Below are 452,033 nucleotides of genomic sequence, written 5' to 3' on the forward strand. Positions count from 1 at the left end.
GCAACGCCGCCTGGCAGCCGTGAAAAATGCCGTCGACATTGATCGCGAAACAGCGTTTCCAGTCGTCGAAATCGCAGGTCTCGATATTGCCGGCCACGCCGATCCCGGCGTTGTTGACCAGCACGTTGAGTCCGCCCATTTCATCGCGCGCCATGGCGACAGCGGCATCCCAGTCGCTGCGGTCGATCACGTTGTGCGCGATCGAAAAGGCGGTGCCGTCGCCATGTTCGGCATTGATGGCAGCGGCGGTCTCGGCCGCGCCTTCACCGTTGATATCGGTGCACAGGACCCGCGCGCCCTCGGCCGCCAGCGTCTTGCAATGCTGCGCACCAAGACCCTGCGCTGCGCCGGTGACCAGCGCCATCTTGCCCGCAACGCGTCCGCCCGTAGTCCCTGCCATCAATCTTCTCCCAGAAATCCCGGCGCCATCAGCATGGCGATCCGTACATCGATACCGTGGCCTTTCGCGCGGCGCTCTGCAACGAATTGTGCGAGCTCGCCAATCCTTACACGGTGCACGGTAATGTTCTCGCTCCCGGTTCCACCACCATCGCCGACCTTGGTCAGCCCGCGGGCGCGCAGCAGGGCGAAGCTCTCGCTGACCATGCCGGGGCTTGAGTAAAACTCGCCAATAGGTTCCATCCGCTCGGCGCGGTAGCCGGTTTCTTCCTCCAGCTCGCGGATCGCGGCGGTGCTGGCATCTTCGTCTTCCGAACCCTCGTGGTCTCCGATCAAACCGGCGGGTATCTCCAGGCATACACGGCCCAGCGGCACGCGATATTGCTCGACCAGCAGCACGTAGCCGTCGTCGATCGCGATGATTGCAGCGGCGCGGATTCCGCGCGAACGGCTGGCATATTCCCAGCGGCCCCTGCGCTTGGCGGTGACGAATTTGCCTTGCCAGACGATTTCTTCCGGCAGTTCGGCATCGGGGTCGGTCATGGGCTGTTGCCTAGACTTCGATCAGCCGGTCCGGCAACTCGTTTTCATCATCGCCCGAGCGGGGGAAGTGCTTGCTCAATATCCCGCCAACATCACGCACCCCGGCAGCGAGCCCTTCGGCGATGCAGCCCTCGCGGATTTCTTCCAGCATATCGGCCATCGCATCGCCCCAGACATCGGCGCTGACCAGTTCTGCAATCGGCTCGTCGGCAACGATCTCGGCGCGGTGTTCGCACATCGAGAGGTAGATCAGGACACCAGTGCGGCCATGGGTCCTTCGTTCGGCGCCGACCTTGAAATGCTTGACCGCTTGGGCATGGACCCGCGCGCTCTTGAGTGGTCCGGGGACCGAGGCGAAGCGCAATTTCTGCCACGCAAAGGCCAGCCAGCTCAGGCCGAAGGCGAGCAAGCCGATCGCAATGGTCATGGTGGCGATTTCGCCGGCCGTCCATTCATGCGTCCAGCCGCCGATCAAGCTGTCCCAAAAGCCCAGAACCGGCTGCGGGAACAGCGCGAACAGGCTCATCACGGTAAAGGCGATGGCGATCGAATAGAGTTGGACGACATCGGTGTATTCGTCCGAGCGATCGGCCAAAACGGTCACGATCTCGCCCGAGGTGTTGTGCTCTGCCGCGCCTACCGCGTCGGATACGATTTTATGCTGGTCAGCATTGAGATAGGCCATTGTCTACCATCCCCCGGAGGCGCCGCCGCCCCCGAATGAACCACCACCACCGCCGAATCCACCGCCGCCTCCAAAGCCGCCTCCGCCGCCCCAGTCACCACCGGAAACGCCACGGGTAATAGCCTTGCCCGCTTCCCAAAGGATGATGTCGCCGACCACGCCGCCCATGCCGCCGCGGCGATAGCGCCTCCGCCGCCCGCGCCCGGAAAGCATCGGTACGATGAAGAAGAAGAACAGGAATCCGGCCCAGATCAGTCCGCCGATAGGGAAGCCGCCTTCACGCTCGCGTGATTGTGCGGCTTCGGCTGCGATGGCGCGGGCCTCGTCTTCGGGCAGTTGTAATTGCTGGATAATGGCATCGGCGCCAGCAACAATTCCGCCGGACATATCGCCATCGCGAAAACGCGGCACGATCTGGTTGTTGATGATGAGGGAAGAAAGCGCATCGGTGAGATAGCCTTCGAGGCCGTAACCGACTTCGATCCGCACCTTGCGTTCAGTCGGCGCGACAATCAGCAGCGCGCCGTCATTGCGCTCGGCATCGCCGATGCCCCATTCGCGCCCCAGCCGGTAGCCGTAATCGGAGATGTCGTAACCGTCGAGATCGGGGACGGTGACGACCACCAACTGCCGCTGCGATTGTTGCTCGAGCGCGGCGAGCTTCTGGGTGAGCTCGGCCTCGGTCGCGTCGGGGATGATGTCCGCCTGGTCGACAACCCGCCCGCTGAGCGCAGGAAATTCCTGCGCCGCGAGCGGGGAAGCGACCAGCGTCAGCAGGGCCACGGAGACCAGAGCCAACTGGCGCGCTAAGGGCATCGCCAGGCTCAATTGCCAGAAGTCATGTCAATCGTCGGAGAGACTTCTGCGCCTTCTGTTACCGCCGAGTAGGGCATCAGGGGTGAGGCACCGTGGATGATGTTGGCACCGATGGTGTCAGGGAAAGTACGAATGGTGGTGTTATATTGGCGCACCGCCTCGTTGTAGTCGCGGATGGAGACGGCGATGCGGTTCTCGGTCCCTTCGAACTGGCTTTGCAGCGCGAGGAAGTTCTGGTTCGACTTGATCTCCGGATAAGCCTCGAAGCTGGCGAGAAGGCGGCCGAGCCCCTGGCTCAGCTGGCCCTGCGCCGCGGCGAACTGTTCCATCTTGGCCGGATCATCCAGATCGTCGGCGGTAACATTGATCGCGGTCGCACGGGCGCGGGCCTCGGTCACTTCGGTCAGGATGGAGCGTTCGTTTTCGGCTGCGCCCTTGGCGATCTCGACGAGATTGGGAATGAGGTTGGCGCGGCGCTGGAACTGTGCCTCGACATCGGCCCACTTGGCCTTGGCGTTTTCTTCTGCGGCCGGCACGGAATTGATCCCGCAGGCAGCAAGCGAGAGGGCGCCCAGGCCGATCAGGGCCGAGCGGACAAGCATGCGAAGGTTCATCGAATTCTCCCCGGAAGTAGACTGTGTTGCCCATATAGGACAGTTCGGCGCCGGTTCAAGCGGAACCGGGTGCGGTTGCAGCGTGTTCTGCCTCAATAACGACCACGGAGGAACCCATGAATATCTTCGCCGAATTTCGCAAGTTCATCGCGCGCGGCAATGTCCTCGACCTTGCCATGGGCGTCGTCATCGGCGCCGCGTTCGGCAAGATCGTGACCTCGCTGACGGAAAGCATCATCATGCCTTTCATCGGCTGGCTGTTCGGCGATATCGATTTTTCCAACTATTTCCTCCGCCTGGGCTCTATTCCGGAAGGCTATGGCGGATCATTGACCAATTACACCGAGCTGAAGGAGGCGGGTGTGGCAATGATCGGTTATGGCGATTTCCTGACCCAGCTCGTCAATTTCCTGGTCATAGCCGCAGCGCTGTTCATGCTGCTCAAGACCGTCAACCGCGTACTGGATGAAATGCAGGAAAAGCAGGGGGCATCAGAGGACAGCGCCAAGCAGGACGATATCCCTACAGACCCGCAACTCGACGTGCTCAAGAAAATCCTCGCCGAAATGCGCTCGGGCAAAACCCCGGCCACGCCCTAGCGCGGGGGACTCGATACTGTCAGTGTTGCCCGCGTTTATCCGGGGAGGGAAACATGCTGACAGAGTTCAAGGAATTTATCGCCAAGGGTAACGTGATGGAACTGGCGGTCGCGGTGATTATCGCTGGCGCATTTGCCGTCATCGTCGCCTCGATGACATCCGACCTGATCATGCCGGTGGTCGGCGCGATATTCGGTAATGTCGATTTCAGCAACAAGTTTATCGTGCTGTCCGGCGATGTCGAAGCGGGCATGAGCCTGGAAGCAGCGCGCGCCGCGGGTGCCAATGTGCTGGCCTGGGGAGCGTTCGTCACGGCGGTGATCAATTTCCTGATCCTCGCCTTCGTCATCTTCATGCTGGTGCGTTACACCAACAAGATGAAAGCGCGTTTCGAGAAGCCTGCCGCCGAGGAAGCGCCCGCCGGCCCGACCGAGACCGAACTGTTGGTGGAAATCCGCGATGCACTGAAGAGCGGGGCACCCGGCGCGCCGCGAAACGGCCCGATGGGCTGAGGCCGATTGGTGGGGGGCGCGAAAGATCGTGCCTCCCATCCACTTCACATTAATGTGGAATCGCCTATATCGGCATTGTTCGCTTCGGCGGGCTATGATGATAAACTGCGCTGTGTACTAGGCGCAACGGACCCGGGGGCAGTACCCGGCGGCTCCACCAAAAGGCGCCCGGAAACAAGGGTTTCCCGGCATTTTCTGATGGGGCCGAACTAGGATCGACGTGCGTTGAAAGGCAGTGTTTTCATCCGGGCTGAGTAACCCGTTAAAGGCTCAAAACCCACAAGTGCCAATGATAATGAAGCACTTGCTCTCGCAGCGTAATGTGACGGCTTAACGGCCTGAATTTACTAAGCCAAGAGCACGGTTCGGACCGAACCGGGTAACAGAATCGGAAACCGGGGGCCCGGGGGAGCCTAGCAACAGAATCCCCCACCTTTCCCGACAGTTGCAGCCTCAGGCGCTGATTGAATTATCTTTCCGATCAGCTCGCTCGCGCTCGTATTTGAGTGCGTCGAGGATCTTGGCGCCCGCCAGGATCACCGCGCCGCCGCAAGCCCAGAACAGGGTCCACCCGAACCAGCCGGGCATCGTCTCGAGATAGTGGCTGCCGCGTTCCATCGCACCAAGGGCCAGCGCAAAGATGATCAGGAACGCCTCGAAGCGGTTCTTGATGACAAACAGGCGGCCGATCTTGCGCAACATATTCCCTCGATTTGCTTAACGCCCTGCGGTGCAAGCACCATGCCAATGACACACGGCCGCGACATACAGTGGTTAACGAAGGACCGATTGTAAGCACTGCCGACGAACCGGCAAGTGCGTTAACCCAGTTGGGTGAGGTCTAGCCTGTCGAGCAGCCGTTCACGGGCGGTGCGGACCGTCTTGGCGAGAGATGCTGTGCCGATATCGGACGGGTCTATCTGTTCGGGCCAGGTGCTGGCGATGATCCGCTCGATTTCTTCCGCCCGCTTCTCGCTCAGAAGGAACCTCGCATCGACCGTCGCCGGGTCCGCGACGACGCGCAAGCGCAGGCAGGCAGGGCCGCCGCCATTGGCCATCGACTGCCGTACGTCGACGGGCAGGACATGGCGGATCGGTCCGTTGCCAGCCAGCATCCCTTCGACCCAGGCCCATACGCTCGCGCTTTCGCGGCATTCTTCCGGCACCACCAGCGCCATGCTGCCGTCGGGCAGCGTCAGTAGCTGGGCGTTGAAGAGATAGGTCTTGATCGCCTCGGCCAGGCTGACCGCATTCGACGGCACTTCGACCACTTCGAGTGCAGGGAAGGCTGCGCGGATCGCCTCATAAGCTCCCTGTTGATCGGCGAAGGCTTCCTCATGCGCGAACAAAACCCGCTCGTTTGCGACCGCGACCACGTCGTTGTGAAACGCGCCTGCTTCGATCGCGGCAGGGTTTTGTTCGATGAACACTGCGCGCGCTGGATCGAGGCCGTGGAGCCGGGCAACCGCGCGGCTGGCCTGTTCGTGCTGGCGCGCGGGAAAACGTCCGCCGGGGCGACCAAAGACGAAGACCTCGACCCCGGGGCTGCCATGGCCTTCGCAAAAGCGCATGTGGTTGGCTGCGCCCTCGTCGCCGAAGCTGGGCGGGACAGCATCGTGGACTGCAAAATGCGCAGTATCGGCAAAGGCGATATCGAGCTGCGCCTTGGTATCGCGCCATTCCTGCGCCCGGTGCACCATTGTCACCAGGTTGGCTGGCGTGAAGTGGCACTTGCCGTCATCCGTATCGGGGGCGGGGCTGACTGTCGCCGCATTGGCAGTCCACATCGAACTGGCCGACCATGCTGCAGCCAGCAAGGCTCGCTGGGCACCGCTCTCAGCCGCCGGATCTACCCCTAGCCGACGCAATGTCTCGTCTTTGGGGCGGGGAAGCGGCAGCAGATAGCCCTGCGCCAGCCCACGCGCCATGTTGAGGCGCATCTTGGCGAGGCCCTGCAGGGCAGCGGCGCGGGGATAGGACGCATCGCCCTTGTGGCTGGCGCTGGCGATATTGCCGAGGCTCAGTCCGGCGTAATTGTGCGACGGGCCGACGATACCGTCGAAATTGATCTCGACCAGAGAGGACGCGCTCACCGGGGCACGCTCCAGACCGTGTCGCCTTCACCCACGCCCAGCAGGTCGGCAGACTGGGCATCGATCGCCATGCTGCCATCGGCGCGTAGTTCGCGGGCTCCGTAACAGCTGCGGAATTCGGTCAAGCGGCCAGCCGCGAGCAGCGCGCGTTCGCCCATGTCGAGTGCGATATCGGCGACCGTACATTCCGTTGCCTCGGCCACACCCTTCACGCTGTCGGTCTGCGCGACCATCGACGGGCCGCCATCAAAGATGTCGACATAGCCTTCGTAGCGAAAACCTTCCTTTTCCAGCATCCGCATGGCTGCGCGGCCGGTCGGGTGCGGCAGGCCGATGACCTTCTTCGCCTCGTCATCCAGCATGGCGACATAGACCGGGTGCTTGGGCATCAGGTCGGCAATGAACTGGTTGCCGTTGATGGCGTTGAAATAGTCCGCTTCCTGGAAGGTCATGCCGAAGAACCGTCCGGCGACCCCGTCCCAGAAAGGCGATCCGCCGCGCTCGTCGATGATGCCGCGCAGCTCGGCCAGGATGCGATCGGCAAAGCGCTTTCGGTGCATGGCAATGAAAAGATAGCGGCTGCGCGCCAGCAACAGGCCGAGCCCGCCTGCGCGCTCGTTGGGATGCAGGAACAGGCCGCCGACTTCGCTCGATCCTTCCAGGTCGGTGACCAGGCTCAGCAGCTCCGCACGGACCGTGCGGTCGAGCTCCTTGGAATATTGCGTCAGCGTGTTGAGCCGATAGGAATAGAACGGCCAGCGCTGGCCGACCTGCGTCATCAGCTGGCACGTGCCGCGCACTGCACCGGTCTCGGCATTCTCAAGCACCAACACGAATTGCTCGTCGACCAGTTCGTCGCTTGTATTGGCAAAAGCGGCGGTCGAGCGGGCCAGTTTCGAGCCCAGCGCATCGCGATCGGCCGGAAGGTTGGTGAACCCGCCGCCGGTCAGCTTGGCCATCTCGTAAAGCGGCTCGATATCTTCGATGCGCGCCGCGCGCAGGCGGAAACTCAAAGGCTTTCTCCCGATGCCAGCCGATCGAGCACGAGCGCGGACAGGGCCGCACGCTCGGACAGGCTAGGCACAATCATGAATTCGTCAGGTGAGTGGATCTTGCCGCCGCGCACACCCATAGTATCGACCACCGGCACGCCGCAGGCCGCGATGTTGTTGCCGTCGCACACGCCGCCGGTTGATTGCCAGTCGATGTGCTGGCCCAGTTGCGCGCCGCAATCGGCGACGAGGTCGAACAGCTTCTGCGCGCGGCGGTCGACCGGCTTGGGCGGACGGGTCACCCCGCCATGCAGGTCGACCGAGACCTCGTGTGCCTGTCGTACCTCGGCCATCAAAGACTGCAGCCCGCTTTCGAACCGCTCGCCCGCGCTCGGTTCCTTGGGCCGGATGTTAAAGCGCAGCACGGCATTGTCGGGCACGACATTGTTGGCCGCGCCGCCTTCGATCTTGGCCGGGTTTACCGGACAGTCGTCGGTCTGGAGCCCCTTGAGCCCCACCGCCAGTGCCGCCGCCGCAACCAGCGCGTTGCGTCCGTCCTGCGGATTGCGCCCGGCATGGGCAGACCGGCCGCGCACGATCAGCGAGTAATTGCCGGTACCGCCGCGGGCATGGGCCAGCGTGCCCTCGGGCGTGGCCGAGGGTTCGTAGGTCAGCGCAGCATATTTACCGCGCGCCAGTTGCTCGATCAGGGCCGATGAGGACAGCGAACCGGTTTCCTCATCCGAATTGATCAGCACGTCATAGCCCAGCCGCTGGTTATTCTCGCTGCGCTCCAGGGCTAGCAGCGCGTGCAACATCACCGCGATCCCGCCCTTCATGTCGGCAGTGCCGGGGCCGTTGACCACTTCGGTGTCGATCCAGCTGTTCGATTGGAACGGATGATCAGCCGGGAAGACGGTATCCATGTGGCCGGTCAGTACAATCCGTCGCTCGGCCTCGGGCCTAACGCGCAGGACCAGGTGCTGGCCGTGCGCTTTTTCAAACTCCTCGCCATCGGCGCTAATTGCGGTGACTGGAGCCGGATCGACCAGTTCGACATCGCCGGGCAAGCTGGCGAAGGCATCAGCCAGCATCTCGGCGACTTTTCGCAATCCTTCCATATTGCCGGTCCCCGAATTGACCGCGCTCCAGCAAAGCGCCTGCTCGGTCATGGCGGCTTGGTCAATATCGTCGAGAAAGGGGGCGGAAAGTTTCATATGCAACTGCTCCTAGCGTCGGAATGGGCCTCTTCCAACCCGTTGCAATCGGGCCTCCACTTCGCCATAGGCGCATTGGTCCTCCCCAGACAGAATTTGCCGATGATTCCCGCCAGCCAGGCAGGCTGGTACGGAGCAATGAGTGAGGACCGATGACTGACTATACCACCCGAGCCCGCCTGAAGGTCGACCCTGCACTGGCCGGGTTCATCGAGACCAAGGTGCTCGCCCCGCTGGGGCATGAGCCGGACGCGTTCTGGCAGGGCTTCTCAGAGCTCGCGCATAGCTTCACCACGCGCAATCGCGAATTGCTGGCCGAGCGCGACATGCTGCAGGCCCGGATCGACGGCTGGCATCGCGAGCGCGCGGGGCAACCGCATGACCACCAAGCCTATAAGGCATTCCTGACCGAAATCGGCTATCTCGTGCCCGAGCCCGAGGCATTCGAGATCGGCACACGCAACGTCGATCCTGAAATCGCCACGATGGCGGGGCCGCAATTGGTGGTGCCGATCCTCAACGCACGTTTCCTGCTCAATGCCGCAAATGCGCGCTGGGGAAGCCTCTATGACGCGTTCTACGGCACCGACGCGCTCGACGCGCCTCCGGCCCGGCCAGGGGGTTACGACGAAGAACGCGGCGCGGCAGTGATAGCCGCCGCACGCTGTTTCCTCGACGAAGCGGTCCCGCTGGCAAGTGGAAGCTGGGCCGACCTGACGCGGGAAAGGATCGCCAGGGACGGTATCGCGATCGCCGATGAAAGGCAGTATGTCGGGCAAACCGAAATCGGCCGGTTGTTTGTAAACAATGGTTTGCACATCGAAGTCCAGTTCGATCCTGAACATCCGGTCGGGAAAACCGACGCGGCTGCGATCAGCGACGTCCTTCTCGAATCAGCGCTGACGACAATTGCCGATTGCGAGGATTCGGTCGCCGCCGTTGATGCCCAGGACAAGCTGCTGGCCTACAGCAACTGGCTGGGCGTGATCCGCGGCGACCTGGAAGAAAGCTTCGACAAGGGCGGGACCACGCTGACCCGCGCGCTCAAGCCTGACAGGCTATTCGTCGATCCGGATGGCAACCACCAATCGCTGCCGGGCCGCAGCCTGATGTTTGTCCGCAACGTCGGACACTTGATGACCAATCCTGCGATCCTTCTGGAGGATGGGCTGGAGATACCCGAAGGCATCATGGACGCCGTTATCACCAGTGCGATCGGCGCGCATGACGTCAAAGGGTTCGGCCGCTACGGCAATTCGCGCTGCGGCAGCATCTATATCGTGAAACCCAAGATGCACGGGCCGCAGGAATGTCGATTTACCAATGATTTGTTTGATGCGGTTGAGGATTTGCTGGAGCTTCCGCGAAACACGATCAAGGTCGGCGTCATGGACGAGGAACGGCGCACCAGTGCCAACCTATCGGCCTGCATCCACGCGGTGAAGGACCGGGTGGTGTTCATCAACACCGGCTTCCTCGACCGTACCGGCGACGAAATCCATACTTCGATGCAGGCCGGCCCGATCATGCGCAAGGGCGAGATCAAGGGCTCGACCTGGCTCAAGGCATATGAGGATCGCAACGTCGGCATCGGGCTTGCACATGGGCTGGCGGGCAAGGCGCAGATCGGCAAGGGGATGTGGCCTGCGCCCGACCGCATGGCCGAAATGATGGAGCAGAAAATCGGTCATTTACGCGCCGGCGCCAACACCGCCTGGGTGCCGTCTCCAACCGCCGCAACGCTCCACGCGCTGCATTATCACCGCGAGAACGTGTTCGAGATCCAGCGTGGGCTGGGCGACATCCCTTCGCTCGACCTGCTGCTGCAGATCCCGCTGGCAGATGGCACCAATTGGTCGGAAGCCGAGGTGCGCGAGGAACTGGACAACAACGCACAGGGCCTGCTCGGCTATGTCGTGCGCTGGATCGATGCGGGTGTCGGTTGCTCCAAGGTGCCCGACATCAATGATGTCGGCTTGATGGAAGATCGCGCGACCTTGCGCATTTCTTCGCAGCACATGGCCAACTGGCTTCTGCACGGTGTCGCCAGCCGGGACCAGGTGATGGACAGCCTCAAACGCATGGCCGCCAAGGTTGACGAGCAGAACGCCGGCGACCCGTCATACGAACCGATGGATGGCAATTGGAAGACCAGCCTCGCCTTCCAGGCCGCCTGCGAACTCGTTTTCAAGGGGACCGAGCAGCCCAATGGCTATACCGAGCCACTGCTCCATCGCTGGCGGTTGGCGAAAAAGGGCGACTGATCATTTTCGGAAAAGGCCACAACGAGAAAGGGCGGCCCATCTGGCCGCCCCTTCCATCATTCTTTGCGATCATCGCTTCGGACTAGGCTTCGCCGTCCGCCATTGCCGGAGTGACGGTGACAGTCTCGCCAGCATCCGAAGTCGCCGTAAAGGTCCCGTTTTCATCGGGCTCGCTTTCTGTCCAGCACATGCGTTCGACTCCCTCTGTGGTCGGAGTGAAACACGTCTTGCCGTCAACGACTTCCCAGCTCCCCTCGGCAACGATTGTGCCGTCAGGGCCAAGATCCTGATAGGTTCCGTCGGCGTTCAAGATAGAATTGCCTGCCGGACCTTCCTCGTTCGAAACTGTATAGGTTCCCGGAGCAGTTCCATTTGCGGTGGTCATCGCCGCCGGTTCTGCAGCTACCGTTTCTTCTTCGACCTCGGCTTCTTCGACACACCCCATAAGTGCAAGCGGAGCCGCCATCAAAATTAGTTTACGCATAATCTATCCCCCTTCAACAATGCGACCGCGCGCAAACTAGCAGGGATTGTGATGGCCGCAACCGCCGCCGGCTAGAGCGAGCGGGACCGCAGGATCTTGTTGGCGCTGTCGGTCACTACTTCATATAGCTTGCCATCCCCGCCGCGCACCTGGCGGACGGTCTGACCAGCACTGTTTACGGTTTCCTTGACCACCTGGAGCCCCGAACCGGCGAGGTCGAGAACCTTGCCCTGACGCAGCAGCGAGTTGGTCAGGTTGCTGACCGTGTTGACCGTATTGTTGACCACCCCACCGGCGGTATCGACCGTGTTGTCGAGCGTGTTGCCCAGCGTTTCGATGATCTCGGGGTTCTTTTCGAGCGTCGTGAGCGTGCGTTCGACGATGGCGCGGACGTTATCGAGCCGAACGACCAGCGCGGCCTGCGCCTCGACACCCTTGATGGTCAGTTTGACATTGCCGATCGAGACGTCGGCGCCCGCGCGCAATTGGACCAGGTTGGCGACCCGCGCATCAAGCGACAGCCGCGCCTCGACATTGTCGACCTCGAGGGTGATCTCCTCGACATTGAGCTTGGGAATGTCGAGCAGGACGTCGGGCTGTTCACCAGCAGGCGTCGAACTGAGGTACTCGACCGTCGGGCTCTGGTTGCGCGATTGGGCGCGCTTCTGATCCTGCGCGGATGCGGTGGCGGGAATGGCCAGTGCGAGCGCGGCGAGGGGGAGGGCGGTGAAGCCAGCGACTTTCTTGTTCATGATCAGTCCCTTGTTGCGTTGGTCTTGTTGTCGGGGTCATCATCGTCTCTCCACGCCTGCGCCAGCGGATCGGCCAGAAACAATTCCCCGTGATATTGGATCGAAAGGTCGCGGTAGGATTTCGCTCCGGCAGGTATGGTGCGTCGGGTTTCCTGGTCCGTGCCTTCGGCTACGTCGCCCGTGAACTCGACAACCACCGGCCCCTCGCTTTCGATCTCGAGCGAGTTGATCCTCGCCTGGGCGTGGATTTCGATTGAGGGCAGATCGGCGGGTGTTGTCGAGGGCTGGAGCGAAGATGCAGCCTGGATCAGTGAGAAGATGACGAGTCCCATACCGGCTTCAAATCCCTGAGCCGTCGGCGGTTCCCGTCCTAGCGCGAAAGTAGCCGCGCCAAGGCTACGAACTCTTCGACGCTGAGGGTTTCGGCGCGGCGGGTCGGGTCGATCCCGACCTCGGCCAGCGCCTCGACCGCACCGGGCAGTCCCTTGAGGCTTTGCCGCAGCATCTTGCGGCGTTGGCCAAAAGCCGCCTCGGTCAGCTGCTCTAGCGTCTTGGCGCGCACGCCGTCGGGCATGGCCTCGGGCGTCACATGGACAATTGCGCTCATCACCTTGGGTGGCGGAGTGAAGGCGCTGCGATGGACCTTCATCGCGAGGCTCGCGGCACCGCGCCATTGGGCCAGCACGGCCAGCCGCCCATAAGCCGAGGTGCCAGCCTGCGCGACAATCCGCTGCGCCACCTCTTGTTGGAACATCAGCGTGAGCGAAGTCCATTTTGGAGGCCATGCCTCGCCCCCGAGCCAGCGCACGAACAGCGCGGTCCCGACATTATAGGGCAGGTTGGCGACCACCGCGAAGGGTTCGCCCATCAATTCGGCGTGATCGATCTTCATCGCGTCGCCTTCGATCACGCGAAGCCGGCCGGGATAGGCCTCCCCCAATTCGGCTAGCGCAGGCAGGCAGCGTGCGTCCATCTCGATTGCCGTGACGCGGGCGCCGGCCTTGAGCAGCGCGCGCGTCAGTCCGCCCGGACCGGGGCCAATCTCGAGCACCGCCTTGTCCTCGAGGTCGCCGGGGAGGGCGGCAATCCGGTCGAGCAGTTGCGCATCGAATAAAAAATTCTGTCCCAACGCCTTGGAAGCCGAGAGTCCATGGCGCGCGATGACCTCGCGCAAGGGCGGTAAATCAGCCATCGGCCCGCCGCGCGGCGCAGTGGCCGGCCATGCGAATGGCGGCGATCATCGCGCCGGGATGGGCAGATCCTTTGCCTGCGATGTCGAATGCGGTGCCATGGTCGGGGCTGGTCCGCACGATCGGCAGGCCGAGGGTGACGTTGACCCCTTGGTCGAAGTCGAGCGCCTTGACCGGGATCAGCGCCTGGTCGTGATACATGCACAGCGCAGCATCGAAGCCGGCGCGTCTGTGCGGGCTGAACAATGCATCGGCCGGATGGGGCCCGGTCGCGGTTATGCCGTCGGCCAGCAAGGCCGCAATGGCGGGCGCGATGATAGTCTGCTCTTCGTCCCCGAACTTGCCATCTTCGCCCGCATGGGGATTGAGCCCGGTTACCGCCAGGCGTGGCTGTTCAATTCCAAAATCACGCGCCAGCGCGGCAGCGACCACACGGCCCCGAGCCACGATCAGATCGGTCGATAGCCGCTCTGGAACCTCGGCCAGCGGGCAATGCACGGTCAAGGGGACTGTCCTCAGGCTGGGACCAGCCAGCATCATGACCGCTGCATCTTCGGGCAGGTCACAGGCATGGGCGAGAAATTCGGTCTGACCGGGATAGGCAAAGCCGACCTGTTCGAGCAGCCCCTTGGCGATCGGAGCGGTCACTACAGCGGCGGCATCTCCGCCGACGACGAGCGCGGTCGCTTGCTGTAAGGAGCTCCATGCCACTGCTGCCCCGATGGCATCCGGGGCGCCAGGCAGATAGTCGCCATCCGCGCCCGCCAGCACCGGCAGGGCATCGGCAAACACTTCTGCCGCTTGATGCGCGCCGGAGATTTCCTGCACCCGGGTCGCCACACCCAGCATTTCGGCGGCCTGACCCAGAACTTGTGCGCCGCCCGCAACCACGAAAGGCATCAGGCCTCCCGCCTCACGCTCATGCCACGCGCGGATGATCAGCTCCGGCCCGATTCCGGCCGGATCACCCAGCGAAAGGACGAGCGGGAGCTGGCTCAATTGTACTCGATATAGGCGTCGTTGCGCAGGTCGCGCATGTAACGAAGCGCGCGCTTTTGCACCCGTTCCGCCTCGATATCGTCGATGATCTGGTCCACCGTCGGCGCGCCGGCGTCTTCAGGATCGTCGCGGCCGCACAGCAACAGGACGCGCACGCCTTCATCGAGCGAACCGAACGGCTGGGTCGCCTGGCCGACCTGCAATTGCAGCATCGCAGGCTGGAGCTGTTCGGGCAGGTCGCGCACGGCGATCTGGTCGTTGGTGACGACTTCTGCGCCAATGGCTTCAGCCGCCCTTTCGGCGTCACCGCAGCCCTTGATCGACGAGACCATGGACTGGAAAGCCTGGAACCGCTGCGCGGCCTGGGCTTCGCTGATACCCTTGGGGAACTGAAGCGAGATCTGCTTCAGACTCAGCACAGCTTCGCGCGGGTCGGCCATCAGGATCTGCCGCTTGTCACGCAGGTAGAGAATGACCACGCCGCCGGGAATGCCGATTGGCCCGCTCAACTGGCCAGCCTGCATGGTCTGGACCGCTTCGGCCATCTGCGGCGGTAGCGTGCCGGGGCGGACGTAGCCAAGGTCACCGCCCTGGGCAGCGGTTGAGCTTTCCGAATACTGCCGCGCATAGGCGGGGAAGCTGGCCCCCTGGCGCAACTGTTCCATGATGGAACGAGCGTTCTGGATAACCTGCGCCTGCGTTTCGGCAGTGGCGGACATGTAGATTTCCATGATGTGGAATTCTTCCTGTCCCTTCGATTCCTCGAGCCGCTTGAGCACGTCGAGCGCTTCTTCTTCGGAAACGTTGATGAACGGGCGGATCATCCGTCCAATCAGGCGAGACCAGGCATATTCACCCTGGATCTGTCGCTTGAGCGAAGCGGGGGAGGAACCGATCGACACCAGATAAGCGTCCATCGCTTCGACATCGCCGCCGAAATTCTGCGCCGCCAGTGTCTTGTAGCGCTGGTCGACTTCGGCTGCGCTGACAGTGATTTCCTGGTCGGCCGCGGCCTGAACCTGCAAGGTCTCGTCGATCAGATTGCGAAGCACTCGCATCCGCAATTGGATCAATTCGGCTTCCCCGATCTGCCCTTGTGCAGAGGCGAGAACCATATTGGTGCGATGATCGACATCGGTCCCGGTAATTACCGTGCCGTTGACGACGGCTGTTGCCTTGCGGACGTTGGGGTCGGTCTCACCGAAGAGCGAGAAGTTCTCCGGAATGCCCAAGGGATTGGGAGCGGCTGCCGGCGCGGCCTCAACCTCGCCATCTTGCTCCTGCGCGGCTTGCGCTTGCAGGGCGATCGGAGAAACGGCCAAGCCGATGGTAGCCGAAACGGCCGCCATGCGAGCGGAAAATCTGGAAACGGTGGTTGTGATCACGGTCGATCCTGTCTTGCACTCCAAGCGCCGGGTCACGGCATCGCGGAGCATGTCTTGTTCGGTTATGCCGATTGGCAGGAAATGGCTTAACCGTGGCTGAGTGAGCGCAACTAGCGTGTTTGGGCCCGCAAGCCAATCGTGCTGTTGGCGCAAGTGAAAACTCAGCGGAACCCGAGGTTGCGTAAGGAGAAATAGACCTGGAAGGTGTCGCCGCGCTGGGCATCGCCCTGGTCGACGTAATCGCGCCGCCAGGTAAAACCGAATTCGAGACAGTCGTCCTGATAGGCCACGCCCAGCCGCGTTCGCAACGGCTGGAAGCCATCGGAACTAAGTGTCGGATCCTCGTTGCGGTCGGTCAGGTTAAATACCCCGGCGCCGAACAATGACCAGTAATCGGCAAAGGCGACGCGGGTCGCGACGCGCACTTCCTCGCGGTCCTGCAAGTCCTCTATCCCGAGCGCGATATCGCGGTCGAGCCGGAGGTAGCCGACCTCGACGTAGGTCCGGCGGCTGCCGACGGTCGCATCGAACTCGTTGCGGCGAATGGCGAGATTGTCCTTGTCGAGCCGGTATCGGTGGGTGACCGATACGAAGTCCTTGAACCGCACCTCCGTCCGTCCGACCAGGTCCGACAGTCTTTCCGACAGGCCGGTACCATCAATCAGCACATCGGGATCCTTGTCGAGCCGGTAGGACTGGCCGAGCGTGGTCTTGACCCGCCAGCCTGGCCGCGTCAGCTCCCAGTCGAAACCATAGGTGACGCGCAAGCCGTCCTCGATCCGGTCGTACCCGGGGAAGCGGTTGAGCGCGAACAGGTTCGAATCTTCCAGGTCGATCGCGCGTGCGTCCTCGTTGGGAATGGCGAGGTTCTTGGTCTCGGGGCTGGCGACCACCTGCACGCGCGGAGTGAATATCTGCAATCCGCCCAGCGCGGGCCCTGCCAGCGGCCATTGCAGGTCGGCAGCGGCCAAGACTACACCGCGCGTTTCCCAGCCCGGATTACCACGGTAGATAGCGGTGTCCGTCAGCAGGTTCTCGTCCGAGTGGTAGACATCGCCGCGCGACAGCGCGGTCAGTTGCAGCACCTGGCCCATCGGGGTGATCTTGCGCAAGTCCCAGCGTGCGCTGGCGAAGGCGCGCTGGGTATCCTGACCCACGTCGCGCGTAATCGCCATTGTATTGGCCTGGAACTGGAACTTTCCGCCCAGCCACGGATCGTCGATCCGCCGGCGATAATCGATTACCGGCAGCGCGATCGGCACCTGCCCCTGTTCCTGGTTCAACCGCAGCGTCTGGGTGGCATAGCCGGCAATTTGCAGATAGCTGTCGGTATCGACCCGTTCCAGCTGCGCGATTGAGCGCAGGCGGTCGTCACGGCTGATATCGTAGCGGCGCAGAAAGGTACGATCGCTAGCGATGCGGATGGAGGTGTCGAGGCTCCAGTGCTCGTCGAACTGGAACCGGCCATTGGCGAACAGGTAGCCGCGAAAATCCTGCTCGCTGGTGGCGATGCCGGTGAAGTCTGCAATGCGGCGAGAGTGGGTCCCGTAGGCGGTAACCTGGTAGGCGCCCTGCTCGGTCAGGTGCCGCCACTTGGCCGACGCCATCGGCGGTGCATCGGTATAGACAAAAGCACCCAGCGTGAGGTCCTTGTTGTCGGCCACGCGGTAATAATACTCGCCCGACAGCTCGAGCCCGTTGGATTCGGAGATCCGGATATCGGGGATGAGAAAGCCCGATATGGCGCCGCCATCGGTGCGGATCGATAGGCCCGGCAACGGCAGCAGGCGGGCTCCGAACAATTCGAGATAGGCGTCGCGAAATCGGACCTGCCGCTTCACCGGATCGTAGATTACTCGCTCGGCGGTGATGCGCCAGCTCGGCTTCTTGTCACAGCCTTCGGGGGTCGTGACCGCACAACCGCTGTAGGCCGCGTGGTTGAGCACGACCGTGCCGTCCTCGCTCCGCTCGCCCGATTCTGCCGCGAGACGCCCACCTTCGCGCAATGCCAGCAGCAAATCGTTCATGGCGCCAGCTTCGAACTTGTCGGTTAACTCCAGCTCGCTGGCATAGATCTGGTTGCCGTCGGCATCGACGAAGCGAACATTACCGCTGGCACGGATCACGCCGGCCTGGCGATCCCATTGCACCTTATCTGCGCGGACCGACTGGTCATCGCCACGCAAGACAACATTGCCGGTCGCAGTCAGGATGTCCGCGTCCGAATCATAGGCGACGCCGTCGGCCTCGAATTCGATTTCGTCGGGTACGGACAGGTTCTCGCCGATGGTCCCTGTTTCCGGGTCGTCCGCGCTTTGGTCCTGCTGGATCAGCGCGGGTGCCTGCGCGTCGGCACTCTCCTGCGCGAGTCCAGGCGCGCTTGCCAGCACAAGCCACGCGAGCGCCAACGACCCTGCGCCGGCGCGGTATCTTGAGAGACAAGTGCGGTGCTGGGCGGGAAGCGGGGCCGGGAGCATGGCTTGCCTATTGCACCAAGCACTCCTAATCGCAATCGCACTTACGCGCTGCCGCGCATCGTTTTTTCGATGGCGGCCGCATCGGCCATCTGTCCCCTTGCGGAGTATCCATGAAAATCACCTTTGCCGACGCCGTTCCAGCAGCAGCGGGCCTTGTCGCCCATATTGCCAACCGCGGTTCGATGCCTGAAGGCCTCGAAACCGTCCTTGCCGAAGGCGCCAAGGCCGCGCGATTCAAGGGCTCGGTAGGGCAGGTATTCGAAGGCTTTGTTGCGCGCGGTGAGAAGATCGTGCGGGTCGCGATCGCCGGTGCAGGTGAGGCTGATGCCGAGAAGCGCACGACCCACCTGGAAAAGGCAGGGGCAGCCTTGGCGGCGAAATACCTGACTTCGGGCGAGAAGATTATCGTCCTCGATGTGTCGGGTTCAGGGCTTGATGCCGGGGCTCTTACTTCGGTCCTTCTTGGCCTGCGCCTGCGCAGTTGGCGACACGATTCCTATCGCACCAAGATGAAGGACGATCAGAAGAAGACGCTTTCTGCGGTCACGGTCGTCGGAGCGCCCGTTGGCACCGAGGCAGCGTGGGAAATTGAATCTGCGCTGTGCGATGGCATTGAATTTGCCCGCGAACTGATCGCCGAGCCGGCCAACATGCTCTATCCGGAAACCTTCGTCGAACGCTGCCGGACCGCGCTTGAAGGCACCGGTATCGAAATCATCGCCATGGACGAGGCGGAGATGGAGAAGCACGGGATGGGCGCGCTGCTCGGTGTCGGACTCGGCTCCGAATGCGAATCGCGGCTGCTGTGCATGAAGTGGAACGGCGGCGAGGCGGGCCAGCGCCCGATGGCCTTTGTTGGCAAGGGCGTGACCTTTGATACCGGTGGTATCTCGATCAAGCCGGGTCCGGGCATGTGGGACATGAAATGGGACATGGGCGGCGCGGCGGCGGTGGCCGGCGGTATGGTCGCGCTGGCCAAGCGCGGGGCCAAGGCCAATGTGGTCGGCATCTGCGGGCTGGTCGAGAACATGCCCGATGGCCGTGCCCAGCGCCCGGGCGATATCGTCACCTCGATGTCGGGCCAGACCATTGAAGTGCTCAATACCGATGCCGAGGGACGGCTGGTGCTATGCGATGCGCTGACCTGGACGCAAAAGGAGTTCGATCCCGTCGCGGTGGTCGATTTTGCCACACTGACCGGGGCCATGATCATCGCGCTGGGCAACGAGTATGGCGGCATCTTTGCCAATGACGATGATCTGGCCGATGCGCTCATGGCGGCTGGCCAGGCCAGCGGAGACAAGCTGTGGCGTTTCCCGCTTGCCCCGGCCTATGACAAGCTGATCGACAGCCCCATTGCGGATATGAAGAATATCGGCGGGCGCGGAGCCGGCTCGATCACGGCGGCACAGTTCCTGCAGCGGTTTATCGACAAGGACCGTCCGTGGGCACATTGCGACATCGCCGGGATGGTGTTCGACGAGAAGCCGGGCCAGACCTGGGGCAAGGGCGCAACCGGCTACGGCGTGCGCATTATCGACCGCTACGTACGCGACGTCCTCGAGGGTTAGGGCATCGTTTTTGGGGAAGATGCGCAAGAAGGGCGACCTGCCGCAGAAAATCTGCGCGTCTTGCGGTCTGCCCTTCGCCTGGCGCAAGAAGTGGGAACGGGACTGGGACAGCGTGAAATACTGTTCCGATCGATGCCGTCGCACAAAAGCTGGTGAACCGGGGGCGGGTGACGCGGGATGAAGGTCGATTTCTGGCAATTGTCGCGCGATCCGGCCGAAAAAGTTGTGCCGATGATCGCCGCGCGCGTGCTCGATGAGGGCGAACGCCTGCTAGTGGTATCGGCCGACGAGGCTCAGCGAAAGGCCATTTCCAAGGCATTGTGGGATGCCGATGCGGGGAAGTTCCTAGCCAATGGCAATGCCGATGACCCCCACGCTGCACGCCAGCCGATTCTGCTGTCCGACCGCTGCGAGGGAGCGAACGGGGCCACCCATGTGATCTTCGCCGATGGAAAGTGGCAGGAGCCGCAAGGGTTTGCGCGGGCCTTCCTGCTGTTCGACGAAGCCACGCTGGAGGCGGCCCGCGGCGTCTGGCGGACGCTTGACGGGACGGAAGGGCTCGAACGTTCGTTCTTCCGCCAGGACGCCGGCAAGTGGACCCGCATCGCCTGACCCCCTTGCGCTTCGCTCCCAGGGAGCGAATGATGGAGGTGCAAATGGGGAGGAACACCATGCAACAGCGACTGGCGCTAGCCGCCGCGGTCCTGGCACTGTCAGCTTGCGGTTCGGAAAGATCCGGTACCTTCGAAACCGAAGACGGCGGCGATGGAGTCTATTCAATCGATCCAGCCACGGGCGAGAGTTCTGCCAAGATCACCACTGACGAGGGAACCGCGAGTTTTCGTAGCGGCGCCAATGTGAAGGCGGACCTGCCCGCCGGGTGGTCAATCTATCCCGGTGCCGAAGTCATCTCGGCCACCAATATTGACGGTGTCGAAGGCAAGGGCACCATGGTCACGATGGAAAGCGATGATTCAGTTGATGACCTGATCGCCCATTACCGCAGTCAGGCGCAAAAGGCTGGCCTCGAGATCAAGATGGAAATGACCGTCGACAAGGGCCGGATTATCGCTGGAACTTCCAGGGATGGCCGGCAATTTTCGCTCAACGTCACCACCGATACCGAATCCGGCAAGGCGCAGGCGCAATTGATGGTCGCAAGCAACCTGGGTGGCTAGTCGGCGGGGTGTCCGCCCCGAGGGTGCGAGATAACTGGCGGCTTGCCGGGTGCGCCGGGTGCCGCTAAGGGCGCGCGCAACTCTATTGCCCCCCAAATCTTGCACGAAGGATACACCCATGGCGGTTACCCGCACCTTTTCGATCATCAAGCCCGACGCTACCCGCCGCAACCTGACTGGCGCGGTCACCAAGATGCTGGAAGACGCCGGTCTGCGCGTTGTCGCTTCCAAGCGCATCCACATGACCCGCGAACAGGCCGAAGGCTTCTACGCGGTCCACAAGGAACGGCCCTTCTTCGGTGAACTGGTCGATTTCATGATCAGCGGCCCGGTTGTCGTCCAGGTCCTTGAAGGTGAAGACGCCGTAAAGCGAAATCGTGACATCATGGGCGCCACCAATCCGGCCGACGCAGCCGAAGGCACGATCCGCAAGGCCCACGCCGAATCGATCGAAGCCAACACCGTCCACGGTTCGGACAGCGAAGAGAACGCCAGGATCGAGATCGACTTCTTCTTCAACGAAGACGAAATCGTCGGCTAAGCAGCGCCGACCTGCAAGTCAGAAAAACCCGCCTGAGCGATCCGGCGGGTTTTTCTTTGTCTGGAGACGGTCCGTGGGCTGCCCGTCAGCTCTTGGCATACCCAGTGCCCGGTGAAAGCGTCGTCAGGTGGGTGGAAAGCTGACATTGGTTAGGAAGCTCGTCGGGATCTATGCCGAACCTTCCATAAAAGCGCGAGACAGATGCACAGCAGCCCAGCGACGAGAGTGACCTTCGTCTCCCAGAACGCGTGGCCAAAGACCGCTTGGTCAAGCCGCATGGGGGCCGACGCTTTCGAACCGTAGCGTCGCTCGATACGCTCCTGCCGCTGTTCCAGAGGAATGTTAGGGTTCAGTTGGACCATCTTTGCGCCAGTCGGTTGCATCGCAGCCACTATGTCTGGCCAATATCGATCAGTCACCGCAACGAAGATGGTAGTTTGCGACAGAGAACCCCGAGAAATTGTCGGCGCGATCTTTGCTATCGTCCTTGCCAAGTTTGGCTCCGAAAGCGTGGCCAAGGCGACCACGCCGCTAAGTGGTTCGGCCAAGTCGTCCCGAACCCAAGTTTCTGACTCTGCATAATCAGGCTCGTTCGGGGACCGCAGGACGGTCGTGGATGGCGTCACGTCATCGCCGATTAGGCGGGCGACCGCCTCGCGCAGATAAATATGCCAATGCCGTTCGGTGTTCTCTCTGGGCCCCAACAATGGAGCGAGAAAGACTTCCCTGGCGGCGCGAGCCTCAGCAATTCGGGCGGCACGAACAGAACCGGCGACGTCAGCCGCTTTTTTCCAGGCAGCAGAATTGAGAGGTGATACCGAGCCATCAGCGAGGCGGATCGCAAAATCGACGGTCCTAGGTGAAGACGAAAAGTCTTCCGATGGAACGATCACAGGTATTACCACATGCCGGCCATCTTGAGAGAAGCGCGGATCGCCGCGCCAACGTATGGAACTAACGGAATGGGGCAATGCCTCAATGTAATCGGCCGGAACTATATCATCGAGAGCGAGCCTAGCTATACGCTCGCCCTTTGAACCGTAGATCGCCACGACATTTGGTCCATGCCCGACGCCATGCCAGTCGTCGAACGTAACGAGATAGGCTCCGTCGTCCCGAACAATTGCCTCGACCGGTGCGACATCATTCGCCAATGGTGCCTTCCAAGCCACTGCCCAACGCCCACTTAGCTTGCGTTCCAGCGTAGCATTGGCAGCGTTTGAGCCCGATTGCTTTTGGCCCGCTGGTTCGACGCCCTCCACCTTGTCCTCGAAATAAGCCATTTGGCTATCCAGGTCACGTGGCGTGATAATCGCGCGGGCATTACCTTCAGACGACGTGTAGGTTACTACGGTTGGAAGCCCCCAGCTATCCGCGCGCAAGGGGCCTCCAAAAAAGCTGGTCACCAGTAAAAGAACGCCCAGGAGCCGCAGAAAGCTCCACACCGGTAACGTTGATCTCCCTCGCTCACGAGCTGTCATATTGAGCAGATTAGCGACGGCCTTTGTGGCATGCAATATGCGCCGGTGCGGAACGTCGGCAAACGGGTCGTTAGCAGAACGTCTGAATTGCGCGTTCCGGGTCCCGATTCCAGCCAGTCCGCAATCGGCCCAAATCACGCTGGTAGCGCTTGTTCGCAGGTGGACGGAAAGGACAATCCGAACCTGTGTCTTCACGAGTCCGGGGACTTGGGCTCAATCAAGGAGTAAGGACACCAGAATGACGAGGCTGATCTTGTTCAACAAGCCCTTTGAGGTTCTGTCCCAGTTCACCGATCGCGGATCGGAAACGGCTCGTTCTACTCTGTCGGATTTCATCCGTTTGAAAGGTGTATATCCGGCAGGTCGTCTTGATCGAGATAGTGAAGGATTGCTGCTGCTGTGCGACGATGGCCGCCTGCAAGCGCGGATTTCCGATCCACGGTTCAAGATGCCAAAGACCTACCTCGTGCAAGTCGAAGGCGACCCGCAAGAGCAAGATCTCGACCTGCTGAGGGAAGGCGTTCGCCTGAAGGACGGGGTCACCAGACCGGCCGAGGTCGACCGCATTGCAGAGCCTCATCTGTGGCCCCGCAATCCGCCGATACGCCAGCGCAAGACCATCCCGGACAGCTGGTTGAGAATAACCATCCGGGAAGGGCGGAACCGACAAGTGCGCAGGATGACTGCAGCGGTGGGGTATCCCACTTTGAGGCTGGTTCGATGGTCCATAGGCGACTGGACCGTCGAAGGGATCAGCCCAGGGCAATGGCAAGAAGCATCTGTCTAGGTTCGGCGGCCTTACGCCGCTCTACGCAAAGTCACTGATCTTGCAGATCGAATGCGACGCTTCCCTGGTTGATAAGCTCGGCGATCAGATTCAGCGTTGAAACTGAACTGCCGGAGGACACCGTGAGCCGGGCCTCCGCGCAAAGCCTTTCTGCAAATACGGTTTCCTCGTCTGTGCAGGCAAAAGATTCCCCGTCGACGAACAGCAGGATTGTCGATGGTGTTTCGCGGACGAAGGAAAAACGGCTGGCAGGATTGCGGATGAGGGGTACGCCCTCCGCAACGCTCTGCCTGATGTCATCAACGTCTGCCGGAGTTTCCGGTCGCCAATCGATGTCCGGGTTCTTCGGAGTTGTATTGTATCGCCCGAACCACCGCACGAAACTGCTGCGATCAAGCATCTTCTCGGTCACCATGGCGTGCAGCCGTGCGATAGCCTCCGAACCGATTTCGCCTGGATTATCCTGCTCGGTCAGTTGCGGATCGACATATCGATCCTGGTCTTGGAAACTGTCTGCCAGGTCTTCTGCCCAGCTCTCCACCAGCTCGGCGCGCGAAGGCGCGCGGAAGCCGATCGAGTATGTCATGCAATCATCCCCGATCGCGGTGCCCCGATGCGCAATCCGAGGTGGGACATACAGAATATCGCCCGTCTCAAGAATCCACTCATCAGTGGGACGAAAGTCCGCGAGCAATTGCAAGTTGGAGTGCGGCAGCAGCTCACTACTCTCGTCGCATAAGCCGCCCAGTTCCCAGCGGCGCCTGCCAAGGCCTTGCACCAGGAACACGTCATAATGATCGAAATGTGCGCCGACCCCGCCGCCATCCACGGCATAGCTCACCATGACATCGTCGATCCGCCAATTCGGTATGAAACGGAAGCAATCGAGCAGGGCTGCGACAGACGGAACATGATGATCGACCGCCTGGACAAGCAGCGTCCATGGGTCTTTGCCTTGCCGCTCAAAGCGGTCTTCAGGCAAGGGCCCATGCTCCAATTCCCACTCGGGGTCGCTTTGCGTAATCAAGCGAGACTCGACATCGGCCTCGCAAGCCAGGCCCGCCAGCTCGTCGGGATCGACCGGGTTTGACCAGGAATTCCACGGGGACTTGATCAATAGCGGCTTTTTTTGCCAGTATTCTTTTAGGAACGTCGCAGCATCGAAATCTTCCAGATGCATCGATGCGTGTGTCACTTGCGGCTTTTGCGAGCAGCGTAGCGAGCATCGCGGGCAGCTTTCTTTTCCGCCTCGGAGCGTTTCGGCGGGTCGGCTTTAGCGCGTTCCTGCTTGGCCTCCGCCCGCTTCTCCCGCGCGAGGCGCTGCTTTTCCTGCCTTGCTTCACGAGCAGCGGTGCGCTTTTCCTCGGCTTTGGCTTCGCGTTCCACCCGCCGAGCGGCTTTGGCGGCCATTTCGGCTTCGTCAGGCTTGGGCGCTGCCTTCATCCTGTCCAGAGCCTTTTTCTTCGCTTCGGAAGATGCAGCCGCTCTGTCCTGGTGACTTGGTACCTTGTAACCCTTCATCGACATTCACTCCAGTTGGTGCGCGGATAGATGGACAGCGCTTTTGCGTGGCGATTGAAAAACCGGCCATGACCTAGGTATCGAAGTCCGGCGGCAACCAGCGATCCACGCCTCTCAACCGTCCCTCAATCGAGGGTCATCCCTCTGGCCTCGAAAGCGACGATTGGCCAGTCGATTCACAAAATCACTTCGTGATCAGCGTCTCTGAATTCCCGCAATTGGGTCGTTAGCAGGCGTCAAAATTCATCCGCCACATCCTGCAGCTCGGTCAGCCGCTTGGGCGCGACGCTGCGCCAACTCCGTTCTAGCCAGTATTGGACCTGTGACCAATCGCAGTCCGGCCGGTTGAGGATCACGCCGACCCAGCCGCTCGCCCCGTAATAGGCGGGCTTGTAGAAAGCGTGCGGGTCGCGCTCGACCAGTTCGGCCAGCTCGTCCGGTCCGCTGGTCTTGGCAAGCAGCGCGATATGCTGCTCGCCGTGATGCTGGTCGCTGAAATAGGCGAAGTACTTGCCGCTCTTGCCGCCTGTTCGCCAGCCCGGCGCGCCGTGGCTGGGGCGCTCCTCGGTTTCGGGCAGGGCAAGCGCACGCTTGCGAACCTCGCCCAGCAACCAATCGCGGTTGTAGGGACGAGTGATGAAGTCGGCCAGCACGCGCGGATAAAGTTGGTGTTCGGCAATCTTGACCCGGTAGGCGAGCGTTTCGGACGTATCGCCAGGCATGATCGCGACCTTGCACTGTCCTAGCACTTCGCCGCCATCCAGCTCGCCGGTGACCAGGTGGACCGAGGCACCACATTCCGCGTCACCTGCCTCCAGCGCGCGCTCATGCGTGCGCAGTCCCTTGTACTTGGGAAGCAGCGAGGGGTGGATATTGAGCATCTTGCCCCGCCATTGCGCGACCATTTCGTCGGATAGTATCCGCATGTAACCGGCCAAAGCGATGAAATCGGTATTGGCCTGCCGGATCGCTTCGTTCATCGCCGCATCGTGGTCCTCGCGACTCATCCCCTTGTGACTGAGCGCGAAGGTGGGAATGCCCTCCGCTTCGGCCATCGACAGGCCTCGGGCATCGGGATCGTTGCTCGCCACCAGCACGATTTCATAAGGCGCGTCGGGCAGGCGGCTGGCATAAAGTAGCGCGCCCATATTGGTACCCGCGCCCGAGATAAGGACTGCGACCCGGGCGAGGGAGTGGTCAGCCGTGATGGCTCGCCTCCCAATCGGCCATGGCCGACCAGGTTCCGGAGGACCCGCGCACGGTGCAGCCCTTTTCGCCCGCCTCGATCGCACCGATCCGCAGTACCGTCTCGCCAGCCTGTTCGAGCTGCGATGTGACGGTATCGACCTTGTCCGGCGCCACCGCCAGCACCATGCCGACGCCGCAGTTGAAGGTGCGCGCCATTTCGCCCGGCTCGATGCCGCCTTGCGCCTGCAGGAATGCCATCAGCCGTGGCTGCTCCCACCCATCGGCATCGACAACCGCGTGCGCGCCCTGCGGCAATACTCGCGGGATATTCTCGAGCAGGCCGCCGCCGGTAATATGCGCTAGCGCATCGATATTGCCCGAACGCACCACGGGCAGCAGGGGGGCGACATATATGCGAGTCGGTTCGAGCAAATGGTCGATCAACAGGCGATCGGCATCGAACAGCGCGGGACGGTCGAGTTTCCAGCCTTTGTCCGCCGCCAGCCGGCGAACCAGCGAATAGCCGTTTGAATGGACACCGGAGGACGCCAGTCCGAGCAAGACATGGCCTGGGGCTACTCGCTCGCCGGTCAATTGCTCGCCGCGTTCGACCGCGCCGACACAAAAGCCGGCTAGATCATAATCGCCCGAGGCATACATGCCGGGCATTTCTGCCGTTTCCCCGCCGATCAACGCGCAGCCGGCCTGTTTGCAGCCATCTGCGATCCCGGCGATTACCCGTTCCGCGACGCCGTTCTCCAACTTGCCGGTAGCAAAATAATCGAGGAAAAACAGCGGCTCTGCACCCTGCACGATCAAGTCGTTGACGCACATGGCGACCAGGTCCACGCCTACTCCGTCATGCCGGTCGTGGCCGATGGCGAGCTTGAGCTTGGTGCCGACACCGTCATTGCCAGCCACCAGCAGCGGATCCTTGTAACCGGCGGCGCGGGGATCGAAGAAGCCCCCGAATCCTCCGATTTCACCATCCGCCCCAGGGCGCATGGTGGCCTTTACCAGCGGTCCGATCGCCTTCACCAGCGCGTTACCGGCGTCGATCGACACCCCGGCATCGGCATAGGTATACCCTGTTTTTCCAGAACTATCCGCAGACATGGACCCGCCTTTACTCTTTCGCGCTTGGAATCACACGGGGGTTTAGGCAAAAGGCGCTTGGTTTTCCCCGATGGCACTGATCGCAACCCTTCCACGCACCCTGCCGCACGCACTGTTCGCGGGCTCTCGTCCTGCGACCATCGTGTTGCTGGCCATGCTTGCTACGCTCGGCATCGGACTGGGCTTCGCCACCGCGCAGGTCGATGGCGACCGCGGCATACCGGTGGTCACCGCTTCGAGCGATATTGACGTTTCCGGGGTCGAGGTGGACGTCACCGCAGCGACCGATTCCGAAGCGCGTCTCAAGGGGTGGAGCGAGGCGTTGCGCAAGGCCTGGGCCCGGCTGGACGGTCCGAGTATGCCCGACAGCCAGTTGCAATCGCTGGTTTCGGCAGTGGTCATCGAAAACGAGAATATCGGGGCCGGACGCTATATCGCCACGCTGGGCGTAATCTTCGATCGCCAGCGCGCCAGCCGGTATCTGGGCAGCGGGGGCCAGCAGGCACGCTCGGCCCCGATGTTGACGATCCCGGTCACCATCACCGGCGGCACGGCGATGGTCTATGAACAGCGCAATGCGTGGCAGCAGGCCTGGGCGGAATACCAGTCAGGCTCAAGCCGCATCGATTATGTCCGCCCCTCGGGTGCGGGCAGCGATTCGTTGCTGGTCACCTATGGCCAGATCTCGCGCCGCAGCCGGGCATGGTGGAACACCTTGCTTGACCAGTTTGGTGCCGCCGATGTTCTCGTCCCCATCGCCAAGCTCGATTACCAATATCCTGGTGGCCCGGTCACCGGCACATTCGTTGCCCGCTATGGTCCGGACAACACTTATCTCGGCAGTTTCCGGCTGCGGGTTGATTCGCCAGACGGTATCCCGAAAATGTTCGGGCAAGCGGTGAAGCGCTTCGACGAGGTGTTCGAAAAGGCCCTGTCGGACGGCAAGCTGCGCCCCGATCCAACCCTCAACCAGCGTGATGGAGCCATCGATCCCATGCTGCAGCGCTTGATCGAGGCTGGTCGCGCCGCAGTTGCGCGCGACGAGGCGCGGGCCGCCGCCAATTCGCGCAGCGACAGCGAAGCGGGCAGTTCGACGACTACACCGACGCCCGAACCGACGACCAGCCAACCGACGACTGCTGGCAACTTCGTGGTCCAATTCGTGACCCCGGATGCCGGCGCTTTCGACGCAACGCTATCGGGCGTCCGCGCAACTCCCGGCGTGCGCGCCGTGGCCACCAGCAGCGTCGGCATCGGCGGGACTTCGGTGATGCAGGTCAGCTATTCCGGTACGCTCGAGCAATTGGCGGGCGCTCTGAGGGCGCGCGGTTTCACCGTGACGCAGGGCAGCAACGCGCTCCGCATCAGCCGCTAGGACGCAGGCGATGGCCCGCCCTTCCCAGATCGCCTTGCCGCTGGAACGTGGACTGCCGGCCGATCCTTCCTCAATCGTGGTCGGCAATGCCAATGCCCGCCTGATCGAATCATTGTCGGAGCCAGCCGCCTGGCCATTTGGCACCGCCGTCCTGATGGGGCCGCCGCGGTCGGGCAAATCGCTGCTTGGCCGATGGCTCGCCGGAACTGGCAAGGCGAGCGTGATCGACGGCGCCGACGCGCATGATGAAACCGAACTTTTCCACCGTTGGAACCGGGCGCAGGAAAGCGGAGAAAAGCTACTGCTGATTGCGGACGGGGAAGGGTGGGATCTTGCGCTTCCGGACCTTGCTTCGCGGCTCGGGGCGGCCTTGCACCTGCAAATCGGTTCGCCCGACGATGCCATGGTCGGGCAACTCATCCTCAGCCATGCCTCCCGCCGCGGTCTTGTTCTGGGCGAAGATGCACTTACCTATCTCGTTCCGCGCAGCTCGCGCAGCTTTGTCGAAATCGAGAAACTGGTCGAGAACATTGACCGGCTGAGCCTCGAACGCAAAGTCGCACCGACGCTGGGAATTTGGCGCGACGCGCTCGAAGCTGTACAAGGTCCGGAGCAGGCACGCTTGCTATAGGGCCGCAAAAGTGGGAGAATCCCGCCATATGTTCAAGGGTCTTGCCAGTTACCTGGACTCTATCCACCAACGCGATCCCGCGCCGCGGACCCGTTGGGAGATCCTGCTTTACCCAGGCGTCCTGGCGGTTGGCATGCATCGCCTGGCGCATTGGCTGTTCGAAGCGCGGATGTATTTCCTCGCTCGCTTCGTGAACCATCTCAGCCGGTTCTTGACCGCGATCGACATCCATCCGGGCGCGAAGATCGGCAAAAACTTCTTTATCGACCACGGTTTTACCGTCATCGGCGAAACGGCGGAAATCGGCGATAATGTGACCATTTATCAATGCGTAACGCTGGGCGGGACCAATCCTGCTAACGGTATCGGAGGCAAGCGCCATCCGACCGTCGGGGACAATGTGATTATCGGCTCGGGTGCGCAGGTTATCGGTCCAATCACCATCGGCACCCGCGCGCGGATCGGCGCCAATGCGGTCGTTACCGACGACGTGCCCGAGGGCGCGACGATGATCGGCCTCAAAGCCCGCTCGACATTGGTCCCGGCAGAGGACTGGCTGCGCGAATTCATCCCCTATGGTACCCCGTGTGACGAGCCGTGCGAGGAACTGGTCACTGATGGTACCCGGCGGGTGGTAGCGCTGGAGGCGGAACTGGCCAGCCTGCGGGAAGAGGTCGAGGCGCTCAAGGAAGCGCGCCAGGAGCCTGCCTCGCGCCGCAGCGGGACCGATAGCTGATGACGCCACTGCCAGGCGATAAGATTGTCGCCTTTCCCGGCCGTAGGCCCAGCCAAATCGGTTTCGCGCGGGACGAGTTGCAACGCATCCTCGATCTTTACGGCCGCATGGTCGCAGCCGGCGAATGGCGCGACTACGCGATGGATTTCACCCGTGACGTGGCGATTTTCGATGCCTTTCGTCGCGCCGCCGAACGCCCTCACGCCCGACTAGAAAAGCGCCCCGCGTTGCGTAATCGGCAGGGCATGTGGACACTGTTCGGCGAACACGGGCAGGTGCTTAAACGCGGGCATGAATTGGCCGGTGTATTGGCGCCGATGGAACGGCGCCTGCTCAAGAGCGTCGAGCGCTAGGTCGCGACAGTTTCGGCCGGGAAGCTGACCGCCGCAACTGGCAGCCTTTCCTGCAGGCCAGCCGGCAGGTTCTGCACCAGCCGCGAACGGATCGGGCTCCAGAAGGCGCTGAGCGAGAGCAGTGCCGAACCGATGACCAGTGCGGTCAGCGCGAAGTTTAGTTCCACAGCGCCGAATTCGTCAAACAGGAAGGTCAGCGCCGCCAGCACGTAGGCCAGCGCCGAAACCAGCAATGCGCGGCGGTCGATCGCCAACGCGACGAGGCCGAACAGTACATAGACCGCCAGCACGCCGAACGCGCCCCCGATGCCGATCGATCCGCCATCGGTCACGCCGAGCGTGTGGAATATCGGATGCGCGATCATCGGTGCGGCCAACAGGTGCAGCCAGAAAGCGACATCGGCCCGCCGCGTGTTGCGTTCGCGGTCGCTCATGTCCCAACGCATTGCCCAGGCGAAAATGGCGAGCCCGGCAGCGAACACCAGGATCATCAGGATGGCGGCACTATTGTCGAACCGTTCCGGCCCGACGGCGGCAAACACCAGCGCTATCAGGGTCACGGCAACCGCCGCGGCTCCTGCAGCTACAGTGATCGGCACCATAAAGCGCTTGTAATGCAACCAGGCGCCCGCGGCGGCCACGAGGCCCGACACGGCGACCAGTACCGCCCCGACGCGGCCCATCTCGCCATCGGCGGACATGAGGGCCAGCGAGAGGCCGAAACTGGCAGCGAAAACACCCCCGACGAAAGCCACCAGCAGCAGAATGCTGGGCAAAGCCATGCGCCTCTTGCGGGTGAAGAACTCGGCCAGCATCCAGGCGGTGATGGATACCGCCAGTCCGGCCAGTGCCATTTGTACGCCATTGCGCAGCATGCTGGCAGATTGCCAGGCTTGCCGTTCGGCTTCGCCTGCAGTGTCCCAGTTGGGAAGCACAGCCTGTGCGATCAATCCGCCACCAATAGCCTGCCCGATAGCGCCCGCTGCCAGCAGCATGATGACCACGCCGATGGCGACGAAGATGTCGTTGAAGCTGTTGACGAGGCGGAAATGCTCTTCGTCGGTAACGGGCCGTTCACGGATTGTGACAACGTGGGCGCGCAGCGCGTTGGCCGCATCCTGGCTCAGCGCACCAGCGGCGACTGCCGAATTGATTTCTTCCTGAGAATACACCGGGTTTTCCCTCTCATTTAGGGTCGGGAATAAGCCCGGTGTATTACACTGTCAATACAGCGGCGGGGTTATCCCCGCGTGCTGTCCGGCCCGCTACCAACCACTTTCTGCATAGCGGTCAGGATTGCACCCGATTGCTCGTTGCCGCTCTGCGGCGCCTTGAGGTTGGAGAAATCGCTGATCTTGTCCCAATTGGCAGCGAAACCTTCGACCGTGCGTTCACCCTCGGGCAGCCAGACGGCATCGTTCATAACGGTCCAGGCCGAGTGATAACCACCCCCGCCAGCGCCTACGATGGCATTGGTCGGCGCATCTTCGCTGACCAGGAACAGTGCGGCCGGGACCACATTGACCGGATCGAACAGCTTGAACGCTTCTTCGGGGAACAGGTCCTCGGTCATGCGCGTACCGGCGACCGGGCTGAGCGTGTTGACCTTGATGTTGTACTTCGCGCCTTCGAGCTGGAGCGTCTTGGTCAGGCCAGCCAGGCCCAGCTTGGCGGCGCCGTAATTGGCCTGGCCGAAATTGCCGAACAGCCCGGTCGAGCTGGCCGTCATCAGGACGCGGCCATAGGCCTGCTCGCGGAAGGTCTCCCAAGCTGCCTTGGTCACCATGGCCGAACCGGTCAGGTGGACCTTGAGCACGAATTCGAAATCCTCCGGGCTCATCTTGGCAAAGGTCTTGTCCCGCAGCACGCCGGCATTGTTGATGAGGATGTGAACGCCGCCCCACTTCTGCTTGGCGTCGGCGACCATCTTTTCCATCTGGTCGAATTCGGTAACCGAGCCGCCGTTCGACATGGCTTCGCCGCCCATCTTCTCGATTTCCTCGACCACCTGCAGAGCCATGTCGGAATGGCCGGTGCCGTCACGGGCTCCGCCCAGATCGTTGACCACGACCTTGGCACCGCGACGAGCCAGTTCGAGCGCGTATTCGCGCCCCAGACCGCCGCCGGCACCGGTGACGATGGCGACCTTATCCTTGAAATCGATGCTCATGGGGGTGTCCTCCTGCAATGCAGCCTGCTGCACGTGTGATGTGGGTCCGACGGGCTTTACGTTCCCGTCAACGTGGGGCGGGGGTGGCACTTTCGCTGCTGCGTTGCAACATGCAATTCGGCGAGACCGCATGCCGTAGGGGCAGGGCGCAACTGCGCTGTTACATTCGTTCGAGAGTGGGCAACAATTGGTCGAATCGCTCGATCACCGCGTCACCTGCGAGTTCGGCAACGGGCTTGTCGCAATAACCATAGGCGGCGACAACCACCGGCACCTGTGCTGCCCGGGCTGCAGCCACATCGTAGCTCGAATCGCCGACAAAGACGAAGCGTCCCTCGCCACATAGCCGCCGCGCTTCCAGCACCGGTGCGGGATGCGGCTTGGCCAGGTGCTTGCCGTCGGCGTCGCGGCCCATGCTGTCGCCGCCGATGATTGCGACAAAGCGGTCGGCCAGGCCCAGAGTTTCGAGAATTGCGGTGGCGAACCCGGCAAACTTGTTGGTCACTACCGCCATCTTCACCCCTTTGTCTTCGAGGTTATCGAGCACCTCGGCCACGCCGGGATAGGGCCGGGTGAGCACGGCGTTGTTGTCGGCGTAGAACCGTAGCATCTTCTTGTAGAGTGTATGGAACTCGTCCTCCGGCATACCGCCCTGCTGATCTACCGCGCGCGCCAGCATGATCTTGGCACCTCCGCCGATAAGATCCTTCGAACTGTCAACCGGGACCGGGTCGAAGCCACCAAGCTCCAGCGCGTGGTTTACCGCCGCACCCAGGTCGCGGAAGGTGTCGAGCAGGGTTCCGTCGAGGTCGAAACCCACGGCGTCGAAGGGAAGGTTGGCCATCACCGGGCGATGCCTGTCTGCTCTGGAAACTGCAAGATTTAGCTGGCAAAGCCGCAGCCATGAAAACCACACGCGAATTTGCCGCCGTTATCCTTGCCGCGGGCAAGGGCACCCGCATGAAAAGCGACCTGCACAAGGTCCTGCACCCGATCGCGGGTCGAGCGATGCTCGACCATTTGATGGCCTCGGTCGATGAGCTTTCACCGCGCGAGAAGGTCGTGGTGGTGGGGGCCGGGCGCGAGCAGCTCGAAGCGGCGGTCGATGGGCGTGCGAGAACCTGCCTTCAGGAACCGCAACACGGCACTGGCCACGCGGTGCAGCAGGCGCAAGCCGATCTCGACGGCTTCAATGGCGATGTCCTGATCCTCTATGGCGACGTGCCCTTCGTCCGCAGTTCGACGATGGAGATGATGCTCGACCGTCTGCATGGCGATGATGCGCCGGCGGTGGTCGTGCTCGGTTTCGAACCGGACGAGGCGCTGCAGTATGGCCGTGTCATCGCCGACGAGGACGGTCGGATCGAGAAAATGGTCGAGTTCAAGGACGCAAGCGAGGACGAGCGCGCCTGCACCTTGTGCAATTCCGGCCTCATGGCGGTGCGGGGCGCTGACCTGTTTGACCTGCTGGACCGCGTCGGCAACGATAATGCCCAGGGCGAGTATTACCTCGTCGATATCGTCAACGTCGCGCGCGCAGAGGGTCGCCACAGCGCAGTGGTGGTGACCGACGATCCGGGCGAAGTGGCGGGCATCAACAGTCGCGCCGAGCTTGCCGCAGCCGAGGCCCAGTGGCAGGAATTCAAGCGCGAGGAAGCGATGGCTGCAGGGGTGTCGCTGCGCGCCCCCGAAACAGTGTTCTTCAGCTGGGATACCGAGCTGGGGCGAGATGTGAGCGTCGAACCGAATGTCGTGTTCGGGCCCGGCGTGCGGGTGGCTAACGGTGCACGCATCCGCGCCTTCAGCCATCTCGAAGGGGCAGACGTCGGAGAAGGTTGCGAGGTCGGCCCCTATGCCCGCCTGCGCCCCGGCGCGGTGCTCAAGACAGGTGCCAAGGTCGGCAATTTCGTCGAGATGAAGAAGGCCACGCTGGGCGAAGGCGCCAAGGCCAGTCATCTGACCTATCTCGGTGACACTACCGTAGGCGCAGGTGCCAACATCGGCGCCGGCACCATCACCTGCAACTACGACGGATATTTCAAATACCAGACCGAGATTGGCGAGCGCGCCTTCATCGGTTCCAACAGCGCGCTGGTTGCGCCGGTCAGGATTGGCCGCGATGCCATCGTGGCCGCTGGAAGCACGGTCACCCGCGATGTGGCCGACGGCGAGCTCCGGATGGAGCGCGCCGAACAATCGATCAAGCCCGGCTGGGCCGACCGTTTTCACGACACGATGAAAAAGAAGAAGGCGGCCGAAAACAAGGGATGAGGATCGGCCTCGCCTGCCTGGCCCTGAGCCTCCTCGCGGCCTGCCAGCGCGATGCCGCTTCAGAGGATACCTCGGCCACGAAAACGTTGGCTGGCGCGGATGCGGAATCCCGCACTATCGCTGATCGCGGGGACGCAGCGCGAATGTCATGTTCCGCAGAAGAGCAGGCCATCTTTTCCTGCAAGGTCGACAGCGGGAAGCGGCTGGCGGTGTGCGCTACCGCCAATGGCAAAGCGCAATATCGCTACGGCGAAACCACTCCTGAACTGGTGCTCGACGGTGGCGAATGGGCCAGCGTTGGCTATTCGGGTGGAGGCGAAGCGCAGATCGCTTTTGCCAACGGAGCCGCGCGCTATGTCGTCTTCAGCCGCATGGTGAGGACCAATTTCGCCCCCGGCGAGCCCAATTACCCAAAGATCACGGACGGTGTAATGGTGATGGATGACGGCAAAGTGACCGCGATCCGTTTGTGCGACGACCCCGATGTGCTGCCAATCCAGTACGATGCCGCAGAAGCCACCATGCAGAAGCGCGATGAGCTATTCACCGACCAGATCATCCTTGCTGACGAGGCCGACTAGAGACAATTGGACGAACCTCTCTCTTGCTGGCTATGCGAACGCCCGATCGCGACGCGGCGGCAATGGCACCATCTCATACCCAAGGCGAAGAAGGGGCGCGCCACAGTCCCGGTGCATCCGATCTGCCACCGCGCCATCCACGCCAATTTCACCAATGCCGAGCTGAAGCGCTTCGGCGAGGGTCGCGCCAAATTGCTCGAAAATGCGCAGTTGGCCCGATTTGTTGCCTGGGTTGGAACAAAGCCGTCCGATTTCCATGCCCTCTACCGAAATTGAGCCGGGCTATCTCACTGAAAAACAGATCAGACTTAGGGTTAAGATCCGGCAGGAGTTTGTAAAGGATTTGACGGCATAAGTATTACCAGGTCGCGCCATTGTATTCTCTTGCCTGGAAAGTCCATGGACCGTCGTCGCCATCCCCGCATCACTATTTTTTCGACCGCTGGCTTACATTGCGGCGGGACGGTTGCCGATATCCTCTTGCTCGATCTTTCGCGGAGCGGGGCACGTATCCTGTTGCCGGACGATCGCTCGCTGGAAATGAATCAGGCACTTGCGATCAAGCTCGGCATCCTTCCCGCACTCGTGGGGTATGTCAGTCGGAGGGACGATCGCATTTACGGCATCTCGCTAGTCGACACCTTGCATCCATCGGTCGTGAAGGCCGCGCGCGAGTATTGCCGCGAAGGCGATCTGGACGAATTGATGCAACGCATCAGTTAATTGCGTCGCTGGTGCCAAACCAGCTTGCGGTCACCCGGGCTCGAATTGCCGGTCGCGGGCCTCGGCTTCCTGCTCGCGGATTTCAGATCGTCTGTTGCGGACCTCGCCTTGCCGTTCGCGCCGCTTGGCCGACTTGTCGGCTTCCTGTTCCCAGGTTTCGAACTCCTTGCGGCTGAGAAGGTAACGCCAGCGCGCTTCGTCAAAGGTGATCAGTTGTTCGCGCACTGCCTCCACAACTTCGCGTTTGCGGCTTGGTGACCAGTGAATGTCGTGGCTTTGCGGCAGTCCGGCGCGCTTGATACGTGATGCAATCGTCTCGTTCCGGGGATACGGCATATTCAAACTCCTGCGACTCTGTCCCCCTGTCCGAGAGCCACTCTTCACCTCAAGCCTTAAGGCGGACCTGCGAGCCACGGTTTGCGCCTTTTAACCATGCTGTCGATTGCCGGCAGGGGCAAGCCAAGAGGGCCCGTTCCCTGAAACTTCATGCGGAAAGGGCGGCCCACTCGGGCCGCCCTTTCTGTGTCATGGTGGGGACTATCTTCCGTGAGGCAGTTCCATCAATTGCTGCATCAGGTAGACCCATTGCATCGCCTGCAGCTTGGCGCGCTGTTCGTTGTCGACGCCACCCGAATGGCCGCCCTGCATGTCCTCGTAATAGAGATAGGGTTGCCCGTTGGCTGCCATCCGCGCCGCGGCCTTGCGGCCGTGGCTGGGGTGGGTTCGGTCGTCGGCTGTCGAAGTGACGTAATAGATGCGCGGGAAGTTCTTGTCCGCGGTCAGCTTCTGATAGGGCGAATAGCCTTCGATCCATTTGCGCTGTTCGGGAATGCGCGGATCGCCATATTCGCCGATCCACGAGGCGCCGCGGCCGATCAGGTGATAGCGCAGCATGTCGAACAGCGGGATCTGCACCACCGCGGCGTTGAACAGATCGGGCCGCTGCGTAAATGCGGTGCCGACCAACAGGCCACCCTGGCTGCCGCCCTGGATGCCAAGATGCGCTGGCGAGGTGAAGCCGCGCGCGACCAGGTCCTCCGCGATGGCGATGAAATCGTCCCACGTGCGCTGCTTGTTTTCGCGGATCGCGGTCTGGTGCCAGTCAGGTCCGAACTCGCCCCCGCCGCGCATATTGCCAAGGACATAAGCGCCGCCGCGTTCGAGCCAAAGTTTCCCGGTTGAACCAAGATAGCCGGGCAGTCGCGGGACCTGGAAGCCGCCATAGCCACTCAGAAGCGTCGGGGTGGAACCGTCCACTTCCATGCCCTCCGGCTTGACGATGAAATAGGGGATCTTGGTGCCGTCCTTGCTGGTGGCCTCGTATTGCTCGATTTCCATCCCGGCGGGGTCAAAGCGACCGGGGCTTTCCTTGACCTCCTCCAGTGTGACGCCGTCCTTGGCATAGTACCAGCGCGAAGGGGTCAGGAAGTCGGTCGACGTGAACATGATCTCGTCGGTCTCGTCGCTGGCCGTGGAGATGCCAAGGGTCGCATTCTCGGGCAGGGCGACTTCTTTGCTCACCCATTTGCCGTTTTCGAAATCGAACTTCAGGACCTTGCCGCGAACGTTATCGAGCAGGCTGACAAACATGCTGCTCTTGGTCGATGCAGCGCCGCGCTTGGTCTGGCGTTCTCCCGGCGCCCAGACCAACGTCAGTCCGGCACCGTTGGGATCGGCCTTCCACTCTTCGAGGTCGGCCGCGACGATGGCATCGGCAGGGAAGGTCTTTTCCCCTTTGGTCCATTCGACATCGGTGGAGAACAGGATATGTCCATCGATGATGCCGTAGGGGTTAGCCTTTAACGGAATGTCGAGCTGGAGCCATTCGCCGTTTTGCTCGAAATAATAGGCCCGTTCGTGGAAGGATAGGCCGCGATAGGCCATCCGCCCGTGGATCGTCCCTTCGCCATCGCGAAGCAGGTACGCGCCAGAGGAGACATCGCTCTTCTCGCCGCGGAAAATTTCAGGCGCATCGTCAAGCGATGTGCCGCGTTTCCACAGTCGGGTGGTGAAGGGGTAAAAGCTCTCGGTCGTCGTGCTGGCATCAAAATTCCGGCTGACCAGCAGCGTATCCTCGTCCAGCCAACTGGCGCTGCCCTGGCTTTCAGGAAGTTCGAAGCCGCCTTCGACGAAGCTGAGCGTTTCGATATCGAATTCGCGGGCGACACGTGCGTCCTTGCCGCCGTCGGAGAGGTAGACCATGCAGTGGGTGCCTTCGGGAGGCAGACAGCTCATGCCGCCATAGACCCATTCCTTGCCTTCGGCCTCGGCCAGCGCGTCAATATCGAGGATGGTTTGCCATTCCGGCGCGTCGCTGCGCCAGCTTTCCAGCGTAGTGCGGCGCAAGATCCCCTTGGGGTTTTGGGCATCCTGCCAGAAGTTGACGAGCCCATAAGGCATGATGTTGACGTCGGGCACGCGGTCGTCGGCGTTATAGATTGCCAGAGCTTCTGCCTTCAGCTGCTCGAATCGAGGGTCGGACTGCAAAGCGCTTTCGCTCTTGGCATTCTCGGCGCGAACCCAGTCGAGCGCCCGGTCGCTGCGGGTTTCCTCGAGCCAGATGAACGGATCGTTCTCGGCTTCGAACTCGGTGTTGGTCACGGTGTTGGAATCCTGTGCAGCAAGCGGCGTGGCGATCGTCGCAAGCGCGAGGCTCGCGGCCAGCGCGCGGATGGAGGTGAGTGACATGAGGTGCGTCCCTTAAATTTAGGATCAGGGGAGTATGGAGCAAATTGCGGGCAGACAAGGGTCTGTGTGAGGCTATAGACGTTTTGGCGGCTCTTCGAGGCTGGTCCGGGCCTGTCTATGCCACTTCGCTTGGTGGCGTCTCAGCAAACAGCCCCGCCAGCAACACGATATAGATCGCCGTCGGCAGGACATAGAATAGCGGCCCGTCGATAGCAGCCATCACTCCGAGGCCGACCAGCCCGCCGAGTGCCGGCAGAGCTGTATGCGGGCGCTGTTGCAAACCGCGCAAGGCTTTGGGGAGGCCGATGAAGTGGAGTACGGCCAAGGCCAGAGTTCCGAGCAGGCCCCATTGGAACAACAGCTGGAAGACCACGCTGTGCGGGTGATTTGCCCGGCCGTTCGAATATTCGGAAATCCAGCGAAACTGTCCTTCCCCGTGTCCAACCAGTGGACGTTCAAGAAATCCCTGCCAGGCATCGGCCCACAAAAAAGTCCGATTGCTGGTGAACTGTGTGACACTGCCCGAATTATCGACGATCCTTTCGGTGAGCCCGAATATGCCCCATGTCGGATCGGGCGGTATCCAGACGATGGAGAGCGGGATGGCCACAGCAAAGGAAAGCACGAACGCCAACGCGATCCGCAAGCGATTACCGGCAGGGACGAGCGCAAGGATGCTGACCATGGCAAGCAAGCTGGCGATCAGGCCGCCGCGAGTTCCCGTCCACATCAGCAGTGCCAGGCTGATGGTGCAGCAGGCCCAGCCCAACCACCGCAGGTCGCGCCGGCTGCTCGCCGCCAGCAGTCCTGCGCCCAGTCCACAGCCGGGTGCACCGACGTAGCCATAATGCCTGACATTGCTCGCCACCGGGCCAACGTTCTTCCATGCGAAATCGAGATCGCCCTGGTGACGCAGCAGCAGAAGGTAGACGACTACCGTCAGCACCGCGATCCCGACGGCTGTTGCCGCCAAAATAGCTTCCACATGACCTTTCCAGTCGCCGGAGAACATGTGCCAAAGAGCCAGGAAAAAGAGGCAGTGCAGCAGCGTCACCATCGCGTGAAATTTCGCCATGAAGGGGATGACCGTCGCAAAAATAGCCGACAGGCTAACCCCGATGACGAACAGCAATGCCGTCGCACGCGCAGTCGGTGACAGCGAGGAGAATGTTCGCATGGGGCGAAACCCGGCGAACCCGGCGCAGACGATAATGGCAATCTCTGCCAGCAGGACCGGCGGCGCCCAGTAACGGGTCCAGAGGAAGGAGAATTCGGCCTGGTAGGTAAGGATCGCGAGGATCGACGGCGTCACCAGCAAGATCAGCAGGACGCAGCGCAGGCTCCTCGGCAAACCCGCCAGACGAGTGCCGAGCGCCGCAGCCGCTGCTATTCTCTCTTGCCTGACATCCCTTGTCTTGCGAACTTCCTCCATGCCCCCCCAGGTCAGCGGAATGCGCGGGTCAGGTCTTAACGTGTTCCGCCAATACTGTCAGGCCCTTGTCGCCGACTTCGGCAAAGCCGCCTTCGACAAGGATTTCCTCGGGGGCGGCGCCTTCGGTCTTGTAGACCTGTACGGCGCCGTCGCGGATGGTGGACATGAAGGGTGCGTGGCCTTCAAGCACGCCGAACTCACCTTCGCTACCGGGGACGACCACCATGTGGACATCCTCGGAGCGAACCTGGCGCTCGGGCGTGACGAGTTCGAAGTGCAAAGCCATGACGATCAGGCGTCCTCGGCCATCTGCTTGGCCTTGGCGACCGCGTCTTCGATGCCGCCAACCATGTAGAAGGCCTGCTCGGGAAGGTGATCATATTCACCTTCGACGACTGCCTTGAACGAGGCAACCGTGTCTTCGAGCTGGACGAACTTGCCCGAGATGCCGGTGAACACTTCTGCCACGTGGAACGGCTGGCTAAGGAACTTCTGGATCTTGCGCGCACGGGCAACGGTGAGCTTATCTTCTTCCGAAAGCTCGTCCATGCCGAGAATGGCGATGATGTCCTGCAGCGACTTGTACTTCTGCAGCGTTTCCTGGACCTTACGAGCGGTCTCGTAATGCTCCTGGCCAACGACGCGCGGTTCGAGCACGCGGCTAGTGGAGTCGAGCGGATCGACTGCCGGGTAGATGCCCAGCTCCGAAATTGCGCGGTTCAGCGTGGTCGTTGCGTCCAAGTGTGCGAACGAGGTGGCCGGGGCCGGGTCGGTAAGGTCATCCGCGGGAACGTAGATGGCCTGGACCGAGGTGATCGAACCCTTGGTGGTCGAGGTAATGCGTTCCTGCAGATTACCCATGTCGGTCGACAGGGTCGGCTGGTAGCCCACGGCCGAAGGAATACGGCCGAGCAGGGCTGACACTTCGGACCCTGCCTGCGTGAAGCGGAAGATATTGTCGACGAAGAACAGGACGTCCTGGCCTTCTTCGTCACGGAAATATTCCGCCATGGTCAGGCCGGAAAGAGCAACGCGGGCACGTGCGCCGGGAGGCTCGTTCATCTGGCCGAAGACCAGCGCAACCTTGGAACCTTCCGAGATCGCTTCGCCGGCTTCGTTTTTGGCGATGACGCCTGCGTCGAGGAATTCGTGATAAAGGTCGTTACCTTCGCGGGTACGCTCACCCACGCCGGCGAAGACGGACACGCCGCCATGGCCCTTGGCGATGTTGTTGATCAGTTCCTGGATCAACACGGTCTTGCCAACGCCAGCGCCGCCGAACAGGCCGATCTTGCCGCCCTTTGCGTAAGGGGCGAGAAGGTCAATTACCTTGATGCCGGTGACGAGGATGGCAGCATCGGTGGACTGGTCCACGAACGCAGGGGCCTCGGCGTGGATCGGGTTGGACTTTTCAGCACCTACGGGTCCGCGCATGTCGATCGGCTCGCCGACGACATTCATGATGCGGCCGAGCGTCTTGGGACCCACGGGCACGGAGATTTGCTTGCCGGTGTTGACCACTTCCTGGCCGCGGACGAGACCTTCGGTCGCGTCCATGGCGATGGTGCGGACGGTGCTTTCACCCAGGTGCTGGGCGACTTCGAGGACCAGCGTGTTGTCGCCGTTCTTGGTTTCCAGCGCGGTCAGGATCGCGGGCAGTTCGCCCGGAAACTGCACGTCGACGACAGCGCCGATGACCTGGCTGATAGTGCCGTTCGTGGTCGTGTTGAGAGCAGGTGCGGTGGCCATGGTGTGTTCCTTGCCTTCGATTCCTAGAGCGCTTCCGCGCCCGCGATAATTTCAATGAGTTCGGTGGTGATCGCGGCCTGGCGGCTGCGATTGTACTGGATGGTCAGCTTGTTGATCAGGTCGCCGGCGTTGCGCGTGGCGTTGTCCATCGCGGTCATCGATGCACCCTGTTCGGAAGCTTCACGTTCGAGCAGAGCGCCGAATAGCTGCGTCTTGACGTAGCGCGGCAGCAGTTCCTCGAGGATTTCCTCTTCGCCCGGTTCGTATTCGACCACGGCATCTCCGCCAGTGCCTTCGCCTTCGGGCGAGGGGACGGGGATCAGTTGGTTGGTGGTCGGATCCTGCACCAGCGCGCTCTTGAACGTCGGATAGATTAGATGCGCGACGTCGAACGCGCCGGCCTCGAACATTTCGATCAGCTCGTCGGCAATCGCACCGGCTTCTTCAAAGCCGGGCTGCTTCACCGTACTGGTGTCGAACAGCTTGCTGATCTGCTTTTCGTATTCGCGCTTGATCGGCGCGCGGCCCTTCTTGCCGATGAGGTAGAACTCGACGTCCTTGCCCTCCGCCATCAGCTTACGAGCCTGGATCTTGGCTTCCTTGACGACGTTCGAATTGAGGCCGCCGCACAGGCCCTTGTCGGTGTTGACCACCACCAGAAGGTGCTTCTGGTTGGCACCGGTGCCTGCCAGCAGCTTGGGCGCGCTGTCGCCGCTGACCTTGCCCGCGAGCGAGGCCATGACTTCGCCCAGCCGCTCGGCATAGGGCCGGGCAGCTTCGGCATTGGCCTGCGCACGGCGCAACTTTGCCGCTGCGACCATCTGCTTGGCCTTGGTGATCTTCTGGGTCGATTTAACCGACCCGATCCGATCCTTGAGTTCTTTGAGGCTAGCCATTTCGGCTCCCTATCTGTCTCTTGAGGCTCAGGCGAACTGCTTGGCGAAGGCTTCGAGCGCGGCAATTGTCGCCGCCTTGGTGTCGTCTTCGAACTTGCCGGTTTCGCGAATGGTCTTGAGCACGTCGGAGTGTTCGGACCGCATGAAGCTCAGCATCTGGGCTTCGTATTCGGTGACCCGGTCAACTGGAACCGGATCGATGAAGCCATTGGTACCGGCGAAGATCGACACGGTTTGCTCTTCGAAGGGCATGGGGCTGAACTGCGGCTGCTTGAGCAGTTCGGTCAGGCGTGCACCGCGGTTGAGCAATTTCTGTGTCGAGGCATCGAGGTCCGAACCGAATTGGGCGAAGGCCGCCATTTCGCGGTACTGCGCCAGCTCCAGCTTGATCGAGCCCGAGACCTTCTTCATCGCCTTGGTCTGGGCGGCGCCGCCCACGCGGCTGACCGACAGGCCGACGTTGATGGCCGGACGGATGCCCTGGTAGAACAGGTCGGTTTCGAGAAAGATCTGGCCGTCAGTGATCGAGATCACGTTGGTCGGGATATAGGCCGACACGTCGCCAGCCTGGGTCTCGATGATCGGCAATGCGGTCAGCGAACCGCCGCCATTGTCGTCGTTCATCTTGGCCGCACGCTCGAGCAGGCGGCTGTGGAGATAGAACACGTCGCCCGGATAGGCTTCGCGGCCTGGAGGACGACGGAGAAGCAACGACATCTGGCGATAGGCGACTGCCTGCTTGGAAAGATCGTCGTACACGATGACGGCGTGCATGCCGTTATCACGGAAGAACTCACCCATGGCGCAGCCGGTATAAGGAGCCAGGTACTGCAGCGGAGCAGGCTCCGAAGCGGTCGCGGCCACGACGATGGAATATTCCATCGCGCCGTTCTCTTCCAGCTGCTTGACGATCTGGGCAACCGTCGAACGCTTCTGGCCGATCGCGACATAGACGCAGTAGAGCTTCTTGCTCTCGTCGTCGCTTTCGTTGATCGTCTTCTGGTTGATGAACGTATCGATGGCGACGGCGGTCTTGCCGGTCTGGCGGTCACCGATGATCAGTTCGCGCTGGCCACGACCGACAGGCACCAGGGCGTCGATGGCCTTGAGGCCCGACTGCACCGGCTCATCGACCGACTTGCGTGGGATGATGCCCGGCGCCTTCAGCTCGACGCGGCTGCGCTGCGTGGTCTCGATCGGACCCTTGCCGTCGATCGGGTTGCCAAGTGCGTCGACCACGCGGCCAAGCAGGGCCTTGCCAACAGGAACGTCGACGATGGTCTCGGTCCGCTTAACGCTGTCGCCTTCCTTGATCTCGGCGTCCGAGCCGAAAATCACGACGCCGACATTGTCGGCTTCGAGGTTGAGGGCCATGCCCTGCACGCCATTGGCGAACTCGACCATCTCGCCGGCCTGGACATTGTCGAGGCCGTGGATGCGGGCGATGCCGTCACCCACCGAAAGAACGGAACCGACTTCGCTTACCTGAGCTTCGGTGCCGAAATTGGCGATCTGGTCCTTGATGACCTTGGAGATTTCTGCGGCGCGGATATCCATGGCGATTAGCCCTTCATGGCTTGTGCAAGAGTGTTGAGACGGGTGCGGATTGAACCGTCGATACGCTTCGACCCGATGGTGACGACGAGGCCGCCCAAAAGGTCGGGATCGACGGTTGAGGAAATCTTTACGGTGCGGCCTTCGCGGGCCGCCAGTTTCTGGCGCAGCGTTTCTAGCTGCGCGTCGGTCAGCACGTGGGCGCTGGCAACTTCCGCAGTCACTTCGCCACGCTGGGCTGCGGCAATGGTGCGAAAGGCGCGAATCATGTCGCCCAGACGTGTCAGCCGTCGATTGGCAGCCAGCACGCCCAGGAACCGGGCGGTCAGCGGCGTCAGGCCGAGTACCTCGGCAACGCCGGTAATGGCGGCCGACTGGTCCTTGCGGCTTATTTCGGGATTGGTGGTGACTGCCTTGAGGTCGTCCGATTCGGCAAGCGCGGCATCGAGCTTGTCGAGATCGCTCTCGACGCTCGACACGACACCTTCTTCGGCGGCGAGTTCGAACAGTGCCGAGGCATAACGGCCTGCCAGGCTAGCCTGAATACCGGCGGAAATATCCACGCGCTTGAGGTCCTCTTCGGGTCCGGAGATAACGATGCATCGCTTTTGGCCGTGGCGGGCACTGGAAAGCACCCCGGCAAAGCTGGCGCGCGCCTAGCATCGGGCCTTGCCAGTTGCAACCCGACTCGCTTGCGGATTTTGCAGCCGATGTTTCATTCTTTCGCCTTTGCGGCAAAAAAGGTATGCTGTCTGCAACCGATGGAGAGGGCGATGAAACTGACCAAGATGGCGCCGCGCTGCGGCGTGGAAGTTGCCGGCCTGCAACTGGCGACATGCAGCGATACCGAGCTCGAAAGCATAAAGCAGGCAATCTACGAACACGGCGTTGCGGTTTTTCGCGAGCAGGATTTTTCGCCCGACGACCACATCGCTTTTGCCCGCCGCTGGGGCGGGATCGACATCAACCACTATTTTCCGCTGCAGGACGAGCACCAGGAAATCGCCGTGGTCCGAAAGAAGGCCGACCAGGAAACGAATATCGGCGGCGCATGGCATACCGACCATTCCTACGACCAGATCCCGGCCATGGGCTCCATCCTCGTCGCGCGGGAACTGCCGCCGCACGGGGGCGACACGCTGTTCGCTCACATGGGCGCCGCGTATGATTCGCTGTCTGACGAACTCAAGGCCGAGATCGAGGACCTGGAGGCATTCCATACTGCCGACCATGTCTACAAGGCCGACGGGCTTTATGCCCAGACCGACATGGGCAAGGAGTTACGCGGGCAGGACATGAAGACGGGTGCCGTGCATCCGGTCGTCATCCGCCACCCCCAGACCGGTCGCAAGCTGCTCTATGTCAACGGCGGCTTCACGATCCACTTCGTGGGCAAGACCCGTGAAGAAAGCCTGCCATTGCTGCAGAAGCTGCTCGGCGCCGCGCTGCTGGATGACAATCAGGCGCGGGTGCAATGGCAGCCGGGCACTGTGGCAATCTGGGATAATCGCACGAGCTGGCACAACGCGCTCAATGATTACCAGGGCCACTATCGCGAAATGCACCGCATCACGTTGAGCGGCGAAGCCTTGGCGGCCTAGACAGCTATTCCTTCGGCCGACAATTGTAGACCAGTCGTTCGTTAGGCCGGTCGGGCAGGGCGCTGGTCACCGCGCCCTGCAACTCGCCCAGCCGGCTGGCGGCATTTTCCGATCCGCACTTGGGTGCCGAATAGGCACTGCGGGCCTTGCGCGCTTCGCCCATGACGCTGGCGGTTAGAAGATAGCGATCGGTGCGGAACGTATTGCTGGCCGGGTCGAAACGGTTGAGCGAAACCGCCTGATCGCTATTGGGCACGAACACCCGGCTCCATTCGCCGGCATTATATCCATATTGAGTTCGACCATTGACGCAGCCGGTCTCGGCCCAGCCGAACTCGACCGTTTCTGCTGGCGTGCCGGTATAGCGGCTGCGCTCCGGTTCCAGCGTGCAGACCATCGTCCCGCCATTTGCAACCAGGTCGGATGAACCAGGTGAGCCAGAGCCTTGCTCCTCCGCTAGAGCTTCCGCCACCTTGCGATCGATTGCGTCCAGGCCAGGGCGGGTAAACCACAGCGCCAGCGCGGCGATCATTGCGCTGCCCATAATGGTGCCCGCGATCATCCGCTGCTTCTCGCCGTCTTCGCGGCCCCAGGCTTGCCAAAAGGCAAGTGCGGCGCCTGCACCGATCAGCAAGGCAATCATTGCCAGTGCCATCTGGTTCTCGCGAGTTTCGCGCACTTCCATCTCGGCCAGGCGGCGCACACGGTCTCGCTGTTCTCGTGTTGCCACGCTGCGGGCGGCTAGCTGTGCTTGCGACTGGGCCTGTTCGGCATCGAGCCGGGCCCGCTCGGCCGCGTCGAGGTCGGCGATCGAGCGGCACGGCTGGCTATTGACGCGCGGGGTCACTCCGTTGTCGCGCAGGAATGGCAGGAGTTCGCGATTGGATACGGCAAAGAAGAATTCGGCATCCGAACCACCTGATTCGGCCCCGAAGCTGTTGACTCCCAGCACCCGGCCACACTGGTCGAGCAGCGGGCCACCCGAATTGCCGCGCGCGATCGGAGCGGTGTGCAAGATGCTGTCGAATTGGCGGCTGGGCCGCTGGCCGGAGATGTAGCCGCGGGAATTGACCGTCGGCTGCGGCTGGAAGATGTCTCCGATTTCCAGACCCTGCGCCCGGTCGACATTCATAGGATAGCCGACCGAGACCACCTCGGCCCCGTCGCGCTCGCGCACGCCGGCAATGCTGAGCGCGGGCAGCCGCAGATCGCCGGTTATTTCAAGTAGAGCCAGATCCTTGCCGGGCATGGTGCGGATGATGCGGGCATAGCTGGCATCGTCGCCATCGCTGGGCACGATTCCGATGCGCAATTCGTCGTCCATCGCCGCTTCGCGCACGACATGGGCATTGGTCACGATCCGGGTCGGGCTGACGGCAAAACCGGTGCCGTGGCTGAGGGGAAAAACCTCTGTCCCGTCACTGTCGATGATGACCACACGCACCACGCCGCGCGCTGCGGCCTGGATGTCCTCCGGCTCGGCCCGGGCAACCGAAGTTGCGAGCACGAGCACAAGGGACACGAGGGCAAACAGTATGTGCAATGATCTCGACAGCATGGAATACGCATAGGATAGAGTGCGGCGAGAGCAACACCGGATTTCGCCAGGACAAAGGAAAGCAGCTATGCAATCGAGCATCAACGCGGCCCTGGGGGTTGGTCTCGTTTTTGCCATCACGGGACCTGCCTATGCGTTATCAGCAGAAGCGACACCTGCCGGGCCTTTCGTCTGTACAGTTGGCGATAGTGACGGTGTCCTTACGGCTAGTGCCGATGGTTCGTATTACATGGGCACGCTTGCGCTGGCGGGGGATCATGCCGGAATGGACGATTCGTCACCTGCACCAACCGTGCTGGCGCAGAAATATTTCGGCTGGAACACGGTCTATCACAATGACGAGATCACGATGGTGATCGATGGCGGCACTGCGACCTTGTACGGAGCGTTCGGCACCGGCGAATGCGCTACGAGCTTGGGTATGCCGGTCAGCATGTCGGGCAATGGGCAGGATTGGACCGAAACCCCCAGCGTCGGCGCCGCAATGGCCTGGGGCGGCAATGTCCGCAGTGGCCCGGGCGAGGGATTCGCGCGGATCGCGAGTGTGAGGATGGGGGCCGAGATCACCACACTCGCGGTCACCGACAAGCTCTGGCTCAGTGAATATCCGTGGTTCCGGGTCCGCCTGCCCGACGGGCGCGAGGGCTATATCGCCGGCGGTCTGCTGTGCTCGCGCGATGGGCGCGACGGCATGTTCAACGCCCGCAATTGCGGCCCCTGACAAAAAATATTCCACCAAGCGGTTTGATCGCAAGATACGGGACGCGCGGCGGCTAGGTTGCTATTAGACAACCGTCATGACCGACGCAGCAATCCCGCCCGACACCGCCTGGGCCGCCGTCCAGCGCCGCGACCGCAGCTATGACGGGCGCTTCGTTACTGGCGTCTTGAGCACCGGTATCTATTGCCGTCCGAGTTGTGCGGCTCGCCACCCCATTCGTCGTAACGTGCGCTTCTTCGCCAACGGCCATGCCGCCCGCGCGGCCGGATTGCGCGCCTGCAAACGCTGCCTGCCCGACGATGTGGCGCGTGACGAGGCGGCGGTTCTGGCAGCCATAGACGAGATCAAGGCCAGCGAGGGAAGGCCGACGCTGGAGGAACTCGCTGCGCTGACTGGGTATTCGTCCGGCCACTTCCAGCGGGTGTTCAAGCGCGCCACAGGCCTTTCGCCGGCAGCCTATGCGCGGGCCCTGCGCGAACAGCGGGCGCGCGATGCGCTGTCAGGCTCTGCGCGCGTGACCGACGCGATCTACGATGCCGGCTATGAAGCGCCGAGCCGGTTTTACGAAGCGATGGAAGGGCGGATGGGCATGAGTGCGAGCGACTGGAAAAATGGCGGGGAAGGACGGGTGATCCACTATGCGATCGTCGGAACCTCACTCGCGCCGATGCTGGTCGCTGCGACCGAGAAGGGCGTGTGCTGCCTCAGCTTCAACGAGGGGGAGGAAGAACTGCGCGCCCGCTTTCCCCGCGCTGAACTGGTCGAGGGCGGCAAGGAATTCCAGGGATTGCTGGAACGTGTCACCCAGGCAGTGGAACAGCCCGCCAGCGCAGATATCGCCGACATTCCGCTCGACGTGAAAGGCACTGCCTTTCAGCAGCGCTGCTGGCAGGCCCTGCGCGAGATACCGCCCGGCGAAACCCGCAGCTATGGCGAGCAGGCCGCAATGCTCGGGAATCCCAAGGCCAGCCGCGCGGTCGGCGGTGCGAACGGAGCCAACAATATCGCCGTGCTGATCCCCTGCCACCGCGTCATTGCATCCGATGGCGGGCTGGGCGGCTATGCCTACGGAACCGACATCAAGGCTGAATTGCTCCGGCGGGAGTCGACTTCAAGCCGAAGGTGATGCAGCATCGAGTCATCACTTCTTGGAAGGACTCACATGGACCGGAAAACGCATAACCCGACGCCGTGGCTGCAGCATTACGGCCTGAACCACGCGGTCGAGGTTTCGGGCGCCAGCCGGACGCTTTTCCTGTCGGGCCAGACAGCCTCGGATGCCGACGGCGCGCCGATGCACCCCGGCGATATGGTCGCGCAGTACAAGTCGGCGTGGAGCTGCCTGACCGATGCGCTGGGGGCGGCGGGGATGGATGCGAGCAACCTCGTGCGGCTCAATTTCTATGTCACCGATGTGCCAGCTTTCATGGAAATAGCCGATCAAGTCATGCCGATCCACGGCGCGGCCGGGGCGCAGATTGCCAGCACGCTGCTGGGGGTGCAGGCCCTGTACCATCCCGACATCATGATCGAGATCGAGGCCACGGCCGTCGCATGAGCAATCATGTCGCCCTAGCCGCCAAATTGTTCGCTGCCTTCGAACGCGGCGATCTCGACGCGGCTCGCGATCTATGCGCGCCCGGGTTTCGCGGCACCCAGAATGGCGGGCCGGCGATGGACCTTGAAACCCTGCTGAAATTTTCAGCTGCCGTCAGCGCGGTTGTGCAAGATTTCCGTTATGAAGCGCCGGTGCGGGAGGCGACCGCGACCGGCTTCGTCGAGGAACACGCGGTGCGCGGGACGCTGCCCGATGGTGCGCAGCTGGATCTGGCGGTGTGCGTCGTCGGCGATGTCAGGAACGGCAAGATCACGGCCTTGCGCGAATACCTCGACAGCGCGCGCGCGGCCGGATTGCTCGAGGCCCTCTCCCCTCCGACCTGATCGTTATCAGTCGAGCTTGGGCGGGAACACTGGTTCGGCCTTGGCCATGGCGCGCTGGTAGGCGTCGCGTGCGCCGATGCGTTGCAGATAGGCCTTGAGGTTAGGCAGGTGGTCGATGCTCATATTGTTGAAGGCGCGGCTGGTGGTGAGTTGGAAACCCATCATAATGTCAGCCGTGGTCAATTGCGCGCCGCCAAAATAATCGGTTTCGCCTAGCCGCTGCTCTATCTGCGCCCAGGCATTGCTGACCCGCTTACCCAGCGACGGTGGCATTTCGGCCTGCACCGCGTTGATGGCGATCTGCATCATGCCGTTGGTCATGAAGGTCGCGTTGGCGAAGTGGAACCAATAAAGGTGGTCGGCGAAATCCGGGTGGTCGGGGCCGGGCACGAGATCGGTATCGGGCGCATATTTGCCGACGATGTACTCGACGATGGCACCGCTTTCGCCCAGCATCGTATCGCCGTCCTCGATCAGCGGGGCCACCTCCATCGGGTGCAGCGCCTTCAACTCGGGCGGGGCCAACCGCGTTTCGGGATCGCGATTATAAAGCTTCAGATCGTAATCGAGGCCCAGTTCCTCGCACAGCCAGACAATGCGTTCCGATTGTGAAATGCGCAGGTGATGAATGGTGAGCATGGGGGCAGTCCTCTCAAACGAAACTATAGGGATCGATGTCGATCGATACCCGCACGCCGCGCGGGAAGTCCAGCGGTGCGAGCCAATCGCGGATCGCATCCTGCACCCGCGCCGAGCGGCGAGCATTGATAAGAAGGCGATAGCGATAGCGGCCACGCAGAAGAGCCATCGGCGCGGGCGCGGGGCCGAGGATGGCGATATCGGCAATGCGCGGCTGGGTCTGTCCGATGCGCTGCGCCGCTGCGCGCGCCTCGGCCTCGTCTTCGGAAGAGACGATAATCGCGGCCCAGCGGCCGAAGGGCGGAGCACCGGCATGACGACGGGCCTCGGTTTCGGCTTCGTAGAACGCGTCGCGGTCGCCGGCGGCAAGTGCCTCGATGACAGGCGATTCGGGATGACGGGTCTGGATCAGGACTTCCCCCGGCTTGGAGCCGCGTCCGGCGCGGCCTGCTACCTGCGCGACCTGCTGGTAAGTGCGCTCGGCCGCACGCAGATCGCCGCCCTCCAGCCCGAGATCGGCATCGACCACGCCGACCAGGGTCAGTTCGGGGAAGTGGAAACCCTTGGTCACCAACTGGGTGCCGACGATGACATCGATTTCCCGCGCCTCGGCCTGCGCCACGAACTCCGCCGCCTTTTCGGGCGTGTTGAGCGTGTCTGAAGTGACCACGGCGACGCGCGCCTCAGGCATGAGCTCAGCCACTTCGTCGGCGATCCGTTCTACCCCGGGACCGCAGGCGACGAGGCAATCGGGCTCGCTGCATTCGGGGCAGGTGTCGGGTGGCTGCTCTTCGTGTCCGCAATGGTGACAGGCGAGGCGCTTGCTGAAGCGATGCTCGACCAGCCAGGCACTGCAGTTGGCGCATTGAAAGCGGAAGCCACAATTGCGGCACAGCGTCAGAGGCGCATAACCGCGCCGATTGAGGAACAGCAGCGACTGCTCGCCGCGTTCGAGCCGAACAAACAGCTCACGCGCTAGTGACGGTGCCAGCCAGCGGCCGCGTTCTGGTTTTTCCTCGGTCAGGTTGACCAGCCGGATCGCGGGCATTTCGGCGCCACCATAGCGGCTCGGCAAATCGAGCTTCCGATACACACCGCTCTCGGCCATCTGCAGGCTTTCGAGCGCCGGGGTGGCGCTGGCGAGGATCACCGGGTGCTGCTCGAAAGACCCACGCATTACCGCCACGTCGCGGGCGTTGTAGCGCACGCCCTCATCCTGCTTGAAACTGACCTCGTGCGCCTCGTCGACAACGATCAGGCCGAGATTGGCATAGGGCAGGAACAAGGCCGAGCGTGCGCCGACGACAACCTGTGCCTCGCCGGTGGAAATCGCCCGCCATGCGCGCCGCCGTTCGGTCGACTTGAGGCTCGAGTGCCAGACGATCGGAACGGCACCGAAGCGGTCTTCGAACCGGCGCAGAAAAGCCTCTGTCAGCGCGATTTCGGGCAGCAGGACCAGCACCTGCCGATCCATCCGCAATGCCGCCGCGACGGGTTCGAAATAGGTTTCGGTCTTGCCCGATCCCGTCACTCCGTCGAGCAGGATCGGGGCGAATTGCCTGGCCTCCACAGCCGCAACCAGCTCGTCAGCCACTTCCTGCTGGCCAGGCGACAGGATCGGTTCGGCATGATCGGGATGGGCGCGCGGGTAGGGGCGATCGATGTCGACAACGACCGGTTCCAGCGCACCCTGGTTGACCAAGCCGCGCAGCACCCCGTCGGATACCCCTGCCATCTCGGCCAGTTCGCGGATCGTCGCCTGTTCGCCCTCCAGCCGCTCCATTGCGCGCTCGCGCTGCGGCGTCATCCGCTCGGGAGCCCCGCCAGATAGGCGATATTCGGTCGTGGTCGAAGGACCGCGCAGCGCGCCGCCGCTGGCCAGCACCATCCGTGCAACGCTACTCATCGGGGCGCAGTAATAGTCCGCCGTCCACTCGATCAGCCGCCGCAATTCTGGCCGCAGCGGCGGGACAGGCACGATGTCGCGCAAGGGCCGCAACTTTGCGTCGGGCACCGATTGGCCCGGCAGGCGTTCTTCTTCCCAGGCAATGCCGAGGATCTCGCGCGGGCCAAGCGGGGCTACCACCACGCTTCCGGGTCGCACGCTCATGCCTTCGGGCACGCGGTAGTCGAGCACTGGCAGGGCAGCGTTGAAAGTAAGGATGCGCGTGCGGTTCATGCCAGCGCCATATGGGCAGTTGCACAGCGTGCGCACAAGGTTTGGAGACGATCAAATGACCGGGATTATTTCGCGCCGTTCGATGCTGGCGGGTACTGCGGCCAGCGGAATGCTGCTTGCCCTGCCCGCCTGTACAACGCTGGGCGGCGGGTTCAGTTTTACCGAGGCCATTCGCCGGATGCTGATGCTTTCGAGCGAGCGCGCCTTTTCGCGGCTGACCGCTCCCGGCGGCTACTGGGACGAGCAGGTCGCCCAGATCGGGCTCGGTGCAGTGCTGGGTACGCGCGGCGATGTGCTCTCGCGCATTCTCACCTCGCAATTGTTCAAGAATCGGCTGGAAGATGCCTTTGCCGATTTCGCTATCGATGCCAGTTATCGCGCCGCTCCTATCGTCAGCGATGCCGTGCGCACGATTGGCATCGCCAACGCGATCGACCTGGTGCGCGGCGGGCCCCGCGCTGCAACGACGTTCCTGCGCGGTGAACTGGGGTATTCCTTGCTCGATGCGATGGTGCCCGAACTGACAAGTGCCATCCGCGTGGCGGAGGACCCGCTGGTCGGGCAGGCCGTCAGCGCCTTGACCGGCGTTGATGTGGCCGGTGTCGCGAACCGGTTTGGCCGCACGATCGACGATGCGATCTGGCGTGAAATGGGCCGTGAGGAAGCCCTGATCCGCGAAGATCCGCGCAGCACCAAGGACCCGCTGCTGATTGGAGTGTTTGGCGCAGGCGCGCGGCTGTAGGCCTGCCGGCGAGCACGGGGCTAGCAGTGCCTGCTCCGCTTCGGTAGGGAGGCTGGGAATCACCGATCAGGAGCCTTCCCAGCCATGCAATTCTTCGCCGACACCGCAGAGATCGACGACATCAAGGAACTGGCCGCCACCGGCCTGCTCGATGGCGTCACGACCAATCCCTCGTTGATCGCCAAATCGGGCCGCGATTTCATGGAAGTAACGCGCGAGATCGCCGGACTGGTCGATGGACCGGTCAGCGCTGAAGTCGTCGCGCTCGATCACGAAACCATGATGAAGGAAGCCGACAAGCTGCGCGCCATCGCCGACAATGTCTGTATCAAGGTGCCTCTGACGATCGACGGTCTCAAGACCTGCAAGGCGCTGACCGACGATGGCACCATGGTCAACGTCACCTTGTGCTTCAGCGCCAACCAGGCGCTGCTGGCGGCCAAGGCGGGCGCGACCTTTGTGTCGCCTTTCGTCGGCCGGCATGACGACAATGGCGTCAACGGCATGGATCTGATCCGCGATATCCGTCAGATCTACGATAATTACGATTACCAGACCGAAATCCTGGTCGCCAGCGTGCGCCATGTCACCCACGTCCTGGAGGCCGCGCTGATCGGTGCCGACGTGATGACTGCGCCGCCCAAGGTCATCAAGTCGCTGTTCAATCACGTGCTGACCGACAAGGGCATCGAAGGCTTTCTCAAGGACTGGAAGGCCACCGGCCAGAGCATCCTGTAACCGCCTCGGAAAACGAACACTCCCTTGTCCGACGAAACACCTCTCGATTCTTTCAAACGCGTGCTGACCGGCACCGCGCGGGCGCTTGCGCACGAGCCGGAGATCGAGGTCGCGTGGAGCGCCGACAGCCCTTCGGCGCAGGGGCGCAATTTTCGCGTGCCCTTGCCGGGCCGCAATTTGCCGCCCGAACAGGCGGCGGAGGCGCGCGGGTTTGCCGACAGTTTCGCGCTCAAGCTGCGCCATCACAACCAGAAGCTGCACGACACCAATGCGCCCAGCGATCCGGTGGCGCGAGCCGTCTACGACGCGGTTGAACAGGCCCGCTACGAGGCGATCGGCACCAATCGGTTCGACGGCATTGCTGAAAATCTCGACGCTGCGATCGAGCTGCGCACCGCGACCGACCCCATCGCCCGCGCCAAGTCCGAAAGCGAGGTACCGTTGCAGACCGCGCTCGGCCTGATGCTGCGCGAGCAGTTGACCGGCAAGCCGGTGCCCAAGCGCGCGCAGGCCGGGGTCGAAATGGTGCGCGAATTTATCGAAAGCCGGACTGGCAGCGATTTCGAGGACCTTGCCAGCTCGCTTGACGACCAGAAGGCGTTCCAGTCGCTCGCGCTCGACATGTTGCGCCACCTCGAACTGACCGATCCGTCCGATGCTCCCGATGCCAACGATGACGATGGCGAGGATGACGAGGGCGGCGAGGACGAACAGGACCAGGACGACAGCGAGGACGAGGCCAGCGGCGACCAGCAGCCCAACCCGGCCGAAATGGCCGGCGAGGATGCCGACGGCGAGGCCGACGGCGATGCCGAGAGCGAAGCCAGCGACGAGATGAGCGACGGCGAGCTGGGCGATGAGGGCGAGGAAGGCATGATGCCCGTTCGCCCCAACCGTCCGTGGACAGACCTGCCCGAAAGCTTCGACTACAACGCCTATACCGACAATTTCGACGAGGAGATCGCCGCCTCCGAACTGTGCGACAGCGAGGAACTGGATCGGCTGCGGGCCTACCTCGACAGCCAGCTGACCGGCCTTCAAGGCGTCGTTACCCGGCTCGCCAACCGGTTGCAGCGGCGGCTGATGGCGCAGCAGAACCGCAGCTGGGATTTTGACCAGGAAGAAGGGATGCTCGATGCCGCCCGTCTCGCACGCGTCGTCATCAGCCCCGGCCATTCGCTGAGCTACAAGATCGAGCGCGATACCGAGTTCAAAGACACGGTCGTCACCCTGTTGATCGACAATTCCGGCTCGATGCGCGGGCGACCCATTTCCATTGCCGCTATAAGCGCCGACATCATGGCGCGCACGTTGGAGCGGTGCGGGGTCAAGACCGAGATCCTCGGCTTCACCACCCGTGCATGGAAGGGTGGGCAATCACGCGAAAAATGGCTCGCCGAAGGCAAGCCTGCGCAACCCGGTCGCCTCAATGATCTGCGCCACATTCTCTACAAGCAGGCCGACGAGCCGTGGCGCCGCGCGCGCCGCAACCTCGGCCTGATGATGCGCGAGGGCCTGCTCAAGGAAAACATCGACGGCGAGGCTCTGCTCTGGGCGCATAATCGCCTCATTGCCCGGCCTGAGGATCGCCGCATCCTGATGGTCATTTCCGATGGCGCGCCGGTCGACGACAGCACGCTGAGCGTCAACAGCGCTGGCTATCTCGAAACCCATCTGCGCAAGGTCATCGACTGGATCGAGAACCAGTCCCCGGTCCAGCTCGTCGCCGTCGGCATCGGCCACGATGTCACCCGCTACTACAAGCGCGCGGTGACGATCATGGATGTCGAGCAACTGGGCGGCACGATCATCGAGCAACTCGCCGATCTGTTCGAGGTGGAGTGAGTCGATGAATGTTACCGAAGCCGTCCAGTCGCGCCGCTCGGTTCGCGCCTTCCTCGACAAGCCGGTCGAGCGCGAAACCCTCACCCGCATTCTTGAGACAGCGCAGCGCTCGCCCTCCGGCGGGAACACCCAGCCGTGGCATGGAATCCTGCTGACCGGAGCGCCTATGCAGCGGCTGTTTGATCGCATCGCTGAGGAATTTCCTAAGGGCCGCGCCGCTCATGCGCCGGAATATCACGTCTATCCGCCTGAACTCGACGGTGCCTACGAACAGCGCCGCCGCGGGGTCGGCGAGGACATGTATGGCGCGCTGGAAATCTCTCGCGAGGAGAAGGGCAAGCGGCTGATGTGGTTCGCCCGCAATTTCCAGGCCTTCGGCGCGCCGGTGCTGATGCTGGTCCACACGCCCAAATATATGGGCCCGCCGCAATGGTCCGATATCGGGATGTGGTTGCAGACCATCGGCCTGCTGGCGCGCGAGGAAGGGCTCGACACCTGTTTTCAGGAGGCGTGGGCGGTCTATTCGCCGCAGATCCGCGAAGTGGTCGATATTCCCGAGGATCACACATTCTTCTGCGGCGTTGCCATCGGCTACCGCGACCCCGACGCCCCGGTGAACCAATTCGACGTCGCCCGCGCTTCGCTGGAAGAGAGCATCCGCTGGGACGGGTGGGATTGACCTTGCCCGCGCTGCCAAGCAAAGCGCCGCCACCATGACCGACACCGTGCCTCTCAAGCTGTTCAATTCGCTCACCCGCCAGGTCGAGCGGTTCGAACCCGTCCATCCGGGCGAGGCGCGCGTCTATACCTGCGGGCCAACGGTCTACAATTACCCTCACATCGGTAATATGCGCGCTTATGTCTTTGCCGATGTGCTGGGGCGGACGCTGAGCTGGAAGGGCTACGACCTCACTCACATCATCAACATCACCGATGTCGGCCACCTGACCGACGACGGCGATGCGGGCGAGGACAAGCTGGAGAAGATGGCGGCCGAGAAGGCGCAGGATATCTGGCAGATTGCCAAACATTACACCGAGGCGTTCTGGGGCGATGTTAAGGCGCTAAATATCCGCCAGCCGGCCAAGTGGTCGGTCGCGACCGATTACATTGATGAAATGCTGGAGTTCGCCAAGAGTATTGCGGACCAGCATTGCTACGAGCTGGAAAGCGGCCTTTATTTCGATGTCTCGACGGTCGAGGATTATGGCCGGCTTGCGCGTGCGGTGACCGAAAACGGCGAGGGGCGCATCGACACGGTCGAGGGCAAGCGCAACGCCGCCGACTTCGCCATCTGGCGCAAGACCCCGGCGGGCGAGACTCGCCAGATGGAATGGGACAGCCCGTGGGGGCGCGGCGCGCCGGGCTGGCACCTCGAATGCTCGGTCATGGGCGAGAAGTTGCTCGGCTTCCCCTTCGACATCCATACCGGCGGGATCGACCACCGCGAGATCCACCACCCCAACGAGATCGCGCAGAACCAGGCCTTCTGCGGCTGCGGCGGGCTTTCGGATGCGACGAATTCCGGCGCAAGGATCTGGATGCACAACAATTTCCTCGTCGAACGGTCGGGCAAGATGAGCAAGTCGTCCGGCGAGTTCCTGCGGCTGCAATTGCTAGTCGACAAGGGCTACCACCCGCTCGCCTACCGGATGATGTGCCTGCAGGCGCATTACCGCAGCGAACTGGAGTTTTCGTGGGATGGACTGGCGGCAGCGCTGACGCGGCTAAAGAGAATCGTAATCGCGGTCGAAAGGCTTGGCGGCGAACCTGCCGGCGATCCTGCACACCCCAAGTTTGCCCCCATGCGCGATAGTTTCGCCGCCGCCATCGCTGACGATCTCAACACGCCGGTCGCACTTGTAGCACTGGAAGACGCCCTGGCGGTCAAGAAGGTCGATCCAGGTATAAAACGCGCAGTGATCGAGGAAATGGACCGGGTTCTCGGGCTTGGCCTTTTCGATCTCACCCGCGAGGAATTGAGGCTCCGACCAATGTCGGCCGTAATCACCGGGATCGAAATCGAAGAAGCGCTCGAACGCCGCAAGGCCGCGCGTGCCAACAAGGACTTCGAGCGCTCCGACGCCATCCGCGACGAACTCGCCGCAAAGGGTGTCGAGGTGATGGACGGCGATCCGCTCGGCTGGGAATGGAAGCTGGGTTAGTTGCGGCCGCGCAGCAACCAGCAATTTATCGAAAAACGCGCGTCTTCCCAGGCATCGCCGGGAACGCTGATCCTCTCGACTTCATGGCGGGCAAAGCTTGGGAAGGCGACCAGCCGGTTATGGCGCGGCGCGACACGTCTCGGCTCGGCATCGCCCACGAACGGCAACAGGCTCAGGTGCCCCCCGCTGAAGCGCGCTCCCGGCAAGTGCATGTAATAGACCAGGCTGATCAGCCGGTCGCCCTCCATGATCCCCCGGTCGGCCGCCGTCATGGTGTCGATATGCGGCAGAAAGAAGCCGCCATCGCGGTGCACCGCCAGTTCGATGTCCATCCCCGCCAGGGCGAAGGGTTCCATGCCGATGGCTTGGCACAAATTATCAAATCGTTCTTCGACTGCGGTGCTGAATTCTTTGCTCGCCGGACCCAGGTCAGCGAAGCTGGCGGCCCTCCGATCCTCGCGGGCTTGACTGGTCTCGCCATCCTTGGTCGTCGTGGCGGGCTGGAACAGGTTCCTGTTCTTCAGCGCATGTTCGAGCAGGCGAGAGGCTGTGTCCTGGTCCAGGAAGTCATCGATAATGGCATGCGGCGGCACCGAAGTTGCGCTCACCGGGTTTCCCCCAGCCAGCCAATCCCGCTAGGAGAATGGCCCTGTTCGACCTGATCGAGGTTTGCCATGCCAGTTGCCGTCCTGTCTGCTCTTGTCCGCCCACTGGTCGAACCGCATCTACCCGATGGCATAGAAGCGAAATTCTTCGCATCTGTCGAGGAGTTGATGGCGCTCGCCCCCGAGGCGGAGATCGGCTGGTTCGATCTCGACGCCAAAGAGCCGATGGTCGAGGCGATCAAGCGCGCCGAGAAGCTGCAATGGTTCAGTTCGATCTATGCCGGGCTCGATTTCCTGCCTCATGAGCTGATGCGGGAGCGGGGTGTAACAGTCACCAATGGCGTCGGCATCAACGCCATCACCATTGCCGAATATGTCGTCATGGGAATGCTGGTCCATGCCAAGGGCTATCGCGAGGTTGTGCGGGCGCAGGAACGGCGCGATTGGCTGACCGATTCGCCGGGCAAGATCGAACTCGCTGGATCAAAGGCGCTGCTGTTGGGCTATGGAGCGATCGGCAAGCTCATCAAGCCGCGCCTCGAAGCCTTCGACGTCGCAGTAACAGTGGTGCGTCGCTCGGGCGGGGAGGGAGCGCTGGGCCCGGATCAGTGGCGCGAACGACTGGGCGATTTCGATTGGGTGATCCTCGCCGTGCCGGCCACGACCGAGACTGCGGCGATGATCGGAGCTGACGAGCTCGCGGCGATGAAATCCGACGCTGTGCTCGTCAATATCGCGCGCGGCGAAGTGGTCGACCAGGAGGCGCTGGTCGCCGCGCTTGAGTCGAAGCGGATCGGCGGGGCGTTTCTCGACGTTACTACGCCAGAACCGCTGCCCGCCGATCATGCCTTGTGGTCGCTCGACAATGCGCATGTCACCATGCACCTTTCGGGCCGGGCGCAGACGAAGATGTTCCAGCGATCGGCAGAACGATTTATCGCCAACTGCCATCGGTACCTCGCCGGCGAACCGGTAGAGCCGCGTTTCGACCTGTCACTGGGATATTGAACACGCCGCGTCAGGCGTCCTCCAGCAGCAGCAGCTCGCATTCGACCAACATGCGCGGTTCGGGCAGCAGCGTGCTTTCGATCCCGGTCACGTTTGCATCGGCCATGGTTGCCGCCATATCGTGTTCGCGCAGGAATTCTCTATTCGTCTGATGAGCATGCGAGCCTCAATCTCCAAGCCGATTCGCTGTCCTCTGAGGCCATTGGTGAGAGGCGAAATCCTACTTGTCTAGGAAAAATCTTTCGTATACGTAGGAAGAATGAAAGTGGGTATCTTGTCAGACCAGATGCAATCCACGGCCGACCCGCGCAGCCGTTTGCTCGAATTGTCGGAGTCGAGCGGCACCAGTCTTTCACGACTTTCTGCCTTGATTGGACGGAATTCCAGCTATTTGCAGCAGTTCATCCGCAAGGGAAGTCCCAAGAAGCTAGAGGAAGGCGACCGCCGGACGCTGGCTGAATTTTTTGGTGTGAAAGAGGCTGAACTCGGTGGTGTGGAGGAAAAATCCTATACACCTGCGTCACCCTACCGCGACGATGATTTCATTGCGGTCCCACGACTCTCGATCGCGGTATCGGCTGGCCCGGGACGCTTTGCCAATGGCGAAACTCCGTTCGACAATTTCGGCTTCTCGGGGCGCTGGCTGCGAGAGAACGGACTCGATCCAAAGATGTTGAGTGCGGTCACGGTTGAAGGCGATTCGATGGAGCCATTGCTGCGCCATGGTGACGAAGTACTGGTCGACCGAACCCCCGGTCCCTGGCGCGACGGCATCCATGTCGTGCGCGTAGGCGATACGCTCAGTGTGAAACGGTTGGCGCGTTCGGGGCAGGGGCGGGTTTCGCTGTTGAGCCAGAACCTCTCCTACCCTCCGGTCGAGCTGTCGATCGAGGATGTCGAGGTAATTGGCCGGGTAGTGTGGAAAAGCGGGAGGGTCTGATCCGACGATCCGACCCTTGCGCTTCGGGCGCGTCAAAGCCACATCAGCGCCCATGACCGAAACCGCCACACCGCCAATGAAAGCCGGGATCATTCCCGTCACCCCCTTGCAGCAGAATTGCTCGCTAATCTGGTGCACCGCCACCAACAAGGGCGCTCTCATCGATCCGGGCGGCGACCTCGACAAGCTCAAGGCGGGCCTCGCGAAGACCGGGGTGGAGCTTGAAACGATCCTCATCACCCATGGTCATATCGACCATTGCGGGGAAGCTGGAATTCTGGCGAAGGAACTCGGCGTGCCTATCGAGGGACCGCACGAGGCCGACCGCTTCTGGATCTCCCGCCTTGACGAGGACGGGCGCAAGTACGGTATCCGGGGGCAAGTGTTCGAGCCCGATCGCTGGCTGGACGACGGTGACACCGTGACGGTGGGCGATCTGACGCTCGACGTCATACATTGTCCCGGCCACACGCCCGGCCACGTCGTGTTCTACCACGCGCCCAGCAAGTTCGCTGTAGTTGGCGACGTGCTGTTCCAGGGCAGTATCGGCCGCACCGATTTCCCGATGGGCAACCACCAGGACCTGATCGACGCCATCACCAAGAAACTCTGGCCGCTTGGCAACGACGTGACCTTTATCCCCGGCCATGGTCCCACCAGCACCTTTGGCCAGGAACGCAAGACCAACCAGTTTGTCAATGATTACGTCCTCGGGTGACCCCGGGGGTCAGATTATTCCGGATACGATAAGCGCGGCGACGACTGATAGCCCTAGCAATGTCAGCATGGTGAGGACCGTGCCGATGAAGCGGCCCCGTTTGAATGTCGTTCCGTCCATGCCCAGGCCATGCGCAATGCGGCCAACAAAATAGAGGATAGCGACCCATTTGAGCCATTCGCCGCCAGCATTGGCGATTTCGATCACACCAATCAGCACCAGCACGAAGGGCGCGCTTTCGACATAGTTGGAGTGAGCGCGCATGCGGCGGATGACATGCTCGTTGCCCCCGTCGCCGATACTGATTTTGTGCGCCGTACGAACCTGTCCGACGCGAATCATCAGCCAGATCGCCAGGATGCCTGCAGCGGCCGCAGATGCCAGCGTAACCGGTAAAAGAATTCCCATATTGCCCTCTCCCCTGTGGTATCTGCGGCTCTGACACGGTGCGCTTGTGGTTGCAACGCGTGAAAATTCCTATATAGGGCGCGCCTTCGCCGCCAATGAGATAGGTTTGCGCGGCACACCCGACAGGGTTGTGCCCTTTGACCTCATCGCCTAGTGCGGCTTGCAACAGTCTGAATTCAAGGAACAGGTGCCGCCATGGCTGTCCCTAAAAGAAAAGTATCGCCGCATCGCCGTGGCAACCGTCGTTCGCATGATTCGTTGAAGGTCGAAGCCTTCCACGAATGCAATAATTGCGGTGAACTCAAGCGCCCGCACAACATGTGCTCGCACTGCGGTTTTTATAACGGTCGCGAAGTCCTCGCTCCGAGCCTTTAATTTCAGCTAGCTGGAGAGCGCCATGAGCCTGCCGCGGATCGCCATCGATGCGATGGGCGGTGATGAAGGCGTGCGCGTGATGATGGACGGTGCGGCCGAAGCCCGACACCGCCATTCTCGCTTCAAGTTCCTGCTGGTTGGTGACGAGACGCGCATCAAGCGTGCGCTCGAGGGCCATCCGAATCTGCGCCAAGCTTCCGAAATTCTTCATGCCGACGATATCGTTGGTGGCGAAGAGATTCCCACCCAGGCCCTGCGCCGGGCCAAAACCACCAGTATGGGCCTGGCCGTCAACGCGGTGAAGATGGGCGAGGCTGGTGCTGCGGTCAGCGCAGGTAATACCGGCGCGCTGATGGCGATGAGCAAGCTGGCGCTGCGCACCATGCCGGGCATCGATCGACCGGCCCTGGCCGGTATCATGCCTACGCTGGGCGACAATGATGTCATCATGCTCGATCTCGGCGCCAATACCGAGGCGGATGCCCGCAATCTGGTGCAATTTGCCATCATGGGCGCAGCCTATTCGCGAATCCTGACCGGGCGTGACAAGCCGCGCGTGCGCCTGCTCAATATCGGCACCGAGGAAATCAAGGGCTTTGACCGGCTGCGCGAAGCGGCCAGCCAGTTGCAGGAAGCGACGGGTCTGGCGATGCAGTTCGATGGTTATGTCGAATCCGACAAGATCAATCGCGGCGAAGTCGATGTCGTCGTTACCGACGGATTTTCCGGCAATATTGCCCTGAAGGCAATCGAAGGCACCGCCCGGTTCGTGACCGATCTGCTGCGCACGGCCTTTACAAGCTCGATCCGCTCGAAGGTCGGTTTCCTCGTATCGCGACCGGCGACCGAATTGCTCAAGCATCACTTGGACCCCAACAATCACAACGGCGCGGTTTTCCTCGGCCTCAACGGCGTAGTGGTGAAGAGCCATGGCAGCGCCAATGCGGTCGGTATCGCCAACGCCGTTGCGGTCGCGGCGCGCCTGCTCGAAGAAAAGCTGACCGAACGAATCGCGTCGGACCTGCATGAGCTTGGCGACCGGATGTGGAACGCGACCGCGAGCAACGGATCACAGTCGGGGGCGGCGAAGTGATCCGCTCGGTCATTCGCGGCAGCGGCTCCGCCCTGCCAAAGCGCGTCGTCAGCAATGCCGAGCTGGCAGCCGAAGTCGATACCAGCGACGAATGGATTGTAGAGCGTACCGGCATCCGGCAACGCTATATTGCCGGCGAAGGCGAGACTACCGCCACGCTGGCGACCGAGGCCGCGCGCAAGGCGCTGGCCGCCGCCGGGGTCGATGCGGCCGAGATCGGCCTGATCATTCTGGCCACAGCGACGCCTGATAACACCTTTCCGGCCACCGCTACCAAGGTCCAGCACGCCCTTGGCTGCCAAGGCGGCATTGCCTTCGATGTACAGGCGGTTTGCTCGGGCTTTCTATACGCAATGACCACTGCCGATTCGCTGCTGCGGACCGGCTCGGCCAAGAAAGCGCTGGTGATCGGCGCTGAAACCTTCAGCCGCATCCTTGATTGGGAAGATCGCACCACATGCGTTCTGTTCGGCGATGGCGCGGGCGCAATTGTGCTCGAAGCGGTCGAGGGTGATGTCAATGACACGAAGTCTGCGGGCCTCATCGCAAGCCGGCTTCACGCCGACGGCGGGCAGCATGACCTGCTGTATGTCGATGGCGGGCCTTCCACCACGCAGACGGTCGGACATTTACGCATGAGAGGTCGCGAGGTATTCCGCCACGCGGTCGTCAACTTGGCAGAAGTCCTGAACGAAGTGCTTGAAGATTCAGGTGTTTCTGCCAGCGAAGTCGACTGGGTCGTGCCCCACCAGGCAAATGCCCGCATCCTCGATGCTACCGCCCGCAAGCTCGGATTGCCGATGGAGAAGGTGGTCGTCACGGTCGACCAGCATGCCAATACCTCTGCTGCTTCGGTTCCGCTGGCCTTCGACACGGCGATCAGGGATGGCCGAATCAAGGCTGGGGATCTCGTCATGTTCGAGGCCATGGGCGGCGGGTTCACGTGGGGCGCGTGTCTCGCCCGCATGTAGACTTTTGTTGGCTTGCGCCTCCTAAGCTAGCCTTAGCAAACGATTTTCTGCCCGATGGCATTGCGGCCAGTCGGGCATTGGGCTATGTCTATGGAAGGGATCGTAAAAACCGGGTCGCACTGGGTAGGGGAGTTGGCGCATGGCGCGATCAGTGGGCACACTGACCCGGGCAGACTTGGCCGAAGCCATAAATAGAAAAATGGGCTTCAGCCGAGCAGAATCGCTCGAAATGATCGAATCCATTCTTGCTCATATGTGCGACGGGCTGAAACGCGGAGAGAATGTGAAGATCTCCGGTTTCGGCAGTTTCGTGCTGCGGGACAAGAAGGAACGCATCGGACGAAACCCCAAGACCGGGGTCGAAGTGCCGATAACTCCCCGGAGGGTCATGACTTTTCGGGCCAGTCAGCTATTGCGGGAGCGAATAGCGAACGGAGACTGAGCGTGACGACTTTTGACGATGGCAAGGATGACAGTGCTTTGCGCACCATCGGTGAAGTCGGCTCAGCGCTTGGTCTAAAGCCTCACGTCTTGCGCTATTGGGAAGAACAGTTCCCGACTCTGCAGCCTCTGAAGCGGAGCGGAAACCGCCGCTATTACAGGGCTGCGGACGTCGCGCTGATCGAGACTATCCATCGATTGGTCAATAACGAAGGCTACACGCTGAAAGGCGCGCGGCAGGCGATCGAAGAGGGGCGGGTGCCGCTCGGCCAGACGCCGTCTGCCGCGGCATTCCAGGCAGACAAGCGAGCCGATTCTTCCAAGCGGGACCGGGAATCTCATTCGCCAAGCGAGACCGCTGGCAAAGCGGGCAAGGCTGCCGAGTCGTCGGGTGCCACGGGACAGGCCGTACCGGCGGAGGTTGTCGCCCAACTCAAGGATATTCGTGAGCGGCTGGCTGCAGCAGTCGGGGCATAGCGCGGCGCGCTAGAGGCGCATTTCCGGTCATATTACCGTTACGCCGGGCTCCAATCTTGCCGCCAGCGTCGAGCTATTCCGCGGCCATTGCTTCTGCTTCGCCCAAGTCGACGCTCACGAGTCTGCTAATACCCTGTTCGACCATCGTCACCCCGAACAGGCGGTGCATCCGGCTCATCGTCACGGCATTGTGGGTGACGATCAGGTATCGGGTGTCGGTTTCGCGCACCATCGAATCGAGCAAGTCGCAGAAGCGATCGATATTGGCATCGTCGAGCGGCGCATCGACCTCGTCGAGGACACAGATTGGAGCGGGATTGGTGAGGAACAGCGCGAAGATGAGCGCGGTCGCGGTCAACGCCTGCTCACCGCCCGATAGCAGGGTTAGCGATTGCAGCTTCTTGCCCGGAGGCTGGGCATAGATCTCCAGCCCGGCTTCGAGCGGATCGTCGCTGTCGATCAGCGCAAGATGGGCCTGGCCACCCGAAAACAGCTTTTGGAACAGTTCGCGGAAATGGGCATCGACCTGTTCGAAGGCGGCACGCAGGCGTTCGCGGCCTTCGCGGTTGAGATTGCCGATACTGCCGCGCAGGCGATGCACCGCTTCGACCAGTTCGGCCTGTTCGGCGGCGCTGTTGCCGTGATCTTCCTCGATTTTCGCCAATTCATCGGCGGCGACGAGATTGACCGGCCCGATCCGTTCGCGGCTGGCGGTGAGCCGGTCCATTTCCTCGCCCTCGGCCTCCTTCGAACCGATTGCCTCGGGATCGAAGGCGAATTTCTCTGCCAGCATCGGGGGCGGGCACTGGAAGCGCTCGCCTGAAATGCGCGCCATCTCGCTGCGGCGCGCTTCCTCGTTCTCGGCCCGTGCGGCAAGACCTGCACGGCTTTCGCGGGTGGTGGCAAGCAGTTCGGTAGCCTCGGCCAGCGCCCGGTCGGCCTCGTCGGCAGTCTCCTGCGCTTGCTCGACTTCGGTATTGGCCTTGGCCAGTGCGTCGCCGAGCCTTGTGCGCACCGCATCGCCTTGCTCGATCTCGCGCATCAACCCTTCGGGCTTGGCTGCGACGACCGCGCGTTCCTCGGCTATTTCCTCGAACCGCGCCTCCATCCCGGCGAGCCGTTGCGCCGCCTCGCCCGAACGGGCCTGCCAATTGGCCTTCTCGACCCGTTGTGCCGCCGTGCGTTCGCGCGCCACTGCGAGCGCCTGGTCGTGCGCGGCCAATTCGGCGGTTGCCGCCTGCATGGCAGACCGGGCAGCATCATTCTTGGCCCGGGTGGCTTCGAGCTGGGCGCGGCCGGCTTCGGGATCGGGCAGGGTGGTGCGCTGTTCCTTCGCTGCGGCAAGTTCGGCCTCGGCCTGCATGCGCTGCTCGGCCAATTCGCTTTCGGCGAGGGCAAGTTCTTCGAGCCGTCCGGCGATACGCTCTCGCGCTGCCTCGGCCTGGTCGAGCGCGCGCAAGGCCTGGCGCTCGACCTCGGAACCTTCGCTGAGCGCGCGTTCTGCCGCCACCAGATCGCGCTGGAGCCGTGTCAGATTTTCCTGCGCGCGCTGCTGTTCACCTTGCGCAGTATCTCGGGCTTCGCGCTTGGCAGGCAATTCAGCCTCTAGCTCTGCCAGCCTGTTAGCGGCTTCAAGCCTGGCCGCCTCGGCCGCGCCTTGTCCGCGGGCGATAAAGCCGTCCCACCGTCGCAGCGCGCCGTTGCGTGTGACCAGCCACTCGCCCGGTGCCAGATGGCGTCCGTCGTCACTGTCCGCGACGTGAACCAGCGCCAACCGCGCAGCGAGTTCGAGCGGACAATCAGTAACATGCTCAGCGAGGCTGTCGGCCACTGCAGGAGGTGTGTTGCCACCAGTCCAGAACCGTCCTTCCGGGTCGCCTTCCGGCTTGCCCAGCGGCGCCTTGGCATCGCGCCCCAATACGGCGGCAAGGGCACGCTCGAAGCCGGGCTCGGCGCGCACCTTATCCAGTGCGGTGGGAAGTCCCTGCCGGCCGGTGGCCTGTTTTTCGCGTGCCTGCCTGTCGCGATCAAGGGCCTGGAATTCACGCTCGATCCCGGCCAGTTCGGCCTGGGCGGCGGACATCGCGTCGGCTGCCGTATCGCGCGCCTGCTGCAACGAGTCCTTACGGTTGCGCTGCATATCGAGTTGTTCGCGCAGCTTTGTCAGATTAGCCGAAGCCTCGGTGACCGCAGCCTGAGCAGATTTGACTGCCGCATCGGGGTCGCCGCTGTCGGCCAGTGAAGCGCGCAATTCGGCTTGTCGCCCGGCTTCGCGATCGAGCCGGGACAGCCGAGCCTCGGCCTGTTCGATCGTGGCTGCAGCAACGCGCCACTCGGCCTCGACACCGGCATGGTCGGCGGTCGCCTTGGCCAGCGCCAGTTCGGCGGCCCGTGCAGCACGCTCGGTATCTTCCAGCTTGGCCGCCAGGGCCGGACGGCGAGCCTCATCTTCGGCAAGCGCCGTCTCGTTGGCGGCGAGTTCCTTCTCCAACCGGCCGAGCGCTTCGGCAGCATCGCGGGTCAGGCGGTCGGCCTCGGTCCGGTCTTCATCCAGCCGCGTTTTCTGCCGGTCGAGATCGGAAAGCCGTTGCTCCGCCGCCTCGAGCTGGCTGGTGAGCGCTGCCATGCGGTGGCCATGGGCGCTGGCATCGTCGCGCCGGTCGGCCTGCTCCTCGCGTGCTGCGGCCAACGCCTCGGCCGCCGCGCGCTGGACCTTCTGCGCGTCCGCGACCGCGCCCTGTGCTTGAGCGACGGCTTGTTCCGACGACGCGGCCGCGGCACCGGCGGCTTCTGCCGCGTCTGCGGCATCGCGCCAGCGGGCATAAAGCAACCGCGCTTCGGCCACCGCGATCTGGTCGGTAAGCTTGGAATAGCGCTCGGCCTGCTTGGCCTGTCGCCGCAGGCCTGCGATCTGGCTATCGAGTCCTGCCATCAGGTCTTCGAGACGCTCGAGGTTTTTCTCGGTGGAGCGCAGCTTGCTTTCGGCGTCGCGCTTGCGCACGTGCAGTCCGGCAATGCCGGCGGCTTCCTCCAGCATCATGCGCCGCTCGACCGGCTTGGCGGCGATGACCTGCGCGATCTTGCCCTGGCTGACCAGCGCCGGGCTGTGCGCGCCGGTCGCGGCATCGGCAAAGGTCAGCGCCACGTCCTTGGCCCTGACGTCGCGCCCGTTGACGCGATATGCACTGCCCGCGCCGCGTTCGATGCGGCGAGTGACGTCCAGTTCCTCGCCTTCCGAATCGACCGCCTGCAACACGACTTCGGCAAAGTCGCGCGGCGGGCGGCTCTCGGTGCCGGCGAAGATGACATCGTCCATCCCGCCCGAGCGCATCGACTTGGGCGAGTTTTCACCCATCACCCAGCGGATCGCCTCGAGCAGGTTGGACTTGCCGCAGCCATTGGGGCCGACCACGCCGGTCAGCCCCGGCTCGATGCGCAGTTCGGCGGGCTCTACGAAGCTTTTGAAACCGCTAAGTTTGAGCCGCCTGATCTGCATCGCCGGGCCTTATCGCGCTCCGGCTTTCTGCAGGATCGGCTCGAGCTCTTCCCAGCTCACGACGTTCTGCAGCTTGCGCCCGTTGACGAAGAAGGTCGGGGTACCGGTAATGCCAAGTTCCTCGCCCTGCTTGCGGGAACGTTCGGCAATGGCCTGGATCGACGCGGGGTCGGACAGGCAGGTGCGGGCCTGATCGCGGCTGATGCCACGTGCGGCGAAGAAATCGAGCATGCCGGCTGCCTCGGCGATCGCGATGTAGCGGGTCTGCTGATCCTCGCTATCCATGGCTGCGCCGACTGCTTCCTGGTCGGCCTGTGCGCGGCTCATGCCGTTCTGGAAGTCATTCCACCAGGCTTCGGACAATGGCACGACTGCCTCGTCGCTTCCGCACCGCGCCAGCCGCACAAGGACCAGGTCGAGCCCGTTGAGGATGAAGGGCCGCAATTCGAAGCTGACGCGCCCGCTCTCGATATATTCCTCGCGCAACGGCTCGAACCCGGTCTGGGTGAATTGGGCACAGGTTCCGCAGGTCAGCGAACCATATTCCACCACCTTGATCGGTGCGTCGGGATTGCCGATCAAATGACCGTTCTGTTCGGTCAACTGGGTAACTTGCGACCATTGCTGGCCTTCGGGCGGAGCAACTTCAGCAACCGGCTCGCCGGTGATTTCGGCGGTTTCGTCGGCGCTGTCACTGCAGGCGGCAATACCGAGTGCCAGCGGCGCAGCGAACGAGGTGAGGATGGCACGGCGAAAGAACGTCATGGGTTTGGGATTCCTTACAGCGGAATTGACGGAGGCTAGCGCGTTCGGCCAGCCGGTGGGAAGGGTGAGTGGACAGTGCAGCGGGCACTATCCACAGCGTTGCCGACAGGCAATCGCCTCAGCGGGGTAGCGAACCGGACAGATCGGGCTTTGTCGCCTCGGACAGCAAGGGTGCAAGCTGGGGCCATCCATGCGCTCCCTCGATCACTTCACCGTCCAGCGCGAAACTGGGCGTGCTGGCAATGCCGCGCTCGGTATAGTCCGCAGCCGAGGCGTCGGTGAGACGGTTGGCGAGGACATCGTCGGCCAGGCAGCGGTCAAGCTGGTTCCGGTCGATCCCGCGGCTCTGCATGATGGCATAAAGATCGACATCGCTGGCAATGGCCTTGCGCCGCGCGGTAGCCGGCCCGCTCATCCAACGTTGTTGCTGGCCTGCCGTGGCCTTGCGCGCCTTTTCCAACCAGGCGTCTTGTCGCCACATCAGCGCCGAGTGGTTTTGCAGGAACTTGTCCGCCCCGCCACACCAAGCGGCCAGGGTCACGGTAACGTCGACGATGTTGCGCTGGACATGGCGAATTTCGAGTTTTGCCTTGCCCGGACCGACATAGGCGAGCTTGACCACCTCTTCGCCATTGCGGGAGAAATTGGCACAGGCTGGACAGGTGTAGCTTACCCACTCGGTGAGCTGTGTCTCTGTCTCCGGATTACCTACGACATGCGAGGCTTCGGTCCGTTCGACCTTGGTCAGCCAGTTCTGGCTTTGCCCCGACAGCGCGATTGCGGCGCCGATAAGAATAACGGACTTGAGACCCGCCATGGCGGCGCGCGACGCGATCATTTCTCTCTTTCCTCCTGCTGCTCCAGGCTGCGCGCCAGGCCTTCGAGAACGGCGCGCATCTCCGGATCGCCGATGTCGCGCAGGCTGTCTCCCAATTCCATCGGGATCGGCTTGAGCGAAGGCGGCGGCTTGGGCCTGCTTCCAGCATCCTGCGCCTTAACCGCGCCTTGCCGCAATTTAACCCGGGCCACGGCCTGGTAGCCGAAAAAGCGGTTTACCCGCTCCATGATCTCGGGAATCACGTGCTGGATGATCGGCGCATGGGCCGGCAACACTACGAGCTGCAATATCCCTTCCGTTTTCTCTCCTGGCGGAAACCGGATGGCCTCGGGCGCGCACACCTTGGCATGGCGCTCGCCAACTATTTCTGGCCAGCGGGTGACGACAGAGCTCTGGACAAAACCGAAGCGACGGAAGGCGGTACGCCCGATCTGTGGCATGAGGTCGCCGACCTGCCGTGCCCCGCCACCGCGGGGCCGCTCGAATGGCCTGGCGGTCTTGCGAGCCTTACTCGCGGGCTTCTTGGCCGGTTTGTCGGAGTCCCGTTCCATCGTGGGTGCGGCCATGCCATAGGCGCGTCGTGACCGCCAGCGACAACACCCCTGTGCCCCCCGTCGCGAAGGACCTGCTCGGCTGGTATGCCAGGCATGCCCGCGACCTGCCGTGGCGCGCAAGGCCGGGCGGGACGGCACCCGATCCCTATCATGTGTGGTTGAGCGAGATCATGCTGCAACAGACCACTGTGGCGGCGGTGAAACCCTATTTTGCCAAGTTCACGCAGGCTTGGCCAACAGTGCATGCGCTCGCCTCGGCAGCCGAAGATGATGTCATGGCGGCCTGGGCGGGGCTGGGCTATTACTCGCGTGCGCGAAACCTGGTGAAAGCGGCGAAAGCGGTGGCCGATTACGGCGGCTTTCCCGACAGAGAAACGGACTTGCGGGAACTGCCCGGGGTGGGCGCTTATACCGCGGCAGCCATAGCTGCCATCGCCTTTGGTCAACGCGCCGTGGTAGTCGATGCCAATGTCGAGCGGGTCGTCGCCCGCCTGTTCGCGATCGACACTCCTTTGCCTGGTGGACGCAAGGCTGTCCGCGAGCGGATGGACGCGATTACGCCGGATCGGCAGGCGGGCGATTTCGCCCAGGCAATGATGGACCTGGGCTCGCGGATCTGCACGCCGCGAAATCCCCAATGCCTGCTTTGCCCGCTTTCAAACTATTGTGCCGGTCGGGTGGCAGGTCCGGAACGGTTTCCGGTTAAGCCCGCCCGCAAGACAAAGCCGCAGCGCAAAGGCACGGCATGGTGGATTGAGCGCGAAGGCGCAGTGTGGCTGGTGCGACGGCCAGGGAAAGGAATGCTCGGCGGAATGCGCGCTTTACCCGACGATGGCTGGTCGGCGCGCGGCGATGGCACGGCCGTGCCCCCGTTTGCAGGCAGATGGGAGCAAAGAGGTTCGGTAGCGCATGTCTTCACGCATTTCGCGCTCGACCTGACTGTGCAGGCTAGCCTCAACCCGGCCATACCCGATGGTGAGGGAGAATGGTGGCCTATCGCCGAGATCGACACTGCTGGCCTGCCAACACTGTTCGCCAAGGCCGCGCGGCGCGCAATAATCGATTAAAGGATGCCGCCACCCAGGCTCAGCCGCACGACAGCGATCAGGCCGACGACCAGGCAGAAATTGCGTCCTCCGCGCCCAGAAGACGACAATTGGCCCAGAACGATGCCAACTGCCAGGATCGGCAGCGCGATCCAGTTGGCCCAGCCAAGGAACGGGATGGTCGCCGGTATGACGATGATGAGCGATAGGATGCCGATGAGCACTGAAGCGAGATTAAGCATGTGTGTTATATGGGTAAGACAGCCATGAATTTCAAGCCCGATTGACGCGTAAGGATGCATCCCCCACAGAAGTGTCAACAGTTTTGAATGAGGACCTTTAGCCGATGGCCTATCGCGACTTCGACATTGCCCAGCTTTCCCGCCGTTCATTGCTGCGCGGTGGCGCCTATCTGGGTGCCGCGGGGGCTCTGGCGCAAATTCCCTTCAGCCGCGCGATCGCCCACGAAGTCAGCGCACATTGGCCCAATGTCACGGCGGCAGTCGACGGGTATCTGAGGGACCAGAAGGTCGCCAACATGTTCGTGACGCTCGGCTTCGGGCTGGACGAGGACGTGCAGACCATCGGTGGCGGCAAGCTGGCCGTTGGCGGAACTGTGCAGGCAGGGATGGACAGCCTCTATCGCATCTATTCGATGACCAAGCCGATCACCGGCATGTTGACGATGATGCTGATCGACGACGGCCTTCTCGGCCTCGACCAGCCCCTGGCCGACATCCTGCCTGCCTTCTCCAAGATGATGGTCCAGAAGGACTACGATGGTCCGATTACCGAGGATAACCTCGTTCCGGCAGAGCGACCCATCACCATCCGCCAATTGCTCACGCATACCGCAGGGTTGGGCTATGGGATCGTCCAGAAGGGCCCGATCGCCAAGGCCTATGAAGCGCGCGGCCTGATCCCCGGTCAGGTTAGCCGCCTGCCGATTCCGGGCCTCGGCCGCGGTACGCCGGTGGGCAGCCTGGCAGAATTTGCCGATGGCCTGGCCAAGCTCCCGCTAGTGCTGCAGCCCGGCACGAAATGGAGCTATTCTGTCAGCCTCGACCTGCTCGGACGGGTCATCGAGGTGGTCGAGAAGAAGCCGTTCGACCAGGTCATGCGCGAACGCCTGTTCGAACCTGCCGGAATGGACAGCACATGGTTCCAGGTTCCGGCCAGCGAAACCGCGCGACTGACTGCCAATTATGGCGTTCTCAATGGCACCCTGGTGCCGATCGACCTTGCCTCCAGCTCGGTCTATCTCGATCAGCCGGCCTTTCCATTCGGCGGGGCAGGACTCGTTTCCAGCCCCCGCGATTACGACCGGTTCCAGCGCATGCTGCTGGGATATGGCACAATCGACGGCAGGCGCGTGATGGGCGAACTGGCGGTCCGCGTCGGCACGTCGAACATCCTGCCCAAGACCGCGACCACTGACGGAACCTGGGTTGCCGGACAGGGCTTCGGCGCCGGGGGACGCGTTACCGGAACCGCCTTCGGTTGGGGCGGCGCGGCCGGTACCTCGGCCTTTATCGATTACGGAGCGAAGCTGCGAGCGGCACTGTTCACCCAGTATATGCCGAGCGACACCTACCCGATTCAGAGCGAATTCCCTGATCTGGTGGTTAAAGACCTCCTCGCCATGCAGGGGAACTGATGGCTACGCCACCTGTTGCCTTTTCCGGCTCGCCAATCGACCGGGCCGATAACCTCCGCGCAGATCCCGAAGCCCTGGCCGGGCTGATGAACTGGAAGGCTCGGCTGCTGGCGCTCGATGCGCTGATGCCGTCGCTGGATGACAATGGCCGGCTGATGTGGACCACGCTGGCCGACGCGCCCGAGGATGCCGAACTGGTGTTCCTCGGCCTCGACCGCAGCGAAGGGGGCGAGAAAGCGTGTTTCGCCGCCGTCCCGCCGCAGGGGGATGCCAGCCCGCGCATGGCCAACCCGCAGCTCTGGGCTTTGATGGCGACGCTCGATCCGGGCGATTTGGCGACTTATGGCGGAGCGCGCAGCCTGGTCGACTGGCACGCGCGGCACCGCTTTTGCGCGCAGTGCGGTGCAGGGACGAAGCTCGCCAAAGGCGGTTGGCAACGCGGCTGCGAGTCCTGCGGCGCACAACACTTTCCGCGCACGGATCCCGTCACCATCATGCTGGCCGAGCACGAGGGCAGGTTGATGTTGGGGCGCGGCAAGGGCTGGCCCGAGGGGGCGTTCTCCGCGCTCGCGGGTTTCGTCGAACCGGGAGAGACGATCGAGGAAGCAGTCCAGCGCGAGGTTTTTGAAGAAGCCGGCATCCGCGTTCGCGACGTGGAGTACGTCGCCAGCCAGCCTTGGCCGTTCCCGAGCCAGCTGATGATCGGCTGCCACAGCCATGCCGATGGTGACGAACTGACGATCGATTATACCGAAATGGCCGAGGTTCGCTTTTTCACTCGCGAAGAGGTAGAATCCTCGCTTTCCGGCGATGGTCCGTTCCGCGCCCCGCCGCGGCATGCCATTGCCCACACGCTGTTGCATTGGTGGCTCAATAAATGACTAAGGCTCGCACCCTCACCATCGATATATGGTCCGATGTGATGTGCCCGTGGTGCGCCATCGGCTACGGCCAGTTACAAACGGCGCTGGACGAACTCGACGGCGAAATCGAAGCCGAGATCCGCTGGCATGCCTTTGAGCTCAATCCCGAAATGCCGGAAAGCGGCGAGGAGCAGGGCGCGCATCTCCAGCGCAAGTATCGCCGCACGGCCGAAGAAGGCGCCGCTGTTCGTGAGCAGATGCGGAGCATCGCCGAAAATGCCGGTGTATCGCTCGAATACAAGGGCGAGGGCGAAGCGCCGCCGGCGATGATGTGGAACACCTTTGCCGCGCATTGCCTCCTGACCTGGGCACGCGAGGAGCATGGCCCAGCCAAGCAGACAGAGCTGAAGCTCGCCCTGTTCAAAGCCCATTTCAACCAGCGCCGCAATATCGGCTCGCGTGCTGTGTTGCTCGATGTAGCACAAGGCTTGGGCCTCGACCGGGAAGGGGCACTGGCCGCATTGAGCGAGCCCGAACTCGCCGCCCGTGTCCGCGCGGAGGAACAGCAGGCGTTCGAACTTAACATCACCGGCGTTCCCGCCATGGTGGTAGAAGGCAAGTTCATGATCCCGGGAGCGCAGGCACCTGAAACCTACGTCAACGCGCTACGGCGAGTGGCGGAGAAGACGAGCGCCTGAGCGCAGGCCGACCTGTTTGCCGGCTGGGGATTGAAGTTCGCGGGGAACCAAGCTTGAGGGATCACGTAGAGTCGTCGATGAACCTGCGGACCTTCCCTGCGTTACCGCACTGGCTCATCCCATTTCCTGAGGTCAGGATCAGTTTGACCTATTTGTGGCGCCACCGCCGGCTGCCAAACCTGCGTAACCCGCAATTATTCTCTGAGCTTGTGCAGAGGCGCAAGCTGAGTGATCGAAATCCTGGGATGACGATGTTGGTCGATAAGGTCGCGGCCAAGGCGCATGTTGCCCGATTGCTCGGCGAAAGCTGGACAATTCCAACGCTGTGGACCGGTCGAATACTCCCCATCGAAGCACCATGGCCATTTCCCTTCATTCTGAAGGCCAGTCACGGTTGCAACCAGAATGTCATCTGCCACGATGCCTCGGACTGGCATGTAGCGCGTCAAAAGGCGGCTAAGTGGCAACAGGCACCCTATGGACTTTGGCTAGATGAATGGGCTTACCTCGACGTCCCACGAGGCTATATTGTCGAACCTTACCTCGGCACCGGTGAGCGGCTCCCTACCGACTATAAGATATATGTTTTCGGCGGCAGAGCAGCTCTGGTCCAGGTGCATCTCGACAGAAACGGTAATCATCGCTGGATTTTATATGACCGGTATTGGGAGCAGATCTCGATGTTTGACGAGGAGCCTACACTTGCTCCGGTAAGCATTGAAAAAATGATCATCGGCGCGGAAATGATTGCCCAGCCATTTGATTTCGCTCGCATTGATTTCTACGAAATCGACGGAGAGCCAAAATTCGGAGAGGCGACGTTCTATCCGGGGTCAGGCCTCGACCCGTTCGATCCGCCGGACCTGGACAAAGAAATCGGAGCGCTTTGGTTGGCGGCAAATCAGGATCGCGAACTTGGACATGACAAGCGAGATCCACAACCCATTGCGGCATAGCTGAGATCTTGCTCGGAAACTCATCCTGCAGATTTTACTTATACCAGTCCCAACTTCTTCAGCTTGAGCTGTAACTTGCCGGGCAGGACATCGCCCGGTTCCTCGCCTTCGCGTAGATCGCGGGGGGCTTTTTCGTCGGTGAGGTAGCGCCAGCCTTGGTGGGCGCGCTTGGGCAGCGGATCGACGCGGACAAGCTTGGGTTCGAGCTCGATGTGCCAGCGCCCGTCGGCAGTCTTGCTGAAGCCGAGAATGCGCGAACGTGCGACCAGTGCGTGATTGAGGATCCAGTAGAGCGAGCCGCCCTCCATCTCCTCGTGCCGCTTGGGCAAATAGCGTGTGGTCAGCTTGAAATCACGGCGACCTTCGTACCAGCCGGCAAGGTCGGCCCAGCTTTTTGCGCCATAGGCGATCTTGGTCATGTGCAGCGGCATCGCGGTCAAGATAGGGACTTCGCGGCGCGCCTCAAGGCTCGCCTCAGCCCACCAGGCCTACTGCAACGGCCAGTCCGAGGAAGGCGAAGAAGCCCATCGAGTCGGTGATCATGGTCACGAACACGCTGCTGGCGACGGCCGGGTCCTGGTCGAGCCGGTCGAAAGCGACAGGCACCAGCACGCCTGCCAGCCCCGCGATGATGATGTTTACGACCATTGCGATCGCGATGACTACACCCAGCATCGGGGTGAAGATCATGCCGGTACCGATACCGATCAGCACCGCGATAGTGACGCCGTTGAGCAGCGCGACTCGCAGTTCGCGCAACAGGATGCGCCTAGTGTTCGAGCGCGTGAGCTGGTTGGTGGCGATGGCGCGCACGGTCACCGCCATTGTCTGCGTCCCGGCATTGCCGCCGATGCTGGCGACGATCGGCATCAGCACGGCCAGTGCCACCAGTTTCTCGATCGCCGCACCGAACATGTAGATGATCGCGCTTGCCACCAGCGCGGTGCCGAGATTGGCTATCAACCAGCGTACGCGGGCAGAAAATGCGTCACGGATTGGTTCGTTGATGTCGCCATCACCCGCACCGGACAGGAGTAGCGCATCCTCGCCGGCCTCTTCGGAGATGATGTGGACGATATCGTCGACCGTCATCTGACCAACCAGTCGTCCGTCCTCGTCGATCACCGCGGCGCTGATGAGGTTGTACTTTTGGAACATCAGCGCGACCTCTTCCTGGTCGAGCATGACCGGGATCAGCGTCTGGTCGCGCTTCATCACGTCGCCCAGCGCGATATTGCGCGGGGTGGTGAGGACCCAACTCAAAGCGGCGGTGCCAACCGGGTGATGCGAGGCATCGACGACGAAAATCTCGAAGAATTCGGTCGGCAATTCCTGTTCAGCGCGCAGGAAATCGATCAGTTCGCCAACCGTGACATGTTCGGGCACGGCCACGAAGTCGCGGCTCATTAGGCGGCCGGCGGTTTCCTCCGGATAGGCCAGCGCGCTTTCGATGGCGACACGGTCTTCGGCCTCGACTTCGGCCAGGACGGCTTGCTGGTCGTCCTCGTCGAGATCCTCGATCAGCTGGACCGCATCGTCGGTATCAAGCTGTTCGATGATGGTCGCGACCGCTTCGGGGTCGAGCGCCTCCATCATGTCTTCACGGACGTAGTCGTTGAGCTCGGCGACGACTTCTGAGCTCATCAGATCATTGATGGCGATCGTCAGCGGCGCGCGTTCATCCCGGTCGACCAGCTCGAACAAGTCGGCGATGTCAGCGGGGTGGAGCGGCTCGACCAGCTCGTAGACCAGGTCGCTTTCGCCTGCGTTCAGCGCATTGCGCACAGCGCGGACATATTCTGGCTTGAGGGTGTTCTCCTCGTCCAGCCGTTCGTCATCGAGGCGATCGTCGGGATGAGAGGTGTCAGCTGGCACGTCGGCATCCGCCGTCGGCGCAGTCAGAAGGTCATCGTTCAGGCGGTCGTCCATCCCCATGGCGAGCGGTCTAGGCGACCGGAACGGTAATGCAAGCGGCGGGGTAGCGCGATTGGGTGACTGTCCCTAGGAAGGGCGCAAACCAGCAACAGGAGATTCCCCGATGGCCGATAAACTTACGCTCACGCTCGACACCGGAGATGGCGAAAACAAGGACGTGGTGATCAAGCTGCGTCCCGACCTCGCGCCAGGCCATGTCGAACGCATTACCGAATTGGCGCAGGAGGGGTTTTACGACGGCGTCGTGTTCCACCGTGTGATCCCCGGTTTCATGGCACAGGGCGGCGACCCGACCGGCACGGGCATGAGCGGCAGCGACAAGCCCGACCTCAAGGCCGAGTTCAACGCCGAACCGCACAGCCGCGGCACCTGCTCGATGGCCCGCACCCAGGTGCCCGATAGCGCCAACAGCCAGTTCTTCATCTGCTTTGATGACGCTCATTTCCTCGACGGCCAATACACCGTCTGGGGCCAGGTGACCGAGGGGATGGAGCATGTCGACGCGCTGCCCAAGGGCGAACCGCCGGCAAATCCCGGGAAGATCGTCAAGGCTACCGTCGGCTAATCAAGCACTGGCCAATGGTCGGCGCCGGGGCGACTAAAGCCCCGCGCCGACCAGCCAGTCGTGGAACAGCCGCACCGGGCGTTCTTCGAGCGCGGTAGGGCGGCAGACGAACCAATAGCTGTAGGGGCTGTCGACTTCGAGGTCGAACAGCTCTGTCAGGCGGTCGTCGTCGGCGCGCCGCAAGTGGTCGTCGTGCATGATGGCGATTCCAAGCCCCTGCGCCGCTGCTTCCAGCATCAGCTGGCCCGAATCATAATGATCGATTGCCGAAGGTTCGAGGTCGCGCATGCCCAGCGCATCCTTCCACGCCAGAAAGCTGTCGGGCAATTCGTTGTGGATCAGGAAGGTCTGCTTGGCGAGAAGCTCTTCATCGGGTGTTTCGCCAACCCTCGAGGCTATTTCGCGATTGCAGATGGCATGGACTTTGTTCTCGTCCAGCCGCACGGCGTGTAGCCGCCGATTTGGTCCTCGTGACAAAATGATCGCTGCGTCGAGCGTATCGCCGACCCGGTCTTCGAGATGCGGCCCGGTGTCGATGTCGATGTGCAGCAGCTTGTGCCGTGCGCGCAATTCGGCCAGCCGCGGAAATAGCCGCTGGCTACCGAACAGCGGAAGCACGCCGAGCCGTAGTCGCAGCAGCGAGAGATTGTCCGACTGTCCTTCGACCGCACGCGCCAGCGCCTCGAAATGTGGGTTCACGGCCTCAAAAAATTGGTGTCCCTCGTCGGTCAGTGTCATCGCCTGCCGAGCGCGGGTGAACAGCTTCTTGCCGACGAACTCCTCGAGATTAGCGATTCGTCGCGACAGCGCACTGGGGCTGAGGTTCAATTCCTCCGCCGCAGCGCGGGCAGATCCAAGCCGGACAGTGCGCATGAAGGCTTCGAGGGCGCGGAGCGGCGGGAGGCGACGAATAGGCATGGCACCTCATGTGGAGTGCAAAAAGTGCAATGTCGAGGAGGCTTTTGGACCGTAGTCCGACCGGTTAGCCGTCGGTTTCTTCTTCAACCTGTTGCGGTGCGTGCAATCGCAACCGTTTCACATGTGTCTCGTCACCATCGGTGACTTCGATCTTCCAACCGCTGGGATGTTCGACAATCTCACCTACAGGCGGGACACGCTCGGCCAAGACGAAAGTGAGTCCGCCCAGCGTATCAACCGATTCCTCGACTTCAGCGAGACGCGGATCGATCTGCTCGGCGACATCGTCGAGCTCCAGGCGAGCATCGCAATCCCACATGCCGTTGCCGATATCGGCGATCCAGACCTCGGGCGAATCATCATGCTCGTCCTCGATCTCGCCGACAATTTCCTCGACCAGGTCCTCGATGGTTATGATGCCGTCGGTGCCCGAGAATTCGTCAAGAACGATGGCCAGGTGGGTCCGGTTGGTGCGCATGTCGGCCAGCACGTCAAGCGCACCGCGGGTCTGCGGAACGTAGAGCGGCTGGCGCATCAGCACTGTCCAGTCGGTCGGCGGTACCTCACCATTGATGAGGTAGGGAAACACGTCCTTGATGTGGATCATGCCGATCACGTTATCGAGCTGGTCGCGATAGACCGGCAGACGCGAGTGGCCATGCTCCGAGAATATATCGAGCAGGTCCTGCCAGCTGGCGGCGGCCGGAACGGCGATGATTTCGCCACGCGGTATGGCCACGTCATCGGCGTCATGCTCGCTGAAGTGCAGGAGATTGCGAAGCATCTGCCGCTCGACCTGCGATAGGTCTCCGGCAGCGGGGGTTTCGGTACCCGACTCCTCGTCTTCCTCGTGCTCGTCGATGGCTTCTTCGAGCTGTGCTCGCAAGGAGCGATCGCCACTCTGGGGATCGAACAACCTGCGAAAGGCGAGCAACAGCCCGGTCTTACTCTCCGCATCTCCTGCGGATTGATCACTGTCGGGCATGGCCCTTCGTCGTGCTCCTATTATCTCTAGCGATCCCCATATGGGTCTGCGATCCCCAGTTTGGCAAGCGCTGCGATTTCCAACGCTTCCATTTCTTCGGCTTGCGTGTCGGATTCGATGTGATCATGGCCTGCCAAGTGAAGCAGGCCATGGACCAGCAGGTGGGTAGCGTGCTGTTCAAGGCTGACGCCTTTTTCCTTCGCTTCGCGGCTACAGGTCTCGAAGGCGAGGGCGATATCGCCGAGGAAGATCGGAGGTTCGTCTGGCGATTCTCCTGGTTCGAGAGCCAACAGGCTCTCTCGCTCCAGCATCGGGAATGACAGCACGTTGGTAGGCTTGTCCCGCTCGCGCCATTCGCGGTTGAGCTGGTGGACCTGCTCGTCGGACGTGAACAAAACGCTGGTCTCTAGCCGAGGATGGGCAATGGCCGGTTCGATCACGCTGGTCGCCTCGACCGCTCGCACGGCGCAATCCTGCCAAGCTCCCTCGGGCCAGTATTCGATCTCGATTTCGACGTTCATCGCGGTTTCCCGCTCACTCGGTCGGGCCTTCATAGGCCTCAACGATTCGGCCCACGATCGGGTGACGCACGACATCGGCAACCGTGAAGCGGATGGTGCCGAACCCCTCAACGCCCTCCAGCTTTGCGGTGGCGTCGGCCAGTCCGCTCATCCCGTCGCCGCCTGGAATATCGACCTGACGCGGATCGCCTGCGATCACCATCCGGCTGTTCTGGCCGAACCGGGTGAGAAACATCTTCATCTGCTCGCGCGTGGTGTTCTGCGCCTCGTCGAGGATAACGAAGGCGTCGGCCAGCGTGCGCCCGCGCATGAATGCGATCGGCGCGATCTCGATCTCGCCGCTGGCCAACCGCCGCTCGACCTGCTCGGGCGGCATGCAGTCGTACAACGCGTCATAGAGCGGGCGAAGATAAGGATCGACCTTGTCCTTCATGTCGCCGGGGAGAAAGCCAAGTTTTTCGCCCGCCTCGACCGCAGGTCGTGACAGGATCAACCGCTGGACACTGCCGTTGATGAGCTGGCTGACGGCCTGCGCCACCGCGAGATAGGTCTTGCCCGTACCCGCCGGGCCCAGCGCGAAGATGATGTCGTCGCGCGCCAGGCTGCGCATATACGTCGCCTGCATCGCGCTGCGCGGGACGATGGTCTTGCGCCGCGTCCGGATCATGATTGGCGGGGTATCAGGTTCGCCTTTGACGATGCCTTCGAAAGTTGGCTCGTTCGACATGGCGATCAGCGATTCGATGGCGCCAGCGTCGAGATCCTGGCCCTGCGCTAGCCGGTCGTACATCGACTGAATGGTTTCACGGGCGCGCGCCACGCTGTCCTCGGGCCCCTCGATCTGGACATGGTCGCCACGGGCCGAGATGAACACGCCAAGACGATTCTCGACCTGCACGAGGTTGGCATCGAATTGTCCGAACAGTGGTACCAGCAGGGACTGGTTCTCGAACTCCATATCCGCCCTGGCACGGCGAATTTCGCGTTGCGGGACCGGGTCGGGCGAGATCGCCGGATCGGTTCGACGGGACGGTTTGCGGCCCATAATGGCTTGGCGCGTTCCTTTCGCTGGTGGTGAGTCGGGAGCTTACGCCGATGGCTGCGCGGCGCAAGCGGGAGCTAGCGTCGCGGCTGGGGAAAGCCTGGGCAGGTCTCAGGCGAAAGCAGGTTGGAGCGGGCGTCCAGCCAAGGAGTTGGGCCCAGCCTCGACCAGCTCGACTTCGACCAGATCGCCGATCTTTGCGCCGCTTTCAAACCACACGCTTTGCAGCCAGGGCGACTTGCCCAGCCATTGACCGGGAAGCTTGCCCTTGCGTTCGACCAGCACGCCGCATGTCTTGCCCACGCTAGCCTTGTTGAAGGCAAATTGATGCCGTCCGAGCGCGGATTGCAGGCGTTGCAGGCGCTCGTCCATGATTTCCTTGGGCACCTGCCCGTCCATCGTCGCTGCAGGCGTGCCGGGTCGGGGCGAATACTTGAAGCTGAAGGCGTGGGCGTAGCCGACCGCGTCGACGATTTTCAGCGTATCCTCGAACTCGGCCTCGGTTTCGCCCGGGAATCCGACGATAAAATCGCCGCTCAAAGCAATATCGGGCCGCGCCGCACGGAAGCGTTCCAGCAGGCGCAGGTAGCTTTCGGCGGTGTGGCTGCGGTTCATTGCCTTGAGCACGCGGTCATTGCCGGACTGCACCGGAAGGTGGAGGTAGGGCATCAGCTTGTCGACCTCGCCGTGGGCGGCGATCAACGCGTCGTCCATGTCGGCTGGGTGGCTGGTGGTATAGCGGATCCGTTCGAGCCCATCGATCGGGGCCAGCGCGCGGATCAGACCCGCGAGTCCGACGCGGTGGCCTTTTTCGTCTTCGCCGGACCATGCGCTGACGTTCTGGCCCAGCAACGTGATCTCGCGCGCGCCGGCCTCGATCAGTTTCAGCGCTTCGGTCACGAGGTCGTTGAACGGGCGCGATATTTCGGCGCCCCTGGTATAGGGCACCACGCAATAGGTGCAGAACTTGTCGCAGCCTTCCTGCACGGTCAGGAAGGCGGTCGGGCCGATCTTGCGGCGCGCGGGCAGGGCGTCGAACTTGGCGATCGGGGGCATGTCGGTATCGGTCGATCGTTCGCCTGCCACTGCCTTGTCGAGCATTTCGGGAAGGCGGTGATAGGCCTGCGGACCGACGACCATCGAAACCGCAGGGGCGCGGGCCATGATTTCCTCGCCCTCGGCTTGCGCTACGCAACCCGCCACCGCGATCATCGGCGCTTTCGCCTGGGTCTTGCCCTTGGTCAGGCGTCCGATATCGGAATAGACCTTCTCCGCCGCCTTTTCACGGATGTGACAGGTATTGAGCACGACCAGGTCTGCATCTTCGCCATCGGGGGCGGGCATGATGCCCTTTTCGGCCAGCAGCTCGGCCATACGCTCACCGTCATAAACGTTCATCTGGCAGCCGAAGCTCTTGACCCTGTAGGTCTTGGGGGCAGTGGTCGGTTTCATGAAGGCGCGCCTTTACGGCAAGCCAAGCGGCAATTCAACGCGCTGCTTGATCGAAGAACATCCACGCGCTCGAACCAGCAATACCGCCGCCCACCCAGACGAAACGATAATTGTGGCACCAAACCCCGCATATTGAGCTGCGATGCTGGCTTGATCGGCATCGATGACCGGCAGCGACTGGTTGAATGCGGCGTGAAATATCATGCAGGCTACGAGGCTGATCGTGGAAACGAACCGCGCGGCTATTGCAAAAATGGCGGCACGCCGCACTTCGCGTGACGGGAACGGCATTAGTACGGTCATGGAAGCAGCAGGTCGTTCGGCCCGTCAGGTGGTCTACTCGATCGGCACCGAAGGCGCGCTGTAGCGGACCGGAGGTACGTCGTGTTCGAAGGGGCGGACCGGGTGCCCGAGGCATTGTTCAAGGCAATCCTCGATCTCCTCGCGTGCCTTGGCCGCGATGGCTTTGCGGCCGTGATATTCTTCGGGGCTGAATGGCTCGAGGAAATGGATGCCGAGCCGGAAGGTACCCCTTCGGCTCAAGACACGTTTGAAATTGTTGACACCGGTTTCATCGCCGACCCAGCCGATCCACTCGGCGACTTCGCCGTAATCGAGCACGACTGGCTGGACCATTACGCCAGGCGGGGGCGGTTCGAGCACGCTCAGCATGCTCGACTTGAAGGGTAACAGCGAGTGACCATCGGTAGTCGTGCCCTCGGGAAATACGGTGACCGACCAGTTGTCTTTCAAAGCTTCGCGCAACTGGTTGATCTGGTCGGCCACACCCATCCGGTTCTCACGCTTCACGAAAACCGTACGGTTGAGTCCGCATAGCCAGCCGACAAGCGGGGCCTCAGCCAGTTCGGCCTTGGCAACAAAGGCGGTCCCGCTCGCGCCAGCCAGCGTCAGGATATCGATCCAGCTGACATGGTTGGAAATGAAGAAGACATCGCGCTTGAGAGGCGTGCCATAGCGCTCAACCCGCGCACCGACGATCCAGCCGGTGACGCCCAGGAACCACATCGGGAAGGGCGAGCCATAAGCGAACAGCCTGTAGAGGTAATGCAGTGGGACGAATACCAGCAGCGCCAGCGCTATCATTGCGGTTCGGGTGATGAAGCGGATCCGACTGGCTAGGCTTAGCGGGGTCGTTTCCCCTGTCGCGGCCGACTGCCGCAATTTCCATTCGCTGCGATCCGGGTCAGTCGCCACGGTCGATCCGCACTCCGAACAGTTCCATCCGATGATCGACGAGACGGTAGCCGAGCTTCTCGGCAATCTGCTTCTGCAATGCCTCGAGTTCGGGATCTACAAACTCGACAACCTTGCCGCTTTCGACGTCAATCAGATGGTCATGGTGGGCCTCGGGTGCGGGTTCGTAGCGCGCTCGGCCGTCACCGAAATCATGACGATCGAGAATACCGGCCTCTTCAAACAGGCGGACGGTTCGATAGACCGTGGCAATGGATATCTTGGGATCGACCGCGCTGGCGCGTTCGTGGAGCAATTCGACGTCGGGATGATCGTCGCTTTCCGATAACACCTTGGCGATCACGCGGCGTTGCTCGGTGATGCGCAGGCCCTTGTCGGCGCAAAGCTGTTCTAGATCGATGCGCTCGGCCAAGCCCACTCTCCGTATAATGAAACGCCTCGCACCCTTAGAGGGGCGAGGCGCTGCACTCAAGCGACCGAAGCCGGTCACTTGGATTGAATAAACAGATTAGGCGGTTTTCTTCTTGCGCCCGCGCTTCTGTCCTGGCTTGCGACCAAGGCCGATTTTCTTTGCGAGATCACGCCGGGTCTCGGCATATTCCGGTGCAACCATCGGATAGTCGGCGCCTAGATTCCAGCGCGACTTGTATTCGTCGATGGTCAGGCCGTGCTCGGTCATCAAGTGACGCTTGAGCATCTTCATCTTCTTGCCGCAGTCCAGGCAAACGATGTGATCCTTCTTGACCGAAGAACGAACCGATACGGCGGGATCGGGGCGAACTTCTTCGGCTTCGGCATCCTGGCCGAGATTGGCCAGTGCTCCATAAACGCTCGAGATCAGTTCGGGCAGCGCATCGACGTCGACATGGTTGTTGCTAACGTGAGCGGCGATGATGTCGGACGTCAACGTAATCAACGTCTCCGACATGTCGGATTCAAGGGTGTCCATGATGTTCCTCAACTTTTGCGATCGATATTTTTTAAGCCCTCGACTTCTTGTCGATGGACATGCCTCTTCTGGCGCAGGTGGGCACTGATTTCAATACTAATTGTTCAAGAATACTAATTATTTTCCTAAGGAATCGCCAGCAATGGTTGAACTACAGAGACTTGGCAAATGTAATGGCATCGATCTTGTCGCCATTGCCATCCGTATAATACTTGGGGCGGCGGCCTATGGGCTCGAAACCGTAGCGACGGTAAACCAATTCTGCCGGATTGTTTTCACGCATCTCAAGAAAGATTCGTTCTGCTCCGCGTGCGCGTGCGTCATTGCTCATTCGATCGATTAGGCGCCCAGCGAGGCCGCGGCTACGGAACTTGGGGTGGACCGCGATCAGCAAAACTTCCTCTTCGCCCGGCGCGGCGCGGACCATCGCGAAAGCTGCGGCATCGACACCTTCGGCGGGTGTCTCTCCTTCCGCGTCGAGCAAGCTGTAGTGCGTGGTCGGCATGACCAGTGAGCTTTCGACCTGGCGACGGTTCCATGCTTCGCCCCAATGCGGGTCGAAGGCGACCTGCATTATCGCCATGATCCGGTCGAGATCGTCGATCATGGCGTTACCGTTGTGTCAGCGACAGGCTTGGCGTCGGGTGCGCGGCCATAAATGGGACGGATTTCCGGGGACAGTGCGTGGGCGGGAAGATGCATGGCGAAGCGGGCATCGGGATGCGCCGGCATGGTCGTTCCCCAGCCGCGTTGTTCAACCAGGCCGTCGGCCTGTGTTCCCGCGACCACCTCCGCCTTCGCCGCCTCGACCGCCCTTGCAGGGGCAAGGGAGCGAACCTCGCCCTGTGCCTTCCCTTCGGCATTGAACCCCTGCACGAACCATTCGCCATGGCCGCCATGCATCGCCACATCGACGTCGATTTCGCCATGCTCTGCACGGGCCATCTTCGCGATAAGCGCAAGTGTCGGATAACCCTCGACCCGCGCCTTCCAGGCGAGGCCGAGTGCCCGGGCGGTGGCAATTCCAATTCTTATGCCGGTAAAGCTGCCCGGGCCGAGCGCGACGAGGATCCGCTCTGCTTTGCCTTTGCCGGGCAGGGCAGCGATCATCGGCACCAGATGCTCAGCATGGCCGCGTCCGAGGATGCGATGATCGTAGGCAAGCAGATCCGTGCCGTCGAACAGGGCAACCGAACAGGCTTGCGTCGAGCAATCGATGGCGAGCGTGGTCATGGCGCGCCTGTTATCGCCTCAGGCGAATTGCGTAAACTTGCCGAATTCGGGCCGCGGGCTGCGATCGAAGATACTGTCGGGATCACCATAGCCGATCGAGCATACCCAGTCGGCCTTTACCCTCGGACCGAAATCCGAGTTGTCGACGAAGAACTGTTCGGTAACTCCGTCAAGATCCAAGCCGGACATCGGTCCGCAATCGAGCCCGATCGCGCGGGCGGCGATGATAAGATAGGCACCCTGCAGCGCGGAGTTGCGCCGGGCGCCTTCGATGCGGCCCTGCTCGTCGCCGGCAAACCAGCTTTTAGCGTCGGTGTGGGGGAACAACCACGGGAGCTGTTCATGAAAATCGATATCGTATCCGATGATGGCTGTGACCGGAGCGGCTTTGATCTTGTCTTTGTTTCCCTCGGAAGCAAGTGCAGCAAGCTTCTCCTTGCCCTCGTCCGAGGTCACCCAGATCAATCGGGCCGGCTGCATATTGGCGGAAGTCGGGCCCATTTTCATGAGATCGTAGATCTGTCGCAACTGGACTTCGCTGACCGGCTTGTCGAGCCAGCCGTTATACGTCCGCGCATCGTTGAAAATCTGGTCGAGCGCGTCATCGGAAAGCACGTTTCCGTGGAATTGCCGGGTCATGGAGGTCCTTTGCTTTATCGGAAAATATCAGGTGGCGCGGACTTCAACCACCTCCGGAACGTAATGTTTCAAGAGCCCTTCGATCCCGTTCTTGAGCGTGGCGGTCGACGAGGGGCAGCCCGAGCAGGCGCCTTGCAAGGTCAGGTAGACAACACCGTCCTTGAACCCGCGATAGGCAATGTCGCCGCCATCGCCGGCCACCGCCGGGCGGACGCGAGTTTCAAGAAGTTCGTGGATCTGTTCGACAATGTCGGCATCGGCCGGATCGTCTTCGACCACCAAGTCGTCGTCGGTCGGGACCGAGATCCCGCTGGCATCGCCGCCAATGAATAGCGGCGCCTGGCTGACGAAATGGTCGAGCAGGATCGACACCACCTGCGGCTTTAGATCCGGCCAATTGACGCCCGGTGCCTTGGAGACCGAGACGAAATCGCTGCCGAAGAAGACATTGGTCACTTCGCCGGTGTCGAACAGGGCCTGGGCGAGGGGGCTCGCTTCGGCATCCTCGGGCGATGTGAATTCGCGCGTTCCGGTGGTCATGACCGGCTGTCCGGGCAGGAATTTCAGCGACGCGGGATTGGGCGTGGTTTCGGTCTCGATGAACATGGTTGCGATGTAGGAGCGCGCAGGGGAATCGACAAGGCAAGTCGCTCAATGTGTGCCTATTCACTGTCCCTTCAGTCGATTGCTCCCTATAGTTGGCCTATGACAGCTATCTTGCGTGCTGCGCGCATTTGCGCGCTCCTGCTCCCCGTCGCCCTGTTGGCCAGCCCACTTCCTGCCCAGGAATCGGTTCAATCTTCGCCATCAGTGGAACGGCCCGCCTCGCTTCAAGGTGACGGCGAGGTGCCATGGCTGTATGAAGGCAGCAACGTGCCCGTGGACCGGGAATGGAAGTTCGGTGTCCTCGACAACGGGTTGCGCTATGCCGTGCGTCGCAACGGTGTGCCGCCCGGACAGGTCTCGATCCGTATTCGCATGGATGTTGGCTCGTTGCATGAACGCGACAGCGAACGCGGATATGCCCATCTTCTAGAGCATCTGCTGTTTCGCGAAAGCAAGCATATCGCTGCTGGCGAGGCGATTGCGACCTGGCAGCGGCTCGGCGCGGGTTTCGGCAACGATACCAATGCCATGACCACCCCCACCGGCACGGTCTACCAGCTCGACCTGCCCGAAGCACGGGGCAAGCTCGACCAGGCCTTCCGGCTGTTGTCGGGCATGGTTCGCGATCCCGTGCTGACACCAGCCAACGTCGCGGCCGAGGTTCCCATCGTGCTGGCCGAGCGTCGTGAAAACGGCGGCGCGCGGCGACGCGTGTCGGATGCTCGTCGTGAGACATTCTTTGCCGGCCAGCGGTTGGCAGTGCGTTCGACCATTGGCACCGAAGAGACGCTCAAGGCAGCCACGGCCGAGGCGCTCGCGGACTTTCATGGTCGCTGGTATCGCCCAGAAAAGACCGTCATCGCCATCGCCGGCGATGCCTCGCCAGAGGAACTGGCCCGACTGATCGAAAGCCATTTTGGCGACTGGAATGGCAGGGGAGAAGCTGGTGTCGAGCCCGATTTCGGCGACCCCGTCGCGCCCGAAGGGGCCGAAGGCACGCCGCCGGTTGGCGAGACCACCGTGCTGGTCGAACCCGACCTGCCTCGCACGTTCACCTACGCGATATTGCGCCCCTGGCGCGCGGTCGACGACACGATTGCCTATAACGAGGGCCTGTTGCTGGACGGGCTGGCGCTCCAGCTCATCAATCGCCGTCTTGAAAAGCGCGCCCGTGCGGGCGGTAGCTTCCTTTACGCGCAGGTCGAACAGGAAGACATCAGCCGCTCCAGCGATACGACGCTGGTCTCTTTTGCGCCGCTGACGCAGGACTGGCAGGCCGCACTCGGCGATGTTCGCGGCGTGATCGCCGATGCGCTCCAGAGCCCGCCAACGCAGGAAGAAATCGACCGTGAAGTCGCCGAGTTCGATGTCGGTTTCAAGGCCCAGGTTGACGAGGCTGCGGTCGCCCCGGGCGGCAGGTTGGCAGACAATCTCATCAGCGCGGTAGATATTCGCGAAACCACTGCCGCGCCCGACACCGTGCTTAAAATCTTCCGCCAGATGCAGTCGCGGATCACTCCGCAGGCGATCCTCGAACGCACCCAAGCGTTGTTCGAGGGCGATGTCATACGTGCGATCTATCTGACACCCGCCACCGGCGAGGCCGATGCGCAGCGTCTGGCGCAGGCCATGCGCGAAGTTGTGTCACCCGATGCCAGCGCCCGGCTCGCTGCGGCCAACGTTTCATTCGAAGATCAACCGGCCATCGGCACGCCCGGTCAGGTCGTTTCGTCTCGCCCGATCGGCAGCAGCCTTCCATTCCTTGATGAAATCGAGATGGTCGAACTCGACAATGGGGTCAGGGTGCAGCTCTGGCCCAATGACGCGGAACCGGGGCGCGTGGCGGTCAAGGTGCGTTTCGGCAGCGGCTATCGTGGGTTTACCGGGGAAACCGCCCCCTATGCCCATCTCGGTGAGATCGCGCTGATCGGCTCTGGCCTTGGCGAATTGGGCCAAGAGGAAATCGACCGCATCCGTACCGGGCGCAAGCTGGATTTCCAGTTCTCGATCCATGATGCAGTGTTCCAGTTCAACGCCCAGACCCGCGACGAGGATCTGGCCGACCAACTCTATCTGTTTGCGGCCAAGCTGGGGATGCCCCGGTGGGATCCCAATCCAGTCATCCGCGCGCAGGCAGCGGCGCGGCTTGCCTATGAATCATATGCCACCAGCCCGGATACGGTGCTCAACCGCGATCTAGACTACCTGCTTGCCGACCGTGACCCTCGGTTCGGAATGCCCGACCCGCAGGCCATCGCGGCCACTTCTCCCGAGGGTTTCCGCGCGGTGTGGGAGCCGTTGTTGCGGCAAGGGCCGATCGAAGTGTTGGTCTATGGCGAATTCGACCGCGATGCCGCCGTCGAGGCCTTGAAGGCCACCTTCGGAGCATTACCGCCCCGCGAGCCCATTCCACCCAGCGTCAAGGAACGCCTTGCCGACTTTCCCGAAGCCGGTGCATCGACTGTCCTGACCCATCGCGGTGACGCCAACCAGGCCGCTGCGGTGATCGCATGGCCAAGTGGTGGCGGGGTTGCCCGCGTGCGCGAATCCCGCCAGCTCGAAATTCTCGCACGGTTGTTCAGCAATCGTTTGCTCGAGTCGCTGCGCGAACGGGCAGGGGCAAGTTATGCTCCCTATGTCGGTGCGGAATGGCCGCTCGACCTTGAGCGTGGCGGTACGATCGTCGCGCTGGCGCAGGTTAGCCCGGAACTGGTGCCGATGTTTTTCGAGGAGGCAGAAGCCATTGCCGCCGATCTCGCGGCCAATCCGCCGAGCGAGGACGAACTCAACCGTGTGACCGAGCCGCTGCGCCAACTCATTAGCCGTGCCTCGACTGGCAACGGGTTCTGGTTGTACCAGCTGGAAGGCGCGAGTTACGAACCGCGGCTGGTCGAATCCATCCCCTCGCTGCTGGTCGATTACACCCAGACGACCCCCGCCGCGATGCAGGCACTGGCCCAGCGCTACCTTGTCTCGCGTCCGGGATATCGGCTGGCCGTCATTCCCGAGGGCCAGGAACTGGCTACCAGCGTCATCGCGCCAGCAGTGCGCCCGGCCGCGCCAGGTGCGTCAATGATCGGCCGTTAGCGGCCAAGCTTGGGCGGCCCAAAGCTTAATTAGCCTTGGCAGCCTCGGTGCTGAACCGGTAACCTTGGCTCTGGATAGGCGAGAAACGAGCGGACATGGCGAACAACTGGACTCCTGATAGCTGGAAAAGCGGCGAAGCGCGGCACCTGCCGGTGTACGAAGATTCCGCTGCTCTGGCGCAGGCGCAGACGACGCTCGAAAATTACCCGCCACTGGTATTCGCGGGCGAGGCTCGCGCTCTCAAGGCCGACCTTGGTGAAGTAGCCCAAGGGCGCGCATTCCTGCTGCAGGGCGGCGACTGCGCGGAAAGCTTTGCCGAGTTCCATCCTAACAATATTCGCGACACGTTCCGCGTCATCCTGCAGATGGCGGTGGTGATGACCTTCGCCGGCAAGCTGCCGGTGGTGAAGGTGGGGCGGATGGCTGGCCAGTTCGCCAAGCCGCGCAGCTCCGATACCGAGACGCAGGGATCGGTCACGCTACCGAGTTATTTCGGCGACAACGTAAACGGTATCGAGTTTGACGCCGGGCAACGCCGCACCGATCCTGAACGCATGGTCAAGGCTTACTCGCAGGCGGCCGCCACGCTCAACCTGCTGCGCGCCTTTGCCGGCGGCGGCTATGCAAACTTGCGCCAGGTCCACCAGTGGACGCTCGATTTCATGGGCCGCAGTCCCTGGGCCGATAAATTCGCCGAGACCGCCGACCGAATTAGCGAGGCGCTTGACTTCATGGAGGCTTGCGGCGTCGATCCTGCAACAGTCCCGCAATTGCAGGGAACCAGCTTTTACACCAGCCATGAGGGGCTGCTGCTGCCCTACGAACAGGCGATGACGCGCCAGGATTCGCTGACCGGTGATTGGGTCGACACCAGCGGCCACATGATCTGGATCGGAGATCGTACCCGCTTCGAAGGCAGCGCTCATATTGAGTTTGCCCGCGGCATCATAAATCCGCTTGGCGTCAAATGCGGGCCGAGCCTGGAACCTGACGTATTGCTGCGCCTGCTCGACACGCTCAATCCCGCGCGCGAGCCGGGGCGGATCACCCTGATCAGCCGCTTCGGGCATGACAAGGTCGAGGGGGGGCTGCCGCGCCTGGTGCGGGCTGTCACCCGCGAGGGTCATCCGGTGGTATGGAGTTGTGACCCGATGCATGGAAACGTCATCAAGGCCGACAGCGGTTACAAGACGCGCCCCTTCGACCGCATCAAGGCCGAAGTGCGCGGCTTCTTTGACGTACACCGGGCCGAGGGCACGCATGCCGGCGGTATCCATCTGGAAATGACGGGGCAGGACGTGACCGAATGCGTCGGCGGTGCGGTGGCGATTACCGATGAGAGCCTGGCCGACCGATATCACACCCATTGCGATCCGCGCCTCAACGCCGCGCAATCAATCGAGCTTGCCTTCGCCATCGCTGAAATGCTGCAATTGGCAGCCGAGAATCAACGCGCCGACGCCGCTTGAAATCGAGCTCGGGCACCAAAAGGCAGCCAACTCTTTATTTTGGAACGGCTTGCCGCCATGATGCGTAAGGACTGGAAGCAGCGGGAGACAGTCCTTGGCCCAACCTGGGGCGCACAGCCAAGCCAGACCGGTCCTCGGTCTCACGGAACAATTCAATGCCACGCGCGATCTCAGCGAGGCGCTGGCTGCGCCGCTGAGCGAAAGCGACGCCACCATCCAGTCGATGGAAGACGCGTCCCCTACCAAGTGGCACCTGGCGCATTCGACCTGGTTCTGGGAAACCTTCCTTCTCCGCGATCATCTCGATGGCTACGCGTTGCACGACGAGCGATGGCCGTTCCTCTTCAACTCCTATTACGAGGCTGAAGGCGAGCGGCATATGCGGTGCCAGCGCGGTCTGATCACGCGCCCCAGCCTTGCCGAAGTTCTCGATTATCGCCGCGCTGTAACGCAGGCGATGGAGCCATTGCTGGGCCGCGATGACCTGCAAGCGCTGGTCGCGCTCGGCATCGCGCACGAACAGCAACACCAGGAATTGCTACAAACCGATATCAAGCACGCCTTGTTCCAGAACCCGCTCGGCCCCGCAATGTGGGACGGCGCGCCGAAGACGGCCAAGGCCCGCGAACGCGGTTGGCACGCGCACCCGGGCGGCATTGCGTTGGTCGGTCATGACGGCGCCGGCTTTTCGTATGACAACGAGGGGCCGCGTCACCGTGTGCTGCTCGAACCCTTTGCGCTCGCCGATACGCTGGTAAGCAATGGGGAATGGCAGGACTTCATCGACGATGGCGGCTACGAAACCGCCGCGCTGTGGCTGTCCGACGGCTGGGCCTGGGTGCAGGAACATGGCATCACGGCACCGGAATATTGGCGCGAGGACAAGTATTTCACGTTGCAGGGCTGGCAACAAATAGATGTCCACGCGCCGGTGACCCACATCTCTTTTTACGAGGCAGAAGCCTTTGCCAGCTGGGCTGGGGCGCGGTTGCCGACTGAGTTCGAATGGGAAGCGATCGCCCGCGGCCAGCACGCTGACGACGCGCCGGCGCATGATCCGGACGGGGGCAACCAGATCGACAATGCCCAGCCGACGCATCCGACTGGCTCGGACGGCCTGTTTGGCGATTGCTGGCAGTTCACCCGCAGCGCCTATCTGCCCTTTCCGCGTTATCAGCCACCGGAAGGCGCGGTGGGCGAATACAACGGCAAATTCATGAGCGGACAGGTGGTGCTGAAAGGCGCCAGCTGCGCCACCGTGCGCGGGCATTCGCGCGCTTCCTACCGTAATTTCTTCTATCCCCACCAGCGCTGGCAATTCAACGGCCTGCGCCTCGCCAAGGATGTGTGATGTCTGCCAATAAGGATTTGCGGCTGGTCGATTTCGACGAGGATGGCGTCGACCGCGCTTTTCGCGAAAGCGTGTTGAAAGGATTGGGAGAAGCGCAAAAGGCTATTCCCGCGCGCTGGCTTTATGACGACGCTGGATCGCAGCTGTTCGAGGACATCACAGCTGTCCCTGAATACTACCCGACCCGCGCCGAAACCGAAATCCTTGAAACCCGAGGGACAGATTTCGCCAAGGCCATCGGTACGGGCCGCGCGGTGATCGAATTCGGCAGCGGGTCATCGGTCAAGACGCCGCTGCTGCTGCGGGCGATCGAGCCGGCAGCCTATGTTCCACTCGACATTTCCGGCGATTTCCTGCGCGCCTCGGCCGAAGAGCTGCGCAAGAAATTCCCCGGCCTGCCGGTGTACCCGGTTGAGGCCGATTTCATGCGCCGGGTCGAATTGCCGCAAGCAGTCATGGACATGCCCCATCTGGGCTTCTTTCCTGGTTCGACGATCGGCAACATGGTGCCACACACGGCGGTCGATTTGCTACGGACCATGCGCGAGACGCTCGGCGAAGGTTCCAAGCTGCTGATCGGTATGGACCTGGTCAAGGATCCGGACGTGCTGGAAGCGGCCTATGACGATGCCGGGGGCGTCACGGCGGAATTCAATCTCAACCTTGCGCGGCGCATCAACCGCGAACTCGACGGCACCATACCGGTCGACCAGCTTGAGCATGCGGCTCGCTGGAACGACGAGTTTGCCCGGGTTGAAATGCACCTGGTTGCCAAAAGCGATATCGAATTCAAGGTGGCCGGGCAGCACTTTGCCATGCGCGGTGGCGAGACCATCCATACGGAAAACAGCCACAAGTTCACCCGCCGCAGCGGCGCGACGCTACTTCTCGCGAGCGGCTGGACCCCGGTCGGGCGTTGGCTCGACAGCAAGGACCGTTTCAGCCTGATCCTGGCCGAGGCTTCCATTCCGCGCAGCGCACCCTAGAAAGCCGCCATGCCTAAATCTATCGCCATCATCGGTGCCGGCATGGCCGGCCTGTCCTGCGCCATGGAATTGCGCGCACGCGGCTTGCGTCCGGCGCTGTTTGACAAGGGGCGCGGACCGGGCGGACGGATGGCTACGCGACGTACCGACATCAATGGTGCGGAAGTGCACTTCGACCACGGCGCGCAATACTTCACGGTGCGGGATTCGCGCTTCGAACACGCGGTCAACGGCTGGCGTGAAATCGGGGCGGTGGCCGATTGGCCGGCAGCCGGAGAGAATGCGGTGGTCGGGGTACCGACGATGAATGCGCCGATCAGGCAGATGGCGCAGTTTTTCCAGGTGGCATGGGGCAGGCAGATCGACCGGGTCCTGCGCGATGAACACACCTGGCACCTGCGCAGCGGCGATACGATTTTCCGCGCCGAGCAGATCGTCTGCGCCATACCTGCAGAGCAGGCCGCGCAATTGCTGGCTGGTGAAGCGCCCGAATTCGCAGCAAAGGCAGCGGCGGTGCAATCGCGCCCATGCTGGGCGTTGATGGCGCGTTTTGTCGAAAAATTGCCGCTACCTGACACCGTGAGAGGGCAAATTGTCGCCTGGGCTGCGCGCAATTCGGCCAAGCCGGGGCGAGGGGCGGGCGAGGACTGGGTCATCCATGCCTCACCGGAATGGTCGGCCCAGCATCTCGAGGACGATGCAGACGAGGTCGCCAGCAAGCTGCTCGCCAGCTTTTTCGCCGAGACCCAAGCCGCAGTGCAGGCCCCCGTTTACCGGTCGGCGCATCGGTGGCGCTATGCCATGGCCGGGAAGAAGGATGGCCCGTCGGCACTGTGGGATGCAGGCCGCGACCTGGGTGTTTGCGGCGATTGGTTGGTCGGCCCGCGCGTCGAATCGGGCTTTCTCAGTGGCCATGAACTAGCCCGGCTTATGACGGAATAAACGGCAGTTTTCTGTTCATGGTCAAGCTACTCCAGCACCGTTATATTTGCTCCCGTGAATCCGGAAGCCATCTTTGAGACAACGTCCTCGATCGTTGCCGGGGCGCCCAAGAGCGCCTTGCTGATGACTGCGCTGGCGGCGCTGGTGCTCGGCTGGATCGGCGCGTTGATGGTCCGCAACAAAGTCCCACTCGGTGGTGTATTGCGCGGTGCGAGCACGCTGGTGCTGGTCGGCGTGCTGGCAACTGTCGTGGTCCAGATTGCCCGTCTCGACCCGCGGTTTGATGTCGCAGTTGCTGGCCTGGGCCTCCCCGAGCAAGTGGTCGAGGGCGGTGAAACGCAAGTCCCGCTCGCGGCGGACGGACATTACTGGTTGCGAGCACGGATCAATGGGGTCGAGGCCAAATTTCTCGTTGATACCGGGGCAACTTTGACCGCTATTTCGACGCAGACGGCGAAAGCCGCCGGGATCGCGCCGCGCAGTGATCGCCTCCCGATCCAGATGACGACCGCCAACGGCACGGTGCAGGTTCCGCTGGCGACGATTGAGGAACTGCGATTCGGCAATGTCGCCGCTCGCGGGCTCGATACGGTCATCGCGCCCAATCTTGGCGAGACTAATGTCATCGGAATGAACTTGCTCAGCCGGTTGGCCGAGTGGCGAGTGCGCGACGGAATATTGATCCTGGTGCCCAACAACCCGCAGCCCGCGGTGGAATGGGCTGGGGAACCTGCTGGCTAAGTCACTTCGTCACTATCGATTTCTTGAAAAATTGGCTGGGGTGGCAGGGATCGAACCTGCGAATGCCGATACCAAAAACCGGTGCCTTACCACTTGGCTACACCCCAGCACTGGGCGCGCTCTATAACGCCTTCAATCGCGTTGTGAAGGGGCTGCGGGAGCGCGCCCGTCCCATTGTCTAAAGCGCCTTGCCCGCGAAATCGGTCCGCGAGTGGCGTTCGGGTAGTTGCTCGTCATCTTCGCCCCAGGTCTTGTTGACCATCCGCGCCCGCTTGACCGCTGGCCGGGCATAAATTTCGTGCACCCAGCGGGCGACGTTTTCATACTCGTGGATCGAGAGGAACTTTGTCGCCTCGTTATAGATATGTCCGGTCACGAATGGCGCATACCAGGGGAACAGGGCCATGTCGGCGATGGTGTATTCGTCGCCGGCCAGGAACGGCGTTTCGCCCAGTCGCTGGTCGGCAACATCGAACAGGCGCTTGGTTTCCATGGCGTAGCGGTTGATGGGATATTCGTACTTATCCGGCGCGTAGGCATAGAAATGGCCGAACCCGCCGCCGATGAACGGTCCGCTGCCAACCTGCCAGAATAGCCAGCTGAGCATTTCTGCACGAACACCGGGCTGGCCCAGAAACGCGCCGAATTTTTCCGCCACGTGCAGCAGGATTGCCCCGCTTTCGAACACCCGCACCGGTTTTTCGCCCGAATAATCGACCAGCGCCGGGATCTTGGAGTTGGGATTGATCGCGACGAATCCGCTGGTGAACTGTTCGCCTTCGCCAATGTTGATCAGCCATGCATCGTAATCGACATCGTGCCCGGCCTCGATCAATTCCTCGAAGATGAGGTTGGCCTTAACCCCGTTGGGTGTAGCCAGCGAATAGAGCTGGAATGGATGTTCGCCGCGCGGCAATTCCTTTTCCACCTGCGCGCCAGCGGTAGGGCGGTTGATACTGGCAAACCGGCCACCGCTTTCAGCATCAAAGGTCCAGACTTCGGGCGGTGTGTAGGTCGGGTCGGCCATTCAGGCGCTCCTGTAGCAGGCGGTGCAGTATCGTGTGCGGGCTTGGTGACTGCATGACGCACCGATGGCAAGTCGCGAACGAATTTTACATGTCCGCATGGGGAACTGGTGCGCGTTATCGAAGGTTTGGGATCCATGGCATCGCACCCTACCGACCTGATTTTCGTTGATGACAGCCTGCCTGGCATCAGCCGCAAGCGGGCCGGCAATGGGTGGGCTTACTACGATCCCAAAGGCAGCCTGATCCGCGATGGGAAAGAGCGCAAGCGGCTCAACGCTGTTGCCCTTCCGCCAGCCTATCGCGACGCGTGGTTCTGTCCGGCGCCCAACGGTCATATCCTGGCCACCGGATATGATGACAAAGGCCGTAAGCAATATCGCTACCACCCCGATTTCAGGACATACCGCGAAGGCGAGAAATTCGACCGTTGCCTGGCCTTTGGCGAATTGCTGCCGCTGATGCGCAAGAGGGTCGAGGAAGACATCGTCGGGGAAACTCCTACCCGCGAACGGGTGCTGGCGGCAGTGGTGCGGCTGCTCGACATGGGGTTCGTGCGGATCGGGAACGAGATTTACAAGAAGAAAAACAAGAGTTTCGGGGCCTCGACCCTGCGTGATCGCCACGCCCGCATCGAAGGCAGCACGGTACATATCAGCTTCGTCGGCAAGGGCGGCAAGGAACGCGAACTGACGCTGGTGGACGAAGAACTGGCGAGCGCTGTGCAGGATGCGCGCGACGTGCCGGGCCAGCACCTGTTCCAATATTACGATGCCGACGGAAAGCGCTGCCCGATCGGCAGTGGAGACGTCAACGAGTACCTGCGCGAGACTATGGGCGAGGACTTCTCGGCCAAGAATTTTCGCACTTGGCACGCCAGCGTGCTGGCCTTTGCCAAATTGTCTGATGCCGATGGGGAGCCAACCATGACTTCCCTGCTTGACGAGGTGTCGGACCGGCTCGGCAACACGCCGGCCATTGCCCGCAAAAGCTATATCCACCCGGCCGTGATCGATATCCTCTCGCGTGAAAACGGTTTTGAAAGATGGCGCAGCGGATTGCAGCTACCCCGCAAGACCAAATACCTCACGCGCCACGAACGCGGCCTGATCGCCTTGTTGCAGGAGGCCCCGGCAGCGCAGGAATTGCTGGCCGCATGAGTGAGACGCTCGAGCATATTCTGCCGGAAAGGATCGAGGCTCTCGCGCACGATCTGCTTTGCAAGGCCGATCGGCAGGAACTGGCGCTGGCAACGGCGGAAAGCTGTACCGGCGGTTTGCTGGCGGCCTTGCTGACCGATGTCGAGGGTTTGTCGCACGTTTTCGAACGTGGTTTCGTCACCTATAGCGACGAGGCAAAGTGCGACCTTCTCGGGATTGCAAAGGCTATCGTCGACGACTGCGGCGCGGTCAGCCGTGAAGTGGCGCTGGCTATGGCAGAGGGGGCAAAAGCTCGCTCGCGCGCTGATATCGCTGTGTCGATCACCGGCTTCGCTGGCCCCGCTGGAGAGGGTGACGAGGAGGGGCTTGTATACTTCGCTTGCATCGACCCGACCGGCCAGTGCAATCATGCCGAAAAGCATTATGGCGCGATCGGGCGCAACGGCGTTCGCATCGCCGCGCTTGAAACCGCGCTGACAATGATGAACAACGCCATCCCAGATGGCTGAACATTCCAACTTCTACGATCTTGCCAGTCACGGTTTCGTGCGCGTGGCCACGGCAACCCCCGCGGTGCGCACAGCCGATGTCGCTTTCAACCGCGATGGTATATTGGCCGAGGCGCGCAAGGCCCACGAGGCGGGGGTCGACCTGGTGGTCTATCCCGAGCTGTGCGTTTCCTCCTACGCCATCGACGATCTGCACCTGCAAGGCGCCATGATCGACGCTGTCGAGCAGGCTATCGCGGATATTGCCGCAGCCACCAGCGATCTATCTCCGGTTCTTGTTATCGGTGCCCCGCTGCGGCGCAATGGTAAGCTGTACAATTGTGCATTGGCGGTCGCAGACGGTGCGGTGTTGGGCGTGGTGCCCAAGAGCTTCCTGCCCAATTACCGCGAGTTCTACGAGAAGCGCTGGTTTACTCCGGGACGCAATTGCCAGGACCTGGAGATCAATGTTGCAGGCGAGGAAGTGCCGTTCGGCACCGATTTGATATTTTCTGCCGCAAATTTGCCCGGCTTCACCTTCGGGATGGAGATCTGCGAAGATTTCTGGGCCCCCAATCCACCCGGCACGATGGCTGCGCTGGCGGGGGCGACGATCCTGGCCAATCTTTCTGCCAGCCCGATCACCATCGGACGGGCGGATGATCGCCATCTGCATTGCCGCTCGATGTCGTCGCGCGCGATCTGCGCCTATGCCTATTCGGCCAGCGGTCACGGCGAGAGCACCACCGACCTGGCGTGGGACGGGCAGGGGGTTATTTACGAGATCGGTGACTTGATGGCCGAAAGCGTGCGTTTCGACCGCAAGGGCGAGTTGTGCATCGTCGATATCGACACCGACCGCATCCTTGCCGAGCGGCTGCGCAATCACACCTTCACCGACGCTGCCGATTTCGAGGGGCGGCCCGAGGACTGGTACCGCACCGTCATCTTTGACCACCGCCCGGTGGCTGGCGAGGGTTCGGGCGACCGGGGTCTAACCCGCCCGATCCGTCGCTTCCCCTTCGTCCCCAACCGGCAGGACAAGCTCGACCAGGACGCTTACGAGGCGTTCAACATCCAGGTCGATGCATTGATGCGGCGGTTCCAGGCGACCAGTGGTGAATCGATGGTGATCGGCATTTCGGGCGGTCTCGATTCGACCCATGCGCTGATCGTGGCAGCGAAGGTATGTGACAAACTGGGCCTGCCGCGCAGTACCATTCGCGGCTATACGATGCCTGGCTTCGGCACGTCCGAGGGCACCAAGTCGAACGCGTGGCGGCTGATGGAAGCGATGCAGATCACCGCCGAGGAGATCGACATCAAGCCCAGCGCGCGCATGATGCTGGAGAATATCGGTCATGCCTTTGCCGATGGCGAACCGGTCTACGACACCACGTTCGAAAACGTACAGGCAGGCCTCAGGACCGATTACCTGTTCCGCCTCGCCGGACAGCACAGGGGTTTCGTTATCGGAACGGGTGACCTGTCCGAACTGGCGCTGGGCTGGTGCACCTATGGCGTGGGCGACCAGATGAGCCATTACAGCGTCAATGCCGGTGTTCCCAAGACGCTGATCCAGTATCTGATCCGCTGGGCCATCGAGACCGAGCAATTCGTGCCCGCCGCGAGCGAAGTGCTTGCCGATATTCTCGACACCGAAATCTCCCCCGAACTGGTCCCGGCAGGCGAGGATGGAGAGATCCAGAGCACCGAAGGCACGATTGGTCCCTACGAGCTCAACGACTTCTTCCTTCACCATTTCGTGCGGTTCGGGCAGAAGCCTTCCAAGGTCGCATTTCTCGCCTGGCATGCCTGGAAGGATGCCGAGGCAGGTCAGTGGCCCAACGGCTTTCCCCAAGATCGCCGCAACGCTTACGACCTTGCTACCATCCGCAAATGGTTGGAGAAATTCCTCTGGCGTTTCTTCCAGTTCAGCCAGTTCAAGCGCAGTGCGCTGCCCAACGGACCAAAGGTTTCCAGTGGCGGGGCGTTGAGCCCGCGCGGCGACTGGCGCGCGCCGAGCGATGCGGTGGCTGATGTGTGGCTGGCCGAATTGCGGGACAACGTACCCGAGAGCTGACCGCACAGGCGCTGCGCGGCGCGATTTGCATTCATCGCCAATCCGCTTACTCTCGCACCTGGGTCGCTTGCCAACGATTGCCGCATGGCGGTTATGGGCAGGTGGGGGACGCGATTTGACAAATGCGACAGTTCCGGGGCGGCTTGTCCTGAGTGAAAGCCGCCCACTGCGGTTGTTTACGCTGTTCATTCTCTATGTCGGGCAAGGGCTGCCGATCGGGCTGTTCTGGTTCGCAGTCCCGGCATGGATGGCAGTAAACGGTGCGCCCGCCGTCGAGGTTGGCAGCGTCGCCGCGCTGACGGCGCTGCCGTGGTCGCTCAAGCTGGTCAACGGCTTCATCATGGACCGCTACACCTTCCTGCCGATGGGCCGCCGGCGGGCCTGGATACTTGGGGCGCAGATGGTCATGATCGGCTCGCTGTTTGTGGCTGCCTTGATCGACCCGTCCCCGCGCGATGTTCTCTTCCTGGGTGTAATCGGTTTCATCGTGAACATGGCGACGACTTTCCAGGATGTCGCGGTCGACGGGCTGGCGGTCGACATCATGTCCGAAGACGAGCGTGCGCGTGGCAGCGGCATGATGTTTGGCGGGCAATCGGTCGGAATTGCCAGCGCAACCGCGATATGCGGTTTCGTAATCGAGGATTTCGGCGCGCCCGCTGCGTTCCTGATAGTCTCAGCGCTCATCGGGCTGCTGTGCGTCTATATCGCGTCTTTCAACGAGCGCGCTGGTGAGCGCAAGATGCCATGGAGTGCGGGGAAACCGCATGAGCGAAATTTGCAGATCCAGCTCGACGCATGGTGGCCGCTGCTCAAGACGACCTTCCTGTCCTTTACCAAAGCGGCGAGCCTCCTTTGGCTGCCGGTGCTGTTCGGGCGCGGGATATTGTATGGCGGCATGACGGGGGCGACACCGCTGATCGGCGCCAATTCGGTTGGCTGGGATGTTTCCGAGATCTCTTCACTGACAGCGACGGCGGGGCTGGTGGCTGGCATACTTTGCATGACGCTGGGCGGCTGGCTTGGGGACAGGTTCGGAGCCAAACGCATCGGCATCATGTGGCTCGTGTTCCAACTCGTCATGGTGATGATAATGTATCTGGGACAGGACCTTTGGGCTTCGCCCTCGCTCTTCATCGGATTCGTATTCGCATGGATTTCGCTCGACATGTTGCTGACGGTGGCGCTGCTGCCTGTCGCGATGCGACTGTGCGATGCCAAGGTCGCGGCAACCCAGTTCACCATCTACATGGCGGTGAGCAATTTCGGCATCTCCTTCGGCGCATTCATGCTGGGACAGACCGATGCTTTGGGCGGGCTGGCGTCGATCTTCCTTGTCGTTGGCGCTGGCATGGCAGTTGCACTGCTGCTGGTGTTGACCGTCAAGTTTCCCCGGCGGCCCGAGTATTACGCCCGGCAAACGCAGGCGGCGATGGTTTTCGAAGGCGCTGCGGTGGCTGAACCCAGTCGCAGCGCCGTCTGAAATCTATGGCAGGCAATAAGGATTGCTCGATCACGCGGCCAGTTTCTGGACCTGCTCGTGGGCGGCCAAGATCTTCTCTTCGCCGCCTTCGCCCATGATGCCATCGGCCGCGACGATCTCGATATCGGTAATGCCGAGGAAGCCAAGGAAGAAGGTCAGCCACGGGGTCATGAAGTCCATCGCGCTGCCCACCGGTGTCCCGCCCGATGCGACGGCGAGATAGGCTTTCTTGCCTTTCAGCAACCCCTCGGGACCATTGGCAGTGTAGTGGAACGTGGTCCCCGCGCGGGCGACCAGGTCGGCCCATGCCTTGACCGTGGCAGGGACCGAGAAATTATAAATCGGTACCCCAAGCACGATGGTATCGGCAGCGTGTAGTTCCTCAATCAGTTCATCGGCGATCGCGGCCAGGTCCGCCTGCACCGCGTCGCGGTCGCTGTGCGGCGCCAGATTGGCCGCAAAGCGCGCTTCGTCGACAAACGGCAAATCGTTCTTCGCGAGGTCGCGGGTGATGAGCCGCGTGTCCGGCCCCGCCAGCCGTTCGACAAGCGTATTTGAAAGACTGCGGGTGACCGACTGGTCCGCGGGCCGGATGCTAGCGGTAAGGTGAAGAATGGTGGACATGGGGGTCTCCTTGTTGAGTGGTTCAGGCGGCGTCGACGAGGACCAGTTCGCTGTCCTCGATGGCAGTGATGGTGATGGTGCCGGAATGGGTGATGGCGACCCCGTCACGGGCATTGGCCTGCACGCTTTTTTCGCCATCCTCGACTTTGACCGCGCCGGTGGCGGGGACCAAGTAGATGTGACGCGAAGGGGCCGCGGGGGTGTAGGCGACGCTTTCGCCTGCCTTCACCGTCGCGCCGAGCACGCGGGCATCGGCACGAATGGGGAGGGTATCATCGTCATTGGCACTGCCGCTGGCGAGCGGGACGAAGCTGCCCGACCGGTCATCCTTGGGAAACTTGCGCGCGCCCCATCCGGGTTCGCCGCCGCGCTCGTCGGGAATGATCCAGATCTGGAACAGCGTTGTCGACTCGTCTTCACGGTTGAATTCGGAATGGCGCACGCCGTTGCCGGCGCTCATCACCTGCACGTCGCCGGCTTCGGTGCGGCCTTCATTGCCCATGCTGTCGCGATGGGTGATGGCGCCCGAGCGGACATAGGTGATGATCTCCATGTCGCTGTGCGGATGGGTGGGAAAGCCAGTGCCTGCCGCGATGGTATCGTCGTTCCAGACGCGCAAAGCGCCCCAGTTGACCCGCGCCCCGTCATGATAGCTCGCGAAGGAAAAATGATGATGCGCATCGAGCCAGCCGTGATTGGCGGAGCCGAGGCTTGAGAAGGGTCGAAGTTCGATCATCGAAGGTCTCCTGAAGGCAGGGTGGGTGTCTATGCGAAGGAATTAGCCCTTGTCGGCTGGTCGGATCAGTAGGATAAAACGCGCCAAGATGTTCAGGAAATCAGAACGATGAAAGTGGGTGAACCGACCCTCGACCAGCTGCGGATTTTCCTCGCTGTCGAGGAGGAAGGTAGTTTTGGTGGCGCGGCACGGCGCATGGGCCGCGCCGTGTCTGCCATCAGCTACGGCATAGCGCAGATGGAGGCCCAACTCGGCGTTTCGCTGTTCGAGCGCGAAGGCTCGCGCAGGCCGGTCCTCACCGATGCCGGGCACGGGCTGCTACCCGAAGCGCGCGCGATTACCGATCGCGCCGACGCGCTGCTGGCCAAGACCCGCAGCCTGCATGCCGGGCTGGAAAGCGAGGTTTCGCTGGTGGTCGACGTGATGGTGACCGCCGAAGCCACCGCCAACGTGCTGCGCGAATTTCGCGAGATGTTCCCGACCGTCTCGCTGCGGCTGCAGGTCGAGGGGCTTGGGGCGGTCGCTGCTTGCCTGCTCGAAGGGCGGGCGCAGCTGGCCATTGGCGGCCCCGTGATGGGCGACCACGTAGACCTGGAACGCCAGGTGGTGGGCGAGGTCGAACTGATCCCCGTCGCGGCACCTGACCATCCGCTGGCGCAGGCGAAGATCACTCCAGGCGCAAGCCGCGAGCACCTCCAACTCGTCCTCACGGACCGCTCGACCCTGACCGAGGGGCGCGAATTCTCGGTACTTAGCCCGCTCAACTGGCGGCTCGGCGACCTTGGGGCCAAGCACGCTCTGCTCAAGCAAGGGATCGGCTGGGGCAATATGCCGCGCCCTATGGTGGCCGACGATCTCGCCAGCGGCGCGCTGGTCAGGCTTGACCTGCCGGAAAGCCCCGGTGCGATTTACGTGCTCAGCGCAATCTGGCGGCGCGACGCGCGGCCCGGTCCGGCAACCAGCTGGCTGATCGACACTTTCCATGAGCGGCTGGCGCAGTGCCAGGGCTAGTCTTCGCCTTCGGGCGGAAACTCCGCGCCGACATGGGTCGAGCCGCGTTTCCTCGCCAGTTCCTCTTGCCGCTGCCGCTCGCGATACCGGGCGCGCTGCGCTTCGTCGCGCTCGTTGATGCAGGCCGGGCAACTCACACCCTCGACATAATCGGGTGAGGTCTGGTCCTTAACGCTAACCGGGCGACGACAGGCGCGGCACAGCGCGTGAGTACCTAGCTCCAGCCCGTGCTTGACCGTCACCCGCTCGTCAAAGACGAAACATTCGCCGTCCCACAGCGTTTCGCTTGCGGGCACGTCTTCGAGATATTTGAGAATCCCGCCTTTGAGGTGGAAGACATCCTCGATACCCTCCTGGCGCAGGAAACTGGTCGATTTCTCGCAGCGAATTCCGCCGGTGCAGAACATCGCCACCTTCTTCTTGCCGTCTAGCAATTCTTCGCGGTGTGCGCGGAACCACTCCGGAAATTCGCGGAAGCTTCGGGTCTTCGGATCGATCGCGCCGCGGAAGGTGCCGGCGGCGACTTCGTAATCGTTGCGGGTGTCGATCACCAGCGTGTCGGGATCGCTGATAAGGGCATTCCAGTCATGCGGATCGACATAATGGCCGACTGAGAGCCTGGGATCAATCTCGGGCTCGCCCATGGTCACGATCTCGCGCTTCAAACGCACCTTCATCCGGTGGAACGGCGGCGCGTCGGCACCTGAAAACTTGACCGCAAGGTTGGCGCATCCCGGCAGCTTGCGAATGGTGCCAAGCACCGAGCCGACGCCGTTGTGGCTGCCCGCAATCGTCCCGTTGATCCCCTCGCGCGCCAGCAGCAGCGTGCCCTTGATCCCCGCTTCTTCACAGGCCGCCAGCAATGGCCCGCGCAGCGCGGAAGGGTCTTCGAATCGCGAGAACTGATAGAGCGCCGCGACTGTTATGGGCGCGTCGACAGCCATGATCAGTCCAGTCTCATCACCCAGCCATGGGTGTCGGCGACCTTGCCGGTCTGGATGCCGACCAACCTCTCGCGCAGCTTGCTGGTGATCTGGCCGATGCCGCCCGAGCCAACCGTGAACTCGCCGTCCGGACTGGCCACGGTGCCGACCGGGGTGACCACCGCTGCCGTGCCGCAGGCCATGGTTTCAACCAATTTGCCATTGGTCGCATCTTCGCGCCATTGGTCGAGGCTGTAGAGTTCCTCGCGCACGGTCAGGCCTTCTTCGCGCAACAAGGCGATCAGGCTGTCGCGGGTAATGCCGGGCAGGATCGTTCCGGTCAGCGGCGGGGTGATGACCGTGCCGTCGTCATAGACGAAGAACAGGTTCATGCCGCCCAGTTCCTCGACCCACTTGCGTTCGACCGCATCGAGAAAAACGACCTGGTCGCAGCCATGGGCGATCCCTTGCGCCTGCGGCACGAGGCTGGCGGCGTAATTCCCGCCGGTCTTCGCCGCGCCGGTTCCACCAGGCGCCGCGCGGACATAGTCCTGGCTGACCCAGATCTTCACCGCCTCGTGGCCCGACTTGAAATATCCGCCCACGGGCGAGGCGATCAGCATGTACTTGTACTGCTTGGCCGGGCGCACGCCGAGGAAGGCTTCGCTGGCAAACATGAAGGGCCGAAGGTACAGAGCACCGCCCGGGATCGAAGGCACCCAGGCGCGATCGGCCGCGACCAGCTGGCGGATCGATTCGAGGAACAATTCCTCGGGAAGCGATGGCATGGCCATCCGCTCGGCGCTCTTGTTGAAGCGGCGGGCGTTCTGCTCGGGCCGGAACAGCGCCAGATCTTCTCCGCCTTCGCCGTAGCGATAGGCTTTCATTCCCTCGAAGATTTCCTGCGCGTAATGCAGCACGCTGGCAGCCGGATCGAGAGTGATCGGACCACGCGGGCCAAGAGTGGCAGAAAACCAGCCGCCTTTCGCCTCGTCATATTCGATCGTCACCATGTGATCGGTGAACAGCGTGCCGAATCCGGGATTGGCCAGTGCGGCATCGCGTTCGTCAGAGGGGACGGGGGCGGGGTGGGTGATATGCTCGAAATCCATGCCCGCGCGGGTAAAGCGAGTGAGCGCTGAGGGCAAGATGGAGTCTGTGTTCACCTGGTGTCGCCAGATATGAGAAAGGCGACCCTGCCCGTCGGAGGATCGCCTTTCGCATGGTCAGCGGTCGGAAGCGCCGCTCACGTAGCCTTACTCAGCAGGAAAATTACCGAATATGCTCCGTAGGGATCTTCACCGACCTCGCTACTGAACCATGAGACATCGGATCACCTCCTTTCAAGCTATGAAGCTAGACCCAGGCCGTTTCACCGGGGGCCAAGTACCGCGTGCGCCGCCGAACTCGAGTGACAATCTGAGTCAGAGAGTCAGACAAAACAAGCCTTGTAAAAAAGTTTTCCCACGTCAGAATACCTGCTTCCCAAATACGCCCCCAAGGAGTTGCAAAGCGGCACTGGCTGACGTGACCGCTTGCTTTGGGGCATTCTCTTTACCGGCAATCCTCGATGACGCGGGTCACTTCGGCCCAGGCTGGAAGGTAAAGCGTGGGAAGGCCGCTGGTCTCGACTGCAAACCGGCCGCGGCTCAGCGCCATCGCATCAAGCAAACGGTCGCCCGGCTGCAATGTCGCCGCCAGCATCGGCGTATACGCCTGAATTGGTTGTGCAGTCAGCATCCGGTCTTGTGTTTCGGTACGGATACGCAAAGGCACAGCGCCATTGGCCTCGCCCTGCCGCGCCAGCATGACCTGCCGTCCGCCATCGCAGGTGAGGGTAAACGGTGACGAACCATCGGCGGCGCGAAACATTGCTGTGCTGCGCTGTCCGACCTGCGTGTAGGTCCAATTTCCCGGCGTTTGTGGCGCGTCGAGGAAGTTCTCGTAATCTGGCGACTGGACAGTCGGCGCGGGGCCCGGAGCCGGCCGCTCTATCGGCGGCGGGGTCGGGGCGGGACGGTCGATAGGGGCGGGCGAGCAACAGGCGAGCGTCAGGAAAGACGCCAGCGCTGCATATCGCATGAGCGGGTGGGGTAGGCTTTGCATGCCCCTTCAATGCGCGCTAACCGCTGAAAGGTCCAAGAATTTTGCATCTCTCCAGCCGGATACCAGTCAACCAGCAGAAAATGGCTTCCAAGCAACGTCTCGACCAAATGCTCGTCGCTCGCGGCCTCGCCGAGAGCCGCACGCGTGCGCAGGCGTTGGTGATGGCAGGGCTGGTCTATTCGGGAGAGACAAAGCTCGCCAAGCCGGGCCAGCAAATGCGCGAGGATGCGGCGCTGGAAGTGCGCGGGCGCGACCATCCCTGGGTCAGCCGCGGCGGGCTCAAGCTGGCCCATGCGCTGGACCATTTTGGGCTGAATCCGGCCGGGGTCACGGCGATGGATGTCGGCAGTTCTACCGGCGGTTTCACCGATGTCCTGCTGGCCAATGGCGCGGCCCATGTCATCGCGGTCGACAGCGGGACCAACCAGCTCTCGTGGAAACTGCGGCAGGATGATCGCGTCACCGTGCTTGAACAGACCAGCGCGCGGATACTCACCCGCGAAATGCTGCCGCACCGCTACGACTGGGTGGTGTGCGATGCGTCCTTCATCGGGCTCGCCAAGGTCCTCGAAGTGCCGCTGGCGCTGGCCGAGCCGGACTGCCAACTGGTCGCATTGATCAAGCCGCAGTTCGAAGTAGGGCGGGAAGAAGTCGGCAAAGGCGGAGTGGTGCGCGACCCGGAACTGCACGCTCGCGTCTGTGACGAAGTGCGTGGCTGGCTCGAAAGCGACGGATGGTCGGTACAGGGCATCGTCGAGAGTCCCATCACTGGGCCGGAAGGCAACGTCGAATTTCTCATTTCGGCACATCGCGGGGCATGACCGGTAGTCTCGGCAGGGGGGCCGCTTGCTATGCTGACCAACGCTCGGCAAACAACGCCTTGCGACGACCGCACGGATTCGTTGATAGAGAGGCAGAATGAGCACGCTTGCATCGAAAGCGCAGTTACGCGCGAGTTTCCTGCGCTGGGCCTTGTTCGCCGTCCCCGCAGTGCTGCTCGTCTCCTTCCTGGTGCAGCAATTCACTCCGGGCGGGCCGAGCAACGCCTGGTATGCCGGGCTAACCATGCCGGCCATCAATCCACCGTCCTATGTATTCGGCATCGTTTGGCCAATTCTCTATGTGCTGATGGGTTTGGCGCTGGCGCTGGTGCTGGCCGCCTGGGGGGCGAAAGGCCGGACGGCAGCAATCATCGCCTTCGTGGTCCAGTTACTGCTCAACCTTGTCTGGAGCCCGGTGTTTTTCGCGCTTCAGCACATTGACTGGGCGCTGGGCGTGATCATCGCGCTCGATATCGCCGCGCTGCTCACCGTCGCGCTGTTCTGGCGGGTGCGCAGGCTCGCCGCTTTGTTGATGCTCCCGTATCTGGCCTGGATTGGCTTTGCGACCGCGCTAAATGCGCAGTTCCTACAGCTCAACCCGGATGCCAGTGGCCTTTCCGAGGGCAATGGTGCGGTTCAGGAGTTCCAGTTTTAATGGGCTTGCCATCGCGCGAGCGCGAGACCACATAGCGCTGATGCAGTCCCAGAACCCCATGATCGCCGATTTCGTCAAGCTCGTGAACGGAGCCGCCGGTACCTTTGCCGGGATGACCCGCGAGGCGCGTGAAAGTGCGCGCGAACGTGTGCGCGAGGCGATGGGCGGGATCGATTTCGTCGCGCGCGAAGAATTCGATACCGTCAAGGCCATGGCTGCCAAAGCCCGCGAAGAGAACGAGGCGCTGAAGAAGCGCGTCGAGGCGCTCGAAGCCAAGCACGCCGACCGCTAGGCGAAGCTGTTCGGGGCCCGGTGGCCCGAGCTGACATCGTTCTAATTGTGGAACGGCTCGGCCCGATGCCCGTTCGGGGCGTGAAAGGTTTGCCGCCATGTTCACGCAACTCGATCCCGCAATTCCTCTCCATGTCCTCGGGAAGGGCGACGGCCAGGCGCTCGCCGTCATAGATTACGGCCCCGAACATAACCTCCTGTGGGTCACCGCGATCAATGGCACCGGTGAAATCTGGTGCGCGCCCAATCCAGAGGTGCGGATGCAAGCCAACTGGTCGATGGGCCGCCCGAAATCCTTTGCGGTCGACGCATCAAAGAAGACCTTGCGCGAGGATGCCGGGCGCAATCCTGCCAAGGCCTGACGCATGGCTTTGCATTGCTGGGCAGGCTAGGTTCGGCGCATGAATTTGCGCGCACCCGCCATCATTCTCGCCACCCGTCCTCACGGAGAAACGGCCGTCATCGCGCGCCTCTTGACCGAAGAAGCCGGTCTGGTTGCGGGCTATGTCGCAGGGGGACGTGGGCGGCAATTGCGCCCGGTGGTCATCCCCGGCAACATCGTCGCGCTCGATCTGCGGGCAAAATCCGACAGCCAATTGCCTTTTGCTCGGCTCGAACTGGTCGAGAGCCGTGGACCGTGGCTGGGCGAACCCCTGCCGGCGCTGGCAATCCAGTGGGTCACCGCACTCACGGCCGCTTCTTTGCCAGAGCGGAATGCGTACCCTAGTCTTTACAGTGCCTTGACAGCAGTTCTTGAGGCAATTTGCCAAGCGCCTTCGGCGCGAGGTTGGGCGCAGGGCCTTCTGTCCTACGAGGCCCTGCTGCTGCGCGAACTTGGCTATGGCGGCATCAAGCCTTCGGCGACCGAGTTACCCGAGGTTTTGGCGGAGATGGAAAAACTGGCTAATCCCCTGCAGCGCTATTTGCTAGCCGACCGGCGCGGTGACACAATGGCGGCGCGCGTCCAATTGCTCGACCGCCTGCGCAAGATGGTCTGAAGGAGCGGCGGCAAGTTGATGAAAATCGCAGTTTTTCCAGGTGACGGGATCGGTCCGGAAGTAATTGGCGAGGCCATTCGCGTAATCGAGGCGCTGGACTTGCCAAGGCTGACCCTGTTTGAAGGCGATGTCGGCGCGACGGCTTATCGCCGCCATGGCGTCCCGCTGCCGGACGAAACGCTGACCATGGCGCGTGAGGCCGATGCGGTATTGTTCGGCGCGGTCGGCGATCCGTCATGCGACACACTGGAGCGCCACCTGCGTCCCGAACAGGCGGTGCTGGGTCTGCGAAAGGAACTCGGACTTTTTGCCAACCTCCGACCAGCAAGGATGCTGCCAGGCCTCGAAGCGCATTCGGCTTTGCGACCGAATATCGCCAGAGAGATAGACCTGCTGATCGTGCGCGAGCTCAATGGCGACGTCTATTTCGGCGACAAGGGTCGCCGCCAGACCACCGATGGCCGGCGCGAGGGGTGGGACGCCATGTCCTATGCCGAAGACGAGGTTCGCCGCATCGCCCATGTCGCCTTCCGCGCGGCAAGCGGTCGCGGCAAGCGGTTGACCAGCGTCGACAAGGCCAATGTCCTCGAGACCAGCCAACTTTGGCGCGACGTCATGATAGAGACGGCCGCAGACTATCCAGAGGTCACGCTTGATCACCTCTATGTCGACAATGCCGCCATGCAGATGGTGCGCGAGCCGGGCCAGTTCGACGTAATCGTGACGGGCAATCTGTTTGGCGATATCCTGTCCGATCAGGCCAGCATGTGTGTAGGTTCAATCGGTTTGCTGCCATCTGCATCGCTGGGTGACAGGCAGACCGACCACGGCACCTTCGGTCTCTACGAACCGATCCACGGCAGCGCGCCTGATATCGCCGGGCACGGCAAGGCCAATCCCCTTGCTGCCATCGCCTCGGTGGCGATGATGTTGCGCCACAGTTTCGGTGATGCTGCCAATGCCGACCGTATCGATCAGGCCGTCGCGGCGAGCGTTCAAGATGGCATAGTTGGTGCTGACCTGGGGGGCAGCGCAAGGACCGATGAAATCGGTGACGCGGTCATCGAACGGCTTTAGGAGGGGAGGGCAACATGCTCGACCTCGCCGTCATTCTCCCCACGCTCAATGAACGCGACAATATACCATCGCTGATTGAGCGGCTCGATGCTGCACTGGACGGGCTCGCCTGGGAAGCGATCCTGGTCGATGACAACAGTTTGGACGGCACCGCCGAAGCGGCGCGCGAACTGGCTCGTCACGACGGCCGCGTGCGCGTCATCGAAAGGATCGGGCGGCGCGGACTCGCCAGTGCGGTGATCGAGGGAGCTTGCGCCACCGCTGCGCCTTTCGTGGCGGTAATGGATGCCGATCACCAACACGACCCGGCACTCTTGCCGCAGATGCTCGACCTCGTGCGCAGCGGCACGGCCGAGGTCGCGGTTGCCAGCCGCTATGTTGCTGGTGGCAGCGCGGAAGGGCTGGCCAATGCACGGCGCCAGTGGGGCGCAGGCATAGCAAAACGGCTCGCCCAGCGCGTTACCGGGGTTGAACTGAGTGATCCTTTAAGCGGCTATTTCCTGCTTGAAACCCGGCGCATTCGCGAACTTGCCCCCAGCCTTGCCGGTATCGGCTTTAAGATTCTGCTCGATATCTTGTCAGCTTCGCCGGAACGCTTGCAGGTGGTCGAAGTCCCCTTGGAATTCGCGAATCGTCGCGGCGGCGAAAGCAAGCTCGACCGGGCCATCATTTTCGAGTTTCTCGTAGGCCTGTACGAGCGGCACCTGGGCCGGATCGTACCGACTCGCTTTGCTCTGTTCTCGACTGTCGGCGCAATCGGCGTGCTGGTCCACATGGCGGTGCTGGCGGTGCTCTATCCCGGCATGACCGCCACCTTCTGGAAGGCCCAGGCGGTCGCTACCTTTGCTGCCATGACTTTCAACTTCTGGCTCAATAACTGGCTGACCTATGCCGACCAACGCCTGCGCGGACCGGTGGCACTGGCGCGAGGCTGGGCCGGGTTCTGCCTGACTTGCACGGTCGGGGCGCTCGCCAATGTTGCTTTGGCGAGCTGGTTGCATGCAGGCGGGCTGGTGTGGCCGCTTGCGGCGCTGGCAGGTATCATTGTTGGTGCGGTCTGGAATTACGCTGTCTCCAGCCGGTTCGTCTGGGGCCGTTTCTAAAGCCAGCCGTCGATCCAGGCCCACGTTATGAAACTGCCCGAAGCCTCGAGTTCCACCGCCGTCAGCACCGGGAAAAAGAATGCGAAAAACGCGCCGCTGGCAACCAGCACGCCATAGCTAAGCCAGCCAAGCCCGCGCTGCTTCATCGCGTCCAGCGCCAGTGCCAGAGCGGCTAGCAGGAAGCAGCTTGGCAGGTAGTAGTGGTAATAGAATTGCACAGGCTTTGCGGCGATAATCCAGAAGCCGAGGCTGACCAGGTAGAGTACCGCAACCGCCGCCGCATCGGGCCGTCGATGGGTCCAGGCCATCCAGCCGCACCAGGCGAGGGTTGGCAAGCCGACTAACATGGTGAATGGATTGCCGATCAGCAAAACTCCCCGCCATGCTCCGTCGACATCTTCATAGAGGTACCAAATTCCGCGCAGATTTAGGATCCACTGCTGCCAGGAGCTCTGGTACGTATGCGGATCCTTCACGCTCTGGTGCAGGTCCAGCATCATAGTCTGGATCGCGAGCAGTCCCCTGTCCTGATAGGGGTGATGCTCCATCAGCCATGCTGGCAGGAAGCTCGCGAAATATACCATCAGGGGCAGTGCGCCGAGCCACAGCGCAGCTTCGACCAAAGAGACACCGGGAACAGGCGCGCCACGCTTGCTTAGAAAGAGGCGGCGGCGGCCAGCTTGGATCCGGGCCGCGAAGAAGGTGAGGCCGGGCAGAGCGGCCAGGGGCAAAACGTTCCATTTGGTCGCCATTGCTGCGCCCAGTGCCAATCCGGCGAAGGCGAGCCGGCGGCGCCCTTCTTCAGGGGCACGAATGGCGCGCGCGATCTGCCACATCGCCAGCGCGAAGAAGCCGACCATGATCCCATCTAGCATGGCGATCCTGGCGTGGACGATTGTGAAAAAGCCGGTTGCCAACAGGATGGCGAAGGCAATTGCTGCGAACGGAAGACGGCTCGCTTCCCATAAGGCCCTTGAAAAGGCGAATACGGCCAGCGCGCCGAACAGCGCTGGGAAAATGCGCCAACCCCAGGGATTATCACCCAGCAGCGCGATACCGGCAGCAATGATGATCTTACCCAGCGGCGGGTGTTCGAGATTGATCCAATCCCGCCCGGCCAGCATGTCGCGGGCGGCGGGTAGGTAGTGCACCTCATCAAAATAAGCGATCGACGGGGTGGCCAGGTGCCAAAGGCTTAGAGCCAGAAATATCCAGCTTATCGCCAGCGTCGCCGGCAGTGGATCGGTTGATCGTTCGTGCGACGCATGCATCGTCTGCCAGCGTTATAGCGCTGTCCAAAGCCCTGCAAGGCTGTGTCGGTCGACGGAATGGTGCGGACTGCCGCATTTTCCATGGTTCTTTGCGGCTGGCAGGGGAACAAATCACGGGATTTGGCGTAAATCAGGCAAATCTGTTCAAGGATGAATTCAGTGGAATATGCGAAGAGAATCACGATCTTCTTCGCCGCGATGAGTGTTGTAGCGCTGCCACTTGCGGCGCAAACGGTCAAACGCGGTGCTCAGCCTGCTACCCTCGATCAATCGCAGGAGATCAATGATTCCGAAGCTCGCGCCGCAGCAGCGGTCGCAACGCTTGCCGGACTGGGTCTGGCGTTGATGATGGTCGAGCCAGAAGAGGAATAGCTCATCCATTCAGCGAGCAATGATGGTCTTGCATCCTCGCACTTGCAAAATATATCGCTCGGCCGACACGCTTTACCGTACCTTTTTGATTTATCTGGGGATTCAGGGAACTCTCCTTGCTTCCAGACGTCAATGTTTTGTGATTTGAAGGGAATTGAATAATGCAGATTACGAAGAAACTCATGCTCGCAGTGGCGGCCACCGGCCTGGCAGCAACTCCGATCGCTGCGCAGGCGATTGCGCCTGTCGGCGCTCCGATCAGCGAAGAAAGCGAACTGGGCGGCCAAGTCACCCCGGTATTCATCATTCTGGCTCTTGCCGGTGCCGGAATGGCGGCTTTGTTGCTGACCGACGATGATGAACCCGTCAGCCCCTGATAGGACGCTATTCGCGAACACTACAAACGGAGCCCCAAGCAGGGCTCCGTTTTCGTTTGCACGCCTCAACTCGCCCTATCGCGTTTGCAGCGCAGACTGACGAATGCCTTCATTTTCGTCGTATTCATACAATCGACCCTGAATCGCGCGTGCTAGGCATGGCCTTGGATAAAAGCTTCCTTCCCTCTTGCTTGTAGATGGGATGTGTCGCTAGGGTCCGCTGGATGACGACAGAAATCACGGAGAATATTACATGAAATTGAAAACTATCGCCCTCAGTGTCGCCGCTATGGGCGCTGCCCTTGCGCCGGTCGGCGCTTCGGCGGTTTCTGCCGATCGGGTATCGGCACCTGTCGAATCGGCTAGCGAACTCGAAGGCAACAGCGGCATCCTCATCGGGATTCTCGCGGCTGCTGCAGTCATCGCCGGCATCATCATCATCGCCGACGATGATGAAGATCCCGTCAGCGCGTAAGAGCGCGGCTTTCACAGCTACAAGAAGGGCGGCGGTGCGAACAACACCACCGCACCTTTTTCGTTCAGCCGCACCGTCCTTGCAGCAAAATCTTGGACGCATCGGCCAAGCTCGCTTAAGCAAGCGCGCATGAAGAAAACCACCGGCACCGATCGCTCGATTACACAGAACTGGCGACCCGCGACCCAGGCCATACGCGGTGGAACCTGGCGCAGCGAACACGGCGAAACCAGCGAGGCCTTGTTCCTCACTTCGGGCTACACCTACGACGATGCACAGACCGTGGCCGACCGGTTCGCCGGCGAGGCCGATGGCATGACCTACTCGCGTCTGCAGAATCCGACCGTCGCCATGCTGGAGGAGCGGATCGCTCTGATGGAGGGAGCCGAGGCGTGCCGGGCGCAGGCCAGCGGTATGGCGGCAATGACCGCCGCTCTGCTGTGCCAGCTTTCGGCCGGCGATCACGTGGTTGCAGCGCGGGCCGCCTTTGGCTCGTGCAGGTGGCTGGTTGACCATCTGTGCCCACGCTTCGGCATCGAAACGAGCGTCATAGACAGCGCTGACAACGACCAGTGGGAAGCGGCAATCCGCCCCAACACAAAGGTGTTCTTCTTCGAGACCCCTGCCAATCCGACTCTCGACGTAGTCGATTTGCGCCACGTCTGCGATCTCGCCCGAGCGCACGGCATCACTACAGTCGTCGACAACGCCTTTGCCACCAGCGCCCTGCAAAAGCCGCTCGATTTCGGAGCAGACGTGATCGCATATAGCGCCACCAAGCTGATGGATGGGCAGGGGCGGGTGCTGGCTGGCGCTGTCTGCGGCACCGAGCAATGGATCGAGGAAGTGTTGCTACCGTTCCAGCGCAATACCGGGCCCAATTGCTCGCCCTTCAATGCCTGGGTGGTGTTGAAGGGGCTCGAAACGCTGGACCTGCGCGCCGTGCGACAAAGTGAGAATGCGGTGGCGCTCGGCAAGATGATCGAGCCGCGAGTGCCGAAGATGCTCCATCCTGGATTGCCCAGTCATCCGCAGCATGCGCTGGCCGCGCGGCAGATGCGCGCGACGGGGCCGATTTTCGCTTTCGATGTGGGCAATCGCGCTGCTGCATTTGCCGTGCTCGATGCGCTGCAACTGGTCGATATCTCGAACAATATCGGGGATGCCCGCAGCCTGATGTGTCATCCGGCTAGCACTACCCACGCCGCAATGGGCGAAGATGCACGGGCCGAAATGGGCGTGACCGAGGGCCTTCTTCGCATCAATGTCGGGCTCGAGGATATCGAGGACGTGAAGGAGGATCTCGACCGCGCATTGTCGGCGGCAGGATTCTAGGGAGAAGCGCGCATGACCGGTAAGGTTGAACTGATCTTCGATTTCGTGAGTCCGAACGGCTACTTGTCCTGGTATCCTCTGCGCGACATCCTCGCTCGCACCGGAGCTGAGCTGATTGTGACACCGGTTTTTCTTGGCGGAATGCACAGGTTGACCGGCAATGCGCCGCCAATGATCCGCGACAAGGATGTGAAGGGCAAAATCGAATATGCGATGCTGGAAATGCGTCGTTTCATCGAGAAGTACGGCCTCGATAGATATAAGCTGCACCCGCAGTTCCCGTTCAACTCGGTGACTTTGCAGCGCATGCTGGTGGCAGTCGATGGCGAGGAGCGTGTGAAGCTTGTCGAGACCCTCCTGCCGGCCCTGTGGGAAGACGGCGTGGCGATCGACGAGCCTGGCCCTTTGGCAGAGAGATTGTCGGACGCCGGTTTCGACGCGGCGGACCTATTGGCAAAAACACAGGATTCCGCCATCAAGCAGCAGTTGGTCGACAACACGCAATCGGCCATCGATCGTGGAGCCTTCGGCATTCCCACCTTCTTTGTCGATATCGGCGCAGGCGAGGAGATGTTCTTCGGCAAGGAACGGCTCAGCCAGATCGAGGAGATGCTGGCTTCCGTTTGACCGCGCGGGTTCGACAGCTTCGCCTGGCGAAGCTGACCTTTCGGCAACAGGTGGATAAATAGGCTGTCTTCCCCCTTGCAGAGCGCGAACGGGCGTTTACCTTCAATTATGTTATGAAAGAGCTATTCCAGCACGCTGCCACCACCGACGATATCACCGTCCGTGTCACGGCCAATTTCTTGCCCGAACAGAGCAGGCCGAGTGCGGGCAAGTGGTTCTGGGTCTATCATATCCGGATCGAGAATCACTCGAACGAGCGGGTCCAGCTCATCAGCCGTCACTGGCGCATTACCGACGCGCAGGAACTGGTCAGCCATGTCGATGGTGACGGGGTGGTGGGCGAACAACCTGTGCTCAAGCCGGGGCAGAGCCATGACTATGTCTCGGGCTGCCCGCTCGAAACGCCTTACGGATCGATGGAAGGGTTCTATACCTTCCACCGCGAGGATGGTTCCCCGTTGGAAGTGCGCATCCCGTTTTTCCCGCTTGCCGCTCCGGAAACCGCCGAACGCTAGCGCCGCGGGACAGGCAGCTCTTTCTTCGCAGTTGCGGTAAAGGCCGCGCCCCTCTAAATCCTCCCGCACAATGAAGCGGACCCATCTCCCTCTCAATGCCCTGCGCGTTTACGACGCGGCTGCGCGGCACCTGTCCTTTACCCGCGCGGCGGACGAGCTGGCGGTGACCCCGGCGGCGGTCGGCCAACAGATCCGTGCGCTGGAGGATCACCTTGGCACGGTGCTGTTTCGCCGCACCAGCAAGGGGCTCGAACTGACCGAAGAAGGCTGCGCGGGTCTTGAACCCTTGCGCGAAGGTTTCCTCAAGTTCGAGGAGAGCGTGCAGAACATGCAGGCGGGCCAGGCGTCCGACCGCTACACCATCGCTGCCCCTCGCGAATTCTATGCCCAGTGGCTCAGCCACCGGCTCGCCGCGTTCCGCGCGGAGAGCCCGGGAGTGCGCTACCAGCTGGTCGAGAACGAGAACGCCGACTTTACCGAGGCCAATCTCGATGTCGCGATCCGGCTGGTCGACGGTCCGGGCGAGCTGGAGGGCGTCGAACTGGCCCCGGCCCGCCGCGTGGTCATCGCGCAGCCCGGCTATGACGGCGAGGACTGGATCGACTGGCCCGGCGCGCCGCTGCCGGACGGGGTCGAGGCCACAGTCAGCGTCGGCAATGCCGGACAGGCGCTCAGCAGCGCGACGGCGGGGCTGGGCAAGGCCGTGCTCCCCTACCTGCTGGTCGAGGAAAGCATCGAGGGCGGCAAGGTCGAGGTACTCGAAGGCCCGGACGAGGGCCGCCGTGCATACTGGCTGGTCGCCCCGCTGCCGCAGTGGCGGCAGAAGAAGGTCAAGGCGCTGGTGGAATTCCTGACGCGTTGATGGTTTGCGCACCCACCTCCGTGGGTGCGTCCTCGCTGCAATTCCTCCTTTCAGTCGGGCTGCTGCGGGCGGGCGGTCGCCCTTGCGGTCCTGCGGACCGGTTCTCACGCAATATCATGCGAAGGCCTTGAAAACTTCGGCGATGCCGGGGGGATCGCTTTCGGCGCGCAGGCGGCTGATCGCTTCTTCCACGTCGAGGACATAGCTGCGGGTGGCGCCGTCGTGGCCCGAGGCGCGGCCGCCGAGCAGGTGGACGAAGTCGATCGCGCTGGCGTTTTCGGACAAGGTGTCGGCGCGGAATTCCTCGATCCCCTCGGCTTTCGCGTCGAGCAGGATGGTGGCGGTCAGCAGCTTGCCGAGGCCGCGCCCGTGCCATTCGTCGAGGATGGCGACCGAGAACTCGGCGCAGTCCGGATGCTCGGCATCGCGAAAGGCATGGACCGCGCCCATCGCCGGGTGATCCTCCTCGTCCAGCGACAGCGCGCCCCAGGCCAGGTGCTTGTCCCCGTCTGCGTCGAGCAGCCGGTCGATCACCCAGTCCGGCGGCGTCCGCGCACCGGAGAAGAAGCGCAGGTACCGCGAACGCGGGCTCATCCGCTCGATCCCGGCCCTCAGCCGCGCCTCGTCCCCTGCGTGCAAGGTGCGGATGCACACGGGCGTCCCGTCCTTCAACGCGGTGTGAATGACCCGCTGCGAAGCGGGCGGGGAGGGGGCAGCAGGTACGCTCATCCCCATGGCCATAGCAGGTTTGGCGGCGATGAGTCCTACAGGATGGAACACAGGGAACACGGTCCTGGGGGCAGAAATGGGGGTGGGGGTGGAAGGCGACGACACCGCGCACATCGCGCGATCATGCTGCGACGCGCGGTGGAGAGCAGGGAAAGGGTGTGGAGTCATATGTTCAGCCTCAAGCGCCGCCGAGCCGCATGGCGCACAGCGACTCGGAAGTCGAAGACGGGGCAGTCACCCACCCGTCGCACCCGGCGCTTTGGGGCCTAGATCAAGAAGCTGCGGAGTAGGAAAGCAGTCAAACAAGATTTTGGGGTGAACAATCTCTGATCTACTTGAAAAGTCGTCGTAAAAAGTTAGGGAGTGGTGTGCGAAAGAAAGATAAAGATGAAATTGCCGGCATAAAGAGGCTTCAGCGAGGTCGCCGCGAGTTACTCCACGTTGCAGCCGGAGAAGAAGATGTCGTTGAGGCTGCAATTCGTCGTGCAATGGCAAGATGTCGTCAAAGAATACGTAAAGTTGCGGGCGCCAGAAGTCCTTTACGTCAACAAAGGCTCGCAGCAAATCGCTTTGCGAGAGAACGCGCCCGGCTTCTCAAGAAGGAGTTTTCAAGAAAGCGTTCTTGGGCAATCCCCCTCGGTGAACTCGTACGGTGTCGAATAGACTCTCCACTGCTAGACCAGCTTGACCCGGATCGGCCAGCACTTTGGAAGCCAATCGTTTCTAGAAACTTCCGACGTGAACCAAACAGGGTAAAAGTTGGAAAATTGAACTTTCTAGATAACCCTATCGAAACGATTAACGAGTTTAGAAGGATTTCACTTGCTGAGCGAGAAGAAGTCAGAGCATTTTTAGACTTTTCAGATACACAATGTGAAGATGTTGGCGCCTATTTAGTTTTTGCTGAGATATGGCCGCAGCTATCCAAGGTTTTTGCTGGCGGTCGCATGTCTCGTGCTGTTCAAAAAGTTCTTAGCGCAATACACGTGGACCAAGAACTGGGGCTCGGTTTGGGGGGGGTGCGAGACCACAGCGATGTTTGGGCCTTCCCAGTCAAGCATCGACGTCCCAGAAACACGACTTCGTCGCCTACTGCAAACTTGCAACCTCAAGATCGAGAGAAGGTCGCTGATCAGCTATGTGAACTTATTGATGAGTGGTTAGAGGTCGCAAATCAAGTCGCCGCAAACAATGGGGGGGCCGCATGGGAACTATCCGATGAGGGCAAATCACTTATCGCCAGAATGAGTGGCGAACTCTTGGACAACGCGGAACGCCATAGCTTGCCAGACTCTCTCGATGGCGATTGGTCGATGACGGCTTTTATGGCGCTCCGCCGAGATGAGCATGGTGATCCGATACTCCGTTGCTACCTTGCATTCTTAAACGTGGGGCAATCTATTGCGCAATCAATGGAGCGCGCACCAAAGAGCCTTCTTAAACCTGCGGCGAGATACGTTGACCAATTTGGGAGACGCGGGCCAAGTCGCGGAACCCTTTTGACGGTTCTTGCTTTACAGGACGCTATCACCTCAAACGCTGATGCAAGCGCCGCTGGACGCGGTGGGACTGGACTCCAAGATGTGCTGGAGTTTGTGTCAGACTTGGGGGCCGCGTCTCAGAGCGGTGCGGACGTACGAATGACGATCGTGTCCGGAAAATCTTGCATTCGACTTCGGCACCCGAATCTGCTAGGGGCGCGGGACCCTAGCGGGAAGCGAGTGCAGTGGTGCAACCCTTGGAATGATCCCACACGCCCCCCAGATAATAGCACGGCGTTTGATTTGCCTCACCATTTCGCGGGCACGTTAGTGAGCGCTGGGTTTACCTTGGATGCGCAGCTTTTTGTGGCTGAGGATGCAGAGTGAGATGAGTGTGTCGATTAACTTTGAAGTCTTGACCAAAGGCCGAGTTCATAATTTGAGTGGCCACGAACGCGGCCTAGCTGCGCGTGAACTCTTTAAATTAGATGAGCTAGATAAGTGCGATTCAATCGTCGAGATTGAAGTTCCAGACCATATCTATGGATTAAGTCCATCCTTTATCCAAGGTTTATTAAGTGCGAGCGTCAAAGCTTTGGGCTCTTCCAGAGAGGCATTTTTTAGTCACTACCATGTAAAATCAACTGATTTAGTGAAGCGACAATTTGATCGTGGTCTATCTGCCATTTTGACTGACCGCGAGTTTCCGATAAACTAGGTGTCTGAACCAGGGGGAATCGGTGCTCCACACATTGTGGGGTGGGTCGTTACCGCTGCCGCTTTTGGCGGCAACTTGTGGTGGAATTGGCTAAATCGTAAGCATGCGAATCAATTAGCGGATGATATTCGCACTGAAGGTTTTCAGAAAGAGATTTGGGATCGTCACAGAGGGCGCATTGAAACGCAGCTCGAAGAATTTGTCACTTTTGTATTGAATTTGCCAGCGCAGATACTGGCCTTTCCCGGTGATGCTGAGCAAGCAATTTCATTGGACATTTTTGAACTGAATTTAAACGTAGCTCATGATGGCTTGGCCCGAGCGCTTTCCGAAACGAATAACTCAGCGTATTGCCATGGTGAACACTGGGAAGAGAAGGCGTTTGGTAAGCAGTACGATAGCGAACAAAGTTGGGATCTTTTATTGTCAGGATTCGCTCGAGCCGGGCGATGTAAAAAGCGGCATACTCAGGTTGATGCTCTGAAGGAATTGAAGGCACACGCCTTGGAAATTGAATATGAGGTGCGAGTTGAAATTCGGAAACAAGAATACCGCTATCATCCCAACTCATCTTGACCCAAACCCCGCACTCCCCTAATGGCGCACCCAACCACGGCAGGCGTTAGCGTCGGTCACGGTCAATAGAGCTGAACATTGCCGGTCGGTCCCGGGGCCTGGTGCGATTGCACCGAGGCTCTTTTCTATTGGAGCACATGGCCCACAAGCCGCGTGTCCGGGGGCAGCCGTCAAAGTAACCCGGTGCTCGTACCGGGTGGAGTGTTTCAGGCTCGTGCGAATTGTCCGCCCCGCGGTGCCTTGCGGCATCGCCCTGGCGCAGCGCACGGTCCCGCAGCTTTCTCCATCCGGCCCAGTGGCACCTCCACACGGTGAAGAGAAAGACATCTATGCCGACGATCAACCAGCTGGTCCGCAAGGGCCGCGTTCCGCAGAAGGCCAAGTCCAAGGTCCCTGCGATGGAACAGAACCCGCAGAAGCGCGGTGTTTGCACGCGCGTCTATACGACGACGCCGAAGAAGCCGAACTCGGCACTGCGCAAGGTGGCCAAGGTTCGCCTGACCAACCAGCGCGAAGTCATCTCCTACATCCCGGGCGAAGGCCACAACCTGCAGGAGCACTCCGTCGTGCTCATCCGCGGCGGCCGTGTGCGCGACCTTCCGGGCGTGCGTTATCACGTCCTGCGCGGCGTGCTCGATACGCAGGGTGTCAAGGACCGCAAGCAGAGCCGTTCCAAGTACGGCGCCAAGCGGCCGAAATAATGGCCGCGCTTTCGGCCCCTTAGCCGGAAGCTGGTCCTTCAAGAATTTGCTCCGAAGGAGTTTGCAAAATGTCACGTCGTCGTCGCCCAGAAAAGCGCGAAATCCTGCCCGATCCCAAGTTCGGGGATCAGGTATTGTCGAAGTTCATGAACAACCTCATGCTCGACGGCAAGAAAGCCGTCGCCGAAGGTATCGTCTACTCGGCTCTCGACACCGTCGAAGCCAAGGCCAAGGCGAACCCGGTCGAGGTGTTCCACACCGCGCTCGAAAACATCAAGCCGCAGGTCGAAGTCCGCAGCCGCCGTGTCGGTGGTGCGACCTACCAGGTGCCGGTCGAGGTTCGCCCCGAACGTGCCCAGGCGCTCGCCATCCGCTGGATGATCAGCGCCGCTCGCGGTCGCCCTGAAACCACCATGGCAGCGCGCCTGTCGGGTGAGCTGATGGATGCCGCCAACAACCGCGGCAACGCGGTCAAGAAGCGTGAAGACGCGCACCGGATGGCCGAAGCCAACCGCGCCTTCTCGCACTACCGCTGGTAAGATTGTGATCACGGCAGGGGCCGGGCTGTGTCCCGTCTTCCTGCCGTCACAATCGTCACTATATGAAGGCCTGACCGCACCCCGGCGGCCTCCGCAAGACGCTTTAAGGAATTACACATGGCCCGCGATTATCCGCTGGAGCGCTATCGTAATATCGGCATCATGGCCCACATCGATGCCGGCAAGACGACCACCACCGAGCGTATCCTCTACTACACCGGCAAGTCCTACAAGATCGGCGAAGTGCACGATGGTGCCGCGACGATGGACTGGATGGAGCAGGAGCAGGAACGCGGCATCACCATCACCTCGGCAGCCACGACCACCTTCTGGTCGGCTGAAGACGGCGAAGGCCCCAAGCACCGCATCAACATCATCGACACCCCCGGGCACGTCGACTTCACCATTGAAGTCGAACGCAGCTTGCGCGTGCTCGACGGCGCGGTTGCCGTGTTCGACGGCGTTGCCGGTGTCGAACCGCAGTCCGAAACCGTCTGGCGCCAGGCCGACAAGTACGGCGTTCCGCGGATGTGCTTCATCAACAAGCTCGACCGGACCGGTGCTGATTTCTATTACTGTGTGCAGTCGATCATCGACCGTCTCGGCGCCACCCCGCTGGTGCTGTATCTCCCGATCGGCGCGGAAAGCGACCTCCAGGGCGTGGTCGACCTCGTCAACAATCGCGGCATCGTGTGGGAAAATGACGGGCTGGGCGCCGACTTCAAATATGTCGATATCCCCGCCGACCTCGCCGACAAGGCTGCCGAATATCGCGAGCTCCTGATCGAGAAAGTCGTCGAGCAGGACGATGACGTGATGGAAAGCTATCTCGAAGGCAACATCCCCGATGCGGCAACGCTCAAGAAGCTGATCCGCAAGGGCACGATGGAGCGTTCGTTCGTTCCGGTGCTGTGCGGCTCGGCGTTCAAGAACAAGGGCGTCCAGCCCCTGCTCGACGCCGTGGTCGACTACATGCCTTCGCCGCTCGACGTTCCGGCGATCAAGGGCGTGCTGCCCGACAGCGACACCGAAGAAACGCGCGAATCCAGCGATGATGCGCCGTTCAGCGCGCTGGCGTTCAAGATCATGAACGATCCGTTCGTGGGCTCGCTGACCTTTACCCGCATCTATTCGGGCAAGCTCGGCAAGGGCCAGGTCCTGAACTCGGTGAAGGACAAGAAGGAAAAGATCGGCCGTATGCTGCTGATGCATTCCAACAACCGCGAAGACATCGATGAGGCATTTGCCGGCGATATCGTCGCGATTGCCGGGATGAAGGACACCACCACGGGCGATACGCTGTGTGACATGGCGCACCCGATCATTCTCGAACGGATGGAATTCCCCGATCCCGTGATCGAGCTTTCGGTGGAGCCCAAGACCAAGGCCGACCAGGAAAAGATGGGCGTTGCGCTCAATCGCCTGGCTGCCGAGGATCCCAGCTTCCGCGTCACCACCGATCACGAATCGGGCCAGACGATCATCAAGGGCATGGGCGAGCTTCACCTCGACATCCTGGTCGATCGCATGAAGCGCGAATTCAAGGTCGAAGCGAATGTCGGCGCGCCGCAGGTGGCGTATCGCGAATCGCTCGCCCGCGAAGTCGAAGTGACCTACACCCACAAGAAGCAGTCGGGTGGTTCGGGCCAGTTCGGTGAAGCCAAGGTCGTCGTCACCCCGGGTGAACGCGGCCAGGGCATCATTTTCGAAGACGAGATCAAGGGCGGCAACATCCCGCGCGAATATATCCCGTCGGTCGAAAAGGGCATGCGCGAGCAGGCCGAGAGCGGCTATCTGGTCGGCTTCCCGATCATCGACTTCACCATCCGCCTGATCGACGGCAAATACCATGACGTCGACTCGAGCACGGTGGCGTTCGAGATCACCGGACGCGGCGCCATGCGCGAAGCGGCCGACCGGGCCGGCATCAAGCTGCTGGAACCGATCATGAAGGTCGAGGTCGTGACTCCCGAGGATTACCTCGGCGACGTCATCGGCGATCTCAACAGCCGTCGTGGTCAGATCCAGGGCACGGACACGCGCGGCAACGCGCAGGCGGTCGAGGCTTTCGTCCCGCTCGCCAACATGTTCGGCTACGTCAATGAACTGCGCTCGTTCACGCAAGGACGCGCGCAGTACACGATGCAGTTCAGCCACTATGACGAAGTGCCGGCCAGCGTCGCGCAGGAAGTCAAGGAGAAGCTTGCCTAAGGCGAGCGATAGGTCTAGGGGCGGCGCCTGATTCAGCGGGTGCCGCACCCTCTCCCGCAGGGATTCATTTTCAAGCAGAGGTTATTTTTAAAATGGCTAAGGAAAAATTCGAGCGCAACAAGCCGCACTGCAACGTCGGCACCATTGGTCACGTTGACCACGGCAAGACCACGCTGACCGCAGCTATCACCAAGGTGATGGCTGAAGTTTACGGCGGCGCAGCAGTCGACTTCGCAAACATCGATAAGGCTCCCGAAGAGCGCGAGCGCGGCATCACCATCTCGACCGCGCACGTCGAGTACGAAACCGAAGCGCGCCACTATGCGCACGTCGATTGCCCGGGCCACGCCGACTATGTGAAGAACATGATCACCGGTGCTGCCCAGATGGACGGCGCGATCCTGGTTGTGAACGCTGCTGACGGCCCCATGCCGCAGACCCGCGAGCACATCCTGCTTTCGCGTCAGGTCGGCGTTCCGGCACTGGTCGTTTACCTGAACAAGGTTGACCAGGTCGACGACGAAGAACTGCTCGAGCTGGTCGAACTCGAAGTTCGCGAACTGCTCAGCGAGTATGATTTTGACGGCGACAACATTCCGATCGTCAAGGGTTCGGCTCTGGCCGCTCTCGAAGGTCGCGATGACGAAATCGGCAAGAACTCGATCATCGAACTGATGAAGGCTGTCGACGAGCACATCCCGCAGCCCGATCGTCCGGTCGACAAGCCGTTCCTGATGCCGATCGAGGACGTGTTCTCGATCTCGGGTCGTGGTACCGTTGTTACCGGCCGTGTCGAAACCGGCATCGTCAACGTTGGCGACGAATGCGAAATTGTCGGCATCAAGGACACCACCAAGACGACCGTTACCGGCGTCGAAATGTTCCGCAAGCTGCTCGATCGCGGCGAAGCTGGTGACAACATCGGTGCCCTGATCCGCGGTGTTGCACGTGAGGACGTCGAGCGTGGCCAGGTCTTGGCCAAGCCGGGTTCGGTCACGCCGCACACCGAGTTCAGCGCCGAAGTCTACGTTCTGTCGAAGGACGAAGGCGGCCGTCACACGCCGTTCTTCGCCAACTACCGTCCGCAGTTCTACTTCCGCACCACCGACGTGACCGGCGAAGTGATCCTTCCCGAAGGCACCGAAATGGTGATGCCGGGCGACAACGTGACGATCAACGTCAAGCTGATCGCACCGATCGCCATGGACGAAGGTCTGCGCTTCGCAATCCGCGAAGGCGGCCGCACCGTCGGCTCGGGCGTGGTTTCGAAGATCACCGTCTGATCTGAAACACGCTCAAGCGTTTGAAGCGCCCTCTCCCGGAAACGGGAGGGGGCGTTTTCATGTCATCCGCTAGACATTTTCAAAGCGGCTGTTAGCGGTGCGAAAATGAGTATTGTTAAGAAGATAACGGGTCGGCTTCGGCACGACTCGAGCAAGCTGCTGGCAAAAGCCAGCCGCGCTCTTTCGGGCAAGTCGCAGGGTGATGGCTGGAACGGCATGACCCGTCTCGCGCCTCAGACCGTGCTCGACATCGGAGCCTGCGGCGGCGAACTCGCCGAGCGTGAAATCTTGCCATCGTTTCCGGACGCCCAAATTCACTGTTTCGAGCCTCACCCTGCCAATTTTGCTCGCCTCGCTCGCGTGGCTGACAGACACCACCGCATCCACGCTCACCAACTTGCGCTGGGCGACAGCGCTGGCCAGGTAGAGATGAAATACAACACCGGCTCGCCATCATCGTCCTCCTTGCGCGCGCAGACCGAAGAAGCCGTCGAACTGTTTCCCCGGCTGGCAGAAACGGTCATGGAAGTTGTCGAGCAGCAGACGCTTGATGCCTGGTATGCGGGGCAGGGGGATCGCCTGCACGGGCCACTGATCATCAAGATGGATGTTCAAGGCTTCGAGGATCGCGTGATCGCCGGTGGGACGCAAACCTTCCGAAAGGCGACCGGGGTGGTGCTTGAAGTGTGCCAGTCTCCACTTTACGAGGGGCAACCAAGCTTTGCCTCGCTGTATGAGAGCCTGACCGGCCTCGGGTTCTGCTTTGCAGGTACCCGTGACCAGTATTTTAGCCCTGAGAGCGAGCTGGTCTATTTCGACGCCTGTTTCCTGCGCGCGCCCGTCTAAGGGGACAAGGTAGGATTTTGGGGGTTGCCCAGAATCACATGGGCCCGTATAGGCGCGCCCAAGCCAGCTTCATTGCTGGCAAGTTTTCCAACCCGTTGGTTCGGTTTGGCCCCTCGATTAAGAGACACGGTCAGGCGCAAGCTATGGGACGGAAGATTTAGATTAGAAGGGCCGGGGCGGCGGGGAGACCTGACGATCCGGCAATTTTTGGCTCTTTCGCATCGGTGTAGGTTATGGAAGCTCAGAATATCCGCATTCGCCTCAAGGCGTTCGACCACCGCGTTCTCGACCAGGCAACTGGCGAAATCGCAGAAACTGCTCGTCGGACCGGCGCGCTTATTCGTGGCCCCATTCCCATGCCGACGCGTATCGAGAAGTTCACCGTGAACCGCGGCCCGCACGTCGACAAGAAGTCGCGCGAGCAGTTCGAGGTGCGCACCTACAAGCGGCTGCTCGACATCGTGCAGCCCAACGCCCAGACGGTCGACGCGCTGATGAAGCTTGACCTGGCCGCGGGCGTAAACGTGGAAATCAAGCTCGCCTAGGCGCAGCTGGTTTCGGTCCACCGGTTCGGACCTTAAATCTGCCGGATGATTTCAGGGGCTCCAACGGCCCCGCGCGGATCCAAAGTGAACCGCGCAAGACATTGGGATACCGCCGAGAGCGTTCCTGCTGGAACGCAATTGCTCGGGTCAGCGTCCTCCGTCTCGCTCAACCGGCCACCTGGCTGCACGAGCACTCAGCCCGGACGGGGCGATGCACGAAAATACGGGTTGAAACGGGTCCGACCGTGAATGGCGGGCCTGCACGCACCTGGGGATGGGCCCCTGGTGCCTCTGTTTAGGAGTTTTGACGATGCGCACAGGCGTGATCGCAAAGAAAGTCGGGATGACCCGCTTGTTCCAGGAGGATGGACGTCACGTTCCCGTGACCGTCCTGGCCCTGGAAGATTGCCAGGTTGTGTCCCAGCGTACCCAGGAACGCGATGGTTACTTCGCGCTCCAGGTCGGCTCGGGCACGTCCAAGCAGAAGAATGTCAACAAGCCGCAGCGCGAAGCTTTCGCCAAGGCCGAAGTCGGTCTGAAGATGAAGGTTGCCGAGTTCCGCGTCGATGACGAAGACGGGCTGCTGCCGGTCGGCGCATCGATCAGCGCAGAGCATTTCATTGCCGGCCAGATGGTCGACGTGACGGGCTATACGCAGGGCAAGGGCTTTGCCGGTGCCATGAAGCGTTGGGGCTTCGGAGGCCTTCGTGCCACCCACGGCGTCTCGCTCTCGCACCGTTCGCACGGTTCGACGGGTAACCGCCAGGATCCGGGCCGCGTGTTCAAGGGTAAGAAGATGGCCGGCCACATGGGCGACCGTCAGCGCACCCAGCAGAACCTCGAGATCGTGCGCACCGACGCCGACCGTGGCCTGATCTTCGTCAAGGGCTCGGTCCCGGGCACGAAGAATAGCTGGATGCTGATCCGCGATGCGGTGAAGGTTCCGCTTCCCGAAGGCGTACCGTTCCCCGGTGCCGTTATCGAGAAGAAGGCTCCGGCCAATGAAACGGACGCTCCGGTGGCCGACGAGCAGAAGCTCGCTGACCAGGCCGAAGCTACGGAAACCGCCGCTGAAGAAACCCCCGCCGAGGCTCCCGCAGCCGAAGGCGATGCAGGCAAGGAGGGCTAAGCCGTGAAGGTGAAGGTCCAGAAAATCGACGGCACAAACGTCTCCGGCGCAGCCGGCGATGTCGAGCTGAGCGACACCGTTTTCGGTGTCGAACCGCGCGCCGATATCCTCCATCGCGTTGTCACCTGGCAGCTCGAAAACCGCCGTGCCACGGCGCGCCCGACGCGAGAGCGTTCGGACGTTGCCCGGACCGGTGCGAAGTTCGGCAAGCAGAAGGGTTCGGGCGGCGCACGTCACGGCGATCGCGGCGCTCCGATCTTCATCGGTGGTGGTAAGGCTCACGGTGCCCGCAAGCGCGACTTCAACCAGTCGCTCAACAAGAAGATCCGCGCGCTGGGCCTGAAGATGGCCCTGTCGAGCAAGGCGAAGGACGGCCTCGTGGTCGTCGACAGCCTCGATCTCAAGGACGCCAAGACCAAAGCGCTCAAGGGTCACTTCGCCAAGGCCGGCTGGAACGGCAAGGTGCTGGTGATCGACGGCGAAAGCGTCAACGAAGGCTTCTCGAAGGCTGCTGGCAACCTGCCGGGCGTCAACGTGATGCCGGCGATGGGTGCCAACGTCTACGACATCCTCAAACACGATACGCTGGTCCTGACCAAGGACGCGATCGAAAAGCTGGAGGCGCGCTTCAATGGCTAAGAAGCAGGATATCGACGCCCGTCACTACGACGTGGTGCTCGCGCCGCACATTACCGAGAAGTCGACGCTGGCCTCGGAAAACAACGCTGTTGTTTTCAAGGTCGCAAATGATGCTTCCAAGCCGCAGATCAAGCAAGCGGTTGAGGCTCTGTTCGACGTCAAGGTGACCGGTGTGAACACGATCATCACCAAGGGCAAGACCAAGCGCTGGAAGGGCAAGCCCTACAAGCGCACCGACTTCAAAAAGGCGATCGTCACGCTCGCCGAGGGTGACTCTATTGACGTCACCAGCGGCGTCTGAGGGGCTAGAGGAACATGGCACTCAAGAATTATAAACCGACCAGCCCCGCACGGCGTGGCTTGATCCTGGTCGACAAGTCCGGCCTGTTCAAGGGCAAGCCGGTCAAGTCGCTGACCGAGGGCAAGCGCAAGACGGGTGGCCGCAACAACAAGGGCCACGTGACATCGCGCGGCATTGGCGGCGGTCACAAGCAGAAGTACCGCTTCATCGACTTCAAGCGTCGCAAGTGGGACATCGAGGGCACCGTCGAACGGATCGAATACGATCCCAACCGCACCGCTTTCATCGCGCTCGTCAAGTATGACGACGGCGAACTGGCCTACATCATCGCGCCGCAGCGTCTCGCTGTCGGTGACAAGGTGATCGCGGCTGAGAAGGCCGATACCAAGCCTGGCAACGCCATGCTGCTGGGTCAGATGCCGGTCGGCACCATCTGCCACAACGTGGAGATGAAGCCGGGCAAGGGTGGTCAGATCGCCCGCTCGGCAGGCGCCTATGTCCAGCTCGTCGGTCGTGACCGCGGCATGGTCATCGTCCGGTTGAACTCGGGCGAGCAGCGTTACCTGCGGGCCGATTGCATGGGTACGGTTGGCGCGGTCTCGAACCCTGACAACCAGAACCAGAACTTCGGCAAGGCCGGTCGCACTCGCTGGAAGGGCCGCAGGCCGCTTACCCGTGGTGTTGCGAAGAACCCGGTCGATCACCCGCACGGTGGTGGCGAAGGCCGCACCAGCGGTGGCCGTCATCCGGTTACTCCGTGGGGCAAGCCGACCAAGGGTGCCCGTACCCGCAAGAACAAGCAGACGGACAAGATGATTATCCGTTCGCGCCACGCCAAGAAGAAGAGGTAAGACACGATGGCACGTTCCGTCTGGAAAGGTCCCTTCGTCGAACTCAGCCTTCTGAGGAAGGCCGAGGACGCACAGGAAGCGAGCAGCAACAAGCCGATCAAGACCTGGTCGCGCCGCTCGACGATCCTGCCACAGTTCGTCGGCCTGACGTTCAACGTCTACAATGGCCACAAGTTCATTCCCGTCTCCGTTTCGGAAGAAATGGTCGGACACAAGCTCGGTGAATTCGCGCCTACGCGCACCTTCCCCGGCCATGCTTCCGACAAGAAGGGCAAGCGCTAATGGGCAAGGCTAAATCCCCCCGCCGCGTTGCGGATAACGAGGCTCTGGCCGTCGGCACCACCATTCGTGGTTCGGCGCAGAAGCTGAATCTCGTTGCCGAACTGATCCGCGGCAAGAAGGCCGAGGAAGCGTTGAACATTCTCGCTTTCTCGAAAAAGGCCATGGCCAGGGACGCAAGCAAGGTGCTTGCGTCGGCTATCGCCAATGCCGAGAACAACCACGACCTCGACGTTGACTCGCTGGTCATCGCCGAGGCTTCCGTTGGCAAGTCGATCACCATGAAGCGGTTCCACACCCGTGGCCGCGGCAAGAGCACGCGCATCCTGAAGCCGTTCAGCAAGCTTCGGATCGTCGTTCGCGAAGTGGAAGAGGCGTAAGATGGGCCAGAAGAGCAATCCGATCGGTCTGCGCCTGCAGATCAACCGCACCTGGGACAGCCGCTGGTACGCCGAAGGGCGTGACTATGCCAAGCTGCTGGCCGAGGATATCAAGATCCGCAAGTTCATCATGGAAAACGCCGCCCAGGCTGCGATTTCCAAGGTGGTCATCGAACGTCCGGCCAAGCTGTGCCGCGTCTCGATCTATGCTGCCCGCCCCGGTGTTATCATCGGCAAGAAGGGTGCAGACATCGAGAAGCTGCGTCAGAAGCTTTCGACCATGACCGCGAGCGAAGTGAAGCTGAACATCGTTGAAATCCGCAAGCCGGAAATCGATGCCAAGCTCGTCGCCCAGGGCATTGCCGACCAGCTGATCCGCCGTGTCGCCTTCCGCCGTGCCATGAAGCGCGCGGTCCAGTCGGCGCTGCGCTTGGGTGCCGAAGGCATCAAGATCGTCTGCGGTGGCCGCCTCGGCGGCGCTGAAATCGCCCGCGTCGAATGGTATCGCGAAGGCCGCGTTCCGCTCCACACGCTGCGTGCGAATGTCGATTACGCCGAAGCCGAAGCGCTGACCGCCTATGGGATCATCGGCATCAAGTGCTGGATCTTCAAGGGCGAGATCCTCGCCCACGACCCGACCGCGCAGGACCGGCTGATGATGGAAGCTCAGACTTCCGGCGTCCGTCCGGCCCGCTGATTGCAGAGTTAGAGAAAAACCATGCTGCAACCGAAGAAAACCAAGTACCGCAAGGCGTTCAAGGGTAGAATCCATGGCAACGCCAAGGGCGGAACCACGCTCAATTTCGGGTCCTACGGCCTGAAGGCGATGGAACCCGAGCGTCTGACCGCGCGCCAGATCGAGGCGGCTCGCCGTGCGATTACTCGCGCCATCAAGCGCCAGGGCCGTCTCTGGATCCGTATCTTCCCCGATGTTCCGGTGTCGAAGAAGCCGGCCGAAGTGCGTCAGGGTAAGGGCAAGGGCTCGGTCGAATACTGGGCTGCTCGCGTCAAGCCGGGCCGCATCCTGTTCGAACTCGACGGCGTTCCCGGCCCGATCGCCGCGACCGCTTTCGAACGCGCCGCCATGAAGCTGCCGGTCAAGACCAAGGTCGTGGCCCGCTTTGGCGACGAATCGCACCTGGGAGGCAACTCATGACCAAAGTCGAAGACCTGCGTCAGAAGAGCGACGACCAGCTTGCCGAAGAGCTGACCCAGCTGAAGAAAGAGCAGTTCAACCTGCGCTTCCAGGCTGCCACCAACCAGCTCGAAGCACCGGCGCGTATCCGCGAAGTGCGTCGCAACATCGCCAAGATCAAGACGTTGCAGGGCGAGCGTTCGCGCTCCGCTGCAGCGAAGGCTTGAGGAGCTAGACAATGCCGAAACGTATCCTGATCGGGACAGTCACCTCCGACAAGACCGACAAGACCGTGACCGTGCTGGTCGAACGCAAGGTGAAGCACCCGTTGTACGGGAAGATCATCCGTCGTTCGAAGAAGTATCACGCTCACGACGAGAGCAACGAGTATACCGTGGGCGATATCGTCCGCATCGAAGAGACCAAGCCGATCTCGAAGACCAAGACCTGGGCAGTGAAGGACCGCGTCGTCGCGGGCGGAACGCAGGCGGTCGAGGCGGATCTCGATGTGGCCGAGGCAACCCCGGGCAACTGATTTTAGCGATTAGGAACTGCCGGGCTCCCAGATAGGGCCGTCCCGGCAAGCCAAGAGAAGGAACCGGATCGATGATCCAGATGCAATCCAATCTCGACGTCGCGGATAACAGCGGCGCCAAGCGCGTCCAGTGCATCAAGGTACTGGGCGGGTCGAAGCGTCGCACCGCAAGCGTCGGGGACGTGATCGTGGTTTCCGTCAAGGAAGCCCAGCCACGTGCCAAGGTGAAGAAGGGCGATGTTCATCGCGCTGTCATCGTGCGCACGAAGAAGGATGTACGCCGCCCCGATGGCAGCGTGATCCGCTTCGACAGCAATGCCGCCGTGCTCGTTTCCAAGAACGAAGAGCCGATCGGCACCCGTATCTTCGGACCGGTGGTTCGCGAACTTCGCGGCCGCGGCTTCATGAAGATCATCTCGCTTGCTCCGGAGGTGCTGTAATGGCGTCCGCTAGAATCAAGAAAGGTGACAGCGTGGTCATCCTGTCCGGCAAGGACAAGGGCAAGACCGGCACCGTCTCGAAGGTCATGCCCAAGGATGGCAAGGTCGTCGTAGAGGGCGTCAACATGATCGCCCGTCACCGCAAGCCGAGCCAGACCAACCCGCAGGGTGGCATCGATCGCTATGAAGCGCCGCTGCACATCGCCAAGGTTGCCATGGCAGACCCGAAGGATGGCAAGCCCACCCGCGTCCGGATCGAAGAGAAGGACGGCAAGAAGGTGCGTGTTGCTGTGAAGAGTGGGGAAACCATCGATGGCTGATTATACACCCCGTATGAAGGCCAAGTTCGAGAACGAGGTCGTCAAGGCGATGACCGAGAAGTTCGGTTATACGAACCGTCTCGAAGTGCCCAAGCTGGAAAAGATCACGCTCAACATGGGCGTGGGCGAGGCGAGCCAGGACAAGAAAAAGGTCCAGACGGCTGCCGAGGAAATGGCTCTGATTGCCGGCCAGAAGCCGGTCATCACCAAGGCCAAGAAGTCGATCGCGCAGTTCAAGCTGCGTGAAGGCATGCCGATCGGTTGCAAGGTCACCTTGCGCCGCGAACGCATGTACGAGTTCCTCGATCGTCTCGTGACCATCGCGATGCCGCGTATTCGCGACTTCCGTGGTCTCAACCCGAAATCGTTCGACGGTCATGGCAACTACGCCATGGGCCTGAAGGAACAGATCATCTTCCCGGAAATCTCGTACGACCAGATCGAGAAGGTGCGTGGCATGGACATCATCGTCACCACCTCGGCGAACACCGACGAAGAAGCACGCGAATTGCTGCGTCTGTTCGGTTTCCCGTTCCCCGCGGAACAAGCACAGGAAGCGGCGTGAGCCGCGAATAGAGGAACTTAAGTCCAATGGCGAAACTGAGTTCGATCAATAAGAACGAAAAGCGCAAGAAGCTCGTCAAGCAGTATGCTGCGAAGTACGAGAAACTGAAGGCAATCGCGAATGACCGTTCGCTCGATGAAACCGAGCGTCTGATCGCGCGCCTGAAGATGGCGGAAATTCCGCGCAACGCGAATCCTACTCGCGTGCGCAACCGCTGCGCCACCACCGGCCGCCCGCGCGGCTATTATCGCAAGTTCGGCATCAATCGTATCGAACTGCGTCAACTCGGCAACCGGGGCATGATCCCTGGTCTGACCAAGTCGAGCTGGTGAGGAATCGATAGATGGCTATGACCGATCCCCTGGGTGATATGCTCACCCGTATCCGCAACGGCCAGCAGGCGAAGAAGGACTCCGTCCTTTCGCCGGCTTCCAAGCTGCGTGCGAACGTGCTCGAAGTTCTCCAGCGCGAAGGCTACATCCGTGGCTACAGCGAAGACGAGAGCGGCAAGCACAAGGCGCTGCGGATTGAACTGAAATATTTCGAAGGCGAACCTGCGATCAAGCATGTCGCCCGCGTCTCCAAGCCTGGCCGCCGGATCTACTCGGGCTCGAAAGAGCTTCCGACCGTGCGCAATGGCCTTGGCATCACCATCGTCTCGACGCCCAAGGGTGTGCTTTCGGACAACGAAGCCCGCACCCAGAACGTCGGTGGCGAAGTGCTGGCGGAGGTGTTCTGATGAGCCGCATTGGCAAAAAGCCGGTGGCGATCCCGAGCGGGGTTACTGCCAACATCGAAGGCGACACGCTGAGCGTGAAGGGTCCCAAGGGCGCTCTCACCATGGGTCTCAGCGATCTCGTCGAATACAAGCTGGACGACGGCGCAATCGCCATCACCCCGGCCAACGATACCCGTGCCGCCCGTAATCACTGGGGCATGCAGCGCACGCTGGTTTCGAACCTGGTCGAAGGTGTTACCGAAGGCTTCAGCAAGGTGCTTGAAATCACTGGCGTCGGCTACCGTGCCAACGCCCAGGGTCGGAACCTGAAGCTGCAGCTTGGCTACAGCCACGATGTCGACCTGCCGGTCCCCGAGGGACTGGAAGTGAAGACCCCGGATCAGACCACGGTCGAGATTTCGGGCATCGACAAGCAGGCTGTCGGCCAGTTCGCCGCCGAAATCCGCCGCTGGCGCAAGCCCGAGCCTTACAAGGGCAAGGGCATCAAGTACCGCGGCGAGTATGTCTTCCGCAAGGAAGGGAAGAAGAAGTAAGATGGCAAAGCTTTCTCTCTTTGAACGTCGCCGCCGCCGTGTTCGCACTGCGCTGCGCAAACGCTCCGGCGCCAAGCCGCGCCTGTCGGTGCACCGCACCGGCAAGCACATCTACGCACAGGTCATCAACGACGCCGACGGCAAGACCATTGCCGCCGCTTCGACGCTGGGTGGCAAGGCCTCCGGCGCGAATGTCGAGGCCGCTGCGCAGGTGGGCAAGGATATCGCCGCCGCCGCCACCAAGGCTGGCGTCACCACTGTCGTGTTCGATCGCGGCGGGTTCCTGTTCCATGGCCGCGTGAAAGCGCTGGCTGACGCCGCTCGCGAAGGCGGGCTGGAGTTCTGATGATGGCTGACGACAAGAAAACCCCAGAAACCGAAGCCGAGAGCAAGCCGGAAACCGGTGCTGCTCCCGAAGCGACGGAAACGCCCGCAGTGGATAAGGTCAAGGCAGAAGCCGAGACCGAACACGCAGTGAAAAAGGAAGAACCGGCGATTGCCGATACCCCTTCCGAAGCCGCTGCCAACCAGTCTCCGGCCCAGGCCGGCGACGGCAACCCGCGCGAACAGCAGAACAACCGTGGCGGCCGTGGCCGTGGCGGTGGCGGACGTGACGGCGGCAACAACCGCGGCCGTGGCGGCCGTGACAACCGCCGCGGCGGACGTCAGGAAGAAGACGACGGCATCATCGAGAAGCTCGTCCACATCAATCGCGTTTCGAAGACGGTCAAGGGCGGTAAGCGCTTCGGCTTCGCAGCATTGGTTGTTGTCGGCGACGGCCAGGGCCGGGTCGGCTTTGGCAAGGGCAAGGCCCGCGAAGTGCCGGAAGCCATTTCCAAGGCGACTGCCGCAGCGCGCAAGAAGATGATTCGTGTCGCACTCAAGGAAGGTCGCACGCTTCACCATGACGGCAACGGCCGTTTCGGTGCCGGCAAGGTAACCGTCCGTACAGCGCCTCCGGGTACCGGCATCATCGCCGGTGGTCCGATGCGTGCCGTGTTCGAGAGCCTGGGTGTTGCCGACGTGGTGACCAAGTCGGTCGGTTCGTCCAATCCCTACAACATGATCCGCGCCACTTTCGACGCGCTGCAGGACCAGACTTCACCGAAGTCGGTTGCGCAGCGTCGCGGCAAGAAGGTCGCTGACCTGCTTGGTCGCGGTGGTGCCAGCCCAGCCGAAGCGGAAGCTGACGCTGCCGCTGTCGTGGAGTAAGCCAGATGGCCGATAAGAAGAAAATCAAGATCAAGCAGGTCGGTTCGCCGATCCGTCGTCCCGAAGCCCAGAAGAAGATCCTGATCGGTCTGGGCCTGGGCAAGATGCACAAGGTGGTCGAGCGTGAAGCGAGCCCCGAAGTGCTAGGCGCGATTGCCAAGATCCCGCATCTTGTGACAATCGTCGACTAAATCTCAATCGATCCCCGCTCCGGCGGGGGTCGTTCTTTTCAGCGCGAACAAAGCGAAAGCGAGTGCACACATGTCTATCAAACTCAACGAACTCCGTGACAACGAAGGCGCCCGCAAGGAGCGCATGCGCGTCGGCCGTGGTATCGGCTCGGGCAAGGGCAAGACCTCGGGCCGCGGCCAGAAGGGCCAGAAGGCCCGTTCGGGTGTCGCCATCAAGGGCTTTGAAGGCGGACAGATGCCGCTTCACATGCGCCTGCCAAAGCGTGGCTTCAACAACCCCTTCGGCAAGGATTTTGCCGAAGTGAACATCGGCATGGTGCAGAAGTTCATCGACGCCAAGAAGCTCGACGGCAAGAAAGACATCACCGAAGCTGCATTGCGCGAGGCCGGACTGGTCCGCGGCGGCCAGGACGGTGTCCGACTGCTCGGCAAGGGTGAAATCAAGGCCAAGGCCAAGTTCATCGTCACCGGCGCCACCAAGGGCGCGATCGCGGCTGTCGAAAAGGCTGGCGGTTCGGTCGAAGTTCTTCCGGCAGCGCAGCCGGAGCACGAAAAGAAGGCTGCCCGGCGCGACGCCAACAAGGCAGCCAAGGACGCCCCGAAGAAGGTCGCCAAGGCCAAGGGCGCCGAATAACCGGAAAAAAGGCGGCGACGGGTTCGACATCGGGCCCGTCGCTTCCTATGTGTCCCTCCGTCAGCCGGGAGGGACCGGCGAAAAGCTAGGATTCAACCATTCCCATGGCATCACGCGCCGACAACATCGCGAGCAACATGAGCCTCGCGAATTTTTCCAAGGCCACCGAGCTGAAGAACCGCATCTGGTTCACGGTCGGTGCCCTTATCGTTTTCCGCTTCCTCAGCTTTGTGCCGCTGCCGGGCGTCAATCCGCTCGCGCTGGCTCGCCTGGCCGACCAGACGCAGGGCGGCATCCTGGACATGTTCAACATGTTCACCGGTGGCAGCCTCGAGCGTATGAGCCTGATCGCGCTCGGCGTGATGCCCTACATCACCGCCTCGATCGTGGTGCAAATGGCCGCGGCGCTTCATCCCACGCTGATGGCGCTCAAGAAGGAAGGCGCGACCGGCCGCCAGAAACTCAACCAGTATACCCGCTATGGCACCGTGTTCCTGTGCGTCATGCAGGGCTGGTTCCTGGCCGCAGGGCTTGAAAGCTTTTCCGGCTCGCAGGGCGTGCAGGCGGTGGTCGATCCGGGATACATGTTCCGCATTGGCGCGGTCGTCAGCCTCGTCGGCGGCACCATGTTCCTGCTGTGGCTGGGTGAGCAGATCACCAGTCGAGGCATCGGTAACGGCGTATCGCTCATCATCATGGCCGGCATTGTCGCCCAGTTCCCGGGCTTTGCCGCCAATATGTTCGAAGGCGGTCGCACCGGCTCGATCAGTGCGTTCCTGATCGTCGGCTTCCTGCTGATGGTGGTGGTGCTGATCCTGGTCATCTGCTTCATGGAGCGGGCCCAGCGCCGGCTGCTGATCAATTATCCCAAGCGCGCCACCCAGCGCGGGATGATGCAGGCTGACCGTTCGCACCTGCCCCTGAAACTCAACACCGCAGGCGTGATCCCGCCGATCTTCGCCAGCTCGCTGTTGCTGCTGCCGCTGACGATCACCCAGTTTGCCGGCAATTCGATCGACACCACGACCACTGCCGGCGGCGTGATCCAGGGACTGAATCAGTACCTGCAGCACGGCCAGCCAATCTACATGACGCTGTATGCCATCGGCATCATCTTCTTCTGTTTCTTCTACACCGCGGTTGTCTTCAACCCGGAAGAAACGGCGGAAAACCTGAAGAAGAACAACGGCATCATTCCGGGCATCCGTCCGGGCAAGCGGACCGCCGACTATCTTGATTACGTCCTGACCCGCATCACCGTGGTCGGCGCGATCTACCTGACGATCGTCTGCGTCCTGCCCGAGTACGTCATCGCGCAGACCGGCATCCCGCTGTTCCTGGGCGGCACCAGCCTGCTCATCGTGGTCAATGTGACGGTCGATACGATCAGCCAGATCCAGTCGCATTTGCTTGCGCACCAGTATGGCGACCTTATCAAGAAGGCGAAGTTGAAAGGCCGGATGCGCTAGTCTGGCGCCGGTTGGGTTGAGGGGAATGCGTAAGTGAATATCATCCTTCTCGGGCCTCCGGGCGCAGGCAAGGGCACTCAGGCCCAGCGTCTGGTCGACAACCGCGGCATGCGCCAGCTTTCCACCGGTGACATGCTGCGTGCGGCCGTCGGCGCAGGCACGCCGATTGGGCTCAAGGCCAAGTCGGTGATGGATCGCGGCGAACTGGTTTCCGACGAGATCGTTTCCGAATTGATCGATGCCGAGCTGGCCGCGATGGGTGCCGACACCGGTGCCATTTTCGACGGCTATCCGCGCACTGCAGCCCAGGCCGGGATGCTCGAAACCATTCTCGCTTCCCATGGCCGCAGCTTGCACAAGGTGATCGAACTCGAAGTCGATGAAGACGCGCTGGTTGACCGCATCACCGGCCGTTTCACCTGCGCCAACTGCGGTGCCGGATATCACGACCGCTACAAGCTGCCCGCAAAAGAGGGTGTGTGCGACGTGTGCGGATCGACCGAGTTCAAGCGGCGGCCCGACGATAACGAGGAAACCGTCCGCACGAGGATGCAGGAATACCGCGCCAAGACTGCGCCGATCCTGCCCATCTACGAACAGCGTGGCCTTGTCGCGCGGGTCGACGGCATGGCCAGCATCGAAGAAGTCTCCGAGGCGATAGACGCACTGCTACGCTAGCCCCCTTTCCCTCGCTGGCCGTCCGTGGAATAGGGCTGGAAAATGGAGGGATGCATGAAAACTCGTTTTGCTGTTGCTGCCGCTTCGCTGGCGCTCGCCGGACTGGCGCCTGCACCGCTTTCAGCAGAGGTCGCGGAAACCGCTGCCAGCGGCTTCGTAACGCGCGACATGGCCGTGGTCGGGGCCGAGCCGCAGGCGGTCTGGCTCGAACTCATATCGCCGGCCAATTGGTGGAGCGACGCCCACACCTGGTCGGGCGATGCCGCGAACATGACGCTGGTCCCCCAGGGCGGGGGCTGTTTCTGCGAGCGCATTCCACCCGAAGATAGCGACGGAGCCATTGGCCTTGCCGGAAGCGTGCAGCACATGGTCGTGTTGCAGGCTTACCCGCGTAAGGTCCTGCGTCTGCGCGGTGCGCTCGGACCGCTGCAAAGCGAGCCGGTGACCGGCGTGCTGACCGTGACGCTCAAGCCGGTGAAGGGAGGAACGCGCATCTTGTGGGAGTATGTCGTCGGTGGCCATATGCGCTATCCGGCGGAGACCATCGCCAAGGCTGTCGACGGGGTGATGAGCCAGCAGCTTGATGGTCTCGCGGCCAAACTGGGGCGGATCGCCGATCCCGAGGCTGGAAGGACGAAGGCCAAGCCAGCCCCGGCAAAGCCGCCTGCTGACGACAAGCGCAAGCCTGCAGGCGAGAAACCCAAGCCTGCAGGCGAGACAGCGATCGGCGACGACTTCCTTGATGACAACGGCGCTAGCGACCCTGGCTGATCCTGACTTCGCTACCGCATGACACGCGCGCTTTCGACAGCCCCGTTTTGACAGTCCATCGGGGCCGGGCTAGACCCTGACTACACGATGCGCGGTGCCGGTGAAGGCATTCGCGGCCTTTTGTGCGGCTTGCAGTTGACGCAGCGCCCGAATCGCCGTAAGCGCGCCTTCATTCGACAGTCTCGAACGAGTCCGGCAGGTGGCAGCCTTTCTTGCACGCCGACCGGGCTTTTTGCCGTCAAGCACGGCGTCCGGGACTATCGAGGTTTTTGAGCGATGAGATAGGGACCGGCACCGACAAGGTGCACCCCTGTGGAGCATGGAGAAGTAAGTGGCTCGTATTGCCGGGGTAAATATCCCCACCAACAAGCGCGTAATTATCGCGCTCACCTACATTCACGGAATCGGTCGCACGACCGCCGTGAATATCGCCGACAAGCTTGGCATCGATCATTCCCGCCGTGTGCAGGATCTTTCCGACGAGGAAGTCCTGCGTCTGCGTGAAACGATCGACGAGGATATCATGGTTGAGGGTGACCTTCGCCGTGAGACCGCCATGAACATCAAACGCCTGATGGACCTCAAGTCCTATCGCGGTCTGCGCCATCGTAATGGCCTGCCCGTTCGCGGTCAGCGCACGCACACCAATGCGCGCACCCGCAAGGGCAAGGCGAAGCCGATCGCCGGCAAGAAGAAGTAAGCAGCGGTTTTCCGCAAGCGCTTCCCGCAAGAGACGAATTAGGGGAATATCACCATGGCACGCGAACCAAGCCGCGTTCGGCGCCGCGAGCGCAAGAACATCACCAGCGGTGTTGCACATGTCAACGCCAGCTTCAACAACACCATGATCACCATCACCGACGCACAAGGCAATGCTATCAGCTGGTCTTCGGCCGGCATGATGGGCTTCAAGGGGAGCCGCAAGTCGACTCCCTATGCCGCCCAGGTTGCTGCTGACGACGCTGGCCGCAAGGCTGCCGAACACGGCGTGCGCACTCTCGAAGTCGAAGTGAAGGGTCCGGGCTCGGGCCGCGAAAGCGCGCTGCGTGCACTGCAGGCAGTCGGTTTCACGATCACTTCAATCCGCGACGTCACACCGATCCCGCACAACGGCGTCCGGCCGTCCAAGCGTCGTCGCGTCTGATCCGTACCTGCCCGGCGGCCATCCGGTCGCCGACACACTCTTACGGACCGGACGCATCGCTTCGATGCTCCGGTCCCGCCCGTATCTGAACCCCAGGGGAAATCCATGTCCGTGAACACCAAGAACTGGCAGGAACTCAAGAAACCCAATCAGCTCGAACTGAAGGAAAGCAGCGACAAGAAGCGCAAGGCGACGTTCGTTGCCGAGCCGCTCGAGCGTGGCTTTGGCCTGACGCTGGGCAATGCTCTTCGCCGCGTGCTGCTGAGCTCGCTCCAGGGCGCTGCGATCACCTCGATCAAGATCGAGAACGTGCTGCACGAATTTAGCTCGCTTGCCGGGGTGCGTGAAGACGTCACCGACATCGTCCTGAACGTCAAGCAGATCGCGCTCAAGATGGAAGGCGAAGGTCCCAAGCGGCTGCAGCTTTCTGCCACCGGCCCGGCCGAAGTGAAGGCTGGCGACATCGCCGTTTCGGGCGACATCGAGATCATGAACAAGGATCTGGTGATCTGCCATCTCGACGATGGTGCGACGCTGAACATGGAACTGACCGCCGATGTCGGCAAGGGCTACGTCCCGGCCGTCCAGAACCGCCCGGCCGACGCGCCGATCGGCCTGATCCCGGTCGACAGCCTGTATTCGCCGATCCGCCAGGTCAGCTACAAGGTCGAGAATGCGCGCGTGGGCCAGGAACTGGACTACGACAAGCTCTCGCTCAACATCGAGACCGACGGCACCGTCACTCCCGAGGACGCAGTGGCCTACGCCGCTCGTATCCTGCAGGACCAGCTGACGCTGTTCGTCCACTTCGAAGACGGCATCCCGCAGCCGCAGAGCGCCATGATCGGCGTCGCTGCCGAGCCGCAGGAATCGGACGCCAACCAGCTCAACCGCTACCTTCTCAAGAAAGTCGACGAGCTGGAACTGTCGGTCCGTTCGGCCAACTGCCTTAAGAACGACAACATCATCTATATCGGCGACCTGGTCCAGAAGACCGAAGCCGAGATGCTGCGGACGCCGAACTTCGGCCGCAAGTCCTTGAACGAAATCAAGGAAGTGCTGTCGAGCATGGGCCTGCGCCTGGGCATGGACATTCCTGGCTGGCCGCCGGAAAACATCGAAGAAATGGCCAAGAAGCTCGAACAAGAGCTGCTGGGCTGAACCGGGTTACGGCGGTGCACCCCAAGCACCGCCAGCTACGGGCTACCTGATACGGGCCCATAACGAACGAAGGAATGCATTATGCGTCACGGAATTTCGCAGCGTAAGCTGAGCCGCAAGTCGGGCCACCGCAAGGCCCTGTTCCGCAACATGTCGGCCGCGCTGATCAAGCACGAGCAGATCGTCACCACGCTGCCCAAAGCCAAGGAATTGCGCCCCTATATCGAGAAGCTGATCACGCTGGCAAAGCGTGGCGGCCTGTCGAACCGGCGCCTGGCCATGGGACGCCTGCTGGACGAAACGCAGCTCAAGAAGCTGTTCGACGTTCTGGCCGAGCGCTATTCCGACCGTGAAGGCGGTTACACCCGCATCATCAAGGCCGGCTATCGCGCCAGCGACAGCGCCCAGATGGCCGTGATCGAACTGGTCGACCGCGACGAAGACGCGCGTGGCCAGGACAGTGGCCCGGTGATGTCGGACGAATATGAAGATGAGGACGCGTGATCGAGTAGGGTCGCATCACGTCGAGAGAGGGCCGCTCGGAGCAATCCGGCGGCCCTTTTCGTTTGTGCGCCGTATTCTTGCCCGGCTTTGACGGTTGGAGAAGGTCTGGCGTTTTGCGATGCGCGGCCTAGGGTGCGCCGCATGATCCGCAACATCGTCTCGGCAGCTGCAGCGCTGCTTCTCGCCGCCCCGACTCTCGCTCAAACCCAACAGGACGAACTCGACGCCCGCTATGACCGCGCGCTAGCAGCCGGATACAAGGCGCTCTTCCTGTGCAGTGCCATCGCTAATGCCGAGCGCGCCGGGACAACCCGCAGTCTTGAGAGTGTGGTGGAGTGGGAACTGGCGGGTATCCAGTCCCCGCTCGATACGATCATCACGGATTTGCCCGCCCAGCTAGTGCGTGATGACGAGGGGCTGGTCGATGGAGTGCTGGTGGAGTGGGCCGAAGACAGCCCGCCGCGCATAGCCATACACCACGTTGGACACGGCTGCCGCGCGGCTCCGATCGGAGCGTCGTCTGAATCCATGCGCAACGCCATGTCCGATCCCATCAGCCAGGGCCGCGGCATCAGTGCTGGTTCGCGAAGGGTGTCGGCGCAGACCGATCCCGGGCTGGCTCAGACTGCATTCTCGACCAATTACGGGGGAGGCGCGCGCACGACCGCGATCATCGTCCAGCAGGGCGGCCAGATCGTCAGCGAGTCCTTCGCCCCGGGCTTTTCCGCCGAAATGCCGCAACGTACCTGGTCCGTTGCCAAGAGCATTGCCGCAACCCTCATTGGAGCGGCCGTGCAGCGTGGGGAGGCCGATGTTGCTGCTTCGGCCGGGCTTGGAACCGCGGCAGGCGATCCGCGCCGCGCAATCACCATCGATCACCTGCTCCGGATGGCTTCAGGGCGCTATTCTGACACGCCCGGCAATCGGACCGATCCGCTGTATTTCGGTGGCGCGTCGGTCGAGGAGACTGCGACGGCGTGGCCCCTCATTCACGCGCCCGGTTCAGTCTTTCGCTATGCCAACAATGATACGCTGATGGCGATCAAGGCAATCGAGGACACACTCGGCACGTATCCCCCCGCAGATTTCTTCGCCAAAATAGGAATGCCACACACGGTTGCCGAAACCGATTGGCGTGGCGATTACATTCTCTCCAGCCAGGTGTGGTCGACCCCGCGCGATCTGGCCCAACTGGGCCAGCTTTATCTCGATGACGGAGTGCTGAGCGATGGTACCCGCATTCTGCCCGAAGGCTGGGCGAACTATGTCTCCGCCCCTTCCGGCCCACAGCCGGAGGAGCGCGGCATCGGCTATGGCGCGGGTTTCTGGCTGTTCAACCAGAACGAGGGCATTCCCACCGATACCTTCGCAGCAATGGGCAACCGCGGGCAATATGTGGTGGTCGTACCCAGTCGCAATGTCGTGATTGTCAGACGCGGAGAGGACCCTGCGGGCGCGAGGTTCGACATCGTTGCATTCACCAGAGATGTGCTCGCGGCGCTTGGCAAGAGATAGCACTTTGAAGCGGTGTTCATAAAAGTATATCTCTTTGTGAACAAAACCTGTCATCACAATTCAGTCTGACCTAACCGTGGCCTTGCTAGTCCAACACTCGACAGGAGCAATTCTGCTTCGAACAAGTGAGGACCAAAGACATGAAGACCGTTTCCAAAGCCCTGATCGGAACCGTCGCCGCAGGTGCGATGGCGGCTTCCGCGGCAAGCCCTGCGTTTGCCGACGACTATCGTGACCGCGACCGCGGCATCGATGCCGGTGACGTCATCGCCGGTGCCGTGATCCTGGGCGGCATTGCCGCCGTTGCCGGAGCCTTCGGCAAGGACCGCGATTACTACAATGACCGCAATTACCGTGATCGTCGCTATCAGCGCGGCAATGGCCGCAACGCGGTCGAACGCTGCGTCCGGGCGGCCGAACGCCAGGCGCGTCGCTATGGCTATCGCCATGCCAATGTGACCCAGATCCGCGACGTTGACGACACCCGCTATGGCTGGCGTGTGAAGGGCCGTATCGAGGTCCAGGGCCAGCAGGGTTATCGCGGCTATCGCGGCGACCGTTATGGTGACCGTCGCGGCTATCGCGGCCGCGATTACAACCGTGGCTATGGTGGACACGATAGCGGCAAGTTCACCTGCTTCGTTGGCCCGCGTCAGCGTGCCCAGGTCGACTTCAGCGGTATTCGCGGCCTGCGCTAAGCAGCCCGAACAGCTTCTCCCGGCGCCCCCGATCCTGTTGGTTCGGGGGCGTTCGTGTGTGTGAAGCAGACCGGCTCGACGCCGGGTTCAGCCATGGGCAATGTGGTCCGGTTCATGTAGTTTACGTTCTTGATGAATTTTTCGGTGAGAGGGCGACCCATGAGTAAGTTATCCCGGACCGCTACCGGTCTCGCGCTGGTTACCAGCCTTTCGATGGCCGCCACGCCTGCCGCCGCCGCCGACCTCCCACAGGCCGGCCAGGGTGGTGTGAGCAATTATGCCGAGACCGGCTACGCCAGCGAGGCTGATGAATACGACCGTCATCGCCGTTATCGCTACCGCCGCCACCGTGTCGATGCGGGCGACGTGATCGCCGGCGTGGTAATTCTGGGCGGCATTGCTGCTATCGCAAGCGCTGCCAGGAATTCCGAGCGCCGTGATCGTTACGACGATCGCCGCTATGACAACCGACGGTATGATGACCGCCGGTATCGTACCGACTATCGGCAGACGAGCCAGTCGGTAGCGATCGACCGCGCGGTTGATACATGTACCCGTGCAGTCGCCCGCGACATGCGGGTCGACAGCGTCGATGCCGTCAACCGCACCGGCAATGGCTGGTCGGTGCGCGGACGATTGTTCGACGGCAATGGCTTCACCTGCAATGTAGGCAGCGATGGCCGCGTGCGCGGTGTCGATTATTCGCGCGGCTACTCCGGTTCCGACCAGAGCTCGTATTCCGGGGCAGGCGAGGATGATGACCGGCAGTGGTCGGACGATGCCTATTCCCAGGCGCGGCAGGATCAGCGCGGAAGCTATACGCCTCCGACCGAGCGCTCCGCACCGGGGCAGAGTGGCCAGCCTTCCTATCCCGGTGGCCCGATGCCCGGTGACGACCTGGATGACGATTTCGGCGGCTAGTCGTGTCGCTGCGATTCCGCGTCGGTTGCAGCCCTTCGTTCGTGGTAGGGCGGCAGCGACAGATTGTAGTGAATTGCCGCGCCGCGCAGGGCTAGTCCGGCCAGTGCCGCACCCGTCCAGACCAGAAGTCGGGGACCTTCGAGTATGCTTCCGATGACGCACAGGCTGGCGGATAGCGCTGCTGCGGTTACGTAAAGTTCGGGCCGCATCAGGATCGACGGTCGGCCGGCAATGACGTCGCGGATGATCCCCCCGACCGTGCCCGTTACCACGCCCATCACCATCGCCGGAATCGGCGGGATACCGTAACTTAGCGCCTTGGCGCTGCCGAGCACGGCATAGGCTGTCAGTCCGACCCCATCGGCATAGTCGAGCAGTTTGCCGTCCCACCAGCGCGTGGGGGTGAACCACACCGCCAGGGCCACAAGCAGGCAGGCGGCGGCCACCCATGGGTCGGTCATCCAGAATACCGGCGCCCCGATTAGCAGGTCACGGACCGAGCCGCCGCCGACGCCGGTCAGCAAAGCGAAAAAGGCGAGTGTGACAAATGTCTGGCGCTCCTTCGCCGCGATAAGCGCGCCGGACAGGGCAAAGACGGCGACCCCGGCAATATCCAGCGCGTCGAGCAACGGGGTCAGGATGACCTGCGCATCGACGATATCGGGCGCAACGTCCTGCGCGACCTCCTTGATGGTCTTGGCTGGTGCCGGGGTGGCCATGTCAGGCGGTGACTCCGGCCTTCGGCACCTTCACCCGCGCCTTGCGACGACGGAACATCAGGATGCACCCCAGCACCGCGCCGATGATCGCCAAGGTAGAGAATACCAGGATCCACGGATTGGGGCCGGGCTCGCGCGCGTCGAGATCCATCACGTGGAGCCCGAACAATATGTCGAAGAACCGCCACCACGGCGTGCGCACGGCCTCAATCGCACCGGTATCGCGGTTGACGTAGACGTAGGTATCGTCCTCCAGCACTACTCGCCAGACATCGATCGGGCGACGGAAGTCGAATGGCACATCCTCGGCATCATATCCGGTAGCGTCGCTCACCGCGTCGCCGCCAACGATGCCCTGCGCCACGATCAGGCGCGCCTCGACTTCGGACACAGGCGCGAGCGGCGCACCAGCGGCGTCATACCGCTCCATCGTGCCGTCGGCATAGGCGAGAGTGGTCACAGGCTGACCACGCATCATCGCCGTTGTCACGCTCTGGACAGGCCGGGAGTTATCCTGCGGCAGCGCAACCTCGATCTGCGTGTCAGCAGGCAGCGCGGTCTGTTCGATGTCCTTGCGCAGATGCGCTCCGCGCACTTCGTCGATCGGCTTGATCACCATCAGGAGGCCGGTGACGGTCCACAGCACCATCGGCACGCCAACCAGCCAGCCAAGCCAGATGTGCCACTTGGCAAAGCGTTGCATCCAAAGTTTCCTGGCCATGCGTCCCTCGTCCAGCCCTTGCGTCAATCGTGAAGCTGCGCCCCTATGGCCTTGGCCGCGGCGATGCAATCGAAGTCGGACCAGCGTGGCCCGATAACCTGCACGCCGCAGGGCAGGGCACCGGTTGCACCTACCGGCAGGACCGTGGCGGGCAGGTTGGGGAAGGTGGCGATACCGGCCCAGGCCAGCCCGTCGGCGGCCGGCACCTGCTTGCCGTTGATGGTGGTGTTGCCCTGGAAATACTGGCCTTCGACATGCTCCATCGCCAGGATCGGGGCAGGCGGGGCGAGGATGAAGTCATAGCTTTCGAACAGTCGCGCCCACGCCAGTTCGCTGCGTGCCTGCATGTCGAGCAGGTCAAACCAGTCGGTGGCCGTGGCGCGGGTGCCATCTTCTGCCGGAGCGCCGCGTGCCATCGCGACATTGAGCATCTTCATATATCCCGCGTGGTCGGCTTCGAGATCGGGCAGGTCGTTGGCTTGGCTGTCGATCTTGATGCCCTGCTTGCGCAGCACCTCGACCGCCGCCTCGATCGGTCCGCGCACGCTGGCGTCGACTTCGCTGGACGGATGATCGAGCAGCAACAAAAAGCGGCACTTGTCGATCGACTTGCCGCGCCTGCGCAAGGGCAGGGTCGCGGTGAGTTCGAGCATCAACGCCAGATCGTCGGCATTGCGGGTCAGCGGGCCGGCGATGCTGAGCGCGCCATCATGCGCATCGGTCCCCTTGAAGGCCGGATGGTCGTGGCCCTGCTTGGAGACCAGTCCCCAGCTTGTCTTGTGGCCCCACACACCACAGAAATGTGCCGGAACGCGGACCGAGCCGCCGATATCGGTGCCATATTCCAGCGGCACCATTCCACTCGCGACGGCCGCCGCGGAGCCACCTGAAGAACCGCCCGGGCTGCGGGTGGTATCGTGTGGATTGCCAGTGCGGCCATAGACCGGGTTCGCGCTCTGCCAGTCGGCCAAGGAGGGCGGGATATTGGTCTTGCCGAGCAGGATCGCCCCGGCGGCCTTCAATTGCCTTACGACAGTCGCATCCTCGTCCTGCAGCTGGCCTTCGTATTCCTTGAACCCCCAGCATGAGGGCAGGCCGGCAATGGCGAAGCTTTCCTTGATCGTCATCGGCACGCCGAACAGCGGCTGGTGCGGCAGGATGTCCTTGCCGTCGAGCGCCTTGGCAGTGTCCCGCGCACGGTCAAAATCGCGCACAACCACTGCATTGATTGCAGGGTCGAGCTTTTCGATCCGCGCAATCGCCTCGTCGACAGCCTCCAATGGTGAGAGCTGTCCGTCCCGGATATGTTCGGCGACAGCGATCCCGCCCGGTTCGGAGGTCAGTGACGGATAGGTCATGCGTTTTCCCCTTCAGCCGGTGTGTGCCACGACGAGGGGAAAGCGCAAAGCCGCTATTTCGCGAACAGATTGGCCGGATTGGCCATCGCCTTGATCTCGATCGCGTTGCCGCTGGGATCGCGGAAGAACATCGTCGCTTGCTCGCCCGGCTCGCCTTCAAACCGGATGGTCGGCGCAATCTCGAATTCGATCCCCTTGCGTGTCAGCCTCTCGGCCAGCGCCTTCCAGTCGGACATTGGCAGGACCACGCCGAAGTGCGGCACAGGGACATTGTGCCCGTCGACATGATTGCTGCCCTGTGCACCCTTTGCCACGACCGAGGGCGCCTGGTGGGCAACGATCTGGTGGCCATAGAAATCGAAGTCGATCCAGTCGTCGCTGCTGCGCCCTTCCGTACAGCCCATCACATCGCCCCAGAACGCACGGGCTGCGATCAGGTCATGCACCGGGAAAGCAAGGTGGAAGGGGGGCACTGCAGGATCGCCGTCAGATATGGATCGGTTTGCCGGTCACGGCCATGGCCGCTTCCTTGGTCGCTTCGGCATGGGTCGGGTGGGCATGACAGGTATAGGCGATGTCTTCGCTCGACGCGCCGAACTCCATGGCGATGGCCGCTTCCGCAATCATCGTGCCGGCGACGCTGGCGATGCACCATACGCCCAGCACGCGGTCGGTTTCCGCATCGGCGATGACTTTGACGAAACCGTCGGGCTCGTGATTGGTCTTGGCCCGGCTGTTGGCCATCATCGGGAACTTGCCCACGTTGACGGCCTTCTTGTCGCCGCCAGCCTTCTCGATCGCTTCTTCGGTGGTCAGGCCGACCCCCGCGATCTCCGGCATGGTGTAGACCACGCTGGGGATGACATCGTGGTTCACGATGCCGGTCTGCCCGGCGATATTCTCGGCCACGGCGATGCCTTCGTCCTCGGCCTTGTGCGCGAGCATCGGGCCTGGGATCACGTCGCCGATGGCCCAGACGCCGTCGACCTTGGTACGGAAGTCGTGATCGGTTTCGATCTGGCCGCGCTTGTTCACTTCCAGCCCGATGGCATCGAGGCCGAGCCCATCGGTGTTGGGCTTGCGCCCGATGGAAACGAGCACGCAGTCCGCCTCCATCGTTTCCGCATCGCCGCCAGCTGCGGGTTCGAGGGTGAGGGTGGCCTTCTTTCCCTTGATGGTGACACCGGTGACCTTGGTCGAGAGCTTGAACTCGATACCCTGCTTCTTGAAGATCTTGCGCGCTTCCTTGCGCACGTCGCCGTCCATGCCGGGGAGGATCTCGTCGAGAAACTCGACGCAGATCACCTCGGCACCCAGACGCCGCCAGACCGAGCCAAGCTCGAGCCCGATCACGCCGCCACCAATGACGACCATTTTCTTGGGCACTTTGGCCAGCTCAAGTGCGCCGGTGGAATCGACCACCACGCCCTTGGCATTGTCGACCTCGACCCCAGGCAGCGGGGTGACGCTGGAGCCCGTGGCGATGACGATATCCTTCGCTGTGACCGTCTCACCGCCAGCCTTGACCGTGTGCGCGTCCTGGAAGGTGGCGTAACCCTTTTTCCAGTCGACCTTGTTCTTCTTGAACAGGAATTCGATGCCCTTGGTCAGGCCGTCGACCGCGTCCTTGCGATGGCCCTGCATGGCTCCGAGATTGAGCTTGGGGCTGACTTCGATCCCCATATGCGCGAATTTTTCGCCCGCCGCGGCTTCGAAATGCTCGCTGGCGTGAAGCAATGCCTTGGACGGAATACAGCCGACGTTGAGGCAGGTCCCGCCCAGCGTTTCGCGTCCTTCGACGCAAGCGGTTTTCAGCCCCAACTGTGCTGCGCGGATGGCGGCAACATAGCCGCCGGGTCCGGCGCCGATGACAAGGCAATCGTAATCGTATTCGTGGTCAGCCATTGGTATTTCCTCAGAGATCGATCAGCATCCGCGTGGGATCTTCGATCGCTTCCTTGATGATCTTGAGCGCGGTCACGGCCTCGCGGCCGTCGATCAGGCGGTGGTCGTAGGACAGCGCGATATACATCATCGGTCGGATGACGACTTCGCCGTTGATCGCGACCGGACGGTCCTCGATCCGGTGTAGGCCCAGCACCGCGCTTTGCGGCGGGTTGATGATCGGGGTCGACATCAGCGACCCGAACACACCGCCATTGGAGATGGTGAAGGTACCGCCCTTCATGTCATCCATCGTCAGCGTGCCTTCCTTGGCCCGCTTGCCGAAGTCGGCGATATCCTTCTCGATCCGCGCGAAGCCCTTGGCCTGCGCATCGCGGATCACGGGGACGACGAGCCCGTTGGGCGCGCTGACGGCAACCGAGATATCGACATAGTCGTGATAGACGATCTCATCGCCCTCGATATAGGCGTTGACCGAGGGCACGTCCTTGAGCGCAAGGCAGGCCGCCTTGGCGAAGAAGCCCATGAAGCCGAGCCGGATGTCGTGCTTCTTGGCGAACATGTCCTTGTAACGGGTACGGGCTTCGATCACCGCGGTCATGTCGACATCGTTGAAGGTAGTCAGCAGCGCGGCGTTGTCCTGCGCGCCCTTCAGTCGCTTGGCGATGGTCTGGCGCATCCGCGTCATCTTGACCCGTTCCTCGCGCCGTTCGCCGGTTGCTGGCGGAGCGGGGGAGGAGGGGGCCGGGGCCGGGGCGGACTGGCTGGCGCCGCCGCCGTCGCGCTTTGCCTTGGCCGCGCCGATCACGTCTTCCTTGGTCAGGCGACCGTCCTTGCCGCTGCCCTTGATGGTTGTCGGATCAACACCGTGTTCGAGCACTGCGCGGCGGACCGCGGGCGACATGGTCAGCGTGCCATCGTCTGCCACCGGCGCCTCGTCGGCGCTTTCACGCTTTTCCTGGCCCTCTTCGCGTTGCTCGGCTGCGCGTCCGGCTTCTTCGCCCTTGGCGGCGGGCGCGGCGCCTTCCTCGACCGTGGCGAGGACCGCGCCGACCTCGACCGTGTCGCCGACTTCGGCCCTAAGTTCTTGAATCACGCCGGCAACAGGCGAAGGAACCTCGACCGCGACCTTGTCGGTTTCGAGACTGACGATCGGTTCGTCGACGGCGACCGCGTCACCGGGCTTCTTGAGCCATTCGCCGATTGTCCCCTCGGTGACCGATTCACCCAATTGCGGAACTTGAATTTCAGTAGCCATGATGCGTGCTTTCCTCAGCCCTTCTTGGACTTGCCGGGGCGGGTGATGGTGACTTTGGCCGTCTGGCCAACATTGGAAAGGTCGAGCGCGAGACTAACCAGCGCTTCCTGCTGCGCTTGGTGGCGGCTGGCGAAACCGGTGGCGGGCGAGGCCGCGACTTCGCGCCCGGCATAGATCGGGCGCAAATCGTGGCCGGCATCGCGCGCCGCCTGCTCGATCAGGCGATCGACGAAGAACCAGGCACCGTTGTTCTTCGGCTCTTCCTGGCACCAGACGATTTCCTTCAAATTCTTCAACTTCTTGAGCCGCGCCGTCAGGGGTTCACCGGGGAAGGGATAAAGCTGCTCGATACGGACGATCGAGATGTCCTCGATACCTTCCTCGTCTCGCTTCTGCATCAGGTCGTAGGCGACTTTGCCGCTGCACAGCACCAGCCGGCGCACGTCCTTGTCGGCAATTTCGGTCGTGTCCGACTTGATGCGCATGAAGTGATGGTCGCCCATGAACTCTTCCGCCGTGCTCTTTGCAAGCGGGTGTCGCAGCAGGCTCTTGGGCGTGGTGATGACCAGTGGCTTGCGGAACGGGCGCAGCATCTGGCGGCGCAGGACGTGGAAATAATTGGCCGGCGTGGTGATGTTACAGACCTGGATGTTGTCGTTCGCGCACAATTGCAGGAACCGCTCGAGCCGGGCCGAGCTGTGTTCCGGCCCCTGGCCCTCATATCCATGCGGCAACAGCAGCACGAGGCCATTGGCCCGCAGCCACTTGACCTCGCCAGCGGCGATGAACTGGTCGATCATGATCTGAGCGCCGTTGACGAAGTCGCCGAACTGCGCCTCCCACAACACCAGCGTCTTGGGGTCGGCAAGAGCAAAGCCGTATTCGAAACCGAGCACGCCGTATTCGCTCAAGGGGCTGTCATAGACTTCGAACTTGCCGTGCGGCAGGTGGACCAGCGGGATGTATTTGTGCTCGTCCTTCTGGTCGACCCAGACTGCGTGACGCTGGCTGAAGGTGCCGCGGCCCGAATCCTGGCCCGACAGGCGTACGCCGAACCCTTCGGTTACCAGGCTGCCGAAGGCGAGCGCCTCGGCGGTGGCCCAATCGAAGCCTTCGCCCTTGTCGAACATCTCGCGCTTTGCATCGAGCACCCGCAGCAGGGTCTTGTGCGGGGTCAAATCGTCGGGGACAGTGGTCAGTTTCTGGCCGAGGCTGTCGAACAGCTTGGGCGCAATCGCGGTCTCGACATTGCGCCGCGCGGTTTCGGGGTCCGCCGGCTTGTTGAGGCCGGCCCAGCGGCCACCAAACCAATCGGCTTCATTGGCCTTGTAGCTTTGCGATGCCGCGAATTCCTCGTCGAGCTGGGCGATAAATTCTTCGCGCAGTTGCGCGGCGGTGCCGTTTTCGATCACACCCTGCTGCTGCAGCGTTTCGGCATAGATTTCGCTCACCCGCGGGTGCTTACGAATGGCGGCATACATCAGCGGCTGGGTGAAGCTGGGTTCGTCGCCCTCGTTGTGGCCAAAGCGGCGATAGCACCACATGTCGATGACGATATCGCGCTTGAACTTCTGGCGATATTCGACAGCCAGCTTGCAAGCGAAGGTGACGGCTTCGGGATCGTCGCCGTTGACGTGCAGGATCGGGGCCTGGATGCCCTTGGCAACATCGGACGGATAAGGGGACGATCTGGCGAATTTTGGGCTGGTCGTAAAACCGATCTGGTTATTGATAATGAAGTGAATGCAGCCACCGGTGTTGTATCCAGCGACCCCGGAGAAGGCGAGGCACTCCCACACGATGCCCTGGCCGGCGAAGGCGGCGTCGCCATGCAGCAGCACCGGCAGCACCTGCTCATGCGCGGCGAGATCTTCGCGCATCGCTTGCTGCGCGCGGACCTTGCCCAGCACCACCGGGTTGACCGCCTCGAGATGGCTGGGGTTGGGGACCAGCGACATGTGCACCTTGATGCCGTCAAATTCGCGGTCGGTGCTGGTGCCGAGGTGGTATTTGACGTCGCCCGAACCGCCGACATCGTCGGGATTGGAGCTGCCGCCGGAAAATTCGTGGAAGATCACCCGGTACGGCTTGGCCATTACATTGGCGAGGACGTTGAGCCGCCCGCGATGCGCCATGCCATAGACGATTTCGCGCACGCCCTGCGCGCCACCGTATTTGATCACTGCTTCGAGTGCCGGGATCATGGCTTCGCCGCCATCAAGGCCGAACCGCTTGGTGCCGACATATTTCTTGCCGAGGAATTTCTCGTATTCCTCGCCGCGGATCACCGCCTGCAGGATCGCCCGCTTGCCTTCGGGCGTGAACTGGATGGTCTCTTCGGGCTTCTCGAACTTGTCCTGCAGGAACCGGCGTTCCTCGGTGTCCGAGATGTGCATGTATTCGAGGCCGACATGACCGCAATAGGTCTTGCGCAGCGCGGCATAGAGATCGCCGACGGTGAGCCATTCGAACCCGAACACCCCGCCGACATAGACTTCCTTGTCTTCCTGCCCGTCGAAACCGTGCCATTCCAGCGTGAGGTCTTCGGGCTCGTCACGGTGCGACAGGCCGAGCGGGTCGAGGTTGGCCGCCAGGTGTCCGCGTACGCGGTAGAGGCGGACCAGCAGCATCGCGCGGATCGAATCGTCGGCCGCCTGTTCGATCGCCTTGGGATCGGCCGGCTTGCCGGCCTTGGCCGAAGCCTGTGCCACAGCCGCCTGCATCTGCGTGGGGTCGAGCGCCGCAGTCAGGTCAGCGCCGGAATCGACGACCTCCGCCAGCCAGCGCGGATTGCCCCAGCTGGGCCCTTCTTGCGGGCCCTCCTGGTCGCCCATTTCGGGCAGGAAATCGTGGCTCTCGTTACCCATCGCGGGGTTACCTTTCGCACCGGCGCATGTGCCGGCTGGATGTATTCAAAACGCATGTCGGCGGGAAAGCTCCCCCAACGGGGCACAGTCCCGCCATTGCGTCAGGCGTTTTCCTTCAGCATCGCGTCGAGCGTGGTGCCGAGTTCGCTGGGCGAGGGCGAGACGCGGATGCCCGCATCTTCCATCGCTGCAATCTTGTCGTCGGCGCCGCCCTTGCCACCCGAAACGATAGCGCCGGCATGACCCATCCGGCGGCCCGGAGGGGCGGTGAGACCGGCAATGAAGCCGACCATCGGCTTGCGGCGACCCTTGGCGGCCTCCTGCTTGATGAACTCGGCCGCTTCTTCTTCGGCGCTGCCGCCGATTTCACCGATCATGATGATGCTTTTGGTATCATCATCGTCGAGGAACAGGTCGAGCACGTCGATGAAATTGGTGCCGTTGACCGGGTCGCCGCCAATGCCGACGGCAGTGGTCTGACCGAGGCCGACCATCGTGGTCTGGTGCACGGCTTCATAGGTCAGCGTGCCCGAGCGGCTGACAACGCCGACGCTGCCCTTCTTGAAGATAGAGCCGGGCATGATGCCGATCTTGCATTCTTCCGGAGTCAGGACGCCGGGGCAATTGGGGCCGATCAGGCGCGACTTCGATCCTTCGAGCGCGGCCTTGACCTTGACCATGTCGAGCACCGGGATGCCTTCGGTGATGCAGACGATCAGTTCCATCTCGGCATCGATCGCCTCGCAGATCGCATCGGCGGCGAAGGGCGGGGGGACGTAGATGCACGAAGCGGTCGCGCCGGTTTCGGCCCGGGCTTCGCGCACGGTATCGAAATTGGGCAGGCCGATATGGGTCGTGCCGCCTTTTCCCGGCGTCACACCCGCCACCATCTGCGTTCCGTAGTCGAGCGCCTGCTGCGTGTGGAAAGTGCCGGTGTCGCCGGTCATGCCTTGCGTGATGACCTTGGTGTCTTTGTTTACGAGAATGGCCATGCGTGCCTCTCCTTTATCAATGAAATTGCAGGTGAGGGCGCTCAGCTCAGCGAGCTATCCAGCCCTTTGCAGGCTTCGAGCAGTTCTTCGACTGCGTCGACACTGACCTGGAAGCCCTTCCTGGCTTCGTCGTCCAGTTCGATCTCGACGATCCGCTCGACGCCATTGGCGCCGATCACGATGGGTACGCCGACATACAAGCCGTCGACGCCATACTGGCCTTCGAGATAGGCGGCGCAGGGCAGGACGCGCTTCTTGTCCTTGAGATAGCTCTCGGCCATCTGGATGGCGCTGGTAGCGGGCGCGTAATAGGCGCTGCCGTTGCCCAGCAGGCCGACGATTTCGCCGCCACCCTTGCGAGTGCGGTCGACAATCGCGTCCATCTTTTCCTGCGTCGACCAGCCCATTTTGATGAGGTCTGGCACGGGAATGCCGGCAACGGTCGAATACTCGAGGATCGGCACCATGGTGTCGCCGTGGCCGCCGAGCACGAAGGCGGTGACGTCTTCCATCGACACGTCGAATTCGTCGGCGAGGAAGTGGCGGAAGCGCGCGGAGTCGAGCACGCCAGCCATGCCGACGACCTTATTGTGCGGCAGGCCGGAGAATTCACGCAGCGCCCAGACCATCGCGTCGAGCGGGTTGGTGATGCAGATCACGAAGGCGTCGGGCGCGTTGGCCTTGATGCCTTCGCCCACGGCCTTCATCACCTTGAGGTTGATGCCGAGCAAGTCGTCGCGGCTCATGCCGGGCTTGCGCGGGACGCCGGCGGTGACGATCACCACGTCAGCTCCGGCGATATCCTTGTAGTCGCTGGTGCCCTTCAGGTTGGCGTCGAAGCCTTCGACCGGGCCAGCCTGCGACAGGTCGAGTGCCTTGCCCGCGGGCATTCCTTCGGCGATGTCGAACAGGACGACGTCGCCCATTTCCTTCATCGCTGCGAGGTGGGCGAGGGTTCCGCCGATCATGCCGGCGCCGACGAGGGCGATCTTGTTGCGGGCCATAGGGGGTGAATGCCTTTCCGAACGCGCGGGACCGCAGTGGCTCTATCCAAGTGGCGCGCACTCGCGTCCCGCGAGGAAGCCGCGCCTGGAAAACTCGGTTAGCGGACTAGGCCTGTGGAAGGGTGATTGCAACCGGCAAAACCGGCTCGCCTCCGACTATCTTTGCAAATAGTTCGCATTTGCAACAAGAGGGGTTGTGAAGTTTGCGTGGCAGCATTCGGCTGCCCGTGCGTATGGTTCAGCGTTCGAAAGTGGCCCGGGTTCCCGCTTCAGCTGGACTGGGGGAAGTTCAGCCGACCTTGCGCAGCGCGCCATCCTCGCTCTCGCGCTCCTGCGCCAGCAACATGGCCGCCAGGTAATCGGGCACTGCCCGGCTGAAGTAGAAGCCCTGGCCGAGCGTACAGCCGGCTTCGCGTACGGCGCGGACCTGTTCGATCTCTTCCAGACCTTCGGCCACGATCGACATGTCGAGCCGCGCGCCCATTTCGGCGACGGCGCGAATGATAGCTTCGGTCTTCTTGCCGACCGTAGGACCGGAGACGAAGCTGCGATCGACCTTGATCTTCGAGAAGGGATACTTGTTGATGTAACCGAGCGAGGAATAGCCGGTGCCGAAATCGTCAAGCGCAAAGCGGACACCCTTGGCCGAAAGCTCGGCGATGAACAGTTCGGTCGCCTCGCTATCGTCGACGAACAGGCTTTCGGTCACTTCCAATTCGAGCCGTTCAGGGGCTAGATTGGCCTCGCGCAGGGCGTTGAGTATGCCGAGCGATGCACCAGGCGCCTTGATCTGCAATGGCGAGAGGTTGACCGCGAGAGTGACATCTTCGGGCCATTGCGCTGCAGCCTTGGCGGCTTGCACGGTGATCCAGTTACCGAGCGTGACGATCAGTCCGCTGTCCTCGGCCACGGGGATGAACTCGTCCGGTCGCAATTCGCCCTTTTCCGGGTGGAACCAGCGCACCAGCGCTTCGAATGTCTTGATCTTGCCGGTTTCGAGATCGACGATCGGCTGGAAGAAGATCGACAACTCGTCCTTTTGAATTGCTGCGCGCAACTCGGCCTCGATCTCGCGCTTGCGCGCCAGGTTACGGCTCATGGAACTGTCGTAGAAGCAGGTCTGTTTCCGCCCGTTGACCTTGGCGTGATACAGCGCCAGGTCGGCATTCTGCATCAGCATCTCGGCATCAGCGCCGTCCTCCGGCCACAAGGCGACACCGATCGAGGCGGCCACTTCCAGGCGATCACCCTGAATGCGGATCGGGCGCATCAGGTCGGCATGGACTTCGCTTGCCAGCCGTTCGGCTTCCTTGCGGTCTGCGACCGGTGAAACGACAGTGAACTCGTCGCCGCCAAAGCGTGCGACCACTGCTTCCTTGGGCATGAGTTCGCAGATCCGCTGGGCGGTTTCCTGCAACACCTTGTCGCCAACCTGATGGCCGAGCAGGTCATTGACTTCCTTGAAGCGGTCCAGATCGAGCCAGAAAACTGCAATAGTAGAAGCCTTGCCCGTGCTATCCATCACATCGGCAAAGCGTTGATTGAGGCCGGCGCGGTTGAGCAGGCCGGTCACCACGTCGGTATGGGCGAGCGTTTCCATCTTGCGCGCCAGCCGTTCGCTTTCTTCGGCAGAGGCGATCGATTCCCGCAGCACCTTGTGGACGTTGTGAGTAATCGAAGCCATTGCCGGAGCAACCAGCAGGATGGTCACCGCGAGCACCAGGAATGGCGGCGAAGCCATGTAAAGACAGGCGATGAAAACCGGCAGGAAAGTAAGCGCCATCTGGCCGTTTGCGATGAACGGAGCGCCGGCGTTGCGCGCGCTAACCCCGACCCCGTAACAAAGGGCACAGGAAACGATCAACACTTCGATCGATGCGCCCGGATGGTACACAATCGTCATCGCAGCGATCAGGCCGTAGAGTCCGGCATAGGTAAATGCGCCGACTTCGTAGACCAGGACCAGTTTGCGGGTGGTGGCTGTGCTGTTCTCGCGCGAAAGGCGCGATGCCGTCAGGAAACGGGCCGCGCCAATCAGGCTGAAGAGCACAACGAAGGCGGTGTAAAAACCGTCGCCGATCATCCAAGCTGCCAGGGTGGTCGCGACGATCCCGTTGATCGCGCCGACTGCCAGGCTGGTGGGCTGGGTATAGAGCGTGCGCACCAGCGTCCGGCGAACGCGGGCGCTAATCGGGTCGCGTCCGAGCCTTCGGGCCATGCGCCTGTGCAGCGAATTTATGAGGGAGAGTCCCGACATATTCCTTGGGCCTAGGGCCTAAGGGTCACGATATCGTTAACGCTGTGGTTACTATAGACGCAGGCGGTATCGCAGCCGCGGCTGGCCGATCCAATCGTCTCAAATGTCAGGCCGACGTTCAGTCGGCGCGGCGGCGGTCCAGCTCTTCGGCCATGCGCCGATCAAGCGTGCGACAGATGCCGAGCCACCAGTCGTAGGACTGGCGGTCACCCGCAAAGAATGCCTGTTCGGCCTGCGAGCGGGCTTCGAGTGCTGCGCCCATTCCGTGCTGGGCAAAGTGCCGCAATGCGGATTGCAGCATCACGTCGTGCCCCTGCTTTTCTTCGGGGCAAGTGTTGTCATTGGCCGCACGAGCGATCGAGCGGCGCGTGAAGGCGCGCGCCAGTGGCGAACGGGTGACTGTACGCGCGGCAGCGAAATGCAGGGTCATGTGACGGGTGCGTCCTGGTTTTGTGTTTTTCTGTTCACACCTGATAGGTCAAACCCTTGAAGGCTTTGCTCATTCACAGGGTAACGAGGACGTTAAGATTTGCGCCGGGCCAGACTGCTCGACCGTGCCGGGCAGGCGGATCAGGGTTGCTCTTTCCACTGGCCCGCACGGGCGAATTCATCGCGCACTGTGCCCGATTGCGGAAGCTTTTCGGCCCGGAACTGGGCATCGCCGCCAGCCGCTTCGATCGCCGGCGTATAGCGCGGTGCCGCAGCTCTGGTCGTGAGCGATCCGGCGGCCTTGCTGCGCGCCTCTTCAAAGGATCGCGCAAGCGCGGCCGGGTCCAGGGCATCGCCCGCACTCTCCGTCTCTGCAGTGCGTGCCCGCGGACGCGGCAGTGGTTCGCCACCGATATAGGTGGTGGAAAATGCGCTCGGTTTGCCCGCTGCGCCGCGCCAGCGATAAAAGCGATGCGCGCCGATCGTGCCGATGAAATCGAGGCTCGGGGCCCAGTAGGGGCTGACCCAGGTGGTATGATAATGCGTGGCGAAGCCGACCGGCGCGTAGACATCGCCAGCCAGCGCTTCACGCGCGACCCGCATGGCGCGGGCCCAGGCGGTGGTCGACGGCTTGCGTGCTAGCGACCCGTCGCAGGTGAAACTGAACTGGCAGCCAGTGCTGCGTTCTGATCCCTGATAGACCACGCCGCACACGCTGCGCGGATAGGTCGGATGGGCAACGCGGTTGAGCACGACTTGGGCCACTGCCTTCTGGCCGCCGATGCTCTCGCTGGCCGCTTCGTAATAGACCGCGCTGGCCAGGCACTGCAGGGCGCGCGCCATGTCGAGGCCGCTGCCGCCTGCGCCAAAGGCTCGCGCTGCCGGTCCGGCGTCGCGCACTTCGACGGCGCGGGACGGGTCACCGCTCATCACTTCCAGCGGGTTATAGAACTGGCCGCCCGCATCGTCGCCAACCGGCTTCCGGTCGATATCGAACGCGAGACGCGGTGCATCTTCGAGATAATAGAAGGCCGAGCCGGGGAAACTCATGCCCGCCTGCTCGAACGGCATAGCCTGAGGTGTCGCTGCGCGGGTGGCGGCTTCTGCCGCATCCCCGAAGGGGGTCCATTGTGCCGGTGCGGCGAAGGCAGGAAAAGTTACCGCCGCCGCGAGCGCCACCAAAGCTTTGCTCCGTTTGCCCGCGAACAGCGCGCGCAGCCCGCGCCGACGACGCTGGAAAGCGAAGCGAGGCGGTTGCGGGGCAGGCGAATTGTTCAAGCAGTATTCCCTTGGTGAAGGAGGTTGTGGGCAGGCTCGTTCATAGACTGCGCGGACGGCAGCGACGATGCCCATGGGTGCCTGCGTCCTATCGCGGAACACTCTGCAAGACGGCGTTAAAACCGGTGCCTAAGTGCAGGTTAACGCGGCATCGGCGCGGGGGCCGGGGATTGCGCAAGGGCTGGCACGGCAGTAAGGGCGCATTCACGTCATGGGTGCCGGCGCAAGCCGGCCTAAGAGGGAACGGGGTAATCGCACCTGCCGACAGGCAAACGTGCAAAAGCCCCGGCTGCCCCCGCAACTGTGACCGGGGAGCGAGCGGCCCACGCAATGCCACTGCGACAAGCGGGAAGGCGGGCTGCGAGCACTGATCCGGGAGCCAGGAGACCTGCCCGTGCGTGTCGCTTTGGCTGCGAGCGGGGTGTCTCGTGGCAATGGCCGATGGGCTGCGCACTCCCGCGCCGCTCCGTCATGGGCGACAGTGGCTTGTGATGGAGAATTTGTGCGTAAATACGTGTTCTTGAGCTCTTGTGCGGCGCTGGCTGCGCCCCTTTCTGCGCAGGAGGCCGCCAAGGTTCCGGTCATCACCGTGACCGCCACCGGCACCCCGGTAGAACTGGAAGACACCGGCCAGCCGGTCACCATCATCTCCCGCGAGGAAATCGAGCAGGTCCAGGGCCCCGATCTGACCCGCGTGCTGCAGCGCGTGCCGGGAGTGACCTTCAGCCGCAATGGCGGAGTAGGCGGCTTTACCGGCGTGCGCGTGCGCGGGGCCGAGGCCGAGCAATTGCTGGTGCTAGTGGACGGAGTGCGGGCGGGCGATCCGGCTTCGCCAGCGGGCGGGTTCGATTTTGGCAACCTCCTGCCCGGCACGATCGACCAGATCGACCTGTTGCGCGGGGCAAATTCGACCGTTTGGGGCAGCGATGCCATCGCCGGGGTGCTGGCGATAAAGACCCGCTCGACCAGCGGCGTCGAAGGCAGTGCCGAATATGGCGAAGGCGACAGTTTCAACGCCAACCTTGCCGGCAGCATCGAAAGCGAAGCTGCGTTCCTGAGCCTGGCAGGCGGTTACTACACCTCGGATGGCTTCTCCTCGGCAGCAAACGGGACCGAGGACGATGGCTTCGAGCAGTTCGCCCTGACCGCGCGCGGGCGGGTCTTCCTGACGGCCACGACCGAGGTTTTCGCTAGCGGCCGCTTTGCCGAGGGCACGCTAGAGATCGACGGTTTCCCGGCCCCCGCGTTCTCGCTGGCCGACACGCCCGAATACCAGGATACCACGCAATATTCCGGCGCGCTGGGCCTGCTGCACGATAGCGGTCCTCTCTACATCCAGGCGGCTTACAGCTTCGCCGATACCGAGCGGGCCAATTTCGACCCGAGTTTCGATACCGCGCCCGGCTTCACCAGCGATGGTCACTCGGACCGGATCGAGATGAAGGGTGAATACCGCGTCATCGGCCCGCTGCTGGTCAATTTCGGGGCCGATGCCGAGTGGACGAGCCTGGAGACCAATTTCACCGCCCGCCAGGACACCCGGATTCTCGGCGGATACGTCCAGGCCGGGATCGAATTTGGGGCACTCTCAGCACATCTGGGTGTGCGACAGGATGATCACGCACGCTTTGGCGGCGCGACGAGTTTTGGCGCAGATATCAGCTATGAAATCGCCCCCGAACTGCGGCTGAAGGCGAGCATTGGCGAAGGTTTCAAGGCGCCGAGCCTGTTCCAGCTGTTCTCCGATTTCGGCAATACGCTTCTTCGGCCCGAGGAAAGCACCAGCTTCGACCTCGGTCTCGCCTGGCGCGATCGCGGTGCGCCGACCTATGCCGGGGTGACGCTGTTCAGGCGCGACAGCGACGACTTGATCCAGTTTGCCAGCTGCTTCGGCGAGACCGGCGGGATCTGCACCGGGCGGCCTTTCGGCACCTATGACAATATCGCTGCGGCGCGGGCGCAGGGGTTCGAGATTGAAGCCGGCACGACCGTGTCAGACGCGGTCCGCCTGCGAGGGGTTTACAGCTTCGTCGATGCCGACGATCGCGCGAGCGGCAACCGGCTGGCCCGTCGACCGCGTCATGCCGCGACCCTTTCGGCCGACTGGAGCACCGGGCTGGAGTTACGTCCGGACATCAAAGGCCTCTCCATCGGTGCTGATCTGAGGCTGGTCGGTAGTGCGTTTGACGATGCCATCAACAGCGTCCGGATCGCGCCCTACGAAGTGCTCGACCTGCGCGCATCTCTCCCACTCGGCAAGAAAATCGAACTGTTCGCGCGGGTCGAGAATGTATTTGGTGCCAACTATCAGACGGCGGCAGGATATGCCCAGGCCGGGCGGGGCGCGTTCGGCGGAGTGAGGTTCGATTTTTGAGAAAGGCGGCGATCCTTTGCGCCGCCATGCTGTCAGCTTGCGCAGCCCCGCAGGCCCCGCAGGCCCCGCAGCAGCGCGTCGCCGCGCCCACGATTGTCAGCCTCAACCCATGCGCTGACGCGATCCTGGCTGAGATGGCGCAACCCGGCCAATTGCTCGCGATCAGCCATTACAGCCAGGACCCCGCATCGACTTCGATGGACCTAGACCTGGCGCGGCGTTTCGCTGTTACCGGCGGAACAGTGGAAGAGGTGCTGGCGCTTGACCCCGACATCGTAGTCGGATCGAGCTTCATGGCGCCGTCAACCCGGGCCGCGTTCGAGCGGTTTGGTATCGCCGTCGAAGCACTCGGTATTGCGACCAACGTTGCCGATAGCCAGGCGCAAATCCGCCAACTCGCCGAGGTGGCAGGCCGTCCGCAAGCAGGTGAGCTTCTCATCGCACGCATCGATTCTGCCCTCGCACGCACCGCTGCCAACGGTCCGTCCCTATCCGCCGTCCTGTGGCAACCGGGCGGGATCGTACCGGGCGAAGGCGCGCTGGTGAGCGAGTTGATGGTGCATGCAGGCTTTGCCAGCCACAGCGCTGCGCGCGGGCTTCATCAGGCGGATTACCTTTCGCTGGAGAATATGCTGGCCGATCCGCCGCAGGTGCTGCTGGTTGCCGGACAGGAGCGCGCGCAGGCGCATCCCGCGCTCGCTGCACTGGGAGATATGAGCACGGCGCGCTTCGATGCGAACCTGCTCTATTGCGGCGGCCCGACGATCATCCGCGCGCTTGACCGGCTGGCGGAGATACGCGGGTGAACCGCGCCGTGCTCGTCTTCCTCGCGCTGCTCGCGCTGGCATTGCCGTTTTCGCTGCTGGCAGGGCGAGTCTGGATCGATCCTTCGACCACCCCCAATGCTCCCGTCATCCTGATGGAATTGCGGCTGCCGCGCGCACTGCTGGCGGTGACGATCGGCGCCGGACTGGGCGCGGCAGGGGCGGCGATGCAGGGTTATTTGCGTAACCCGCTCGCCGATCCCGGCCTGTTCGGCATCGCGCCCGGTGCGGCACTGGGTGCAGTAGCCAGCTTCTGGTTCGGCTACGCAGCAACGCCCTGGCTGCTGCCGCTGTTCGCGCTGGTCGGGGCAGGAACTGCGATGGCGCTGCTGGCGCTGATCGCCGGACGCACCGGCGGCATCGCGCTGTTTACGCTCGCCGGCTTGATGATCGCCAGCCTCGCGGGCGCGCTCACCAGCCTTGCCATCAGTCTTGCGCCAAATGCCTTTGCCATGAGCCAGATAGTCACCTGGCTGATGGGTGCCTTGACCGACCGGAGCTGGCCGGATGTTGCGCTGGCAGCGCCACTGACGCTGCTCGGCATTGCCTTGTTATGGCGCACCGGACGCGGGCTCGACGCGCTGACATTGGGTGAGGCAACCGCGCGTTCGCTGGGTATCGCGCCGGGGCGGTTGCTGGCGCTGCTGGTACTCGGCGTAGGCCTGACCGTGGGTAGCGGTGTCGCAGTGGCCGGGATCATTGGTTTCGTCGGGCTGATCGTCCCCCATCTCGTACGCCCGCTGACCGACCGCAAGCCGTCCAGCCTGCTGTTGCCGAGCGCGCTGGCAGGCGCAGTACTGGTGCTGGTGGCGGACAGCGTGGTCCGCATCCTGCCGCTGGTTACCGAATTGCGGCTCGGCATCGCGCTCAGCCTGTTCGGTGCGCCGTTCTTCCTCTGGCTGTTGCTCCGGATGCGGCGCGGCGATCTGGGGAGGTTGTCATGAAGCTGGCGGCGCACGATGCGACGCTTTCGGGCCGTCTGGCCGCCGTGTCGGCGGCACTGGAGACGGGACAGCTGACCGCCATCTGCGGACCCAACGGTGCCGGCAAGTCCAGCCTTCTCGCGGCGCTCGCGGGACTGCTGCCGCTCGATGCGGGCCGGGTAACGCTGGGCGATGCGCCGCTCGACAGCCTCGCCGCGCGCGAACGGGCGCGGGCGATCGGATATCTGCCGCAGGATGGCGAGGTGGCGTGGGATGTTGCCGTGCGCAGCCTAGTAGCGCTGGGTCGCCTCCCCCATGGCGATCGGGGCGAGCAGGAGGTCGCGTCGGCGTTAAGGGCGCTCGATCTGGAGTCGCTGGCGGAGCGGCCAGTCTCGACCCTGTCAGGTGGCGAGCGGTCGCGCGCCTTGCTGGCGCGGGTGCTGGCCGGACGGCCGCAATGGATCCTCGCCGACGAGCCATTGGCGGCGCTCGACCTTGCGCATCAGCAGCGCCTGTTGCGCGAGTTTCGCGCACAGGCCGATGCGGGTGCCGGGGTGGTCATGGTGGTGCATGACCTGGCCCTGGCCGCCAATCATGCCGATCGCGTGGTAGTGCTGGACAAAGGGCGGGTGGTCGTAAGCGGATCGCCGAAGGATGCCTTGGCATCCGCCGTCCTGCGCGAGATCTGGCAAGTCGAGGCGCGATGGGTCGGACCGCAAGGCACGCAGTCTCTGCAAATTGGTTAGCAATATAGGTTTCCTACAACCTATATGGTGAATTATGGCCGCGACCCACCCGAGCCGGAGCGTACAATGGTCGACCATGATATCGACGTCTTCATTTCACCCGATCCTACCCCTCTTGGACAAGCCGATTTCGATCGCGCGGCGCGGACGCTCGATTGCCAAGAGGCCGCGATCAGGGCGGTGATCGAGGTCGAGAGCCTGGGCAGTGGCTTCCAGCGCGATGGTCGCCCTCGGATCCTGTTCGAACGTCATTGTTTCCATCGCGATACCGCTGGACGATGGAGCGGGCTCCATCCCGATATTTCTTCGGCCCGGCCAGGCGGATATCGCGGCGGGCAAGCGGAATACGACCGCCTGGCAAAGGCCATGCTGCTCGATCGCGGTGCGGCTCTGCGCTCTGCCAGTTGGGGCGCATTCCAGATCATGGGCTTCAATCACCGCGTGGTCGGTTTCGACACGGTTGCCGATTTCGTTGCCGCAATGGTCGAAAGCGAGGCGCGCCAACTCGATGCTTTCATCGCCTTTATCCGTTCAAACCAGCTTGACGCGGCGTTGCGTGCGCATGACTGGGCGGCATTTGCGCGTGGGTATAACGGCCGCAACTATCGCACCAACCGATATGATGAGAAGCTGGCTGCAGCTTTTGCCCGTCATGCCGGAGAGAAAATGGCGATGCCGCTGCTTCGACGGGGCGCGCGAGGCAATGCGGTGCAACGTTTGCAGGAACGGCTGGAGGTCACAGTGGACGGCGATTTCGGCCCCGCGACAGAAGCGGCGGTGCGGGCCTTCCAGCGCGCTCGGCACCTGGCTGCCGACGGTATCGTTGGTCCCCGGACCTGGGCATTGCTGGGTAGTTGAACCCGCTTGCGTCGGCAGCGCGATACGCTAGGCGGTCCGCATGACAGACGCCCGCACAATAGCCGCAGATCCTTCCTGGCTGCCGCATCGCATCGACACCTCCACAAGGCAGGTCGAATTCCTTAAGATTGCCCGCGATACGCTGGCCGACACCGGCTTTCTCGCCGATCGTGATCCGCCACCGGAGGAGCGCGCGCTGGTGGGGTGGGACGAGGTTGCTTCGATGCAGCCCGAACAAGGCAATCTGCATTTCATTTTCCACACCGCCTTCTGCCGCTCGACCCTGCTGGTGCGTGCGGTCGACCGCCCCGGCACCGTGGCGGTCCTCAACGAACCTTTCATCATCGCCAGCATGGTCAATGCGGGCGATGACGCAAAGCATCTCGTCGCCCCTTTGCTCGCGCTGCTGGCACGGCCATGGTCTGCGGGCGAGAGCGTAATCGTCAAGCCCACCAACCACGCCAACATGATTATGCCCACGGTGATGCAGCAGCGTCCGCAGGCCAAGGCCGTGCTGATGACCAACGACCTTCCGGTTTTCCTCCGCTCGGTCGCCCGCAAGGGGCTGATGGGGCGGAGCTGGGCGCGCAAGCTGTTCATCGAGTTGCAGAGCTATGCGGCGATGGATTTCGGGCTCGAACCACTCGACAGTTTCGCGCTGACCGATATGCAGGCCGCTGCGCTCGCCTGGTTCCTCAACCAGCGCTATTTCTCCGCGCACCAAGACAATCGGGTGAAAGGCGTTGCTGCCGATCGCTTCCGGCTGCTCGACGGCGATCAGTTCGATGCCGAGCGGGCGCGCACGATCGATGCGATGTTCGCGTTTTTCGACATCTCTGCCGACGATGGCGTAGCGGGCGAGCTGGCCAACGGCCCGGTGTTCGAAAGCCACTCGAAGCTCGGCGGAGCCTTCGCTGGAGACCGCGCGACCGAAGACCCCGTGCTGGCAGAAGAAATCGATCAGGTCGGCCAGTGGGCGGGGGTCATTGCCAAGCAGGCAGGGTTCGATTTTCCACTTAAACAGACGCTGTTCTAGGCCTGCGCCGCGACATGAAAAACCCCGCCGCGTTGCCGCGACGGGGTTTCTCGTTTGCGGTCTTGCCGACTTACTGGCCGGTAGTCTGCGTCGGCAACTGTCCGTCCGAAGCCTCGCTATCCGCAGCCGCACCGGTGGACCCGGCGACCAGGCCGCGGGCCTCCAGCATCGGGGTGACATCGGGCTGACGCCCGGCGAAATTCTGGAACATCTTGAAGTAGTCCATTGTCCCGCCGCGGCTGAGCACGGTCTTGCGATAGTGATCGCCATTGGCGCGCGTCAGCCCGCCGTTGTCGCGGAACCACTTGCGGCTGTCGCGGTCGAGCATCTCGGTCCACAGATAGCTGTAATAGCCGGCCGAATAGCCAGCTGGCGAGCTGAAGATGTGGTTGAAATAGGTGCTGCGATAGCGCGGCGGCACGAGGTCGATCTCGAGCCCCAGTTCCTGCAGCGACTTGCGTTCGAAAGCAGTGACGTTGGCCGGCGTATCGATCGCCGCCGCTTCTTCCGGCGACAACGCGGCCCACTTCATGTCCAGCAGCGCCGCTTCGACGACTTCGCCGAAATCATAGCCCTGGTTGAACTTGCTGGCCGCTTCGATCTTGTCGATCATCGCTTGCGGGATGGTTTCGCCGGTCTTGTAGTGCTTGGCATAGTTGCTCAGCACTTCGGGCCAGGTCGCCCACATCTCGTGGACCTGGCTGGGGTATTCGACGAAATCGCGCGCAGTGGCGGTGCCCGACAGGCTTTCGTAACGCTGGTCGGCGAAGAAGCCGTGCAGCGCGTGGCCGAACTCGTGGAAGGTGGTGTTGACCCAGTCATAGCTGACCAGCTGCGGCTCGCCTTCGGTCGCCTTGGGAATGTTCAGCACGTTGTAGATGACCGGGCCCGTGCCCCACAGGTCGCTTTGGTCGACGAAGTTGCTCATCCACGCCCCGCCACGCTTGGAATCGCGCTGGAACGGGTCGAAATAGAACAGGCCCAGCTCGCTACCATCGGCATCGAACACGGTATAGGTCCACACGTCGGGGTGGTAGACCGGCAGGTCGGTGCGGCGTTCGAAGGTCAGGCCGTACAGCTTCTCGGCCATGTAGAAGACGCCGTCTTCCAGCACCTTGTCGAGCTGGAAGTATTCCATCATCGCATCTTCATCGAGCTCGTAGCGCTCTGACTTGACCTGGTTGGCGAAGCGATACCAGTCCCACGGCTTGACTTCGTAATTGCCGCCCTTGGACTTGATCTGTTCGTTGAGCATGGCTGCCTCGCGCCGCTGGGTGGCGGCGAGGGCGGGGACCATGTCGGTCATAAACTTGAGCGCGGTGGCGGGCTTTTGCGCCATGCGGTCATACATGGTGTAGCTGGCCCAATCCTCCTCGCCGAACAGCGCAGCCTTCTCGGCGCGCAATTTGGCGATCTTGGCGAGATTCATGCGCGTATCGTATTTGGGATTGGTGCCATCGGCACGGTGATAGCTGAGCTTGAACAGCTTCTCGCGCGTCTTGCGGTTTTCCAGGCTCGGCAGCGAGGGCTGCTGCGTCGTGTTCTGCAGCGCAATGGCATATTTGCCAGGGTGGCCTTTCTCCGTCGCCATCTTGGCGGCAGCGGCGATGTCGGCGTCGGACAAGCCCTTGAGCTCGGCCTTGGTATCAACGATCAGCGGCTGTGCGTTGGATGCATCGCGTACCATCTGGCCGAAATCAGTGGTCAGCGTGGACAGCTCGGTGTTGATCGCCTTTACCCGCTCGCGCTGGGCCTCGGTCAGCAAGGCGCCGGCATGGACCATGTTCTTGTAGGTCTCTTCGAGCAGCTTGGCGTCCTCGACCGTCATCGCCATGGCGGCGCGGTTGTCATAGACCGTCTTCACACGGGCAAAGAGTTCGGGGTTGAGCGTAATGCTGTCGCTGTGAGCCGACAACATCGGGCCGACTTCGCGGTTGATCTCGTCGAGCTTGTCGGTGGTATTCGAACCGGTCAGCGCGAAAAACACCCGCGCCACACGGCCGAGCATCCGGCCCGACTTTTCAAGTTCGACGATGGTATTGGCAAAGGTCGGCGCGGCCGGGTTGTCGATGATGGCCTGCACTTCGGCCTTCTGGATTTCCATGCCCTGCTTGAAGGCCGGCATATAGTCGTCTTCGCTGATCTTGGTGAAATCGGGCGCGAGGAAGGGTAGCGAGCTGTCGGCAGCGAAATAGCCGGTGCCGGCGGGGATCTCGGGGCTGTATTGCTCCTGCGCGAGATCGTCTCCAGCGCTCTCCATGCTCTCTCCGTCGGAATAGGTGGCGCAGCCAGCCAGCAGGGCAGCGGCGGCGGTGGTGGCCAGGATATGGGCCTTCATCATTCTCTCCAATGGTTCAATGCGACCAAGCGGCCCGGTCAACCGGAACCGCCTGTTGAGCCGTGTTGTAACTGGGCCCGCTTGAACCTGAGATTGATTGCAATTGCAACCGGGGAAGACACGCGCTTCCTCTAAGCTCTCAGCTCCCGCGGATCGTCATACTCGGCGTCGAGAAAGATATTGGTTCTTCGCTCGCTGCGGTAAACCAGCCCGTTGGCGATGGCGCCGGCGGCGTGGTGGTACTCCAGCTCCTCGGCGAGACGGTCGTAGTCGCGGGATTCAATTGCAGCGGTGAGGCCGGGGCTCTTGTCGGGCGATAGCGTGCCTTCGCCAACGTTAAAGGCGAGGTCGACCAGCGCATCGAACTCGTGCTGGTAGAGCTTCATGTCGCCGACCACTCGGCGCACGACATTCTCTGACAATGCAATGTCCTGTTCGAAGAACTTGAGCGCCCGCTCTTCAGTGATGTGGTCGCCCACTTGCAAGCCATCGCTGGCCAAAAGCAAATGGCCGACACCCACGGTCGGGTATCCCGCAACATCGCGATACACGGTGTAGCGAACGCCTTCTTCCTCGATCATTGCTTGTTTCAGATCGTCGCTTGCTTCGAGCATTGCGGGGGTGACCCGGGTCTCGCTCGGGTTGACCTTCTGGATGGTGGCACTCTGGCGGGCGGCGGTATCGGTATCAATTGCCGCGGTGCTGAGCGTCATCACGCTGGCCGATGCCGCCAGTGCCATCTTGCGCTTGCGCCGTCCTCGCAGCCCGGCACGGATGCGCTGCTGGCGCAACTGGCGGCGAATTCGGCGACGGTCCTGCAGATGCGCAAAGAAAACGCGCGCCCGAGCACGACGGTTGAGCCGCTCCGGCGCTGTACCGGTGGAATTGTTGTCCCTGTTTGTGGGCGCTGTCCAGCGCGACGAACGGGGCGGAGCAGCGCTGCGTGATGCGGGCGTCGAACGGGCGGTGGGGGTGGTACTATCGGTTGGTGTTCTGCCGGGCGGCACGGCGGGGTCCTTTCTCCTGCGAGACCCCGCGAAACCGGTTCGGCGACTGAAAAAAGGCGAGCCAGGCGGGCCTCGTAATGTCCTTCACCCTATCAACGGCTCGCTTGGCTGATCGGTCCACGGTTCATCGTAGCGCAAGCACGGGTTGGGTGTTGCCCCGGGTAATCGGGCCCAAAGGGCGGGTTACTTGACCTACCTTCATGACAATGCGAACATTTGCGGAACATTCGTCTGCCAGCGCGGCGGAGGCGATACCGCCTTCGGCCCTGCTGGACTCTGGTCGCAACAGTCCCCAAGTGAGCCGCCATGGCCTTAACCAAAATTTCCGTCCGCGGTGCCCGCGAGCATAACCTCAAGGGTATCGACATCGACCTGCCGCGCGACGCGTTGATCGTGATCACCGGGCTTTCCGGCTCGGGCAAGTCGAGCCTGGCTTTCGATACCATCTATGCCGAGGGGCAGCGGCGCTATGTCGAGAGCCTGTCTGCCTATGCGCGGCAGTTCCTCGAGATGATGCAGAAGCCTGATGTCGAGCATATCGACGGGTTGTCGCCGGCGATCTCGATCGAGCAAAAGACCACCAGCCGCAACCCGCGCTCGACCGTGGCGACGGTGACCGAGATCTATGACTACATGCGCCTGCTGTGGGCGCGGGTCGGGGTGCCCTACAGCCCTGCGACCGGCGAACCGATCGAGGCTCAGACCGTTTCGAACATGGTCGACCGGGTGATGGAATTGCCCGAAAGCACGCGGCTCTATTTGCTCGCGCCGGTCGTGCGCGGGCGCAAGGGCGAGTATCGCAAGGAGCTGGCCGAGTGGCAGAAGGCCGGCTTCACCCGCGTGCGCATCGATGGGGAGATGTATCCGATCGAGGAAGCGCCCGCGCTCGACAAGAAGTTCAAGCATGACATCGAGGTGGTGGTCGACCGGCTGGCGGTGAAGGAAGGCCTCGAAACGCGCCTTGCCGACAGTTTCGAAACCGCGCTCAAGTTGGCCGAGGGGCTGGCCTATGTCGACCTGGCCGACGGTGTCGTGCCGGGGCGCGAGGATGAAGGCGAGGGTGGAGGACAGATGAAGGGGGCGGGGCTGCCCGCCAACCGCATCGTCTTTTCCGAGAAATTCGCTTGTCCGGTCAGTGGCTTCACCATCGAGGAGATCGAGCCGCGGCTGTTCTCTTTCAACGCGCCGCAGGGTGCCTGCGCGACCTGTGACGGGTTGGGCGAGAAGCAGCTGTTCGACCCGCAGCTCGTCGTCCCCAACGAAGGGCTGACCCTGAAACAGGGCGCGGTGGTGCCATGGGCCAAGTCCAACCCGCCGTCGCCCTATTACATGCAGGTGCTGTCGAGCCTGGCGAAAGCCTATGATTTCGACCTGACGACGCCGTGGAACGAGCTCGCGCCGGAACAGCGCGACGTCATCCTGCACGGGACCAAGGGCAAGGCCGTGCCGCTCACCTTCAAGGACGGGCGCAAGCAATACACCGTGACCAAGCCGTTCGAGGGCGTGATCGGCAACCTCAACCGCCGCCTGCGCCAGACCGAGAGCGCTTGGATGCGCGAGGAGCTGTCGAAGTTCCAGGCCGCGCAGCCGTGCGAGAGCTGCGGCGGCAAGCGATTGAACGACAAGGCGCTGGCGGTGAAGGTCGCCGGCACCGATATTGCCGCGCCGGTGCAGATGAGCGTGTCCGATGCCAGGGAATGGTTCCTGGCGCTCGAGGCCAAGCTGGGCACCCAGCAACAGCAGATCGCCCGCGCCATCCTGAAGGAAATCAACGAGCGGCTGGGCTTCCTCGACAATGTCGGGCTGGATTACCTCAATCTCGACCGCACCAGCGGCACGCTGAGCGGCGGCGAGAGCCAGCGCATCCGGCTCGCCAGCCAGATCGGCAGCGGGCTGTCGGGCGTGCTGTATGTGCTCGACGAGCCGAGCATCGGCCTGCACCAGCGAGACAACGACCGGCTGCTGGAAACATTGAAGCGCCTGCGCGACCTTGGCAACACGGTGATCGTGGTCGAGCATGACGAGGATGCCATCCGCCAGGCCGACCATGTCGTTGACCTTGGCCCCGGCGCCGGCGTGCGGGGGGGCGAGATCGTGGCGCAGGGCACGCTCAAGCAGGTGCTCAAGGCGAAGAACTCGCTCACCGCCGACTACCTCACCGGGCGGCGCGAGATCGCGGTTCCGGCCAGGCGGCGCAAGGGCAATGGCCACAAGCTGACGGTCCACGGCGCGCGGGCCAACAACCTCGACAATGTCACCGCCAGCATCCCGCTCGGCACCTTCACCTGCATCACCGGCGTTTCGGGCAGCGGCAAGTCGAGCTTCACCATCGACACGCTCTACGCCTCGGCCGCGCGCACGTTGAACGGCGCGCGGGTGATCGCGGGCGCGCATGACAAGGTCACCGGCCTGCAATATTGCGACAAGGTGATCGAGATCGACCAGTCGCCGATCGGCCGCACCCCGCGCAGCAACCCGGCCACCTATACCGGCGCCTTCACCAATATCCGTGACTGGTTCGCCGGCCTGCCCGAAAGCCAGGCCCGCGGGTACAAGCCGGGACGCTTCAGCTTCAACGTCAAGGGCGGCCGCTGCGAGGCCTGCACCGGCGACGGGCTGATCAAGATCGAGATGCACTTCCTGCCCGATGTCTATGTCACCTGCGAGGAATGCGGCGGCAAACGCTACAACCGCGAAACGCTGGAGGTGAAGTTCAAGGGCCTCTCAATCGCCGACGTGCTCGACATGACGATCGAGGACGCGGAGGAGTTCTTCAAGGCCGTGCCGCCCATCCGTGACAAGATGCACATGCTCAACGAAGTGGGGCTGGGCTACGTCAAGGTCGGCCAGCAGGCGACCACGCTGTCGGGCGGCGAGGCGCAGCGGGTCAAGCTGGCCAAGGAACTGGCCAAGCGCAGCACCGGGCAGACGCTCTATATCCTCGACGAGCCGACCACCGGCCTGCACTTCGAAGACGTGCGCAAGCTGCTGGAGGTGCTCCACCGGCTGGTCGAGCAGGGCAATTCGGTGGTGGTGATCGAGCACAATCTCGATGTCATCAAGACTGCCGACTGGGTGATGGACCTGGGGCCGGGCGGCGGCGTGCGCGGCGGGCGGATCGTGGCCGAGGGCACGCCCGAGGCGGTGGCCAAGGTCAAGGCCAGCTACACCGGACACTATCTCGCCCCCATGCTCGAACGCGCCGCCGAAAGGCAGACCGAAGCCGCCGAATAGGCTCAGCCGCCATATCCCCCCGATTTGACCTTGCCCCCGCGCGGGCTAGGATCGCCACGGTGTCTCGCAAGGGGGGAGAATGGGCATGATGAAATTCCTGGTGATGCTGGTGGTCGGCGTGATCGCCTTCCTGGTCGCCTTTGCCTTCACCGCGCGCGACGAGATTGCCGATGAAGTCTCCGTGCGGAGCGCCAACAGCTTTTCCGAGCGCTGCGTCGCCCGCTTCACCCGCGCCGCGCCCGATCCCTCGCGCGCGGCCGAGATTTGCGGCTGCATGGAAACCCAGTTCGCCGCCCGCGGCATCGAGCTCACCGACGCCTTCACCGGCAACCTGCAAGAGATGCGGGATATCACGCGGGCGTGTGCTGGGGGGGGTAGGGTGATGATCGCAATTCATCACTAATTCTTCACTATCGAGAGCGCTGGCGTTGTTGCGGCTTGAGTTGCGCGTATCGCGAACAAAATGAGAATTACAATAATGCTCAGTTTGTTTTCATTGATCATTAAATTATAGAAAAATCGTAATTCAAATCTGTCGTAAGGCATAGATTGAATATTCTACCCATTGCAAATGCCATCACCCATCTATAGTTCGATCGAACAAGGTAATCAATTGGAGGCCGCATGCCTGAGAATTTAACGCAAGAAGCAATGGAGGTCAGGCGTGGAGCAGACGATGTCCGCGAGCAGTTTGAAAGGCTGCTGCGCAGCGGAAACCCCTCGATATTTGACCTGTCATATGCGGTGAAGAGCCGGGTTAAGGATGACTTTAAAATAGAAGAGAAAGTAAGAAAAAAAAGGTCCACAGATAAACCACATTATAAGACGAAAGATATTCGTGATATCGTTGGAATAAGAATTGTAACACTTTATAGATTAGATATTTTATCTATTATTCCAAATTTATTGAAGTTAATAGCCGAGCACAGCGGAGGCGATGAATCTAGGTTTTTTCTAGATAATCCCATCGAAGAGGTTAAGGTTTATTCGATAAATTCAGAATCAGACGTACAAAAACTCGGTGAAAGAATTAGGTCCATGTTTAATTTTCACGGGTTCTCGGAGCGCTGTTTAGTAGAGACGGAGAGGGGTAATTATTCTTCTCTGCATATAGTTCTTTGGACCAGAACGAAATATGCCAAAGGATACGTTGAGGTTCCAGTCGAGATACAAATTCGAACAGCACTGGAGGATGTATGGTCAGAAATGGACCATCAACTGAAGTATAAGCGGGAAACTAAAAGTAATACGGGTACTAAAACTGAGGCAATGATTTCAAATTGTCTTGCACACCTTAATGTATTGAAGACGCTAAATGACGGTCTCGCGCAATACGGGGACCAAGTAAAAATTCAAATTGATGAATTGGATGAGAGTATTAAAAGGCGATCGCGTATCCGCTTGGCCGAAGAGCCTGAGCGGAGGTTGATTAACCATGAAACTTACGAGGGCGAGGTAAAAGAGAGAATTAGAGACATTCTTGGGCGTTCAAGAGAGGCTCTTAGTGATGAGAATAACTCTCTTTACAAAAGCACCAAAAAAATTGCCGACTTCCAAATAAGCAGAGAGATTATAGAGAAAGGCGAGGTTGATCTGCGCGAGGTCCCAATGGACGATAATTTGAGGTTGGAAGTCGAGTATGTGTTGGCTATGGAAAAAGCACTTCTTCTTTACGAAATTGGTCGCAGGCTTGGCGCGTCAGCTGGCAACGAATATTTAGTCGAGTCGCACGCTATATACCAGAAGATGTATGACTCCAATCCTGCTCGAGGAATTATCGCATATCGATTGGCGAGGGTTCTTTATGAGTTAAACGATCGCGAACAGGCTAGGCTCACGATGAAGAATTTGCTGGATAATTTTGAGCGTACAGACCTTCAGGAGAATCATTGGGTGCATGCTTCAGCGAATCGAATTCTTGGTTATTGGCTTTGGAATGACGTCAGGCGTGTGGGCTCTGACCTTAGCAAACCACTTGGTGAGGATGAGCGTTCCGTAGCTGTTGCGTCCGCTGTTTACTCGGCAAAAGCTAGTGAAATTACTGTTTCTGATAAGTCGCAGCCAAACGAATATCCACATGAATCTGATCGCGTGATGGCGCAAAGCAACCTGCTTTTTTTCGTGGTTGAGTTTCTGGAGGCTGGAGGTGAATGGGCTGAATTAGAGCAAGCTGGCATCTCAAACGAGAGATTCGCCACTGCACTTGCTGAAGTTTCGCAGTTCGATGAGTCCGACAACGTGGATTATCATAAGCTTAACACGTTGCGACGAGTATACTTGTTTCAAGAGGATATCGAGCAGGCAAAACGCTATGCGAGGTTGGCGATTGCGAATTTGGAGGCTGCTGGCTATCTAGACCGTGGATCGGATAACGAGCCGGAATATGTTCTGCGTGAGTGTGTGAAAACAATCTCACTTTGATCCTCATTTCGAATTTGGGGACCTTTGGGGCTTGCAGGAAGTTACAGCAAGTGCCACCTAATAACCGTCCATTCAGGTTCTAAGGTTCAAGAATGGCATTATCAACGAGGGAGCGAGAAATGAATCATCTAACTCTAGTTCGCAAGAATTTGGCGGTAAAACCAGAGCCCTACACCGACGACTGAGATTGTGTTCATGTATCTCGTAAAGGCCCGGATTTCCGGGCCTTTATTTTTTTGCGTGCAAGGACCTCGTGGGGGAACCCATGTGGAGTTTGTATTTCCTACAGGGACCCACTCGTTCTAGATGCTTTCGTCCACTTCCCCACATAGGAACCCGGACCGCATGACAGCCCTCGTCCCCCACGACACCTTCACCGACACCACCGCCACCTCGGCGCAGGGGCATCACACTGTCCTCACAGCCTCGCGCCAGGCGGACTTTCTCGCTAGCCTCTCGCTGTCGGGCAATGTCCGGCTCGCCTGCCGCGCGGCCTGTGTCTCGCCGCAGACGGCCTATCGCGCGCGGCGCATGTCCAGCGGCTTTGCGCTGGCGTGGGATGCGGCGCTGGTGGCGGCGCGCAGTGCGGCGGAGGAGGTGCTGGCGGATCGCGCCATCAACGGGGTGGAGGAGGCGGTGTTCTATCACGGCGAGGAGATCGCGCGGCGGCGGCGCTTCGATTCTCGCCTGTTGCTGGCGCATCTCGCCCGGCTCGACCGGATGGCCGAGCGGGTCGATGTCCGCGCCACCCTGCCGCTGCTCGACGCGAAGATCGAGCGGCTTCGCCGGGGCGAGAGCCTGCCCGATGCGCCACCGGAAATTTCTCCCCAGGACCCTGTTCCATGTGTTCCATCCTGTAGGACTTGCGGGGCCGAAATGGACGAGGTGGCGGATGATCTCGCGCTGCGCGATTGCAGCAATTGCTACGACATGGGCCGGGTGCGCGATTAGGCGCGACTCCGGTTTCGGGTGTATGGTCCGCGCCGGGTCGCCACTTTTGAGAGGAGACCGAGATGCGAGAAGCTATCATACGCGCCCTTCGCTTTGCGCTCGGCACGGCGCTCGCCGCCTTGACGCTGGGCCTGGCGGCTCCTGCGTTGGCGACGGATTACTACCTCAAGATGGAAGGCGTCGAAGGCGAGGCGCAGAGCCACGAACGCGCCGATACCATCGAAGTCCTGTCATGGTCATGGGGCGAAGAACCGCAGACCTGGTCGGTCGAACGCGAGATGAAGGAAAGCGGCGTAAAGGGCGGCAATGCCGAGACCACATGGAAGATAGAGAAGGGCGAGAAGGCCGCCGGTCCAGCCGAAGCGCGGCGGGGCAAGAAGGGCTATATCGCACCCAAATATAACCCCGGAGAGGCTACCTCCGCTTCGCAGGCCGACCCCGACCGCCCGCTGATCACCGGCCGGATCTATAACGCAGGGGCCGCGCAGGAACTTCGCTCGCGCCCCGACAGCGACGGTGCCGGCATGATACGCCTGTTGGTCCGGGCCGGCAGCTGCCATCGCGGCGCGCGCTATCGCACCGCCACCATCGGCACCCATGACGGGGTCCGCACGCTGCATGACGTGACGGTCACCTCGTGCATCGCGCAAGAGGATGTCGCCGACCGGCCGACCGAAGAGATCGCGCTCATTTACGAGAGGATCGAATAACCCCGGGCTGAGCTAGGTGCTGGAGGGGGTCGTCTTGGGGCTGGGGGTGACCATGCGGTAGTGGATGCCGCCCGGCTTGTAATCGACCTTCACCTGCGAGCCGTGCGCTTGCGACAGGCCGCGCTTGAGGAGGTTGGTGCCGAAACCGGTCTGCGTCGGCGGGCCATCCAGCTGGCAACCGTGTTCCTGCCATTCGAAGACGAATTCGCGCTCGGGCCCTTCGCCCTCGAAGCCCCAGGTGACCGAGATCGTCCCCCCCTCGCACGAAAGCGCGCCGTATTTGAGCGCGTTGGTGCACAGCTCGTGCAGCGTCAGCACACTGGTCTGCACTTCCGCCGCAGTGACGGGAATGTCGGGGCCGGACAGGGTGAAACTATCGCGGTGGCTGTCGAACCCCCTCAGCGCTGCCTCGATCACCTCGCGCAGGGTGGAATCGGTCCACTCGCCTCGCACCAGCAGGTCCTGCGCCCGCGCCATCGCCTGCAACCGGCTGTTAAAGGTATCCAGCCGGTTGTCCGGATCGGCAAGTCCGGAGAAGGTAATCCGGGCCATCGACTGGACCACCGCCAGCAGGTTCTTGTTGCGATGGTTGAGCTCGTGCAGCAGAACTTCGCGCTGCTCGCTGGTCTCGCTGCGTTCGATCACCCGGCCAAGCTGGCTGCCAAGTGCCTGCGCCAGAAGCAATTGTGATTCATCGGTGGCGGTGGGCGAGTTGGAGAAAAATTCGAGTACCGCGGTAATGCGCCCCTGGCTGCGCAGCGGAAAGCCGAACGCGCCGCGAAACTCGAACCCCTGGCGGATGAAATTGCCCTCGAGATTGATGTCGCTGAGCCAGACCGGGGCGCCGGTCTCCAGAACTTCTCCCGACAAGCCTTCACCCCGGCGAAATGTCAGCCCGTCGCTCGCCGCCATCATCTGCGCCGCGCAACCTTCGACTTCTTCGTGCCAGATCATCGAAGCATGCAACAGGTCGGGGTCCTTGCGATCAACCAGGAAAGCGTGACCAGCCTGCCATCCTGTCATCTCGCAAATCGTCTTGAGGACGGTGCGCATGGCATCTTCGAAAGAGTCGGCCTGGCCCGCTATCCGCGTAACTTCGAGCATGACCTCGTATTCACGCAACTTTCGGCGCAACAGGTCCTCGGCGTCGCGGCGCTGGCTAATATCGCGAAGGAAGCCGATGAAGAACTCGCGTCCAGTTCCGCGCGAAGTGGTGATCGATAATTCGACGGGGATCTTGCTGCCGTCCTTGCACAGGGCAGGAAGTTCTATTCTGCGATTGAGCACACGTGGTGCGCCACCCTGTCCCAGCCGTTCCATCCCGGCCATATGCGCTGCGCGATGTATCTCGGGCACAATGAGGTCGGCCAGCAGCTGGCCACAAGCCTCCTCGCTACTCCAGCCAAAGGTATCCTCGGCAACCCCGTTCCAGGCAACGACCCGCCCGTCCTTGGACAGGACAATGACCGCATCCAAGACGGTATCGAGAATGGGCTCCAGCATTTCAGGCAAGGAGGTAGACGCGACGCTCTGCATGCCGGCGTTCTTCCACATGTGCATCGCCCCGTCTAGCTATGTTGCGCTATGCGCAAGGCCAATATCGGGTCCTTTGACCCTTCCCTTTGCGTGGTCTGTTGTCGCGAACTATTTACTACAGCTCTTGGTTAACGCCACTCGAATAAATGTCGGTTTTATCCAATTCAAACATCTGTCTTCTCGATAATACATCCGCAGTGACGAGGGGGAATCGGGTGTCTATTTCGCAGATTTCGTGTCCAGTTTGCCGCAACGGACTGGCCATTGATGCCGGGCAGCTCGTCCGTGGCGAGCCTCTTCAGTGCCTGGGGTGTGATACCGAGATCGAGATTCGCCCGGGCGGGCGGACGCGCGCGACCATGGACGCCTTCGGCAAAGCGCTCGGAACGCTCGACGGTCGATCCAAGAAGATAGGTTAGCTTCGCCTGGCCGACAGGACTGGGCGACTGGCGGATGGCATTCGCAGATCGCGGTTGGCAAAGCAGAGAATGTCGGGTCCGGCCCCTTGCATCACGGCTCCACCGTCCCCTAAACCCGACCCTCAATAATGACCGGGGGGGTTATATCCGATGGCCAAGCGCGCTTTCGACGTGAAACCGCTGTTTGCGGAACCGTATTTCGTAATGAACATTGCCGATGCGATCTCGCCGGCACAGGTCAAGTTCATCCAGTCGCTGAAGATGAACAGCAACCAGGTGAATCAGATTTCCGACGAGCTTTATCTGTTTAACCAGCCCAAGCTCAAGAGCATCGCCGAGGCCGTTCAATCCGCTCTCGATACCTACGCTTCCGAAGTGCTGGGCATCACCCAAAAGCTGGAGGTCACGCAAAGCTGGGCGCTGATGAATCCGCCCGGAGTCGGCATGCATGGCCATACCCATTCGAACTCTATCGTTTCGGGATCGCTTTATTATACCGACATGCCCGACCCACCGGGCAACATGATCTTCGAGCGCCATAACAGCTACCGCCAGCTCGAATTCATTATCGATGGCCGCAAGCAGAATATCTACAACGCGCCGCGCAATGCAGTGGTGCCGAAGAAAGGCGACATCGTGTTATTTTCCAGTGGGTTGCAGCACTATGTGGAACCGAACAATTCGGGCCAGAACCGCTACGCGATCGCCTTCAATACTTTTGTGCGCGGGACGATTGGCAGTTTCAGGGATGTAAGCGAATTAAAGATTTAAAGCCTACGAAAAGAAAATAGTGAATTTTGTCGTAATTCTACAATGACGTCTCGAAATAGGTGCCTAGTAAGTCCCCGGTCGCGAGTCGAACTGGTGGGTTGGCTCGCAAATCCAGATGAAAAATCATCACGCGAGCCTTCTGTCCAGTAAACCGTAAGACAGGAGGAATATCATGAAAAAGATCATCACAGCACTCGCAGGAACCGCACTGTTGGCAGGCGGCAGACAACCAAGCTGTCGGCACGCTATTCGGGTATTACAGTAACCGCCAAGCGACGGGTGAGCAGCACTAATCCGGATATCAGCCCGTCAATCCTGCCCAGCCAGACACATAGAAACGAGCTATCGGTCGACCTGGACACCTTTACCCTCCTGCCGCTGGTGGCGATCGAGGACACAGGCTGGGCTTCGCTGGTGCCGAAAATGCTCACTCTGGAATTCAGCGACACCCGGTTGGACCGGTTTCGGGACGCGGGAATCGTGGAGGTGACCCGAACTGCGATAGGTGGACTCGCATATTGGACGACCCCGCTGGGTGATACGATTGTCAATTTTCGCAACGAGCGCGAATTTGCCAGCGGCCCCGGCTTTGCGCCGCAATCGGGAAGCGACAACTTCTTGCTGGTTTCGCACACCCTGCCGATTGGTGAATGGTCGATCGATCTCGATTACGTTGCCAGCCGCAACGCCACGCGGCGCAGTTCGCTGCTTTCGGATGGGTCGGACCTCGGATCCTACGGGATCAGCGCAAGGTATGCGCCTGAACACATGCCGCACGTGAAGCTGAGCCTGGGGCGCGACAATTTCAATGTGCTGGCAGCCGATGGAGACCTGCGACTTCGCGATCGATCACTGCGCGCCAAGGCAGATATCGACTTCTCTCCCTGGCTGCAGCGGAAACTACAGCGCGACGATATAGAGCTGGGTTACCAGTTCCAGTGGGACTTCGATAATAGCGCCTATGAACTCTACCTGCTCGACGAGATTATCGATACCGAGCTGAATTATGAGCAGTCACGCGGTTTCCTGTTCACGTTCGCGATGAAGCTGCCCTAGGGCAAGGGGCTCAGGAAACCACCTCGAGCTCAACGCGGCCGTGACCAGCGTTGACGAGACCGATTTCTTCCGCAGCAGCACGTGACAGGTCGATTGCGCGCCCGCCGCTATATGGGCCGCGATCGTTGATCCGCACCACCACTTCACGGCCATTGCGCGGATTGATCACCCGCACCTTGGTCCCGAACGGCAAGGTCTTGTGGGCAGCAGTCATGGCGCGCATGTCAAACCGCTCGCCACTGGCTGTGGGACGTCCGTGGAACCGCTTGCCGTAATAGGAAGCAACCCCAACGCCGAGCGATCGCACGGTGTCATGCTCGTCGAGTTCGGGCTCGAGCGGGGGATCGAAGCTTTCGAGGTCAACTACGCCGTGACCTGGAGAAGGCGCAGCGGGCAGGGCTTCGAACCGCTCGAAGCTCTGTTCGAATTCGGCTTCGGTAATGTCGCCGTCGAGCATCGACGGGGTCGAGGCCTGTGCGGGAAGAGCCGCTGCCATCACCAACGCCGCAGCCGTCAAGGCCCGCCAGCTGTCGTATCTGTCCCGTCTGATCATGGCAGGCCAGATAGGGCACGCACCTCAGGAGCGACAGGTTTGGGCAGACAACCCGTCGCAGCGAGGGGTCAGCCTACCTCGAATCGAGGCATTTTTGCGGCGAGCCGATCGCTAGTCGACAGCTTATGGGGAACCATTCCCGGTTTTTAACCACGATCTTGGGGGTGATGGGTCTTGCGACCCCAAGATATGCGATTGGCGATTCGGCCAGTAACGCATGTGAGATCGTCACCAGTCCGGGTCCGCAAAGCAAATGGGGCCGGCATTGCTGCCGACCCCACTCTCACCGTCGCGTGGTCTTCCGTCCGGTCCGCATCCGAAGATGCTTTCCTTGTGGTAGCACTTGGCAACCGATGTCTTTCCGCGTGCCCGAAGGCCCGCGTTCTGTCACCGGCGCTCGCGCCGGCATCCGGTTCCATCGTTGGAAGGCTCGCTTTTGCGAGTGGAAGCTCGCATCCGCAAACCTGCGGCTCCATCAATGGTCCCGAGGTCGGTTCCGCCCTTGGATGGTCGTTCCGTCCGGTTCTCTTTAACCCGAAGGTCTTCGATCCCCTTTCTTCCCGACCAGGCTTAACCGGCCGTGACAGCGAACTAACACATTCTGGTCATCGAGCAGTCTTGCGTCTGGCCGAAGCCTTCTTCAATCAACCCTCACAGAGCGCGTGGACAGTCGCTCTCACATCAATTGGTCTGGAAATTCTCAATTTTTTCAATCCCGAAGGACGAAAAACTCGAAACTTTCTTTCCCTTTCGATGTCTTGAGACTGCGCTCCGAATCCGATTCTCACAAGCTTGCCAAGACCGAGTTTTCCACTTTTCCCCGAATTGCTTGTGGAGAGCGGTGGAAAACTCAACGGCTGGCCGCAAAAGCTTAAATGAGGCTATGCAGGCAGTAGCCTGGCGCTAGCGATCTCGCTTGCCGAGCAGCTTCAACCGCAACGCGTTGAGGCGAATGAAGCCCTCCGCATCGCTCTGATCGTAGGCGCCGGCATCGTCTTCGAAGGTTACATGTGCTTCGGAATAGAGGCTATCCGCGGACTTGCGACCGACCACGTCGGCCCGACCCTTGTAGAGCTTGAGCCGCACCGTGCCGTTGACCTTCTCCTGGCTCAGATCGATCGCCGCCTGCAGCATCTCGCGCTCAGGGCTGAACCAGAAACCGTTATAGATGAGCTCGGCATAGCGCGGCATAAGTTCGTCCTTCAGATGCGCTGCACCCCGGTCGAGCGTTAGCTGTTCGATCCCGCGGTGCGCCTGGGCGTAAATCTCGCCGCCGGGCGTTTCGTACATGCCGCGGCTCTTCATCCCGACGAAACGGTTCTCCACCAGGTCGAGCCGGCCGATGCCGTGCTTGCGTCCCAACTCGTTGAGCGCCGTCAGTAACGCCGCCGGACTCAACGCTTCGCCATTCAACGCCGTACCGTCACCGCGCTCAAAATCGATCGTGATGTATTCGGGCGAATCTGGCGCATCCTCGGGGTCGACCGTGCGCGAATAGACGTAGGATGGCGTCTCTTCCCAGGGGTCTTCCAGCACCTTGCCCTCGGACGACGTGTGGAGAAGGTTGGCATCGGTCGAGAACGGGCTTTCGCCGCGTTTGTCTTTGGGCACCTGGATCTGGTGTTCTTCAGCCCAGGCGATCAGCGCGGTGCGGCTGGTGAGATCCCATTCGCGCCAGGGTGCGATCACCGTGATGTCGGGATCGAGCGCGTAGGCGCTCAGTTCGAACCTGACCTGGTCGTTGCCTTTGCCGGTGGCACCGTGGGCAATGGCATCCGCACCGGTTTCATGCGCGATCTCGACAAGGCGCTTCGAAATAAGCGGCCGGGCGATCGAGGTGCCGAGCAAATAGTCGCCTTCGTAGCGCGCGTTGGCGCGCATCATCGGGAAGACATAGTCGCGTACGAATTCCTCGCGCAGATCCTCGATGAAAATATGCTTGTCCGGAATGCCCATGGCCTGCGCCTTGACGCGTGCGGGCTCCAGTTCTTCGCCCTGGCCCAGATCGGCGGTGAAGGTAACGACTTCCAGCCCGCGCTCGATTTCGAGCCACTTGGCGATGACGGATGTGTCGAGGCCGCCCGAATAGGCGAGGACGACCTTCTTGATTTCGGGACGATGGGCTTCGGACATGGAGCGCTCCTTGATTGGCGCGCGGTTAGCAATGCGGGGGAAGAGGGGCAATCAAGTTCGGCTTTGCGCAGCCCATCATTCCTTCACAGTAGGCTGAATCAGGTCACGCTCTGTCTGCGCCATGTAATCACGCGTGAGGGACAAGGTGCGCCGCTGGCGGGCGAACTGGATCTGGTAATTGCACATCCCGCCATGCTCGAAAGCGGCGGTCGCGCCCGACAGGTAAAACGTCCACATGCGGAAGAAACGCTCGTCGTACATGGCGATGATCGCCTCGCGGTTCTCCATGCAACGGCGATACCACTCGCGCAGCGTATAGGCGTAATGCAGCCGCAGCATCTCGACGTCGGTCGCGATCAGGCGTACCTTTTCACTCGCGGCGACGGTCTCGCTCAGCGCCGGAATATATCCGCCTGGGAAGACGTATTTGCGCGTAAAGGCGTCGGTGGTGCCGGGCGAGCCCATGCGTCCGATCGTGTGGAGCAGCATCACCCCGTCGTCCTCAAGCATCCTGGCGCACGCATCGAAGAAGGTTTCGAATTGTGGCCGACCGACATGCTCGAACATGCCGACTGATACGATCCGGTCGAAACTGACCCCGGCTGTGGCGAGATCGCGATAGTCGACGAGCTCGATATCGACCCTGTCCGTGACGCCAGCCGCATCAACGCGCTGCCGTGCCAGCGCGACCTGTTCTTCGGATAGCGTTATCCCGCGCACGTGCACATCGAAATTCTGCGCGAGATAAATGGCCATGCCGCCCCATCCGCAACCGATGTCGAGGACGCGATTGCCTGGCTGGATTGCCAGTTTCGCGGCGATATGAGCCAACTTGGCCTCCTGCGCCTGACCCAGGGTCATATCGGGCGAGGGCCAGTACGCGCAGCTGTATTGCATGTGCTCTTCGTCGAGCATCAGGCGGTAGAGATCGTTGCCGATATCGTAGTGATGGGCGACATTACGCTGCGAGCGAACCCGGTTGTTCAGCTGTTCCAACGCGAAGGCAGCATTGTTCTTGAAGTTTTTGAGAAGTCCTGGTCGCCCAAAATCGCCACCCTTGTCCCAGGGACTGTTGGCACGCAGTAGGTCAACCAAGCCCATGATATCGCCGCGCTCGATGACGAGTTTTCCATCCATGAAAGCTTCGGCCGCGCCGATGCGCGGATCAAGCACGATGTCTCGTGCTGCCTTGCGATGGGTGAGGCGGATGGAAACCGCAGGGAAGCCCTCGGTCGGCGTACCATATCCGGTGGTGCTGCCATCAGCCCATGTCATCTCAAGCCGCCCACACTTGACCGAGGAGGCAAGAAAGCGATCAAGAAGAGCTTTGCTCATGGATACTGTTCCAATATTTGCCGCGCACCGGTTACACGTTGTAGCTTGCGCCATGTCAACCGTCGGCGACGGAGGGTGCGATGACCAAGGCGAAGACCAATATCACTAAGATAGACCCGGCAAAATTTATTGCCGCGGTCGAGCCTCCGCGAAAACGCGAAGAGGCAGGGCAACTTGATGCGATCTTCCGGCGCGTGACCGGGGAAGCGCCCCGGATGTGGGGCCCGTCGATCATTGGATATGGCCAGTATAGCACCACCTATGCCAGCGGCCGCGATGTGAACTGGATGCGCAGCGGGTTCAGCCCCCGCAAGGCGAAACATTCGCTTTATCTAATGGGCGGCTATTGCGATGAAATCGCGGCGAAGCGACGCGAGGCCCTGCTGGCCAAGCTGGGCAAATACAGCACGGGCAAGAGTTGCCTCTACATCAACAAGCTGGCGGATGTGGATCTCGATGTGCTTGAGCAAATGATCGCCGAAGACTGGGCGGCCATGCAGAAAATCTATCCCGAAGACTGAGCGCTAGATCCCGGCGTACCATTGGTAGCCCGCGCGATCTTCCCAATAACCGCCCTGGCCGCCACCGATATCGTTGAGCGAGGCCACAGCCTCTATCGCGGTGAGATATTTCGGATGCTTGTAGCCCAGTTGCCGTTCGACCCGCATGCGTAGCGGCGCCCCGTTGCGTACAGGCAGTGGCTCGCCGTTGAGCAAGTGTGCGACGATGGTCTGTGGGTGATAGGCATCGATCATGTCGATGCTTTCATAATAGACTCCGCCTGCCAGCGTGTCGGCGCAGCGAAAGACGATGTAGCGCGCGTCTTCACGCACACCCGCTGCGTCTAGTAGCAAGGAAAGCTGCGGGCCGGTCCATTGGCCGATCGCGCTCCATCCTTCGACGCAATCGTGGCGGGTAATTTGGGTCCGCTGGGGGAGGGCGCGAATATTGTCGAGCGTGAGGGTCAGGGGATATCTGACCAATCCCCGCACTTCGAGCCGCCAATCGGCAAAGTTTTCCGCCAAAGAAGCCTGGTAGGCGTCGCTCGAAGGATTGAGTGTGCCATTACCGCGGAAGAAAGGCGAAATGTCCGCCGGATTGTATTCGGGCGCAAGGGCGGTGCGACCGCCCAATAGCCGGTGCGCGCCTTCATGCCAGCGTTCGGCAGCGCCGAAGATCGATTTGCCGACCCGGCTTTCCGAAACCTTGCTGCAGCCCGCCGCGGTCAGGCCAAGCAGGCCAACGACAAACCCGCGGCGCTTCATGCCATTGCCGCTATTCATTATCGCGGCCTCCCGTGATCATGGCCTTCATCAGTTCGAACGGCTTGTGCGCGATCACGAGCAGGACATGAACGACGAGGAACCCCGCAATTGCCCATGCGAAAAGGAAATGCAGACTGCGCGCGCTTTGCCGTCCGCCGACCAGTTCGACGAACCAGCCCCATGCTGGCTCCAGCCCGGGGCTGATCGCCATGCCGGTGAAAACCATCATCGGCAGCAATACCCCCAGCACCAGGCCGTAAGCCAGGCGTTGCAGGAAATTATACTTGTCCTCGTCGTAGTCGAAATCGAACTTGAGGTGCCGCTGTACGTCGTCCCAAACGGCGCTAGGTTTCCATTCGCGGATGCGGGTCACCAGGTCGCGCTTGAAGTGTCGGTTAAGCAGCATGGCTACCCACATCGCCAGGAGAGCGACTGCGAAAATCCAAGCTGAAAGATTATGCCAATCGCGCGCCCCGGCAAGGTCGTAATGACCTGGAATGGTGGCCCAGTCAGGAAAACGCGGAACCGCCAGCCAGGCCTGCTCTGGCGCGAAGCCCCAATCGCCCCAGTAAAGGCGGCGGTGAGCATTGGAGATGTTCAGGCCCGACATGAAAAGGACCACCACGCAGGCCAGGTTGATCCAGTGCCACAGGCGGGTGATGAAGGCGTGTTTGGCGCGCTTGGGGGCGGGCCGATTACTCATGTCCGGGCGTTTTCGCGGGCGAGATAGATGACATCACGCGGTTGGTCGAGGAGGTGTTGGCCACTGTCGACAAACAGGGTCGTGCCGCTTTTCAAATGGCCCTCGGCGAGAAACAGCGCGGCCTTGCCGACTTCGTCAGCGCCGGTCTTGCGGCCGAGCAGGTTGAGCACGTGGCTGGCATCGGTCTCCGCTTCATCCTGATCATGGCTAGGAAGAATGGCTCCCGGCGCGATAGAATAGATTCGGTCGCGTGGGTCGACATGAGCCTTGGCCAACATACCCACAGCGCCATGAACGGCGTGCTTGCTCATGGTGTAGCTGAAGAAATCGGGGTTGGTGTTGGCGATCTTTTGGTCGGTCAACTGGATCACCCGCCGCCCGCCTTGGGTACGTGCCATGCTGAAGAATTTCTGCGCCATGAGAGCAGGTGCCTGGGCATTGATTGCCATCGCCCTGTCATACGTCGATCCGTCAATGCCGGTTACATCGTCCGGTTCGAAGATCGAGGCCGAATTCACGAGTACGCGCCAGTCCGGGAGCCGCGCGGCCAATTGCTCGACCATCGCCACAGCGCTGGCGCAGTCTGCCAGGTCGCACTGCACGGTCTCGGCGGAGGGAAGCGCGTCTGCGAGTGCCCGCGCTTGTTTGGCGCTATTGTGGAAGTGGATTACGACATGCCAGCCTGCATGGCCGAATGCGCTTGCGATTGAGGCGCCGATGCGCTTCGCAGCGCCGGTCACGAGTATAGCTGGACTGGTCACAGGACCGACTTTGGCCCCCTGATGCGCGCGGGTCAATTCCATCGCAGCAGGCACGAGATACGGCTAGTTCGACCCGGTTGCCAACCGCTTTTCGATATCGCGAACTAGCCGGTCGGAAATGCGCGGCAGTTGCGCCAATTCTTCCAGCTCACAATCCGGCGCGCGGGCCGCGCCATAGGTGGCCAGGAAGGCGCGCGCGATGCTCCATCGGGCATGAACACGCTCGACCAATTCGACCGTGTCGCCAGACCTGGCTGTTCCCGGTTCGAGCACGCGATAGAACCATCCCGTTCGCGCTGCGGCGACCAGCGATTTCACGATTCCACGCGCCTGCAGGTGCTGTTCGATCGTCGAGCAGGGCTGCCGGGGCTGGGTGATCTCGACGAGTGCGCTGCCGAGCCGAAAACGGTCCCCGATGCAGACGTCATGCTCGCTCACACCCGAGGTCGCGACGTTTTCGCCCATACTGCCATAGCTGCCAAGGCGGGGAAGGGGGCCGAAATGATGCCGCAACCAGTCGTAGGTTTCGTGCGGAAAGTGATGCAGCGCCATCGCCGGATAGCCATGATGCAGACGGTCGACCTGTTCGTCTGCCTCGATACCGTTTTCGGCAATCTGCACCGCTCCGGACAGGGGAGCCTTGGCAATACCGCTGCGTTTGCCATTTGGCATGGGCTTGCCAGCACCGGCACACAGGGCACTGAGTGTTATGCGCATGAAGATTTGCGGACTGTCAGGGCGATCCAGTCCCTCTGGGTCCCATCAGCGGCTTTGCCAGGATAGCTGACGGTGGTCTCGACGTCGAAACCTGCTGACAGATAAGTGTCTTGCAACCAGTCTGGCGACGGGAAATTGTGCAAGCGGCCGAGCAGATCGCGACCCTCTCCATCGCCCATTTTGTAGCTGGCAAAGTGCCAGCCTCCAGGCTTGAGAGCGCGGTTTATTGAACCGAGGATATCAGGCAGGTCGGCCTGCGCAGCGTGGAGCAGGCAGGCATGCGCCCACACCGCATCATATTGGTTTTCGGCGTCGAGCTGCTCGAACAGCATCACGCGTGCGTCAACGTCAAAGCGTTCGTTGGCCTTGGCAACCATCGCCGCCACGCCGTCGGTCGCATCGAGGTCGAAGCCTCGCTCGAGAATGCGCGCTGAATCGCGGCCGCCGCCGCAGCCGAGTTCGAGCACTTTCGCGCCAGGTTCCAGCCGATCGAGAAATGGATCGAGCCGCGCGCTCGGCCCCTGTCCGAAGCTCAGCGTGTAATGCGGCGCTTGCTGCTGGTAAAAGCGGATTGTCGCAAGATCGGCACTCAATCGGGTCAGTCCTTCCAAGCAGCGGCAATCCGACGCCGCCGTGCGCCTCTTCGCGACTAGACCGCGTTGGCCTCGGCCTCGGCTGCTTCGCGATCACGTTCGGCGCGGGTTTTCTTGTGAGCCGCTGTCTTCAACTGACCGCAGGCAGCGTCGATGTCGCGCCCGCGCGGCGTGCGGACTGGCGCACTGATGCCGCCTTCGAAGACGATGTTGGAAAAGCGCCTGATACGGTCCGGTGTCGAGCACTCGTAAACCGCGCCCGGCCAGGGGTTGAACGGGATCAGGTTCACCTTGGCCGGGAGGTTATATTCCTTCAGCAGGCGGACAAGTTCATGTGCATCCTCGTCGCTGTCGTTCTTGTCCTTGAGCATGACGTACTCGAAGGTAATGCGACGGGCGTTGCTTGCACCGGGATAGTCGGCACAAGCCTGCAGCAATTCCTCGATGCCAAACTTCTTGTTGATCGGCACGATCTCGTCGCGCACTTCCTTGGTCACGGCATGCAGGCTGACCGCCAGATTGACCCCGATTTCCTCACCGCAGCGTGCCATCATCGGCACCACGCCGCTGGTCGACAGCGTGATCCTGCGCCGCGACAGGGCCAGACCTTCGCCATCCATCACCAGACGCAAGGCATCGCGGACGTGATCGAAATTATACAGCGGCTCTCCCATGCCCATCATCACTATATTGGTCAGCAAGCGTCCGTCAGCGGAGTAATGGCCCACGTCCTCGCCATCGTCGAGCCCGTCCATCCGGCCCTTGGGCCATTCACCCAGCGCATCGCGAGCCAGCATGACCTGGCCGACGATCTCGCCAGGGGTAAGGTTGCGGACCAGCCGCATGGTCCCGGTGTGGCAGAAACGGCAGTTGAGCGTGCAACCGACCTGGCTCGAAACGCATAATGTGCCGCGATCGGCGTCGGGGATGAAAACCATCTCGAAATCGTGGCCATCATCGGTCTGCAGCAGCCATTTGCGGGTGCCGTCGGAAGAATGCTGTGCCTCAATGATGTTTGGCCGTCCGACCACAAAGCGTTCGGAGAGCCACGGACGCATGGTTTTGGCAATGTCGGTCATCGCGTCGAAATCGGTCACGCCGCGGTGATAGAGCCAGTGGTAGACCTGTTTGCTGCGCAGCTTGGCCTGGCGTGCATCCAGCCCGGCCTGTTCGAACAACTCGCAAATGCGAGGCCGGGGCAGTCCGAGCAGATCGATGCGGCCGTCGGTGCGCGGAGTGATCTCGCGTGCAACGGGAACGGGATCCACCTGTCCGGGGATCGACATGAGAGGCGTTTCGGTCATGGAGACGGCGCATATAGGGGCTTCCGGACGCGGAATCCAGCGAGCGCTGAAGGCGGACGAAGGGGTGACGTCATGACGTCGGCCACGGTTCCAGATTTTCATCGTAATCCCCACTCGCTTCGTCGCAACATTGTTACTCAAAAGTAACAGTTTATTGTTGTGTCAGGTTCATGAAACAAGTCGGCTGGCCACCCATTGAAGGGGTCTACGCAGGGCAACAGCCCGCGTCGAAACCGAAAAATGGAGTTTATAATGAACAAGACAGTCGCAACTCTCCTCGCAGGAACCATGATCGCTGCCACCAGCCCGGCATTTGCTCAGACGGTCGAGAATGAATCACCCTTCACCGGGGCCCGTGCCCAGGCTGTCGGCGGCTACGATTCGCTCAAGGCCGGCAGCAGCGTCGATGATGACGGCAATGACAATAATGACCAGTCGGCCGAAGGCGCGGTCTATGGGGCAGCAATCGGCTATGACGTCGATCTCGGCGCAGTGGTGATCGGCCCGGTAGCAGAGTTTTCCTGGTCAAGTGCCAACACCGAATTCAACAACGGTGATTTCGAAGGCTTCGGCTTTGGCAATGTCGATGCCGGCCGTGACCTTTATCTCGGTGCCCGGATTGGTGCCAAGGTCGGCGACCGGGCGCTCGCCTACGTCAAGGGCGGCTACACCAATGCCAAGCTTGATATTCGTTCCAACGACGGCACGCGTGAATTCAACTCGGATTATGACCTCGATGGCTATCGTGTCGGTGGCGGCGTGGAATATGCGATCAACCAGAACATGTTTGTGAACGCCGAATACCGCTACTCGAATTACTCCGAGGCCGAAGTCGATTTCGACGGCACGCTGCCCGACAGCGACCGTTTCAATGTCGACCTCGACCGGCACCAGGTGACGGTCGGTCTCGGCGTGCGGTTCTGATCGCACCAGCCTTGACGAAAATGCGAACGGCCGGGAGCAATCCCGGCCGTTTTCGTATGCGCAGATTGGTTAACCTAGCGGCGCGCGCAACCTATCGTGGCGGCATCCATCGCGGTGGCGGCGCCTGATAAATTGTAGCGATCGGAAAAGCGGCGCCCGCGCTTGTCCGACGCCGAAATGACCATGCGGGTTCCGGAGCGTATAGCGGCGACTATGGCAGCATCCATCGTCCTGTCTCGCGCCCATGCATCTCCACCACCACCTGCCAGTTCGAACACGCGGTCACCGACAACCAGACGGATGTTCCGGTCAGCGGCAATCTCGCGCGAAAGGCGGAAATGCACTTGTCCGCGAACATTGCGTTGCGGCCAGGTGCCGATGGCGGCGAAAGGTGCATAGTCGCGGCTGAGGCGGCTTGGGGCAGGCTTGGCAATGGCATAGCAACGCGGCGTTTGGGGATCGCGAAACGCGCCCCAATCCTCGAAAATACCAAGTGAATCCTTCGCCCCAGCGGGTATCGCCGATACCAGCAGGCCAAGGGCGCAAAGACGGGCGAGGTTGCTAGTCATAGGCGATCTGCATGATCTCCCATTCCTTTGCTCCCGAGGGAAGGGCAACGAGCCGCAAATCCCCAACCTGTGCGCCTCTCAAAGCCTGCGCCATCGGGCTCGACCAGCCGATCCGTCCACAACCGGCCTCCTGCTCGTCGTCCCCCACGAGTGTTACCGTCTTGCGAGCATCATCCTCGTCCGCGAGCGTGACGCAAGCACCGAAAAAGACGCGCGAGCGATCCCGTTGTTCGGCCGGGTCGACGACGCGGGCATTCTTCATTCGCCGCGCCAAATGGCCCAGTTCGCGGTCGATTTCGCGCATGCGCTTGCGACCGTAGATATAGTCGCCGTTCTCGCTACGATCGCCATTACCGGCGGCCCAGCTGACAATCTCCACGATCTCGGGCCGTTCTGTGCCCAGCAAATGGTCATAACGCGCCTTCATTGCGGCGTAGCCGGCCGGGGTAATCGGATAGGAGGGCGTGGTCATGGTTCAGCGCGGCAGATAATGCCTGACATCGCGTTGGTACGGGGCTGAACGATCAGGATGCATATTGGCATAGGTCACCGCGTTCCCGATTACCCGCATAACATAATAGCGGGTTTCGAAATTAGCCGGTATCTTCTCGATCCACTCCGCCCATTCGACGCCGCCATAGCGCGGATCACCATTCAGGCGCAGCCACTCGTTCACTCGGCCCGGTCCGGCATTATAGGCCGCGATGGCCAGCGGATAGGCTCCGCTATAGCGGTCCATCAATCTCGCGAAATGTGCGTCGCCCAAGCGGATATTATAGGCTGGGCTGGCAGTCAGGTCGGCATGCAGGTAGTTAACCCCTACCTTGCCAGCCTCTTCTCGCGCGGTCCCCGGCATCAACTGCATCATTCCGCGAGCACCGGCATGGCTGACACGGTTGCGGTCGAACTCGCTTTCCTGCCGGGCGATGGCGTGAACCATCGTCCAGTTGGCGCCGGGATGGGTGGCTACCGTCGGGAAACCGAGCCGCTCGAACCCCTTGAACCCGTGTTCGCCGGCCGTCATTCCTGCGACCACAGCCATCTCTTCCAGCCCGGTATCGCGGGCCAATTGCGCTACAAGCGCCATTTCGGCTGGCGTATCGGCCTTGTCCGAAATCGCGGAGAAGAACGCCCGTTCAGTGCGCCAATCCTTACGATTACGAGCCAGTTCACGGATGGCGAGGGTCAGGGGATCGATGTCGAACGCGGCTTTCTCGGCAGCGCTCGGCAAGTTGAGTGGGATCTCCGCGAAAGCAGGCATCGGCTGGCCAAGTTCGGCCAGCGCCAGCTGCCCGTAATAATAATCCGGATGTTCCGCCGCGAGATTCCAGTAGCGTTCCGCTTCCGCGCGGTCGCCAGCGCGTGCCGCCGCACGGCCAGCCCAGAAGAAGCCCTTGGAGCGGGTCAATGGAGTCCGTGCCGAGGTACCATATCGATAGAACAGCGGCGCGGCCGAGCGGCCATCGCCCAAATTCCACAGCGCGCTGGTGCCGCCCAGCCACATCAGGTCGGTAAAGGTATCGCGTAGTCGGAACGAGCCAGCCGAAATATCGGTGCCGGGAGCGAACAGGTCGTCGACCTTCGAAGCGATCTGCACGGCCTGTCCGGAACTTGCGCCTTTCGCCGCTTGCAGCGAGAGCGCGACATAATCCTCCGCCAGATACGGCAGGCCGACAAATTGCGGGCGGTACGCCAACAGGCTGATCGCCGCCGGCATATTGCCGCTGCGCAAATGGTGCTGCGCCAGGTTGTAGACATAACCCGGATCGGTCATCGCGTCGGCCGGAGTGGAAATGCCCGCACTGGCCGGCAGCGTGCCGCCGGTCAGGGCCAGGCGTGCCTGGTAAAGGGGCCGATTTGCCGGCGAGATATTGTTGACGATCCGCACCGCCGCCGCCGTATCGCCCTGCCATAGCAGCGCGTTCATCCGGGCGTCGTAATCCTCGGGCTGGAAGCGAGCGCCGAACAGGCCGATCATATAGGCTTCAGACGTGCTCGCCATGGAGCCGCCGCGCCAAGCCTCGCGAGCAACCGAAAAGGCGTCGCCCCGGCCCAGCGAAGCCAGCGCCAAGGCATAGCGGGCCCGGGCGCTGTTGCTGAGCGGCGGATGCTTGTCGAAAAAGGCTACCATGCGCGCAGCATCAACAGGTTCGCTGTCGAGCGCCTTCTCGGCTCGGGCGCGCAGCAAGGCGGCCTTTGGGAAATCCGGGTAGGCTAGAACAAAACCCGCATAGGCATTGAAGCCGGCCTCGCGGGTGTTTGCCGCAGTCAAATATTCCCACCGATCGATCGCGCGCGCCGTCTGGTTGGGCTGGCTCGCCACCATGCTCGCGCGGGCATTATCCCAGGCCCCCGTTTCCTGTGCCATGGCCGGGGGGGCGATGGAGGTCGTTGCGAGGAGGGCGAGGACGAGAAAGGGGGTGCGGGTCATGCTGGACATACTGCCCAAGGTCTCCTTATCAGGCACTGAACGAAACAAGTGCCATGTCTGGCATATCTGATTACGCGTTTTGAAGTGGTCACGAAAGGATCAATGACAATGTTTTCGGGCTCCATTCCCGCTCTGGTGACCCCTTTTCGCGATGGTACGTTTGACGAGGCTGCTTTCCGCCGCCTGGTCGACTGGCAGATCGAATGCGGATCGACTGCGCTGGTGCCATGTGGAACCACGGGTGAAGCCTCGACGCTTTCCAATGCCGAGCACCACCGGGTTATCGAAATCTGCATCGAGCAGGCAGCCGGCCGCGTTCCCGTTATTGCGGGCTGCGGCAGCAATGATACCAAAAACGCGCTGCTGCACATGCAGTTTTCAAAGAAGGCAGGCGCAGCGGCGGGCCTGTGTGTTGCACCTTATTACAACAAGCCGAGCCAGGCCGGGTTGATCGCCCATTTCAGCCACCTGGCCGAAAACAGCGACCTGCTCATCGTGCTTTACAATGTGCCGGGCCGGACTGTGACAGACATCGAGCCTGAGACCACGGTCGAACTGGCCAATCGCTTCCCCGACCGGATCGTGGCAATCAAGGACGCGAGCGAGGATCTCAGCCGAGTGGCCGATCACCGCATGGGTATCGGCCGCGATTTCTGCCAGCTTTCGGGCAATGACGAGCTGGCTCTGCCTTTCAACGCTGCCGGCGGGAAGGGCTGTATCTCGGTTACCGCCAATGTCGCCCCGGCGCTGTGCTGCGAATTCCAGCAAGCCTGCGCTGACAATGACCTGGTGACCGCGCGCAAGCTCAACGACAAGCTCTACCCACTGCATTACGCTATGTTCGAGGATAGCTCCCCGGCGCCGGTGAAATACGCCTTGAGCCGCGTGATGGAGGGCTTCACCGATGAAGTCCGTCTGCCGCTGACCGCATGCAGCGAACACGCGCGCAAAGCAGTCGACGCGGCGCTGGAGCATGCCGGCCTGCTTTGAACTGACATGGAAGGGGGGCAGCCGCATTGAGCGCGCAGCGAGTCGAGATTTTTCTTTGCGAGGCTGAGTTCCCGAGGCTGGAAGAAACCGTCGCACGTCATTGTCGTCGTTTCTGGCGAGAAGACGTTCCTGGTGAGAACGAGAAGCTGACCTGCCTGGTCCAGCAACGCTATACCGAGCGATTGCTCGATGACCTGGAGGAAGCGTTCTCGGCAGTTCCTGGCTTTGCCGTGATCGTATCACCGGTGGAAGCAACCATTCCCGCCCTGGAAGAAAGTGCAGCCACAGAATTGCCCGCAAACGGCGATATGCGGCCGCTTTCACCTATCGAGCGCTGGTTCAGTCGGGACCGGCTTAGCACCGATGAGCTGTACGATGATATCGAGGAAAGTCTGCGCCTGCGGCCGACCTACCTGGTCACGGTGTTGCTTTCGACCGTCATTGCCGGTCTGGGTATGCACAGTGGCCAGACCGCCGTAGTGATCGGGGCCATGGTTATCGCGCCGCTGCTTGGCCCGACCATGGGGCTAGCTATGGCTGCGACGGTAGGCGATTTCAGGCTTGGCCGGCGTGCGGCGACGACCTTGGGCATAGGGACTTTGCTCGCCGTATTTGCGGGGCTTCTGGTTGGCTGGTCAGTGTCGATCGACCCAAGCGTTTCCGAATTACGCAACCGCACGATTGTTCAACCTGCCGACATTGCGCTGGCGCTGGCGTGCGGGGCCGCCGGGGTGCTCGCTTTCAGTCGGGGGACTTCGCTCTCGCTGGTCGGCGTGATGATTGCTGTAGCATTGGTGCCACCGCTCGCTGCTTGTGGCATTTTCCTCGCCACCGGTGACATGCAACTCGCTGGCGGGGCGGCCTACCTGTATTGCATCAACCTCGTATGCGTGAATGTCGCCGGCATCGTCACTTTCCTGCTGCAAGGCCTACCGCCGAGAAGCTGGCGGATTACAGGCGGGATCTTTGCCTTGTGGGCTTTTGTGCTGGTCCTTCTCGCCGCGGCATTGGCGGGGACGCTAGAGTTCGGCATTGCTTCCTGAACCACGCTGGGCAGCCCGTCAGAGGACTTCGTCCTCGTCCATCATCGGTTCGGCAGGACCATCGGGCTCGCTCGCCAGCAAGGCTGCGGTGATGCTTTCGATATGCTGTCCGGCACGTTCGGGGTGCGCGATGCGGGCGATATGGAACAGCGCGTCGCCCTGATGGACGACAGGCAAAGTTGCATGGCCGATGATAATGCCGTCGACCGGGCTGAAGACCTCCTGCGCCTCCTCACCCAAAAGTCCGCTAACCCTGGCGAGCACATCGCCCTCGCGCACCGGATCGCCCGAGCACTTGATGAAGTCCGCGACCCCGCCGCGTGGTGATCGTACCCAGTGCGAACGGTTGGCACGTGCAGGGATATGCACTTGCGACAGCCCGTCATCAGCATCGAGCATTCCCAGATGCGCCAGCACACGTACCACCCCGCCTGAACCTATCTCTATCGACAGGGGATCGAATCGCAGAGCCTCGCCGGTCTCCATCAACAACATGTCGACCCCGCGCTCTGCCGCCAGCGCGCGCATCGAACCGGGCCGCAGCGGGCTCTCCATGATTACCGGTGGAGCAAATGCCATCGCCAGTTCGAGCAGCCGCGGGTTGCCTTCCGCCATGCGCAATTGCGGTAAATTATAGCGGTGAACCGCCGCCGAGTGGATATCGATGCCGAGCGTGCAACGCTCGATTACCTGGGTCAGGAAGACATGCGCAAATTGCGAGGCGAGTGATCCCGAGGCTGCCCCGGGGAAAGACCGGTTAAGGTCGCGCCGGTCGGGCAGGTAGCGGGTACGATTCATGAAGCCGAAGATATTGCTGACCGGGATCAGCAACACTGTTCCCGCCAGTTCCCGCGGGTTAAGTGCCTGCGCAAGACGCTGGATGATGGCGGTACCGATGATCTCGTCGCCATGAATGGCACCGCTGACGAATACTGTCGGTCCATCCTTGATACCGTGCAGGACACGCACTGCTATGGTGGAATTGAGACCGGTCGCCATGGTTGTCACTGGCAGGGTGACGTCGGCGAATGTTCCAGGTTCGACCGTTTGACCGCCGATCATGAAGGGCTGGGTGTTCATGCCGGAAAAGTGCCTTTTGCTTGATACGTACGCTTGATCTGGCTGCCTTGCCCATCAATCCCCCTCGCGGCAATCGCCATGAATTGTGGAGAGTACCAAAGCAATCAGTCCGGGGCGCTGTTTCCCATCACCAAACGCACCGATTCGACCAGCGCTTGCGGGCGAAGTGCCGGAAGCTATAGCCATAGAGAAGCTAGCCATCTTGCCGCGTAAAGTGCGCGTGATTGCAGCAGCATTGGCGCGCTTTTCGGGAAGGGCGACATGGGCCCCTTTTCCTCTAAGGTCGAAGCGCCTACATGCCAGCGACTTATGGCTCGACCCAAACCCGAAACATTCGACAAGCAGAAAACCGTCGCCGAAAATCGGCGTGCGCGGTTCGATTATGCGGTCGAGGACAAGTTCGAAGCCGGGCTCGCTTTGCAGGGCACCGAGGTCAAGGCGCTGCGCGCGGGCGAGGCAAGCATAGCCGAAAGCTATGCCGAGGTGCGCGACGGCGAGGCGTGGCTGATCAATGCCAATATCCCCGAGTTCAGCCACGGCAACCGCTTCAACCACGAGCCGCGCCGTCCGCGCAAACTGTTGCTTCACGAACGCGAGATCGAGCGGCTGGTCGGCGCTGTCGAGCGCAAGGGGATGACGCTCATTCCCCTGAGCATCTATTTCAACAAGAGCGGCCGGGCCAAGGTCGAACTGGGCCTGGCCAAGGGTCGGCAGGCGCAGGACAAGCGCGCCTATCTCAAGGAGCGTGATTGGAAGCGGGACAAGGCGCGGATCCTGCGCGACCAGGGCTGACCGGGCCCGGCCAGGTTAAAGGGCTTGCACAGCTTGTGCGATTCAGCCTCTGGCCATTTGCGCGCGTCTAGCCACGCAGGGAATTAGATTGCGGAATGATCCGCACAGGAAAAATCGCCATTGGTCGCTTGCACAGGCTCGGCGAGGTGGGCATGGCTCGGGAATAATTATGAGCGGCAACAAGACTTTTCTTGCGGACTGGTTCCGTCGCCACACGCCCACGCGTGAGGAGATGGCGCGCAACAAGTACCTTGCTCCCATCGCCCATCGTTTCCTGTCGCCCGAGTTGTGGCGCTTTACCCGCCGATCGGTTCCGCGCGGAGTAGCGCTGGGGCTGTTCTGCGCCTTCATCATCCCGCTGGGACAGATCTTTCTCGCAGCGTTCATGGCATTGCCTGCGCGGGCGAACGTGCCATTGGCGGCAACCGTCACATTTGTGACCAACCCCTTTACCATCGCTTTCTGGGCCGTGGTCGCCAATCGACTGGGGAAGCTCCTGCTCGATATCGACCGGCAGGTGGGCGGGGCGATGATCGAGGGGCAGATGCAGACCGATAGCTGGCGCACGTTTTCAGGCTTCTTCGAAGCAGCCGGGGCGACGGTGTTTGGTTTCGTGGTTCTCGCCGTGGTCAGTTCCGCAGTGGGTTATCTACTGGCAAGCTGGTGGTGGCAGCGGGTTGTGCGTCGCAAGCGTGCCAAGCGGTTGCGGTCGATGGAAGATCGTCTCGACAAGCGGCTTGGGGCCGGTCGGGGATGATCGGCGAGCCCGCGACAGGATCTGAGCACGCCATCACGCAGTTCTGGGGTGCGCTCGGTCTGGCGCTCATCGCCAGTATCGTGGCGGTATGGTTGCTGAGCGGGCTGGCCTTGGTCACGATTGCCTACGCCGGGGCGCTGGTGACACTGGTAGCGCTCGCCATTGCCGTCACCCGCGCGAAAAGCCCGGCCGATGGAGAAAAGCTGGCGCCGCCCGACTGGTCGGTGACGGTAGCGGCCATCGAACGCGCTGACATGGCGGTGGCGATTACGGACCGTGCCAATCGGCTTGTATGCGCCAGCACGCTGTATGCTGACGAATTCGGGGTCGCCAAGGCCCCACCCAATCTGGCGGTCGATGGACCTTCGCTCGAAGCCTTGACCCGGCTTGCCCGCGAGGCGTGGCGCGATGGCAGGGCGCAGGTCGATTCGATCGCCAGCGTCGACGGGGCACGGCGCTGGCAGGTTCGCGCCGAGCGGGCCGGGCGGGGCGATGATTACCTGGTCTGGCGATTACGATCACTGTCGTCCGAGCTCGCCGCGGCGAGTTACGCCGAGCAGATCGCCGGCGATTTGGGGGCGATGCTTTCCCGGGCGGGGATCGAAGCGGCGATGGTCGCTCCGGACGGCGCGATCAGGGCCGCCGGACCCGGCTTTGCCGAACGCGCGACGGGTGATCGCAAGGCCACGCTGGCCGGCCAGGACTTCGCCACTCTCCTTCGCAGCGACGAGAAAGACCGCATCTATTTCGCTCGTGAAGGCAAAGGAGGTGCGCCCAGCGCATTGATCCACGTCCCGTTGAACAATCCATCGGACCCAAGGGGTGCTGGTGCGGATGAAGCGCTATCGCTGATGTTGCTGGTCGATACCGGCAATGCCATCGGCGGTGGGGAGGAACCGGGTGTATCCAGCGCTTCTCCGCAGCTGGAGGCGCTGATCGGGGCGCTGCCGCTGGGATTGGCGATGACCGACCGCGACGGGCGTTTCCTGTTCGCCAACCTGCCGTTCCTGCGTGCAATTGGGCGCGAGGATCAGGGTCTGCCGCAATATCCCAGCGACCTGGTGGTCAAGGAAGACAAGGGCGCGGTGGCCGACAGCGTGCGACGCTATGCCAAGGGACCGGTCAACAGCGGCGACATGGCGGTGCGGTTGAAGGTGTCGCCCGAAGATCCGGTATCGCTCGGCCTTGCAGGGGTTCGCGGGTTGGGCGAGGGCGCAGTGCTGCTCAGCCTGGCTGACAGCTCGGAAGAGACCCGGCTCAAACGCCAGGTCGCGCAAGCGACCAAGATGCAGGCGGTCGGCCAGCTGGCTGGCGGCGTGGCCCATGACTTCAACAATGTGCTGACGGCGATCATCGGCTATTGCGACCTGATGCTGCTCCGCCACACGCCCGGTGACAGCGACTATGACGATATCCAGCAAATTCGCGCGAATTCGAACCGCGCCGCCAGCCTGACACGGCAGTTGCTGGCTTTCTCTCGCCAGCAGACGCTGCGGCCCGAAGTCGTGCAACTGCCCGATGTCGTGAGCGAGGTGAGCCAGTTGCTCAAGCGGCTGGTCGGCGAGCGGATTGAGTTCTCCGTCCGCCACGATCGTGACCTTGGCCCGGTGCGCGCCGACCCGCGCCAGCTCGAACAGGTCATCATCAACCTTGCCGTCAACGCCCGCGATGCGATTTTGGCATCGGGGGCAAGCAAGCGCCGGCTGACCATGGCGACGCGCCGGGTCGCCGCCAAGGACGTGCGGGCAATGGCATCGGAAATCTTGCCGGTCGGCGATTACACCGCACTCATTGTCCAGGACACCGGCGGCGGCGTTCCCGAAGACGTGCTGCCCAAGATCTTCGAGCCGTTCTTTACTACCAAGGAGCAGGGCAAGGGTACTGGCCTTGGCCTTTCGACCGTCTATGGGATTGTGAAGCAATCGGGTGGGTTCATTTTTGCCGACAATATCGCTGGCACCGATGGGCGGCCCACAGGCGCTCGCTTCACAATCTACCTGCCTGTCCACCGCGGAGAAATACCCGCGGCCGCGCGCAAAGATGAGGCGGAAGCCCCAAGCACTTGGTCCGACGGCGGACGGCTATTGCTTGTCGAGGACGAGGATATGGTACGGGCAGTCGCCGAGCGGGCGTTGACCCGCGCAGGTTACAGCGTCACCGCCTGCGCCGATGGAGAGGAAGGGTTGGCTGCGATCGCCAATGGAGGCAGTTTCGATCTGGTTGTCTCCGATGTAGTCATGCCGGGAATGGACGGACCGACGATGGCCCGCGCGATCCGCAATGTCGCGCCCGACCTCCCGTTCCTCTTCATGTCGGGCTACGCCGAGGAACAGCTGCGCAGCGATCTCGATATCGACAATATGCACTTCATCGCCAAACCTTTCAGTGTGCAGCAGATTTCGCAGAAGGTCGGAGAAGTGATGGGTCGGCGAGCACGGAAAACCTCCGAAAAATCGAGTTAACGATAAAAAATTCGTTCTCCCCTTGTTCTGCCAGAACAAACACGGTACATAGTCCAACAGTTGATAGGCGACTGAACGCTGGTGGCAACTGATGGAGGTGTGTGACATGGCTGCGGGACTCAAACTGGTAGACAAGGAAAGCAACGTGGACCGTCAGAAGGCGCTGGACGCCGCACTCGCGCAGATCGACCGCGCATTCGGCAAGGGTTCGGCGATGAAGCTGGGCTCGAAAGAGGCAATGAACGTCGAATCCATTTCGACCGGTTCGCTCGGCCTCGATATCGCGCTCGGTATCGGTGGTCTTCCCAAAGGCCGCGTGATCGAGGTTTATGGTCCGGAAAGCTCGGGCAAGACCACGCTGGCACTGCATGTGCTGGCAGAGGCGCAGAAGAATGGCGGCACAGTGGCTTTCGTCGATGCCGAACACGCGCTCGACCCGATTTACGCCAAGGCCCTTGGCGTCGATATCGACGAACTGATTATTTCGCAGCCCGATACGGGCGAGCAGGCTCTCGAGATCGTCGATACGCTGGTGCGTTCCAATGCCATCGATGTGCTGGTCGTCGACTCGGTCGCCGCGCTAGTTCCGCGGGCTGAAATCGAGGGTGAGATGGGCGACAGCCATGTCGGCCTGCAGGCTCGCTTGATGAGCCAGTCGCTGCGCAAGCTGACCGGCTCGATCAACCGGTCCAAGTGCATGGTAATCTTCATCAACCAGCTGCGCATGAAGATCGGTGTGATGTACGGTAATCCCGAAACGACCACCGGTGGCAATGCGCTCAAGTTCTATGCTTCGGTACGGCTCGATATTCGCCGCACTGGCCAGATCAAGGACCGCGACGAAGTGGTTGGTAACTCGACGCGGGTTAAAGTGGTCAAGAACAAGGTCGCTCCGCCCTTCAAGCAGGTCGAGTTCGACATCATGTATGGCGAAGGTATTTCCAAGATCGGCGAGATACTCGACCTGGGCGTGAAAGCCGGGATCGTGGAAAAATCCGGTTCGTGGTTCAGCTATGATAGCATCCGGATCGGCCAGGGCCGCGAAAACGCCAAGACCTATCTGAAGGAAAACCCTGAAGTTTGCGACAAGTTGGAAGCCGCAATTCGCGGTAAAACCGACAAGGTCGCCGAGGAGATGATGACCGGTCCTGACGCGGAGGACTAAGGAAACTCTTCTCAAGCGGGTGTCGCTGCCGAAGCGCGAATTATCCCGGCTGGCCGATTAAATCGGTCCAGTCATCCGATACCCGAGCAGACGGAAAACCGGCGCGATCTCCCCCGAGATTCGCGCCGGTTTTTCTATGGGATCTTCAGTTCTTGGCGTAGATACCCGGGCTGCCGAAAAGCAGCTCCGAGCTGCAAGTGGTTTCTTATGACCGACAATGGGTAGAACGCAGGGATGACACGATGACCGACAAGGCTGCCTGGCAAGGCGAAACCGGTACGGCCTGGGCCAAGCATTACGCGCGCACTGATCGCAGCTTCTTGGGTCTGACCGACAAATTGCTGGGCAGGGCCAGCGCGCGTAGGCTCGCCAAGGTTCTAGATATAGGCTGCGGCGCAGGTGAATTGTCGATGGCGCTCGGTCGCGGGCATCCACAAGCCAGGATCGTCGGCGTTGATGTCAGCGACGAACTGATCGAAGTAGCCAAGCGGCGCGGCAGGAACCTTTCAAACGTCGATTTCGAGACAGCCGACGCGTCCGAATGGGATCGTGCCGGTTTTGCTCCGGACCTGCTGGTGTCGCGCCACGGAGTGATGTTCTTTGACCAACCGGTTGCGGCATTTTCCCATTTTGCCGAAATCGCGTCGGCTGACGCGCGCCTCGTCTTCAGCTGTTTCCGTTCCGTCAGAGAGAACCCCTGGGCCGGGAAGGTTGCCAGTTTTTTGCCGGCTGAGGCCGCCGTTGCATCGGTGCCCGGTGCGCCGGGTCCTTTTGCCTTTGCCGATACTGAATATGTCGAACCTATCCTGTCCGAGGCAGGTTGGCGCGAAATCAATTTTGAACCTGTGGATTTCGCTTATGTCACGGGCACCGGTGAAGATCCGGTCGAGGATGCGATGGCGCATTTCAAGGTTATCGGACCTGCTGCACGACCGCTCGCAACGCTGGAAGGTGAACAAAGAGCGCGGTTCGAGGCCAGGCTGCGAGACTATCTTTCGGGTCATTCGCATTCTGGTATCGTGGCACTCCCCGCAGCAGCCTGGATTGTCACTGCTGTTCCGGCTTAGGGCATCCAGCCTAGCATCGTATTCCGCGCCGGTTTGTCACGCTCTTACGCCACTTCCCCGCTTGTCGAGCAGCGCCTGAGGCCCTAACTCGCTGCCATGCAATCGACCAACGACATCCGCCGCAGTTTTCTCGACTATTTTGCCGGTCACGGGCACGCCGAAATATCTTCGGCGCCGTTGGTGCCGTATAACGATCCCAGCCTGATGTTCGTCAATGCGGGCATGGTACCGTTCAAGAACGTGTTTACCGGTCTTGAAGCCGCGCCAGCGCCAACCGCAACGAGCGCCCAGAAATGCGTCCGTGCTGGCGGCAAGCACAATGATCTCGATAATGTCGGTTACACTGCACGGCATCACACCTTCTTCGAGATGCTCGGCAATTTCTCTTTCGGTGACTATTTCAAGGAACAGGCGATCGTCCACGCGTGGGCGCTGCTGACGAAGGAATGGGGCATCGATCCAGCCAGGCTCACTGCGACTGTCTACCATACCGACGACGAGGCGTTTTCTCTCTGGCAGAAAATCGCCGGCCTGCCGGAAGAGCGGATCATCCGGATTGCCACCAAGGACAATTTTTGGGCCATGGGCGACGACGGGCCGTGTGGGCCGTGTTCGGAAATTTTCTACGATCACGGCGAGCAGATCCCCGGTGGCCTTCCTGGCTCACCGGACGAGGACGGAGACCGTTTTGTTGAGATCTGGAACCTCGTGTTCATGCAGCACGAGCAGTCTGGTGGCGAAATAAGCGGTGACCTGCCGAACAAGAACATCGATACCGGGATGGGGCTAGAGCGCATCGCCGCAGTCATGCAGGGCGTTCACAACAATTACGACACTGACACTTTCAAAGCTCTTATTTCCGTGTCCGAGGGGCTGGTTGGAGAAAAAGCTGAAGGGGCCACGCAGGCAAGCCACCGGGTAATCGCCGACCACCTGCGTTCGACCAGTTTTCTTATTGCGGACGGCGTACTGCCCTCCAACGAGGGGCGAGGCTACGTTTTGCGCCGTATCATGCGCCGCGCCATGCGCCATGCGCACCTGCTCGGCGCGGACGATCCGTTGATGCATCGCCTCGTGCCGGCGCTGGTCGCCGAGATGGGACAGGCCTATCCCGAATTGAACCGCGGCCAGGTGCTGATCGAGGAAACGCTCGAACGCGAGGAAACACGGTTCCGCCAGACATTGGACAAGGGCTTGAAGCTGCTCGACGATGCGACGAGCGACATGCACGAAGGCGATACGCTCGACGGCGCGACCGCGTTCAAGCTCTATGACACTTTTGGCTTTCCTTACGATCTGACCGAGGATGCGCTGCGTTCACGGGGGATCGCGGTTGACGAAGAAGGTTTCACATCAGCGATGCAGCAGCAGAAAGCTGCCGCCCGCGCGGCGTGGAAGGGGTCTGGCCAGGCTGCCGATAGCGAAGTCTGGTTCGACATCGCCGAACGCGAGGGAGCGACCGAGTTCACCGGCTACACCGCCACCAGCGGCGAAGGCCGTGTGGTCGCGCTCGTGAAGGACGGCGCGGAGGTCCAATCAGCCAAGGCTGGCGACGACGTTCTGATCGTAACAAACCAGACGCCGTTCTATGGCGAAAGCGGCGGGCAAACCGGCGACTGCGGCACCTTGTCCACTCCGGCTGGCTTGAACGCGCTGGTCACCGACACCGGCAAGCCACTCGGCCGGTTGCATACCCATGCGACGAAAATCGAGGCCGGAACGCTCAAAACGGGTGACACGGTGCATCTCGAAGTCGATGCCGAACGGCGCGACCGCATTCGCGCCAACCATTCTGCGACCCACCTGGCTCACGCCGCCTTGCGCAATCGGCTCGGCGGCCATGTAACGCAGAAGGGGTCGCTTGTGGCCGAGGACCGCTTGCGGTTCGATTTCTCGCACCCCAAGCCGCTCGACCCGGAGGACATCGCCGCTATCGAAGCGGAGGTAAACGCTGAGATCCGTTTCAACGAGGCTGTATCGACGCGCCTGATGTCCCCCGACGACGCTGTCGAGGCCGGGGCGCTCGCTCTGTTCGGCGAGAAGTATGGCGAGGAAGTTAGGGTCCTCTCAATGGGGCGCTCCTCGAATGACGGCAAGACCTACTCGGTCGAGCTATGCGGCGGCACTCATGTCCGCGCGACGGGCGATATCCAGCTGTTCCGCATCATCAGCGAGAGTGCAGTGAGCTCCGGTGTGCGGCGTATTGAGGCACTCACGGGTGACGCTGCACGGCAATGGTTGGTCAGACGCGAGGAAGCGCTGAAAACGGCTGCCAGCGCATTGCGCACCCAACCCGAAGAGGTAGCCGAGCGGGTCTCCGCGCTCCTCGACGAACGCAAAGCGCTCGAACGGGAACTGGCCGAGACAAAGAAACAACTGGCCTTGGGCGGCGGACATGCAAGTACCGGGCCGCAGGATGAAACCATCGGCGGCGTCACTTTTTCCGGGCAGGTTATCGAGGGGCTCAACCCCAAGGATCTGCGCGGCCTTCTCGACGAGGCCAAGCAGCGCATTGGTTCAGGCGTGGCCGCTATCTGCGCAGTGAATGACGGCAAGGCTGCATTCGCCGCCGCCGTAACCGACGATATGACCGACCGTATCGATGCCGTGCAGCTGGTTCGCGTTGCCGTCGAGGCGCTCGGCGGTAAGGGCGGTGGTGGCCGCCCCGATATGGCCCAGGGTGGCGGTCCCGATGGTGGCAAGGCCGAGGACGCGCTCGACGCGGTACGTGCCAAGCTGGCGTCGGTGGACGCTTAGGCGACCTTCTGCCTGATTCACGTTTCGAGTCAGGCGCTAGGCGTGGACTTGGTCTGCCCACTGCTGCCGCGCGGGACATCGTTTCCGCCAGTATCGCCCGGTTTTTCGCGATGCTGGTTGGTCGGGTTTGTATCTTTCAAAGGACCCTTGACGTTTTGCGGCTTGAATTTTTCGTCATTAGGTGTCGGCTTGGTCGGGTCTGACATTTTTCTCTCCTTTTCCCAACCAATGCGCGAGCGGTGAAAAAGGTTCGACTATTTTTAAGCCTGGATCGTGCTGGACCGCAATTTCGGCTTTTCAGCTAAGTCCGCATCTCTCTGAATTTGCTCGCGGAATTCATCGCGCTTAGCATGGATCGAAGCAATGACCGGCCCCATCGGAACACCGATATCGCCTAGGACCGCTTCGGATAGCTGGAGCGAACTTTCGAGCGTTTCGGGCACAGCATGGCTGGCGCCAGCGCGGTAGAGATCGGCGGCGTGCTGGCTGTCGCGGGCGCGCCCTACGATGAGTAGCTCAGGATTGTCTTTGCGTAGCTTGGCGATCAGGCGTTCCGAGAGAACGGGTTCGTCCATGGTGAGGACTACGGCCAGGGCATTCTCAATGCCGAGGTTGTCGAGGACATCGCCGCGCGCTGCATCGCCGAAGATCGCGCGATAGCCGCGTTTGCGGGCAGCGGAGATCAGGTCGGCATCACTGTCGATGGCGACATAGGGGCGGTCGTGCGCTTTTAACATGTCGGCGACCAGCATTCCGACGCGTCCAATCCCGATGATGATCACCCGCGGTTCGTTCGTATCCCCGTCATCGAGTTCGGGAACCGGCTCGACATGGCGACCGATTGCACGACCCAGCATGGCCAGTAGCGGGGTGACTGTGAGACCGATTGCCGTGACGATTTGCCAGAATTGCGCGGTACCGGGCTGGATCAGCATGGCTGAACCTGCCGCGGTCAACACGATCAGCGTCGTTTCGGAGGGGCTGGCCATCAAGATGCCGGTTTCAGCCGCGGTGCTGCGCCGCGCGCCCATCAGTCGCAGCAGGATCCCGGTTACCAGCGCCTTGAAAGTAAGGACCAGCAAGACTGCCGTGAGGATGGGCCATAGATTGTCCCATATGCTCACCAGGTCGATGCTCATGCCTACCGTGATCAGGAAGATCCCCAGCGCCAGGCCTTTGAAAGGCTCCATGATCGCCTCGACCTCGCCGTGATATTCGGTTTCGGCGATGAGCAAGCCGGCGATCAACGCGCCCACGATGGGCGAAAGGCCCACGACAGCCGTGGCCAGGCTGGCACCGATCACCACCAGCAACGATGCGGCAAGGAATAGCTCGGGGCTCTTGGTCCGGGCCGCTTGAGCGAACAGGCGAGGCAGGGCGATCCGGCCGATGACCAACAATGCTGCGATCACAAGTCCGCCTTGCCACAATGTGTCGACCAGGGCATCTGCCCCTTCGCTTTGCGCAAACGGAGCAAGCGCGCCGAGGATGAAGATGATCGGGACGATCATGATATCCTCGAACAGGAGCATCGACAGCGCCGCGCGTCCAACCGGCGACTTTGTGCCCGAGATCGGCAGCACGATGGCAGTCGACGAAAAGGCGAGGGCGAAACCAAGCGCCATTGCGCCGGTCCAATACTGGCCCATCATCGCCAGCACTGCCGCCAGACAGGAACCAATCACCAGCAATTCCATCGCGCCGAGGCCGAAGACAAGTCGGCGCAAGGTCCACAATCGCTTGAACGACAGTTCCAACCCAATGGCGAATAGCAGCAAGATGATGCCGAATTCGGCAAAGGGTTCCAAACCCTCGGGATCGGATATGGTTATGAGATTGAGCCACTCGTAATCATAAACCCACGCGCCGAGCCCGAACGGGCCGACCGCAATTCCGATCAGGATGAAGCCGATGACCGGCGTGATTTTGAAGCGGGTGAAGACGGGGATGACGATCCCGGCAGAGCCGAGGATCACCAAGGCATCCGACATCACGGGAGAGAAGGAAAGTTCGCCGGCCATGCGAGTCCTATAGCGCGCTTGCGGCCAAGGTCACGCCTGCCGTGCGGCGTTTTTCGCCCGATTGCAGGGACTGATAGTCAACCTCCACGCCCACCATGCGGGCCTGCTGGCGGCGAGGGTTCATTATCCTCGCCAATGCGCGGCGAAACTTGGCCGACCCGCTTGTCCCACTCGATGCGATAGAGATCGAACCGGCGATCGGCGAGATTCTGAACCGTGCCTTCTGCACGCGCCCAGCTCAGATCAGCCAGATTGACGTCGCTGATGGTCAGGGTTTCGACGTTCTCGGTCGCCTCGGCGGCGATGCCGTCACGTGCGAAGGGAAAATCGCACGGGGTCAGGATGCAGCTTTGGGCATACTGGATGTCCATATTGGCAACGTTGGGCAGATTGCCAACATTGCCGCTCATCACGACGAAACACTGGTTCTCAATGGCCCGCGCCTGGGCGCAATAACGTACCCGCATGTAGCCTTGTCGGCTGTCGGTGCAGAACGGCACGAAAATGATTCGCGCGCCTTCGTCTACCAGTCTGCGGGCGAGTTCTGGAAATTCGGAATCATAGCAGATAAGTACCCCGATCGGACCGCAGTCGGTCTGGATCGCATCAATGCTGTCTCCGCCCTTGATGTTCCACCAATAGGTCTCGTTGGGAGTAGGGTGTATCTTCTCCTGCGCATGGACCGAGCCATCACGCAGGCAGACATAGGCGACATTGTGGATATCACCGTCTTCCATCCGGGTGGGATGCGAGCCGCCGATGATGTTGATATTGAAATTGAGCGCCATCTCGCTGAGCTTGCTGCGAAGGCGCGTGGTATAACGGGTTAGCGCCTCAATCGATTCCGCCGGGTTGAGGACCTTTTCCTCGGCACTCAGCAGCATGAGCGTGAACATCTCGGGAAAGACGATGAAGTCCGCCTCGTAATCCGCTGCAACATCAACGAAATATTCGACCTGGCGCATGAATTCGTCGAAGTCGGATACTGCTCTTGCCTGCAATTGGCAGGTGGCAATGCGCACGCTTTCCACATCTCGCGGGATGCGGTGCTTGGGCGGCGCATCGCCATCGACGTAAGGATTGCGCCAGACCATCCGGACGGCATTTGCCTTGGAGGCCTTGTCTTCGGGCAGGTAGTTTTCGAGTACGCCCTCGGGTTCGAAGCCATTGGCGAGTTGGAAGCGCAGGACGGGATCGTGGATTTTCCCTTCCAGCACCATGTCGAGATAATTCTGCGGGGTCTCGGCACGGTTGTTCTTGCGCCGCGTGGCGCGAGCATAGCCAGGCATCCGGCCTGCAAAGACGATGCCGGTCAAGTCGAGCCGTTCAGCCAAGGCGCGGCGTTCCTCGTACAGGCGCCGCCCGATCCGGGTGCCCCGGGTCTTGGGATCGACGCACATTTCGTAGCCATAGAGCCAGTCACCCTTGGCATTGTGACGGCTCCCGAAGCCGTTGCCGGTCACTTCGTCCCAGCTATGATCGGAGAAAGCGACCCGCTCGCTCAGGCGCATGGAGGCGCAGTAGCCGACAAGCTTGCCGTCGAGTTTTGCCACGAAGCAGCCGTCACGATAATTATTGATCTGGCCACGAATTTCACCGTGGGTGTAGGCGGGCATGTCGTCATAGACCCGGCGCACGAGATCGGCGATTGCGCGGACATCGCTCAACTTGGCTGGACGGACCTCAAGGCGGGCCTTGCTGCGGGTTTCGGTCATGGAGTGGTGATAGCCCCCGGATTCACAAAGGGCGACCCATCTTTGCGGATGGATCGCCCTGTGTCGTCAGGAATTGAACAGCGAGCAAATTAGCTCTTGTTGCTCATTTCCTTTTCGAGATTGTTGACGATGGCTTCGAAGAACTGCTCGGTAGTGAGCCAGTTCTGGTCCGGACCGATCAGCAGAGCGAGATCCTTGGTCATCTGGCCATTCTCGACGGTTTCGATGCAGACCCGCTCGAGCGTTTCGGCAAACTGGACCACTTCAGGCGTATCATCGAACTTGCCGCGGTAGATCAGGCCCCGCGTCCAGGCGAATATGCTGGCAATCGGGTTGGTGCTGGTTGCCTTGCCCTGTTCGTGCTGGCGATAGTGGCGGGTAACAGTGCCGTGCGCGGCTTCGGCTTCCACCGTCTTGCCGTCAGGCGTCATCAGCACCGAAGTCATAAGGCCGAGCGAACCGAAGCCCTGCGCGACTGTGTCGGACTGGACGTCGCCATCGTAGTTCTTGCACGCCCATACGAATTTGCCGTTCCACTTGAGCGCGGAGGCAACCATGTCGTCGATCAAGCGATGTTCGTAAGTGATGCCAGCTTCCTTGAACTTTTCGGCAAATTCACTTTCGAAAATTTCCTCGAACAGGTCCTTGAAGCGGCCATCGTACTTCTTGAGGATAGTGTTCTTGGTCGACAGATAGACCGGCCAACCGCGATTGAGGCCGTAATTCATCGAGGCGCGGGCAAAGTCGCGGATCGAATCGTCGAGATTGTACATGGCCATGGCCACACCGGGGCTGGGGAACTCGAACACGTCGATGTCGATGTTCTTCCCATCTTCGCCTTCGAAGACCAACCGCAGTTTGCCCTTTCCGGGAATCAGCGTGTCCTTGGCGCGATACTGGTCACCAAAAGCATGGCGGCCGACCACGATCGGGTCGGTCCAGCCTGGCACCAGGCGCGGGACATTGTCGATCACGATCGGCTCGCGGAAGACGACGCCACCCAGGATGTTGCGGATAGTGCCGTTTGGGCTGACCCACATCTTCTTGAGGCCGAATTCCTCGACCCGCTGTTCGTCAGGTGTGATGGTGGCGCATTTTACGCCGACACCATATTGCTTGATGGCATTGGCTGCATCGACAGTGATCTGGTCGTCGGTCTCGTCGCGCTTCTCGATCGAGAGGTCATAATATTTCAGGTCGACGTCGAGATAGGGCAGGATCAGCCGTTCGCGGATCCATTGCCAAATGATTCTCGTCATCTCGTCGCCATCGAGTTCGACGACCGGATTCTTGACCTGGATTTTCTGCATGTCTGCCTGTTGCCTCTTGCGCGAATAATTGGAGTTGCGCGCGCTTTAGCAGAGGCACCAAACGGCGCAAGGGAAGGGCACGGGTGAGAGCTGGCGCTTGGCCTGGAGAGGATGGGGAATTCTGACCATTTCCCGAAGGATTGTCAGTCAATGATCGATCACAGGTTTTTATCAGGACCAGAAACAGAAAACCCGCCGGCAGCGGCGGGTTCCGATGGTGGGCGTAGGAAGAGTTGAACTTCCGACCCCTGCAATGTCAATACAGTGCTCTACCACTGAGCTATACGCCCACACCATCGAACTGCCGAACGCTTCTGCGTTGGCAAGGCGCGCCGTTTAGCGAGGCGCCCCTCGCTTCGCAAGGCCTAAACCGCAGCCTGTTCGCGATCTTCGAAAACGCGTTCGACTTCCAGCACGAGGTCACGCAGGTGGAATGGTTTCGACAGCACCTTGGCCTGCGGTTGGTCGCGGCTTGCCTTGAGCGAAACCGCTGCGAACCCCGTGATGAACATTACCTTGGTGCGCGGGCTGATCTCGTTGCAACGCTGGGCCAGTTCGATCCCGTCCATCTCCGGCATCACGATATCGGAAAGCAACAGGTCGAAGTCATGCTTGGCCAGTTCGGGAAGGGCGGCGGTTCCACGATCGACCGCGATCACCTCATAACCGGCATTCTCCAAGGCGCGGCTGAGATAGCTGCGCATGGCTTCTTCGTCTTCGGCCAGCAGGATGCGGCGGGGAGGAACTTGGTCTTGCATAAGCCGGTCCTATAGCGCCAATCGCTTAAGAAATCTTTCGCCCATTCGAATCCGACCTGCTTTGACACAGACCGAATTTCACGCCAGCACAGAGGCATGGCACGGGACAACAGCAATCGCGATAACGACGCAGTAAACGCTGTTAATATGACTGGTGGGGGCAGGATTCCCGGAACTGACGAGGCAGCCTTCGGCTCTCGGGGTCTCGACAGGCCCGAGATCCCCGTGCTCATCGCCGCGCCACATGGGGGGCGACGCTATCCCGCCTCGCTGGTGGAGCGGATGCGCGAGTCCGAATTTGCCATGCTGCGGCTGGAAGATCGCCTGATCGACGAACTCGCGACTAGCATCGCGCAGGAGACTGGGGCGCCCCTGATAGTGGCCCACGCCCCGCGTGCCATGCTCGATCTAAACCGCGCGGACGACGACATGGATTGGTCGATGGTGGCGGATGGCCCGGTCGGTAGCGCAAATCATTCGCGAGCCAACCGGCGGGCGAAGAGCGGTCTCGGCCTGATCCCGCGCCGTCTCAACGGGCTTGGTGAAATCTGGCGCCAGCGCCACAACCAGGCCGAGGTCGATGAACGCATCGCCCTTATCCACGAACCCTATCACGCTGAAATCACTCGTTCCCTGACGACGATTCGCCGCCGCTGGGGAGCAGCCTTGTTGCTGGACCTGCATTCGATGCCGCCGCTCAGGAAGCGTCACCCGGACGAGCAACCGGCGGATTTCGTCATTGGCGATCGCTTCGGTGCATCAAGCGACGGGATGCTCTCGGCCACTGCTTTGCGCTATTTCGCCCGAAGCGATCGCCGCGCCGCGCATAATCGTCCCTATGCCGGGGGCTATGTGCTCGACCGTCACGGCCGGCCGGCGCTGGGCATTCACGCCATGCAGTTGGAGGTGTGCCGCTCGCTTTATCTTGATGCACGGTTCGAGAAGACGAGCGCCCGGATGCCCATGCTCGTGCGCTTGCTATCGGGTTTGGTGCGCGAACTGGCCGACGAGATACTCTCGCTGGGGCGGACCGACCTCTCTCAGGCGGCCGAATAAACTCTTCAGCCAAAAGAAAAAACCACCTCGCGCCGAAGCACGAGGTGGCCAAGTTCAGGGAGGTGTGCATCATGTGCACAGCCAGGCCGATAATGAGGGGGGGACGGCCTGGCGTCCCCAATGTGTGACGATGTTCGGTGATTTCAAGACGTAACCCGCCCTGAAATCATCGACAATGCGCGGTCAGACGGCGGCGTCTTCTACAGGTTCCGGAACACGGCCCTGCGAAACTTGACGCGAAAAGATATTGCGCATCAGGTCGAGCGAGAACAGATGCGCGAAGATAAGCGCCATCAGGCCGTTCTTGTTCCACTGTTCCAGCTTCTCGGCCGAAACTTCCTGCAGCTTCTCCTGATTGACCATCTGGAAGCCGCGATAAACGTATGGCTTGCCCGGAAACTCGGTCCGTTCGATCGAGATTTCTCCGTCCATCAGCAGGCCCTCAGCCTTGATCTGATCGACGAACGCCTTGGTGCGGAGGCCGGCTTCTTCAAACTTCTCGCAGAAATCGAGCACGTTCTTGGTCGCTTGGGTGGTCGATCCGTCGTCACCGAAAAGCGGCTCGCCTTCGTCGAATTCACCCACTGTGCCCGCTGTCGGGTCGAAACACAGCGACAGATCGTCGCTGTCCTGGTTCAGCTTGGCGAGTAGGAAGGGATAGCGGCGGATATATGCCGGCAGATAAACCGGCTCGTTGATCTTGCCGTTTTCGTCGACAAAGGTGTTCACGCCTTCGTTGAGGCCCATCAGCGCCAGCGGCAGCGGATTTTCGCCCGACGAAAAAACGATCGGGAAATCGCGCTGTGCCTGGACGAATTCATCGACCGTGAGCGGGATGGCGTGGTGCTTGCCCAGCCATTTGGCCTCATCCATCGGCCTGGTCTTGAAGTGGCTGTGATCCCGCGTGTTGAGCGGCATCAGGTCATTATAAAGAAGGGGCAGGCTGGGCTGCGGCGCGCTGGCCATGGAATTTCTCCGAAAAGCTTTGGATCGGTGCGCCGCCAGCTTGATACTGCCGCGCGCGATGCGCGGCGCTTTAGGCGGTGGTGCCTTCGGGCGCAAGGGGCACAAGCTTGCCGGGGTTCATCAGGCCTTGCGGGTCAAGCGCCTGCTTGATGCTGCGCATGATGCCTAGCGCAACCGGGTCACCTAACCGTCCCAGTTCGTCCCGCTTCATCTGGCCGATCCCGTGTTCGGCACTGATCGATCCGCCCCACTCGGTGACCAGGTCGTGCACCGCGGCGCTGATGGCCTTGCCGTCCTGCTCCTCCCACTCGCCGGGTGTGGCTTGCGGTGGGGCAAGGACGTGAAAGTGTACGTTACCATCGCCCAGGTGGCCGAAAGCAATCGCCCTTGTGCCCGGGAACTGCCGTTCAATGGCAGGAGCGGCCATCTCGACAAAGTCCGGCATTTTCTCGACCGGCACCGAGATATCATGTTGCATCGCGGGCCCGAGTGCGCGCTCGGCGGGGGAAATCGAATCGCGCAGCAGCCAGAGTTGCTCGGCTTGCGATTCGTTGGCGGCAATGGTGGCGTCGCGCAGCAGTTCGCTATCGAGTGCGTCGGCAAGGACCATCTCCGCAAGATCGGTCAGATTTTCAGCCGTCGCCCTGCTGCCAACCAGCTCTATCAGGGCGTACCAAGCGTGCGCTTCACCCAGCGGGTCGCGCGCATCTGGCAGATGGGCCAGAACTGCTTCGAGAGAATGGCGGGGCATGACTTCGAACCCTTCGAGCGCGTCTCCTGCCAGGGTTTGCGCGCGCAGCAGAAGCTGACGGGCGTGATGCAGGCTCTCGACGCCTGCCCACAGCACCACCCGGCCAGCTACCGCCGGTAACAGACGTAGCGTGGCAGCGGTAACGATGCCCAACGTGCCCTCCGACCCGATCAACAGCTGTTTGAGGTCGAAACCGCGATTATCCTTCTTGAGCGACGCGAGGCTGTTAAAAATGCTGCCATCGGGCAATACGGCCTCGATCCCCAGCACCTGCGCCCGCATTGTACCGTGCCGCAGCACCTGCGTACCGCCCGCGTCTGTCGAGATCAGGCCCCCGATCGTGGCCGATCCTTTTCCACCGAGCGTGAGAGGAAATCGCATGCGCTCCCGTTCAGCGGCTTCATGCAGGTTTTGCAGGATTACCCCTGCGTCGCAAACGGCCAACCCAGCTTCAGCGTCGAGGTCGCGGATGGCATTCATGCGTCTCAGCGACAGCAAGATCGCCGTCCCGCTGTCATCAGGGGTCGCCCCGCCGCACATGCCGCTGTTGCCTCCTTGGGGGACAATCGGCACGCCATGTGCAGCGCACAGCTTGACCAGCTGGCTGGCCTCGGCGGTCGATGCGGGCGAGGCCAACGCCATTGCCTGCCCGTTGTACCGCCCGCGCCAGTCGACAAGCCACGGGGCCATAACCTCTGCATCCCGGCTAAATCCACGCGGCCCGAGCAATGCCTCGGCCTGCTCGAGAAAAGATTCACGCTCCAACATGCGGCTCCTATGCCACAGCCCAACACATTGCTGCCAGAGTTGCACAGACCGGAGTTCGAATTAAGCCACCATTCAACCCCGGGCGCTATTGCAGGAGTGGCCGACGCGTGGGGGCGGCGGTCAGAACAAGGGCTCGAGGGAGGCTTTCTCTTTTCACCATGATCAACTGGGCACATATCTTTGCGCCATTGGCGCTCGCCTTGCCGCAGGCGCCGACGGCCGATGACCTGGGCGCATTTGAACGCGGTGGAGGCGATGTCTGCAGCTTGTCGGGCGCGGACCAGATCGAGATGCGGCCCGCGGCACGACCGGATCCGTGGCTCGCGTTCGAGCCCTGGCGTACCGACCGCAATCCAATGCAGACGCGGGTCGAGCAGCGTATTATCATTCGTATTTCCCCGGCCCGGCCTCGCACCAATATCTTGCCGCGACAAATGCCGCGCCGGGTAGTCGAGCAGAAAATGGGCAAGTGCATACCCCTCAGCGATATCGTTGCAGTGCAGACCGGCGGGCCTAGCAAGCTGGTTCTGTTTCTCAACGATCGCCGCATGATCAGCGCGCAATTGCCCAAGTCCTGCAGCGCGCGCGATTTCTATTCTGGATTCTATGTTGAGCCCAGTGAAGACGGCAATCTTTGCACCAAGCGCGACCGGCTGCAGTCGCGCAACGGCACCAAATGCCAGATTTCGAGCTTTGCGCGGCTGATTCCTGCCTAGCGTCACCAGGGTGATTCGCCCGAGCAATCTTGACATTTCGCGGTCTTTTGGCGAAGGGCGCGGTTCAGGGGCATGTCTTTCGCATGTCTCGTGTAAACGCGGATGCCTGCGGGCATCCCATAATCCGGACATTTGAATGACCTTTGCCGATCTCGGCCTATCTCCCGAATTGCTGAAAGCGGTTGAAGCCGCCGGCTATACCGTACCGACTCCGATCCAGGAGCAGGCGATCCCGCCAGTGCTGATGATGAAAGACATCATCGGCATCGCTCAGACCGGCACCGGCAAAACCGCCAGCTTCGTGCTGCCGATGATCGATATCATGGCCGCCGGCCGTCGCCGCGCGCTGATGCCGCGCAGCCTGATCCTCGAACCGACGCGCGAACTTGCTGCGCAGGTTGCGGAGAACTTTGAGAAATACGGCACCCACCACGACCTCAAGATGGCGCTGCTGATCGGCGGCGTGCAGATGGGCGATCAGGTCAAGGCGCTCAACGAGGGCGTCGATGTCCTGATCGCTACGCCGGGTCGTCTGATGGACCTGTTCGAGCGGGGCAAGATCCTTCTCAACGGGTGTGAACTGCTGGTCATCGATGAGGCCGACCGCATGCTCGACATGGGCTTCATCCCTGATATCGAGTTCATCTGCTCCAAGCTTCCCGAACAGCGCCAGACCATGCTGTTTTCGGCCACCATGCCGCCTCCGATCGAGAAGCTGTCCAAGAAGTTCATGAACAACCCCAAGCGGATCGAAGTGAGCCGGGCGGCGACAACCAACAAGGACATCACCGCATTCCGCGTGAATGTCGGCCAGCGCCAGAAACGCGACACGCTCGAATGGCTGCTCCAGAATGATCACGTCGAAACGGCCATCGTTTTCGCCAATCGCAAGACGACCGTTCGCGAACTTAACAAATATCTTCAGAGCCGCGGGTTTTCGAGCGGCGAGATCCACGGCGATATCGACCAGGCCACCCGCAACAAGGAACTCGAACGGTTCAAGTCTGGTGACATGAATATTCTCGTCGCCAGCGATGTTGCTGCGCGCGGGCTCGACATCAAGGGTGTCAGCCACGTCTTCAACTACGACACGCCATGGCATCCCGATGACTATGTGCACCGTATCGGCCGCACAGGCCGTGCCGGCGCCAAGGGCCGCGCCTTTACGTTCGTCGCACCCGAGGATGCCGAGGCCATCGACAATGTCGAGAAGCTGACCAAGAACAAGATCACGGTGTTCGGCAAGAGCGATGTCCGGGTCGAGATGAAGGGGCACGATGCGGAGGCCAAGCCGGGCTCGCAGTCGGGCGACGAAGAAAAGCCCAAGCGCCAACGCAAGCCTCGCGAAGAAAAATCCCGTGACGACAAGCCACGTGGCGACCGACCCAGCGAAGATGCGCCCCGCGAAAGCAGGCAGCGCGAGCGCAAGCCGCGTGAAGCTCGGCCGCGCGATGACCAGGCTTCAAACGAGGAGGCCTTCGTCGAAGACCCAAGTCCGCGTGGGGAAAAGCCAGCCAGGAAGAAAGCTAGCGCCGATTCCAAGCCGCGCGGCGCAAGTGGCAGAGGTCGCCGTGATCGCCAGGAAGCGCCGGTGGAACCGGGCGAGTGGAACGGGCCCAAGCCCGGCTTCCTCGACGTGTCATTCCGCGGGTAATCCATCGGGCATTTTAACGCTTCCCTTACCATGGACGGTCCATGGCAAGGACCATGGATGCACTTGCGACAACTACGCTTGCGCTGGGGCTGAAATTGCTCCCGATGGCCGCGGTGTTCGGCCTGCTGGCACTTGTCTGTAAACGTGAGACAATTGGCGAGGCTTTGCGGCGGTCTCGACACGAAACCGAAACCAACCTTGCGCTGATTCTCCTCAATTACGTGATCTTGGCGGCATTTTTTGCCAGTGCCGCTGCTTGGTGGGCCGAAAGTCTCGTGTTGAGCGACACGCTCGTCGCCTTCTGGCAATGGGCTAACCCGATCTTCGTCGTGGGCGTCACGCTCCTTGTCGGGGAGTTTGTTATTTACTGGCGTCACCGGATAGAGCACCTGCCGACGCTGTGGCCAGTGCACGCTGTGCATCACTCGGATGAGGCGATGACCTGGCTGGCGCTGCTGCGCAAACATCCATTGGCTTATGTCCTCGCGTTGCTTGTCGACGCCGCGCCGCTCTTGCTGCTCGGTCTGCCAGTTTGGGCAATTGCAGGCGTAGCGCTCGTTCGGGCGTTCTGGGGGCATTTCATCCACGCCGACGTTCCGTGGACGCTTGGCAAGTGGGGCCGATGGGTCATCTCGCCGGCTGCCCATCGCCTGCACCATATCGACCAACTAGAATTGTGCGGCAGCAATTATGGCGGCGTGTTGACCTTGTGGGATCATGTTTTCGGAACCTATGTCGATCCAGCGCCCTATATCCAGTGCCGTACCGGAGTTGACGGCGGCTCGCGCGGGTTCGTGGGGGAAATTGCACGGCCCTTCGAAGCTTGGGTCGGAAGCCGGGCAGTCGACGAACCGTCCGAGACAGCCGAAGCCTAGTCCGCCAGTTTCACGAAGCTGTCGATGACGCGCTTGGTGCCGCTTTTCTCGAATTCAATCTCGAGCTTGTTGCCGTCCTGGCTCATCACTGTCCCGTAGCCGAACTTATCGTGGAACACCCGCGCGCCCAGCGCGATGTCGTTGCGCGGAGTTGCCGCAAAGCTGGCGGCACTGCGGCGACTTTCCTTTACCACCAATTGCTTGGTGTCGTAGCCGCTATCCAACGCCCGCTGCCAGCCTGGGCCGCGTGTTTGAGCACGTTCAGGCTTGTCGCGCGCGACATGGGCAAAGGGATCGTCGCTCTCGCTCCAGTTCGCGCGCCACAGAGATGCCCCCCCGGTCATGGTAGTCTCTTGCTCAATCTGCTCTTCGGGTAGGTCCTCGATGAAGCGGCTGGGAATGGAGCTGGTCCACTGGCCATAGATGCGGCGATTGGCGGCATGGAGGATTGTGCATCGTCGCCGAGCCCGCGTGATGGCGACATAGGCGAGGCGCCGCTCTTCCTCGAGACTGGCGAGACCGCCTTCGTCAAGAGCACGCTGGCTGGGGAACACGCCTTCTTCCCAGCCAGGTAGGAAGACATGGTTGAACTCCAGCCCCTTGGCCGCGTGCATGGTCATGATGGTGACCTTTTCCTCGTCCTGGTTGGCATCGTTATCCATCACCAGGCTGACATGTTCGAGGAATTCGCCGAGCGTGTCGTATTCTTCCATCGCGCGGGCAAGTTCGGAAAGGTTTTCGAGCCGCCCCTTGGCCTCGGCGGTCTTCTCGTTCTCGAGCATGTCCGTATAGCCGCTATCGTCGAGCACCTGCCGCAGCAATTCTGCAGGCTCGGTCTTCTCGGCCTGTTCGCGCCAATGGAGGAACCGCCGCAAGAGCGCGCCAATCGTGTTCGAGGCGCGTGCCGGCAACTCGTCGCTATCGGCCAGTTGCAATGACGCCGCTGCCAGCGGCAGGCCGGTGCGTCGGGCATGCTGGTGCATTTTCTCGAGAGTCTTGGCTCCGAGCCCGCGCTTGGGCTGGTTGTAGATGCGCTCGAATGCGAGATCGTCCTGCGGCTGGGCGATGACCCGCAGATAGGCCAGGGCATCACGAATTTCCGCGCGTTCGTAGAACCGAAAACCGCCAATGATGCGATAATTGAGGCCAATCTGGATGAAGCGATCCTCGAATTCGCGGGTCTGGTACTGCGCACGGACCAAGATCGCGACCTCGTCGAGTGATGCACCTTCGCGTTCAAGGCGCTCTATTTCTTCGCCCACGCGGCGCGCTTCTTCCGGTCCGTCCCACACGCCGATGACGCGAACCTTCTCGCCGGCATTGACCTCGGTCCATAACGTCTTGCCGATTCGTTCGCTATTGGCGGTAATGAGCCCGGAAGCAGCGGCGAGGATATGCGGGGTAGAACGATAGTTCTGCTCAAGCTTGATCACCTTGGCGCCGGGAAAGTCTTTCTCGAAGCGCAGGATATTGGCAACCTCCGCCCCGCGCCAGGAATAGATCGACTGGTCGTCGTCCCCGACGACGCAGATGTTCTTGCGCTCCTGCGCCAGCAATCGCAGCCACAGATACTGGACCGCATTGGTATCCTGGTATTCGTCGACCAGCACATATTTGAACCGTTGTTGATATTGTTCGAGCACATCGCGATGGGCCCGGAAGATGTTGAGCACATGCAGCATCAGGTCGCCGAAATCGCAGGCATTCAGCTCCTTCAGCCGCTTCTGGTACATCTCGTAGAACTGCGCGCCCCGCCCGTTGGCATAGCTCTCGTTCTCGACCGCATCGAGGTCACCCGGGTTAAGCCCGCGGTTCTTCCAGCGGTCGATCAGCCCGGCCAGTTGGCGTGCAGGCCAACGTTTCTCGTCGAGGTCGTTCTGCTGGATGAGCTGTTTGAGCAGGCGGAGCTGATCGTCGGTGTCGATGATGGTGTAATTCGACTGCAACCCGACCAGCTCAGCGTGGCGACGAAGCATTCGCGCACAGATCGAGTGAAAGGTGCCCAGCCATGGCATGCCCTCCACGGCATCGCCGATATGTCGGCCAACACGATGGCGCATCTCGCGCGCGGCCTTGTTGGTAAAGGTGACGCACAGGATCTCGCTCGGCCAGGCTTTGCGTGTAGCGATCAGGTGCGCCAGCCGCGCAGTCAGCGCCGCGGTCTTGCCTGTGCCTGCGCCAGCCAGCATCAGCACCGGGCCTTCTGCCGTCAGCACCGCCTCGCGCTGGGGCATGTTGAGACTCTCCGCATAGGGCGGAAGATCGGTGTCGCCGGCGGCTGTCGCCAGCGGATAGATGGGGGCTGCGTCACTCATGCGATGGGTGAACAGTTAGGGAACGTTAGAGTGCGGGGCAAGGGAGGCTTTTTCGAAATTGGGAACCGAAAGCCACGTTGCTCATTGATTTGGCAACACGGAACGAACGCAAGGACGTAACGATGAAAAAGCTTATTACAGGAACGCTCGCCGCCGCCATGACTATCAGTTTCGGTGCAGCCGCAGCCTTCGCCGACGACCACATGGACTTCAAGCCCACGGAAAAGGTCGTGGTGATAGAGAAGAACGCGCAGGGCAAAGCCACCAAGGTCCGCGTCGGTAACAAGGAATACCCGGTGTGCATGAACTACGAGATGACGGATGGCTGCATCCAGCCGCGTGCAGCCGGTCTCAATTGGGGCAATTGGCCTGCTAATACATGGAATGAAAAAGCCCGATAAGGGTCGCGAATAGCCGCTCCATCCGCCTTCGGGACGGATGGAATGGCTAGGGGGCGGCGATGCTTCGGCATTGCCGCCCTTTTTCTATGCGGAAAGGTGATCGGAAAGGCGGAGCAGCGTCAATTTTCCTTTTCCGACCTTCCGCTCTGTTTCAATGTCGAGGCCTTTTACGTCGACCGCCTCATGCGCTGCGGTTTCTACCGCGATCCAGGTTTGCGACCCGATCCATCCCAGGCGCAATAGACGATCGAGAGCCACCACGCCGGCGCCGGTATCATAAGGCGGATCGGCGAGGATGAGGTCATGGGATACCTTTGCCGGGGCGAGGCTCATAACCGATCCCGCGTTGACGGTCGCCCGGGTGCGGGCATCCAGCGCAATGATGTTGGCGCGCATGGCGTCGAGCGCTGCCTTGTCGTGCTCGACAAAAAGACAATGGGCTGCGCCGCGAGACAGCGTTTCAAGACCCAGCGCGCCGGATCCTGCAAACAGATCGACGACTGATAAACCTTCGAAGCTCCCCAATCGGCTTGCGAGCATCGAGAACAAGGTTTCCCGCGTGCGATCAGCCGTAGGACGTGTCGCGTCCCCCTTGGGCGCCGTCACCTTGCGACCACGCCATTCTCCGGCAATGATTCTCATGGCTTCTTCAGCGTGCTCACGAACCGACCGAGATCGCCCTTGCGGATTTCCACTGCCTGCCCGCGGGGCAGGTCGGCCAATTCAAATGGTCCGTATGCGGTGCGCATGAGGCGGCTGACCTCTAACCCGAAGTGTTCAAGTACGCGGCGGACTTCGCGATTTTTACCCTCGGTAATGGTCATTTCGATCCACTGGTTGCGGCCGGTGCGACGCTCCATATTGGCATCGATGCGACCATAGCGCATGCCGTCGATGGTGATGCCTTCAATCAGGCTTTCGAGCTGTTCCTGCGTCACGTCGCCAAACGCGCGCGCGCGGTAGGTGCGCGGAATGCCGGAGGACGGTAGCTCCATGCGCCGCTTGAGCCCGCCGTCATTGGTCAACAGCAACAGCCCCTCGGTATTGTAGTCCAGCCGCCCGATCGGCATCACCCGCCCGACGTCCTTGGGCAGCGAATTCTTGAGCGCGTCATAAATGGTCGCACGACCCTTCGGGTCGCTTTCTGCGGTCAACAGGCCGGGCGGCTTGTTGAAAGCGAACAGGCGCGTCGGCTCGGCCTTGCCCACTGGCTTGCCGTCGACCGTTACACCGCGCAAGTGTTCGAGGAAGGTCGCGGGTGTTTCCACCTTCTTGCCATTAATCGCAATACGGCCATCGGCGATCATCCGCTCAATTTCGCGGCGGCTGGCGACGCCTGCGCGTGCCAGCAGCTTGGCGATACGGTCGCCTTCGGGCCGGTCGGGTGCGCGTTCATGTCCGGGCTTGGTCGGGGGTGTCATGCGGGTGCCCCTACACGCCGTCACGCTGCGGTGGAAGCGCGAAGCTGCGGGGCTTTCCAATCATATCCGCGGCGCTAGGGTAGCGGCGCATTGGCAAGAGGGTCGAAGAATGAGCAATTCAAAAGCGAACAAGCCGGGCTGGCGCGCGGTCGTAGCAGCTCTGAAGCAGCGCAAGACCGCCTACATGCTGTTGTTCGGCTTTGCCGCCGGACTGCCCTATGCGCTCGTGCTTGGTACGCTCTACGCTTGGTTGTCAGACAGCGGCGAAATCGACCTCGAGACGATGGGCGTGTTCTCACTAATCGGGCTTGCATACGCTTTCAAATTCCTGTGGTCGCCTGCTCTCGATCGCGTTGATATTCCGGGCATGCGGCGGTTGGGCAAGCGCAAGCAGTGGATCGTGACGGCACAGATCCTGATCGGCGCGGCGCTGGTTTCGCTCAGTTTCATTACCCCGACCAATGAGACCATCGGTATATTCAGCCTGCTGGCTGGCCTCGCGGCCTTTGCCAGCGCCACGCAGGACGTGGTGATCGATGCCTGGCGCGTCGACGTGGCCGACGAAGTTGCGACGATCGATATCCTCTCCACCGTCTACCAGATGGGTTATCGCATTGCGGCGCTGGTCGGCGGCGCGCTGGCGCTGTTCCTGGCCGAACGGACAGACTGGCCGACCGTATATCTTACAATGGGCGGACTGATGCTGGTGGTCGGTTTTGCGGGGCTGTGGGCACCCGATGCTGACGCCAAGGCGATGCGCGCACTCGAAGCAGACCGGGGCGACGATCCCTACGGCTTGCGTGTAGCTGGGCAGATCGTTCCGCGCGTGCGGACCTGGGCACTGGTCGCGGTGGGCCTGCTGTGGGGCTGGGCGCTGGTAACCGTCGGCGTGTTCATGGTGCGATCGCTGTCGAGCAATCCGGAATCGCGGCCCGATTCGGTCGAGTTCATATCGACCATGGGACCGCTGATCGTGATTGCGACCGTGGTGCTGCCTTCACTAATCGCGGCCTGGCTGGAAGTGATGCGAAACAAGGGACACCATACCATTCCGGCCCAAGTCAGTGACGATGACGAGATCCAGACGGGTCACTACACCTCACCCTATGCTGCCAGTTCGAGCGGGGCGCGGGCGATGGATCACCTCTATCGTGCGCTGGTGTTGCCGCTGACCGACCTTATCGGTCGGCTGGGCTGGGCCATGATTATCGTGATTGCGCTGGTACTGACCTATCGCATAACCGACGCGATCTGGGGCAGCTTCGCCTATCCATTTTACCTCGGCGAACTGCAATATACCAAGGACGAGGTAGCGGTTGCGTCCAAGTTCTTTGGTGTCGGCGCCTTGCTGCTCGGTTTGGCGCTTGGCGGATATTTGCTGACCGCGATCGGGCGGATGCTGACGCTGACGCTCGGCGCATTTTTCGCCGCAGCGACAAACTTGCTCTACGCCGATCTCGCGCGAGGCGGGGCGGTGGTGCAGACTGTGTCCGACGTGACCGGATTTACGTGGCTGGTTGTCCAGCTTGGCGGGGACGAGCGGCTGTCAAAATTGATGATGGCAATTGCCGGCGAGAATATCGCTGTCGGCGTCGCCGGGGCAGCCTTCGTGGCGTACCTGTCGAGCATCGTGTCCAAGGGCTACAGCGCGGTGCAATATGCGCTGCTCTCCTCGCTCACATTGCTGGTCGGCACATTGGGGCGCGGCGCGCTGGGCCAGATGATCGAGGAGCAGGGCTATTTCGACGTCTTCATAATGACCACGCTCATCGGCATGTTTGCAGTCGTCCTGTGCATCATAGAGTGGATCAGACAGGCGCGAAACGCGAGCAAGGCCGGGGTAGTCGCACCCGAGGCATCTGCGTCGCCAGCCGAATGATCAGTCCGGCAATTCGTCGTTGAGCCTGAGGACCTCGCCAGCGAGGTAAAGCGAGCCGGCGATCAACACCGGCACATCGTCTTCGGGCAGCGCGGCCAGAGCGCTCGGCACGTCAAGCGCCGAGGTCACATTTGCTCCAAAGGCGTCCGCCGTGTGGCAAGGGTGGCCGGGAACCGGCACCACGGTCAGGCTCGCAATGTTGCCTGCCAGAGGTCCGATCAGAGCACTCGGGGCCTTGTTGTCGAGCATTCCGAGGACGAGATGTACGCGCTGGCCAGCGAAATGGCGCGCTAGGATCTCTCCCGCACTGGGATTGTGGCCACCGTCCAGCCAAACCTCGCGCTTGGCCACTAGCGGGCCATCCGAGAGACGCTGCAATCGTGCTGGCCAGCGAGCGCTGCGGATTCCTTCAGCCATGGCTTCGCGCGAGATCGAAACCTGTTGCTGATGGCGTAGCATCGCCACAGCGAGGGCCGCATTGATCGCCTGGTGGGCGCCAGGAAGAGCGGGTGGGGGCAGGTCGAGTGCGCCATCGAAATCGGCATAGTGCAGACCTGCGTCATCAAGGCTCGCATGCCATTCGCGCCCGCGCATCTTGAGCGCGGTGCCGACACGCAGTGCCGCGCGCTCGATCTCGAGCGTCGGACCCGCGTCATAGTCCAGCGTAACCAGAGGCGATCCCGGTTTGGCGATGCCGGCCTTTTCGAACGCGATGCGGCTGAGGGGGTCATCGGGCGCGCCGTGCTCGGGGGCGAGCAGGAAGCGTTCGTGGTCGATCCCCAGCGCCGCGACGCCGCACGCGACTGGTTTCTTCAGCACATTGGTCGCATCGAAACGTCCGCCGAGGCCCACTTCGACAACACAGGCATCGGCTGGCGTTCGGCTGAAGGCGAGGAATGCGGCGGCGATGGTCACTTCGAAGAAGCTCGGTCCCAACCCTTCGCTGGCGTCGAGGACTTCCTTCAGCAACGCTTCCAGTTCGTCGTCTGAGACGAGCTTCCCGGCGACGCGAATACGCTCGTTATAGCGGACGAGATGCGGGCTGGTGGTGATGTGGACGCGCTTGCCGTCCGCCTCCAGCATGGCTCGCAGGAATGCGCAGACAGAGCCCTTGCCATTGGTCCCGGCGACATGGAACGCCGGCGGCAGGTGCAGATGTGGATCGCCCAGCCGCGCGAGTAGGTCGCGGATGGTATCGAGTCCCAGCCGCCCGTCGGGCACGCTCAGATCGGCCAACCGGTCCAGTTGCGCCTGGACGCCGGGATGATCGGAACGGCCGAAATCCATCGCGCTCCGCCTCCGTTCGCCTGGCGGCTAGGCCGCTACGCGCGGCTGCATGTAATCGAGCAGTTTTGCCAGTTCTTCGCGCAGGGCATGGCGATGTACCACGCGGTCGACCATACCGTGCTTGTGCAAATATTCGGCGCGCTGGAACCCCTCGGGCAGTTGCTCGCGAATCGTGTCCTGGATCACGCGCTGCCCGGCAAAACCGATCAGTGCGCCCGGTTCGGCAATATGGACGTCGCCGAGCATGGCATAGCTGGCGGTGACACCGCCCGTGGTCGGGTCGGTCAGCACCACGATATAAGGCAGCCCGGCCTCGCGCAGGCGGCGGGTCATCACGGTGGCCTTGGGCATCTGCATCAGGCTGAGAATGCCTTCCTGCATCCGCGCGCCACCTGCGGCGGTGACAACCACATAGGCGCATTTGCGGGTCAGTGCGCGCTCGGCACCGGCGCAAAATGCCGTGCCCACCGCCATGCCCATGCTGCCGCCCATGAAGTGGAAGTCCTGCACGCCGACAACTGCTGGCTGTCCATCGATCGCGCCCGAACCGACGGTGAAGGCGTCGGCATGAGGATTCTTGGCCCGCGCCTGCTTGAGCCGGTCGGGATATTTCTTCTGGTCCTTGAACTTGAGCGGGTCTTCGGTGACCTCGGGCTGCGGCAGGACTTCATAGCCCTCGTCGAGCAGCTGGCGCAGCCGTTCATCGGCGCCGATGCGGCCGTGGTGGTCGCAGCGCGGGCAGACCTTGGCGTTGTCCTCGTATTCCTTGACGAACAGCATCTCCGCGCAGGACGGGCACTTGACCCACAGATCCTTGTCGGAGGTCCGCTTGTTCGAGCCAAAGGGCAGCGAGCTTCTGACGCGTGTAAACCAGTTCATATTCGTATCCTTAGCGCGCGGAATGGACCGCGTCTGCGAGAGCCGATGTCAGCTCCCTTAGCCTGACCGGAGCGTCCTTGCCAGATTCGCCGACCAGTTCAACGAGGGCCGAACCGACCACAACGCCGTCCGCAACCCTGGCGATGGCGCTGGCCTGTTCGGGCGTGCGCACGCCGAAACCCACGGCGACGGGCAGATCGGTGGCAGCTTTGAGACGCGCGACCGCATCCTCGATGCTGGCCTGCGCGGCCTGTTGTTGCCCGGTAATCCCGGCAACCGAGACGTAATAGAGAAACCCGTCCGACCCTTCGAGGACTTGCGGCAGGCGCTTGTCGTCGGTCGTGGGGGTGGCGAGCCGGATGGGGGCGATGCCCTTGGCCCGAAGGGCGGGGCCGAGCGCTTCATCTTCTTCGGGCGGAATGTCGACGCAGATCACGCCATCGACGCCGGCATCAGCGCAACGATCTGCAAACCATTCCGGCCCACGCCGGATCATCGGATTGGCATAGCCCATCAGCACCAGCGGCACGTCGGGATGGCGCGCACGGAACGCACTCGCGATGGCAAAGACATCGGCGGTGGTCGTGCCAGCACCGAGCGAGCGGATATTGGCCTGCTGGATCGCCGGGCCATCGGCCATGGGATCGGTGAAAGGCATGCCCAGCTCAATCACATCCGCGCCGCCCTCGACGAGTGCGTCGAGATTGTCCTCGGTGTCGCCATCGCCTGCGGTAAGGAAGCAGACGAGCGCGGGATGGGGCTTGGCGAAGGCGTTGGAGAGGCGAGTCACGTGGTGACCTCTTGAAGCTGTTGGGTCACGTCATCGACACCAGGCTCATCCCAGAGGCCGTCGCGCAGAAAAAATCTCCAGCTGTTCGTGTGTTCGCCATAGGTCGAGTTTTTGAGAACAAGGTGATGGGGAATGATGGCAGCCCGAAGGATTCCGAAATTTCTCGTGAAGAGGATTCCCGCCAAATAGTCGAAGCAATCGGTATCCAACCCTCGCAATGCACTCAGTTGACGCGACGTGTTGCGCGCATAGATCCGACGAGATTTAATTTGATAACGCTTATTGGAAGCAGGGTCGATTGCATCGAACGACTTTTCCGAGTGGGCAGCCTGTTCCCATTCAAATGCTTTGCAAAATAGATACTCTGCATAGTCACCTGCGGGATTATTCGCGCTTCTGGTTATACCACGCTTGCTCAATTCGTCTCCGATATCCGCGTGATATCCGAGCAATGCCGAAGAAGACAGCCCGGCGAAATTCACATTTCCACTCCCAGCTTCTCAGCCACGGTGAAGATGTCCTTGTCACCGCGCCCGCACAGGTTTGCGAGGATGATCTGGTCGCGGTCCATTTCCTTGGCGACCTTCGCCACCGCCGCGATGGCGTGGCTTGGTTCGAGCGCAGGGATGATGCCTTCGGTGCGGCAGAGCAGTTGGAAGCCTTCGAGCGCCTCAACATCAGTAACGGCAGTGTATTCGACCCGGCCGGTGTCTTTCAGCCAGGCGTGTTCGGGGCCGATACCGGGATAGTCGAGCCCGGCGCTGATCGAGTGGCCCTCGGTGATCTGGCCGTCTTCGTCCTGCAGCAGATAGGTCTTGTTGCCGTGGAGTACACCGGGCGCACCGCCGAGCAGGCTGGCGGCATGCTGGTCGCCATCGAGGCCGTGCCCCGCCGCCTCGACGCCGAGCATCTTGACGTCCGGATTGTCGAGGAAGGGGTGGAACAGCCCCAGCGCATTGGAGCCGCCGCCGATACAGGCGACCAGCAGATCGGGCAGGCGGCCGATGCGGTCCAGCATCTGCGCGCGCGCTTCCTTGCCGATCACGCTCTGGAAATCGCGCACCAGTTCCGGATAGGGATGCGGCCCGGCGGCGGTGCCGATGATGTAGAAAGTGTCATGGACATTCGCGACCCAGTCGCGCAGCCCTTCATTCATCGCGTCCTTCAGCGTCCCGCGCCCGCTCGTGACCGGCACCACTTCGGCACCGAGCAGCTTCATGCGGAAGACATTGGGTGACTGCCGCCGCACGTCTTCTGCGCCCATGTAAATGATGCAGGGCAGGCCGAACCGCGCACAGACGGTGGCGGTGGCAACGCCGTGCTGGCCCGCGCCAGTCTCGGCAATGATGCGCGTCTTGCCCATGCGGATCGCCAGCAGGATCTGGCCGATGCAATTGTTGATCTTGTGCGCGCCGGTGTGATTCAATTCGTCGCGCTTGAACCAGACCTGCGCGCCACCCAGCGCTTCGGTTAGCCGCTCGGCGAAATAGAGCGGGCTGGGGCGGCCGACATAATGTTCGAGCAGGTCGTCGAACTGTGCCTGGAACGCCGGATCGGCCTGCGCGGCGCGATATTCGCGCTCCAGATCGAGCACCAGCGGCATCAGGGTCTCGGCGACATAGCGTCCGCCGTAATCGCCGAAATGTCCGCGTTCGTCAGGCATGTTGCGGAAGGAGTTGGGATTGCTTGTCATACAGGCCGCGCCGCTTTGCAGAAGGCAGCAATCTTGTCCACGTCCTTGATGCCGGGCGCGCTTTCGACCCCGCTCGAGGTATCGACCAGCGGCGTGTGGGTTAGCCGCATCGCCTCGGCAACATTGTCCGCCGTCAGTCCGCCTGCGAGGCCCCATGGCGTTGCGCCGCGATAATTGGCGAGCAAGTTCCAGTCGAACCGCAAGCCCATGCCGCCGGGTAGCGAACCCTTGGGCGTCTTGGCATCAAACAGCAGGAAATCGGCCGCGTCTTGATAGCGAGCGGCGCGGGTCACGTCCTCGACGCTCGCGACAGGAAGCACTTTCCACACCGGCAATCCGAACTGCGCCTTCACCTGCGATACGCGTTCGGCGCTCTCGTCGCCGTGCAACTGGATCGCATCGAGTCCGGCCGCGACTGCATTGGCCAACAGGGCATCGTCCGGATCGACAAACAGTCCGACGCGTCTGATCCGACCCTTGGCACGCGCAGCAATAGCGGCAGCGTCTTGCGCGGTCAGGGATCGGGGCGAGGGGGGGTAGAACACCAGCCCGACATGGCTCGCCCGCGCCGCAACTGCCGCGTCGAGCGCCTCGGCCCGGTCGATTCCGCAGATCTTGATATCAATCATAACGCCTGCCTCACCGCCAGCGCGGTGCTAGAGACCGTTCGCCAGGTCGAGCGTGCGCGCAATCGCCTTGCGACCTTCGGCGGGCGAGTGGCTCATGGCGATGGTCGCAGCATCGGGGAAAGCGGCGGAGAAATTGCGCACTGATCTGGCGTAGTTTTCGACGTCGGCATCGGCCAAATTGCCGAGCGATCGGGCCTTGCTGTCCTTGATCATGCAGCCCCCGAAGGCGAGGCCATGCTGAGGCAGGCCGACGGTGATGTTGTCATGCGTATGCGCGCCGCCGGGGAAGTAGATACGCAGCGGAGCGAAAGCGGTGGCCGCATCTCCAATGGCCCAGCCATCCTCTGTGAAGACGATGGCGTTCTTGGCCGGCTGGAACCCGTTCTCGGGGGCCAGCGCATTGGTCAGCGGGTGCGCCCAGGTTTCGACACCGGCCTGGTGGAGCGCGGCGATCCCGCCCATCTTGTCACGGTGAGCATGGGTGATGACGGCGGCGCGAACGGGGCGAGCCTGTACCTGCTCGGCCCAGCGCAGGATCTGTTCGGTCTGGAAGTCGGTCCAGGCGGTATCGACAAGCAGGGTGTGGTCGCCATCCACGATCAGCAGGCCGTTGGACGGGATTGGCCCGAAGCCGGGCAGGTCGAGATAGGTGGTGTGCTGCCACACGCCCGGAGCAAGCTGGGTGAACGACACCTCGCCGAAGCGGACTGCCTCGGTGCCTTCTTCCTGCTCGGCTACCGAGTTACGGATTTCACCCGGGATACAGGCGGTTAGAGCGAGAGCGGGCCAGATTGCCCCAAGTATAAACTTCACAGCGTTGCCTCTATATCGCGCGCAGCCTGCACCGGATCATCGGCGCGGCTGATCGGGCGGCCAATCACGAGCACGCTGGCCCCATCGTCGCGTGCCTGTCGCGGAGTGACCACGCGCTTCTGGTCACCCACGGCGCTGCCGGCTGGTCGCAGGCCGGGCACCACGAAGAAGCCCTTGTTCCATTGCTTGTGAACCGCGCGCACTTCCTGTCCCGAACACACGATGCCATCGAGCCCTGCGTTTTCGGCCAATTCTGCAAGCCGCATCACCTGGTCATGCGGCGAGCCAACAACCCCGATGCGGTCCAGGTCGCGCTCGTCGAGGCTGGTGAGCATGGTCACGGCGACCACCTTGGTATTTTCGCTCGCCGCCGCCTTGGCATCTTCCATCATCGCCCGGCCGCCACTGGCATGGACGGTGACGATGGCCGGTTCCAACACGTGTACAGCCTGCATTGCGCCGGCGACGGTGTTGGGGATATCGTGCAATTTCAGGTCAAGGAAAATCGGCAGGCCGCAGCGTGCGATTTCATGCACGCCATGGTGACCGTGGGCGTAGAAAAACTCCATGCCCAGCTTGACCCCGCCGATATGGGATTTGACCGTGTCGACCAGCGCCTTGCCCGATTCAAGACGGGGCAGGTCCAGCGCAAGAAAGACCGGGTTGCTCACCGAACTGTACCCTGCGGGCCAAGCGGATCGTGGTCACCTTCGTCGGCGCGCGTCATGCCGTCCGACGCTTGCGTGGCGGAGACCGGTGGAACAGCCGTGGCCGTATCGAACTCGTGTTCCTGGGCATGAGCCGCAGCGGCAGCTTCTCGTGCAGCAGCCTCGCTTGCAGCCGCGTTCGCTCGCGCGGCATTCTCGAGGCTGATGATCTTGCGCGACAAGCTCCACCGCGCGCCGCGGTGATAAATCCACATCGGCAACAGGCCAAACAGAAACGAGACGATGACCAGCGCCGGGACCTTGGTTTCGACGACCAGATTTTCCCAGATTTTGACGGTCACTTCGTTCCAGTTGAAGAAGGAAAAGAGCAGCAGCACAGCCAGAACCAGCAGCCACATGATGGTGCGCATTACCTGCAATTGTGATCTCCCCTTAACTTACCGTGATGCTAGGGCGCATGACCGGCCGCGTCCAGCGACAAGCTGTCAGCCGAACACGCGTTTGAAAATCGTATCGACCTGTTTGAAATGGTATTCGAGGTCGAAGCGTTCCTCGAGCTGTACTGGCGTAAGCGCAGACGTGACTTCCTCGTCCTGTTTCAGCAAGTCGAGCAATTTGAGCCGGCCGTCCGACTCCCACACCTTCATCGCATTGCGTTGGACCAGACGGTAGGCATCTTCGCGGCTAACGCCATTCTGGGTGAGGGCGAGCAGCACGCGCTGCGAATGGATCAGCCCGCCCATGCGGTCCATGTTGGCCTGCATCCGCTCGGGATAGATCAGCAGCTTGTCGACCACGCTGGTCAGCCGCGCGAGGGCAAAATCGAGGGTGATGCAGGCGTCCGGACCGATGAACCGCTCGACCGAGGAGTGCGAAATGTCGCGCTCGTGCCAAAGCGCCACGTTCTCCAAGGCAGGCAGGGCATAGGCTCGGATCATCCGCGCCTGGCCGGTCAGGTTCTCGGTCAGGATCGGGTTGCGCTTGTGCGGCATCGCGCTCGATCCCTTCTGGCCGGGCGCGAAATATTCCTCTGCCTCGAGCACTTCGGTGCGCTGCAGGTGGCGCACTTCCACTGCCAGCCGCTCGATCGAACCAGCGATGACGGCGAGGGTGGAGAAGAACATGGCGTGCCGGTCGCGCGGGATCACCTGGGTGCTGACAGGCTCTGGCGTCAGGCCCAGCTTGGCCGCGACATGTTCCTCGACCGCAGGATCGATATTGGCAAAGGTGCCGACGGCGCCGCTGATGGCGCAAGTGGCGATTTCCTCGCGCGCGGCGACGAGGCGTTTGCGGCAGCGGTCGAACTCGGCATAGGCCTGCGCCAGCTTCAGCCCGAAGGTGACAGGCTCTGCATGAATGCCGTGGCTGCGCCCGATAGTGGGGGTAAACTTGTGCTCCTCTGCCCGCCGCTTGATCGCCGCCAGCAGGGCATCAAGGTCGTCGAGTAGGATATCGGCCGAACGCGCGAGCTGGACAGCCAGCGTAGTGTCGAGGACATCCGAACTGGTCATGCCCTGATGCATGAAGCGCGCCTGCTCACCCACATTTTCGGCCACCCAAGTGAGGAAGGCGATGACATCGTGCTTGGTCACTGCCTCGATTGCATCGATGGCATCGACGTCGATCTTGGGATTGGTGGCCCACCAATCCCACAGCGCCTTGGCCGCACTTTGGGGGACGACGCCCAGTTCGCCCAGCTTCTCGGTCGCGTGGGCTTCGATCTCGAACCAGATGCGGTATTTGGCCTCGGGCTCCCACAAGGCAGTCATGGCGGGGCGGGCGTAGCGGGGGACCATGGGCAGGGCTCCGAAATCAGGCAAGGGAGGGTAGATGCGCGGCGGCTAAGGCGCGGGCGGCGCCAATGCAAGTGTCGGAATCGCTTTTCATTAATCTGTTCAATCGCCTCACCCGCCGACATTGCATTGGGCGGCTCGCTGGGTATGACTGACTGGAATCGAAATTTTCTTGGGGCGTCAACTACATGAACCGCTTGTTTTGCCTGGCCGCGCCGGTCGCCATCGTCGCATCTGTCGCCCAGGCCGGCGAGACCGTCCGGTTTGCCGATGCGCCCACTTGGGTCGAGCCGGTTGATCTCGACGAGGCCGTGGAAATGGGCGAGGAAATCGTCCTGTACGACAGGCAAATCCGCCTCGAGGACGGCGTGGTCACGCGCTACACCGACATTGCCTATGAAGTTCGCAATACCACGGCGTTGCAGCAGCTTGGTACACAGCAATTCGGCTGGTCCCCGGACAAGGGTGACCTGACGATTCATCGCATGGAATTGCTGCGGGATGGAAAGGTGATCGACCTTGTCGCGCAGGGACTGAAACCGGAAATCCTGCGCCGAGAACGCGAACTGGAAAAGCGCGCAGTCAATGGCGCGCTTACCGCGGCTTTCGCAATCCCTGGTATGCAGGTGGGCGATGTCTTGCGACTGACCAGTTCTACAAGTGTTCGCGACCAGGCGCTGAACAATCAGATGCAAGCTGCAGAGGGGCTGGTAGCCGAGCCGACCAAGCTCGGTTTTGGTCGTCTGCGGGTGTCGTGGCCGCAAGGGAGCGATATCTACTGGAGCAAGCTGGGCGATGTCACCACGCCCAAGGTGCAGACATCTGGCCGCGATAGCTTCGTCGAGATTGCCCTCCCGATCGCAAAACCGGCCGAGATGCCCGATGATGCGCCCAAGCGTTTCCAGGTCAATCCGACACTGCAGTTCGGCAGCTTCGCAAGCTGGGCCGATGTCGGAGCCACGCTGGCTCCGCATTTCGGCACCGAAGGCACGATCCAGACCGGCGGACCAATCGCTGCGCAAGTGAAACGGATCATGGCCGCTTCGTCCGATCCCGCCACCCGCGCCGCGATGGCGCTGACGCTGGTGCAGGACGAGATCAGCTATCTCGCCAACGGCATGGATGGCGGCAACTACCTGCCACAAAGCCCGGCGCAGACCTGGAAGCTGAAATTCGGCGACTGCAAGGCCAAGAGCCTGTTGCTGTTGGCGATGCTGCGGCAGATGGGGATCGAATCGCAGGCGGTGCTGGTCGACAGTACCTGGGGCGACGCAGTGCCGATTTCGCAGCCGATTCCCGGCGCATTCGATCACATGATCGTTCATGCGACGATCGACGGAACCGACTATTGGCTCGACGGAACCGACTCCGGCGCGCGGCTCGACAGCATGTATGAAGTGCCCAACTTCCTGTGGGCGCTGCCGGTCGTGGCCGAAGGCTCCGCGCCAATCCCGCTCGAGCAGCGGTGGCCCAAGGTCGCCGACGAAGAGGTGGCAATTACATTTGACATGACGCGCGGCGTCGATTTGCCGGTACTTTACACGGCCACGATTATGTCTCGCGGCTCCACCGGCGCTCAGCTACGCCCGATGGCAACGCAGACCGATCCCGAGGAACTGCTCGGCGCGGCCAACAAGCAGCTGCGCGATGTGATTGAAGGTGTCGTCTACGAAGCCGATTACGACTACGACGAAGTGTCTGGTGTCGCGACCCTGCGCGCGAAAGGCATGGTGTTCGATCACTTCGACATCGACCGCGGGAAAGCCACCTTTGCCATCGATTCGGCCACCACCCGGTGGACATTCAAGCCCGACCGTGCCCGTTCGGCCTGGCGTGACATCCCCTATATGGTTGGTGGTCCCCATACCCAGGAGCGCAAGGTAATTATCAAATTGCCGCAATCTGGGAAGGGCGCCCGGCTCGTAGGGACGGCTGAGCTGGATGAAGTCGCAGCGGGAACGAAGTTTTATCGTCGCGCTGGCCTCAAGGGCGATACGCTGACCCTGGTCGACAGCACATCATATGTGCCCCGGGAACTTTCGACTGACGAAATCGCGACCGGCAAGGCTGCTATCCGCAGAATTGCAAGTGGCGACCCCAAACTGATCGTCAGCGATCCCAAGCGCTCGTGGGAGATGTCGGATGCAGAAGTCGCGCGGGATATCACTCCGATCCTTGCCGGCGTCGACAGGTTGGCAGAGGTTTTTGACGACAAGGCCGAAATGGTAAATCTGCGTGGATTCATCCATCTTTTCGCCCGCGACTATACTGCAGCCGAAGCCGAGTTCGAAGTCGCGATCGATATGGAGGCGAGCGTGGAGAGCTATAGTGCGTTGTCGGCTGTGCAAGCCGTACTGGGGAAGAAGGAGCAAGCTCTTGCCAATGCGGAACGCGCCTTCGAATTGCAGGGTGACACAGAAACAGCCAAGAATTTTGCTGAATTGCTAGCCCGTTTCGACCGTGCTGACGAGGGGCTCGACCTCCTCGACAGTCTCGGCCTGACCGGGGACGATGCGGTAACGCTGATGACCCAGTGGTCGTCGCTCGCTGGCTATGCCGGGCGCGAGGAAGAGGCATGGGACCGGCTGGGGGCCATGATCGAAGATCGACCGGACAATGTCAGCCTGCTCAATGGCAAATGCTGGATGGCGGGCGCATGGAACTATAAAGTCGAGAACGCCCTCGATTTCTGCGACCGCGCAGTTTCGCTTTCCGGACAGGAGGCCTGGGTGATCGACAGCCGCGCATTGGTAAAATATCGACAGGGGCGGATCGAAGAAGCACTGGATGACTACGAGACCGTGCTCAGCAAGGAGCCCGGAACTGCCAGCAGCCTGTATATGCGGGGCCTTATACGGCTCGATCAGGGTGATCGACGCGGCAACTCCGATGTCGAACAGGCGCGGCGGATCAATCCTCAACTGGTGGCGCAATTCAGCGAATACGGACTGGCACCCGGAAAGTAGCAAGTGTGTAGCACACAGGTTTATCCGGCTTCAGATCAATCCCTTGGCACGCAGGCTGACATGGCCCTGCCGTCCGACGATGACGTGATCGTGGACCGTGATCCCCAGTAGGCGTCCGGCCTCGGCGATTCGGTTGGTGATCTGGATGTCGGCCCGGCTCGGTTCCGGATTTCCGCTGGGATGGTTGTGAACGAGGATGAGCGCGGTCGCGCCGATGTCGAGACCACGGCGGATTACCTCGCGCGGATGGATAGCTGCCTCGTCGATCGACCCGTCTCCGACATGGTGATCCTGGATCAGACGGTTTTGCGTGTTGAGGTAGAGCACCCGCACGCGCTCGACCGTCAAGTGCGCCATATCCACGGTGAGATAGTCCAGCAGCGCCTGCCAACTGCCCAGCACCGGCCGCGCCTCGACTTCATTGCGGGCCATGCGCCGCGCGGCGATGGCAACCGCCTTGAGCGCGGCGGCGCTGGCTTCGCCCATGCCTTCAACCTCCGCAAGCGACCCCGGATCGGCATTGAGCACAGCCGAAAGCGCGCCAAAACGTGCCAGCAGGCGCTTGGCAATCGGCTTGGTATCGCCCTGCCGAAATGCGGCAAACAACAGGTACTCGAGCACTTCGTAGTCGGCCAGGGCCTCGGCCCCGCCCTTGAGCAGACGATCGCGTAACCGGGCACGATGACCTGTGCCGCCATGGCTTGCTCCGACTTTCTGCCCGGCACTTCCGTTATTCGGCAAATAACCCTCCGCTTTCAGCAGCGTGCAGCAAGCATTGCCTTTGCCGGGCGGAACGCGCAAGTGGACTGAGAATGGCCGACGGCGAAGACATCATGGTAGAAGCGGCGCGTTCGAGCCCGTCGGCACGCCGGATTGCAAATTACGGCGCGTTGGCGCTGCTCGGCATCCTCGTCATCGGGGCGTTGATCCTCTGGTTTTCCCGCGAAAGAATCGCCGACGATATCATCGGCGACCAACTCGAAAAATACGACCTGACAGCATCTTACGAGATAGAGTCGATAGGCCCGGCGCGCCAGATCGTGCGCAATGTGGTGGTCGGCGACTCTGCTGATCCCGACCTCACTGTCGAGCGCGTGGTCATCAATCTGCGCTATCGCTTGGGCATGCCAGCCATTGGCCGGGTCGAGCTTGTTCGCCCCCGGCTGTATAGCAATGTCGATGAAAATGGCGCGATCAGCTTTGGCAGCCTCGACAAGGTCATCTTCGCCGAGAGCGATGAGCCTGCCGGACTGCCTGATCTCGACATTCTGCTCGACGATGGACGCGCCCGTATCGATACGCCGTGGGGCAATGTCGGGATCAAGGCCCAAGGTGAGGGCGAGCTTGATGACGGCTTTGCCGGCACCATTGCAGCAGTCGCGCCCCGTTTTGCGCGCGGAGATTGCACGCTCGAAGATGCAACACTGTACGGTTCCCTCAAGGTATCCGCAGGCAAACCGAACTTCGCCGGGCCGCTGCGGCTAGCCTCTCTCGATTGCACGGGAAGCGGGCTGGGGCTGGAGCGGGCAGCGTTCAATCTGAAGGCGGAGATCGACGCCGAACTTGATGGTTTGGAAAGCACGGTGTCGGGCAATGTGGCGCGGCTGGCGTTCGGATCTGGGAGTGCGCGCGATGCCGAATTGGCCGTGGACCTGGCAGCTCGCGACGGGCGGATCGCCGCCAGTTTCGATGCCGCGATGCAGGAAGTGTCGATGGCCGCGACGCGCCTTGCCTCGCTGCGGGTCGATGGGTCGTTGCGGTCAAACAGCGATTTGTCAGCACTGCAATCGCGCCTTTCGCTTGCAGGCGACGACTTGTCGCTTGACCCAGCCCTTTATACCCAGCTTGCCGACGCGCGCGAGGCCACGTCTGGTTCCCTGCTGGAGCCATTGTTGGCGAAATTCTCTTCTTCGCTCAAGGCGCAGGCCGAAGGCGGATCGCTGGCGGCAGACGTTACCTTGCGATCGACCGATTCAGGCCTGACGCTGGTATCGCCGCGCGCAACCTTGCGCAGCGCCCGGGGCGACGTCTTGGCCGCAGTGTCGCGGTTGCAAGTGCAAATGGGCGAAGCGCGGGTCCCCTTGATGAGCGGCAACATTGCCATTGGGGGCAGCGGGCTGCCCCAATTGCAGGGCCGAATGGAGCGCGATGGCAGCGGCCGCATGGTTTTTCGAGCGACCATGGCCCCTTACTCGGCCGGTGATAGCCGACTGGCGTTTTCTCGGCTCGAGGTTAGGCAAGCCAGCGACGGTGCGTTGCGACTTGCTGGATCGGTACAGGCCAATGGCCCGTTGCCGGGCGGCGAGGTTCGCGGGCTCGATATGCCGCTCGACGGGGTGATTTCGCCGGACGGTACCATCGCGCTCTGGGCCGAGTGCACGCAGGTCGCGTTTCAACGGCTCGCCTATGCCGATCTCGCGCTCGATGCCCAGCGTCTCACGCTTTGCCCGCCTTCGGGCCGGTCGATCTTCAGCTCTGGTCCGCAAGGAGTCCGCTTCGCAGCCGGTGCCCCGGCTCTCGACCTGTCGGGACGCCTGGGTGGTTCGTCGATTCGCCTTGCGTCGGGGCCGATCGGGGTCGCCTGGCCGGGTGTTGTGCACGCGCGCGATGTAGACGTGGTGCTTGGTACCGATGCAGCCCTGCGGCTTACGATCAGCGAATTGACGGGGAATCTCGGCAAAACGATCGGCGGCAATTTTACAGATACCGATATCCGGCTCGATGCCGTCCCGCTTGACCTGCTGGATGCGAGTGGCAGCTGGGACTACAGCGACGGCACCCTGACCATCGCGGACGGCGAATTCCGGCTCGTGGACAGGAACCCGGAAAAGCGCTTCGAACCACTGATGTCTCGGTCGGCTCGCCTTGTCCTGGCTGATGGCGAGATCACGGCCGAAGCCGCCCTCCGCGAACCGTCGAGCAATCGGCTAGTGACCGACGTAGACATCGTTCACGATCTTTCGGACGGACGCGGCCATGCCGACCTCGCCGTACCCGGAATCGTCTTTGACAGCGCTTTGCAGCCGGTCACGCTGACGCCGCTTGCTCGCGGTATCATCGCGTTGGCCGACGGCACCGTAAGCGGGGAAGGGCGGATCGACTGGAACAGCGATGGCGTGACCAGCAGCGGCCGCTTCAGCACCGATTCGCTCGATTTCGCGGCACCATTTGGACCTGTTGAGGGCACATCGGGAACGCTGGTCTTCACCGATTTGCTGGGGTTGACCACCGCACCCGACCAACAGCTGAGGGTTCGTTCGATCAATCCCGGAATCGAGGTCAACGATGGCGTGGTGACCTTTGCCATTCGCGGCGGCTCATTGTTTGACGTAAAGGGTGGCACCTGGCCGTTTCTTGGCGGAACGCTAACAATGCGGCCGATCGAACTGGATTACTCCCGACCGCAGACGCGCCAGTTTTTTTTCGATGTGAGTGGTATCGATATCGCGCTGTTCATCGAGAAACTCGAAATTCCAAATATCGCCGCAACCGGCATCTTCGACGGCGTACTTTCTGTCATGTTCGACGAGGCTGGGGATGGGTTCATCCAAGACAGCGTGCTGGTTTCCAGGCGACCCGGCGGCAATCTGGCCTATGTTGGCGAACTGACCTACGAGGATCTGGGGGCCATCGCCAATTTCGCCTTCCAGTCGCTGCGCTCGCTCGATTACGAACAAATGCGGGTCCGCGTCGAAGGGCCGCTTGCCGGCGAAGTGCTGGCCGCCTTGACGTTCGAAGGCGTTACCCAGGGGGCTGGCGCCAACAGTAATTTCATCACGCGCCGGATCGGTCGCCTGCCAATTCGCTTCAATGTCAACATTCGCGCGCCGTTCTACCAGCTGCTTACAAACCTGCGCTCGATGTACGATCCGGCATATATTACCGACCCCCGCGATCTGGGACTGCTCGATCGCAAGAAAGACGAGGGAACGCCGCCGCTCGACATGGCGCGTCCACAACCCCCCATTCAGGACCCCGAAAGCGAGGATACGCCATGACCGTGCTTGAATTGACTGGGCCCGGGCCCGGTGCGAACATGTCGCACATGAACAACGGGCGCAGAACATTTGTCGGATCGGTCTTGGCATCGATCATGCTGGGTGGGTGCATCAACGTAAACGCACCGGCTGAACCCATCGTGATAGAGCTCAACATCAATATCCGACAGGAAGTGATTTATCGTCTCGCGGAAGACGTCGAAGAGAATATCGACGAGAACGCAGACATATTCTGAAGGTATTGTGCCATGGTGAAAAATTGGATCAGCATTGCGGCCGTCGCAGCCGCCAGCGTTGCGTTGACTGTGCCGGTCACCGCCTCTGCCCAGCGTTCGCCCGAATATGCGGCTGCCCGCGCCAAGGGCCAGGTCGGCGAGAAGCCCGATGGATATCTGGGCATGGTCGGCCAGCAGAGCAGCGCGATCGACAAACTGGCTGCCGACCTGAATATCCAGCGGCGCGCCAATTACACCGCACGCGCCCAGGCGCAGAAGGTCACTTTGCAGGAATATGCGTTCGCGCAAGGCTGCGAATTGATTGTCCGCACGGTGCCCGGCGAAAAATACCAGGCTCCCGACGGCAGTTGGCAGACCCGCACGGAGGCAGACCCGATCCGCGATCCGCGCTGCCCCTAAGGGGGCGTGTTTCTGGCTTGATCTGCAAGAGCCGTTGCATTTTTATCGTCAACCGGACCGCGCTTTGGGGCGCTGTCCGGTTGACTTGTTTTTACCCCCCTTCTAAGGGGGCGGCGCCCTTGGCGGGCAGCTCTTGCCCGTGCCGCGCAGACCTTCGGAAAAGGAGCATGGCATGAGCGACGAGAAGTCCGCACGGGAACCCATTGCCGAGGATGCGCGTATCGACGCGCTCGAAGAGCGGTTGAAGGCCGCACGCGAGCGTGAAAATGGGCGCAACCGGCCGCGGGGCAGCGGTACCGATGCGAACTATCGCAGCGGCAACCGGGTGCTCGCGGACCTACTCGGCGGGCTTCTCGGAGGAACGGTGATCGGATGGGCAGTCGATGCCATTTTCGGAACCGGTCCATGGGGCCTGTTGGTGGGACTGTTCCTCGGGATAGTCGTTGCCTTCAGAAATGTTTTCCGGATGGCAAACACGCCGCCCGACGATGGCTCGTCCGACACAACGGACAAGGGCTAACGCCGGCAGCAGTTTTGCCAAGACGCGATAAGGATCTCACGTGGCCGCCGAAGAAGGCAAAGTCGACCCGATGTACCAGTTCACCGTCGAGCCGATTCTCGGTTCGGAGGGCTGGGAGATTGCCGGTCAGAACATCATGTTCACCAACAGCTCCATGTGGATGCTGGTCACCACCGTTCTGCTCGCCGTGTTCGTATGGGGCGGGATGAAGGGCGACCTGGTACCCGGGCGCTGGCAAATGATGGTCGAAAGCTTCACCGGCTTCATCGACGACATGCTGGAAGTTAATGTCGGCAAGGCGGGCAAGAAGTACGTGCCCTACATCTTCTCGCTGTTCATGTTCATTTTGTTCGGCAATCTGCTCGGCCTGCTGCCGCTCGGCGTGCTCGGTATCCACCCGTTCACCTTCACCAGCCACTTCACCATCACCGGTGTCCTGGCTGTCATAAGCTTCTCCATCGTGCTGTTGGTCGGCTTCTGGAAGCACGGCTTCCATTTCTTCAGCCTGTTCGTGCCCAGCGGCACGCCGCTGCCGATGATCCCCATTATCTTCCCGATCGAGCTGGTTAGCTTCATGGTTCGCCCGTTCAGCCTCGCGCTGCGGTTGTTCGTCGCCATGATGGCGGGCCACGTCCTCTTGAAGGTGCTGTCGAGTTTCGTGATCGATGGTATCAACGCCGGAGCAGGTTTCAGCCTGCTGGTGAGCGTGCCCAGTTTCGCCCTGATGATCGGCATTTCAGCTCTGGAAATCCTGGTTGCCGGAATCCAGGCCTATGTCTTCGCGCTGTTGACCTCGCTTTACATCAACGACGCCGAGAATCTTCACTAAGCCTTTTTGATCAACCACACAGAATTTGACGCAAGGAGTTATTATAATGGACGCAGAAGCAGCAAAGCTCATCGGTGCGGGTCTCGCAGCCATCGGTGCCGGCATGGCCGCCATCGGTGTTGGTAACGTGTTCGGCTCGTTCCTCGAAAGCGCTCTGCGCAATCCGGGTGCTGCCGACGGTCAGCAGGGCCGCCTGTTCATCGGCTTCGCCGCAGCCGAGCTTCTCGGCCTGCTGGCGTTTGTCGTTGCGATGATCCTGATCTTCGTCGCCTGATCCGAATGATCGACTTGAACCGGGCCGGCCTCGTGACGGCCCGGACAGTTTAACTTCGACAGTCTTTCCGGGACCGAATCCATGCCCCAGATAGCCCAGCTTGCCGAAACCTATTCCAGCCAGATTTTTTGGTTGCTGATCTTTTTCGGCATCACCTTTTTCGTCGTGGGCCGCGGCATGGTTCCGCGCGTGATGGCGACCGTCGGCGTGCGCGACAAGCAGATTGCAGACGATCTCGCCGCCGCCCAGGCCGCGCGTGACAAGGCTGATGCCGAGGAAGAAGCCTGGCGGGTGCGCGAGAACGAAAATCGCGCAGCAGCCCAGGCCATCGTCGGTGAGGCCAAGGCCGAAGCAGCGGCCAAGTCGGAAAAGAAAATCGCCGCGGCGCAGAAGCGTCTCGACAAGAAACTGGCCGAGGCCGAGCAGCGAATTGCCGCTGCTCGCAGTGACGCCATGACCGAAGTCGAAGCGGTCGCCGCCGAAGCTGCGCAGGACATCGTCCGTCGCCTCGCCGGCATCGAAGTGACCCGGCCGATGGCCGATCAGGCCGTCAAGGAGGCCATGACCCATGGCTAACACGCCCGAAGTTATCGCTACCGAAGCGGCTCAGGTTTCGACCAAAACCGGCATTGGTGCACCCGTTCACGTCGATCCGACCGCGTTCGGCCTGGAGCCCTACCAGTGGGTCTCTGTGGCCATGCTGGTGCTGATTCTGGTTTTTGTGTGGAAGAAGGTGCCGGCGCTTGTCACCGGCGGGCTCGACAGCAAGATCGCCGAGATCAAGGCCCAGCTCGACGAGGCCAAGACGCTTCGTGCCGAAGCTGAAAAGCTGCGCGACGAGTACAGCGCCAAGATCGCCAATGCCGAGAAGGACGCTGAGGCGATGGTTGAGAACGCCCGTCACGAAGCGGATGCCCTGCTGGCCAAAGCCGAGGCCGATAGCCAGGCACTGGTCGAACGGCGCAAGAAAATGGCCGAAGACAAGATCTCCGCTGCCGAACGCGATGCGGTTGACCAGGTACGTGCTGCTGCTGCTGCCGGTGCCGCTACGGCGAGCCGCAAGCTGATCGCTGAAAAGCACGATGCCGACGCCGACCGTGCGCTGGCCGACGAGGTCATCTCCAACCTGTAAGGCAGGCTGGATCGAGATTTACGAAGGGCGGTCCGCAGGGGCCGCCTTTTTCGTGTCAGGGCTGCAGGATAACTTTCCCGATCAGGTTTCCCTCGACCATCGCGTCAAAGGCTTCCCGCCAACGTTCGAGCGGGAGGCAACGATCTATGTGCGGCGTGATTCCGCCATCGAGCGCCAATTGGTCGATGGCATCCATGATCCGCGCTCCGTGATCGGGAAACCGTCGCGCATATTCTCCGGCTCTTACGCCAACTACCGAAAAACCCTTGATCAGTGGTATGTTGACCGCGATCTGCGGAATGCGTCCTGCGACGAAGCCGACCACCAGCAGCTTGCCCCCGAAGGCCACGCAGCGCGTGCTTTCATCGAACACTTCACCACCGACCGGATCGAACACGAGGTCGCACAACTCGCCGCCGGTCAATTCGTTGACCTTCTCGCGAAACCGGCCGCTGTTGAGGATGACATGCTCAGCACCTGACACTTGCGCCAGCGCGTCCAGCTTGTCCTCGCTGTGGGTGGCGGCGATCACCGTGGCACCCAGCGCCTTGGCCAGATCGCATGCCGCCAGTCCGACCCCGCCGCTGGCGCCGTGGACGAGCACGTTCTGACCTGGTGCAAGGCCTCCCAGTTCGACCAGGGCGGTGTAGGCTGTGGAATAGGCCGCACCCATTGCCGCCGCAACGGTCAGTGCAATGCCGTCCGGCACCTTGCGCAAGGCGCGGGCGGGTACGGCCGCAAACTGTGCAAACCCGCCGGTTTTGGCTCCGCCCATGACACGATCGCCAGGGGCGAATATGCCCTCGCTGTCAGCCTCGATCACCTCGCCTGCGAATTCCATGCCGCTGGTGAACGGGGGCTCAGGTTTGAACTGGTAGCGCCCCTGCGTCATCAGCAAGTCAGGATAGTTGAGCGAGGCCGCGCGCACCCGTACCAGCACTTCTCCAGGGCCTTGATCAGGGCGCGGCTGGTCGACGAGGGCGACACCGGACAGGTCGTCCGACAGCCGCTCGACGCGCAGCGCCCTCATAGTGTCAGAAATTGTCCTTGCCCGCTCTCAATGCGGCGAAGGTCTCGTGCGGAGCACCACCGCCCCATTTTTTCGCCAGTGCGGGATCATCGGCGCGCAAGAACGGGTTGGTCGCAAGCTCTCGCGCGAGCTGCGTGGGCACGGTGGCCTCGTTCCGCGCACGCTTGGCAAAGATTTCCTCCGCATAGTCCAGCAGCGCCCGATTTTCGGGATCGGCATGGAGCGCGAATTTCGCATTCGCCGAGGTGTATTCGTGGGCGCAATAGAGCATCGTTTCCGGCGGCAATCCCTTGATGCGCTGGAGGCTGTTCCAGAACTGCAGTGGCTCGCCTTCAAACATCCGACCGCATCCGAGCGCAAAGACGCTGTCACCAACGAAGGCGACACCTGCTTCGGGCAGGTGGTAAGCGATGTGGCCGTTGGTATGTCCGCTAACGTCGATCACATCGGCAGTGTGCGCGCCGATGGTCACACTGTCGCCATGAGCTATCACGCGGTCGATCGGTGAGAGCTTGTTGACCTCCTGAGGCGCAATGATCGTCGCACCAGTAGCTTCGACGATCGCCTTGTTGCCTCCGGCATGGTCGGGGTGCCAATGGGTGTTCCAGATCTGCGTGATCTTCCAGCCCTTGTTCTCGGCCTGCTTCAGATACTCCGCGCCGTCGGGCGTATCGATTGCGGCTGTTTCGCCACTGTCGGGATCATGAAGCAGGAAGCCGTAATTGTCGGACAGGCAGGGGAATTGGTGGATCTGCAGCATGGCGTGCAGCTTACGCCTTGACCTGCAAAGAGGAAAGGCCCGCCTGCCACCAGGGCAGACGGGCCTTTCTCAAACCGCTCAGGAGCGGAGTTAGTCGTTTTTCTTGAGCGCTTCGCCAAGGATATCGCCCAGCGACGCGCCGCTGTCGGACGAACCGAACTGCTGCACTGCTTCCTTCTCTTCGGCGATCTGACGCGCCTTGATCGAGAAGTTGGGCTTCTTCGAACGGTCGAAACCGGTGACCATGGCATCGACCTTCTGGCCCGGCTGGAACCGGTCGGTCCGCTGCTCGTCACGGTCACGGCCGAGGTCCGAACGCTTGATGAAGCCAGTTGCACCATCTTCGCCAACCTGCACTTCGAGCCCGCCATCGCGAACTTCGAGCACGGTGACGGTGACAGTCTCACCACGACGCATCGAGCTGGCGTCGGCGCCTTCTGCGCTCGGGGCACCCTTTTCAAGCTGCTTCATGCCCAGGCTAATGCGTTCCTTGTCGGTGTCGACATCCAGAACCACGGCCTTGACCTGCTCGCCCTTGCGGTGGAGCGCCAGTGCGTCCTCGCCCGAGATGCCCCAGGCGATGTCCGACATGTGGACCATGCCGTCGACGTCGCCGTCGAGACCGATAAACAGGCCGAATTCTGTGGCGTTCTTGACTTCGCCTTCGACTTCGGTGCCGACCGGGTGCTTCTCGGCGAACTCTTCCCACGGGTTGCGCTGGGCCTGCTTGAGACCGAGCGAAATGCGACGCTTCTCGCTATCGACTTCGAGCACCATCACTTCGACTTCCTGCGAAGTGCTGACGATCTTGCCGGGGTGGACGTTCTTTTTGGTCCAGCTCATTTCGGAAACGTGGACCAGCCCTTCGATGCCCGCTTCCAACTCCACGAAGGCGCCGTATTCGGTGATGTTGGTGACAGTGCCCGTCAGCTTCATGCCGACCGGGTACTTGGCCGCGACACCATCCCAGGGATCGCTTTCGAGCTGCTTCATGCCGAGGCTGATGCGCTGCGTTTCGGCATTGATGCGGATGATCTGGACGGTCACGGTCTGGCCGATTTCGATCACTTCGCTCGGGTGGTTGACACGCTTGTAGCTCATGTCGGTGACATGGAGCAGGCCGTCGATACCGCCGAGATCGACGAAGGCGCCGTAATCGGTGATGTTCTTGACCACGCCATCGATAACCTGGTTTTCGGCCAGGTCGTTGATCAGCTCGCTACGCTGTTCAGCGCGCGTTTCTTCCAGCACGGCACGGCGCGAAACCACGATATTGCCGCGGCGACGATCCATCTTGAGGATCTGGAACGGCTGCGGCTGTTCCATCAGCGGGGTGACGTCGCGCACGGGGCGGATGTCGACCTGCGAACCGGGCAGGAAGGCCACGGCGCCGTCGAGGTCGACGGTGAAGCCGCCCTTGACGCGGCCGAAGATGCGGCCTTCGACGCGCTTGCCTTCGCCAAACTCGCTCTCGAGCTTGTCCCAGGCCGCTTCGCGGCGAGCGCGGTCACGGCTGAGCATGGCTTCGCCGTCGGCATTTTCGACGCGGTCGACATAGACTTCGACTTCGGAGCCGACTTCGAGGCCGTGCTCGTCTTCGCCGCGCATGAATTCCTTGAGTTCAACGCGGCCTTCGCTCTTGAGACCTACGTCGATTACGGCAAAGCCGTTTTCAACCGCAGTCACGGTGCCCTTGACGACGCGGCCTTCAAAGCCTTCGTCACCGGCGCCGCCGAGTTGTTCGTTGAGAAGCGCTTCGAAATCGTCGCGCGTGGGGTTGGCAGTAGTCGCCATAAATCAGGTAATCCTGTAACCATTTGCTTCCGGCCACCGGTTTTACCGGGGTCTTTCACCGCTCCTGATGCACTATTGCGCAGGTTGGCGGGGCAAGAGGGCCGACTGTCCGCGCGGGGCCGAATGCCATCGCGCGGGTCCTTGCAACCAATGTTGTGAGAACGGTCGCGCGCCTAGGCGAAAGGCAGCGCAAATGCAAGGATATTGCGCCGCCTCGAGCCTGAGACTCTCCGCGATCTGCGAACCGTCAAGACAGATGATGCGCCAAAACGCTACCAGGCGTCATACCCGCTGCGGGTTGTATTGGTGCTGCAGGCGGAGAAGCGCGCCTGCAATTTCGCAGGGGTGGAATTTGCATTGGCCTGTCCGTCGCGCCAGGCGTCCCATGCCGCGCCAAATTTCGCCGTGTTGGCGGACTTGCCGATCCACCAGATCGATTCCTGATCGGAGTCCTGGATGGGCGTCAGGACCGTGGTGGAGTAGCCGTAGGCTTTGCCCCACGCATTGAAGTCCTTCACGATGGCCATGTATTTGGCGATCGAGCAGTCATCCTTGAGTTTGGCGCCAATAACGTCCCAATGCTCAGCCTGGGCCGGTGTTGCTACCAAGCCGCCGCATATCATCGCCATGAAAAAGGCTTTCTTCATCGGTCCTCTCCCGTAATCGAACGGAGAGCCGATTGCCGCAAGGATCGCGGACCGGCTTGCACCGTTCAGCAACGACCCGCTTGCGCCCTTTGTGAACTGCGACTTTCTAAGCGAAAGGACCGGGAATGGCAATCTGGTCGGCAGAGTTGGCGTCTAGCCACGCGCCTTGCGGGCTGTATTGACCGCCTCGATCGCGGCCTCGATAGCTTGTTCGCGGTCGAAACTGGTGGTGTCGAGAACGAACGCATCGGGCGCTGCGCGTAGCGGGGCATCGCTGCGGCCGATATCGCGGGCGTCGCGAGCGGCAATGTCTTCCTCGATCGCGTCGAGCGAGATTTCGATTTCGCGCCCCGTCATTTCCAGCCAGCGACGGCGGGCGCGTTTGTGGACGCTTGCCGTGACGAACAGCTTGATGTCGGCATCGGGCGCGATGATAGTACCGATGTCGCGCCCGTCGAGAATCGCGCCGCCGGGCTGGGTGGCGAATTTTCGCTGCCGCTCGAACAGTGCGTGCCTCACCTGTGGGTGGATCGAGGCGCGACTCGCGAGCCCGCCAACTTCTTCGGAGCGTAGAATCGGGTCATCGAGTATCGCGTCGGGGAAATCACACGCCTCCAGCGCATCCGCCGGATCGCTAGGATCGCCGCCATTCAGCTGAACTTGGTGTCCGACAGCACGATAAAGCAAGCCAGTATCGAGGTGCGGTAAACCAAAATGGCCGGCCAGGGCCTTGGCAATCGTACCCTTGCCCGAGGCGGTGGGACCATCGACGGCGATAATCATCAGCAAACTCTTTCAAGCAACAATAGCTGCTTTTTCTGCGGCGCTGTCCGTGGAACTTCTACAGATTTTGCCAGATAGATGATGGAGACAGGGGCAATCTAGCTCATTCAGGCGCCTTCAGGCGTTTGGTCAATTCGCGCCCCAGCCCGAACAGGGCAATCCCGACCCAGACGATCTCCAGCACCATTGTCGGCAAGTTGAAGTTCACCGTCAATGAAGTGATCAGCAGGAGGGCTCCTGTCAAATTGACGAGGTTGAACAGGACCATGTTCATGTTCTTGGAAAGATTGCTGTAGGCGAAGGCGGCGACGATGCAGAAACTGCCGGCAAAGCCGACGAGATCTGCGGCGAACGATGAGATGGGCATTATTGTGCGGCTCCGGATGCGGTCTTCAACAGGTCTTCGAAAATCGGAAAGCTGGTGGCGATATGGCGGGTGTCGTCAATTTCGACACCTTTCGTGCTGACCAATCCGGCTACCGCCATGCTCATGGCGATACGGTGGTCGAGATGGGTCTTGATGCGGTTGCTGGAACTGCCGCGCAGGAGCGCGCCGCCAGTGCCGGTGATGGCAAGGCCGTCTTCATGCTCCTCGACCTGCGCGCCAGCGCCGGTGAGCGCGGCGGCCATGGCAGAGAGCCGGTCCGATTCCTTGACCCGGAGTTCTTCCAGACCGTTGGTGATGGTTGTGCCCTTGGCCACGGCGGCGGCTACAAACAGGACCGGAAACTCGTCGATCATGCTGGGTGCCAGGGCAGGGTCGATCTCGATCCCGGTAAGATTGGAATGTCTGACCCGCAGGTCGGCCACTGGCTCGCCCCCGACTTCGCGCCGATCGAGTTCCTCGATCTGCCCACCCATGTCGCGCAGGACCGAAAACAGTCCGGCGCGGGTCGGGTTGAGACCGACATTCTCGATGACCAGGTCGCTGCCTTCGACAAGCAACGCGGCGACCACGAAGAACGCTGCCGAAGACGGGTCGCCCGGGACTTCAATCGACTGCGGTGCCAGGTCCGCTTCGCCCCGTAAGCGGATGATCCGGTCGCCGCCGATCTCCTCGACTTCGATATCGGCGCCGAAACCCCTGAGCATCCGTTCGGAATGATCGCGCGTCGGTACCGGTTCGATTACACTGGTGATACCGGGGGCATTGAGGCCTGCCAGCAGGATCGCGCTTTTGACTTGGGCGCTGGCCACCGGGAGCCGGTATTCAATAGAGACCGCAGGGCACAACCCCTCGACGGTTATCGGCAAGGTACCGCCTTCGGGACCATGAAACTGTGCGCCCATTTGGCCCAGCGGCTCGATTACCCGCGCCATCGGGCGGCGCGACAGGCTGGCGTCGCCCGTGAAAGTGGCAGTGATGCCGTGGCTCGCCACAAGACCCATCAACAACCGGGTAGAGGTGCCACTGTTGCCCATGTCGAGGGCTGTGCGGGGCTGGAGCAATCCGCCCACGCCGACGCCGCGGATGCGCCACTCTTCGCCTTTTTTCTCAATACTCGCACCCATCGCGCGCATGGCGCAAGCAGTGGCCATCACGTCTTCGCCTTCGAGCAGGCCTGTCACCTTTGTCTCGCCAACGGCCAGTGCGCCGAGCATCATAGCGCGGTGGCTGATCGACTTGTCGCCGGGCACACGGATGCGTCCCGAAAGCGGGCCGGATGGCATAAAACGGTGAGGTTTGGGTGTGTTGTTCACGGGCGCGGTCTTTGACAGCGCCATGGGCCTATGGCAAGGCGCGCCGCGCTCTTGATTCGGGGCCTCTTGCTACCCATCAAGATAAAAGATTTTACGCGGGCCACGGCGCTGCTGCCTGCCCGACCAAAGGAACAGTGAGTTATGGCCAAGCCAGAATGGGGCACCAAGCGAAGCTGCCCCAAATGCGGGACCCGCTTCTACGACCTCGGCAAGGACGATCCGGTCGTCTGCATTGAGTGCGGCGAAGAATGGACGCCGGAACCGGTGCTTAAGACCAAGCAGCCGATCCCGTTCGAGGAGAACGAGAAGAAGAAGGACAAGGAAGCGGATAGCGACCTGGCCGATGACGATCTCGACATCGACGTCGACGAGGACGATGATTCGCCGGACAACGAAGTCGATCTTGGCGGCGATGATGACCTTGGCGTGTCCAAGGGCAAAGGCGACGAGAACGAAGACGAAACCTGATTTTACCCTTGCACCCGGGAACGCGCTTTTCTAAAGGGCGCTTCCCGCAAGGGTGGGTGTGCTGTAAGGTGCACCGTCAAATGACTGGTACGGGGCCTTAGCTCAGCTGGGAGAGCGCAACACTGGCAGTGTTGAGGTCAGCGGTTCGATCCCGCTAGGCTCCACCAGTCATCACATAGTCGGTTGAACCAACCGCACGCTGGCCGACGAGTTCTCGTCCGCCGGCGTTTTTCGCGTTTTCCCTTCGCGGGGACAGTTTGGAGTAGACGCAGCGATGTTCGATGCACTTTCCGATCGCCTTGGAGCAACCTTCGACCGCCTGCGCGGCCGTGGGGCGCTGCGCGAACAGGACGTGCGTGACGCCATGCGCGAAGTGCGCATTGCGTTGCTCGAGGCGGACGTAGCATTGCCAGTCGCGCGCAGCTTCATCGACAAGGTCACCGAGAAGGCTGTTGGCGAGGAAGTCCTCAAGTCGGTCACTCCGGGCCAGCAGGTTATCAAGATCGTCAACGACGAGCTGGTGGCCATGCTTGGCGGCGAAGATGGCGATAATGGCCATGTCCCGCTCAAGCTCGAGGCCAAGCCGCCGGTCGTGATCATGATGGTCGGCCTGCAAGGCTCCGGTAAGACGACCACCACCGCCAAGCTTTCAAAATATATCCGCGAAAAGCACGGCAAGAAGTCGATGATGGCTTCGCTCGACGTCAACCGCCCAGCCGCGCAGGAGCAGTTGGCGGTGCTGGGCGAACAGGTCGAAGTGGCGACGCTGCCGATCGTGCAGGGCCAGCAACCGGTCGATATCGCGCGCCGCGCGATGGAAGCCGCGCGCTTGCAGAATGCCGATGTGCTGCTGCTCGACACCGCCGGCCGACTGCATGTCGACGAAGCCTTGATGGCCGAGATGAAGGCCGTTGCCAGCGTTTCCGCACCGACCGAGGTGCTGCTGGTGGTCGACAGCCTGACCGGTCAGGACGCGGTTAATGTCGCGCAGAGCTTCTCTGACGAGGTTCCACTGACCGGCGTAATCCTGACGCGGATGGACGGCGATGCACGTGGCGGTGCGGCGCTTTCGATGCGTGCGGTCACCGGCAAGCCTATCAAGTTCGCCGGCACCGGTGAGAAGCTCGACGCAATCGAGGCGTTCCATCCCTCGCGCGTGGCTGACCGCATTCTCGGTATGGGCGACGTTGTCAGCCTGGTCGAAAAAGCCGCCGAGACGATCAAGGTCGAAGAAGCCGAAGCGCTCGCCAAGCGCATGGAGAAGGGCAAGTTCGACCTCAATGACCTGCGTATGCAGCTCAAGCAGATGCAGAACATGGGTGGGCTGGGCGCGCTGGCCGGCATGATGCCGGGCATGAAGAAGGCCAAGGCGGCGATGGCAGCGTCCGACATGGACGACAAGGTCCTGATCCACATGGATGCAATCATCGGATCGATGACCGGCAAGGAGCGCGCCAATCCCGCGCTGATGAATGCCAAGCGCAAGAAGCGCGTCGCGGCTGGCTCCGGCACTTCGGTGCAGGAAGTCAACAAGGTGATGAAGATGCACCAGGAAATGGGCCGCGCGATGAAACAGATCCGGAAAATGGGCGGGCTCAAGGGGCTTGCCGCCATGTTCGGTGGCGGCGGCGGCATGAGCGGCGGCATCCCCGGCATGGGCGGACTTGGCGGCGGTGGCGGAATGCCGGGCTTGCCCGGTCTCGGTGGTGGCAAGGGCTCCTCGGTCGATCCCAATACATTGCCGCCTGACTTGCGTGATATGTTGAACAAGAAATAACTTTTTTACAGTGATTTATAATCGAAAGGTGAATTAAAATGGCAGTTGCAATCCGTCTCTCGCGCGGTGGCGCGAAAAAGCGTCCCTACTACCGCATCGTGGTCGCCGACGAACGTGCACCGCGCGACGGCAAGTATCTCGAACAGATCGGCATCTATAATCCGATGCTGCCCAAGGACGACGAAGGCCGCGTCAAGCTCGACGAAGACCGCGCGCGTCATTGGCTGAGCGTCGGCGCCAAGCCGAGCGACCGTGTGCTGCGTTTCCTCGACGCCGCCGGCATCCAGGAACGTGCCGCCCGCAACAACCCGAAAAAGGGTGAGCCGGGCGAAGCAGCCAAGGAACGGGCCGAGGAAAAGGCTGCCAAGGAAGCCGAAGCAGCAGAAGCTGCCAAGGCGGCTGAAGAAGAAGCCAAGAACGCTCCCGCTCCTGAAGCTACCGAAGCGGACAGCAATGAGAACACCGCGACCGGTTCGGTCAAGAGCGATGACACCGCCGAAGCGGTGGCCGACGCTGCCGAAGGCGAGACCAAGGACGGCGAAACCGCCGAAGACAAGGCTGCTATCGCCGAGGAAATCGCCGAAGGCGGTGTTCCCAACGAGCAGGCGGACGATACGGCCAGCGCAAAGGCCGGTGAAGAAAAAGCCGAAGGCTGATTTTTCCCAATGACTGAAACTTCGCCCGTCATTCTGGCCGCCATAACCGGTGCGCATGGAGTGGCGGGCGAAGTGCGTTTGAAGTTGTTAGGCGAGGGAATTGATGCCCTTAAAGCCCACGCCAGTTTCGACGCGGAAATCGAGGGTGGCAAGCTGACCCTCAAGAAGATCCGCAGCGACAACAAGGGCGGGGCGATCGCCCGCTTCGTCGAGGTGCAGGGCCGCGCCCAAGCCGAGAAACTGCGCGGCACCACCTTGTCAGTGCCCCGCGAAGCTTTCCCCCCGCTCGACGAAGACGAGTTTTATTTCGCTGACCTCATTGGTCTCGACACCGTCACCGATACTGGCTTACGCGTCGGCAAGGTCATCGACGTGCACAATTTCGGTGCGACCGACATCGTCGAGATCGAGAAGGACCCCGTGCCCGAGAAGGGAATGAAGACCTTCATGGTCCCGATGACCAAGCAGGCGGTCCTCGAATGGAATGACACGCGGCTGCTGATCGCAGCCGATTTCGCCGACGACTAGCGCCTGATCGGCCGCTGTTCTGCCAGATCGTTGCGGATCGTGGTCGAGGCGACGCCTGCCTGGCCCATGGCGTGGCTGATCTGGTCGAGGCCGAGCACCACGTCTCCGGCGGCATAGAGCCCGCTAATGCTGGTGCGCAGGTGGTCATCGGTCACGATGCAGCCATCGTCACCCGTGTCGGCCCCGCATGCTTTCGCAAGTTCGGACCGCACCTCGCTGCCGAGGGCTGTATACACACTGTCGAACAGCAACCGCCCTCCGGAGGTTTCTACCGCCAGCCGGTCATCCTCGATCGCGTAGCCTTCGCAGGGTCCCACTGCCCGCTTGATTCCTGCCTCGGCGAGCTGGGCGCTGCAATCGTCGTTGAGGTCATGACTGCCCTGCGGCGATATCAGTGTAACGTCCTGCGTAAATCCGCGGATGAACAAAGCCTCGGCGGTGCCGTGTTCGCTTGTGCCGATGACGCCGACGCGCTTGTCGGTCACCTCGTATCCGTCGCAGACCGGGCAATAGCGCAGCAGCCCTGCGGCCAGCGCACGGTCGTGCAGGGCATCGTCCATTCCTGGCGGGTGGCGGTTAAACACCCCAGTCGCCAGCAGGACCGTACGCGCTGCGAACGGTTTGTCTTCAACGGCTACGCGGAAAAACTCCCCTTCCTTGACGAGGCCGGTGACTTTCCCGTGCTCGCGCCTGACACCGTATTTCTCGGCCTGTTCAGCCATCCGCGAAAGAAGCTCGGTCCCCGCGATTCCATCGGGATAGCCAGCGTGATTGTGGGTGCACGGGATCAGCGCGGCGCGGCTGGTCCCGCAATCGAACAGCCGGACCGAGAGATGGTAACGGGCGAGGTAGATCGCCGCCGTGAGCCCAGCCGGTCCGCCGCCGATGATGATACAGTCGTCGATACTCTCGGTTGCGTTCGTTCCGCTCATACCCGGCTCAACGCGCGGAATAGCAATGCGCTCCCCGGGAACGGGCGCTAACGGGGTTATGCAATGGCCCAAACTGCGGTAACGACGCCGTTCCAATGACTTTCGCTGCCACCATCCTCACGCTCTATCCGGAGATGTTTCCCGGCCCTTTGCGGCTTTCGCTCGCCGGGCGCGCACTGGAGGAGCAGAAGTGGTCGCTCGACACGATCCAGATACGCGACTTTGCCACGGACAAGCACCGCACGGTCGATGATACGCCAGCAGGCGGCGGCGCGGGGATGGTGCTCAAGGCCGATGTTCTTGCCAGCGCCATCGATCATGCCGCTGCGCGCCAGCCCAAGGCACCGATCCTGGCCATGACGCCGCGAGGGCGCCCGATAACGCAGGCCCGCATTCGCGAGCTGGCGGCCGGGCCGGGGGTGACAATACTGTGCGGCCGGTTCGAAGGATTCGACCAGCGCATCTTCGAAGCGCGCGAAGTCGAGGAAGTCAGTCTGGCAGATATCGTCCTGTCGGGCGGAGAACCGGCGGCGCTGACTATACTCGATGCTTGCATTCGCCTGCTTCCCGGCGTAATGGGCGCGGCTTCAAGCGGGCATGAGGAATCCTTCGAAGATGGATTGCTCGAATACCCGCACTATACCCGACCTCAGGAATGGGAAGGGCGCACGATCCCTGAAGTGCTGCGATCGGGGGATCATGCGAAGATCGCCGCCTGGCGGAAACACCAGGCAGAAGAGATCACACGGCTACGCAGGCCGGACCTATGGGAGCGCCACAGGGGCGCTCGGGTCCAGTCTGCCAATGGTGCGCGGCGAAAAGACAAGGAACCGGACCAGTGAACCTGATCCAGCAGATCGAAGCGGAAGAAATTGCCAAGGCTGGCAAGGAAATCCCCGAATTTCGTGCCGGCGACACATTGCGCGTTGGCGTCAAGGTGATCGAGGGTAGCCGTGAGCGTGTCCAGAACTTCGAAGGCGTGTGTATCGCACGTTCGAACCGCGGCATGGGCTCCAACTTCACCGTTCGCAAAATGAGCTTTGGCGAAGGCGTGGAACGCGTTTTTCCGATTTACTCGCCGATTATCGATTCGATCACCGTGGTACGCCGCGGTGTCGTGCGGCGCGCCAAGCTGTATTACCTGCGCGGCCGTACCGGCAAGAGCGCTCGTATTGCCGAGCGCCGTGACAACCGTCCTGCGAAGGGCGAAAAGGCCGACGCGTAAGCGGTCGGACCATCCCAAGGGTTTGACGAAAGGGCGTCCTGGCTTACATGCCGGGGCGCCCTTTCCCTTTGGGCTGTCACATTCGTTTTTTCCCGGTTCGGAGATACCCCTTCTTGTCATGCGCCTGCTTCTCGCCACCGCCGCTTCGCTGTTCCTCGCCGCGCCCGCTTTGGCGCATGATCCAGCCGTGACGGAAGCAAAGGAACTGTCCTTCGAGCGTGTGTTTGCCTCGCCTTCGCTCGACGGGGCGAGCCCGCGCGCAGCCAAGCTTTCACCTGATGGCCGTTACCTAACCCTGTTGCGCAACCGCGCCGATCAGAAAGACCGCTATGATCTGTGGGCCTATGATCGCGAGCAAGCGACGTGGACCATGCTTGTCGATAGCGAAAAGTTGGGGACCGGCCGCGAACTCAGCGAAGACGAGAAGATGCAGCGCGAGCGCGAGCGGGTCGGCGATCTCAAGGGCATCATTTCCTACCAGTGGAACTCGGACGGCACCGGCGTTCTCGTGCCGCTCGACGGCGACCTCTATCTTGCCCGGCTCGACGGCGAGATCCTGCGCCTGACCGATACCGAGGAAAGCGAGCTCAACCCTACGCTCAGCCCGAAGGGAACCTATGTCGCCTTCGTGCGCGATCGCCAGCTGTGGGTCGGCGAAGTGGGCGAGAATGCGGCACCTATCACACCAAAAGAGGCCGATATCATCCGCTGGGGCGAAGCCGAATTCGTTGCGCAGGAAGAAATGGGCCGGATGACGGGTTTCTGGTGGAGCCCTGACGAGACGCGCATCGTGGTCCAGCGCACCGACGAAAGCCCGGTCGGCATCGTCACCCGCGCGGCAATCGGTGCGACCGGCACCAAGGTATTCGACCAGCGCTACCCGGTTGCAGGCAGCGACAATGCCATCGTCCAGCTGTTTGTGATGGACCCGGACGGCGGCAACCGCGTTGAGATCGATCTGGGCGGGGAAACCGACATTTATGTCGCGCGCGTCGACTGGGCTCCGGACAACAGCGCACTTTATGTCCAGCGCCAGGATCGCGAACAGACCGTGCTCGACGTTTTGCGCGTGGACCCGAAAACCGGCGCAAGCACGGTGGCGTTCACCGAGAGCGCCGCAACCCGAGACTACTGGATTAACCTTTCGGACGATTATCGCTGGCTCAGGGACGGCTCCCTGATCTGGTGGTCGGAGCGTGACGGCTTTGGACACATCTACCGCCGCAAGGGCGCCGATTGGCAGCAATTGACCTATGGCGACTGGGTCGTGACCAAGCTCGTCGGGGTCGACGAGAAAGCCGGGCGCGTGTTTTTCAGTGCGACCAAGGACAATGTGCTGGAAGAGCATATCTACCGTCTCGACCTGTCCGACCCGGCAAATGTCACGCGGTTGACTGATCCAGGCTTTACCCATTCGGCAAGCATGGATGACAAGGGGCGCACGCTGTACATAACGCGCTCGAGCGACGACACGCCGCCGCAGAGCTATCTTGCCAACCAGGACGGCACGCGCCTCACCTGGATCGAGCATAATGCTCTCGATGCCGAGCATCCCTATACGCCCTTCCTCGCCAGCCACCGCCCCACCACATACGGTACGATTTCGGCCGAGGATGGCACACCGCTCCACTGGGAAATGGTCACACCCGTGTTGGAGCCGGGCAAGCGCTATCCGGTGTTCTTCCATCACTACGGCGGGCCGGGTCCGCAAATCGTCCACAAGGGCTGGAACGGCGCGCTGCGCCAGGCGATCGTCGACAAGGGCTATATCTGGTTCGCGCTCGACAATCGCGGCAGCGCCAATCGCGGGGTCGCTTTCGAGCAGCCGCTCTACCGCGCCATGGGCGGGGTAGAAGTGCGTGATCAAAAGGCAGGTGCCGAATATCTCAAGACGCTCGATTTTGTCGATCCGGACAAGATCGCGCTGTATGGCTGGTCCTATGGCGGTTACATGACGCTCAAGCAGATGCAGGCAGATCCGGGGCTGTACGCCGCCGGCATCTCGGGCGCTCCGGTGACCCGCTGGGAGCTTTACGATACGCACTATACAGAGCGGTTCATGGGCGACCCGCGCAAGGTGCCTGAAGCCTACGAGGCGGCCAGCGCCATCCCCGAGGCAGCGAAGATATCGGATCCGCTGTTGCTGATCCACGGCATGGCCGATGACAACGTGGTATTCGAAAACTCGTCGGAGCTAATCAGCACGCTACAGGAAGCCAACGTCCCCTTCGAGATGATGCTCTATCCCGGATATACCCACCGGGTGTCGGGCGAGACTATCAGTCCGCACCTGTGGAACACCATATTCCGCTTTCTCGAAAGCCATGGGGTGACGCCGCCAAAGTGATGATTTAGCGCGCGCAATCGAATGCGCGCTTGTGGGCGGGGCGGCAATCGCTATCTCGCCTTCATAGCAGTCTTGGAGAAATGCAGTGGGCTATCGCGTAGCCGTGGTTGGGGCGACCGGAAATGTCGGTCGGGAAATGATGCAGGTTCTCGCCGAGCGCGAGTTTCCCTGTGACGAAGTCGCAGCGGTTGCTTCCTCGCGGTCGCACGGTTCCGAGGTCGAATTCGGCGACACCGGCAAGATGCTCAAATGCAAGAACATCGAGCATTTTGACTGGGCAGGGTGGGATATCGCGCTGTTTTCCGCAGGTTCTGGGGTGGCCAGGGAATATGCCCCCAAAGCGGCTGCGGCAGGCTGCGTCGTGATCGACAATTCGTCTTACTACCGGATGGATCCGGACGTGCCGCTAATCGTGCCCGAGGTTAATCCGGACGCGATCGAAGGCTACAAGAAGAAGAACATCATTGCCAATCCCAACTGCTCGACCGCGCAGCTGGTCGTGGCCTTGAAGCCGTTGCACGATGCGGCGACGATCAGGCGCGTCGTCGTCAGCACCTACCAGTCGGTTTCTGGTGCGGGGAAAGCGGGCATGGACGAGCTGTTCGAACAAAGCCGAGCGATCTTCGTCGGGGACTCGGTGCAGCCGAACACCTTCACCAAGCAGATCGCCTTCAACGTCATCCCGCATATCGATGTCTTCATGGACGATGGTTCGACCAAGGAAGAGTGGAAGATGGTGGTCGAGACCAAGAAAATCCTCGACCCCAAGATCAAGCTCAACGCCACCTGCGTGCGTGTGCCGGTGTTCGTCGGCCACGCCGAGGCGGTCAATATCGAGTTCGAGAAAGAGATTTCGGCCAAGGAAGCACAGGACATCCTGCGTGAGGCGCCCGGGATCATGCTCATCGATAAGCGCGAGGACGAGGGCTATGTCACGCCTGTCGAATGCGCCGGCGACAGCGCAACCTACATCAGCCGCGTGCGCGAAGACCCGACGGTCGACAACGGGCTGACCCTGTGGTGCGTGAGCGATAATCTGCGCAAGGGTGCGGCATTGAACGCCGTGCAGATCGCCGAACTTCTCGGCAGTCGGCATCTCAAGAAAGGATAGGGGCCATGGGCAGGTGGGGATTTGGCCCGTTGTGGCTGGCTGGCGCTTTCGCGCTCGCATCATGCGGCAGCGATGTCCCGTCGCCGGCGGAAAAGTCGCAGGCTGAGGGTCAGGCCGAGCCCGTGCGCGAGGATGCGGTGGTTCTGAGAGGTGATGGCTTGGCGGCCGGAGCTGAGGCATTCCTGTTCGCTGCGGGACGGTCCGAAGTGGAATATGCTCTCGTGAGGATGCTCGGGGAACCATCCGGCAGGCTGTCCAACGACGAATGCGGCGCGGGACCGATGGATTTCACCAAGTTCGACGGTGGTCTGACGGTCAACTTCCAGGATGGCAGTCTGGTGGGATGGTTTTTCGACCAGCCCAACCCGGCCATCACCATCGCAGGCGGCCCGACCGTGGGCACAGCGCGCGATGAAGTGATGGCGATGAGCGGATTCTCGGCGCTGGAAGAGAGCACGCTCGGCGAAGAGTTTGCCGTCGGCGATCAGCTCGGCGGTTTCCTTGACGAAGATGCGGTGTCCGGGCTTTATGCGGGGACCAACTGCTTCTTTCGCTGAGGAGGAAGAACGATCCTGACTGCCGATCTCTATTTCAGCTTTCGTTCGCCCTACAGCTATCTCGCCGTGGGCCGTTACCGCGCAATGAGCGAGGAATACGATCTCGACATCGCGCTGCGACCCGTGTGGCCGCTGGCTATGCGCCAGCCTGATTTCTTCGAGCGCAACCATCCCAACTGGCTCGGCTATACCATGCGCGACATGATGCGGGTGGCGCAGTTTCACGGCATTGCCTTCGGCCCGCCGCGCCCCGATCCGATCGTGCAGGATACTGCCACGCGCAAAATAGCCGCCGAGCAGCCCTATATCCGCTACGTCACTCGCATGGGTCAGGCCGCTGCGCGAAGAGGCAAAGGTGTCGCATTCGCGCATGAAATGGGCAAACGCATCTGGGGCGGTGAAGAAAATTGGCACCATGAGAAACCCATGTATGCCGCATGCGAGGAGGCGGGTCTGGACTTCCTCGAACTGGACGATGAGATGAAAAGGGGAACCGAAACACTCGACGCCGAAATCGCCGGCAACCAAGAGGCGCTCGAGGCCTCGGGCCATTGGGGCGTGCCGACATTGGTGTTCGAGGGCGAACCATTCTTCGGCCAGGACCGCATCGAGATGGTCATTTGGCGCATGGAGCAGCGTGGGCTCACCAAGCGATGATCGGACCGAAGACAGAGCATTTCGCGTCCTTTGACGGTACCCAATTGGCGCTGCATCGCATTGGCAGCGGGCGACCATTTGTATTGCTGCACGGCCTCTTTTCCAGCGCCGAAATGAACTGGATCAAGTGGGGCCATGCCGAAGCGATCGCAGAGGCCGGATACGAGGTTCTCATGCTCGATTTCAGGGTCCACGGCGGCAGCGATGCGCCGCACGATCAGAGCAAGTATCCGCAAAACGTTCTGGTGCGCGATATCGCCGCGCTGGTCGATCACCTTGGGCTGGAAGATTATGTGCTGGGTGGGTTCTCGCTCGGTGCGCGCACTTCGCTTCATGCTGTCGCGCAAGGCGTGTTGCACCCGCAACGGCTGGTCATCGGCGGGATGGGAACAGCGGGCCTTGGGGAGTGGTCGAAGCGCTCGGCACACTTTTTGCGGGTGATCGACGAGTTCGATACAATCGGTCGCGATGATCCAGCCTATTTCTCTCGCCAGTTTCTCAAGAGCCAGAGGATCGACAGGGTCGCTGCCCGCATGCTGTTGCAGACGTTGCCAGACATGGATCTTGCCATGTTGGGCAAGGTTGCGATGCCGACGCTCGTCGTGTGCGGGGACGAGGATCGCGACAATGGCTCGGCCGTCGAGCTGGCCGCGTTGCTTCCCGAGGCGACCTATGTCGAAGTGCCCGGTACCCACATGTCGAGCGTGACAAAGCCGGAGTTGGGCAGGGCCATCGCCGAGTGGCTGAGAGACACCGAATGATAACGCGGCGCCGCTTCGTCTTGGTGTGGCTTAGCGGCTTGGTGGCCTTCGTGGTAGCGATAAGCCTGCACATGCCTTTGACCCTGGCGAGCGTGCCCGAGGGAATTGTCGCGCATCAAACCGCAGGCAATGCCGCACGGGTCGATTACATCCAGCGTGAATGGGCCTTTGCAGGCGTTTACGAAAGCGCGATGGTCGCGATGATCGCTGATTTCTTCTTCATCATCCTGTTTGGAACGGGAAGCCTGATGGCTGGTATGTACTACCGTCGCCACGGGAGAGGCTGGCTGCGCACTATCGGAATAGTTACCGCAATTGCGGCAGTTATCTTCCTGGCCAGCGACCTTACCGAGACCATTATGCAGTTCCAGCAATTGAGGGCAGGGCAGGGCGACGACGAGATGGCCGCGCTGGCCAAGGCCATGCACTACCCCAAGTTGGTTACCTGGATAATGTGTTTTATCCTGCCCTTGAACGCACTGGTGATCGACTGGAGTGACTCTCGACAGAGAGATGCTTGATTAAGGCGTGCGCGCGGTCCAAACCGGCATCAATCGCAACAACAATCCCCGATTGAGAGAGATGTCACGATGAAGATGCTTGCTCCCGCGTTCACCGCGCTAGCCTTGGTCATGTCTACCCCTGTTCAAGCCCATGAGCGCACAGCTACCGAAGCCAAGACCGACACCGCGTTTCCGATGACCCCGCAAGGCGCCGCCGATTGGGTGGCGATGGTCGAGGCCGACCTGTTCGACTATTCGGTCGAAGCCTCACGGGTGCACTGGGTCAACTCCACCTACATTACCGAAGATACCGACGCATTGGCCGCGCAAGTCGGCGCGGTCGGGACGGAGAAATCGGTCAAGTACGCGCTCGAAGCGGCGAAATATGCCGCGATCGACGGCCTAGCCCCTGAGGTTGCGCGCAAGTTGAACATGCTGGCGACCGGGATAGTCCTGCCGGCACCGACCGCAGACGGCGCGGCGACCGAGCTCAACTCCATCGCTACCAGCCTCAACAGCCAATACGGCAAGGGCAAGGGCACGCTCAACGGCAAGCCGATCAACGGCAGCGATATCGAAGCCGAGATGGGCAATCTCGAACGCACCCCGGCCGAACTCGCTGAAATGTGGGCTAGCTGGCATGACCAGGTCGGTGCGCCGATGAAGGGCGAATACGTCCGCATGGTCGAGATTGCCAACCAGGGCGCGAAGGAACTGGGCTTTTCCGACACCGGAGCCATGTGGCGGTCCAATTACGACATGAGCGCGCAAGAATTCGCAGTCGAAAAAGAGAAACTGTGGGAGCAGGTGAAGCCGCTCTACATGGCGCTGCACACCTATGTCCGTGCCAAGCTCAACGAGAAACACGGCGATGCCATACAGCCCGCCACTGGGCCGATCCGGGCCGATCTGCTGGGCAATATGTGGGCCCAGGAATGGGGCAACATCTACCCGCTCGTCGCACCCAAGGGGGCAGGGGACATCGGCTACGACCTGACCGCGCTGATCGAGGAAAAGAAGCTCGACGAGATCAAGATGGTCAAGATTGGCGAGCAGTTCTTCAGCTCGCTGGGCTTCGAGCCGCTGCCCGAGACATTCTGGACCCGCAGCCAGTTTACCAAGCCGGCCGACCGCGAAGTGGTATGCCATGCAAGCGCCTGGGATATCGACAACAAGGACGATATCCGCATCAAGATGTGCATCAAGCGCAATGGCGACGACTTCATCACGATCCATCACGAACTTGGTCACAATTACTACCAGCGCGCCTACAACCAGCAGGATTTCCTGCATCTCAACGGCGCGAACGACGGCTTCCACGAAGCGATTGGCGACATGATCGCTTTGTCGATCACGCCTGACTACCTGGTCGAGATCGGCATGCTGGAGCAGTCGCAGGTGCCCAGCGCCGACAAGGATATCGGCCTGCTGCTGCGCCAGGCGATGGACAAGGTCGCGTTCCTGCCGTTCGCCCATCTGGTCGACAAGTGGCGCTGGGGCGTGTTCGATGGCTCGATCAAACCTGCGCAGTACAACCAGGCCTGGACCAAGCTGCGGACCGATTACCAGGGCATTGTTCCGCCGGTCGCGCGTCCTGCCGATGCCTTCGATCCGGGCGCGAAATATCACATCCCGGGCAACACGCCTTACACCCGCTACTTCCTCGCCCGCGTGCTGCAGTTCCAGTTCTACAAGGCCGCCTGCGACCAGGCTGGCTGGGATGGGCCGCTGCACCGCTGCAGCTTCTACGGCAACGAAGAAGTTGGCAAGAAGCTGGGCGCCATGCTCGAAATGGGTGCGAGCCAGCCCTGGCCCGACGCATTGGAAGCCTTCACCGGCAGCCGTGAAATGAGCGGGGAGGCGATGATCGAGTATTTCGCTCCGCTAATGACGTGGCTCGAGGAACAGAATCGCGGCAAGCCGCAGGGCTGGTAGGTTCCTTGATCCGTATCGCTCCTGTCGTTGCAGTTCTCGGTCTGCTGCTGGCCTGTTCGCCGGCAGCGGCCGACCTGCCGCCGTCGCAAGTGGTGGCTGACCCGGCATTGGCCGGACACGTGCTGTTCGTCACCAACAAGGGCGAGGACACGCTGAGCAAGGTTGACCTCGCCACCGGTGAGGAGGTCCAGCGCGTCGAAAGTTGCAGCACGCCGCACGAACTCGCAGTCTCTCCGGACGGCGGTTTCGTCGCAGTCGGCTGTTATGGCGGAACTTCGGTCGACATCTTCCACACGAAGGACCTGGCGCTGTTCCGCAGCATTGAACTGGGTGCGGCCGCGCGTCCGCACGGGATAGTGTGGCACGGCAATGGCGATATCTACGTCACCGCCGAGGGCCGCCAATCGCTGTTCCGCATCGTGCAGCCGACCGGCGAGCCGCAGGTGCGCGAATTTGGCACCAATGAGCGCGGTAGCCATATGTTGGCGGTGTCGGCGGATGGCCTGACTGCGTGGACCGCCGACATGGTTGCCGGCACGGTCACCAAGGTCGATCTGGATGGCGGCGCGGACCCTCTCTCGGCCAGGATGGGCGACGAGCCCGAAGGGATTGCACTGTCAGCGGACGGGACCACGCTGTGGGTTTCGGCGCGCGGATCGAACGAGGTCTTCGCCGTCGATCCTGCCACCATGGAGGTCCGGAAACGGATCGACGTTGGCCAATTTCCGCTGCGGCTGGCGATCCGGCCGCAGGGCGATGTCGCGATCACGTCCGATTTGCAGGATGGTGGACTGAGCGTGATCGATCTTGAAAGCGGGAACTTCAGCCGCTCGATCCCGATTGGCGGGGCTGCGCAGGCCGAACAACGCTTCCAGGTCACGATCGTGTGGTCGCACGACGGTAATCGCATCTATGCTGCCGAGACAGGCTCCAACACCGTGGCCGAGGTCGACTATGCCAGCGGCAAGGTCCTGCGTCGCTTCGCCGTGGGCGAGGATGGTGACGGTCTGGCGATCCTCGCGCCCGAAACGGGCCGCAATGGCAGTTAAGCCCAAGCTTCAGACGGTCGGCTGGCGCGAGATGGTCGCGCTGCCCGACCTGACCGATGTACGTATCGCGGCCAAGATCGATACCGGCGCGCGCACATCGTCGCTCCACGCCCTGGCAATCGAACGCTTCGACCGCGACGGGCATCGCATGGTCCGCTTCCTGCTTGATCTCGGCCACCAGCGAGTCCAGCCCGTCACGGTCGAGGTCCCGCGCGCCGACAAGCGCGTGGTCACCAGTTCCAATGGCGAGGCGGAAGAACGCTTCATCATCAAGGCCTGGGTCGAACTGGGGGAAACCCGCTTTCCGGCGGAGTTCTCCCTGACCGATCGAAGTGATATGAAATTCCCCATCCTGATTGGCCGGACGGCACTGCGCCGCCGATTCCTGGTCGATTCGGGACGTAGCTATCTCCAGTCGAGCGCAGAAGAGCGAAAGAGGCTATTGAAATGAAGATCGCAATGCTCGCCCGCAATCCGAACCTCTATTCGCACAAGCGATTGGTCGAGGCTGCAGAGAAACGCGGGCACACGCTCGATATCCTCAACACCACGCGGTGCACGGTGAACATCGCCAGTCACCGGCCGACCATCATGTATCGCGGCGAGACCCTGAAGGGGTATGAGGCGGTAATCCCGCGCATCGGTGCCTCGATCACCAGTTACGGCCTCGCGGTGCTGCGCCAGTTCGAAATGGGCGGCGTCTGGTCGCTGAACGAAAGCGTCGCCATCGGCCGCAGCCGGGACAAGCTGCGTTCGACCCAGATCATGGCCAAATACGGCCTCGGCCTGCCGCTGACGGCCTACGCCAACGATCCCAAGCAGGCCGAGGAGATCATCAAAGCGGTCAATGGCCCGCCGGTGGTGATCAAGCTGCTCGAGGGAACGCAGGGCATCGGCGTGGTGCTGGCCGAAACGCTAAAGGGCGGCGCCTCGATCATCGAGGCGTTCCGCGGGGCCAACATCGCCATCATGGTGCAGGAATTCATCAAGGAAGCGGGCGGATCGGACATCCGCTGCCTGGTCGTCGGCGGCAAGGTGGTCGCGGCGATGAAGCGGCAGGGGGCCGAGGGCGAGTTCCGCAGCAACCTCCACCGCGGCGGCAGCGCCCAGCTTATCAAGATCACGCCCGAAGAACGCAGCACTGCCGTACGCGCGGCCAAGGCGATGGGCCTGAATGTATGCGGCGTGGATCTGCTGCGCAGCAATCACGGCCCGGTGATCATGGAAGTCAATTCATCCCCCGGCCTCGAAGGCATCGAAACTGCCACCGGCAAGGATATCGCCGGCATGATCATCGAATTCATCGAAGGCAATGCCAAGGCAGGAAAGACCAAGACCAAGGGCAAGGGGTGAGCGTCTGCTAACGACCCGTTTGCTGTCATTGGAAGAAACAGGCTAAGCCAATGTTATGGGCACCATAAATCCACGCAAACTGGCGGGCATCGTTACACTCTGCCTACTTTTGTTGATGGGCGGAGGCGTGAGTTACACTGAGGGCATCTCACAGGACGACTGGGACCCGCTCTGGCGATTGGCTTATGTCATTTCATTGTGCGCGGCCTTCGTTGTCGCCTTCTACGACCGAACGAACGCTCCGGATAAATTCTGGGACTTCAATCCAAAACGTGGTGTTCGCTATTTCTGTCTTGGCTGGCTCATCTTCCCTTTGATGATAGGCGTAGACGTCTTCTTCGGAGCCGATTTTTCGACAGCGCGGATGATGATGGGCACGTTCGCAATGTCAGTCTTGATCGGTATCCTCGGGACATTCACCGAGAACGTAGGGGTCTGAGCAACAAATGTCCGCTTACCACCCACAATCGGACCTCAAGCATTCCGCGCCATCAGGCCACCATCGACCGGGATCACCGCGCCGGTGATGTAGCTCGCGGCCGGGAGCACCAGTGACAGCGTCATGTGCGCCACTTCCTCGGGCTCGCCATAGCGATTGAGCACGGTGCGGCGGCGGGCGAAGATGACCTTGTATTCGTCGGCCACGGGATCGGTCATCGCGGTGCGGATCGGGCCAGGGCAGATGCAGTTCACCGTGATGCCTTCCTGCCCAAGATCGACCGCGAGGCCGCGTGTCAGCCCCGTTACCCCGGTCTTGGCTGCGACATAGGGCGTGTCGCCGCGTGTCGCGCCCAGGCCTTCGGTCGAGGCGATGTTGACTATGCGGGCGGCGTCGCTGCGGCGTAGATGGGGCAGGGCGGCGCGCACCATGCGCTGGTGCGCGGTCAGCATCACCGCCACGGCGCGGTGCCAGATATCGTCATAATCCTCGGCATCGAGCGGACAGAAACACGACACCCCGGCATTGTTGACGAGGATATCGATCGCGCCAAAATCCTCCGCGATCTGCGCGACGACGCGCTCGATTGCATCCTTGTCCGCTACGTCGAGTGCATAGGCGCGGGCGTTTGCGCCGCACTGCGTCACCACGTCTTCGCATGCCGCAAGGTCGAGGTCGGTGACGGCGACCATCGCGCCCTCGTCAGCGAACAGTTTTGCCGTGGCCCGGCCCATCCCGCTTGCCGCGCCAGTGACGATGGCCACCCGGCCAGCGATCGAGCGCGAGCGGTCGGGCGTATCGCTCACCGGAACGGCGGCTCGTTGAAGGCGCGCAGCTTGCGGCTGTGCAGGCGCTGGCCTTCCTTGCGCATCTTGTCGATCGCGCCGATGCCGATCTGGAGGTGGGCGGCAATCGCCTCCTCGTAGAACTTGTTGGCCTGTCCCGGCAGCTTGATCTCGCCGTGGAGCGGCTTGTCGGAAACGCACAGCAGCGTGCCGTAGGGAACGCGAAAGCGATAGCCCTGAGCGGCGATGGTGGCGCTTTCCATGTCGATACCGACTGCGCGGCTGAGCGACAGGCGCCGGGCCGAGGTTGTGTATCGAAGCTCCCAGTTGCGGTCGTCAGTGGTGACGACGGTACCAGTGCGCATGCGCTTCTTGAGGTCGGCGCCGGTCTCGCCGCTGACTTCGACCGCAGAGCCGATTAGCGCCTGCTGGACCTCGGCAATGGCGGGCAAGGGGATCTCGGGCGGCAGGACGGGGTCGAGTACGTGATCGTCGCGCAGATATGCGTGGGCGAGGACGTAGTCGCCGATCCGCTGGCTGCCGCGCAATCCGCCGCAATGGCCGATCATCAGCCACGCCTCGGGCCGCAGCACCGCGAGGTGGTCGCAGATCGTCTTGGCGTTGGACGGGCCGACGCCGATATTGACCAGCGTGATGCCCGCATCGCCTTCGCCGATCAGGTGATAGGCCGGCATCTGGTGCCGCCGCCATGCGGTGTCGGACAGCTGGGCGCGCGCGTTCGAGGTCGCCTTGTCGATGAACAGACCACCTGCGCCAGCCAACGCAGTGTAGCCATTCGATCCCAATTGCTCGCCCGCCCAGTCGACGAATTCATCGACGTAGCGGTGATAATTGGTGAACAGGATGTAGCGCTGGAAATGCTCGGGCGCGGTGCCAGTGTAATGGGCCAGGCGGGCGAGGCTGAAATCGGTCCGCAGCCCGTCGAACAGGCTTAGCGGAATGATGGCATCCGGTCCCTCGAGCTCGATACCATCGGCCAGTTCGTCGCCGATATCGGCAAGATCTGTATGGGGGAAATGGCGCGCGATTTCCTGCGGTGAAATGCCAGCCAGTTCGGCCCCCGCTTCGCCATCCAGGACGTAAGGGAAGGGCATTTCCTGGCGCGATGGGCGCACTTCGATTTCGACCTCGTGGTCCTCGCGGATCAGTTCCAGCTGCTCGCGCAGGTAATCGGCGAACAGCCGCGGACGCGTCACGGTGGTGGCGTAGGTGCCGCTGTCGTTGAGCCGGCCAAAGGCACGGCCCTGCTCTGCCAGCAACGGCCCGCCACGATAGACCAGCCGCAGTTCGGGGTAGGCGTAGGAGCCGTCACTACGGCGCGCCTTGCTGGGCAGACGCCCGTCGCGCGCGAATGCCAGGATGTCGGATCTGAGGCGCTCTGTGGCCTCGTCGTAGAGGCGGACAAGTTCCGCCAGAATCGTGTCTATATTTTCCATTGGGAGCGCATGTAGCGCGCAATTGTCAAAGCGGAAAGAACAGCAGGGCAAAGAAAAGGGACGCGAAGCTTTCGCTTCGCGCCCCATTCTCGAACCGATGGAGACGATTATCAGCCTTCGTTGGTTTCCTCGTCACCTTCCGGAGCGGTCGCTTCGACCTTGGCTTCGGTTTCGGTCATGTCTTCGGGCGTGCTGACGCCGTCTTCGAGCAGCTCGGCGGGGATCTCGCCAGGCTCGAGGGTCGGATCGGTCTGGTTGGACGCGGCCGCTTCCTCGATTTCCTTCTGCTCGTCTTCGAACAGCTGGGCGAGAACGTCGACGCCCTGGCTCTGCAGTTCGGCCTCGTCATCGCTGCGTGCGACGTTGGCCTTGACGGTGACTTCGACTTCCGGGTGCAGCGCGATGGTGACATCGTGCATACCGATGGTCTTGATCGGGCTGCCCATCACGACGCGCTTCTTGTCAACTTCGTGACCCTTGTCGGCGAGGCCGACAACGATGTCGCGAACACTGACCGAGCCGTAAAGCTGGCCGGCGTTTGACGAGGCGCGGATCAGCACGATTTCGGTGCCTGCGATCTTTTCGCCCTGCTTTTCAGCATCGCTGCGCTTCTCGGCGTTTTCGGCTTCGAGACGTTCACGGTTGGCTTCGAAGACCTTCTTGTTGGCTTCGTTTGCGCGCAAGGCCTTCTTCTGCGGGAGCAGGAAGTTGCGAGCGTAGCCGTCCTTCACGGTGACAACGTCACCGATCGAGCCGAGATTGCCGATCCGTTCGAGGAGAATGATATCCATGGTGTCTTCTCCCTTACTTCACGATGTAGGGCAGCAGGCCGATGTGGCGCGCGCGCTTGATCGCCTTGGCGAGTTCACGCTGCTTTTTCGCGCTGACGGCGGTGATGCGGCTGGGGACGATCTTGCCACGTTCGGACATGAAGCCCTGCAGCAGACGCGTATCCTTGTAGTCAATCTTGGGCGCATTCTTGGCCGAGAACGGGCAAGTCTTGCGGCGACGGAAAAACGGACGGGCCATCAGTTACGCTCCTCGCGGTCGCTGCGACGCTTCTTGTCGCGGTCGTTCTTGCGCATCATCACGCTCGGACCTTCTTCGTGTTCATCGACACGAACGGTCATGTAGCGGATGACGTCTTCGTTGATGCGCGTCTGACGCTCGAGTTCAGCCACGACACTGCCGGGGCCCTCGATGTTGAGCATCACGAAGTGAGCCTTGCGGTTGCGGTCGATCTTGTAGGCCAGGTTCTTGAGGCCCCAGGTCTCGGTCTTGGTGACCTTGCCGTCGTTCTTTTCGATAATCTCGGTAGCGGTAGCCGCCAGCGCGTCGACTTGAGACTGGCTCAGATCCTGACGCGCGAGGAAGATATGCTCATACAGAGCCATCTCGCGTTCCTTCACACTGTAATGCCGATCGCTGGCTGATCCGCACCATTGCGGGGCCCCTCCGGCTTTCTTCGTATTCGCACGGCCCGTGGCCAGCGAAGGGGCGCACATAGCGGGATCGGCGGGTAATGCAAGCCGTGTTTGCCAGCGATCGCGGCGGGTTTCAGCCCAGCCGAGCGAGGATCGACGCCGCAAATTCACTCAGCGTATCATCGCGTGCGCCCATCACCACGATCCGGTCACCGCTGCGCGCATTGGCGACGAGGAAATCGCCGCAGCCCTCGCGGGTGTTGATATGCAACGCCTTTCCGCCAGCCCTGGCGATCAGGTCTACAATCCGTTCGCTGCCTTCGCTGCGGTCGACGGTGCCGCCGAAATAGACCGGGTCGCACAAAAGGGTCAGGTCATCGGGACCCAGTTCGCGGGCGAAGGTCTCGGCCAGTTCCGCGCCCATCTGGCGCAAGGGGCCGTAGCCATGCGGCTGGAAGAAGGCGAACACGCGGCCAGGATGGGTCTTGAGCGTGCGCAAGGTAGCAGCGCATTTTTCCGGGTTGTGGCCGAAATCGTCGATCACGGTTACCCCTGAAGCGCTCGTTCCGACGATATCAAACCGGCGTGCCAGCCCTTTGAATTGCGCCAGCGCTTCCACTGCGTCCGCCACTGGAACGCCAGCTGCACTCGCTCCGGCGATGGCGGCGAGCGCGTTGGAAAGATTGTGCCTGCCAGGCATATTGAGGACCAGCGGATGCTCGCTCCCATCGCGGCGATCCACCACCAACGCGGCCTGGCGGACCGGCCCATCGGCTTGGCTGCCGGGCTTGATCGCGATTGCCGCGTCATCCGCATCGATGCCAAATGTAAGGATGCCGGGTAAGTCCCGCGCCAGTGCAAGGGCCTCGGCGTCGTCGGAATTGACAACCGGATGGCGCGAAGCCGCGAGGTAATCGCTGAACAGCGCACGCAATTCCTCCATACTCTTGTGGTCGAGGCTGACATTGAGCAGCAAGCCAACTTCCGGGCGGTAGAGCGCGATCGAGCCGTCGCTCTCGTCGACTTCCGAGACATATATCTCATTGCCGCCCACCACCGCGCTGGCGAAAGGACGGTCGTCACTGACGAAATTCTTCATCACCGCGCCGTTCATGATGGTCGGTTCGCGTCCGGCATGGTGCAGGATCCAGCCAAGCATGCCGGTCACGGTCGACTTGCCGCTCGTCCCCGCAACCGCCACTCCTGATTTTGCCGAATTGAACAGCGCCGCGTTGAGTTGCGCCCGCGTCATGCGCGGAACGCCCAATTCCCTTGCGCGCACCATTTCGGGCACGCTGTCTTCTACCGCCGCGCTAGCTACCAGCACTTGATCCGCGCGGGTAATGCCGCTGCCGTCTTGTGGGAAAAGCGCAAAACCCTGCCGTTCGAGTGCGGCAAACTTCTCCGGCGACCGACCTTGGTCGAAGCTGCGGTCCGAGCCGGCGACTTCGGCGCCGCGGCCCTTGAGAATTGCAGCCAGCGGCTGCATTCCGGATCCGCCTATGCCGCAGAAGAACCACGGGCGGCCAAGTAGATTGGCAGTCGGATCTGCATTCGGGTCGTGCTGTTCGGTCATGGGCAAGCGGTTACGCAGGGAGTGGCACTTTGTGAAGCGGATGCTAGAGGCTTTTCCCATGACCCGCATTGCGATCTGTGCGCCAGCTACTCCGATTACCCGCGACCACGCGGCTGCGATGGAGAAATTCGTCGCCGCCGAATCCCCGCAGCATTCGGTGTGGTTTCATGAACAATGCTTCGCCAGCCATGCGCATTATGCAGGAGATGACCTTACCCGGCTAAGCGCGCTGGTTGAATGCGCCAACAATCCTGAATTTGATGCGGTCTGGTTCGCCAAGGGCGGTTACGGTTCAAACCGTATTGCACAGGCCGCTATCGTACGGATGAACGATGCCGCGCGAGAGAAGACCTATGTCGGCTTTTCCGACATGGGTTACCTACTCGCCGCCCTCTACCAGGCGGGCATTGGCCAGCCGGTCCACGGCTCCATGCCGGTCAGTGCTCGCAGCGAAAGCGGACGCACTGCGCTACGGCGTGTGCTCAACTGGTTTTCCGGCGATGCCAGCGGGGTCGAGCCATCGGTCGATGGCAAAACACCGACCGTTGCCTTTAACCTCATCACACTGGCCATGCTTGTCGACACCCCGCTTCTGCCGGATCTTTCCGGCCATATCGTGATGGTCGAGGAGGTGAGTGAGCATCTTTACGCCATCGATCGGATGTTTTTCAGTCTCGCCAACACACTGCCGCGCCTCGCAGGGCTACGGCTTGGCGCGGTGACGGACGTGCCCGAAAACGACCGCGAATTCGGCCAGACGCCGGAAGAAATCGCCAAGTTCTGGTGCGACAGGGCCGGTATTCCCTATCTCGGCCGAGCCAGGATCGGTCACACGGCCGACAACCATGTTGTCCCGTTCGGGGTTGCGAGTCCGCCGCGAGGCTCTTAACCGCCCGCCAGAGGACAGGAGATTACAGATGCGCGCATTTATCTTTCCGGGACAGGGCAGCCAGAAAGTCGGCATGGGAAGCGACCTTGCCGATGCCAGCAGCGCCGCCCGCGAAGTGTTTGAGGAAGTCGACGAGGCGCTCAGCCAGACGCTCAGTTCGATCATGCGCGACGGGCCCGAGGCTGATCTGACTCTGACCGAGAACGCGCAACCGGCAATCATGGCCAACGCCATCGCTACGCTGCGCGTGCTGGAGCACGAATTTGGCATCTCGCTGGCCGACAAGGGTGATTGCGTCGCCGGCCACTCGCTTGGCGAATACACTGCGCTGTGCGCTGCCGGGGCATTCTCGCTCACGGACACGGCGCGGTTGCTCAAGCTGCGCGGCCAGGCGATGCAGGCAGCGGTGCCGGTGGGCGAAGGAGCCATGGCTGCGCTGCTCGGTGCTGACATCGACAAGGCGAGCGCGCTGGCCGAGGCCGCAGCGCAAGGTGAAGTGTGCGAAATCGCCAATGACAACGATCCTACCCAAGTCGTCATTTCGGGTCACCGGGGGGCGATCGAACGGGCGGTCGAGATGGTCAAGGATCATGGCATTAAGCGCGGCGTCCTTCTTCCGGTCTCGGCTCCGTTTCACTGTTCGTTGATGCAGCCGGCCGCCGATGCCATGGCCGAGGCGTTCGCTGATACGCCGCCGCACAGCTTTACCTTGCCGGTCTATGCCAATGTGACCGCTGCGCAGGTGCACGACGCCGCCGAGGAACGCGAACTGCTGGTGCAACAGGTCACCGGCCGTGTCCGCTGGCGCGAAAGCGTGCTGGCCATGCGGACTGCAGGCGTCGACCATTTCGTCGAGTTGGGCGGCAAGGTCCTAGGCCCGATGGTTGGTCGAATCGACCGTGAGGTCGCCGTAAATTGCGCAGTCACGATGGAAGACCTCGAAGCGCTTGCGAAGGAGATCAACTGATGTTCAGTCTTGAAGGTATGACCGCGCTCGTAACCGGGGCCAGCGGCGGGATCGGCTCCTCGATCGCCCGCGCACTTGCCCGGCAAGGGGCGAGGCTGGCGCTTTCGGGATCCAACGCTTCCAAGCTGCGCTCCTTCCGCGAAGAACTTAACGACGAGTTTGGTCACGACCATGTCGAGATCACCTGCAACTTGTCCGACACCAAGCAGGTCGAGGAACTGATCCCCGCGACGATGGACACACTCGGGCGGATGGACATCCTCGTCAACAATGCCGGTATCACGCGCGATAACCTCGCCATGCGGATGAAAGACGAGGAATGGGACGAGGTCATCCGCATCAATCTTGAATCGAGCTTTCGCCTGATGCGCGCCGCTGCCCGGCCGATGATGAAGGCCAAGTTTGGCCGAATCGTCTCGATCACCAGCGTCGTTGGCGCGACCGGCAATCCCGGGCAGATAAATTACGTCGCTTCGAAGGCCGGCCTGACAGGCATGTCGAAGGCGCTGGCGCAAGAGCTGGCAAGCCGCGGAATTACCGTCAACTGCGTGGCTCCGGGCTTCATCCGGACCGCCATGACCGAACAGCTTACCGACGACCAGAAAGCCACCATCAATGCTCGTATTCCGATGGCGAAGATGGGCGAGGGCGAGGATATCGGGGCTGCTGTGGCCTATCTCGCCAGCAAGGAAGCAGGCTATGTCACCGGTCAGACGCTGCACGTAAATGGCGGCATGGCGATGGTGAGCGCCTGAAACCGCCCGAAAATCGCTTTCGTCGCCGGGTTATCCCCAAGGAATCCGGTCCCTAGGCTCTAACTCCTTGCGAGGCGTTGCAGGTGCGCTAGGGTTTAAGGGCATTTTTCCCGGCGCCCGGGGCGATTCCGGTGGGGAAATCGTGACCTGCGGGCGCCCTTGAAACGAGAGTATCACCGATGAAGGCCACCATCGAACGTGCAACGCTGCTTCGTTGCCTCTCCCACGTCCAGTCGGTTGTCGAACGACGCAACACTATACCGATCCTGTCCAACATCTTGATCGAGGCGAGCACTGACAACGCGGTCAAGGTGATGGCGACCGATCTTGACCTCCAAGTGGTCGAAAGCGTCGAAGCCGCGAGCGTCGAAACCGCTGGCGCGACCACAGTCTCGGCGCATCTGCTGTTCGATATCGCGCGCAAGCTGCCCGATGGTTCGCAAGTTAGCCTGGAGGTAGCCGACAACCGGATGACGGTGAAGGCGGGACGCATCCGCTTCCAGTTGCCCACGCTGCCGAAAGATGATTTCCCCGTCATCGTCGAGGGCGATCTGCCGACCCGCTTTGAAATTCCTGCGCGCACGCTGGCAGAATTGATCGATCGTACCCGCTTCGCGATCAGCACCGAGGAAACGCGCTATTACCTTAACGGCATTTTCTTCCATGTTTCGGATGAAGATGAACCGGTGCTCAAGGCCGCTGCCACAGATGGCCACCGCCTGGCACGCTACACCATTGCTCGGCCCGATGGCGCCGAAGGCATGCCCGACGTCATCGTGCCGCGTAAGGCCGTTGCCGAGCTGCGCAAGCTGCTGGAAGAGCGGATGGACGGCAATGTCCTCGTCGACCTGTCGGCCAGCAAGATCCGCTTCACACTTGGCGGAGAGGGCGGCACCGTGCTCACCTCCAAGCTGATCGACGGCACCTTCCCCGATTACAGCCGCGTCATCCCGACCGGTAACGACAAGTTGCTCAAGGTTGATCCGAAGAGCTTTTTCGATGGTGTGGACCGTGTCGCCACAATCGCCACCGAGAAGACCCGCGCAGTCAAAATGGGGCTGGACACGGACAAGGTCACGCTGTCGGTCACCTCGCCGGACAATGGAACGGCGGCAGAGGAACTGTCGGCAGAATACAGCGCCGAGAGCCTCGAGATTGGTTTCAATGCCAACTACCTCAAGGATATTCTCGCCCAGATCGACAGCGATATGGTGGAATTGCACCTCGCCGATGCCGGCGCACCGACGCTCATTCGCAAGGACGAGAACAGCCCGGCGCTTTACGTCCTGATGCCGATGCGGGTGTAGCTACCCGCGCTTAGTGAACACAGGCAAAGTCTAGGCTCGCATCAATCCAATGGTCCGGCTAGGTTGCTTTTCGCGACCTAGAGGAGACCTTTCGATGCCCCAAGCCGTCCACGTCCAGAAGGACCAACTCGCCACCACGCATATCGCCGACTTCGAGCAGGGCACTTTGCCAGATGGCGCGGCGCGGCTCGAAATCGAGAGTTTCTCGGTCACGGCCAATAATATCACCTATGCAGTGGTTGGTGACGGTTTCGGTTACTGGAACTTCTTCCCTGCCGACGATGGCCACGGCATCGTGCCGATGTGGGGTCATGCGAAGGTCATCGAAAGCCAGCATCCCGAGATCGCCGTGGGCGAAAGGGTCTATGGCTACCTTCCGATGGCGACGCATCTCGACGTCGTACCGGGCAATGTTTCCAAGAGTGGCTTCATCGACAGCGCGGAACATCGCCAGCCGATGAGCCCGATCTACAACCAGTATTCGCGGCTTGCAGCCGATCCCGAACATGATCCGGCCCGCGAGAGTGAGCGCATGATCTTTGGTCCATTGTTCAAGACCGGTTTCCTGATCGAGTACTTCATGCGCAACGAAGCTTGGTTCGGTGCGAATCAGGTCATTCTCACCAGCGCATCCTCCAAGACTGCCCTCGGCCTCGCCGCAGTCGCTCGACAGCGTTCGCCTGACGTCAGGCGGATCGGGCTGACCTCAGCCGGCAATGTGGATTTCGTCCAGGGCACGGACCTCTATGATGCGGTGGTCGCCTATGACGATGTCGGTTCGCTTGGGCACGAAGCCAGCGTGTCGGTCGATTTCGCCGGCAATGCGGGCCTCCTGGCCGAGCTGCACCGTCATTTTGGCGATGCGCTGAAATACTCCTGCCTCGTCGGCGCGACCCATGTCGAGCAGCGTGGGGGAGGCCAGGCATCTATCGGCGACCTACCCGGTCCAACCCCGACGTTGTTTTTTGCACCTGACCACGCGGTGGCGCTGTTTAAGGAACTGGGGCCGGAAGGCGCCGGACGTCAGATCGCCGAAAGCTGGCATTATTTCCTCGATGCAGTCGGCGACACCGTGACAGTCGAGAAACGCCAGGGGCTGGAGGCAGCCCGAACAGCCTATCTCGAGATTCTTGGCGGGACGGTCGACCCCTCCATCGGGATTGTTATCGAGCCCTAATAGGCGGCGCTAGATATCGACGCAGATCTTGCCGAAATGCCTGTTCGCCTCCTGGTGGCGGAAGGCATCGGCCAGATCGGCGAGCGCGAAGTGATCGGAAATCACCGGTTCCAGCCCATTTGCCTCGAACGCTGCAATCATGTCGAGTTGCATCGCGCGGCTGCCGACCGTTAGGCCCTGCACGGTCAAGTTCTTGGAGAACAATAGCGCGGTTTGAACTGGCCCTGCGACACCGGTCAAAACACCGATCAGCGCGATATGCCCGCCAATCCGCGCCGCCAGCATTGATTGGTCGAGTGTGCCGGGCCCGCCGACCTCGACCACGCAATCGACCCCGCGACCACCGGTCATCTCGAGCGCCTTGGGTCCCCACGCCTCGACCTGTTTGTAGTTGATGACGTGATCGGCGCCGAGGGCTTTCACCCGCTCCAGTTTTTCGTCGGACGAGCTGGTAGCAATTACGTTTGCTCCGGCGGCCTTGGCCAGTTGCAGCGCGAATATGGATACGCCGCCCGTACCCTGTACCAGCACGGTGTCGCCTGGTTTGAGTGCATAATCGACGAAGAGTGCACGCCACGCCGTCAGTCCTGCGCAGGTGAGCGTGGCCGCCTGCGCGGCGCTGTAACCCGCGGGTGCGCGAGTGAACCAGTGCGTTGGCACCGTAACGCTCTCGCGCGCGTAGCCGTCGATCCCGTCGCCGGGGACTCGGGTGAAAGCTGTCGTCGGAGGAGCACCATCGAGCCAGTCAGGGAAAAAGGTCGAGACGACCATGTCGCCGACGGCATATTCGGTCACTCCATCGCCGACAGCGGTAACTTCTCCGGCGCCATCGGACATCGGGATGCGGCCCGGTGCGGTGGGGATCATTCCCTTGACCACGGCATAATCGTGATAATTCAGCGAACTGGCCCGCAGCCGGACGGTGATCTCGCCGGGACTGGGCGCTGGCGCGTCGTCCACGTCAACCAGTTCAAGCGCGTCAAGCGTGGACGGCGTTGCGCCTGTGCGAATTGCTTTCATGATTTGTCTCTCTCCGGAAGCTGGGTCGGGTAGCTGAAGCGGGGAGGACGGGGCCTCCTCGGACTGCATGCACTCATTCTGCGGCTTCGAGCATTTCCACCCGCTGTGGTCCGCGAATGAGGCCGCCGGGCGCTGCGCCAGTCCATTCGCCGTTGCGGAAAGTGATTTCGCCATTCTTGATCGTCGCGACATAACCATCGGCCTTTTGTAGCAACCGCCTGCCGCCGGCCGGGAGGTCGAAGGCGAGCCATGGCTTGCCAAGCTTGAGCGCATCCATGTCGATGATGTTGAGATCGGCCAGATAGCCTGGCGCGAGAACCCCGCGATCCTCCAGTCCATAGAGCCGCGCCGTGTCGTGGCACTGCCGCTTGACGGCGTTTTCGAGGCTGATGCGCTCTCCCCGCCGCCGATCGCGGACCCAGTGCTGGAGCATGAATGTGGGAGAGGCGGCGTCGCAGATCGTCCCGCAATGCGCGCCGCCATCAGACAGTGAATTGACCGTGTCGTCGCTGTGCTGGAGTGGGAGCAGGAATTCGAGGTCGCCGTCGGCATAATTGAGTATGGGGAAGTAGATGAAGCCCTTGCAATCGTCGCGGCACAGCATTTCATAGGCGAAATCCTGCGGATCGGTCCCTGCCACACCGGCCCGGGCCTGGACGGTTGCATCCTGCGGCGGTTCGTAATCGAAATCCTCGTCCATCTCGAACATCAGGCCCCAGCCATTGGTGAGGGCAAAGACGACTTCCTTGGTGTCCTCGGCAACCTCGGAATAGTCGTTTGCTTCGCCCAGAAGCTGCGCCTTAAACGCCGGGTCCAGCAACTTGGCCTTCTGTTCCCCCCAGGATAGTTCAGCGATGGCCTTCCAGCTGGGGCGGAGGACGAAGGGATGCACCGTGCCCTGCCAGGCCATGATTATGCCGTTTCCGCGCAGCGCGATCTGGGCGACGATATTGGCGCCGTTATCGTTCTCGGCGCGCATGGTTTCGATCTGCTCGTCGAGCGGCAATTCCTTGGCAATGCTCTGCAATGCGGCGAAGGTGACGGGCAGGCCGGTCTCGCGGCTGAGATCGCCCATCCACGAAAATTCGTTCCACTCGCGCCGCAGGTCGCTGGCCATTTCGAACACGCCGTGGCCGGCGCGGCCCATGGCCCGACCGAGTTCGACCAGTTCGTCGGCATTGGCCGTTGTGCCCGGCACCAGCACACCGTTGACGTCCTTGTGTAGCACCGTGCGGCTGGTCGAGAATCCGAGCGCACCGGCGCGCACGCCGTCTTCCACGATCTGCGCCATCTGCGCGATCTCGTCTTCTGTCGGGACAGCGCCCGGCTCTTCGCGTTCCTGCAGGACGTAGGCGCGCACCGCGCCGTGCGGGACATGGGTGCCGACATCGACCGTGCGCGGCAGTTTTTCCAGCGCGTCGAGATATTCGGGAAAGCTCTCCCACTCCCAGGTGATACCTTCGGCAAGCGCGGTTCCGGGAATGTCCTCGACCCCCTCCATCAACTGGATCAGCCATTCGTGCTTGTCGGGCCGCGCCGGTGCAAAGCCGACCCCGCAGTTGCCCATCACGACCGTTGTGACGCCGTGCCAGCTCGAGGGGGCCATTTCCTGGTCCCATGTGGCCTGCCCGTCATAATGCGTATGGATGTCGACGAAGCCGGGGGTGATCACCATGCCACAGGCATCGATTTCGTCCGCGCCCGAACCGGTGATTTCGCCGACCTGCGCAATCAACCCGTCCTTGATCGCGACATCGCCGGTAAAGCGCGGTTCGCCAGTTCCGTCGACGATGGTGCCGCCGCGAATGACAAGATCGAAATTGGCCATGATTCTCTCTCTCCCATTTTCATTTGCAACCGATATAGCACAGCCGAGTGGGCGATGCTAAGCTTCCTGCGATGGACGGAACACCGAGTTGGAAGCCCGATGCGGCGAGCGGGATCTCGATCGATTGGATCGAGGCCAATGGGCTTACTTTCGAGGTCGCCATGGCGGGCGAGGGCGACCATCTCGCCCTGTGCCTGCACGGCTTCCCCGAGCTTCATTACAGTTGGCGCAATCAGATCCCGCTGCTGGCTGGGATGGGCTACCGCGTCTGGGCGCCCAATCTGCGCGGTTATGGCGGAACATCGCGGCCCCACGCCGTGCGCGACTATGCGCTCGATCATCTGACCCGGGACATCGCCGCGCTGATCGACTCCAGTGGGGCGAGAAAGGTGACGCTTATCGCGCATGACTGGGGGGCGATCATCGCCTGGACCTTCGCCATCCTGAAGCTGCGTCCGATCGAGCGGCTGGTGATCATGAACGTGCCGCACCCCAAGGTGCTCGAACGCGAGCTAAAGCGCTGGGAGCAATTGAGGAAGAGTTGGTATGTCTTCTTCTTCCAGCTGCCATGGCTACCGGAGCGCCGGTTGGGGGCAAACAAAGGCCGAGGCATCGGTCAGCTTTTTGAGCGAACCAGCTGCAATCCAGAACGCTTTGGTGCAGATGTGCGGGCGGTCTATTCCGCAGCGGCAGGCCAGCCCGGAGCACCCCGAGCGATGGTCAATTATTACCGCGCCGCGATGCGACATCGCGGCTCGGTAGACCTTGGCGACTTCCAGGTCGACGTGCCTACGCTGCTGGTCTGGGGCGAAGAGGATGTGGCGCTCAATATCCGCTGTTCGGAAGGGCACGAGCGATGGGTAACCGATATCGAGATTGCGCGCTTGCCGGGCGTCTCGCACTGGGTCCAGCAGGACGCGCCCGTCAAGGTCAATGCGATCTTGCGCGATTGGCTGCCTATTGTCGCTCCGGCATCCTGACAAAAGCCAGCACTGCCAGCCCTGCCACGAACAATACCGATATCGACGCCATGCCGATCCGCTGGTCGTTGAAGGTGCTGGTGAAAAATTCGACCAGCAATGGCCCCATCCACACCGTGATTGTCCCGGCAATGGCATAGAGACCGAAGAACTCGCCGCTTCGGCCCGGCGGGGCGAGGGTGACGAGCATGGTGCGACTGGAAGAAATGCTGGCGGTGGCCGTCACGGCTACCACGCTGATGAGCGACAGGTAGACAAGGTCCGATAGCGTTGCGAACACGATCCCGTCCCAGATGCGTGTGTTCTCCACCAGTCCGAAAAACAGGCTTTCGCGGGTGATCGACAGTTGTACCACCAATGTCGCCACCATGCCGATGATCTCGATTATGAGCGCACGTTTGACGCCGACCTTGCCATCGAGCCAGCCGCCGAAAATACCGCCGAGAAACGCCCATGCGGAAGCGAAGATGGCGTAGCACAGCATTTCGAGGAATCCCCAGCCGAGGAACAGCGCCACATACACCGCGCCCAGCGCCAGCAGCGCCGCCATGCCATCGGCATAGAGCATCCGTGCAATGAGAAATTTCATCAGGTCAGGGTAGTGGGCTGCTTCGCGCAGGGTCTTGAGAACAGAGCAAAAGCCGCTGCCGACTGCCAAGCGCCAGCTTGCGCCGGGCACGCCGGGATCGCGGGCGTACAGGAAGAAGGGAATTGAGAACGTAGCCAGCCAGACCGCGCATATGGGTCCCACGATGCGGGCATGGTCGAACCGGCTGAGATCCATGCCGAATTGTGGCTCAGCAAAAGGCCATTGGATTGCGCCCGGCAGGATTAACAGCAAAGCAATCCCGACAAAAATCAACACAGCTGCCAGATTGCCAAGCCCCAGGCCAACTCCCGAGATCATCGACAGGCGATCCCGCGATCCCGCGACTGACAGCATCGCGTTATGAGTGACCTCGGAATAGGTATAGCTGACATAGGCCGTCACCAGCAGCGCCATGATTGCCCACACCGGCAAGCCTTGGCCGCCCGGCATGGCGAACCACAGCATGCCCGAACATATCACGATGCTGCCGAGAAATAGCGCCAATATCGGTTTGAGCCGGCCACCGCGATCAAGTGCCGCGCCGAGAAATGGAGCAGTCAGGGCGGCGATAAACCCGGCCCATTTGGTGACCGAGGCGATTGTAGTCTGGCCTTGGGCGTTGGCGGTCCTGAGCGCCTCGTCAGCTCCAAGTCCGGCCAGGGTGCCGCCTGCCAACAAGTCTGCGCCGATTATATCTCGCGCAAAATAAGGCGCGAAAATATAAATGACGATCAAGATGTAATAAGGATTGCGCGCCCATTCAAAGACGGCCCAGGCAAAGCCGGTCCTACCCAGCGCTCCGCCTGTCCCGGTCGCCGGACGTTCGATGATCGGGCGCGTCTCGGGCGACGGGTCGGCAATTAGCATCGGTTCAATGCGCTCTTTTTGTCGAGCGTAGCTGGGGATCGTAACCACCAGCCAATCGCCCCTCTCGACATCGAGGGGTCTCACATTGAAGCGTAGCTGTCCAGCTTAGGCCGCTTCGGCCTTGGTCCCCTCGACCTCGTTCAGGAACGCTCGCAGTTCGGCAATGCTTTCATCCGCATGGGTCAGCAGGAACAGGTGACCGCCGCCCTCGATCATGTGCAGTCTGCTATCGCGAATAAGCGCATTGAGGATCTTGCCGTTGATCGGCAGCACGATCTGGTCGTCGTCTCCCATCATGATCAGCGTCGGCTTGCCAAGGAATGGCAGCGCTGGGGCGCTGGTCCACCCGAGCATGCACAGCAGTTGGTAAATATACCCACGCGGCGAAGGGGGCTTGAGGCGGCCGATATGGCTGTCCTTCTGGTGCGCAGCCCCGTCCTTGTCGAACCCGCCATAAAGCGTCGCAAAATGCTCGTTCATGAATTCCGGATCAATATAGCGACGCGGGTTGGCCATCTTGGTAAAGGCCGCGGGTTTGCCAGGCACCATTAGCATCCCCGCTGTCGTCGCGAGCAGCACGAGTTTGCGCACCATGCCGCCGTGCTGGAGCGCGAAATGCTGCGCCATGGCGCCACCCCAGCTCACACCCATGACATCGACTTCCTCGATATCGAGGCGGCGGAGCAATTTCGCCGCCGTCCAGCTCATGGTGAAGGGGTTGTAGGGCAGCTTGGGATCGGGAGATTCACCGGTTCCGGGCATATCGAACATAATGAAACCGCGATCATCGAGCGACTCGGCCAGCGGAGCCACGGCCTCGATATTGGCGCCGATACCGTTGAAGAACAGGATTGGCGGATGATCCGATGGTTTGTCCAACCGCCATCGCGCCACGCGCAACGTGCGACCGCCAATATCCTCCATCGTGATCGTGGCGGTCATCGTTTTGTTTTTCGAGGCAGTCATGCGCGATCCTTGTAATGGCAGCGGCGTGAATTCAGCTCACACCTCCTCCACTACGTACAGACCGGGCGCAGGGTCCAGAGAAGTGAAATTTTCATTCCCGGTTTCCGCTGGTGCGGCTTTTTTACTGCCCGAACGCTTCTGCACCCATTCCATCCAGTAGGGCCACCAACTGCCGGCGACCTCTTCCGCCCCTTGCTGCCATTTGTCAGCCGTATCGGGCAGTTTTTTTGCCTTGTTGATGTAATACCGCGCCTTCGGATTGCCCGGCGGGTTGAGGATCGCCTGCATATGGCCCGAATGTGAAAGGACATAGGTCACGTCCTTCGAACCGAACAGGTCGGTGGATCGGTAGGTCGCTTTCCATGGGGTGATATGGTCGGTCACCCCGCCTAGGATGAACAGGTCGCTCTTGACCTTCGACAGGTCGATCTTGTGATCGACCATGTCGACCTCGCCCTTCTTGGTAAAGGCAAGGGTTTCGAAAACGGTAAGGAAATCACCCATCAATGCGGCCGAGAGATTGGTTGCGTCGGCATTCCAGAACAACACGTCGAATGCGGGCGGATCGTCGCCCAGCAGATAATTGTTGATGACGTAGTTCCAGATCAGGTCATTGGGCCTTAGCCATGCGAAGCCGCGAGCCAGGTCATCACCCTTGATAATGCCCTTCTTCGCTGCTCGCTGGCGCGCCAATTCGAGCCCGTTCTTGCTGATCAGGCTGCCAGCCTCGATATCGTTTTGTTTGGGATGCAAGACGCAAACCATCAATGTCAGCGCGCCGAGAAGATCGTCCTTGTCGCTCGCCATCTTGCTCGCCAGCATGGCTGCTGTCTGTCCGCCCGAACAGCCGGCTGACACATTGACTTTTTTCGCACCCGTAATGGAGATGACGGCCTCCATGGCTTCTCGGCAAGAACGAACATAATCAGCCATGTCCCAGTGGCCCTGGTCTTTCGATGGATTGCGCCACGAAATGACGAAAGTCTGGATGCCATTGTCGAGCTGGAACTTCACCACCGATTTCTGGGGGGTGAGATCGTTGATGTACATCTTGTTGATCTGCGGCGGAATAGTCAGTTGCGGGATCTCATAGACCTCGTCCGTCGTCGGTGCGTACTGGATGAGTTCCATCATCTCGGTCCGCAGCACGACCGAGCCTTTCGACGTGGCGATGTTCTCGCCCAGCTTGAATGGACGCTTGTCGACCTGGCTGACCATCCCCTTGTTCTGGGTGATGTCGGTATAGGCGTTCTTGAGGCCCTTGATGAGGCTCAGTCCGCCGCTGTCGATAAGGCGTTTCTGTGCTGTCGGGTTACCCATAAGGGTGTTGGTGGGGGCAAGCCCGTCGATGATGATAGTAGAGATGAATCGCGCACGGTCTTTCTCGAGGTCGTCGAGTTCGAGATCGTCGAGCCACTTGCCCATGCCTTTCTGGACGGCGAGATAATACTGCATCCCAGCGCGCATGAAGGGGTTAAACTGCCAGGCCGGGTCCATGAACCGCTTGTCGCGGGGGGCGGGGGCAAGCTCGCTCTTGCCTGTCATGATCTTGATCATGTCGCTGCCCATTTCCTGGCCATGGCGCATCATCCGCTGTGGATTGGAGGCGGTTTCGCGCAGAAGCACGGCGACTGCCCCAAAGATGTCTTCCCGAGTCAGTCCAACCAGCGGACCCAACGCGTTGGTATGCTGGGCGGCTTCGTCTTCAAATTCCACGGCCATTGCTTGCGTTCTCCTAGAGCTGACATGGCGCGTATCCTCGCGCCCGCATTTCCCCATGCTCGCCCGGTTCCTAGCAAATGGACGTGGGTCTTGGCTATCGGATAGCGAAAATCACCTGGTCGCCCCCAAGGGCAACTACAGTGGTTTTCAATCTCGGGCAGCGATCATGCTGGCAATGTCGACGAACTTCTCGCGAGGCGCACCATCGCGGGCGGCAGCCTCTTCGGCTTCCTCAATGCGCTTCCAATCGCGGAAGGTGACGATATCGAGCTCGCGCTCCTGCGCCAACGCATCAAACCCCTTGCGGCCGGCTTTGCGCCCACGGCCCAGCGCGCCACTGTCGGCGTCCTCGGCGATCTTTTCGACCACGCCATAGCCGTCCGGGCGATTGGTGCCGATCGTGCCTGACGGGCCACGACGTGCCCAGCCGACACAATAAAGGCCCGGCAGGATCCGCCCTTCGTCGTTGGCGAAACGCCCCGCGCGCTCGTCAAACGGTACGCCCGGGATGGGCGAAGTGCGATAGCCGATGCAGGCGATGACGATATCGGCATTGATGTCATAGGTCTTGCCAGTGCCGATGGCGCGACCGGCCTGGACCCTGGTCTCCTCGACCTCGATCGCACTGACCCTGCTGTCGCCCTTGAATGCGACCGGGCTGGCGAACATGTCGAATTCGATGGTGACCGGTGTCTCACCCTGGATGCTGGCAGGGATCGCTGCAAAATCTCGCAGGTGCCGAACCGATTTGCGCAGCCCCGGTTCCAGCAGCGCGTCCTCCTCCTCGTCGGGCAGGTCTGATGGGTCGACCATCGGGCTGGCACGCTGGAGATGCATGAGTTCACCCAATTCCTTGGGCGTCATCATAATTTGGTGGGGGCCGCGTCGGCCGACGATGGTGACCGTCTCGATATTGCTGGCCGCCAGTGCTTCGAGCGCATGGGCGACGATATCGGCACCTTCAAATTCTTCAGGAGTCTTGGCCAGAATGCGCGCCACGTCGAGAGCGACATTGCCCATGCCGATGACAGCTGCATGACGACCCGACAGATCCGGATCGAGTCCCGCAAATTCGGGATGCCCATTATACCAGCCCACGAATGCCGCGCTTCCGAAGATGTTGCCCAGTTCCTTGCCGGGCAAATCGAGTTCGCGATCCAGCGGAGCGCCGGTTGCCAGGATCACCGCGTCATAGAGGTCCTGCAACTCATCGATCATGATATCGCGGCCAACAGCCACATTGCCTACGAACCGCACGTTCTCGGACAGATTGGTCTTCTCGAACCTGCGCGAAACACCCTTGATAGATTGGTGGTCCGGGGCAACGCCGGTGCGGATCAGGCCGTAAGGGACGGGAAGCAGGTCGAAGATATCAACGGCGACCTCGCTTTCCCATAATTTCTGGGCCGCCTCGGCAGTGTAATATCCAGCCGGTCCCGATCCGATAACAGCGATGTGTCGCAATACGGTGCCCCTCTCCCGATGAGGAGCAAGATGCCCTGTCGCCCTTAAACTGGCAAGGGGAACAAAATACGGGGTTTCCATAGCCTTCGCATTGGGTGGCAGGGTGATTAACCACGATTGGTCAGTATCGCTTTTATCCTTTGTAAACCGCTCGCAGGCATAGCGAACCTATGGGCGGCACCATTCCAAACGATCAGATCCCGAAGGGGCCAGAGCCCGCGGCATTGCGCGTGCCTGCAACCGCAAATGCCGAAGCGCGCCCCGTTAGGCCAAAGAAGTCGTCCGGCAAACCTGCGCGCGGGCGCGATGATCGCCGTGATCCCGACACCGCGCGCGGATCGACTCGCACCTCAAAAAAAATCGCGATGACAGAGACTTATGTCCTGCCAAGGCGTTGGTACTTCGCCAGCATGGTGCCGCTGGTCGCTGGTATCGCAGGATCGGCTCTACATGCCGGATTGCCTCCCACCTGGACTATGTTTTGCCTGCTGAGCGCTGGTTTGCTGTTCCTCGTCGGACAACGCGTCAGCCAGTGGGAACGAACCTATCCACAAGACTTGGCAGTAGCCGCACCGCTTGCCGTCGCAGTTTCTCTCGTGCCGTCGGGCCTTTATGGGCTGGCATTCGGCTTGTGGATTGCCCTTGCGGATTTTCCCGTAGCTTTTGCCCTCGCCGCAATCGTCAGCCTGAACGCCGTTTCCGCGACCTTGCTGAGCGGGCGACCGAACCTGGTTTCCGGGTGTCTTGCATCATCCTGGGCGCCCTTGGCCTTGTTGTCCGGTGAACCCCGGACCTATGCCGTTTTCGCGGGCCTCGTCATCGGGCTGGCATTGCTGGCGCGATACCAGGCGAAGATGGACCAGGCGCGCGACGAGAAGCGACAGGCCGATGAACGTATTCTCAATCGCGCCATCGATATCCTGCGCGATTACGAGGAAACCGGCCACGGCTGGTTCTGGGAGACCGATCGCCGGGGTCTGCTCACCTATCTTTCCGCGCCCGTTGCCTTCCATATCGGATCCGAGCCTGGTGAACTTATCGGTCGCCCGATCACTACACTGTTCGACCTTGCTGAAGACAATCGCGAAGGCGAAAGGACTCTTTCTTTCCATCTCTCGGCGCGCTCGGCCTTTCAGGAACTGGCCGTCCGCGCTGCAGGAGACGAGGAACGCTGGTGGACCATATCGGGACGTCCGATCTTCGACAGCTTCCAGAACTTTTGCGGATTCCGCGGCTCGGGTACCGATCTGACCGAGAAGAAACGCAGCCAGGAGCAAGCCTCGCGACTGGCGCATTTCGACTCTCTGACCGGGCTCGCCAACCGCCACCAGATGTCGCAAACCCTGGAGAAAATTCTCAGCACACCGAACCCCGCGCATCGCGAATGCGCGGTATTCCTGCTCGATCTCGACAGGTTTAAGCACGTCAACGATACGCTCGGCCACCCAGCCGGCGATGCGCTGCTCAAGCAAGTCTCGCTTCGGCTGGAAAATACGGTCGGCGAGAACGGACGCGTGGGTCGCTTGGGTGGCGATGAATTCCAGGTCATATTGCCAGGCCGCGTGCCGCGCGAGCAATGTGCCCATCTCGCAGCGGGGATCATAGGCGCATTGTCGCAACCTTACACCGTCGATGGCCAGCGCGTGGTTATCGGCGCCTCGGTCGGTATCGCCATCTCACCTGAGCACGGCGAATCCAGCGACGACATCATCCGCAACGCCGACCTTGCACTTTACGCTGCCAAGGACGGTGGGAGGGCACGGCACCACTTCTATTCGAATGACCTGCATTCGAAGGCCGAAGAACGCTCGATGCTTGAACAGGACTTGCGGGACGCCATTCAGAACGGCGAGCTGGAGCTGTATTACCAGCCGGTGGTCCATACGGCGACCGAGCGGATCGACGGGTTCGAGGCGCTCCTTCGCTGGAACAGTCCCGTGCACGGCTTCGTCAGCCCGGCCAAGTTCATTCCGATTGCCGAGGACACCGGCCTGATCCAGCCGATCGGTGAATGGGTCCTTCGTACAGCGTGCCAGCATCTGGCCCAATGGCCGGAACAGATCCGGTGTGCGGTCAATGTTTCACCGGTTCAGTTTGCCAACGAGCAACTACCCCGCATTGTCCTCGATGCCATCGCGAGGGCGCAAATCTCGCCTGCCCGGCTGGAGCTTGAGATTACCGAAAGTGTGTTCCTCAACGACGACGCCGGCCGCGATGCCATGTTCGCGAGCCTCAAGGACATCGGCGTAAGGCTGGCGCTCGATGATTTCGGCACCGGTTATTCCTCGCTTGGCTATCTCAAGACCGCCCCGTTCGACAAGATCAAGATCGACCAGAGCTTCGTGCGGGGGGCAACCCAGCCCGGTAGCCGGAATGGTGCGATCATCGCCTCCATTACCAGCCTTGCGCAGGAACTGGGGATGGATACCACCGCGGAAGGAGTCGAAACGGGCGACGAACTCGACCTTGTTCGCATGCATGGCTGCAGTCATATCCAGGGCTATATTTACGAGAAACCCCTGACGCGCGAGAATGCCACAGAGCGTCTCAAAACAGGTCTGTCGGCTATTGCCTGCGGTCCACAATCGAGCCGTGCCCCGCGCCAGAGCATGCTGCGCAAGATTGTGCTCGAACATGGCAACCAACATTATCACGGCACCATTCGCAATATTTCAAGCACGGGGGCATTGATTGAAGGATTGTGGAACGTGCCGCCAGGGACGATTTTTCGTGTCGCGATAACCGAGAAGATGAGCGTCACCGGAACTGCGCGGTGGAGCAAAGATGATCGCATGGGCCTCGAGTTCGCACAGGCCATGCCGCAGCTCGAACCGGGTAAGCTGAACTTGCAGGCCACCGACACGACATTTGCCCTCAAGCGGGCCAGTTAAGTTAACGCGAAAGTAGGCAATAAGGGATACGGGTCACATTGCAGGTGAACATCTGCGTTTCGGGTCGAAACAAGGGGTATCCTAGAGGATTTTTGCATAGCCATGGCCATCGGCAATATCTTTTCGAGACGTCGCGAAAGCGATCAGCCAGCCGAACAGCTTGGCGAGCAGTCCGTGATTGGCGGGTCCGATGTGCGCCGCCTTAGGCTGCTCGACGATTTCGAAAATGCCAACCTTGGCTGGTTCTGGGCGACCGATGCCGATGGCAAGCTGATCTACCTTTCCGAAAACGCCGCCAAGCAATTTGGCCGTGATGTCTCCGAGATCCTCGGGCGGCCGTTGTCCGAGTTGTTTATCCTCGACCGCGACAACGAAGATCCTGACGAGCAGGTCCAACGACCACTACCCTTCCTTCTACGTGCCAGGAGCACCATCTCTGATCTCGAAGTGCGCATCTCTGCAGATGACAAGCATAGCTGGTGGGTCATTTCCGGCAAGCCGCAGATCGACGAGGAGGGCACATTCCTCGGTTATCGCGGCAGCGCGCGCGATATTTCCGCTGTCCGCGAGAGCCGCCGCGAGACCGGTCGATTGGCCGAGTATGATTCGCTGACGGGGCTTGCCAACCGCCACCGCATGACCAAGCGGCTGACTTCCACGCTGATCGCCTACAAGGCCGCCAAGCGGAGCTGTGCTCTGATGGTGCTCGACCTTGATCGGTTCAAGCAGGTCAACGACACGCTCGGCCATCCCGCCGGCGACGAATTGCTCAAGCAGGTTGGGCAGCGCTTGCAACGGATTATCGGAAACACCGGCGAGATCGGGCGCCTGGGGGGTGACGAGTTCCAGATCACGCTCCCCGATATAGAGGATCGCGGTAAATTGGGCGATCTCGCCACGCGCGTGATCCAGATGGTTTCCCAGCCGTACTCGATTGACGGGGCCCGGGCCATCATCGGGACCTCGGTCGGTATCGCGATCGCGCCGTTCGATGGGATCGAGACCGACGAGCTGATCAGCGCCGCCGATCTTGCCCTTTATGCCGCCAAAGGTGGGGGGCGGGGCCAGTTCCGATTCTATTCGAGCGAACTCAAGGACGGTGCGCGCCTGCGACGGCAGATCGAGGAAGATTTACGGGACGCGCTGGTTCAGGAGCAATTGCAATTGCACTACCAGCCGCTCGTTGAGGCAGATACCCACAAGGTAAGAAGCTTCGAATGCCTGTTGCGCTGGGAACATCCTGAGCGGGGCTGGATCAGCCCGGCGGATTTCATACCCGTGGCCGAGGAAGCCAACTTGATCACCGATATCGGCGAGTGGGTTCTGAAAAAGGCCTGCAAGGATGCGGCGACGTGGCCGCACGGCGTCGGCATCGCCGTTAACGTATCGGCCGTCCAGTTCGGCAATGCCGACCTCCCGGTCGTGGTGAAGAACGCGCTCGATGCGTCGGGACTGGAACCGGAGCGACTTGAACTCGAATTGACGGAAAGCGTCTTCATCGGCGATCCGGCGACGACGCAGGACATGTTCCAAAGCCTGAAAAAGCTGGGCGTAAAACTGGCACTGGATGATTTCGGTACCGGTTACTCCTCGCTCGGCTATCTCAAGACTGCACCGTTCGACAAGATCAAGATCGACCAGAGCTTCGTGCGTGGTGCAACCGACAGCGACAATAATAATCTGGCCATCATAACCGCCATCGTCAGTCTCGCGCGTGCATTGGGCATGATAACCGTTGCCGAAGGGGTGGAGGCACAAGACGAACTGGAACTGGTCTGCGAACAGGGCGCTGATCTGATCCAGGGCTTCATCTTCTCCAAGGCTATCCCCTATGACGAAGTGACCCGACGGCTAGAGGACGGCGAACTGGTATTTGCGCCCAAGGGCCCAGCCAAGCATCGCGCGGATCGTCGCGCCGTGTTCCGCCGCATCGGCGTAATCCACGAGGACCATCGCTACGAGGCGGTCATGCGCAATTTGTCGAAGACCGGCGCGCGGATCGAAGGCTTGCTTGACGTGCCACTTGGCACTGGCCTCGTGCTCGACCTTGGCGGCGGGCAATTGGCTGTTGGCATCGTGCGGCGCTCTGAAGGAGCGGAGCAAGGCATCGAGTTTGAAACGGCGCTGGTAAGTGACGGCGCTGACGGACTGTGCACGCGCCACCGGATTTCACCCTATATGCTGGCCGCAGCCGGTATGCCCCTAGCGGCATTGCCGCCCGGGCATTATCAGCCTGCAAACAATGGTGGGGGTCGCAAGACCAATCCGAAGTTCATGCAGATTGACCTGACTTCGGACTCCGCGAGGCTGCAAAACTGAGCCCTTTGGCCTGACCAACGATAACCCCTGCTGACAAGCGTCTGCGAGGCGGCTATTGGCGCAGCCAAATGACTGACCTTTCAAAAATCCGCAATTTCTCGATCATTGCCCATATCGATCATGGCAAGTCGACCCTGGCCGACCGGCTGATCCAGCTGTGCGGCGGGCTGACCGACCGCGAAATGTCCGAGCAAGTACTTGATAACATGGACATCGAGAAGGAGCGCGGCATCACCATCAAGGCGCAGACCGTGCGCCTCAATTACACCGCGTCTGACGGCGAGACTTACGAGCTCAACCTGATGGACACGCCCGGCCATGTCGACTTCGCCTATGAAGTCAGCCGGTCCCTGGCCGCGTGCGAGGGCGCGCTGCTGGTGGTCGACGCGGCGCAAGGGGTGGAGGCGCAGACGCTCGCCAATGTCTACCAATCGATCGAGCACGATCACGAGATCATCCCCGTCATCAACAAGATCGACCTGCCCGCGGCCGAGCCCGAGATGGTCCGCAAGGAGATCGAGGACATCATCGGCATCGACGCCAGCGACGCGGTGCTGACCAGCGCCAAGTCCGGCCTTGGCGTGGAAGACGTGCTGGAGGCGCTGGTCAAGCGTATCCCGCCGCCCAAGGGCGACCGCGACGCCCCGCTCACCGCCAGCCTGGTCGACAGCTGGTACGATCCCTACCTTGGCGTCGTCATCCTGGTGCGGGTGATCGACGGCGTGCTGAAGAAGGGCCTCAACGTCCGCTTCATGCAGGGCGGCACCCAGCATTTGATCGACCGCGTCGGCGCCTTCACCCCCAAGCGCATCGACCTGCCCGAGCTTGGCCCCGGCGAAATCGGCTTCATCACCGCCCAGATCAAGGAGGTGGAGCAGGCCCGCGTCGGTGACACCATCACCACGGTGAAGGGCGGGTCCGACACCCCGCTGCCCGGCTACAAGGAAGTGCAGCCGGTGGTGTTCTGTGGCCTGTTCCCGGTCGACGCCGCCGATTTCGAAAAACTGCGCGAGAGCATCGGCAAGCTGCGGCTCAACGATGCCAGCTTCAGCTATGAAATGGAAAGCAGCGCCGCGCTGGGCTTCGGCTTCCGCGCCGGGTTCCTGGGCCTGTTGCACCTGGAGATCATCCAGGAACGCCTCAGCCGGGAATACGATCTCGACCTCATCACCACCGCGCCTAGCGTCGTCTACAAGGTCCACCTCGGCCATACCAAGAACGAGGAGGCCAAGACGATCGAGATCCACAACCCGTCCGACTGGCCCGACGTCAACCGGATCGAGGTGATCGAGGAACCGTGGATCAAGGCCACCATCTACACCCCCGACGACTATCTCGGCGCGATCCTGAAGCTGTGCCAGGACCGGCGCGGCATCCAGGTCGGCCTCACCTATGTCGGCGGGCGCGCGCAGGTGACCTACGAATTGCCGCTGAACGAAGTGGTGTTCGATTTCTACGACCGGCTGAAATCGATCAGCCGCGGCTATGCCAGCTTCGACTATGAACAGATCGGCACCCGCGAAGGCGACCTGGTGAAGATGAACATCCTGGTCAACGCCGAGCCGGTCGACGCGCTGGCGCTGATCGTCCACCGCGCAGTGGCCGAGGAACGCGGCCGCGGCATGTGCGAGAGGCTGAAGGACCTGATCCCGCGCCATCTGTTCAAGATCCCGATCCAGGCCGCCATCGGCGGCAAGATCATCGCCCGCGAAACCATCGCCGCCCTGCGCAAGGACGTGACCGCCAAGTGCTATGGCGGCGACATCAGCCGCAAGAAAAAGCTGTTGGAAAAGCAGAAGAAGGGCAAGGCCCGGATGCGCGAGTATGGGAACGTGAGCATCCCGCAGGAGGCGTTTATCGCTGCGCTGCGGATGGGGGAGGAGTAGGGGCTATTCTTGAACGGCATTAAACTCGAAAACGCTTTCGATCAAATTAAGAACGGGTTCGAAGCCTGCGAAAGCCTCTTCACCGAGATTTGGGACAATCTGTTCTGCAAACAATTCTTTCCCCCTACCAACCATTTTATATTTCGTCTCATCTGGCAAGTCGACGTCAACCTTTGCGGTGCCGACTTGTCGGGTCGCCTGCATACGATTCAGGGTTAGTCGTTCACCATCGTGTTCGGTTAACAAGACTTCGTCAGGGAATAAAAACTCAATCGGCAAATTTTTGACTTCTTCGCAATCTTGGCAGAATTCTGGAGCAGGAAGGCAAGCGGCGTAGGCCTGTCCATGCATGCCCTTTTTGACATCGAAGTCGTCAATGTCGATTTCGACGAAATTCCTGTCGAGTTTGAAAGCCTTTACGCCCTCTGCATCAAGATCGAAGAGGGCGAGCACCGGGTGAGGGTGATCGTGTGCAACGCCTTTTACTCGAATTGCAAGAGTGCTTGCCCCGCCATTTCCGCTTCCGGCGTTCTCCCCACCTGTCTCACAACTCCTTATCTCATAAGGTAACTCTTCTGCACGCAATTTCGACCAAGCGGTTCGCAATATTAGCGCGTCCGTGCGACCTTCCGTAAGAACCACTGGGCGAGCAATTTGTTCTAATTCTTGACGCAATTGAGTAACGTTGCTCTCGGCCGCTTTTGCCCGCTGTTCGAGAACGGAAAGGTCTTTTAGTGCAGCGGAAACCGCCGGTAGATAGAAACCCTCGCTGATACCTTCGTGCACGTCGATCTGAACCAGGCCGTTCCCCTGCACGATCTCTGAGTTTGAATCACTCCCTTTGCGGACGTAGAATTTGGAGACGGTGTCGTCATCTAAATTATAAAATGACGGGCTATGCGTGGTCATCAAGACCTGAATTTTCTGGTCCTCTGCCAGAGAAAGAAATCGCTTCGCTTCTGATTGCGCTGCAACGAAGTCCAAAGAGTTTTCGGGTTCTTCGAAACCCCAAATATGAAAGTCGTATCCATCACCATCGGAGATAAATTTTAGAAGCTCCGGAATATGCCTTACTTTCACCCCGTCGCCTCGTTGGCGGGTCAGCGATTTAGGATTGGATTCTCCTTCCGAAAGTGTCTCAAAGTCGAGAGTCTGAAACATTTGCTTCATTCTCTTAGGCGCTCCGATCCTCGTGCTGGTAGCGACTTCCGTAGGAAGGCTATCAAACATATTCTGAGTTAACTCGTGAAGATTCTCCGAAAGGTCACCAATGGTCGTTAAAAATTCGTCCGACTCTGCGATGACTTCATGGATATTTGAGAGCAACATCTCAAAAATAGTTACATCCTTAATTGCAGGGATATAAATGAAACGAATTTTGTTTAAAAAAAGTTTTGCAATGTGCCTTCTGTTTGAAGGTATGCTCGTTGACATTTCTTCGTGATAATCTTGACCACGAGAAACAGTCCACTGTCTTTTTACGTAAAACTGATCACCTAAAGAAGGGCGAAAGCTTTGCGGTGTGTTAAAGGTAACTTTTACGTAGAGAAATTTTCTAACATCATCGCTCTGTTCTGCTTCGGAAGCGCGAAACTCAGAAAAATCGATAGGAAACTCGAACTCTTGGTTGTGGTCAGGGGTGCCATTGAAAAACAAATTTAGGGCGCGGACAATGTTTGACTTACCGGAATCGTTCTTGCCGAAAACGATATTTAAGTCGGTCATATTTCTCAGCTTTGCCTTGTAAAAGCTGCGGAAATAAGAAATTTCAATTTCCCTTATTAGCTGCATTGAGACTTCCATTTTGCTGGGTGATCATTTTCGCAATTGCATTGCTAGCCGTGCTACGGCTTAACCTCTGGAGCGAGTTATCAAAATGACTTCTGGCGTTTTTATGCACAAGGATGGGTCGATCTACGACGACATTCCCGAGGTGCATTATCAGTTTCCCAAGATTTACCTCAGCCGCGCCAAGCAGATGGTTGGCGAATGGATAGTCTATCGCGAGCCGGTGAAAATCCCGCAGTCCAAGGGCTTTTTCGCGGTCGCAAAGGTTGAGAAAATCGTGCCGGATCCGGAAATATCGGACCGATACCGCGCACTGATTACGCCTGGCAGCTATCTGCCTTTTCAGCCAACGGTCCCGCACATCGTGGATGGCGAGCCAGTTGAGCGCGACTTGGCCAATGCGCAGGCAGCCGTGCGCCCGCTCTCGAATTCGGATTTTGCGCGGATTATCGCGCTAGGTCTGCCTGACGAGGATTTCCTGCCGCGAACCGATGGTAACGATGACGAACAGGACGAGAACCGTGTTCGAAATCAGCAGATGCCGTTTGAGGTCGAGCACCCAGTAATCACTTCGCTTGTTTGCAAGAAGTTTCGCGACCGCGCTTTCCGGCGCGCTGTATTGACCGCCTATGATGAAAGATGTGCCTTCACCGGCTTGAAGCTGATCAATGGTGGCGGTCGGGCCGAAGCGCAGGCGGCGCATATCAGGCCGGTTGTGCACAACGGGCCGGACTCGATCCGCAACGGCTTGGCGCTGTCCGGCACGGCGCACTGGATGTTCGACCGCGGATTGATCGGGCTGTCTGACGATCTCAGTATCATGATCTCGCGGCAGGTGAACGACTTGGCGAGTGTGGAAGGGATGCTCAACAAGTCCGGCAAGGCGACCGCGCCGGAGCGCGCGGGTGATCGCCCGCATCCGGCCTTTCTCTCGTGGCACCGAGAGCATTGCTTCAAAGCTTAGCGCTTGAGGGGATGAATTGTTTGTTGGACCCTGCGGGCGGGGCGCGTCCGCGCCCCTTGCTTCCTCGCATGGGCTCGGGCGGCCGGTCGGCCTTGCGGCTTGCTGATCGCAAGCCGTGTTACGCGAAGCGGTGGTGATCTAATCCCACCCATCATCCTTGATCGTCCGCACCACCGGCCCTTCGTCCGGCTCCTCCACCTTGCGTTCGCGCCAGCCGGGTGGGGGGAGGGGGATCGCCTCTTCCTCGGGCGCGGGCGCGGCGGCGTCGGCATCCTCGTAATCCGGGTGCTCCGGGTCTTCCCACCACTTATAACCCTGCGCCTCGTCCTTGGCCTGGCAGTGCAGGGAAGGCGTCCCAGGCGGCGCGGGTGCGGGGGCTTAGCTGGGCGAGCCAGTTGCTGCGGGCGCGCTCCAGTTTCGCGTCGAGCGCGGCCAGCTGCGCGTCCTCGTCGTCTCCGCTAGCGGCACGGGCGGCGGCGTCCTGCGCGGCGCGCTCTGCCTCGCGCTCTGCCTCCCAGGCCTTGCGCCATTTCTTCTTCAGCCGCCGCCGTTCCATCTTGCCCACGGCGTTGAGGCCCTTCAGGTCGGACTTGCCGCCTGCAAACCGCTCTGGCGCGCGGTTCCTCAGCATGAACATCAGCAGCCGGTCGTTATAGACGCGCCGCGTGCCGACCAGCTTGCCATAGAAATAGACCGGCACCTCCACCCCGTTCAGCGCGCGGTCCATCGCCACGTCCTCGATCCGCTGCACGCCGAGGTCCAGCGCGGCGGTCCACGCCTTGCGGAAGCTCTCCGCGCCCGGCTGGCGACGCAGGTGATAGGCGCCAACCGTGCTCATATCGACCGCCTTGCACGCCGCTGCGACCGAGCCGGTATCGGCCAGCGCCTCGATGAAGGCGCACTGGCGCTGCTCGGTCCAGCCGTCATGGCGGTTGCACTTGCGCGGGACGGGGGTGAAGGCGGGCAGCTCGCTCGCGGGCACGGGCAGGCGCGCGGTGTGGGGATCGGTCTTGCGGGTCACATGCGCGGGTGAAGCAGAAAGCGCGCGAGTAGGAAAATGAAGGCCCGTGCTTTTCGCACCCGCCTTCGCGGGCGCGTCCTCGGTTCGGTTGCTCCGCTTTGCGCCGGGCAACCGCAGGCAGTCGGTCGCCTTTGCGGCGCTTCGCGCCGTACCGCCGCGACCAGGCTTGGGGTTTACCCTCTAACTTGGCCGCTACCGTGAACGAGGTATTTGAAGCTGCACAATTGCTCCAGCCCGACCGGGCCGCGGGCGTGCATCTTGCCGGTGGCGATGCCAATTTCAGCGCCCATGCCGAATTCACCGCCATCGGCGAACTGCGTGCTGGCATTATGCATCACGATGGCGCTGTCGATCGCGGTCATGAAGCGGCGCGCGGCCTCAAGGTCTTCAGTCAGGATGGCGTCAGTGTGGTGTGAGCTGTGTCCGTCGACCCAGGCGATGCCTTCATCGAGACCATCCACTACTTTCACCGATGCGATGGGGCCGAGATACTCGGTGTTCCAGTCGTCCTCACTGGCAGGCTTGATTCGAGCGTCCAGTTTCACTGCGTCCTCGTCACCGCGCAATTCGCAATCACCGGCCATCGCTTCAGCAAAAGCGGGGATGAAGGCGGGCGCTATGGTGCGATCAACCACCACGCTCTCGGTTGCGCCGCACACGCCGGTCCGGCGAAGCTTTGCATTGCGGATGACATCAACCGCCTTTTCGACATCGGCCGCCTCGTGAACATAGGAATGACAATTGCCGTCGAGGTGCAGCAATGTCGGCACGCTGGCCTGGTCGCGCACCAGTTCGACTAAGCCACGCCCGCCGCGCGGAATGACGAGGTCGATATATTCGTCCGCCTTGAGCAGTTCCGCCACCGCATTGCGGTCGGTGGTTTGAACCGTCTGAACGGCCCCTTCGGGCAGTCCTGCCGCGGCGAGGCCAGCCTGCATACAGGCGACGATCTCGCGGGTCGAATAGCGGCTCTCACTACCGCCGCGGAGGATTACGGCGTTGCCGCTCTTGAGACACAGCGCGCTGGCATCGGCGCCCACATTGGGCCGGCTTTCATAGATCATGCCGATAACGCCGATCGGCACTGCAACGCGTTCTATCTTGAGGCCGTTGGGTCGTTCGAAGGTCGCCAGCACCCGTCCAACGGGATCGGGCAGGTCGGCGATCTGCTCGAGGGCGCCGGCCATGTCCTCGATCCGGTCCTTGGTCAGGCGCAGGCGGTCGATGAAACTTTCGGGCTTCTTGCCCTCGACACTGGCGACATCCTTGGCGTTGGCTTCGAGCAGCGCGGGTGCAGCTTCCCGCAGCGCCTTGGCGGCTTCGATCAGCGCGGTGTTCTTGGCCTCGGGCGAAGCGCCCAACAGCTTGCGGGCCGCGTCGCGGGCTTTTTCACCCAGTTGCTGGATATGGATAGCCGGATCGAGCGTTTGGTCGTTCATGGTAACCTTTCAAACTTGTGCTGAGCCTACTGGAAAGGCTCGGTTTTCCGGCTTCGCGGCGCAGGGAGAACCCGGGCGCAACGCAGAAAGCCGTTGAAGTTGCTGCGATGCAACATAGGTATTTGGCAGCAAATTTAAACCACGGGCTGCCGTTTGTGGCCCCCAGACCATCGCGAAGGTACGTTTTGACCAAGACCAACAGGATCGTCGTTAAAATTGGCTCTGCGCTGCTCGCCAACAGCGAGCGATTGACACCGCGCTACGGATTTATCCAGCGGGTGATGGAAGATATCGCCCGGCTGAGGGCGCAAGGCTACGAGGTGATACTTTGCTCCAGCGGAGCGGTGGCGCTCGGAATGCGGGTTGTCGGGGCGGAACCCGGAACCGCCGGCCTTAGCGACAAGCAGGCGGCGGCAGCCTGCGGGATGCCGCAGCTTCTCAACGCCTACAAGCAGGTCGGATATGAATTCGACATCGAAATTGCGCAAATCCTGTTGACCCTGGGCGATTTCGAGGACCACCGGCGATTCCTCAACACGAAAAACACCGTTCACCGTCTGCTCGAATCGAAGATCGTGCCGATCGTCAATGAGAATGACACCATCACCACCGAGGAAATTCGGGTCGGCGACAATGACCGACTGGCCGCCAAGATCGCCCAGATGGTGCAGGCCGAGCATTTCGTGATCCTGACCACGGTCGATGGGCTGTATGATCGCAATCCGGACGAAGACGGCGCCCAGTTGGTCGAGGAAGTCGAGGATGTCAGCGAGTATCTCGATGCCACATCCGGGAAGAGTGCGCTCGGCACAGGCGGGATGCTGACCAAGCTGCAGGCTGCCAACATGGCTCAGAACGCCGGTTGCACGGCATGGATTGCGCATGGCGAAGTCGACCGCCCGATCTCCAGCATCCTCAGCGGCGAACGTCGCTGTACGCGGTGTCTGCCCAATCCGCATCCGGCAAGTGTGTGGGACAACTGGCTGGCCGATCGCCTGCAGATGGCAGGTCACCTGGTCATCACCGACGAGGCAGCGGCACGGCTTGACGGAACCGCGCCGATCCGCCGCGATGACCTGGTTTCGATGGATGGCGATTTCACCCGGGGCGATGTCCTTCATATATACGACAGCGCGGGGGTCGAGCGAGCACGCGGGCTGACCGATTTCACCAGCGAGGAAACGCGAGTGCTGATCAATAACCCCGACCTGCCGGCGGACCAGCTGCTCGGTTACCAGACCCATGCCGAGATCATCCGCGCCAACAACCTCGTGTCGCTAGAGGAGCATCACCTGACATGGGACCCGCCGGAAGCCGAATCGGGACAGCGCAGGGTGGTTCCGACAGAAGATGACCCGATGGCCTGATCGGCACGTCCTTCGTACAGCTTTGCCGCCCGCATTTTTCCCCCGGCTATGGCGACATACTTCACTTGGCGTTCAGCGGGGGCAGGGCTATAGCGCGGCCCATGTTCGCCAACACCACGCCCGCGCGCATTCGCGCCTTCGCCCTTCCGCTGCTCGCCGCAACCGTGCTTGCAGGGTGTTCAACCGGCGGCGGGGTCCGCGACACCGCCTATGTCGCGCGTGACGTGGAAACTCTCTACGCCTCGGCCAAGGAACGGCTCGATCGGGGCAATCCCAAGCTTGCCGCTGCGCTGTTCGACGAGGTGGAGCGGCAGCACCCCTATTCCCCCTGGGCCCGGCGCGCGCAGTTGATGAGCGCATTCAGCTATTACGTCTCGCGCGATTACACCAAGGCTATCCAGAGTTCGCAGCGCTTCCTGTCGATCCATCCCGGCAACCGCGATGCTCCCTATGCCTATTACCTCATCGCGCTCAGCTATTACGAGCAGATCAGCGATGTGCAGCGGGACCAGAAAACGACAGAGCAGGCGCTGGCGGCGCTACGCGAAGTCGATCGCCGCTACCCCAATACGAAATATGCGGCTGATGCCCGCCTGAAGACCGACCTCGTGCTCGATCACCTTGCAGGCAAGGAAATGGAAATCGGCCGGTTCTACCAGCGGACCGCCAAGTGGGCCGCATCGGTCATCCGGTTCCAGAACGTGGTGGAAACCTACCAGACAACCAGCCACACGCCCGAGGCGTTGTATCGGTTGGTCGAATCGAATTTAGCCCTGGGAATTCCTGCCGAAGCCAAGAAATATGCCGCTGTCCTGGGCGCAAATTACCCGGGCAACGAATGGTATGAGAAGGCTTACGAGCTGATCAGCGACAAGGCACCCTCCCTGGCTACCCGATAACGCCGCACGGCCCCGAATTGCGGGCCGGTTGAGGGTTAACGCAATCTTGTAGTTCTGATGCGAGTTTCCCCGCATGGTTCGGGGTCTCGTCCTCTGGTTCGCTGCCGTGCTGACCGGGCTGGCAACAGCTGTCGCGATAGTTGTCGCGCTGGCACCAGCGGGTATGCCCGTGGCAACCCCGGCGGCCGCAAGTCCTGCAAATGTAACGATCCGCGGGGCGCTCGACGGGAAGCGTGACAGGATCGACTTCGCTGGCGTTTCGGTGGCGATAAACGAAGTCCCCGTCACGCTCTCCGCAGACGGCTCTTTCAATGCCGAAATCGCGGTCGCGCCTTATTACCGCATCGACATAACCGGCGATCCCGTGTTCGCCATGGTGCAGACCTTCGGTAATGAGGAATTGCGCTACGATAGCTGCAATTGCCTGCACATTCCCGCAATCGAACTCGTGGCTAGGAAGCCGGGCCGAATCGAGTTGTTCTTTGGCGGCGATTCAATGGCAGGCAGGCGATATTTCCATACCGGGCAGCGCATTCGGTCGGTGCTCAAACATGATGATCTGGATGCCGATCTCGACCGGCTATTCGATCACATCCGTCCCTATATCGCGACTAGCGACTTCGCCTCGATCAATCTGGAATCGGTGGTGGCCGAGAGCGAGCCGGGACCGCCAGCGCCCAAGAAATACCTTTTCTTCTCTCCCCCTCAACTGCCCGCAGCGCTGCGACGCGCAGGGATCGATCATGTCAGTCTCGGCAATAATCATACCGCCGATTATCGCGATGCCGGCATGCAGACTACGATCGATGCGCTGATTGATGGAGGGATCAGGTTCTCCGGCGGGGGGATGAACGTCGCGCAAGCCGAGCAGGCGGCGCGGGTGAAGGTGGGCAATACCAGGCTGGCCTTGTTCGGCTTCGTCGGATGGCGCGGCGATTGGAGCCCGAACCAGATTGCGCGGGTCGACAAGGCCGGTGCAGCATGGGGCACCAATTCTGCGATCGATCGCGTGACCCGTCGCGAGCTAGCCGCGGGGCATGTCCCGATCATGGAATATCATGGCAACATGGAATATATGGATCGCCCGTCCGACCTTTCGCTGCCCCGGTTTCGCCGCGCTGTCGACTTGGGCAGTCCGCTGGTGATCGGACATCATCCGCACGTCACCCAGGGACTGGAAATCTACAAAGGATCACTGATCGCCCATTCGTTGGGAAATTTCCTGTTCGACCAGGATCATCCTCACACACATTCGACGTTTGCTCTGAAGGTATGGATGGAAAATGGCAGGTTCCTGCGCGCCGAGCCCATCCCCTTGCAGATACTCGACTATCGTCCCGTGCCGGCCGTTGGCGGGATGCGAGAGGCCGTCCTGCGCCGCCTGTTCTGGTTGTCGGAGGAAATGGGTACGAACCTGAAATTAAGTGGCGGCCACGCTGCAGTCTGGCGCGAAAACCGGAAAGCGGAAAACAGCGCCTGCACTCAGCCGGGCGAATTCACACTGGTCGGCTTTGCGCCCCATTGCGGCGATCGAGCGAGCGAATATGGCCGCAACATCATCCCGCGCGGTGATTTTACGAATGTGCAGATGGGCGTGGCGCGCGATCGCTACTGGAAGGCGCAGAATGCCAGGCTTTCGATCAGAACGGCGCAGGACGGCACGGGCGTGCTGGAACTGTCACCCCTTGCGGCGCACAAGTCTTTTCACCTCATGGCGGCGTCTTACGTGCGCGACATTTACGCCACCAGGTTCACCTTCAAGACACGGATAAAGCTGCCGTTCGATGCCGAAATCGAGCTCATCACGCGCGACAAGCCACCTGAAGGCGCGGCTCCCACCCGTTCCATCCTAGGCGATAGCGTGGCCACTCGCCAATTGCGGGGCAGTGACGATTGGCAGAATGTAGAATTCGATTTCTGGCTGCCCCCGGCAGAGAGTCCGCGCCTTCCGCCCGGACCCGAAGGGGCTGCACATCCATTCCGGCCGATCCTGCGGATCAAATATATCGGCAGGCGCCTGGGCGATGATGAGATAGCGCGGATATCCGACATCGCGCTCATCGAATGGCCGCCAGGCGAGATCCAGGATGATCGCGGGATTGCCTGGTGGTGGACGCACAAGCGCCCGACAAAGGCAGCGGCGATCGCCCGCAACTGAGCGCGATCGCAAGAATCCCCACAACTGTGTGCTTGCAGCGGTGACGTAGCTGCGCGCTTCGGCTAGGAATCGACGCTGCAATGCTGACCCGGCTGACCATTCGCAATATCGTGCTCATCGAGACTCTCGAGCTGGAGTTCGGGCGCGGGTTGGGCGTGCTCACCGGAGAGACCGGCGCGGGCAAGTCGATCCTGCTCGATGCACTGGGTCTGGTACTGGGCAATCGCGCCGAAAGCGGGCTGGTGCGGGCCGGCGAGGACAAGGCCAGCGTCACCGCCAGTTTCGAATTTTCCCGCTTGCCAGAAGCAATCGCCGAAGCGCTCGACGACGCCGATATCGAGGTCGAAATGGGCGAGGCGCTGTTGATCCGGCGCCAGCTCAAGGCCGATGGCGGCTCCAAGGCGTTCATCAACGACCAGCCGGTCGGCGTTGCCTTGCTGCGGACGATCAGCGGGGCGCTGGTCGAACTGCATGGCCAGCATGATGATCGAGGGCTGGTCAATCCGCGCGGTCACAGGGCTTTGCTCGATCGCTATTGCGGCGGAGATCGGGATGCCGTGGTCCACGCTTGGACCGAATGGCATCGCACGCGCGAGGCGCTCGCCACCGTCCGGCAGGAAATCGAGGACGCCAAGGCCGAGCAGGACCTGCTGCTGGCACATCTGACCGAATTGACCACGCTCGAACCACAGGCTGGCGAGGAAGAGCGGCTCGCCACCGTGCGCGCCGATATGCAGAAGGGCGAGAAGCTGGCCGTCGACCTGGAAGAATTGCGCCATGTCTGGGACGGCTCTGATGCTCCGCTGACACAATTGCGCAGCGCTGCTCGCCGGCTCGACCGGATTGGCGGGGAACACCCGCTACTGGCAGATGCGCTGGCCTCGCTCGACCGCGCGGTGATCGAGGCGACCGAGGCGGAGGAAAAGCTGGCAGCCGCCGCCGATGCGCTGCACCATGATCCGGCCGCGCTCGATGCTGCCGAAACCCGGCTGTTCGAACTGCGCGCGCTTGCCCGCAAGCATCGCTGCGAAGTCGACGAATTGCCGCACAAGATGCGCGAGTTCAGGACCGCGCTCGACGGCATCGAAGCGGGTGAGGCCAAGCTCGACGCGCTCGAACTGGCCGAGCGCGAAACCGGAGACGCCTATCGCGAGGCGGCTCATGCGCTGCACGCGGCGCGCGTTGCGGGTGCGCAGGAGCTGGACGCAGCGGTGGCGGACGAGCTTGCTCCGCTCAAGCTCGATGCAGCCCGATTCCGAACCGATGTGCGGGAACTGCCGGAAGAAAAATGGGGCCCATCCGGCATCGATGCGGTCGAATTCCTGATCGAAACGAATCCCGGCGCTGGTTTCGCCCCACTCGCCAAGATTGCCAGTGGCGGCGAATTGTCGCGCTTCATCCTGGCGCTCAAAGTGGCACTGGCGGAGCAGGGCGGGGCGGCGACGGTTATATTCGACGAGATCGACCGCGGCGTCGGCGGCGCGGTGGCGAGCGCGATCGGCGAGCGACTGGCGAGGCTGGCGGCCGACGGGCAATTGCTGGCCGTCACGCACAGCCCGCAGGTCGCCGCACGGGGGAATACGCATTACCGCATCGCCAAGTCATCAGAGGGCATTGTGACTCGCACTTCGGTCGAGCGGCTCGACGATGCCGGACGGCAAGAAGAAATCGCGCGGATGCTCAGCGGCGCGGAAATCACCGATGAAGCACGCGCGCAGGCGGATCGTTTGCTGGAAGGGGCCTAGGCCATCTCTTCCTCGCGCTGACCGAGATAGAGCAGGACGAAGAACCCGAATGCAGCATAATAGAAGGCGCCCTGGAACGAGCCAGATCCCATTTCGGTCTGCCACATCTGGTAGCCTGCCGCGCCAAATACGTGGAAGAAGCCAAACCACACGATGACTGCCATCCCGCACCCGAGCTTCGCCCATTTCTTCGCTGCCGCAAATGTAGCGGCGTCGGAACGGCGTGCGCGTGCCATATTCCTCGCGCCCAGCAGGGCAAAAAGGGCAGTGGCAAATTCGCCGGCAAAAACGAGCCAGGCCGCGGCCCGGGTCCAAGGCGGACCAAGCGCTGGCAGCAAATTACCGGGATATGCGGCGTGATCGGCCTGCGACATGACGTAGTCGAGCGAGGCGTAAGCCTGATCGAGGTTGATCAGGTTCTGCAAGAGGTAGAACAGCGCCATCAAACCCAGCAATGCGCTGAAAATTGCTTTCAAATCACGATCGATCATCGCTACTCCCCCCAATAGCTTCTTGATGTTACTTACCAATTGCTCCGGAATCGCGCAAATTGCCAGATCTCGCCGACATGACTGAAGCCCAGGCCGCCAATGAACTGATGCGGCTGGCCAAGGCGATCGCGCATCACAATCGACGCTATCATGCCGAGGATGATCCGGAGATATCCGATCCGGAATATGATGCCCTGGTGCGGCGCAACGAGGAACTGGAGGCGGCATTTCCGCACCTTGTACGCGATGATAGCCCTTCAAAGGCAGTCGGGCATGCCGTCGCTGCCTCGCCGCTTGGCAAGGTGACGCACGAAGTTCGCATGATGAGCCTCGACAATGCCTTCGCCGACGAGGAGGTGGCCGAATTTGTCGCCCGGGTGAGGCGCTATCTCAATCTGGGAGAAGACGAGGCTATCGCCTTCACCGCCGAGGATAAGATTGATGGTCTGTCCTGCTCCCTGCGATACGAGGGCGGCAAGCTGGTCCGAGCCGCGACGCGCGGAGACGGGCAGGTGGGCGAAGACGTAACGCCGAATGTCGCCCATATTGCTGACATCCCGCAGGAGCTGACTGGCGACGTGCCGCCGGTGTTCGAGATTCGCGGCGAGGTCTATATGGCCAAGGCCGATTTCCTCGCGCTCAATGCCGCGCAGGAAGAGGCGGGCGGCAAGTTGTTTGCCAATCCGCGCAATGCGGCGGCCGGATCGCTGCGGCAGAAAGACGCCTGCGTGACCGCGCAGCGCCCACTCCGGTTTTGGGCTCACGGTTGGGGCGCGGTCGAGAGCGAGCTTCCGGGCGATACCCAGCTTGAGGTAGTCGAGCGGATGGCCGCTTGGGGTATACCCGTCTCGTCACTGTTCACGCGCTGCAAGACTTTGGATGAAATGTTTGCGCATTATGAGAAGATTGGCAATCAACGGGCTGATCTGCCTTACGAAATCGACGGCGTTGTCTACAAGGTCGACCGCCTCGACTGGCAGGAACGGCTGGGCTTCGTCGCCAAGGCCCCGCGGTGGGCGATTGCCCGCAAGTTCCCCGCGGAACAGGCCGAAACGACGCTCGAAGCCATCGATATCCAGGTCGGGCGCACCGGAAAGCTGACCCCGGTCGGTCGCCTCGCGCCGGTACTGGTAGGCGGGGTCACGGTGACCAATGTTACGCTGCACAATCGCGACGAGATCGAACGACTGGGCGTACGGCCTGGCGACCGCGTTTTGATCCAGCGCGCCGGTGACGTCATTCCGCAAGTGGTTCGCAACCTCACACCAGATGCGAAGCGCAAACCATTCATTTTCCCCGATATATGCCCGGAATGCGCAAGCGAGGCGGTCAGCGAGGAAGGCGAGGTCGATGTCCGCTGCACAGGTGGTCTCATCTGCCCTGCGCAACGCACTGAAAGGTTGAAACATTTCGTCAGCCGTGGCGCGCTCGACATCGATGGGCTGGGCGAGAAGACCATCGACCAGTTCTTCGCTCTCGGCTGGCTCGAGAGCCCGGCGGATATCTTCCGCCTGAAGGACCGCCGCGAAGAGATTCTCGCGCTTGACGGGTGGCAGGATAAGTCTGTGGAAAAACTGTTGGCATCGGTGGAAAACCGCCGCCGCCCCGACGCGGCGCGGCTGCTGTTCGGTCTCGGCATTCGCCATGTGGGTACGGTCACCGCGCGCGATCTGCTCAAGCATTATCACACCCTCGCGGCATTGCGCGCAACGGCTGAAAAAGCGCGCGCAGGCGATGAGGGTGCTGCCAGCGAACTGACAAGTATCGACGGCATTGGCAGCGCCGTGGTCGAAGCGCTGGGGGACTTCTTCCACGAGGAGCACAATGTCGCCGTCTGGGATGACCTGCTGGGCGAAGTCTCGCCGCCGCGTTTCGAGGTCGAGACGCTACAAAGTCCGGTGGCGGGCAAGACCGTAGTCTTCACCGGCAAGCTTGAAACAATGAGTCGCGACGAGGCCAAGGCGCAGGCCGAACGGCTAGGGGCAAAGGCCAGTGGATCGGTCAGCGCCAAAACCGATCTGCTGGTGGCGGGGCCGGGCGCCGGCAGCAAGCTCAAGAAAGCAGAGGGCCTTGGAATCGAAGTCATCGACGAAGCTGGGTGGGCGGCAATCGTCGCGGCAGCCAAATGAGCTTGCTGCGCTTGAACCGCATGGGCCGAACCTTGCTTGTGGCCGCAACGCTTGCCCTGGCCGCGTGCAGTGATGGAGCGGAAGATGGGTCAGCCTATCAGAAACGGATCGAGAAGGCGGTCGAGAAAGCGCAACAATCCGTGCAGTCGGACCAAGAGCGAAGACTCGATAATGCGCTATACGAAATTGGCAGCGTTTTTGACGGGTACCTCGGCGTAGCCATCGTCGATGTTGAGCGCGGACGGACCGTACACTTCGGCGGCAACCAATTGTTTCCCCAGCAAAGCGTCAGCAAGTTGTGGGTTACCCTGGCAGCGCTCGAACAGGTCGATTCAGGCAAGCTGTCGCTCGATGAACCGGTCCAGATTGGCTATTCCGACCTGACCGTTTTCCACCAACCGATCCGCAATATTGTTCTGGCTCAAGGCGTTTATACCGGTGATTTCGGCGACCTGATGCGGCGCGCAATTACCGCGAGCGACAACACCGCCAATGACCGATTGCTGCGACGCATTGGCGGCCCGGAGGCGGTACGCAAGTCGATAGTGCGCAATCGTCTCGGCGCAATTCGCTTCGGACCGGGCGAACGGGCAATGCAGAGCGCGATTGCCGGACTTGATTGGCGACAGGACTATGCGCTCGAGCGCCGTTTCTACGAGGTCCGCGACAAGGTGCCCGATGAGACGCGCGCGGCGGCTTTCAATTCCTATGTCGCAAAGCCGGTCGACGGGGCAACGCCGATCGCCATCGCCAGCGCGCTGGCGCGGCTGGCCCGCGGTGAGCTCCTGGAACCGGAAACCACGCGCATCTTCCTCGACCTGCTGGACGATGTGAGAAGTGGTCCGAACCGGCTGAAAGGTGGCGTTCCCACAGGCTGGACGATCGGCCACAAGACCGGGACTGGGCAGGTATATGCCTCGCCATCGCGGGCTGGGGCAGCCGAGCAGGCGGGCTTCAATGATGTCGGCATCCTCACCGCTCCCGACGGTGCTCGCTACGCCGTGGCGGTAATGATCGGTCGGACGGCTGTCCCGGTGCCTGAACGGATGGACATGATGCACCGGGTCGTCGACGCCGTAGTTCGCTATCATGCCGATGTCAGGGGCGAGCAGATGTCCGATATTGCCTTGCACGCGAGCGGCGGCATCGATGCTCGCTGACACGCACCCGATTGCGCTGCGGATTGCTGCGGATTTGCGTCTGCGGAACGAGAAGATTGCAGTCGCCGATGGAGCTACCGGCGGAATGATCTCGGCTTCGCTACTAACTGTCCCCTGGGCGCTCGATTTCTTCGTCGGCGGCGGGGTGGTCTATTCATTGCGCGCGCGAGACATCCTGTTCGATCTTCCGCGCGAGGCTTATCACGGAATGCGGGGAGTGAGCGAGAGTTACGCCTTGTTGCAGGCGCGCGCGATTCGCGACAATTTTGGTGCCGAGTGGGGCATTGCCGAAAGCGGATCGGTTGGTGGCAGTTCGCATCCAACGGGTGCACCGGCCGGGCGCAGCTGCGTGGCGGTGGTGGGGCCAATTGGCGAATGGGCGAAGGTTAACGAAACCGGCAGCGACGACCGCATCACCAACATGGCAACCTTCACCCATGTGGCGCTCGAATTCCTCGAAACGACACTCGCGCAGAATCGCTAGATCCGGCGTTTGCGCAGCCACAGGATTGACCAGTCCCCAACTACGAGGCGGCGAGCGAGGCGGAAGCCGGCTTTGCGATAGGCCCGGCGCACTGCCGGCTCCTGTGTTTCCAGCAGGCCCGCAAGCAACACATGGCCGCCTGGCACTGTGTGCGCAGCAAACTCTTGCGCGAGTTCGATCAGCGGTCCGGAGAGGATGTTGGCGATGATCAGGTCGAACGGAGCGCGCGCCGCGATCAGCGGGTGGTCGGTGCCGGGAGCGACTATCATGGTCAGCTCGCCGTTCGCGCTGCCGATTCTGACTGCGTTGGCCACGGCATTATGTTCGATGACGGAAACGCAGATTGCATCGATATCGGTGGCCGTAATCTTGGCCCTCGGCCAAAGGGCCAAGGCAGCAATGGCAAGCAGGCCGGTGCCGGTGCCGATATCGGCGATGTCCCGCGCCACGATACCTTCGCGCTTCATCAGGTCGAGCATGGCGAGACAGCCGGCGGTAGTGTTGTGTTGACCGGTGCCAAAGGCCTGGCTGGCGGGGATTGTCAAATCAACGATACCTTCGGTGGGATCGGGAGCGAACTCGGGGGTATGAACGTGGAAGCGGCCGGCGCGGATCGGCTCGACCCCTAATTGGCTCAGGGTGACCCAGTCTGCCTCGGGCAGCTTTTCCGCGGAGAACCTCGGCGCGCGTCCGGCGAACAGGGCCTTGGCGCTGCGACGGTCTGCCGAGGTTGGCTCGCGCGGTAACCAGCATTCCAGGACCCAGTCGTCGGGCTTGTCCTCTGCAAGCTCGCGGCCGGAGACGATAACCTCGTCATCCCAGTCCCATGCATCATCATGGGCTAGCAGCGCGGCCTGGATCACTGACTTGGGCGCATGAGCTGTCAGCTTCCAGCTAGCGGACATAGCTTGCACCGTTGGCATCGAGCGTGGCGCCGGTCAGGCTGGCCGGTGCTTCGAGCGCGAGCCAGGCTATGATATTGGCGATTTCCTCGGGCTCGGCCACGCGGCCCAGGGGTATGTCGGCGAGCAGACCCGGCCCGCCGCGGCTTTCCAGGTAATCGCCAGCCATTGCCGTGTCAGTAAATCCCGGGGTCACTGCGTAGCTGACGATATTGTCCTTGGCGTAAGCGCGGGCGATGGTCTTGTGCAGCGCCAGCATCCCGCCTTTGGCGGCGGCATAGTGCCAATGCGCCGGAGAATCGCCCCGGTGCCCGGCGCGGCTGGCGACATGGACGATCCGACCCGGCGACTCGCGCCCCTGCCAATGCTGCACCGCGAGGCGTGAAAGCTGGGCTGCGGCCGTGAGGTTGATCCGCAGCGTGTCCTCCCACGAATCGAGCCAGCCTGCGTCGTCGGTTTCGAGGGGATTTGCCATGAAGAGCCCGGCGTTGTTGATCAGCACGTCGATGGTGCCGTCAGCCTGCTCGAGCGCATCTTCCCACAACGCCGCGGGTGCATCGGGATCGGTGAAATCGGCGGCGATCTCGCCAGCATCGTCGCCCCTGGTGGAATGGCCAATCACCCGCGCGCCGCGGGTTTCGAGCAATTCGCGGGTCGCGGCGCCGATGCCGCGGCTGGAGCCGGTCAGAAGGATTGTTGTCATGGCAGGCACGGTTACAGCCAAGGCGCTACCCCTGTCGAGCGTAGAGCGCGTCGGGTCAAAAAGGCTCGGGACAAGCGCGACATGGCCCTTAGCCTGTCCTTGCACGCGCGCCGCATTTCGCTAAGTGAGGGCCGCAAGCAGAAGACCTGTATCCGAGGGCAAAGATTTCATGGCTGAACGTCCGCTATCACCGCATCTGCAAATTTGGAAATGGGGCCCGCACATGCTGGTCTCGATCCTTCATCGCGCTACCGGAGACGGAATGGCGCTGGTTGGCCTCGCCGTCGGGCTGTGGTGGCTGGGTGCGCTGGCTAGCGGCGAAGAAGCCTATGGCCTGTTTTACGAGCTTGCCAGCTCGATCCCTGGCCAGATCGTTCTCATCGGCCTTAGCTGGGCCTTTTTCACCCACATGATGAGTGGGCTACGCCATTTTGTGCTCGATATCGGGGCCGGCTATGAACTCGAGACCAACAAGATGTGGTCGATCCTCGCCCCGATCATCGCGATCATCCTCACAGTGGCCTTCTGGGCCTGGATCCTGCTGAAATAAGGACTAGCCAGCATGGGTAACGGAACTTCCATCGGCCGCGTACGCGGCCTCGGCTCGGCCCGCGAGGGCGCGCACCACTGGCTGCTGCAGCGGTTTACCGCGATCGGCAATCTGGTGCTGATGCTGTGGCTGATCACCAGCTTCGCGCTGATGTCCGACTACACCTATTCCGCGATCCGCGAATGGCTGGCCCAGCCCATTTCCGCTGCGGCCATGGCGCTGCTGCTGGTCAGCGTTTTCTGGCACGCGCGGCTTGGCCTGCAAGTGCTGGTGGAGGATTATGTCCACGAAGCAGGCAGCAAGTTTGCCCTTGTTGTCCTGTTGAACCTAGCTGCAATTGCCGGTGCGGTATTTGGCGTCTTCTGCGTCGTTCGCATCGCCCTTACCCCTCTTGGAGGTGCCGCCTGATGGCTGCCGAAGACACCACCCAGACCATGGCGACCCCCGCCTATCCGATTATCGACCACACCTTCGACGTAGTCGTCGTAGGGGCCGGCGGCTCAGGCCTGCGCGCCACTATGGGTGCGGCCGAAGCGGGTCTCAGGACTGCCAATATTTCCAAGGTATTCCCCACCCGTTCGCATACCGTTGCGGCGCAGGGCGGTATTGCCGCCAGCCTCGGCAACAATTCACCCGATCACTGGTCGTGGCACATGTACGACACGGTCAAGGGTGCCGACTGGCTGGGCGACCAGGACGCAATCGAATATCTGGCGCGCGAAGCTCCCGCTGCGGTTTACGAACTCGAACACGCCGGCGTCCCGTTCAGCCGTAACGAGGACGGCACGATCTACCAGCGGCCCTTCGGTGGTCACATGCAGAACATGGGCGCGGGCCCGCCGGTCCAGCGCACCTGCGCCGCGGCCGACCGTACTGGTCACGCCATGCTGCACGCGCTTTATCAGCAGAGCCTCAAATACGACGCGGACTTCTTCATCGAGTATTTCGCGCTCGACCTGATTATGGAGGACACGCCCGAAGGCAAGAAATGCCGCGGCGTGATCGCCATGTGCCTCGACGATGGCACCATCCATCGATTCAAGGCCCATGCCGTGGTGCTGGCGACCGGCGGCTATGGCCGCTGCTATTACACTGCCACCAGCGCGCATACCTGCACCGGTGACGGCGGCGGCATGGTGCTGCGCGCGGGCCTGCCGCTGCAGGACATGGAGTTTGTCCAGTTCCACCCGACCGGCATCTATGGAGCCGGGGTTCTCATCACCGAGGGCGCGCGGGGCGAGGGCGGCTACCTGACCAATTCCGAAGGCGAGCGATTCATGGAACGCTATGCCCCCTCGGCCAAGGATCTCGCCAGCCGCGATGTCGTTTCACGTTCGATGGCGCTGGAAATGCGCGAAGGACGCGGGGTTGGTCCCGACGGCGATCATATCTATCTGCATCTCGACCACATCCCGGCCGAGACGCTGGCCCAGCGATTGCCGGGCATAACCGAGAGCGGGAAGATCTTTGCCGGTGTCGACCTGACGCGCCAGCCGCTGCCAGTGACTCCGACGGTGCATTACAACATGGGCGGCATTCCGTGTAATTTCCACGGGCAGGTGATCAATCCGACCGGTGCCGAGCCTGACCGCGTGGTGCCCGGCCTCTATGCCGTCGGCGAAGCGGCCTGCGTCAGCGTCCACGGTGCCAACCGCCTCGGGTCGAACTCCCTGATCGACCTGGTGGTGTTTGGCCGCGCGACGGGTCTGCACCTGAAGGACAATCTCAAGCCCAATTCCGCTCATGACGCATTGCCGGCCGACAGCGCCGATCTGGCTCTGAGCCGGGTCGATCATTTCCGCTATGCCGATGGCGGCTCTCCCACTGCGCGCGTTCGCGAGGAAATGCAGAAGGGCATGCAGAAGCACGCCGCCGTGTTCCGCGACAGCAAACTGCTCGCGGAGGGCAAGGAACTGCTCGCCAAGGTCAACAAGCGGATGGAAGACATCGCTGTCACCGACCGCTCGCTGATCTGGAACAGCGACCTGATCGAGACGCTCGAGCTCGACAATCTGATGGCCCAGGCCAATGTCACCATCGCCAGTGCCGAAAACCGCAAGGAATCGCGCGGCGCCCATGCGCACGAGGATTATCCCGAGCGCGATGACAAGGAATGGATGAAGCACACCGTGACCTGGTTTGAAGGCTGGGGCGGCGGCGCGAAGGGTTCAGGCAACGGTGTAATGCGGATCGATTATCGCCCCGTGCACGAATACACGCTCACCGACGATATCGATTATATCGAGCCCAAGAAGCGAGTCTACTGATCCGGGAGCCGGGGCCGTTTCAGACGATCCCGGCGACCAGGCCTTTGTCGAGCGCCTCTTTGGCGGAGATATACCAATTGTTTGGGGCTTTTTGGCACAGGTCCTCGAAATCGACCTTCGATCCGTCGACGATCGAGCGGAAGCCTTCTTCCTCGATGGAAATCGAGTGCTCGATTTCGTGCAGTGCTGCGCGCAATTGAGCGGTGCAGCTCTTTAGCGGCCCGGACAGGTTGATGGTGCGCGTAATCTGGCGCTCGTGGATCATCAGCCTCGTCCCCTGCGTCAGGTAACGCTTGTCGACAGGGAAATGCGCCATGAAGGTCGCACCGGCTGAATAGACCGCAGCTTTGCCGAGGAAAAAGAGGTCACGGCCGGCCTCGCGCAGCAGGCGAATATCGTCGCCCATGCAGCGGGCGATCTCGGGGTTTCCACCCAGCGTTGTCAAATTGAAGACGAGTGGACCATCCTCCGGAGCGGCGCCCAATTGCTGGCGAAATTCGTTGTACATCGCTTCGTCGATGCTGCCCACGAAACGCAATTGCGGCGAAGTCAGAATGGTCTGATTTTGATTGGGGACGGTCATGCCCATTCAAACCACCAGTACGGGGGCGTGTTCCGGCTCCAGGTGATGTCGTTCGTCCGCCGGTCTGGCCAGTTGGGCGAATAGGGCTGTAGCTGGCGCCCCAGCTGCGCAGTCTGCATGTTTACAAGCGTAGTCGTTTCGTTTACAAGTGTAATCGAATTGACTTTGGAGGCATGTCGATGACGCAAGCAAAGGGCAGGAGTGCAGAGGCTCCGCAGATCAGCGAGGCCGAGCACGCGGTGATGGAGGCGTTGTGGCAACGCAGCCCGCTGACCGCCAACGAGGTGTGTAAGAGTGTGTGCTCAACGCGCGACTGGAGCTTGCCGACCGTCAAGACACTCCTGTCGCGGCTGGTCACCAAGCAGGCTGTGATGACCCAGCCCGACGGCCGCCGCTTTCTCTATTCTCCAGCCATCGCGCGAGACGATTATGTCGGCGGAGAAAGCCGTCGGCTGGTTGATCGCTTGTTCGGAGGCAGCACTGCGTCCTTGGTAGCGCATCTGGCCGAGCGAGAAGCTCTTTCCGAAAATGACATTGCCGAAATCGAGGCGTTGTTAAAGGAGATCAGGACATGACCGGCTGGCTGTTCGACACCTTGCTGTGGACCGGCGTCTTGCTCGCTGTGGTGCTCGTCCTGCGCCGCCCCGTGGCGCGCCATTTCGGTCCCCAGGCAGCCTATGCACTTTGGCTGTTGCCTGCGCTGCGGCTCGTCACGCCCGCAATTACATTGCCCGCGGGGATGCGCCCGACCTCAAAACCGTTGCTTGAACCTCTTGCTGAAAATGGCACGGTGATGCCGATTGCATCGCCAGCGTTCGACACCACCGCTTTGCCGTTGGCCGAAGAACCCGCCGCTCTTGCTACGGCGGGCGGGATGGCGGCAGATATTGCTGCCCTACTGCTGGCAGCCTGGCTGGCTGGGGCCGCCGTTTTCCTGTTCATCAGGTTCCGCGCGTATTTCGAGATGCGCCGTGAATTGTTGGATGAGGCGCGGCAGGTCGGCACTTGCGACGGGGGATGGATTGGCCCGATCCGCCTTATCGAAACCGAAGCGACCAACGCGCCATTGGCGTTCGGCGTGCTCGACCGGGTCATCGCCCTACCGCCGCGCTTTCTCGCCATGGCCGAGCGCCCGATGCGCGATCTCGCGCTGGCGCACGAACTCGCCCATCACAAAGGCGGAGACCTGATTGCCAATTTCGCCGTGCAGCCATTGTTCGCGCTGCATTGGTTCAACCCGCTCGGCTGGGTTGGCTGGCGTGCCATGCGGCGCGACCAGGAGGCGGCGTGCGATGCGCGTGTCGTCGGGACTGCCGATGCCGAACTGCGCGCCGACTATGCGCAGACCATCGCCTGTTTCGCTGCTGGGCCCAGGGTTGCACTGGCCGCTCCCATGGCTTGTCCGGTGCTTGGCGACAAATCGATCATCCATCGCTTGAGGAGCCTTACCATGACCGACATTTCCAATCGTCGCCGATGGGCTGGCCGATCGCTGTTGCTGGCTGGCGCGCTCGCGCTGCCGCTTACGGCCTCGATCACCTATGCCGAGAGCACGCAGGACGTTCCCGCGGCGCCGCGAGCTCCTGCATCGTCGACCCCGCCTGCGTCGCCCACAGCCGCTGAAGCACCCGAAGCGCCCTCCTTTGCGGTTCAGGAAGAAGACTTCGACACGGTTTTCGAAGAGGGCGAGGATGGCAAGGTGGTCCGCCGCAAGGTCATTGTCGAGAATGACAGCGAGGGGGACCATGGCAAAGAGGTCCACGTAATCAAGACCGTAGATGAAAACGGCAAGGTCCACGTTCGACGGCACGTCAAGAAGATCAAGATCAAGGGCGAGGATGGCCGTGAATATTCGCCTGAAGAGTTCGAGAAAGTCATCGAAAAGAAGATGGAACGGCACGGCAAGCACATGGAAGAGATGGGCGAGCGGATCGAGAAGCGCATGGAAGAGCGCTTCGGCAAGGATCACAAGGCCATGATTGCCAAGGCAGACTGCGACGTAAGCAAGGGCAAGCTGAGCAAGGTCAAGACCGAGGATGGCGCGTTCGCAATCGCCATCTGTGCCGAGGGTATCGAGAAGGAAGCCATGGCTTCGGCCCTGACCAGTCTCAAGCGCGTGCGCGGCACGCTGGCGATCGAACGCAATCTGACCGATACGCAGCGCGCCGAGGCACTTCGCGCAATCGATGCCGAAATCGCGCGCCTCGAAAAGGAAGGCTGACTACCTCCGAGTAGTACGGAAAGAGGGCGCTACCCGCGTTGGGCAGCGCCCCTTTCTGTTGGTATCAGACTACCGGACGTTGGTGATCTCGTCGCAGCGACGATCGTCACCCTGGAAACCGAGCCGGAGCGCCTGCATACGCTGATCGCTGGTGCCGTGGGTGAAGCTTTCGGGGTTGGCCCGCTGGCCGGCGCGTTCCATCAGCGTATCGTCGCCGATCGCACTGGCCGCGCGCAGACCCTCTTCGATATCGCCCGGATCGACCCGGCTTCGGTTCTTGCCCGCCCACACTCCGGCATAACAGTCCGCCTGTAGCTCCATCAGGACCTGCAACTGGTTGGCCGCGCGTGGGTTCTGCTGTTGCGCGCTGCGGATCTGCCCGGAAATACCGGTGATGGTCTGGATGTGATGACCGTATTCATGCGCCACGACATAGAGCCGGGCAAAATCTCCACCTTCGCCTGACATCTGCGCAAGCTGGTCGAAGAAGCGGGTATCGAGATAGATGCCTTCATCGGCCGGGCAGTAGAATGGCCCCATGGCGCTCGAAGCTGCGCCACAACCGGTACGGATCTGGCCGCCATTGATGAAAGTCAGATGCGGGTCGCGAAATTGGATGCCTTGCTGCGTGAAAGCGTTGCTCCAGGTTGAATTGAGCGAATCGAGCGCGTTGCAGGTCTCGGTCGCGTACCGATTGGCGGTGCAGACTTCCTGCTCGTCAGTGTTGGTTTGCGCTGTTTGCGATCCCTGCTGTACGCCCTCGACCATGCCGATGGTCTGCATCGGATCCGCTCCGAACACGAAATAGGCAACCGCCGCGATAACGATGGTGCCGCAGCCCAAGCCGCCAGCCTTGCCCGCTCCGCCACCGCCGGAGCGCACCCGGATGTTGGATGTGTTGAACGGATTGAGCCGCATTGTTTCTTCCCCCGATGTCTGGCTAGCCCATTTGGGCTGGACACGAATGGATTTGGCCGCGAAACGACCGCCAAGTCCACTCAATTTACCCAATCCTCAGGAGAATGCGATGTTCCTAGAAGGCAAGCGTGCGCTGGTAACCGGGTCCACATCGGGCATTGGCCTCGCCATCGCGCAGACGCTGCACGCTGAGGGCGCAGAAGTGATCCTGAACGGATTCGGGGACAAGTCGGAAATCGCAAGACTGCAGGCCGAGATGGGCGATGCGGCGCATTACGGGACCGACTTGACCGACGTCGCGGCCATCGAGGATATGATGGGCCAGATCGGTGCGGTCGACATCCTCGTCAACAATGCCGGAATGCAGCACGTCTCGCCGGTGGAAGAGTTTCCGGTCGACAAGTGGAACCTGATTATCGCGCTCAACCTCACGGCAGCATTCCACACCACGCGGCTGGCTGTGCCGGCGATGAAGGGGAAGGGCTGGGGCCGCATCATCAACACAGCCAGCGCCCATTCGAAAACCGCGTCGCCATTCAAGAGTGCCTATAACGCTTCCAAGCACGGCATCGACGGATTTACCAAGACCATTGCGCTCGAACTGGCGCAAACCGGCGTGACGGCCAATTGCATCAGCCCCGGCTATGTATGGACCCCGCTGATCGAAGGGCAGATTCCGGATACGATGAAGGCGCGCGGGTTGAGCCGGGACCAGGTCATCAACGATGTCCTGTTGGCCAAGCAGCCGACCAAGAAATTTGTCCAGCCGGCAGAAGTCGGCGCACTTGCCGCATTTCTCTGCCGCGAGGAAGCGGGCAATGTCACCGGGGCCAACTGGAGCATCGATGGCGGCTGGACCGCGGAATAGGGACTAAACTCGTATGACCATCCGGATCAGGTTTGCGCTGGCGATCGCCGCCGCACTCGCCCTTGCGGGATGCGCAAGCGTGGCCAAGGCTCCGGACGACTTCGCGATCGCCAAGGCTGCGCTGGCGCAGCACATCCAGATATTGGCTAGTGCTGAATATGGCGGGCGGGAGCCGGGAACCGATGGCGGACGCAAGACCCAGTCATACCTGACCGAGGCATTGAAGGCGTACGGCTATGCCCCGGGCGCGAACGATGAGAGTTATGTCCAGCCGGTCGATTTGGTGCGCTTGGCATTGGGTGAGGGGGCCCTGACTCTTGGCGACCGGACCTTCGTTTCCGGCGAGAACGTATTGATGCGTGCGGGAATTACTGACGCGACTGTCGTCGACAGTCGCCTGACGGTCTTTGCACCCGATGCCAAGCAGCCGTTTGAGGGTGCACTGCGGGGCCGTGTCGCGGTGCTATTCTCGGACATGCTCGATTCGGGAGATGCGAATGCGCTGCTGCAATCGCGCGCCGAAGCGGTCATAATCCTCACGGACGACAAAGACATTTTCGCGCAGGTTTCGCGCGGCGTTACGAGTGACAAACTGCGGCTCGCTGCGCAAAGCAACCGTCTGCCTGCACTCGTGGTCCTTGGGCCGGACGAAAGCAGGCGCTTCGCCGCACCGTTGGCTGGAACGCTTGACGGTCTGCGCCGGGAAGCGGTGCGCCGCGAAGCTGGGTCATGGCGGATGCGCAACACGGTATCGCTCAATGTCAGGGCCGATGCGAGCCGGGTGGAAAGCGCAAACATCATTGGAAAGCTCCCCGGCCGGGTTCCAGGAAGCGGCGCTGTGCTTGTGCTGGCACATTGGGACCACCTCGGAGATGCATGCGCGCCAATTGCTGCTGTGGACCGCCTGTGCAACGGTGCCGTCGACAATGCTTCAGGCATCGGCGTAATGCTGGAAGTGGCGCGCCGGCTTGCAGCGTCGGGCGGGCTCGACCGCGATCTCTACATCATGGCTACGACGGCCGAGGAATCCGGCTTGCTGGGAGCCGAGGCTTTCGCACTCGACCCGCCGATGCCGCTGCCGACCATCGTCGCCGCCTTCAACATCGATACCGTTGCCATCGCCAAGCGCGGGTCGCCGACGACAGTGATCGGGTGGGGACGGACGCCGCTCGACAAAGGTATCGCCGCGGTCATAGCGAAGATCGGTGGCCGGCTCGACGTGCAGGAAGATCACCAGCGCTTCGTGCGGCGACAGGATGGCTGGGCGCTGCTAAGCCGCGACGTGCCAGCGGTGTTGGTTAGCACCTCCTTTGGCGACGAGGAGACACTGGGCGCATTCCTGACAGGGCGCTACCACGGGCCCGGCGACGAATGGACCGAGGCTATGGAACTGGGTGGAGCGACCGACGATATCTTCACCCATATCGCGCTGCTGGATCATTTCGGCAGCGTGGAAGCCTATCGGCCGGGGGAACGATAGCAATCGGCCACTAGCCGTGACGCATGCTTCCGGTTACAGGGCGGCGCACGATTCTCACCGCCAGACCTGCGAAAGACACCTCGTGCCCATAAAAGACATCCCCCTCGGCCTAACCTTCGACGACGTCCTGCTGCGCCCGGCTGAAAGTGACGTGCTGCCCAGCATGGCAGACATGCGTACACGGCTGACCCGCGAAATCGGGCTCAACATTCCCGTCATCTCGGCGGCAATGGACACCGTGACCGAGGCGGACATGGCCATCGCCATGGCCCAGATGGGCGGGATCGGCGTGCTGCACCGCAATCTCGAGGTCGACGAGCAATGCGCCGCAGTCCGCGCGGTCAAGCGTTTCGAGAGCGGGATGGTGGTCAATCCGATTACCATCGCTCCCGACGCGACGCTGGGTGAAGCGCAGGCGCTGATGCAGCAACACCGCATCAGCGGCATCCCGGTGACCGACCGTTCAGGCAAGCTGGTCGGCATCCTCACCAACCGCGATGTTCGCTTTGCAGAAAATCCGCTCCAGCCGGTGCGCGAGCTGATGACGACCGACAATCTCGCCACTGTTCCGATTGGCACCAGCCAGGAAGAAGCGCGGCGGATGTTGCACCAGCGCCGGATCGAAAAGCTACTGGTGGTCGACGACGCCTTTCGTTGCATCGGGCTGATCACCGTCAAGGATATTGAAAAAGCGGTCACATACCCTGACGCAACCAAGGACGCAGCCGGTCGGTTGCGCGTGGCAGCCGCGACTACAGTCGGTGACAAGGGCTTCGAACGCACCGAGGCGCTGATCGACGCGGAAGTCGACGTCGTCATTATCGACACCGCACACGGCCACAACAAGGAAGTTGCGCGCGCGGTTGAACGGGCCAAGAAGCTGAGCAATTCGGTCCAGATCATCGCTGGCAATGTCGCTACTGCCGAAGCGACCAAGGCACTCGTCGGCGCGGGCGCTGACGGCGTGAAGGTCGGCATCGGACCCGGCTCCATCTGCACGACCCGCGTGGTTGCCGGGGTTGGCGTGCCGCAGTTGACCGCGATCATGGAAAGCGCGGAAGAAGCGGAGAAATCGGGCGTTCCGGTGATCGGTGACGGCGGACTGCGTACCAGCGGCGATGCCGCGAAGGCGCTTGCGGCGGGTGCATCCTGTGTCATGATCGGATCGATGCTGGCGGGTACTTCAGAAGCGCCGGGTGATACCTTCATCTACCAGGGCCGCAGCTACAAGAGCTATCGCGGCATGGGCAGCGTCAGCGCCATGGCCCGCGGTAGCGCCGACCGCTATTTCCAGCAGGACGTCACCGCGATGAAGCTGGTGCCCGAGGGGATCGAGGGCCAAGTTCCTTACAAGGGACCGGCCAAGGACGTGATCCACCAATTGGTAGGCGGTATCAAGGCAGCGATGGGCTATACCGGCAGCGCCACCATCGAGGAGCTGCGCGAGAACGCGCAATTCGTCCGCATCACCAATGCGGGCCTCACCGAAAGCCATGTCCACGATGTCACCATCACTCGCGAGGCACCCAATTATCCGACGCGCTAAGCCTGGAACCGGCCAATGACCCCTGCTGCACGTGTCCAGGCCGCCATCGAAATCCTCGATCGGGTGATCGAGGGTGCGCGTAAGGAGGGTGCTCCCGCCGACCGGATCATGGCCGATTGGGCGCGCAACAATCGTTACGCCGGATCCAAGGATCGTCGCGCAGTTCGCGAATTGGTCTACAACGCAATACGCGCCTGCGCAGAGGTGCCAAAAACCGGCCGTAGCGCGATGCTTCGCCTGACCGAGACCGACGAAACCCTCAAACTTTGTTTCGACGGCTCGAAATACGGTCCCCCGGCAATCGGCAAGAATGAAAAGCCCGCCGCAGGCGGCCCTGTTCCCGCCTGGCTGGTCGAGGCGCTTGACGCCTCGGGCCTCGACGCGAGCGAACAAGCCGCGCTGATGGGCAGGGCGCCGCTCGACCTGCGGATCAATACGCTCAAAGCTGCTCCTGGTGAGTTAACCTTGCCCGAGGAGGGCGAGCCGCTGGCGCTCCCCACAGCCTTGCGCTTGGCTTCGGGCACCCAGGTCGAACAATGGCCGGCCTGGCGCGAAGGCCATGTCGAGGTGCAGGATCTCGGCAGCCAATTGGCCTGCCTCGCGGCCCAAGCCAATCCCGGCGAGACGATCATCGACCTGTGTGCCGGAGCAGGCGGCAAGACGCTCGCGCTGGCGGCAGCGATGGATGGGCAGGGAACGCTTATCGCTTCCGACACAGATCGCGGGAGGCTTTCCAAACTTACCCCCCGGGCCAACCGCGCCGGGGCTGGCATGATCGAGACCGTGTTGCTTGATCCGGGTAGCGAACTCGAAAAGCTGGCCGATTATCGGGCCAAGGCCGACTGCGTGTTTGTCGACGCGCCATGCTCGGGCACAGGCACCTTGCGCCGCAAGCCGGAGGCGAAGTGGCGTCTGACGCCGGACATGCTTAGCCGCTATGCGGTGGCGCAGGATCGCTTGCTTGATATTGCCGCGCAGCTGGTCCGGCCTGGCGGGCGGCTGGTTTTTGTCACCTGTTCGCTGCTCGACGCGGAGGGACCGGACAGGCTCGCCGCATTCCTCGAAAATCACCCACAATGGCAGGCGGACAAGTTGGACCTGCCGCTCGGTCGGACGCGGGGGCAAGGAATGCGCCTGACCCCGTTCCATGACGGTACGGACGGGTTCTTCATCGCGCGTGCAGCGTTGCCATGCTAAGCAGGGCCGATATGGCTGCCCGTCCGACCCTTGCCAATTCCCGCTGGAAGGAAAATGTAATGCGTTACGCTCCTGTCGCCGCTGTCCTGTCGCTGTTTCTGGCCGTGCAGTCGAGCGTTGGCGGGGCGAGCGAGCCAGCACCTCACCCTCGGGCCGCGCAACTGGTGGCAGAGGGGCGCGCAGCGCTTGAAGCCGGCCAGCCGCAACGCGCCATCGACGCGTTTGAAACCGCGCTGGCAGTCGATCCGGCCTATACGCCGATTTACCTCGACTTGGCCGAAGCCGCACGTCGTGAAGGGTTGCAGGGCAAGGCCATAGGTTACTACCGCGAGACTTTAAGCCGCGATCCAGACAATTATGCCGCGATTTCAGGCGAGGGAGCGGCGCTCGTGGAAAAGGGCGCAGTCGAAAAGGCGCGCGGAAATTTGTCCCGCCTCCGCGCGCTCTGCGGCGCAGATTGCGCTGAGACGCGCGAGCTTGCGATGGCCATTTCGCGGGGTCCCCAGGCCCGTGTCCTGACCGCCGAGGCAGTGTTGCCCGATGCGCAAGTGACGCAGAACTGACAAAACCTGCGACGCGGTCTACACCAGTTCGGCAAATTCCTTGACGACCGCGCGATAGACCTCGCGCTTGAACGGCACGATCAGGTCCGGCAGAGCCTCGGGCTCGACCCATTCCCATTCGCAGAATTCCGGCGGATCATGCGTCTCGATATCGATGTCGCTGTCTTTGCCCTTGAACCGGGCCAGAAACCAGTGCTGTTCCTGCCCGCGATACTTCCCGCCCCACAATTTGCCGTGCAGTTCAGGTGGCAAGTCATAGCGGACGGGGTAGGGCATCCGGGCGATGATATCGACCAGATCGCGGCTGACGCCGGTCTCCTCCTCAAGTTCGCGGAGCGCGGCCTCTTCTTCAGTTTCGCCGGGATCGATACCGCCCTGCGGCATCTGCCATGCACCCAGGTTCTTCGAATCGATCCGCTGGGCAGCGAACACCTTGCCTTCGCGATTGGCCAGCATGACCCCGGCGCAGCGGCGGTAGGCGAGCGTTTCAACCATTAGTGCGCGCCCCTTTCAAGCAGCATCCGCATGGCTGCGAATATCGTTTCCAGATCCTTCTGCGTTCCCGGAACCGCCTTGCGCAAATTCGTGAAGCTGTGCGTGACGCCTTTCATCTCAAGGAACACGTGGTCGATCCCCGCTTTAGCTAAAGCAGCACCGTAATCGCGGCCCGAATCGCGGATCGGATCCAGCCCCGCGGTGACCAGAACCGTCGGCGGCGTATCCTCGTGCCGGCCAAGAATCGGCATCGCTCGCGGATCGGACTTATCGGGTTTGTAGGCCGCTTCAAAAAACTCGATCGCGGTGCGCGTCAGCACGAAGCCGTCGGCAAAAGCTTCGATGCTGGTAGAACCAGAGCTGTCGCTAGCCAGCGGGAAGATCGGCACCTGCAACAGGACAGGAGCATCGGCAGGATCCTGCGCCAGCGACTGGCTCACGACGATGGCGGCATTGCCGCCAGCGCTATCGCCAATGGGGATAATACCGCTGGCCTTGCGGTCGAGAGCGTCATGCGATTCGGCGACCCAGCGCGAGGCAGCGATGCAGTCCTCTATCGCGGCGGGGAACGGATGTTCAGGCGCGAGGCGATAGTCGACGGCTACAACTGGCAAGTCCATTTGTGCGGCGATTTCGGTGCACAAATTGTGATGGGTATCGAGATCACCGATCACGAAGCCGCCGCCATGAAAGAACATGATAATAGGCCCTGCAGCGCGATCTGCCCGCTTGTCATACAGGCGCAGCGGAATGCCTCCCGCAGGGCCGGGGCATGATAGATCGCGTACCACCGCCAGGTCGCGTGCCGGGGCATCAGCCATCTGGTGCAACGCCATGTAAGCGCCGCGTGCTTCCTCCAGCGAGACCTCGTCAATGGAGGCGCCGCCAGCCTGTTCGAGCAATTGCAGAAACGCCCGCACATCTTCACGCACGAAAAATTCGGTATCCTGCATCGCCAGTCTCCTATGTGCGCAAAGGCATAACGCTCTGTGCCTGCCTGTCCACTTGCCGAATAGCTGATCTGACAGAAAAACTTGATTGCCCGAGGTGATAGGCGCACCTAGGTGGCCAGCCCGACCGATGTTTGGCGCGCGTTTGCGGCGCGTGAAGAGGAATGCATATGGCTACCCAGGCGGCGCAGAGCCCCGATTCTTCCCAATCACCCGATGCCGTGGTTGTCCGCTTTGCGGGTGATAGCGGCGACGGGATGCAGTTGACGGGCGGCCAGTTCACGCTCTCGACCGCGCTTGCGGGCAATGATCTCGCGACCTTCCCGGATTTCCCGGCCGAGATTCGCGCGCCGCAGGGCACGCTGTTCGGCGTGTCGGCTTTCCAGATCAATTTTGGCAGTCGCGAGATATCGACCGCCGGCGACGCTCCCGACGTGCTGGTGGCGATGAACCCCGCGGCGCTCAAGGTGAACCTGTCGGCGCTCAAGCCCGGCGGACTGATCATTGCCGACACCGGCGAGTTCACCAAGCGCAACCTCGACAAGGCCAAGTACGAAACCAATCCGCTGGAAGACGGTAGCCTGGCAAAATACAAGCTGCTGGCCTTCGATATCAGTGCGCTGACGATCGAGGCGGTCAAGGAATTCGGACTTGGTAACAAAGACGCGCTGCGGTCCAAGAACATGTGGACGCTGGGCCTTGCGCTGTGGATGTTCGACCGGTCGCGCGAGCCGATCCATGACTGGCTCAACCAGAAATTCCGCAACAAGCCCGATATCGCCAAGGCCAATATCGCTGCCCTGGATGCCGGCCATGCCTATGGCGAGACGGCCGAGCTGTCCGGCCCTCTGCGGCAGGTGCACATCCCACCCAATCCAACCGCGCCGGGTCTGTATCGCACAATTACCGGGGCTGAAGCGATCTCGCTCGGCCTCGTTGCAGGGGCACAGTTGGCCGAATTGCCGATGTTCTTCGGCGGCTATCCAATCACCCCGGCAAGCGCGATCCTGCACCATCTCGCACGGTTGAAGGAATATGGCGTCACCACATTCCAGGCCGAAGACGAGATTGCCGCCATCTGCGCTGCCATCGGCGCGAGCTGGGCGGGCAGCCTGGGTGTCACTTCGTCATCCGGCCCCGGCATCGCCCTGAAGGGCGAGGCGATGGGGCTTGCCATCATGACCGAACTGCCGCTTGTCATCGTCAATTCGCAGCGCGGCGGCCCGTCAACGGGCCTGCCGACAAAGACCGAGCAGAGCGATCTCTACCAGGCCATCTATGGTCGCAATGGCGATGCACCGATGCCCGTCATCTCGGCGCGCAGCCCGTCTGACGCCTTCGAATGCGCAATTGAAGCTGTGCGCATCGCGGTGCAGTATATGACGCCGGTGATGCTCCTGACCGATGGCTATATCGCCAATGCCGCCGAGCCGTGGAAAGTCCCCGATCCGGCTGACTACGACCCATTCCCGGTCACGTTCATGACCGAGCCGCGCGGCGAGCAATTGCTGCCCTACAAGCGCGACGAGAAGGGGGCGCGCCCGTGGATCAAGCCAGGTACGCCCGATCTGATGCACCGCATCGGCGGGATCGAGAAACACGAGGAAACCGGCAATATCGATTACTCGCCCGACAACCACCAGGCGATGACCGATGCCCGCAAGAACAAGATCGACAATATCGCCGTGCCCGACCAGGAAGTCACAGTCGGCCAGGAAGGCGGCCGACTGGTCGTCGTCGGCTGGGGCAGCACCTATGGTCCGATCCATCAGGCAGTGAACCGCAGCCGCGCCAATGGCATGGATGTCAGCCAGATCCATGTTCGCAATATCTGGCCGCTGCCTGCCAATCTGGGCGCGCTGCTGAAAAGCTATGACAAGGTCTTGGTGCCGGAAATGAACACCGGCCAGTTCAAGACCGTCCTGCGTGACCAGTACCTGGTCAATGCGCAGCCGCTGACCAAGACCAGCGGGCAACCGTTCCAGATCGCCGAATTGGAAGCCGAAATAGCCAAGTTCTTCGATGGCATCGAAGATAATGAGGGTGGCCAGGTGCCGACTAACGACGATCAGTTGCCAACCCGGGAATCCGGCCACGACGACGGTTCCAGCCGCCGCAACATCTCACACTAAGTCCCGACAGGCAGGCCCATGAACGCTCCAGTGAAATTCGAAACCACCCTCAAGGACTGGGAGACCGACCAGGAAGTCCGCTGGTGTCCGGGTTGCGGGGACTACGCGATCCTCAAAGCGGTGCAACGCACGCTGCCGCAACTGGGCTGTGACCCCAAGAATACCGTCTTCATCAGCGGCATAGGCTGCTCCAGCCGCTTTCCCTATTACATGGAAACCTATGGCTTCCACACCATTCACGGCCGTGCACCGGCAGTGGCAACGGGGGCCAAGCTGGCCAATCCCGAGCTCGATATCTGGCTGGTGACCGGCGACGGCGATGGCCTTTCCATCGGCGGCAATCACATGCTGCACGTCCTGCGGCGCAATGTGAACATGCAGATCATGCTGTTCAACAACGAGATCTACGGCCTGACCAAGGGTCAGTCCTCGCCCACCAGCCGGCTCGGTACGCGCAGCCCCTCGACCCCGATCGGGTCGTATGACCGGCCAGCCAATCCCGCCAGTTTCGCGCTGGGTGCGGGCGCGCGCTTCGTCGGTCGCGGCTTCGATGTGTCGAAGAACCTGCCCGACGTGTTGAAAGCCGCCCACGCCCATGAAGGCGCGGCCTTCATCGAGATTTTCCAGAACTGCATCGTCTACAACAAGGACGTGTTCGAAGATTTCGCCGCGCCCAAGGGCGCAGGCGACCGCCAGCTGTGGCTTGAACATGGCAAGCCGATGCTGTTCGGCGAGCCCAAGACAGGCCTCGACAAGGGCATCGCGCTCGACCGTGACGGGCTGCACCTGAAGGTGGTCGATGCGACCGAAGAGACTTGGGAAGATGCTGGCGTGCTGGTCCACGATGCGACCAATCGCGTCATCGCTCACATGCTGGTTGAAATGCCCTTCGGCCCATTCCCGATGGCGCTGGGCGTGATCTATGACGATCCGCGCCCGACTTACGAATCCTCGGTCGCCGAAGAGCGCGAGAAATCGACCGCAGGCAAGCAGGCCAACCTCGCCAGGCTTCTCGGCTCCGGGCAGACCTGGACCGTCGATGGGACGGCGCAGGATCCGATCTAGGCTCGGGATAGCCCTCAGGCAGCGAAGCGATAGGGCACTAAAGCGCGCATGGACAATCTTACTCATAGCCTCGTCGGCGCGCTGATCGGGCAGGCGGGACTCAAGCAGAAGACCGGGTTCGCCATGCCCGCGCTGATCATCGGCGCGAACCTGCCCGATGTGGACGCAGCGTGCTTTTTCTGGCTCGACGGTGTGGAGCACCTCGGCTTTCGGCGCGGGATCACCCATGGCCCGATTGCGCTGGTGGTATTGCCGCTGGTGCTCGCGGCGCTGCTGTGGGGTTTCGACTGCTGGCAAAAGAAGCGCGGGACGCGGCCGGAGGGGCGATCGCCGGTCAGCTTCAAATGGCTGTTTTTCCTGAGCTTCATCGGTTGCCTCACCCACCCGGCGCTCGACTGGCTCAACGTCTATGGCATCCGCCTGCTGGAACCGTTCTCGAGCCGCTGGTTCTATGGCGACACGCTATTCATCATCGACGTCTGGCTGTGGGCGCTGATGGGCTCTGCCACGTGGTTCTCGCTGCGGCGGGAGAAGCGCGGCGGGGAGTGGAAGCGGCCCGCGCGCGTGGCGACAGCGGTGGCGCTGGCGTATGTGGGGATGAATGGGGCGATTACGGCGAAGGCTGTCAGTGATTTTTCTTTGAGCTTTCATCACGAGCCAACGCACATAATCGCAAATCCGTTGCCCATCACCTTCTGGAAGCGCGAGGTTCTTTATGTCGATCCAATGTTTAATTGGTACGAGGTCGATTGGGAGCCTAGAAAAGAGTTGGTTTTTGGCAAGAGATTGACCGACGGCGTGTGTGTGATGGGTGATCTTTATCGAGCAACGCTTACAGGCGAACAGAAAGCCTTCCTCTTCTGGTCCCGCGCGCCCTATGCGGAGCGCGCACCAGACGGCTCGGTGCTCCTCCGCGATGCACGGTTCTACGACCCGATGGCGCGGGATCGGTTCACCGTCGCGTTGCCAGCGGGGGTGTGCAAGGAACCATCCGCTCCCTGACCCGCTGTTCCCGCATGTCCAATCCCCAAATCGTCTGGCTCCGCCGCGACCTGCGCATGGCGGACAATCCCGCGCTCTTTCACGCGGCACAGGCCGGACCTGTGGTCGCGGTCTATGTCCTCGACGATGAGCGTCCCGGTGAGCACAGGCTGGGCGGCGCGGCGCGCTGGTGGCTGCATCATTCACTCGAAAGTCTTGGAGACAGTTTCGGCCAGCGCCAGTCGCAACTTGTCCTGCGACGCGGCGACGCTGTGCAGGAATTACTCGCAGTCGCCCATGTCACCGGGGCCGCGACCATTCACGCCAATCGTCATTACGAACCGTGGTGGAAACAGGCCGAAAGCGAATTGGCGGCCGAAATCGACCTTCAGCTTCAAGATGGCAACTATCTCTTCCCGCCCGGCCACATCACCACCGGATCGGGCGATCCGTACAAGATCTATACCCCCTTCGCGCGCTCGGCTCTGGCCGAAATGCCTCCGCGTGACGTGTTGCCGGAACCCGAAACGGTCGCCTCACCCGATCAATGGCCTGCGTGCGACGACCTGGCAGACTGGAACCTGCTGCCGAACAGGCCCGACTGGGCCGGCGGCTTTCGCAAATTCTGGCAAGTCGGCGAGGCGGCTGCGCACGAAAGATTGGAATGGTGGAGCGATCACGTCGGCAAATATGACGATGGCCGCAATCTCCCCTCGGTCGACCAATCGAGCCGGCTGTCCCCGCACCTCCATCATGGTGAGATTTCGCCAGTACAGATATGGCACCGGTTTAAAGACAAGCGCTCAGCCGGTTGGAAAACCTTCGAGAAAGAGCTGCTGTGGCGCGATTACGCGCAGAATGTCATCTGCCAGTTCCCCGATTACCCGCGTGAAAGCTACCGCGACGCATTCGAGGATTTTGAGTGGCGCAATCCCAATCGCGGCCATTTGATCCAGGGCGATCTTGAAGCCTGGCAGCAGGGCCAAACTGGTTATCCGATTGTCGATGCCGGGATGCGCCAGCTTTGGCAGACCGGTTGGATGCATAACCGTGTGCGGATGATTACTGCCAGCTTCCTCATCAAGCACCTGCTGATCGACTGGCGACATGGCGAGCGCTGGTTCTGGGACTGCCTGGTCGATGCCGATTACGGCAGTAATGGCACCAACTGGCAATGGGTCAGCGGGACCGGTGTCGATTCCAACATGTTCAGTCGGATCATGGCGCCACTGACGCAAAGCGAGAAGTTCGACGCGGCCGGCTACATTCGCAGCTATGTGCCAGAACTTGCTGATCTACCAGATGAAATCATCCATGACCCCGAAGCACATGGGTGCAGGCCGGAGAACTATCCGGCCAAGGTCATTGCCCATAAGGAGGGGCGCGAGCGTGCGCTCGACGCCTATCGCGCGATGAAGGGGCGCTGAGGCAACGCGACAGGCTTGCCCGCGCCATGCCTGCGCGGCATAGGCTGGCATCATGGATGCAACAGGTAGCAGACGCGGAGCGGAATTGCTCGACGGGGCGGCACGGTTTGAAACCGCGCCGGGCCTGCTCGCTCGCCTGCTCGCGCCGGGATTCGGAAAGCTGCTCGACCAAATCGACCGCGGCTTGGAGCAGGGGTCGATCCTGGGCCACCTGCCCGACGGGACGACGCGATTGCTCGGCGGTCGCAATCCTGGATTTGACGCTGTCATCGATCTCAAGAGCTGGATGGGCCTTGTCCGGCTGGCGACCAGCGGTTCGATCGGGTGGTACCAGGCGTGGGAGGCGGGCGAATGGGAAACTCCCGACCTCGTGCCGGTGTTTGCGGTATTCGGGCAGAATGCCCTGACGCTCAAGAGTGCGGGCCGCGCCAAGAGCCTGTGGCGCCGCGCCTTGCGTCAGGCGCATCGCCTCAACGCCAATACGCGTGAAGGATCCGAGCGTAACATCCAGGCGCATTACGATCTCGGCAATGATTTTTACGCGGCATGGCTGGGCGAAACGATGACCTATTCGAGCGCGCTGTTCGATGGTGGAGAGGCGCGCGATCTTGATGGCGGGCAGCATCGCAAGATTGCCGCCGTGCTCGACCAGCTTAAGCTGAGCGAGGGCGACCGCGTCCTGGAAATTGGTTGCGGCTGGGGCACATTGGCACATGCCGCGGCCGAGCGCGGTGCGAGCGTCGACGCCATCAGCCTGTCCGAGCGACAACTGGACTGGGCGCGGCATCACGGCGAGGGTTACGGCGGACTGCGTTTCCTTAAACAGGATTATCGTGACACTGGGCTGGATGCGCCCGGTAAATACGATGCCATCGCCAGCGTCGAGATGGTCGAGGCGCTGGGGCATGAATACTGGTCTACTTACATGGATTGTATCGCCCGCAACCTGAAACCCGGCGGACGTGCTGCGCTACAATATATCTCGATGCGGGATGAATTGTTCGAAGATTATGCTGCCAGCGCGGATTTCATCCAAGCCTATGTTTTTCCCGGCGGGTTGCTGATCCGCACCAGCGAGTTTCGCGCGCTGGCCGAACAGCGTGGACTGCAATGGCGCGATCAACTCGATTTCGGCGTCGATTATGCCGACACGTTGAAAGCGTGGCGCGAAAATTTCGAGCTGGCTGCTCAGCAAGGTAACTTGCCGGACGGGTTTGACGACCGGTTTGTCCGGCTGTGGCGCTTTTACCTGCAATATTGCGAAGGGGGCTTTCGCTCCGGGAGCATCGATGTTCACCAGGTGACGCTGGTCAAGGCGGATTAGGCGTAATTGCGCTCGGGAGAGAACGAATGATCAAATGGGTTCTGGGAGCATTGGCGGTGATCGCCGCCATCGTGGGCATCGGTTATCTCTCGCTCGATGAAGATCAGCGCGCATTGGTCGCCAATATGCCGACCGACCGCAACGTGCTGTTCTGGTCGGTCGAGCAACGCGATGCGGCATTCCGCGCCATGGACGCGCTGCCAGTGCTGGCGGAAACACACACGATCGCTGCAGGTGACAATGCCTATCCCCTGCCCAAGGGACTTCCGCTCCAGCTCGACTACGATCTCGATGCTTATTTCGACAGCCAGCGGACAGCTGCGCTGGTGATTGTGCATGATGGAAAGCTCGTGCTCGAACGCTATGGCCTCGGTTTCGGGGCAGACGGCAAGTGGACCAGTTTCTCGGTCGCCAAGAGCCTGACCTCTACAATGGTTGGCGCGGCTCTGAAGGATGGCGCTATCCAGAGCATCGAGGACCCGGTCAGCAAATATATCAAGGGCCTTGAAGGATCGCCCTACGAGGATGTGTCGATCGAGCAATTGCTGACCATGACCTCGGGCGTTCGCTGGAACGAGGATTATACCGACCCCAATTCAGATGTTGCACGGTTCAACGACCACAAGGCCCAGGATGGGCTGGACGCGACCGTTTCCTATATGCGCACGCTCCCCCGCGAAGCTCCGGCGGGTGAGAAGTGGGTTTACAAGACCGGCGAGACCAATCTGATCGGCGTGCTGGTCAGCGAGGCGACCGGCAAGCCATTGGCCGAATATCTTTCAGAAAAGGTGTGGCGTCCGTTTGGCATGGCCCAGGACGCGACCTGGCTGCTGGGTTCGACGGGGCACGAGATCAGCGGTTGCTGTATCCAGGCAACGACGCGCGACATGGCCCGCTTCGGCCTGTTCGTGCTCGGTGGTGGCATGGTTGGCGACAAACGAGTGGTTCCCGAAGGCTGGTTCGCCGCCGCCACCACCAAGCAGGCCGATATCGGCGCACCGGGCAAGGGCTATGGCTACCAATGGTGGACCAATGACGATGGCAGCTTCGCCGCGCAGGGAATTTTTGGGCAGGGCATTTTCATCGATCCCGCCCGCAAGCTGGTGATCGCATCGAATTCCAACTGGCCAACCGCCACGGATAGCGAAGGGGTGGGGGCAGAGCGGGAGCGGTTCTATCGCGCGGTACAGGCGACTATCGACAAGCGCGGGCCACCGATCATGGCTGAGCGGACAAAGGCTGCGGCGCAATAGCCGCGGCCTGAAGATTCAGCTCAAGGGGCGGTAGACCATCCCGCTCCGACCGGTGTAGCGCGACAGGATGTCGTCATGGACGATCGGGCTGAGCAGATCGGTGAAGGCGCAGCCGACGATACAATTGTCCCACCACACGACCCGCGCCATCAGCGATTCGAGGCCTGGCAGCGTCAACCACACAACCTGGCCATCGTGCATCCGGTTGATGGCTGCCGCGCTGAACCCCGAAATCGACAGATCGTGCACCACGGTCTGAAACCGTCGTCCGCCCGATGCCCGCATTTGCGACGGGATCGACAGCTTCGTGCGTGGCGCGCAGCGGTCCTCCTGCGCGGCAATGGCATAGCGATCATCGGTATCGTACATGGTTCTGTATTCTCTCGCATCAGTGCCCGCTCACATGCGCGACCAGAGGAGAATACGATGGCGGTGTTTACTCGCGTGTAACGATGGATCGTTAAGACCCGTTAACCGACCCGCTCGCGATGCGCAGTGGAGAAGTCTTCCTGCACCAGCGCGACGATGCGTTCCCCGACGACCGAGGGCTCTTTCACCGTTTGCGGATCTTCGCCCGGATAAGCGCGGGCGCGCATGTCGGTGCGGGTCGCACCCGGATCGACGATGGCAACACGGACATTGCCGATCTTCTCAACTTCCCGGGCGTAGCTTTCGAGCAGATTGTCGAAGGCGGCCTTGCTCGAGGCGTAGGCAGACCAGTAAGCGCGTGGATCCGCGCCGACGCTGCTTGTCAGTCCGACGACGCGGCCGGCGTCCGCTCGCTTCAGCAACGGATCGAAATTGGCGAGCAATGCCTGCGTGGCCAGCACATTGGTGGTTAGCGCACGATTGAACTGCTTCTGGTCAATCTGCGTAACCGGCGTGAGGTGGGGCAGGTAAGCTGCTGACAGGATAAGGAAATCCAACGCGTCCCAACGACTGGCAATTGCCGTGGCGAGCCGAGCTACACCCTCCGGCTCGGTTAGGTCGACGGGGGCAATGGTGGACGACCCTCCATTGGCGTGAATCTCGTCTTCTACGCTCTCAAGAGCGCGAACGTCGCGTCCGGTCAGAACGACATGGGCGCCTGCATCAGCGAAGGCGCGAGCGGTCGCGGCACCGATCCCACGCGAGGCACCGGTCACCAGGGCAAGCTTGCCCGAAAGTTGCTTGTTTTCTGTCATTTACGCGACTTTGTTTACAGGAAAGGAAAGCTGCGCTCCTTCGCTTTTCTCACCGCGTAGGTCGGTCAGCGAAGTCGGGTAATCGCCGGTAAAACAGGCGTCGCAGAATTGTGGGCACGCGCTATTGCGCGGCTTGTGCCCGACGGCGCGATAGAGACCGTCGATTGAGACGAAAGCGAGGCTGTCAGCCTTGATGTGCGAACGCATCGGTTCGACATCCATCCGTGCTGCCAGCAGCTTGTCGCGCTCGGGCGTGTCGACCCCGTAATAACAGCTATGCGCAGTTGGCGGACTGGCGACGCGGAAATGCACCTCGACCGCCCCGGCATCGCGCATCATCTGCACGATCTTCATCGAGGTTGTGCCTCGGACGATAGAGTCGTCGATCAGGACGATCCGCTTGCCTTCGACAAGGCCGCGATTGGCATTGTGCTTGCGCCGCACGCCAGAATGGCGGGCGCTGTCCGACGGCTGGATGAAGGTACGCCCAACATAGTGACTTCGGATTATGCCCAGTTCGAACGGTAGGCCCGATTGCTGTGCATAGCCGATGGCTGCCGGGACACCGCTGTCGGGAACCGGCACCACCAGGTCGGCCTCGACCGGCGATTCGATCGCCAATTGGGTGCCGATCGCCTTGCGCGCCTCATAGACGCTGCGCCCGTCGAACACCGAGTCAGGGCGGCTGAAATAGACGTGCTCAAAAATGCATGGGCGCGAGGGGTGATCGCCGAAAGGACGGAAGCTGGTAACCTTACCCTCGAAATCGACCTCGATGAGTTCGCCCGGTTCGACCTGGCGTTCAAATTGTGCGCCGACAATGTCGAAGGCAACCGTTTCCGAAGCGAAGGCCACGGCATCGCCCATCCGGCCCATCTGTAAGGGCCGAATTCCGAGCGGGTCGCGGCAAGCGATCATGCCCTGCGGGGTCATTACGATCAGCGCATAGGCGCCTTCGACCAGCCGCAGCGCGTCGACCAGCCGGTCGCGCAGGGTGGGATAACGGCTGGTGGCGACAAGGTGGATGATGACCTCGGTGTCGCTGGTAGACTGGAAGATCGCGCCCTTTTCCACCAGTTCGCTGCGCAGCGCTTGCGCGTTCGAGATATTGCCATTGTGCGCGATGGCGAAGCCGCCGCTTGCCAGTTCGGCATAAAGCGGCTGGACATTGCGCAGGCCGGCGCCGCCAGTGGTCGAATACCGAACGTGGCCCGAGGCCATGTGCCCAGGTAATTCGGCAATTGATTCAGGGCTCGAGAAATTTTCTGCCACGTGACCCAGGCCGCGGCGGGTGAAAAACTGCGTGCCGTCGAAACTGCTGATGCCGACGGCTTCCTGGCCGCGATGCTGGAGCGCGTGCAGGCCCAGTGCCGTCGCAGCCGAAGCGTCGTCGCCGGCGTTGACCACGCCGAACACGCCGCACTCTTCGCGCAACTTGTCGCCGAATTCATCATAGAATGGATGTGTTGTGATCATGCTGGACGCGCCTGCTGCTGCATCGTCGTGGGCATCCAATGGCGATGTTGCAGCACGATTACAAGTGTTCTGAACTCGCTTCGGCGCAAGCCGGGCTAAGCTCGCCAATTTCATTGCGCTGAGAGCCAGCCAATTCTAGGGGAGGGGCCTCAGGCTACCGATCGGGAACCTCTCTTGCTGCTCAATCCCTTTGAATGGACCATTGCCAAACGCTATTTGCTGCCCGGCAAAGGCGAGGCGTTCATCGCGCTCGTCGCCGGAATCAGTGTCGGCGTGGTGATGCTGTCGGTTGCAATGCTGGTCATCGTGATGAGCGTCATGAACGGTTTTCGTGCCGAGCTGCTCGACAAGATCGTCGGCGTGAATGGCCATGCTATCGTGCAGGCTTATGGCGGGCGGCTCGACAATTGGCAGGATGTGCTGGCGGACGTGCGCAAGACCCCGGGAGTTACCGATGCCTCGCCGCTGATCGAGCAACCCCTGCTGGCCACATTCAACGGGAGGGTCGAAGCGGTCTTCGTTCGCGGCAACACCGATGAAGACATCAATGAATACGCCGACGATGTCGTGCTCGGCGATCTCTCGCGGCTCGAACCCGATGCCGGTGTCGTCGCCATCGGTGCAAGGTTGGCCGAGAACCTCGGTGCGCGAGTGGGTGATACGGTCACCATCATCAACCCGGCCGGACGCACGACACCCTTCGGAACAGTGCCGCGCCAGATCGGGTACGAGATCGCGGCCATCTTCGAAGTCGGTCTGTATGATTATGACAAGGCCTTCGTCGTGATGCCGATCGCCGATGCGCAAACTCTGCTGCTGACCGGTGACACTATCGGCATGATCGAGATCAAGACCGTCGATGCAGACAATGTCGGCGAGATCATGGAGCCGCTTCGACAGCAGCTTACCGGCCGCGCGGAGGTCCGCACCTGGCAGCAGATCAACAGTTCGATCTTTGAAGCATTGCAGGTGGAGCGAGTGGCAATGTTCTTTGCGCTCAGCTTCATGGTGGTGGTGGCCGCGTTCAACATCCTGTCCAGCCTGGTCATGCTGGTGCGTGCCAAGACACGAGATATAGCCATCATGCGAACCATGGGGGCGACACGCCAGTCGCTGCTCAAGATCTTTGTCACCACCGGTTTCACGGTCGGTGCGATCGGCACGGTGGCGGGTTTGATCCTCGGGGCAGTGGTGCTGTATTTCCGCCAGTCAATCGTAACCTTCATCGCCTGGGCGACCGGCCAGCAACTATGGGATCCCGAGGTAAGGTTCCTATCCACCTTGCCGTCCAAGTCGGACCCGGTGGAAATTGCCGGCATTATCATCCTCGCGCTCGTTATGAGCTTCCTCGCCACGCTTTATCCCGCCTACAAGGCGTCGAGCACCGACCCCGTGCAGGTGCTTCGCTATGAGTAATCAGACATCACAACCGGTCGTAGAGCTGCGAAAGGTCACGCGCAGCTTCCAGCAGGGCGATGTGCAGATCGATGTGCTGCGTGGGGTCGACCTGGCCGTAAAGCCGGGCGAGATTGTCGCGCTGCTCGGTCCCTCGGGGTCAGGAAAGTCGACCCTGTTGCAGGCGGTCGGCCTGCTCGAAGGGGGCTTCGGCGGAGAAATCATCATCGCCGGCACTCCAGCCGAGAAGTCGGATTCGCGGGCGCGGACGACGCTGCGCCGCGACCATCTGGGCTTCGTTTACCAGTTCCATCACCTGCTGCCCGACTTCAACGCCTTGGAGAACGTCATCCTGCCGCAGATGATCGCTGGCAAGACCCGCGACGAGGCCGCAGTTCGCGCAGAAGAATTGCTCGGCGCGCTTGGCCTGGCAGCGCGGCTTGACCATCGGCCCAGCCAGCTTTCGGGCGGCGAACAGCAGCGGGTTGCGGTAGCGCGCGGGCTCGCCAACAAGCCCGAGATGGTGCTTGCGGATGAGCCGACCGGCAATCTCGACGAACGTACCGCTGACAAGGTGCTCGAAGCTTTTCTTGCGCTGGTCCGGGGCGAGGGCAGCGCTGCGCTGATCGCCACTCATAACGAGCGACTGGCGCAGCAGATGGACCGCGTTGTCCGGTTACACGAGGGCTTGCTCGAGTAAGCGGACCTATCGCCAGGTTTGCGCGTTGTGTCAGGCAAAGGAGGAATTCTCATGTCTGACCATCCAACAGCCTTTGGCGATACGCCCGAGAACCCTGCAACGATTGCGTGGGACGACCGCGCAGCCCTGCATCACAAGGCCGATGGCGATGGCGTGTTCGACGGAGCCAAGGCGCTGCGGCGAGGCAGCTTTGTTGAATTGATCCGCCACCTGATGCTGCTGCCGGAGGAATCGCGCGGGGATTACGTGATAGAGAAGGCCGGCGACCGTGAATATTCCGCCTCCGAGGCGCAGGCGCTTGCCGACCGACCAGATTTTCCGGCGCAATCGGACGGCTGACGCAGCACATTTCTGCTATGTCTGCCGTGAACCGGGAGACATGGCATGATCGCAACCCTGACCGCCGCCTTACTGCAAGCTTCGGCCGCACCCGCTGCGCCGCCTGCCGCTGCGCCACCGCCGCCCTGCTCAAGCGAGGCTCATGCCGGCTTCGATTTCTGGGTCGGCGAGTGGGAGGTGTATCCCAACGGCCAGGAAACGAAGATCGCCGAGAGCCGGATCGAGCGGAAGCACAATGGTTGCGCCGTGGTGGAAAGCTGGATGCCGCTGCGCGGGCAGGGCGGGACAAGCCTCAATCATCTCGATGCTGCCACCGGAAGATGGCACCAGAAGTGGGTCGGATCTTCGCCGGGAGCGGTTGAATTCTCCGGCGGATCGGTCGACGGCGCCATGGTTCTGACGGGCAAATGGCCAACGCCAATTGCCCGGCACCAGTTGATCCGCATGTCCTATACGCAGGGAAGCGACGGCAGTGTCAGGCAGCATGGAGAAGCGTCGCTTGATCACGGCCTCTCATGGACGACCAGCTTCGACCTCGTTTATCGTCCGAAGGGCGAAGAGGCGGAATGACCCTGACATCGCGTTGCGAGGAAACCGTCCGCCGTTGCAGGGTGTGCTGGCGTCCGGGTAAGGGTATTGATTGATCGCCGTCAGAATCTTCCCATATCCCATGCCAATTCAACGCAAAGGTAGCTCATGACCACGATCGCCGATTTCACCACTTCGACCAACAGCGGTGAAACGCTGGATCTCGCCGACAAGAAGGGCCAGGTCCTGCTGGTGGTCAATACTGCCAGCAAATGCGGCTTCACCCCGCAATATGACGGTCTTGAGGAGCTCTACCAGAAGTACAAGGATCGCGGGTTCGAGGTGCTTGGCTTCCCCTGCAACCAGTTTGGCGGGCAGGAGCCTGGCAGTGATGAAGAAATCGCCGAGTTCTGCCGCATCAATCACGGCGTGACTTTCCCGCTGATGGAGAAGGTCGACGTCAACGGCCCCGATGCCTCGCCCGTTTTCGGCTGGATGAAGGGCGAAGCCAAGGGCCTGTTGGGTTCAACCGCGATCAAGTGGAACTTCACCAAGTTCCTGATTGATCGGGACGGCAAGGTGGTGAAGCGTTTCGCCCCGCAGGATTCGCCGGCCAGCATTGCCAAGCATATCGAGAAACTGTTGTAACCTTGGTGCGATCTATCCCGTAGAGGCATTGGTAACTCAGGGGAGAAGGCGGCTATGCTCGAAATGATCAACCAGTGGATCTTGGCGCAGGGCGCACAATACAACGTCAACCCGTATGTTTTTGTCGCCATTTACGTCGGCGCGATCCCGTTCTTTTTAACCTCGATCGCTTGGCTGATCCGCAACGCGCGCACTGGCAAGTCAACAATTTTGCCGACCATGCTGGCGGGGTTTTTCTTCGTTTCGGCTTATCTCTACCTCGCCGTTTACGGACAAGACATACCGCTGTGGGTGTGGATATTCCTGGCTGTGCTGGTGATCTACGGGGCGGTTGCGCAGGTGCGGCAGACCCGCCGCAAGATCGCGGCCGCGCGGGAAGACAGCAAACCGGCCTGAATGCTCTGCAGAACCGCTGCCGGCAGCGGCTATTTTTGAACCGTCTTATCCCCAAACCGGCTTTGCGAATCCGCGTCACCTGCCCATAGTGCCCTGATGGCATTTGCTCCCTTCGTCCCCTTGCGCATCCTGTCGAGCTATTCCTTGCTGGAAGGCGCGATCGATCCGAAGGCACTGGCAAAACTGGCTAAAGAGCGCGGTTTTCCCGCCATCGCTATCTGTGACCGCAATGGGCTTTATGGCGCGGTAGCCTTTGCCGGTGCATGCCGGGAAGAGGGTGTACAGCCAATCATCGGCGCTTTGGTTGGTGTCGCGCGGCCCAATTCAGATGCAATCGATTCCCTGCCGTTATTTGCCCAGGACGAGGAAGGTTATCTCAATCTATGCCACCTCGTCAGCCGTGCTCATCTCGACCGACCGCTCGAACTGGTACCGCATGTTTTGCTGGATGATTTCGAAGGCCACACCGGCGGCCTGATTGCTTTGACCGGGGCCAGCGAGGGCGGGCTGACGCGGTTGCTTGCAGAAGGGCAGGTCGATCACGCTGCGCGCTATGCCGACCGGCTCGAGGCACTATTCCATGGCCGCCTTTACATCGAGCTGGCGCGGCGCGGCAACGCCACGGAAAATGCCGCCGAAGAGGCATTGATCGAACTCGCTTATGCGCGCGACTTGCCATTGGTAGCGACCAATCCGGCCAATTTCGCCGAGGCTCATTTTGCCAAAGCGCATGACGCGATGCTGTGCATTGCCGGCAGCTACAAGCTCGACGAGGACGACCGCCCGCGCACCGACAAGGAGGGTTGGGTCAAGTCGGCGCGGATGATGGAGGAAATCTTCGCGGACCTGCCCGAGGCAACCGCGAACACACTGGTCGTCGCCCAACGTTGCGCCTTCGCGCCGCCCAATCGCGACCCAATCCTGCCCAGTCTTGCCGGCGATCTCGAGGGCGAGGAACGCATGCTGCGTGAGCAAGCTACCGCTGGTCTGGCAAAACGGCTCGCGCCCTATGAGGGGCTGTTGGACGAAGCACGCAAAACCTATTACGAGCGGCTCGAATACGAGATCGGCATCATCAACCGGATGGGTTTCCCGGGCTACTTCCTGATCGTTGCCGATTTCATCGGATGGGCCAAGGACAAGGGCATACCGGTCGGTCCGGGCCGCGGGTCTGGCGCGGGTTCGTTGGTTGCCTGGGCGCTGACGATCACTGACCTAGATCCGATTCGGCTCGGCCTGCTGTTCGAACGCTTTCTCAATCCCGAACGTATCTCCATGCCGGATTTCGATATCGATTTCTGCGAAACGCGCCGCGGCGAGGTGATCCGTTATGTCCAGCAGCGTTATGGGCAAGACAAGGTCGCGCAGATCATCACCTTCGGCAAGTTGAAGGCGAGGGCAGTGCTGCGCGATGTCGGGCGCATTGCCGATTACGGCTACCTGCGCACCGACCGCCTGTGCAAGATGGTGCCCAACCACCCGACCGATCCGTGGACGCTGCCGCGCGCGCTCAACGGTGTGGCCGAGTTCAAGGCCGAATATTCGAACGACAACGACACCAAGGCGCTGATTGACCTGGCGATGCAGCTTGAGGGGTTGCCGCGCAACAGTTCCACCCATGCTGCCGGCGTTGTCATCGGGGATCGTCCGCTGAGCGAGCTGGTCCCGCTATACCGCGATCCGCGCTCGGACATGCCGGTGACCCAGTTCGACATGAAGCATGTCGAAAGCAGCGGCCTGGTGAAATTCGACTTCCTCGGTCTGAAAACCCTCTCGGTCCTGCAAAAGGCCGTCGACCTGCTGGAAAATCGCGGGATCGAACTCGATCTTGGCGGGCTCGCATGGGACGATCCGGCAGTTTACGACCTGATGAAGCGCGGCGATACGGTCGGCGTCTTCCAGCTCGAGTCCGAAGGGATGCGGCGCACGCTGACGGCGGTGAAGCCGACCAAGTTCGAGGACATCATCGCGCTCGTTTCGCTCTATCGGCCTGGCCCGATGGACAACATCCCGCTGTTCGGCAAGCGTAAGGCTGGCGAAGAGCCGATCGAGTATCCGCACCCCAAACTGGAAGAGATCCTCGCCGAAACCTACGGCATTTTCGTGTACCAGGAACAGGTCATGCAGGCGGCGCAGATCCTGGCGGGATACTCGCTCGGCGATGCAGATTTGCTGCGCCGGGCGATGGGCAAGAAAAACCAGGCCGAAATGGACAAGCAGCGGCAGATCTTCGTCGAAGGCTGCGCCCGCGTTTCCGATATCGACGCCACCAAGGCCAACGAACTGTTCGACTTGATCAACAAGTTCGCCGGCTATGGCTTCAACAAATCGCACGCTGCCGCCTACGCGCTGCTCGCCTACCAGACCGCTTGGCTCAAGGCCCATTACCCGGAAGAATTCTTTGCCGCCTCGATGTGCTTCGACATGCATCAGTCGGAAAAGCTCAGCGTGTTCGTAGACGATGCGCGGCGCGGGGGTCGCGAGGTGGCTCCACCCGATATCAATACTTCCGAAGCCGAGTTCACGGTCGAACGTACCGACGACGGCTATGCGGTTCGCTACGCGCTGGCAGGCATCCGCAATGTCGGCGAGAAGGCGATGGCTGCAATCGTCGACGAGCGCGCCAAGGGCGGTCCTTTCGCGAGTCTCGCGGACCTGTTCGGGCGGCTGCCGCAAGGGGCGATGAACTCGCGCCAGCTGGAGGCATTGATAGCCGCGGGCGCTCTTGACAACCTGGAACCCAATCGCGGCAAGCTGGCGGCAAATATCGACCTGTTGCTGGCCACTGCCGACGCCGCTTTGCGTGAGCGCACGAGCGGACAGGAGGCCCTGTTCGGGGCGCAGGATATCGCTGCTGAGGACAGCTTGCGGCTCAAGGATGCCGAGGATTGGGACCGCGCCACGCGGATGGCGAAGGAGCGGGAGAACTTCGGCTTCTATTTTTCCGCCCACCCGGTGCAGGCTTATCGCGATATCGCCAGCGCCAATGGCGCGCGGCCCTACGCCTCGCTGATGGAGGCTGGCGCCCCCGAAGGGGGCCGAGCCAGCGCGATGATGGCGGCCATGGTGGAAAAGGTAAATGTCGGCACCACGCGGCGCGGCGCGCCTTTTGTTCGTGCCGACTTTTCCGACAGTTCGGGACAGTTCAGCGCCGCGTGTTTCGAGGATGGGCTGGTCGATAATTTCAAGCAATGGGCCGCAGATGGAACCTGCGTGCTGCTGACCGTCGAACTGGATTCCCCGTCGCCTGACGAACCGCCGCGGGTGACGGTGCGCAGTGCACGCCCGCTTGACGCCGTGGCCGGTAGCCAGCGGATGCTGCTCAGCCTCGAAGTTACCACCGAGGGGGCGATTGCGGAGCTAGCGTTTGCACTGCAGCCGGGAAAGGAGGGCCACGGAGAAGTACAGGCGAGGCTCGACCTCGGCGATGGCGAGCACTGCACCGTGCGCCTTGGCCATGATTTCCAGCTCGACGGATCGTTGGCTGAGCAACTGAAGGAAGTCGACGGGCTGGAGAACGTGGCCTTGATACCGAAATCCGGGCCGCTACGGCGGCGTTTTGGCCGCGCTGCCTGATCGCGACGCCCAATTTCCCGCTTGCCGGGTGCGCTTTACCCGCCCTATCTAGGTTTCAAATAGCCATTCAAGGGAGAGAATAGCCGATGCTCGGAGCGATGCAGGAATGGACCATGCGCGTGACCCACGTGATAGATCACGCGGCGCGCGAGGCGGGTAGTCGCGAGATCGTCACCCGCTGGGCCGATGGCAGTGCAACCCGTACCGACTGGGCCGGCATTCGCACCGATGCGCTGAAGATGGCGCAAGCGCTCGAGGCTCTCGGGATCAAGAAGGGTGAGCGCGTCGCCAGCATGGCAATGAACCACTCGCGCCACCTGGTCAGCTGGTACGGCGTGGCGGGGATGGGCGGGGTGCTTCACACGGTCAATCCGCGCCTGTTCGAAGACCAGCTCGAGTACATCGTCAATCACGCCGAAGACAAGGTCATGCTCTACGATGCGGCCTTCCAGCCGATCATCGACACGATGCGCGACCGCTGGACCACGGTCGAACATTACATCTGTTTCGACAGTGGCGAGCATACGACCGCCTTCGAGGACTGGATCGGCGAACAGGATGGTAATTACGAATGGGTCACCGGCCAGGAAACCGACCCGTGCATGATCTGCTATACCAGCGGTACCACCGGCAATCCCAAGGGCGTGCAATACGAACACAGATCGACTGTCCTGCACGCCATGGCAGGTCTCCAGCCCGCGGCCTTCAATTTCAGCGCTTCCTCGGTGATGCTGCCAGTTGTCCCGATGTTCCACGCGGCCAGCTGGGGCTTGCCCTATGCCGGGGCAATGGCGGGAATCAAGTTCGTGTTCTCGGCGGTCAACGATCCGGCCGTGCTGCACCAGCTCATGCTCGACGAGGGCGTTACCGACAGCGCCGGTGTGCCGACCGTTTGGCTGGCGCATTTCCAGTATTGCGACAAGGAGGGGCTCGACCTGCCGCCGCTCAAGGCTGCCACGATTGGCGGATCGGCTGCGCCCAAGTTCATGATCCGGCGCCTGCTGGAAAACGGCACGCGGGTGCAACATGCCTGGGGCATGACTGAAACCAGCCCCATCGGCACGGTCGGCGGGCCGACGCATGATTGGGACCAGCTCACGCTCGACGAAAAGGTCGACAAATGCGCGATGCAAGGACGACCGACCTTCGGGGTCGAACTGCGCACCGTGGATCTCGACGACATGAGCACGGAATTGCCGCGCGATGGCGAAACCTCGGGTGCCCTGCAAATCCGTGGGCCGTGGATCATCAAGCGCTACTTCAAGGCCGATAAGGACGCGGTCGGCAATGATGGCTGGTTCGACACCGGTGATGTCGGCATCCTGCACCCGGACGGCACATTGCAACTGACCGACCGGACCAAGGACGTGATCAAGTCGGGTGGCGAATGGATCAGCTCGGTCGAGCTAGAGAACGCCGCCGTGGGCCATCCAGGCGTCGCCGAGGCGGCAGCGGTGGGCATGTATCACCCCAAGTGGGACGAGCGCCCAGTGTTGTTCGTGGTCAAGAAGGAAGGCGAGGAAGTCGAAGCCGAGAGCATCATCGCCTTCTTGTCGGACAAGGTTGCCAAGTGGTGGCTGCCCGACGCGGTCGAGTTCGTTGACGACATTCCCCACACCGCGACCGGCAAGATCAGCAAGAAGGACCTGCGGGAGCGGTTTAAAGACTACAAGCTGGAGGCGTGACGATGAGCGAGACCTATATCGATCCCAGCCCTGCCAATTTCGCCGCATTCAAGGCGTTGCCGCGCGACGAACCGATCCAGATGCTCAACTTGCTGCGCTATCGCGAGCATGCCGAATATCCCGAAGGTCACGCACTGCACGGCAATGGCTGGACCGGGCGCCGGGCGTACCAGGAATACGGCAAGACCAGCGGTCCGATCTTCCAGCGCGTCGGCGGGACGATCGTGTGGCGCGGCGCGTTCCAGACCATGGTGACAGGCCCGGATGACGAGCGTTGGGACGATGGCTTCGTGGCGCAATATCCCAATTCGGGCGCGTTCTTCGAAATGATCAAGGACCCTGAGTACCAGAAGGCCGTGGTCAATCGCACCGCCGCGCTTGTCGATAGCAGGCTGGTCCGGTTTCAGCCTGGGGCAGGCGGTTCAAGCTTCGGCTGAGCAGAGCTGCGGTCGCGTTGCGCGGCTTCAAACCGCTGCGAGGAGCACCGCGTAGGCGATAGTGGCAAGCGCAAATGGCAAGAACCGGCTTTCGCGTTCTGCCGGCAATTCCTCTTTCAGGACATTGAGGATCACCCCGCCAGCCAACAGCGCAAACAGCATTGCCAGAGCCTCCGGACCGACTGGTAAAATCGCCCCGATGCCGGTCCCGGCCAGCACTGCGGCAGCGAGAACCCAGCGGGCATAGCGGTCGTACAGGCACTGGTGGTGTGCCCGCAGGCCGTGATCGTTGGTCACGAAGTGAACGCCCATGGCGATGGAGTAGAGCACTAGTTCGCGGCTGGCCTCGATGGCGCGCTCGGACAGGAGATAGCCGATCAAAAAATTGTAGAGCGCGAAGGCCGCTATGTGGAACCAGAACACGCCGTTCGGCTCCGGTTCCTCGCTCGTTTCGGCCGATGCGTTTCTTGCCGGACCATGGGCCAGGATGGCCCGCTCGACGCCATAGAATACTACCAGCCCCGTCAACGCGAGCGAGAAAAGCACGATCTCGGCACCGTCTTCGCCAAGCCGCAAATGCTCGATAAATGTGGCCCGGTGCTCGAACAGTTCGGGCAGCAAATGCAGGAAGACATAGGCGACCGCGATCCCGCCGGCCGCCGAAAGATAGCCACTGCGCGGGGTTGTCTCGAGAAAGCGCAGCCTTCCTGAGAACAGGTGGATCGCGGCAAATCCGGCAGCGATGATCAGGGCAATCAGCGGGAGCGACATGAACGTGGGCGCGGGTCCTTTCCGGTTCGACCTTGGCATAACTGCAATGCCGGCGCGACGGCGCGGTTCCGCCGATCGGTCACGGCAGGCCTTACAGAAGCCTTAGCTGTCCGCCCTGCGGGGGTTTTCGGAAGGCCGAACAATCGAGTTCGAAATGGGTCTTGCCAATTCCTGCGCGCTTGCAGGCGAGGGCGAAGCGGGCACGGAACAGGTCGGCCCAGACCCCGCTCGGCTTGAGGCGGCTGAAAAAGCTGGGATCGTTGTCCTTTCCGTCACGGATTGAGCGGACGATGCTCATCACTTTACCCGCGCGATCGGGATAATGAACCTGCAGCCATTCGCGAAAAAGTGGCGCCACTTCATGCGGCAAGCGTAATGGGATCCAGCCAACCGAATCCACGCCGAGCGCGGCGGCGCGCTGGACGATTTCCTCCATGAATTCGTCGGTGATCGCGGGGATGACCGGCGCAACTGAGCAATGGGTCGGAATGCCGGCCGAGGCTAGCTTGCCCAATGCGGCGAGCCGCTTGGCCGGCGAAGCGGCGCGCGGTTCCAACTTGCCCGACAGCACCGGATCGAGCGAGGTGACCGAGATCGCCACCGCCACCAGCCGCTTGCGTGCCATTTCCTCGAGCAGGTCGAGATCGGCCAGAACGCGGTCGGACTTGGTGGTAATCGTTACCGGATGCCGCGCGTCGAGACAGACCTCCAGCACTTCGCGCGTGATATGGTAACGTGCCTCGATTGGCTGGTAGGGATCGGTATTGGTCCCCATGGCGATAGGGCGCGGCGTATATTTCGGCTTTGCCAAGGTCTCACGCAGGAGCGCGGCGGCATTGGGCTTGGCGAACAGGCGGGTTTCGAAATCGAGGCCTGGTGAAAGATCGTGATAGGCGTGGGTGGGGCGAGCAAAACAGTAGACGCAGCCGTGTTCGCACCCGCGATAGGCATTGATCGAGCGGTCGAAGAAGATGTCAGGCGAGCGGTTGAAACTGAGGATCGACTTGGGTCGTTCTTCGACTACCTGCGTGCGTAGCCTGGGCGGTTTGCCGTCGAGGATCTCCACATGATCCCGCCAGTCGCCGTCGGCCTCGCAAGTAATGGATTCAAAGCGCTGCGAAAGCGCAGAGGACTGCGCTCCGCGACCATGCATCGCTTTTTCGACTCGCTCGCTCATAACTTCGACGAAATAGAACAAAAAAGGAACATCAGCAATCGAAATGGTTTTGCATCGTGCCAGCTTGAAGCTAGCCTTCGCCCAATGGAGCGGAAATCCACCTATACGCTGACGGAGAAGGACGCGGTCGCCGCTGCGCGGATCGCGGTTCGATTGAATCTCTCGCGTCCATCAATGCTGGCTGTGCTCGTCGGGCTTTATGTAGCGATCCTCGTCCTGTTGCTTTTCCTGATCGGGTTTGCGCGATGGATGGAGTTGCTGATTGCCGCACTGCTGGCACCGCCCATTGCGGTTTGGTTGATTTATCGCTTTCTGCTGCCGTTCCAGGCTCGGTCGCATTTCCGCCAGAGCAAGGCGCTCCGATGTGAAAACGTAGTCTTATGGGACGCGCAATCGGTGTCTCTGGAAAGTGATTTCGGTCGTTCTCAACTAGCATGGTCCGACTATCGACGGATCGTCGAGCGCGGCCGGTTTTTCATGCTTTTCCAGAGCGATATGCTCTACAACATCGTCCCCAAGGATGTGTTCGACGAGGCCCAGCTCGAAGATTTCCGCAAATGTGCAGGATTGAAAGTGACCGCTGCGGTCAAAACCTAGCGTTCGCGCAATCGGGGCATCAGTTCAATGAAGTTGCACGGCCGATTGCGGCTGTCGAGCTGGGAGTCGAGGATCCCGTCCCAGCCGTCTTTGACTGCGCCGTTGGAGCCTGGCAGGGCGAATATGTAGGTTCCGCGCGCAACCACCGCACAGGCACGAGATTGCAATGTGCTGGTCCCGATCGTCTTGTAGCTTATCGCCCGAAACAGCTCGCCAAAGCCTGGAATATCCTTGCTCTTGATCCGGTCGAGCGCTTCGGGAGTGACATCGCGGCCGGTCAGCCCGGTACCACCTGTGGTAATAATGGCGTCGATTTCCTCGTCGTCGATCCAACGGTGCAAATGCGCGGCAATTTCCTCGACGCTGTCATGGCTGATTTCGCGAGCAACGAGTTCGTGGCCCTTGGCCTCGATCCGCTCGGCCAGGATATCACCCGACGTATCGTCAGCGCGGGTCCGGGTATCCGAAACAGTCAGCAAGGCGATCCGAACTGGTACAAATGGCAGGCTCTCGTCGATTGCCATTTTTGTGGTCCCCCTCAATCCGCCCGGGCGAGTAGAACGGCGTCGCTTCCAGCAAGGCCGGGGAAGGTCGGCCACTTGCCTTCGGCCAACGCCTTGCGGCTTGAACTGGTAGCGTCGGCCTGCCGCTCGTACATCCAGTAATTGCGCATCACGATAGCAACATAGCCGCGGGTTTCCCAATAGGGGATGCTTTCCATGTAAAGCAGCGCATCGCCCTGGTCGCGGACTTCGCTGTTCCACCGCGTGATGGGAGAAAGTCCGGCGTTGTAGGCCGCCATGATCTTGGGCAGAAGCCCACCGGTGGCGCCACTGTCGCGCAGCATTTGCAGATGTTTCTGCCCAAAGGCGAGATTGATTTCGGGCCGCGAAAGATCACTCGCGGTGCCTCGAACACCAATCTTGCTGGCATGATCCTGCGCTGCAGCGGGCATGATCTGCATCAGGCCGCGTGCGCCGGCCGGGCTGACGACGCGGGGGCGGAAATTCGATTCCTGCAAAGTATGGGCATAGGCCAGGGCCGGATCGACCTGCCAGCCGTCGACCGGCTGCCAGCGCGGCGCGGGAAAACGCAATGCCGGCTCAGGTGTCGCTCCGCGTGGGACATTGTGGGCCATCCACAGCTGGGTAGACGGGAGCCCAAGTTCACGTGCCAGGCGGGAAAGCGCCTCGAAATTCGACGGATCGCCGATGCGCGCCTCATGGCGGAGTACTTCGTCCGACAGGTCGTCGCGCCCAATCTCGGCCAGCGCGACGGCGGCGCGGATATTGTCATTAGCGCGCAAGCGCTGCCAATCGGAGGGGGACATATCGGGGCTCGATCCGGCATCGGGAAGCTGCTGGCCGAGCCGTTCGCGGGCCAGCATTCCATACAGCGTTTCGTGCATCATCGCCGCACCGCGCAATTGCTCGGCAGCCTTTTCAGGCTCGCGGCAACGCACCAGCGCGCGCGAGGCCCAATAGTGTGCGGCCGCGCCCAGTTCGGGATTGGTCGAATAGGCTGCGGCCCGGCGAAAGCCTTCGCCAGCCTGGTGGCAATCGCCCAGCCGCCAGGCGGCCAGCCCTGCGACCCACTCGCCTTCGGCAACCCAGGCACCCGACCCGTCGAGGGCGACCGTCTTGGCCAATGCCAGCGCGGCGGCATCCTGGTTTTCGATGTAGTAGCTCCACGCCACGCGCTTGCGCCATTCGGCGCGTGCAGCGGAACTCAACGAGGCATCGATACCATCGAGCAGCAAGCGCGCCCCGTCGGGATCGTCATTTTTGATGCGTTCGAGGATGGCGCTGCGGATCGAATCCGGCATGGTCCCGTCCTCGACACTGCGCGGAGCGATCCGCTTGCTGATCGAAGGCTGCCGGCTGAAACCCTGCTCTTGCGGCAGGTAAGGCGCGGACATCAGCCCGCGCTTGACGCCAAGATTGCCGATCTGTTCAGCCATTGGCAGGCGGGAGCCACGTGCAAGCCAGGCCTGGATCCGTGGCAACTCGACCCGCGGACTGTTGGCGTGGAGATAATATTCCGCCAGCGCGACCTGGTGCAGCGGCCCGTCCTCGCGCTCGGCCAGCAATTGCTCGACCGAGTCCCAGCGCTCGTTCTCGATCGCTTGGAACAGCGCCGCGTAATAGGTCTTCTCCGGCCCGCTGAGCAGGACCGGAATGTTGGTGTTGTGCGCGCGGGCGCGAAAATACTCGGCTGCGGAAGAATTGGCGTGAGCCTGCGGGGTGATAACGAACATCGTCGAGGCGATGCACGCCACTGCGGCGAACGGACGAAGTATGCGTTTTGCGACCATCTCAGCTATCCGTAAATTTGAGCCACTGTTGCCAGAAACGCGCCTTGTATCCGGCCCGTTGGGCGAGATTTGAAAGGTTGCGCGTCGACATCAGAGGAATGCTGAGCTTCTCTTGGTTAAAAACTGGTAAAGATGCAGAGTCTTGCGCCGGTTCGTGCGGAATTAACGCCGAGACGTCGCGACCGAACACCAGCAGGCGGCGCGGTGCCACCAAAGTGATGTGATGCGCAAGCAATGCGCCGTAGCCTGTGGCTCCGACTTCGGTCCAATCGGGCCGCAGAGTATGACGCGGCAGGGCAGAGGCGACATATACCGCATCGCTCGCCATCCCGGCAGCGCGCAGGAAGCCATCCAGCAATCGTCCCTGCGGCCCCGAAAGCAGCTCGCTTGTATCGCTTTCTTCAGGCTGACCTGTCACGATCATCAACTCTGCCTGAGCCGTTCCGCATGGAGCGATGCGGGGGTAGGCGCCCGCCGGGGCAAATTTTTCGTCCTTGGTCCACCAGCGCTGGAATTCCGCGAGATCTTTCGGCCAGGTCGAGACATCGCCGGGCACGCGTGCCAAACCCTCTATCGCGGCGCCGGGCGGCGGCGCGGGAGGAATCTTCTCAATCGGTTTGGGCTGGGGAGCAGGCTCGACCGTAGCGTCAGCGACAGGAAGCTCGATTTCGCTGTCGAGCCAGCCACTCGGTTTGTCGAGCGCGTCGATGTCCACCCCGGCCAGTCGCCACCAGTCAATTGCGCCAGCAATATCATTTGCCGAAGGGGGGGGTGATTGAACGCTCATGTCCTGCTCCGCCTCTTGACCTCAACGCCCCCAGCAATCAAGGCATTCCACATAATTTCACCCGAGGATGACAGGGGCCAGAGCAAGACCATGATCGAACGCGAATCCATGCCATGCGACATCGTGATTGTGGGCGGAGGCGTCGCCGGACTTTCCGCCGCAATCCGGATCAAGCAGCTGAACGAGGAACTCGAAGTTGTCGTGCTCGAAAAGGGCTCGGAGATCGGCGCGCATATCCTCTCGGGCGCGGTGGTTGATCCCAAGGCGCTTGATGAATTGCTGCCTGAATGGCGCGACATGGATTGCCCTATGTCGCAGACCCCGGTGACCGACAATTGGCACTGGGTACTGTCGAAGAATGGCAAGTTCGGCATGCCGCATCTCGCCATGCCGCCGTTCCTGTCGAATAATGGCTGCTACACCGGTTCGCTCGGAAATCTCACCCGCTGGCTCGGCGAACAGGCCGAGGGGCTGGGCGTGATGGTTTTTCCTGGCTTTCCCGCCTCGGAAGTCATGTTTGACGATAGCGGCGCGGTCAAAGGCGTCATCACGCAGGACATGGGCATTGCCGAGGATGGCAGCCACAAGGGCGAGTTCCAGCCGGGCATGGAGATCGAGGCCAAGTATACCTTCTTCGCCGAGGGCGTGCGCGGCAATCTGACCAAGAAGATGAAGGCGAAATTCGATCTCGAGGCGGATTGCCAACCGCAGGTCTATGGCCTTGGCATCAAGGAATTGTGGGATATCGATCCCGACAAGCATGTCCCTGGGCGGGTTATCCACACGCAGGGCTGGCCGCTGAGTGAAAGCAATAGCTGGGGCGGAGGCTTCCTCTATCATCAGGCTGACGGCCAGGTCGCCTTGGGCTTCGTCACTGCGCTTGATTACGAGAATCCTTGGGTCTCTCCCTACCAGGAATTCCAGCGCTGGAAGCAGCACCCGGCGATCCGCGAATATCTCGAAGGCGGCAAGCGGGTCGCCTATGGCGCGCGCGCCATCAACGAAGGTGGCTGGCAATCGGTGCCCAAGCTGGCCTTCCCCGGCGGCGCGCTGATTGGCTGCGCTGCGGGCTTCGTGAACGTGCCGCGCATCAAGGGCAGCCATACTGCGATGAAGAGCGGGATGCTGGCCGCCGAAGCTGCGGTCGAAGCCATCGCTGGTGGGCGCGAGCACGATGCGCTCGACAGCTACGACACTACGCTGCGCGACAGCTGGATCGCGACCGAACTGAAGAAGGTCAAGAATGCGCAGCCTGCGGTAGCCAAGTTTGGCGGCGATCTCGGTACGGTCCTGGCCGGGGTCGACATGTGGATGCGCCAGCTCAAGATCGGCCTGCCGATTACGATGAAGCACGAGCCGGATTATACCCACACCGGGCGCGCCGATCTTTACGCCAAGATCGACTATCCCAAGCCCGATGGCGAGATCACGTTCGATCGGCTGACCAATGTCGCCTATAGCTACACCAACCATGCCGAGGATCAGCCCAACCACCTCAAGGTCTGCGACATGGAATTGCAGAAGGTGAGCGAGCTGGGCATCTATGGCGGCCCTTCGACCCGTTATTGCCCGGCAGGTGTTTATGAATGGCTGGTCGACGAGGACAGCGGCGAGCCGAAGTTCCAGATCAATTCGCAGAACTGCGTCCACTGCAAGACCTGCGATATCAAGGATCCGAACCAGAATATCGAATGGACCACGCCCGAAGGCGGGGGCGGCCCGAACTATCCCAACATGTGATCGCGGCGCACGCGTTTCTCAAACCGCCGGGAACTGCATCCAGTGACTCTGGTCGAAACAGCCTACGCCAAGATCAACCTCGCGCTGCATGTACGACGGCGGCGCGAGGACGGGTATCACGAGCTTGAGACGCTGTTCGCTTTCGTCGATGGCGGTGACGTGCTGACAGCACGCCGGGCGGAGCAGGATACCGTTCGAACGTTTGGCGCATTTGCTGATCAACTAACTGATCCATTTAGTAATATCGTCGCCAAGGCTTTGTCGAAACTGCCGCATGATGGCGGTATCTCTATCGATCTGGAGAAGAACTTGCCGGTCGCGGCCGGGTTGGGCGGAGGCTCTGCCGATGCCGGCGCTATTTTCCGGATTGTTGAGCAATGGCCCGGACTTCCCGGCGACTGGCGGGAGCGGGCCGCGGAGTTGGGGGCAGACGTTCCCGCCTGCGTCGAAAGCGTCGCTTGCATCGGCCGCGGCACGGGTACCGATTTGGAACCCGTTGCCAATGACCTTGCCGGCATGGCCGTCTTGCTCGTCAATCCCCGCCAACCGCTTTCGACCGCACAGGTGTTCACCGCCTGGGATGGAGTTGATCGCGGGCCTTTGCCTTCAGGAACTGTTGAAGAGATAGCAGTCGGCGGGCGTAACGACCTAGAAACTGCGGCCATCTCGTGCTGCCCGGACATTGCCGATGTTCTTGAAACACTGCGGGAAACCGAGGCGTTTCTCGTGCGTATGTCTGGTTCAGGCGCGACCTGTTTTGCGCTTTTTCGCAGTCATGACGTCATGCGCAAAGCCGCAGAAAAGCTAACGATCGCGCGTCCCCGCTGGTGGCAGATGCAAGGAAGCCTTCGATGATCCTCGACGATAATCCGTACCGCCAGGTGGGCGAGCCGGTTCCCGGCAAGATCGTGTGCGTGGCGGATCACGCATCGACCTATGTACCCGATGACATCGAGCTTGGCATCGACCAGGCCCTGCTCGAAACGCACATAGGCTACGATATCGGCACCATGGGCATCGCCGAACGGCTTGCGCGGCGCCATGGCATTCCGGCTCATATCGCCTGCGTCAGCCGCCTCGTGTGCGACTTTCATCGCCGCGAGGACGAAGCCGGCGTCATGCCCACCACCAGCGATGGGCACCTGATCGCGGGCAATATCGGCGCCGACCTAGAGAACCGCCTGGAGAAATATTACCGACCTTATCACGCCGCGCTTGCCGCCTGGCTCGATGCAGCAAGGCCCGAACTGATCGTGGCGCTGCACAGTTTCACGCCCGAACTGGAGACAAGCACTGAGGAACGGCCGTGGGAGGTTGCACTGCTCTACAACCAGGATGACAGTGCCGCCCGTCACGCCATCCGCCTGTTCGCCGAAGAGGGGCTGACCGTTGGCGACAACCAGCCCTATTCGGGCAAGCAGCTCAATGCGACCATGGATCGCCACGCCGAGGCGCATGGGCGACCTTATCTCACGATCGAAATCCGGCAGGATCTGATCACCACAGAGGCTGAGCAGGCACGCTGGGCGGCGCTGATCGCCGACGTCGCCAATCGAACCGCCTTGGCGCTGAAGGGTGTCTAGGGCGCGCTAAAGCCTGTGTGCGCTTGAATAAAGCCGTCAACACGGCGAAAGCTGGGGCAACGGGAGGTTCAAACGCGTGACGCAGAAATTCGACAAGTCCAGGCTGCCCAGTCGCCACGTCTCGGTTGGCCCCGAGCGTGCTCCGCATCGATCCTATTACTATGCCATGGGCCTCACCGAAGAGGAGATCGCGCGGCCCTTCGTCGGAGTCGTCAGCGCGGGCAATGACAGCGCACCGTGCAACACGACGCTCGACGCACAGGCAGATATCGCGCGTCGGGGCGTCGAAGAAGGTGGCGGCATGCCGCGCCGGTTCAACACGATCACCGTAACCGATGGCATCGCGATGGGCCACCAGGGCATGAAGAGCTCGCTGGTCAGCCGCGAGGTCATTGCGGATTCGGTCGAGCTGTCGGTGCGCGGACATTGCTATGATGCGCTGGTTACCTTTGCCGGTTGCGACAAGAGCCTGCCGGGCATGATGATGGCGATGTTGCGCCTCAACGTGCCGTCGATCTTCGTTTATGGTGGCTCGATCCTGCCGGGCCGGTTCCACGACAAGGACGTGACCGTGGTCGATGTGTTCGAAATGGTCGGCCAGCATGCGGCGGGCAATTGCCCGCTCAAGGAACTGACCGCGCTGGAGAAGGTCGCCTGCCCGGGACACGGCGCGTGCGGAGGCCAGTTTACCGCCAACACCATGGCCTGTGTCGGCGAGGCCATCGGATTGTCCTTGCCAAACAGTAACATGACTCCTGCTCCTTACAAGTCTCGCGAGGATATTGCAGTTGCAGCCGGACGACAGGTGATGGCGCTGCTGGAGAGCAATCTGCGGCCGCGCGACATCTGCACGCGCGCCGCCTTCGAGAACGCGGCGCGGGTCGTGGCAGCCACCGGCGGCTCGACCAATGCTGCCTTGCACCTGCCCGCAATGGCCAGCGAATGCGGCATCGAATTCGACCTTTTCGACGTAGCAGAGATTTTTAAATCAACACCTTACATCGCTGACCTCAAGCCAGGCGGACGCTATGTCGCGAAGGACATGCACGAAGCGGGCGGCGTCTACATGGCGATGAAGACATTGCTTGATGGCGGGTTCATCGATCCCGAACCAATGACTGTCACCGGCAAGACGCTGGGCGAGAATATCGACGAGATAACTTGGAACCCCGACCAGAAGGTCTTCTACGAAGTGTCGCGCCCGATCACACCTACCGGCGGTGTCGTTGGACTCAAGGGCTCGCTCGCTCCCGAAGGTGCGATCGTGAAGGTCGCAGGCATGGACCGATTGCAGTTCAGCGGGCCCGCGCGCGTGTTCGATTGCGAGGAGGACGCGTTCAGCGCGGTCGAGAATCGTGACATTGCCGAAGGCTGTGTCATCGTGATCCGCTACGAAGGACCCAAGGGCGGGCCCGGGATGCGCGAAATGCTCGCCACGACGGCGGCGCTTTATGGACAGGGCATGGGCGAAAAGGTGGCGCTGATCACCGACGGACGCTTCTCGGGCGCAACACGCGGATTCTGCATTGGCCATGTTGGCCCCGAGGCGGCCGATGGCGGCCCGATTGCGCTGGTCGAAGACGGTGACACGATCACGATCGATGCAGTCGCAGGGACGATTGATCTCGACGTCGATGCCGCGGTGCTCGCTGAACGTCGCAAGGCATGGCAGCCCCGGACCAATGACTACCAGGCGGGAGCGCTCTGGCGTTATGCTCAAGGGGTCGGGCCTGCTTATCAGGGTGCGGTGACCCATCCCGGTGCCAAGGCGGAGCGACATGTCTATGCGGACATATAACTCGCTGGTACTCGCGTCTGTCCTGGCCGCGTGTTCGGGCGGCGAGGCAGCGGACGAGACTGCGGTCGAACCGGGGGACCAGAAGCTTGCCTGTGCTATCGGATCGGGTGCGGAATTGACCGACAGCTGCACGTTTCAGCGAGTCGAGCAGGACGGCACTGTCATATACCGCGTCAATCATCCCGGTGGCGGATTTCGTTTGTTCGAACTGGCCCAGGATGGCAGCGGCCTGGTTCCACATGATGGAGCGGATGGGGCTGTGAACAGGCTGGAAAATGACCAGCTCGAAGTCCAAGTGGGCGAGGACCGCTACCTTTTTCCGGCACGGCTCAATGCGCAGTGAAGCCGTTTCCAACCAGGTCCTGACCGTCGCACAGATGCAGGCGGCAGAACAGAAATTGATCGGCGCCGGTACGTCGGTAGATGATCTGATGCGCCTCGCGGGCGAGGGTGCCGCCCATTGGGTCTGGCGATTGGCCGCCGGGCGCCCTGTCACGGTGTTGTGCGGCCCCGGCAATAATGGCGGCGATGGATACGTCATCGCGGCCGAGATCGCGAAGCGCGGTGCCGATGTGAAGGTGGTTGCACCCATTGCTCCGGCAACAGATGCAGCGAAGAACTCAGCGACGAAATATTCTGGTTCAGTGGTTCAATCTGCGGGCCAGGCAAAAGGCGAAGTCCTTGTCGATTGTCTGTTCGGTAGCGGGCTCTCGCGTCCGCTTTCGGACGATCTGGACAACCTGCTGGACGGGCTGTGGGTCTCGCACCGCAAGCGCATCGCCATAGATGTGGCGAGCGGCGTATCTGCCGACAGTGGCGAGGCCATTGCCGCCGACGCGGAAGTGCGGCCCTACGACATGACCATCGCGCTGGGCGCATGGAAACGCGCGCACTGGTCCGGTCCGTCAGCGTCCCATTGTGGTCACAGGGTATTGGTCGATATCGGGATTGCCGACCAAACGGTGCAGGAAAAGGTCTTTCAGCGCCCCAAGATCGAACCCCCGCCGCCTGATACGCACAAATACAGGCGCGGACTGGTGGCTGTCGTTGCCGGTGAAATGCCGGGAGCGGCGACGTTGGCAGCGATGGCTGCGTTGGGGGCAGGTGCTGGCTATGTGAAACTGTTTGGCGATGCTTCCTTTGCTAACCTGCCTGCCGATCTCGTCATCGATAACGGCTTGCTTGCGGAAAGTCTTGGAGATGATCGGATCGATGCTGTCCTGGTGGGGCCGGGGCTCGGTCGGTCGTTGACTGCACGCGACCGGGTTTGCGCTGTGCTCGAAAGCGGTCGCCCGGCCGTAGTCGATGCCGATGCGCTCATGCTGCTTGGTCCCGACCTTCTCGAGGGCATTGACACAAGCCGGATTGTCATCACTCCGCATGAGGGCGAACTGGCCGCGCTCTGCTCATCCTTTGCCGTGCAAGGAGCGAACAAACGCGCAGGCGCTGAACATCTTGCAGAAGCCACCGGACTGACGGTTCTTGCCAAGGGGCCGGACACTATCCTTTGCTCGGTGCATGGTGTCGGATATTTCCCGCGCGGCTCTGAGTGGCTGTCGGTCGCGGGCAGCGGCGATGTCCTGGCCGGGATTGTGGCGAGCCGATATGCTGCTGGAAATGGCGATCCGGCAATCGCTGCCGGCGAAGCGGTGTGGCTCCATCATGAAGCTGCGCGACAGGCAGGCGTGGCTTTTTCGGCCAGCAAGCTGGCGCACCGTGTATCGAGCGCCTACGCGACGTTCCTGTGAGCAATCCGAATGAAATTATCCGCATCGCCGCGCGGGGCGATGGTGTGACTGCGGACGGTCGCCATGCGACCGGCGGTGTGCCAGGTGATATCCTGCAGTCCGACGGCTCGCTTATCCATGGTCCGCACCGTGCCGTGCCGCCTTGCCGTCACTTCGAGCGCTGCGGCGGTTGCCAATTGCAGCACGTCGACGAACCGGCGTTGGCGCAATTCGTAACCGAACGGGTGACCTACGCAGCCGAAGGCCAGGGGATCGTGCCCGCTACCGTCCTGCCCGCACATTTGTCACCTCCGCAGGCGCGGCGGCGTGCGACGTTGCATGCTGCGCGGCGAGGAAAGTCAGTCCAACTCGGCTATCGCGAAGGGCGGTCGCATATCATCGTTGACCTCGCCGAATGTCCGGTGCTCCGGCCCGAACTGTTCGCACTTGTCCAGCCGCTGCGCGAGTTGCTGCAAAGCTGGGAAGGGCGATTGGCTGCCGATATCGAGCTTGCGTCGATCGATCAGGGCGCCGTCTGCACGATCAAGGGACTGCGCGCCGAAAACCTTGCCCAGACCGAGGCCTTGCTTGATTTTGCCCGCGATCAGGGCTTGGCGAGATTGTCTGTCGATGATGGATACGGCCCAGAGACCGTGTGGGAGCCCGAACCTGCCACCGTAACCTTGGGCGGCGTAGCTGTGACCTTCCCCGCCGAAGGTTTCCTCCAGGCGACGCAGGATGGCGAAGCGGCACTGGTGGAGGCGGCGCGCGAGTGGCTGGCGGGCTATTCGCCGATCGCCGATCTGTTTGCCGGGCTTGGCACCTTCGCGCTCGCCTTGGCAGGTCCGGGCAAGGTACTGGCGGCTGAGGCATCACGCGACGTGCATCTGGCCTGTCAGGCTGCGGCGCGGATGGCCGGCAAGCCGGTGTTCGCCCAGCACCGCGACCTGTTTCGCAATCCATTGATGGCGGATGAGATCGGCAAGTTCGGCGCGGTGTTGCTCGACCCCCCCCGTGCCGGGGCGCGCGAACAGATCGAACAGATCGCCGACAGCTCGATTGGCCGGGTGGTTTACGTCAGTTGCAATCCGGCCAGCTGGGCCAAGGATGCCAAGCGGTTAGTCGATGCCGGTTTCAAGCTGGAGGCGGTCAAGCCCGTAGGTCAGTTTCGCTGGTCGACCCATGTCGAACTGGCGAGCCTGTTTACCCGCTGATCATCCTCGCAAAACCTGAAGGATCGCTTTTTCGAGCCAGGCACGCGCGTGATCTTCCGCGAATGCATGGCTGGCACCTTCACAGCGCTGGATGCGGCCATCGTCCGGGTCCCAGGCGCTTTCGAAGACTTGGGCAGTCCGATCGGCACCGGCGAGTACAATACGGACATCGCCATGGAACCGGGCCAGCCCAGCCTCCATCCGTTGTGCAAGCCCGCTTGGTGCTGAATCCTTCTTTGATGCTGCCCGCAAGCCCTTGAGAAGCTTTGTTATGTTTACGCCGCCGGTCAGAAGGCGCAGCAACTCGCGCGGGTTCTTCAATTTCTTCGCATAGCGGGCCCGAACTGCCGCCGGGGGCGGGGTAGATTCAGCCTCATCCTCGATCGTCCAGGGGTTGGACAGAACAAGCGCGTTGCAGCCCGCTCCTCCGGCCAGCATCAGCGCACTTGCTGCATCGCAATTGCCGAAGCCAACGACGCGTGTGACCGATGGGGCAACCGCTTGGAATGCTTCCACGGCGGCGCGTATATCGGCTTCACTGCCGGTGTATCCGCTGTTCTCTCCCTCGCTGTCGCCGATCCCTCGGCGATCGTAACGGAATACCGGAAAGCCAGCTCGGGCGATTTTCTCGGCCAGCTTTGCCTGCCCCGCGAACGCTCCGGACCTGATCTCGTTGCCGCCGCTGACGAGCAACAAGCCAGTCGCGGAGGGCGCGGTGTCGAGCGTCGCTGCAAGGGTGTCACCTTCGCAGTTGAAGGTCAGGTGCAGACGGCTCATTCGTGGCCCCCAGCGCTATCTACGGCGATGGCGATGACAGCTGCCAGCGCGTCCGCCTGTTCCGGATCGTTGTCCGGTTCAGCGCGCAGCCAAAGCGGCTTTCCGCCAACCATCGACTGCTCGATCCGGATACGGATCGGGCTTTCGGCGACTTGAGCTTTTTCGAGCTGCGCGAACATGTCCGGCCCTATGTGCCAGCCGGCCAGTTCCAGACCTCCGCTGCGGCCCAGCTCCATCAGTGCATCGGTGGTCTCTTCGCGACCGGCCTCGCGCGCGGCGATGATGCGGGCGCGGACCATGCCGCGCAGCACCTGTTGGCCGGTCATCGGAGCGTAGTCCCACCCGGGCACTCCGACCGGCACCAGCAACGCCCCCGCACGCACGGACAGGAACCGCGAAGGCCGGAAATGCGCGATTGCCGCCTTGATGGAGTCGCGCCAGCTCTCGAGGCTCTGGCCTGAGAGGGCCTTTGTGCTCTCGTTTTGTCCGGGCAAGTCGGGCAGGACGCTGTCGATGCCGGAAAGGTCCAGTCGCCGCATAACCTCGACCAGCTGGTGGCGCATCTTGTTGTGTTCGTCGAATAGTGGCGGAATCACGAGCACGCGATGTTTGCGCCCCTCGTCGAACAAGCGCGCCATCTCGTCATGAACTGTCCCGCCGGGAAGCGGGCAGGGCCATTCAGCATAGATGGGCAATGTCAGTCCCCGACGACCTTGGCTTCGGCAAAGGCCAGCAGGCCGCCAAATGTTTCGAGCATTTCGCCATCGACATCATCATCCTCGATCAGGATATCGAGCCGGTCCTCAAGTTCGGTCAGCAGACCTGCAACGGCCATGGAATCGAGCTCGGGCAAGTGACCGAACAAGCCCGTATCGGCATCGAACTCTGCCACATCTGCGGCGTCGAGGCCGAGGACATCGCACAGCACCGAGCGCAATGCGCTGTCGATCTTGGCCCGGCTTTCCCCGAGCGCATCTTTGCCGTCCTTGGTCGGATCGGTGGCCATTGATTGTCCCGTCAGCCCCTGAAACAGGCTGGCTCCCTAGCTTTGTGCGGGTTTACGCGCAAGTCGCGTCAAGACCCGCTTGCCGAGAGGCGGCCACGCCCTAGGTTGGCGCGGATCGAAGCAATCGATGCGAAAGCGAGGGCGCACTTCTTCCATCCAGTCTGCCTTGTACCGATCATCGCCGGTTCCGAAATCGACAAGCGTCACCTTGTCGATATCGATCACGTGCTCGAACAATGCCGCACTCAGCGTGGTCCCTGCCGAGAGGGATTTATGCGCCTCCAGGTGCGCGAGCTTGTGGATGTAAGCGATGCCATTCTCGACGGTCCAGAATTGCGCCGCGACCGGTACGCCTTCGTGGCGTGCGATGGCGAGTCGGATGCGACCTGCAGCCCCTTCCTGCTCGGCAAAACGGCGCAGGATATCAGGTGTGTCCTCGGCCGGTTTCCAACTGCTGGCATAGACGGCTTCATAGGCGTCCCAGGCGGCAGCATCGAATTGGGAGAGCAGTTCGACGCTGACTTTCTTCGCCTTGCGCTTGAGCGTTGTGCGCATCCGTCCGGGGCGCTCGGCCCAATATTCGGCGAAACTGCGTCCCTTAACGGTCAGCACGTGATTAACGTCGCATTGTTCGCGAAAGACCCGCCATCCGGCGCTGCGAAAGGCGGTTTCGAGACGCGTGGCAGAGCCGTCCTCATCTGGAACGGGCCACAGCGTGACCCGGTGCGACTGGCGACGCAAATCACGCGCCAGACTGGTGAGCAGACGTTCGCCTTTTGGCCCGGAAGGCGCAAGTTGGCGCCAGGTGAAACTGTACCAATGTGTCAGTGGTTCGAGCCGGCCATTGGCGCGGGTCAGCGGCAGGGCGGCATAGTGCTCGCCATCGCTCGCCATTGCCAGCAACGCAGGTTTGCGCTCGGCCAGCAGCGCGAACCATTCGGGCCTGTCGAAAGGAGATGCGTTAGCGGTCATCATCCCTTGCAAGACATTAACCCTGTCGTGATAGCTGGCAGCAATCGCAGTCACTAAACCCCTTTCGGAAAAAAGCCAGATGTCCCAAACGCCCGACCCGATGCCCCGGCCGCTCGATCACCTTGCCGAATGCGGCCAGGACGATGCGCCCGCGCTGGTCCTGCGCGGGGAGACCCTTAGCTATCACGCCTTAAGAACCCGTATCGCTGCGCTTGCATCCTGGCTGGGTGCACAATTGCCCGATAGCGGTGAGGACGAGGGGGCGCGGGTTGCCAGCTGGGCGTCGAAGGGGGCGCTCACCTGCCTGTTGCCGCTAGCGTGCGCGCGGGCCGGGCTAGTTCATGTCCCGATCAATCCGCTGCTTAAGCGCGCTCAAGCGGCTCACATACTGGCCGACAGCGGAGCAAGGCTCATCCTCGGCACGGCTGCGCGGCTGAAATCGCTGGAACCGGGCGATGTGCCCGAAACCTGCGCTACCTTGGACGAGCAGGCGGTGTGGGACGGCGTGGCTGCGCATGACGGCGCAATGGGTCTGTCTGATGCCGATCCAGGGTCATTGGCAGCAATACTGTATACCAGCGGTTCGACCGGCCAGCCAAAGGGAGTGATGCTCAGTCATGCCAATATGTGGCTCGGCGCGGTGAGCGTGGCGCATTACCTGGGGCTGGAGGCCGACGACGTGACGCTCGCCGTCCTGCCGCTCAGTTTCGATTATGGCCAAAGCCAGCTTCTTTCGACCTGGCATGCGGGCGGCTGTGTCGTGCCGCTCGACTATCTGATGCCGCGCGACGTTGTAAAAGCCTGCATTCGCCACCGGGTCACTACGCTGGCCGCAGTGCCACCGCTGTGGGTGCAACTGACCGAGATCGACTGGCCGCAGGAGGCGGTCGAACCCATGCGCCGGATGACCAACTCGGGCGGCGTGCTGACAGGAGATCTGGTCCGCAGCCTGCGCTCGATCTTTCCGCAAGCGCGGCTGTTCCCCATGTATGGCCTGACCGAGGCTTTTCGTTCGACCTATCTCGACCCCGCCTTGGTCGACAGTCACCCGACCTCGATGGGTACAGCCATTCCCTTCGCCGAGATACTTGTCATCAATGACGATGGCGACGTTACTTCGGCGGGTGAGGAAGGCGAACTGGTCCATTGCGGCCCCCTGGTGGCGCAAGGATATTGGCAGGACGCCAAGCGGACTGCGGAGCGGTTCAAGCCAGCGCCCGCAGGTTCGAGCTATGGCGGTATGGCGGTGTGGTCTGGCGACCGGGTTCGGCGGGACGGCGACGGTCTGCTCTATTTCGTTGGGCGGCGCGACGCGATGATCAAGAGCGCTGGCAATCGCATAAGCCCGCAGGAAATCGAGGATGCAGCAAGAGCGACGGGGCTGGTGGTCGAAGCGGTCGCGCTTGGCGTGGCCGATGATCGGCTGGGACAGGCGGTCCACCTGGTCGTGCGGCCCGCCGCAGATGTGCAGAATGCGCAGGCAGCTTTGCCCAAGGCGCTGGCCCGCGAATTGCCCAACTTCATGCAGCCGCAAGTCATTCACTGGCGTGAAGTTCTCCCTCTCAACCCCAATGGCAAGCTTGACCGCACCGCCATTGCACGGGAGATCGGGGCATGACTGCGAAGGATAATCCGCTTGAAAAGCCGCCCGGTAAGCCGCTCGGACCCATTCCGCCCGGGTTCGAGACAATTGATGGCGAACTGGCGATCGGAGGGCTGACGGCAAGCCAGCTTGCCACCAGCGCGGGGGGCACGCCTGTGTTCGTCTATTCGCGCAGCGTTATCGAGACGACATTGGCGGTTTTGCGCGAGGCAATGCCCGACCGACTGCATATCAATTACGCGATAAAGGCCAATTCGCACCCCGATGTGCTGCGTTTCATGGCAGACAAGGTCGATGGCTACGATATTGCCTCGGGTGGGGAACTGGCGATGATCAAGGACGCCGGAATTGACCCGGCGCGGGTCAGTTTCGCAGGGCCGGGCAAACGCGACGAGGAATTGCGCGCAGCAATCGCGGCTGGCGTTACCCTTAATCTCGAATCCGAAAATGAAGCTGCCCGTGCGCTGGCGCTGGGAGAAAAGCTCGGTACTACGCCCAGGCTCGCCATCCGCGTCAATCCCGATTTCGACATGAAGGGCTCGGGGATGAAGATGGGCGGCGGGGCCAAGCCGTTCGGGATCGATGCTGACCGCGTGCCGACGCTGGCCCGCGAAATCATCGCCGCAGGAGCCGAATGGCGCGGCTTGCATATCTATACTGGCAGCCAGGCGCTGTCGGCCGATGCCATCATCGAAACGCAGGCCAACGTCCTTGTCCTTGCAGACAGGATTGCAGGTGAGGTCGGCCAAGCCTTGCCCAAGCTCAACATGGGGGGCGGCTTCGGCATTCCGTATTTCCATGGCGACCAGACGCTCGACATAGAGGCTATCGGTGCTGCGTTGGAGGAACGGTTTGCGCAGCTTTCGGCAAGCCTTGTTGACGCGCATCTTTGCATTGAACTGGGGCGTTATCTGGTTGGATTGGCAGGGGTTTACCTGTCGCGTGTGGTCGACCGCAAGGTGAGTCATGGTGAAACCTTCCTGGTGACAGATGGTGGCTTGCATCACCAGCTCGCCGCCTCGGGCAATTTCGGAACCGTGGTTCGCCGCAATTATCCTGCCGCCATCGCGTCCCGCTTCGACGCCGAGCCCGAGGAAGTCGCCCATATCGTCGGCTGCCTGTGTACCCCGCTCGACAGGCTTTCCGACAAGGGGTTTTTCCCTCGCGCCGAGGTCGGCGATATCGTCGCCATTTTCTGCGCCGGTGCCTACGGCGCGAGCGCATCTCCGGCGCAGTTCCTCGGCCAGGGGCCGGCGCGAGAACTGCTCGTTTAGGTTACCGCGCGCTTAACCTTTACAGCGGTGCTGTCCCGTATTGGGAACGACGCTGACAAGCTCTCGAAAGCTAACGGGATATTCACCCTTTTTAGCGAGAAACGCTGCCAAATCGCAGGGACCCGTCTGTCCGTAGTTCGGCGGATGGCAGGGTCCTGCACCTGGCCAAGGATGCGTTTCGATGTCGATTACCCGAGTACCTCTTCTTCTGACTGGTAGCACGATGGCCGCGCTGGCGCTGGCCGGTTGCGCCGCTGGCGGCGGGCAGGAACTGCCACCTGCCAACTTCGTCGCCCTTCAGGAAGGGCCGAGCCAGGAATATGTCATTGGCCCGCTTGACGAACTGTCGATCCACGTTTGGCGCAACCCCGAACTGGGCGCCGAGAAAATCCAGGTCCGCCCTGATGGCCGGATCACCATTCCGCTCGTCACCGACATGCCCGCCGTGGGCAAGACCCCGGCCATGTTGCAGGAGGATATTCGCCTCCACCTATCGCAATATATCGAGCAGCCGATCGTGTCGGTCATAGTTAACAAGTTTGCCGGCACTTTCAGCCAGCAGGTGCGGGTGATCGGCGCAACGGCGCAGCCGGCCTCGATCAACTACCGCGCCAATATGACCGTGCTCGATGCCATGATCGCGGTCGGGGGCTTGAGCGAATTTGCCGCCGGCAATCGTGCCAAGCTGATCCGGCGCGACCAGAAAACCGGCCAGCAGACCGAGTATGCCTTGCGGCTAAGTGACCTGCTGCGCAAGGGCGACAGCAAGGCCAACGTCCTGCTCGCCCCCGGTGACGTCATCATCATCCCTGAAAGCACCTTCTGAAGGCGATCTGACGCATGAACGAAGTCTTCGAAGAACTCCGCGCAGCGCTCTATTCGGCTTGGGCCCGAAAGTGGCTGGTGCTGGGCGTCGCTTGGGGCGTGTGCCTGGCCGGCTGGCTGGTCGTGGCGATGATCCCGAACACCTACGAATCCAAGGCCAAGATCTTCGTCCAGCTCGACGATATCCTGAGCAAGCAGACCGGCATCGCCGGCAGCGACAAGGCTGACATCCAGCGCGTGCGCCAGACACTCGCCAGCGCCTCGACGCTGGAGAAGGTCATCCGCTCGACCAAGCTGGGCGAGGGCGTCACCACGCCGCAGCAGATGGAGCGCGAAATCGGCTCCTTGAGCGAGGCGGTGACGGTCAAAAGTGAGGAGGACAATCTCTTCGAAATTAACGCCAAGATCGGCAAGGGGCACCTGTCCGATCCCGAGAATGCGCGACTGTCCCAGGACGTGGTGCAGAAACTGCTCGATATCTTCCGGGAAGAAAACATCGCCGGCAATCGCGGCGAAGTGGCCGAGGCGGTCGCGGTGCTTGATTCGCAACTCAACGACAGGGCGAAAGAACTCGAATCCGCTGAAGCCCGACTGATGGCGTTCGAAACCGAACATCCCGAACTGGTGGGCGGCGCCAACGCCATTTCCGGCCGGATCATCCAGACTCGCGCCGAACTGCGCGGAGTTGATGCAGACATCGCCGCGGCACAAAGCGCGCTTGCCGCCATCAATGGTCAGATCGCCGGGACTCCGCAGACGCTGCCGGGGTCCGCAGGATCGGGCACCGCCGCTGGCGCCTATGCCCAGGCTCAGGCCCAAGTTGCGCAACTGCGTTCGCGCGGGCTGACCAATAATCACCCCGATATGCAGGCAGCGATCCGGCAGATGGAATTGCTGCGCCAGCAGGCAGCCCGTGAAAGCGGATCGGGGGCAGCCGTCGGGATACCCAATCCGGCCTACAGCTCGCTGATTTCAATCAAGGCCGAACGGCAGGCTAACGTGCAGGCGCTGCTCGCCCGCAAGGCGGCCTTGCAGGCCGAGATCTCGATGGGAATGGCAGACCAGGCAAGCGAACCGGCACTCGCCGCGGAGGCCCAGCGCATCGGTCGTGATTACGAGGTGCTTAAGAAAAAATATGACGAGTTGCTGCAGGATCGCGAAGAACTGCAATTGCGCAGCAATCTCGAAACCGAACGCAGCTCGTTCCGCTTCGACGTGATCGATGCGCCGGCCCTGCCGCTCAAACCGGCTGCGCCAAACCGTCCGCTGCTGTTGTTCGGCGTGCTGATACTTGGTGTCGGCGCTGGCGTGGGGTCAGCCTTTGCCATGACCCAGCTCAAATCGACTTTCGCCACCACGTCCGGCCTCGAAAGGGCGCTGGGACTACCGGTTCTCGGCGCGATTTCGAACAGCCTCACACCTGACCAACGCGCCCAGGAAGCCAAGAAGACGCGCATGTTCTTTGCCGGGGCAGGGGCGCTTGGCGCGGTGTTGCTGGTGTTGCTGGCTATCGAATTCATCCAGGTCGGCAGTGTGGCCTGAGGAGAGGGATAATGACCGAACAGAAGAAAATCCCGCTCCCCGGCGAGAAGTTGACCAGCGAGAACGCATCAGGCGAAAGCTCGCTGCTGGAGAAAGCCAGTGGCGCGTTCGGGCTTGATCGCCTGGGCGTTGCACCAGTCCCCGGAAGGCTTGCAGATCGGCCCATGAAACGGGCCAGAAAAGTCGAGCGAACGGCAGACGAGGCGACATTGGCTGACCCCGCCGCCGCCGAACCCGCGACGCCGCCGAACGCACAATTGCCGGTCCCTACGACCACGCCCACGCCACCAGCGGTCATCGAAAACAAGCCGCTATCGCGCGCCTTCAATGGGACGAGCTACAAGATCGATCGTCAGCATCTGCGCGATCAGGGCCTGATTGACCCGAGTGGTCCGGTCAGCGAGTTGCTTGAAGAATTCCGTATCGTGAAACGCCAGTTGCTCGCCGCTGCCAAGACCCGCGGCAATGCGCTGTCGCGCCGCATCCTGGTGACTTCACCGCATCAGGATGAAGGCAAGACATTCTGCGCGGTCAACTTGGCCATCGCGATGGCAGCCGAACGCGACATGGAAGTGCTGCTGGTAGACGCCGACATCGCCAAACCTTCGGTGCTCTCGACGCTCGGCCTGCCCAAAGGGGCCGGGTTCATGGATGCACTGGCCAACCCGAATGTGCCGGTCGAAGACCTCGTTATCGGGACCGATATTCCCAACTTGTGGGTGCTTCCTGCCGGCAACACCACCAACCAGGACGCAGAATATCTTGCCGGTGAAGTGACGCTGGAGGTGCTCGAGCGACTGACTATCGGGCGCCCTGACCGGATCGTGATTTTCGACAGCCCGCCTGCCTTGGCTGCATCACCTGCTGCAGAACTTGCCAAGCATGTCGGCCAGACCGTCCTGATCGCCCGTGCCGACCAGACCGGACGCAACGCGATCGAGGATTCGTGCCAGCTTCTCGCTTCGTGTGACGACATCAAGCTGCTGCTCAATGCCACCAATTTCAGCCCGAGCGGTCGTCGCTTCGGCTCGTATTACGAATGAGGGGGGACGATCGATGAAACGCGTCCATTATCTAGCATCCGTCGCGGCCGTTGCTTTGGCTCTGCCTGCCGCTGCGCAGGCCCAGTTCTATGCCGGGGACGATGCCGTCTCCGGCGGGGGTTCGGGCGAAGGCCCGCCTGCGGCTTCGAACAGCAACGGTGACAGCCGCCGCGATGCACCGGTGCGCAAGCGCGCGCAGGTCCAGCCATATATCGAAGCCAGCCACGTAGTGGCCGCTGAACTCTCTCCCGGTGACGATGTGGTGACCTATAGCCAGGTCGCCGCGGGCGTGGACGCCAGTGTGCAGGGCCGCAACAACGGCGGCTCGGTCTCGCTGCGCTACGAGCGCAATATCGGATATGACGACGCAGTCCTCGACAGCGACACGGTGACTGGCGTCGCGCGCGGCTATGCCACGATTGTCCCCAATGAACTGACGGTGGAGGCCGGAGCGCTCGCTGCCCGGACCCAGGTCGACAATGGCGGCGGATCGAGCCTCGATGCCGTCGAAGGGCTGGGCAATGACAGCGAAAGCCGCATCTATTCGGCCTATGCCGGACCCAATGTCACCGCCAAGCTGGGGGCGGCCGATGTCACGGCCGCCTATCGTTTCGGCTACACCCGCGTCGAAGCGCCTGACGCGGTCGTTACCGCTCCCGGTGCTCCGCCGGTCGATGTTTTCGATGAAAGCACGCTGCATTCAGCCCACGCCCGCGTTGGCATCGATCCTGAAGCTGGGGTACCCGTTGGTGCCGGCATCGGAGCTGGGTATTACCAGGAAGACGTCGACAATCTCGACCAGCGTGTGCGCGATTCCTATGTCCGGGGCGACGTCACCGTGCCGGTGGGGCGCACCGTGCGCCTGGTGGGCGGCATCGGCTATGAAGATGTCGAGGTCTCAAGCCGCGATGTGCTACGCGATGGGGCCGGACTGCCGGTTGTCGATGGCACTGGCCGGTTTGTAACCGACGAGAGTTCGCCGCGCCGGATCGCCTTTGAAACCGACGGGCTGATTTGGGATGTAGGCGTGCTTTGGCGTCCCTCAACCCGCACCTCCTTCGCTGCGCATTACGGTCGCCGTTATGACAGTGATACCTATTACGGCAGCTTTGCCTATGCGCCCGACAGCCGCAGCTCGGTCAATGTCTCGGTCTATGATCGCCTGTCCGGCTTCGGCGGCGCGATCAACAATGCACTGGTCGCCTTGCCGACCGATTTCGAGGCCACGCGTAACGCCGTGACCGGCGATCTTAGCGGCTGCGTCAGCAGCCTCGAGGGCGGCAATTGTTTTGGCGGTTCGCTCGCCTCGGTGCGTAGCTCCGCCTTCCGCAGTCGCGGCGGCGTGCTGACCTATTCGCAGGCAGTGGGCCGGATGAGCGCAGGCTTTGGACTTGGCTATGATCGGCGCACATTCATCGCCGCGCCGGGCTCGGTTCTCGCAGCAGCTGATGGCCTGACTGAGGAAAGCTATTACGGCAATTTGTTCGTGTCCGGTCCGGTTGGACGCAGCGCCGGGTTCACGGTCAACGCCTATGGCGCGTACCTGACAAGCGATTTCACCGATGGCGACGCGACCGTGCTCGGCACATCGGCCAGCTATAATCAGCAAGTTTATCAGGGCCTTTCGGCCCGTGCCGCCGTTTCGCTCGACTATCTCGACAGCGAGACGGTCGGTGAAGACCTCAAGACCGCGTCGGCCCTGGTTGGCCTTCGCTACGATTTCTGAGCCCGCGAAAGGACGAGGGAAATGTTCGATGATTTCTATGGCCTGACTGGGCGACCCTTTCAGCTCACGCCCGATCCGGATTTCTATTTTGAGAGCGCGACCCATCGCAAGGCGTTGTCTTATCTCGGCTACGGACTTGCACAGGGTGAAGGCTTCATTGTCATCACCGGCGAGATCGGGTCGGGCAAGTCGACACTGGTCGCGCATCTCATGAAAAAAATTGATCCTGCCCAGATGACGGTGGGGCATGTCGTCACCAGCAATCTGGATGGCGAGGAACTGGTTCATGTCGTCGCACAAAGCTTCGGGCTGGATATCGAAGGGCGTGACAAGGCCAGTGCGCTGGGCGCGATCGAGGATTTCCTGCACGAGGAAGCGCGCGAGGGCCGCCGCTGTCTGCTGGTAGTAGACGAATCGCAGAACCTCAGCATCGAAGCGCTGGAAGAACTGCGGATGATGTCGAACTTCCAGCTCGGCTCGCACCCCTTGCTGCAGCAATTATTGCTCGGGCAACCCGAGTTCAAGGACGTGCTGGCCAATCACGGCGAGCTCGAACAGCTGCGCCAGCGCGTGATCGCAGCGCATCACCTCGGCCCAATGGAATCCGAAGAACTGCAGCCCTACATCGAGCATCGCCTCGGTTGTGTCGGCTGGGACGGAAACCCGGCCTTCGACCAGCGCGTGTTTGCCGAGATGTACCAGGCCACTGGCGGCATACCGCGGCGGGTCAACCAGGTTGCAACGCGCCTGTTGCTGCTGGGCGCCGTCGAGCAACGGACCAGGATCGATAATGCGATGCTGACCGCCGTGCTCAACGAGATGCAGAGTGATAACGCCTTTCCCGAAGCGGCACCGTCGCCGATGGCAAAGGTCCAGCGCGGACCTGCGCCTGGCCCGATCAAGCACGCTCTTGCTGAAACCGGGACACCGGCGGCGTTCGAGCAACCGCTCTCGGCAGCAGCGGACGAGGCACGCACGGATGAGGAAGCGCGCAGGTTCGAAGCACTGCTTGCCGAGCGAGACGCCCAGATCGCAGCTTTGCAGGAGGCGGTTGATGCGCTGTCCCAGGTAGAACAGGCGACGATGCCGGCCGATACGCAGGACCGCATCGAACATCTCGAAAACAGGCTTGCCGAACAGGAACAGAGCGTCCGGCAGGTGCTGGCGATGATGATCGAATGGATCGAAGGGCAAAGCCGCCGCGCTGCCTGATCGAGGGCATGACAACCAGGGAAGGGGCGCGATGAATTCGCCCGTGATAACAAATGGACTTTCGGTCGATGTCGAGGACTGGTTCCAGGTCGGCGCGTTCGAGAACGTGATCGACCGCGACGACTGGGATGGACTTGCCAACCGGGTCGAGGACAATGTCCTGCGCATCCTCGATTTGTTCGATGCCGCCGAAGTCAAGGCGACCTTCTTCACGCTCGGCTGGGTCGCGAAGAAGAACGGCCCGTTGATCCGTGCCATCGTCGATCGCGGGCATGAGCTGGCCAGCCACGGCTATGACCACGCGCGCGTCTTCACTTTCGACCGCAAGCAATTCGCAGGTGATATCAAGCTGGCACGGATGATCCTGGAAGATGCCGCCGGGGTGAAGATCACCGGCTATCGCGCGCCCAGTTTCTCGATCGATCAGCGCACGCCATGGGCCTATATTGAACTGGCGGAACAAGGTTACAGCTATTCCTCCAGCGTTGCACCGGTGGCGCATGACCACTATGGCTGGCGCGAAGCCCCGCGCTTCGCCTTCAAGCCACTGCCGTGGAGTGACCTGGTCGAACTGCCTGTCACAACCGCCATCCTTGGCGGCCGCAGGGTAGCAGCAGGCGGGGGCGGGTTCTTCCGCGTGCTGCCCTATGCCTTCAGTCGCTGGGCTATCCGCCAGGTTAACCGGCGGGAGGGCAGGCCAGCGGTGTTCTATTTCCATCCGTGGGAAATCGATCCCCAGCAACCCCGTGTCGGCAATGCCCCGGTCCGGTCGCGGCTGCGACATTACACCAATCTCGACAAGATGGCCGACAAGCTGGGCGATCTGGTGCAGGAATTCGCCTGGGGCCGGATGGACATGATTGCCGGGCGTGAAGCACTGAACGCGGAGGAACTGGCTGCGTGAATGCACCCTTTGCCCTGTGCGAGGAAACGGTCGCGATTGCAGACCTGCGCGATCCCGGCGAAGCGGCGAGGATTGCCGATTTCGTCTATCGCGCCAATGGTTCGCCATTCCATCTTCCGCGCTGGTTGCGGGCGGTTGAACAAGGCACCGGACAACGGGCCACCGGCATACTCGCTGAAAAGAGCGGGGCGATAACTGGCTGGCTGCCGCTGATTGAAGTTCGTTCACCACTCTTTGCGCCAGCGCTTGTCTCGAGCGGGTTTGCCGTGGGTGGTGGCGCTCTGGTTATCTCTTCCAAGACAATCCGCCGGCTCGCCCGCGCTGCAAGCGAGCTCGCCATCCGGCGAAGCTGTGCCTCGGTCGAATTGCGCGGCGGCGAAGTGCCGTCAGGCTGGGAAACGCGAGCCGACAGCCATTGCGGCTTTGCCAAGCCACTTGCAGAAAGCGATGAAGCACAATTGCTGGCGATTCCACGCAAGCAGCGCGCTGAAGTTCGCAAGGGCCTGAAGGCCGATCTCGAGGTCACTATCGGCAAGGCCGAACGAGACCGCGCAGCGCACTACGCGTGCTATGCCGAAAGCGTCCGCAACCTTGGCACGCCGGTGTTTCCCCGCAGCCTGTTCGATGCTGTACTCGACGGTTTCGGCGACGAGGCTGACATCCTCACGGTCTGGCAGGGCGAGCGCCCCGTCGCGAGCGTGCTGACGCTGTATCACATGGGTTCGGCACTGCCTTATTGGGGCGGAGGGGTGTGGGATGCGCGGACCCTGCGCGCCAACGAGGTGATGTATTACTCGCTGATGTGTCACGCCCGCAGCAAGGGCTGCATCACCTTCGATTTCGGACGCTCCAAGACTGGCAGTGGTCCCTACCATTTCAAAAAGAACTGGGGCTTCGAGCCCGAGCCGCTGGTCTATTCTATCTGGACTGCGCCCGGATCGTCTCCGCGCGATGTGGAGCCGACCAGCGCAAGCTACCAGCGCAAGATCGAGCTGTGGAAGAAGTTGCCACTGGGTGTCGCCAATCGCATCGGCCCGGTGATCGCTCGCGGGCTCGGCTGATGGGTGAAATCCTGTTCCTTTCGCACCGCATCCCGTTTCCGCCCGATCGGGGCGACAAGATCCGCTCGCACCATTTGCTCAAGGCGCTGGTCCAGCTTGCGCCTGTCCATGTCGGCACTTTTGCGGAAACAGAGGGCGATCTTGCAGCGGAGGGCGATCTTGCACGGATCGCGGCCAGCTATCGTCTGGTCAGACGGTCCAAACCGCTGCCGCTGGCGGGTCTTGACGCGCTCGCCACGGGCAGGCCGATCAGCCTCGCGGCGTTCGACAATGCCGCACTGCGCCGATGGGTTGGTGAAGTGGTGACCACCCGACCGATTGACACGATCTTCGTATTCTCCGGACAGATGGGGCAATATATCCCGGCTGATTTTTCCGGGCGCGTTGTGATAGACTTGTGCGACGTCGATAGCGCCAAGTTCGAAGCCTACGGGGCATCCGGCCATTCTCCGCGAAGCTGGATCGACCGCCGCGAGGGTGTGGTTCTTGCACGCGAGGAGGAGCGCTTGGTCCGGCGTGCCGATACGGTCATGCTGGTGAGCGAAAACGAGGCCGAACTGCTCAGATCACGCCTCCACGATGTGCGCCACGCCGACATTCGCGCCATCCGCAATGGCATCGACGCGGCTTTGTTCGATCCGGTGACGGTCGCGCCGCATCCCGGCCTGGTCGAAGGGGCAGGACCGCATCTCGTCTTCACCGGGCAGATGGACTATCCGCCCAATATTGCCGCCGCCGAACGGATGGTCACGGCCATCCTGCCAGCTCTTCGCGCAAGCCATCCATCAGCCTCTTTCCACATTGTCGGGCGCGCCCCGACCGGACGAGTGCAGGCTCTGGAGAAAATGGCTGGTGTCCGCGTTTGGGGCGAAGTGCCGGACGTACGGCCATTCCTGCGCGCAGCCGACCTTGTCGTCGCGCCGCTCGACATCGCTCGCGGAATTCAGAACAAGGTCCTCGAAGCGATGGCGATGGGAAGGCCGGTTCTGGTTTCACCCGAAGCTGCCACCGGTATCGACGCCGAGGATGGCACGCATTTCGCCATCGCGGACACTGATGCGGCGATGATAGAGCAAGCCATAGCATTGCTCGAAGATACCACGAAGGCAGCATCTCTCGGCAGGGCTGCACGCGATTATGTCCTCGCCCATCAGGCATGGCCGGCGATGCTGGCCCCGCTGGCCCGGATCGCAAGACCGGACGGAGGCAAGCGCGATGCCGCATGAGGCTGCTCTCGACCCGGTGGGCGATAAAGCATGGTGGGCCAGCATTGCACCGATCTGGCGCGGCCCCCTTGCTCGTCTCGCCTTGCTGTGGGGTTCGATCCTGCTGGTAACGCATCGTGACTGGCTGGCGATGTTCGACCAGTGGTGGAACATTTCGACCTATAACCATATCCTGTTGGTCCCGGCCATTCTGGCAGGTTTGGTATGGATCAGGCGCGGCGAGTTGGCGAAGATCACGCCGGTCGCCTGGTGGCCCGGCCTTGTCGCATTCGTCACCGCCTTGTTGCTCTGGTTTCTTGGCCGCATCGGCGAGATCAATACATTCAGTCAATTGGGCGCAGTCGCGGCGATGCAGGCGGCGGTGCTGGCCGTGCTGGGGCCGCGGGTCACCCTCGGCCTGATCTTCCCGCTCGGCTACGCGCTGTTCCTCGTTCCTTTCGGGGACGAGCTTGTGCCCGCACTCCAGATGATAACTGCCAAGATCACCATCGCACTGACCGAATGGAGCGGCGTGCCCGCCCATATCGAAGGCGTTTTCATCGATACGCCAGTGGGCCTGTTCGAAGTCGCCGAGGCATGCTCGGGGGTGCAGTTCCTGGTTGCCATGGTGGCACTGGGAGTGATGGTTGCCCAAGCATGCTTCACCAGCTGGGTGCGGCGGGCGCTGTTCCTCGGCCTGTGCCTGGTTGTGCCGATCATCGCCAATGGCATTCGGGCCTGGGGGACGATCTACATTGCCCAGTCGCAGGGGATCGAATTCGCTGCCGGTTTCGATCACATTTTCTACGGCTGGATCTTCTTCGCCATCGTGCTTGCCATCGTGCTCGGCGCCGCCTGGCCGTATTTCGACCGCGCTCCAAACGATCCCGGCATCGATGCAGACGCGTTGCTGGCAACACGTTGGGTCGACCGCATCGGGCGCGTCGGTGGAAGCGCCGCCACAGTTACTACAACCGGCACTGTTCTGCTTCTGGGATTTGCTATGTGGGCCGGCATTGCCACGCGGCTCGAGGCAGAGCCGGTAGCGCGCCTTTCGCTTCCGCAAGTACCGGATTGGCAGGCGATTGCCGCAGAACCCGATCTGGCCTGGCAGCCGCGAGCAAGAGGGGCAGATCAACGGTTGCTCGGGCGGTATCGCAATGATGCGGGGCAGACCGTCGATGTCTTCCTTGCCCGCTATACCTCGCCAGGTGGAGACAGTGACCCCGGTGCTCCCGGAGAAGGTGCCCTGGTGCCGGATACGCCGTGGCGCTGGATGGGCGGGGGGGTGGCCGCTAACGGAGCGCAGGTCGACCATCTGTTCGCGCTGGGTCGCATCCGGCGTGTGGCAATGACCTGGTACCGGCATGGTGATTTGCTCACCGGCAGCCCAGCCGACCTCAAGTTCGCAGTCATCGCCGACCGCTTCACCATGCAGGCCCGGCCTACCACCATGCTTATTGTCTCGGCCGTCGAGGCCCCCGGCAGCGATGCAACTGCGGCCATCGCCGCATTTGCCGGGTCCACAGAGCCGCTAGGGCCGTGGATAGACCGCATCGCCGAAAGGCGATAACTCCCACGCCATGTGCGGAATCGCCGGTATCTTCCATTGCGGGACTCCCAAGCCGGTCGATCCGCGCCGTGTCGAGCGTATGACCGATACCATGGTCCACCGTGGGCCCGATGGCAGCGGCGTCTGGACAGAACACGGCGTCGGCCTTGGTCACCGCCGTCTGTCGATCATCGACCTCGATGGATCACCTCAGCCGATGCACTCGGTCGATGGCCGGGCAGTCCTGGTCTTCAACGGCGAAATCTACAACTACCGGGAATTGCGCCGAGAGCTTGTGCAGCTCGGAGCACGCTTCGCTACCGAGGGGGACAGCGAGACAATCCTGGCAGCATGGCAGCAATGGGGGCCTGCTTGTCTTGATCGGCTGGACGGAATGTTCGCCTTCGCCATTTACGACCGGGGTGACAGGACCCTTTTCCTTGCCCGTGACCGGCTGGGCGTAAAACCGCTGTTCATGGCGCCGCTCAGCGATGGCAGCCTCGCCTTTGCATCTGAACTCAAGGGGCTACTGGCGCACCCGCTCCTTCGGCGCGAGGCCGATCCGCTGGCGGTCGAGGACTATCTCACATGGGGCTATGTGCCTGACCATCGCTCGATCCTCAAAGGGGTCGAGAAGCTGCCCGCCGGGCATTACCGCCTGCTACGCCAAGATGCGCCGCCGTCGCCCCCGGTACAGTGGTGGGATGTCGATTTCTCGAAGCGGCACAAGGGCAGCACACAGGACCTCTCGGCCCGGCTGTTGCACCACCTGCGCGAAGGTGTGGAATCGCGCATGGTGGCCGATGTTCCGCTCGGCGCATTCCTGTCCGGCGGGGTCGACAGTTCGAGCGTCGTGGCCTTGATGGCTGAATCCAGCAATGCGCCTGTCAACACTTGCTCAATCGGATTCGATGTCGGCGAGTTCGACGAAACAACCTACGCCCGCCGGGTGGCCGAACAGTTCGGCACACGTCATCACGAGCAGATCGTTGATGCCGACGATTTCGATGCCGTTGATCAGTTGGCCGGCATATTCGACGAGCCCTTCGCCGATGCGTCCGCACTGCCGACATTGCGGGTTTGCCAATTGGCGCGCCAACATGTCAAAGTCGCGTTGTCTGGCGACGGCGCCGACGAAGCCTTCGCGGGCTATCGCCGGCAGGTGTTTCACGCAAGGGAGGAGCAGATCCGGTCGTTCCTGCCGCAATCCTTGCGCAGCACGGTCTTCGGGACGCTGGGCAGGTTGTGGCCCCAGGCCGACTGGGCTCCGCGTCCGCTGAGGGCAAAAGCGACCTTTCGTGCACTCGGTTCAACAGGGGAGGAGGGATATGCGGGCGCGCTCGCCATATCGCCTCCCGAACTGCGCCAGCAGCTTTACACTGACCGCATGATCCGCGAATTGTCCGGCTATCGAGCCGAGCAACCCTTCATTGACCTGATGCGCAATGCGCCGGCGCGAACGGGGCTGGACCGGGCGCAATATGCCGATCTCAAATTCTGGCTGCCCGGCGATATCCTGACCAAGGTCGATCGCACCAGCATGGCGGTGAGCCTCGAAGCGCGCGAACCGCTGCTCGACCATCGCCTTGTCGAGTTCGCCGCAGGACTTCCGCACCGGGCGCGTATCAGGGGCCGACAAGGAAAGTGGCTTTTGAAACACACAATGGCCCGATGCTTACCCGAAGACGTGCTCTACAGGCCCAAGCAGGGCTTCGTCACTCCGATTGCTCAATGGCTGCGCGGGCCACTCCAGGCAGAGTGCCAAGCCATCGCAACGAGCGCCCCGTTGACAGATTCAGGTTGGTTCGAAGCTTCGCGTCTCAAACAATTGGCACAGCAACATATTTCTGGTCGGCAGGACCATTCGAGGCTTTTGTGGCAATTGCTCATGCTGGACCGCTCTATTCGCGGGTTGTCGATATCAGCTTAGAGCACGTGTTTCGAAACGAAACACGAGTGACTCCAATATTATAAAGCCAAAGCTTGCAAGATGCGGTATGTTGCGTAGTCTCCAGTGGAGGCGGGGTTGGCATGACCCCTTAGGTCGCAGCATTCGGGGGGCTAATGGACCGAGTGGATAAGAATTTCGAGGACGGCACTACCGCCGATTATGGGTTGTCGCAGACCCATGACGGCTACCAAGGAGGCTCGCCCATGAGCCTTGCGAAAGGTCATCCCGGTGTGCCGGGACGTTTGCTCGAGCTGGCTGAGCTCGATGTTCTGTATGAACCCGAATATGAGACGTTGTGGACGTATATGCGGCCCGAAGGTCGCCCCAGTTTTACACCACCCATGCTTTCCGACTTCGAGATTTGGCAGCAACTGATTGCCGATAATTTCGGTGTCGGAAAGGTGCCGCTCAAGTTCCTCGTCCTGGGCAGCCGCGCCCCGGGGGTGTTCTGCTATGGAGGTGATCTGGCGCTTTTCCGTCAGCTCATCATCAAGAATGATCGTGAGGCCCTGGTCGAGTACGGGCACCGCTGTTGTTCGATATTGCAGCGCAATTCGCATTCTCTCGACATTCCGATGCTCACCATCGGCATGGTCGAAGGAGCAGCGCTGGGCGGCGGTTTTGAAGCGCTGCTGTCCTTCGATTATCTTATCGCCGAGAAGAGTGCGACATTCGGATTGCCCGAGATCATGTTCGGCTTGTTTCCCGGCATGGGCGCACACGCGCTGCTCTATCGGAAGCTTGGCAGCGTGATGGCTGAGCAGTTGATTATCTCCAATCGGACCTATTCGGCCGATGATATGCGGGAGATGGGTCTTGTCGACGAGGTCGTAGAGGATGGCACCGCGCTGGAAGCAACGCGATCCTTCATCAAGCAATCCACGCGCCGGCATGCGGGCCTGGTAGCGTCACGCAAGGCGATGAAAATTGCCGAGGGGGTGACGTTGGAAGAGCTTAACGCCATCACTGAACTTTGGGCCGACACCGCTCTGCAACTGAGCGACAAGGATCTTAAGCTGATGGACAGGCTCGCCAATGCGCAGACCCGCGCGATCAGGAAAGCCGCCTAATCGACCGTGGCTTCGGACCCATGGCCCAGCGCCATGTATTCGGGGCTGCGCATTTCCATCAGGCGACTAACCGTGCGTTCGAATTCGAAGCTGCCATCTCCGGCCTGGTAGAGCTGTGCCGGCTCCGCATCGGCAGTTGCAAACAGTTTGACCCGGTATTCGTAAAGCGCGTCGATCAGCGTGACGAACCGCGCCGCTTCGTTGCGGTCGTCCGGTCCCATCCGCGGGATGCCGACCAGGATTACCGAATGGAAGGCACGTGCGATAGCGAGGTAATCGGCCGCGCCGCGAGGTTGGCCGCATAATCGCTTGAAACTGAATACGCCCACGCCCTTCAGGGCTCTTGGCACGTGCAATGTTCTGCTTCCGCCGATTTCGAGTTCGGTACTGGGCACATGTTCGGCATCTTCGGGATTGTAATCGGTCAGGCGAAAAAAGGCCTCGCGCACCTGCGATGTCGCGGCGTCGCCCAACGGCGTGTGCCAGGTGCCCAGATCACCGAGCCGGTCGAGCCGATAGTCTACCGCTCCATTGAGCGGCAGAACGTCGAGCCGCTCGCCGATGAGATGGATGAAGGGCAGGAACAGGTCGCGATTGAGGCCATCCTTGTAGAGATCGCGCGGGGGTCGGTTGCTGGTGGTAACGACGACTACGCCCTCGTCCTCCATCAGCGCGCGGAACAGCCGGCTCATGATCATCGCGTCAGCCGAATTGTTGACCACCATCTCATCAAAGGCGAGGCAGCGGACATCGCGGGCGAGTGCAGCCGCGACTGGGGGGATCGGGTCGCCGCTCTCGCTCTTTCGCTCTTCGCGCAGGCGGGCATGAACTTCCTGCATGAAGGCGTGGAAATGGGCGCGCCTCTTGCGCGTTATGTCGAGCGTATCGTGGAAGAGGTCCATCAGCATCGACTTGCCGCGGCCAACACCGCCCCACATGTAGACGCCCTGCGGAGCTTCGGGCTTGCCCTTCAGTGCACGCCACAGGATCGAGCCGCGCTTGGGCGTTTTTTCGAGTTCCTGCTGCAAGGTATCCAGCCGCTTGGCGACAGCCGCCTGTTCGGCATCAGGTCTTAGCTCGCCGGCCTCGACCAGCTCGCGGTAGCGCGCGAGGATTCCGCTCACTCGCCGCCCGCTCCGGGGAAGGGGCGGCCCGGCAGTTTGCGAATGATGCCCGAGTAGGCGCAAACACGGTCTTCGTCCTGAACTACCTCGCCGCGCACGAAGACGAGCTTGCCAGTTTCGCGCATGATCTCGGTCACCGCGTCGAGTGGACGCGATGGATCGCCGCCGCCGATGAACTGGGTTGAAAGTTCGAGCGTGACCGAAGGCCCGGCGTTGCCGCTACCAACCACGTGCATGGTGGTGAACAGCGATATGTCTATCAGCGCCAGGCTGACCGCACCGTGGATGATCCCTTGCAGGTTTTCGTGCCGGCGCTCGGGAAACATCCGCAGGCGACAAGCATCGCCCTCGCGGCGGGTGATGAGTTTACCCATCACGGCGCCGTTGAACAGCGTGCCGTCCTTAAGGTTCCAGTGATGCCACCCCGGATTCTCCGGGTCGGGCCGGTGGTCGAAGATCTCGTCGCGCAGCGCCATGTCGGTCCGAAAGCGCGTCAGACCGCGCGTTCGGCGATCATCTTCTTGGTTTCGGCAATCGCCTTGGCGGGCGACAAGCCCTTGGGGCAGACATTGGCGCAATTCATGATCGTGTGGCAGCGATAGAGGCGATAGGGGTCCTCCAGTTCGTCGAGCCGTTCACCGGTCATCTCGTCGCGGCTGTCGGCCAGCCAGCGATAGGCCTGCAGCAGGATGGCCGGGCCGAGGAACTTGTCGGAATTCCACCAATAGCTGGGACAGGCGGTGGAACAGCAAGCGCACAGGATGCATTCGTACAGACCATCCAGCTTCTCGCGCTGTTCGGGCGATTGCAGCCGTTCCTTGCCCGATGGCGTCGGGGTGACGGTTTGCAACCAAGGCCGGATCGAGGCGTACTGGGCGTAGAAATGGGTGAAATCGGGGACCAGGTCCTTGATCACTTCCATGTGCGGCAGAGGGGTGATGCGAATCTCGCCCTTGAGATCCTCGATCGCGGTGGTGCAGGCGAGGCCGTTCTTGCCGTTGAGGTTCATCGAGCACGAGCCGCAGATGCCTTCGCGGCAGGAGCGGCGGAAGGTCAGCGTCGGATCGATGTCGTTCTTGATCTTGAACAGGGCGTCGAGAACCATCGGCCCGCAATCGTCAAGATCGATCTCGAACGTGTCGTAGCGGGGATTTTCACCGGTATCGGGGTCGTAGCGATAGATCTTGAACTTCTTGGCCCGATTGGCGCCTTCGGCCCGGTGTTCCTGCCCCTTGGCACGGATCTTGGAATTCTTGGGAAGAGTGAAGGTCGCCATGATGTTCGAATGTCCTGCGAAGTGCGGTTTGCAGCCTATCTAGCGGATATGGTGCACACCGCAAGGTGGCCCAAAGCCTGCGATGTGGCCAATTTTGCAAGTCGAATCCTACGCGATGGAACACATGGAACACGGTCCAAGGCAAGAAATCGGTGTGACGGGGTGGGGAACAAGCCATGCAGGCCGCGGGTCTAACCACCATGGGCAATGTAGGACAGGCAATGGGACCGGCGGCGGTATTTGGGGCCAGCGGCGGAATCGGCCGTGCATTGTGCGAAGCGCTCACCGGGCGCGGCGTAAGCAGATTGTATGCCGGATCGCGGAGCGGAAGCACACCAAAGGGGGAAGGAATAGTCCCGTTCCGCTTCGACTATGATCATCCCGACAGCTTGGAGCGCGCCGCTGCGACGATGGCGAACGACCCGCCGCGACTGGTCATCGTGGCCACAGGCGCATTGAGCCTGCCGGAAAGTGCCGAGCCAGAGCGCAGTTTCAAACAGATCGAGGCCGTTGCGATGGAGCGGATCCTGCGCATCAACACCATCGGTCCCGCGCTGGTAGCAAAGCACTTCCTGCCGCTGTTTCCGCGCAACGAACGTGCCGTCTTTGCCGCGTTATCGGCGCGGGTCGGTTCGATCAGCGACAATCGCATCGGCGGCTGGCACAGCTATCGCTCTTCCAAGGCCGCGCTCAACATGCTGGTCAGGAACTTCGCCATCGAGCTTGGCCGTACGCACCCACAGGCCATCGCCGTTTCGCTGCATCCCGGCACGGTCGATACCGCGCTATCCGAGCCATTCCAGTCCAACCTGCCCGATGGTCAATTGAGGGATCCAAGAGAAGCGGCGCGCAACCTATTGAATGTAATTGACGGTTTGGCCATCGCAGACAGTGGTCAGCAGATCGATTGGCGTGGTGAGCGTGTGCCCGACTAGGCGATTAAAGCGTTCCTGCGCCAGCTTTCGGCCAGCAGCGTTTCGAGCAGGTCGGCATGGCTGAACCCGGCATAACTTGCCGCTTTCGCCATTACCTTTTCAGACCACAAATTGCAGTTGAGATTGATCTCGATGAAATTGATGTCGCCGGTTTTCATGTCGACGCGGAACTCGATCCGGCCGTAGTCGAAGGGCACGAATTCGCGCGCAACCTTCCGGGCCATCTCGGTGATTTTTGGTGCAAGATCGGCATGGTCGAATTGCTTGAGCGCAGCCTTCTCGGTGTTCTGCACCAGGTCGCGCTTCTCGTAGTATGTCCACAGCTTCTGCGTGTCTTCGCGCTCGTACCACAGCATCGGCAGGGCCACGGGCTCGTTATCGATGGTGATGAAGGCGCACTGCACGTCATAGCCATCAAGATATGGCTCGACGATGGCATCATGGCCCTGGCCGTGGATATTGGCGACGGCGTTGGCGACGCCCTGGTAGTCGAAGGCGTCGGAAATACCCCAACTGGCCGACGAGGCATTGGGTTTGATTACCCAGCGTCCGTCGGGTGCGTGCGGCAAGTCGGCCTCCAGCACGGGCGCGCCGCGGCGATAACAGAACCAGTCGGCCGTCGGTACACCGGCATGGGTACAGACGAGCTTCGAAACCGATTTGTCGTCACCCAGTCCCCGCAGGAACGGCATCGCCCCCAGGTAGGGAATGCGGTGCATGTTACACAGCAACGGGATCAGCATCTCCGAATTGACGAAGCCTCCGCGGTTGAGGAGCGGAAAGACGAAATCGACCTCGGGCCGGTCGAACAGGACGTGGTAATTGTCAGCCAGTTCGAGGTTGAGGCCAAGCTCTTCCAAGGTGGTCCGCACTTCGTGATGGTAGATTGCGTGATTGCCATCTTCCGGATGCATCCCGCCACCCCACAGGGCGTGCTTGGCCATGAACAGCATCTTGATGCGCTGCTTGTCTTCGGCGGGGATACGTAACGGCTTGATGTCGGTCATGGCGAGAGAGCTTCCTTGTCGCGTGCGTCCCTGTTCGAAGGCGCGATTACACCGCACGGCGAGCCGCTCAAAGTAAAAACAGGGTCAATTGGCCGCAGTATTCTCATGGGGATGCCCAAGACCAGCTTAGTCTGGCATACTCTGGTCGTGAACAAGCGGCCTGGTGACGGCGCGCGATAGTGGAGGGTCAGATGGGACTGGCGAAATGGTGGGACCGGCACGGCGTGCCGCGGGTGATCAAGCTGGCCTGCGGAATGCCAGCGATCATGAAGTTGCGTTCCAAAGTCGTTCCGAAAGCCAGTGGTGACGTATTCGAATTGGGCTGCGGTGGCGGCATAAACCAGCAATTCTATAACGCGGCAGCGATCGACAGCTATGCTGGAATCGATCCGAATGCGAAGCTGCGCGATTATGCGACTGCCGAAGCGACGAAGAAGGGCTGGCAGGCCGATATTCGCGACGGGGTAGGGGAGCATATCCCCTTCGACGATGCGAGCTTCGACACCGTCGTGTGCACCTACACCATGTGCTCGGTTGAAGATCAGGCCCAGGTCCTGCGCGAGATGCGCCGGATCCTGCGCCCCGGCGGCAGGTTGCTGTTTCTCGAACATGGCCGAGCGCCAGATGCCAATGTGGCGCGGTTCCAGGCCCGGCTCGAGCCATGGTGGAAGCCCTTTGCAGGGGGCTGTCACCTAACCCGGCCCGTGATTGACGCGGTGCGGGCAGGAGGCTTCGAAGTCGAGCCGATGGGTACGGGCTACTTGCCCAAAACTCCGCGCTCGATCGGCTGGAACGAATGGGGCGTCGCGGTCAAGGCCGGAGCCTGAACGCGACGCCCGTATCTTCATCGGCAGTTACCGGTAAGTTTATTCGCCGAAGGTGCGCTGCCACCAGCCACGGCGCTGTTTGCCGTCACCCTGTTGCGCGCCCGTATCCGCTGGTTTCTCACTGGTCGCCGGTTCCTTGCCAGCGTCGTTGGCCGCAGAGGTAGCAGGCTCCGGTGCCGGCGAGGCGGCGGTTTCTGCCGCCGGAGCATCTGCCTTCTTGCGCCGGGTCCGCTTGGGCTTTTCCTCGGCCTTTACGTCAGTTTCCTTGGCCTCGGCGTCCTTGGCGTCATCCGTGGTGTCAGCAGCTTTCGCCTTCTTGGCCGGTGCCTTGCGAGCCCGTGGCTTCTTTGCCGGGGCCGGAGCTTCGGCTTCGTCAGCCACGGCCTTCTTGCTGCGGGTCCGCTTCGGCTTGGCTTCGGCTGTGTCCGCATCCGTTGATTCCGCCGGGACTGATGCGTCCTCCGCAGCGTCAGCTTCGACTTCAGCTTTCTTGCGCCGCGTGCGCTTCTTAGGCTTGTCTTGCTCGGCTGCAGCTTCGGCAGTCTCGGGCGAGCCGTCGGGACCAGCCACAACGGCCATGTCCTCCTTCACCTGCTCGGAAATCTCTTCGAGATTCTCGGCATCGTCGTCGGTGATGGTGTCCTGCCGATCCTTGCCACGACCGCGACCGCCGCGGCGACGACCGCCACGACGACGGCGCTTCTTGGGCTTTTCTTCACCATCGTCATTGTCGCCGGAAACGTCATCATTGTCGTCTTCGGAACCATCGTCACCGTCGGTGTCGTCTTCGCCATCGTCCGCTTGGTCCTGGCGATTCTTGTTACGACCGCGCCCGCCACGACGCCGGCGGCGACGCTTCTTGGAGCGATCACCGTCTTCGCCATTGTCGGATTCTTCGTCGTCTTCGCTGTCGTCACCGTCAGCCTCATCCTCGATATCGTCGTCATCGTCGTTTTCGTCGATGACGATCGGATCGAACTTGGGGGCTTGCGACGGACGCGGGCCGGAACTGGCGACGCTCATCTTGGCCCCTTCATCTTCCCCATCGGGCACGACTTCGACCGTCACGCCGTAGCGATCCTCGATTTCCTGCAGATCGGCGCGCTTGGAGTTGAGCATGTAAACTGCTGCTTCCGTGCTCGCCTTGAGGGTGATGATCGTTCCCTTGCCCCTGGCCGCCTCGTCCTCGATCAGGCGCAGCGCAGACAGGCCGGCGCTTGATGCGGTGCGGACCAGCCCGGTGCCGTCGCAATGCGGACATTCGCGGGTGGTCGCCTCGAGCACGCCGGTACGAAGGCGCTGGCGGCTCATCTCCATCAGGCCGAAGCCCGAGATGCGGCCGACCTGGATGCGGGCGCGATCGTTCTTGAGCGCGTCCTTCATCGCCCGTTCGACTTTGCGGACATTGGAATTGTATTCCATGTCGATGAAGTCGATCACTACCAGTCCGGCCATGTCGCGCAGGCGCAATTGCCGGGCGATTTCCTTGGCTGCTTCGAGATTGGTGGCAACCGCAGTCTGTTCGATCCCGTGTTCCTTGGTCGAACGGCCCGAATTGATATCGATCGAAACCAGCGCTTCGGTCGGGTTAATGACCAGATAGCCGCCCGATTTGAGCTGCACGACCGGATCGTACATCGCCCGCAACTGGTCTTCGGCGCCATAGCGCTGGAACAGTGGAACGGGGTCGGAATAGGCCTTCACCCGGCGCGCGTGGCTGGGCATCAGCAATTTCATGAAACTCTTGGCCAGCTTGTAGCCATCCTCGCCTTCGACAACGACTTCCTCGATTTCGCGATTGTAGATGTCGCGGATCGCGCGCTTGATCAGGTCGCTGTCCGAATGGATGAGCGCAGGCGCACTGGAGGTCAGTGTCTTTTCGCGGATTTCGTCCCACAGGCGGGCGAGATAGTCGAAGTCGCGCTTGATTTCGGGCTTGGTGCGGCTGAGCCCGGCGGTGCGTACGATCAGGCCCATTGTGCGCGGCAGTTTGAGGTCGGAGACGACCTGCTTCAACCGCTTGCGGTCACCTGCGCTGGATATCTTGCGGCTGATCCCGCCGCCATGCGACGAATTGGGCATCAGAACCGTGTAGCGGCCGGCAAGGCTGAGATAGGTCGTCAGTGCGGCACCCTTGTTGCCGCGCTCCTCCTTGACCACCTGCACCAGCATCACCTGGCGGCGCTGGATGACGTCCTGAATCTTGTAGCGGCGACGCAGCGCCTGGCGACGAGCGCGAACTTCGTCGACTTCCTTGGCACGCGACTTGTTGCCGCCCTTGCCCTGGCGGCGACCGCGGCCGCGTCCACGACCCCGCGATTTGCCGCGACCGTCTTCGGAATCGTCATTGTCTTCGTCGTCTTCGTCTTCGTCGTCGCTATCGTCGTCGTCACCCTCGAGCTGACCTTCCTCGATGGTGGAGACCTTGTCCTTTTCGGACGTGTCGATTTCCTCGAGGCCGTCTTCGGCAAGGTCTTCGGCGAGCGCCTCGGCCGATTCCTCGTCCTCGGCGTCATATTCGTCGCCGGGCAGATTGCCGCGGTCTTCATCCTCGGCTCGCAGCCGCGCTTCTTCCTCGGCTGCTTCGGCCTCTTCGGCCAGCAGAGCCTCGCGATCGGATTGCGGGATCTGGTAGTAGTCGGGGTGAATTTCGCTGAAGGCGAGGAAGCCGTGGCGATTGCCGCCGAAATCGACGAACGCTGCCTGCAGCGACGGTTCGACCCGTGTTACCTTGGCGAGATAGATGTTGCCTTTGATCTGCTTGTGTTCAGCAGATTCGAAATCGAATTCCTCAATCCGGTTTCCTTTGAGCACCGCCACCCGGGTTTCTTCCGAGTGGCGCGCATCGATGAGCATGCGCGTAGCCATGTAAGTATCTCCATGCGCAGATCGGCAAGGCCGTTGCCCGGTATCCGGGTGGCTGCTTGCACTTGCGCAGATATGTGTGGGAACCGCTGGCGGTTGAGCCGCGAGCGGGATGGATAGACCGGCCCTGAGACGCATGGCGTGTCGGGGCGCGGTATGCTGTGTCTACGCCGTTGAGAATGCGCCTTTGTGGCGCTGCCATGCCCGGGACAACGGCGCGGCAACCATCGGGTTGCGAGCCGGAGTACAGGGGGTGGCTTCTCATACTGGTGTATCAACCTGTCAATCACGTTACCTTCCGCGAAAGGCGCGGAAAGTAGCCGGAAATCTCAATGAACCTGTTGAGTCGATCACCCCGTTGGGGCCGTTCGAACGACAGGACCGTCCGGTCGACGCTTTGCTAGCAGCACCGGACAACTGCGGCAACTATATTGCGTAATGCCCCGCCAACGCCTTAACACCGGCAGCAGATTATGCCCTTGCGCTTTCAACTGTGGTTGGTGTTCCTTTTGCCGGTGGCGATTATCGCCGCCCTTTACGCGTTCGGGGTAAGCATTCCAGTGCCGCACCTGGGGCGCGACTATGTGCTGTCACTGGGGCTGCCGAGCGCAGATGCACCGGTCGACCTGCCAAAGATCTACGGACCACAGGACCGATCGCGACCTCTGGTGGTGATCGACCCCGGACATGGTGGCAAGGATCCAGGCGCCAGCACCGCCGGGACGCGCGAAAAAACCATTGTTCTCGGCCTTGCCACCGCCCTCAAGGACGCATTGCTCGAACAGGGAGGGGTCCGGGTCGCTATGACGCGCGAAGACGATACTTTTTTATCGCTGGATGAACGTCCCGAAATCGCGCGGCGCATGGGTGCGGCCCTGTTTGTCTCCATCCATGCCGATTCGGCAGGCGATAGCAGCGGCGTTCGCGGAGCCAGCATCTATACCCTCTCCGATAAGGCGTCGAGCGAAGCGGCCGCCATGTTCGCGGAGCGCGAAAACGACGCCGACAGACTTAATGGCGTGGATGTGGAGGGCCAGAGCGACTCAGTCTCGAACATACTTGTCGAATTATCACAGCGCAGGGTGCAGCAGAATTCGGCTGAGTTCGCCGATCTGATCCTGCGGGAAGGACGTGCCACTCTGGGTTTCCACCCGCAGGCACGACGGTCTGCCGTTCTGGCGGTACTGCGCGCGCCCGACGTTCCGGCGGTTCTCTACGAGGCGGGCTTCATTACTAATCCTGCCGATGCGCAGCGACTGGCGTCGGCCGAGGGGCGCGCCGCCTTTGCCGAGGCGATGGGACGAGCGATCCGCATCTATTTCGCACGCCAATACCGCGAATAAGGCGCGATAAGCATATAGCGCGCGAGCAAATGCCCGTGCTAGGGCCTGCTGGACTTATGGCTGACGGTACTTCCATCGACGCAATTCGATACCGCATCCGGCGCGAAGCGACCGGCGCTATCAACTGGCTGAAACGGCAATGGCGCGAGAGCCGCTTGTTCCGCTGGGCTATTTATGCGCTGGCCCTGCTGCTGGCGGCTTGGATTGTGCTGTGGGCCATCTTGGCGCGCGACATGCCCGATGCCGGGACGCTGCTCGAATACGAACCACCGCTACCTACGGTGGTACGCGGGGTCGATGGCGAGATCGTCCATTCCTATGCCCGCGAACGCCGGGTGCAGTTGCAATATGCCGATTTTCCCCAGGAACTGATCGACGCCTATCTGGCGGCAGAGGACAAGACCTTCTTCAGCCATGGCGGCATCGATGCCGGCGGGCTGTTTGGCGCGGTGGTCGATTATGTCAGCAAGATGGGATCGGGCGAACGCGCGGTCGGGGGTTCGACAATCACCCAGCAGGTGGCCAAGAACATCCTGCTCAGCAACGAATATTCGGTCACTCGCAAGCTCAAGGAAATGATGCTCGCGCGCCGTATCGAAGGGGTACTCGACAAGCAGCAAATTCTCGAGCTCTATCTCAACGAAATTCCGCTTGGCCGGCGTTCGTTCGGGGTACAGGCAGCAGCGCGAGCCTATTTCGACAAGGATGTGGACGAGCTCGATCTGCACGAATCGGCGTTCCTAGCAGTCTTGCCCAAAGCGCCTGAGCGCTATGGTCGCAAGGGCCAGGAGCAAGCGGCTTTGGCGCGGCGCAATTTCGTCCTGGAACAGATGGTCGCCAATGATTTTGTCACGCGCGCCAAGGCAGACGCGGCGAAGGCGCAGCCGCTTGGGCTGGTCACCCTGCGCCGCCAGCGTTCGGCCGACGCCGGGTACTTCCTCGAAGAGGTACGACGTCAGCTGGTCGAGGAATTCGGCGAGACCGCCGAGGAAGGCGCCAGCAGTGTCTATGCCGGGGGCCTTTGGGTTCGCACTTCGCTTGATGTGGAAATGCAGAACGCGGCGCGTGACGCCCTGCGCGAAGGATTGCTGCGGTATCACGCTAATCGTGGCTGGCGCGGACCGATTGCGACGATCGATTTGTCGCAAGGCAATTGGCAGGGGCAATTGCAAAGCTCCTTCCTCGGCATAAATTACCGTGACTGGCGCATTGGCGTCGTGACCGAACGGTCGGGTTCGAGCGCGACAATCGGTTTCACCGACGAAACCACTGCGCCCCTCATGGGCTTTCCCGATGCGCTCAAGGCCGGCGACGTCGTGGCCGCAGCGCCATCGGGCAATGGCTACCGCTTGCGAACCATTCCGGAAGTGTCGGGCGGGCTGGTGGTGCAGGACCCGGTCAACGGCCGCGTGCTGGCCATGCAGGGCGGATTCGACAGCCGGCTTGGGGCTTTCAACCGCGCAACCCAGGCCGAACGGCAGCCGGGTTCAACTATCAAGCCCTTTGTCTATGCGACGGGGCTCGACAATGGATTTACCCCTTCGACCCAGGTCGAGAACTCCAGCTATTGCTATTACCAGGGCTCTGCTCTGGGCGAGAAGTGCTTCCGCGGCGGGCGCGGCGGGCAATACCCGATGCGCTACGGTCTCGAGCAGTCACAGAACATCATGACCGTCCAGATCGCGATGGAATCGGGCATGCCCAACGTCATCAACACTTTCGAGAATGTCGGCATCGGTACCTACCAGCCCTATCCGGCCTTCGCGCTGGGGGCAGGCGAAACAACTGTCGTGAAAATGGTCAACGCCTATTCCACGCTCGCCAATCATGGCCGGTTCAACGAACCGACCCTGATCGACTACGTGCAAGATCGCAGGGGTAAGGTGATCTGGCGGGCCGATAAGCGCGCCTGCACGGGCTGCAACATGGACGAATGGGACGGCAAGGGGATGCCGCAACTGCCGCCGAGCGGAAAGCAGGCAATGGATGCGCGCACGGCGTTCCAGGTCGCGCATATGCTTGAAGGTGTGGTCACTCGCGGCACGGGCAAGCGTTTGAAGGATCTCGACCTGCCGATGTTCGGCAAGACCGGCACCACCACCGGTCCGACCGATGTCTGGTTCGTCGGCGGCACCCAGCAATACATGGTCGGCGCTTATGTTGGCCACGACCAGCCGCGCAATCTGGGCGGCTGGGTCGAGGGCGGCAACACCGCTTCGCCGATCGTCAAGAGCGTGATCAAGGCCACGCGCAAGCGCTGGTCCGATCATCCTTTTATCGCTCCTCCGGGCGTTCGCATGGTGCGGGTCGATCGTCGTACCGGCAAGCGCGTATTCGATGGCTGGCCGGATGATAGTGGCGGCGAATCGGCGGTCATCTGGGAAGCTTTCAAGCCCGACACCGAGCCACCGCGTTCGACCCGGGCCGACGAAATCGAGGCCAAGCGCAAGGAAATCCTCGCGCTGATTCGGCAAGGGACCCGAGCTGGGCCGACCCGCCGCGACGAGGCCGAGGAGGTCGGCGCGCTTGAGGACTTTGTCGAAGACCAGGGCGGAATATACTAGCCTGGTTCCGGCTGCCCCTAGGCGCATCGCGCGCTATTCGATAACAGGCGCTGCAAAGCTCAAACCGAAGGAATTGACCCATGCGTGCCGAAGGGCAGGCCCATATCGACCGCATCAAGGCCGCGCTTGCGCTCGTGCGCCAGTCGCTTGACTGGGAGCAGGCGCTGCGCCGGCTCGACGAGCTTAACGCCCGCGTACAGGATCCGAACCTATGGAATGATCCCAAGGAAGCGCAGGCGATCAGCCGCGAGCAGAAATTGCTTGAGACCTCGATTAACACGGTCAATGAGATCAGCCAGGAAATGGCTGACGCCATCGAGTTCGTCGAACTGGGCGAGGCAGAGGGCGACGAAGAAGTCATTAGGGATGGGCTCGCCAGTCTCGAAAAACTCGCCGAGCGGGCTGATGCCGACAAGGTCCAGGCTCTGCTGTCGGGCGAGGCCGATGGCAACGACACCTTCATTGAAATCCATGCCGGGGCTGGCGGGACCGAGAGCCAGGACTGGGCCGAGATGCTGCTGCGCATGTATGCCCGCTGGGCAGAACGCCGCGGCTTCAAGGTCGAGACGGTCGAATACCAAGCCGGTGACCAGGCCGGGATCAAGTCAGCCACGCTGCTGGTGAAGGGCGAAAACGCCTATGGCTATGCCAAGACCGAAAGCGGCGTACACCGGCTGGTCCGTATCAGCCCCTATGACAGCTCGGCCCGGCGCCACACCAGCTTCAGCAGCGTCTGGGTCTATCCCGTGATTGACGATGATATCGATATCGAGATCGACCCGTCGGACCTCAAGATCGATACCTATCGTGCCAGCGGCGCGGGCGGCCAGCACGTCAACACCACCGATTCCGCCGTGCGGATCACTCACCAACCGACCGGTATCGTCGTCGCCAGTCAGAATGATCGCAGCCAGCACAAGAACCGCGCCACTGCCATGGGCATGTTGAAGGCGCGCCTGTTCGAGCGCGAGATGGCGGAGCGCGAAGCGGTGGCGAGCGGCGAATATGCCGAAAAGACCGACATCGGCTGGGGCCATCAGATCCGAAGCTACGTCCTGCAGCCCTACCAGATGGTCAAGGACCTGCGCACTGGCGTAACCTCCAGCGCTCCAGACGACGTGCTCGACGGCGCGCTCGACCCGTATATATCCGCCGCCCTTGCGCAGCGCGTGACAGGCGAGAAGGTCGATGTCGAGGATGTCGAATAACCCCAGCCTGCGTAGGCGGCGTGGTTCGCAAAATCGCATTTTGCCTAAGCCGATACTACAGGCTAGGGCGATGATGAAATGCAACGGGTAATCGCTTCTTCGCTGGCGCTATATCTAGCCACCGCGCTTGCTGGTTGCGAGCGTGTTACCGACAGCGACCCCGTGGACGAACGCCCGGCAACCGCACTCGAATTTCCGTCGCCAGACCGGCCAGTTTCCGACCTTGGTTCCAGCGAATTCAGCACCGAGACTGCACGCGACCGCGTGGGCGAGGCCCGCAAGGTGATGGACTTTGCCGAGATCGAGCCGGGTATGACCGTCGCCGACATCGGTGCGGGCGAGGGTTATTACACCGTTCGCCTGTCGGCGCGGGTGGGCAAGAGCGGGCGCGTGCTGGCGCAGGACATTGACCGCAGGGCCTTGTCGAGGCTCGGCTCGCGTGTCGAACGTGAACGGCTCGACAATGTCGCGATTAAACTTGGCGCGCCTGACGACCCACGACTTCCGTCAGACAGTTTCGATCGGGTGTTCCTGGTCCACATGTATCACGAGGTGAGCGAACCCTATGCCTTCCTGTGGCGGCTCTGGCCGGCGCTCAAGGAAGGTGGGCGCGCGATCGTGGTCGATGTCGAAAGGCCAACAGATCATCACGGTATTGATTCCTTCCTGCTCAGATGCGAATTTGAACAGGTCGGGTTCGAACTCGAAATGTTTCGTGATGCACCCGAGCTGGCCGGATACTATGCACAGTTCCGCAGAGCCGCTACGAGGCCGGAACCGCAGGAGATAACCCCTTGCAAGGGGCAACCACGCCCCGCCAAGAGCGATGGCGGAACGAAATAACAAAGAACTGGGAAAGCAATGACATTCAAGGGTTTGCAGCCGATTCAATATGGTGACCGCGAGGTCTGGCCGCTGATCGAAGGTGGTAAGGGCGTGTCAGCCACCAATCACGCCAGCTCTGGCGCATGGGCCGCCGCTGGCGGTATCGGTACCGTCAGCGCAGTCAATGCAGACAGCTATGATGAAGACGGCAATGTCGTGCCCCAGATATATCACGGGGCAACCCGCAAGGAACGGCATGAAGAACTGATCCGCTACGCCATCGACGGCGCCACCGAACAGGTCCGCCGCGCGCACGAGATTTCCGGTGGGCAGGGTGCGATCAACATCAATGTGCTCTGGGAAATGGGCGGCGCGCAGGAAGTGCTGGAAGGGGTGCTCGAAAACACCCCCGGCATGATCACCGGCGTCACTTGCGGGGCAGGGATGCCTTACAAGCTGGCTGAGATCGCGGCGAAGCATAAGGTGCACTATTTGCCCATCATAAGCTCGGCCCGTGCCTTCCGCGCCTTGTGGAAGCGCAGCTATTCCAAGGTACCCGAACTGATGGCGGCCGTGGTCTATGAAGACCCCTGGCTCGCTGGTGGCCATAACGGCCTGTCCAACGCCGAAGACCCGCGCAAGCCGGAAGATCCGCTCCCGCGCGTCAAGGCTTTGCGCGAGACCATGCGCAAGGAAGGTGTCAGCGAAGATACCGCCATCGTCATGGCCGGCGGCGTCTGGTTCCTGCGCGAGTGGGAGGAATGGATCGACAATCCCGAACTGGGCAAGATTGCATTCCAGTTCGGTACCCGTCCGCTATTGACGCAGGAAAGCCCGATTCCGCAGGTCTGGAAGGAAATGCTGCGCACCGTCGAGCCGGGTGACGTGCTGCTGCACAAGTTCAGTCCGACCGGCTTCTATTCCAGCGCGGTCAAGACGCCGTTTCTCTACGATCTCATCCACCGCTCCGAGCGACAGATTCCGATCTTCAAGCGCGACGAAGAAGAGGGCACCGTGCCGCTGGCCGATCACGGTAAGGCCAAGTATTTCTGGGTCCATCCCGGCGATCAGCGCAAGGCACTGGCATGGATGCACGAGGGCTTCAGCGAGGTCCTCAAGACGCCTGACAACACGGTGATCTTCGTGACTCCTGAAAGCCGCGATGTCATTCGCAAGGACCAGCAGGACTGCATGGGCTGTCTCAGCCACTGCCAGTTTTCCAGCTGGAAGGACCATGACGATTTTACCACCGGTCGCCTCGCCGATCCGCGCAGCTTCTGCATCCAGAAAACCCTGCAGGATATTGCCCATGGCGGTGACCCGGACGAGAACCTCGCCTTCGCCGGCCACTCGGCATACCGGTTCAAGCAGGACCCGTTCTACTCCAACAATTACACGCCGACAGTGAAAGAACTGGTCGACCGTATCCTGACCGGAGATTGATGGATCCGAGGGGGCGTTATGCCCCCTCGACCCTTAGTCCAGTTCCCAAGCGCGTTCGCCGTGGGAGGCGATGTCCAGTCCGTCGCGCTCGTCCTCATCGCTGACCCGCATCGGGAAGACGACGCTGACCATGAGGGCAAGGATCGCCGTCACGACGGCGCTATAGAGCACGACTGAGCCGACACCGACCAACTGTGCGACCAGCAACCCGCCCATGCCGCTGCCCTCGGCGTAACCGATGCCGCCCAGGCTTTCCGCCGCCAGCACCGCCAGCAGCAGCGACCCGATTATCCCGCCGACCCCGTGGACCGCAAAGACATCGAGGGAATCGTCGATCTTCAGCCGCAGCTTGACCACCACGATGGCGTAATAGCAGGCAACTGCCGAGATACTGCCGATGATGATCGCAGCTCCCGGGCCGACCGTCCCGGCGGCCGGAGTAATGGCCGCCAGCCCGGCGATTGCGCCGGTGGCCCAGCCCACCATAGTCGGTTTGCCGAGTGCGAACTTTTCGGTCAGCAGCCATGCCAGCGTGGCGCTGGCAGCAGCGATATGGGTGTTGAGAATGGCGGCCGACGCGTCGTCCGATGCGGTCAGCGCACTGCCGCCATTGAAGCCGAACCAGCCGACCCACAGCAGGGCCGCGCCGACCATGGTCAGACCCGGTGCATGGGGCAGCAGGACGGGGCCGGGAAAGCCGTGCCTGCGCCCCATCAGCAGTGCGACAACCAGCGCCGACACCCCGGCAGTGGTGTGGACCACAATACCGCCGGCAAAATCGACCACGCCTAATGCGGACAGCCAGCCACCGCCCCAAACCCAGTGGGCCACAGGAGCATAGACCGCGAGGCCCCACAGCGCGCAAAAGGCGATGACCCACGCAAACCGGGCGCGGTCGACCCAGGCGCCAACCATTAACGCAGGCGTGATGATGGCAAAGGTCATCTGGAACAGCACAAATGTGCTTTCAGGAATGGTAGTCGCTATGAGGCTGACTGTGTCGAGCTCAAGCAGCATCCAGGCTCGCCCGTTGCCGATGAGGCCGTTGGTCACGTCACCGAAAGCGAGCGTATACCCGACCACGATCCACAGCACCGACGCGACCGATGCGACCGCCCCGATTTGCAGCAGCACGGAGAGGAAATTTTTCGCTCGCACCAGTCCGCCATAAAACAGGGCCAGGCCCGGGATCGTCATCAGCAGGACCAGCGCCGAGGCAGTGAGAACCCATGCTGTGTCGCCGCTGTCGCTGACTGCTTCCACGGTAAAACCCTGCGCGGCGAGCGGGCCGGACAAGGCAAGAGGCAGGACAGTTGGTAGCAAACGAAACATCAAATTCCCCCTCGACGGTCCGCGCATTCATGTGTGCGCACCGGTTGCCATCTGGTTACGGCGAAGTTCCCATTTCAGACAAGCGCGTCGAGAACCTGGTCGGGCGGGCGGTGGCCGTCGGCCCAGAACCGGATATTGGCGATGACTTTCTCGCCCGATGCCTCGCGTCCTTCGACCGTGGCGCTGCCAATGTGTGGCAGGGTCATGACATTGGGATGGCGGATCAGCCGGGGATCGACATTGGGTTCGTCAGGATAGACATCGAGCCCGGCCCCGGCGAGATGGCCGCTTTCCAGCGCTGAGATCAGCGCCTCCTGGTCGACCAGTTCGCCGCGTGCGGTGTTGATCAGGCTCGCACCCGGTTTCATCATCCTTATCCGACGGTTATCGAGCATACCGATGGTGTCCTCGGTCGCCGGGCAATGCAGCGTCAGGATGTCGGCTTGTTCGATCAGCGAATCGAGGTTCTCGACAAAGCGTGCGCCGAGCATCCGTTCGATCGATTGCGGCAGGGGCTTGCGGTTGTGATAGGCGATGTCGAGGCCGAAAGCGCGAGCGCGATGGGCAACCGCCTGGCCGATCCGGCCCATTCCGACGATGCCTAGAGTTTTACCGCCCAGCCTGCGCCCGAGGAGACGGGACGGGGCCCAGCCGGTCCACTTGTTGCTGCGCACCAGTTCCACGCCTTCGCGAATACGGCGCGGCACGCCGATGATGCCAAGAATTGCGATGTCGGCGGTATCATCGGTGAAAACGCCGGGCGTATTGGTGACCATGATCCGGCGTTTCGCCGCGGCGGCTAAGTCGATATGGTCGGTCCCGGCACCGAAATTGGCGATCAGCTTGAGCCGCTCGCCGGCGTGGGCAATCAAATCACCGTCGATGCGGTCGGTGACGGTGGGAACCAGCACATCACAGCTTGCCATCGCTTCGGCCAATTGCTCGCGGGTCAACGGCACGTCATCGGTGTTAAGCGTGGCATCGAACAGCTCGCTCATCCGCGCCTCGATTGACGGCATCAGATGCCGGGTCACCACCACCTTGGGTGTGCCTTCGATACGGCGGGCAGGGCTGTTTGGCGTGTCGGTCATTGGCAAGGTGATTGGAGCCAGGTGCGATTGCGGTCAAGCCATCGGCGGCAATCTCTTGCAGGAAGGGGGTGGTTTCCCATAGACAGCGCAGTCGTGCACCGTCTGATCCTTTCCACCTTGTTCGTGTTCGTCTTGACCGCCTGCGGAGCAGGGGGGCCGAACGAGCGCCCGACGCCGTATTGGGCGAGTATCGATACAACCAGGCTCAATATGCGGGTCGGGCCGAGCACTGAATATCGAATCGAATGGACCTATACCCGCAAGGGTTTGCCGGTGAAGGTCCTGCGGCTGAAAGAAGGCTGGCGCTATATCGAGGACCCCGAAGGCGCACAGGGCTGGGTCGTCGCGCGAATGCTGAGTGCGGAAAGAAGCGCCCTCGTGACAAGTGAAAACCCAGCCCCGATGCGAGCCGCTCCAGCGGACAATTCGGCACTATTGTGGAAACTGGCACCAGGGGTCCTGGTCAATCTTGCCCAATGTGAAGCCGGGTGGTGCGAGGTGACCCTCGGTAAACGTCACGGATATGTTCCCGCAGGACACTTGTTTGGTGCTAGCGCGCCCTGAAAAGGTATTCCCAGAGCGCGCATCTTTCTAAGCCTTCACACCATCCGATGGCTACTCCTCAACGATTGGTGCGGTATCACTGCCGGCAATCGCATCGGGGACTGGGCGAACGTAAATCTTTCGCCCATCGTCACTAACGGCATTGAAGGAACCGTCTTCGCCGGGAGGGTCATCGGTATAGCAAACCGGCGGAGCATCGCTGGTCGGCTCGAAACAGGTCCTTTGCCCAACATTGCTCCAGTTGCCGCGGCCGACTTCGGTGCCGTCCAGGTCGTAGCTGCGATAGGCACCGCTCTCGTCGAGAACAGCGCGGATCGCCGAGCCATCAGTCTCGTACACGACGTCATAAATGCCCGGGGTTATGGCCTGCGCAGGTTCAGATGGTTCCGGCGCCGGTTCGGGCGATTGTGAACAAGAAGCCAGTAAGCCCGCGGCGGGTAGGATTAACCACTTCTTCATCGTTCCCTCTCCCTTTAAATAAGGAAGCGGCACGATAGCATCAATTCTGCGCGATAACGAATCCGATAACTTCTGTTGTCCGTTAGGTTAGTTCGAGGGCAATAGCCGTTGCCTCACCACCACCGATACAAAGGCTGGCCACGCCCTTGGTCTTGCCGCGCTCCTTGAGCGCATTGAGCAGCGTCACAATGATGCGCGCACCGCTGGCGCCGATGGGATGGCCGAGCGCGGTTCCGCCGCCATTGACGTTGATCCGGTCATGCGGGATGCCGATGTCGCGCATTGCGAACATCGCAACGCAGGCAAATGCCTCGTTGATTTCCCAGAGCTCCACATCCTCGGCCGACCAGCCGGCACGTTCGAGGACCTTTTCAATCGCCCCGATGGGGGCGGTGGTGAACTTGCTCGGCTCCTGCGCATGGGCAGCCATGGCGACGATTTTCGCCACCGGCGCCTGGCCGTTTTCCTTCGCCACGCTCTCGCGGGTTAGCACCAGCGCGGCCGCGCCGTCGGAAATCGAGCTGGAAGTTGCTGCCGTGATCGTGCCGTCCTTGGCAAATGCCGGGCGCAACGTGGGGATCTTGTCGGGCATTCCGCGACCAGGCTGCTCGTCCTGCTCGACCGTGTGTTCGCCCTTGCGGGTCTGCACGGTAACCGGGACGACCTCGCCGTCGAACGCACCGCTCTCGATGGCGGCGTTGGCGCGGCGCAGGCTCTCGATGGAATATGCGTCCATCTCTTCGCGCGTCATCTGGTATTCGTTGGCGGTTTCCTGCGCGAAAGTGCCCATGGCGCGACCTTCCTCGTAGGCATCTTCCAGCCCGTCGAGGAACATGTGGTCGTAGGTAGTGTCATGGCCCAGCCGCGCGCCCGAACGGTGCTTTTTCAGCAGGTAAGGCGCGTTGGTCATGCTCTCCATGCCGCCAGCGACGACATAATCGATGGTTCCGCTGGCCAGCGCTTCGGCGCCCATGATGACGGTCTGCATGCCGCTGCCGCACACCTTGTTGACGGTGGTCGCCTGGACCGATTTCGGCAGCCCGGCCTTGACCATTGCCTGCCGTGCCGGAGCCTGGCCGAGCCCTGCCGGCAGCACGCAGCCCATATAGGCGCGGTCGAACTTCTCGCCTGCAACGCCGGACCGTTCCACTGCTGCCTTGACTGCGGTAGCTCCCAATTCCGTTGCGGAAACGTCGGCTAGCGCGCCCTGCATTCCGCCCATTGGGGTGCGTGCATAAGACAGGATGACAACGGGATCGGCGGCGGAGAACTGGGCCATTGGGAGGACCTTTCTGATTGCAACATGGGATTGGATTTCGCCTCGTCACCTAATGCTGCAATGCGGCAAAGGCAAACAGGATACTATTGCTAGATGCAAAGCAGGTTTGCGCGGGCGGACAAGGTGCGCGCTTGTCATTCACGATCCGATGGTGGAGAACGGTGGCAAAGAAAAACCCTTGGGGAGAGAACAGATGGCCGACGACAAAAAAGCCGAAATGGAAGCGATCCTGCGGCGCCAGCGCGAGGCGTTCACCGCGGCCCGCCCTGAATCGATGAGCGCCCGACGCGACCGGATCAAGCGCGCCATCGCGCTGCTGGTCGATCACGGTGACGAGCTGGCACGCGCGATGAGCGCCGATTTCGGCAATCGCAGCCACGAAGCCACAATGCTGACTGACATCACCAGCACGATCGGTTTCGGCAAGTATTGTCTCAAGCACATGGACAAGTGGGCCAAGCCGGAGAAACGCAGCACCCGTTTCCCGCTCGGTCTGTTCGGCGCCAAGGCGGAATTGCGGTATGAGCCCAAGGGCGTGGTGGGTATCCTCAGCCCCTGGAACTTCCCCGTAAATCTGTCGCTTGGACCGCTTATGCAGATACTGGCGGCCGGTAACCGGGCGATGATCAAGCCAAGCGAGTTTACCGAAAAGACCAGCGAACTGACGGCCGAACTGGTGGCAAGGTATTTCGCCGAGGAAGAAGTCGCAGTTATCACCGGAAGCCCGGAAGTCGCTGCCGCATTTTCGTCGCTGCAATTCGACCACTTGCTGTTCACTGGCTCTACAGCGACGGGTCGCAAGGTAATGGAGGCAGCGGGGCGCAACCTGGTTCCCGTCACCCTGGAACTGGGTGGAAAGTCGCCGGTATTCCTCGGCCGCAGCGCCAATTTCGAACAGGCGGGTGAGCGCATTGCCATGGGCAAGATGCTCAATGCCGGGCAGATCTGCCTCGCGCCCGACTATATGTATGTGCCCGAGGACAAGGAGCAGGCTGCGGTCGATTCGGTCCGCCAGGCGGCGCACAACATGTATCCCACGCTGCTCGACAATGATGATTACACCTCCGTCGTCACCGATCGCCATTTCGACCGGCTGCAAACCATGGTCGCCGATGCGCGCGACAAGGGTGCCGAGGTGATCGAGGTCAATCCCGCCAACGAGGATTTTTCCTCCACCAATGCCCGCAAGATGCCGCTGACCATCCTGCGTAACGTGAATGACGACATGATGGCGATGCAGGAGGAAATCTTCGGTCCGGTCCTGCCGGTCAAGACCTACAAGAATGTCGACGAAGCAATCGCCTATGTGAACCAGAACGATCGTCCGCTCGGCCTCTATTATTTCGGTACCGATGCCGGAGAGCGCGAGCACGTCCTCCAGCGCACGATCTCGGGCGGGGTCACGGTCAACGATGTAATCATGCACATATCGATGGATGATCTGCCCTTCGGTGGTGTCGGCCCTAGCGGGATCGGTTCCTACCACGGTCCTGAAGGGTTCAAGGAGTTCAGCCACGCCCGTAGCGTCTATACCCAGCCGAAGATGGACATTGCCAAGCTGGCCGGTCTCAAGCCACCCTTCGGCGACACCACCCGCAAGAACATCGCGCGCGAGCTGAAGAAGGCATGACCTGAGGCGCGCCAGTTGCCCGGCGCTGGCGCACGGTTGCAAAAATTGCATTGAGAAATGCGCAGGGACGGGGGCATTTGGGCCCTGCGCCCCCTTGCGCCTCGCATGTCGCACGACTAGGGCGCAACCAACCGAAATCCAGCCCAGCGAGTCAGTCATTTGGTCGACCTTTCGCAATATCTCCCGATCCTGATCTTCCTGTTCATCGCAGCAGGGCTTTCGGCATTGTTCGTATTTTTGCCGATGGGCGTTTCGCGGCTGACAGGCACGCACAACCCCAACGCGGAGAAACTGAGCGAGTACGAGTGCGGCTTTCCCGCCTTCGAAGATGCGCGCAGCCGCTTCGACGTGCGGTTCTATCTCGTCGCCATCCTGTTCATCATCTTCGACCTCGAGGTCGCCTTCCTGTTTCCGTGGGCAGTTAGCCTCGATCACACGCAGTGGGCCGGATGGATCGGCATGATGATCTTCTTGGCTATCCTCACCGTGGGCTTCGCCTACGAGTGGAAGAAGGGCGCGCTGGAGTGGGAATGACATGAGCACGCAAAACACCACACTCGCTGGCCTCGAGCCTGGCAAGATCGGCCAGATGCCGACCGCGCGCGGCGGCGAAGTGCGCCAGCCGGATGCCGATTACTTCCACGCCATGCAGACCGAGGTGAACGACAAGGGCTTCCTGGTCACCAGCACCGAGGACCTGTTCCAGTGGGCGCGGACCGGTTCGCTGTGGTGGATGACTTTCGGCCTTGCTTGTTGCGCGGTCGAGATGATCCACGTCAACATGCCGCGGTACGACATGGAGCGGTTCGGCGTCGCCCCGCGCGCCTCGCCGCGCCAGAGCGACGTGATGATCGTGGCCGGCACGCTGTGCAACAAGATGGCTCCGGCGCTGCGCAAGGTCTACGACCAGATGTCGGACCCCAAATACGTCATTTCGATGGGCAGCTGCGCCAATGGCGGGGGCTATTACCACTATAGCTATTCGGTCGTGCGCGGCTGTGACCGGATCGTGCCGGTCGACATCTACGTGCCGGGTTGTCCGCCAACGGCTGAGGCGCTGCTTTACGGCGTGATGCAGTTGCAGCGGAAGATCCGCAGGGTGGGGACGATCGAGCGATGAGCGAGGTGCATTCCGCCCCCAAGTTCGCCTCCAACGAAGGCGTGCGTGACACGCTCGTCGGCGCGCTGGGTGACATGGTCATCGGCGCCAGCGAGCAATATGGCGAAATCGTCATCTCGGTCGTGCGCGACCGGATCGAAGATGTGCTGCGGACGCTGCGCGACGATCACGAATATCAGCAGATGATGGAAATGGCCGGGGTCGACTATCCCGACCGGGCCGAGCGGTTCGAAGTCGTCTACATGCTGCTCAGCCTTACCAGGAACCACCGCGTCATGGTCAAGGTTAGCACCGACGAGAAAACGCCGGTGCCGACGATTACAACGCTTTGGCCCAATGCCGGCTGGCTCGAACGCGAAGTGTTCGACATGTATGGCGTGCTGTTCGACGGCAATCCGGACCTGCGCCGCATTCTCACCGATTACGGTTTCGAGGGTCATCCTTTCCGCAAGGACTTCCCGCTCACCGGATATACCGAGCTGCGCTATTCCGAGGACGAGAAGCGCGTTGTTTACGAGCCGGTCGAGCTCGCACAGGATTTGCGGCAGTTCGATTTCCTCTCGCCGTGGGAAGGAGCTGATTACCAGCTTCCCGGCGACGAAAAGGCAGACATGCCGCCTGTCGACGAACCCAAGGTGACCGAGGACGAGGACGATACCGGCGCAGGAGAGGCGACCGATGACAAGGCCGCCGAAAAGGTCAGCGCGGGCTCACCTGCCGAGGAACCGACTGACGATGACCGGACTGATGCCCCCGAGCCGACCGAGGATCGCGAGGACCGGGTAGAGCGCGAAGGCAAGACCCGCGACACCAAGGCCTCGACCGAGCCGGACGAGGAAGGGGACAAGGCGTGACGGTTTCCGCTCGTATCATCTTGATTGCGACCAGCGCGATTCTTCTGGCGGGCTGCTCAGAGCCTGCCGCGCGGGAGACCGCGGATGATTTCGCCAATCGTATCGGCGCGAATGGCACCGCCGCTGCGGCGGTGCAGGGCGATGCTTCGGTGCCGGGTGCAGCAGGGGCGCAGGTGCCGCAAGGCACTGACGCGACGCAGTTGCAGCTGGTCGGAAACATTGACGGCGTCGATCTCGGCACACGGACGGGTGGTTGCACCTTCCAGGAAGTCGGGCGCGAAGTCCTCGTGACGGCGGGCAATGCGCAAAGCGGCAAGGGCGCGATCCGCGTTGGCGGCGCTCTGGTGACGCTCGACGCGGCAGGCGGTATCGGCGCGATCCGTTCGGGCACAACATTTTCGGCTCCGGGGGTCAGCATCAGCGTGGCCCCGACCGCTGGCAACCAGGCGAAGCGGGAGGCCAATATGGTCGTCACCGATGCCGCCGGCGTCACCCAGAGCTACAGCGGCGATTGGATTTGCGGATGAGCGTGCAACTCGAACAGAGCCCCACCACCGACGGGGACGTGATCAGCAATTACACGATCAATTTCGGCCCTCAGCATCCGGCTGCGCACGGTGTGCTGCGGATGGTGATGGAGCTGGATGGCGAGATCATCGAACGGATCGATCCGCATGTCGGCTTGCTGCACCGTGGCACAGAGAAGCTGATCGAGCACAAGACCTACCTCCAGGCGCTGCCCTATTTTGACCGGCTCGATTACTGTTCGCCGCTGTGCCAGGAACACAGCTACGTTCTTGCCATCGAGAAGCTGCTCAATGTCGAGGTGCCGATCCGGGCCCAGTACCTGCGCGTGCTGTTTGCCGAATTGACCCGCATTTCCAACCATATGCTCAACATCGGTGCGCATGTGATGGATGTCGGCGCGATGACGCCGAACCTGTGGGTGTTCGAGCTGCGCGAAGACTGCATGAACTTCTTCGAACGCGCCAGCGGTGCGCGCATGCACAGCGCCTGGTTCCGCCCCGGCGGCGTCCATCAGGACGTACCGGAAAAGCTGCTGGTCGATATCGGCGAATGGGTCGATGGGCGCCTGCCCGAATTGTTCGGCGACGCCATGAGCCTCGTGATTGACAACCGCATCTTCAAACAGCGCAATGTCGATATCGCCGTGGTGAGCAAGGACGACGCGGTGGCCTGGGGCTTCTCCGGCCCGATGATCCGTGCTGCCGGCGTGCCGTGGGACCTGCGCAAATCGCAGCCATACGACGTTTACGACAGGATGGAGTTCGACATTCCCGTCGGCACCAATTCGGACTGCTATGACCGCTTCATGGTGCGCGTGAAGGAAGTCTACGAAAGCGCCAAGATCATCAAGCAGTGCCTGGCGCAGATGCCGCAAGGCCCGATCGCCAGCGCCGACGGCAAGGTTTCACCGCCCTCGCGCGGGAAGATGAAGCAGTCGATGGAAGCGCTGATCCACCACTTCAAGCTCTATACTGAGGGCTTCCACGTCCCCGCTGGCGAAGTCTATGTCGCCACCGAAAGCCCCAAGGGCGAATTCGGGGTTTACCTGGTCAGCGACGGCACCAACAAGCCATACCGCTGCAAGATCCGCCCGACCGCCTTCAGTCACCTCCAGGCAATGGACTTCATGTCCAAGGGCCACATGCTGCCCGACGCAACCGCCATCCTCGGCGCGATCGACGTGGTGTTCGGGGAGTGTGATCGCTAGTGCTTCGCGAACTCTTCATCTTCATCGCGGCGTTTGCGGCTTTCGCTTCGGCGATTGCGGCCTATCTGGCCGTGTTTCACGGGGCCTCCAGCCTCAAGGAAATCCTTTCGACGGCGGGTGCCGCTGTCATCGGCCTGTATGTTGGCCGCTATCTGCAACACAGGTTGAACCATGGCTGATCGTCATCTCGCCCCCGATACGCCCGAACTGCGCGAGCGGTGGGGCAATTTCGCCTTCACGCCCGAGTACAAGGCCAAGGCGGACAAGCACATCGCCAAATATCCCGAAGGGCGCCAGCGCAGCGCGGTGATGCCGCTGCTCGATCTGGCCCAGCGGCAGGTTGGCGAGGAAACGAATACGCAGGGCTGGCTGCCGCTGCCAGTGATGGAATATGTTGCACAGTATCTCGACATGCCGGTCATCCGCGTGGTCGAGGTGGCGACCTTCTATTTCATGTACAACCTTGTTCCGGTTGGTAAATATCACGTCCAGGTCTGCGGCACGACGCCCTGCATGCTGCGTGGATCGGACGCCTTGTTCGAAACCTGCGCCAAGCGCGGCATGGCCAAGGGCACAGTCTCCGAAGACGGCTTGTGGACGCTGACCGAAGTCGAATGCATGGGCAATTGCGCCACCGCGCCAATGGTCCAGATCAATGACAGCAACTACGAAGATTTGACGCCCGAGCGGCTCGACGCCGTGCTCGACGCGCTGGCTGCTGGCGAGCAGCCCAAGGAAGGCACGCAGGAGCCCGGGCGGCACACGTCGGAGCCTTCGGGCGGGCCGACCACGCTCAAGGAAATGGTCGACGCGAACCACGATTACAGGGGCGAATGGTAATGGATATCGTCACCATCATCGTCGCACTAGTGCTCATCTTCATCGCCTGGAAGGTGCTGATGGGGCTGATCAAGTTCGGCGCTATCGCGCTGATCGTCGTGGCGGCGATTGTCTTCCTTTCGCAGGGAGGCGGGGCATGAATGTAGGCACCATCACCCTCGCAGTGGCAGGCCTGTTCTGCTTCCTCGCCGGCGTCTATCTGGCCGCCGAGGGCAACCGCACGACCGGCATCGCTCTGATGAGCGTGGGGCTGATCTTCCAGGTCGTCTGCCTGGTCCAGCTCAAGGCTGCCAAGAAGAAGGGGCATACCGATGCTGGCTGACAAGGACCGCATCTTCACCAATGTCTATGGCTTCCAGGACTGGGGGCTGAAGGCGGCGCAGCAGCGCGGCGACTGGGATGATACCAAGTCGCTGATCGCGCGCGGCCAGGATTCGATCATTCAGGAAATCAAGGATTCCGGCCTGCGCGGGCGGGGCGGGGCAGGCTTCCCCACCGGCCTCAAGTGGTCCTTCATGCCCAAGGAATCGAAAGACGGTCGTCCCAGCTTCCTCGTCATCAATGCCGACGAATCCGAACCCGGTTCTTGCAAGGACCGCGAGATTATCCGCCACGATCCGCACAAGTTGATCGAAGGCGCGCTGGTGGCCGGTTTCGCCATGCGCGCGCGGGCCGCCTATATCTACATTCGTGGCGAGTATATCCGCGAGGCCGAAACGCTGCAGGCCGCCATCGACGAAGCCTATGACGCCGGGCTGATCGGCAAGAATGCCAGCGGTTCGGGCTATGATTTCGATGTCTTCATGCATCGCGGTGCGGGCGCTTATATCTGCGGCGAAGAAACCGCGATGATCGAAAGTCTGGAAGGCAAGAAGGGCCAGCCGCGCTTGAAGCCGCCGTTCCCGGCGGGCGCGGGCCTCTATGGCTGCCCGACCACGGTCAACAATGTCGAAAGCATCGCGGTTGTGCCCACGATCCTGCGGCGCGGCGGGAGTTGGTTCGCCGGCTTCGGGCGCGAGGGCAATGCCGGCACCAAGCTGTTCCAGATCAGCGGCCATGTCGAACGTCCCTGCGTCGTCGAAGAGGAAATGAGCATCCCCTTCGAAGAACTGATCGAAAAACATTGCGGCGGCATCACCGGCGGGTGGGACAATCTGCTGGCGGTGATCCCTGGCGGTTCCTCCGTTCCGCTCGTCCCGGCCGACCAGATCCGCCATGCGCCTATGGATTTCGACGGACTGAAGGAAGTCGGCTCGGGCCTCGGCACGGCGGCGGTGATCGTGATGGACAAGTCGACCGACATAGTCCGCGCGATTTCCCGCATCAGCTACTTCTACAAGCATGAATCCTGCGGCCAGTGCACGCCGTGCCGCGAAGGCACCGGCTGGATGTGGCGCATGATGGAACGCCTGCGCACCGGCGATGCAGCAATCGAGGAAATCGACATGCTGCAGCAGGTTACCAAGCAGGTCGAAGGCCATACCATCTGCGCGCTGGGCGATGCCGCTGCCTGGCCGATCCAGGGCTTGATCCGCCACTTCCGCCCCGAGCTGGAACGCCGGATCGAAGAGCACAACGCCAAATTCGCGGAGGCCGCCGAGTAATGCCTAAAGTCACCGTAGACGGCACCGAAATCGACGTTCCCGACGGCGCGACCGTGCTGCAGGCGTGCGAGCTGGCGGGGAAGGAAATCCCGCGCTTCTGCTATCACGAGCGGCTGAGCATTGCCGGCAATTGCCGCATGTGCCTGGTCGAAGTGAAACCCGGGCCGCCCAAGCCGCAGGCGTCCTGCGCGCTGCCCGCCACCGACGGTCAGGAAATCCGCACCGACAGCGAGATGGTCAAGACCGCGCGCGAAGGCGTGATGGAATTCCTGCTCATCAACCACCCGCTCGATTGCCCGATCTGCGACCAGGGCGGCGAATGCGACCTGCAGGACCAGGCTGTCGCCTATGGCCGTGGCGGTAGCCGCTACGACATGAACAAGCGGGCGGTGACCGAGAAATACATGGGGCCGCTGATCAAGACGATCATGACCCGCTGCATCCACTGCACTCGCTGCGTGCGCTTTTCCGAGGAAATCGCCGGCGTGGACGAAATCGGCGCGATCTATCGCGGCGAGGACATGCAGATCACTACCTATCTTGAGCAAGCTGCCGAGCACGAGCTGAGCGCCAACGTCATCGACCTGTGCCCGGTCGGTGCGCTTACCAGCCGCCCCTATGCTTTCGAGGCGCGTCCGTGGGAACTCAAGAAGACGCTAAGCATCGATGTCTCGGACGCTATCGGCGCAAACATCCGCCTCGACAGCCGCGGCCGCGAAGTCATGCGCGCGCTGCCGCGCATCAATGACGAGGTCAACGAAGAGTGGCTGAGCGACAAGGGCCGCTATCAGGTCGACGGGCTTACCAGGCGCCGGCTCGACAAGGTGTTCATGCGCAAGCGTGGCAAACTCCAGCCTGCCAGCTGGGACGAAGCATTCAAGGCGATTGCCAAGCAACTGAAGGCTGACAAATCCTCTATCGCTGCTGTTGCTGGCGACATGGTCGATTGCGAAACGATGTTCGCAGCCAAGGCGCTGCTCAAGGCCTGCGGTTCGAACCTGCTCGAAGGTCGCCAGACCGGCATGGACTACGACGTGTCGAACCTCGCCGCAGTCAACTTCAACTCGACGCTGGCCGGGATCGAGACCGCCGACGCGATCCTGATCGTCGGCAGCCACATCCGCTGGGAAGCGCCGCTGGTCAATGTCCGCCTGCGCAAGGCGGCCAAGCGCGGGGCCAAGGTCTATGTCGTCGGGCCGGAATGGGAAACGACCTTCCCGGCAACCTTCCTCGGCAGCGATCTTTCGGTCCTGTCGAACCTGCCGGACGAACTGGCCGATACCTTCAAGAATGCCGAGCGGCCCGCCATCATCATGGGCGGCGCGGCGCTGGCCAAGGGCGCGCTGAGCGCGGGCCTGGCCGCTGCCAGCACGCTGGGCGTGGTCAAGGATGGCTGGAACGGGTTCAACGTGCTGCACTTCTCCGCTGCGCGCATGGGCGGGCTGATGCTCGGCTATGCGCAGAAGGGCGGGATGAAGGATATTGCCAAGGCTGCGCCCAAGGTGCTGCTGGCGCTGGGCGCGGACGAGATGGATTTCGAACCCTACGCCGACTGCCTCAAGGTCTATATTGGCCACCACGGCGACAAGGGCGCGCACAGCGCCGACATCATTCTGCCGGGAGCTAGCTTCGCCGAGAAGGATGGCACCTATGTCAACACGGAGGGCCGGGTGCAGTTCGCCGAGAAAGCCGTCTTCGCGCCGGGTGACGCGCGCGAGGACTGGACCATCCTGCGCGCGCTGGCCGATGCCATCGGCGTGAATGTCGGTTTCGACAGCTTTGCCGCATTGCAGAGCGCGATGATCGCCGATGTTCCCGCGCTGGGTGAAGAAGGTCTGGCCGACTTGGGCGTGCTGCCAAAGGCCGATGTCTCGACCAAGGCAAGCGGAACGATCGAGGCCTATCCGATCCAGGATTTCTACCTCACCAACCCCATCGCCCGCGCCAGCGCGGTGATGCAGCAATGTTCGGCCGAACTGCTGCACGGGGATGAGATCGCGGAGGCGGCCGAATGACCGAATTCTTCCAATCGCTCGGCATGAATCACGAGTGGGCGTGGGGTGTCGCGACAATCTCGGGCATCTTGCTGATCGCGCTGCCGCTGATGCTCGCCGTCGCCATGATCATCTATGTCGACCGCAAGGTCTGGGCGGCGATCAACCTGCGGCGCGGGCCCAATGTGGTCGGTCCGTTCGGCCTGCTGCAAAGCTTTGCCGACGGACTCAAGGTGTTCCTGCAGGAAACCATCATTCCCAGCGCGGCCAACAAGGGCATCTTCCTGCTCGCGCCGATCATCACGTTCACCGTGGCGCTGCTGGCTTGGGCGGTGATCCCGTTCGATGCTGGCGTGGTGCTGGCCGATATCAATGTCGGCCTGCTCTATGTCCTCGCGATCAGCAGTCTGGGCGTTTACGGCGTGGTCATGAGCGGGTGGGCGTCAAACTCCAAGTACCCGTTCTTCTCGGCCATGCGCGCCGCCGCGCAGATGATCTCATACGAGGTCTCGATCGGCTTCATTCTGGTCTGCGTTGTGCTCTATGCTGGCACCTTCAACCTGACCGGCATCGTCAACGCGCAGCTTGGCCACGGCTTCGGCATCGTCAACGCTTATGCCTTCAACCTGTTGCTGTTTCCGATGTGGGTGATGTTCTTCATCTCTGCCTTGGCCGAAACACAGCGTGTGCCGTTCGACCTGACCGAGGCGGAAAGCGAACTCGTCGCCGGTTATCAGACCGAATATTCCTCGATGAGCTTCGCGCTGTTCTGGCTTGGCGAGTATGCCAACATCCTTTTGATGTGCAGCCTCAACACGCTGCTGTTCTTCGGTGGCTGGCTGCCGCCGCTGAACATCGACCTGATCCCGTGGTTCGATATCCCGGGCATCGTCTGGTTCCTGCTCAAGACGTTCTTCTTCTTCTTCATGTTCAGCTGGGTGATGGCGACGGTACCGCGCTATCGCTACGACCAGCTGATGCGGCTCGGCTGGAAGGTCTTCCTCCCGCTCAGCCTGTTCTTCGTTTTTCTCGTTAGCGGCTGGCTGATGGCCACAGGACATTACGGATGACCATCGCACACCTCATCAAGTCGTTCACCCTGTGGGAAATCGTGAAGGCGCACGCGCTCACGCTGAAGTATTTCTTCAAGCCCAAGGTGACGATCAACTACCCGTTCGAGAAGAACCCGCTGTCTCCGCGTTTCCGCGGCGAGCATGCGCTGCGCCGCTATCCCAATGGCGAGGAGCGCTGCATCGCGTGCAAGCTGTGCGAGGCGATCTGTCCGGCACAGGCGATTACGATCGAGAGCGAGCCGCGCGAGGACGGCAGCCGCCGCACCACCCGCTACGACATCGACATGACCAAGTGCATCTATTGCGGCTTCTGCCAGGAAGCCTGCCCGGTGGATGCGGTGGTCGAGGGACCGAACTTCGAATATTCGACCGAAACCCGCGAGGAGCTGCTTTACGATAAGGCCAAGCTGCTCGCCAATGGTGACAAGTGGGAGCGGGCAATTGCCGCAAACCTTGAAGCCGACGCGCCGTATCGCTAACCGCGCGCCAGACCGAACCGGGGCACAATGATACACGTAATCGCCTTTTACCTGTTTGCCACGCTGGTGATCGCCAGTGGTGTCTTCACGATCATGAGCCGCAACCCGGTGCATTCGGTCCTGTGGCTGATCCTGGCGTTCTTCAACGCGGCCGGGCTGATGGTGATGGTCGGCGCCGAATTCATCGCCGTGCTGCTGGTGATCGTCTATGTCGGCGCGGTCGCGGTATTGTTCCTGTTCGTGGTCATGATGCTCGACATCGACTTTGCGGAACTGCGCGCCGGTTTCATCAAGAACTTCCCGCTCGGCATTGCCATTGCGCTGGTCCTGCTGGCCGAACTGGTGCTGGGCATGGGTGCCTATCGCGCCGGTATCCTGCAACTGGGTACGCCCGATGGTACCGCCGCGCCGCTGCTGGGCGAGACGAATATCGAGAGCCTCGGCGCGCTGATGTACGACCGCTACCTGTTCCTGTTCGAAGGGGCGGGCATGATCCTGCTGGTGGCGATGATCGGCGCGATTGTCCTCACCCACCGCGATCTCAAGACTACCCGCGGCCATCAGGACATCAACAAGCAGGTCCGCCGCCGCCCGGAAGAGGCGACGGTGATGAAACAGCCTGAAATCGGCAAGGGGATCGAGCTGTGATCGGCATCGAGCATTACGTCGTCGTCAGCACGATTCTGTTCGTGCTTGGCGTGCTGGGCATCTTCCTCAACCGCAAGAACATCATCGTCATCCTGATGGCGATTGAACTGATCCTGCTGGCGGTGAACATCAACCTCGTCGCCTTCAGCGCCTTCCTTGGCGATCTGACGGGGCAGATCTTCGCCATGTTCGTGCTCACCGTGGCTGCGGGCGAGGCCGCCATCGGGCTTGCCATCCTGGTCATCTATTTCCGTGCCCGGGGCACAATTGCGGTCGACGATGTCGACAGGCTGAAGGGGTAATTCGGTGCATCCGATACTGATCATCGTTTTTGCGCCGCTGCTGGCTGCGATTGTTGCCGGGCTGACCAACAAGTCCGCGCCGAGCGTGTTTGCCAAGGGCATCACTACCGGCGCATTGTTCCTGTCCGCCGCTTTGAGCTGGCCCATCTTCATGGGCTTTCTCGGCGGGTCGCAGGAAGCCACTGTCGTGCCCGTCCTGCAATGGGTGCAATCGGGTACGCTGAAATTTGATTGGGCGCTGCGCGTCGATGCGCTGACCGCGGTGATGCTGGTGGTAATCAACACCGTCTCCGCGCTCGTCCACCTCTATTCCTGGGGGTACATGGACGAAGACCCGGACCAGCCGCGTTTCTTCGCCTATCTCTCGCTGTTCACCTTCGCCATGCTGATGCTCGTGACCGCCGATAATCTGGTGCAGATGTTCTTCGGCTGGGAAGGGGTGGGCCTGGCGAGCTATCTGCTGATCGGTTTCTGGTTCAAGAAACCGTCCGCCAACGCCGCCGCGATCAAGGCCTTCGTGGTCAACCGAGTGGGCGACCTTGGCTTCATGCTCGGCATTTTCGGCACCTTCCTGGTGTTCGGCACCGTCTCGATCCCTGAAATCCTCGGCGCCGCCCCGGCGATGAGCGGCAGCATCATCGGTGCTTTCGGCTATCGCTTTTACACCATGGATATCTTGTGCATCCTGCTGTTCATTGGCGCGATGGGCAAATCGGCGCAGTTGGGCCTGCACACATGGCTTCCTGACGCGATGGAAGGCCCGACCCCGGTCAGCGCGCTGATCCACGCCGCCACCATGGTGACTGCGGGCGTGTTCATGGTCTGCCGCCTTTCGCCCATGTTCGAAACCGCGCCGACGGCGTTGGCCATCGTGACCTTCATCGGCGCTGCCACATGCCTGTTCGCCGCCACCGTCGGCACCACCCAGTGGGACATCAAGCGGGTCATCGCCTATTCGACCTGTTCGCAGCTAGGCTACATGTTCTTTGCCGCTGGCGTCGGTGCATATGGCGTCGCCATGTTCCACCTGTTCACCCACGCCTTCTTCAAGGCGCTGCTGTTCCTGGGCGCTGGCTCGGTCATCCATGCCATGCATCACGAGCAGGACATGCGGTATTATGGGGGCCTGCGTAAGAAGATCCCGATCACATTCTGGGCCATGCTGGCAGGCACTCTGGCGATTACCGGTGTCGGTGTGCTGGGCTTCTTCGGCTTTGCCGGTTTCTATTCCAAGGACGCAATCCTCGAGGCGGCCTTTGCGCGCGGCACCGAGGTTTCCAACTTCGCTTTCTGGGCCGGTGCCTTCGCCGCGCTGCTGACCAGCTTCTACAGCTGGCGCCTGATGTTCCTGACCTTCTGGGGCAAGCCGCGCTGGGCCGAGAGCGAGCATATCCAGCACGCCGTCCACCACGGGCACGATGATCCCGAGCACGGCAATCCGCCGGTGCAGGAAGATGCCGGCGATGATGTGGCCCACCACGTTCCTTCACCCGACCATGCTGACGGCACCGCGGGCTATCACCCGCATGAAAGTCCGTGGTCGATGCTGGTCCCGCTGGTCGTGCTGACGGTCGGTGCGATCTTCGCTGGCTATCTCTTCAAATACCCGTTCATCGACGGCTCGACCGAGGGTGTCGATCCCAACGGGTTCTGGGGCAATTCGATCTACTTCAATGAAGGCCTGATCCACGCGCTGCACGTCGTGCCGCTGTGGGTGAAGCTGACCGCCACCGTGGTCATGCTGCTCGGCTTCGCGATCGCCTGGATGGCCTATATCCGCGACACCTCGATCCCGACCAAGGCTGCCAAGCAACTCGGCCCGGTCTACGATTTCCTCTTCAACAAGTGGTATTTCGACGAGCTGTACAACACGATTTTCGTCAAGCCTGCATTCTGGATCGGTCGCAAGTTCTGGAAGATCATCGATATCGGCGTGATCGACCGTTTCGGGCCTGACGGCGCGGCGTGGGTCGTCATGCAGGGCTCGGGCGCGGCCAAGCGGTTCCAGTCCGGCTATCTCTACAGCTATGCGTTGGTGATGCTGCTTGGCATTGTCGCCGCGATTACCTGGGTGCTCCTGTGATGGAAGGCTTCCCCATCCTTACCACCATGCTTCTCGTGCCATTGATCGCGGCGATTGCGTGTTTCTTCGTCAATGCACAGGCCGCGCGGATGCTGGCGCTGGGCGCGACACTGATCGACCTCGCGCTCGGCATCGCGCTGTGGGCGGCTTACGATGTGGGCGGCGCGCAGTGGCAGTTTACCGAGGCTGCGGACATCTTCGCAGGCTTTGAATACCGTCTCGGCATCGATGGCATTGCACTGATGCTGATCATGCTCAGCGTGTTCCTGATGCCGATCTGCATCCTCGCCAGTTGGGATGCGATTCAAAAGCGCGTTGGCGAATACATGGCCGCGTTCCTGATCATGGAAACGCTGATGATTGGGGTGTTCGTGGCGCAGGACTTGTTCCTGTTCTACATCTTCTTCGAAGCTGGCCTGATCCCGATGTACCTGATCATCGGCATTTGGGGCGGGGCGGACCGGATCTACGCCAGCTTCAAGTTCTTCCTCTACACGTTGATCGGCTCGGTTCTGATGCTGGTGGCGATGCTGTGGATGGTGAACGTCGCCGGCACGTCTTACATCCCCACGCTGATGCAGTTCGATTTCGCGCCCGGGGCGCAGACGTGGCTGTGGCTCGCTTTCTTCGCCAGTTTCGCGGTGAAGGTGCCAATGTTCCCGTTCCACACCTGGCTTCCCGCCGCCCACGTTCAGGCCCCGACGGCCGGTTCGGTCATTCTTGCGGGCGTCTTGTTGAAGCTTGGCGGCTATGGCTTCATCCGTTTCAGCCTGCCAATGTTCCCTGAGGCGTCCGCGCAATTCGTCCCGCTGATCTTCGTCCTCAGCGTGATCGCGGTAATTTACACCTCGCTCGTCGCGCTGGTGCAAGAAGACATGAAGAAACTGATCGCCTATTCCTCGGTCGCGCATATGGCGATCGTCACCGCTGCCCTGTTCGCCTTCAACGTGCAGGGTCTTGAGGGTGCAATGGTCATGATGCTCAGCCATGGCTTGGTCTCGGGCGCGCTGTTCCTGTGCGTCGGTGTGATCTACGACCGGCTGCACACCCGTGAAATCTCGCGTTACGGCGGGCTGGCCATCAACATGCCGCGCTATGCGCTGTTCTTCCTGCTCTTCACCATGGCCAGCATCGGCTTGCCGGGCACCAGCGGTTTCATTGCCGAGTTCCTGAGCCTGACCGGCACCTACCAGGTGTCGAGCACGGTCACCCTGTTCCTTACCACCGGGATCATCCTGGGCGCTGGCTACATGCTTTATCTCTATCGCCGGGTCGTGTTCGGCGTGCAGGTCCACGAGGACGCCGCTGCCATGACTGACCTCAACGCCCGTGAATGGGCCATCCTCGCGCCCATCGCAGCCGCCGTGCTGTGGATGGGTGTCTATCCCGAAAGCTTCCTCGCCCCCATGCGTGCCGATATCGCTGCGCTCGAGGCGCGTCTTGCCCGGGCGGCTCCCGCTGGTGACGCACATCTGAAGGCCGGCGAACCGCGTGCCGAGGCCGCCAATGCGCTCGCTGGTGAGCATGGCGCGGAGGGAGAACACTGATGGAACTCCATTCCTCTCTCACCCTCGTTCTGCCTGAAATCGTCATCGCGATCTCGGCTCTGCTGCTGGTGCTGGTGACCGCCTATGTCGGTGACAAGACTGCCCGGCTCGTTAGCATCCTGGCTGCCACCACGCTGGGCGCAGCGACCGTCATGGTTGCCCCGACCTTGCTTGAAGGAGCCGCCGGACCTGGAACAGTTGCATTCAACGGCCAGTTTTACGCCGACAGCTTTGCCAGTTTCGCCAAGATCCTGATCTATCTCGCGGCGATTGCCTGCCTGATGGTCGCGCCGAGCTTCTTCAACCGGCTATCGGCCTACAAGCCCGAATATCCGGTACTGATCCTGCTGGCGACGCTGGGTATGAGCGTGATGGTCTCAGCCGGCGACCTGATCACGCTGTACATCGGGCTCGAGCTCAACAGCCTTGCCGCTTACGTCCTCGCGAGCTTCCTGCGCAACGACACGCGCTCGGCCGAGGCGGGGCTCAAGTATTTTGTCCTCGGGGCACTGGCCTCGGGCATCCTGCTGTACGGCATGAGCCTTGTTTACGGCTTCACCGGCACGACCAGCTTCGAAGGCGTGCGCGCGGCGCTGACCGGCGAGATGTCGACCGGCGCGCTGTTCGGCGTGATTTTCGTGCTGGCCGGGCTGGCGTTCAAGATCTCGGCCGTGCCGTTCCACATGTGGACGCCCGACGTCTACGAAGGTGCGCCGACGCCGGTGACGACATTCTTCGCCACCGCGCCCAAAGTCGCCGCCATCGCGCTGACTGCGCGGGTCACGCTCGACGCGTTCGGCAACCAGGCCGATGCCTGGCGCCAGATCGTTATTTTCGCCGCATTGGCGTCGATTGTGCTCGGTGCGCTGGGCGCGATCGGTCAGAATAATCTCAAGCGCCTGCTGGCTTATAGCTCGATCAACAATGTCGGCTTCATCCTGATCGGTCTCGCCGCCGCGACTGTCGCCGGACTGGGCGCGATGCTGACCTATTTGGCAATCTACGTCGTCATGTCGCTTGGCAGCTTCGTCGCCCTGCTGATGCTGCGCGATGCCGACGGTGTTCCGCTGGAAACTTTCGATGATATCGCGGGACTGTCGACCACCCGTCCGGCTATTGCATGGTGCCTGTTGCTGCTGATGTTCAGCCTGGCCGGTATCCCGCCGCTGTTAGGATTCTGGGGCAAGTTCGTGGTATTTCAGGCCGCGGTCGAGGCCGACCTCGTGGTGCTTGCTGCGATCGGCATCGCTGCCAGCGTGATCGGCGCGTTCTATTACATCAAGTTCGTCAAGGTGATGTTCTTCGACGATGCCGTCGACCGGGTGCAGGGCAAGTCCGATACGGCTCACTGGGTGCTGCTGGTGCTGAGCGCCGTCATCATCTCGCCGCTCGGATATCTGGCGATGCGTTGGCTGGGTGGTCTGACCGATAACGCGGCCGCTGCATTGTTCCTTGCCTCTTGATCGAAACCGTCGCCGAAACCGGCTCCACCAATGCCGATCTGCTCCAGCGGCTCGCTGCAGGTGAGCGGGTGGGTGAGGGCGACTGGCTGGTGGCCGACCGGCAAAGCGCCGGGCGCGGACGACAGGGGCGCGACTGGTTCGACGGGTTGGGCAATTTCATGGGATCGACCGTAGTTCGGACCGGACCACAGGATCCACCCGCACATTCCCTTTCGCTGGTGGCGGGACTCGCCGTTTACGAAAGCGTTCAACCATACTGCCCAACCCCTTCGACGTTGATGCTGAAATGGCCTAACGACGTTCTGCTCGGCGCGGCCAAGCTGTGCGGCATCCTGCTCGAACGGGCTCAGGACGCGGTCGTGATCGGCATAGGCGTCAACCTTGCGTCAGCGCCTAGTGTGCCCAACCGCGAGACAATTGCGCTGTCCACCGTCGGCCCAGCGCCTGATCGAGACAGTTTCGCGCAAACACTCGCGGCTACGCTCGACCGCGAGCTTGAGAGGTGGCGGACCTACGGTCTCGACCCGCTGCTGCGTCGCTGGCAGGCAGTGGGAACGCCTGTCGGCACCTCGCTGCGCATCCATGAACCTGATGGCTCGACTATCGGGGGGCAATTCGCTGGCCTCGACCCGCACGGAACATTGCTGCTGCGCTTGGAAGACGGGGCTGTCCGTGCCATTCACGCCGGCGATGTCTTGCTCGCCTGAAGGAAAATCCCATGCTGCTCGCCGCCGATGTCGGTAATACCAATGTCGTCTTCGCCCTGTTCGAAGGCCGCGAGATTCGCGCCCGCTGGCGCATCGCTACCGATCCGCGCCGCACAGGTGACGAATATGCCGTATGGTTGCTGCAATTGCTCCAGATCGAAGGCGTTGCCCGCGAAGATATCTCGCAGATTATCTTCGCCTCCGTCGTCCCACGGGCCAATCATAACCTGACGGTGTTGTGCGAAAAATATTTCGATATCACGCCGATCATAGCCGGACAGGACAAGGCTGCCTGGCCATTCCAGATCGATGTCGAACAGCCCAGCTCGCTGGGCGCGGACCGCGCCCTGAATATTCTCGCAGCACACGAGAAATATGGCGGCGACCTGATCGTGGTCGACTTTGGTACCGCGACCAAGTTTGAAGCGATTGATTTCAACGGCACCTACAAGGGGGGCATCATCGCCCCTGGTATCAGCCTCTCGCTTGATGCCTTGGTGGGCAAGACTGCCAAGCTTCCTCGGATCGCCATTCGCGCGCCGGAAACCAGCAGCGTCATTGGCCGCAACACCGAAGACCAGATGCTGATCGGCGTGTTCTGGGCCCATGTCGCGATGATGGAAGGGCTGATCGAGCGGATGCGCGCCGAAATCGGGCGACCGGCCAAGGTCGTCGCTACCGGCGGCCTGGCGATCTTGTTCGATCAGAAGACAGATATTTTCGACCATGTAGATGCCGATCTCACCATCGAGGGGCTCGCCATCCTGGCCGAGCACGCATCCCAATGAGGATTGGCAATTGAAAAAGAACTTCAAACCCGAGGACGAATTACTGTTCCTGGCGCTGGGCGGCTCGGCCGAAATCGGCATGAACGTCAACCTGTATGGCTGCCAAGGCAAGTGGCTGATGGTCGACTTGGGCATGACCTTCGGCGCCAATGAATATCCGGGCACCGAGCTGGTCTTCGCTGATCTCGAATTTATCGAGGATCGGGTCGATGATTTGCTCGGCGTCGTGCTGACACACGGCCACGAAGATCACATTGGCGCAGTACCATATTTCGCGGCCGATCTCGGGGTGCCGCTGTATGCGACGCCGTTCACAGCCGAACTGGTCCGCCGCAAGCTGCAGGAAGCCGGACTGGAAGGCGCGGTAGAACTGAACATCATCGAGGAAGACCACGGCGAGATCGAGCTTGGCCCCTTCACGGTAACCTACCTTCCCCTTGCGCACTCCATTGCCGAGGGCAATGCGCTATTGATCGACACGCCACACGGGCGCGTCTTTCATACCGGCGACTGGAAGCTGGACGAGGATCCGATCATCGGGGAACCGACTACCGAGGAAGAGCTTCGCGAGATTGGGGACGAGGGTGTACTGGCGCTGGTGTGCGACAGCACCAATGTCTTCAACCCCAGCGCCAGCGGTTCGGAAGGGGCTGTTCACAAGGGGTTGCTCGACGAAGTTCGCAAATGGGAAGGCCGCCGTGTGCTCGTCACCACCTTCGCTTCGAACGTCGCACGATTGCAGACGCTGGGTGAAGTCGCGCGCGAAACGGGTCGGGCATTATGCGTCGCCGGGCGTTCCATCGAGCGTATCCTGGAAGTGGCAAAAATGGCTGGCTATCTCGCCGATTTCCCTGAGACGATTGATTGGGATACGGCCATGGGAATGCCGCGCGGAGAAGTAATGATCCTGGCCACGGGAGGGCAGGGTGAACCCCGCGCCGCGCTCAGTCGGATTGCCGAACAAAGCCACCCGATCGAGCTGACCAGCGGCGACGTGGTCCTGTTTTCCAGCCGGCAGATCCCGGGCAACGAGATCAGCATTGGCAAGGTCCAGAACCGGCTCGCGGAACGCGGCATCATCATGGTGAGTGATCGTCAGAGCATGATCCACGTTTCCGGCCACCCTGGGAGGCCGGAACTCGCGGCACTCTACGGGTGGTTGCGTCCCGATATCCTCGTGCCGGTCCACGGCGAGGTCCGCCACATGCAGGAACAGTGCCGTTTCGGACAGGCCGAAGGGATTGACCACTGCACATTCCAATCCAACGGCGACATCGTGCGCCTCGCACCTGGAGCGCCGGGCAAGATCGCGCAAGTCCCGACCGGCAGGCTGGTGCTCGACGGGGACATCATCGTTCCCGCTGACGGGGATAGCATCGTCATGCGCCGCCGCCTGGCGCACAATGGCGTGGTAATGGTGGTCCTCGACGCCAAGGGACGACCGCAAGTGGAGGCCATGGGCCTGCCGCTGGACGAGGATTACGCCGATTTCGTTGCTGAGGCAGAGTCCGACATCGTTACAGCGCTCAAACGCCTGCGTGGCAAGAACGCCCGTGACCGCGATTCTGTGATCGAGGCGGCCCGGCTCGCCGCGCGCCGCGCAGCGTCGCGTTGGTCAGGCAAGAAGCCGCAGGTCAAAGTCATGCTGGCGCAAGGTTGAGCGGATATGGCCTGGACTTCCATCATAGCGATTTACGCGCTGTTCTGGGTGATGTCGGCTTTCATCCTGCTGCCATTCGGAATCCGCACGGCAGATGAGTTGGGGGTGGACAAGGTGCCGGGCCAGGCTGACAGCGCGCCGGCCAATTTTCGCCCCGGCAAGGTGGTCGTGCGCGCAACGATCCTGTCGGTGCTGCTGACCGCGCTATGGGTTCTTAATTGGGAATACCAGTGGATCACGGTCGAGATGATCGACCTGTTCGGAACCACGAGGCGCACAGGCTAGTCCGACATTACTCGCTACGCAGCCGTTCGATCGCCTGTGCCAGCGCAACGTACAGCTTGCCCATGTCGCTGCTGAGCAGCGTCACACCGATGGCATTGCCGTCGCGGGTCGAGAGCATGGTACGCAGCATGGCCTCGAAGTCATGTATGTAGCGGCTGACATGATCGCGGAATTCCATGTCCGCATCGAACAATTCGGCAATTTCGCGCGCTTCGCTGTTGGACAGGAGCGAGACCGCACGCCGCGTAAAAATACCGCGATCGCCGCGCAGATAGCTCGTCCAAGCGGTATCGGTCACCTCCGTGGAGAGTGACTTGGCGATATCGATCGCATTGGAGTTGAGCGATTCGGTAATCAGCGCAACGCGTCGGGCGAAATCATTGTCGACCTGTTCCTCGGCCCGTTCGCGAGCGAGGGCAACGCGGTTTTCAAGATTGCCGGCCAGTTCGTTTACGAGCGAGAGCTGGTCGCGCAATTGCACCGCCGCTTCGCGCGCCGTGGTGGATGAGCGCGCTGCAGCCTCGTCGAGTTGTGCAATTGCAGTGTTGGATTTCTCCTGCACGGCGCGGTCGACTGCGCCCGCGGCACGTTCCCCGATACCTGCCGCGATCCGGTCGATCTCCTCGCGGCTTGCGTCCCCAGCAAGCGCCAACGCCTCACGCAGCTTGGTCTGCAGGGTTTCGAGCCCATCGCGCAGCGCCGTCTTGCTTACTTCGGCGACACGCTCGCTGTCGTCTTCAAGCGTCGCCAGGGTCTCGCGAAGCCGGCTGATCTCGGCGCCGAAATTTCCGGCAAGTGTTCTTAATCGCGTCTCGAGTGCGTCGGTACGCGCGTCTAGCGCATTGCCATTTTCGTTGGCAGAGATGACATAGTTGGAGATAGCTTCGGAGCGGGCGACCCCGGCTTCGAGCATCACGCCGAGAGTCTCGGAGGCATCGCGGGCGGCGGCAAGACGTTCTTCAGCAACACCGATTGCGGAAGGTAGATCATCCTTGCTGTGCTGAGCGCTGGCCCGGATCAATTCGAGCAGGCGCACGCAGGCTTCGGTCAGTTCATCGATCACACCCCTGGTGGCAGTTATGTCATCGCGGCCGGAGGCTAGATTGCGAGCCAACGCCTCGCTTGTTTCGAGCATTCCGCGTTGTGTTTCCGTGCCTTGCGAAGCGAGCGATTCGATCTGTTCGGTCAGGTCGCCGATCTGGGCGGTAACCGCGGCGGTGCTTTGTGCGAAGGCGCGAGCTTGCTCTAGCTGCCGCTCACGGCGCGAGGCGAGCTCAGTATCGATAGCTTCAAACTGTTCGCGCAACGCTTCGAGCGCCTGCTGCTCCGCGCTTTCGAGCGCGTCGCGGCGTACGCCCATCTCGGCTTGAAAGAAGCGGTTTCGGTCGGTCAGCTTGGCATCGACCGCCATAGCCTCGTCGCGAAGCCCCTGCAGCTTTTTCCGCGCGTGCGCGAGCGCCTGTTCATCGATCTTCCGGATCTGCTCGACTGCTTCGCCAAGCCGTTCCTTCATGGCCTCGATTTGGGAGACCCACAGGCCGCGAGCTTCTTCCTCGCCGTCGCGGATCGATCGGGCGATTGTGTCGCTTTCGCTGCGCAGACTGGTGAGCCGCGCGCGCATCGAACGCAGCGCTTCTTCCTCCTGCTCTTCAAGTTCGGTCCGGGTCGATGCAAGTTCCCCTGCCAGTTGGTCAGCACGACGCCGCAAGCCAGCCAAGCTTTCGACCTCGCGGCTGTCGAGCTCGCCCCGGAATTCTTCGCTTTTCTCACGCAGCGCGGCAAAACGAGCGGAAGTAATATCTTCCATTTGTGTCGCCTGCGCTTCGAATGCCGCGAGCGTTGCGTCGACCTGTTCGCTAAGTGCTGCCACCTGCCGTTCGCTCGTGGCACCGAATTCGTTGAGACGCTCGAACCCGCCGACAAGGCGTTCGATCTGGCCCTCGGCGGTGCCCCCGGCGTGGGCGATATTATTGGCCACGTCGCGCGCGGAATTGGCGATGACCGGCAAGTCGTCGCGCAGTTTGTCCATGTTTTCGAGAGCTGTGGTGCTGACGCTGGCGATCTGTTCGACCTGGTCGGAATTGGTGCGGACGAGTGACTGCAGCCGGTCGGCATGCTCGCTCAGCCGTTCGCTCGCGACACGGCCGAGCGATTCCAGCTCAAGCCCCTGCGACCCCAAAAAATCACGGGCAAGACTGAGTTCGCGATTGACGATCGAGAGCCGTGTTTCGAGCCGTTGCGATTCCGCGGACAGCGCGCTGGCTACCTGGCCGTAGCGATTGGCTTCGCGGGTGCTGTTTCGCTGAACCAGCAGCCATAGCGTCACGACCAGGAGGACCGGGACGGACCATTGCACTGTCCAGTCGATCCACTGGCCGGGTGTGGTCCCGGCGAGGATTGCGTCGAACCGGGCCCAGCCAAAAAAGCCTGTCCAGCCGAGAACGGCGGCGAGGGCGAGTGACGGTAGCAGCCAAGCGCGGTTGCGCGGTTGCTGCTCTTCCTCCCACTCCTCGTAGAGCTCCAAATCTTCCTCAACTGGCGTGTCGAGAACGAACTCGTCGCTCTCAACGCCTTGCGAATTCTCGGTCTTGTCTTCGCCTGCAGCGCCGACAGCCCGGATGTGATGACCCCCGCTCATGCCAGCGATTCTATCACTTTATGGCCAGTATTAAACCCTACATTAACTGTGTTGGCGGTATCGGGCAGTTATGGCTTTCGAAAATGGTGCCTTTTCTGCAACATTAGCGGCGGCAGCCGGGGAAGACGCCGCGCTGCACGCTGAATTGCGCGAAGCTTTTCGTGAGAGCGTAGAACAGCAGGTAGATCTGTTGTCGCGCGCCCGATGTGACGGCAATTGGATCGTTGCGGCGCAGCGGATTAAGGGCCTTGCCGCCAGTTTCCATGCCGAGCCCTTGATGGCGCTGGCTCAGGAAGCAATAGAATCCGCGCCCGGCGATCCGGTAATCCTGCGCAAGCTTGCCGGTTTCGTGCGCAAATTCGATTCGGCGGACTAACACCGCCAGCGACTTGCCAATCGCGCTGCCAGCGCCGTATCGCTACGGACGCGATGGCTCCAGGCACTCCGTCAAAAACTGCATTGCTCACGCTCGATGCGGCGGTCGATTCCGTCGTGTCCGGTCGTCGCCTCGTCGGCGGGACCAGCGTGCTGGAACGGCAGGTTGACGCTGCTCTGGCGCTAGGATGTCGCTCGATCTGGCTATTTACCGCCCAGCAGGACGATCTGGCCATTGCGGCCCAGCGCTTGGCGGAGAAAGGCGGCGCGCGCTTTCGGTTGATCCAGCGGGGTAGGCAATTGCTGGGCGGGCTGCGGCAAGACGATCAATTGCTCGTCCTGGCGGAAGGTCTGTTGATTGCCGACCCATCCGGGCTCGACCTTCTGTCCGACGGTCCGGTCGTCCTGAGATTACCTGCCGAGCAGGGCGAACCGGCCGGTTTCGAACGGCTCGACCGCGACCATTGCTGGGCTGGCGCGATGGTCCTGCCCGGCCGTGTGTTGGAAGGCCTAGATGCACTGGGCGAAGATATCGCACCTGCTTCTGCGTTACTGCGGGCTGCCCGGATCGCTCGGGTACGCGAGGTTGCCTTGCCGGAACCATGGCTGGCACAGGACAGATGGAGCCTTCATTCCGTCAACCCGCCGCAGTTGGCTCAAACTCCTAAAGATGGTGAACACGACAGTGGGGCGATTCGCCAACCTGCTGATAAATTGCGGCATTGGTTGGTGGATCGGCCCGAAATCGTGCTGGCAGGGGGCGTGGCAGGCGTTCTACTGGCTTTATCTGCCAGCGTGAGCCTCTATTTCGACCGCCCTGCGCTTGCCTTGGCGCTTGTAGCGCTAGCGAGTATTCTGGCCCGTGCGTGGTTCTCTCTGCAGCAGTTGCGCAACCCGCTGGTCTATTCGGTTACCGCGTCGAGGTGGTCCAATTCATTGAAGCTGCTGCCGCTGGAAGTGCTTGGCGTAGTCGGGCTTGGTTTCGGATTGGTGTCAGAAACTACATGGCAATCAAGTATTTATGTAGCGGTGGTCGCTTGGGCGTCATGGCTTGTCGCCAGCCGTGAGCCGGGCCGATCTGGCCGGGTTTTCGCGGACCGATGGCCGTTCTGGCTGGGTTGCGCAATTGCTGGTACGGCAGAGCAATGGATGGCTGGTCCGGCCTTGCTCACCGCACTCGCACTCGGCGTAATTGTGCTTAATATGCGAAACCGGTCAGCAATAACGCACGTTTAACCATAGGGCGCTATGTGTGGCCGATGATCGAGGCTGCAATGACCAAAGCTGACAACCCTGTATCTGCGGAAGCCCCTGTCGAGGCTGTGCTGCGCGAAGAACTCGCGCATGGTGATGTCGTGCTCGGGACGGTGGAGCCGATACTCGGCCATCTGCTCGCCAATCACGACCATTCGCTGTTCAGCGACGAGATCGTGGCTGGTGTGCGGGGCATGTTGACGAGCATCGCATACCAGATGCTCGAAGTGCAGGCCCAAGTGGTCGACGAGACTGACCCACACGGATTTGCTTCGCGCAACGCCGGAGAACTCGCCACCAGCTTTGCGTCGGGTCCCGGCGTTCTCGCTCATTGCCACGCCTTGGCTATCGAGTGCAATCTGGCACAGAGACTACAAAGTCGCAGCTCGATCGATCCGGTTCTGTCGCCGCTTTTGCAGTCACTGATCGCTTCGGATGAGGTCGAGATCGCCAGTTTGGCAATGCAGGCCCTGGCCAGCCAAGCCCGCTTCATCCAACATCAGAAGCGGATGCACCTGCCGATTACGGAACTTCCGGCCGACCTGTTTCACCAAGCGCTGACAAGCTGGCATGAATTTTCCGAAGGGTTGGGCGAAACGGTCACCGACCGTGTCGAGACTATTTTGCGCAAAAGTTTCGACGAAAGCCGGACTCGGCTTGGTTTGCTTACCCGCCTTGTCGAAGGGATGGGTGGGGGTGTCCGTGCTGCCCTGACGATTTCGCATTCGGGCTCCGCGCTTTTCTTGACCGCACTGGCATCGATATCGCAGCAGCCCCGTGATGTGGTTGCGCTATCGACCAATGACCGACAGATGGCGCGTCTTGCGCTCGGGCTGCGTGGCGCAGGTCTCAACGCGAAAGAGGTAAGCGAACAGTTTATCTACCTCCACCCCGATGTGTCACTGCCGGAGGGGTTCTCGCAACTCCGTGCAGACCGGGCCCAAGCGATTCTCGATTCTTCGGCCGGGTGGCGGGCCGACTGATCGGTGTCCCGTTCTCGTGATGCCCTGATTGCCAAGGCGCGTACCGACGCCGAGGATTGCCTGATCGAGGCGGACGAGCCTCTGGCTACGCTCCAGCGCAATTGTGGCGGCGACATTCCCGGCGCAATCGCAGTGCACGAATTGCGTCAATTGGTCCGCAAAGCGCGCGAAATGGACCTGAAGCTAGCGCGGACCATCCGCGCTTTCGACGGCTCTGAACGGATCACTGCATGGGTAGAGGTCACACCCTACGTGGGGAGGACCGAGCAAGGGTGCTCGATTGCAGTACAGACCTGGCAGACTTCCAATCCCGCAGATCAGGGCAGCGATGACGCCGCCGTTCGTCGAGATGCCATCGACAACGCGCTGGCCGAGCTGCACGCGCGTCTCGATCCTCAGCAACGCATCCTCACTGTCGTAAGCGAGGCCGAAGACCTGCAGCAAATGATCGCGGCGATCGAGGCAAGCCCACGGCGTCCGTGGACAGATTTCGTTACATTTCCTGGCAATCAGCATGCTCAACCGATGCATTGGCGATTGCTCGATCAGTCATATTGCGAGATCGAGAACAGTCCCCGCCGTTGGACCGCGCGCCTAATACCTCTGGGTTCGTCGGAGCCGGGGAGTGAGGGTTTCGAACTCTACCTCGTCGCCAACCGGGCTTGGGTCCCGCGTGCCAATTCGCGGCGCAGCAATAATGAGCAGGTCCAGGCCCGCATGGGACGAGACCTCTCCCCCGTTCTGCGTCAACCCATATCCCGTATCATCGCCAATGCCGAGACCATCCGCACCAAGCTCGCCGGGCCGCTGGCCGACGAGTATAGCGACTATGCAGCCGACATCGCATCGGCCGGGCAGCACTTGCTGTCGCTGATTGATGATCTTGCCGATCTGGAAGTGATCGAAGCCAAGGACTTTTCGACCGCGCCGGACAAGATCGACATGGTCGATGTCGTGCGTCAGGCTGCCGGTATCCTAGGCGTGTCAGCGCAGGAAAAGCGTATCACGATCGAAGTACCCGACCGGGATGAGAACTGCCCCGCCATCGGCGAATTTCGGCGCGTGCTGCAGGTGCTGCTCAACCTGATCGGGAATGCGATCCGCTATTCACCGGAAGGCTCCACCATCCGTGTCGATCTGGCTCGCAGCGAAAAGCGTGCCGGTGCCCGCGTGACCGACCAAGGTCCAGGGATTGAGAAAAACCAGCAGGATGCGATCTTCGAGAAATTCGAGAGGCTCGGCCGTAGTGGAGATGGCGGGTCGGGGCTCGGTCTCTACATCTCGCGCAGGCTCGCCCGAGCCATGGGCGGCGACCTCAAGGTGAAGAGCGCGGTGGGCAAGGGCGCATCCTTCACCCTGACCCTGCCGGTATTGGATGGAGAATAAGCCTACCCGCTAGTCCCGATATCGGCGGGACAGCCCGAAGACTACTCCGCCCAGCGCAAATACGGCTGCGCCAATGAAGGCCCATTCCTGCCGTCCGGCGATATAGCTGGTGGCAGGGTCGCCGACCAAGCCAATTCCTTGCAAGACCCACCATGCCCCGGTCAGGAGCATGGTCAGGCCAAGTACTTGCATGAGGAATCCCGGCAGCTTCATCCGGGCTTTCCGCCTAGCGCTTGTCGATCGAGATGTAGTCGCGTTCGGTCGGTCCGGTATAAAGTTGACGCGGACGACCGATAACCTGACCTGGATCGGAGATCATCTCGTTCCACTGTGCCACCCAGCCGACGGTGCGAGCGAGAGCGAACAGCGCGGTGAACATGGTGGTCGGGAAGCCGATCGAGCTGAGGATGATGCCCGAGTAGAAGTCGACATTCGGGAACAGCTTCTTTTCCTTGAAGTAATCGTCGTTGAGCGCGATTTCCTCGAGCTGCAATGCGACTTCGAAAACAGGATCCTTGACGTCCAGCGCTTCGAAAACTTCGCGCAAAGTCTGCTGCATCACGGTCGCGCGCGGGTCGTAGTTCTTGTAGACGCGGTGGCCAAAGCCCATCAGGCGGAACGGGTCGTTCTTGTCCTTGGCGCGCTCGATATAGTGCGGAATCTTGTCGGGCGTGCCGATCTCCTGCAGCATATTGAGCGCGGCCTCGTTGGCGCCGCCATGCGCCGGGCCCCACAGACAGGCAATACCGGCCGCGATGCAAGCGAACGGGTTGGCGCCTGACGAACCGGCCAGTCGCACGGTTGAGGTGGAGGCATTCTGTTCGTGGTCGGCATGGAGGATGAAGATCCGATCCATGGCCTTTTCGATCGCCGGGTGCACCTCATACTCCTCGGCCGGAACGCCGAAGGTCATGCGCAGGAAATTGCCGGTGTAGCTGAGGTCATTGCTCGGCTGCATGAAAGGCTGGCCGATCGAGTATTTGTACGCCCAGGCCGCGATGGTCGGCATCTTGGCTATCAGCCGGTGGCTTGAAATCTTGCGGTGCTCGGGATCCGAGATATCCGTGCTGTCATGATAGAACGCTGACAGCGCGCCAACCACGCCGCACATGATCGCCATCGGGTGCGCATCGCGGCGGAAACCCTGATAGAACTGTCGCAGCTGGTCGTGTAGCATGGTGTGACGGGTGATGGTGTAGGTGAAATCGTCAAGCTCGTCGCTCTTCGGAAGTTCGCCGTTTAGCAACAGGTAGCTGACTTCCATGAAGCTGGAATTCTCGGCGAGCTGCCCGATCGGATAGCCACGGTGGAGCAGAACGCCTTCATTGCCGTCGATATAGGTCAGCGCGCTTTCACAGCTGGCAGTCGACTTATAGCCCGGATCGAAGGTGAAGGCACCGGTTGCACCGTACAACTTGCGAATGTCGACCACGTCGGGGCCAGTAGTACCCTGGTGCACAGGAAATTCATGCGTCTGGCCGTTCAGCTCCAGCTTTGCCGTGTCTGCCATACTTGTTCTCCTACAAATTGTTGTTGCTCGGCCTATTCGGTGGGGGTCGCCTGCGCGTCGATCCGCGCGAGGGACTCTTCCCTGCCGAGCAGGACGAGCACGTCGAAAATTCCAGGAGACGTGGTCGTCCCCGTCAAAGCTGCTCGCATGGGCTGCGCAAGCTTGCCGAGCCCCAATTCAAGTCGCTCGGCGAGCGCCTTTGTAGTGGCTTCGAGGGCTTCGATTGTCCAGTCATTTTCAGCCGCAAGCGCTTCGTGAACCTCGCGCAATCTGGCGCGCCCTTCGTCGTCCAGCAAACCAGCGGCCTTCTCGGTCAATTGCAACGGCCGGGTGACGAACAGGAAGGTTGCGCTTTCTGCCAGTTCGTTGAGATCTTTGGCCCTGACCTTCAGAACATCCATCGCTTCAGCGAGCAAGGTTTCATCGGCCTGCGGACCGATCTTGCCTGCGACCAGCTTCGCCAGCCGGACATTGTCGGCTTCGCGGAGGTGGTAGCCATTGAGATTGAGGAGCTTCTTCGTGTCAAATCGCGAAGCGCTCTTGCCCACGCCATCAAGCGTGAAAAGCTCGACCGCCTGGTCCCTCGTGAATTCCTCCTGGTCGCCGTGGCCCCAGCCGAGGCGAAGGAGATAATTGAACAGGGCCTCGGGCAGCACACCCATCTCGTCGCGATAGGCTTCGACGCCGACCGCACCATGACGCTTGGACAGCTTGGCTCCGTCAGTCCCGTGGATCAGCGGGATATGGGCGTAGACAGGCACCCGCCAGTCCCCCTCGATCTCGTTCATCGCATGGATGACAGGCAGTTGGCGGAAGGCGTTGTTGAGGTGATCGTCACCGCGAATGATATGGGTGCAGCCCATGTCGTGATCGTCGACCACCACCGCAAGCATATAGGTCGGCGTGCCATCTGCGCGCAGCAGGACATAGTCATCGATTTCGGCATTGCGAACAGTGACTTCTCCCTGGACCGCATCGACGATTCGCTCTTCGCCTTCGGTCCGGGTCTTAAGCCGGACTACAAACGGCGCGCCTTCGGGCGCCTCGGACGGATCGCGGTCACGCCAGCGCCCGTCATAACGCTGTGGTTGCTTGTTGGCGCGCTGTTCGGCGCGCATCGTTTCGAGTTCTTCCGGCGTGGCGAAACACTTGTAGGCGTGTCCGGCTTCCAGCAGCTTGTTGGCGACCTCGGCATGACGCTCGGCGCGCTGTGACTGGAACACCGGTTCCTCGTCATATTCTAGGCCGAGCCAATCGAGCCCTTCAATGATCTTATCGATCGCGTCCTGGGTCGAACGCTTCTTGTCGGTGTCCTCGATCCGCAGCAGCGCTTTACCGCCATGGTGGCGTGCAAACAGCCAGTTGAACAGGGCAGTCCGGGCTCCGCCCAGGTGAAGGTATCCGGTCGGCGAGGGCGCGAAACGGGTGACGACCGTTCCGGTGTCGGCTCCATCAGTGCTTGCCATCTGGCGCAGCTTCCTTTCAATCGGTTTCATGGCGACCAACGGCGCGCCCGAGATACCAGTTGCAGGCGATCCGGGGTCGGGTCATGTTGCAATGCAGCAACGCCCTTGGCAGGCGCGTTGGCGCTTGTCCAGCATGGCGGGCGGCATCGAACGCGCGCTCGCCGATTCCGGTTTTGATCGTGCGCCGTGGATAGCGGTTGCGCTGGCGTTTGGGATCGGGCTGTGGTTCTTCCTGCCAAACCCGTGGGGGTGGGTGGCGGTCATGGCGGGTTGCGGGCTGCTCACGCTGGCAGGTTTTCAGATCCAGTCCCGGGGCCACTTGCCGCACCTCGGCATGGCACTACTGGCGCTGTCCATGGCTACAGGTTTCGGCACCGGGTTGATCTGGACGCGTTCGGCCATGATCGGGGCCGAGGCCATCCCCGCGCCGACAGTGCAATGGTACCTCGGACGGGTGCTCGAGCGTGAAGAACAGCCATCTCGCGACCAAATAAGGCTGGTGCTCGCCGTTCGTGACGCAGAGGCCGGGGCCGCGCGCAAGATCAGGTTGAATGTCCCGCTGGATTTGGCAGCGGACGACATGCGCGAAGGCGCCATTCTGAGGCTACGTGCCCGGCTGATGCCGCCAGCTCCGCCAATGGTTCCGGGCGCCTATAACTTCGCACGTCGGGCTTGGTTCGATGGCTACGCTGCAACCGGATCGGTGATCGGCGAAATCGAGATTGTCGAGCCACCTGCCGAGGCGAGCGGTCTGGCAGCATTACAACGTTTCCTGTCAGGTCACGTTCGCGGACAGCTGGACGGCTCTGCCGGCTCCATCGCGGCTGCCTTTGCAAGCGGAGATCGCGGCGCCATTTCCGAGGCGGACGACGACGCGATGCGCGATGCCGGCTTGACCCACCTGCTTTCGATAAGTGGCTTGCATGTCAGCGCGATCGTCGCCGCGTCCTACTTCCTCGCTTTGAAGCTGCTGGCGTTGTGGCCGTGGCTGGTGCTTCGGGTCAAACTGCCGCTGGTGGCAGCAGCGGTCGGTGCAGTGGCTGGGATCGGCTACACGCTGCTAACCGGGGCCGAGGTACCGACTGTGCGAAGCTGCGCGGCTGCGGTGCTGGTTCTCATCGCCATCGCCCTGGGGCGCGAACCCCTTTCGCTACGCATGGTTGCCGTCGCTGCGGCCTTTGTCATGCTGTTGTGGCCTGAATCCCTGATCGGGCCGAGTTTCCAGATGAGTTTTGCGGCCGTTATCGCCATCATCGCGCTGCACAATGCGGAGCCGGTGAAGCGGTTTCTCGCCCCGCGTGACGAAGGCTGGTGGACCCATGTCGGACGCCGCGCGCTGATGCTGTTGGTGACCGGCCTGGTTATTGAAATCGCCCTGATGCCGATCGTTCTGTATCATTTCCATCGTGCTGGCTTTTACGGCGCGCTCGCCAATGTGGTGGCGATACCGCTGGTGACCTTCGTCTCGATGCCGTTGATCGCACTTGGCCTGTTGCTCGACATATTGGGGCTGGGAGCGCCAGCATGGTGGCTGGCAGGACAGTCACTCGACCTGTTGTTGTGGATCGCCCATTTCACCGCCGGACAGCCAGGTGCGGTCAAGCTGATGCCGCAAATGGGCCTTGGCACGCTGGCCCTGTTCGTCATCGGCGGGCTGTGGCTGGCCTTGTGGCGAGGACGCGCGAGGTTGTTGGGATTTGCACCGGCCATCGTGGCGACAATGCTGCTGTCGGCAACTCCGACGCCGGATGTGCTTATCTCGAATGACGGTCGCCATGTCGGGATCGTCGAGCGGGATCACCTGGTCATGCTGCGCGAGAGCCGGTCCGACTACGCGCGTGACAATCTGCTTGAACTGGCCGGGATGGACGGGGAACCGATAGCTGTCAAAAACTGGCCGCGCGCCCGCTGCAGCCGCGAATTCTGTTCCATCTCGCTGCGTCGCAATGATCGAGACTGGCATTTGTTGATGGCGCGAAGCCGGGACCAGGTGGAGGAACGAGCGCTGGCCGCGGCTTGTGAACGCGCCGATATCGTCATTGCCGACAGGTGGTTGCCTCGGAGTTGTCGGCCGCGCTGGCTCAAGACCGACCGTCGTTTCCTGACGGAATCGGGCGGTCTAGCGCTGTATTTGTCAGAAGAAGAATTCGCCAGCGTCGCCGAAACCGAGGGCGAGCATGGCTGGTGGCGCGGTAGGGAGTGGAGGGAGCGGCAATAGGGCGGGACACCCTTTGCACGGGGGGCAATACCTGCGGGGACAGGGCCCCTCCTCTCCGAGACAATCCTAGTGGTAGCGTCGCAGCAATCCGGCCAGCTTGCCCTGAACCTGGACCTGGTGCGGATCATAGACCTGCGCTTCGTAAGTGGCGTTGGCCGGATCAAGCCTCACCCGCCCGCTTTCGCGGTGCAGATATTTGAGCGTCGCTTCCTCGTTATTGACCAGCGCCACCACTATTTCGCCGTCACGGGCCGTGTCGGTCCGGCGGATAAGCGCATAATCACCATCAAAAATCCCGGCATCGATCATCGAATCGCCCGATACTTCGAGCGCGTAATGGTCGCCTGGGCCAAGCAGCGCTGCCGGAACTGGCAGCGACTGGTGATCTTCCAGCGCCTCGATCGGAGCGCCGGCAGCAATCCGCCCATGCAGGGGAATCTCGATGACGTCATTGGCGGGAGCCGCCTGCGCGACCGGAGCAGCAGTGCGGATATCGACCACATTGCTAGGCGCCTGCGCCTTACCGCCACCGACGGCATCCTCGGGCTGCTTGAGTATTTCCAGTGCGCGCGCCCGGTTGGGCAGGCGACGGATAAAACCGCGTTCCTCCAGGGCCGAAATCAGGCGGTGAACCCCCGACTTGCTCTTGAGGTCGAGCGCTTCCTTCATTTCCTCGAAAGAGGGCGAAATTCCTGTCTCCTCCAGCCTTTGCTGGATGAAGCGGATCAATTCGTGCTGCTTTGCGGTCAGCATGGACATTGGCTCCCTGATGGCCTGTTCCAAAATCGTACGCGAATGCGAACGAATGCAGAACAATTAGGAAACCAAAAGGGTCAAGTCAAGCAATTCTGCCACTTGGTAGAATATAGCAGGGGACATGCGTGCCAGCGGCGCTGGCTTTGCCATGCGCGGGCCTGTCGACCAGGATATCGGCAGCGGCCAGTGAGCGAACGGCGCTGCTGTCCTGCTCGCCCAGCGGGACGAGCCCTGTGGCCGTCCAGCGGGAGCGCAGGAATTCGCGCCGTGCGCCACCAGGGCCTAGCTCTTTGGCGAGAGGGAGTAATAATCTGGTCGGCAGGCATTCGGCTGCGCCTGCCAGCTTTCGCAGCCCCGGCAGCATGAACAAGAAGCCTGTGACGAAAGCCGAGACCGGATTGCCGGGCAGGCCGAGAATGATCTGGGCATCGCGCTGCGCCACCATCAGGGGCTTCCCCGGTTTCATGGCAACTTTCCAGAAATCCAGCTTGGCGCCAATTTTCTCGAGCGCTGGTCGGACGAGGTCGTGGTCGCCCACCGAAGCTCCGCCGGTCAGGACGAGCATATCTGCATCACGATGTGTTTCCAACGCATCGACGATGTTGTCCAGCCGGTCGGGCAGGGGAGGTTGTCTTTCGACCGATCCGGCTAGGCTGCCAGCCAAGGCCTCGAGCATGGCGGCATTGCTGGCAGGTATCTGGTGGACCGCGCACTGTGCGGGATCACTGGAGAGTTCGTCGCCGCAATCGAGGATGGCCAGGAGCGGGCGGCGGGTTGCCTCGACCTGCGCTTGTCCCGCTGCGCGGACAAGCGCCACTTGTGCCGGGGCGATCCGTGTGCCCGTCGACAGAAGTTGATCGCAGGCCTCGAATTCAAAGCCCTCGCGTCGAATGTGCCTTCCGGCTTCGACCGGTTCCAGCGGGGTTACCGTGCCGCCTTCGACGCCCGCATTCTCCTGGATAAGGATCGCTTGAGAACCGGTGGGCAGGATCGCTCCGGTCGAGATCCGCACGCATTGTCCAGACGCGAGTCTACCGTCGTAGGGCTCGCCGCAACGGCTTTCGCCCACTCTTTGCCATGGTCCAGCACCGGCTGTTGCGTATCCATCCATTGCCGACAGATCGGCAGGGGGCTGTGTTCGGGACGCGACCAGCGGAGAGGCGAGATAATGACCAAGCGCATTTTCGACAGACATCGTCTCGCTTGGCAGCGGTTCCAGCAGTGCCAGCATTCGCTCCTGCGCCTGTTCGACAGAGAGACCCGTCGCGGTCATTCCGCTCGCCAGTGCCCCGATTTGCCGCCGCGCTTTTCGATCAGGCGGATATCCCCCAGGACCATGCCTTTGTCGAGCGCCTTGGCCATATCATAAATTGTCAACAGTGTGATCGAGACCGCGGTCATCGCTTCCATTTCCACGCCGGTCTTCGCTGTCAGCGAAGCCTTGGCAGTTGCCGCGATCCCGTCCTCCAGATAATCGAACTCAATGTCTACTGCATCGAGTGCAATGGGATGGCACAGCGGGATCAGTTCGCTGGTTTTCTTGGCAGCCATGATGCCGGCGATACGCGCTGCGGATAGAACATCTCCCTTGGGCGCATCCCCCGCTTTGATAGCGGCAAGCGCTTCCTTGCTCATGTGAATTACGCCGCGCGCACGCGCCATTCGATGTGTCGCTGTTTTGGTGCCGACATCGACCATATGTGCTGATCCGGTCTCGTCGAGATGAGTGAGTGATTTTGCCATTATTCGCCTTGTAGCAGCGCGCGGGTTGCGACCTCAACATCGTCCTGTCGCATAAGGCTTTCACCGACCAGGAAGCTACGCACCTCGGCGCGGGCGAGGCGCTGGCAATCGGCATGGGTAGAGATACCGCTCTCGCCCACTAGCAAGGCATCAACGGGGGCCAGTGGAGCCAGCTGTTCCGTGGTGGCAAGGTCAGTCGTAAATGTTTTTAGGTCACGGTTGTTCACCCCGATCAGCCGCGATTGCAGTTGATGAGCGCGCTCCATCTCGGTTTCGTCGTGAACCTCCACCAGCACGTCCATACGCTGTTCGCGCGCGGCGTGCTCAATTTCCTGCATTTGTGCGTCAGTCAGTGCAGCAACGATAATCAGGATGGCATCCGCACCCATCGCGCGCGCTTCGACGCATTGCCACGGGTCGACCATGAAATCCTTGCGCAACACGGGCAGGGAACATGCCGCGCGGGCTTCGCGCAGATAATCCGCATGGCCCTGGAAATAATCTTCGTCGGTTAGGACAGAAAGACAGGCCGCACCGCCTGCCTGATAGGCGCGGGCATGGTCGGCGGGCTGGAAATCGGCGCGGATGAGGCCTTTGGAAGGAGAAGCCTTCTTGATCTCTGCGATCAGAGCGAACCCGTCTTGCGTTTTCTGCCGGAGGGCTGCCTCGAACCCGCGTGGCGGTGATTGGGAGGCGATCCGATCGGATAGTTCGGCCTGCGACAGTGACGCGCGCCGCTGGGCCACTTCGATCACCTTCGCAGCGCAGATTTCCTCGAGCTTGTTCATCGGGTCAACGCGCCAACTCGATCCAGCGCCCCAGCAGATCCTTCGCCTTGCCGCTGTCGAGAGCCTCGGTCGCCAGGTCCGCGCCATGCTGCCAGTTCTCGACAGCTTCGGCGGCCATCAGGGTGGCGGCTGCGTTGAGGATGACTGCATCGCGATACGGGCCGGGCATACCTTGGAGTAAGGCCATGAGTGCCTTGGCATTGTGCGCTGCGTCGCCGCCGCGGATTGCCTCGACCGGCGCATGGGAAAGCCCAATTATCGACGCGTCGATGCGGCGCATTTCAAAATCATCGCCGGTCACATCCGCCAATTCGTTGCCGCCCGCCAAACTCAGCTCGTCGAGCCCTTCATCGCCCGAAACGATATAGGTTCGCTCGGTCCCAAGCCGCGCCTTGGCGGCGGCGTAGATTGGCACATAGCCTGGCCGCGCAATCCCGATCAGCTGACGCTTGACCCCAGCCGGGTTCGACAGCGGCCCCATCAGGTTGAAGATCGTGCGTTTGCCGAGCTTTTGCCGGATGGGCTGGATGCGCCCCATGGCCGGGTGATGGTTCTTCGCGAACAGGAAGCAGATGCCGATTTCGGCCAACGTCTTTTCCGCCGTTCGTCCGGCCGCTTCCATGTCGAGGCCGAGCGCTTCGAGCGTGTCGGCTGCACCCGACTTTGACGAGGCAGCACGGTTCCCATGCTTCGCCACCGGCACGCCCGCTGCCGCCACCACCAGGCTAACTGCGGTCGACACGTTGAGCGTGTGGTGTCCATCGCCGCCGGTGCCGCAACAATCGACCGCGTTTTCGGGCGCCTGGACCGGGATCAGCCGCGCCCTCAGCGCCCGCGCGGCGCCGGCAATTTCCTCCGATGTCTCGCTGCGTTCGGTCATCGCAAGCAGGAAGCGGGCGATTTCTTCTTCGCTCGCTTCGCCGTCAAGTATCCAGCCGAAGACTTCCTCGGCCTCGGCCTCGTTCATGTGGGGGACGGCGAGGGGGAGGGTCTTCATGGCCGGACCTTGGGTTCGATGCCGCATAGCGACAGGAAATTGGCGAGCAGGTCGTGGCCATGCTCGGTGGCGATGCTTTCAGGGTGGAACTGCACGCCGTGGATGGGCAGGTCGCGGTGACGAAAACCCATTACCATGGTCCCGTCAAGGCCCGGCGTTTCGCTAGTGGCATTTACCTCCAGAACCGCCGGAATGTCCTTTACTACCAACGAGTGATAGCGCGTAGCCGTGAAAGGCGAGGGCAGGCCTGCGAACACCCCGCTGCCGTCGTGGGCAACCGGCGAAGTCTTGCCGTGCATCAAACCGCCCTGGACCACGCGCCCGCCGAAATGTTGGCCGATAGCCTGGTGGCCCAGGCACACACCGAGCAACGGCATGGTTTCGTCTGCGCACGCAGAAACGAGGTCGAGACTGATCCCGGCTTCATTGGGCGTACAGGGGCCTGGGGAGATAAGGATGCCCTTGGCCCCGCTCGTGACAGCGTCGCGCGCGGTCAGGGCGTCATTGCGCTCGACCCGGACCTCGGCCCCCAGCTCCATCAAGTAATGGACGAGATTGAAGGTAAAGCTGTCGTAATTGTCGACGACCAGGATCACGGCGACTTGCCTGCAAGTTCGTCGGTCGCGCGCACGAGCCCATCAATGATGCCCGGTTCGCCAGCGCTGTGCCCGGCATCATGTACTATCCGCAGATCGGCCTCAGGCCACGCTTTCTTGAGCTCCCATGCCGAGGTTGGCGGGGTGCAGATATCATGGCGGCCCTGCACGATGATGCCGGGAATATGCTTGATCTTATGCACGTCGCGCAGGAGTTGGGCTTCCTCGAGATAGAAATCGTTGAGGAAGAAGCGCGCGCAGATGCGGGCGAAAGGAAGGGCTTTCGACGGGTCGGCAAAATCTCCGAGTAGGGCCTCGTCGGGCAGAAGCGTGGCGACGGTGCCTTCCCACAGCGACCATTCCTTGGCGGCGGCAAGACGGGTGGCTTCGTCATCGCTGGTCAGCCGGTCGTGATAGGCGCGGACGAGATCGCCGCGCTCGGCCTCGGGGATCAGGCCGGTGAAATCATCCCACTGTTCAGCCATGACCTCGCTCGCGCCGTAGCGATAGAGCCAGTCCTTTTCCTTCTGTCGGGCTAGGAACACGCCGCGCAGCACCAGTTCGGTGGTCCGCTGCGGGTATTTCTGGGCATAAGCGAGCGCCAGCGTGGCGCCCCAGCTGCCGCCGAAAACCTGCCATGCCTCATGGCCGCACATTGTGCGCAAACGCTCGATATCCTCGACGATGCGCCAGGTGTCGTTGTTCTCGATCTCGGCAAAGGGAAGCGATTTGCCGCATCCGCGCTGGTCGAACAGCAACACGTCATAAAGCGCCGGGTCCCACTGCCGCCGGTGCATCGGGCTCATCCCGCCGCCAGGGCCACCGTGGAGAAATATCGCCGGTTTCGCGCCCTTCGTACCGACTCGCTCGTAATAGAGCGAGTGGCCTTCGCCGACATCGAACATGCCGGTCTCGTACGGCTCGATCTCGGGATAGAGAGTGCGTTCGTAGGTCTGCATATTGCCTTGGGGCATCACTTGTTCTCCACCACGATCAACGGTCCGAGCGGCGCGTGGGTATCCATCCGGCCACTCGCCGGGTCCCACAGCGACGATACATTGCCGTCAAGGAATAGCGCATTGGGCGTATTCGCGACGTCGCGGAAGAATCGCGCGAACTTGCCAAAGCTGATTGGCGCGTCCGCGATGACGAAATGGGCGCGACCCTTGCTATCGACGCCCACCCCGTTGCGGATCTGGCGCGAGGGGCCGTCCTGCGAAAACTCGGGATGAAGCTTGCCATCGATCAGCAGCATCGGCCCGCTTTGCGTGCCGAACTTGGGACGGTCGGAAACATTGCCGAGGAAACTCGGCGTTGCGCGGATGCGCCATTCACCGTCGCTGCCATAGAAAACGCCATTGGGCTTGAGATGGAAATTGCCTGGCCCATCAGCGGTGCTCAGCTCCTTCAGCCGTTCGCTGCGCTCGACATAATAGCCGATCGGTTTTCCGGCAGCGTCGAACATTCCGCCGTTCATGGCGAAGGCCGGGTCGGCGCCGCTGCGGGCCTTGGCCAGTTGCGAAAAGCCGCGATAAGGATCGCCCAACACGGTGGTTATGCGGTGCCGCGCCGGATCGGCGATGCAATGGGTGAGGGCAACCTCCTCGAAAGTGACCTTTTCGCAGGCGCTTGCAGTAGAGGTCGCTGGCGATACGTCTGCCGCCACCTGGGTGCCGTTGTCACCGTCGTTGCGGACGATCTTGGTTCCGTCCTCCCCGAATTCGAGCGTGGTGACAGCCTCACCCTCGGGCTTTGGTCCGCAGGCCGCGAGGAGCAGGGCGGGGGCAAGGGCAAGCAAGCTACGTTTCATTGGCCAAATCCGGGTTCGGTTGCGATGCGCGCCGCCTCGCGGGCGGCAGCGATCAAGGCGCCTGCCTTGGCTTCGCATTCGCGTTGTTCATAGACCGGATCACTGTCGGCAACGATCCCTGCGCCGGCCTGCACATGCATCACTTCGTCTTTCACTACGGCGGTACGCAAGACGATGCAGCTGTCAAAATCTCCGTCGGGCGCGAAATAGCCGACGCCGCCTGCATATGGGCCGCGCGTTTCCGGCTCCAGTTCGGCAATGATTTCGCAGGCGCGCAGCTTGGGTGCGCCGCTGACCGTGCCGGCAGGGAAGCCTGCGAATAACGCGTCGAGCGCGTCGTGCGCGGGATCGAGCTGACCCACCACATTGCTGACGATATGCATGACATGGCTATAGCGTTCGACGGTGAAGCTGTCGGTCACCTCGACGCTGCCGCTGGCTGCAACCCGGCCGATATCGTTGCGGCCCAGGTCAAGCAGCATGAGGTGTTCCGCGCGCTCCTTGGCATCGGCGAGCAGGCCAGTTTCCGCTTCGCGGTCGGCCTCAGGGGTCGCTCCGCGGGGGCGGGTACCCGCGATGGGGCGAATGGTCACCTCTCCATCGCGCAGGCGGACGAGAATCTCCGGGCTCGAGCCGACAACGGCAAATCCGGGCAGGTCGAGGAAATAGAGGAAGGGCGAGGGATTGATCCGCCGCAGTGCGCGATAAAGCGCCATCGGCGGCAAGGGAAACGGACAGGTAAACCGCTGTGCTAGGACCACCTGGAAGACATCGCCTGCGGTGATGTAGTCTTTCGCCCGGCCGACCATCGCGGCATAGTCCTGCGCGGCAAGTTCGGGTTGCAGGGCCATGTCGGGCAGGTCTTTTGCCGAAGCAGGTTCTGGGGTGGCACCAGCCAGCTTGCGCAGTGTTTCGTCAATCCGCTCGGCGGCATCGTCCAGGACTTCGTTCGTCCTGCCCTCGTCGGGCCAGAGCGGCGCGATCACGAATAGCTTGTCGGTGAGTGAATCGAACACAAGCAACAGGGTCGGGCGCGTAAAGACCATGTCCGGCAGGTCGAGTTTGCTCTGTGGCGCACGCGGCAATGTCTCTACCTGGCCGATGGTTTCGTAGGCGAAATATCCGACCAGGCAGGCAAGCGCTGGCGGCAATCCTTCCGGCACCTCGATACGGCACTCTTCAATCAAAGCGCGGAGGGTGACGAGGCTTGCTTCTTCGCCGGCTTCGAAAGCGGTGTGGTCCTGCTGCCAACGGCGATTGATCTCGCCGCTTTCGTTCCGTGCGCGAAACACCAGATCGGGATCTAGACCGAGCAGGCTATAGCGCCCGCGCACTTCTCCGCCTTCGACCGATTCCAGCAGGAAATCGCCGCGGCCCGGCTCAATCAGCTTGAGAGCGGCACCGACCGGCGTCTGGGTATCGGCAACGACCTCGCGCCAGACCAGAGCCGGGGCGCCAGCTGCCAATTGCTCGCGAGCGGCATCGCGATTGCGGAGACCGATGCCGGACAGGAGAGCCTCCTTACTGCTGGGCTTGGCCGGTCAGCTGGCGCTTTACGGCTTCGATGGCTGCTTCGTTACGCTCGACGGAGACGTCCTTCCGGATGGCGGTACGCATCTGGGCGGCGAACTCCTCGCCCACGGCATTGCCGAACTGCGCCTTGGTCTGCGCAAACAGCGGATCGTCGCGGCTGATCGTGCCGGCTTCGATACTGTCCACATCAACCACGAACCAGCCGACATTGCGCGGCCCTTCGAGCTTTTTCTGCGTGCCTTGGGCCATGCTGAAGAACAGCGCCAGCGGCGCTGGCACATTGCCGCCGCGTTCAAGCAGTTGCTCACGGGTAATGTTGAGCTGGTCGACCGGCGGCAAGCGCTTCTTCTCCGCCGCCATGGCTGCGCCCAGGGTCTGGCCGTCGGCAATGCGCTTCATGACGCGGTCGGCGGCGGCCCTGGCCCGCTTGGCCCCTTCCGCGCGGCGCCAGTCGGCGATGATCGTATCACGGATTTCCGCCAGCGGGGCTGACGCCGAGGTCGTGATGTTGCTCGCTTCGAACAGGAGGAAGGTTTCGCCCGGCACGGCTTCGGCCAATTGCGGTTCTTCTTCCTGCATCTGGAACAGGGTAGGCAACGCCCGTTCAAGAATTTCCGGCGCGCGTTCGTTTTCCGCGCCGTAGACGAGACCGGACGCGGTGATCGGCTTCGTTACCCGGATTTCGGCGCCAATAGCCTTGGCCACATCGGGCAGAGATTCGCCGCTGGCGAACCGGTCCTCGATATCTGCGGCGAGTTCGTTGAAAGCACGGCGACGCTTTTCTGCCGTCAGCGTTTCGACGATTTCTGTACGCGCTTGTGCGAGCGATTGGCCGGCCTTGCGGTCAACCGCGTCGACGCGGATGACATGCCAACCAAGCGGACTGCGGCGAACTTCGGCCACGCTGCCTCGCGATGCAGAGAACACTGCTGCGGCAACTTCGGCCGAGGTCTGCGAGCTATAGTCGCTGCGCGTAACCGGTCCGATCTTGGTCGTATCGAAGCCTGCCTCGCGGGCAACCGCGTCGAGCGACGCGCCGTTCTGGACCCGTTGGCGGATCGATTGAGCTGCGGCTTGGGTGGTGACCACCAACTGCGTAACGGTGCGATTCTCGCTCGCTGCGTAGCGGGCCGAATCCTTTTCGTAGCGGCTGGCGATCTCGGCATCGGTCGGGGCCGCAACATTGCCCACTGCATCGGCACCGAATGTCGCATAGCGAACCACGCGCCGTTCAGGGCGGATGTAGTCACCGCGATTTGCAGTGTAGTAGTCGCTAACCTGCTTGTCGGTCGGGTCATCTGTCGGAGCATAGGCATCGGCCTCAAGCAGGCCGATGGCACCCTTGCGACGTTCCTTGAACAAGGCGGCATAGCGGCTCGCCAGCTTGTCAGGAATGACGGTGCCGAAGCCGGCCGGCTGGATGACCTGTTCGGCGATCAGGCCGTCGGCGAGATCGTCCCGAACCATAGCATCGCTCAGTCCCTGGCGTGCGATGGCGGCGCGATAAGCTTGCTCGTCAAAAGTGCCATCGGCACCGCGAAAGGCCGCGATCATTCGGATCTGGCTGTTGATCAGGTTGTCGCCCGCACGCAGCCCATATTTGCGCCCGAATTCGGCGATCGCGATCCGGTCGAGAAGGCTCTCTGTGACCCGTTCAAGTCCACCCTGTTCGATGAATGCGGGCATCGACAGTGTGGGGTTGCCCTGCCGCATCTGGTCGAGAGCGTTTTCCGCCGCCCGGCGCAATTCGGCAGTGCCGATCTTTTCGTCACCGACCACCGCGACCCGGTCGCTGCCCGAGACGCCGCCGAAGGTACCCGAGCTGGTAACGTCCGCGCTAGCGAAGGCGAAGGCGATGAGACCGAGAAAGGCAAGCGTAATAGCGATACCGATCTTGGACTGGAAAAACTTGCGAAACGCACTGATCATCGTGAAATCTATCCGAGCATGAATGGCACGCACCAGGTGGGGGCTGGCGCATTGGTCGGCAACGCCTTAGATGGGCTGCGACCCAGCCGCAACAGGTTGCAAAGGGTTTTGACTAGCAGGCCAGCATCGGCTAGCGGACCCCGCCCCCATCGCGCATAGGGATTGCGCGAATAGTTATTTCAGGACCTCAACATGTCTCTCCGACCGTATATCGTCGGCAATTGGAAAATGAACGGTACCAGGGCGATGCTTTCCGAAGCACGCGCGATCGATCGTGCAGCCCAGCGCTACATGAAGGTCGAGGTAGCGGTCGCTCCGCCGTACACTCTGATTCACGCCGTCCACCGTGAGGCGGAACAAATCGCTGTCGGTGCGCAGGATTGTCATCCCGGGACCGACGGCCCTCACACCGGCGATGTCTCGGCCGCGATGGTGGCCGATGCCGGCGCGAAGTTCGTCATCCTCGGCCATAGCGAGCGTCGCGAAGGTCATGGCGAGAGCAGTGAAGAAGTTCGGGCCAAGCTGGAAGCAGCGATTGAAGCAGGACTCGAAGTCATCCTGTGCTGCGGCGAGCCAGAGAAGACCCGCGAGGGTGGCAAGCACGAAGAATATGTACTGAATCAGCTGCGGGCTTCGCTTCCCGAGTCCTTCGATCAGACCGGCGAACGCCTGTCGGTGGCGTATGAACCGATCTGGGCGATCGGGACCGGTCGCACCCCGACGTTAGACGACATTGCCGCCATGCACGCATCGATTCGTGCCTTCTTGGTCGAGCGTTTCGGTGCACAGGGCGGGAGCCAGGTTCGCATCCTTTACGGCGGGTCGGTCAAGCCGGAAAACGCCCGCGAGATCCTCGCTGTGGCAGAGGTCGGTGGAGCTTTGGTTGGCGGGGCAAGCCTTGCCGCTGACAGCTTTATGAACATCGCGCTCGCCGCCGGAGAGGGCGACGACCAGTAAGCCCCTGCGCAATCGCGAGGGGCAAAGCAGGGAGACAAGCCTTGTGTCTCGCCCCCTGCGCTCCTAAATGCGCGCCATTCCACCTGTTGTTGCGAGCTTCGTTTCATGTCGCTGTTTCTGTTTCTCACTGTTGTCCAGGCCATCGTGGCCGCAGCCCTCGTGGCTGTCGTCCTGATGCAGCGCAGCGAGGGCGGGGGGCTCGGCATTGGCGGGAGTCCCGGCGGTATGATGAGCGCGCGCGGGGCGGCGGATTTTCTCAGCCGCACCACCAAGTGGCTTGCCGTGGCTTTCGTCGGCCTGTCGATTGCGCTGGCTGCGGTGGCGGTTGATGTTAACAGCGGTGACGCCATCGAATCGACGCTTGATCGAAGCGTAGCTGCGAACGAAGCTGACCCCCTGGCGGCGCCGAACGGGCAGGATGTATCTGATACTGCAGAACCTGCGGATGCAGCAGATCCGCTCACGCCTTCTGGCGAATAAACCAAAATTTAAACGCGACTTGTGGATTGCGGATGATTGTCCGCGCATTCTGCTTGCGCCGAATCCAATCTACCGACTAAGGCCCAACCCCCATGGCGCGGTATATTTTCATCACCGGCGGCGTGGTCTCCTCGCTCGGAAAAGGTCTCATGGCGGCGAGCCTCGGCGCGCTGCTGCAAGCGCGTGGCTATAAGGTCCGCATTCGCAAGTTCGATCCGTACCTCAATGTCGATCCTGGCACGATGAGCCCGTATCAGCATGGTGAAGTCTATGTCACCGACGACGGGGCCGAGACTGACCTGGACCTGGGCCATTACGAGCGGTTTACCGGCGTTTCCGCCCGGCAGAGTGATAACATCACTTCGGGCCGTGTTTACCAGGACATTATCGCCAAGGAACGGCGCGGGGATTATCTCGGCGCCACCGTGCAGGTGATCCCGCACGTCACCGACGCGATCAAGGACTTCGCGCTGGCCGATCAGGACGATCTCGATTTCATCTTGTGCGAGATCGGCGGGACCGTGGGCGATATCGAATCGCTGCCTTTCATGGAGGCGATCCGCCAGCTCAGGAACGATCTGGAGCCGCTGCAGACCCTCAGCGTCCATGTAACGCTGGTGCCCTACATCGCCGCTGCAGGCGAATTGAAGACCAAACCGACCCAGCATTCGGTTCGGGAACTCGCAAGTCTCGGCATCAAGCCCGACGTCCTGCTGTGCCGCGCCGAGCATCCGCTGCCCGATAGCGAGCGCCAGAAAATCGCCAATTTCTGCAATGTGCGCAAACAGGCTGTGATTCCGGCGCTGGATGCGCCCTCGATCTACTCGGTGCCGCTGCAATACCACCAGGAGGGTCTCGACGCGGAGGTTCTGCGCGGCTTCGGCATCACAGACGCCCCCGAACCTGATCTTGCAGCGTGGAACGACGTTACCGATCGTTATTTCCACCCCGAAGGTGAAGTGACAATTGGCGTGGTCGGCAAATATGTCGGTCTGCAGGATGCCTACAAGTCTTTGAACGAAGCGCTCGTGCATGGTGGCATGGCCAATCGCGTCAAGGTCAACATCAAGTGGATCGACGCCGAGGTCTTCGAAGGAAACGACGAAGAAATCGCCGCCAAGCTCGAGCCGATGCACGCCATCCTCGTGCCGGGCGGGTTCGGCGAACGCGGCAGCGAGGGCAAGATAGCCAGCGTACGATTTGCCCGCGAACGCAAGGTGCCATTCCTGGGCATCTGTCTCGGCATGCAAATGGCCTGCATTGAGGCCGCGCGGTCTGCTGGCCACAATACAGCGTCGTCTACCGAATTCGGCCATACAGACGAACCGGTGGTGGGGATCATCACAGAATGGATGACCGCAGAAGGGCTGGAGAAACGCGAGGCAGGCGGCGACCTTGGCGGCACGATGAGGCTCGGCGCTTACGAAGCCAAGCTCGACGGCAACAGCCACGTCAGCACGCTATATGGTGGCGCGACTTCGATCTCGGAGCGGCACCGTCATCGTTACGAAGTCAATGTCGCTTATCGCGATGCGCTGGAAAGCCAGGGTCTGATATTCTCGGGCATGTCGCCGGACGGGCTACTGCCCGAAATCGTCGAACGTCCTGACCATCCTTGGTTTGTCGGGGTACAATTTCATCCCGAACTCAAGTCGAAACCCTTCGACCCGCACCCGCTTTTTTCCGGATTCATCGAGGCAGCATTGCACCAGTCGCGACTCGTGTAGCTCTCACTCGAAAGTGCGATAATCCGCAAATACCGATTTTGCGCAACTTTCGTAAAGACTCGCATACCGGAACGGCAAATCAAGGTGCGAAGATGCCGGTTCTCCCTTTATCTTTGGCAATCTTGGTAGCATGAAGAACGCAGCGTTGCGCTTGGCAATGCTAAGGGGGAGGGGGCGCTCACTGAAATTCAGCGAGCTTGTCCCGGCTTTGATCGTCTTCTGCGACCCGGACGGTTAGAGACGGACAGGGCGGCGTCTACGTCGCGGGGCGGATCTTCAAGCGGGTCCGCCCCTTTCCTTTCCAGAACTGCAAGCTGTAACGAAAAGGGCCCGCCCCTACGTGGAGGCGAGCCCCTTGCATTTGCACCGGAAGGCGTGCGCGACGCGGTCAGGCGGCGTCGGCGTCCTTCTCGTTTGCCTTGTCACCATCGACCATCTTCAGCTGCTTCTGGTCACCGATGAGTATCTTCTTCGGTTTCATCGCATCGGGTACCTCCCGAACGAGATCGATCGCCAGCAATCCATCGGACAGGTCGGCATTGGCCACGCGGACGTAATCGGCCAGTTCGAAACGGCGTTCGAACCCGCGATTGGCGATGCCGACATGCAGCATTTCGCCCTCGACATTTTCGTCCCGCTTCTTGCCGGTGACGGTCAATAGGTTTTGCTGGGCCGTAATATCGAGATCTTCTGGCCGAAAGCCGGCGATCGCCAGCGTGATGCGATATTCGTCTTCGCCACGCTTTTCGATATTAAACGGCGGATAGTTGTCGTTGCCACCCTGGCGGACCTGGCTTTCGAGCATATCGAATAGCCGATCAAAGCCGACGGTGCTGCGACGGTAGGGGGTAAAATCAAGACGTGACATAATCAAATTCTCCTGTGAGCAATTTGTCGAATTCGGGACCCGCTGGCGCGGCATCCCGTTGTTTGTGTGGAGCAACCCGTTGTGGCATCGCTCCGCCTGCACGATATAGTATCGGCGCGGGGGCTTTCAAGACTGTGCAAGCATTTAGAATACAAGGATAATTCTATGTCTTCACCCAATATCGATATCTACACCAAATTCGGTTGCGGGTTCTGTTTCCGGGCCAAGCGGCTGCTCGATCAGAAAGGTGTCGACTATAATGAGTTCGACATCACCATGGGCGGACCCAAGCGCGACGAGATGGCGAGCCGGGCTCCGGGGGCTCGCACCGTGCCGCAAATCTTTATCGGCGAAACCCATGTCGGCGGCAGCGATGAACTTCATGCGCTCGAGCGTGCCGGTAAGCTCGACGCGATGCTGGGAGGCGGATGACTATGCGAATAGCGGTTGCCCAGATGCGATCGGGTATCGACCCGGTAGCAAATGCCGCCGCATTGGAAGAAGCGATCGACGAGGCCGCTATGGGCCATGCGACCATGCTCTTCACACCGGAAATGACCGGTCTCCTCGATCGCAACCGTTCCCGCGCGGTCGATGTGATCTGCCATGAAGAAGACGACCCCGTGCTGGCCCGAGCGCGCCGCGCCGCGGCCGAACATAATATCTGGCTCAATATCGGGTCGCTTGCGCTCGACGATGGCGAGGGGCGGTGGGTCAACCGTGCCTTCGTGATCGACGATAGCGGCGAGATCTTGGCCCGATACGACAAGATGCACATGTTCGACGTCGATCTTGCCAGCGGCGAAAGCTGGCGCGAGTCCAACGCCTATGCCGCCGGCGACAGGGTGGTGACCGCGCAAACTCCACTCGGCACGCTCGGCCTGACCATTTGTTACGACATCCGCTTCCCCGCCATGTTCGAGGCTCTTGGAGCGATACCCTGCGACGTCATCGCAATTCCAGCCGCTTTTACCGTCCCGACCGGCAAGGCGCACTGGCACGTGCTCCAACGCGCGCGGGCGATTGAAGCCAGCGCCTTCGTTGTTGCGGCAGCGCAGGTTGGAGATCACGAAGACGGTCGCCAAACCTATGGCCACAGCCTGGTCGTTGATCCATGGGGCGAGGTCTTGCTCGACATGGGAGGCGATCAGCGCGGGGTCGGTGTGGTCGATCTCGACCTTGATCGGATTGCTGCAGTACGTGCGCAGGTGCCAAGCCTTGCCAACCGCCGACCGGTCGCTAGAGAAACGCGGCCATGATCGTATTCGACCTGTCCTGTTCCAATTCCCACCGTTTTGAGGGGTGGTTTGGCTCGAGCGCAGAATATGAAAGCCAGCGAGAGCGTGGCCTTCTGTCCTGCCCGCAATGCGGGTGCGAACAGGTTACGAAGGCTCCCATGGCTCCGGCGGTACCGTCGAAGTCCAACGGCAGGGAAGTCATGGCAACGCAGGAAAAGACCGCACTGCCGGTCAGCGGCGGAGCCGGGGGGCAATCGCTCCCGCCCAAGCTGGTCGAGGCAATGAAGGCCCTGGCCAGAGTGCAGGCCGAAACGATCAAGCAGAGCACATGGGTCGGCGAGAAATTCGCCGAGCAGTCGCGTGCCATGCATTACGGCGAAGCCGACGAGAAGCTGATCCATGGTGAAGCGACCCTCGAAGAGGCGCAGGTCCTGGTTGACGAAGGCATTGCCGTCGCTCCGCTGCTGATACCTGTGCCTCCGCCCGACGAACTCAACTGACTTTATTGCGTGCATTGAACAGGCTGCTAAAGCGCACGGCGGGGCGCCCGTAGCTCAGTCGGATAGAGCACCAGATTCCTAATCTGGGGGCCACAGGTTCGAATCCTGTCGGGCGCACCATCATGGGGGAGGAAATTATGGATAGCGGCAAACTGGCCCGGCAATTGAGCAATTTTGCTTTGATAATGGCCTTGGGCGCGATCGTGATTGCGGCCGGTGGCATGACGCTCGCGCGGTTCGATGTCATCGAGAAAATCGCAGGGTTCCAGGCCTTCCTCTATATGATTCCGGTTGCCGGCATCGCGGCGCTGTTCGCGGTTTTCGCGCTGGTTCTAAACATGCGCACGGGATGGCCCGCAGGTATGAAGGCAGCGATGGCGCTGGTCATCGGAGGCGGCAGCGCCCTTGCGGCGACTATGGCGATGAGCGCCGCCAGCACTGTGCCAGCCATCCACGATATCTCGACCGACCTCGACAATCCGCCCGAATTCGCCGCACTCGAACTGCCAGAGAACAACCTGCGCGGGGTGGAGAGTGTCGACAAGTGGAAGGAACTGCACCGGGATGGCTATGGCAATCTGGAGGGCATCGTTCTGGAGGCAACTCCGGCCGAAGTGGTCCAGCGTGCCGCGTTGCTCGCCCGCGAGAAAGGTTGGAAGGTAGAGGTGGCCGAACCGGAGACAGGCCGCCTCGAGGCTGTCGCCTATGCCTCCTATATCCGGTTCGAGGATATCGTCGTCTTGCGCGCGGAAACTATCGAGGATGGCAGGTCACTTGTGGACATGCGCTCTGTTAGCCGGGTGGGCATCAGCGACCTGGGCGTCAACGCAGAGCGAATCCGCGAATTCCTCGCGGCGCTTCAAGCCGCTGGCTGACGCCTGACGCCTAACCACGACAACGCCACCAGCGCCAGTGACATGGCACCGCATAGTCCTGCAATACCTGGCCACCCGGCCCAGGCATAGGCGACCGGAGCGCCCCAGCTCGCGATCCCCGCTCCGGCGAACATCATGATTATGTAGCCGGTCATGAGGCGGGTACGGATTTCCGGTGCGAGGGAAAGAAACGTCATCCGTCCGGCGACATCGATGGTGGGACCGACAATATTGGTGATGACCAGCGGCACGAGGAGGAGCCACAGGCTGCCGCCGGCTGGCCAGAATAAGAGCACCCCGATCGCCTGCACACCGCCCAGCACCACACGTGCCCGATAGGGTCCGACGCGATCTGCCCAGCTGCCCAGCCGCGGCGTGGCAAAAATGCTGACGACTGCGATAGCGGCGAGATAGCCGACCGTATCTGTCCCATATCCCATTTTAGGGCTGGTCAGATGGAAAGCGAGGCCAAGCCAGATCACCAGGAACATACCGAAATTGAGCGCCTGGATTGCGCCCGACAGCATAACCTGGCGATGCTGCGCGAGCAAGGTGATGGTAGAACCGACGAGCGCGAAATAGCTGGTCCTGGGGCGAATGTCCGTCGCGCGGGAACGGCCTTCCAGCACGAACGGCATGGCGAGCGTGCTGAGCCCCATCATCGTTGCCGCGATTGCATAGACCCAGCGCCAATCCGCCACCTCTGCAAGGATGCCGGCCCCTACACGAGCGACCAGAATCGCCACGATTATGCCCGCGGTGAGGAGGGCGG

447 protein-coding genes, 4 tRNA genes, 1 other RNA gene and 1 riboswitch (2 of these 453 running past the window's edge) are annotated in these 452,033 nt (G+C 61.6%); of the genes, 268 read left to right on the forward strand and 184 right to left on the reverse strand.

Annotated elements, in window-relative coordinates:
* The 5 genes in view from ACXYL9_RS05155 to ACXYL9_RS05175 are tightly spaced (at most 10 nt apart) and all read right to left on the reverse strand, a layout consistent with a single transcriptional unit that may run on beyond the window.
* Positions 1–400: the 5' portion of an SDR family oxidoreductase gene (locus tag ACXYL9_RS05155; RefSeq protein WP_459038513.1), read on the reverse strand. It extends 395 nt beyond the left edge of the window; the window shows 400 of its 795 coding nt (coding positions 1–400); the start codon lies at positions 398–400; its stop codon lies beyond the left edge, outside the window.
* Positions 400–942 (reverse strand): NUDIX hydrolase, encoded by a 543-nt coding sequence (locus tag ACXYL9_RS05160; protein WP_459038514.1) that lies wholly within the window; start codon positions 940–942, stop codon positions 400–402. The genes ACXYL9_RS05155 and ACXYL9_RS05160 overlap by 1 nt, the downstream gene beginning before the upstream one ends.
* Before the next feature lie 10 nt (positions 943–952).
* Positions 953–1,627, reverse strand: coding sequence for a TPM domain-containing protein (locus ACXYL9_RS05165; RefSeq protein WP_459038515.1), 675 nt, complete (start codon positions 1,625–1,627; stop codon positions 953–955).
* A 3-nt stretch (positions 1,628–1,630) separates the two neighbouring features.
* Positions 1,631–2,443, reverse strand: a complete 813-nt coding sequence (locus ACXYL9_RS05170; protein ID WP_459038516.1) for a TPM domain-containing protein — start codon at positions 2,441–2,443, stop codon at positions 1,631–1,633.
* An 8-nt stretch (positions 2,444–2,451) separates the two neighbouring features.
* Positions 2,452–3,057: a LemA family protein gene (locus ACXYL9_RS05175; RefSeq protein WP_459038517.1), complete on the reverse strand. Its 606-nt coding sequence runs from the start codon at positions 3,055–3,057 to the stop codon at positions 2,452–2,454.
* Positions 3,058–3,173: 116 nt separating this feature from the next.
* Here ACXYL9_RS05175 and mscL (ACXYL9_RS05180) point away from each other — a divergent pair, with 116 nt between their 5' ends.
* The 3 genes from mscL (ACXYL9_RS05180) (at position 3,174) to ssrA (ending at position 4,565) form a co-directional block, all read left to right on the forward strand.
* Complete coding sequence (gene mscL, locus ACXYL9_RS05180; RefSeq protein WP_459038518.1) at positions 3,174–3,656, forward strand: large conductance mechanosensitive channel protein MscL; 483 nt, start codon at positions 3,174–3,176, stop codon at positions 3,654–3,656.
* A 53-nt stretch (positions 3,657–3,709) separates the two neighbouring features.
* A complete protein-coding gene (gene mscL, locus ACXYL9_RS05185) occupies positions 3,710–4,168 on the forward strand; it encodes a large conductance mechanosensitive channel protein MscL (protein WP_459038519.1) in 459 nt (152 codons plus the stop codon).
* Positions 4,169–4,207: 39 nt separating this feature from the next.
* Positions 4,208–4,565, forward strand: a transfer-messenger RNA (tmRNA) gene (ssrA, locus tag ACXYL9_RS05190).
* Positions 4,566–4,621: 56 nt separating this feature from the next.
* Here the strand turns inward: ssrA and ACXYL9_RS05195 are convergent.
* From ACXYL9_RS05195 to ACXYL9_RS05210, 4 genes are all read right to left on the reverse strand, one after another.
* Positions 4,622–4,870, reverse strand: coding sequence for a hypothetical protein (locus ACXYL9_RS05195; RefSeq protein WP_459038520.1), 249 nt, complete (start codon positions 4,868–4,870; stop codon positions 4,622–4,624).
* A 119-nt stretch (positions 4,871–4,989) separates the two neighbouring features.
* Entirely contained in the window at positions 4,990–6,261 is a 1,272-nt protein-coding gene (locus ACXYL9_RS05200; protein ID WP_459038521.1) for an N-succinylarginine dihydrolase, read from the reverse strand.
* A complete protein-coding gene (locus ACXYL9_RS05205; RefSeq protein ID WP_459038522.1) occupies positions 6,258–7,274 on the reverse strand; it encodes an arginine N-succinyltransferase in 1,017 nt (338 codons plus the stop codon). Before ACXYL9_RS05205 ends, ACXYL9_RS05200 begins: the two co-directional genes overlap by 4 nt.
* Positions 7,271–8,470, reverse strand: a complete 1,200-nt coding sequence (locus ACXYL9_RS05210) for a hydrolase (RefSeq protein ID WP_459038523.1) — start codon at positions 8,468–8,470, stop codon at positions 7,271–7,273. Before ACXYL9_RS05210 ends, ACXYL9_RS05205 begins: the two co-directional genes overlap by 4 nt.
* 152 nt (positions 8,471–8,622) lie before the next feature.
* On the opposite strand from ACXYL9_RS05210, the gene ACXYL9_RS05215 reads away from it, so the two are divergent.
* The gene (locus tag ACXYL9_RS05215) at positions 8,623–10,734 is read left to right on the forward strand and encodes a malate synthase G (RefSeq protein WP_459038524.1); all 2,112 of its coding nucleotides are present in this window, start codon (positions 8,623–8,625) and stop codon (positions 10,732–10,734) included.
* 82 nt (positions 10,735–10,816) lie between these two features.
* On the opposite strand, the gene ACXYL9_RS05220 is transcribed toward ACXYL9_RS05215, so the two are convergent.
* From ACXYL9_RS05220 to ACXYL9_RS05250, 7 genes are all read right to left on the reverse strand, one after another.
* Positions 10,817–11,218: a hypothetical protein gene (locus ACXYL9_RS05220; RefSeq protein ID WP_459038525.1), complete on the reverse strand. Its 402-nt coding sequence runs from the start codon at positions 11,216–11,218 to the stop codon at positions 10,817–10,819.
* Positions 11,219–11,289: 71 nt separating this feature from the next.
* Positions 11,290–11,970: a hypothetical protein gene (locus tag ACXYL9_RS05225; protein WP_459038526.1), complete on the reverse strand. Its 681-nt coding sequence runs from the start codon at positions 11,968–11,970 to the stop codon at positions 11,290–11,292.
* Positions 11,971–11,972: 2 nt separating this feature from the next.
* Positions 11,973–12,302, reverse strand: a complete 330-nt coding sequence (locus tag ACXYL9_RS05230) for a hypothetical protein (protein WP_459038527.1) — start codon at positions 12,300–12,302, stop codon at positions 11,973–11,975.
* Between the two features lie 38 nt (positions 12,303–12,340).
* On the reverse strand, positions 12,341–13,162 hold the full coding sequence (gene rsmA / locus ACXYL9_RS05235) for a 16S rRNA (adenine(1518)-N(6)/adenine(1519)-N(6))-dimethyltransferase RsmA (RefSeq protein WP_459038528.1): 822 nt from the start codon (positions 13,160–13,162) through the stop codon (positions 12,341–12,343).
* Positions 13,155–14,159, reverse strand: coding sequence for a 4-hydroxythreonine-4-phosphate dehydrogenase PdxA (gene pdxA / locus ACXYL9_RS05240; protein ID WP_459038529.1), 1,005 nt, complete (start codon positions 14,157–14,159; stop codon positions 13,155–13,157). The genes rsmA and pdxA overlap by 8 nt, the downstream gene beginning before the upstream one ends.
* Positions 14,156–15,544 (reverse strand): peptidylprolyl isomerase, encoded by a 1,389-nt coding sequence (locus ACXYL9_RS05245; protein WP_459038530.1) that lies wholly within the window; start codon positions 15,542–15,544, stop codon positions 14,156–14,158. The genes pdxA and ACXYL9_RS05245 overlap by 4 nt, the downstream gene beginning before the upstream one ends.
* Positions 15,545–15,705: 161 nt before the next feature.
* Positions 15,706–18,021, reverse strand: coding sequence for an LPS-assembly protein LptD (locus ACXYL9_RS05250; RefSeq protein WP_459038531.1), 2,316 nt, complete (start codon positions 18,019–18,021; stop codon positions 15,706–15,708).
* A 110-nt stretch (positions 18,022–18,131) separates the two neighbouring features.
* On the opposite strand from ACXYL9_RS05250, the gene ACXYL9_RS05255 reads away from it, so the two are divergent.
* The 5 genes from ACXYL9_RS05255 to ndk all read left to right on the forward strand — a co-directional run bounded on the left by ACXYL9_RS05255 (position 18,132) and on the right by ndk (position 21,311).
* Entirely contained in the window at positions 18,132–19,592 is a 1,461-nt protein-coding gene (locus ACXYL9_RS05255) for a leucyl aminopeptidase (RefSeq protein ID WP_459038532.1), read from the forward strand.
* Positions 19,593–19,611: 19 nt separating this feature from the next.
* Positions 19,612–19,773 (forward strand): DUF2256 domain-containing protein, encoded by a 162-nt coding sequence (locus ACXYL9_RS05260; RefSeq protein ID WP_459038533.1) that lies wholly within the window; start codon positions 19,612–19,614, stop codon positions 19,771–19,773.
* A complete protein-coding gene (locus ACXYL9_RS05265) occupies positions 19,770–20,204 on the forward strand; it encodes a DNA polymerase III subunit chi (protein WP_459038534.1) in 435 nt (144 codons plus the stop codon). The genes ACXYL9_RS05260 and ACXYL9_RS05265 overlap by 4 nt, the downstream gene beginning before the upstream one ends.
* 59 nt (positions 20,205–20,263) lie before the next feature.
* On the forward strand, positions 20,264–20,770 hold the full coding sequence (locus ACXYL9_RS05270; RefSeq protein ID WP_459038535.1) for a hypothetical protein: 507 nt from the start codon (positions 20,264–20,266) through the stop codon (positions 20,768–20,770).
* 118 nt (positions 20,771–20,888) lie between these two features.
* Complete coding sequence (gene ndk, locus ACXYL9_RS05275; RefSeq protein WP_459038536.1) at positions 20,889–21,311, forward strand: nucleoside-diphosphate kinase; 423 nt, start codon at positions 20,889–20,891, stop codon at positions 21,309–21,311.
* 149 nt (positions 21,312–21,460) lie between these two features.
* Here the strand turns inward: ndk and ACXYL9_RS05280 are convergent, their stop codons facing one another.
* A complete protein-coding gene (locus ACXYL9_RS05280; protein ID WP_459038537.1) occupies positions 21,461–22,792 on the reverse strand; it encodes a hypothetical protein in 1,332 nt (443 codons plus the stop codon).
* A gap of 238 nt (positions 22,793–23,030) precedes the next feature.
* Between ACXYL9_RS05280 and ACXYL9_RS05285 the strand changes: the two genes are divergently transcribed.
* On the forward strand, positions 23,031–23,579 hold the full coding sequence (locus ACXYL9_RS05285) for a pseudouridine synthase (RefSeq protein ID WP_459038538.1): 549 nt from the start codon (positions 23,031–23,033) through the stop codon (positions 23,577–23,579).
* A gap of 31 nt (positions 23,580–23,610) precedes the next feature.
* Here the strand turns inward: ACXYL9_RS05285 and ACXYL9_RS05290 are convergent, their stop codons facing one another.
* The 4 genes from ACXYL9_RS05290 to purM form a co-directional block, all read right to left on the reverse strand.
* A complete protein-coding gene (locus ACXYL9_RS05290; RefSeq protein WP_459038539.1) occupies positions 23,611–24,759 on the reverse strand; it encodes a JmjC domain-containing protein in 1,149 nt (382 codons plus the stop codon).
* A gap of 11 nt (positions 24,760–24,770) precedes the next feature.
* Complete coding sequence (locus ACXYL9_RS05295; protein ID WP_459038540.1) at positions 24,771–25,100, reverse strand: DUF6481 family protein; 330 nt, start codon at positions 25,098–25,100, stop codon at positions 24,771–24,773.
* A 236-nt stretch (positions 25,101–25,336) separates the two neighbouring features.
* Positions 25,337–26,308, reverse strand: a complete 972-nt coding sequence (gene purN, locus ACXYL9_RS05300) for a phosphoribosylglycinamide formyltransferase (protein ID WP_459039863.1) — start codon at positions 26,306–26,308, stop codon at positions 25,337–25,339.
* Complete coding sequence (gene purM, locus ACXYL9_RS05305) at positions 26,298–27,404, reverse strand: phosphoribosylformylglycinamidine cyclo-ligase (protein WP_459038541.1); 1,107 nt, start codon at positions 27,402–27,404, stop codon at positions 26,298–26,300. Before purM ends, purN begins: the two co-directional genes overlap by 11 nt.
* Positions 27,405–27,474: 70 nt before the next feature.
* Here purM and ACXYL9_RS05310 point away from each other — a divergent pair, with 70 nt between their 5' ends.
* The 4 genes from ACXYL9_RS05310 to ACXYL9_RS05325 are packed head-to-tail and all read left to right on the forward strand — an operon-like array spanning position 27,475 to position 30,499.
* Positions 27,475–28,779: a heavy-metal-associated domain-containing protein gene (locus tag ACXYL9_RS05310; RefSeq protein WP_459038542.1), complete on the forward strand. Its 1,305-nt coding sequence runs from the start codon at positions 27,475–27,477 to the stop codon at positions 28,777–28,779.
* Positions 28,780–28,789: 10 nt separating this feature from the next.
* The gene (locus ACXYL9_RS05315; protein ID WP_459038543.1) at positions 28,790–29,410 is read left to right on the forward strand and encodes a P-loop NTPase family protein; all 621 of its coding nucleotides are present in this window, start codon (positions 28,790–28,792) and stop codon (positions 29,408–29,410) included.
* Positions 29,411–29,438: 28 nt separating this feature from the next.
* Positions 29,439–30,146, forward strand: a complete 708-nt coding sequence (epsC, locus tag ACXYL9_RS05320) for a serine O-acetyltransferase EpsC (protein WP_459038544.1) — start codon at positions 29,439–29,441, stop codon at positions 30,144–30,146.
* Positions 30,146–30,499, forward strand: a complete 354-nt coding sequence (locus ACXYL9_RS05325; protein WP_459038545.1) for a DUF2794 domain-containing protein — start codon at positions 30,146–30,148, stop codon at positions 30,497–30,499. Before epsC ends, ACXYL9_RS05325 begins: the two co-directional genes overlap by 1 nt.
* On the opposite strand, the gene ACXYL9_RS05330 is transcribed toward ACXYL9_RS05325, so the two are convergent.
* The 3 genes from ACXYL9_RS05330 to ACXYL9_RS05340 all read right to left on the reverse strand — a co-directional run bounded on the left by ACXYL9_RS05330 (position 30,496) and on the right by ACXYL9_RS05340 (position 33,513).
* Positions 30,496–31,671 carry a hypothetical protein gene (locus tag ACXYL9_RS05330; RefSeq protein WP_459038546.1) on the reverse strand — a complete coding sequence of 392 codons (1,176 nt, stop codon included), beginning with the start codon at positions 31,669–31,671 and terminating at the stop codon, positions 30,496–30,498. The genes ACXYL9_RS05325 and ACXYL9_RS05330 overlap by 4 nt on opposite strands.
* A gap of 68 nt (positions 31,672–31,739) precedes the next feature.
* The gene (locus ACXYL9_RS05335) at positions 31,740–32,669 is read right to left on the reverse strand and encodes an SDR family NAD(P)-dependent oxidoreductase (protein ID WP_459038547.1); all 930 of its coding nucleotides are present in this window, start codon (positions 32,667–32,669) and stop codon (positions 31,740–31,742) included.
* A gap of 160 nt (positions 32,670–32,829) precedes the next feature.
* The gene (locus tag ACXYL9_RS05340; protein WP_459038548.1) at positions 32,830–33,513 is read right to left on the reverse strand and encodes an HAD-IA family hydrolase; all 684 of its coding nucleotides are present in this window, start codon (positions 33,511–33,513) and stop codon (positions 32,830–32,832) included.
* 59 nt (positions 33,514–33,572) lie between these two features.
* Between ACXYL9_RS05340 and glmU the strand changes: the two genes are divergently transcribed.
* Together glmU and ACXYL9_RS05350 are read left to right on the forward strand one after the other, a co-directional pair.
* Positions 33,573–34,940 carry a bifunctional UDP-N-acetylglucosamine diphosphorylase/glucosamine-1-phosphate N-acetyltransferase GlmU gene (glmU, locus tag ACXYL9_RS05345; RefSeq protein WP_459038549.1) on the forward strand — a complete coding sequence of 456 codons (1,368 nt, stop codon included), beginning with the start codon at positions 33,573–33,575 and terminating at the stop codon, positions 34,938–34,940.
* Positions 34,941–35,083: 143 nt separating this feature from the next.
* Complete coding sequence (locus tag ACXYL9_RS05350) at positions 35,084–35,521, forward strand: hypothetical protein (protein WP_459038550.1); 438 nt, start codon at positions 35,084–35,086, stop codon at positions 35,519–35,521.
* A gap of 30 nt (positions 35,522–35,551) precedes the next feature.
* Here ACXYL9_RS05350 and ACXYL9_RS05355 read toward each other — a convergent pair whose 3' ends face one another.
* Positions 35,552–35,779, reverse strand: coding sequence for a hypothetical protein (locus ACXYL9_RS05355; RefSeq protein ID WP_459038551.1), 228 nt, complete (start codon positions 35,777–35,779; stop codon positions 35,552–35,554).
* Positions 35,780–35,920: 141 nt separating this feature from the next.
* Between ACXYL9_RS05355 and ACXYL9_RS05360 the strand changes: the two genes are divergently transcribed.
* Entirely contained in the window at positions 35,921–36,244 is a 324-nt protein-coding gene (locus ACXYL9_RS05360; RefSeq protein ID WP_459038552.1) for a PilZ domain-containing protein, read from the forward strand.
* Between the two features lie 30 nt (positions 36,245–36,274).
* On the opposite strand, the gene ACXYL9_RS05365 is transcribed toward ACXYL9_RS05360, so the two are convergent.
* The 8 genes from ACXYL9_RS05365 to ACXYL9_RS05400 form a co-directional block, all read right to left on the reverse strand.
* Entirely contained in the window at positions 36,275–36,580 is a 306-nt protein-coding gene (locus ACXYL9_RS05365) for a DUF1153 domain-containing protein (protein WP_459038553.1), read from the reverse strand.
* Positions 36,581–36,781: 201 nt separating this feature from the next.
* Complete coding sequence (locus tag ACXYL9_RS05370; protein WP_459038554.1) at positions 36,782–38,932, reverse strand: prolyl oligopeptidase family serine peptidase; 2,151 nt, start codon at positions 38,930–38,932, stop codon at positions 36,782–36,784.
* Between the two features lie 115 nt (positions 38,933–39,047).
* Positions 39,048–40,364, reverse strand: a complete 1,317-nt coding sequence (locus ACXYL9_RS05375) for an O-antigen ligase family protein (RefSeq protein ID WP_459038555.1) — start codon at positions 40,362–40,364, stop codon at positions 39,048–39,050.
* Positions 40,365–40,392: 28 nt separating this feature from the next.
* Positions 40,393–40,650: an ATP synthase F1 subunit epsilon gene (locus ACXYL9_RS05380; protein ID WP_459038556.1), complete on the reverse strand. Its 258-nt coding sequence runs from the start codon at positions 40,648–40,650 to the stop codon at positions 40,393–40,395.
* 5 nt (positions 40,651–40,655) lie between these two features.
* A complete protein-coding gene (atpD, locus tag ACXYL9_RS05385) occupies positions 40,656–42,113 on the reverse strand; it encodes a F0F1 ATP synthase subunit beta (protein WP_459038557.1) in 1,458 nt (485 codons plus the stop codon).
* 23 nt (positions 42,114–42,136) lie between these two features.
* Positions 42,137–43,009 (reverse strand): F0F1 ATP synthase subunit gamma, encoded by an 873-nt coding sequence (locus ACXYL9_RS05390; protein WP_459038558.1) that lies wholly within the window; start codon positions 43,007–43,009, stop codon positions 42,137–42,139.
* 27 nt (positions 43,010–43,036) lie between these two features.
* Positions 43,037–44,566 (reverse strand): F0F1 ATP synthase subunit alpha, encoded by a 1,530-nt coding sequence (atpA, locus tag ACXYL9_RS05395; protein ID WP_459038559.1) that lies wholly within the window; start codon positions 44,564–44,566, stop codon positions 43,037–43,039.
* A 5-nt stretch (positions 44,567–44,571) separates the two neighbouring features.
* Positions 44,572–45,126 (reverse strand): F0F1 ATP synthase subunit delta, encoded by a 555-nt coding sequence (locus tag ACXYL9_RS05400; protein WP_459038560.1) that lies wholly within the window; start codon positions 45,124–45,126, stop codon positions 44,572–44,574.
* A gap of 210 nt (positions 45,127–45,336) precedes the next feature.
* On the opposite strand from ACXYL9_RS05400, the gene ACXYL9_RS05405 reads away from it, so the two are divergent.
* Positions 45,337–46,164, forward strand: a complete 828-nt coding sequence (locus ACXYL9_RS05405) for a TauD/TfdA dioxygenase family protein (RefSeq protein WP_459038561.1) — start codon at positions 45,337–45,339, stop codon at positions 46,162–46,164.
* 4 nt (positions 46,165–46,168) lie between these two features.
* Here ACXYL9_RS05405 and ACXYL9_RS05410 read toward each other — a convergent pair whose 3' ends face one another.
* Positions 46,169–47,671, reverse strand: coding sequence for a S1 family peptidase (locus tag ACXYL9_RS05410; protein WP_459038562.1), 1,503 nt, complete (start codon positions 47,669–47,671; stop codon positions 46,169–46,171).
* Between the two features lie 118 nt (positions 47,672–47,789).
* On the opposite strand from ACXYL9_RS05410, the gene ACXYL9_RS05415 reads away from it, so the two are divergent.
* From ACXYL9_RS05415 to ACXYL9_RS05430, 4 genes are all read left to right on the forward strand, one after another.
* Entirely contained in the window at positions 47,790–48,443 is a 654-nt protein-coding gene (locus ACXYL9_RS05415) for an SH3 domain-containing protein (protein WP_459038563.1), read from the forward strand.
* Positions 48,444–48,519: 76 nt separating this feature from the next.
* Positions 48,520–49,569, forward strand: a complete 1,050-nt coding sequence (locus ACXYL9_RS05420; RefSeq protein ID WP_459038564.1) for a bifunctional transcriptional activator/DNA repair enzyme AdaA — start codon at positions 48,520–48,522, stop codon at positions 49,567–49,569.
* Positions 49,570–49,605: 36 nt separating this feature from the next.
* Entirely contained in the window at positions 49,606–50,001 is a 396-nt protein-coding gene (locus tag ACXYL9_RS05425; RefSeq protein ID WP_459038565.1) for a RidA family protein, read from the forward strand.
* On the forward strand, positions 49,998–50,384 hold the full coding sequence (locus tag ACXYL9_RS05430; RefSeq protein WP_459038566.1) for a nuclear transport factor 2 family protein: 387 nt from the start codon (positions 49,998–50,000) through the stop codon (positions 50,382–50,384). Before ACXYL9_RS05425 ends, ACXYL9_RS05430 begins: the two co-directional genes overlap by 4 nt.
* A 6-nt stretch (positions 50,385–50,390) precedes the next feature.
* Here the strand turns inward: ACXYL9_RS05430 and ACXYL9_RS05435 are convergent, their stop codons facing one another.
* On the reverse strand, positions 50,391–51,023 hold the full coding sequence (locus ACXYL9_RS05435) for a glutathione S-transferase family protein (RefSeq protein ID WP_459038567.1): 633 nt from the start codon (positions 51,021–51,023) through the stop codon (positions 50,391–50,393).
* Between the two features lie 13 nt (positions 51,024–51,036).
* On the reverse strand, positions 51,037–53,202 hold the full coding sequence (locus ACXYL9_RS05440; protein ID WP_459038568.1) for a primosomal protein N': 2,166 nt from the start codon (positions 53,200–53,202) through the stop codon (positions 51,037–51,039).
* A 55-nt stretch (positions 53,203–53,257) separates the two neighbouring features.
* Between ACXYL9_RS05440 and ACXYL9_RS05445 the strand changes: the two genes are divergently transcribed.
* The 5 genes from ACXYL9_RS05445 (at position 53,258) to cysS (ending at position 58,692) form a co-directional block, all read left to right on the forward strand.
* Positions 53,258–53,944, forward strand: a complete 687-nt coding sequence (locus ACXYL9_RS05445; protein WP_459038569.1) for a DUF4197 domain-containing protein — start codon at positions 53,258–53,260, stop codon at positions 53,942–53,944.
* 84 nt (positions 53,945–54,028) lie between these two features.
* Positions 54,029–54,682, forward strand: coding sequence for a fructose-6-phosphate aldolase (fsa, locus tag ACXYL9_RS05450; protein WP_459038570.1), 654 nt, complete (start codon positions 54,029–54,031; stop codon positions 54,680–54,682).
* A 24-nt stretch (positions 54,683–54,706) separates the two neighbouring features.
* A complete protein-coding gene (gene cobT / locus ACXYL9_RS05455; protein ID WP_459038571.1) occupies positions 54,707–56,527 on the forward strand; it encodes a cobaltochelatase subunit CobT in 1,821 nt (606 codons plus the stop codon).
* 4 nt (positions 56,528–56,531) lie between these two features.
* Positions 56,532–57,206 (forward strand): nitroreductase, encoded by a 675-nt coding sequence (locus ACXYL9_RS05460; RefSeq protein WP_459038572.1) that lies wholly within the window; start codon positions 56,532–56,534, stop codon positions 57,204–57,206.
* 34 nt (positions 57,207–57,240) lie between these two features.
* Positions 57,241–58,692, forward strand: coding sequence for a cysteine--tRNA ligase (gene cysS, locus ACXYL9_RS05465; protein WP_459038573.1), 1,452 nt, complete (start codon positions 57,241–57,243; stop codon positions 58,690–58,692).
* Here cysS and ACXYL9_RS05470 read toward each other — a convergent pair.
* Positions 58,689–59,300, reverse strand: a complete 612-nt coding sequence (locus ACXYL9_RS05470; protein WP_459038574.1) for a 2OG-Fe(II) oxygenase — start codon at positions 59,298–59,300, stop codon at positions 58,689–58,691. The two genes, cysS and ACXYL9_RS05470, sit on opposite strands and share 4 nt — an antisense overlap.
* 66 nt (positions 59,301–59,366) lie before the next feature.
* Between ACXYL9_RS05470 and ACXYL9_RS05475 the strand changes: the two genes are divergently transcribed.
* From ACXYL9_RS05475 to ACXYL9_RS05485, 3 genes are all read left to right on the forward strand, one after another.
* Positions 59,367–60,305: a D-2-hydroxyacid dehydrogenase gene (locus ACXYL9_RS05475; RefSeq protein WP_459038575.1), complete on the forward strand. Its 939-nt coding sequence runs from the start codon at positions 59,367–59,369 to the stop codon at positions 60,303–60,305.
* Between the two features lie 259 nt (positions 60,306–60,564).
* Entirely contained in the window at positions 60,565–61,245 is a 681-nt protein-coding gene (locus ACXYL9_RS05480; protein ID WP_459038576.1) for a S24 family peptidase, read from the forward strand.
* A 52-nt stretch (positions 61,246–61,297) separates the two neighbouring features.
* On the forward strand, positions 61,298–61,963 hold the full coding sequence (locus tag ACXYL9_RS05485; protein WP_459038577.1) for an MBL fold metallo-hydrolase: 666 nt from the start codon (positions 61,298–61,300) through the stop codon (positions 61,961–61,963).
* 9 nt (positions 61,964–61,972) lie between these two features.
* Here the strand turns inward: ACXYL9_RS05485 and ACXYL9_RS05490 are convergent, their stop codons facing one another.
* On the reverse strand, positions 61,973–62,371 hold the full coding sequence (locus tag ACXYL9_RS05490) for an MAPEG family protein (RefSeq protein ID WP_459038578.1): 399 nt from the start codon (positions 62,369–62,371) through the stop codon (positions 61,973–61,975).
* 195 nt (positions 62,372–62,566) lie between these two features.
* On the opposite strand from ACXYL9_RS05490, the gene rpmF reads away from it, so the two are divergent.
* The 5 genes from rpmF (at position 62,567) to ACXYL9_RS05515 (ending at position 65,728) form a co-directional block, all read left to right on the forward strand.
* Positions 62,567–62,746, forward strand: coding sequence for a 50S ribosomal protein L32 (rpmF, locus tag ACXYL9_RS05495; RefSeq protein ID WP_459038579.1), 180 nt, complete (start codon positions 62,567–62,569; stop codon positions 62,744–62,746).
* Positions 62,747–62,768: 22 nt separating this feature from the next.
* The gene (gene plsX / locus ACXYL9_RS05500; protein ID WP_459038580.1) at positions 62,769–63,839 is read left to right on the forward strand and encodes a phosphate acyltransferase PlsX; all 1,071 of its coding nucleotides are present in this window, start codon (positions 62,769–62,771) and stop codon (positions 63,837–63,839) included.
* A complete protein-coding gene (locus tag ACXYL9_RS05505) occupies positions 63,836–64,810 on the forward strand; it encodes a beta-ketoacyl-ACP synthase III (protein ID WP_459039864.1) in 975 nt (324 codons plus the stop codon). The genes plsX and ACXYL9_RS05505 overlap by 4 nt, the downstream gene beginning before the upstream one ends.
* A gap of 139 nt (positions 64,811–64,949) precedes the next feature.
* Complete coding sequence (locus ACXYL9_RS05510) at positions 64,950–65,252, forward strand: integration host factor subunit alpha (RefSeq protein ID WP_459038581.1); 303 nt, start codon at positions 64,950–64,952, stop codon at positions 65,250–65,252.
* Between the two features lie 2 nt (positions 65,253–65,254).
* Positions 65,255–65,728: a MerR family transcriptional regulator gene (locus tag ACXYL9_RS05515; RefSeq protein ID WP_459038582.1), complete on the forward strand. Its 474-nt coding sequence runs from the start codon at positions 65,255–65,257 to the stop codon at positions 65,726–65,728.
* Positions 65,729–65,801: 73 nt separating this feature from the next.
* Here the strand turns inward: ACXYL9_RS05515 and ACXYL9_RS05520 are convergent, their stop codons facing one another.
* From ACXYL9_RS05520 to ACXYL9_RS05535, 4 genes are all read right to left on the reverse strand, one after another.
* Positions 65,802–69,224: an AAA family ATPase gene (locus ACXYL9_RS05520; RefSeq protein WP_459038583.1), complete on the reverse strand. Its 3,423-nt coding sequence runs from the start codon at positions 69,222–69,224 to the stop codon at positions 65,802–65,804.
* A 9-nt stretch (positions 69,225–69,233) separates the two neighbouring features.
* Entirely contained in the window at positions 69,234–69,989 is a 756-nt protein-coding gene (locus ACXYL9_RS05525; RefSeq protein ID WP_459038584.1) for a thioredoxin domain-containing protein, read from the reverse strand.
* Between the two features lie 118 nt (positions 69,990–70,107).
* Positions 70,108–70,827 carry a DsbA family protein gene (locus ACXYL9_RS05530; protein ID WP_459038585.1) on the reverse strand — a complete coding sequence of 240 codons (720 nt, stop codon included), beginning with the start codon at positions 70,825–70,827 and terminating at the stop codon, positions 70,108–70,110.
* The gene (locus ACXYL9_RS05535; RefSeq protein ID WP_459038586.1) at positions 70,824–71,393 is read right to left on the reverse strand and encodes a DUF721 domain-containing protein; all 570 of its coding nucleotides are present in this window, start codon (positions 71,391–71,393) and stop codon (positions 70,824–70,826) included. The genes ACXYL9_RS05530 and ACXYL9_RS05535 overlap by 4 nt, the downstream gene beginning before the upstream one ends.
* A 14-nt stretch (positions 71,394–71,407) precedes the next feature.
* Between ACXYL9_RS05535 and ACXYL9_RS05540 the strand changes: the two genes are divergently transcribed.
* Positions 71,408–72,448 (forward strand): A/G-specific adenine glycosylase, encoded by a 1,041-nt coding sequence (locus ACXYL9_RS05540; protein ID WP_459038587.1) that lies wholly within the window; start codon positions 71,408–71,410, stop codon positions 72,446–72,448.
* On the opposite strand, the gene ACXYL9_RS05545 is transcribed toward ACXYL9_RS05540, so the two are convergent.
* Positions 72,445–72,669 (reverse strand): hypothetical protein, encoded by a 225-nt coding sequence (locus ACXYL9_RS05545; protein WP_459038588.1) that lies wholly within the window; start codon positions 72,667–72,669, stop codon positions 72,445–72,447. The two genes, ACXYL9_RS05540 and ACXYL9_RS05545, sit on opposite strands and share 4 nt — an antisense overlap.
* A 104-nt stretch (positions 72,670–72,773) precedes the next feature.
* Here ACXYL9_RS05545 and ACXYL9_RS05550 point away from each other — a divergent pair, with 104 nt between their 5' ends.
* The 4 genes from ACXYL9_RS05550 (at position 72,774) to ACXYL9_RS05565 (ending at position 76,601) form a co-directional block, all read left to right on the forward strand.
* On the forward strand, positions 72,774–74,084 hold the full coding sequence (locus ACXYL9_RS05550; RefSeq protein WP_459038589.1) for a serine hydrolase domain-containing protein: 1,311 nt from the start codon (positions 72,774–72,776) through the stop codon (positions 74,082–74,084).
* Positions 74,084–74,965: an NAD(+) diphosphatase gene (gene nudC, locus ACXYL9_RS05555; RefSeq protein WP_459038590.1), complete on the forward strand. Its 882-nt coding sequence runs from the start codon at positions 74,084–74,086 to the stop codon at positions 74,963–74,965. The genes ACXYL9_RS05550 and nudC overlap by 1 nt, the downstream gene beginning before the upstream one ends.
* Positions 74,962–75,645: a DsbA family oxidoreductase gene (locus ACXYL9_RS05560; protein WP_459038591.1), complete on the forward strand. Its 684-nt coding sequence runs from the start codon at positions 74,962–74,964 to the stop codon at positions 75,643–75,645. Before nudC ends, ACXYL9_RS05560 begins: the two co-directional genes overlap by 4 nt.
* Positions 75,646–75,722: 77 nt before the next feature.
* Positions 75,723–76,601: an ATP-grasp fold amidoligase family protein gene (locus tag ACXYL9_RS05565; RefSeq protein ID WP_459038592.1), complete on the forward strand. Its 879-nt coding sequence runs from the start codon at positions 75,723–75,725 to the stop codon at positions 76,599–76,601.
* Positions 76,602–76,639: 38 nt separating this feature from the next.
* Here the strand turns inward: ACXYL9_RS05565 and ACXYL9_RS05570 are convergent, their stop codons facing one another.
* Positions 76,640–77,032: a DUF1489 family protein gene (locus ACXYL9_RS05570; RefSeq protein ID WP_459038593.1), complete on the reverse strand. Its 393-nt coding sequence runs from the start codon at positions 77,030–77,032 to the stop codon at positions 76,640–76,642.
* A 43-nt stretch (positions 77,033–77,075) separates the two neighbouring features.
* Positions 77,076–78,536 (reverse strand): magnesium transporter, encoded by a 1,461-nt coding sequence (mgtE, locus tag ACXYL9_RS05575; RefSeq protein ID WP_459038594.1) that lies wholly within the window; start codon positions 78,534–78,536, stop codon positions 77,076–77,078.
* Positions 78,537–78,639: 103 nt separating this feature from the next.
* On the opposite strand from mgtE, the gene ACXYL9_RS05580 reads away from it, so the two are divergent.
* The gene (locus tag ACXYL9_RS05580) at positions 78,640–79,101 is read left to right on the forward strand and encodes a peptidylprolyl isomerase (protein ID WP_459038595.1); all 462 of its coding nucleotides are present in this window, start codon (positions 78,640–78,642) and stop codon (positions 79,099–79,101) included.
* A gap of 33 nt (positions 79,102–79,134) precedes the next feature.
* Here the strand turns inward: ACXYL9_RS05580 and ACXYL9_RS05585 are convergent, their stop codons facing one another.
* The 13 genes from ACXYL9_RS05585 to ACXYL9_RS05645 form a co-directional block, all read right to left on the reverse strand.
* Complete coding sequence (locus tag ACXYL9_RS05585) at positions 79,135–80,019, reverse strand: LysR substrate-binding domain-containing protein (protein WP_459038596.1); 885 nt, start codon at positions 80,017–80,019, stop codon at positions 79,135–79,137.
* Positions 80,020–80,083: 64 nt separating this feature from the next.
* Positions 80,084–81,004 carry a hemolysin family protein gene (locus ACXYL9_RS05590; RefSeq protein WP_459038597.1) on the reverse strand — a complete coding sequence of 307 codons (921 nt, stop codon included), beginning with the start codon at positions 81,002–81,004 and terminating at the stop codon, positions 80,084–80,086.
* 26 nt (positions 81,005–81,030) lie between these two features.
* Positions 81,031–81,525 (reverse strand): rRNA maturation RNase YbeY, encoded by a 495-nt coding sequence (gene ybeY, locus ACXYL9_RS05595; RefSeq protein ID WP_459038598.1) that lies wholly within the window; start codon positions 81,523–81,525, stop codon positions 81,031–81,033.
* Between the two features lie 13 nt (positions 81,526–81,538).
* On the reverse strand, positions 81,539–82,570 hold the full coding sequence (locus ACXYL9_RS05600) for a PhoH family protein (protein ID WP_459038599.1): 1,032 nt from the start codon (positions 82,568–82,570) through the stop codon (positions 81,539–81,541).
* A gap of 108 nt (positions 82,571–82,678) precedes the next feature.
* The gene (gene miaB, locus ACXYL9_RS05605) at positions 82,679–84,019 is read right to left on the reverse strand and encodes a tRNA (N6-isopentenyl adenosine(37)-C2)-methylthiotransferase MiaB (RefSeq protein ID WP_459038600.1); all 1,341 of its coding nucleotides are present in this window, start codon (positions 84,017–84,019) and stop codon (positions 82,679–82,681) included.
* A gap of 12 nt (positions 84,020–84,031) precedes the next feature.
* Complete coding sequence (locus ACXYL9_RS05610; RefSeq protein ID WP_459038601.1) at positions 84,032–84,322, reverse strand: hypothetical protein; 291 nt, start codon at positions 84,320–84,322, stop codon at positions 84,032–84,034.
* A gap of 33 nt (positions 84,323–84,355) precedes the next feature.
* Positions 84,356–85,123 carry a lysophospholipid acyltransferase family protein gene (locus ACXYL9_RS05615; protein WP_459038602.1) on the reverse strand — a complete coding sequence of 256 codons (768 nt, stop codon included), beginning with the start codon at positions 85,121–85,123 and terminating at the stop codon, positions 84,356–84,358.
* 100 nt (positions 85,124–85,223) lie between these two features.
* Positions 85,224–85,646 (reverse strand): Fur family transcriptional regulator, encoded by a 423-nt coding sequence (locus ACXYL9_RS05620; RefSeq protein WP_459038603.1) that lies wholly within the window; start codon positions 85,644–85,646, stop codon positions 85,224–85,226.
* 96 nt (positions 85,647–85,742) lie between these two features.
* Positions 85,743–86,183 (reverse strand): Ros/MucR family transcriptional regulator, encoded by a 441-nt coding sequence (locus ACXYL9_RS05625; protein WP_459038604.1) that lies wholly within the window; start codon positions 86,181–86,183, stop codon positions 85,743–85,745.
* 151 nt (positions 86,184–86,334) lie between these two features.
* Positions 86,335–86,790, reverse strand: a complete 456-nt coding sequence (locus ACXYL9_RS05630) for a GNAT family N-acetyltransferase (RefSeq protein WP_459038605.1) — start codon at positions 86,788–86,790, stop codon at positions 86,335–86,337.
* Positions 86,787–87,416 (reverse strand): tRNA (adenosine(37)-N6)-threonylcarbamoyltransferase complex dimerization subunit type 1 TsaB, encoded by a 630-nt coding sequence (tsaB, locus tag ACXYL9_RS05635; RefSeq protein WP_459038606.1) that lies wholly within the window; start codon positions 87,414–87,416, stop codon positions 86,787–86,789. Before tsaB ends, ACXYL9_RS05630 begins: the two co-directional genes overlap by 4 nt.
* 18 nt (positions 87,417–87,434) lie before the next feature.
* Complete coding sequence (locus ACXYL9_RS05640) at positions 87,435–88,055, reverse strand: malonic semialdehyde reductase (protein WP_459038607.1); 621 nt, start codon at positions 88,053–88,055, stop codon at positions 87,435–87,437.
* Between the two features lie 27 nt (positions 88,056–88,082).
* Positions 88,083–88,661, reverse strand: a complete 579-nt coding sequence (locus ACXYL9_RS05645) for a NifU family protein (protein ID WP_459038608.1) — start codon at positions 88,659–88,661, stop codon at positions 88,083–88,085.
* 99 nt (positions 88,662–88,760) lie between these two features.
* Here ACXYL9_RS05645 and ACXYL9_RS05650 point away from each other — a divergent pair, with 99 nt between their 5' ends.
* From ACXYL9_RS05650 to ACXYL9_RS05675, 6 genes are all read left to right on the forward strand, one after another.
* Positions 88,761–91,748, forward strand: a complete 2,988-nt coding sequence (locus tag ACXYL9_RS05650) for a M16 family metallopeptidase (RefSeq protein ID WP_459038609.1) — start codon at positions 88,761–88,763, stop codon at positions 91,746–91,748.
* Between the two features lie 95 nt (positions 91,749–91,843).
* Positions 91,844–93,217, forward strand: a complete 1,374-nt coding sequence (locus ACXYL9_RS05655) for a class II 3-deoxy-7-phosphoheptulonate synthase (RefSeq protein WP_459038610.1) — start codon at positions 91,844–91,846, stop codon at positions 93,215–93,217.
* A gap of 94 nt (positions 93,218–93,311) precedes the next feature.
* Positions 93,312–94,568, forward strand: a complete 1,257-nt coding sequence (gene egtB, locus ACXYL9_RS05660) for an ergothioneine biosynthesis protein EgtB (RefSeq protein ID WP_459038611.1) — start codon at positions 93,312–93,314, stop codon at positions 94,566–94,568.
* Positions 94,568–95,554 (forward strand): L-histidine N(alpha)-methyltransferase, encoded by a 987-nt coding sequence (gene egtD / locus ACXYL9_RS05665; RefSeq protein WP_459038612.1) that lies wholly within the window; start codon positions 94,568–94,570, stop codon positions 95,552–95,554. The genes egtB and egtD overlap by 1 nt, the downstream gene beginning before the upstream one ends.
* A 9-nt stretch (positions 95,555–95,563) precedes the next feature.
* A complete protein-coding gene (locus ACXYL9_RS05670) occupies positions 95,564–96,496 on the forward strand; it encodes an NAD(P)/FAD-dependent oxidoreductase (protein ID WP_459038613.1) in 933 nt (310 codons plus the stop codon).
* 54 nt (positions 96,497–96,550) lie between these two features.
* On the forward strand, positions 96,551–97,237 hold the full coding sequence (locus ACXYL9_RS05675; protein WP_459038614.1) for a retropepsin-like aspartic protease family protein: 687 nt from the start codon (positions 96,551–96,553) through the stop codon (positions 97,235–97,237).
* 32 nt (positions 97,238–97,269) lie between these two features.
* Here ACXYL9_RS05675 and ACXYL9_RS05680 read toward each other — a convergent pair.
* Both ACXYL9_RS05680 and yghU read right to left on the reverse strand, forming a co-directional pair.
* A tRNA-Gln gene (locus ACXYL9_RS05680) sits at positions 97,270–97,344 on the reverse strand.
* Positions 97,345–97,415: 71 nt separating this feature from the next.
* Positions 97,416–98,264, reverse strand: coding sequence for a glutathione-dependent disulfide-bond oxidoreductase (gene yghU, locus ACXYL9_RS05685; protein WP_459038615.1), 849 nt, complete (start codon positions 98,262–98,264; stop codon positions 97,416–97,418).
* Between the two features lie 135 nt (positions 98,265–98,399).
* Between yghU and ACXYL9_RS05690 the strand changes: the two genes are divergently transcribed.
* The 4 genes from ACXYL9_RS05690 (at position 98,400) to ACXYL9_RS05705 (ending at position 103,476) form a co-directional block, all read left to right on the forward strand.
* Positions 98,400–99,422: a DNA topoisomerase IB gene (locus ACXYL9_RS05690; protein WP_459038616.1), complete on the forward strand. Its 1,023-nt coding sequence runs from the start codon at positions 98,400–98,402 to the stop codon at positions 99,420–99,422.
* Positions 99,419–99,931: a CinA family protein gene (locus tag ACXYL9_RS05695; protein ID WP_459038617.1), complete on the forward strand. Its 513-nt coding sequence runs from the start codon at positions 99,419–99,421 to the stop codon at positions 99,929–99,931. Before ACXYL9_RS05690 ends, ACXYL9_RS05695 begins: the two co-directional genes overlap by 4 nt.
* Entirely contained in the window at positions 99,924–101,993 is a 2,070-nt protein-coding gene (locus ACXYL9_RS05700) for an NAD(+) synthase (protein ID WP_459038618.1), read from the forward strand. Before ACXYL9_RS05695 ends, ACXYL9_RS05700 begins: the two co-directional genes overlap by 8 nt.
* Positions 101,994–102,108: 115 nt before the next feature.
* Positions 102,109–103,476, forward strand: coding sequence for an MFS transporter (locus ACXYL9_RS05705; protein ID WP_459038619.1), 1,368 nt, complete (start codon positions 102,109–102,111; stop codon positions 103,474–103,476).
* A gap of 30 nt (positions 103,477–103,506) precedes the next feature.
* Here the strand turns inward: ACXYL9_RS05705 and ACXYL9_RS05710 are convergent, their stop codons facing one another.
* Complete coding sequence (locus tag ACXYL9_RS05710; protein WP_459038620.1) at positions 103,507–104,100, reverse strand: FMN-dependent NADH-azoreductase; 594 nt, start codon at positions 104,098–104,100, stop codon at positions 103,507–103,509.
* A 22-nt stretch (positions 104,101–104,122) separates the two neighbouring features.
* The gene (locus ACXYL9_RS05715) at positions 104,123–104,836 is read right to left on the reverse strand and encodes a pirin family protein (protein WP_459038621.1); all 714 of its coding nucleotides are present in this window, start codon (positions 104,834–104,836) and stop codon (positions 104,123–104,125) included.
* A gap of 108 nt (positions 104,837–104,944) precedes the next feature.
* Between ACXYL9_RS05715 and ACXYL9_RS05720 the strand changes: the two genes are divergently transcribed.
* Entirely contained in the window at positions 104,945–105,847 is a 903-nt protein-coding gene (locus tag ACXYL9_RS05720) for a LysR family transcriptional regulator (RefSeq protein WP_459038622.1), read from the forward strand.
* Here ACXYL9_RS05720 and trhO read toward each other — a convergent pair.
* From trhO to ACXYL9_RS05735, 3 genes are all read right to left on the reverse strand, one after another.
* Positions 105,844–106,791: an oxygen-dependent tRNA uridine(34) hydroxylase TrhO gene (gene trhO, locus ACXYL9_RS05725; protein WP_459038623.1), complete on the reverse strand. Its 948-nt coding sequence runs from the start codon at positions 106,789–106,791 to the stop codon at positions 105,844–105,846. The two genes, ACXYL9_RS05720 and trhO, sit on opposite strands and share 4 nt — an antisense overlap.
* A 2-nt stretch (positions 106,792–106,793) precedes the next feature.
* Positions 106,794–107,882, reverse strand: coding sequence for a branched-chain amino acid aminotransferase (locus ACXYL9_RS05730; protein WP_459038624.1), 1,089 nt, complete (start codon positions 107,880–107,882; stop codon positions 106,794–106,796).
* A 442-nt stretch (positions 107,883–108,324) separates the two neighbouring features.
* A complete protein-coding gene (locus ACXYL9_RS05735) occupies positions 108,325–108,876 on the reverse strand; it encodes a hypothetical protein (protein ID WP_459038625.1) in 552 nt (183 codons plus the stop codon).
* An 80-nt stretch (positions 108,877–108,956) separates the two neighbouring features.
* On the opposite strand from ACXYL9_RS05735, the gene ACXYL9_RS05740 reads away from it, so the two are divergent.
* From ACXYL9_RS05740 to ACXYL9_RS05770, 7 genes are all read left to right on the forward strand, one after another.
* Positions 108,957–109,697, forward strand: coding sequence for a TlyA family RNA methyltransferase (locus tag ACXYL9_RS05740; RefSeq protein ID WP_459038626.1), 741 nt, complete (start codon positions 108,957–108,959; stop codon positions 109,695–109,697).
* Positions 109,698–109,794: 97 nt separating this feature from the next.
* On the forward strand, positions 109,795–110,352 hold the full coding sequence (locus ACXYL9_RS05745) for a TspO/MBR family protein (protein WP_459038627.1): 558 nt from the start codon (positions 109,795–109,797) through the stop codon (positions 110,350–110,352).
* 40 nt (positions 110,353–110,392) lie between these two features.
* Positions 110,393–110,644 (forward strand): accessory factor UbiK family protein, encoded by a 252-nt coding sequence (locus tag ACXYL9_RS05750; protein ID WP_459038628.1) that lies wholly within the window; start codon positions 110,393–110,395, stop codon positions 110,642–110,644.
* Positions 110,645–110,741: 97 nt separating this feature from the next.
* Positions 110,742–111,005 carry a hypothetical protein gene (locus ACXYL9_RS05755; RefSeq protein ID WP_459038629.1) on the forward strand — a complete coding sequence of 88 codons (264 nt, stop codon included), beginning with the start codon at positions 110,742–110,744 and terminating at the stop codon, positions 111,003–111,005.
* 39 nt (positions 111,006–111,044) lie between these two features.
* Positions 111,045–111,641, forward strand: coding sequence for a DNA repair protein RecO (gene recO / locus ACXYL9_RS05760; protein WP_459038630.1), 597 nt, complete (start codon positions 111,045–111,047; stop codon positions 111,639–111,641).
* Between the two features lie 18 nt (positions 111,642–111,659).
* Entirely contained in the window at positions 111,660–112,718 is a 1,059-nt protein-coding gene (gene leuB, locus ACXYL9_RS05765) for a 3-isopropylmalate dehydrogenase (protein ID WP_459038631.1), read from the forward strand.
* 14 nt (positions 112,719–112,732) lie between these two features.
* Entirely contained in the window at positions 112,733–113,821 is a 1,089-nt protein-coding gene (locus ACXYL9_RS05770) for a glycosyltransferase (RefSeq protein ID WP_459038632.1), read from the forward strand.
* Here ACXYL9_RS05770 and ACXYL9_RS05775 read toward each other — a convergent pair.
* A complete protein-coding gene (locus ACXYL9_RS05775; RefSeq protein ID WP_459038633.1) occupies positions 113,818–115,092 on the reverse strand; it encodes a phospholipid carrier-dependent glycosyltransferase in 1,275 nt (424 codons plus the stop codon). The genes ACXYL9_RS05770 and ACXYL9_RS05775 overlap by 4 nt on opposite strands.
* Before the next feature lie 159 nt (positions 115,093–115,251).
* Between ACXYL9_RS05775 and ACXYL9_RS05780 the strand changes: the two genes are divergently transcribed.
* The 7 genes from ACXYL9_RS05780 (at position 115,252) to ACXYL9_RS05810 (ending at position 119,655) form a co-directional block, all read left to right on the forward strand.
* Entirely contained in the window at positions 115,252–115,464 is a 213-nt protein-coding gene (locus ACXYL9_RS05780; protein WP_459038634.1) for a hypothetical protein, read from the forward strand.
* Between the two features lie 161 nt (positions 115,465–115,625).
* The gene (locus ACXYL9_RS05785; protein ID WP_459038635.1) at positions 115,626–115,841 is read left to right on the forward strand and encodes a hypothetical protein; all 216 of its coding nucleotides are present in this window, start codon (positions 115,626–115,628) and stop codon (positions 115,839–115,841) included.
* 253 nt (positions 115,842–116,094) lie between these two features.
* Complete coding sequence (locus ACXYL9_RS05790) at positions 116,095–116,316, forward strand: hypothetical protein (RefSeq protein WP_459038636.1); 222 nt, start codon at positions 116,095–116,097, stop codon at positions 116,314–116,316.
* A gap of 129 nt (positions 116,317–116,445) precedes the next feature.
* A complete protein-coding gene (locus ACXYL9_RS05795) occupies positions 116,446–117,651 on the forward strand; it encodes a trans-sulfuration enzyme family protein (protein WP_459038637.1) in 1,206 nt (401 codons plus the stop codon).
* 12 nt (positions 117,652–117,663) lie between these two features.
* Positions 117,664–118,278, forward strand: coding sequence for a 2-hydroxychromene-2-carboxylate isomerase (locus ACXYL9_RS05800; RefSeq protein WP_459038638.1), 615 nt, complete (start codon positions 117,664–117,666; stop codon positions 118,276–118,278).
* A 113-nt stretch (positions 118,279–118,391) separates the two neighbouring features.
* Complete coding sequence (apaG, locus tag ACXYL9_RS05805) at positions 118,392–118,793, forward strand: Co2+/Mg2+ efflux protein ApaG (RefSeq protein WP_459038639.1); 402 nt, start codon at positions 118,392–118,394, stop codon at positions 118,791–118,793.
* Positions 118,794–118,863: 70 nt separating this feature from the next.
* A complete protein-coding gene (locus ACXYL9_RS05810) occupies positions 118,864–119,655 on the forward strand; it encodes a LysR family transcriptional regulator (protein ID WP_459038640.1) in 792 nt (263 codons plus the stop codon).
* Between the two features lie 114 nt (positions 119,656–119,769).
* Here ACXYL9_RS05810 and ACXYL9_RS05815 read toward each other — a convergent pair whose 3' ends face one another.
* Positions 119,770–120,384, reverse strand: coding sequence for a GNAT family N-acetyltransferase (locus tag ACXYL9_RS05815; RefSeq protein ID WP_459038641.1), 615 nt, complete (start codon positions 120,382–120,384; stop codon positions 119,770–119,772).
* A 368-nt stretch (positions 120,385–120,752) separates the two neighbouring features.
* Here ACXYL9_RS05815 and ACXYL9_RS05820 point away from each other — a divergent pair, with 368 nt between their 5' ends.
* The 39 genes from ACXYL9_RS05820 (at position 120,753) to ACXYL9_RS06010 (ending at position 148,028) form a co-directional block, all read left to right on the forward strand.
* Positions 120,753–122,252: a hypothetical protein gene (locus ACXYL9_RS05820; protein WP_459038642.1), complete on the forward strand. Its 1,500-nt coding sequence runs from the start codon at positions 120,753–120,755 to the stop codon at positions 122,250–122,252.
* A 1-nt stretch (position 122,253) separates the two neighbouring features.
* Positions 122,254–122,583, forward strand: coding sequence for a hypothetical protein (locus ACXYL9_RS05825; RefSeq protein ID WP_459038643.1), 330 nt, complete (start codon positions 122,254–122,256; stop codon positions 122,581–122,583).
* Positions 122,584–123,159, forward strand: a complete 576-nt coding sequence (locus ACXYL9_RS05830; protein ID WP_459038644.1) for a hypothetical protein — start codon at positions 122,584–122,586, stop codon at positions 123,157–123,159.
* Positions 123,160–123,488: 329 nt separating this feature from the next.
* Positions 123,489–123,860, forward strand: coding sequence for a 30S ribosomal protein S12 (gene rpsL / locus ACXYL9_RS05835; protein ID WP_006831873.1), 372 nt, complete (start codon positions 123,489–123,491; stop codon positions 123,858–123,860).
* Between the two features lie 68 nt (positions 123,861–123,928).
* Positions 123,929–124,399, forward strand: coding sequence for a 30S ribosomal protein S7 (rpsG, locus tag ACXYL9_RS05840; RefSeq protein WP_459038645.1), 471 nt, complete (start codon positions 123,929–123,931; stop codon positions 124,397–124,399).
* 117 nt (positions 124,400–124,516) lie between these two features.
* Entirely contained in the window at positions 124,517–126,610 is a 2,094-nt protein-coding gene (fusA, locus tag ACXYL9_RS05845; protein ID WP_459038646.1) for an elongation factor G, read from the forward strand.
* 92 nt (positions 126,611–126,702) lie between these two features.
* A complete protein-coding gene (gene tuf / locus ACXYL9_RS05850) occupies positions 126,703–127,893 on the forward strand; it encodes an elongation factor Tu (RefSeq protein WP_459038647.1) in 1,191 nt (396 codons plus the stop codon).
* A 105-nt stretch (positions 127,894–127,998) separates the two neighbouring features.
* On the forward strand, positions 127,999–128,739 hold the full coding sequence (locus ACXYL9_RS05855) for an FkbM family methyltransferase (RefSeq protein WP_459038648.1): 741 nt from the start codon (positions 127,999–128,001) through the stop codon (positions 128,737–128,739).
* A 233-nt stretch (positions 128,740–128,972) separates the two neighbouring features.
* Positions 128,973–129,284, forward strand: a complete 312-nt coding sequence (gene rpsJ / locus ACXYL9_RS05860; RefSeq protein ID WP_285976862.1) for a 30S ribosomal protein S10 — start codon at positions 128,973–128,975, stop codon at positions 129,282–129,284.
* A 310-nt stretch (positions 129,285–129,594) separates the two neighbouring features.
* Positions 129,595–130,413: a 50S ribosomal protein L3 gene (gene rplC / locus ACXYL9_RS05865; protein WP_459038649.1), complete on the forward strand. Its 819-nt coding sequence runs from the start codon at positions 129,595–129,597 to the stop codon at positions 130,411–130,413.
* A gap of 3 nt (positions 130,414–130,416) precedes the next feature.
* Positions 130,417–131,052: a 50S ribosomal protein L4 gene (rplD, locus tag ACXYL9_RS05870; RefSeq protein WP_459038650.1), complete on the forward strand. Its 636-nt coding sequence runs from the start codon at positions 130,417–130,419 to the stop codon at positions 131,050–131,052.
* On the forward strand, positions 131,045–131,353 hold the full coding sequence (locus ACXYL9_RS05875; RefSeq protein ID WP_459038651.1) for a 50S ribosomal protein L23: 309 nt from the start codon (positions 131,045–131,047) through the stop codon (positions 131,351–131,353). The genes rplD and ACXYL9_RS05875 overlap by 8 nt, the downstream gene beginning before the upstream one ends.
* A 14-nt stretch (positions 131,354–131,367) precedes the next feature.
* Entirely contained in the window at positions 131,368–132,204 is an 837-nt protein-coding gene (gene rplB / locus ACXYL9_RS05880; protein ID WP_459038652.1) for a 50S ribosomal protein L2, read from the forward strand.
* A gap of 6 nt (positions 132,205–132,210) precedes the next feature.
* A complete protein-coding gene (gene rpsS, locus ACXYL9_RS05885) occupies positions 132,211–132,486 on the forward strand; it encodes a 30S ribosomal protein S19 (protein ID WP_459038653.1) in 276 nt (91 codons plus the stop codon).
* Positions 132,486–132,863, forward strand: a complete 378-nt coding sequence (gene rplV / locus ACXYL9_RS05890) for a 50S ribosomal protein L22 (RefSeq protein WP_459038654.1) — start codon at positions 132,486–132,488, stop codon at positions 132,861–132,863. Before rpsS ends, rplV begins: the two co-directional genes overlap by 1 nt.
* Position 132,864: 1 nt before the next feature.
* Positions 132,865–133,560, forward strand: coding sequence for a 30S ribosomal protein S3 (rpsC, locus tag ACXYL9_RS05895; protein WP_459038655.1), 696 nt, complete (start codon positions 132,865–132,867; stop codon positions 133,558–133,560).
* Positions 133,561–133,581: 21 nt separating this feature from the next.
* Positions 133,582–134,019, forward strand: coding sequence for a 50S ribosomal protein L16 (gene rplP / locus ACXYL9_RS05900; protein ID WP_459038656.1), 438 nt, complete (start codon positions 133,582–133,584; stop codon positions 134,017–134,019).
* Positions 134,016–134,225 (forward strand): 50S ribosomal protein L29, encoded by a 210-nt coding sequence (gene rpmC, locus ACXYL9_RS05905; protein WP_459038657.1) that lies wholly within the window; start codon positions 134,016–134,018, stop codon positions 134,223–134,225. Before rplP ends, rpmC begins: the two co-directional genes overlap by 4 nt.
* Before the next feature lie 11 nt (positions 134,226–134,236).
* Positions 134,237–134,533 (forward strand): 30S ribosomal protein S17, encoded by a 297-nt coding sequence (rpsQ, locus tag ACXYL9_RS05910; protein ID WP_459038658.1) that lies wholly within the window; start codon positions 134,237–134,239, stop codon positions 134,531–134,533.
* Positions 134,534–134,604: 71 nt separating this feature from the next.
* Complete coding sequence (gene rplN, locus ACXYL9_RS05915) at positions 134,605–134,973, forward strand: 50S ribosomal protein L14 (RefSeq protein WP_011414552.1); 369 nt, start codon at positions 134,605–134,607, stop codon at positions 134,971–134,973.
* Entirely contained in the window at positions 134,973–135,293 is a 321-nt protein-coding gene (gene rplX, locus ACXYL9_RS05920; RefSeq protein WP_459038659.1) for a 50S ribosomal protein L24, read from the forward strand. Before rplN ends, rplX begins: the two co-directional genes overlap by 1 nt.
* Positions 135,286–135,858, forward strand: a complete 573-nt coding sequence (gene rplE, locus ACXYL9_RS05925; protein ID WP_459038660.1) for a 50S ribosomal protein L5 — start codon at positions 135,286–135,288, stop codon at positions 135,856–135,858. Before rplX ends, rplE begins: the two co-directional genes overlap by 8 nt.
* 26 nt (positions 135,859–135,884) lie before the next feature.
* Positions 135,885–136,190 carry a 30S ribosomal protein S14 gene (gene rpsN, locus ACXYL9_RS05930; RefSeq protein ID WP_459038661.1) on the forward strand — a complete coding sequence of 102 codons (306 nt, stop codon included), beginning with the start codon at positions 135,885–135,887 and terminating at the stop codon, positions 136,188–136,190.
* 11 nt (positions 136,191–136,201) lie between these two features.
* Positions 136,202–136,597: a 30S ribosomal protein S8 gene (gene rpsH, locus ACXYL9_RS05935; RefSeq protein ID WP_459038662.1), complete on the forward strand. Its 396-nt coding sequence runs from the start codon at positions 136,202–136,204 to the stop codon at positions 136,595–136,597.
* Complete coding sequence (rplF, locus tag ACXYL9_RS05940) at positions 136,597–137,130, forward strand: 50S ribosomal protein L6 (protein WP_459038663.1); 534 nt, start codon at positions 136,597–136,599, stop codon at positions 137,128–137,130. Before rpsH ends, rplF begins: the two co-directional genes overlap by 1 nt.
* A gap of 1 nt (position 137,131) precedes the next feature.
* A complete protein-coding gene (gene rplR / locus ACXYL9_RS05945) occupies positions 137,132–137,476 on the forward strand; it encodes a 50S ribosomal protein L18 (protein ID WP_459038664.1) in 345 nt (114 codons plus the stop codon).
* A complete protein-coding gene (rpsE, locus tag ACXYL9_RS05950) occupies positions 137,476–138,342 on the forward strand; it encodes a 30S ribosomal protein S5 (protein ID WP_459038665.1) in 867 nt (288 codons plus the stop codon). Before rplR ends, rpsE begins: the two co-directional genes overlap by 1 nt.
* A 5-nt stretch (positions 138,343–138,347) precedes the next feature.
* Entirely contained in the window at positions 138,348–138,533 is a 186-nt protein-coding gene (gene rpmD, locus ACXYL9_RS05955; protein ID WP_459038666.1) for a 50S ribosomal protein L30, read from the forward strand.
* Positions 138,534–138,603: 70 nt separating this feature from the next.
* Complete coding sequence (gene rplO / locus ACXYL9_RS05960) at positions 138,604–139,167, forward strand: 50S ribosomal protein L15 (RefSeq protein WP_459038667.1); 564 nt, start codon at positions 138,604–138,606, stop codon at positions 139,165–139,167.
* Positions 139,168–139,271: 104 nt separating this feature from the next.
* Positions 139,272–140,636 carry a preprotein translocase subunit SecY gene (secY, locus tag ACXYL9_RS05965; protein ID WP_459038668.1) on the forward strand — a complete coding sequence of 455 codons (1,365 nt, stop codon included), beginning with the start codon at positions 139,272–139,274 and terminating at the stop codon, positions 140,634–140,636.
* Between the two features lie 33 nt (positions 140,637–140,669).
* A complete protein-coding gene (locus ACXYL9_RS05970; protein WP_459038669.1) occupies positions 140,670–141,314 on the forward strand; it encodes an adenylate kinase in 645 nt (214 codons plus the stop codon).
* A 54-nt stretch (positions 141,315–141,368) separates the two neighbouring features.
* Positions 141,369–142,085 carry an SRPBCC family protein gene (locus tag ACXYL9_RS05975; protein WP_459038670.1) on the forward strand — a complete coding sequence of 239 codons (717 nt, stop codon included), beginning with the start codon at positions 141,369–141,371 and terminating at the stop codon, positions 142,083–142,085.
* 331 nt (positions 142,086–142,416) lie between these two features.
* Positions 142,417–142,785, forward strand: coding sequence for a 30S ribosomal protein S13 (rpsM, locus tag ACXYL9_RS05980; protein WP_459038671.1), 369 nt, complete (start codon positions 142,417–142,419; stop codon positions 142,783–142,785).
* A 54-nt stretch (positions 142,786–142,839) separates the two neighbouring features.
* On the forward strand, positions 142,840–143,229 hold the full coding sequence (gene rpsK / locus ACXYL9_RS05985) for a 30S ribosomal protein S11 (RefSeq protein WP_459038672.1): 390 nt from the start codon (positions 142,840–142,842) through the stop codon (positions 143,227–143,229).
* A 105-nt stretch (positions 143,230–143,334) separates the two neighbouring features.
* Positions 143,335–144,390: a DNA-directed RNA polymerase subunit alpha gene (locus ACXYL9_RS05990; RefSeq protein WP_459038673.1), complete on the forward strand. Its 1,056-nt coding sequence runs from the start codon at positions 143,335–143,337 to the stop codon at positions 144,388–144,390.
* An 81-nt stretch (positions 144,391–144,471) separates the two neighbouring features.
* Positions 144,472–144,894 carry a 50S ribosomal protein L17 gene (gene rplQ, locus ACXYL9_RS05995; protein WP_459038674.1) on the forward strand — a complete coding sequence of 141 codons (423 nt, stop codon included), beginning with the start codon at positions 144,472–144,474 and terminating at the stop codon, positions 144,892–144,894.
* A 141-nt stretch (positions 144,895–145,035) separates the two neighbouring features.
* Complete coding sequence (locus ACXYL9_RS06000) at positions 145,036–146,409, forward strand: serine hydrolase domain-containing protein (protein ID WP_459038675.1); 1,374 nt, start codon at positions 145,036–145,038, stop codon at positions 146,407–146,409.
* 140 nt (positions 146,410–146,549) lie between these two features.
* Entirely contained in the window at positions 146,550–147,107 is a 558-nt protein-coding gene (locus ACXYL9_RS06005; protein WP_459038676.1) for a hypothetical protein, read from the forward strand.
* A 159-nt stretch (positions 147,108–147,266) separates the two neighbouring features.
* A complete protein-coding gene (locus ACXYL9_RS06010) occupies positions 147,267–148,028 on the forward strand; it encodes a hypothetical protein (protein ID WP_459038677.1) in 762 nt (253 codons plus the stop codon).
* Here ACXYL9_RS06010 and ACXYL9_RS06015 read toward each other — a convergent pair.
* The 12 genes from ACXYL9_RS06015 to ACXYL9_RS06070 all read right to left on the reverse strand — a co-directional run bounded on the left by ACXYL9_RS06015 (position 148,025) and on the right by ACXYL9_RS06070 (position 162,816).
* On the reverse strand, positions 148,025–148,747 hold the full coding sequence (locus ACXYL9_RS06015; protein WP_459038678.1) for a trimeric intracellular cation channel family protein: 723 nt from the start codon (positions 148,745–148,747) through the stop codon (positions 148,025–148,027). The genes ACXYL9_RS06010 and ACXYL9_RS06015 overlap by 4 nt on opposite strands.
* 1 nt (position 148,748) lies before the next feature.
* The gene (locus tag ACXYL9_RS06020) at positions 148,749–149,468 is read right to left on the reverse strand and encodes a PepSY domain-containing protein (protein WP_459038679.1); all 720 of its coding nucleotides are present in this window, start codon (positions 149,466–149,468) and stop codon (positions 148,749–148,751) included.
* Positions 149,469–149,491: 23 nt separating this feature from the next.
* Positions 149,492–150,826 carry an amidase family protein gene (locus ACXYL9_RS06025; protein WP_459038680.1) on the reverse strand — a complete coding sequence of 445 codons (1,335 nt, stop codon included), beginning with the start codon at positions 150,824–150,826 and terminating at the stop codon, positions 149,492–149,494.
* A gap of 53 nt (positions 150,827–150,879) precedes the next feature.
* The gene (locus ACXYL9_RS06030; RefSeq protein ID WP_459038681.1) at positions 150,880–151,299 is read right to left on the reverse strand and encodes a VOC family protein; all 420 of its coding nucleotides are present in this window, start codon (positions 151,297–151,299) and stop codon (positions 150,880–150,882) included.
* A gap of 13 nt (positions 151,300–151,312) precedes the next feature.
* Positions 151,313–152,731, reverse strand: coding sequence for a dihydrolipoyl dehydrogenase (gene lpdA / locus ACXYL9_RS06035; RefSeq protein WP_459038682.1), 1,419 nt, complete (start codon positions 152,729–152,731; stop codon positions 151,313–151,315).
* A 10-nt stretch (positions 152,732–152,741) separates the two neighbouring features.
* Positions 152,742–153,989 (reverse strand): 2-oxoglutarate dehydrogenase complex dihydrolipoyllysine-residue succinyltransferase, encoded by a 1,248-nt coding sequence (gene odhB / locus ACXYL9_RS06040; RefSeq protein ID WP_459038683.1) that lies wholly within the window; start codon positions 153,987–153,989, stop codon positions 152,742–152,744.
* Positions 153,990–154,003: 14 nt separating this feature from the next.
* A complete protein-coding gene (locus ACXYL9_RS06045; protein WP_459038684.1) occupies positions 154,004–156,856 on the reverse strand; it encodes a 2-oxoglutarate dehydrogenase E1 component in 2,853 nt (950 codons plus the stop codon).
* Positions 156,857–156,957: 101 nt separating this feature from the next.
* The gene (gene sucD / locus ACXYL9_RS06050) at positions 156,958–157,848 is read right to left on the reverse strand and encodes a succinate--CoA ligase subunit alpha (RefSeq protein ID WP_459038685.1); all 891 of its coding nucleotides are present in this window, start codon (positions 157,846–157,848) and stop codon (positions 156,958–156,960) included.
* Positions 157,849–157,889: 41 nt separating this feature from the next.
* Positions 157,890–158,852: a malate dehydrogenase gene (gene mdh / locus ACXYL9_RS06055; protein ID WP_459038686.1), complete on the reverse strand. Its 963-nt coding sequence runs from the start codon at positions 158,850–158,852 to the stop codon at positions 157,890–157,892.
* Between the two features lie 289 nt (positions 158,853–159,141).
* Positions 159,142–161,070, reverse strand: coding sequence for a putative bifunctional diguanylate cyclase/phosphodiesterase (locus ACXYL9_RS06060; RefSeq protein ID WP_459038687.1), 1,929 nt, complete (start codon positions 161,068–161,070; stop codon positions 159,142–159,144).
* A 157-nt stretch (positions 161,071–161,227) separates the two neighbouring features.
* A complete protein-coding gene (locus tag ACXYL9_RS06065) occupies positions 161,228–161,539 on the reverse strand; it encodes a hypothetical protein (protein WP_459038688.1) in 312 nt (103 codons plus the stop codon).
* A 140-nt stretch (positions 161,540–161,679) separates the two neighbouring features.
* A complete protein-coding gene (locus tag ACXYL9_RS06070; protein ID WP_459038689.1) occupies positions 161,680–162,816 on the reverse strand; it encodes a cell wall hydrolase in 1,137 nt (378 codons plus the stop codon).
* A 201-nt stretch (positions 162,817–163,017) separates the two neighbouring features.
* A riboswitch (cobalamin riboswitch) is annotated at positions 163,018–163,226 on the forward strand.
* A 104-nt stretch (positions 163,227–163,330) separates the two neighbouring features.
* Between ACXYL9_RS06070 and ACXYL9_RS06075 the strand changes: the two genes are divergently transcribed.
* The 6 genes from ACXYL9_RS06075 (at position 163,331) to ACXYL9_RS06100 (ending at position 169,577) form a co-directional block, all read left to right on the forward strand.
* A complete protein-coding gene (locus ACXYL9_RS06075; RefSeq protein ID WP_459039865.1) occupies positions 163,331–165,190 on the forward strand; it encodes a TonB-dependent receptor plug domain-containing protein in 1,860 nt (619 codons plus the stop codon).
* A 26-nt stretch (positions 165,191–165,216) separates the two neighbouring features.
* Positions 165,217–165,996 (forward strand): ABC transporter substrate-binding protein, encoded by a 780-nt coding sequence (locus ACXYL9_RS06080; RefSeq protein ID WP_459038690.1) that lies wholly within the window; start codon positions 165,217–165,219, stop codon positions 165,994–165,996.
* Positions 165,993–166,958, forward strand: coding sequence for a FecCD family ABC transporter permease (locus ACXYL9_RS06085; RefSeq protein WP_459038691.1), 966 nt, complete (start codon positions 165,993–165,995; stop codon positions 166,956–166,958). The genes ACXYL9_RS06080 and ACXYL9_RS06085 overlap by 4 nt, the downstream gene beginning before the upstream one ends.
* Entirely contained in the window at positions 166,955–167,683 is a 729-nt protein-coding gene (locus ACXYL9_RS06090; RefSeq protein WP_459038692.1) for an ABC transporter ATP-binding protein, read from the forward strand. Before ACXYL9_RS06085 ends, ACXYL9_RS06090 begins: the two co-directional genes overlap by 4 nt.
* A 66-nt stretch (positions 167,684–167,749) precedes the next feature.
* A complete protein-coding gene (locus ACXYL9_RS06095) occupies positions 167,750–168,541 on the forward strand; it encodes an N-acetylmuramidase domain-containing protein (RefSeq protein WP_459038693.1) in 792 nt (263 codons plus the stop codon).
* 40 nt (positions 168,542–168,581) lie between these two features.
* A complete protein-coding gene (locus ACXYL9_RS06100; protein ID WP_459038694.1) occupies positions 168,582–169,577 on the forward strand; it encodes a hypothetical protein in 996 nt (331 codons plus the stop codon).
* A gap of 70 nt (positions 169,578–169,647) precedes the next feature.
* Here the strand turns inward: ACXYL9_RS06100 and ACXYL9_RS06105 are convergent, their stop codons facing one another.
* A complete protein-coding gene (locus ACXYL9_RS06105; protein ID WP_459039866.1) occupies positions 169,648–171,915 on the reverse strand; it encodes a M3 family metallopeptidase in 2,268 nt (755 codons plus the stop codon).
* A 131-nt stretch (positions 171,916–172,046) separates the two neighbouring features.
* Positions 172,047–172,922 (reverse strand): lysozyme, encoded by an 876-nt coding sequence (locus ACXYL9_RS06110; protein ID WP_459038695.1) that lies wholly within the window; start codon positions 172,920–172,922, stop codon positions 172,047–172,049.
* Positions 172,923–173,228: 306 nt separating this feature from the next.
* Here ACXYL9_RS06110 and uvrA point away from each other — a divergent pair, with 306 nt between their 5' ends.
* From uvrA to ACXYL9_RS06135, 5 genes are all read left to right on the forward strand, one after another.
* Positions 173,229–176,156: an excinuclease ABC subunit UvrA gene (gene uvrA / locus ACXYL9_RS06115; RefSeq protein ID WP_459038696.1), complete on the forward strand. Its 2,928-nt coding sequence runs from the start codon at positions 173,229–173,231 to the stop codon at positions 176,154–176,156.
* A gap of 85 nt (positions 176,157–176,241) precedes the next feature.
* Complete coding sequence (locus tag ACXYL9_RS06120; RefSeq protein ID WP_459038697.1) at positions 176,242–176,559, forward strand: hypothetical protein; 318 nt, start codon at positions 176,242–176,244, stop codon at positions 176,557–176,559.
* A gap of 221 nt (positions 176,560–176,780) precedes the next feature.
* Positions 176,781–178,577, forward strand: coding sequence for a hypothetical protein (locus ACXYL9_RS06125; RefSeq protein WP_459038698.1), 1,797 nt, complete (start codon positions 176,781–176,783; stop codon positions 178,575–178,577).
* 345 nt (positions 178,578–178,922) lie between these two features.
* On the forward strand, positions 178,923–179,528 hold the full coding sequence (locus ACXYL9_RS06130) for a hypothetical protein (RefSeq protein WP_459038699.1): 606 nt from the start codon (positions 178,923–178,925) through the stop codon (positions 179,526–179,528).
* 62 nt (positions 179,529–179,590) lie between these two features.
* Complete coding sequence (locus ACXYL9_RS06135) at positions 179,591–180,238, forward strand: type VI secretion system tube protein Hcp (RefSeq protein WP_459038700.1); 648 nt, start codon at positions 179,591–179,593, stop codon at positions 180,236–180,238.
* A gap of 12 nt (positions 180,239–180,250) precedes the next feature.
* On the opposite strand, the gene ACXYL9_RS06140 is transcribed toward ACXYL9_RS06135, so the two are convergent.
* A complete protein-coding gene (locus tag ACXYL9_RS06140) occupies positions 180,251–181,792 on the reverse strand; it encodes an HWE histidine kinase domain-containing protein (RefSeq protein ID WP_459038701.1) in 1,542 nt (513 codons plus the stop codon).
* A gap of 551 nt (positions 181,793–182,343) precedes the next feature.
* Here ACXYL9_RS06140 and ACXYL9_RS06145 point away from each other — a divergent pair.
* Positions 182,344–182,964 (forward strand): putative 2OG-Fe(II) oxygenase, encoded by a 621-nt coding sequence (locus ACXYL9_RS06145; protein WP_459038702.1) that lies wholly within the window; start codon positions 182,344–182,346, stop codon positions 182,962–182,964.
* A gap of 279 nt (positions 182,965–183,243) precedes the next feature.
* Positions 183,244–184,020 (forward strand): hypothetical protein, encoded by a 777-nt coding sequence (locus ACXYL9_RS06150; RefSeq protein ID WP_459038703.1) that lies wholly within the window; start codon positions 183,244–183,246, stop codon positions 184,018–184,020.
* A 10-nt stretch (positions 184,021–184,030) separates the two neighbouring features.
* Here ACXYL9_RS06150 and ACXYL9_RS06155 read toward each other — a convergent pair whose 3' ends face one another.
* The 3 genes from ACXYL9_RS06155 to ACXYL9_RS06165 form a co-directional block, all read right to left on the reverse strand.
* Positions 184,031–184,573, reverse strand: coding sequence for a septal ring lytic transglycosylase RlpA family protein (locus tag ACXYL9_RS06155; RefSeq protein ID WP_459038704.1), 543 nt, complete (start codon positions 184,571–184,573; stop codon positions 184,031–184,033).
* 903 nt (positions 184,574–185,476) lie between these two features.
* Positions 185,477–186,706, reverse strand: a complete 1,230-nt coding sequence (locus ACXYL9_RS06160) for an argininosuccinate synthase (protein WP_459038705.1) — start codon at positions 186,704–186,706, stop codon at positions 185,477–185,479.
* Positions 186,707–186,781: 75 nt separating this feature from the next.
* Positions 186,782–188,041, reverse strand: a complete 1,260-nt coding sequence (locus ACXYL9_RS06165) for a class I SAM-dependent methyltransferase (protein WP_459038706.1) — start codon at positions 188,039–188,041, stop codon at positions 186,782–186,784.
* An 80-nt stretch (positions 188,042–188,121) separates the two neighbouring features.
* Between ACXYL9_RS06165 and ACXYL9_RS06170 the strand changes: the two genes are divergently transcribed.
* A complete protein-coding gene (locus ACXYL9_RS06170; protein ID WP_459038707.1) occupies positions 188,122–188,562 on the forward strand; it encodes a DUF1801 domain-containing protein in 441 nt (146 codons plus the stop codon).
* Between the two features lie 3 nt (positions 188,563–188,565).
* On the opposite strand, the gene ACXYL9_RS06175 is transcribed toward ACXYL9_RS06170, so the two are convergent.
* The 6 genes from ACXYL9_RS06175 to rlmN all read right to left on the reverse strand — a co-directional run bounded on the left by ACXYL9_RS06175 (position 188,566) and on the right by rlmN (position 193,384).
* Positions 188,566–189,324 (reverse strand): molybdopterin-binding protein, encoded by a 759-nt coding sequence (locus ACXYL9_RS06175; RefSeq protein WP_459038708.1) that lies wholly within the window; start codon positions 189,322–189,324, stop codon positions 188,566–188,568.
* The gene (locus tag ACXYL9_RS06180) at positions 189,317–190,009 is read right to left on the reverse strand and encodes a cytochrome b/b6 domain-containing protein (protein WP_459038709.1); all 693 of its coding nucleotides are present in this window, start codon (positions 190,007–190,009) and stop codon (positions 189,317–189,319) included. Before ACXYL9_RS06180 ends, ACXYL9_RS06175 begins: the two co-directional genes overlap by 8 nt.
* The gene (locus tag ACXYL9_RS06185) at positions 190,006–190,770 is read right to left on the reverse strand and encodes an SDR family oxidoreductase (RefSeq protein WP_459038710.1); all 765 of its coding nucleotides are present in this window, start codon (positions 190,768–190,770) and stop codon (positions 190,006–190,008) included. The genes ACXYL9_RS06180 and ACXYL9_RS06185 overlap by 4 nt, the downstream gene beginning before the upstream one ends.
* Positions 190,771–190,833: 63 nt before the next feature.
* On the reverse strand, positions 190,834–191,442 hold the full coding sequence (locus ACXYL9_RS06190; protein ID WP_459038711.1) for an MOSC domain-containing protein: 609 nt from the start codon (positions 191,440–191,442) through the stop codon (positions 190,834–190,836).
* A gap of 35 nt (positions 191,443–191,477) precedes the next feature.
* Complete coding sequence (locus ACXYL9_RS06195; RefSeq protein ID WP_459038712.1) at positions 191,478–192,080, reverse strand: class I SAM-dependent methyltransferase; 603 nt, start codon at positions 192,078–192,080, stop codon at positions 191,478–191,480.
* A 56-nt stretch (positions 192,081–192,136) separates the two neighbouring features.
* Complete coding sequence (gene rlmN, locus ACXYL9_RS06200; RefSeq protein WP_459038713.1) at positions 192,137–193,384, reverse strand: 23S rRNA (adenine(2503)-C(2))-methyltransferase RlmN; 1,248 nt, start codon at positions 193,382–193,384, stop codon at positions 192,137–192,139.
* Positions 193,385–193,636: 252 nt separating this feature from the next.
* Between rlmN and ACXYL9_RS06205 the strand changes: the two genes are divergently transcribed.
* The gene (locus ACXYL9_RS06205; protein WP_459038714.1) at positions 193,637–194,308 is read left to right on the forward strand and encodes an outer membrane protein; all 672 of its coding nucleotides are present in this window, start codon (positions 193,637–193,639) and stop codon (positions 194,306–194,308) included.
* Between the two features lie 74 nt (positions 194,309–194,382).
* Here ACXYL9_RS06205 and ACXYL9_RS06210 read toward each other — a convergent pair whose 3' ends face one another.
* From ACXYL9_RS06210 to ACXYL9_RS06220, 3 genes are read right to left on the reverse strand one after another with little or no spacing between them, the layout of a single operon-like run.
* Positions 194,383–194,877 carry an invasion associated locus B family protein gene (locus ACXYL9_RS06210; RefSeq protein ID WP_459038715.1) on the reverse strand — a complete coding sequence of 165 codons (495 nt, stop codon included), beginning with the start codon at positions 194,875–194,877 and terminating at the stop codon, positions 194,383–194,385.
* Positions 194,870–195,349, reverse strand: coding sequence for a GreA/GreB family elongation factor (locus ACXYL9_RS06215; RefSeq protein ID WP_459038716.1), 480 nt, complete (start codon positions 195,347–195,349; stop codon positions 194,870–194,872). Before ACXYL9_RS06215 ends, ACXYL9_RS06210 begins: the two co-directional genes overlap by 8 nt.
* Positions 195,350–195,352: 3 nt before the next feature.
* The gene (locus ACXYL9_RS06220) at positions 195,353–197,308 is read right to left on the reverse strand and encodes a lytic transglycosylase domain-containing protein (protein ID WP_459038717.1); all 1,956 of its coding nucleotides are present in this window, start codon (positions 197,306–197,308) and stop codon (positions 195,353–195,355) included.
* 108 nt (positions 197,309–197,416) lie between these two features.
* Here ACXYL9_RS06220 and dapA point away from each other — a divergent pair, with 108 nt between their 5' ends.
* The gene (dapA, locus tag ACXYL9_RS06225; protein ID WP_459039867.1) at positions 197,417–198,298 is read left to right on the forward strand and encodes a 4-hydroxy-tetrahydrodipicolinate synthase; all 882 of its coding nucleotides are present in this window, start codon (positions 197,417–197,419) and stop codon (positions 198,296–198,298) included.
* A gap of 26 nt (positions 198,299–198,324) precedes the next feature.
* Complete coding sequence (locus ACXYL9_RS06230) at positions 198,325–199,341, forward strand: TIGR00341 family protein (protein ID WP_459038718.1); 1,017 nt, start codon at positions 198,325–198,327, stop codon at positions 199,339–199,341.
* A gap of 18 nt (positions 199,342–199,359) precedes the next feature.
* On the opposite strand, the gene ACXYL9_RS06235 is transcribed toward ACXYL9_RS06230, so the two are convergent.
* Positions 199,360–200,421 (reverse strand): succinylglutamate desuccinylase/aspartoacylase family protein, encoded by a 1,062-nt coding sequence (locus tag ACXYL9_RS06235; RefSeq protein WP_459038719.1) that lies wholly within the window; start codon positions 200,419–200,421, stop codon positions 199,360–199,362.
* A 309-nt stretch (positions 200,422–200,730) separates the two neighbouring features.
* Here ACXYL9_RS06235 and smpB point away from each other — a divergent pair, with 309 nt between their 5' ends.
* The 6 genes from smpB to alaS all read left to right on the forward strand — a co-directional run bounded on the left by smpB (position 200,731) and on the right by alaS (position 209,421).
* Positions 200,731–201,213 carry an SsrA-binding protein SmpB gene (smpB, locus tag ACXYL9_RS06240; protein ID WP_459038720.1) on the forward strand — a complete coding sequence of 161 codons (483 nt, stop codon included), beginning with the start codon at positions 200,731–200,733 and terminating at the stop codon, positions 201,211–201,213.
* Between the two features lie 169 nt (positions 201,214–201,382).
* On the forward strand, positions 201,383–201,970 hold the full coding sequence (locus tag ACXYL9_RS06245; protein WP_459038721.1) for a DUF2062 domain-containing protein: 588 nt from the start codon (positions 201,383–201,385) through the stop codon (positions 201,968–201,970).
* The gene (locus tag ACXYL9_RS06250; RefSeq protein WP_459038722.1) at positions 201,967–204,432 is read left to right on the forward strand and encodes a hybrid sensor histidine kinase/response regulator; all 2,466 of its coding nucleotides are present in this window, start codon (positions 201,967–201,969) and stop codon (positions 204,430–204,432) included. The genes ACXYL9_RS06245 and ACXYL9_RS06250 overlap by 4 nt, the downstream gene beginning before the upstream one ends.
* Positions 204,433–204,538: 106 nt before the next feature.
* On the forward strand, positions 204,539–205,597 hold the full coding sequence (gene recA / locus ACXYL9_RS06255; RefSeq protein ID WP_459038723.1) for a recombinase RecA: 1,059 nt from the start codon (positions 204,539–204,541) through the stop codon (positions 205,595–205,597).
* Positions 205,598–205,839: 242 nt separating this feature from the next.
* Positions 205,840–206,664: a class I SAM-dependent methyltransferase gene (locus tag ACXYL9_RS06260; protein WP_459038724.1), complete on the forward strand. Its 825-nt coding sequence runs from the start codon at positions 205,840–205,842 to the stop codon at positions 206,662–206,664.
* A gap of 96 nt (positions 206,665–206,760) precedes the next feature.
* Entirely contained in the window at positions 206,761–209,421 is a 2,661-nt protein-coding gene (alaS, locus tag ACXYL9_RS06265; protein WP_459038725.1) for an alanine--tRNA ligase, read from the forward strand.
* Between the two features lie 29 nt (positions 209,422–209,450).
* Here alaS and ACXYL9_RS06270 read toward each other — a convergent pair whose 3' ends face one another.
* From ACXYL9_RS06270 to cpdR, 6 genes are all read right to left on the reverse strand, one after another.
* A complete protein-coding gene (locus ACXYL9_RS06270; protein ID WP_459038726.1) occupies positions 209,451–209,627 on the reverse strand; it encodes a hypothetical protein in 177 nt (58 codons plus the stop codon).
* 54 nt (positions 209,628–209,681) lie between these two features.
* Positions 209,682–211,442 carry a cation:proton antiporter domain-containing protein gene (locus ACXYL9_RS06275; protein ID WP_459038727.1) on the reverse strand — a complete coding sequence of 587 codons (1,761 nt, stop codon included), beginning with the start codon at positions 211,440–211,442 and terminating at the stop codon, positions 209,682–209,684.
* A 77-nt stretch (positions 211,443–211,519) separates the two neighbouring features.
* Positions 211,520–213,157, reverse strand: a complete 1,638-nt coding sequence (locus ACXYL9_RS06280; RefSeq protein ID WP_459038728.1) for a GNAT family N-acetyltransferase — start codon at positions 213,155–213,157, stop codon at positions 211,520–211,522.
* Between the two features lie 89 nt (positions 213,158–213,246).
* Positions 213,247–214,467, reverse strand: a complete 1,221-nt coding sequence (locus tag ACXYL9_RS06285) for an NADP-dependent isocitrate dehydrogenase (RefSeq protein ID WP_459038729.1) — start codon at positions 214,465–214,467, stop codon at positions 213,247–213,249.
* Between the two features lie 215 nt (positions 214,468–214,682).
* Positions 214,683–214,757, reverse strand: a tRNA-Val gene (locus tag ACXYL9_RS06290).
* Between the two features lie 75 nt (positions 214,758–214,832).
* Positions 214,833–215,225, reverse strand: coding sequence for a cell cycle two-component system response regulator CpdR (gene cpdR / locus ACXYL9_RS06295; RefSeq protein WP_459038730.1), 393 nt, complete (start codon positions 215,223–215,225; stop codon positions 214,833–214,835).
* 96 nt (positions 215,226–215,321) lie between these two features.
* Here cpdR and ACXYL9_RS06300 point away from each other — a divergent pair, with 96 nt between their 5' ends.
* Positions 215,322–216,281, forward strand: a complete 960-nt coding sequence (locus ACXYL9_RS06300; RefSeq protein WP_459038731.1) for an N-formylglutamate amidohydrolase — start codon at positions 215,322–215,324, stop codon at positions 216,279–216,281.
* A 183-nt stretch (positions 216,282–216,464) separates the two neighbouring features.
* Here the strand turns inward: ACXYL9_RS06300 and ACXYL9_RS06305 are convergent, their stop codons facing one another.
* Together ACXYL9_RS06305 and ACXYL9_RS06310 are read right to left on the reverse strand one after the other, a co-directional pair.
* A complete protein-coding gene (locus ACXYL9_RS06305; protein ID WP_459038732.1) occupies positions 216,465–217,247 on the reverse strand; it encodes a SapC family protein in 783 nt (260 codons plus the stop codon).
* A 70-nt stretch (positions 217,248–217,317) separates the two neighbouring features.
* Positions 217,318–218,766, reverse strand: a complete 1,449-nt coding sequence (locus ACXYL9_RS06310; protein WP_459038733.1) for an FAD-binding oxidoreductase — start codon at positions 218,764–218,766, stop codon at positions 217,318–217,320.
* A gap of 158 nt (positions 218,767–218,924) precedes the next feature.
* Between ACXYL9_RS06310 and ACXYL9_RS06315 the strand changes: the two genes are divergently transcribed.
* The 3 genes from ACXYL9_RS06315 (at position 218,925) to ACXYL9_RS06325 (ending at position 222,011) form a co-directional block, all read left to right on the forward strand.
* Positions 218,925–219,482, forward strand: a complete 558-nt coding sequence (locus tag ACXYL9_RS06315; protein ID WP_459038734.1) for a hypothetical protein — start codon at positions 218,925–218,927, stop codon at positions 219,480–219,482.
* 136 nt (positions 219,483–219,618) lie between these two features.
* Positions 219,619–221,136, forward strand: coding sequence for a DEAD/DEAH box helicase (locus tag ACXYL9_RS06320; RefSeq protein WP_459038735.1), 1,518 nt, complete (start codon positions 219,619–219,621; stop codon positions 221,134–221,136).
* 41 nt (positions 221,137–221,177) lie between these two features.
* Positions 221,178–222,011, forward strand: coding sequence for a sterol desaturase family protein (locus tag ACXYL9_RS06325; protein WP_459038736.1), 834 nt, complete (start codon positions 221,178–221,180; stop codon positions 222,009–222,011).
* Here the strand turns inward: ACXYL9_RS06325 and ACXYL9_RS06330 are convergent.
* Positions 222,008–224,326 (reverse strand): ATP-dependent helicase, encoded by a 2,319-nt coding sequence (locus tag ACXYL9_RS06330; protein WP_459038737.1) that lies wholly within the window; start codon positions 224,324–224,326, stop codon positions 222,008–222,010. The two genes, ACXYL9_RS06325 and ACXYL9_RS06330, sit on opposite strands and share 4 nt — an antisense overlap.
* Positions 224,327–224,448: 122 nt before the next feature.
* On the opposite strand from ACXYL9_RS06330, the gene ACXYL9_RS06335 reads away from it, so the two are divergent.
* Positions 224,449–224,727 carry a hypothetical protein gene (locus ACXYL9_RS06335; protein WP_459038738.1) on the forward strand — a complete coding sequence of 93 codons (279 nt, stop codon included), beginning with the start codon at positions 224,449–224,451 and terminating at the stop codon, positions 224,725–224,727.
* Positions 224,728–224,811: 84 nt separating this feature from the next.
* On the opposite strand, the gene rsmD is transcribed toward ACXYL9_RS06335, so the two are convergent.
* The gene (rsmD, locus tag ACXYL9_RS06340; protein WP_459038739.1) at positions 224,812–225,369 is read right to left on the reverse strand and encodes a 16S rRNA (guanine(966)-N(2))-methyltransferase RsmD; all 558 of its coding nucleotides are present in this window, start codon (positions 225,367–225,369) and stop codon (positions 224,812–224,814) included.
* Positions 225,366–226,148: a pseudouridine synthase gene (locus ACXYL9_RS06345; protein WP_459038740.1), complete on the reverse strand. Its 783-nt coding sequence runs from the start codon at positions 226,146–226,148 to the stop codon at positions 225,366–225,368. The genes rsmD and ACXYL9_RS06345 overlap by 4 nt, the downstream gene beginning before the upstream one ends.
* A gap of 109 nt (positions 226,149–226,257) precedes the next feature.
* Between ACXYL9_RS06345 and ACXYL9_RS06350 the strand changes: the two genes are divergently transcribed.
* Positions 226,258–228,027 carry an AmpG family muropeptide MFS transporter gene (locus ACXYL9_RS06350; RefSeq protein ID WP_459038741.1) on the forward strand — a complete coding sequence of 590 codons (1,770 nt, stop codon included), beginning with the start codon at positions 226,258–226,260 and terminating at the stop codon, positions 228,025–228,027.
* Here the strand turns inward: ACXYL9_RS06350 and ACXYL9_RS06355 are convergent, their stop codons facing one another.
* The 10 genes from ACXYL9_RS06355 to purB form a co-directional block, all read right to left on the reverse strand.
* Entirely contained in the window at positions 228,028–229,314 is a 1,287-nt protein-coding gene (locus ACXYL9_RS06355) for a bifunctional folylpolyglutamate synthase/dihydrofolate synthase (RefSeq protein ID WP_459038742.1), read from the reverse strand.
* A 27-nt stretch (positions 229,315–229,341) separates the two neighbouring features.
* Positions 229,342–230,193 carry an acetyl-CoA carboxylase, carboxyltransferase subunit beta gene (accD, locus tag ACXYL9_RS06360; RefSeq protein WP_459038743.1) on the reverse strand — a complete coding sequence of 284 codons (852 nt, stop codon included), beginning with the start codon at positions 230,191–230,193 and terminating at the stop codon, positions 229,342–229,344.
* 10 nt (positions 230,194–230,203) lie between these two features.
* The gene (gene trpA / locus ACXYL9_RS06365) at positions 230,204–230,983 is read right to left on the reverse strand and encodes a tryptophan synthase subunit alpha (RefSeq protein ID WP_459038744.1); all 780 of its coding nucleotides are present in this window, start codon (positions 230,981–230,983) and stop codon (positions 230,204–230,206) included.
* Positions 230,980–231,465 (reverse strand): hypothetical protein, encoded by a 486-nt coding sequence (locus ACXYL9_RS06370; protein ID WP_459038745.1) that lies wholly within the window; start codon positions 231,463–231,465, stop codon positions 230,980–230,982. The genes trpA and ACXYL9_RS06370 overlap by 4 nt, the downstream gene beginning before the upstream one ends.
* A complete protein-coding gene (gene trpB / locus ACXYL9_RS06375; protein ID WP_459038746.1) occupies positions 231,462–232,676 on the reverse strand; it encodes a tryptophan synthase subunit beta in 1,215 nt (404 codons plus the stop codon). The genes ACXYL9_RS06370 and trpB overlap by 4 nt, the downstream gene beginning before the upstream one ends.
* Complete coding sequence (locus tag ACXYL9_RS06380; protein WP_459038747.1) at positions 232,673–233,305, reverse strand: phosphoribosylanthranilate isomerase; 633 nt, start codon at positions 233,303–233,305, stop codon at positions 232,673–232,675. The genes trpB and ACXYL9_RS06380 overlap by 4 nt, the downstream gene beginning before the upstream one ends.
* 27 nt (positions 233,306–233,332) lie before the next feature.
* Positions 233,333–234,118 carry a subclass B1 metallo-beta-lactamase gene (gene bla / locus ACXYL9_RS06385; protein WP_459038748.1) on the reverse strand — a complete coding sequence of 262 codons (786 nt, stop codon included), beginning with the start codon at positions 234,116–234,118 and terminating at the stop codon, positions 233,333–233,335.
* Positions 234,115–234,789, reverse strand: coding sequence for an orotidine-5'-phosphate decarboxylase (gene pyrF, locus ACXYL9_RS06390; protein ID WP_459038749.1), 675 nt, complete (start codon positions 234,787–234,789; stop codon positions 234,115–234,117). The genes bla and pyrF overlap by 4 nt, the downstream gene beginning before the upstream one ends.
* Positions 234,786–235,196 carry a LapA family protein gene (locus tag ACXYL9_RS06395; RefSeq protein ID WP_459039868.1) on the reverse strand — a complete coding sequence of 137 codons (411 nt, stop codon included), beginning with the start codon at positions 235,194–235,196 and terminating at the stop codon, positions 234,786–234,788. The genes pyrF and ACXYL9_RS06395 overlap by 4 nt, the downstream gene beginning before the upstream one ends.
* A gap of 75 nt (positions 235,197–235,271) precedes the next feature.
* Positions 235,272–236,582 carry an adenylosuccinate lyase gene (purB, locus tag ACXYL9_RS06400; protein ID WP_459038750.1) on the reverse strand — a complete coding sequence of 437 codons (1,311 nt, stop codon included), beginning with the start codon at positions 236,580–236,582 and terminating at the stop codon, positions 235,272–235,274.
* A gap of 185 nt (positions 236,583–236,767) precedes the next feature.
* Here purB and ACXYL9_RS06405 point away from each other — a divergent pair, with 185 nt between their 5' ends.
* Entirely contained in the window at positions 236,768–239,545 is a 2,778-nt protein-coding gene (locus ACXYL9_RS06405; RefSeq protein WP_459038751.1) for a DUF3857 domain-containing protein, read from the forward strand.
* Positions 239,546–239,575: 30 nt separating this feature from the next.
* Here ACXYL9_RS06405 and radC read toward each other — a convergent pair whose 3' ends face one another.
* Positions 239,576–240,286 (reverse strand): RadC family protein, encoded by a 711-nt coding sequence (radC, locus tag ACXYL9_RS06410; RefSeq protein WP_459038752.1) that lies wholly within the window; start codon positions 240,284–240,286, stop codon positions 239,576–239,578.
* A 71-nt stretch (positions 240,287–240,357) separates the two neighbouring features.
* On the opposite strand from radC, the gene ACXYL9_RS06415 reads away from it, so the two are divergent.
* The 8 genes from ACXYL9_RS06415 (at position 240,358) to ACXYL9_RS06450 (ending at position 246,933) form a co-directional block, all read left to right on the forward strand.
* Positions 240,358–243,543 carry an intermembrane phospholipid transport protein YdbH family protein gene (locus tag ACXYL9_RS06415; protein ID WP_459038753.1) on the forward strand — a complete coding sequence of 1,062 codons (3,186 nt, stop codon included), beginning with the start codon at positions 240,358–240,360 and terminating at the stop codon, positions 243,541–243,543.
* A 47-nt stretch (positions 243,544–243,590) separates the two neighbouring features.
* Positions 243,591–243,779, forward strand: a complete 189-nt coding sequence (locus ACXYL9_RS06420) for a YnbE family lipoprotein (RefSeq protein ID WP_459038754.1) — start codon at positions 243,591–243,593, stop codon at positions 243,777–243,779.
* Positions 243,780–243,791: 12 nt separating this feature from the next.
* Positions 243,792–244,178, forward strand: a complete 387-nt coding sequence (locus ACXYL9_RS06425) for a YdbL family probable chaperone protein (RefSeq protein ID WP_459038755.1) — start codon at positions 243,792–243,794, stop codon at positions 244,176–244,178.
* 172 nt (positions 244,179–244,350) lie between these two features.
* A complete protein-coding gene (locus tag ACXYL9_RS06430; protein ID WP_459038756.1) occupies positions 244,351–244,698 on the forward strand; it encodes an AtpZ/AtpI family protein in 348 nt (115 codons plus the stop codon).
* 70 nt (positions 244,699–244,768) lie between these two features.
* On the forward strand, positions 244,769–245,527 hold the full coding sequence (locus tag ACXYL9_RS06435) for a F0F1 ATP synthase subunit A (protein ID WP_459039869.1): 759 nt from the start codon (positions 244,769–244,771) through the stop codon (positions 245,525–245,527).
* A gap of 46 nt (positions 245,528–245,573) precedes the next feature.
* Positions 245,574–245,801, forward strand: a complete 228-nt coding sequence (locus tag ACXYL9_RS06440; protein ID WP_114520182.1) for a F0F1 ATP synthase subunit C — start codon at positions 245,574–245,576, stop codon at positions 245,799–245,801.
* 81 nt (positions 245,802–245,882) lie between these two features.
* Positions 245,883–246,377: a F0F1 ATP synthase subunit B family protein gene (locus tag ACXYL9_RS06445; RefSeq protein ID WP_459038757.1), complete on the forward strand. Its 495-nt coding sequence runs from the start codon at positions 245,883–245,885 to the stop codon at positions 246,375–246,377.
* Positions 246,370–246,933 carry a F0F1 ATP synthase subunit B family protein gene (locus ACXYL9_RS06450; RefSeq protein WP_459038758.1) on the forward strand — a complete coding sequence of 188 codons (564 nt, stop codon included), beginning with the start codon at positions 246,370–246,372 and terminating at the stop codon, positions 246,931–246,933. The genes ACXYL9_RS06445 and ACXYL9_RS06450 overlap by 8 nt, the downstream gene beginning before the upstream one ends.
* Before the next feature lie 55 nt (positions 246,934–246,988).
* Here the strand turns inward: ACXYL9_RS06450 and ACXYL9_RS06455 are convergent, their stop codons facing one another.
* From ACXYL9_RS06455 to aroA, 7 genes are all read right to left on the reverse strand, one after another.
* The gene (locus ACXYL9_RS06455) at positions 246,989–247,963 is read right to left on the reverse strand and encodes an NADPH:quinone oxidoreductase family protein (protein ID WP_459038759.1); all 975 of its coding nucleotides are present in this window, start codon (positions 247,961–247,963) and stop codon (positions 246,989–246,991) included.
* A gap of 4 nt (positions 247,964–247,967) precedes the next feature.
* Positions 247,968–248,723, reverse strand: coding sequence for a hydroxyacylglutathione hydrolase (gene gloB, locus ACXYL9_RS06460; RefSeq protein ID WP_459038760.1), 756 nt, complete (start codon positions 248,721–248,723; stop codon positions 247,968–247,970).
* A gap of 90 nt (positions 248,724–248,813) precedes the next feature.
* Positions 248,814–250,517, reverse strand: a complete 1,704-nt coding sequence (rpsA, locus tag ACXYL9_RS06465) for a 30S ribosomal protein S1 (RefSeq protein ID WP_459038761.1) — start codon at positions 250,515–250,517, stop codon at positions 248,814–248,816.
* Between the two features lie 272 nt (positions 250,518–250,789).
* Positions 250,790–251,164, reverse strand: coding sequence for a hypothetical protein (locus ACXYL9_RS06470; protein WP_459038762.1), 375 nt, complete (start codon positions 251,162–251,164; stop codon positions 250,790–250,792).
* Positions 251,165–251,317: 153 nt separating this feature from the next.
* Complete coding sequence (locus tag ACXYL9_RS06475) at positions 251,318–251,947, reverse strand: (d)CMP kinase (protein WP_459038763.1); 630 nt, start codon at positions 251,945–251,947, stop codon at positions 251,318–251,320.
* A 103-nt stretch (positions 251,948–252,050) separates the two neighbouring features.
* Entirely contained in the window at positions 252,051–252,314 is a 264-nt protein-coding gene (locus tag ACXYL9_RS06480; RefSeq protein WP_459038764.1) for a CBU_0592 family membrane protein, read from the reverse strand.
* On the reverse strand, positions 252,314–253,672 hold the full coding sequence (gene aroA / locus ACXYL9_RS06485) for a 3-phosphoshikimate 1-carboxyvinyltransferase (protein WP_459038765.1): 1,359 nt from the start codon (positions 253,670–253,672) through the stop codon (positions 252,314–252,316). The genes ACXYL9_RS06480 and aroA overlap by 1 nt, the downstream gene beginning before the upstream one ends.
* Before the next feature lie 117 nt (positions 253,673–253,789).
* Here aroA and ACXYL9_RS06490 point away from each other — a divergent pair, with 117 nt between their 5' ends.
* The 5 genes from ACXYL9_RS06490 (at position 253,790) to rimM (ending at position 257,077) form a co-directional block, all read left to right on the forward strand.
* Entirely contained in the window at positions 253,790–254,116 is a 327-nt protein-coding gene (locus ACXYL9_RS06490) for a TIGR02300 family protein (RefSeq protein WP_459038766.1), read from the forward strand.
* Between the two features lie 91 nt (positions 254,117–254,207).
* A tRNA-Ala gene (locus ACXYL9_RS06495) sits at positions 254,208–254,283 on the forward strand.
* 107 nt (positions 254,284–254,390) lie between these two features.
* Entirely contained in the window at positions 254,391–255,893 is a 1,503-nt protein-coding gene (ffh, locus tag ACXYL9_RS06500) for a signal recognition particle protein (protein ID WP_459038767.1), read from the forward strand.
* Positions 255,894–255,931: 38 nt separating this feature from the next.
* Positions 255,932–256,549, forward strand: a complete 618-nt coding sequence (rpsP, locus tag ACXYL9_RS06505; protein ID WP_459038768.1) for a 30S ribosomal protein S16 — start codon at positions 255,932–255,934, stop codon at positions 256,547–256,549.
* Between the two features lie 9 nt (positions 256,550–256,558).
* Positions 256,559–257,077, forward strand: a complete 519-nt coding sequence (gene rimM, locus ACXYL9_RS06510; protein ID WP_459038769.1) for a ribosome maturation factor RimM — start codon at positions 256,559–256,561, stop codon at positions 257,075–257,077.
* On the opposite strand, the gene ACXYL9_RS06515 is transcribed toward rimM, so the two are convergent.
* A complete protein-coding gene (locus tag ACXYL9_RS06515) occupies positions 257,074–258,009 on the reverse strand; it encodes an NAD(P)/FAD-dependent oxidoreductase (protein ID WP_459038770.1) in 936 nt (311 codons plus the stop codon). The two genes, rimM and ACXYL9_RS06515, sit on opposite strands and share 4 nt — an antisense overlap.
* Before the next feature lie 95 nt (positions 258,010–258,104).
* Here ACXYL9_RS06515 and trmD point away from each other — a divergent pair, with 95 nt between their 5' ends.
* The 13 genes from trmD to ACXYL9_RS06580 all read left to right on the forward strand — a co-directional run bounded on the left by trmD (position 258,105) and on the right by ACXYL9_RS06580 (position 269,946).
* Positions 258,105–258,851: a tRNA (guanosine(37)-N1)-methyltransferase TrmD gene (gene trmD, locus ACXYL9_RS06520; protein ID WP_459038771.1), complete on the forward strand. Its 747-nt coding sequence runs from the start codon at positions 258,105–258,107 to the stop codon at positions 258,849–258,851.
* A complete protein-coding gene (gene rplS, locus ACXYL9_RS06525) occupies positions 258,848–259,234 on the forward strand; it encodes a 50S ribosomal protein L19 (protein WP_459038772.1) in 387 nt (128 codons plus the stop codon). Before trmD ends, rplS begins: the two co-directional genes overlap by 4 nt.
* Positions 259,235–259,352: 118 nt before the next feature.
* Complete coding sequence (locus tag ACXYL9_RS06530; RefSeq protein ID WP_459038773.1) at positions 259,353–261,581, forward strand: S9 family peptidase; 2,229 nt, start codon at positions 259,353–259,355, stop codon at positions 261,579–261,581.
* A gap of 85 nt (positions 261,582–261,666) precedes the next feature.
* Positions 261,667–262,692, forward strand: coding sequence for an aspartate-semialdehyde dehydrogenase (locus ACXYL9_RS06535; RefSeq protein WP_459038774.1), 1,026 nt, complete (start codon positions 261,667–261,669; stop codon positions 262,690–262,692).
* 5 nt (positions 262,693–262,697) lie between these two features.
* Positions 262,698–263,249: an aspartate-semialdehyde dehydrogenase gene (locus ACXYL9_RS06540; RefSeq protein ID WP_459038775.1), complete on the forward strand. Its 552-nt coding sequence runs from the start codon at positions 262,698–262,700 to the stop codon at positions 263,247–263,249.
* A gap of 12 nt (positions 263,250–263,261) precedes the next feature.
* A complete protein-coding gene (locus ACXYL9_RS06545; RefSeq protein WP_459039870.1) occupies positions 263,262–263,906 on the forward strand; it encodes a DsbA family protein in 645 nt (214 codons plus the stop codon).
* Positions 263,903–264,667: an alpha/beta fold hydrolase gene (locus ACXYL9_RS06550; RefSeq protein WP_459038776.1), complete on the forward strand. Its 765-nt coding sequence runs from the start codon at positions 263,903–263,905 to the stop codon at positions 264,665–264,667. Before ACXYL9_RS06545 ends, ACXYL9_RS06550 begins: the two co-directional genes overlap by 4 nt.
* On the forward strand, positions 264,664–265,188 hold the full coding sequence (locus ACXYL9_RS06555; protein ID WP_459038777.1) for a hypothetical protein: 525 nt from the start codon (positions 264,664–264,666) through the stop codon (positions 265,186–265,188). Before ACXYL9_RS06550 ends, ACXYL9_RS06555 begins: the two co-directional genes overlap by 4 nt.
* Before the next feature lie 111 nt (positions 265,189–265,299).
* Positions 265,300–267,105: a M2 family metallopeptidase gene (locus ACXYL9_RS06560; RefSeq protein WP_459038778.1), complete on the forward strand. Its 1,806-nt coding sequence runs from the start codon at positions 265,300–265,302 to the stop codon at positions 267,103–267,105.
* A gap of 5 nt (positions 267,106–267,110) precedes the next feature.
* Positions 267,111–268,154 (forward strand): YncE family protein, encoded by a 1,044-nt coding sequence (locus ACXYL9_RS06565; protein ID WP_459038779.1) that lies wholly within the window; start codon positions 267,111–267,113, stop codon positions 268,152–268,154.
* Entirely contained in the window at positions 268,144–268,605 is a 462-nt protein-coding gene (locus ACXYL9_RS06570; protein ID WP_459038780.1) for an ATP-dependent zinc protease family protein, read from the forward strand. The genes ACXYL9_RS06565 and ACXYL9_RS06570 overlap by 11 nt, the downstream gene beginning before the upstream one ends.
* Positions 268,602–269,507 carry a 30S ribosomal protein S6--L-glutamate ligase gene (rimK, locus tag ACXYL9_RS06575; protein ID WP_459038781.1) on the forward strand — a complete coding sequence of 302 codons (906 nt, stop codon included), beginning with the start codon at positions 268,602–268,604 and terminating at the stop codon, positions 269,505–269,507. Before ACXYL9_RS06570 ends, rimK begins: the two co-directional genes overlap by 4 nt.
* A 55-nt stretch (positions 269,508–269,562) precedes the next feature.
* Complete coding sequence (locus ACXYL9_RS06580; protein ID WP_459038782.1) at positions 269,563–269,946, forward strand: hypothetical protein; 384 nt, start codon at positions 269,563–269,565, stop codon at positions 269,944–269,946.
* A gap of 35 nt (positions 269,947–269,981) precedes the next feature.
* Here ACXYL9_RS06580 and ACXYL9_RS06585 read toward each other — a convergent pair whose 3' ends face one another.
* The 6 genes from ACXYL9_RS06585 to ACXYL9_RS06610 all read right to left on the reverse strand — a co-directional run bounded on the left by ACXYL9_RS06585 (position 269,982) and on the right by ACXYL9_RS06610 (position 275,188).
* Positions 269,982–270,752 carry an SDR family NAD(P)-dependent oxidoreductase gene (locus ACXYL9_RS06585; protein ID WP_459038783.1) on the reverse strand — a complete coding sequence of 257 codons (771 nt, stop codon included), beginning with the start codon at positions 270,750–270,752 and terminating at the stop codon, positions 269,982–269,984.
* Positions 270,749–272,188: an AMP nucleosidase gene (locus ACXYL9_RS06590; protein WP_459038784.1), complete on the reverse strand. Its 1,440-nt coding sequence runs from the start codon at positions 272,186–272,188 to the stop codon at positions 270,749–270,751. Before ACXYL9_RS06590 ends, ACXYL9_RS06585 begins: the two co-directional genes overlap by 4 nt.
* A gap of 110 nt (positions 272,189–272,298) precedes the next feature.
* Positions 272,299–272,979, reverse strand: coding sequence for a 50S ribosomal protein L9 (gene rplI / locus ACXYL9_RS06595; RefSeq protein ID WP_459038785.1), 681 nt, complete (start codon positions 272,977–272,979; stop codon positions 272,299–272,301).
* A 13-nt stretch (positions 272,980–272,992) separates the two neighbouring features.
* A complete protein-coding gene (gene rpsR, locus ACXYL9_RS06600; RefSeq protein WP_011414399.1) occupies positions 272,993–273,217 on the reverse strand; it encodes a 30S ribosomal protein S18 in 225 nt (74 codons plus the stop codon).
* On the reverse strand, positions 273,217–273,582 hold the full coding sequence (rpsF, locus tag ACXYL9_RS06605; RefSeq protein ID WP_459039871.1) for a 30S ribosomal protein S6: 366 nt from the start codon (positions 273,580–273,582) through the stop codon (positions 273,217–273,219). The genes rpsR and rpsF overlap by 1 nt, the downstream gene beginning before the upstream one ends.
* A gap of 163 nt (positions 273,583–273,745) precedes the next feature.
* Positions 273,746–275,188: a glutamate ligase domain-containing protein gene (locus ACXYL9_RS06610; RefSeq protein WP_459038786.1), complete on the reverse strand. Its 1,443-nt coding sequence runs from the start codon at positions 275,186–275,188 to the stop codon at positions 273,746–273,748.
* Positions 275,189–275,246: 58 nt separating this feature from the next.
* On the opposite strand from ACXYL9_RS06610, the gene ACXYL9_RS06615 reads away from it, so the two are divergent.
* From ACXYL9_RS06615 to ACXYL9_RS06635, 5 genes are all read left to right on the forward strand, one after another.
* Positions 275,247–276,077, forward strand: coding sequence for an LD-carboxypeptidase (locus ACXYL9_RS06615; RefSeq protein WP_459038787.1), 831 nt, complete (start codon positions 275,247–275,249; stop codon positions 276,075–276,077).
* A gap of 28 nt (positions 276,078–276,105) precedes the next feature.
* Entirely contained in the window at positions 276,106–277,044 is a 939-nt protein-coding gene (fabD, locus tag ACXYL9_RS06620; protein WP_459038788.1) for an ACP S-malonyltransferase, read from the forward strand.
* Positions 277,044–277,799, forward strand: a complete 756-nt coding sequence (gene fabG / locus ACXYL9_RS06625; RefSeq protein WP_459038789.1) for a 3-oxoacyl-[acyl-carrier-protein] reductase — start codon at positions 277,044–277,046, stop codon at positions 277,797–277,799. Before fabD ends, fabG begins: the two co-directional genes overlap by 1 nt.
* A gap of 179 nt (positions 277,800–277,978) precedes the next feature.
* Positions 277,979–279,106, forward strand: coding sequence for a DNA polymerase III subunit beta (gene dnaN / locus ACXYL9_RS06630; protein WP_459038790.1), 1,128 nt, complete (start codon positions 277,979–277,981; stop codon positions 279,104–279,106).
* A gap of 94 nt (positions 279,107–279,200) precedes the next feature.
* On the forward strand, positions 279,201–280,283 hold the full coding sequence (locus ACXYL9_RS06635; RefSeq protein WP_459038791.1) for a DUF2855 family protein: 1,083 nt from the start codon (positions 279,201–279,203) through the stop codon (positions 280,281–280,283).
* A 9-nt stretch (positions 280,284–280,292) separates the two neighbouring features.
* On the opposite strand, the gene ACXYL9_RS06640 is transcribed toward ACXYL9_RS06635, so the two are convergent.
* Together ACXYL9_RS06640 and ACXYL9_RS06645 are read right to left on the reverse strand one after the other, a co-directional pair.
* Positions 280,293–281,303 (reverse strand): zinc-dependent alcohol dehydrogenase family protein, encoded by a 1,011-nt coding sequence (locus ACXYL9_RS06640; protein ID WP_459038792.1) that lies wholly within the window; start codon positions 281,301–281,303, stop codon positions 280,293–280,295.
* Positions 281,304–281,376: 73 nt separating this feature from the next.
* On the reverse strand, positions 281,377–283,131 hold the full coding sequence (locus ACXYL9_RS06645) for an N-acyl-D-amino-acid deacylase family protein (RefSeq protein ID WP_459038793.1): 1,755 nt from the start codon (positions 283,129–283,131) through the stop codon (positions 281,377–281,379).
* A 71-nt stretch (positions 283,132–283,202) separates the two neighbouring features.
* Between ACXYL9_RS06645 and ACXYL9_RS06650 the strand changes: the two genes are divergently transcribed.
* Positions 283,203–284,111 carry an alpha/beta fold hydrolase gene (locus tag ACXYL9_RS06650; RefSeq protein ID WP_459038794.1) on the forward strand — a complete coding sequence of 303 codons (909 nt, stop codon included), beginning with the start codon at positions 283,203–283,205 and terminating at the stop codon, positions 284,109–284,111.
* Here ACXYL9_RS06650 and ACXYL9_RS06655 read toward each other — a convergent pair.
* The 4 genes from ACXYL9_RS06655 to ACXYL9_RS06670 all read right to left on the reverse strand — a co-directional run bounded on the left by ACXYL9_RS06655 (position 284,089) and on the right by ACXYL9_RS06670 (position 289,719).
* Positions 284,089–285,651, reverse strand: a complete 1,563-nt coding sequence (locus ACXYL9_RS06655; RefSeq protein ID WP_459038795.1) for an MFS transporter — start codon at positions 285,649–285,651, stop codon at positions 284,089–284,091. The genes ACXYL9_RS06650 and ACXYL9_RS06655 overlap by 23 nt on opposite strands.
* A gap of 21 nt (positions 285,652–285,672) precedes the next feature.
* Positions 285,673–286,533 carry an alpha/beta fold hydrolase gene (locus tag ACXYL9_RS06660; protein WP_459038796.1) on the reverse strand — a complete coding sequence of 287 codons (861 nt, stop codon included), beginning with the start codon at positions 286,531–286,533 and terminating at the stop codon, positions 285,673–285,675.
* 36 nt (positions 286,534–286,569) lie between these two features.
* On the reverse strand, positions 286,570–288,255 hold the full coding sequence (locus tag ACXYL9_RS06665; RefSeq protein ID WP_459038797.1) for a PHA/PHB synthase family protein: 1,686 nt from the start codon (positions 288,253–288,255) through the stop codon (positions 286,570–286,572).
* Positions 288,256–288,402: 147 nt separating this feature from the next.
* Positions 288,403–289,719 (reverse strand): FAD-dependent oxidoreductase, encoded by a 1,317-nt coding sequence (locus tag ACXYL9_RS06670; RefSeq protein WP_459038798.1) that lies wholly within the window; start codon positions 289,717–289,719, stop codon positions 288,403–288,405.
* Positions 289,720–290,084: 365 nt separating this feature from the next.
* Between ACXYL9_RS06670 and ACXYL9_RS06675 the strand changes: the two genes are divergently transcribed.
* From ACXYL9_RS06675 to lepA, 3 genes are all read left to right on the forward strand, one after another.
* Positions 290,085–292,610 carry an EAL domain-containing protein gene (locus ACXYL9_RS06675; RefSeq protein ID WP_459038799.1) on the forward strand — a complete coding sequence of 842 codons (2,526 nt, stop codon included), beginning with the start codon at positions 290,085–290,087 and terminating at the stop codon, positions 292,608–292,610.
* A 102-nt stretch (positions 292,611–292,712) separates the two neighbouring features.
* On the forward strand, positions 292,713–294,929 hold the full coding sequence (locus tag ACXYL9_RS06680) for a putative bifunctional diguanylate cyclase/phosphodiesterase (protein WP_459038800.1): 2,217 nt from the start codon (positions 292,713–292,715) through the stop codon (positions 294,927–294,929).
* Between the two features lie 68 nt (positions 294,930–294,997).
* Complete coding sequence (gene lepA / locus ACXYL9_RS06685; RefSeq protein ID WP_459038801.1) at positions 294,998–296,815, forward strand: translation elongation factor 4; 1,818 nt, start codon at positions 294,998–295,000, stop codon at positions 296,813–296,815.
* Positions 296,816–296,818: 3 nt separating this feature from the next.
* Here the strand turns inward: lepA and ACXYL9_RS06690 are convergent, their stop codons facing one another.
* Positions 296,819–298,618, reverse strand: coding sequence for an ATP-dependent nuclease (locus ACXYL9_RS06690; protein WP_459038802.1), 1,800 nt, complete (start codon positions 298,616–298,618; stop codon positions 296,819–296,821).
* A gap of 73 nt (positions 298,619–298,691) precedes the next feature.
* Here ACXYL9_RS06690 and ACXYL9_RS06695 point away from each other — a divergent pair, with 73 nt between their 5' ends.
* Positions 298,692–299,567, forward strand: a complete 876-nt coding sequence (locus ACXYL9_RS06695; RefSeq protein WP_459038803.1) for an HNH endonuclease — start codon at positions 298,692–298,694, stop codon at positions 299,565–299,567.
* A 307-nt stretch (positions 299,568–299,874) separates the two neighbouring features.
* Here ACXYL9_RS06695 and ACXYL9_RS06700 read toward each other — a convergent pair whose 3' ends face one another.
* Positions 299,875–300,549 carry a hypothetical protein gene (locus tag ACXYL9_RS06700; RefSeq protein ID WP_459038804.1) on the reverse strand — a complete coding sequence of 225 codons (675 nt, stop codon included), beginning with the start codon at positions 300,547–300,549 and terminating at the stop codon, positions 299,875–299,877.
* Between the two features lie 212 nt (positions 300,550–300,761).
* Positions 300,762–302,027, reverse strand: coding sequence for a glutamate-5-semialdehyde dehydrogenase (locus ACXYL9_RS06705; RefSeq protein ID WP_459038805.1), 1,266 nt, complete (start codon positions 302,025–302,027; stop codon positions 300,762–300,764).
* Positions 302,028–302,212: 185 nt separating this feature from the next.
* On the opposite strand from ACXYL9_RS06705, the gene proB reads away from it, so the two are divergent.
* The 4 genes from proB to recN all read left to right on the forward strand — a co-directional run bounded on the left by proB (position 302,213) and on the right by recN (position 308,196).
* Positions 302,213–303,394: a glutamate 5-kinase gene (proB, locus tag ACXYL9_RS06710; RefSeq protein ID WP_459038806.1), complete on the forward strand. Its 1,182-nt coding sequence runs from the start codon at positions 302,213–302,215 to the stop codon at positions 303,392–303,394.
* A 101-nt stretch (positions 303,395–303,495) separates the two neighbouring features.
* A complete protein-coding gene (locus ACXYL9_RS06715; protein ID WP_459038807.1) occupies positions 303,496–304,293 on the forward strand; it encodes an outer membrane protein assembly factor BamD in 798 nt (265 codons plus the stop codon).
* A 73-nt stretch (positions 304,294–304,366) separates the two neighbouring features.
* On the forward strand, positions 304,367–306,451 hold the full coding sequence (locus tag ACXYL9_RS06720) for a CapA family protein (protein WP_459038808.1): 2,085 nt from the start codon (positions 304,367–304,369) through the stop codon (positions 306,449–306,451).
* An 80-nt stretch (positions 306,452–306,531) separates the two neighbouring features.
* Positions 306,532–308,196 (forward strand): DNA repair protein RecN, encoded by a 1,665-nt coding sequence (recN, locus tag ACXYL9_RS06725; RefSeq protein WP_459038809.1) that lies wholly within the window; start codon positions 306,532–306,534, stop codon positions 308,194–308,196.
* Here the strand turns inward: recN and ACXYL9_RS06730 are convergent.
* The gene (locus ACXYL9_RS06730) at positions 308,193–308,687 is read right to left on the reverse strand and encodes a DUF2165 family protein (RefSeq protein ID WP_459038810.1); all 495 of its coding nucleotides are present in this window, start codon (positions 308,685–308,687) and stop codon (positions 308,193–308,195) included. The two genes, recN and ACXYL9_RS06730, sit on opposite strands and share 4 nt — an antisense overlap.
* A 77-nt stretch (positions 308,688–308,764) precedes the next feature.
* Between ACXYL9_RS06730 and ligA the strand changes: the two genes are divergently transcribed.
* From ligA to ACXYL9_RS06745, 3 genes are read left to right on the forward strand one after another with little or no spacing between them, the layout of a single operon-like run.
* The gene (gene ligA, locus ACXYL9_RS06735) at positions 308,765–310,816 is read left to right on the forward strand and encodes an NAD-dependent DNA ligase LigA (protein WP_459038811.1); all 2,052 of its coding nucleotides are present in this window, start codon (positions 308,765–308,767) and stop codon (positions 310,814–310,816) included.
* A 38-nt stretch (positions 310,817–310,854) separates the two neighbouring features.
* Positions 310,855–311,976: a serine hydrolase gene (locus tag ACXYL9_RS06740; protein WP_459038812.1), complete on the forward strand. Its 1,122-nt coding sequence runs from the start codon at positions 310,855–310,857 to the stop codon at positions 311,974–311,976.
* Positions 311,966–312,460 (forward strand): CinA family protein, encoded by a 495-nt coding sequence (locus ACXYL9_RS06745; RefSeq protein ID WP_459038813.1) that lies wholly within the window; start codon positions 311,966–311,968, stop codon positions 312,458–312,460. Before ACXYL9_RS06740 ends, ACXYL9_RS06745 begins: the two co-directional genes overlap by 11 nt.
* On the opposite strand, the gene ACXYL9_RS06750 is transcribed toward ACXYL9_RS06745, so the two are convergent.
* A complete protein-coding gene (locus ACXYL9_RS06750; protein ID WP_459038814.1) occupies positions 312,457–313,365 on the reverse strand; it encodes a 50S ribosomal protein L11 methyltransferase in 909 nt (302 codons plus the stop codon). The two genes, ACXYL9_RS06745 and ACXYL9_RS06750, sit on opposite strands and share 4 nt — an antisense overlap.
* Positions 313,355–314,065 carry an SDR family NAD(P)-dependent oxidoreductase gene (locus ACXYL9_RS06755; RefSeq protein ID WP_459038815.1) on the reverse strand — a complete coding sequence of 237 codons (711 nt, stop codon included), beginning with the start codon at positions 314,063–314,065 and terminating at the stop codon, positions 313,355–313,357. Before ACXYL9_RS06755 ends, ACXYL9_RS06750 begins: the two co-directional genes overlap by 11 nt.
* Before the next feature lie 169 nt (positions 314,066–314,234).
* On the opposite strand from ACXYL9_RS06755, the gene sdhC reads away from it, so the two are divergent.
* From sdhC to sdhA, 3 genes are read left to right on the forward strand one after another with little or no spacing between them, the layout of a single operon-like run.
* Entirely contained in the window at positions 314,235–314,615 is a 381-nt protein-coding gene (gene sdhC / locus ACXYL9_RS06760) for a succinate dehydrogenase, cytochrome b556 subunit (RefSeq protein WP_459038816.1), read from the forward strand.
* Positions 314,616–314,627: 12 nt separating this feature from the next.
* The gene (sdhD, locus tag ACXYL9_RS06765) at positions 314,628–315,023 is read left to right on the forward strand and encodes a succinate dehydrogenase, hydrophobic membrane anchor protein (protein ID WP_459038817.1); all 396 of its coding nucleotides are present in this window, start codon (positions 314,628–314,630) and stop codon (positions 315,021–315,023) included.
* Positions 315,023–316,882, forward strand: a complete 1,860-nt coding sequence (gene sdhA, locus ACXYL9_RS06770) for a succinate dehydrogenase flavoprotein subunit (protein WP_459038818.1) — start codon at positions 315,023–315,025, stop codon at positions 316,880–316,882. Before sdhD ends, sdhA begins: the two co-directional genes overlap by 1 nt.
* A 19-nt stretch (positions 316,883–316,901) precedes the next feature.
* On the opposite strand, the gene ACXYL9_RS06775 is transcribed toward sdhA, so the two are convergent.
* Positions 316,902–317,465, reverse strand: a complete 564-nt coding sequence (locus tag ACXYL9_RS06775; protein WP_459038819.1) for an ATP-dependent Clp protease proteolytic subunit — start codon at positions 317,463–317,465, stop codon at positions 316,902–316,904.
* Between the two features lie 173 nt (positions 317,466–317,638).
* Between ACXYL9_RS06775 and ACXYL9_RS06780 the strand changes: the two genes are divergently transcribed.
* Together ACXYL9_RS06780 and ACXYL9_RS06785 are read left to right on the forward strand one after the other, a co-directional pair.
* Complete coding sequence (locus ACXYL9_RS06780) at positions 317,639–318,040, forward strand: BlaI/MecI/CopY family transcriptional regulator (RefSeq protein ID WP_459038820.1); 402 nt, start codon at positions 317,639–317,641, stop codon at positions 318,038–318,040.
* On the forward strand, positions 318,037–319,686 hold the full coding sequence (locus ACXYL9_RS06785) for a M56 family metallopeptidase (protein WP_459038821.1): 1,650 nt from the start codon (positions 318,037–318,039) through the stop codon (positions 319,684–319,686). Before ACXYL9_RS06780 ends, ACXYL9_RS06785 begins: the two co-directional genes overlap by 4 nt.
* Positions 319,687–319,755: 69 nt before the next feature.
* Here the strand turns inward: ACXYL9_RS06785 and ypfJ are convergent, their stop codons facing one another.
* Positions 319,756–320,604 carry a KPN_02809 family neutral zinc metallopeptidase gene (gene ypfJ, locus ACXYL9_RS06790; RefSeq protein ID WP_459039872.1) on the reverse strand — a complete coding sequence of 283 codons (849 nt, stop codon included), beginning with the start codon at positions 320,602–320,604 and terminating at the stop codon, positions 319,756–319,758.
* A 109-nt stretch (positions 320,605–320,713) separates the two neighbouring features.
* Here ypfJ and ACXYL9_RS06795 point away from each other — a divergent pair, with 109 nt between their 5' ends.
* The 5 genes from ACXYL9_RS06795 to ACXYL9_RS06815 all read left to right on the forward strand — a co-directional run bounded on the left by ACXYL9_RS06795 (position 320,714) and on the right by ACXYL9_RS06815 (position 326,258).
* On the forward strand, positions 320,714–321,472 hold the full coding sequence (locus tag ACXYL9_RS06795; RefSeq protein ID WP_459038822.1) for a 3-hydroxybutyrate dehydrogenase: 759 nt from the start codon (positions 320,714–320,716) through the stop codon (positions 321,470–321,472).
* 13 nt (positions 321,473–321,485) lie between these two features.
* Complete coding sequence (locus tag ACXYL9_RS06800; protein WP_459038823.1) at positions 321,486–322,952, forward strand: M28 family peptidase; 1,467 nt, start codon at positions 321,486–321,488, stop codon at positions 322,950–322,952.
* Between the two features lie 82 nt (positions 322,953–323,034).
* Complete coding sequence (guaB, locus tag ACXYL9_RS06805; RefSeq protein ID WP_459038824.1) at positions 323,035–324,498, forward strand: IMP dehydrogenase; 1,464 nt, start codon at positions 323,035–323,037, stop codon at positions 324,496–324,498.
* Between the two features lie 15 nt (positions 324,499–324,513).
* Entirely contained in the window at positions 324,514–325,695 is a 1,182-nt protein-coding gene (locus ACXYL9_RS06810) for an RsmB/NOP family class I SAM-dependent RNA methyltransferase (RefSeq protein WP_459038825.1), read from the forward strand.
* Between the two features lie 59 nt (positions 325,696–325,754).
* The gene (locus ACXYL9_RS06815; RefSeq protein ID WP_459038826.1) at positions 325,755–326,258 is read left to right on the forward strand and encodes a tetratricopeptide repeat protein; all 504 of its coding nucleotides are present in this window, start codon (positions 325,755–325,757) and stop codon (positions 326,256–326,258) included.
* Positions 326,259–326,276: 18 nt separating this feature from the next.
* On the opposite strand, the gene ACXYL9_RS06820 is transcribed toward ACXYL9_RS06815, so the two are convergent.
* Both ACXYL9_RS06820 and ACXYL9_RS06825 read right to left on the reverse strand, forming a co-directional pair.
* Entirely contained in the window at positions 326,277–326,753 is a 477-nt protein-coding gene (locus ACXYL9_RS06820) for an RNA pyrophosphohydrolase (RefSeq protein ID WP_459038827.1), read from the reverse strand.
* On the reverse strand, positions 326,753–327,706 hold the full coding sequence (locus ACXYL9_RS06825) for an alpha/beta hydrolase fold domain-containing protein (RefSeq protein ID WP_459038828.1): 954 nt from the start codon (positions 327,704–327,706) through the stop codon (positions 326,753–326,755). The genes ACXYL9_RS06820 and ACXYL9_RS06825 overlap by 1 nt, the downstream gene beginning before the upstream one ends.
* 167 nt (positions 327,707–327,873) lie before the next feature.
* Between ACXYL9_RS06825 and ACXYL9_RS06830 the strand changes: the two genes are divergently transcribed.
* From ACXYL9_RS06830 to ACXYL9_RS06855, 6 genes are read left to right on the forward strand one after another with little or no spacing between them, the layout of a single operon-like run.
* The gene (locus ACXYL9_RS06830; RefSeq protein WP_459038829.1) at positions 327,874–329,835 is read left to right on the forward strand and encodes a 2-oxoacid:acceptor oxidoreductase subunit alpha; all 1,962 of its coding nucleotides are present in this window, start codon (positions 327,874–327,876) and stop codon (positions 329,833–329,835) included.
* Positions 329,836–329,853: 18 nt separating this feature from the next.
* Positions 329,854–330,900 (forward strand): 2-oxoacid:ferredoxin oxidoreductase subunit beta, encoded by a 1,047-nt coding sequence (locus tag ACXYL9_RS06835; protein ID WP_459038830.1) that lies wholly within the window; start codon positions 329,854–329,856, stop codon positions 330,898–330,900.
* Between the two features lie 48 nt (positions 330,901–330,948).
* The gene (locus ACXYL9_RS06840; protein WP_459038831.1) at positions 330,949–331,902 is read left to right on the forward strand and encodes a metal-dependent hydrolase; all 954 of its coding nucleotides are present in this window, start codon (positions 330,949–330,951) and stop codon (positions 331,900–331,902) included.
* Between the two features lie 14 nt (positions 331,903–331,916).
* On the forward strand, positions 331,917–333,308 hold the full coding sequence (locus ACXYL9_RS06845) for a cryptochrome/photolyase family protein (protein WP_459038832.1): 1,392 nt from the start codon (positions 331,917–331,919) through the stop codon (positions 333,306–333,308).
* Between the two features lie 52 nt (positions 333,309–333,360).
* Positions 333,361–334,632, forward strand: a complete 1,272-nt coding sequence (locus ACXYL9_RS06850) for a class I SAM-dependent methyltransferase (RefSeq protein ID WP_459038833.1) — start codon at positions 333,361–333,363, stop codon at positions 334,630–334,632.
* Positions 334,633–334,658: 26 nt separating this feature from the next.
* Entirely contained in the window at positions 334,659–335,885 is a 1,227-nt protein-coding gene (locus ACXYL9_RS06855) for a serine hydrolase domain-containing protein (protein ID WP_459038834.1), read from the forward strand.
* A gap of 15 nt (positions 335,886–335,900) precedes the next feature.
* Here ACXYL9_RS06855 and ACXYL9_RS06860 read toward each other — a convergent pair whose 3' ends face one another.
* From ACXYL9_RS06860 to purF, 3 genes are all read right to left on the reverse strand, one after another.
* A complete protein-coding gene (locus tag ACXYL9_RS06860; RefSeq protein ID WP_459038835.1) occupies positions 335,901–336,254 on the reverse strand; it encodes a PilZ domain-containing protein in 354 nt (117 codons plus the stop codon).
* 101 nt (positions 336,255–336,355) lie between these two features.
* Positions 336,356–337,069: an SDR family NAD(P)-dependent oxidoreductase gene (locus ACXYL9_RS06865; protein WP_459038836.1), complete on the reverse strand. Its 714-nt coding sequence runs from the start codon at positions 337,067–337,069 to the stop codon at positions 336,356–336,358.
* Positions 337,070–338,545, reverse strand: a complete 1,476-nt coding sequence (gene purF, locus ACXYL9_RS06870) for an amidophosphoribosyltransferase (protein ID WP_459038837.1) — start codon at positions 338,543–338,545, stop codon at positions 337,070–337,072.
* Positions 338,546–338,719: 174 nt separating this feature from the next.
* On the opposite strand from purF, the gene ACXYL9_RS06875 reads away from it, so the two are divergent.
* The 9 genes from ACXYL9_RS06875 (at position 338,720) to ACXYL9_RS06915 (ending at position 348,249) form a co-directional block, all read left to right on the forward strand.
* Entirely contained in the window at positions 338,720–339,961 is a 1,242-nt protein-coding gene (locus ACXYL9_RS06875) for a lipoprotein-releasing ABC transporter permease subunit (protein ID WP_459038838.1), read from the forward strand.
* Positions 339,954–340,640, forward strand: a complete 687-nt coding sequence (locus tag ACXYL9_RS06880; RefSeq protein ID WP_459038839.1) for an ABC transporter ATP-binding protein — start codon at positions 339,954–339,956, stop codon at positions 340,638–340,640. Before ACXYL9_RS06875 ends, ACXYL9_RS06880 begins: the two co-directional genes overlap by 8 nt.
* 51 nt (positions 340,641–340,691) lie before the next feature.
* On the forward strand, positions 340,692–340,979 hold the full coding sequence (locus ACXYL9_RS06885; protein ID WP_459038840.1) for a hypothetical protein: 288 nt from the start codon (positions 340,692–340,694) through the stop codon (positions 340,977–340,979).
* Between the two features lie 45 nt (positions 340,980–341,024).
* Positions 341,025–341,549: a hypothetical protein gene (locus tag ACXYL9_RS06890; protein ID WP_459038841.1), complete on the forward strand. Its 525-nt coding sequence runs from the start codon at positions 341,025–341,027 to the stop codon at positions 341,547–341,549.
* Between the two features lie 126 nt (positions 341,550–341,675).
* Positions 341,676–342,155 carry a glutathione peroxidase gene (locus tag ACXYL9_RS06895; RefSeq protein WP_459038842.1) on the forward strand — a complete coding sequence of 160 codons (480 nt, stop codon included), beginning with the start codon at positions 341,676–341,678 and terminating at the stop codon, positions 342,153–342,155.
* A 54-nt stretch (positions 342,156–342,209) separates the two neighbouring features.
* The gene (locus tag ACXYL9_RS06900; RefSeq protein WP_459038843.1) at positions 342,210–342,551 is read left to right on the forward strand and encodes a hypothetical protein; all 342 of its coding nucleotides are present in this window, start codon (positions 342,210–342,212) and stop codon (positions 342,549–342,551) included.
* A 96-nt stretch (positions 342,552–342,647) separates the two neighbouring features.
* Positions 342,648–346,127, forward strand: coding sequence for a DNA polymerase III subunit alpha (gene dnaE, locus ACXYL9_RS06905; protein ID WP_459038844.1), 3,480 nt, complete (start codon positions 342,648–342,650; stop codon positions 346,125–346,127).
* Positions 346,128–346,213: 86 nt separating this feature from the next.
* Positions 346,214–347,812 carry a long-chain fatty acid--CoA ligase gene (locus ACXYL9_RS06910; protein WP_459038845.1) on the forward strand — a complete coding sequence of 533 codons (1,599 nt, stop codon included), beginning with the start codon at positions 346,214–346,216 and terminating at the stop codon, positions 347,810–347,812.
* 2 nt (positions 347,813–347,814) lie between these two features.
* Complete coding sequence (locus ACXYL9_RS06915; protein ID WP_459038846.1) at positions 347,815–348,249, forward strand: DUF1330 domain-containing protein; 435 nt, start codon at positions 347,815–347,817, stop codon at positions 348,247–348,249.
* A gap of 27 nt (positions 348,250–348,276) precedes the next feature.
* On the opposite strand, the gene ACXYL9_RS06920 is transcribed toward ACXYL9_RS06915, so the two are convergent.
* On the reverse strand, positions 348,277–349,020 hold the full coding sequence (locus ACXYL9_RS06920; protein ID WP_459038847.1) for a hypothetical protein: 744 nt from the start codon (positions 349,018–349,020) through the stop codon (positions 348,277–348,279).
* A 91-nt stretch (positions 349,021–349,111) separates the two neighbouring features.
* Positions 349,112–350,197, reverse strand: a complete 1,086-nt coding sequence (locus tag ACXYL9_RS06925) for a PA0069 family radical SAM protein (protein ID WP_459038848.1) — start codon at positions 350,195–350,197, stop codon at positions 349,112–349,114.
* Between ACXYL9_RS06925 and ACXYL9_RS06930 the strand changes: the two genes are divergently transcribed.
* A complete protein-coding gene (locus tag ACXYL9_RS06930; RefSeq protein ID WP_459038849.1) occupies positions 350,168–350,794 on the forward strand; it encodes a YcxB family protein in 627 nt (208 codons plus the stop codon). The two genes, ACXYL9_RS06925 and ACXYL9_RS06930, sit on opposite strands and share 30 nt — an antisense overlap.
* Here ACXYL9_RS06930 and moaB read toward each other — a convergent pair.
* Genes moaB through ACXYL9_RS06945 form a run of 3 tightly spaced genes read right to left on the reverse strand, consistent with a single transcriptional unit; the run spans position 350,791 to position 353,895 of the window.
* The gene (gene moaB, locus ACXYL9_RS06935; protein WP_459038850.1) at positions 350,791–351,318 is read right to left on the reverse strand and encodes a molybdenum cofactor biosynthesis protein B; all 528 of its coding nucleotides are present in this window, start codon (positions 351,316–351,318) and stop codon (positions 350,791–350,793) included. The genes ACXYL9_RS06930 and moaB overlap by 4 nt on opposite strands.
* Positions 351,319–351,332: 14 nt before the next feature.
* Entirely contained in the window at positions 351,333–353,108 is a 1,776-nt protein-coding gene (locus ACXYL9_RS06940; protein WP_459038851.1) for a transglycosylase SLT domain-containing protein, read from the reverse strand.
* Between the two features lies 1 nt (position 353,109).
* Entirely contained in the window at positions 353,110–353,895 is a 786-nt protein-coding gene (locus ACXYL9_RS06945; RefSeq protein WP_459038852.1) for a uracil-DNA glycosylase family protein, read from the reverse strand.
* A gap of 90 nt (positions 353,896–353,985) precedes the next feature.
* On the opposite strand from ACXYL9_RS06945, the gene ACXYL9_RS06950 reads away from it, so the two are divergent.
* From ACXYL9_RS06950 to ACXYL9_RS06980, 7 genes are all read left to right on the forward strand, one after another.
* On the forward strand, positions 353,986–355,635 hold the full coding sequence (locus tag ACXYL9_RS06950) for an electron transfer flavoprotein-ubiquinone oxidoreductase (RefSeq protein ID WP_459038853.1): 1,650 nt from the start codon (positions 353,986–353,988) through the stop codon (positions 355,633–355,635).
* Between the two features lie 42 nt (positions 355,636–355,677).
* Positions 355,678–356,490 (forward strand): 4-(cytidine 5'-diphospho)-2-C-methyl-D-erythritol kinase, encoded by an 813-nt coding sequence (locus tag ACXYL9_RS06955; protein ID WP_459038854.1) that lies wholly within the window; start codon positions 355,678–355,680, stop codon positions 356,488–356,490.
* Positions 356,487–357,218 (forward strand): N-formylglutamate amidohydrolase, encoded by a 732-nt coding sequence (locus ACXYL9_RS06960; protein WP_459038855.1) that lies wholly within the window; start codon positions 356,487–356,489, stop codon positions 357,216–357,218. Before ACXYL9_RS06955 ends, ACXYL9_RS06960 begins: the two co-directional genes overlap by 4 nt.
* 76 nt (positions 357,219–357,294) lie before the next feature.
* Complete coding sequence (ilvD, locus tag ACXYL9_RS06965) at positions 357,295–359,016, forward strand: dihydroxy-acid dehydratase (RefSeq protein WP_459038856.1); 1,722 nt, start codon at positions 357,295–357,297, stop codon at positions 359,014–359,016.
* Complete coding sequence (locus tag ACXYL9_RS06970) at positions 358,997–359,359, forward strand: hypothetical protein (RefSeq protein WP_459038857.1); 363 nt, start codon at positions 358,997–358,999, stop codon at positions 359,357–359,359. The genes ilvD and ACXYL9_RS06970 overlap by 20 nt, the downstream gene beginning before the upstream one ends.
* The gene (locus ACXYL9_RS06975; RefSeq protein WP_459038858.1) at positions 359,349–360,764 is read left to right on the forward strand and encodes an NAD(P)H-hydrate epimerase; all 1,416 of its coding nucleotides are present in this window, start codon (positions 359,349–359,351) and stop codon (positions 360,762–360,764) included. The genes ACXYL9_RS06970 and ACXYL9_RS06975 overlap by 11 nt, the downstream gene beginning before the upstream one ends.
* Positions 360,761–361,957, forward strand: coding sequence for a class I SAM-dependent RNA methyltransferase (locus ACXYL9_RS06980; protein ID WP_459038859.1), 1,197 nt, complete (start codon positions 360,761–360,763; stop codon positions 361,955–361,957). The genes ACXYL9_RS06975 and ACXYL9_RS06980 overlap by 4 nt, the downstream gene beginning before the upstream one ends.
* Here ACXYL9_RS06980 and ACXYL9_RS06985 read toward each other — a convergent pair whose 3' ends face one another.
* Genes ACXYL9_RS06985 through ACXYL9_RS07000 form a run of 4 tightly spaced genes read right to left on the reverse strand, consistent with a single transcriptional unit; the run spans position 361,958 to position 364,766 of the window.
* A complete protein-coding gene (locus ACXYL9_RS06985) occupies positions 361,958–362,734 on the reverse strand; it encodes a hydrolase 1, exosortase A system-associated (protein WP_459038860.1) in 777 nt (258 codons plus the stop codon). It lies immediately after the preceding gene.
* Complete coding sequence (locus ACXYL9_RS06990; RefSeq protein ID WP_459038861.1) at positions 362,731–363,429, reverse strand: hypothetical protein; 699 nt, start codon at positions 363,427–363,429, stop codon at positions 362,731–362,733. The genes ACXYL9_RS06985 and ACXYL9_RS06990 overlap by 4 nt, the downstream gene beginning before the upstream one ends.
* Positions 363,430–363,431: 2 nt before the next feature.
* On the reverse strand, positions 363,432–363,740 hold the full coding sequence (locus ACXYL9_RS06995; RefSeq protein WP_459038862.1) for an acyl carrier protein: 309 nt from the start codon (positions 363,738–363,740) through the stop codon (positions 363,432–363,434).
* Positions 363,741–363,776: 36 nt separating this feature from the next.
* Positions 363,777–364,766: a GNAT family N-acetyltransferase gene (locus ACXYL9_RS07000; RefSeq protein ID WP_459038863.1), complete on the reverse strand. Its 990-nt coding sequence runs from the start codon at positions 364,764–364,766 to the stop codon at positions 363,777–363,779.
* A 25-nt stretch (positions 364,767–364,791) separates the two neighbouring features.
* On the opposite strand from ACXYL9_RS07000, the gene ACXYL9_RS07005 reads away from it, so the two are divergent.
* From ACXYL9_RS07005 to ACXYL9_RS07065, 13 genes are all read left to right on the forward strand, one after another.
* On the forward strand, positions 364,792–366,330 hold the full coding sequence (locus tag ACXYL9_RS07005; protein WP_459038864.1) for an acyl-CoA ligase (AMP-forming), exosortase A system-associated: 1,539 nt from the start codon (positions 364,792–364,794) through the stop codon (positions 366,328–366,330).
* The gene (locus tag ACXYL9_RS07010) at positions 366,327–367,589 is read left to right on the forward strand and encodes a pyridoxal-dependent decarboxylase, exosortase A system-associated (protein WP_459038865.1); all 1,263 of its coding nucleotides are present in this window, start codon (positions 366,327–366,329) and stop codon (positions 367,587–367,589) included. The genes ACXYL9_RS07005 and ACXYL9_RS07010 overlap by 4 nt, the downstream gene beginning before the upstream one ends.
* Before the next feature lie 181 nt (positions 367,590–367,770).
* Complete coding sequence (locus tag ACXYL9_RS07015) at positions 367,771–368,415, forward strand: XrtA/PEP-CTERM system exopolysaccharide export protein (protein WP_459038866.1); 645 nt, start codon at positions 367,771–367,773, stop codon at positions 368,413–368,415.
* 14 nt (positions 368,416–368,429) lie between these two features.
* Complete coding sequence (locus ACXYL9_RS07020) at positions 368,430–369,956, forward strand: XrtA system polysaccharide chain length determinant (RefSeq protein ID WP_459038867.1); 1,527 nt, start codon at positions 368,430–368,432, stop codon at positions 369,954–369,956.
* Positions 369,957–369,967: 11 nt separating this feature from the next.
* Positions 369,968–370,999, forward strand: coding sequence for a P-loop NTPase family protein (locus ACXYL9_RS07025; RefSeq protein WP_459038868.1), 1,032 nt, complete (start codon positions 369,968–369,970; stop codon positions 370,997–370,999).
* A gap of 13 nt (positions 371,000–371,012) precedes the next feature.
* Positions 371,013–372,725: a preprotein translocase subunit YajC gene (locus tag ACXYL9_RS07030; RefSeq protein ID WP_459038869.1), complete on the forward strand. Its 1,713-nt coding sequence runs from the start codon at positions 371,013–371,015 to the stop codon at positions 372,723–372,725.
* Positions 372,726–372,746: 21 nt separating this feature from the next.
* Positions 372,747–373,937, forward strand: coding sequence for an XrtA/PEP-CTERM system-associated ATPase (locus ACXYL9_RS07035; RefSeq protein ID WP_459038870.1), 1,191 nt, complete (start codon positions 372,747–372,749; stop codon positions 373,935–373,937).
* A 31-nt stretch (positions 373,938–373,968) separates the two neighbouring features.
* Positions 373,969–374,841 carry an XrtA system polysaccharide deacetylase gene (locus ACXYL9_RS07040; RefSeq protein WP_459038871.1) on the forward strand — a complete coding sequence of 291 codons (873 nt, stop codon included), beginning with the start codon at positions 373,969–373,971 and terminating at the stop codon, positions 374,839–374,841.
* The gene (locus tag ACXYL9_RS07045) at positions 374,838–375,902 is read left to right on the forward strand and encodes a FemAB family XrtA/PEP-CTERM system-associated protein (RefSeq protein ID WP_459038872.1); all 1,065 of its coding nucleotides are present in this window, start codon (positions 374,838–374,840) and stop codon (positions 375,900–375,902) included. Before ACXYL9_RS07040 ends, ACXYL9_RS07045 begins: the two co-directional genes overlap by 4 nt.
* Entirely contained in the window at positions 375,902–377,128 is a 1,227-nt protein-coding gene (locus tag ACXYL9_RS07050) for a TIGR03087 family PEP-CTERM/XrtA system glycosyltransferase (protein ID WP_459038873.1), read from the forward strand. The genes ACXYL9_RS07045 and ACXYL9_RS07050 overlap by 1 nt, the downstream gene beginning before the upstream one ends.
* Positions 377,118–378,680: an exosortase A gene (gene xrtA, locus ACXYL9_RS07055; protein ID WP_459038874.1), complete on the forward strand. Its 1,563-nt coding sequence runs from the start codon at positions 377,118–377,120 to the stop codon at positions 378,678–378,680. The genes ACXYL9_RS07050 and xrtA overlap by 11 nt, the downstream gene beginning before the upstream one ends.
* 10 nt (positions 378,681–378,690) lie before the next feature.
* Positions 378,691–380,589 (forward strand): XrtA/PEP-CTERM system amidotransferase, encoded by a 1,899-nt coding sequence (locus tag ACXYL9_RS07060; RefSeq protein WP_459038875.1) that lies wholly within the window; start codon positions 378,691–378,693, stop codon positions 380,587–380,589.
* A gap of 224 nt (positions 380,590–380,813) precedes the next feature.
* Positions 380,814–381,680: a crotonase/enoyl-CoA hydratase family protein gene (locus tag ACXYL9_RS07065; protein ID WP_459038876.1), complete on the forward strand. Its 867-nt coding sequence runs from the start codon at positions 380,814–380,816 to the stop codon at positions 381,678–381,680.
* Here the strand turns inward: ACXYL9_RS07065 and zapE are convergent.
* From zapE to ACXYL9_RS07080, 3 genes are read right to left on the reverse strand one after another with little or no spacing between them, the layout of a single operon-like run.
* Positions 381,677–382,804, reverse strand: a complete 1,128-nt coding sequence (gene zapE / locus ACXYL9_RS07070; RefSeq protein WP_459038877.1) for a cell division protein ZapE — start codon at positions 382,802–382,804, stop codon at positions 381,677–381,679. The two genes, ACXYL9_RS07065 and zapE, sit on opposite strands and share 4 nt — an antisense overlap.
* A complete protein-coding gene (locus tag ACXYL9_RS07075) occupies positions 382,801–383,280 on the reverse strand; it encodes a PaaI family thioesterase (RefSeq protein ID WP_459038878.1) in 480 nt (159 codons plus the stop codon). The genes zapE and ACXYL9_RS07075 overlap by 4 nt, the downstream gene beginning before the upstream one ends.
* 17 nt (positions 383,281–383,297) lie before the next feature.
* Positions 383,298–384,080, reverse strand: a complete 783-nt coding sequence (locus ACXYL9_RS07080) for a succinate dehydrogenase iron-sulfur subunit (protein WP_459038879.1) — start codon at positions 384,078–384,080, stop codon at positions 383,298–383,300.
* A gap of 176 nt (positions 384,081–384,256) precedes the next feature.
* On the opposite strand from ACXYL9_RS07080, the gene ACXYL9_RS07085 reads away from it, so the two are divergent.
* On the forward strand, positions 384,257–385,015 hold the full coding sequence (locus ACXYL9_RS07085; RefSeq protein WP_459038880.1) for an SDR family NAD(P)-dependent oxidoreductase: 759 nt from the start codon (positions 384,257–384,259) through the stop codon (positions 385,013–385,015).
* Here the strand turns inward: ACXYL9_RS07085 and ACXYL9_RS07090 are convergent.
* Positions 385,012–386,022, reverse strand: a complete 1,011-nt coding sequence (locus ACXYL9_RS07090; RefSeq protein ID WP_459038881.1) for a D-alanine--D-alanine ligase family protein — start codon at positions 386,020–386,022, stop codon at positions 385,012–385,014. The two genes, ACXYL9_RS07085 and ACXYL9_RS07090, sit on opposite strands and share 4 nt — an antisense overlap.
* Before the next feature lie 191 nt (positions 386,023–386,213).
* On the opposite strand from ACXYL9_RS07090, the gene ACXYL9_RS07095 reads away from it, so the two are divergent.
* A complete protein-coding gene (locus ACXYL9_RS07095; protein ID WP_459038882.1) occupies positions 386,214–386,849 on the forward strand; it encodes a class I SAM-dependent methyltransferase in 636 nt (211 codons plus the stop codon).
* 39 nt (positions 386,850–386,888) lie between these two features.
* On the opposite strand, the gene ACXYL9_RS07100 is transcribed toward ACXYL9_RS07095, so the two are convergent.
* Positions 386,889–389,717, reverse strand: coding sequence for an Rne/Rng family ribonuclease (locus ACXYL9_RS07100; RefSeq protein WP_459038883.1), 2,829 nt, complete (start codon positions 389,715–389,717; stop codon positions 386,889–386,891).
* Between the two features lie 470 nt (positions 389,718–390,187).
* On the opposite strand from ACXYL9_RS07100, the gene ACXYL9_RS07105 reads away from it, so the two are divergent.
* The 5 genes from ACXYL9_RS07105 to ACXYL9_RS07125 all read left to right on the forward strand — a co-directional run bounded on the left by ACXYL9_RS07105 (position 390,188) and on the right by ACXYL9_RS07125 (position 397,097).
* A complete protein-coding gene (locus ACXYL9_RS07105; protein ID WP_459038884.1) occupies positions 390,188–391,057 on the forward strand; it encodes an N-acetylmuramoyl-L-alanine amidase family protein in 870 nt (289 codons plus the stop codon).
* Between the two features lie 56 nt (positions 391,058–391,113).
* Entirely contained in the window at positions 391,114–393,621 is a 2,508-nt protein-coding gene (locus ACXYL9_RS07110) for a penicillin-binding protein 1A (RefSeq protein ID WP_459038885.1), read from the forward strand.
* 80 nt (positions 393,622–393,701) lie between these two features.
* Entirely contained in the window at positions 393,702–394,829 is a 1,128-nt protein-coding gene (gene prfB / locus ACXYL9_RS07115; RefSeq protein ID WP_459038886.1) for a peptide chain release factor 2, read from the forward strand.
* A gap of 78 nt (positions 394,830–394,907) precedes the next feature.
* Positions 394,908–395,672 (forward strand): class I SAM-dependent methyltransferase, encoded by a 765-nt coding sequence (locus tag ACXYL9_RS07120; protein ID WP_459038887.1) that lies wholly within the window; start codon positions 394,908–394,910, stop codon positions 395,670–395,672.
* A gap of 18 nt (positions 395,673–395,690) precedes the next feature.
* Positions 395,691–397,097, forward strand: coding sequence for an NAD(P)H-dependent flavin oxidoreductase (locus tag ACXYL9_RS07125; protein WP_459038888.1), 1,407 nt, complete (start codon positions 395,691–395,693; stop codon positions 397,095–397,097).
* A 33-nt stretch (positions 397,098–397,130) separates the two neighbouring features.
* Here ACXYL9_RS07125 and ACXYL9_RS07130 read toward each other — a convergent pair whose 3' ends face one another.
* Positions 397,131–398,429 carry an ammonium transporter gene (locus tag ACXYL9_RS07130; protein WP_459038889.1) on the reverse strand — a complete coding sequence of 433 codons (1,299 nt, stop codon included), beginning with the start codon at positions 398,427–398,429 and terminating at the stop codon, positions 397,131–397,133.
* A 74-nt stretch (positions 398,430–398,503) separates the two neighbouring features.
* On the reverse strand, positions 398,504–399,520 hold the full coding sequence (locus ACXYL9_RS07135; RefSeq protein WP_459038890.1) for a 2-hydroxyacid dehydrogenase: 1,017 nt from the start codon (positions 399,518–399,520) through the stop codon (positions 398,504–398,506).
* A 93-nt stretch (positions 399,521–399,613) separates the two neighbouring features.
* On the opposite strand from ACXYL9_RS07135, the gene ACXYL9_RS07140 reads away from it, so the two are divergent.
* Positions 399,614–400,084 (forward strand): SH3 domain-containing protein, encoded by a 471-nt coding sequence (locus tag ACXYL9_RS07140; protein ID WP_459038891.1) that lies wholly within the window; start codon positions 399,614–399,616, stop codon positions 400,082–400,084.
* A 51-nt stretch (positions 400,085–400,135) separates the two neighbouring features.
* Here the strand turns inward: ACXYL9_RS07140 and ACXYL9_RS07145 are convergent, their stop codons facing one another.
* Positions 400,136–400,543, reverse strand: a complete 408-nt coding sequence (locus ACXYL9_RS07145) for a hypothetical protein (RefSeq protein WP_459038892.1) — start codon at positions 400,541–400,543, stop codon at positions 400,136–400,138.
* An 82-nt stretch (positions 400,544–400,625) separates the two neighbouring features.
* The gene (locus ACXYL9_RS07150; RefSeq protein WP_459038893.1) at positions 400,626–401,822 is read right to left on the reverse strand and encodes a thiolase family protein; all 1,197 of its coding nucleotides are present in this window, start codon (positions 401,820–401,822) and stop codon (positions 400,626–400,628) included.
* A gap of 193 nt (positions 401,823–402,015) precedes the next feature.
* On the opposite strand from ACXYL9_RS07150, the gene ACXYL9_RS07155 reads away from it, so the two are divergent.
* The 23 genes from ACXYL9_RS07155 (at position 402,016) to ACXYL9_RS07265 (ending at position 422,634) form a co-directional block, all read left to right on the forward strand.
* On the forward strand, positions 402,016–403,452 hold the full coding sequence (locus ACXYL9_RS07155; protein ID WP_459038894.1) for a coniferyl aldehyde dehydrogenase: 1,437 nt from the start codon (positions 402,016–402,018) through the stop codon (positions 403,450–403,452).
* 159 nt (positions 403,453–403,611) lie between these two features.
* Positions 403,612–403,986 carry an NADH-quinone oxidoreductase subunit A gene (locus ACXYL9_RS07160; RefSeq protein ID WP_459038895.1) on the forward strand — a complete coding sequence of 125 codons (375 nt, stop codon included), beginning with the start codon at positions 403,612–403,614 and terminating at the stop codon, positions 403,984–403,986.
* 55 nt (positions 403,987–404,041) lie between these two features.
* Positions 404,042–404,572 carry a NuoB/complex I 20 kDa subunit family protein gene (locus ACXYL9_RS07165; RefSeq protein WP_459039873.1) on the forward strand — a complete coding sequence of 177 codons (531 nt, stop codon included), beginning with the start codon at positions 404,042–404,044 and terminating at the stop codon, positions 404,570–404,572.
* Entirely contained in the window at positions 404,569–405,426 is an 858-nt protein-coding gene (locus ACXYL9_RS07170) for an NADH-quinone oxidoreductase subunit C (RefSeq protein WP_459038896.1), read from the forward strand. The genes ACXYL9_RS07165 and ACXYL9_RS07170 overlap by 4 nt, the downstream gene beginning before the upstream one ends.
* Positions 405,423–405,953 (forward strand): hypothetical protein, encoded by a 531-nt coding sequence (locus ACXYL9_RS07175; protein ID WP_459038897.1) that lies wholly within the window; start codon positions 405,423–405,425, stop codon positions 405,951–405,953. Before ACXYL9_RS07170 ends, ACXYL9_RS07175 begins: the two co-directional genes overlap by 4 nt.
* Positions 405,950–407,161: an NADH-quinone oxidoreductase subunit D gene (locus tag ACXYL9_RS07180; RefSeq protein WP_459038898.1), complete on the forward strand. Its 1,212-nt coding sequence runs from the start codon at positions 405,950–405,952 to the stop codon at positions 407,159–407,161. The genes ACXYL9_RS07175 and ACXYL9_RS07180 overlap by 4 nt, the downstream gene beginning before the upstream one ends.
* On the forward strand, positions 407,161–407,340 hold the full coding sequence (locus ACXYL9_RS07185) for a hypothetical protein (protein WP_459038899.1): 180 nt from the start codon (positions 407,161–407,163) through the stop codon (positions 407,338–407,340). Before ACXYL9_RS07180 ends, ACXYL9_RS07185 begins: the two co-directional genes overlap by 1 nt.
* A complete protein-coding gene (gene nuoE / locus ACXYL9_RS07190) occupies positions 407,333–408,001 on the forward strand; it encodes an NADH-quinone oxidoreductase subunit NuoE (RefSeq protein ID WP_459038900.1) in 669 nt (222 codons plus the stop codon). Before ACXYL9_RS07185 ends, nuoE begins: the two co-directional genes overlap by 8 nt.
* The gene (locus ACXYL9_RS07195) at positions 408,001–408,141 is read left to right on the forward strand and encodes a hypothetical protein (RefSeq protein ID WP_459038901.1); all 141 of its coding nucleotides are present in this window, start codon (positions 408,001–408,003) and stop codon (positions 408,139–408,141) included. The genes nuoE and ACXYL9_RS07195 overlap by 1 nt, the downstream gene beginning before the upstream one ends.
* Complete coding sequence (locus ACXYL9_RS07200) at positions 408,138–408,323, forward strand: hypothetical protein (RefSeq protein WP_459038902.1); 186 nt, start codon at positions 408,138–408,140, stop codon at positions 408,321–408,323. The genes ACXYL9_RS07195 and ACXYL9_RS07200 overlap by 4 nt, the downstream gene beginning before the upstream one ends.
* Entirely contained in the window at positions 408,313–409,605 is a 1,293-nt protein-coding gene (gene nuoF, locus ACXYL9_RS07205; RefSeq protein ID WP_459038903.1) for an NADH-quinone oxidoreductase subunit NuoF, read from the forward strand. Before ACXYL9_RS07200 ends, nuoF begins: the two co-directional genes overlap by 11 nt.
* Positions 409,605–411,620, forward strand: coding sequence for an NADH-quinone oxidoreductase subunit NuoG (gene nuoG, locus ACXYL9_RS07210; RefSeq protein WP_459038904.1), 2,016 nt, complete (start codon positions 409,605–409,607; stop codon positions 411,618–411,620). Before nuoF ends, nuoG begins: the two co-directional genes overlap by 1 nt.
* On the forward strand, positions 411,617–412,669 hold the full coding sequence (nuoH, locus tag ACXYL9_RS07215; protein WP_459038905.1) for an NADH-quinone oxidoreductase subunit NuoH: 1,053 nt from the start codon (positions 411,617–411,619) through the stop codon (positions 412,667–412,669). The genes nuoG and nuoH overlap by 4 nt, the downstream gene beginning before the upstream one ends.
* A complete protein-coding gene (gene nuoI / locus ACXYL9_RS07220) occupies positions 412,666–413,151 on the forward strand; it encodes an NADH-quinone oxidoreductase subunit NuoI (protein ID WP_459038906.1) in 486 nt (161 codons plus the stop codon). Before nuoH ends, nuoI begins: the two co-directional genes overlap by 4 nt.
* A gap of 27 nt (positions 413,152–413,178) precedes the next feature.
* Entirely contained in the window at positions 413,179–413,799 is a 621-nt protein-coding gene (locus ACXYL9_RS07225; protein WP_459038907.1) for an NADH-quinone oxidoreductase subunit J, read from the forward strand.
* A complete protein-coding gene (nuoK, locus tag ACXYL9_RS07230) occupies positions 413,796–414,101 on the forward strand; it encodes an NADH-quinone oxidoreductase subunit NuoK (RefSeq protein ID WP_459038908.1) in 306 nt (101 codons plus the stop codon). Before ACXYL9_RS07225 ends, nuoK begins: the two co-directional genes overlap by 4 nt.
* A 4-nt stretch (positions 414,102–414,105) precedes the next feature.
* Positions 414,106–416,184 (forward strand): NADH-quinone oxidoreductase subunit L, encoded by a 2,079-nt coding sequence (gene nuoL, locus ACXYL9_RS07235; protein ID WP_459038909.1) that lies wholly within the window; start codon positions 414,106–414,108, stop codon positions 416,182–416,184.
* Entirely contained in the window at positions 416,184–417,731 is a 1,548-nt protein-coding gene (locus tag ACXYL9_RS07240; protein WP_459038910.1) for an NADH-quinone oxidoreductase subunit M, read from the forward strand. The genes nuoL and ACXYL9_RS07240 overlap by 1 nt, the downstream gene beginning before the upstream one ends.
* Complete coding sequence (gene nuoN / locus ACXYL9_RS07245; protein ID WP_459038911.1) at positions 417,731–419,194, forward strand: NADH-quinone oxidoreductase subunit NuoN; 1,464 nt, start codon at positions 417,731–417,733, stop codon at positions 419,192–419,194. Before ACXYL9_RS07240 ends, nuoN begins: the two co-directional genes overlap by 1 nt.
* The gene (locus tag ACXYL9_RS07250) at positions 419,191–419,901 is read left to right on the forward strand and encodes a biotin--[acetyl-CoA-carboxylase] ligase (protein WP_459038912.1); all 711 of its coding nucleotides are present in this window, start codon (positions 419,191–419,193) and stop codon (positions 419,899–419,901) included. The genes nuoN and ACXYL9_RS07250 overlap by 4 nt, the downstream gene beginning before the upstream one ends.
* Before the next feature lie 11 nt (positions 419,902–419,912).
* A complete protein-coding gene (locus ACXYL9_RS07255) occupies positions 419,913–420,689 on the forward strand; it encodes a type III pantothenate kinase (RefSeq protein ID WP_459038913.1) in 777 nt (258 codons plus the stop codon).
* Between the two features lie 10 nt (positions 420,690–420,699).
* A complete protein-coding gene (locus ACXYL9_RS07260; RefSeq protein WP_459038914.1) occupies positions 420,700–422,349 on the forward strand; it encodes a ribonuclease J in 1,650 nt (549 codons plus the stop codon).
* Between the two features lie 6 nt (positions 422,350–422,355).
* Positions 422,356–422,634, forward strand: a complete 279-nt coding sequence (locus tag ACXYL9_RS07265; RefSeq protein ID WP_459038915.1) for a DUF1467 family protein — start codon at positions 422,356–422,358, stop codon at positions 422,632–422,634.
* A gap of 7 nt (positions 422,635–422,641) precedes the next feature.
* Here ACXYL9_RS07265 and ACXYL9_RS07270 read toward each other — a convergent pair whose 3' ends face one another.
* Complete coding sequence (locus ACXYL9_RS07270) at positions 422,642–425,272, reverse strand: coiled-coil domain-containing protein (protein ID WP_459038916.1); 2,631 nt, start codon at positions 425,270–425,272, stop codon at positions 422,642–422,644.
* Between the two features lie 70 nt (positions 425,273–425,342).
* Between ACXYL9_RS07270 and ACXYL9_RS07275 the strand changes: the two genes are divergently transcribed.
* From ACXYL9_RS07275 to ACXYL9_RS07290, 4 genes are read left to right on the forward strand one after another with little or no spacing between them, the layout of a single operon-like run.
* Positions 425,343–425,648: an Hpt domain-containing protein gene (locus tag ACXYL9_RS07275; RefSeq protein ID WP_459038917.1), complete on the forward strand. Its 306-nt coding sequence runs from the start codon at positions 425,343–425,345 to the stop codon at positions 425,646–425,648.
* A gap of 53 nt (positions 425,649–425,701) precedes the next feature.
* The gene (locus tag ACXYL9_RS07280; RefSeq protein WP_459038918.1) at positions 425,702–426,883 is read left to right on the forward strand and encodes a hypothetical protein; all 1,182 of its coding nucleotides are present in this window, start codon (positions 425,702–425,704) and stop codon (positions 426,881–426,883) included.
* A gap of 38 nt (positions 426,884–426,921) precedes the next feature.
* Positions 426,922–427,884 carry a hypothetical protein gene (locus tag ACXYL9_RS07285; protein WP_459038919.1) on the forward strand — a complete coding sequence of 321 codons (963 nt, stop codon included), beginning with the start codon at positions 426,922–426,924 and terminating at the stop codon, positions 427,882–427,884.
* A 3-nt stretch (positions 427,885–427,887) separates the two neighbouring features.
* A complete protein-coding gene (locus tag ACXYL9_RS07290) occupies positions 427,888–429,270 on the forward strand; it encodes a sensor histidine kinase (protein ID WP_459038920.1) in 1,383 nt (460 codons plus the stop codon).
* Between the two features lie 9 nt (positions 429,271–429,279).
* On the opposite strand, the gene ACXYL9_RS07295 is transcribed toward ACXYL9_RS07290, so the two are convergent.
* Genes ACXYL9_RS07295 through gltX form a run of 3 tightly spaced genes read right to left on the reverse strand, consistent with a single transcriptional unit; the run spans position 429,280 to position 432,246 of the window.
* Entirely contained in the window at positions 429,280–429,483 is a 204-nt protein-coding gene (locus tag ACXYL9_RS07295; RefSeq protein WP_459038921.1) for a hypothetical protein, read from the reverse strand.
* Between the two features lie 13 nt (positions 429,484–429,496).
* On the reverse strand, positions 429,497–430,780 hold the full coding sequence (locus ACXYL9_RS07300) for a citrate synthase (protein WP_459038922.1): 1,284 nt from the start codon (positions 430,778–430,780) through the stop codon (positions 429,497–429,499).
* Positions 430,781–430,812: 32 nt separating this feature from the next.
* On the reverse strand, positions 430,813–432,246 hold the full coding sequence (gltX, locus tag ACXYL9_RS07305; RefSeq protein WP_459038923.1) for a glutamate--tRNA ligase: 1,434 nt from the start codon (positions 432,244–432,246) through the stop codon (positions 430,813–430,815).
* Positions 432,247–432,274: 28 nt separating this feature from the next.
* Here gltX and ACXYL9_RS07310 point away from each other — a divergent pair, with 28 nt between their 5' ends.
* Complete coding sequence (locus ACXYL9_RS07310) at positions 432,275–434,464, forward strand: ComEC/Rec2 family competence protein (RefSeq protein WP_459038924.1); 2,190 nt, start codon at positions 432,275–432,277, stop codon at positions 434,462–434,464.
* 66 nt (positions 434,465–434,530) lie between these two features.
* On the opposite strand, the gene lexA is transcribed toward ACXYL9_RS07310, so the two are convergent.
* The 10 genes from lexA to ACXYL9_RS07360 all read right to left on the reverse strand — a co-directional run bounded on the left by lexA (position 434,531) and on the right by ACXYL9_RS07360 (position 444,616).
* Positions 434,531–435,217 carry a transcriptional repressor LexA gene (gene lexA, locus ACXYL9_RS07315; RefSeq protein WP_459038925.1) on the reverse strand — a complete coding sequence of 229 codons (687 nt, stop codon included), beginning with the start codon at positions 435,215–435,217 and terminating at the stop codon, positions 434,531–434,533.
* An 85-nt stretch (positions 435,218–435,302) separates the two neighbouring features.
* Positions 435,303–436,493: a molybdopterin molybdotransferase MoeA gene (locus tag ACXYL9_RS07320; protein WP_459038926.1), complete on the reverse strand. Its 1,191-nt coding sequence runs from the start codon at positions 436,491–436,493 to the stop codon at positions 435,303–435,305.
* The gene (gene moaC, locus ACXYL9_RS07325; protein ID WP_459038927.1) at positions 436,490–436,963 is read right to left on the reverse strand and encodes a cyclic pyranopterin monophosphate synthase MoaC; all 474 of its coding nucleotides are present in this window, start codon (positions 436,961–436,963) and stop codon (positions 436,490–436,492) included. Before moaC ends, ACXYL9_RS07320 begins: the two co-directional genes overlap by 4 nt.
* Positions 436,963–437,751 carry an indole-3-glycerol phosphate synthase TrpC gene (gene trpC, locus ACXYL9_RS07330; RefSeq protein ID WP_459038928.1) on the reverse strand — a complete coding sequence of 263 codons (789 nt, stop codon included), beginning with the start codon at positions 437,749–437,751 and terminating at the stop codon, positions 436,963–436,965. Before trpC ends, moaC begins: the two co-directional genes overlap by 1 nt.
* 4 nt (positions 437,752–437,755) lie before the next feature.
* Positions 437,756–438,748 (reverse strand): anthranilate phosphoribosyltransferase, encoded by a 993-nt coding sequence (gene trpD / locus ACXYL9_RS07335; RefSeq protein WP_459038929.1) that lies wholly within the window; start codon positions 438,746–438,748, stop codon positions 437,756–437,758.
* Complete coding sequence (locus ACXYL9_RS07340; protein WP_459038930.1) at positions 438,745–439,344, reverse strand: anthranilate synthase component II; 600 nt, start codon at positions 439,342–439,344, stop codon at positions 438,745–438,747. The genes trpD and ACXYL9_RS07340 overlap by 4 nt, the downstream gene beginning before the upstream one ends.
* Positions 439,341–440,318, reverse strand: coding sequence for a prolyl aminopeptidase (pip, locus tag ACXYL9_RS07345; RefSeq protein WP_459038931.1), 978 nt, complete (start codon positions 440,316–440,318; stop codon positions 439,341–439,343). The genes ACXYL9_RS07340 and pip overlap by 4 nt, the downstream gene beginning before the upstream one ends.
* Positions 440,318–441,154, reverse strand: a complete 837-nt coding sequence (locus ACXYL9_RS07350) for a phosphodiester glycosidase family protein (RefSeq protein ID WP_459038932.1) — start codon at positions 441,152–441,154, stop codon at positions 440,318–440,320. Before ACXYL9_RS07350 ends, pip begins: the two co-directional genes overlap by 1 nt.
* A complete protein-coding gene (trpE, locus tag ACXYL9_RS07355; protein WP_459039874.1) occupies positions 441,151–442,656 on the reverse strand; it encodes an anthranilate synthase component I in 1,506 nt (501 codons plus the stop codon). Before trpE ends, ACXYL9_RS07350 begins: the two co-directional genes overlap by 4 nt.
* A gap of 19 nt (positions 442,657–442,675) precedes the next feature.
* A complete protein-coding gene (locus ACXYL9_RS07360; protein WP_459038933.1) occupies positions 442,676–444,616 on the reverse strand; it encodes a peptidylprolyl isomerase in 1,941 nt (646 codons plus the stop codon).
* A 192-nt stretch (positions 444,617–444,808) separates the two neighbouring features.
* Here ACXYL9_RS07360 and tpiA point away from each other — a divergent pair, with 192 nt between their 5' ends.
* The 3 genes from tpiA (at position 444,809) to ACXYL9_RS07375 (ending at position 447,780) form a co-directional block, all read left to right on the forward strand.
* A complete protein-coding gene (gene tpiA / locus ACXYL9_RS07365) occupies positions 444,809–445,573 on the forward strand; it encodes a triose-phosphate isomerase (RefSeq protein ID WP_459038934.1) in 765 nt (254 codons plus the stop codon).
* Between the two features lie 105 nt (positions 445,574–445,678).
* Positions 445,679–446,053: a preprotein translocase subunit SecG gene (gene secG / locus ACXYL9_RS07370; RefSeq protein ID WP_459038935.1), complete on the forward strand. Its 375-nt coding sequence runs from the start codon at positions 445,679–445,681 to the stop codon at positions 446,051–446,053.
* 92 nt (positions 446,054–446,145) lie between these two features.
* Positions 446,146–447,780, forward strand: a complete 1,635-nt coding sequence (locus ACXYL9_RS07375; protein WP_459038936.1) for a CTP synthase — start codon at positions 446,146–446,148, stop codon at positions 447,778–447,780.
* Positions 447,781–448,168: 388 nt separating this feature from the next.
* Here the strand turns inward: ACXYL9_RS07375 and ACXYL9_RS07380 are convergent, their stop codons facing one another.
* Complete coding sequence (locus ACXYL9_RS07380; protein WP_459038937.1) at positions 448,169–448,648, reverse strand: Hsp20 family protein; 480 nt, start codon at positions 448,646–448,648, stop codon at positions 448,169–448,171.
* 165 nt (positions 448,649–448,813) lie between these two features.
* Between ACXYL9_RS07380 and grxC the strand changes: the two genes are divergently transcribed.
* The 5 genes from grxC (at position 448,814) to ACXYL9_RS07405 (ending at position 451,261) form a co-directional block, all read left to right on the forward strand.
* On the forward strand, positions 448,814–449,080 hold the full coding sequence (grxC, locus tag ACXYL9_RS07385; protein ID WP_459038938.1) for a glutaredoxin 3: 267 nt from the start codon (positions 448,814–448,816) through the stop codon (positions 449,078–449,080).
* 2 nt (positions 449,081–449,082) lie between these two features.
* Complete coding sequence (locus ACXYL9_RS07390; RefSeq protein WP_459039875.1) at positions 449,083–449,907, forward strand: carbon-nitrogen hydrolase family protein; 825 nt, start codon at positions 449,083–449,085, stop codon at positions 449,905–449,907.
* Complete coding sequence (locus ACXYL9_RS07395; RefSeq protein WP_459038939.1) at positions 449,904–450,386, forward strand: DUF1178 family protein; 483 nt, start codon at positions 449,904–449,906, stop codon at positions 450,384–450,386. Before ACXYL9_RS07390 ends, ACXYL9_RS07395 begins: the two co-directional genes overlap by 4 nt.
* Positions 450,387–450,429: 43 nt before the next feature.
* Positions 450,430–450,506 (forward strand) — tRNA-Arg (locus ACXYL9_RS07400).
* A 17-nt stretch (positions 450,507–450,523) separates the two neighbouring features.
* Positions 450,524–451,261, forward strand: coding sequence for a DUF1499 domain-containing protein (locus tag ACXYL9_RS07405; RefSeq protein ID WP_459038940.1), 738 nt, complete (start codon positions 450,524–450,526; stop codon positions 451,259–451,261).
* Here ACXYL9_RS07405 and ACXYL9_RS07410 read toward each other — a convergent pair.
* On the reverse strand, positions 451,246–452,033 hold the 3' portion of the coding sequence (locus ACXYL9_RS07410; protein WP_459038941.1) for an MFS transporter. It continues 424 nt past the right edge of the window; only the last 788 of its 1,212 coding nucleotides appear in the window; its start codon lies off the right edge, out of view; the stop codon is at positions 451,246–451,248. The genes ACXYL9_RS07405 and ACXYL9_RS07410 overlap by 16 nt on opposite strands.

The sequence above is a fragment of the Qipengyuania sp. CAU 1752 genome (genome assembly GCF_054482615.1).

Bases quoted from the DNA above. Each gene is read 5' to 3' on its own strand.
- rpsR (WP_011414399.1), bottom strand. From the start codon at position 273,217: ATGGCCCGTCCGTTTTTCCGTCGCCGCAAGACTTGCCCGTTCTCGGCC.
- cysS (WP_459038573.1), top strand. From the start codon at position 57,241: ATGACCGACACCGTGCCTCTCAAGCTGTTCAATTCGCTCACCCGCCAG.
- ACXYL9_RS05740 (WP_459038626.1), top strand. From the start codon at position 108,957: ATGGCTTCCAAGCAACGTCTCGACCAAATGCTCGTCGCTCGCGGCCTC.
- ACXYL9_RS06715 (WP_459038807.1), top strand. From the start codon at position 303,496: ATGTTCGCCAACACCACGCCCGCGCGCATTCGCGCCTTCGCCCTTCCG.
- ACXYL9_RS06275 (WP_459038727.1), bottom strand. From the start codon at position 211,442: ATGGCCGGCGAACTTTCCTTCTCTCCCGTGATGTCGGATGCCTTGGTG.
- ACXYL9_RS05285 (WP_459038538.1), top strand. From the start codon at position 23,031: ATGACGAGGCTGATCTTGTTCAACAAGCCCTTTGAGGTTCTGTCCCAG.
- ACXYL9_RS07255 (WP_459038913.1), top strand. From the start codon at position 419,913: ATGCTGCTCGCCGCCGATGTCGGTAATACCAATGTCGTCTTCGCCCTG.
- ACXYL9_RS06280 (WP_459038728.1), bottom strand. From the start codon at position 213,157: ATGACCGAAACCCGCAGCAAGGCCCGCCTTGAGGTCCGTCCAGCCAAG.
- ACXYL9_RS07300 (WP_459038922.1), bottom strand. From the start codon at position 430,780: ATGGCAGACACGGCAAAGCTGGAGCTGAACGGCCAGACGCATGAATTT.
- ACXYL9_RS06945 (WP_459038852.1), bottom strand. From the start codon at position 353,895: ATGAGCGTTCAATCACCCCCCCCTTCGGCAAATGATATTGCTGGCGCA.
- ACXYL9_RS05775 (WP_459038633.1), bottom strand. From the start codon at position 115,092: ATGCATGCGTCGCACGAACGATCAACCGATCCACTGCCGGCGACGCTG.
- ACXYL9_RS07100 (WP_459038883.1), bottom strand. From the start codon at position 389,717: ATGGCTACGCGCATGCTCATCGATGCGCGCCACTCGGAAGAAACCCGG.
- ACXYL9_RS06380 (WP_459038747.1), bottom strand. From the start codon at position 233,305: ATGATTGATATCAAGATCTGCGGAATCGACCGGGCCGAGGCGCTCGAC.
- trhO (WP_459038623.1), bottom strand. From the start codon at position 106,791: ATGGCTGTCGACGCGCCCATAACAGTCGCGGCGCTCTATCAGTTCTCG.
- odhB (WP_459038683.1), bottom strand. From the start codon at position 153,989: ATGGCTACTGAAATTCAAGTTCCGCAATTGGGTGAATCGGTCACCGAG.
- ACXYL9_RS05585 (WP_459038596.1), bottom strand. From the start codon at position 80,019: ATGCCTATTCGTCGCCTCCCGCCGCTCCGCGCCCTCGAAGCCTTCATG.
- ACXYL9_RS07150 (WP_459038893.1), bottom strand. From the start codon at position 401,822: ATGGCCCAGTTCTCCGCCGCCGATCCCGTTGTCATCCTGTCTTATGCA.
- mscL (WP_459038518.1), top strand. From the start codon at position 3,174: ATGAATATCTTCGCCGAATTTCGCAAGTTCATCGCGCGCGGCAATGTC.
- ACXYL9_RS06330 (WP_459038737.1), bottom strand. From the start codon at position 224,326: ATGAGTGACGCAGCCCCCATCTATCCGCTGGCGACAGCCGCCGGCGAC.
- ACXYL9_RS06045 (WP_459038684.1), bottom strand. From the start codon at position 156,856: ATGGGTAACGAGAGCCACGATTTCCTGCCCGAAATGGGCGACCAGGAG.
- ACXYL9_RS06345 (WP_459038740.1), bottom strand. From the start codon at position 226,148: ATGACACCCCCGACCAAGCCCGGACATGAACGCGCACCCGACCGGCCC.
- ACXYL9_RS07375 (WP_459038936.1), top strand. From the start codon at position 446,146: ATGGCGCGGTATATTTTCATCACCGGCGGCGTGGTCTCCTCGCTCGGA.
- ACXYL9_RS05195 (WP_459038520.1), bottom strand. From the start codon at position 4,870: ATGTTGCGCAAGATCGGCCGCCTGTTTGTCATCAAGAACCGCTTCGAG.
- ACXYL9_RS05715 (WP_459038621.1), bottom strand. From the start codon at position 104,836: ATGATCGAACTTCGACCCTTCTCAAGCCTCGGCTCCGCCAATCACGGC.
- rplF (WP_459038663.1), top strand. From the start codon at position 136,597: ATGAGCCGCATTGGCAAAAAGCCGGTGGCGATCCCGAGCGGGGTTACT.
- tuf (WP_459038647.1), top strand. From the start codon at position 126,703: ATGGCTAAGGAAAAATTCGAGCGCAACAAGCCGCACTGCAACGTCGGC.
- ACXYL9_RS06800 (WP_459038823.1), top strand. From the start codon at position 321,486: ATGACCATCCGGATCAGGTTTGCGCTGGCGATCGCCGCCGCACTCGCC.
- ACXYL9_RS06215 (WP_459038716.1), bottom strand. From the start codon at position 195,349: ATGACCACGCCCTCCTATCCGATTACCCCGGCCGGCTACGCCGCAATG.
- ACXYL9_RS07110 (WP_459038885.1), top strand. From the start codon at position 391,114: ATGGCTGACGGTACTTCCATCGACGCAATTCGATACCGCATCCGGCGC.
- fabD (WP_459038788.1), top strand. From the start codon at position 276,106: ATGCGCGCATTTATCTTTCCGGGACAGGGCAGCCAGAAAGTCGGCATG.
- dnaE (WP_459038844.1), top strand. From the start codon at position 342,648: ATGGCATTTGCTCCCTTCGTCCCCTTGCGCATCCTGTCGAGCTATTCC.
- purB (WP_459038750.1), bottom strand. From the start codon at position 236,582: ATGGTCCCCCGCTACGCCCGCCCCGCCATGACTGCCTTGTGGGAGCCC.
- ACXYL9_RS06950 (WP_459038853.1), top strand. From the start codon at position 353,986: ATGATCGAACGCGAATCCATGCCATGCGACATCGTGATTGTGGGCGGA.
- ACXYL9_RS06060 (WP_459038687.1), bottom strand. From the start codon at position 161,070: ATGGCCCGAAGGCTCGGACGCGACCCGATTAGCGCCCGCGTTCGCCGG.
- trpB (WP_459038746.1), bottom strand. From the start codon at position 232,676: ATGACAAGCAATCCCAACTCCTTCCGCAACATGCCTGACGAACGCGGA.
- ACXYL9_RS06850 (WP_459038833.1), top strand. From the start codon at position 333,361: ATGGATGCAACAGGTAGCAGACGCGGAGCGGAATTGCTCGACGGGGCG.
- ACXYL9_RS06940 (WP_459038851.1), bottom strand. From the start codon at position 353,108: ATGGTCGCAAAACGCATACTTCGTCCGTTCGCCGCAGTGGCGTGCATC.
- ACXYL9_RS05815 (WP_459038641.1), bottom strand. From the start codon at position 120,384: ATGAGCGTACCTGCTGCCCCCTCCCCGCCCGCTTCGCAGCGGGTCATT.
- ACXYL9_RS05370 (WP_459038554.1), bottom strand. From the start codon at position 38,932: ATGTCACTCACCTCCATCCGCGCGCTGGCCGCGAGCCTCGCGCTTGCG.
- ACXYL9_RS06355 (WP_459038742.1), bottom strand. From the start codon at position 229,314: ATGGATTTCGGCCGTTCCGATCATCCCGGCGTCCAGGCGCAACTGGAC.
- ACXYL9_RS06750 (WP_459038814.1), bottom strand. From the start codon at position 313,365: ATGTCCGCTAGCTGGAAGCTGACAGCTCATGCGCCCAAGTCAGTGATC.
- ACXYL9_RS07350 (WP_459038932.1), bottom strand. From the start codon at position 441,154: ATGAAACGTAGCTTGCTTGCCCTTGCCCCCGCCCTGCTCCTCGCGGCC.
- ACXYL9_RS06140 (WP_459038701.1), bottom strand. From the start codon at position 181,792: ATGTGGAAGAACGCCGGCATGCAGAGCGTCGCGTCTACCTCCTTGCCT.
- ACXYL9_RS06705 (WP_459038805.1), bottom strand. From the start codon at position 302,027: ATGAACGACCAAACGCTCGATCCGGCTATCCATATCCAGCAACTGGGT.
- ACXYL9_RS07180 (WP_459038898.1), top strand. From the start codon at position 405,950: ATGAGCGTGCAACTCGAACAGAGCCCCACCACCGACGGGGACGTGATC.
- ACXYL9_RS05785 (WP_459038635.1), top strand. From the start codon at position 115,626: ATGCAGATTACGAAGAAACTCATGCTCGCAGTGGCGGCCACCGGCCTG.
- ACXYL9_RS06010 (WP_459038677.1), top strand. From the start codon at position 147,267: ATGAGTAAGTTATCCCGGACCGCTACCGGTCTCGCGCTGGTTACCAGC.
- ACXYL9_RS05485 (WP_459038577.1), top strand. From the start codon at position 61,298: ATGACCGAAACCGCCACACCGCCAATGAAAGCCGGGATCATTCCCGTC.
- purM (WP_459038541.1), bottom strand. From the start codon at position 27,404: ATGTCTGCGGATAGTTCTGGAAAAACAGGGTATACCTATGCCGATGCC.
- tpiA (WP_459038934.1), top strand. From the start codon at position 444,809: ATGTCTCTCCGACCGTATATCGTCGGCAATTGGAAAATGAACGGTACC.
- rpsG (WP_459038645.1), top strand. From the start codon at position 123,929: ATGTCACGTCGTCGTCGCCCAGAAAAGCGCGAAATCCTGCCCGATCCC.
- ACXYL9_RS05260 (WP_459038533.1), top strand. From the start codon at position 19,612: ATGCGCAAGAAGGGCGACCTGCCGCAGAAAATCTGCGCGTCTTGCGGT.
- ACXYL9_RS06975 (WP_459038858.1), top strand. From the start codon at position 359,349: ATGCGCAGTGAAGCCGTTTCCAACCAGGTCCTGACCGTCGCACAGATG.
- recO (WP_459038630.1), top strand. From the start codon at position 111,045: ATGAATTTGCGCGCACCCGCCATCATTCTCGCCACCCGTCCTCACGGA.
- ACXYL9_RS05755 (WP_459038629.1), top strand. From the start codon at position 110,742: ATGTTCACGCAACTCGATCCCGCAATTCCTCTCCATGTCCTCGGGAAG.
- gltX (WP_459038923.1), bottom strand. From the start codon at position 432,246: ATGGCAAGCACTGATGGAGCCGACACCGGAACGGTCGTCACCCGTTTC.
- tsaB (WP_459038606.1), bottom strand. From the start codon at position 87,416: ATGACCACGCTCGCCATCGATTGCTCGACGCAAGCCTGTTCGGTTGCC.
- ACXYL9_RS06490 (WP_459038766.1), top strand. From the start codon at position 253,790: ATGGCCAAGCCAGAATGGGGCACCAAGCGAAGCTGCCCCAAATGCGGG.
- ACXYL9_RS06220 (WP_459038717.1), bottom strand. From the start codon at position 197,308: ATGACCCGCACCCCCTTTCTCGTCCTCGCCCTCCTCGCAACGACCTCC.
- pip (WP_459038931.1), bottom strand. From the start codon at position 440,318: ATGCCCCAAGGCAATATGCAGACCTACGAACGCACTCTCTATCCCGAG.
- ACXYL9_RS06175 (WP_459038708.1), bottom strand. From the start codon at position 189,324: ATGAATAGCGGCAATGGCATGAAGCGCCGCGGGTTTGTCGTTGGCCTG.
- ACXYL9_RS07320 (WP_459038926.1), bottom strand. From the start codon at position 436,493: ATGACCGCGACGGGTCTCTCTGTCGAACAGGCGCAGGAGCGAATGCTG.
- ACXYL9_RS05535 (WP_459038586.1), bottom strand. From the start codon at position 71,393: ATGGCCGCACCCACGATGGAACGGGACTCCGACAAACCGGCCAAGAAG.
- ACXYL9_RS05615 (WP_459038602.1), bottom strand. From the start codon at position 85,123: ATGATAGCGCTGGCGCTGCTGGTATTCGTCCCACTGCATTACCTCTAC.
- sucD (WP_459038685.1), bottom strand. From the start codon at position 157,848: ATGGCCATTCTCGTAAACAAAGACACCAAGGTCATCACGCAAGGCATG.
- ACXYL9_RS06145 (WP_459038702.1), top strand. From the start codon at position 182,344: ATGGCCAAGCGCGCTTTCGACGTGAAACCGCTGTTTGCGGAACCGTAT.
- plsX (WP_459038580.1), top strand. From the start codon at position 62,769: ATGAGCCTGCCGCGGATCGCCATCGATGCGATGGGCGGTGATGAAGGC.
- ACXYL9_RS06445 (WP_459038757.1), top strand. From the start codon at position 245,883: ATGCCCCAGATAGCCCAGCTTGCCGAAACCTATTCCAGCCAGATTTTT.
- rplN (WP_011414552.1), top strand. From the start codon at position 134,605: ATGATCCAGATGCAATCCAATCTCGACGTCGCGGATAACAGCGGCGCC.
- ACXYL9_RS05550 (WP_459038589.1), top strand. From the start codon at position 72,774: ATGGCCTATCGCGACTTCGACATTGCCCAGCTTTCCCGCCGTTCATTG.
- ACXYL9_RS07130 (WP_459038889.1), bottom strand. From the start codon at position 398,429: ATGTTTCGTTTGCTACCAACTGTCCTGCCTCTTGCCTTGTCCGGCCCG.
- ACXYL9_RS06915 (WP_459038846.1), top strand. From the start codon at position 347,815: ATGAGCGAGACCTATATCGATCCCAGCCCTGCCAATTTCGCCGCATTC.
- ACXYL9_RS06775 (WP_459038819.1), bottom strand. From the start codon at position 317,465: ATGACCGTCCCCAATCAAAATCAGACCATTCTGACTTCGCCGCAATTG.
- ACXYL9_RS07285 (WP_459038919.1), top strand. From the start codon at position 426,922: ATGACCAAAGCTGACAACCCTGTATCTGCGGAAGCCCCTGTCGAGGCT.
- accD (WP_459038743.1), bottom strand. From the start codon at position 230,193: ATGAACTGGTTTACACGCGTCAGAAGCTCGCTGCCCTTTGGCTCGAAC.
- ACXYL9_RS05670 (WP_459038613.1), top strand. From the start codon at position 95,564: ATGCCTAAATCTATCGCCATCATCGGTGCCGGCATGGCCGGCCTGTCC.
- ACXYL9_RS05355 (WP_459038551.1), bottom strand. From the start codon at position 35,779: ATGGAAATCGGACGGCTTTGTTCCAACCCAGGCAACAAATCGGGCCAA.
- ACXYL9_RS07275 (WP_459038917.1), top strand. From the start codon at position 425,343: ATGGCTTTCGAAAATGGTGCCTTTTCTGCAACATTAGCGGCGGCAGCC.
- rplV (WP_459038654.1), top strand. From the start codon at position 132,486: ATGGGCAAGGCTAAATCCCCCCGCCGCGTTGCGGATAACGAGGCTCTG.
- ACXYL9_RS05435 (WP_459038567.1), bottom strand. From the start codon at position 51,023: ATGCTCACCATTCATCACCTGCGCATTTCACAATCGGAACGCATTGTC.
- rpmF (WP_459038579.1), top strand. From the start codon at position 62,567: ATGGCTGTCCCTAAAAGAAAAGTATCGCCGCATCGCCGTGGCAACCGT.
- ACXYL9_RS06105 (WP_459039866.1), bottom strand. From the start codon at position 171,915: ATGAAGGCCCATATCCTGGCCACCACCGCCGCCGCTGCCCTGCTGGCT.
- ACXYL9_RS06015 (WP_459038678.1), bottom strand. From the start codon at position 148,747: ATGGCCACCCCGGCACCAGCCAAGACCATCAAGGAGGTCGCGCAGGAC.
- ACXYL9_RS07195 (WP_459038901.1), top strand. From the start codon at position 408,001: ATGGATATCGTCACCATCATCGTCGCACTAGTGCTCATCTTCATCGCC.
- grxC (WP_459038938.1), top strand. From the start codon at position 448,814: ATGTCTTCACCCAATATCGATATCTACACCAAATTCGGTTGCGGGTTC.
- ACXYL9_RS06315 (WP_459038734.1), top strand. From the start codon at position 218,925: ATGATCAACTGGGCACATATCTTTGCGCCATTGGCGCTCGCCTTGCCG.
- ACXYL9_RS06590 (WP_459038784.1), bottom strand. From the start codon at position 272,188: ATGGAAAATATAGACACGATTCTGGCGGAACTTGTCCGCCTCTACGAC.
- ACXYL9_RS06245 (WP_459038721.1), top strand. From the start codon at position 201,383: ATGAGCGGCAACAAGACTTTTCTTGCGGACTGGTTCCGTCGCCACACG.
- rpmC (WP_459038657.1), top strand. From the start codon at position 134,016: ATGACCAAAGTCGAAGACCTGCGTCAGAAGAGCGACGACCAGCTTGCC.
- egtD (WP_459038612.1), top strand. From the start codon at position 94,568: ATGTCTGCCAATAAGGATTTGCGGCTGGTCGATTTCGACGAGGATGGC.
- ACXYL9_RS06430 (WP_459038756.1), top strand. From the start codon at position 244,351: ATGAGCGACGAGAAGTCCGCACGGGAACCCATTGCCGAGGATGCGCGT.
- ACXYL9_RS05640 (WP_459038607.1), bottom strand. From the start codon at position 88,055: ATGACCCGGCAATTCCACGGAAACGTGCTTTCCGATGACGCGCTCGAC.
- ACXYL9_RS05175 (WP_459038517.1), bottom strand. From the start codon at position 3,057: ATGAACCTTCGCATGCTTGTCCGCTCGGCCCTGATCGGCCTGGGCGCC.
- ACXYL9_RS07075 (WP_459038878.1), bottom strand. From the start codon at position 383,280: ATGGCGCTGCGCGACGAGATCTTCGACCACCGGCCCGACCCGGAGAAT.
- ACXYL9_RS05420 (WP_459038564.1), top strand. From the start codon at position 48,520: ATGACCGACGCAGCAATCCCGCCCGACACCGCCTGGGCCGCCGTCCAG.
- secY (WP_459038668.1), top strand. From the start codon at position 139,272: ATGGCATCACGCGCCGACAACATCGCGAGCAACATGAGCCTCGCGAAT.
- ACXYL9_RS06325 (WP_459038736.1), top strand. From the start codon at position 221,178: ATGGCAAGGACCATGGATGCACTTGCGACAACTACGCTTGCGCTGGGG.
- ACXYL9_RS05520 (WP_459038583.1), bottom strand. From the start codon at position 69,224: ATGCAGATCAGGCGGCTCAAACTTAGCGGTTTCAAAAGCTTCGTAGAG.
- ACXYL9_RS05545 (WP_459038588.1), bottom strand. From the start codon at position 72,669: ATGCTTAATCTCGCTTCAGTGCTCATCGGCATCCTATCGCTCATCATC.
- ACXYL9_RS06165 (WP_459038706.1), bottom strand. From the start codon at position 188,041: ATGAGCAAAGCTCTTCTTGATCGCTTTCTTGCCTCCTCGGTCAAGTGT.
- rpsP (WP_459038768.1), top strand. From the start codon at position 255,932: ATGGCAGTTGCAATCCGTCTCTCGCGCGGTGGCGCGAAAAAGCGTCCC.
- ACXYL9_RS06615 (WP_459038787.1), top strand. From the start codon at position 275,247: ATGACCCGCATTGCGATCTGTGCGCCAGCTACTCCGATTACCCGCGAC.
- rpmD (WP_459038666.1), top strand. From the start codon at position 138,348: ATGGCCGATAAGAAGAAAATCAAGATCAAGCAGGTCGGTTCGCCGATC.
- ACXYL9_RS05710 (WP_459038620.1), bottom strand. From the start codon at position 104,100: ATGTCCACCATTCTTCACCTTACCGCTAGCATCCGGCCCGCGGACCAG.
- ACXYL9_RS05215 (WP_459038524.1), top strand. From the start codon at position 8,623: ATGACTGACTATACCACCCGAGCCCGCCTGAAGGTCGACCCTGCACTG.
- rplI (WP_459038785.1), bottom strand. From the start codon at position 272,979: ATGGATATCATTCTCCTCGAACGGATCGGCAATCTCGGCTCGATCGGT.
- ACXYL9_RS05430 (WP_459038566.1), top strand. From the start codon at position 49,998: ATGAGCAATCATGTCGCCCTAGCCGCCAAATTGTTCGCTGCCTTCGAA.
- ACXYL9_RS07295 (WP_459038921.1), bottom strand. From the start codon at position 429,483: ATGAAGCTGCCGGGATTCCTCATGCAAGTACTTGGCCTGACCATGCTC.
- rpsF (WP_459039871.1), bottom strand. From the start codon at position 273,582: ATGGCTCTGTATGAGCATATCTTCCTCGCGCGTCAGGATCTGAGCCAG.
- ACXYL9_RS06135 (WP_459038700.1), top strand. From the start codon at position 179,591: ATGCGAGAAGCTATCATACGCGCCCTTCGCTTTGCGCTCGGCACGGCG.
- ACXYL9_RS05335 (WP_459038547.1), bottom strand. From the start codon at position 32,669: ATGAGCATCGATTTCAAGGATAAGGTCGCCATCGTCACCGGTGCCGGC.
- ACXYL9_RS06890 (WP_459038841.1), top strand. From the start codon at position 341,025: ATGATCGCAACCCTGACCGCCGCCTTACTGCAAGCTTCGGCCGCACCC.
- ACXYL9_RS06300 (WP_459038731.1), top strand. From the start codon at position 215,322: ATGGCACGGGACAACAGCAATCGCGATAACGACGCAGTAAACGCTGTT.
- ACXYL9_RS06335 (WP_459038738.1), top strand. From the start codon at position 224,449: ATGAAAAAGCTTATTACAGGAACGCTCGCCGCCGCCATGACTATCAGT.
- ACXYL9_RS05525 (WP_459038584.1), bottom strand. From the start codon at position 69,989: ATGACGTTCTTTCGCCGTGCCATCCTCACCTCGTTCGCTGCGCCGCTG.
- ACXYL9_RS06580 (WP_459038782.1), top strand. From the start codon at position 269,563: ATGGGCACCATAAATCCACGCAAACTGGCGGGCATCGTTACACTCTGC.
- ACXYL9_RS05265 (WP_459038534.1), top strand. From the start codon at position 19,770: ATGAAGGTCGATTTCTGGCAATTGTCGCGCGATCCGGCCGAAAAAGTT.
- prfB (WP_459038886.1), top strand. From the start codon at position 393,702: ATGCGTGCCGAAGGGCAGGCCCATATCGACCGCATCAAGGCCGCGCTT.
- ACXYL9_RS05695 (WP_459038617.1), top strand. From the start codon at position 99,419: ATGAGTGAGACGCTCGAGCATATTCTGCCGGAAAGGATCGAGGCTCTC.
- ACXYL9_RS06860 (WP_459038835.1), bottom strand. From the start codon at position 336,254: ATGTACGATACCGATGATCGCTATGCCATTGCCGCGCAGGAGGACCGC.
- ACXYL9_RS05210 (WP_459038523.1), bottom strand. From the start codon at position 8,470: ATGAAACTTTCCGCCCCCTTTCTCGACGATATTGACCAAGCCGCCATG.
- ACXYL9_RS06795 (WP_459038822.1), top strand. From the start codon at position 320,714: ATGTTCCTAGAAGGCAAGCGTGCGCTGGTAACCGGGTCCACATCGGGC.
- trmD (WP_459038771.1), top strand. From the start codon at position 258,105: ATGACTTTCGCTGCCACCATCCTCACGCTCTATCCGGAGATGTTTCCC.
- ACXYL9_RS06660 (WP_459038796.1), bottom strand. From the start codon at position 286,533: ATGACTGCCTCGAAAAACAAAACGATGACCGCCACGATCACGATGGAG.
- ACXYL9_RS06845 (WP_459038832.1), top strand. From the start codon at position 331,917: ATGTCCAATCCCCAAATCGTCTGGCTCCGCCGCGACCTGCGCATGGCG.
- ACXYL9_RS06065 (WP_459038688.1), bottom strand. From the start codon at position 161,539: ATGACCCTGCATTTCGCTGCCGCGCGTACAGTCACCCGTTCGCCACTG.
- ACXYL9_RS05990 (WP_459038673.1), top strand. From the start codon at position 143,335: ATGTCCGTGAACACCAAGAACTGGCAGGAACTCAAGAAACCCAATCAG.
- ACXYL9_RS06320 (WP_459038735.1), top strand. From the start codon at position 219,619: ATGACCTTTGCCGATCTCGGCCTATCTCCCGAATTGCTGAAAGCGGTT.
- ACXYL9_RS06925 (WP_459038848.1), bottom strand. From the start codon at position 350,197: ATGAGCGAGCGAGTCGAAAAAGCGATGCATGGTCGCGGAGCGCAGTCC.
- xrtA (WP_459038874.1), top strand. From the start codon at position 377,118: ATGCCGCATGAGGCTGCTCTCGACCCGGTGGGCGATAAAGCATGGTGG.
- trpD (WP_459038929.1), bottom strand. From the start codon at position 438,748: ATGAAGACCCTCCCCCTCGCCGTCCCCCACATGAACGAGGCCGAGGCC.
- ACXYL9_RS05375 (WP_459038555.1), bottom strand. From the start codon at position 40,364: ATGGAGGAAGTTCGCAAGACAAGGGATGTCAGGCAAGAGAGAATAGCA.
- rsmD (WP_459038739.1), bottom strand. From the start codon at position 225,369: ATGAGAATCATTGCCGGAGAATGGCGTGGTCGCAAGGTGACGGCGCCC.
- ACXYL9_RS06830 (WP_459038829.1), top strand. From the start codon at position 327,874: ATGGCTACCCAGGCGGCGCAGAGCCCCGATTCTTCCCAATCACCCGAT.
- ACXYL9_RS06840 (WP_459038831.1), top strand. From the start codon at position 330,949: ATGGACAATCTTACTCATAGCCTCGTCGGCGCGCTGATCGGGCAGGCG.
- ACXYL9_RS06440 (WP_114520182.1), top strand. From the start codon at position 245,574: ATGGACGCAGAAGCAGCAAAGCTCATCGGTGCGGGTCTCGCAGCCATC.
- mgtE (WP_459038594.1), bottom strand. From the start codon at position 78,536: ATGGGGATGGACGACCGCCTGAACGATGACCTTCTGACTGCGCCGACG.
- gloB (WP_459038760.1), bottom strand. From the start codon at position 248,723: ATGCTGCAGATCCACCAATTCCCCTGCCTGTCCGACAATTACGGCTTC.
- ACXYL9_RS05365 (WP_459038553.1), bottom strand. From the start codon at position 36,580: ATGCCGTATCCCCGGAACGAGACGATTGCATCACGTATCAAGCGCGCC.
- ACXYL9_RS06695 (WP_459038803.1), top strand. From the start codon at position 298,692: ATGACTTCTGGCGTTTTTATGCACAAGGATGGGTCGATCTACGACGAC.
- ACXYL9_RS07280 (WP_459038918.1), top strand. From the start codon at position 425,702: ATGGCTCCAGGCACTCCGTCAAAAACTGCATTGCTCACGCTCGATGCG.
- ffh (WP_459038767.1), top strand. From the start codon at position 254,391: ATGTTCGATGCACTTTCCGATCGCCTTGGAGCAACCTTCGACCGCCTG.
- ybeY (WP_459038598.1), bottom strand. From the start codon at position 81,525: ATGAACGTCGAAATCGAGATCGAATACTGGCCCGAGGGAGCTTGGCAG.
- glmU (WP_459038549.1), top strand. From the start codon at position 33,573: ATGAAAACCACACGCGAATTTGCCGCCGTTATCCTTGCCGCGGGCAAG.
- ACXYL9_RS05565 (WP_459038592.1), top strand. From the start codon at position 75,723: ATGAACCTGCGGACCTTCCCTGCGTTACCGCACTGGCTCATCCCATTT.
- lpdA (WP_459038682.1), bottom strand. From the start codon at position 152,731: ATGGCTGACCACGAATACGATTACGATTGCCTTGTCATCGGCGCCGGA.
- ACXYL9_RS07380 (WP_459038937.1), bottom strand. From the start codon at position 448,648: ATGTCACGTCTTGATTTTACCCCCTACCGTCGCAGCACCGTCGGCTTT.
- ACXYL9_RS05325 (WP_459038545.1), top strand. From the start codon at position 30,146: ATGACGCCACTGCCAGGCGATAAGATTGTCGCCTTTCCCGGCCGTAGG.
- ACXYL9_RS05230 (WP_459038527.1), bottom strand. From the start codon at position 12,302: ATGGGACTCGTCATCTTCTCACTGATCCAGGCTGCATCTTCGCTCCAG.
- ACXYL9_RS05735 (WP_459038625.1), bottom strand. From the start codon at position 108,876: ATGCAAAGCCTACCCCACCCGCTCATGCGATATGCAGCGCTGGCGTCT.
- atpA (WP_459038559.1), bottom strand. From the start codon at position 44,566: ATGGATATCCGCGCCGCAGAAATCTCCAAGGTCATCAAGGACCAGATC.
- ACXYL9_RS06815 (WP_459038826.1), top strand. From the start codon at position 325,755: ATGCGTTACGCTCCTGTCGCCGCTGTCCTGTCGCTGTTTCTGGCCGTG.
- ACXYL9_RS05445 (WP_459038569.1), top strand. From the start codon at position 53,258: ATGACCGGGATTATTTCGCGCCGTTCGATGCTGGCGGGTACTGCGGCC.
- ACXYL9_RS05610 (WP_459038601.1), bottom strand. From the start codon at position 84,322: ATGACCGTACTAATGCCGTTCCCGTCACGCGAAGTGCGGCGTGCCGCC.
- ligA (WP_459038811.1), top strand. From the start codon at position 308,765: ATGACTGAAGCCCAGGCCGCCAATGAACTGATGCGGCTGGCCAAGGCG.
- sdhC (WP_459038816.1), top strand. From the start codon at position 314,235: ATGGCTGAACGTCCGCTATCACCGCATCTGCAAATTTGGAAATGGGGC.
- ACXYL9_RS05655 (WP_459038610.1), top strand. From the start codon at position 91,844: ATGGCGAACAACTGGACTCCTGATAGCTGGAAAAGCGGCGAAGCGCGG.
- ACXYL9_RS06755 (WP_459038815.1), bottom strand. From the start codon at position 314,065: ATGACAACAATCCTTCTGACCGGCTCCAGCCGCGGCATCGGCGCCGCG.
- ACXYL9_RS06880 (WP_459038839.1), top strand. From the start codon at position 339,954: ATGAGTAATCAGACATCACAACCGGTCGTAGAGCTGCGAAAGGTCACG.
- ACXYL9_RS05590 (WP_459038597.1), bottom strand. From the start codon at position 81,004: ATGCCCGACAGTGATCAATCCGCAGGAGATGCGGAGAGTAAGACCGGG.
- leuB (WP_459038631.1), top strand. From the start codon at position 111,660: ATGAAAATCGCAGTTTTTCCAGGTGACGGGATCGGTCCGGAAGTAATT.
- rpsC (WP_459038655.1), top strand. From the start codon at position 132,865: ATGGGCCAGAAGAGCAATCCGATCGGTCTGCGCCTGCAGATCAACCGC.
- ACXYL9_RS05690 (WP_459038616.1), top strand. From the start codon at position 98,400: ATGGCATCGCACCCTACCGACCTGATTTTCGTTGATGACAGCCTGCCT.
- ACXYL9_RS06920 (WP_459038847.1), bottom strand. From the start codon at position 349,020: ATGTCGCTCCCGCTGATTGCCCTGATCATCGCTGCCGGATTTGCCGCG.
- rplC (WP_459038649.1), top strand. From the start codon at position 129,595: ATGCGCACAGGCGTGATCGCAAAGAAAGTCGGGATGACCCGCTTGTTC.
- ACXYL9_RS07040 (WP_459038871.1), top strand. From the start codon at position 373,969: ATGAATTCGCCCGTGATAACAAATGGACTTTCGGTCGATGTCGAGGAC.
- ACXYL9_RS06080 (WP_459038690.1), top strand. From the start codon at position 165,217: ATGCTGTCAGCTTGCGCAGCCCCGCAGGCCCCGCAGGCCCCGCAGCAG.
- ACXYL9_RS06090 (WP_459038692.1), top strand. From the start codon at position 166,955: ATGAAGCTGGCGGCGCACGATGCGACGCTTTCGGGCCGTCTGGCCGCC.
- cpdR (WP_459038730.1), bottom strand. From the start codon at position 215,225: ATGCAAGACCAAGTTCCTCCCCGCCGCATCCTGCTGGCCGAAGACGAA.
- ACXYL9_RS06985 (WP_459038860.1), bottom strand. From the start codon at position 362,734: ATGAGCCGTCTGCACCTGACCTTCAACTGCGAAGGTGACACCCTTGCA.
- ACXYL9_RS05730 (WP_459038624.1), bottom strand. From the start codon at position 107,882: ATGGATTTCGAGCATATCACCCACCCCGCCCCCGTCCCCTCTGACGAA.
- ACXYL9_RS06635 (WP_459038791.1), top strand. From the start codon at position 279,201: ATGCCCCAAGCCGTCCACGTCCAGAAGGACCAACTCGCCACCACGCAT.
- ACXYL9_RS05170 (WP_459038516.1), bottom strand. From the start codon at position 2,443: ATGCCCTTAGCGCGCCAGTTGGCTCTGGTCTCCGTGGCCCTGCTGACG.
- rpsQ (WP_459038658.1), top strand. From the start codon at position 134,237: ATGCCGAAACGTATCCTGATCGGGACAGTCACCTCCGACAAGACCGAC.
- ACXYL9_RS07240 (WP_459038910.1), top strand. From the start codon at position 416,184: ATGGAAGGCTTCCCCATCCTTACCACCATGCTTCTCGTGCCATTGATC.
- ACXYL9_RS05720 (WP_459038622.1), top strand. From the start codon at position 104,945: ATGAAAGTGGGTGAACCGACCCTCGACCAGCTGCGGATTTTCCTCGCT.
- ACXYL9_RS05480 (WP_459038576.1), top strand. From the start codon at position 60,565: ATGAAAGTGGGTATCTTGTCAGACCAGATGCAATCCACGGCCGACCCG.
- ACXYL9_RS06180 (WP_459038709.1), bottom strand. From the start codon at position 190,009: ATGAGTAATCGGCCCGCCCCCAAGCGCGCCAAACACGCCTTCATCACC.
- ACXYL9_RS06895 (WP_459038842.1), top strand. From the start codon at position 341,676: ATGACCACGATCGCCGATTTCACCACTTCGACCAACAGCGGTGAAACG.
- ACXYL9_RS06020 (WP_459038679.1), bottom strand. From the start codon at position 149,468: ATGGCCAGGAAACTTTGGATGCAACGCTTTGCCAAGTGGCACATCTGG.
- ACXYL9_RS05650 (WP_459038609.1), top strand. From the start codon at position 88,761: ATGACAGCTATCTTGCGTGCTGCGCGCATTTGCGCGCTCCTGCTCCCC.
- ACXYL9_RS07105 (WP_459038884.1), top strand. From the start codon at position 390,188: ATGCCCTTGCGCTTTCAACTGTGGTTGGTGTTCCTTTTGCCGGTGGCG.
- ACXYL9_RS06690 (WP_459038802.1), bottom strand. From the start codon at position 298,618: ATGGAAGTCTCAATGCAGCTAATAAGGGAAATTGAAATTTCTTATTTC.
- ACXYL9_RS07165 (WP_459039873.1), top strand. From the start codon at position 404,042: ATGCCGACCGCGCGCGGCGGCGAAGTGCGCCAGCCGGATGCCGATTAC.
- ACXYL9_RS07010 (WP_459038865.1), top strand. From the start codon at position 366,327: ATGACTGCGAAGGATAATCCGCTTGAAAAGCCGCCCGGTAAGCCGCTC.
- ACXYL9_RS05425 (WP_459038565.1), top strand. From the start codon at position 49,606: ATGGACCGGAAAACGCATAACCCGACGCCGTGGCTGCAGCATTACGGC.
- ACXYL9_RS06450 (WP_459038758.1), top strand. From the start codon at position 246,370: ATGGCTAACACGCCCGAAGTTATCGCTACCGAAGCGGCTCAGGTTTCG.
- ACXYL9_RS06970 (WP_459038857.1), top strand. From the start codon at position 358,997: ATGTCTATGCGGACATATAACTCGCTGGTACTCGCGTCTGTCCTGGCC.
- sdhD (WP_459038817.1), top strand. From the start codon at position 314,628: ATGGGTAACGGAACTTCCATCGGCCGCGTACGCGGCCTCGGCTCGGCC.
- rplQ (WP_459038674.1), top strand. From the start codon at position 144,472: ATGCGTCACGGAATTTCGCAGCGTAAGCTGAGCCGCAAGTCGGGCCAC.
- ACXYL9_RS07360 (WP_459038933.1), bottom strand. From the start codon at position 444,616: ATGATCAGTGCGTTTCGCAAGTTTTTCCAGTCCAAGATCGGTATCGCT.
- ACXYL9_RS05810 (WP_459038640.1), top strand. From the start codon at position 118,864: ATGAAGCGGACCCATCTCCCTCTCAATGCCCTGCGCGTTTACGACGCG.
- nudC (WP_459038590.1), top strand. From the start codon at position 74,084: ATGGCTACGCCACCTGTTGCCTTTTCCGGCTCGCCAATCGACCGGGCC.
- mscL (WP_459038519.1), top strand. From the start codon at position 3,710: ATGCTGACAGAGTTCAAGGAATTTATCGCCAAGGGTAACGTGATGGAA.
- ACXYL9_RS06405 (WP_459038751.1), top strand. From the start codon at position 236,768: ATGAACCGCTTGTTTTGCCTGGCCGCGCCGGTCGCCATCGTCGCATCT.
- ACXYL9_RS06095 (WP_459038693.1), top strand. From the start codon at position 167,750: ATGGTCGACCATGATATCGACGTCTTCATTTCACCCGATCCTACCCCT.
- purF (WP_459038837.1), bottom strand. From the start codon at position 338,545: ATGATCACAACACATCCATTCTATGATGAATTCGGCGACAAGTTGCGC.
- ACXYL9_RS06560 (WP_459038778.1), top strand. From the start codon at position 265,300: ATGTCTACCCCTGTTCAAGCCCATGAGCGCACAGCTACCGAAGCCAAG.
- ACXYL9_RS05745 (WP_459038627.1), top strand. From the start codon at position 109,795: ATGAGCACGCTTGCATCGAAAGCGCAGTTACGCGCGAGTTTCCTGCGC.
- ACXYL9_RS07265 (WP_459038915.1), top strand. From the start codon at position 422,356: ATGGCCTGGACTTCCATCATAGCGATTTACGCGCTGTTCTGGGTGATG.
- ACXYL9_RS07030 (WP_459038869.1), top strand. From the start codon at position 371,013: ATGAAACGCGTCCATTATCTAGCATCCGTCGCGGCCGTTGCTTTGGCT.
- rplR (WP_459038664.1), top strand. From the start codon at position 137,132: ATGGCAAAGCTTTCTCTCTTTGAACGTCGCCGCCGCCGTGTTCGCACT.
- ACXYL9_RS05415 (WP_459038563.1), top strand. From the start codon at position 47,790: ATGCAATCGAGCATCAACGCGGCCCTGGGGGTTGGTCTCGTTTTTGCC.
- smpB (WP_459038720.1), top strand. From the start codon at position 200,731: ATGGCTCGACCCAAACCCGAAACATTCGACAAGCAGAAAACCGTCGCC.
- ACXYL9_RS06155 (WP_459038704.1), bottom strand. From the start codon at position 184,573: ATGATCAGACGGGACAGATACGACAGCTGGCGGGCCTTGACGGCTGCG.
- ACXYL9_RS05560 (WP_459038591.1), top strand. From the start codon at position 74,962: ATGACTAAGGCTCGCACCCTCACCATCGATATATGGTCCGATGTGATG.
- ACXYL9_RS07060 (WP_459038875.1), top strand. From the start codon at position 378,691: ATGTGCGGAATCGCCGGTATCTTCCATTGCGGGACTCCCAAGCCGGTC.
- ACXYL9_RS06665 (WP_459038797.1), bottom strand. From the start codon at position 288,255: ATGGCCGTGGAATTTGAAGACGAAGCCGCCCAGCATACCAACGCGTTG.
- rplE (WP_459038660.1), top strand. From the start codon at position 135,286: ATGGCTGATTATACACCCCGTATGAAGGCCAAGTTCGAGAACGAGGTC.
- nuoH (WP_459038905.1), top strand. From the start codon at position 411,617: ATGACCGAATTCTTCCAATCGCTCGGCATGAATCACGAGTGGGCGTGG.
- ACXYL9_RS06640 (WP_459038792.1), bottom strand. From the start codon at position 281,303: ATGAAAGCAATTCGCACAGGCGCAACGCCGTCCACGCTTGACGCGCTT.
- ACXYL9_RS06675 (WP_459038799.1), top strand. From the start codon at position 290,085: ATGACAGAGACTTATGTCCTGCCAAGGCGTTGGTACTTCGCCAGCATG.
- rimK (WP_459038781.1), top strand. From the start codon at position 268,602: ATGAAGATCGCAATGCTCGCCCGCAATCCGAACCTCTATTCGCACAAG.
- ACXYL9_RS06310 (WP_459038733.1), bottom strand. From the start codon at position 218,766: ATGTTGGAGCGTGAATCTTTTCTCGAGCAGGCCGAGGCATTGCTCGGG.
- rpsS (WP_459038653.1), top strand. From the start codon at position 132,211: ATGGCACGTTCCGTCTGGAAAGGTCCCTTCGTCGAACTCAGCCTTCTG.
- rlmN (WP_459038713.1), bottom strand. From the start codon at position 193,384: ATGACCGAAACGCCTCTCATGTCGATCCCCGGACAGGTGGATCCCGTT.
- ACXYL9_RS06530 (WP_459038773.1), top strand. From the start codon at position 259,353: ATGCGCCTGCTTCTCGCCACCGCCGCTTCGCTGTTCCTCGCCGCGCCC.
- ACXYL9_RS06930 (WP_459038849.1), top strand. From the start codon at position 350,168: ATGCATCGCTTTTTCGACTCGCTCGCTCATAACTTCGACGAAATAGAA.
- ACXYL9_RS05975 (WP_459038670.1), top strand. From the start codon at position 141,369: ATGAAAACTCGTTTTGCTGTTGCTGCCGCTTCGCTGGCGCTCGCCGGA.
- ACXYL9_RS07065 (WP_459038876.1), top strand. From the start codon at position 380,814: ATGAGCCTTGCGAAAGGTCATCCCGGTGTGCCGGGACGTTTGCTCGAG.
- atpD (WP_459038557.1), bottom strand. From the start codon at position 42,113: ATGGCCACCGCACCTGCTCTCAACACGACCACGAACGGCACTATCAGC.
- uvrA (WP_459038696.1), top strand. From the start codon at position 173,229: ATGGCCTTAACCAAAATTTCCGTCCGCGGTGCCCGCGAGCATAACCTC.
- ACXYL9_RS05825 (WP_459038643.1), top strand. From the start codon at position 122,254: ATGAGTGTGTCGATTAACTTTGAAGTCTTGACCAAAGGCCGAGTTCAT.
- ACXYL9_RS05625 (WP_459038604.1), bottom strand. From the start codon at position 86,183: ATGGACACCCTTGAATCCGACATGTCGGAGACGTTGATTACGTTGACG.
- ACXYL9_RS05750 (WP_459038628.1), top strand. From the start codon at position 110,393: ATGCAGTCCCAGAACCCCATGATCGCCGATTTCGTCAAGCTCGTGAAC.
- ACXYL9_RS05440 (WP_459038568.1), bottom strand. From the start codon at position 53,202: ATGAACCGCACGCGCATCCTTACTTTCAACGCTGCCCTGCCAGTGCTC.
- dnaN (WP_459038790.1), top strand. From the start codon at position 277,979: ATGAAGGCCACCATCGAACGTGCAACGCTGCTTCGTTGCCTCTCCCAC.
- ACXYL9_RS07020 (WP_459038867.1), top strand. From the start codon at position 368,430: ATGAACGAAGTCTTCGAAGAACTCCGCGCAGCGCTCTATTCGGCTTGG.
- secG (WP_459038935.1), top strand. From the start codon at position 445,679: ATGTCGCTGTTTCTGTTTCTCACTGTTGTCCAGGCCATCGTGGCCGCA.
- ACXYL9_RS05600 (WP_459038599.1), bottom strand. From the start codon at position 82,570: ATGGGCCGCAAACCGTCCCGTCGAACCGATCCGGCGATCTCGCCCGAC.
- ACXYL9_RS05510 (WP_459038581.1), top strand. From the start codon at position 64,950: ATGGCGCGATCAGTGGGCACACTGACCCGGGCAGACTTGGCCGAAGCC.
- rpsE (WP_459038665.1), top strand. From the start codon at position 137,476: ATGATGGCTGACGACAAGAAAACCCCAGAAACCGAAGCCGAGAGCAAG.
- ACXYL9_RS05270 (WP_459038535.1), top strand. From the start codon at position 20,264: ATGCAACAGCGACTGGCGCTAGCCGCCGCGGTCCTGGCACTGTCAGCT.
- ACXYL9_RS07125 (WP_459038888.1), top strand. From the start codon at position 395,691: ATGACATTCAAGGGTTTGCAGCCGATTCAATATGGTGACCGCGAGGTC.
- ACXYL9_RS06435 (WP_459039869.1), top strand. From the start codon at position 244,769: ATGTACCAGTTCACCGTCGAGCCGATTCTCGGTTCGGAGGGCTGGGAG.
- ACXYL9_RS05405 (WP_459038561.1), top strand. From the start codon at position 45,337: ATGAAACTGACCAAGATGGCGCCGCGCTGCGGCGTGGAAGTTGCCGGC.
- ACXYL9_RS07395 (WP_459038939.1), top strand. From the start codon at position 449,904: ATGATCGTATTCGACCTGTCCTGTTCCAATTCCCACCGTTTTGAGGGG.
- moaB (WP_459038850.1), bottom strand. From the start codon at position 351,318: ATGGCAATCGACGAGAGCCTGCCATTTGTACCAGTTCGGATCGCCTTG.
- trpC (WP_459038928.1), bottom strand. From the start codon at position 437,751: ATGAACAAGCTCGAGGAAATCTGCGCTGCGAAGGTGATCGAAGTGGCC.
- ACXYL9_RS05700 (WP_459038618.1), top strand. From the start codon at position 99,924: ATGGCTGAACATTCCAACTTCTACGATCTTGCCAGTCACGGTTTCGTG.
- ACXYL9_RS06005 (WP_459038676.1), top strand. From the start codon at position 146,550: ATGAAGACCGTTTCCAAAGCCCTGATCGGAACCGTCGCCGCAGGTGCG.
- ACXYL9_RS05160 (WP_459038514.1), bottom strand. From the start codon at position 942: ATGACCGACCCCGATGCCGAACTGCCGGAAGAAATCGTCTGGCAAGGC.
- rimM (WP_459038769.1), top strand. From the start codon at position 256,559: ATGACTGAAACTTCGCCCGTCATTCTGGCCGCCATAACCGGTGCGCAT.
- ACXYL9_RS06305 (WP_459038732.1), bottom strand. From the start codon at position 217,247: ATGGCCAGCGCGCCGCAGCCCAGCCTGCCCCTTCTTTATAATGACCTG.
- ACXYL9_RS06995 (WP_459038862.1), bottom strand. From the start codon at position 363,740: ATGGCCACCGATCCGACCAAGGACGGCAAAGATGCGCTCGGGGAAAGC.
- alaS (WP_459038725.1), top strand. From the start codon at position 206,761: ATGCAATCGACCAACGACATCCGCCGCAGTTTTCTCGACTATTTTGCC.
- mdh (WP_459038686.1), bottom strand. From the start codon at position 158,852: ATGGCCCGCAACAAGATCGCCCTCGTCGGCGCCGGCATGATCGGCGGA.
- ACXYL9_RS06420 (WP_459038754.1), top strand. From the start codon at position 243,591: ATGAACAACGGGCGCAGAACATTTGTCGGATCGGTCTTGGCATCGATC.
- ypfJ (WP_459039872.1), bottom strand. From the start codon at position 320,604: ATGCGGCTCAATCCGTTCAACACATCCAACATCCGGGTGCGCTCCGGC.
- ACXYL9_RS07135 (WP_459038890.1), bottom strand. From the start codon at position 399,520: ATGACCGACACGCCAAACAGCCCTGCCCGCCGTATCGAAGGCACACCC.
- rpsH (WP_459038662.1), top strand. From the start codon at position 136,202: ATGGCTATGACCGATCCCCTGGGTGATATGCTCACCCGTATCCGCAAC.
- yghU (WP_459038615.1), bottom strand. From the start codon at position 98,264: ATGGCCGACCCGACCTACACACCGCCCGAAGTCTGGACCTTTGATGCT.
- ACXYL9_RS05165 (WP_459038515.1), bottom strand. From the start codon at position 1,627: ATGGCCTATCTCAATGCTGACCAGCATAAAATCGTATCCGACGCGGTA.
- ACXYL9_RS06555 (WP_459038777.1), top strand. From the start codon at position 264,664: ATGATAACGCGGCGCCGCTTCGTCTTGGTGTGGCTTAGCGGCTTGGTG.
- lexA (WP_459038925.1), bottom strand. From the start codon at position 435,217: ATGCTGACCGCAAAGCAGCACGAATTGATCCGCTTCATCCAGCAAAGG.
- nuoF (WP_459038903.1), top strand. From the start codon at position 408,313: ATGCTGGCTGACAAGGACCGCATCTTCACCAATGTCTATGGCTTCCAG.
- ACXYL9_RS07225 (WP_459038907.1), top strand. From the start codon at position 413,179: ATGATACACGTAATCGCCTTTTACCTGTTTGCCACGCTGGTGATCGCC.
- ACXYL9_RS05875 (WP_459038651.1), top strand. From the start codon at position 131,045: ATGGCTAAGAAGCAGGATATCGACGCCCGTCACTACGACGTGGTGCTC.
- ACXYL9_RS05390 (WP_459038558.1), bottom strand. From the start codon at position 43,009: ATGGCTAGCCTCAAAGAACTCAAGGATCGGATCGGGTCGGTTAAATCG.
- nuoE (WP_459038900.1), top strand. From the start codon at position 407,333: ATGGCTGATCGTCATCTCGCCCCCGATACGCCCGAACTGCGCGAGCGG.
- ACXYL9_RS06205 (WP_459038714.1), top strand. From the start codon at position 193,637: ATGAACAAGACAGTCGCAACTCTCCTCGCAGGAACCATGATCGCTGCC.
- ndk (WP_459038536.1), top strand. From the start codon at position 20,889: ATGGCGGTTACCCGCACCTTTTCGATCATCAAGCCCGACGCTACCCGC.
- ACXYL9_RS05790 (WP_459038636.1), top strand. From the start codon at position 116,095: ATGAAATTGAAAACTATCGCCCTCAGTGTCGCCGCTATGGGCGCTGCC.
- ACXYL9_RS07390 (WP_459039875.1), top strand. From the start codon at position 449,083: ATGCGAATAGCGGTTGCCCAGATGCGATCGGGTATCGACCCGGTAGCA.
- ACXYL9_RS07015 (WP_459038866.1), top strand. From the start codon at position 367,771: ATGTCGATTACCCGAGTACCTCTTCTTCTGACTGGTAGCACGATGGCC.
- ACXYL9_RS05770 (WP_459038632.1), top strand. From the start codon at position 112,733: ATGCTCGACCTCGCCGTCATTCTCCCCACGCTCAATGAACGCGACAAT.
- ACXYL9_RS06835 (WP_459038830.1), top strand. From the start codon at position 329,854: ATGAACGCTCCAGTGAAATTCGAAACCACCCTCAAGGACTGGGAGACC.
- ACXYL9_RS07005 (WP_459038864.1), top strand. From the start codon at position 364,792: ATGTCCCAAACGCCCGACCCGATGCCCCGGCCGCTCGATCACCTTGCC.
- ACXYL9_RS05380 (WP_459038556.1), bottom strand. From the start codon at position 40,650: ATGGCTTTGCACTTCGAACTCGTCACGCCCGAGCGCCAGGTTCGCTCC.
- rpsA (WP_459038761.1), bottom strand. From the start codon at position 250,517: ATGGCGACTACTGCCAACCCCACGCGCGACGATTTCGAAGCGCTTCTC.
- fabG (WP_459038789.1), top strand. From the start codon at position 277,044: ATGTTCAGTCTTGAAGGTATGACCGCGCTCGTAACCGGGGCCAGCGGC.
- ACXYL9_RS07090 (WP_459038881.1), bottom strand. From the start codon at position 386,022: ATGACCGACATCAAGCCGTTACGTATCCCCGCCGAAGACAAGCAGCGC.
- epsC (WP_459038544.1), top strand. From the start codon at position 29,439: ATGTTCAAGGGTCTTGCCAGTTACCTGGACTCTATCCACCAACGCGAT.
- ACXYL9_RS05580 (WP_459038595.1), top strand. From the start codon at position 78,640: ATGGCCGATAAACTTACGCTCACGCTCGACACCGGAGATGGCGAAAAC.
- rplB (WP_459038652.1), top strand. From the start codon at position 131,368: ATGGCACTCAAGAATTATAAACCGACCAGCCCCGCACGGCGTGGCTTG.
- ACXYL9_RS06260 (WP_459038724.1), top strand. From the start codon at position 205,840: ATGACCGACAAGGCTGCCTGGCAAGGCGAAACCGGTACGGCCTGGGCC.
- ACXYL9_RS05350 (WP_459038550.1), top strand. From the start codon at position 35,084: ATGTCATGTTCCGCAGAAGAGCAGGCCATCTTTTCCTGCAAGGTCGAC.
- ACXYL9_RS06745 (WP_459038813.1), top strand. From the start codon at position 311,966: ATGCTCGCTGACACGCACCCGATTGCGCTGCGGATTGCTGCGGATTTG.
- ACXYL9_RS07085 (WP_459038880.1), top strand. From the start codon at position 384,257: ATGCAGGCCGCGGGTCTAACCACCATGGGCAATGTAGGACAGGCAATG.
- ACXYL9_RS06550 (WP_459038776.1), top strand. From the start codon at position 263,903: ATGATCGGACCGAAGACAGAGCATTTCGCGTCCTTTGACGGTACCCAA.
- ACXYL9_RS07095 (WP_459038882.1), top strand. From the start codon at position 386,214: ATGGGACTGGCGAAATGGTGGGACCGGCACGGCGTGCCGCGGGTGATC.
- ACXYL9_RS06120 (WP_459038697.1), top strand. From the start codon at position 176,242: ATGATGAAATTCCTGGTGATGCTGGTGGTCGGCGTGATCGCCTTCCTG.
- ACXYL9_RS06610 (WP_459038786.1), bottom strand. From the start codon at position 275,188: ATGACCGAACAGCACGACCCGAATGCAGATCCGACTGCCAATCTACTT.
- ACXYL9_RS05255 (WP_459038532.1), top strand. From the start codon at position 18,132: ATGAAAATCACCTTTGCCGACGCCGTTCCAGCAGCAGCGGGCCTTGTC.
- ACXYL9_RS06125 (WP_459038698.1), top strand. From the start codon at position 176,781: ATGCCTGAGAATTTAACGCAAGAAGCAATGGAGGTCAGGCGTGGAGCA.
- rplX (WP_459038659.1), top strand. From the start codon at position 134,973: ATGGCGTCCGCTAGAATCAAGAAAGGTGACAGCGTGGTCATCCTGTCC.
- ACXYL9_RS06000 (WP_459038675.1), top strand. From the start codon at position 145,036: ATGATCCGCAACATCGTCTCGGCAGCTGCAGCGCTGCTTCTCGCCGCC.
- rpsK (WP_459038672.1), top strand. From the start codon at position 142,840: ATGGCACGCGAACCAAGCCGCGTTCGGCGCCGCGAGCGCAAGAACATC.
- rpsL (WP_006831873.1), top strand. From the start codon at position 123,489: ATGCCGACGATCAACCAGCTGGTCCGCAAGGGCCGCGTTCCGCAGAAG.
- ACXYL9_RS07035 (WP_459038870.1), top strand. From the start codon at position 372,747: ATGTTCGATGATTTCTATGGCCTGACTGGGCGACCCTTTCAGCTCACG.
- ACXYL9_RS07025 (WP_459038868.1), top strand. From the start codon at position 369,968: ATGACCGAACAGAAGAAAATCCCGCTCCCCGGCGAGAAGTTGACCAGC.
- sdhA (WP_459038818.1), top strand. From the start codon at position 315,023: ATGGCTGCCGAAGACACCACCCAGACCATGGCGACCCCCGCCTATCCG.
- ACXYL9_RS06780 (WP_459038820.1), top strand. From the start codon at position 317,639: ATGTCGATGACGCAAGCAAAGGGCAGGAGTGCAGAGGCTCCGCAGATC.
- ACXYL9_RS07155 (WP_459038894.1), top strand. From the start codon at position 402,016: ATGGCCGACGACAAAAAAGCCGAAATGGAAGCGATCCTGCGGCGCCAG.
- ACXYL9_RS06210 (WP_459038715.1), bottom strand. From the start codon at position 194,877: ATGACTAGCAACCTCGCCCGTCTTTGCGCCCTTGGCCTGCTGGTATCG.
- ACXYL9_RS05855 (WP_459038648.1), top strand. From the start codon at position 127,999: ATGAGTATTGTTAAGAAGATAACGGGTCGGCTTCGGCACGACTCGAGC.
- ACXYL9_RS06350 (WP_459038741.1), top strand. From the start codon at position 226,258: ATGAGCAATTCAAAAGCGAACAAGCCGGGCTGGCGCGCGGTCGTAGCA.
- ACXYL9_RS05800 (WP_459038638.1), top strand. From the start codon at position 117,664: ATGACCGGTAAGGTTGAACTGATCTTCGATTTCGTGAGTCCGAACGGC.
- ACXYL9_RS06540 (WP_459038775.1), top strand. From the start codon at position 262,698: ATGGGCAGGTGGGGATTTGGCCCGTTGTGGCTGGCTGGCGCTTTCGCG.
- ACXYL9_RS05310 (WP_459038542.1), top strand. From the start codon at position 27,475: ATGGCACTGATCGCAACCCTTCCACGCACCCTGCCGCACGCACTGTTC.
- ACXYL9_RS06190 (WP_459038711.1), bottom strand. From the start codon at position 191,442: ATGCCAAATGGCAAACGCAGCGGTATTGCCAAGGCTCCCCTGTCCGGA.
- lepA (WP_459038801.1), top strand. From the start codon at position 294,998: ATGACTGACCTTTCAAAAATCCGCAATTTCTCGATCATTGCCCATATC.
- ACXYL9_RS06820 (WP_459038827.1), bottom strand. From the start codon at position 326,753: ATGGTTGAAACGCTCGCCTACCGCCGCTGCGCCGGGGTCATGCTGGCC.
- apaG (WP_459038639.1), top strand. From the start codon at position 118,392: ATGAAAGAGCTATTCCAGCACGCTGCCACCACCGACGATATCACCGTC.
- ACXYL9_RS06865 (WP_459038836.1), bottom strand. From the start codon at position 337,069: ATGACAGAAAACAAGCAACTTTCGGGCAAGCTTGCCCTGGTGACCGGT.
- ACXYL9_RS07200 (WP_459038902.1), top strand. From the start codon at position 408,138: ATGAATGTAGGCACCATCACCCTCGCAGTGGCAGGCCTGTTCTGCTTC.
- ACXYL9_RS05460 (WP_459038572.1), top strand. From the start codon at position 56,532: ATGAATGTTACCGAAGCCGTCCAGTCGCGCCGCTCGGTTCGCGCCTTC.
- aroA (WP_459038765.1), bottom strand. From the start codon at position 253,672: ATGGCGCTGTCAAAGACCGCGCCCGTGAACAACACACCCAAACCTCAC.
- ACXYL9_RS06515 (WP_459038770.1), bottom strand. From the start codon at position 258,009: ATGAGCGGAACGAACGCAACCGAGAGTATCGACGACTGTATCATCATC.
- dapA (WP_459039867.1), top strand. From the start codon at position 197,417: ATGTTTTCGGGCTCCATTCCCGCTCTGGTGACCCCTTTTCGCGATGGT.
- ACXYL9_RS05475 (WP_459038575.1), top strand. From the start codon at position 59,367: ATGCCAGTTGCCGTCCTGTCTGCTCTTGTCCGCCCACTGGTCGAACCG.
- ACXYL9_RS07080 (WP_459038879.1), bottom strand. From the start codon at position 384,080: ATGGCGACCTTCACTCTTCCCAAGAATTCCAAGATCCGTGCCAAGGGG.
- ACXYL9_RS05530 (WP_459038585.1), bottom strand. From the start codon at position 70,827: ATGATCGCGTCGCGCGCCGCCATGGCGGGTCTCAAGTCCGTTATTCTT.
- ACXYL9_RS06100 (WP_459038694.1), top strand. From the start codon at position 168,582: ATGACAGACGCCCGCACAATAGCCGCAGATCCTTCCTGGCTGCCGCAT.
- ACXYL9_RS06170 (WP_459038707.1), top strand. From the start codon at position 188,122: ATGACCAAGGCGAAGACCAATATCACTAAGATAGACCCGGCAAAATTT.
- ACXYL9_RS06470 (WP_459038762.1), bottom strand. From the start codon at position 251,164: ATGAAGAAAGCCTTTTTCATGGCGATGATATGCGGCGGCTTGGTAGCA.
- ACXYL9_RS05340 (WP_459038548.1), bottom strand. From the start codon at position 33,513: ATGGCCAACCTTCCCTTCGACGCCGTGGGTTTCGACCTCGACGGAACC.
- ACXYL9_RS07050 (WP_459038873.1), top strand. From the start codon at position 375,902: ATGGGTGAAATCCTGTTCCTTTCGCACCGCATCCCGTTTCCGCCCGAT.
- fsa (WP_459038570.1), top strand. From the start codon at position 54,029: ATGCAATTCTTCGCCGACACCGCAGAGATCGACGACATCAAGGAACTG.
- ACXYL9_RS05570 (WP_459038593.1), bottom strand. From the start codon at position 77,032: ATGCCGCTGCACATGACCAAGATCGCCTATGGCGCAAAAAGCTGGGCC.
- moaC (WP_459038927.1), bottom strand. From the start codon at position 436,963: ATGGCAAAATCACTCACTCATCTCGACGAGACCGGATCAGCACATATG.
- ACXYL9_RS06785 (WP_459038821.1), top strand. From the start codon at position 318,037: ATGACCGGCTGGCTGTTCGACACCTTGCTGTGGACCGGCGTCTTGCTC.
- ACXYL9_RS06475 (WP_459038763.1), bottom strand. From the start codon at position 251,947: ATGATTATCGCCGTCGATGGTCCCACCGCCTCGGGCAAGGGTACGATT.
- ACXYL9_RS05295 (WP_459038540.1), bottom strand. From the start codon at position 25,100: ATGAAGGGTTACAAGGTACCAAGTCACCAGGACAGAGCGGCTGCATCT.
- ACXYL9_RS07310 (WP_459038924.1), top strand. From the start codon at position 432,275: ATGGCGACCAACGGCGCGCCCGAGATACCAGTTGCAGGCGATCCGGGG.
- rplO (WP_459038667.1), top strand. From the start codon at position 138,604: ATGTCTATCAAACTCAACGAACTCCGTGACAACGAAGGCGCCCGCAAG.
- miaB (WP_459038600.1), bottom strand. From the start codon at position 84,019: ATGAAACCGACCACTGCCCCCAAGACCTACAGGGTCAAGAGCTTCGGC.
- ACXYL9_RS05250 (WP_459038531.1), bottom strand. From the start codon at position 18,021: ATGCTCCCGGCCCCGCTTCCCGCCCAGCACCGCACTTGTCTCTCAAGA.
- nuoN (WP_459038911.1), top strand. From the start codon at position 417,731: ATGGAACTCCATTCCTCTCTCACCCTCGTTCTGCCTGAAATCGTCATC.
- ACXYL9_RS05290 (WP_459038539.1), bottom strand. From the start codon at position 24,759: ATGCATCTGGAAGATTTCGATGCTGCGACGTTCCTAAAAGAATACTGG.
- ACXYL9_RS06285 (WP_459038729.1), bottom strand. From the start codon at position 214,467: ATGCAGAAAATCCAGGTCAAGAATCCGGTCGTCGAACTCGATGGCGAC.
- recN (WP_459038809.1), top strand. From the start codon at position 306,532: ATGCTGACCCGGCTGACCATTCGCAATATCGTGCTCATCGAGACTCTC.
- nuoI (WP_459038906.1), top strand. From the start codon at position 412,666: ATGACCATCGCACACCTCATCAAGTCGTTCACCCTGTGGGAAATCGTG.
- ACXYL9_RS05225 (WP_459038526.1), bottom strand. From the start codon at position 11,970: ATGAACAAGAAAGTCGCTGGCTTCACCGCCCTCCCCCTCGCCGCGCTC.
- ACXYL9_RS06910 (WP_459038845.1), top strand. From the start codon at position 346,214: ATGCTCGGAGCGATGCAGGAATGGACCATGCGCGTGACCCACGTGATA.
- ACXYL9_RS06250 (WP_459038722.1), top strand. From the start codon at position 201,967: ATGATCGGCGAGCCCGCGACAGGATCTGAGCACGCCATCACGCAGTTC.
- ACXYL9_RS07145 (WP_459038892.1), bottom strand. From the start codon at position 400,543: ATGAAGAAGTGGTTAATCCTACCCGCCGCGGGCTTACTGGCTTCTTGT.
- ACXYL9_RS05630 (WP_459038605.1), bottom strand. From the start codon at position 86,790: ATGATCGACGATCTCGACCGGATCATGGCGATAATGCAGGTCGCCTTC.
- rpsJ (WP_285976862.1), top strand. From the start codon at position 128,973: ATGGAAGCTCAGAATATCCGCATTCGCCTCAAGGCGTTCGACCACCGC.
- rsmA (WP_459038528.1), bottom strand. From the start codon at position 13,162: ATGGCTGATTTACCGCCCTTGCGCGAGGTCATCGCGCGCCATGGACTC.
- ACXYL9_RS06480 (WP_459038764.1), bottom strand. From the start codon at position 252,314: ATGCCCATCTCATCGTTCGCCGCAGATCTCGTCGGCTTTGCCGGCAGT.
- ACXYL9_RS06680 (WP_459038800.1), top strand. From the start codon at position 292,713: ATGGCCATCGGCAATATCTTTTCGAGACGTCGCGAAAGCGATCAGCCA.
- ACXYL9_RS05280 (WP_459038537.1), bottom strand. From the start codon at position 22,792: ATGACAGCTCGTGAGCGAGGGAGATCAACGTTACCGGTGTGGAGCTTT.
- ACXYL9_RS06455 (WP_459038759.1), bottom strand. From the start codon at position 247,963: ATGAGGGCGCTGCGCGTCGAGCGGCTGTCGGACGACCTGTCCGGTGTC.
- ACXYL9_RS06570 (WP_459038780.1), top strand. From the start codon at position 268,144: ATGGCAGTTAAGCCCAAGCTTCAGACGGTCGGCTGGCGCGAGATGGTC.
- ACXYL9_RS07120 (WP_459038887.1), top strand. From the start codon at position 394,908: ATGCAACGGGTAATCGCTTCTTCGCTGGCGCTATATCTAGCCACCGCG.
- ACXYL9_RS07270 (WP_459038916.1), bottom strand. From the start codon at position 425,272: ATGAGCGGGGGTCATCACATCCGGGCTGTCGGCGCTGCAGGCGAAGAC.
- ACXYL9_RS06730 (WP_459038810.1), bottom strand. From the start codon at position 308,687: ATGATCGATCGTGATTTGAAAGCAATTTTCAGCGCATTGCTGGGTTTG.
- ACXYL9_RS05315 (WP_459038543.1), top strand. From the start codon at position 28,790: ATGGCCCGCCCTTCCCAGATCGCCTTGCCGCTGGAACGTGGACTGCCG.
- ACXYL9_RS06270 (WP_459038726.1), bottom strand. From the start codon at position 209,627: ATGTCAGACCCGACCAAGCCGACACCTAATGACGAAAAATTCAAGCCG.
- ACXYL9_RS07405 (WP_459038940.1), top strand. From the start codon at position 450,524: ATGGATAGCGGCAAACTGGCCCGGCAATTGAGCAATTTTGCTTTGATA.
- ACXYL9_RS05490 (WP_459038578.1), bottom strand. From the start codon at position 62,371: ATGGGAATTCTTTTACCGGTTACGCTGGCATCTGCGGCCGCTGCAGGC.
- ACXYL9_RS06960 (WP_459038855.1), top strand. From the start codon at position 356,487: ATGATCCTCGACGATAATCCGTACCGCCAGGTGGGCGAGCCGGTTCCC.
- ACXYL9_RS05795 (WP_459038637.1), top strand. From the start codon at position 116,446: ATGAAGAAAACCACCGGCACCGATCGCTCGATTACACAGAACTGGCGA.
- ACXYL9_RS05360 (WP_459038552.1), top strand. From the start codon at position 35,921: ATGGACCGTCGTCGCCATCCCCGCATCACTATTTTTTCGACCGCTGGC.
- ACXYL9_RS06415 (WP_459038753.1), top strand. From the start codon at position 240,358: ATGGCCGACGGCGAAGACATCATGGTAGAAGCGGCGCGTTCGAGCCCG.
- ACXYL9_RS06885 (WP_459038840.1), top strand. From the start codon at position 340,692: ATGTCTGACCATCCAACAGCCTTTGGCGATACGCCCGAGAACCCTGCA.
- ACXYL9_RS06810 (WP_459038825.1), top strand. From the start codon at position 324,514: ATGACCCCTGCTGCACGTGTCCAGGCCGCCATCGAAATCCTCGATCGG.
- ACXYL9_RS06855 (WP_459038834.1), top strand. From the start codon at position 334,659: ATGATCAAATGGGTTCTGGGAGCATTGGCGGTGATCGCCGCCATCGTG.
- nuoG (WP_459038904.1), top strand. From the start codon at position 409,605: ATGCCTAAAGTCACCGTAGACGGCACCGAAATCGACGTTCCCGACGGC.
- rpsN (WP_459038661.1), top strand. From the start codon at position 135,885: ATGGCGAAACTGAGTTCGATCAATAAGAACGAAAAGCGCAAGAAGCTC.
- ACXYL9_RS06235 (WP_459038719.1), bottom strand. From the start codon at position 200,421: ATGAACACCCAGCCCTTCATGATCGGCGGTCAAACGGTCGAACCTGGA.
- rplP (WP_459038656.1), top strand. From the start codon at position 133,582: ATGCTGCAACCGAAGAAAACCAAGTACCGCAAGGCGTTCAAGGGTAGA.
- ACXYL9_RS07170 (WP_459038896.1), top strand. From the start codon at position 404,569: ATGAGCGAGGTGCATTCCGCCCCCAAGTTCGCCTCCAACGAAGGCGTG.
- ACXYL9_RS06650 (WP_459038794.1), top strand. From the start codon at position 283,203: ATGGACGGAACACCGAGTTGGAAGCCCGATGCGGCGAGCGGGATCTCG.
- ACXYL9_RS05645 (WP_459038608.1), bottom strand. From the start codon at position 88,661: ATGTTCATCGAGACCGAAACCACGCCCAATCCCGCGTCGCTGAAATTC.
- ACXYL9_RS06425 (WP_459038755.1), top strand. From the start codon at position 243,792: ATGGTGAAAAATTGGATCAGCATTGCGGCCGTCGCAGCCGCCAGCGTT.
- recA (WP_459038723.1), top strand. From the start codon at position 204,539: ATGGCTGCGGGACTCAAACTGGTAGACAAGGAAAGCAACGTGGACCGT.
- ACXYL9_RS05220 (WP_459038525.1), bottom strand. From the start codon at position 11,218: ATGCGTAAACTAATTTTGATGGCGGCTCCGCTTGCACTTATGGGGTGT.
- ACXYL9_RS06395 (WP_459039868.1), bottom strand. From the start codon at position 235,196: ATGCGCACCATCATGTGGCTGCTGGTTCTGGCTGTGCTGCTGCTCTTT.
- ACXYL9_RS06025 (WP_459038680.1), bottom strand. From the start codon at position 150,826: ATGACCTATCCGTCACTGACCTCCGAACCGGGCGGGATCGCTGTCGCC.
- ACXYL9_RS06160 (WP_459038705.1), bottom strand. From the start codon at position 186,706: ATGTCCGAAGCCCATCGTCCCGAAATCAAGAAGGTCGTCCTCGCCTAT.
- ACXYL9_RS06130 (WP_459038699.1), top strand. From the start codon at position 178,923: ATGACAGCCCTCGTCCCCCACGACACCTTCACCGACACCACCGCCACC.
- ACXYL9_RS06825 (WP_459038828.1), bottom strand. From the start codon at position 327,706: ATGCAGGATACCGAATTTTTCGTGCGTGAAGATGTGCGGGCGTTTCTG.
- fusA (WP_459038646.1), top strand. From the start codon at position 124,517: ATGGCCCGCGATTATCCGCTGGAGCGCTATCGTAATATCGGCATCATG.
- ACXYL9_RS06645 (WP_459038793.1), bottom strand. From the start codon at position 283,131: ATGGCCAATTTCGATCTTGTCATTCGCGGCGGCACCATCGTCGACGGA.
- ACXYL9_RS06900 (WP_459038843.1), top strand. From the start codon at position 342,210: ATGCTCGAAATGATCAACCAGTGGATCTTGGCGCAGGGCGCACAATAC.
- ACXYL9_RS06720 (WP_459038808.1), top strand. From the start codon at position 304,367: ATGGTTCGGGGTCTCGTCCTCTGGTTCGCTGCCGTGCTGACCGGGCTG.